This is a genomic window from Ruegeria sp. CF5 (assembly GCF_056537325.1).
This window is the reverse complement of record NZ_JBQFRI010000002.1, coordinates 279286-656529: the sequence shown is the minus strand read 5'-3', so window position 1 is coordinate 656529 and position 377244 is coordinate 279286. Positions and strand designations below refer to the sequence as shown.

377 protein-coding genes, 2 tRNA genes, 2 pseudogenes and 3 riboswitches (1 of these 384 only partly in view) are annotated in these 377244 nt (G+C 58.0%); of the genes and pseudogenes, 185 read left to right on the top strand and 196 right to left on the bottom strand.

All coding sequences use genetic code 11. The features are described from left to right. Positions 1–137, bottom strand: a pseudogene (glyA, locus tag ACR0NW_RS09505) (serine hydroxymethyltransferase); the annotation flags it as partial. A gap of 168 nt (positions 138–305) precedes the next feature. Between glyA and ACR0NW_RS09500 the strand changes: the two are divergent. Next, positions 306–1067 carry an NAD kinase gene (locus ACR0NW_RS09500; RefSeq protein ID WP_480450157.1) on the top strand — a complete coding sequence of 254 codons (762 nt, stop codon included), beginning with the start codon at positions 306–308 and terminating at the stop codon, positions 1065–1067. A gap of 333 nt (positions 1068–1400) precedes the next feature. Here the strand turns inward: ACR0NW_RS09500 and ACR0NW_RS09495 are convergent, their stop codons facing one another. After that, positions 1401–2834, bottom strand: a complete 1434-nt coding sequence (locus ACR0NW_RS09495) for an amidase family protein (protein ID WP_480450156.1) — start codon at positions 2832–2834, stop codon at positions 1401–1403. 89 nt (positions 2835–2923) lie between these two features. Further along, positions 2924–4813 carry a propionate-CoA ligase PrpE gene (prpE, locus tag ACR0NW_RS09490; RefSeq protein WP_480450155.1) on the bottom strand — a complete coding sequence of 630 codons (1890 nt, stop codon included), beginning with the start codon at positions 4811–4813 and terminating at the stop codon, positions 2924–2926. A 423-nt stretch (positions 4814–5236) separates the two neighbouring features. On the opposite strand from prpE, the gene ACR0NW_RS09485 reads away from it, so the two are divergent. Continuing rightward, positions 5237–5590 (top strand): hypothetical protein, encoded by a 354-nt coding sequence (locus ACR0NW_RS09485; protein ID WP_480450154.1) that lies wholly within the window; start codon positions 5237–5239, stop codon positions 5588–5590. Positions 5591–5634: 44 nt separating this feature from the next. On the opposite strand, the gene ACR0NW_RS09480 is transcribed toward ACR0NW_RS09485, so the two are convergent. Further along, on the bottom strand, positions 5635–6024 hold the full coding sequence (locus ACR0NW_RS09480) for a GFA family protein (protein WP_480450153.1): 390 nt from the start codon (positions 6022–6024) through the stop codon (positions 5635–5637). A 45-nt stretch (positions 6025–6069) separates the two neighbouring features. Continuing rightward, positions 6070–8343, bottom strand: coding sequence for an NADP-dependent malic enzyme (locus ACR0NW_RS09475; protein WP_480450152.1), 2274 nt, complete (start codon positions 8341–8343; stop codon positions 6070–6072). 143 nt (positions 8344–8486) lie between these two features. Between ACR0NW_RS09475 and ACR0NW_RS09470 the strand changes: the two genes are divergently transcribed. The 6 genes from ACR0NW_RS09470 to upp all read left to right on the top strand — a co-directional run bounded on the left by ACR0NW_RS09470 (position 8487) and on the right by upp (position 14202). Continuing rightward, positions 8487–9572, top strand: coding sequence for a cupin domain-containing protein (locus ACR0NW_RS09470; protein ID WP_480450151.1), 1086 nt, complete (start codon positions 8487–8489; stop codon positions 9570–9572). Positions 9573–9677: 105 nt separating this feature from the next. After that, positions 9678–10070, top strand: a complete 393-nt coding sequence (locus tag ACR0NW_RS09465; protein WP_480450150.1) for a cytidine deaminase — start codon at positions 9678–9680, stop codon at positions 10068–10070. 4 nt (positions 10071–10074) lie between these two features. Next, entirely contained in the window at positions 10075–11382 is a 1308-nt protein-coding gene (locus ACR0NW_RS09460) for a thymidine phosphorylase (protein ID WP_480450149.1), read from the top strand. Next, entirely contained in the window at positions 11379–12590 is a 1212-nt protein-coding gene (locus ACR0NW_RS09455; RefSeq protein WP_480450148.1) for a phosphopentomutase, read from the top strand. The genes ACR0NW_RS09460 and ACR0NW_RS09455 overlap by 4 nt, the downstream gene beginning before the upstream one ends. Beyond that, on the top strand, positions 12587–13573 hold the full coding sequence (locus ACR0NW_RS09450) for an adenosine deaminase (protein WP_480450147.1): 987 nt from the start codon (positions 12587–12589) through the stop codon (positions 13571–13573). Before ACR0NW_RS09455 ends, ACR0NW_RS09450 begins: the two co-directional genes overlap by 4 nt. After that, positions 13570–14202, top strand: a complete 633-nt coding sequence (gene upp, locus ACR0NW_RS09445) for a uracil phosphoribosyltransferase (RefSeq protein ID WP_170651541.1) — start codon at positions 13570–13572, stop codon at positions 14200–14202. The genes ACR0NW_RS09450 and upp overlap by 4 nt, the downstream gene beginning before the upstream one ends. Positions 14203–14226: 24 nt before the next feature. On the opposite strand, the gene ACR0NW_RS09440 is transcribed toward upp, so the two are convergent. Beyond that, the gene (locus ACR0NW_RS09440; protein ID WP_480450146.1) at positions 14227–15240 is read right to left on the bottom strand and encodes a hypothetical protein; all 1014 of its coding nucleotides are present in this window, start codon (positions 15238–15240) and stop codon (positions 14227–14229) included. Between the two features lie 153 nt (positions 15241–15393). On the opposite strand from ACR0NW_RS09440, the gene ACR0NW_RS09435 reads away from it, so the two are divergent. The 3 genes from ACR0NW_RS09435 (at position 15394) to ACR0NW_RS09425 (ending at position 17957) form a co-directional block, all read left to right on the top strand. After that, positions 15394–16329, top strand: coding sequence for a DMT family transporter (locus ACR0NW_RS09435; RefSeq protein ID WP_480450145.1), 936 nt, complete (start codon positions 15394–15396; stop codon positions 16327–16329). 9 nt (positions 16330–16338) lie between these two features. Then, positions 16339–16989: a sulfotransferase family 2 domain-containing protein gene (locus ACR0NW_RS09430; protein WP_480450144.1), complete on the top strand. Its 651-nt coding sequence runs from the start codon at positions 16339–16341 to the stop codon at positions 16987–16989. Between the two features lie 281 nt (positions 16990–17270). Then, positions 17271–17957, top strand: a complete 687-nt coding sequence (locus tag ACR0NW_RS09425; RefSeq protein ID WP_480764752.1) for a Hint domain-containing protein — start codon at positions 17271–17273, stop codon at positions 17955–17957. A 55-nt stretch (positions 17958–18012) separates the two neighbouring features. Here the strand turns inward: ACR0NW_RS09425 and ACR0NW_RS09420 are convergent, their stop codons facing one another. The 9 genes from ACR0NW_RS09420 to ACR0NW_RS09380 all read right to left on the bottom strand — a co-directional run bounded on the left by ACR0NW_RS09420 (position 18013) and on the right by ACR0NW_RS09380 (position 26251). Then, entirely contained in the window at positions 18013–20214 is a 2202-nt protein-coding gene (locus tag ACR0NW_RS09420; protein ID WP_480450142.1) for a 3-hydroxyacyl-CoA dehydrogenase NAD-binding domain-containing protein, read from the bottom strand. Then, positions 20207–20695, bottom strand: coding sequence for a cupin domain-containing protein (locus tag ACR0NW_RS09415; protein ID WP_480450141.1), 489 nt, complete (start codon positions 20693–20695; stop codon positions 20207–20209). Before ACR0NW_RS09415 ends, ACR0NW_RS09420 begins: the two co-directional genes overlap by 8 nt. Next, the gene (locus ACR0NW_RS09410) at positions 20695–21906 is read right to left on the bottom strand and encodes an acetyl-CoA C-acetyltransferase (RefSeq protein ID WP_480450140.1); all 1212 of its coding nucleotides are present in this window, start codon (positions 21904–21906) and stop codon (positions 20695–20697) included. Before ACR0NW_RS09410 ends, ACR0NW_RS09415 begins: the two co-directional genes overlap by 1 nt. A gap of 11 nt (positions 21907–21917) precedes the next feature. Further along, positions 21918–22556 (bottom strand): glutathione S-transferase family protein, encoded by a 639-nt coding sequence (locus ACR0NW_RS09405; protein ID WP_480450139.1) that lies wholly within the window; start codon positions 22554–22556, stop codon positions 21918–21920. Between the two features lie 276 nt (positions 22557–22832). Then, positions 22833–23045 carry a hypothetical protein gene (locus tag ACR0NW_RS09400; protein ID WP_480450138.1) on the bottom strand — a complete coding sequence of 71 codons (213 nt, stop codon included), beginning with the start codon at positions 23043–23045 and terminating at the stop codon, positions 22833–22835. Positions 23046–23100: 55 nt separating this feature from the next. After that, positions 23101–24882 carry an acyl-CoA dehydrogenase C-terminal domain-containing protein gene (locus ACR0NW_RS09395; protein ID WP_480450137.1) on the bottom strand — a complete coding sequence of 594 codons (1782 nt, stop codon included), beginning with the start codon at positions 24880–24882 and terminating at the stop codon, positions 23101–23103. Between the two features lie 45 nt (positions 24883–24927). After that, positions 24928–25329, bottom strand: coding sequence for a MerR family transcriptional regulator (locus tag ACR0NW_RS09390; RefSeq protein ID WP_170651552.1), 402 nt, complete (start codon positions 25327–25329; stop codon positions 24928–24930). Between the two features lie 213 nt (positions 25330–25542). After that, entirely contained in the window at positions 25543–25731 is a 189-nt protein-coding gene (locus ACR0NW_RS09385) for a hypothetical protein (protein ID WP_480450136.1), read from the bottom strand. A gap of 151 nt (positions 25732–25882) precedes the next feature. After that, complete coding sequence (locus ACR0NW_RS09380) at positions 25883–26251, bottom strand: MerR family transcriptional regulator (RefSeq protein ID WP_170651554.1); 369 nt, start codon at positions 26249–26251, stop codon at positions 25883–25885. Between the two features lie 116 nt (positions 26252–26367). Here ACR0NW_RS09380 and ACR0NW_RS09375 point away from each other — a divergent pair, with 116 nt between their 5' ends. From ACR0NW_RS09375 to ACR0NW_RS09365, 3 genes are read left to right on the top strand one after another with little or no spacing between them, the layout of a single operon-like run. After that, a complete protein-coding gene (locus ACR0NW_RS09375; RefSeq protein ID WP_480450135.1) occupies positions 26368–26787 on the top strand; it encodes a PaaI family thioesterase in 420 nt (139 codons plus the stop codon). Next, complete coding sequence (locus ACR0NW_RS09370; RefSeq protein ID WP_480450134.1) at positions 26788–27306, top strand: PaaI family thioesterase; 519 nt, start codon at positions 26788–26790, stop codon at positions 27304–27306. A 6-nt stretch (positions 27307–27312) separates the two neighbouring features. Beyond that, positions 27313–28629 (top strand): MATE family efflux transporter, encoded by a 1317-nt coding sequence (locus ACR0NW_RS09365; protein ID WP_480450133.1) that lies wholly within the window; start codon positions 27313–27315, stop codon positions 28627–28629. A 3-nt stretch (positions 28630–28632) separates the two neighbouring features. On the opposite strand, the gene arsC is transcribed toward ACR0NW_RS09365, so the two are convergent. Genes arsC through ACR0NW_RS09345 form a run of 4 tightly spaced genes read right to left on the bottom strand, consistent with a single transcriptional unit; the run spans position 28633 to position 30792 of the window. Continuing rightward, complete coding sequence (gene arsC / locus ACR0NW_RS09360) at positions 28633–28974, bottom strand: arsenate reductase (glutaredoxin) (RefSeq protein ID WP_480450132.1); 342 nt, start codon at positions 28972–28974, stop codon at positions 28633–28635. After that, entirely contained in the window at positions 28971–30029 is a 1059-nt protein-coding gene (locus tag ACR0NW_RS09355; RefSeq protein ID WP_480450131.1) for a quinone-dependent dihydroorotate dehydrogenase, read from the bottom strand. The genes arsC and ACR0NW_RS09355 overlap by 4 nt, the downstream gene beginning before the upstream one ends. Then, on the bottom strand, positions 30026–30457 hold the full coding sequence (locus ACR0NW_RS09350) for a DUF1330 domain-containing protein (RefSeq protein WP_170651560.1): 432 nt from the start codon (positions 30455–30457) through the stop codon (positions 30026–30028). Before ACR0NW_RS09350 ends, ACR0NW_RS09355 begins: the two co-directional genes overlap by 4 nt. After that, positions 30454–30792, bottom strand: a complete 339-nt coding sequence (locus ACR0NW_RS09345) for a DUF952 domain-containing protein (RefSeq protein WP_480450130.1) — start codon at positions 30790–30792, stop codon at positions 30454–30456. The genes ACR0NW_RS09350 and ACR0NW_RS09345 overlap by 4 nt, the downstream gene beginning before the upstream one ends. A gap of 107 nt (positions 30793–30899) precedes the next feature. On the opposite strand from ACR0NW_RS09345, the gene ACR0NW_RS09340 reads away from it, so the two are divergent. Next, positions 30900–32477, top strand: coding sequence for a bifunctional metallophosphatase/5'-nucleotidase (locus ACR0NW_RS09340; RefSeq protein ID WP_480450129.1), 1578 nt, complete (start codon positions 30900–30902; stop codon positions 32475–32477). A gap of 56 nt (positions 32478–32533) precedes the next feature. Here the strand turns inward: ACR0NW_RS09340 and ACR0NW_RS09335 are convergent, their stop codons facing one another. Next, on the bottom strand, positions 32534–34279 hold the full coding sequence (locus tag ACR0NW_RS09335) for a tetratricopeptide repeat-containing sulfotransferase family protein (RefSeq protein ID WP_480450128.1): 1746 nt from the start codon (positions 34277–34279) through the stop codon (positions 32534–32536). A gap of 324 nt (positions 34280–34603) precedes the next feature. On the opposite strand from ACR0NW_RS09335, the gene mnmH reads away from it, so the two are divergent. After that, positions 34604–35656 (top strand): tRNA 2-selenouridine(34) synthase MnmH, encoded by a 1053-nt coding sequence (mnmH, locus tag ACR0NW_RS09330; protein WP_480450127.1) that lies wholly within the window; start codon positions 34604–34606, stop codon positions 35654–35656. Here mnmH and selD read toward each other — a convergent pair. Genes selD through ACR0NW_RS09295 form a run of 7 tightly spaced genes read right to left on the bottom strand, consistent with a single transcriptional unit; the run spans position 35647 to position 43739 of the window. Next, positions 35647–37806: a selenide, water dikinase SelD gene (gene selD / locus ACR0NW_RS09325; RefSeq protein WP_480450126.1), complete on the bottom strand. Its 2160-nt coding sequence runs from the start codon at positions 37804–37806 to the stop codon at positions 35647–35649. The two genes, mnmH and selD, sit on opposite strands and share 10 nt — an antisense overlap. A 5-nt stretch (positions 37807–37811) precedes the next feature. Then, positions 37812–38198, bottom strand: a complete 387-nt coding sequence (locus ACR0NW_RS09320; RefSeq protein WP_170651566.1) for a Na+/H+ antiporter subunit G — start codon at positions 38196–38198, stop codon at positions 37812–37814. Between the two features lie 7 nt (positions 38199–38205). Next, complete coding sequence (locus ACR0NW_RS09315) at positions 38206–38475, bottom strand: K+/H+ antiporter subunit F (RefSeq protein WP_480450125.1); 270 nt, start codon at positions 38473–38475, stop codon at positions 38206–38208. Beyond that, positions 38472–38969 (bottom strand): Na+/H+ antiporter subunit E, encoded by a 498-nt coding sequence (locus tag ACR0NW_RS09310; protein WP_480450123.1) that lies wholly within the window; start codon positions 38967–38969, stop codon positions 38472–38474. Before ACR0NW_RS09310 ends, ACR0NW_RS09315 begins: the two co-directional genes overlap by 4 nt. Next, complete coding sequence (locus tag ACR0NW_RS09305; protein ID WP_480450121.1) at positions 38969–40513, bottom strand: monovalent cation/H+ antiporter subunit D; 1545 nt, start codon at positions 40511–40513, stop codon at positions 38969–38971. Before ACR0NW_RS09305 ends, ACR0NW_RS09310 begins: the two co-directional genes overlap by 1 nt. Beyond that, positions 40510–40869: a Na+/H+ antiporter subunit C gene (locus ACR0NW_RS09300; protein WP_170651569.1), complete on the bottom strand. Its 360-nt coding sequence runs from the start codon at positions 40867–40869 to the stop codon at positions 40510–40512. The genes ACR0NW_RS09305 and ACR0NW_RS09300 overlap by 4 nt, the downstream gene beginning before the upstream one ends. After that, the gene (locus ACR0NW_RS09295) at positions 40869–43739 is read right to left on the bottom strand and encodes a monovalent cation/H+ antiporter subunit A (protein WP_480450120.1); all 2871 of its coding nucleotides are present in this window, start codon (positions 43737–43739) and stop codon (positions 40869–40871) included. Before ACR0NW_RS09295 ends, ACR0NW_RS09300 begins: the two co-directional genes overlap by 1 nt. A gap of 224 nt (positions 43740–43963) precedes the next feature. On the opposite strand from ACR0NW_RS09295, the gene ACR0NW_RS09290 reads away from it, so the two are divergent. Both ACR0NW_RS09290 and ACR0NW_RS09285 read left to right on the top strand, forming a co-directional pair. Beyond that, complete coding sequence (locus ACR0NW_RS09290; RefSeq protein WP_480450119.1) at positions 43964–44440, top strand: rhodanese-like domain-containing protein; 477 nt, start codon at positions 43964–43966, stop codon at positions 44438–44440. Next, on the top strand, positions 44440–45255 hold the full coding sequence (locus ACR0NW_RS09285) for a CE1 family esterase (RefSeq protein ID WP_480450117.1): 816 nt from the start codon (positions 44440–44442) through the stop codon (positions 45253–45255). Before ACR0NW_RS09290 ends, ACR0NW_RS09285 begins: the two co-directional genes overlap by 1 nt. Here ACR0NW_RS09285 and mdoH read toward each other — a convergent pair whose 3' ends face one another. The 7 genes from mdoH to ACR0NW_RS09250 all read right to left on the bottom strand — a co-directional run bounded on the left by mdoH (position 45256) and on the right by ACR0NW_RS09250 (position 54751). Beyond that, positions 45256–47127, bottom strand: coding sequence for a glucans biosynthesis glucosyltransferase MdoH (gene mdoH, locus ACR0NW_RS09280; protein ID WP_480450116.1), 1872 nt, complete (start codon positions 47125–47127; stop codon positions 45256–45258). Next, entirely contained in the window at positions 47124–48623 is a 1500-nt protein-coding gene (locus tag ACR0NW_RS09275) for an OpgD/OpgG family glucan biosynthesis protein (RefSeq protein WP_480450115.1), read from the bottom strand. Before ACR0NW_RS09275 ends, mdoH begins: the two co-directional genes overlap by 4 nt. Beyond that, positions 48620–49837: an OpgC domain-containing protein gene (locus ACR0NW_RS09270; protein WP_170651574.1), complete on the bottom strand. Its 1218-nt coding sequence runs from the start codon at positions 49835–49837 to the stop codon at positions 48620–48622. Before ACR0NW_RS09270 ends, ACR0NW_RS09275 begins: the two co-directional genes overlap by 4 nt. Before the next feature lie 29 nt (positions 49838–49866). Next, positions 49867–51237, bottom strand: a complete 1371-nt coding sequence (locus ACR0NW_RS09265; protein WP_170651575.1) for a tetratricopeptide repeat protein — start codon at positions 51235–51237, stop codon at positions 49867–49869. Positions 51238–51417: 180 nt separating this feature from the next. After that, positions 51418–52602 carry a CaiB/BaiF CoA transferase family protein gene (locus ACR0NW_RS09260; RefSeq protein WP_480450114.1) on the bottom strand — a complete coding sequence of 395 codons (1185 nt, stop codon included), beginning with the start codon at positions 52600–52602 and terminating at the stop codon, positions 51418–51420. After that, positions 52589–54208, bottom strand: a complete 1620-nt coding sequence (locus tag ACR0NW_RS09255) for a thiamine pyrophosphate-binding protein (RefSeq protein WP_480450112.1) — start codon at positions 54206–54208, stop codon at positions 52589–52591. The genes ACR0NW_RS09260 and ACR0NW_RS09255 overlap by 14 nt, the downstream gene beginning before the upstream one ends. Positions 54209–54286: 78 nt before the next feature. Beyond that, a complete protein-coding gene (locus ACR0NW_RS09250) occupies positions 54287–54751 on the bottom strand; it encodes a DUF302 domain-containing protein (RefSeq protein ID WP_480450111.1) in 465 nt (154 codons plus the stop codon). Positions 54752–54920: 169 nt separating this feature from the next. Here ACR0NW_RS09250 and ACR0NW_RS09245 point away from each other — a divergent pair, with 169 nt between their 5' ends. Next, the gene (locus ACR0NW_RS09245; protein ID WP_480450110.1) at positions 54921–55256 is read left to right on the top strand and encodes a DUF1636 family protein; all 336 of its coding nucleotides are present in this window, start codon (positions 54921–54923) and stop codon (positions 55254–55256) included. Here the strand turns inward: ACR0NW_RS09245 and ACR0NW_RS09240 are convergent. The 9 genes from ACR0NW_RS09240 to cbiE all read right to left on the bottom strand — a co-directional run bounded on the left by ACR0NW_RS09240 (position 55244) and on the right by cbiE (position 62089). Beyond that, complete coding sequence (locus tag ACR0NW_RS09240; protein ID WP_480450109.1) at positions 55244–55738, bottom strand: hypothetical protein; 495 nt, start codon at positions 55736–55738, stop codon at positions 55244–55246. The two genes, ACR0NW_RS09245 and ACR0NW_RS09240, sit on opposite strands and share 13 nt — an antisense overlap. Before the next feature lie 64 nt (positions 55739–55802). Beyond that, the gene (locus tag ACR0NW_RS09235) at positions 55803–56501 is read right to left on the bottom strand and encodes a CbtA family protein (protein ID WP_480450107.1); all 699 of its coding nucleotides are present in this window, start codon (positions 56499–56501) and stop codon (positions 55803–55805) included. Positions 56502–56505: 4 nt separating this feature from the next. Beyond that, the gene (locus tag ACR0NW_RS09230; RefSeq protein WP_170651581.1) at positions 56506–56676 is read right to left on the bottom strand and encodes a CbtB domain-containing protein; all 171 of its coding nucleotides are present in this window, start codon (positions 56674–56676) and stop codon (positions 56506–56508) included. Between the two features lie 36 nt (positions 56677–56712). Continuing rightward, a riboswitch (cobalamin riboswitch) is annotated at positions 56713–56920 on the bottom strand. Positions 56921–56963: 43 nt separating this feature from the next. Then, positions 56964–57707, bottom strand: a complete 744-nt coding sequence (gene cobF / locus ACR0NW_RS09225; protein WP_480450106.1) for a precorrin-6A synthase (deacetylating) — start codon at positions 57705–57707, stop codon at positions 56964–56966. Beyond that, positions 57700–58428 (bottom strand): uroporphyrinogen-III C-methyltransferase, encoded by a 729-nt coding sequence (cobA, locus tag ACR0NW_RS09220; protein WP_480450105.1) that lies wholly within the window; start codon positions 58426–58428, stop codon positions 57700–57702. The genes cobF and cobA overlap by 8 nt, the downstream gene beginning before the upstream one ends. Then, complete coding sequence (locus tag ACR0NW_RS09215) at positions 58425–59747, bottom strand: cobyrinic acid a,c-diamide synthase CobB (protein WP_480450175.1); 1323 nt, start codon at positions 59745–59747, stop codon at positions 58425–58427. The genes cobA and ACR0NW_RS09215 overlap by 4 nt, the downstream gene beginning before the upstream one ends. Continuing rightward, entirely contained in the window at positions 59734–60528 is a 795-nt protein-coding gene (gene cobM, locus ACR0NW_RS09210; RefSeq protein WP_480450103.1) for a precorrin-4 C(11)-methyltransferase, read from the bottom strand. Before cobM ends, ACR0NW_RS09215 begins: the two co-directional genes overlap by 14 nt. Then, positions 60525–60893 carry a cobalamin biosynthesis protein gene (locus tag ACR0NW_RS09205; RefSeq protein ID WP_480450101.1) on the bottom strand — a complete coding sequence of 123 codons (369 nt, stop codon included), beginning with the start codon at positions 60891–60893 and terminating at the stop codon, positions 60525–60527. Before ACR0NW_RS09205 ends, cobM begins: the two co-directional genes overlap by 4 nt. Continuing rightward, complete coding sequence (gene cbiE / locus ACR0NW_RS09200) at positions 60890–62089, bottom strand: precorrin-6y C5,15-methyltransferase (decarboxylating) subunit CbiE (protein ID WP_480450100.1); 1200 nt, start codon at positions 62087–62089, stop codon at positions 60890–60892. Before cbiE ends, ACR0NW_RS09205 begins: the two co-directional genes overlap by 4 nt. Between cbiE and ACR0NW_RS09195 the strand changes: the two genes are divergently transcribed. Further along, positions 62088–62852, top strand: coding sequence for a cobalt-precorrin-6A reductase (locus tag ACR0NW_RS09195; protein ID WP_480450099.1), 765 nt, complete (start codon positions 62088–62090; stop codon positions 62850–62852). The genes cbiE and ACR0NW_RS09195 overlap by 2 nt on opposite strands. On the opposite strand, the gene cobJ is transcribed toward ACR0NW_RS09195, so the two are convergent. The 8 genes from cobJ to ACR0NW_RS09155 all read right to left on the bottom strand — a co-directional run bounded on the left by cobJ (position 62825) and on the right by ACR0NW_RS09155 (position 72056). Next, on the bottom strand, positions 62825–63577 hold the full coding sequence (gene cobJ / locus ACR0NW_RS09190) for a precorrin-3B C(17)-methyltransferase (protein ID WP_480450098.1): 753 nt from the start codon (positions 63575–63577) through the stop codon (positions 62825–62827). The genes ACR0NW_RS09195 and cobJ overlap by 28 nt on opposite strands. Continuing rightward, the gene (locus ACR0NW_RS09185; protein ID WP_480450097.1) at positions 63574–64302 is read right to left on the bottom strand and encodes a precorrin-2 C(20)-methyltransferase; all 729 of its coding nucleotides are present in this window, start codon (positions 64300–64302) and stop codon (positions 63574–63576) included. Before ACR0NW_RS09185 ends, cobJ begins: the two co-directional genes overlap by 4 nt. Continuing rightward, positions 64299–64928 (bottom strand): precorrin-8X methylmutase, encoded by a 630-nt coding sequence (locus ACR0NW_RS09180; protein ID WP_480450096.1) that lies wholly within the window; start codon positions 64926–64928, stop codon positions 64299–64301. The genes ACR0NW_RS09185 and ACR0NW_RS09180 overlap by 4 nt, the downstream gene beginning before the upstream one ends. Continuing rightward, positions 64928–66055 carry a cobalamin biosynthesis protein CobG gene (locus ACR0NW_RS09175; RefSeq protein ID WP_480450095.1) on the bottom strand — a complete coding sequence of 376 codons (1128 nt, stop codon included), beginning with the start codon at positions 66053–66055 and terminating at the stop codon, positions 64928–64930. The genes ACR0NW_RS09180 and ACR0NW_RS09175 overlap by 1 nt, the downstream gene beginning before the upstream one ends. Beyond that, complete coding sequence (cobN, locus tag ACR0NW_RS09170) at positions 66052–69345, bottom strand: cobaltochelatase subunit CobN (RefSeq protein ID WP_480450094.1); 3294 nt, start codon at positions 69343–69345, stop codon at positions 66052–66054. The genes ACR0NW_RS09175 and cobN overlap by 4 nt, the downstream gene beginning before the upstream one ends. Positions 69346–69351: 6 nt before the next feature. Then, complete coding sequence (gene cobW / locus ACR0NW_RS09165; protein WP_480450093.1) at positions 69352–70407, bottom strand: cobalamin biosynthesis protein CobW; 1056 nt, start codon at positions 70405–70407, stop codon at positions 69352–69354. Next, positions 70404–70784 carry a DUF1636 family protein gene (locus ACR0NW_RS09160; RefSeq protein WP_480450092.1) on the bottom strand — a complete coding sequence of 127 codons (381 nt, stop codon included), beginning with the start codon at positions 70782–70784 and terminating at the stop codon, positions 70404–70406. Before ACR0NW_RS09160 ends, cobW begins: the two co-directional genes overlap by 4 nt. A gap of 94 nt (positions 70785–70878) precedes the next feature. Further along, a riboswitch (cobalamin riboswitch) is annotated at positions 70879–71099 on the bottom strand. 72 nt (positions 71100–71171) lie between these two features. After that, on the bottom strand, positions 71172–72056 hold the full coding sequence (locus ACR0NW_RS09155) for a LysR substrate-binding domain-containing protein (RefSeq protein WP_480450091.1): 885 nt from the start codon (positions 72054–72056) through the stop codon (positions 71172–71174). Between the two features lie 121 nt (positions 72057–72177). Between ACR0NW_RS09155 and ACR0NW_RS09150 the strand changes: the two genes are divergently transcribed. Next, positions 72178–73143, top strand: coding sequence for an NAD(P)-dependent oxidoreductase (locus ACR0NW_RS09150; RefSeq protein WP_480450090.1), 966 nt, complete (start codon positions 72178–72180; stop codon positions 73141–73143). A 428-nt stretch (positions 73144–73571) separates the two neighbouring features. Here the strand turns inward: ACR0NW_RS09150 and ACR0NW_RS09145 are convergent, their stop codons facing one another. Next, positions 73572–74666: a sterol desaturase family protein gene (locus ACR0NW_RS09145; protein WP_480450088.1), complete on the bottom strand. Its 1095-nt coding sequence runs from the start codon at positions 74664–74666 to the stop codon at positions 73572–73574. Here ACR0NW_RS09145 and ACR0NW_RS09140 point away from each other — a divergent pair. Beyond that, positions 74631–74855, top strand: coding sequence for a hypothetical protein (locus ACR0NW_RS09140; RefSeq protein ID WP_480450087.1), 225 nt, complete (start codon positions 74631–74633; stop codon positions 74853–74855). The genes ACR0NW_RS09145 and ACR0NW_RS09140 overlap by 36 nt on opposite strands. Positions 74856–75116: 261 nt before the next feature. On the opposite strand, the gene ACR0NW_RS09135 is transcribed toward ACR0NW_RS09140, so the two are convergent. After that, positions 75117–75190 (bottom strand) — tRNA-Cys (locus tag ACR0NW_RS09135). A gap of 267 nt (positions 75191–75457) precedes the next feature. On the opposite strand from ACR0NW_RS09135, the gene ACR0NW_RS09130 reads away from it, so the two are divergent. The 3 genes from ACR0NW_RS09130 (at position 75458) to ACR0NW_RS09120 (ending at position 78593) form a co-directional block, all read left to right on the top strand. Then, positions 75458–76111, top strand: coding sequence for a protein-L-isoaspartate O-methyltransferase family protein (locus ACR0NW_RS09130; RefSeq protein WP_480450086.1), 654 nt, complete (start codon positions 75458–75460; stop codon positions 76109–76111). A 94-nt stretch (positions 76112–76205) separates the two neighbouring features. Next, complete coding sequence (locus ACR0NW_RS09125) at positions 76206–77624, top strand: TolC family outer membrane protein (RefSeq protein ID WP_480450085.1); 1419 nt, start codon at positions 76206–76208, stop codon at positions 77622–77624. A 75-nt stretch (positions 77625–77699) separates the two neighbouring features. Beyond that, positions 77700–78593, top strand: coding sequence for a hypothetical protein (locus ACR0NW_RS09120; protein ID WP_480450084.1), 894 nt, complete (start codon positions 77700–77702; stop codon positions 78591–78593). A gap of 3 nt (positions 78594–78596) precedes the next feature. Here ACR0NW_RS09120 and ACR0NW_RS09115 read toward each other — a convergent pair whose 3' ends face one another. Both ACR0NW_RS09115 and ACR0NW_RS09110 read right to left on the bottom strand, forming a co-directional pair. After that, positions 78597–80054 carry a cobyric acid synthase gene (locus ACR0NW_RS09115; protein WP_480450083.1) on the bottom strand — a complete coding sequence of 486 codons (1458 nt, stop codon included), beginning with the start codon at positions 80052–80054 and terminating at the stop codon, positions 78597–78599. Positions 80055–80214: 160 nt separating this feature from the next. Further along, positions 80215–80535, bottom strand: coding sequence for a DUF6280 family protein (locus ACR0NW_RS09110; protein WP_146347248.1), 321 nt, complete (start codon positions 80533–80535; stop codon positions 80215–80217). 219 nt (positions 80536–80754) lie between these two features. On the opposite strand from ACR0NW_RS09110, the gene efp reads away from it, so the two are divergent. Then, positions 80755–81318 (top strand): elongation factor P, encoded by a 564-nt coding sequence (gene efp, locus ACR0NW_RS09105; RefSeq protein ID WP_170651600.1) that lies wholly within the window; start codon positions 80755–80757, stop codon positions 81316–81318. Between the two features lie 78 nt (positions 81319–81396). Here efp and ACR0NW_RS09100 read toward each other — a convergent pair whose 3' ends face one another. Next, positions 81397–82341 (bottom strand): ABC transporter transmembrane domain-containing protein, encoded by a 945-nt coding sequence (locus tag ACR0NW_RS09100; RefSeq protein WP_480450081.1) that lies wholly within the window; start codon positions 82339–82341, stop codon positions 81397–81399. A gap of 113 nt (positions 82342–82454) precedes the next feature. Next, the gene (ygfZ, locus tag ACR0NW_RS09095; RefSeq protein WP_480450080.1) at positions 82455–83192 is read right to left on the bottom strand and encodes a CAF17-like 4Fe-4S cluster assembly/insertion protein YgfZ; all 738 of its coding nucleotides are present in this window, start codon (positions 83190–83192) and stop codon (positions 82455–82457) included. A 73-nt stretch (positions 83193–83265) separates the two neighbouring features. Here ygfZ and ACR0NW_RS09090 point away from each other — a divergent pair, with 73 nt between their 5' ends. After that, the gene (locus ACR0NW_RS09090) at positions 83266–83943 is read left to right on the top strand and encodes a TIGR04283 family arsenosugar biosynthesis glycosyltransferase (RefSeq protein WP_480450079.1); all 678 of its coding nucleotides are present in this window, start codon (positions 83266–83268) and stop codon (positions 83941–83943) included. 7 nt (positions 83944–83950) lie between these two features. Here the strand turns inward: ACR0NW_RS09090 and ACR0NW_RS09085 are convergent. Further along, positions 83951–84706: pseudogene (locus ACR0NW_RS09085) on the bottom strand (hypothetical protein); the annotation flags it as partial. A 182-nt stretch (positions 84707–84888) separates the two neighbouring features. Here ACR0NW_RS09085 and ACR0NW_RS09080 point away from each other — a divergent pair. Continuing rightward, positions 84889–85659 carry an alpha/beta hydrolase gene (locus tag ACR0NW_RS09080; protein WP_480450077.1) on the top strand — a complete coding sequence of 257 codons (771 nt, stop codon included), beginning with the start codon at positions 84889–84891 and terminating at the stop codon, positions 85657–85659. Positions 85660–85677: 18 nt separating this feature from the next. On the opposite strand, the gene ACR0NW_RS09075 is transcribed toward ACR0NW_RS09080, so the two are convergent. From ACR0NW_RS09075 to parE, 4 genes are all read right to left on the bottom strand, one after another. After that, complete coding sequence (locus ACR0NW_RS09075) at positions 85678–85959, bottom strand: hypothetical protein (RefSeq protein WP_480450076.1); 282 nt, start codon at positions 85957–85959, stop codon at positions 85678–85680. Positions 85960–86250: 291 nt separating this feature from the next. Further along, complete coding sequence (locus ACR0NW_RS09070) at positions 86251–86865, bottom strand: hypothetical protein (RefSeq protein ID WP_480450074.1); 615 nt, start codon at positions 86863–86865, stop codon at positions 86251–86253. A gap of 3 nt (positions 86866–86868) precedes the next feature. Further along, entirely contained in the window at positions 86869–87366 is a 498-nt protein-coding gene (locus ACR0NW_RS09065) for a hypothetical protein (RefSeq protein ID WP_480450073.1), read from the bottom strand. A gap of 93 nt (positions 87367–87459) precedes the next feature. Further along, positions 87460–89418, bottom strand: a complete 1959-nt coding sequence (parE, locus tag ACR0NW_RS09060) for a DNA topoisomerase IV subunit B (RefSeq protein WP_480450072.1) — start codon at positions 89416–89418, stop codon at positions 87460–87462. A 231-nt stretch (positions 89419–89649) separates the two neighbouring features. Here parE and ACR0NW_RS09055 point away from each other — a divergent pair, with 231 nt between their 5' ends. Together ACR0NW_RS09055 and ACR0NW_RS09050 are read left to right on the top strand one after the other, a co-directional pair. Then, on the top strand, positions 89650–90516 hold the full coding sequence (locus ACR0NW_RS09055) for a DMT family transporter (RefSeq protein WP_480450174.1): 867 nt from the start codon (positions 89650–89652) through the stop codon (positions 90514–90516). Between the two features lie 167 nt (positions 90517–90683). Continuing rightward, positions 90684–91292: a carboxymuconolactone decarboxylase family protein gene (locus tag ACR0NW_RS09050; protein WP_480450070.1), complete on the top strand. Its 609-nt coding sequence runs from the start codon at positions 90684–90686 to the stop codon at positions 91290–91292. 66 nt (positions 91293–91358) lie between these two features. Here the strand turns inward: ACR0NW_RS09050 and ACR0NW_RS09045 are convergent, their stop codons facing one another. After that, positions 91359–92237 carry an alpha/beta fold hydrolase gene (locus ACR0NW_RS09045; RefSeq protein WP_480450069.1) on the bottom strand — a complete coding sequence of 293 codons (879 nt, stop codon included), beginning with the start codon at positions 92235–92237 and terminating at the stop codon, positions 91359–91361. A gap of 154 nt (positions 92238–92391) precedes the next feature. Between ACR0NW_RS09045 and ppk2 the strand changes: the two genes are divergently transcribed. Further along, the gene (gene ppk2 / locus ACR0NW_RS09040) at positions 92392–93321 is read left to right on the top strand and encodes a polyphosphate kinase 2 (protein ID WP_170651619.1); all 930 of its coding nucleotides are present in this window, start codon (positions 92392–92394) and stop codon (positions 93319–93321) included. A gap of 4 nt (positions 93322–93325) precedes the next feature. Here the strand turns inward: ppk2 and ACR0NW_RS09035 are convergent, their stop codons facing one another. Further along, the gene (locus ACR0NW_RS09035) at positions 93326–93967 is read right to left on the bottom strand and encodes a TIGR02453 family protein (protein ID WP_480450068.1); all 642 of its coding nucleotides are present in this window, start codon (positions 93965–93967) and stop codon (positions 93326–93328) included. A gap of 103 nt (positions 93968–94070) precedes the next feature. Between ACR0NW_RS09035 and ACR0NW_RS09030 the strand changes: the two genes are divergently transcribed. Next, entirely contained in the window at positions 94071–95435 is a 1365-nt protein-coding gene (locus tag ACR0NW_RS09030; RefSeq protein WP_480450067.1) for an MATE family efflux transporter, read from the top strand. 17 nt (positions 95436–95452) lie between these two features. Here the strand turns inward: ACR0NW_RS09030 and ACR0NW_RS09025 are convergent, their stop codons facing one another. Beyond that, positions 95453–95854, bottom strand: a complete 402-nt coding sequence (locus tag ACR0NW_RS09025) for a hypothetical protein (protein WP_480450066.1) — start codon at positions 95852–95854, stop codon at positions 95453–95455. A 13-nt stretch (positions 95855–95867) separates the two neighbouring features. After that, positions 95868–97070 carry a pyridoxal phosphate-dependent aminotransferase gene (locus tag ACR0NW_RS09020; protein WP_480450173.1) on the bottom strand — a complete coding sequence of 401 codons (1203 nt, stop codon included), beginning with the start codon at positions 97068–97070 and terminating at the stop codon, positions 95868–95870. Positions 97071–97160: 90 nt separating this feature from the next. Here ACR0NW_RS09020 and ACR0NW_RS09015 point away from each other — a divergent pair, with 90 nt between their 5' ends. From ACR0NW_RS09015 to ACR0NW_RS09005, 3 genes are all read left to right on the top strand, one after another. Continuing rightward, positions 97161–97550, top strand: coding sequence for a helix-turn-helix domain-containing protein (locus tag ACR0NW_RS09015; RefSeq protein ID WP_480450065.1), 390 nt, complete (start codon positions 97161–97163; stop codon positions 97548–97550). Beyond that, positions 97550–97807, top strand: coding sequence for an FAD assembly factor SdhE (locus ACR0NW_RS09010; RefSeq protein ID WP_480450064.1), 258 nt, complete (start codon positions 97550–97552; stop codon positions 97805–97807). Before ACR0NW_RS09015 ends, ACR0NW_RS09010 begins: the two co-directional genes overlap by 1 nt. Before the next feature lie 78 nt (positions 97808–97885). Beyond that, the gene (locus tag ACR0NW_RS09005; RefSeq protein WP_480450063.1) at positions 97886–98383 is read left to right on the top strand and encodes a MarR family winged helix-turn-helix transcriptional regulator; all 498 of its coding nucleotides are present in this window, start codon (positions 97886–97888) and stop codon (positions 98381–98383) included. Here ACR0NW_RS09005 and ACR0NW_RS09000 read toward each other — a convergent pair. The 3 genes from ACR0NW_RS09000 to ACR0NW_RS08990 are packed head-to-tail and all read right to left on the bottom strand — an operon-like array spanning position 98377 to position 100243. Beyond that, complete coding sequence (locus ACR0NW_RS09000) at positions 98377–99117, bottom strand: DUF1194 domain-containing protein (RefSeq protein WP_480450062.1); 741 nt, start codon at positions 99115–99117, stop codon at positions 98377–98379. The two genes, ACR0NW_RS09005 and ACR0NW_RS09000, sit on opposite strands and share 7 nt — an antisense overlap. Next, positions 99114–99818, bottom strand: a complete 705-nt coding sequence (locus tag ACR0NW_RS08995; protein WP_480450061.1) for a DUF1194 domain-containing protein — start codon at positions 99816–99818, stop codon at positions 99114–99116. Before ACR0NW_RS08995 ends, ACR0NW_RS09000 begins: the two co-directional genes overlap by 4 nt. Beyond that, positions 99815–100243: a VOC family protein gene (locus ACR0NW_RS08990; protein WP_480450060.1), complete on the bottom strand. Its 429-nt coding sequence runs from the start codon at positions 100241–100243 to the stop codon at positions 99815–99817. The genes ACR0NW_RS08995 and ACR0NW_RS08990 overlap by 4 nt, the downstream gene beginning before the upstream one ends. A 200-nt stretch (positions 100244–100443) precedes the next feature. Here ACR0NW_RS08990 and thyX point away from each other — a divergent pair, with 200 nt between their 5' ends. Then, positions 100444–101355 carry an FAD-dependent thymidylate synthase gene (gene thyX, locus ACR0NW_RS08985; RefSeq protein WP_480450059.1) on the top strand — a complete coding sequence of 304 codons (912 nt, stop codon included), beginning with the start codon at positions 100444–100446 and terminating at the stop codon, positions 101353–101355. 61 nt (positions 101356–101416) lie between these two features. Further along, a complete protein-coding gene (locus tag ACR0NW_RS08980) occupies positions 101417–101719 on the top strand; it encodes a hypothetical protein (protein ID WP_170651630.1) in 303 nt (100 codons plus the stop codon). Positions 101720–101816: 97 nt separating this feature from the next. Here ACR0NW_RS08980 and ACR0NW_RS08975 read toward each other — a convergent pair whose 3' ends face one another. After that, positions 101817–102023: a cold-shock protein gene (locus ACR0NW_RS08975; protein ID WP_170651631.1), complete on the bottom strand. Its 207-nt coding sequence runs from the start codon at positions 102021–102023 to the stop codon at positions 101817–101819. A gap of 215 nt (positions 102024–102238) precedes the next feature. Here ACR0NW_RS08975 and ACR0NW_RS08970 point away from each other — a divergent pair, with 215 nt between their 5' ends. Further along, on the top strand, positions 102239–102556 hold the full coding sequence (locus ACR0NW_RS08970; protein WP_480450058.1) for an ArsC/Spx/MgsR family protein: 318 nt from the start codon (positions 102239–102241) through the stop codon (positions 102554–102556). Between the two features lie 41 nt (positions 102557–102597). After that, on the top strand, positions 102598–102966 hold the full coding sequence (locus tag ACR0NW_RS08965; protein WP_170651633.1) for a hypothetical protein: 369 nt from the start codon (positions 102598–102600) through the stop codon (positions 102964–102966). A gap of 2 nt (positions 102967–102968) precedes the next feature. Here the strand turns inward: ACR0NW_RS08965 and ACR0NW_RS08960 are convergent, their stop codons facing one another. The 5 genes from ACR0NW_RS08960 to thrS form a co-directional block, all read right to left on the bottom strand. Then, positions 102969–103487: a DoxX family protein gene (locus tag ACR0NW_RS08960; protein WP_480450057.1), complete on the bottom strand. Its 519-nt coding sequence runs from the start codon at positions 103485–103487 to the stop codon at positions 102969–102971. Next, on the bottom strand, positions 103484–104245 hold the full coding sequence (locus ACR0NW_RS08955) for an HvfC/BufC N-terminal domain-containing protein (protein ID WP_480450056.1): 762 nt from the start codon (positions 104243–104245) through the stop codon (positions 103484–103486). Before ACR0NW_RS08955 ends, ACR0NW_RS08960 begins: the two co-directional genes overlap by 4 nt. Then, positions 104242–105099, bottom strand: a complete 858-nt coding sequence (gene bufB, locus ACR0NW_RS08950; RefSeq protein ID WP_480450055.1) for an MNIO family bufferin maturase — start codon at positions 105097–105099, stop codon at positions 104242–104244. Before bufB ends, ACR0NW_RS08955 begins: the two co-directional genes overlap by 4 nt. A gap of 74 nt (positions 105100–105173) precedes the next feature. Continuing rightward, positions 105174–105476 carry a BufA1 family periplasmic bufferin-type metallophore gene (locus tag ACR0NW_RS08945; protein WP_170651637.1) on the bottom strand — a complete coding sequence of 101 codons (303 nt, stop codon included), beginning with the start codon at positions 105474–105476 and terminating at the stop codon, positions 105174–105176. Between the two features lie 221 nt (positions 105477–105697). After that, positions 105698–107656 carry a threonine--tRNA ligase gene (gene thrS / locus ACR0NW_RS08940; RefSeq protein WP_480450054.1) on the bottom strand — a complete coding sequence of 653 codons (1959 nt, stop codon included), beginning with the start codon at positions 107654–107656 and terminating at the stop codon, positions 105698–105700. A 200-nt stretch (positions 107657–107856) separates the two neighbouring features. Between thrS and ACR0NW_RS08935 the strand changes: the two genes are divergently transcribed. The 5 genes from ACR0NW_RS08935 (at position 107857) to ACR0NW_RS08915 (ending at position 111438) form a co-directional block, all read left to right on the top strand. After that, complete coding sequence (locus ACR0NW_RS08935) at positions 107857–108606, top strand: alpha/beta fold hydrolase (RefSeq protein ID WP_480450053.1); 750 nt, start codon at positions 107857–107859, stop codon at positions 108604–108606. After that, positions 108606–109598 (top strand): alpha/beta hydrolase, encoded by a 993-nt coding sequence (locus ACR0NW_RS08930; protein WP_480450052.1) that lies wholly within the window; start codon positions 108606–108608, stop codon positions 109596–109598. The genes ACR0NW_RS08935 and ACR0NW_RS08930 overlap by 1 nt, the downstream gene beginning before the upstream one ends. Next, on the top strand, positions 109598–110023 hold the full coding sequence (locus ACR0NW_RS08925; protein WP_170651641.1) for a VOC family protein: 426 nt from the start codon (positions 109598–109600) through the stop codon (positions 110021–110023). The genes ACR0NW_RS08930 and ACR0NW_RS08925 overlap by 1 nt, the downstream gene beginning before the upstream one ends. A 20-nt stretch (positions 110024–110043) precedes the next feature. Continuing rightward, positions 110044–110658: a hypothetical protein gene (locus ACR0NW_RS08920; RefSeq protein ID WP_480450172.1), complete on the top strand. Its 615-nt coding sequence runs from the start codon at positions 110044–110046 to the stop codon at positions 110656–110658. Between the two features lie 69 nt (positions 110659–110727). Then, positions 110728–111438: an alpha/beta fold hydrolase gene (locus tag ACR0NW_RS08915; RefSeq protein WP_480450051.1), complete on the top strand. Its 711-nt coding sequence runs from the start codon at positions 110728–110730 to the stop codon at positions 111436–111438. Here the strand turns inward: ACR0NW_RS08915 and ACR0NW_RS08910 are convergent. Together ACR0NW_RS08910 and phaZ are read right to left on the bottom strand one after the other, a co-directional pair. Then, positions 111435–112019: a DUF6151 family protein gene (locus ACR0NW_RS08910; protein WP_480450050.1), complete on the bottom strand. Its 585-nt coding sequence runs from the start codon at positions 112017–112019 to the stop codon at positions 111435–111437. The two genes, ACR0NW_RS08915 and ACR0NW_RS08910, sit on opposite strands and share 4 nt — an antisense overlap. A gap of 3 nt (positions 112020–112022) precedes the next feature. Further along, the gene (phaZ, locus tag ACR0NW_RS08905) at positions 112023–113297 is read right to left on the bottom strand and encodes a polyhydroxyalkanoate depolymerase (protein ID WP_170651644.1); all 1275 of its coding nucleotides are present in this window, start codon (positions 113295–113297) and stop codon (positions 112023–112025) included. Positions 113298–113396: 99 nt separating this feature from the next. Here phaZ and ACR0NW_RS08900 point away from each other — a divergent pair, with 99 nt between their 5' ends. From ACR0NW_RS08900 to ACR0NW_RS08885, 4 genes are all read left to right on the top strand, one after another. Further along, positions 113397–115199 (top strand): PHA/PHB synthase family protein, encoded by a 1803-nt coding sequence (locus ACR0NW_RS08900; RefSeq protein WP_480450049.1) that lies wholly within the window; start codon positions 113397–113399, stop codon positions 115197–115199. A gap of 132 nt (positions 115200–115331) precedes the next feature. After that, positions 115332–115778, top strand: coding sequence for a phasin family protein (locus tag ACR0NW_RS08895; RefSeq protein WP_170651646.1), 447 nt, complete (start codon positions 115332–115334; stop codon positions 115776–115778). Between the two features lie 136 nt (positions 115779–115914). After that, on the top strand, positions 115915–116472 hold the full coding sequence (gene phaR / locus ACR0NW_RS08890; protein WP_480450048.1) for a polyhydroxyalkanoate synthesis repressor PhaR: 558 nt from the start codon (positions 115915–115917) through the stop codon (positions 116470–116472). 12 nt (positions 116473–116484) lie between these two features. After that, entirely contained in the window at positions 116485–117249 is a 765-nt protein-coding gene (locus tag ACR0NW_RS08885) for a trypsin-like serine peptidase (RefSeq protein WP_480450046.1), read from the top strand. Here the strand turns inward: ACR0NW_RS08885 and ACR0NW_RS08880 are convergent, their stop codons facing one another. From ACR0NW_RS08880 to ACR0NW_RS08855, 6 genes are all read right to left on the bottom strand, one after another. Next, entirely contained in the window at positions 117250–118464 is a 1215-nt protein-coding gene (locus tag ACR0NW_RS08880; protein WP_480450045.1) for a DegT/DnrJ/EryC1/StrS family aminotransferase, read from the bottom strand. A 112-nt stretch (positions 118465–118576) separates the two neighbouring features. Beyond that, positions 118577–119881: an NAD(P)/FAD-dependent oxidoreductase gene (locus ACR0NW_RS08875; RefSeq protein ID WP_480450043.1), complete on the bottom strand. Its 1305-nt coding sequence runs from the start codon at positions 119879–119881 to the stop codon at positions 118577–118579. A 24-nt stretch (positions 119882–119905) separates the two neighbouring features. Continuing rightward, positions 119906–121264, bottom strand: coding sequence for a glutamine synthetase family protein (locus tag ACR0NW_RS08870; RefSeq protein ID WP_170651651.1), 1359 nt, complete (start codon positions 121262–121264; stop codon positions 119906–119908). Continuing rightward, the gene (locus ACR0NW_RS08865) at positions 121264–121944 is read right to left on the bottom strand and encodes a type 1 glutamine amidotransferase (RefSeq protein WP_480450042.1); all 681 of its coding nucleotides are present in this window, start codon (positions 121942–121944) and stop codon (positions 121264–121266) included. The genes ACR0NW_RS08870 and ACR0NW_RS08865 overlap by 1 nt, the downstream gene beginning before the upstream one ends. Before the next feature lie 57 nt (positions 121945–122001). Beyond that, on the bottom strand, positions 122002–123321 hold the full coding sequence (locus ACR0NW_RS08860) for a glutamine synthetase family protein (protein ID WP_480450041.1): 1320 nt from the start codon (positions 123319–123321) through the stop codon (positions 122002–122004). Between the two features lie 134 nt (positions 123322–123455). Then, positions 123456–123668: a GDCCVxC domain-containing (seleno)protein gene (locus tag ACR0NW_RS08855; protein WP_480450040.1), complete on the bottom strand. Its 213-nt coding sequence runs from the start codon at positions 123666–123668 to the stop codon at positions 123456–123458. Between the two features lie 264 nt (positions 123669–123932). Here ACR0NW_RS08855 and ACR0NW_RS08850 point away from each other — a divergent pair, with 264 nt between their 5' ends. After that, a complete protein-coding gene (locus ACR0NW_RS08850) occupies positions 123933–125363 on the top strand; it encodes a tetratricopeptide repeat protein (RefSeq protein ID WP_480450039.1) in 1431 nt (476 codons plus the stop codon). Between the two features lie 99 nt (positions 125364–125462). Here the strand turns inward: ACR0NW_RS08850 and ACR0NW_RS08845 are convergent, their stop codons facing one another. The 11 genes from ACR0NW_RS08845 to secG all read right to left on the bottom strand — a co-directional run bounded on the left by ACR0NW_RS08845 (position 125463) and on the right by secG (position 134024). Next, a complete protein-coding gene (locus ACR0NW_RS08845) occupies positions 125463–126269 on the bottom strand; it encodes an ABC transporter permease (RefSeq protein ID WP_480450038.1) in 807 nt (268 codons plus the stop codon). Further along, positions 126266–127153 carry an ABC transporter permease subunit gene (locus ACR0NW_RS08840; protein ID WP_170651656.1) on the bottom strand — a complete coding sequence of 296 codons (888 nt, stop codon included), beginning with the start codon at positions 127151–127153 and terminating at the stop codon, positions 126266–126268. The genes ACR0NW_RS08845 and ACR0NW_RS08840 overlap by 4 nt, the downstream gene beginning before the upstream one ends. Positions 127154–127234: 81 nt before the next feature. Further along, a complete protein-coding gene (locus ACR0NW_RS08835) occupies positions 127235–127984 on the bottom strand; it encodes a transporter substrate-binding domain-containing protein (RefSeq protein ID WP_170651657.1) in 750 nt (249 codons plus the stop codon). A gap of 32 nt (positions 127985–128016) precedes the next feature. Beyond that, positions 128017–128793 (bottom strand): ABC transporter ATP-binding protein, encoded by a 777-nt coding sequence (locus ACR0NW_RS08830; RefSeq protein WP_480450037.1) that lies wholly within the window; start codon positions 128791–128793, stop codon positions 128017–128019. Between the two features lie 128 nt (positions 128794–128921). Beyond that, positions 128922–129674, bottom strand: a complete 753-nt coding sequence (locus tag ACR0NW_RS08825; RefSeq protein ID WP_480450036.1) for a phosphate/phosphite/phosphonate ABC transporter substrate-binding protein — start codon at positions 129672–129674, stop codon at positions 128922–128924. Beyond that, on the bottom strand, positions 129671–130108 hold the full coding sequence (locus ACR0NW_RS08820) for a tellurite resistance TerB family protein (RefSeq protein WP_170651660.1): 438 nt from the start codon (positions 130106–130108) through the stop codon (positions 129671–129673). Before ACR0NW_RS08820 ends, ACR0NW_RS08825 begins: the two co-directional genes overlap by 4 nt. A gap of 20 nt (positions 130109–130128) precedes the next feature. Further along, positions 130129–130578, bottom strand: a complete 450-nt coding sequence (locus ACR0NW_RS08815; protein ID WP_170651661.1) for a tellurite resistance TerB family protein — start codon at positions 130576–130578, stop codon at positions 130129–130131. A gap of 42 nt (positions 130579–130620) precedes the next feature. Continuing rightward, positions 130621–130914 (bottom strand): DUF1330 domain-containing protein, encoded by a 294-nt coding sequence (locus ACR0NW_RS08810; protein ID WP_170651662.1) that lies wholly within the window; start codon positions 130912–130914, stop codon positions 130621–130623. Positions 130915–130980: 66 nt separating this feature from the next. Then, on the bottom strand, positions 130981–131757 hold the full coding sequence (locus ACR0NW_RS08805; RefSeq protein ID WP_480450035.1) for an isocitrate lyase/PEP mutase family protein: 777 nt from the start codon (positions 131755–131757) through the stop codon (positions 130981–130983). Positions 131758–131862: 105 nt separating this feature from the next. Continuing rightward, positions 131863–133506: a CTP synthase gene (locus ACR0NW_RS08800; protein WP_480450034.1), complete on the bottom strand. Its 1644-nt coding sequence runs from the start codon at positions 133504–133506 to the stop codon at positions 131863–131865. Positions 133507–133664: 158 nt separating this feature from the next. Beyond that, the gene (gene secG / locus ACR0NW_RS08795; protein ID WP_170651665.1) at positions 133665–134024 is read right to left on the bottom strand and encodes a preprotein translocase subunit SecG; all 360 of its coding nucleotides are present in this window, start codon (positions 134022–134024) and stop codon (positions 133665–133667) included. 150 nt (positions 134025–134174) lie between these two features. On the opposite strand from secG, the gene nthA reads away from it, so the two are divergent. The 5 genes from nthA (at position 134175) to ACR0NW_RS08770 (ending at position 137557) form a co-directional block, all read left to right on the top strand. Further along, complete coding sequence (gene nthA, locus ACR0NW_RS08790; protein ID WP_480450033.1) at positions 134175–134789, top strand: nitrile hydratase subunit alpha; 615 nt, start codon at positions 134175–134177, stop codon at positions 134787–134789. Then, positions 134786–135463: a nitrile hydratase subunit beta gene (gene nthB / locus ACR0NW_RS08785; RefSeq protein ID WP_480450032.1), complete on the top strand. Its 678-nt coding sequence runs from the start codon at positions 134786–134788 to the stop codon at positions 135461–135463. The genes nthA and nthB overlap by 4 nt, the downstream gene beginning before the upstream one ends. Beyond that, a complete protein-coding gene (locus ACR0NW_RS08780) occupies positions 135460–135795 on the top strand; it encodes a nitrile hydratase accessory protein (RefSeq protein WP_480450031.1) in 336 nt (111 codons plus the stop codon). Before nthB ends, ACR0NW_RS08780 begins: the two co-directional genes overlap by 4 nt. 224 nt (positions 135796–136019) lie before the next feature. After that, positions 136020–137315 (top strand): adenylosuccinate synthase, encoded by a 1296-nt coding sequence (locus ACR0NW_RS08775; RefSeq protein WP_480450030.1) that lies wholly within the window; start codon positions 136020–136022, stop codon positions 137313–137315. Beyond that, complete coding sequence (locus ACR0NW_RS08770; RefSeq protein WP_480450029.1) at positions 137315–137557, top strand: DUF2842 domain-containing protein; 243 nt, start codon at positions 137315–137317, stop codon at positions 137555–137557. Before ACR0NW_RS08775 ends, ACR0NW_RS08770 begins: the two co-directional genes overlap by 1 nt. Positions 137558–137670: 113 nt before the next feature. Here the strand turns inward: ACR0NW_RS08770 and rpiB are convergent, their stop codons facing one another. Together rpiB and ACR0NW_RS08760 are read right to left on the bottom strand one after the other, a co-directional pair. Beyond that, a complete protein-coding gene (gene rpiB / locus ACR0NW_RS08765) occupies positions 137671–138120 on the bottom strand; it encodes a ribose 5-phosphate isomerase B (RefSeq protein WP_480450028.1) in 450 nt (149 codons plus the stop codon). 240 nt (positions 138121–138360) lie between these two features. Further along, the gene (locus ACR0NW_RS08760; RefSeq protein WP_480450027.1) at positions 138361–140052 is read right to left on the bottom strand and encodes a hypothetical protein; all 1692 of its coding nucleotides are present in this window, start codon (positions 140050–140052) and stop codon (positions 138361–138363) included. Between the two features lie 122 nt (positions 140053–140174). On the opposite strand from ACR0NW_RS08760, the gene ACR0NW_RS08755 reads away from it, so the two are divergent. Next, positions 140175–140882: a thiamine diphosphokinase gene (locus ACR0NW_RS08755; protein WP_480450026.1), complete on the top strand. Its 708-nt coding sequence runs from the start codon at positions 140175–140177 to the stop codon at positions 140880–140882. Here the strand turns inward: ACR0NW_RS08755 and ACR0NW_RS08750 are convergent. The 4 genes from ACR0NW_RS08750 to ACR0NW_RS08735 all read right to left on the bottom strand — a co-directional run bounded on the left by ACR0NW_RS08750 (position 140827) and on the right by ACR0NW_RS08735 (position 144730). Beyond that, positions 140827–141735, bottom strand: a complete 909-nt coding sequence (locus ACR0NW_RS08750) for a DMT family transporter (protein ID WP_480450025.1) — start codon at positions 141733–141735, stop codon at positions 140827–140829. The genes ACR0NW_RS08755 and ACR0NW_RS08750 overlap by 56 nt on opposite strands. A 51-nt stretch (positions 141736–141786) precedes the next feature. Beyond that, positions 141787–143160 carry an L-serine ammonia-lyase gene (locus ACR0NW_RS08745; RefSeq protein WP_170651675.1) on the bottom strand — a complete coding sequence of 458 codons (1374 nt, stop codon included), beginning with the start codon at positions 143158–143160 and terminating at the stop codon, positions 141787–141789. 1 nt (position 143161) lies between these two features. Further along, the gene (locus tag ACR0NW_RS08740; protein WP_480450024.1) at positions 143162–143863 is read right to left on the bottom strand and encodes a glutathione S-transferase family protein; all 702 of its coding nucleotides are present in this window, start codon (positions 143861–143863) and stop codon (positions 143162–143164) included. Positions 143864–143953: 90 nt separating this feature from the next. Then, positions 143954–144730 carry a methyltransferase domain-containing protein gene (locus ACR0NW_RS08735; RefSeq protein WP_480450023.1) on the bottom strand — a complete coding sequence of 259 codons (777 nt, stop codon included), beginning with the start codon at positions 144728–144730 and terminating at the stop codon, positions 143954–143956. A gap of 127 nt (positions 144731–144857) precedes the next feature. Here ACR0NW_RS08735 and rpiA point away from each other — a divergent pair, with 127 nt between their 5' ends. The 7 genes from rpiA (at position 144858) to ACR0NW_RS08700 (ending at position 151538) form a co-directional block, all read left to right on the top strand. Next, on the top strand, positions 144858–145646 hold the full coding sequence (gene rpiA, locus ACR0NW_RS08730; RefSeq protein WP_480450022.1) for a ribose-5-phosphate isomerase RpiA: 789 nt from the start codon (positions 144858–144860) through the stop codon (positions 145644–145646). A gap of 182 nt (positions 145647–145828) precedes the next feature. Then, complete coding sequence (locus tag ACR0NW_RS08725) at positions 145829–146131, top strand: hypothetical protein (protein WP_480450021.1); 303 nt, start codon at positions 145829–145831, stop codon at positions 146129–146131. A 96-nt stretch (positions 146132–146227) separates the two neighbouring features. Beyond that, positions 146228–147586 carry a glutathione-disulfide reductase gene (gor, locus tag ACR0NW_RS08720; RefSeq protein WP_170651679.1) on the top strand — a complete coding sequence of 453 codons (1359 nt, stop codon included), beginning with the start codon at positions 146228–146230 and terminating at the stop codon, positions 147584–147586. An 84-nt stretch (positions 147587–147670) separates the two neighbouring features. Further along, on the top strand, positions 147671–148825 hold the full coding sequence (gene hflK, locus ACR0NW_RS08715; protein ID WP_480450020.1) for an FtsH protease activity modulator HflK: 1155 nt from the start codon (positions 147671–147673) through the stop codon (positions 148823–148825). Next, positions 148825–149703 (top strand): protease modulator HflC, encoded by an 879-nt coding sequence (gene hflC, locus ACR0NW_RS08710; protein WP_170651681.1) that lies wholly within the window; start codon positions 148825–148827, stop codon positions 149701–149703. The genes hflK and hflC overlap by 1 nt, the downstream gene beginning before the upstream one ends. Then, positions 149703–149897: a DUF2065 domain-containing protein gene (locus ACR0NW_RS08705; protein WP_480450019.1), complete on the top strand. Its 195-nt coding sequence runs from the start codon at positions 149703–149705 to the stop codon at positions 149895–149897. Before hflC ends, ACR0NW_RS08705 begins: the two co-directional genes overlap by 1 nt. A gap of 201 nt (positions 149898–150098) precedes the next feature. Beyond that, entirely contained in the window at positions 150099–151538 is a 1440-nt protein-coding gene (locus ACR0NW_RS08700) for a DegQ family serine endoprotease (protein ID WP_480450171.1), read from the top strand. A 227-nt stretch (positions 151539–151765) separates the two neighbouring features. Here the strand turns inward: ACR0NW_RS08700 and ACR0NW_RS08695 are convergent, their stop codons facing one another. From ACR0NW_RS08695 to ACR0NW_RS08675, 5 genes are all read right to left on the bottom strand, one after another. Then, positions 151766–152434: a Crp/Fnr family transcriptional regulator gene (locus ACR0NW_RS08695; protein ID WP_170651683.1), complete on the bottom strand. Its 669-nt coding sequence runs from the start codon at positions 152432–152434 to the stop codon at positions 151766–151768. Between the two features lie 133 nt (positions 152435–152567). Next, positions 152568–153173, bottom strand: a complete 606-nt coding sequence (locus ACR0NW_RS08690) for an inner membrane-spanning protein YciB (protein ID WP_170651684.1) — start codon at positions 153171–153173, stop codon at positions 152568–152570. 17 nt (positions 153174–153190) lie between these two features. Continuing rightward, positions 153191–154093 (bottom strand): DMT family transporter, encoded by a 903-nt coding sequence (locus ACR0NW_RS08685; RefSeq protein WP_170651685.1) that lies wholly within the window; start codon positions 154091–154093, stop codon positions 153191–153193. An 88-nt stretch (positions 154094–154181) separates the two neighbouring features. After that, positions 154182–155336 carry a signal recognition particle-docking protein FtsY gene (gene ftsY / locus ACR0NW_RS08680; protein ID WP_480450018.1) on the bottom strand — a complete coding sequence of 385 codons (1155 nt, stop codon included), beginning with the start codon at positions 155334–155336 and terminating at the stop codon, positions 154182–154184. Between the two features lie 58 nt (positions 155337–155394). Beyond that, on the bottom strand, positions 155395–156033 hold the full coding sequence (locus ACR0NW_RS08675; RefSeq protein ID WP_480450017.1) for a lysoplasmalogenase: 639 nt from the start codon (positions 156031–156033) through the stop codon (positions 155395–155397). Between the two features lie 167 nt (positions 156034–156200). Between ACR0NW_RS08675 and ACR0NW_RS08670 the strand changes: the two genes are divergently transcribed. Beyond that, positions 156201–156590, top strand: coding sequence for a hypothetical protein (locus ACR0NW_RS08670; RefSeq protein WP_480450016.1), 390 nt, complete (start codon positions 156201–156203; stop codon positions 156588–156590). Positions 156591–156597: 7 nt separating this feature from the next. On the opposite strand, the gene ACR0NW_RS08665 is transcribed toward ACR0NW_RS08670, so the two are convergent. Together ACR0NW_RS08665 and xseA are read right to left on the bottom strand one after the other, a co-directional pair. Further along, positions 156598–157239 carry a glutathione S-transferase family protein gene (locus tag ACR0NW_RS08665; protein WP_480450015.1) on the bottom strand — a complete coding sequence of 214 codons (642 nt, stop codon included), beginning with the start codon at positions 157237–157239 and terminating at the stop codon, positions 156598–156600. A 3-nt stretch (positions 157240–157242) separates the two neighbouring features. Then, positions 157243–158721, bottom strand: coding sequence for an exodeoxyribonuclease VII large subunit (gene xseA / locus ACR0NW_RS08660; protein ID WP_480450014.1), 1479 nt, complete (start codon positions 158719–158721; stop codon positions 157243–157245). An 87-nt stretch (positions 158722–158808) separates the two neighbouring features. On the opposite strand from xseA, the gene purD reads away from it, so the two are divergent. Together purD and ACR0NW_RS08650 are read left to right on the top strand one after the other, a co-directional pair. Continuing rightward, positions 158809–160071: a phosphoribosylamine--glycine ligase gene (gene purD / locus ACR0NW_RS08655; protein ID WP_480450013.1), complete on the top strand. Its 1263-nt coding sequence runs from the start codon at positions 158809–158811 to the stop codon at positions 160069–160071. 158 nt (positions 160072–160229) lie between these two features. Beyond that, positions 160230–160844 (top strand): response regulator transcription factor, encoded by a 615-nt coding sequence (locus ACR0NW_RS08650; protein WP_480450011.1) that lies wholly within the window; start codon positions 160230–160232, stop codon positions 160842–160844. Positions 160845–160856: 12 nt separating this feature from the next. Here the strand turns inward: ACR0NW_RS08650 and ACR0NW_RS08645 are convergent, their stop codons facing one another. Together ACR0NW_RS08645 and ACR0NW_RS08640 are read right to left on the bottom strand one after the other, a co-directional pair. Further along, positions 160857–161723 (bottom strand): FG-GAP repeat domain-containing protein, encoded by an 867-nt coding sequence (locus ACR0NW_RS08645; protein WP_480450010.1) that lies wholly within the window; start codon positions 161721–161723, stop codon positions 160857–160859. Further along, positions 161723–162046: a 2Fe-2S iron-sulfur cluster-binding protein gene (locus ACR0NW_RS08640; RefSeq protein WP_170651693.1), complete on the bottom strand. Its 324-nt coding sequence runs from the start codon at positions 162044–162046 to the stop codon at positions 161723–161725. The genes ACR0NW_RS08645 and ACR0NW_RS08640 overlap by 1 nt, the downstream gene beginning before the upstream one ends. A 149-nt stretch (positions 162047–162195) precedes the next feature. On the opposite strand from ACR0NW_RS08640, the gene ACR0NW_RS08635 reads away from it, so the two are divergent. After that, positions 162196–162546, top strand: coding sequence for an OB-fold nucleic acid binding domain-containing protein (locus ACR0NW_RS08635; RefSeq protein WP_480450009.1), 351 nt, complete (start codon positions 162196–162198; stop codon positions 162544–162546). 26 nt (positions 162547–162572) lie between these two features. On the opposite strand, the gene ACR0NW_RS08630 is transcribed toward ACR0NW_RS08635, so the two are convergent. From ACR0NW_RS08630 to ACR0NW_RS08620, 3 genes are all read right to left on the bottom strand, one after another. After that, the gene (locus tag ACR0NW_RS08630) at positions 162573–163493 is read right to left on the bottom strand and encodes a hypothetical protein (protein ID WP_480450008.1); all 921 of its coding nucleotides are present in this window, start codon (positions 163491–163493) and stop codon (positions 162573–162575) included. A gap of 151 nt (positions 163494–163644) precedes the next feature. Next, positions 163645–164352: a creatininase family protein gene (locus ACR0NW_RS08625; protein WP_480791519.1), complete on the bottom strand. Its 708-nt coding sequence runs from the start codon at positions 164350–164352 to the stop codon at positions 163645–163647. A 189-nt stretch (positions 164353–164541) separates the two neighbouring features. Next, the gene (locus tag ACR0NW_RS08620) at positions 164542–165240 is read right to left on the bottom strand and encodes a glutathione S-transferase N-terminal domain-containing protein (RefSeq protein ID WP_480450006.1); all 699 of its coding nucleotides are present in this window, start codon (positions 165238–165240) and stop codon (positions 164542–164544) included. A 126-nt stretch (positions 165241–165366) separates the two neighbouring features. After that, positions 165367–165444, top strand: a riboswitch (SAM riboswitch). Positions 165445–165508: 64 nt separating this feature from the next. On the opposite strand from ACR0NW_RS08620, the gene metZ reads away from it, so the two are divergent. From metZ to ACR0NW_RS08595, 5 genes are all read left to right on the top strand, one after another. Then, entirely contained in the window at positions 165509–166699 is a 1191-nt protein-coding gene (gene metZ, locus ACR0NW_RS08615) for an O-succinylhomoserine sulfhydrylase (RefSeq protein WP_480450005.1), read from the top strand. Between the two features lie 466 nt (positions 166700–167165). Next, entirely contained in the window at positions 167166–168269 is a 1104-nt protein-coding gene (folE2, locus tag ACR0NW_RS08610; protein ID WP_480450004.1) for a GTP cyclohydrolase FolE2, read from the top strand. Between the two features lie 301 nt (positions 168270–168570). Further along, complete coding sequence (locus tag ACR0NW_RS08605; protein WP_480450003.1) at positions 168571–169380, top strand: hypothetical protein; 810 nt, start codon at positions 168571–168573, stop codon at positions 169378–169380. A gap of 52 nt (positions 169381–169432) precedes the next feature. Further along, complete coding sequence (locus ACR0NW_RS08600) at positions 169433–170881, top strand: TrkH family potassium uptake protein (protein WP_170651700.1); 1449 nt, start codon at positions 169433–169435, stop codon at positions 170879–170881. Continuing rightward, complete coding sequence (locus ACR0NW_RS08595; protein ID WP_480450002.1) at positions 170881–172455, top strand: thiamine pyrophosphate-binding protein; 1575 nt, start codon at positions 170881–170883, stop codon at positions 172453–172455. The genes ACR0NW_RS08600 and ACR0NW_RS08595 overlap by 1 nt, the downstream gene beginning before the upstream one ends. A 72-nt stretch (positions 172456–172527) precedes the next feature. Here ACR0NW_RS08595 and ACR0NW_RS08590 read toward each other — a convergent pair whose 3' ends face one another. Beyond that, positions 172528–174273: a serine protease gene (locus tag ACR0NW_RS08590; protein ID WP_480450001.1), complete on the bottom strand. Its 1746-nt coding sequence runs from the start codon at positions 174271–174273 to the stop codon at positions 172528–172530. A gap of 207 nt (positions 174274–174480) precedes the next feature. On the opposite strand from ACR0NW_RS08590, the gene ACR0NW_RS08585 reads away from it, so the two are divergent. Further along, positions 174481–175410, top strand: a complete 930-nt coding sequence (locus ACR0NW_RS08585; RefSeq protein WP_170651703.1) for a glycine--tRNA ligase subunit alpha — start codon at positions 174481–174483, stop codon at positions 175408–175410. A gap of 8 nt (positions 175411–175418) precedes the next feature. Here ACR0NW_RS08585 and ACR0NW_RS08580 read toward each other — a convergent pair whose 3' ends face one another. Continuing rightward, positions 175419–176051, bottom strand: a complete 633-nt coding sequence (locus ACR0NW_RS08580) for a MarC family protein (protein ID WP_480450000.1) — start codon at positions 176049–176051, stop codon at positions 175419–175421. A gap of 91 nt (positions 176052–176142) precedes the next feature. Between ACR0NW_RS08580 and ACR0NW_RS08575 the strand changes: the two genes are divergently transcribed. From ACR0NW_RS08575 to glmM, 9 genes are all read left to right on the top strand, one after another. Next, on the top strand, positions 176143–176670 hold the full coding sequence (locus ACR0NW_RS08575; protein ID WP_480449999.1) for a DUF6446 family protein: 528 nt from the start codon (positions 176143–176145) through the stop codon (positions 176668–176670). A gap of 2 nt (positions 176671–176672) precedes the next feature. After that, positions 176673–177884, top strand: coding sequence for a sodium/glutamate symporter (gene gltS, locus ACR0NW_RS08570; protein WP_480449998.1), 1212 nt, complete (start codon positions 176673–176675; stop codon positions 177882–177884). Positions 177885–177893: 9 nt separating this feature from the next. After that, entirely contained in the window at positions 177894–180113 is a 2220-nt protein-coding gene (gene glyS, locus ACR0NW_RS08565) for a glycine--tRNA ligase subunit beta (RefSeq protein WP_480449997.1), read from the top strand. A 69-nt stretch (positions 180114–180182) separates the two neighbouring features. After that, complete coding sequence (locus ACR0NW_RS08560; RefSeq protein WP_480449996.1) at positions 180183–182744, top strand: putative PEP-binding protein; 2562 nt, start codon at positions 180183–180185, stop codon at positions 182742–182744. Between the two features lie 186 nt (positions 182745–182930). After that, the gene (locus tag ACR0NW_RS08555) at positions 182931–183584 is read left to right on the top strand and encodes a cell wall hydrolase (RefSeq protein WP_170651709.1); all 654 of its coding nucleotides are present in this window, start codon (positions 182931–182933) and stop codon (positions 183582–183584) included. A gap of 73 nt (positions 183585–183657) precedes the next feature. Then, entirely contained in the window at positions 183658–185034 is a 1377-nt protein-coding gene (locus ACR0NW_RS08550) for a multicopper oxidase family protein (RefSeq protein ID WP_480449995.1), read from the top strand. A gap of 104 nt (positions 185035–185138) precedes the next feature. Beyond that, positions 185139–186059, top strand: a complete 921-nt coding sequence (locus ACR0NW_RS08545) for a dihydroneopterin aldolase (protein WP_480449994.1) — start codon at positions 185139–185141, stop codon at positions 186057–186059. Continuing rightward, positions 186056–187054 (top strand): dihydropteroate synthase, encoded by a 999-nt coding sequence (gene folP / locus ACR0NW_RS08540; RefSeq protein ID WP_480449993.1) that lies wholly within the window; start codon positions 186056–186058, stop codon positions 187052–187054. Before ACR0NW_RS08545 ends, folP begins: the two co-directional genes overlap by 4 nt. Before the next feature lie 36 nt (positions 187055–187090). Beyond that, on the top strand, positions 187091–188437 hold the full coding sequence (glmM, locus tag ACR0NW_RS08535; protein WP_480449992.1) for a phosphoglucosamine mutase: 1347 nt from the start codon (positions 187091–187093) through the stop codon (positions 188435–188437). Here glmM and ACR0NW_RS08530 read toward each other — a convergent pair. Beyond that, a complete protein-coding gene (locus ACR0NW_RS08530; RefSeq protein ID WP_480449991.1) occupies positions 188434–189354 on the bottom strand; it encodes a DMT family transporter in 921 nt (306 codons plus the stop codon). The two genes, glmM and ACR0NW_RS08530, sit on opposite strands and share 4 nt — an antisense overlap. 145 nt (positions 189355–189499) lie before the next feature. Here ACR0NW_RS08530 and ACR0NW_RS08525 point away from each other — a divergent pair, with 145 nt between their 5' ends. Beyond that, positions 189500–189991 carry a hypothetical protein gene (locus tag ACR0NW_RS08525; RefSeq protein ID WP_480449990.1) on the top strand — a complete coding sequence of 164 codons (492 nt, stop codon included), beginning with the start codon at positions 189500–189502 and terminating at the stop codon, positions 189989–189991. 63 nt (positions 189992–190054) lie between these two features. On the opposite strand, the gene ilvC is transcribed toward ACR0NW_RS08525, so the two are convergent. Continuing rightward, on the bottom strand, positions 190055–191077 hold the full coding sequence (gene ilvC, locus ACR0NW_RS08520) for a ketol-acid reductoisomerase (RefSeq protein ID WP_170651715.1): 1023 nt from the start codon (positions 191075–191077) through the stop codon (positions 190055–190057). Between the two features lie 131 nt (positions 191078–191208). On the opposite strand from ilvC, the gene ACR0NW_RS08515 reads away from it, so the two are divergent. Next, positions 191209–191664 (top strand): Lrp/AsnC family transcriptional regulator, encoded by a 456-nt coding sequence (locus ACR0NW_RS08515; RefSeq protein ID WP_170651716.1) that lies wholly within the window; start codon positions 191209–191211, stop codon positions 191662–191664. Beyond that, positions 191661–192119 carry an Lrp/AsnC family transcriptional regulator gene (locus tag ACR0NW_RS08510; protein ID WP_170651717.1) on the top strand — a complete coding sequence of 153 codons (459 nt, stop codon included), beginning with the start codon at positions 191661–191663 and terminating at the stop codon, positions 192117–192119. The genes ACR0NW_RS08515 and ACR0NW_RS08510 overlap by 4 nt, the downstream gene beginning before the upstream one ends. 7 nt (positions 192120–192126) lie before the next feature. On the opposite strand, the gene ACR0NW_RS08505 is transcribed toward ACR0NW_RS08510, so the two are convergent. Beyond that, entirely contained in the window at positions 192127–192828 is a 702-nt protein-coding gene (locus tag ACR0NW_RS08505; protein WP_170651718.1) for a GntR family transcriptional regulator, read from the bottom strand. 230 nt (positions 192829–193058) lie between these two features. Here ACR0NW_RS08505 and ACR0NW_RS08500 point away from each other — a divergent pair, with 230 nt between their 5' ends. After that, the gene (locus ACR0NW_RS08500) at positions 193059–194186 is read left to right on the top strand and encodes an aminotransferase class V-fold PLP-dependent enzyme (RefSeq protein WP_480449989.1); all 1128 of its coding nucleotides are present in this window, start codon (positions 193059–193061) and stop codon (positions 194184–194186) included. Between the two features lie 13 nt (positions 194187–194199). On the opposite strand, the gene ACR0NW_RS08495 is transcribed toward ACR0NW_RS08500, so the two are convergent. The 3 genes from ACR0NW_RS08495 to ACR0NW_RS08485 form a co-directional block, all read right to left on the bottom strand. Further along, complete coding sequence (locus ACR0NW_RS08495) at positions 194200–195396, bottom strand: UbiH/UbiF family hydroxylase (RefSeq protein WP_480449988.1); 1197 nt, start codon at positions 195394–195396, stop codon at positions 194200–194202. 74 nt (positions 195397–195470) lie between these two features. Continuing rightward, positions 195471–195719, bottom strand: a complete 249-nt coding sequence (locus tag ACR0NW_RS08490) for a hypothetical protein (protein ID WP_170651723.1) — start codon at positions 195717–195719, stop codon at positions 195471–195473. Positions 195720–195805: 86 nt separating this feature from the next. Continuing rightward, entirely contained in the window at positions 195806–196450 is a 645-nt protein-coding gene (locus tag ACR0NW_RS08485) for a pyrimidine 5'-nucleotidase (protein WP_480449987.1), read from the bottom strand. 99 nt (positions 196451–196549) lie between these two features. Between ACR0NW_RS08485 and ACR0NW_RS08480 the strand changes: the two genes are divergently transcribed. Then, positions 196550–197191 (top strand): GntR family transcriptional regulator, encoded by a 642-nt coding sequence (locus ACR0NW_RS08480; RefSeq protein WP_480449986.1) that lies wholly within the window; start codon positions 196550–196552, stop codon positions 197189–197191. 3 nt (positions 197192–197194) lie between these two features. Here ACR0NW_RS08480 and ACR0NW_RS08475 read toward each other — a convergent pair whose 3' ends face one another. Both ACR0NW_RS08475 and carA read right to left on the bottom strand, forming a co-directional pair. Then, positions 197195–199075: a glycosyltransferase gene (locus ACR0NW_RS08475; protein ID WP_480449985.1), complete on the bottom strand. Its 1881-nt coding sequence runs from the start codon at positions 199073–199075 to the stop codon at positions 197195–197197. Positions 199076–199156: 81 nt separating this feature from the next. Continuing rightward, positions 199157–200323, bottom strand: a complete 1167-nt coding sequence (gene carA / locus ACR0NW_RS08470; RefSeq protein WP_480449984.1) for a glutamine-hydrolyzing carbamoyl-phosphate synthase small subunit — start codon at positions 200321–200323, stop codon at positions 199157–199159. A gap of 183 nt (positions 200324–200506) precedes the next feature. Here carA and ACR0NW_RS08465 point away from each other — a divergent pair, with 183 nt between their 5' ends. After that, the gene (locus tag ACR0NW_RS08465; RefSeq protein WP_170651741.1) at positions 200507–200992 is read left to right on the top strand and encodes a GatB/YqeY domain-containing protein; all 486 of its coding nucleotides are present in this window, start codon (positions 200507–200509) and stop codon (positions 200990–200992) included. A gap of 26 nt (positions 200993–201018) precedes the next feature. Here ACR0NW_RS08465 and ACR0NW_RS08460 read toward each other — a convergent pair whose 3' ends face one another. The 3 genes from ACR0NW_RS08460 to ctaD form a co-directional block, all read right to left on the bottom strand. Continuing rightward, positions 201019–201510, bottom strand: coding sequence for a DUF2244 domain-containing protein (locus tag ACR0NW_RS08460; protein ID WP_480449983.1), 492 nt, complete (start codon positions 201508–201510; stop codon positions 201019–201021). Positions 201511–201559: 49 nt separating this feature from the next. Then, positions 201560–202159 (bottom strand): DsbA family protein, encoded by a 600-nt coding sequence (locus ACR0NW_RS08455; RefSeq protein ID WP_480449982.1) that lies wholly within the window; start codon positions 202157–202159, stop codon positions 201560–201562. A 160-nt stretch (positions 202160–202319) separates the two neighbouring features. Then, positions 202320–203978, bottom strand: a complete 1659-nt coding sequence (ctaD, locus tag ACR0NW_RS08450) for a cytochrome c oxidase subunit I (protein WP_170651746.1) — start codon at positions 203976–203978, stop codon at positions 202320–202322. Between the two features lie 334 nt (positions 203979–204312). On the opposite strand from ctaD, the gene ACR0NW_RS08445 reads away from it, so the two are divergent. Continuing rightward, positions 204313–204732, top strand: a complete 420-nt coding sequence (locus ACR0NW_RS08445; protein ID WP_480449981.1) for an HIT family protein — start codon at positions 204313–204315, stop codon at positions 204730–204732. Positions 204733–204745: 13 nt separating this feature from the next. Here the strand turns inward: ACR0NW_RS08445 and ACR0NW_RS08440 are convergent, their stop codons facing one another. Beyond that, on the bottom strand, positions 204746–205159 hold the full coding sequence (locus ACR0NW_RS08440) for a MerR family transcriptional regulator (protein WP_480449980.1): 414 nt from the start codon (positions 205157–205159) through the stop codon (positions 204746–204748). Between the two features lie 77 nt (positions 205160–205236). Here ACR0NW_RS08440 and ACR0NW_RS08435 point away from each other — a divergent pair, with 77 nt between their 5' ends. Further along, complete coding sequence (locus ACR0NW_RS08435; protein WP_480449979.1) at positions 205237–206178, top strand: cation diffusion facilitator family transporter; 942 nt, start codon at positions 205237–205239, stop codon at positions 206176–206178. Between the two features lie 307 nt (positions 206179–206485). Here ACR0NW_RS08435 and lipB read toward each other — a convergent pair whose 3' ends face one another. Beyond that, positions 206486–207142, bottom strand: a complete 657-nt coding sequence (gene lipB / locus ACR0NW_RS08430; protein ID WP_480449978.1) for a lipoyl(octanoyl) transferase LipB — start codon at positions 207140–207142, stop codon at positions 206486–206488. 39 nt (positions 207143–207181) lie between these two features. Next, positions 207182–207841: a DsbA family oxidoreductase gene (locus ACR0NW_RS08425; RefSeq protein WP_480449977.1), complete on the bottom strand. Its 660-nt coding sequence runs from the start codon at positions 207839–207841 to the stop codon at positions 207182–207184. A gap of 141 nt (positions 207842–207982) precedes the next feature. On the opposite strand from ACR0NW_RS08425, the gene ACR0NW_RS08420 reads away from it, so the two are divergent. Further along, positions 207983–208069, top strand: a tRNA-Leu gene (locus ACR0NW_RS08420). A 290-nt stretch (positions 208070–208359) separates the two neighbouring features. Here ACR0NW_RS08420 and ACR0NW_RS08415 read toward each other — a convergent pair. The 8 genes from ACR0NW_RS08415 to ACR0NW_RS08380 form a co-directional block, all read right to left on the bottom strand. Then, complete coding sequence (locus tag ACR0NW_RS08415) at positions 208360–211347, bottom strand: type III restriction-modification system endonuclease (protein ID WP_480449976.1); 2988 nt, start codon at positions 211345–211347, stop codon at positions 208360–208362. A gap of 15 nt (positions 211348–211362) precedes the next feature. Continuing rightward, positions 211363–213258, bottom strand: coding sequence for a site-specific DNA-methyltransferase (locus ACR0NW_RS08410; RefSeq protein ID WP_480449975.1), 1896 nt, complete (start codon positions 213256–213258; stop codon positions 211363–211365). Positions 213259–213269: 11 nt separating this feature from the next. Next, positions 213270–214052, bottom strand: a complete 783-nt coding sequence (locus ACR0NW_RS08405) for a DUF4391 domain-containing protein (RefSeq protein WP_480449974.1) — start codon at positions 214050–214052, stop codon at positions 213270–213272. Continuing rightward, the gene (locus tag ACR0NW_RS08400; protein ID WP_480449973.1) at positions 214049–217267 is read right to left on the bottom strand and encodes a helicase-related protein; all 3219 of its coding nucleotides are present in this window, start codon (positions 217265–217267) and stop codon (positions 214049–214051) included. Before ACR0NW_RS08400 ends, ACR0NW_RS08405 begins: the two co-directional genes overlap by 4 nt. After that, positions 217267–217455, bottom strand: coding sequence for a methylation-associated defense system helix-turn-helix domain-containing protein MAD1 (mads1, locus tag ACR0NW_RS08395; RefSeq protein WP_480449972.1), 189 nt, complete (start codon positions 217453–217455; stop codon positions 217267–217269). Before mads1 ends, ACR0NW_RS08400 begins: the two co-directional genes overlap by 1 nt. A 115-nt stretch (positions 217456–217570) precedes the next feature. Next, positions 217571–219838 carry an AAA family ATPase gene (locus ACR0NW_RS08390; RefSeq protein WP_480449971.1) on the bottom strand — a complete coding sequence of 756 codons (2268 nt, stop codon included), beginning with the start codon at positions 219836–219838 and terminating at the stop codon, positions 217571–217573. 73 nt (positions 219839–219911) lie between these two features. Beyond that, complete coding sequence (locus ACR0NW_RS08385) at positions 219912–221147, bottom strand: hypothetical protein (RefSeq protein ID WP_480449970.1); 1236 nt, start codon at positions 221145–221147, stop codon at positions 219912–219914. Continuing rightward, positions 221144–221605, bottom strand: coding sequence for a plasmid mobilization protein (locus ACR0NW_RS08380; protein WP_480450170.1), 462 nt, complete (start codon positions 221603–221605; stop codon positions 221144–221146). The genes ACR0NW_RS08385 and ACR0NW_RS08380 overlap by 4 nt, the downstream gene beginning before the upstream one ends. 485 nt (positions 221606–222090) lie before the next feature. Between ACR0NW_RS08380 and ACR0NW_RS08375 the strand changes: the two genes are divergently transcribed. Continuing rightward, positions 222091–222261 (top strand): hypothetical protein, encoded by a 171-nt coding sequence (locus ACR0NW_RS08375; RefSeq protein ID WP_480449969.1) that lies wholly within the window; start codon positions 222091–222093, stop codon positions 222259–222261. After that, a complete protein-coding gene (locus tag ACR0NW_RS08370) occupies positions 222258–222467 on the top strand; it encodes a hypothetical protein (protein WP_480449968.1) in 210 nt (69 codons plus the stop codon). The genes ACR0NW_RS08375 and ACR0NW_RS08370 overlap by 4 nt, the downstream gene beginning before the upstream one ends. Here the strand turns inward: ACR0NW_RS08370 and ACR0NW_RS08365 are convergent, their stop codons facing one another. From ACR0NW_RS08365 to ACR0NW_RS08325, 9 genes are all read right to left on the bottom strand, one after another. Beyond that, on the bottom strand, positions 222468–222938 hold the full coding sequence (locus ACR0NW_RS08365; RefSeq protein WP_480449967.1) for a hypothetical protein: 471 nt from the start codon (positions 222936–222938) through the stop codon (positions 222468–222470). Between the two features lie 46 nt (positions 222939–222984). Next, entirely contained in the window at positions 222985–223215 is a 231-nt protein-coding gene (locus ACR0NW_RS08360; RefSeq protein ID WP_480449966.1) for a hypothetical protein, read from the bottom strand. Next, positions 223212–223484, bottom strand: a complete 273-nt coding sequence (locus ACR0NW_RS08355; RefSeq protein WP_480449965.1) for a hypothetical protein — start codon at positions 223482–223484, stop codon at positions 223212–223214. Before ACR0NW_RS08355 ends, ACR0NW_RS08360 begins: the two co-directional genes overlap by 4 nt. Then, on the bottom strand, positions 223472–223927 hold the full coding sequence (locus ACR0NW_RS08350) for a hypothetical protein (protein ID WP_480449964.1): 456 nt from the start codon (positions 223925–223927) through the stop codon (positions 223472–223474). Before ACR0NW_RS08350 ends, ACR0NW_RS08355 begins: the two co-directional genes overlap by 13 nt. Before the next feature lie 15 nt (positions 223928–223942). Next, on the bottom strand, positions 223943–224170 hold the full coding sequence (locus ACR0NW_RS08345) for a hypothetical protein (RefSeq protein WP_170716965.1): 228 nt from the start codon (positions 224168–224170) through the stop codon (positions 223943–223945). A 229-nt stretch (positions 224171–224399) separates the two neighbouring features. Next, positions 224400–226502: a VapE domain-containing protein gene (locus tag ACR0NW_RS08340; protein WP_480449963.1), complete on the bottom strand. Its 2103-nt coding sequence runs from the start codon at positions 226500–226502 to the stop codon at positions 224400–224402. Beyond that, positions 226499–226774, bottom strand: a complete 276-nt coding sequence (locus ACR0NW_RS08335) for a helix-turn-helix transcriptional regulator (protein WP_480449962.1) — start codon at positions 226772–226774, stop codon at positions 226499–226501. The genes ACR0NW_RS08340 and ACR0NW_RS08335 overlap by 4 nt, the downstream gene beginning before the upstream one ends. 91 nt (positions 226775–226865) lie before the next feature. Then, complete coding sequence (locus ACR0NW_RS08330) at positions 226866–227720, bottom strand: hypothetical protein (protein ID WP_480449961.1); 855 nt, start codon at positions 227718–227720, stop codon at positions 226866–226868. A gap of 70 nt (positions 227721–227790) precedes the next feature. Beyond that, positions 227791–228966, bottom strand: coding sequence for a tyrosine-type recombinase/integrase (locus tag ACR0NW_RS08325; protein ID WP_480449960.1), 1176 nt, complete (start codon positions 228964–228966; stop codon positions 227791–227793). A gap of 479 nt (positions 228967–229445) precedes the next feature. Here ACR0NW_RS08325 and dusA point away from each other — a divergent pair, with 479 nt between their 5' ends. Genes dusA through ACR0NW_RS08305 form a run of 4 tightly spaced genes read left to right on the top strand, consistent with a single transcriptional unit; the run spans position 229446 to position 232833 of the window. Beyond that, positions 229446–230435, top strand: coding sequence for a tRNA dihydrouridine(20/20a) synthase DusA (gene dusA, locus ACR0NW_RS08320; protein WP_480449959.1), 990 nt, complete (start codon positions 229446–229448; stop codon positions 230433–230435). Between the two features lie 28 nt (positions 230436–230463). Then, the gene (locus ACR0NW_RS08315) at positions 230464–231288 is read left to right on the top strand and encodes a sulfite exporter TauE/SafE family protein (protein WP_480449958.1); all 825 of its coding nucleotides are present in this window, start codon (positions 230464–230466) and stop codon (positions 231286–231288) included. Further along, positions 231282–232067, top strand: coding sequence for a hypothetical protein (locus ACR0NW_RS08310; RefSeq protein ID WP_480449957.1), 786 nt, complete (start codon positions 231282–231284; stop codon positions 232065–232067). Before ACR0NW_RS08315 ends, ACR0NW_RS08310 begins: the two co-directional genes overlap by 7 nt. A 37-nt stretch (positions 232068–232104) precedes the next feature. After that, a complete protein-coding gene (locus ACR0NW_RS08305) occupies positions 232105–232833 on the top strand; it encodes a SpoIIAA family protein (RefSeq protein WP_480449956.1) in 729 nt (242 codons plus the stop codon). Positions 232834–233480: 647 nt separating this feature from the next. On the opposite strand, the gene ACR0NW_RS08300 is transcribed toward ACR0NW_RS08305, so the two are convergent. The 3 genes from ACR0NW_RS08300 to ccmI are packed head-to-tail and all read right to left on the bottom strand — an operon-like array spanning position 233481 to position 235413. Next, positions 233481–233714: a DUF1289 domain-containing protein gene (locus ACR0NW_RS08300; RefSeq protein WP_170651768.1), complete on the bottom strand. Its 234-nt coding sequence runs from the start codon at positions 233712–233714 to the stop codon at positions 233481–233483. 17 nt (positions 233715–233731) lie between these two features. Continuing rightward, the gene (gene ruvX, locus ACR0NW_RS08295) at positions 233732–234196 is read right to left on the bottom strand and encodes a Holliday junction resolvase RuvX (RefSeq protein WP_480449955.1); all 465 of its coding nucleotides are present in this window, start codon (positions 234194–234196) and stop codon (positions 233732–233734) included. Beyond that, complete coding sequence (gene ccmI / locus ACR0NW_RS08290) at positions 234193–235413, bottom strand: c-type cytochrome biogenesis protein CcmI (RefSeq protein WP_480449954.1); 1221 nt, start codon at positions 235411–235413, stop codon at positions 234193–234195. The genes ruvX and ccmI overlap by 4 nt, the downstream gene beginning before the upstream one ends. Positions 235414–235589: 176 nt before the next feature. Here ccmI and ACR0NW_RS08285 point away from each other — a divergent pair, with 176 nt between their 5' ends. The 6 genes from ACR0NW_RS08285 to ACR0NW_RS08260 all read left to right on the top strand — a co-directional run bounded on the left by ACR0NW_RS08285 (position 235590) and on the right by ACR0NW_RS08260 (position 241939). Beyond that, positions 235590–236834, top strand: a complete 1245-nt coding sequence (locus tag ACR0NW_RS08285) for a sarcosine oxidase subunit beta family protein (RefSeq protein WP_170651775.1) — start codon at positions 235590–235592, stop codon at positions 236832–236834. An 86-nt stretch (positions 236835–236920) separates the two neighbouring features. Beyond that, positions 236921–237250, top strand: coding sequence for a sarcosine oxidase subunit delta (locus tag ACR0NW_RS08280; protein ID WP_170651777.1), 330 nt, complete (start codon positions 236921–236923; stop codon positions 237248–237250). A 68-nt stretch (positions 237251–237318) separates the two neighbouring features. Continuing rightward, positions 237319–240333: a sarcosine oxidase subunit alpha family protein gene (locus tag ACR0NW_RS08275; protein WP_480449953.1), complete on the top strand. Its 3015-nt coding sequence runs from the start codon at positions 237319–237321 to the stop codon at positions 240331–240333. Continuing rightward, entirely contained in the window at positions 240326–240892 is a 567-nt protein-coding gene (locus ACR0NW_RS08270; RefSeq protein ID WP_480449952.1) for a sarcosine oxidase subunit gamma, read from the top strand. The genes ACR0NW_RS08275 and ACR0NW_RS08270 overlap by 8 nt, the downstream gene beginning before the upstream one ends. Positions 240893–241028: 136 nt before the next feature. Next, on the top strand, positions 241029–241460 hold the full coding sequence (locus ACR0NW_RS08265) for a hypothetical protein (RefSeq protein ID WP_480449951.1): 432 nt from the start codon (positions 241029–241031) through the stop codon (positions 241458–241460). 80 nt (positions 241461–241540) lie between these two features. Further along, a complete protein-coding gene (locus tag ACR0NW_RS08260; protein ID WP_480449950.1) occupies positions 241541–241939 on the top strand; it encodes a hypothetical protein in 399 nt (132 codons plus the stop codon). Between the two features lie 274 nt (positions 241940–242213). On the opposite strand, the gene ACR0NW_RS08255 is transcribed toward ACR0NW_RS08260, so the two are convergent. Next, a complete protein-coding gene (locus ACR0NW_RS08255; protein WP_480449949.1) occupies positions 242214–242972 on the bottom strand; it encodes an FkbM family methyltransferase in 759 nt (252 codons plus the stop codon). Between the two features lie 103 nt (positions 242973–243075). On the opposite strand from ACR0NW_RS08255, the gene ACR0NW_RS08250 reads away from it, so the two are divergent. The 4 genes from ACR0NW_RS08250 (at position 243076) to ACR0NW_RS08235 (ending at position 246159) form a co-directional block, all read left to right on the top strand. Next, positions 243076–243675: a superoxide dismutase gene (locus ACR0NW_RS08250; protein WP_170651789.1), complete on the top strand. Its 600-nt coding sequence runs from the start codon at positions 243076–243078 to the stop codon at positions 243673–243675. 4 nt (positions 243676–243679) lie between these two features. Continuing rightward, positions 243680–244558, top strand: coding sequence for a metallophosphoesterase (locus ACR0NW_RS08245; protein ID WP_480449948.1), 879 nt, complete (start codon positions 243680–243682; stop codon positions 244556–244558). Positions 244559–244589: 31 nt separating this feature from the next. Next, positions 244590–245486: an EamA family transporter RarD gene (gene rarD / locus ACR0NW_RS08240; protein WP_480449946.1), complete on the top strand. Its 897-nt coding sequence runs from the start codon at positions 244590–244592 to the stop codon at positions 245484–245486. Positions 245487–245700: 214 nt separating this feature from the next. Continuing rightward, a complete protein-coding gene (locus ACR0NW_RS08235) occupies positions 245701–246159 on the top strand; it encodes a host attachment family protein (protein ID WP_170651793.1) in 459 nt (152 codons plus the stop codon). 43 nt (positions 246160–246202) lie between these two features. Here ACR0NW_RS08235 and ACR0NW_RS08230 read toward each other — a convergent pair whose 3' ends face one another. Next, complete coding sequence (locus tag ACR0NW_RS08230; RefSeq protein ID WP_480449945.1) at positions 246203–246754, bottom strand: LOG family protein; 552 nt, start codon at positions 246752–246754, stop codon at positions 246203–246205. A 122-nt stretch (positions 246755–246876) separates the two neighbouring features. Between ACR0NW_RS08230 and ACR0NW_RS08225 the strand changes: the two genes are divergently transcribed. The 3 genes from ACR0NW_RS08225 to ACR0NW_RS08215 all read left to right on the top strand — a co-directional run bounded on the left by ACR0NW_RS08225 (position 246877) and on the right by ACR0NW_RS08215 (position 250621). Then, positions 246877–248232, top strand: a complete 1356-nt coding sequence (locus ACR0NW_RS08225) for a LysM peptidoglycan-binding domain-containing protein (protein WP_480449944.1) — start codon at positions 246877–246879, stop codon at positions 248230–248232. Positions 248233–248289: 57 nt separating this feature from the next. Then, a complete protein-coding gene (locus tag ACR0NW_RS08220) occupies positions 248290–250113 on the top strand; it encodes an ABCB family ABC transporter ATP-binding protein/permease (protein ID WP_480449943.1) in 1824 nt (607 codons plus the stop codon). Positions 250114–250213: 100 nt separating this feature from the next. Next, positions 250214–250621 (top strand): DUF2147 domain-containing protein, encoded by a 408-nt coding sequence (locus ACR0NW_RS08215; protein WP_170651801.1) that lies wholly within the window; start codon positions 250214–250216, stop codon positions 250619–250621. 59 nt (positions 250622–250680) lie between these two features. Here the strand turns inward: ACR0NW_RS08215 and ACR0NW_RS08210 are convergent, their stop codons facing one another. Continuing rightward, positions 250681–254463, bottom strand: a complete 3783-nt coding sequence (locus ACR0NW_RS08210; RefSeq protein WP_480449942.1) for an efflux RND transporter permease subunit — start codon at positions 254461–254463, stop codon at positions 250681–250683. Next, complete coding sequence (locus ACR0NW_RS08205; RefSeq protein WP_480449941.1) at positions 254460–255698, bottom strand: efflux RND transporter periplasmic adaptor subunit; 1239 nt, start codon at positions 255696–255698, stop codon at positions 254460–254462. Before ACR0NW_RS08205 ends, ACR0NW_RS08210 begins: the two co-directional genes overlap by 4 nt. 224 nt (positions 255699–255922) lie before the next feature. Here ACR0NW_RS08205 and ACR0NW_RS08200 point away from each other — a divergent pair, with 224 nt between their 5' ends. The 5 genes from ACR0NW_RS08200 to ACR0NW_RS08180 all read left to right on the top strand — a co-directional run bounded on the left by ACR0NW_RS08200 (position 255923) and on the right by ACR0NW_RS08180 (position 261274). Beyond that, positions 255923–256594, top strand: a complete 672-nt coding sequence (locus ACR0NW_RS08200; RefSeq protein WP_480449940.1) for a hypothetical protein — start codon at positions 255923–255925, stop codon at positions 256592–256594. A gap of 46 nt (positions 256595–256640) precedes the next feature. Continuing rightward, the gene (locus tag ACR0NW_RS08195; protein WP_480449939.1) at positions 256641–257963 is read left to right on the top strand and encodes a PQQ-like beta-propeller repeat protein; all 1323 of its coding nucleotides are present in this window, start codon (positions 256641–256643) and stop codon (positions 257961–257963) included. A 48-nt stretch (positions 257964–258011) separates the two neighbouring features. Beyond that, positions 258012–259460, top strand: coding sequence for a ribosome biogenesis GTPase Der (gene der, locus ACR0NW_RS08190; protein WP_480449938.1), 1449 nt, complete (start codon positions 258012–258014; stop codon positions 259458–259460). A 163-nt stretch (positions 259461–259623) separates the two neighbouring features. Continuing rightward, positions 259624–260610 (top strand): fatty acid desaturase, encoded by a 987-nt coding sequence (locus tag ACR0NW_RS08185; protein WP_480449937.1) that lies wholly within the window; start codon positions 259624–259626, stop codon positions 260608–260610. 94 nt (positions 260611–260704) lie between these two features. Beyond that, positions 260705–261274: a helix-hairpin-helix domain-containing protein gene (locus ACR0NW_RS08180; RefSeq protein WP_480449936.1), complete on the top strand. Its 570-nt coding sequence runs from the start codon at positions 260705–260707 to the stop codon at positions 261272–261274. Between the two features lie 62 nt (positions 261275–261336). On the opposite strand, the gene serS is transcribed toward ACR0NW_RS08180, so the two are convergent. Together serS and ACR0NW_RS08170 are read right to left on the bottom strand one after the other, a co-directional pair. Next, positions 261337–262629 (bottom strand): serine--tRNA ligase, encoded by a 1293-nt coding sequence (serS, locus tag ACR0NW_RS08175; RefSeq protein ID WP_480449935.1) that lies wholly within the window; start codon positions 262627–262629, stop codon positions 261337–261339. A gap of 108 nt (positions 262630–262737) precedes the next feature. Next, positions 262738–264390: a mechanosensitive ion channel family protein gene (locus ACR0NW_RS08170; protein ID WP_480449934.1), complete on the bottom strand. Its 1653-nt coding sequence runs from the start codon at positions 264388–264390 to the stop codon at positions 262738–262740. Positions 264391–264606: 216 nt separating this feature from the next. Between ACR0NW_RS08170 and yajC the strand changes: the two genes are divergently transcribed. From yajC to ACR0NW_RS08120, 10 genes are all read left to right on the top strand, one after another. Then, positions 264607–264894, top strand: a complete 288-nt coding sequence (yajC, locus tag ACR0NW_RS08165; protein WP_480449933.1) for a preprotein translocase subunit YajC — start codon at positions 264607–264609, stop codon at positions 264892–264894. Between the two features lie 33 nt (positions 264895–264927). Beyond that, complete coding sequence (secD, locus tag ACR0NW_RS08160) at positions 264928–266589, top strand: protein translocase subunit SecD (protein ID WP_170651822.1); 1662 nt, start codon at positions 264928–264930, stop codon at positions 266587–266589. Between the two features lies 1 nt (position 266590). Continuing rightward, complete coding sequence (gene secF / locus ACR0NW_RS08155) at positions 266591–267559, top strand: protein translocase subunit SecF (protein WP_170651824.1); 969 nt, start codon at positions 266591–266593, stop codon at positions 267557–267559. Then, positions 267540–268304 carry a sulfite exporter TauE/SafE family protein gene (locus ACR0NW_RS08150; RefSeq protein ID WP_480449932.1) on the top strand — a complete coding sequence of 255 codons (765 nt, stop codon included), beginning with the start codon at positions 267540–267542 and terminating at the stop codon, positions 268302–268304. The genes secF and ACR0NW_RS08150 overlap by 20 nt, the downstream gene beginning before the upstream one ends. Before the next feature lie 12 nt (positions 268305–268316). Next, entirely contained in the window at positions 268317–268670 is a 354-nt protein-coding gene (locus ACR0NW_RS08145; RefSeq protein ID WP_480449931.1) for an Mth938-like domain-containing protein, read from the top strand. 138 nt (positions 268671–268808) lie between these two features. Beyond that, entirely contained in the window at positions 268809–269423 is a 615-nt protein-coding gene (gene ccmA / locus ACR0NW_RS08140; protein ID WP_480449930.1) for a heme ABC exporter ATP-binding protein CcmA, read from the top strand. Next, on the top strand, positions 269420–270076 hold the full coding sequence (ccmB, locus tag ACR0NW_RS08135; protein WP_170651833.1) for a heme exporter protein CcmB: 657 nt from the start codon (positions 269420–269422) through the stop codon (positions 270074–270076). The genes ccmA and ccmB overlap by 4 nt, the downstream gene beginning before the upstream one ends. Before the next feature lie 61 nt (positions 270077–270137). Continuing rightward, the gene (locus tag ACR0NW_RS08130) at positions 270138–270911 is read left to right on the top strand and encodes a heme ABC transporter permease (protein WP_170651835.1); all 774 of its coding nucleotides are present in this window, start codon (positions 270138–270140) and stop codon (positions 270909–270911) included. Next, positions 270908–271066, top strand: coding sequence for a heme exporter protein CcmD (gene ccmD / locus ACR0NW_RS08125; RefSeq protein WP_480449929.1), 159 nt, complete (start codon positions 270908–270910; stop codon positions 271064–271066). The genes ACR0NW_RS08130 and ccmD overlap by 4 nt, the downstream gene beginning before the upstream one ends. Continuing rightward, positions 271059–271604: a DsbE family thiol:disulfide interchange protein gene (locus ACR0NW_RS08120; protein WP_170651839.1), complete on the top strand. Its 546-nt coding sequence runs from the start codon at positions 271059–271061 to the stop codon at positions 271602–271604. Before ccmD ends, ACR0NW_RS08120 begins: the two co-directional genes overlap by 8 nt. A gap of 72 nt (positions 271605–271676) precedes the next feature. On the opposite strand, the gene ACR0NW_RS08115 is transcribed toward ACR0NW_RS08120, so the two are convergent. The 3 genes from ACR0NW_RS08115 to acnA all read right to left on the bottom strand — a co-directional run bounded on the left by ACR0NW_RS08115 (position 271677) and on the right by acnA (position 276813). After that, positions 271677–273179 (bottom strand): BCCT family transporter, encoded by a 1503-nt coding sequence (locus tag ACR0NW_RS08115; protein ID WP_480449928.1) that lies wholly within the window; start codon positions 273177–273179, stop codon positions 271677–271679. A gap of 98 nt (positions 273180–273277) precedes the next feature. Continuing rightward, complete coding sequence (locus ACR0NW_RS08110) at positions 273278–273979, bottom strand: SDR family NAD(P)-dependent oxidoreductase (RefSeq protein WP_480449927.1); 702 nt, start codon at positions 273977–273979, stop codon at positions 273278–273280. A 143-nt stretch (positions 273980–274122) separates the two neighbouring features. Continuing rightward, the gene (gene acnA / locus ACR0NW_RS08105) at positions 274123–276813 is read right to left on the bottom strand and encodes an aconitate hydratase AcnA (RefSeq protein WP_480449926.1); all 2691 of its coding nucleotides are present in this window, start codon (positions 276811–276813) and stop codon (positions 274123–274125) included. 225 nt (positions 276814–277038) lie between these two features. On the opposite strand from acnA, the gene ACR0NW_RS08100 reads away from it, so the two are divergent. Beyond that, positions 277039–277740, top strand: coding sequence for a DUF1223 domain-containing protein (locus tag ACR0NW_RS08100; RefSeq protein ID WP_480449925.1), 702 nt, complete (start codon positions 277039–277041; stop codon positions 277738–277740). Here ACR0NW_RS08100 and ACR0NW_RS08095 read toward each other — a convergent pair whose 3' ends face one another. The 6 genes from ACR0NW_RS08095 to purB all read right to left on the bottom strand — a co-directional run bounded on the left by ACR0NW_RS08095 (position 277741) and on the right by purB (position 283073). Then, entirely contained in the window at positions 277741–278664 is a 924-nt protein-coding gene (locus tag ACR0NW_RS08095) for a lysophospholipid acyltransferase family protein (protein WP_480449924.1), read from the bottom strand. It abuts the gene before it with no gap. Positions 278665–278673: 9 nt separating this feature from the next. After that, a complete protein-coding gene (locus tag ACR0NW_RS08090) occupies positions 278674–279528 on the bottom strand; it encodes a DMT family transporter (protein ID WP_480449923.1) in 855 nt (284 codons plus the stop codon). Positions 279529–279667: 139 nt separating this feature from the next. Then, entirely contained in the window at positions 279668–280714 is a 1047-nt protein-coding gene (locus ACR0NW_RS08085; protein WP_480450169.1) for a flagellar motor switch protein FliG, read from the bottom strand. 123 nt (positions 280715–280837) lie between these two features. Next, entirely contained in the window at positions 280838–281386 is a 549-nt protein-coding gene (locus ACR0NW_RS08080) for a tetratricopeptide repeat protein (RefSeq protein WP_480449922.1), read from the bottom strand. A gap of 106 nt (positions 281387–281492) precedes the next feature. After that, entirely contained in the window at positions 281493–281648 is a 156-nt protein-coding gene (locus tag ACR0NW_RS08075) for a chitin-binding domain-containing protein (protein WP_170651853.1), read from the bottom strand. Between the two features lie 120 nt (positions 281649–281768). Continuing rightward, the gene (gene purB / locus ACR0NW_RS08070) at positions 281769–283073 is read right to left on the bottom strand and encodes an adenylosuccinate lyase (RefSeq protein ID WP_480449921.1); all 1305 of its coding nucleotides are present in this window, start codon (positions 283071–283073) and stop codon (positions 281769–281771) included. Between the two features lie 88 nt (positions 283074–283161). Here purB and ACR0NW_RS08065 point away from each other — a divergent pair, with 88 nt between their 5' ends. From ACR0NW_RS08065 to ACR0NW_RS08050, 4 genes are all read left to right on the top strand, one after another. After that, the gene (locus ACR0NW_RS08065) at positions 283162–283494 is read left to right on the top strand and encodes a hypothetical protein (RefSeq protein ID WP_480449920.1); all 333 of its coding nucleotides are present in this window, start codon (positions 283162–283164) and stop codon (positions 283492–283494) included. Beyond that, on the top strand, positions 283491–283961 hold the full coding sequence (locus ACR0NW_RS08060; protein WP_480449919.1) for a DUF6314 family protein: 471 nt from the start codon (positions 283491–283493) through the stop codon (positions 283959–283961). Before ACR0NW_RS08065 ends, ACR0NW_RS08060 begins: the two co-directional genes overlap by 4 nt. Before the next feature lie 63 nt (positions 283962–284024). Continuing rightward, positions 284025–284585, top strand: coding sequence for a hypothetical protein (locus tag ACR0NW_RS08055; protein ID WP_170651862.1), 561 nt, complete (start codon positions 284025–284027; stop codon positions 284583–284585). A gap of 10 nt (positions 284586–284595) precedes the next feature. Further along, positions 284596–284943 carry a hypothetical protein gene (locus ACR0NW_RS08050; RefSeq protein WP_480449918.1) on the top strand — a complete coding sequence of 116 codons (348 nt, stop codon included), beginning with the start codon at positions 284596–284598 and terminating at the stop codon, positions 284941–284943. Between the two features lie 22 nt (positions 284944–284965). On the opposite strand, the gene ACR0NW_RS08045 is transcribed toward ACR0NW_RS08050, so the two are convergent. Continuing rightward, positions 284966–286180 (bottom strand): bifunctional alpha/beta hydrolase/OsmC family protein, encoded by a 1215-nt coding sequence (locus tag ACR0NW_RS08045; protein ID WP_480449917.1) that lies wholly within the window; start codon positions 286178–286180, stop codon positions 284966–284968. A 362-nt stretch (positions 286181–286542) separates the two neighbouring features. Between ACR0NW_RS08045 and ACR0NW_RS08040 the strand changes: the two genes are divergently transcribed. Continuing rightward, a complete protein-coding gene (locus tag ACR0NW_RS08040; RefSeq protein WP_480449916.1) occupies positions 286543–287427 on the top strand; it encodes an FkbM family methyltransferase in 885 nt (294 codons plus the stop codon). Between the two features lie 174 nt (positions 287428–287601). Here the strand turns inward: ACR0NW_RS08040 and dddP are convergent, their stop codons facing one another. Further along, positions 287602–288942 carry a dimethylsulfonioproprionate lyase DddP gene (gene dddP, locus ACR0NW_RS08035; protein WP_480449915.1) on the bottom strand — a complete coding sequence of 447 codons (1341 nt, stop codon included), beginning with the start codon at positions 288940–288942 and terminating at the stop codon, positions 287602–287604. A 123-nt stretch (positions 288943–289065) separates the two neighbouring features. On the opposite strand from dddP, the gene ACR0NW_RS08030 reads away from it, so the two are divergent. After that, positions 289066–289809 (top strand): heme-dependent oxidative N-demethylase family protein, encoded by a 744-nt coding sequence (locus ACR0NW_RS08030; RefSeq protein WP_480449914.1) that lies wholly within the window; start codon positions 289066–289068, stop codon positions 289807–289809. Between the two features lie 34 nt (positions 289810–289843). Here the strand turns inward: ACR0NW_RS08030 and ACR0NW_RS08025 are convergent, their stop codons facing one another. The 6 genes from ACR0NW_RS08025 to ACR0NW_RS08000 form a co-directional block, all read right to left on the bottom strand. Next, positions 289844–290740, bottom strand: a complete 897-nt coding sequence (locus ACR0NW_RS08025; RefSeq protein ID WP_480449913.1) for a hypothetical protein — start codon at positions 290738–290740, stop codon at positions 289844–289846. A gap of 197 nt (positions 290741–290937) precedes the next feature. After that, positions 290938–291735, bottom strand: coding sequence for a lytic murein transglycosylase (locus tag ACR0NW_RS08020; RefSeq protein ID WP_480449912.1), 798 nt, complete (start codon positions 291733–291735; stop codon positions 290938–290940). A gap of 61 nt (positions 291736–291796) precedes the next feature. Then, a complete protein-coding gene (locus tag ACR0NW_RS08015) occupies positions 291797–292633 on the bottom strand; it encodes an amino acid ABC transporter substrate-binding protein (protein WP_480449911.1) in 837 nt (278 codons plus the stop codon). A 128-nt stretch (positions 292634–292761) separates the two neighbouring features. After that, entirely contained in the window at positions 292762–293409 is a 648-nt protein-coding gene (locus ACR0NW_RS08010) for an MSMEG_1061 family FMN-dependent PPOX-type flavoprotein (RefSeq protein WP_480449910.1), read from the bottom strand. A gap of 127 nt (positions 293410–293536) precedes the next feature. Continuing rightward, positions 293537–294943 (bottom strand): type I glutamate--ammonia ligase, encoded by a 1407-nt coding sequence (glnA, locus tag ACR0NW_RS08005; RefSeq protein WP_170585206.1) that lies wholly within the window; start codon positions 294941–294943, stop codon positions 293537–293539. 37 nt (positions 294944–294980) lie between these two features. Further along, positions 294981–295319 carry a P-II family nitrogen regulator gene (locus ACR0NW_RS08000; RefSeq protein ID WP_170472761.1) on the bottom strand — a complete coding sequence of 113 codons (339 nt, stop codon included), beginning with the start codon at positions 295317–295319 and terminating at the stop codon, positions 294981–294983. Between the two features lie 168 nt (positions 295320–295487). Between ACR0NW_RS08000 and ACR0NW_RS07995 the strand changes: the two genes are divergently transcribed. The 3 genes from ACR0NW_RS07995 to tig all read left to right on the top strand — a co-directional run bounded on the left by ACR0NW_RS07995 (position 295488) and on the right by tig (position 300170). Further along, entirely contained in the window at positions 295488–297125 is a 1638-nt protein-coding gene (locus ACR0NW_RS07995) for an NAD(P)H-hydrate dehydratase (RefSeq protein ID WP_480449909.1), read from the top strand. Positions 297126–297528: 403 nt separating this feature from the next. After that, on the top strand, positions 297529–298656 hold the full coding sequence (locus tag ACR0NW_RS07990; RefSeq protein WP_170651882.1) for a porin: 1128 nt from the start codon (positions 297529–297531) through the stop codon (positions 298654–298656). A gap of 182 nt (positions 298657–298838) precedes the next feature. Then, on the top strand, positions 298839–300170 hold the full coding sequence (tig, locus tag ACR0NW_RS07985; protein ID WP_480449908.1) for a trigger factor: 1332 nt from the start codon (positions 298839–298841) through the stop codon (positions 300168–300170). Positions 300171–300271: 101 nt separating this feature from the next. On the opposite strand, the gene ACR0NW_RS07980 is transcribed toward tig, so the two are convergent. The 6 genes from ACR0NW_RS07980 to rpsF form a co-directional block, all read right to left on the bottom strand. Next, positions 300272–301141, bottom strand: a complete 870-nt coding sequence (locus ACR0NW_RS07980) for an acyl-homoserine-lactone synthase (RefSeq protein WP_480791518.1) — start codon at positions 301139–301141, stop codon at positions 300272–300274. A gap of 98 nt (positions 301142–301239) precedes the next feature. Further along, positions 301240–301941 carry a LuxR family transcriptional regulator gene (locus ACR0NW_RS07975; protein ID WP_170651885.1) on the bottom strand — a complete coding sequence of 234 codons (702 nt, stop codon included), beginning with the start codon at positions 301939–301941 and terminating at the stop codon, positions 301240–301242. 237 nt (positions 301942–302178) lie between these two features. Next, positions 302179–302667 carry a transglycosylase SLT domain-containing protein gene (locus ACR0NW_RS07970; protein ID WP_480449906.1) on the bottom strand — a complete coding sequence of 163 codons (489 nt, stop codon included), beginning with the start codon at positions 302665–302667 and terminating at the stop codon, positions 302179–302181. A gap of 162 nt (positions 302668–302829) precedes the next feature. Continuing rightward, on the bottom strand, positions 302830–303444 hold the full coding sequence (rplI, locus tag ACR0NW_RS07965; protein WP_170651889.1) for a 50S ribosomal protein L9: 615 nt from the start codon (positions 303442–303444) through the stop codon (positions 302830–302832). Positions 303445–303456: 12 nt separating this feature from the next. Then, complete coding sequence (gene rpsR, locus ACR0NW_RS07960) at positions 303457–303684, bottom strand: 30S ribosomal protein S18 (protein ID WP_005982441.1); 228 nt, start codon at positions 303682–303684, stop codon at positions 303457–303459. 28 nt (positions 303685–303712) lie between these two features. After that, positions 303713–304066: a 30S ribosomal protein S6 gene (rpsF, locus tag ACR0NW_RS07955; protein WP_480449905.1), complete on the bottom strand. Its 354-nt coding sequence runs from the start codon at positions 304064–304066 to the stop codon at positions 303713–303715. A 273-nt stretch (positions 304067–304339) separates the two neighbouring features. On the opposite strand from rpsF, the gene ACR0NW_RS07950 reads away from it, so the two are divergent. After that, complete coding sequence (locus ACR0NW_RS07950) at positions 304340–304858, top strand: hypothetical protein (RefSeq protein ID WP_170651893.1); 519 nt, start codon at positions 304340–304342, stop codon at positions 304856–304858. Positions 304859–304984: 126 nt separating this feature from the next. Next, a complete protein-coding gene (locus tag ACR0NW_RS07945; RefSeq protein ID WP_170651895.1) occupies positions 304985–305557 on the top strand; it encodes a YceI family protein in 573 nt (190 codons plus the stop codon). A gap of 90 nt (positions 305558–305647) precedes the next feature. Here ACR0NW_RS07945 and ACR0NW_RS07940 read toward each other — a convergent pair whose 3' ends face one another. Continuing rightward, entirely contained in the window at positions 305648–306877 is a 1230-nt protein-coding gene (locus tag ACR0NW_RS07940) for a cytochrome b/b6 domain-containing protein (RefSeq protein ID WP_480449904.1), read from the bottom strand. 160 nt (positions 306878–307037) lie between these two features. Here ACR0NW_RS07940 and fabD point away from each other — a divergent pair, with 160 nt between their 5' ends. The 9 genes from fabD (at position 307038) to ACR0NW_RS07895 (ending at position 317300) form a co-directional block, all read left to right on the top strand. Further along, positions 307038–307976, top strand: coding sequence for an ACP S-malonyltransferase (fabD, locus tag ACR0NW_RS07935; protein ID WP_480449903.1), 939 nt, complete (start codon positions 307038–307040; stop codon positions 307974–307976). Positions 307977–308020: 44 nt separating this feature from the next. Beyond that, positions 308021–308758, top strand: a complete 738-nt coding sequence (gene fabG / locus ACR0NW_RS07930) for a 3-oxoacyl-[acyl-carrier-protein] reductase (RefSeq protein WP_170651901.1) — start codon at positions 308021–308023, stop codon at positions 308756–308758. A 207-nt stretch (positions 308759–308965) separates the two neighbouring features. After that, complete coding sequence (locus ACR0NW_RS07925) at positions 308966–309199, top strand: acyl carrier protein (protein ID WP_170651903.1); 234 nt, start codon at positions 308966–308968, stop codon at positions 309197–309199. Positions 309200–309335: 136 nt separating this feature from the next. Then, positions 309336–309875 (top strand): GNAT family N-acetyltransferase, encoded by a 540-nt coding sequence (locus ACR0NW_RS07920; protein WP_170651905.1) that lies wholly within the window; start codon positions 309336–309338, stop codon positions 309873–309875. 123 nt (positions 309876–309998) lie between these two features. Next, the gene (locus ACR0NW_RS07915) at positions 309999–310742 is read left to right on the top strand and encodes a 1-(5-phosphoribosyl)-5-[(5-phosphoribosylamino)methylideneamino]imidazole-4-carboxamide isomerase (RefSeq protein ID WP_480449902.1); all 744 of its coding nucleotides are present in this window, start codon (positions 309999–310001) and stop codon (positions 310740–310742) included. A 207-nt stretch (positions 310743–310949) separates the two neighbouring features. Then, complete coding sequence (fabF, locus tag ACR0NW_RS07910) at positions 310950–312215, top strand: beta-ketoacyl-ACP synthase II (protein WP_480449901.1); 1266 nt, start codon at positions 310950–310952, stop codon at positions 312213–312215. Next, a complete protein-coding gene (gene mltG / locus ACR0NW_RS07905; RefSeq protein ID WP_480449900.1) occupies positions 312216–313376 on the top strand; it encodes an endolytic transglycosylase MltG in 1161 nt (386 codons plus the stop codon). Positions 313377–313598: 222 nt separating this feature from the next. After that, positions 313599–315452: an adenylate/guanylate cyclase domain-containing protein gene (locus ACR0NW_RS07900; RefSeq protein ID WP_480449899.1), complete on the top strand. Its 1854-nt coding sequence runs from the start codon at positions 313599–313601 to the stop codon at positions 315450–315452. A 477-nt stretch (positions 315453–315929) separates the two neighbouring features. Further along, a complete protein-coding gene (locus ACR0NW_RS07895) occupies positions 315930–317300 on the top strand; it encodes a DNA-packaging protein (protein ID WP_480449898.1) in 1371 nt (456 codons plus the stop codon). 89 nt (positions 317301–317389) lie between these two features. On the opposite strand, the gene ACR0NW_RS07890 is transcribed toward ACR0NW_RS07895, so the two are convergent. Continuing rightward, on the bottom strand, positions 317390–318079 hold the full coding sequence (locus ACR0NW_RS07890; RefSeq protein ID WP_480449897.1) for a hypothetical protein: 690 nt from the start codon (positions 318077–318079) through the stop codon (positions 317390–317392). Positions 318080–318345: 266 nt separating this feature from the next. Between ACR0NW_RS07890 and ACR0NW_RS07885 the strand changes: the two genes are divergently transcribed. The 16 genes from ACR0NW_RS07885 to ACR0NW_RS07810 all read left to right on the top strand — a co-directional run bounded on the left by ACR0NW_RS07885 (position 318346) and on the right by ACR0NW_RS07810 (position 330896). After that, complete coding sequence (locus ACR0NW_RS07885; protein ID WP_480449896.1) at positions 318346–319509, top strand: phage portal protein; 1164 nt, start codon at positions 318346–318348, stop codon at positions 319507–319509. After that, the gene (locus tag ACR0NW_RS07880) at positions 319502–319720 is read left to right on the top strand and encodes a GTA head formation protein, RCAP_rcc01685 family (protein ID WP_170572321.1); all 219 of its coding nucleotides are present in this window, start codon (positions 319502–319504) and stop codon (positions 319718–319720) included. The genes ACR0NW_RS07885 and ACR0NW_RS07880 overlap by 8 nt, the downstream gene beginning before the upstream one ends. Before the next feature lie 26 nt (positions 319721–319746). Continuing rightward, on the top strand, positions 319747–320292 hold the full coding sequence (locus ACR0NW_RS07875) for an HK97 family phage prohead protease (RefSeq protein WP_480449895.1): 546 nt from the start codon (positions 319747–319749) through the stop codon (positions 320290–320292). Positions 320293–320326: 34 nt separating this feature from the next. Beyond that, positions 320327–321505 carry a phage major capsid protein gene (locus ACR0NW_RS07870; RefSeq protein WP_170651919.1) on the top strand — a complete coding sequence of 393 codons (1179 nt, stop codon included), beginning with the start codon at positions 320327–320329 and terminating at the stop codon, positions 321503–321505. Positions 321506–321677: 172 nt separating this feature from the next. Further along, positions 321678–322277 carry a head-tail connector protein gene (locus tag ACR0NW_RS07865; protein WP_480449894.1) on the top strand — a complete coding sequence of 200 codons (600 nt, stop codon included), beginning with the start codon at positions 321678–321680 and terminating at the stop codon, positions 322275–322277. Continuing rightward, positions 322274–322612, top strand: coding sequence for a phage head closure protein (locus ACR0NW_RS07860; RefSeq protein WP_480449893.1), 339 nt, complete (start codon positions 322274–322276; stop codon positions 322610–322612). The genes ACR0NW_RS07865 and ACR0NW_RS07860 overlap by 4 nt, the downstream gene beginning before the upstream one ends. Then, positions 322609–323022, top strand: a complete 414-nt coding sequence (locus tag ACR0NW_RS07855) for a DUF3168 domain-containing protein (RefSeq protein WP_480449892.1) — start codon at positions 322609–322611, stop codon at positions 323020–323022. The genes ACR0NW_RS07860 and ACR0NW_RS07855 overlap by 4 nt, the downstream gene beginning before the upstream one ends. Before the next feature lie 20 nt (positions 323023–323042). After that, positions 323043–323456: a phage major tail protein, TP901-1 family gene (locus tag ACR0NW_RS07850; RefSeq protein WP_170651927.1), complete on the top strand. Its 414-nt coding sequence runs from the start codon at positions 323043–323045 to the stop codon at positions 323454–323456. Next, positions 323456–323776: a gene transfer agent family protein gene (locus ACR0NW_RS07845; protein WP_480449891.1), complete on the top strand. Its 321-nt coding sequence runs from the start codon at positions 323456–323458 to the stop codon at positions 323774–323776. The genes ACR0NW_RS07850 and ACR0NW_RS07845 overlap by 1 nt, the downstream gene beginning before the upstream one ends. Next, on the top strand, positions 323773–323982 hold the full coding sequence (locus ACR0NW_RS07840; protein WP_480449890.1) for a rcc01693 family protein: 210 nt from the start codon (positions 323773–323775) through the stop codon (positions 323980–323982). Before ACR0NW_RS07845 ends, ACR0NW_RS07840 begins: the two co-directional genes overlap by 4 nt. Further along, complete coding sequence (locus tag ACR0NW_RS07835) at positions 323969–324631, top strand: phage tail tape measure protein (RefSeq protein WP_480449889.1); 663 nt, start codon at positions 323969–323971, stop codon at positions 324629–324631. Before ACR0NW_RS07840 ends, ACR0NW_RS07835 begins: the two co-directional genes overlap by 14 nt. A 15-nt stretch (positions 324632–324646) precedes the next feature. Beyond that, positions 324647–325279 carry a phage distal tail protein, Rcc01695 family gene (locus ACR0NW_RS07830; protein ID WP_480449888.1) on the top strand — a complete coding sequence of 211 codons (633 nt, stop codon included), beginning with the start codon at positions 324647–324649 and terminating at the stop codon, positions 325277–325279. Next, on the top strand, positions 325279–326166 hold the full coding sequence (locus ACR0NW_RS07825; protein WP_480449887.1) for a DUF2163 domain-containing protein: 888 nt from the start codon (positions 325279–325281) through the stop codon (positions 326164–326166). Before ACR0NW_RS07830 ends, ACR0NW_RS07825 begins: the two co-directional genes overlap by 1 nt. Next, positions 326163–326609, top strand: a complete 447-nt coding sequence (locus ACR0NW_RS07820; protein WP_480449886.1) for an NlpC/P60 family protein — start codon at positions 326163–326165, stop codon at positions 326607–326609. The genes ACR0NW_RS07825 and ACR0NW_RS07820 overlap by 4 nt, the downstream gene beginning before the upstream one ends. Further along, positions 326609–330592 (top strand): baseplate multidomain protein megatron, encoded by a 3984-nt coding sequence (locus ACR0NW_RS07815; protein ID WP_480449885.1) that lies wholly within the window; start codon positions 326609–326611, stop codon positions 330590–330592. Before ACR0NW_RS07820 ends, ACR0NW_RS07815 begins: the two co-directional genes overlap by 1 nt. 7 nt (positions 330593–330599) lie before the next feature. Continuing rightward, positions 330600–330896 (top strand): DUF7742 family protein, encoded by a 297-nt coding sequence (locus ACR0NW_RS07810; protein ID WP_480449884.1) that lies wholly within the window; start codon positions 330600–330602, stop codon positions 330894–330896. Here ACR0NW_RS07810 and ACR0NW_RS07805 read toward each other — a convergent pair. Continuing rightward, positions 330877–331215 (bottom strand): TraR/DksA family transcriptional regulator, encoded by a 339-nt coding sequence (locus tag ACR0NW_RS07805; RefSeq protein WP_480449883.1) that lies wholly within the window; start codon positions 331213–331215, stop codon positions 330877–330879. The two genes, ACR0NW_RS07810 and ACR0NW_RS07805, sit on opposite strands and share 20 nt — an antisense overlap. An 85-nt stretch (positions 331216–331300) precedes the next feature. Between ACR0NW_RS07805 and cysE the strand changes: the two genes are divergently transcribed. Further along, positions 331301–332110, top strand: a complete 810-nt coding sequence (gene cysE / locus ACR0NW_RS07800; RefSeq protein ID WP_480449882.1) for a serine O-acetyltransferase — start codon at positions 331301–331303, stop codon at positions 332108–332110. Positions 332111–332176: 66 nt separating this feature from the next. Here cysE and ACR0NW_RS07795 read toward each other — a convergent pair whose 3' ends face one another. The 5 genes from ACR0NW_RS07795 to ACR0NW_RS07775 all read right to left on the bottom strand — a co-directional run bounded on the left by ACR0NW_RS07795 (position 332177) and on the right by ACR0NW_RS07775 (position 337755). Then, entirely contained in the window at positions 332177–333484 is a 1308-nt protein-coding gene (locus tag ACR0NW_RS07795) for a pyruvate dehydrogenase complex dihydrolipoamide acetyltransferase (RefSeq protein WP_480449881.1), read from the bottom strand. Between the two features lie 14 nt (positions 333485–333498). Then, entirely contained in the window at positions 333499–334872 is a 1374-nt protein-coding gene (locus tag ACR0NW_RS07790) for a pyruvate dehydrogenase complex E1 component subunit beta (RefSeq protein WP_480449880.1), read from the bottom strand. Between the two features lie 15 nt (positions 334873–334887). Further along, the gene (gene pdhA, locus ACR0NW_RS07785; RefSeq protein WP_480449879.1) at positions 334888–335877 is read right to left on the bottom strand and encodes a pyruvate dehydrogenase (acetyl-transferring) E1 component subunit alpha; all 990 of its coding nucleotides are present in this window, start codon (positions 335875–335877) and stop codon (positions 334888–334890) included. Between the two features lie 217 nt (positions 335878–336094). Continuing rightward, on the bottom strand, positions 336095–336394 hold the full coding sequence (locus tag ACR0NW_RS07780; protein WP_170651955.1) for a septum formation initiator family protein: 300 nt from the start codon (positions 336392–336394) through the stop codon (positions 336095–336097). Positions 336395–336564: 170 nt separating this feature from the next. Further along, positions 336565–337755, bottom strand: a complete 1191-nt coding sequence (locus tag ACR0NW_RS07775; RefSeq protein ID WP_480449878.1) for a phosphoglycerate kinase — start codon at positions 337753–337755, stop codon at positions 336565–336567. 134 nt (positions 337756–337889) lie between these two features. Between ACR0NW_RS07775 and ACR0NW_RS07770 the strand changes: the two genes are divergently transcribed. Then, on the top strand, positions 337890–338396 hold the full coding sequence (locus ACR0NW_RS07770) for a peptidylprolyl isomerase (RefSeq protein WP_480449877.1): 507 nt from the start codon (positions 337890–337892) through the stop codon (positions 338394–338396). Continuing rightward, on the top strand, positions 338389–338934 hold the full coding sequence (locus ACR0NW_RS07765) for a peptidylprolyl isomerase (RefSeq protein ID WP_170651960.1): 546 nt from the start codon (positions 338389–338391) through the stop codon (positions 338932–338934). Before ACR0NW_RS07770 ends, ACR0NW_RS07765 begins: the two co-directional genes overlap by 8 nt. 45 nt (positions 338935–338979) lie before the next feature. On the opposite strand, the gene ACR0NW_RS07760 is transcribed toward ACR0NW_RS07765, so the two are convergent. Then, positions 338980–339822 carry an alpha/beta fold hydrolase gene (locus ACR0NW_RS07760; protein ID WP_480449876.1) on the bottom strand — a complete coding sequence of 281 codons (843 nt, stop codon included), beginning with the start codon at positions 339820–339822 and terminating at the stop codon, positions 338980–338982. Positions 339823–340042: 220 nt separating this feature from the next. Here ACR0NW_RS07760 and ACR0NW_RS07755 point away from each other — a divergent pair, with 220 nt between their 5' ends. From ACR0NW_RS07755 to ACR0NW_RS07745, 3 genes are all read left to right on the top strand, one after another. After that, positions 340043–341005, top strand: a complete 963-nt coding sequence (locus ACR0NW_RS07755) for a DUF3179 domain-containing protein (RefSeq protein ID WP_480449875.1) — start codon at positions 340043–340045, stop codon at positions 341003–341005. Positions 341006–341084: 79 nt separating this feature from the next. After that, positions 341085–341426, top strand: a complete 342-nt coding sequence (locus tag ACR0NW_RS07750) for a hypothetical protein (protein WP_480449874.1) — start codon at positions 341085–341087, stop codon at positions 341424–341426. Further along, positions 341419–342648, top strand: coding sequence for an HlyD family secretion protein (locus ACR0NW_RS07745; protein WP_480449873.1), 1230 nt, complete (start codon positions 341419–341421; stop codon positions 342646–342648). Before ACR0NW_RS07750 ends, ACR0NW_RS07745 begins: the two co-directional genes overlap by 8 nt. A gap of 81 nt (positions 342649–342729) precedes the next feature. Here the strand turns inward: ACR0NW_RS07745 and aqpZ are convergent, their stop codons facing one another. The 5 genes from aqpZ to ACR0NW_RS07720 form a co-directional block, all read right to left on the bottom strand. Continuing rightward, entirely contained in the window at positions 342730–343419 is a 690-nt protein-coding gene (gene aqpZ, locus ACR0NW_RS07740) for an aquaporin Z (protein ID WP_480449872.1), read from the bottom strand. Positions 343420–343589: 170 nt separating this feature from the next. Next, complete coding sequence (locus tag ACR0NW_RS07735) at positions 343590–344099, bottom strand: polymer-forming cytoskeletal protein (RefSeq protein WP_170651974.1); 510 nt, start codon at positions 344097–344099, stop codon at positions 343590–343592. Next, entirely contained in the window at positions 344089–345417 is a 1329-nt protein-coding gene (locus ACR0NW_RS07730; protein WP_480449871.1) for a DUF5930 domain-containing protein, read from the bottom strand. The genes ACR0NW_RS07735 and ACR0NW_RS07730 overlap by 11 nt, the downstream gene beginning before the upstream one ends. Before the next feature lie 186 nt (positions 345418–345603). Next, positions 345604–346422, bottom strand: coding sequence for a ferritin-like domain-containing protein (locus ACR0NW_RS07725; protein ID WP_480450168.1), 819 nt, complete (start codon positions 346420–346422; stop codon positions 345604–345606). A 92-nt stretch (positions 346423–346514) separates the two neighbouring features. Further along, on the bottom strand, positions 346515–346976 hold the full coding sequence (locus ACR0NW_RS07720) for a peroxiredoxin (RefSeq protein WP_480449870.1): 462 nt from the start codon (positions 346974–346976) through the stop codon (positions 346515–346517). Between the two features lie 80 nt (positions 346977–347056). Here ACR0NW_RS07720 and ACR0NW_RS07715 point away from each other — a divergent pair, with 80 nt between their 5' ends. The 4 genes from ACR0NW_RS07715 (at position 347057) to ACR0NW_RS07700 (ending at position 353588) form a co-directional block, all read left to right on the top strand. Beyond that, the gene (locus tag ACR0NW_RS07715; protein WP_480449869.1) at positions 347057–350431 is read left to right on the top strand and encodes a YhdP family protein; all 3375 of its coding nucleotides are present in this window, start codon (positions 347057–347059) and stop codon (positions 350429–350431) included. A 44-nt stretch (positions 350432–350475) separates the two neighbouring features. Further along, positions 350476–351522 carry a tRNA preQ1(34) S-adenosylmethionine ribosyltransferase-isomerase QueA gene (gene queA, locus ACR0NW_RS07710; RefSeq protein WP_480449868.1) on the top strand — a complete coding sequence of 349 codons (1047 nt, stop codon included), beginning with the start codon at positions 350476–350478 and terminating at the stop codon, positions 351520–351522. 107 nt (positions 351523–351629) lie between these two features. Beyond that, positions 351630–352901, top strand: coding sequence for an MFS transporter (locus ACR0NW_RS07705; RefSeq protein WP_480449867.1), 1272 nt, complete (start codon positions 351630–351632; stop codon positions 352899–352901). Between the two features lie 108 nt (positions 352902–353009). After that, on the top strand, positions 353010–353588 hold the full coding sequence (locus ACR0NW_RS07700; protein ID WP_480449866.1) for a DUF924 family protein: 579 nt from the start codon (positions 353010–353012) through the stop codon (positions 353586–353588). On the opposite strand, the gene ACR0NW_RS07695 is transcribed toward ACR0NW_RS07700, so the two are convergent. Further along, the gene (locus tag ACR0NW_RS07695; RefSeq protein ID WP_480449865.1) at positions 353585–354019 is read right to left on the bottom strand and encodes a hypothetical protein; all 435 of its coding nucleotides are present in this window, start codon (positions 354017–354019) and stop codon (positions 353585–353587) included. The two genes, ACR0NW_RS07700 and ACR0NW_RS07695, sit on opposite strands and share 4 nt — an antisense overlap. A gap of 226 nt (positions 354020–354245) precedes the next feature. Here ACR0NW_RS07695 and lpdA point away from each other — a divergent pair, with 226 nt between their 5' ends. Next, complete coding sequence (lpdA, locus tag ACR0NW_RS07690; RefSeq protein ID WP_480449864.1) at positions 354246–355640, top strand: dihydrolipoyl dehydrogenase; 1395 nt, start codon at positions 354246–354248, stop codon at positions 355638–355640. A gap of 158 nt (positions 355641–355798) precedes the next feature. On the opposite strand, the gene ACR0NW_RS07685 is transcribed toward lpdA, so the two are convergent. Then, on the bottom strand, positions 355799–357184 hold the full coding sequence (locus tag ACR0NW_RS07685; RefSeq protein ID WP_480449863.1) for a M20/M25/M40 family metallo-hydrolase: 1386 nt from the start codon (positions 357182–357184) through the stop codon (positions 355799–355801). A gap of 345 nt (positions 357185–357529) precedes the next feature. Between ACR0NW_RS07685 and hemA the strand changes: the two genes are divergently transcribed. From hemA to ACR0NW_RS07655, 6 genes are all read left to right on the top strand, one after another. Then, positions 357530–358753 carry a 5-aminolevulinate synthase gene (hemA, locus tag ACR0NW_RS07680; protein WP_170651994.1) on the top strand — a complete coding sequence of 408 codons (1224 nt, stop codon included), beginning with the start codon at positions 357530–357532 and terminating at the stop codon, positions 358751–358753. A 130-nt stretch (positions 358754–358883) separates the two neighbouring features. After that, positions 358884–360107, top strand: coding sequence for a helix-turn-helix domain-containing protein (locus ACR0NW_RS07675; protein WP_480449862.1), 1224 nt, complete (start codon positions 358884–358886; stop codon positions 360105–360107). Positions 360108–360176: 69 nt separating this feature from the next. Then, on the top strand, positions 360177–361298 hold the full coding sequence (gene ispG / locus ACR0NW_RS07670) for a flavodoxin-dependent (E)-4-hydroxy-3-methylbut-2-enyl-diphosphate synthase (RefSeq protein ID WP_480449861.1): 1122 nt from the start codon (positions 360177–360179) through the stop codon (positions 361296–361298). A gap of 4 nt (positions 361299–361302) precedes the next feature. Continuing rightward, complete coding sequence (locus tag ACR0NW_RS07665; RefSeq protein WP_480449860.1) at positions 361303–361773, top strand: N-acetyltransferase family protein; 471 nt, start codon at positions 361303–361305, stop codon at positions 361771–361773. A 111-nt stretch (positions 361774–361884) separates the two neighbouring features. Next, on the top strand, positions 361885–363174 hold the full coding sequence (gene gntH / locus ACR0NW_RS07660) for a guanitoxin biosynthesis MBL fold metallo-hydrolase GntH (protein WP_480449859.1): 1290 nt from the start codon (positions 361885–361887) through the stop codon (positions 363172–363174). A gap of 368 nt (positions 363175–363542) precedes the next feature. Further along, on the top strand, positions 363543–365576 hold the full coding sequence (locus ACR0NW_RS07655; protein ID WP_480449858.1) for an acyltransferase family protein: 2034 nt from the start codon (positions 363543–363545) through the stop codon (positions 365574–365576). Positions 365577–365665: 89 nt separating this feature from the next. Here the strand turns inward: ACR0NW_RS07655 and ACR0NW_RS07650 are convergent, their stop codons facing one another. Next, positions 365666–366424 (bottom strand): DsbA family protein, encoded by a 759-nt coding sequence (locus ACR0NW_RS07650; protein ID WP_480449857.1) that lies wholly within the window; start codon positions 366422–366424, stop codon positions 365666–365668. After that, positions 366421–367800 carry a M48 family metalloprotease gene (locus ACR0NW_RS07645; protein ID WP_480449856.1) on the bottom strand — a complete coding sequence of 460 codons (1380 nt, stop codon included), beginning with the start codon at positions 367798–367800 and terminating at the stop codon, positions 366421–366423. The genes ACR0NW_RS07650 and ACR0NW_RS07645 overlap by 4 nt, the downstream gene beginning before the upstream one ends. Between ACR0NW_RS07645 and ACR0NW_RS07640 the strand changes: the two genes are divergently transcribed. The 7 genes from ACR0NW_RS07640 (at position 367799) to ACR0NW_RS07610 (ending at position 377141) form a co-directional block, all read left to right on the top strand. Beyond that, entirely contained in the window at positions 367799–368971 is a 1173-nt protein-coding gene (locus ACR0NW_RS07640; protein ID WP_480449855.1) for a pyridoxal phosphate-dependent aminotransferase, read from the top strand. The two genes, ACR0NW_RS07645 and ACR0NW_RS07640, sit on opposite strands and share 2 nt — an antisense overlap. A gap of 66 nt (positions 368972–369037) precedes the next feature. Continuing rightward, entirely contained in the window at positions 369038–370258 is a 1221-nt protein-coding gene (locus ACR0NW_RS07635; RefSeq protein ID WP_480449854.1) for an N-acetylmuramoyl-L-alanine amidase, read from the top strand. 95 nt (positions 370259–370353) lie between these two features. Beyond that, the gene (locus ACR0NW_RS07630) at positions 370354–372843 is read left to right on the top strand and encodes a penicillin-binding protein 1A (RefSeq protein ID WP_480449853.1); all 2490 of its coding nucleotides are present in this window, start codon (positions 370354–370356) and stop codon (positions 372841–372843) included. A 157-nt stretch (positions 372844–373000) separates the two neighbouring features. Continuing rightward, on the top strand, positions 373001–374128 hold the full coding sequence (gene prfB / locus ACR0NW_RS07625; protein WP_480449852.1) for a peptide chain release factor 2: 1128 nt from the start codon (positions 373001–373003) through the stop codon (positions 374126–374128). A 24-nt stretch (positions 374129–374152) separates the two neighbouring features. Then, positions 374153–374836 carry a M50 family metallopeptidase gene (locus tag ACR0NW_RS07620; RefSeq protein WP_480449851.1) on the top strand — a complete coding sequence of 228 codons (684 nt, stop codon included), beginning with the start codon at positions 374153–374155 and terminating at the stop codon, positions 374834–374836. Positions 374837–374946: 110 nt separating this feature from the next. Continuing rightward, complete coding sequence (locus tag ACR0NW_RS07615) at positions 374947–376344, top strand: amidase (protein ID WP_480449850.1); 1398 nt, start codon at positions 374947–374949, stop codon at positions 376342–376344. Between the two features lie 23 nt (positions 376345–376367). Then, positions 376368–377141 (top strand): DUF2189 domain-containing protein, encoded by a 774-nt coding sequence (locus ACR0NW_RS07610; protein WP_480449849.1) that lies wholly within the window; start codon positions 376368–376370, stop codon positions 377139–377141. 43 nt (positions 377142–377184) lie between these two features. Here the strand turns inward: ACR0NW_RS07610 and ACR0NW_RS07605 are convergent, their stop codons facing one another. After that, positions 377185–377244 carry the final stretch of a hypothetical protein gene (locus tag ACR0NW_RS07605; protein ID WP_480449848.1) on the bottom strand. 159 nt of this gene lie beyond the right edge of the window, so the window shows 60 of its 219 coding nt (coding positions 160–219); its start codon lies beyond the right edge, outside the window — the gene reads right to left on this strand; it ends in the stop codon at positions 377185–377187.

Sequence of the window (377244 nt, the reverse complement as noted above, 5' to 3'; positions counted from 1 at the left end):
ACGATGTTCTCGCTGGCGATCAGCTCGATCTCGTCGCGCTGGCGACCAAGCTCAGACGTGATCGAGCCGAAAAGCTCGGGGTCACGCTCCGAAAGAGACTGGGTAAAGAAACCGGTATCACGAAGATTGGCGTTCATGGGGGCTCCACATGGCTTGAGACTGTTTGGCGAATTTCCTATCGGAAACCGGGGTTCCGAGAAAGGCTGTAAAGCGACGAATTGGCCCGCAGTGGCGTCAACTCTGGCCTCTGGCGGAAAGGTATGTTTGTTTCGGAACCAAATGCGCAACACCGGAAACCGGAAAATATGAAAAAAAGAATCGCCTTTCTGGCCAGTGACGCCCAAGTCGCCCAATCGGCGCGCGAGATGCTTAAAAGCCGATACGGAAACGTCGCGCCCAGAGACGCCGATGTCATCGTGGCGCTGGGGGGTGATGGTTTCATGCTGCGGACGCTTCACAGCACTCAGCATCTCAGAACGCCGGTCTATGGCATGAATCGGGGCACCATCGGATTCCTGATGAACGAATATGATGACACCGATCTGCTGACACGCCTGTCCGAGGCGGAAGAGGAAATCATCAATCCGCTCGCCATGACCGCAATGGACCAGTCCGGGAAAATTCATGAGGCGCTGGCAATCAATGAGGTTTCGTTGCTGCGGGCCGGGCCGCAGGCGGCGCGGCTGAAAATATCGGTGGATGGTCGATTGCGGTTGGCAGAACTTGTCTGCGACGGCGCGTTGCTGTCTACGCCAGCTGGTTCGACAGCCTATAACTATTCAGCACATGGGCCGATATTGCCCATTGGATCTGATGTTCTGGCTTTGACCGCCATTGCCGCGTTCCGCCCGCGTCGCTGGCGGGGCGCACTGCTGCCCAAGACGGCGCATGTCCGGTTCGACGTCATGGAGGCAGACAAGCGCCCGGTGATGGCGGACGCAGATTCGATCTCGATTCCGGATATCGACTGGGTCGAGATTCGATCCGAGCCAACCATCGAACATCGCATCCTTTTTGATCCGGGCCACGGTCTGGAAGAACGCCTGATTTCCGAGCAATTTACATAAACTTCACAATCTGAGCGGGATTTTCTTGCCCTTATGTGAACAAGATCACAGGCGGAACATTAAGTTTCAGATAATCTGATCTTGCCCGGAGATTACGTCCCGGTGGGAGTGAGTGGCCACCAAGCGACGTGTCAGATGATTGCGCAGTTTTCGCGCTGGCGAGGGTGGGTGGTACTACGCTCGTCATCACAATCCGGGAATATTTTAGAACGACAGGCCCCGGGTTGAGATCCCCGGGGTCTATTTTTTTGAAAAGACTATTAAGGATGTCTCGACCGCTGCGCGCAGGGGCCGGAACTGCTTTTCACATTGGACCAAACGCCTGTCCGGGCGCTAACCGTCCATTTTTTTCCACAGCACTTCGGCCATTGACCCAACGCGGGCCTCGATTTCGATGGCTGCATCAACGGCCAGATCTTCACGCCACCGGCGCGCGGCCACCTGTACATTGATAGGTTGTGGGCCACTGGGTAGGTTTGCAAGACGGGCAGGAACGCAAGCGGCGGGCAGGCCGATAAAGTTCATCGCGTAGGAGTAGACTGCACACCCCAGAACTTCATGAACACCTTCGACCCCTTCCGTGTCGCGGTCGGGTCTGAAAAACGGCTGCGGCAGGAACAGTGACAAAACCAAAGGGTAATCCTGCATGAACAGAGACCATTCGCGGGCATAGTGGCTGCGTCGGGCCAGCATTTCGATCAGTTCTGTTCCGACAATCGGTGGGAATTCCTGAAAATAGACCTCGAAAATATCGCGGATGGTTTTTGATCCGGCCGCTTCAATATCCGACTGCATCAGGGTCAGAACTTCGCCCATCAAAGTGCGATAGCCTATGCGGCCACATTCGAAGACGTCGGGCGGTGAGACTTCTTCGACGTGATACCCGGCGTCAACCAGGGCGTCCCGTGCCGTATCAAGCGCCTTATCAACCTCGGGGTGCAACTCATACCCGAAGGTGTTCTTTGTAAAGGCGACCTTTATTGGCTGATCCAGTGCCGGACCCCGCCAGGGAATGGGCGCATGGAAAGGGTCACGCGTATCCGGCGCGATCAGACTGGGCATGGAAAGATGCAGGTCCGCTGCCCGACGGGTGATCAGGCCCTGAACCGACATGGATTGTGCCAGCAAGCCACGTTCGGCCTTTTGGCTTGGGTTCCACGCCGGTACGCGGCCCAGGCCGGGTTTCACGGTGACCGCGCCGTTGGCCGCTGCCGGAAATCTCAAGCTGCCACCGATGTCGTTTCCATGTGCGAGCGCGCCGATACCGGCCATGACTGCAGCGCCCGCCCCACCTGATGAGCCACCCGGCGAGATGTGGCGCCCCCATGGGTTATTCGTCCGGCCATGAAGCGGATTGTCCGTGTCAGCGCGAAAGGAAAACTCTGGTGTGTTTGTTCGCCCGATCACAATGGCGCCTGCCATTTGCAGGTTGTTGACGACCGGGGCGTCATCGGGCGCGATCACGTCTTTCAGGGCTACAACGCCATTGGTTGTTGCATGCCCCTTTTGATCCACGTTGACTTTGATCGTAACGGGGACGCCGTGCAAAGGCCCCGGACTGGCACCTTGCGCGCGGGCGATGTCCAGATTCCGGGCACGCTCAAGGGCTTCGCTGCTCAGGTCCTCGACAACCGCGTTCAGGTCGGGATTCACCCTGTTCATGCGGTTGATCGAGCTTTGGACCGCAGCTTCGGCGCTCAGGTCGCCGTTTCGTGTCAGCTCGCTCAGTTCCGTGGCGCTCAAGCGCCATGTCTCATTTTGTGCCATGTGCCCTCCCTCTGAGGGCACAGTAGGTCGTGAGGGTCAAGTTGCAAGCGTATTGCGATGCCGGGGTGGTGTTTGACACCCCGGCGGCATCACTGTGCGTATCCAATCGTCTGCAAGGCGGATTTAATTTCGTCCAGAATGACCGGATCGTCGATTGTGGCAGGCATCTTATAGTCCTTGCCATCCGCAATCGATACCATGGTTCCGCGCAGGATCTTGCCCGAGCGGGTTTTGGGAAGCCGATCTATGACAACGGCCTGTTTGAATGCCGCAACCGGGCCGATCTTTTCCCGTACCATCCTGACCACATCTTGTACCACGTCGCCGTGGTTGCGCTCTGACCCGGAATTCAGGCACAGAAATCCGACGGGCATTTGTCCCTTCAACTGATCGGTGACGCCGATCACGGCGCATTCTGCAACGTCTGGGTGCGCGGCCAGAACTTCTTCCATGGCGCCTGTAGACAAACGGTGCCCTGCAACGTTGATGACGTCATCCGTGCGCGCCATGATGTAAAGGTATCCGTCCTCATCAATCATGCCAGCATCCCCGGTTTCATAATATCCGGGGAAGTGTTCCAGATAGGATTTTTTGAACCGGTCTTCGGCATTCCACAGGGTTGGCAAAGTGCCTGGGGGCAGGGGCAGTTTGACCGCGATGGCACCCAGTTCACCGGGTTTCATCGGATGGCCGCCTTCGTCCAGAATCTGAACGTCATAGCCGGGCATAGGTTTTGCGGGCGAGCCCAGTTTGACGGGCAGTTCTTCAATCCCCAGCGGGTTGCCCGCAATGGTCCAGCCGGTTTCCGTTTGCCACCAATGGTCGATTACAGGAACCTTCAGGGCATCCTGCGCCCATTCAATCGTATCGGGATCAGCGCGTTCGCCTGCCAGATACAATGCGTTGAGGCAGGACAGGTCGTACGATTTCAGCAACTCTCCCTTCGGGTCTTCGCGCTTGACGGCACGGATCGCGGTCGGGGCAGTGAAAAAGCTCTTGACGTTGTGTTCGGAAATCACCCGCCAGAAAGTTCCGGCGTCAGGGGTGCCGACCGGCTTACCCTCGAACACGATTGTCGTGTTGCCGTGGATCAGCGGTGCATAGCAGATATAGGAATGGCCCACGACCCAACCCACATCCGACGCTGCCCAGAATACGTCGCCCGGATCGACGTTGTAGATGTTCTTCATCGTCCAGTTCAGGGCCACAAGGTGGCCTGCAGTCGGGCGCACAACGCCTTTGGGTGCGCCAGTCGTGCCAGAGGTATAAAGGATATACGCCGGATCATTGCCGGCGACGGGCACACATTCGGCGGGTTCGACACCGTACTGAAACCCATGCCAGTTGAAATCCCGGCCTTCGACCAGTTGCGCCACTTCCTGTTCGCGCTGGAAAATTACGCAGAAGTCCGGCTTGTGGCTGGCCATGTCGATTGCGCCATCCAACAGAGGTTTATAGTGCACCACGCGGCCCGGCTCCATCCCGCAGGAGGCGGCGATGATGGCCTTTGGTTTGGCATCATCAATGCGCACAGCCAGTTCGTTGCTGGCAAAACCGCCGAACACAACGGAATGCACTGCGCCAAGACGCGCACAGGCCAACATCGCCTCCAGCGCCTCAGGAATCATCGGCATGTAAATGATGACGCGATCACCTTTTTCGACACCTTTTGCGCGCAGGGCGCCGGCCAGATTGGCCACACGATTTCGCAATTCGACATATGAGATTTCGCGTTTTGTGTGCGTAATCGGACTGTCATAGATGATGGCCGCCTGTTCACCGCGCCCATTCTCGACATGACGGTCAACCGCATTCCAGCAGGTGTTTACCTTGGCATCGCAGAACCATTCATAAAGCGGGGCGTTCTCGTCAAAAAGCGCTTTGGTCGGCGCTTTTACCCAATCGATCCCCTTGGCGGCTTCCAGCCAGAATGCTTCGGGGTCGTTCTCCCAGCTCTGATAAACGTCCTGATATGCCATTGCGTCCTCCTCCCACTCAGCTTGCGGAATGTGTTAGGCATCCTGAATGTATCGGGCAAGCGGCAGAAATGACGGCGCGTCAGTTTATCGCAAAAAATTTGCAATGATCGCGTAATTTGGGCTGCAAATTTTTGCAAACTTCCGCTTTTTGGCGAAAATGGCCGCAAATTTTCCATTTTCTGAATAGTTGCAAATTTTTTTCTGCAAAACCAACCGGCCCGCCACCTCAATATTGTCCAACCCACTCGTCAAAATGCAAAAATGGCTAGTTCTCGAAAGCGTTCGATTTACATTGTTACGCGGCGTCAGATTCTCGGATTTCCATTTTTTGCTGTCCTCAAAATCCTTATATCAGCTTCGCCAAGGCAGGAGAGATCATCTTGAATTCCGAGGCATAGTTCCAAAATTTCAAGGATTACCGCTATGAAAAAGCTTATGCTTGTCGCTTTTCTTGGTCTTTCTGCTTGTGCCCAATACCCAATGCAAAAACCTCTGGCAGTTGATGGCACGCGGAACGCTAATTTTGGCCTCGATGAAACAGAGTGCCGAGCATTGGCTGCGAATTACCACCCAGGTAAGCAGGGCGCGGACATAGCCTATGGCGCAGTTAGCGGAGCTGTGACGGGGTGGTCATTGGGTGAAAGAGAGGACGTTGTAACGGGGGCCTTGGGCGGAGCGATTGTTGGAGCCGCGAGAGGCCAATACAATGATGAACTGATCCGGCGGCAAGTGTTGGTTAACTGCATGCAGGGTCGAGGACACAAGGTGATCGGCTGATAACTCCAGCCACGCACTCACGGCCATCGAAGGCCACAGGGTTTTTACCCTGTGGTTTTCGCGTAGCGTGGTAATCTGTCCTGAATGTTCAGCCAATGCAGATGGTCGGAGTGGAAAACGTGAAACTTTGGCGGCAGATCGTCCGGGTTTTCCAAGGTCGCCGTATAAAGGTGGATGTTCACTGGGTCCCGTTCGGTTCGATAGGCCATCTGCGTTCCGCAGGTACTGCAAAACAGGCGCTCCACGCCTTTCGACGAGTTATAGACGCTTGGTGTCTGGCCCAGCCACCTGACCGAGTCATGCGGTAAACCCAAAAAGGCGGTAACTGGTGATGCGCAGTTCCGGCGGCAGTCGGCGCAGTGGCAATAGCAACTCCAAGCCGTTTCGCCATCGCTTTCCCAGCGCACCGCTTTGCAGTGGCAATGCCCTTTCATTTCTGACCTCCCTGAACAGGCGGCCGTCCATCGGGGCCGCCGCCGTCAACCGTAGTGTGCGACAGGCGTTCCGGCAATGGCGGCCATGTTCAACAGTCCGCGCGCCGTGATGGAAGGCGTGACGATGTGCGCCTTGTTGCCCATGCCCATCAGGATTGGGCCAACCTCGATCCCGTCAGCTTTCATCTTGAGAATATTGCGAACACCGCTGGCTGCATCAGCATGGGCAAAGATCAGCACGTTGGCCGCCCCTTCAAGTCGGGAATTCGGGAAAATCCGTTGCCGCAGTTCAGGGTCAAGCGCGACGTCCAGATTCATTTCGCCCTCATAGGTGAAATCGCGCGGCTTGCTGTCGAGAATTTCGATAGCTTCACGCAGTCGCTTTCCCGAACCCTCGGCCTGGTTTCCGAATTGAGATTGCGAGCAAAAGGCGATTTTGGGTTCCAACCCGAAACGGCGCACATGGCGCGCCGCGCCAAGTGTAATTTCGGCCAGTTCTTCCGGGTTGGGCAACTGCCGGACATGTGTATCGGCGATGAACAGAGGGCCATCCTCGAGGATCATAAGGGAAAGGGCGCCATGCGGGCGCAGATCGCCGTGGTTGAGAACCTGCTCGACATAATTCAGATGCCAGCGATATTCTCCGAACGTGCCGCAAATCATGCTGTCGGCTTCGCCCCGTTGTACCATGATCGCGCCAATGGCTGTTGAATTCGTACGCATAATCGCCTTGGCCAGATCGGGTGTCACGCCACGGCGTTCCATGATCTGGTGATACGAATTCCAATAGTCATAATAGCGCGGATCGTGTTCCGGGTTTACGATCTGGAAATCCTGACCGGGGCGGACCACAAGGCCAAGCCGCTCGCAACGGGATTCGATCACTTCGGGACGGCCGATCAGAATCGGGGTTTCCGTGGTTTCTTCGAGGATCGCCTGAGCGGCCCGCAGCACGCGCTCGTCTTCGCCTTCGGCAAATACAATCCTGCGCGACGCGACCGCGGCGGCCTCGAAAACGGGGCGCATCAGCAGAGCGGATTTGAAGACCGTCTGATTGAGACGTTCCTTGTAGGCTTCCAGATCGTCGATGGGCCGTTTGGCCACGCCGCTTTCCATCGCAGCCCTTGCAACCGATGACGAGACGACGCCGACAAGGCGCGGATCAAAGGGTTTGGGGATCAGGTAATCCGGCCCGAATGTCAGTTGTTCACCCTTATATGCTGCGGCCGCTTCGGCGCTTGTAGTTGCGCGGGCCATATCCGCAATTCCATCCACGCAGGCGATTTGCATCTCATCATTGATCTCGGTCGCGCCAACGTCCAAAGCACCCCGGAAGATGAACGGAAAGCACAGTACATTGTTGACCTGATTGGGAAAATCACTGCGGCCAGTTGCGATAATTGCATTCGGGGCCACTTCGCGGGCAGCTTGCGGCAGGATCTCCGGGGTCGGATTGGCCAACGCAAAGATGATCGGCCTGTCTGCCATTCTCTCGACCATCTCAGGCTTCAGGACATTCGGTCCTGACAGGCCCAGAAACAGATCGGCGTCCCCAATTACATCGTCCAGTGTCCGCAGATCGGTTTTTTGCGCAAACTGGTCCTTGTGCGGGTTCATATCCTCGGCCCGTCCTTCGTAGACAAGACCATGTATGTCGCAAAGCCAGATGTTCTCTCGTTTGACACCCAGCTTGACCAGCATGCTGAGGCAGGCAATGCCAGCTGCGCCGCCGCCCGTGGAGACGACCTTGATATCCTCGAATGATTTCCCGGCCACGTGTAGCGCGTTCTTGGCCGCCGCGCCCACAACAATCGCCGTGCCGTGCTGATCATCGTGAAAGACCGGAATGTTCATCCGTTCACGGCACAGCTTTTCCACGATGAAACAGTCAGGAGCTTTGATGTCCTCAAGATTGATCGCACCGAAAGTGGGCTCCAGTGAGCAGACGATATCCGCCAACTTCTCCGGGTCGGGTTCGTTCACTTCGATATCGAAACAGTCGATACCGGCGAACTTCTTGAACAGAACCGCCTTGCCCTCCATGACGGGCTTGGATGCCAAGGCACCGATATTGCCCAACCCCAGAACGGCGGTGCCGTTAGAAACAACCGCAACAAGATTACCACGCGCGGTATAGCGTTCTGCGTTGGTGGGGTTTTCCTTGATCTCAAGGCTGGCCTCGGCCACCCCCGGCGAATAGGCACGCGCCAGATCGCGTCCGTTCGCCATCGGCTTGGTCGCCTTGATCTCGAGTTTTCCCGGTTTTGGAAATGCGTGATATTCAAGGGCTGCCTGGCGTAAACTTGGGGTGTCTGACATCTTGCAAGCTCCTTGTGGGATTTAGTTTAGTGCTAAACTAAATTTGACGTTGGGGGAACAGGGGAATTCAGGCCACAGGGTCGCAGGCGGCTTCTTGCAAATCCCGGGACCTGCGGCCAATCTCCGGCACAGAGGAGATTTGCATGACCGACACCATAGGCGAAATCCGTTTGCCAACCAATGAGCTGCGTGATGACATCCCGTTCTTTACAAAGGTGCTTGGGATGAGGATGGACATGATCTATCCCGCTGACGATCCGCGTGTGGCCGTTTTCTCCGGACATGGTTTGCGTCTGAGGATCGAGAAGGACGCACCCGAGACACCCGGTACCATCCGAATTCTGACTGAAGACCCGGATGGCTTTGCGGATGGCACCCGCAGCATGGTTGCACCAAATGGAACGCGAATTGAAATCGAAGAGCGTAATCCGCCGATGGTCATGCCGGAAACAGTCCATTCGTTTGTCGTGAGGCGGCTCAAGGATCAGGCGCCTTGGATTATCGGCAGGGCAGGGATGCACTATCGCGATCTGGTGCCGTCGCGTCTGGGGGGCTCGATCATTGCCAGCCATATCCGCATTCCCGATGGCGGGCCGGTTCCGGATATGGTCCACTTTCACAAGGTCGGTTTTCAATTGATCTTTTGTATTCACGGCTGGGTAGACGTGGTTTACGAAGATCAGGGAGAAAAGATGCGCCTGACGGCCGGAGATTGCTTTATCCAGCCGCCGGAGATCCGGCATCGTGTTCTGGAGGCATCCGATAACGTGCAGGTAATCGAAATCGGTGTCCCTGCCGAGCATGTGACCGAAATCGACCACGATATGGAGTTACCGACGCCACACTATCGTCCTGACCGGGAATGGCAGGGTCAGCGCTTTGTCTACAATCAGGCCAGAGAAGCGGAATGGGTACCATTCCGCCTACCTGGATATATCTGCAGGGATACGACCATCGCGGAAAACACCAAAGGTGTTGCCGGGGTGCAGGTTATCCGCAAGGGAGACGGCGATCCGGAATGGGCATGCCACGACGCCGACATACACTTTACGTTCGTGATGAATGGTGAGGTAACGTTGGAAGGCGAGGGGCGCGATTCATTTCGGCTGGAACAGGGCGATGCCTTTGTCATACCGCCTGGAATGCGAACCCGCCTTGGTGATCCGTCCGATGACGTTGAATTGCTGGAAGTCACTTTGCCGGGTACTTTCCAAACGATTTTGAACTAGGCTGAAAGCTGCGACGGAAAACGCGGTTCAGGGGCTTCAATTCCCAAGGTGCTTTCATTTAGGTTAGGGCATTCTGACCAGATGATCAAAAATTGGGGAATCGCCATGCAGGTCAAAGATGCCGCCCTGAAAGTCCGTGAAAATGCCCACGCACCTTATTCTAACTTCAAAGTGGGCGCGGCGATCCGTTCCGGTTCAGGGGCGGTCTTTTCGGGATGCAACGTGGAAAACGTGGCTTACCCCGAAGGTATATGCGCCGAGGCCGGCGCGATTGCCGCAATGGTTGCCGCCGGTGAAAAAGAACTGACCGAGGTCTATGTCGTGGCAGACAGCCCGGTCCCGGTGACGCCCTGTGGTGGTTGTAGGCAGAAACTTGCGGAGTTCGGTAAGGGTGATGTGGTTGTAACGATGGCGACCGTAAAAGGGGCTGAAACCACATTGACTATTTCTCAGCTCCTCCCAGGTGCCTTCGACGCTGCGCAGATGGCGGAGTCCTGAAACGATGGATGCCCGTTCGATCATCTCGAAACTGCGCCGCCACGAAGTTCCCGGTCAGGAAGAACTGATTTGGTTCGCGCAGGGGCTGGCTGACGGCAGCGTCAGCGATGCACAGGCCGGAGCCTTTGCCATGGCCGTCTGCATGGGCGGGCTTGGGGCCGAGGGGCGTGCCGCACTGACCGTGGCCATGCGGGACAGTGGCGACGTGTTGCACTGGGATCTGGATGGTCCGGTGATCGACAAGCATTCGACAGGTGGGGTCGGTGACTGCGTGTCTCTGGTGTTGGCACCTGCGCTTGCGGAATGTGGGGCCTATGTCCCGATGATTTCGGGGCGGGGGCTGGGCCACACAGGCGGGACTCTGGACAAGCTTGAGGCGATCCCCGGGGTGACGACACAGATCGGTCAGGATCGGCTGATTCAGATACTGCGGGAAACCGGCGCGGCGATTGTCGGGGCAACGGCGCAGATTGCGCCCGCGGACAAGCGGCTTTACGCTATTCGGGACGTGACTGCGACCGTCGAAAGCTTGGATCTGATCACGGCCTCGATCCTGTCCAAGAAACTGGCGGCCAGCCCGGATGCGCTGGTGCTGGACGTCAAGGTCGGTAGCGGCGCATTCATGAAAACGCCCGAGGACGCGCGAAAACTGGCCGTGGCCCTGTCGGAAACGGCAAATGCGGCAGGGTGCCGGACATCGGCTTTGATCACGGACATGAATCAGCCTCTGGCGTCTTCGCTCGGTAACGCCTTGGAAATCAATGAGGTTATGAAGGTGCTGACTGGCGGACACGAAACTCCGCTTTCCAAGATATCCGCCGAACTGGGCGGTGTACTGTTGGCAGATGCGGGGATGACAGCGAACGCTCAGGAAGGTCGCGACAGGATTAGGGATGTGATCCGGGACGGGCGCGCTGCCGAGCGGTTCGGGCGGATGATGGCGGCAGTTGGCGGCCCGGTCCAATTCGTTGACACATGGTCCCGTTTTTTGCCCGAGGCGAACGTCATACAGGAAGTAACCGCGCCCATTGATGGGTATGTCGCTGCAATTGATGGCGAGGCGCTGGGACTTGCCGTGGTTACCCTTGGTGGCGGGCGTCAGGTCGAAAGCGATGTGATTGACCCGGCTGTCGGCCTCTCGAATATCGTTCGGCTGGGGGATAAAGTGTCAAAAGGCACCCCGATTGCCGTGGTTCATGCAGGGCGCGAGGATGCAGCGCGGCATGCTGCGCAGGCTGTGCTGCGCGCAATCCAAATTGGCCCTGATGCGGTTGTCACGCCTGAACTCGTCCATGAGAGGATTTCACCGTGACGCGCGCATTTGTGGTGGTGATGGATTCAGTAGGCATCGGCGGTGCGCCGGATGCTGATCGGTTTTTCAATGGCGACGTGCCGGATACCGGCGCCAACACAGTAGCACATGTCGCGCAGGCTTGTGCCGAAGGGCGGGCAGAGGAAGGCCGCTCGGGGCCGTTGCAGTTGCCGAACCTGACCGCTTTGGGATTGGGGGCTGCGGTTCGGTTGGCCTCCGGCGATCAAACGCCGGGGCTGGAGGCAGCCCCCTCTGGTCTTTGGGGGTGCGCACGGGAACATTCCCCGGGCAAGGATACACCTTCAGGGCATTGGGAACTGGCTGGATTGCCAGTGCCGTGGGATTGGCACTATTTCCCGGACACGGTTCCGGCTTTCCCTGAGGAGCTCGGACAGGCAGCGGCAGAGCTTGCGGGTACGGACGGCATTCTTGGCAATTGCCACGCTTCCGGCACCTCGATCATCGCTGATCTGGGCGCTGAGCACATGCGAACAGGCTGGCCCATTTGCTACACGTCGGCTGACAGTGTTTTCCAGATCGCCGCACACGAAGAGACATTTGGCCTCGAACGTTTGCTGGATTTGTGCAAAGCGCTCGCCCCCCGACTGCATCAGATGAAAGTGGGCCGGGTCATTGCGCGGCCATTTGTCGGATCGCCCGAACAGGGTTTCACGCGCACGACCAATCGCAAAGATTTTGCCATCCTGCCGCCCGCGCCGGTTCTGACGAATTGGGTGCAGGATGCCGGACGGCGCGTCCACGCGGTGGGAAAGATTGGCGACATATTCTCGATGCAGGGGATCGACACATTGCGCAAGGGCTCGGACGCAGAACTCATGCACCAATTGACCGACCTTGTGGACACGGCGGAAGAGGGCAGTCTTACCTTCGCCAATTTTGTGGAATTCGACAGTCTTTTTGGGCACCGGCGTGACATCAGTGGATATGCCCGCGCGCTTGAATGGTTTGATCGTGAAATCGGTGCGATTTTGCGGAAGCTGCGGCCGGGCGACCTGCTGCTGGTGACAGCGGATCATGGCAATGACCCTTCCTGGACAGGTTCGGATCACACGCGCGAACAGGTTCCGGTACTGATTGCCGGGCAGGGTAGTGGCGAGATCGGACAGATTGATTTTGCAGATGTCGCCGCAAGCGTCGCGCAACATTTGGGCGTTCCGTCTCAGGGGCCGGGAAGGAGTTTTCTTTGAACGTCGCCGATTTACCCAAGATCGAATTGCACCTGCACCACGAAGGCGCTGCGCCACCGCCATTCATCCGGCAGTTGGCGCACGAAAAGCGCATTGACCTGAGCGGGATATTCAAAGCCGACGGCACTTATGATTTCCGGGACTTTGCCCATTTTCTAAGTGTATATGAGGCCGCGTGCGAAGTTCTGAACTCTCCCGAGGATTTCCGAAGGCTGACCCTTGCCATTTTGGAAGAAAGTGCGGCGAACGGGGTGGTTTATTCCGAGACCTTCCTCAGCCCCGATTTTTGTGGTGGTGGTGACGTCCACGCCTGGCGCGATTATCTGAATGCGGTCAGGGATGCGGCGGACGAGGCCGAGCGAAAGTTTGATATCACGCTGCGCGGTGTCGTGACCTGCGTTCGGCATTTCGGACCAGACAAGGCGAAACACAGCGCGATCTGCGCGGCGGAAACGGCGGGGGACTGGATCACCGGTTTTGGTATGGGCGGCAACGAAGCCGTTGGGCGTCAGGGCGATTTTGACTGGGCGTTTGATTGCGCGCGCGAGGCAGGTTTGCGCCTGACCACCCATGCAGGCGAATTTGGAGGTCCCGACAGTGTACGCGAAGCGGTCCGCGATCTGCGGGTCGAGCGTATTGGTCATGGCGTTCGCGCCATCGAAGACCCGGATTTGGTCCATGAACTGGCAGATCGGGAAATAACGCTGGAGGTTTGCCCCGGATCAAACGTCGTGCTGGGACTTTTTCCTGACTTCGCATCGCACCCGATTGCCCGGTTGCGCGAGGGCGGGGTCAAGGTCACGGTATCGACCGATGATCCGCCGTTTTTCCATACCACCATGCGCCGTGAATATGAGATGCTGAACAGGGCGTTCGGCTGGGACGTTGAAGATTTCGCCGCGCTCAATGATACGGCTCTGAATGCGGCATTTTGCGATGAGGAAACCCGTGCGCGGGTCAAGAAAAGACTGGAGAAGACATGAGCGAACATCTGACCGTCGTCGATCACCCACTGGTGCAACACAAGCTGACGCTCATGCGGGACAAAGGCACGTCGACCGCATCGTTTCGCCAGCTTCTGCGTGAAATTACGCTGTTGCTGGCCTATGAGGTCACGCGTGAGATGCAATTGACAACGCGTCACATCGAAACCCCGATGGAAGAAATGGACGCGCCGATCCTCGCAGGTAAGAAACTGGCTTTGGTCTCGATTCTGCGCGCCGGAAACGGGATGCTGGACGGGGTTCTTGAACTGGTGCCTTCAGCTCGCGTGGGTTTTGTCGGTCTGTATCGTGACGAGGAAACGCTTGAGCCGGTTCAGTATTATTTCAAGGCCCCCGAAGGGTTGAAGGATCGTCTGGTCATCGCTGTTGATCCGATGCTTGCCACCGGCAACAGCTCAGCGGCTGCTATTGATTTGCTGAAAAAGGCCGGCGCGACCGACATCCGGTTCCTCTGCCTGTTGGCTGCGCCCGAAGGTGTCGCACGTATGAAAGAAGCGCATCCAGATGTAAAAATCGTGACCGCAGCGTTGGATCGCGAACTGAACTCCAAAGGTTACATCATGCCGGGTCTGGGGGATGCAGGCGACCGGATGTTCGGAACAAAGTAACGGGCAGGGCATCTCCCTCCCGGATTATTCGATGCAAATATTCTGCAGCCGGACCCAATCGCGGTCCGGCAGCACCTGTTCCAACGAACGGCCCGCCATCGGATCAGCCTCGATCAGGCCCAGTACGGTTTCTCCGGTAATGTCTCTGGCGTAGGCGTATGGCGTCGAGGGCATTGCCGTTTGCGCAAAAACGGCAAGCAGCTCACTTTCGGGAATTTCAGGCCTCGGTTCGTTCAGGATTTTTTCGCTGTACCGATCGACAATGTCCGGTGTCAGCTCTCCGGTGGTCAGCAGGCGGAACGCGGCGGTTGGTCCGGCACGATCCAGCAACTCGTTCAAGGGGTCGGAATTCTGAGAACGCGCGCGTTCGGCGATGACATAACCTGCAGCCACTGCGGGATCTTCGTGATCTTCAACCAAAGCCCTGTTTAAAAGGACGATACCGCCGGGCAGGGCGAGGCTGTCCGTAACCCCTGCGGGCAAAATGACGATTTTGCGGATACCGGTCCTTTGTGCCAGACGCTCCAGCGGAAGCTGCGCATCGTCGGAACGGCATGCGCGCCCGGCGACCCGCTCAATTCGCTGCAGGATCATGTCACCGATATCCTGCCTCTTGATTTCAGGCACGACCGAAACGACGTGGCTTTGCAGCGCTGCGGGTAACCAGAGGATCATCACCGCAACCACTGCTGCAACAACACCAGCCACGCTGAGCCAACGCAAACGCCCGGGATGTGGGCGGGCCCGGTCGATGGCGCGTTGCAACCGGTCGATAGCCTCGATCATCATGGTCTCGGATTGCTGCAGCTCCAGCGTTTCCCCGGGATCGCCGTCAGGATTAAAAATGGCCGGGTACTCTCCGGGGTTTTGTCGTTCAATTGCAGCCAGTGACCAGTGCGTCAGCGCCCTATCGTTAAAATCCGATATAGTCAGAGTGGCCTCGCCAATCGAAATGACAACCTCGCGCCGCTGTTCCTCGGGCGATGGTCTCCACAGACCGGTGGCTTCGATCCGTTCGTACTGTGTCAGTGCCGTCATTCGGGTGAAATATGCTCGTTATTATTTATCGGCAGCTTAGCATGCCAAAATCGTGTGGGGCAAACTTGTTGCACGAAGAGCCAAAAATGTGGTCGATGGCATTTAGAGTATTTGAACGCCGGTTGGCTGTTGATGAACCCGGTAGGAGTGTGAATGCAGGCATCAGATCATTCTTCACCTGTCATGGCATCGGTGCTGATGGTTGGCGCCATGGCAATCATCGGTGTCATCGACAACTTTGTTGTGCGCGTGGCAGAAACCCTTGGCCTGTGGCAGTTTCATTTTTCCCGCGCGTTACTGATGCTGCCCCTGATCGGGTTGCTGTCACTGATCGGTCTTGGCGGTTTGCGCCCGCAACGCCTTGGGTTTGTAGTGCTCAGAAGCGTGTTGATCGCCACGGCGATGCTGTTTTACTTCAGCGCGCTGGCGCTCATGCCGATTGCGCAGGCGCTGGCTGGCCTGTTCACCTCTCCAATCTTTGTTCTTTTGATTTCTGCGCTAGCGATGAAACAGAAAATCGGACCCTGGCGAATAGGCGCGGTCATGGTCGGGTTTATCGGAATTCTCTGCGTTTTGCAGCCCGACCCGAACGCGTTCGATGTAAAAACTCTGATCCCGGTGGCTGGCGGATTTTTCTATGCGCTCAGCGCCATTATCACGCGCAGTCACTGCGCAGAGGAAAGCACAGTGTCGCTGTTATGCGGAATGGTTTTGGCGTTAGGCTTGTCCGGTGCTGCCGGCCTTGTCCTGTTTTCCGTCTTTCCCGTTGAAACACCTGATGGCCCGGCCGGATTTGTTACGCGCGGCTGGGTTTGGTCAATTGAAGCGGCCGCCCCGTGGATCGCTATTCAGGCTGTGGGATCGACGCTTGCCGTTTTCATGCTGATCAAAGCCTATCAGTTGGGAGAGCCCTCTTATGTCGCGGTCTTTGAGTATTCTGTCATGATTTTCGGGCCGGTTTTTGCGTGGGTATCGCTTGGGCAAACGTTGGGTACGTTGCAGATTGCAGGCATTGGCCTGATTGCATCCGCAGGCGGGATACTTGCCTGGCGGTCGGGTCGGGTGGCGACCGAGGTTCAGCCTGGATAGACGATTGCAATGATCATCTCGACCGGCCGTAGATATGTTTTTGTTCACATCCCCAAAACTGGTGGAACATCGCTTGCGCAGGCGTTGGAGCAAAGGGCGATGAAGGACGACATATTGCTGGGCGATACACCCAAGGCCCGAAAGCGTCGAAAGCGCGCAAAGGCGCTTTCATCACAAGGACGGTTGTGGAAACACTCGACCCTGCGCGATATCGAGGGGGTGATCCCACCCGATCAGTTGTCTGACCTTTTTACGTTTACGTTAGTACGCAACCCGTGGGACCGGATCGTCAGCTATTATCATTGGCTAAGAGTACAGAAGTTCGACCACCCGGCGGTTTCGCTGTCTCAGAAATTGGATTTTCAATCGTTTGTTCTGCACCCGTCGACCTTGGCCTCATTCCGGAAAAGCCCGGCAAGTGCTTACATGCGTCGAACCACAGGGACTGAACAGTGTGATCTCTATATCCGGATCGAGCACTTTCGCGAAGACGTCGCCCCTTTGATCGATCATCTGGGTTTCTCATTTGAACTACCGCATTTGAACCGTTCCACACGGGCGGAGGATTTCCGGCAGTATTATCGATCAGCAACCGCCGAGGCAGTCGCCGACGCCTGTTCGGAAGATATTCGAAGATTCGGATATCAGTTTAGTCAATAACGCGCGGCGTGTTTCTCGGGTAAGGTGAATTTCTGAAAAATTAGCGGCTTTGTTTCCTGATTTGCCGGAAATCGCTCAATCAGGGCGGGAAATGGACGTAAATGTGTCGAAAATAAGTCGGGCGCGCCACCGGCTGTGCTACCCAGTTTGGACAAAGGTTGTGTGCCAACAAGGGGGTAAGGCACGTGTTAGAGTTAAAGGGTATATCTGGTTATCCAATTTTATTGGAAGATGATGAACAGGCAGTTTCAGAGACCTGCGCATCAAGTTGCGGCGCAGGTTTGCTGCACGGAACCAAAGTCGCGACAGTCCGGGGGTGGAAACCGGTCGAGGGTCTAGTGGCCGGTGATCTGGTCAGGACACTGGATCAGGGGTTTCAGCAGGTGCTGAGTGTAAATCACGAAGAGATGTTTCTGCCGACCGAAGGGTTGCTGGCCAGGCATCTGCCAGTCCATGTTCCCGCAAACACGGTTTATAACGGGCGTTCAGTTTGGTTGTTGCCGGACCAGAACATGCTGGTCGACACCCGCGGAACAGGAAGTGAGTGTGAAAGCCGTCATGCCGCTGTTCCTGCCCGAAATTTGAATGGTTTCCACGGCATGAAATCACATTACCCGGGGCAGCATCTGAAGGTCGCAACGCTGCTATTCGCCCGGGAGGAAGTGATTTTTATCGAAGGTGGCATGCTTGCACACTGCCGCTCAATCAGCCCGGGCTTGCGGGTGAGGCGGGCTAAGATTTCAGAGAAATATCCGGTTCTGGACGGTGAAGACGCCGCAGAGCTGGTAAACAAGATTGCGCAAATGGGCGATACCTCTGCCCTTGCAAACCAGTTGGGCGTCCTGCCAGCGCCCATAACGCAGGATCCGGTTTTTCCGTTGCGGCCAGTTGGTGGTGTCCGTCGTCCTCATCGACCCGGAAGGCCCAAACTGTTGCCGTTGTTCCTGCGGTCTGAATGGCAGATCTAACCAAGCACTAAAAGAAAGATGCAGGCGCCCGTTTTTGGGCGCCTGCATCACTATTTCAGGCGGCTTTGGCTTCGGGGTTAAACCGGCCGTAAAAGCTCTGGTTCTTCTCCGCCATTTCCCGCAACAGAGGCGGGCAGGCAAAACGCTCGCCATATTTTTCGGCCAATTGATCACAGCGCTCTGCCGCGTAGGGTGTGCCGATAATGTCCAGCCAGCTGAGTGGGCCACCGGACCATGGTGCAAAGCCCCAGGCCAGGATCGCACCTACGTCGCCTTCGCGGATGTCTTCCAGCACGCCTTCTTCCAGCGCGCGCACCGCCTCCAGCACCTGGGCGAACATCAGACGTTCCTGAACCTCGATCAGGTCGGGCTGTTCCTCGGCCAGCGGATACTTTTCCTGCAGGCCTTTCCAGTATTCGACGCGTTTGCCCTTTTCGTCATAGTCGAAAAAGCCCGCGTTCGCCTTGCGGCCCAGACGGCCCTGTTCTTCCATCCAGAAGATCAGATCGTCTGCCGCGCTTGCAGGATAGGCATTCCCCATGGCGGCCTTGGTTGCACGGGCAATCTTGGCGCCCAGATCAATCGAGGTTTCGTCGGTCAGTTGGATCGGACCCACAGGGAAACCCAGTTGCCGCGCCGCATTGTCGATGAGGGCAGGCGTCACACCTTCGGTGATCATCCGCGCGCCTTCATTTACATAAGGAATGATGCAACGGTTGCAGTAGAAGAAGCGTGCATCGTTGACCACGATCGGCGTTTTGCGGATCTGGCGCACGTAGTCCAGAGCCTTGGCGACCGCACGATCCCCGGTTTCTTTGCCCTTGATGATCTCGACCAGGAACATCTTTTCGACGGGCGAGAAGAAGTGGATGCCGATGAACTGATCCGGACGCTCCGAGGCTTTAGCCAGATCGGTGATCGGCAGGGTCGATGTGTTCGAGGCAAAGATGCAATCCTCGGGGATGATCGCCTCGACCTTTTTGGTCATCTCGGCCTTGACGCCTACGTCTTCAAAAACAGCTTCGATGATCAGGTCACAACCCTTCAGGTGATCCAGATCCGGGGTCGCGGTGATGCGGGCCAGCATCGCCTCTTTTTTCTCAACCGTGGTCTTGCCGCGCTTGATACCCTTGTCCAGATGGGCCTCGGTATATGCTTTGCCCTTGTCGGCGGCGGCCTGATCGCGGTCGATCAGAACCACTTCCATCCCTGCCTGTGCGGATACCAGCGCAATACCTGCACCCATCATACCCGCGCCCAGAACGCCGATTTTCTTGACCGACTGATCCGGCACGCCTTGCGGGCGTACAGCGCCTTTCTCCAGTGCTTCCTTGTTCAGGAACAGCGAACGTATCATTGCGCCCGAAGACGGATTCATCAGAACTGAGGTGAACCAGCGCGCCTCAATTTTCAGGGCAGTGTCGAAATCGACCAGAGCACCTTCGTACACCGCGCTTAGCAGAGCCTTGGCGGCGGGAAACGCCCCTTGGGTCTTGCCATTCACCATTGCCGAAGCACCAACGAAGTTCATGAAGCCTGCAGGATGGTAGGGGGCACCGCCGGGCATCTTATAGCCCTTCGCATCCCAAGGCTTGACCAGATCGGCGTCCTTGGCGTTCAGCACCCATTCCTTGGCTGCTGCCATTGGATCTGCAGCGATCTCGTCGACATAGCCAGCGCCTTTGGCTTTCTTGACGTCCAGCATCTTGCCTTCCAGCAACAGCGGAGCCGCTGCAATCGCGCCAACCTTGCGCACCATCCGCGTGGTGCCGCCCGCGCCGGGAAAGATGCCGACCATGATCTCGGGCAGGCCGTATTTGGCCTTGGGGTTCTCGGCGGCAAAAATGCGATGAGTGGACAGTGGCAACTCCATACCAATGCCCGCGGCAGTGCCGGGCAGGACGGTCGCAATCGGTTTGCCACCCTTCTTGGTCTTGGGGTCCATGCCTGCCAGTTCGATTTTGCGCAACAGGGCGTGCATCTGCATCGTACCCTCGAACAGACCCTTGGCCGGATCGTCGCCCGCCTGTTCCTTCATCACCGCCAGCAGGTTCAGGTCCATGCCGCCCGCGAACGAGCCTTCCTTGCCTGACGTGACAACGATGCCTTTGATCTCGTCATCGGCAAGCGCCTGATCGATACAGTCGTTGAGTTGCTGGAGTCCTTCGAAGGACATCACGTTCATTGTTTTCCCGGGAACGTCCCAGGTGATGATCCCAACGCCATCTGTGTCCTTGGTCAGAGTGAAATCAGTCATTGTCATCTCCAATCTGGTCAGCCGTCAGCGGGCTGCCGTCCTTGCGGGTGAAGCGAAAATCTTGGCCTTCAAACTTCACCATCATGTCTATGTCGCTGTAATAGCCGGTCTCGGTCGGGGTCCGTGTGCCCACCACCAGAAAGGTCGCGGGCGCATCGGTATTGTTCACAAGGTGATGGCCATTGGCCTCACCCGCGGGCCAGGCTGCACAATCACCGGGCTGCATCTCATGCTCACCCTCGTCGTCGACTAGCGTGCAGGTGCCGCTGAGGACAATCGCGAACTCGTCCTGCTCCATATGGTAATGGCGCAGCGAGGACAGCCCGCCCGGCTCCAATCGCACAATATTGACACCGTACTGGGTCAACCCGCCTGCATCGCCAACACCTTGGACAAAGCGGCCGTCGCCAGCCCGGGCCAGCTTACCGGGGTAGCCGGAGCCGGTCCGAACGGGGATTTGTGAAATATCCAGCTTGGGCATCAGACGCGTTCGATAATTGTTGCTGCACCCATCCCGGATGCAATGCAGAGCGTGGCCAGACCGGTTTCCTTGTCCTGACGCTCCAACTCATCCAGCAGCGTGCCGATGATCATTGCGCCGGTCGCGCCCAGCGGGTGACCCATTGCGATGGAACCGCCGTTGACGTTCACCAGTGCCGGATCGACGTCAAACGCCTGCTGGAACCGCAGAACGACCGAGGCGAAGGCTTCGTTCACTTCGAACAGGTCCAGATCGCTGATCTTCATGCCATTGTCGGCCAGAATCTTCTCGGTCACCGGAACCGGGCCGGTCAGCATGATGGTCGGATCGGTACCAATCTTGGCAGTCGCCTTGATACGGGCGCGGGGCTTGAGGCCGTATTTCTCACCGAATTCCTTGTTGCCGATCAGTACAGCCGCCGCACCGTCCACGATTCCCGAGCTGTTGCCTGCATGGTGGATGTGGTTCACGCGCTCAAGATGCGGGTATTTCAGCATCGCCACCTTGTCGAAGCCCGGCATCTGCTCACCCATCATCGCGAATGAGGGGTTCAGCGCGCCGAGGCTCTGCATGTCTGTGCCGGGCCGCATGTATTCATCGCGGTCCAGAATGGTCAGGCCGTTCTGATCCTTGACGGTGATGACAGATTTTTCGAACCGATTGTCTGCCCATGCTTCTGCCGCACGTTTTTGCGATTCAACTGCCAGCGCGTCTGCTTCGTCGCGGCTAAAGCCATACTCGGTGGCGATGATGTCGGCCGAGATGCCCTGAGGCACGAAGTAAGTGTCCATCGCCAGCGAGGGGTCAACAGCGATCGCCGCGCCATCGCTGCCCATGGCCACGCGGCCCATCATCTCGACACCACCGGCGATGTAGGCATCGCCTGCGCCGCCTTTGACCTGGTTTGCCGCCAGGTTCACAGCTTCCATGCCCGAGGCGCAGAAGCGGTTGATGGCAAGACCTGGGATCGACTGATCTAGATCCGAAGCGAGCACTGCCGAGCGCGCCAGACAGCCGCCCTGTTCCATCACTTGTGTGACGTTGCCCCAGATCACGTCCTCAACGGCGTGGCCTTCCAGATTGTTCCGCTCTTTCATCGCGTTCAGGGTCAGGGCGGACAGGCGTACAGAAGTCACCTCGTGCAGGCTGCCATCCTTGCGGCCCTTGCCGCGCGGGGTGCGCAGGGCGTCATAGATATATGCTTCGGTCATGGGTCTTCTCCTCAAGCTCGATCCGACGGGTTGCCGGGCATCAGGTCATAGGGGTGTTTCCAGCCTGGCTGCTCGGACAGGCGGGTTAGCCAGGCGTCGATATGGGGCCAGTCGGCGCGATCAAAGCCGAAAGGTTCTGGGTAAAAGAGGTAGCCGCAACAACTGATATCGGCATTTGTCACACCGTCGCCAACGATCCAGTCGCGACCTTCAAGGTGATCATTCAGCACCTGATAGGCTGCCTTCAGCCGACCCTGATTAAATGCAATGACATCGGGATTTTGGTGCTGCTCGGGAAGGAAGTTTATCAGAAAACGCGTCAATCCGGCCATTGAGCTAAGCTTGTGATTGTCCCACAGCACCCAGCGCAGGATGTCATAGTTCTCTTCGCGCGAACCGCCTCCGAACTTTCCGGATTTCTCAGTTACATAGGCCTGAATCGCGCCTGACTGGCTGGTGCGGAAATCACCGTCGATCAGGACGGGGGCTTCGCCCATTTCGTTGACCTTTGTACGGTATTCCGGGGTGCGGGTTTCACCCTTGAAAAAGTCGACAAAGACCGGCTCCCAGTCCAGCCCGGACATTTCCAAAGCCAGAGCGGCCTTGTAGCTGTTTCCGCTTTCTCCGAAGCAATGCAGTTTGATCGTCATGCAATTACCCCTCCCAAGGTGCATGTGGTTAGGTTTGAATTGAGTATTTGTAAAAAGATGAAGAACCGGTGTTTACCTTTTATCAACCAGGGTCTGCTCCACTCGGCATGCGGTACAGGCTGGAGAGCCGATGGCCGCAAAAGGTGAAGTCGTCCCTGTCCTGATGGCGAGTGCGCCCGGTGGCAGGGGCGCATCATGTCTTCATCTTTTCAAAAGTACTCCCGCCGGAGGCATCTGGTCTTGAAGCGTTTACAGGCAGCAATTTTACGTGTGCCCTCACCGTTTGCGCGCCTCTAGTTCGGAATTGAAGATACGCAGTCGGTGGGTCAGATTTTCCTCGTCAATGACACTGTTGAAGTTCTCAAACAGGAAAGACAGCGCCTCACCCTCGTCCAGCCCGGCCTCTCGTGCGAACCCCCTTAGTTTGCGGTATCCGTCTTCGGTCATTGCGATGGGAAAACGTCGGGTCAGGCGAAAGCGTTTTGGCATGTCTTGTCCTCTGGATGGCTGGTTCCGGATAACGGTATCCGGAACCAGACTGAGATCAGAAATTCGCCGCGTCTAGAGCCATAACCGTATCCGCGCCTGATTGAATTCGGGTCAGGTGCATAGCGGTGGCCGGTAGGCGGCGTGCCATGTAGTAGCGGCCAGTGTTGATTTTGGTTTCGTAGAACTCTTTGTCTGTTGCGCCTGCGTCAAGCATGGCTTGCGCAGCTTTCGCCATACGTGCCCATACCAGCCCCAGACAGACATGCCCGAACATGTGCATGAAGTCGTAAGATCCGGCCAGCGCATTGTTCGGGTTCGTCATGCCGTTTTGCATGAAATACATTCCCGCTGCCTGCAGGTCCTTGGATGCGGCCTTCAGAGGTTCGATGAACGCCTTGTCATAAGCCTCGTCTTGGCCGGCGTTTTCCTTGCAGAAAGTTTTGACCATCTCAAAGAACGCCATGACGTGCTTGCCACCGTCCTGCGCCAGCTTGCGACCAACAAGGTCCAAAGCCTGAACGCCGTTGGCACCTTCATAGATCATGGCGATACGGGCGTCGCGGGTGTATTGCGACATGCCCCATTCTTCGATGTAGCCATGCCCGCCATAAACCTGCTGGGCCTGAACGGTCATGTCATAGCCTTCGTCCGTCAGAAAGCCCTTGATGACCGGTGTGAGAAGCGAAATCAGGCCGTCGGCATCCTTGTCACCGGAGCGGTGCGCCTGGTCGAGCATTGTGGCGCCCCACAGAATGAAACCACGCGCGCCTTCCGTGAAGCTTTTTTGATCCATCAGGTTGCGGCGGATGTCAGGGTGCACGATCAGCGGGTCAGCCGGGCCGTCAGGATTTTTCACGCCTGTGACGTCACGCCCCTGCAGGCGGTCCTTGGCATACTCCAGCGCATTCTGGAATGCGGCTTCGGCCTGGCTGAGGCCCTGCATGCCGACGCCCAGGCGCGCTTCGTTCATCATGGTGAACATCGCGCGCATGCCTTTGTGCTCTTCGCCCAACAGCCAGCCAGTGGCTTCGTCATAGTTCATGACGCAGGTCGAATTGCCGTGGATGCCCATCTTTTCCTCGATCTTGCCGACCGAGACACCGTTGCGTTCGCCCAGCGAACCGTCCTCTTTGATGAGGAATTTCGGCACGATGAACAAAGAAACGCCTTTGATCCCCTCGGGGCCGCCTGGGATTTTGGCCAGCACCAGATGGATGATGTTATCCGCCATGTCGTGGTCACCGGACGAGATAAAGATTTTCTGGCCGGAAATTTTGTAGCTACCGTCACCCTGTGGTTCAGCCTTGGTGCGCATCAGGCCCAGGTCAGTACCGCAATGCGGTTCGGTCAGGTTCATGGTGCCGGTCCATTCACAGCTGACCATGTTGGGAAGATAGGTATTTTTCTGCTCGTCAGTGCCATGCGCCAGAATGGCCGAGGCTGCGCCGTGGGTCAGGCCCTGATACATCACGAATGCCTGGTTCGCCGCCGAGAACATCTCGCCTACGGCCGACCCCAGAACATACGGCATATTCTGTCCGCCGTATTCCTCGGGCATATCCAGGCCGGTCCATCCGCCTTCCTTCACTTGCTCGAACGCGTCCTTGAAACCCGTTGGCGTGTAGACCACACCATTCTCCAACCGGCAGCCTTCGGTGTCGCCGACCACGTTAAGTGGGTGGAGCACATTGCTTGCAAGCTTCCCGGCCTCCTCCAGCACGGCGCCGGTGAACTCGGCTTCCAACTCAGCGTAGCCGGGGATGTCGAGTTCCGAGACTTTCAACACTTCATGCAGAATGAACTGGGTATCTTTTGTTGGCGCATTGTAGACGGGCATTGGGGGCTCCCTGATTATTCACATGTACGGGGACGGGCGAGCGGATCACTCGGCCGCGTTTTTTTCCTGCTTCATCGAGGCGATCGCTTTTTCGCCCCATCTCAACTGTTCCTTCAGATCGTCAATCGCCTCATTCAGCTCGTCGCGGCGTGATTCCATGTCAGCAAGGCGTTCACAGGCGATTTCGTATGTGCGCGTCATCTGGGTCAGCTGCTGGTCTCCGACGTGATACAGGTCCAGAAGCTGGCGAATTTCCTCAAGGCTGAAGCCAAAGCGTTTGCCGCGCAGGATCAGTTTCAGGCGGGCGCGGTCGCGTTTGGTGAACAGCCGCTTTTGTCCTTCGCGGATCGGAAACAGCAGCTCTTTTGCTTCGTAAAACCGCAAAGTGCGCGGCGTGACGTTGTATGACTCGCACATTTCGCGAATGGTCATCAGATCTTCGGTCATTGTTCAAACTCTCATCGCTTGCGTCTTGAACCATGAGTTGCGCAGTCGATGTCCCATTTACAACATGACATTGACGTTTACGTAATGCAGACGCTGCGTCACAAAATTGTTGACGTAAGATCAATTCACGTAAAGCGACGTGGGAGTAGTTTTATTTCGTCGCGAACATGGGTGTTCGCACCGTTTCCAGTGGAAATGGATTGGTTTTGCAGACTATCGGGCCGTGCCACCACGCGAGCCGGAATAATGATCGCGCCTGGCCTGACGCCTTGCCCTAACCTGAGCATCCCACTCTTCCTGGGAAACACCGGGTGGTGCTGAGCCATACCCAGTGGGGCCGACATCGCACCCGGCGGTTATGGCGGTAATTGCGCAAAGAAACAGGGCTTGTGTGAATTTCATCATCGGTTCTCCGATCACTCACTGCCGGTCAGGCGTGTATGAAAGTCTGCATGACCGGCCAAATTATCGGTATCAGCATGCGATGAGGAATTGATCCAATCAACCTGTGACGGACATCGCTAACGATCAAGTGAGGGCGCGTCAGTTAAGCTTAGCCCAGTATTTTTGAGGTCTGGTCGCGAAGCCGCTGCAACTCTTCCATGGCTTCGTCCAGTTGCTGCCGCTGCTGGCGCAGTTCATCCATCTGGCGGTCGGCCATTTCAACAAAGGTCGCCATCTGCGCCTCGTTCCCCTGATCTTCGTAGATCAGCAGCCACTGACGAATCTCTTCCAGAGGGAAGCCGAATTTGCGCCCTCGCATGATCAGTTTCATTCGGGCACGCTCGCGAGCGCCGTAAAACCGGGATCGGCCTTCGCGATCCGGCTGCAGCAGCTCGATATATTCATAGTAGCGCAGGGTACGCGGAGTTACATCGAACTCGGCACACATCTCTTTGAATGACAAACGGTTGTCGGACATTCCTGTTCTCCTCGCGTGCAACCTAGGGCGTCGCGGCGGCAAGCGCAACAGGTGGGCTTGCCCTTTGCGCGGCCCGCGGCTCATAAAGGGGTAACGAGAGGACAGGACCAAACCGAATGGCCGATAAAACAGTACTTGCACGTCAATTCATCGAAGCGATCCCGCATGCAAAGGCCCTGGGGTTGACCCTGACGCACATTGGCGAGGGCGAAGCAGAAATATCCATGCCCTATAATGAGGATCTGATAGGTGACCCCAGAACCGGCGTCATCCACGGTGGGGCCGTATCGGCGATGCTCGATACGTGCTGCGGCGCGGCCGTGATGAGCCACCCTTCGGCACCGGGCGGCACTGCAACCATTGATTTGCGAATCGACTACATGCGTGCCGCGACGCCCGGGCAAAGCATCACCACTCGCGCAACCTGTTACCAAATCACCCGCAATGTGGCCTTTGTACGGGCCACTGCAATCGACGATGATCAGGAACGTCCGGTAGCCGCTGCATCTGGCGCTTTCACCGTGGAGGGTCGTTAAATGGCGCGCCCCCGTCCCGAACCAATGCAGGTCGTCAAACAACGTCGCGACGGTGCGCTCAAGGCACTTGTCGAAGGGGTGCCGTATATCCGGTTCCTCAACATCAGTTTTGACCGCCGCGGCGACGAACTGACCGGCGTTCTGAACTTTGACGAGAAGCTGATCGGAAATCCGTTTCTGCCTGCAATTCATGGCGGCGTGACTGCTGCATTTCTTGAGGTGACCGCTGTCATAACCCTCAGCTGGGAACATTTGTTTCCGAAAATCGAAAGCGGGGAAATCGACGCCAGCGAAATTCTGAGTGATGAGAGCATCCGCTTTCCGAAAACCATTGATTTCACAGTGGACTATCTTCGCTCAGGCTTGCCGCGGGATGCCTACGCAAGGGCCTTTATCAACCGGGCAGGGCGGCGATATGCGTCGGTTCGGGTCGAAGCGTGGCAGGACAACCACGCCAAACTGTTTGCGCAGGGAACCGGCCATTTCCTGATGCCGCAACCTCGAACCACCAAAGCCTGAGAAATCATGCAGGACTCGTCCGCGCCCATCACGCACCGGCGGGTACTGAAGATCGCGCTTCCCATTGTTTTGTCCAATGCCACGGTCCCGATTCTGGGTGCGGTGGATACTGGGGTGGTCGGGCAAATGGGACAGGCCGCGCCGATTGGCGCCGTTGGTATTGGCGCGGTGATATTGGCCTCGATCTATTGGATTTTTGGCTTTCTCCGGATGGGCACGACCGGTCTGGCAGCCCAAGCCCGGGGATCGGGCGATACAGCGGAAACAGGTGCGTTGCTCATGCGTGGCCTGATGCTGGGCGTCACTGCCGGGGTCGTGTTCATTCTGGCGCAAGTTGCTGTTTTCTGGGGAGCGTTTTCCCTGGCCCCTGCCAGTGTCGAAGTCGAGGCTTTGGCGCGGGATTATCTTGAAATCCGCATCTGGGGTGCTCCGGCCACCATCGCACTTTACGCGGTTACCGGCTGGCTGATCGCGATCGAGCGGACGCGCGGTGTGTTTGTCCTGCAAATATGGATGAACGGGTTGAACATCCTGCTCGACCTTTGGTTTGTTCTTGGTCTGGGATGGGGTGTCGAGGGCGTCGCCACGGCGACATTGATTGCAGAGTGGACCGGTTTGGCCTTGGGACTGTGGCTTTGCAGGGATGCCTTTGGCGGAAACCAGTGGAGGGATTGGCCCCGAATTTTCGATCCTGCCCGTTTGCGCCGCATGTTACAGGTCAATGCCGACATCATGGTGCGCTCGGTGTTGTTGACGGGGTCGTTTACGACTTTCCTGTTCGTCGGTTCAGATCTGGGCGACGTTAACCTTGCCGCTAATCAGGTGCTTTTGCAGTTTCTGGAAATCACGGCCTTCGCTCTGGATGGTTTTGCGTTTTCAGCTGAAGCATTGGTTGGCAGCGCTGTTGGCGCAAAGGACCGTCATCAGGTCCGGCGCGCATCCATCATGGCCTCCCAGTGGGGCGCGGGTGGCGCGGTTGCGCTGGGAGTGACGTTCTTTCTGGCCGGGCCGGTTCTCATCGACATAATGTCGACCTCGCCTGAAGTTCGGGCGGCTGGTCGAGAATTCCTGTTCTGGGCGGCAATCGCGCCGGTTGTGGGGGTTGCCAGCTGGATGTTCGACGGAATTTATATTGGTGCCACGTGGACACGGGATATGCGGCAGGCAATGATCCAGTCGGTCGCCATATACGTCGTCGCGCTTTTCGTTCTGGTTCCGACCTTTGGCAACCACGGCCTGTGGGCCGCACTAATGGTTCTAAACATCGCCCGCGGTCTGACACTTGGACTGCGTTACCCCAGACTTGAGGCCCGTGTGGCCTGAACCTTAAATCAGGTCCAACAACCTTTCGGTCGGCCGCCCGATTACCGCTTTGCCACCTGAAATTGCCAATGGTCGTTCAATGAGTATGGGGTTCGCGGCCATTGCCCTGATCAGTGTTTCGTCGGAATCTGTCTTTGACAGATTGAGTTCCCTGAACAGTTTCTCGCCAGTTCGCATCATATCAACGGCTGGGACATTCAATGCCTGTTGCGCGGCTTTCAATTCCGGTTCTGAAGGTGCGTCCTCAAGATATTTTCGAACGGTCAAATCGACCTGACGCTCTTCCAACAACGCCAGCCCGGTACGAGACTTTGAACAACGCGGGTTATGCCAGTATTCGATCAAAGCCAGTCCTTTCGTTTGGTGCCGACTGCCTCGGCCACGTTTGCAAACCCGTCACGGGCCAAAAGCTGATCCAGACCTTGTGCAATTTCAGCGGCCAGTGAAACCCCACCAAAAACCATCGCCGTATAAAACTGTACTGCGGACGCACCTGCCTGAATTTTGGCGTAAGCTTGTTCGGCCGAACCAATTCCACCAACCCCGATCAACGGAATGTCTCCGCCTGTCAATTGACTCAGGCGGGCCAGCACGCGGGTCGATTTTTCAAAAAGAGGTTCGCCCGACAGCCCACCTGCCTCGTTGCTGTGGCTGCTTTTCAACCCTTCACGGGAAAGCGTTGTGTTTGTTGCGATCACGGCATCAACACGAGTTTCGCGCGCCACTTCAGCAATGTCCTCAATCTCGGCGTCTGACAGGTCCGGGGCAATTTTGAGAAAAATCGGCAAGCCTCGCGTCAGGTCGTTGCGGGTTTGAATCACGCCGGCAAGAAGGGCGCTCAGTGCCTCTTTGCCCTGCAGGTCCCGCAGTTTTTCAGTGTTGGGCGAAGAGACATTGACCGTCGCAAAATCCAGATGATCCGCACAATGGGCCAGCACTTTGGCAAAGTCACCGGGGCGGTCGGTGCTGTCTTTGTTTGCGCCCAGATTCAGACCGATGACGGCGTCCGAGGGGCGGTTTGCAAGTCGCCGGGCCATCACCTCCATCCCTTCGTTGTTGAAGCCAAAGCGATTTATTGCGGCGCTGTCCTCGGTCAGTCGAAACAGGCGGGGTTTTGGGTTGCCGGGCTGCGGGCGGGGCGTTACTGCACCAACTTCAATAAACCCAAACCCCGAGCGGGAGAGGGGGGTCAAAGCCTCGCCGTTCTTGTCAAAGCCAGCGGCAAGCCCAACCGGATTGGGAAGGTCCAGACCCGCGACAGTGGTGCGCAAACGCGATGAGGTCACCGGCCCAGGAGTTGGTGTCAGGCCTGACTTCAGGGCCTTGATGGACAATCCATGTGCTACCTCGGGGTCCAGCCTGTGCAGGGCTGCCAGCCCAAGTTTCTCGACCAGTTTCATCCAAACGACTTCCCGCTATCGGCGGGGGCACATCGGATCAGGCGTGAAGTTTCCACCGCCGCCTGTCGGTGAACCACCGCTTTTCTATATTCAGGGTCCGTCACCATCTCAAGAAAGGCGTTTACGGTTGGGTAGCGTGCAACAAATATCTCGTCCCAATCTTCGGAATCAGGCCCGATGAGAACAGTCTGAAAAACCCCACGCCAGACGATTGAGGCCCCAAGGCGCGCAATGATCGGCGCCGTCTCGGCCCCGTAGCGCCCATAGGCTTCGGCCCCGGTCAGATCGGAACCGGCCAGGTCGTGCCCTTCGGGATAGGCGGCCTTTGCGCGGAATTTCACGAGATTCAGCATCTCGATCGGCTGATCCCGGTCCAGCGCCTTGAAGGTTTCGAACTGCTCGCGCTCGGGGTCTACATAGTTGCTCATTTCATATCCTCGGGAAATCTGTGTACGCCATCCTCAAACGGAAGGGGGGCAGACCAAACCACATCCGTCAGCCTAATATTGCGGTACAGATGGGGAAAAAGCGCACCGCCTCGCGAGGGTTCCCATTTCAGATCGTCGCCCAGGGTTTCGCTGTCACAGGCCAGAAGGGTTAACCCCTTTTCCCCGGCAAAGTGTTTTGCCGCAGTTTCTGCGGCCTGTTCCGCCGTTGAAAAATGGACGTACCCATCGGCCACGTCGATTGGCGCCCCCGAGGTTTCCCCGCATTTCTGCAGGTCATTCCATTCATCGGTCCGGAAAATCTTGTAAATCAGCATGTGGTTCTGATGCCTTGCGCAACGTCCGGAATCAAGTCGCATTTCCCTGTTTGACTCTTTCCCGCTGCCAGCGCACGATTTCTGCAATCAACTTCAGGGAGATATACATGTTCACCCGTTTTCTGGCTTCTGCTGCCATTCTCGGCCTGACCGCAGGTATGGCCGCTGCCGAGTACAAACTGACCATTCTGCACACAAATGACTTTCATGCCCGGTTCGAGCCGATCAACAAGTATGACAGCGCCTGCGATTCCGAAGACAATGCCGAAGGCAAGTGCTTTGGCGGTTCGGCCCGCCTTGTGACCGCGGTTCAGGATGCGCGTGAACGCGCCGGGAACTCGATCCTCGTGGATGGGGGCGACCAGTTTCAGGGGTCGTTGTTCTACACGTACTACAAGGGGCAGATGGCTGCCGAGTTCATGAACCGCTTGGGTTACGATGCGATGACCGTCGGCAACCACGAATTCGACGATGGGCCGGAAGTGTTGCGTGGATTTGTCGATACCGTGGATTTTCCGGTTCTGATGTCAAACGCGGATATCCGGGATGAGGAACTGCTGACTGACAAGATCAAGAAATCGACGGTGATCGAGGTGGGCGGCGAAAAGATCGGCTTGATCGGACTGACGCCCGAAGACACCCATGAACTGGCCTCACCTGGACCGAATGTCACATTCAGCGATCCGGTTCCGGCAGTACAGGCAGAAGTGGACAAGCTGACTGCCGAAGGCGTCAACAAGATCATCGTACTCAGCCACTCGGGCTATGGGGTGGATCAACGCGTCGCGCAGGAGACCAGCGGCGTGGACGTGATCGTGGGCGGTCACTCGAATACATATCTGTCCAACGTTTCCGAAAAGGCGGCCGGGCCTTACCCGACGGTAGTCAACGGTGTTCAGATCGTGCAGGCCTATGCCTACGGCAAGTTTCTGGGCGAGTTGAACGTGACCTTTGATGACGAGGGGAACGTGGTCGAGGCGGCAGGTGAGCCGCTGATCATGGACAACACGGTGACCGAGGATACCGCTGCGCTGGAGCGCATAGCGGAACTTGCCAAGCCGCTGGATGAAATCCGCAACAAAGTGGTGGCAAATGCGGCAGCCCCCATCGAAGGCGATCGCTCGGTCTGCCGGGTTCAGGAATGCGAAATGGGCAACCTTGTCGCTGATGCTATGCTGGATCGGGTGGCTGATCAGGGTGTGACAATCGCGATTGCCAACTCCGGCGGTTTGCGGGCATCGATTGACCCTGGCGACGTGACCATGGGCGAGGTTCTTACCGTTCTGCCATTCCAGAACACGCTCTCGACCTTTGAAATCAGCGGCCAAGGAGTCATCGACGCACTGGAAAACGGCGTTAGCCAGGTGGAAGAGGTCAAGGGCCGTTTCCCGCAGGTGGCTGGTCTTACATTCACCTGGGACCCGGCGATTGCGCCCAATGAGGGGCGGGTGACCGAGGTCATGGTGGCTGACGGCGACAACTTCGTTCCAATCGATCCGGCAGCGACCTATCTGGTGGTGACCAACAACTATGTGCGCAACGGCGGCGACGGCTATTCGGTATTTTCGGGCGACGACAAAAACGCCTATGATTTCGGGCCTGATCTGGCGGATGTGACGGCAGAATACCTAGCCGCGAACGCACCGTACCAGCCCTATCTGGATGGTCGTATCCAACAGAAATAAATTTGCAAAAGGTCAGAGCGGCACTGTAACGCCGCTCTGCACCGTGGATTGGAAATTCACCCTAGATTTGGCCAAAGTGATTTATCCAATCCCTCGATAAATGGCGCGAGCATCTTCTCGTGCTCGCGCCACGCACCTACTGACCGGGTGTGCACAGGTTGCCTTACCTGAGTGGCGCTGAGCGTCAAAACCGCTCCGGTTGATTCATGAGGGAGGGTCATGCTCTCCAACCATTCCAACTTACAGAATTCTGCGATCCGTCGGCTGCTGGTGTCGATATCGGCCACCAAATCTTCGTAGCTGACATCCAAAATTTGTTCGGGAAAAACGTTCTTCCAGTGATTTGCCAAAGCAGCATACTGATTGAATTTATGCGCCATCGCTTTCAGATCGTATGCGTAAGACAAGGCCGATCCGGAAAAATGCGCCTGCCAAAGCGACAACGCCAGATCACGGGGATCACGGCGCATGTTGATGATCCTGCACCCCGGTAGCGAGTTTATCAAAAAGCCGACCAGTCGATAATTCTCTGGCATCTTGTCTACACGTACGGTGGCGTTTTGGCTTTGGGCTGGCTGATCGGCATCATAAGAAATGCGAAATTCACTCTGCTCATCCGGCCCAAAAGGCCGGCCACTATTAATCACGGGCGCAAGCAGACGTCCCGCGGAGTTTCGTTCGCCCAGAGAATAGACGTTCGGGTGGCAGGCAAGTATCGCTTCCACCAAAGTCGTACCCGAGCGAGGCAAGCCGACAATAAAAACCGGTCGAGGGCTGCCGCTTCCATGCGGTTCGCTAGCAGCGGGATGGCTCTGAAAACGCTCAATCAAAGATGAAGTCAGATTATCTTCATATTCCTGATTGTAAGGGTGAAAGGCTGCGAGATTTTCGTTGGCCTGACGTATATAGGCGGCGAAGTCACCTGAATTAGAAGATGATTTGGCGATGGTCGCCAAAGCGAAATTCAGGCTCGCCCTGTCAATGCTAGGGTTTTCGGCGACCTTTAGCGCCTTCTTAGCTTCGGCTGAGATTCTTTCGCCAAACTTATCAGCGCTTAGCCTAGCCAGTTTCTCCAGTGCGGATGGTTGGCCGGGTTTCAGTTCCAGAATCGTTAGGCAGGTGTCAACGGCCTCTTCCGTCTGACCGGTTTCCTCCTGATGAGCGGCAAATCGTAACTGCGCAGATACGTTTTCCGGGTCGATTTTTATTGCAGCCCGGATGGCCGTGTCCGCATCGTCGTGCCGCCCCGAACGGGCCAGAAGTTGGGAGATCTCAACCAAAGCTTCGATACGATTTGGTTCAACCGCCAGCATTCGCTCATAATCGGCGATTGCCTCAGCCTCTTTCCCGAGTGCCATGTGAATCCGCGCTCGCATCGAAATTGCGCGTAGGTTCTCGGGACTGGCCGTGGCAACAATGTTGACTTGATCAAGGGCCGTTTGCGCATTGCCGTTGGCCAGACAGGCCTCGGCCTTTAGGAACCTTGCGGCAGTGTCTTTGGGATTAATCTTCAACAAATCATCCAATTGCACCAAAGCTGCTCCGGGACGGTTCAAGAATATCAATTCCTGGCCTAGATTGCGCCGAGCATCGTGAAATGCAGGTGCCAGCTTCAGCGCCTTTTGAAAGTGCAGGACCGCCTCTTTATGATGTCCTTTCGCGCTGGCAGCTATCCCTGCAATGTTCTGAAACTCGGGGCGATCGGGGAATTGTTTTATCCCACGCAAAGCGTGCTTCCGGGCGGTCACATACTGTCCGGACTTTATGGCGTTCAGCGCTTTTCCAATGAGGTTTTGATACATGTCCGAAAGTCTTTGCTATTGAGCAATGTAACGGAAGTATGACGCTGAGCTTGCTGAGACAAGGCGAGAATGAATGATGATTTCAGCCAAAGCAGAAAATGATCATCGGCATATGCCGACGATAAGCTGGAAAAGATGCAGCGTTATGATTTAGCCGGGTTGTGAGAACGTTTTGGTTTTTCTTCGCGTTGTGTGTGCCAAAAACTCAATCTGGCAAGCGGATCAGGGTTGATCACGCTGATCGAAAACAATGCAATTTGTTGGTGCAGGCCTGCGAAAGTTCTGACCCTTTCCCTTTTACCCGGCGCGCGATACACCGCATCCATGGCCTTGAAATTCAATACTCTGCCTGAACTTTACGGGCATGCCTTCGACACGGTGATCGACGTGCGCAGCCCGGCAGAATACGCCGAGGATCACCTGCCGGGCGCTATCAGCCTGCCGGTTCTGGACAATGACGAACGCGCCCGGGTTGGCACCATTTACGTGCAGCAAAGCCCTTTTCTGGCAAGAAAACTGGGTGCGGCGCTGGTATTTCGCAACGCAGCCAACCACATCGAAAACAGCCTGAGTCACCACGAAGGTGCATGGCGGCCGCTGGTCTATTGCTGGCGTGGCGGTCAACGCTCGGGTTCGTTCACGTGGATGTTGCAACAGATTGGCTGGCGCGCCGAGGTGGTAGACGGCGGATACCGAACCTATCGCCGTCTGGTGAACCGGTATCTCTATGATGACCCACTGCCGCACCGACTGGTTGCGCTGGACGGCTATACCGGAACCGCCAAGACCGACCTGCTTGCGACCTTGCACGCAAGGGGGGTGCAGGTTGTGGATCTTGAGGCGCTGGCAAATCACCGGGGGTCGCTGCTAGGCGAAAAACCCGGGGGGCAACCAAGTCAAAAGGCCTTTGAGTCTGCCGTGGCTGCCGCCTTTTGCAAACTCGATCCTGCACGCCCTGTTGTTGTCGAAGCGGAGTCATCAAAGATCGGCGAGCGCATTTTGCCGCCCAGCCTCTGGTCGGCTCTTCGCAGCGCGCCAAGAATTGAAATCCACGCCTCAATTGCTGCGCGTACGGACTATCTGGTCGCGGCCTATAACGATATTCTGAGTGACGCCGAAAGGTTACGAGATCGCCTGTCCCCGCTGCGATTTCACAGAGGGCACGAAGTGGTGGATGAATGGCTAAGCCTGATTGATGCGGGGGACAAGCACGCGCTGACCCTCGCGCTAATGGAACAGCATTATGACCCTGCCTACGCGAAGTCCCGAAAGGCGCACAAGGCCTTGGCGGTGGCTAGGATCGACGTTCCGGCGTTAGATGACAATGCGTTGCAGATGGCAGCAAAGCGGATCGAGGAATTTCTGGATCAGATTTGAACACGCAATCCCGGTTCTGCAGTCATCTTTCCGATGAATACAGCCGGATAGCCCGCGTTTTGCAGATGCTTCAGAGCTTCCTCGGCTTGTTGTGCAGGGACGGCCGCCAGCAAACCGCCTGCGGTTTGTGGGTCATACAGCAAATCGGCCTTGCCCCCTGTCGGCAAGTCAGGTGCGATGGCCTGGTTGTCATTAAAAATGCTGGAGCGGACGCCTTGCAGGGCAAGCGACAGTGCTCCTTTCATCAGGGGAATGGCATCCAGGTCGACAATTGCCCCGCATCCCGATGCGTCACACATCCCCTGCAGGTGGCCAGCCAACCCAAAACCGGTGACATCTGTCATTGAGTTCGCCGATGATAGTATGCGGGCTGCATCACCTTGTGGCTGGCTCATGTGATCATAGGCTGCAGCTACCCAGGCACCATCGGCTTTTCCAGCCATCTCAGCCGCCATCAGCACCCCGCTGCCAAGTGGTTTGGTCAGTATCAGCATGTCACCCGGCCGGGCACCAGACAGCGTGATCGGTTCAGCGTCACATAGGCCAGTCAGAGTGAACCCGATCGTCATCTCGTCACCCAGAGAACTGTGCCCGCCCACGATCTCAGCTCCGGCTGACTTAATCACTTTCGTGGCGACCGTCATTATCTCAGCCATTGTTCTGTGCTGCAATTCCGGCGACATGCGCGGCAGGATGATCGTTACCGTTGCGGCCTGCGGCTGCGCGCCCATTGCCCAGATGTCGCCAAGTGCGTGAACAGCAGCAATGCGAGTCATAGTGGCCAGGTCGTTGGTGAGGCCACGCAAGTGGTCCGTCGTCATTACTTGTCTGAGCCCACCGGTGGTCAACAGGGCGGCATCGTCGCCCGGCAGGGGAATGACATCTGAACGCTCAGGTGCTGGCATGCCTTTCAGCGCCGACTGCAACGCGCCGCGCCCGACCTTGGCCCCACACCCTCCGCACATCGGCTTGTCTCCGATGGCTTCGCGAAGGCCCGCCGCATGGGCGGAGGGCAGCGCCGGTGTTTCCATCTGGGGCAATTCGCGGAACTGGTTCATAAAGTTCTGATCGATACGGTTTTTCCACCGCCACATCAGCGGTCCGCTGAACGAGGTTCCAAGCCGTTCCGCAAGAGCCGATTTTCCGCCCAGCGACACGAGTTTTAGATAGTCCTTTTGCGGGTGGTATCGCCGCATTTGTCCCGCACCCAAAACGGCTCGCAGATTGTCGTACAAAACCGGCGCCTCACGCACCGCGTAAACGCCTGCTTTGGGGCGGGGATTGCTACTCAGGTGGGCGCAGTCCCCGGCCGCAAACACGGCGGGATCGCTGGACTGGAGATAGTCGTTCACCGCAACATACCCCTCGTGCAAGGCCAACCCGGTATCGGCAATCCACCTATGTGGTCGTGCGCCTGCTGCACCAGTGACAAAATCTGCCTCGATACGGCGCCCGTCGCTGAGTTGCAGGTGGTCCGCGGCCACGTTTGTAACCTCGCAGTATTCGACGATTTCGATCCCCAGATCACCCATCGAGCGCCGGATTGTAGCGCTGGCTTTCGGGCTGGTCGCAGACAACGCCGCTGCACTGTCGATCAGTGTTACCTGTGCTGGCCGACCGCGGGTCCTCAGTGCATAAGCCATGGCCAGCACCAACTCGGCTCCCGCCACGCCGCCGCCAATCACCGCGACAGAGGCCGGGCCGTCGCTGGCAAGGTAGTCTTTCCATCGGGCCGCGAAAGGACCAAGTGGCTTGGCGGGGACAGCATGTTCAGCAAAGCCCGGCAGCGTTGGCATGTCAGAGGTGATGCCGACATTGACCGAGGCCACATCGAACGCAATCGGTGGACGGCCCGGCACATGCACCTGACGGCGGTCCAGATCAATTCCCTCGACACCACCCAAAATTACACGTGCATCAGCAAAGCGTGCCAGGCGGACCAGATCGATGTCCAGGTCCTCTCGCGTGTAGTGGCCAGCGACAAGCCCCGGCAGCATCCCCGAGTAGGGTGCGGTAGGACCGGTGTTGATCACAGTGAGCCGAGCCCCCGGCAAAGGGTTCATGCCCCATTTCCTGAGAACCAGCGCATGAGTGTGTCCCCCGCCGATCAGTACCAGATCGCGGGTCAATGGCAGAGGTGGCGTGTGCATCTGATTCAGTTCGTGCTGTGATCCGGTACGTCTTCGGCCTGCTCGACCGCGTGTGTTGCCCAAAGTTCATCTTCGCCCGCGTCCGGCAGGTTTTCAGGCTTTTCATGCCGGTGGATGTGCCATTTTGCAATGAACAGGGCCGTGATCGGTGCGGTTAGAAACAGGAACAGGGTGATCAGAAGTTCATGCAGCGACAGATGTGGTTCGAGCAGAAGGGAATGAAAGATAGATGCAAGCAGTACGCCGCCCACGCCCAGCGTCGTTGCCTTGGTTGGGGCGTGCAGCCGTGACATCGGATCCTTGAGCTTGATCATTCCGAACGATCCGACAAAGCCGAAGATACCCGAGACGATCAGGAAAAAGGCGATCAGGAATTCGAAGATATATGCCATTCCGCCCTCACTCGATGATATTGCCGCGCAGCATGAACCGCGCATAGGCCACGGTTGAAACAAAGCCCAGCATGGCTATGATCATTGCGGCCTCAAAGAATATTTCCGTTCCCAGTCTCAACCCGTACAGGATCATTAGCGCGATCGTGTTGATCACCATCGTGTCCAGCGCCAGAACGCGGGTTCCGACACCTTCGGCGGTAATGATCCGCCACAGGCACATCATGATAGCAGCACCAAAACAGGCGAAGGTGAAATAGATTGCATAGGTGATCATTCGAAAATCTCCTTCAATCGGCGCTCATAGCGGCTTTTGATCTGGTCCCGCACGGCATCGGGATCAGGGGCGTCAAGGCAATGCACCAGCAGGTTGTGCCCCTGCGCCGACAAATCGCAACTGACCGTACCCGGAGTCATGGTGATCGTGCCGGCAAGCACCGTAATCGCCTCGGGTGTACGCAGTTCCAGCGGGACGCAGATCCAGTTCGGCTCACGCGCCGCATCCCGCTTGAACAGGATGATCCGGGCGACCGTGATGTTCGCAATTACGATATCCCACAGCACAACCAGTATGTACTCGACGATCATCGGCCAATTGCGCAGCTTTGGACGGTCGGGCCAGTAGGGTTGTGTGATGAATGGAATGACGATCCCCAGTATCAGGCCGAATACAAGTGAATTGAGCGATGGCGAGTTCGCCAGCAGCATCCAGACCAGCGTCAATAGAATGGTCAGGTGGGGATGAGGGAATACCCGGCGTAGCAGTTTCATCATTCTTCCCCTCCCAGTACGGCAGAAATGTATTGCTCAGGTGCGAACAATTGCGCTGCTGTATTTCTGGAATATTCCAGCGCGGGCCCTGCGAACAGGGTCAGCAGCACCAGACCCAAGACGGCACCGAAAATGGCGGTAAATGCCAGACCGGGCTGTGGTTCCGGTGCGGGCAGGGCAACGACCTCTTCCTCGTTTTCGGGGTCTTGTTCGGTATTGTGCTGCTCGTCATGGCTTTTCCAGAAGATCAGAGAGCCCGCCCGGGCGAGGCCCACGATGGTCACGAAGGACCCGATCAGGATCACGGCCCAGACCGCGTTGGCGTCGGTTGCGTCACGTGATGCGTCCAGCACAAGCAGTTTGCCGATGAAACCGGACAGCGGTGGCATCCCGGCCATGGCGATGGCACCCACAAAGAACAGGGCCGAGATCAGCCCGCTTTGCGGCATCGGAGGTTTCGGCTCGATGCTGCCGCCCTGACGCTCCATCACCAGATCGGCGACCAGGAACAACAAAGCGGTCGCCAAGGTCGAATGGACGATATAGTACAACGCGGCGGCGGTCGCCGCTTCGCTGAACAACGAGATGGCAATCAGCAGCGTCCCCATCGAAGCGATGGCGCAAAAGGCCACCATGCGCGCGATGTGGCGGGCACCCAGTATGCCGATTGTTCCCACCGCCAGAGTAAGCAACGCCGCAGGTTGCAACCAGTCGCCAACCAGACCTTCGGTGATGGAAACATCCGGGCCGAATACCAGCGTGTAGACCCGCAGGATCGAATACGCGCCGACTTTGGTCATGATCGCGAACAGGGCGGCCACAGGCAGCGGTGCATTGGCGTAACTGGCAGGCAGCCAGAAATGCAGCGGTAGAACGGCGGCTTTGATACAGAACACCAGTAGCAAAAGAACGGCGCCGACCCGTATCAGTGCCGTATCCTCGGTCGGCAGCTCTGCCACCCTGACGGCCATGTCGGCCATGTTCAGTGTCCCGGTAACAGAGTAGATGGTGCCAAGCGCGAAAAGGAACAGGGTCGAACCCAGAAGGTTGTAGGTAACGTATTGCACGCCTGCCTTCAGCCGGACCGCGCCACCGCCATGGGTCATCAGGCCATAGGATGCGATCAACAGAACTTCGAAGAACACGAACAGGTTGAATGCGTCACCAGTCAGGAATGCACCGCAGACGCCCATTAGCTGGAATTGGAACAACGCGTGGAAATGTTTGCCTCTGTCGTCCCATCCTGACGCGATGGCATATAGTACGATCGGTATGGCCAAAAGCGCCGTCAGCAGGACCATCATGGCTGACATACGGTCAAGGACCAGGACGATTCCGAACGGGGCAGGCCAGTCGCCCAGTTCGTATACGTGAATATCTCCGCCCGACGCTTGCGCCGTAATCGTTAGCGCGATGCCCAGCAGGCCCACAACGCCAGCGACCGAGAAGATGCGTTGAAGGTCCAGATGATAGCGCAGGACCATGATGATGAACGGAGCCAGGATCGCCGGAAGGACGATGGGCGCAACGATCCAGTGGTTCATGCGTCTTCTCCCGGCGCGTCCACGCTGTCCTGCGCGGTCATGTCGATATGGTCATCCTTTGACGACAGATAGGCGCTGAGCGCGATCATTACGATGACCGCAGTCATTCCGAACGAGATTACGATGGCCGTCAGCACCAGCGCCTGCGGCAAGGGATCGGTGTAGGGCACATCCTCGTATTTGTTCAGAACTGCAGGTGCATTCAGGGCCAGCCGACCTGTTGCGAACAGGAACACGTTCACCGCGTAGGTCAGCAGTGACAGGCCCAGAATGACCGGGAAAGTGCGGCGACGCAGGATCAGAAATATCCCGGCGGCGGTCAGAACGCCTACGGCAGAGGCAACCAGCGCTTCCATCAGGCCTGCTCCTTTTCTTGTTCTTCTTCAGGCTGATCGTCCCTCAGCGGGTTGATGTCCATCGGGAATTCCTGCGCCATGCCGGGCTGCCAAGCAAAGCGTGACAGACTGTCGAGAGCCAGCATGACCGCACCCAGAACCGCCAGGAACACGCCCGTGTCGAACAGCATCGCCGTCGCCCACTCGAATTCTTCCAGCGGTGGCCAGTGAAGATAGCCGAAATCGCTGGTCAGGAAAGGCCGTTCATTGAACCATGCTCCCAGTCCTGTTGCCGCCGCGATCAGTACGCCCCAGCCAATGGTGCCGTGATAGTAGAAACGCTGCCGTTCGATGGCCCAGGTGTAACCGCTGGCCATGTATTGCATGAGATAGGCGATGGCGACGATCAGACCGGCGATGAAGCCGCCTCCGGGCTGGTTATGGCCGCGGAAGAAGATATAGGCGCCAACCATCAGTGCGATGGGCATCATTACGCGGGTGGCGACAACCATCATCAGCGGATGTGAGTCGCCGGATTGTGGCCAGTGCGGTTTACGGTTCAGCAGATAGGCGCGAACGTTTGTGGAAAGAACACTCTCTGTCAGGGCAAATATAACCAGCGCGGCGATGCCCAGCACGATGATCTCGCCAAAGGTATCAAAGCCCCGGAAATCGACCAGGATCACGTTGACCACATTGGTCCCGCCGCCGCCTTTGTACGAATTGGCCAGATGGAAATCCGAGATCGTCGGAAAGGCAAAGTCGCGCATCATCAGCGCATAGATCAACCCGCCTGAGCCGATCCCGGCCACGACCGATATGGCAGCGTCCCGCCAACGGCGTGCGGCGGAACTGTCCCACGGGGTTTCTGTCGGCATGAAATTCAGCGACAGCAGCAACAGGATCATCGTCACCACTTCGACCGAAATCTGGGTCAGTGCCAGATCGGGGGCCGAAAGATAGTTGAACGCCATTGATACGATCAGGCCGACAACGCCGATAAGGACCAGCGATAACAGGCGGTTGCGGTGGAACCACATGATGGCCAATGTCGCGCCGACCAGACAGACCCAGCCGATGATCGGAATGATCGGTGCAGGCAACGGAACACGGGTTTCAATGCCGATGGAGCCGGTGGAATAGGCGTAATATCCCAGGCCCACGGTAAAGGTGATCATGATAATCGCGTAGCGGCTGATGACACCATTGTGCAACTCGTCCGTGATCCAGCGGCTCAGGGCTGTAAATCCGTGAATAACGGCATCAAAAATCGTCTTGGCTTCGGGTCGCGGAAGTGCGTTCCAAATCTGCTCACCACGACGATGCAGGGACAACAGGAACAACCCGCCCACCGTTGCAACCGCCGACATGTAAAGCGCAGGGGTGAATCCGTGCCAAAGCTTCAGTGAGTAATAGGGCAGCTTTTCGCCCCCGATCACAGCGCTGGATACCACGGCGACCAGTGGCCCAACGATTGCATTTGAATACAAGCCGATCAGAACCACGAGCACCACTAGGAATGCGGGTGCCAGCCACATGCCCACGGGTGGGTCGTGCGGATGTGCGGGATAATCGTTACGTTCAGGGCCAAGGAATACATGCCCGATGAACCGGAACGAATAGGCGGCGGAAAACAACGCCGCCAGCAGCGCCAGACCGGGTACCAGATAGTGTGAATTCAACCAGGTCGTATGGACCGTCTCCTCCAGCATCATTTCCTTGGACAGGAACCCGTTAAGCGGCGGAAGGCCGGCCATGGACAGGGCCGCGATACCCGCGATGGTGAAGGTGATCGGCATCAGGTGCCGCAACCCGCCCAGCCGTTTGATGTCGCGGGTGTGTGCCTCGTGATCGACGATGCCCGCCGTCATGAAGAGGGCCGCCTTGAAGGTCGCGTGGTTGATGATGTGGAAAATGGCCGCGACGGCGGCAATTTTGGTGCCAAAACCCAGCAGCATTGTCACCAGTCCCAGATGCGATACGGTCGAAAACGCCAGCAGCGCTTTCAGGTCGTCCTTGAACAGAGCAATTACAGCCCCGATCAGCATGGTCACCAAACCGGTCGTTGCCACGATATAGAACCACGCATCGGTGCCCGACAGCACCGGCCACATGCGCGCCATAAGGAACAGGCCCGCTTTTACCATCGTGGCTGAGTGCAGATAGGCCGACACCGGTGTCGGCGCGGCCATCGCGTGTGGCAGCCAGAAGTGAAACGGAAACTGCGCGGATTTGGTGAAACACCCCAACAAGATCAGAACCAGCGCAGGCAGGTAGTAGGGGGATGCCTGAATGAGTTCGCGATTTTCAAGGATCACACTAAGGTCGTAAGACCCCACGATATTGCCAAGGATCAGCATACCCGCGATCATCGCGAGTCCGCCCGAACCGGTAACCGCAAGCGCCATACGCGCGCCTTGCCGCCCCTCGGGCAGGTGTTTCCAATACCCGATCAGCAGGAACGAGCTTAGAGAGGTCAGTTCCCAGAAAACAAGTAATAACAGGATGTTGTCGCTAAGAACAATTCCGACCATCGCGCCCTGAAACAGCAGCAGATAGGTGTAGAACTGCCCCATCGGGTCTTCTCGTGACAGGTAGAACCGCGCGTAAAGGATGATCAGCAAACCGATACCCAGGATCAACCCGGCAAACAGGAAACCCAGCCCATCCAGCATGAAATTCGCATTCAGCCCCAGACCGGGAATCCAGTCGAAATGGGCTGTAACCACCTCGCCACGCATGACCGCAGGCGTGTGAATCAGCAAACCGGCAAAGGCCAGAAAACTTGTTAACCCCGCCGACGATGCGGCTGCATTTCGTCCGGCACGGATCAACAGGGCCGGAAAGACAGCTCCGAGAAAAGGAAGGGCCGCGATAAGGAATAGGGACAAGTGCGATACTCCGGTCTGGGCGGTCAAAGTGGTTCTGATTTTGTAAGGATAATTCTCATAGTGTCCAGCTATTGCGGGAAATTCGATGTTTCATAGGGCCAGTCTGCGGCGAAGAATAATCCGCATAGGCACATGACGTGAACTTGATTGATGAGAAAGTGGAAATGGCAGAATTTGCTGCCTTGCTGTGATATTAGCCGCATAAGAAGCGAGGAGGTCGCGTAGTGAACGAGAAGGCTGGCCATTCCAAAACCCGGCGCTGGCTATTGCTGGCGGGCGGTACGGCAGTGGCGGGTGGATTGGCCGTTCGCGAATACCGTTTGATTCCACCGGATTATGACGGCGGCAGCCTGACAGTTGATGAGGCGCACAAACAGGCCCTATCCGGCAAGATCATCCTGGTCGATATAAGAACACCCCGTGAATGGCGCGCTACTGGTATCGGTGATGGCGCACATCCCGTCGATATGCGCCGCGATGATTTTGCTGAGACGGTTGCGCACCTTGCGGCAGGGGATCGAGGTGCCCCGATCGCGCTGATCTGTGCGCGCGGAGTACGCTCTGCCCGAATGAGTAAATTTCTGACCGAAGCAGGCTTTACCAACATCATTGATGTGCCCGAAGGAATGCTGGGCTCGGCAGCCGGACCTGGATGGGTGCGGGCGGGTCTACCCGTTGCGAATTTCAAAGAGGACACGTGATGAACAAGAAACTGTGGCTGGCCTTGTGCTTTGGTATTTTCGGACAGGCCGCACAGGCCACCTGCGGGGATGAGGAAGGGCATTGTGAGGTCGCGTCGGGAGCGTATCATATTGAGTTACCAAGGGCGGAAACTCCTCCCTTGGTGATATTCCTGCACGGATATGGCGGCAGTGCTGCAGGTACGATGAAAAACCGCAATATAGTCGACCCTCTACTGGCTCGGGGGTACGCGGTGATGGCACCTGAAGGGGCCGTTCGTAATGGCAGGAAAAGCTGGAACTTCTATCCGGGCTGGGAAGGGCGGGATGAGGCTGCGTTTCTGACTGACGTGGTCGCGGATGCCGTCGAACGTTTTGGGATTGACGGTGACCGGGTTGTTCTGGGCGGATTTTCCGCAGGTGGATTCATGGTGAACTATCTGGCCTGCGCGGCACCCGAAACCTTTTCTGCTTATGCGCCCGTTTCCGGTGGGTTCTGGCGGCCACACCCGGAGGAATGCAAAGGGCCCGTGCGCTTGTTCCATACTCATGGCTGGACCGACAATGTCGTCCCGCTGGAAGGCCGGTATCTTGGAGGCGGCCGGTTTCAGCAGGGCGACATCTTTGCGGGGCTGGAGATATGGCGCTCAGCAAATGAATGCGTCGACAATCGGCCCGACGCCTTCGGTACAACCGGCCCTTTTATGCGCCGCAAGTGGACCCGATGTGCGGATGGCAGTGCGTTGGAGTTTGCCTTGTTTCCCGGGGGGCACACGGTTCCGAAGGGATGGGCTGCCATGATGGTGGACTGGTACGAAGGCCTGCCCGGCAGTTGATCATTCCGCCGGGGTCATTACTGCTTTGCCTTCGATCACCCGTTTCAATTCGTCCCGATGGCGGCGGGCGGATCGGGTAATTGCGGGTTCGCGAAAATCCTCACGCATACCAACCATACGACGTGCGGCCTTGGCGGATACGCCGCTCAGCGCGGACAAGGGGATTGCCAGTGCCAGACTGATGGCAATTGGCGCCAGCCAGACAGAAACCAGCCCGGCGGCAATACCAACACTCAGGGCAATGCCACTGACGGTCTCCAGCGCGTGACAGAATATCAGCGTGCGCAGTCCATAGGTGCCACCATCGCGCGCCTGAGGCGACCAACCCTTTTGCAGTCCAAGCGCGGTGCGGAACACGGCAATCATTTGTTGCACCATCATAATCGGCGCATAGAGGACCGACAGGATGACCTCGAACAGGAACGATGTTGCGAACCGGCGGCCGCCACCAAATTCGGAATAGCGCGTGCCGCTCAGGGGCAGGGCCGCCACACCCAGAATTTTGGGGGCCAGCAGCATGGCGTACATCACCAGAATGATCAGCACGTGCCGGGTTTCCGACATTTCCGGCCATTGCGGGAACAGCGGATTGTCCGGGCTGAAATAATGCAGCACTGAGGCATCCTTGCCCTGACCAATCAGCGCCCACATGACAAGCAATGCGAACCACAGCGGAGACATCAGATAGCCAACCGCGCCGTGGAACATGTGAAACCGCGATACCGCCCGGAATCCACGTGAGCGTAGCAGCTTGAGATGTTGCAGATTGCCCTGACACCAGCGGCGGTCACGCAGGACGTGATCGATCAGCGTCGGCGGTGTTTCTTCGTACGAGCCACGGATGCGCGGCAGGAACCGCACGCCCCATCCGGCGCGGCGCAGCAGTCCTGCCTCGACGAAATCGTGGCTCATGATCAGCTTTTCCTGCCCGCCGAACGACCGCAACTTGGGCAGGCCCGCACTACTGGCAAACGCCCGTGTGCGGATAATGGCGTTGTGGCCCCAGTAATTACCTTCCTGACCACACCAGCGCGCCAGCCCTTCGGCAAAGGCGATGCCATAGACGCCATTGGCGAATTGCTGCATGCGGGCAAAGACGGATTGCGCCCCGATCAGCTGCGGATAGCTTTGAATCAGGCCCGCACCGGGATCGCGGGACAGCGCGTCGGTCAATCGAACGATTGCCCGTCCGGTCATCAGGCTGTCGGCATCCAGAACCAGCATCGCGTCCCAGTCGGCGCCCCAGCGGCTGACCCAGTCGGCGATGTTGCCCACTTTGCGATCCGTGTTCTGTTCGCGCCGCCGGTAATAAAGCTCCAGACCGGGGGCGAGGGTAGTGCGCAGAGCCTCGACGCTGGCCTGTTCCTGTGCTGCTATTTCCTCGTCCCGGGTGTCCGACAGGATGAACATGGCATAGTGATGCTGCCCGCCGCGCGCGCGCAATTCCTCCAGCATCGTGCGTGCGTTACCCAGAACGAACCACGGAACCTCGTTATAGACTGGCATCAGCAAGGCGACCCGCAGTGGTTGCGAGTTGGCCTGCCGCTTTGGGCGTTCTTGCCGGGAAAGCGAGGCCATTCCAAGCAAAACGGTGCAGACGGTGAAAGAAATCCAGAAGAAATTGAATGAGATCAACGCCAGTAACACGCCTTCGATCAGGTTGATCCCCTGCGCGCTGAACCAGTCAGTCATTATCCACAACAACGTCAGGGTGGCGACCATTGCCGGAGAAAAGGCCAATGCACGCCAGAAGCCCGCCGACTGGTGTCGGGAACCCGAAGGCACATGCGCATCGCGAAACCTCGATCCGAAATCCTGCGCGGGCATGGGCAGGGCGGCCTCGGGCGGCATGATATGCAGATCGCGTGTCATGTGGTCCATCTGTACAGCCAGACCTCGGAAGCGGGTTGTTTGCCAAGCCGCAGCTGAGCCCTCAGTTCGACGTGATCGCGGTCGCCGGGCTCAAAGGAAAAGGCCAGCCGAACACCGCCGGTGTCGGGATTGCGCTGCAGCACACCCTCGGAGGTTTCTGAATGGGGCGACTGCACAAAGATGTTGAGCGCCTCGATGTCTTCGAACAGATCGCTGGCCTCGAAATCGATCACGGCCAGACGTCCTTCGCCGAACGTGTTTTCACCCATGGCCGTATTGATGACGCGCGGCATCGCAGTACGTTGCGGCTCTTCACCCCAGATCAGGCGATAAGACATGTCCACCTGCTGGCCAGCTGCATATGCCTCGGCCGGGCGCCAATACGCGACAATGTTGTCATAGATTTCCTGATCGGCAGGTATTTCGACCAGAGTGACCGTACCTTTGCCCCAATCCCCTTTTGGCTCCACCCAAAGACCGGGGCGCTTGTGATAGTTGGCTTCAAGGTCGGCATAGTCCGAGAATTCTCGTTTGCGCTGAAACAGACCGAAACCGCGCGGATTGGTGTCCACGAAAGACGAGATCTGCAGCCGGGTCGGGTTGGCGAGCGGTCGCCAAAGAACCTCTCCTGCGCCGTTGCTGATCAACAGGCCGTCGCTGTCATGCACCGCCGGGCGGAAGTCATCGAAACGGTTGTGATTGGTCTGATCGTACAGGAACATCGACGTGCCGGGCGCGATACCGACGTGTGTCAGTTCTGTGCGCGGAAAGAGGGTGGCTTCGACCTCCATGACACAGTCATCACCTGCCGAGACGTCGAACCGATAGGCTCCGGTCACACTTGGGCTGTCCATCAGGGCATGCACGATCATATTGCGCTGACCGGGCGCCGGGCGTTCCAGCCAAAAGCGGATGAACTCCGGGAATTCCTCGCCATCGGGATCACCGGTTTTCAGGGCCAGGCCACGTGCAGACAAGCCGTAAACTTCGTGCAGTCCGATGGCCCGGAAATAGCTCGCGCCCTGAAACACGCAGAACTCATCGGTCTTTCCGGGGCGGTGCATCTCGGTCCGCAGCCGTAGGCCGGAAAAGCCGAGCGTTTCGTCCACCGGCAATTCCGGCACCTCTTCCGAGCGGGTGAACATTTCAAGGTCGAACATGACCGGGGTGGTCATGCCGTTTTCAACGGTCGACACCTGAACCGTGCGCGGAAAATAAAGACCCGGCGTGAAGAAATCCACGTTGAAGGGTGTTTCCGTCTCAAACCATAGCGCCTTGTCCAGTCGGAACCGGATCGAACGGTACTGCTGATAGGTCAGATCCTGCCATTCCTGCGGGACCATCGCACGCTCGGCGTAGGGACGGCTGGCCAGATCGCGGGCCAGTTTGATGACATCGCTCCGGTCAAAAGGAACCTCGCCGCCGGTGGCAAAAGTGGCCGGGGCAAAGGCAAGCGCCGAAGTCGACGCGAGAAATGCGCGACGTGTAAAATTCATTTTTTGGTCTTCCAAGGATGTGACTTAAACCACGCGGCCAGATAGGCCACGCCGATGATCATGGCAAAGCCAATCATGTTAGCGGCAAACACACTGGCAGAATCCCGCCCAGTCTGGTCCAGTCCAACGCCGATAAGTCGCGCAGCAGCCATGGAAAAAACGAAAACTGCTAGCGATTGCTGCCCGACTTTGGTGATGAGCTTGAGTATGAATTGCCAGATTCGCGCGCCGATCCCATGACCGGTGGCGATCAGACGATGCCCATGTTCACCTGCGGCGACCCAACCCAGATAGGCCAGCGACAGGAAGTGGATGTACCGGAACAGCCCGAATTCGGTCTTCCCTCTCAACACTTCGGTCAGAGGCCAGACTTTGCGGATTTCAGCGGCGATGTCAGGGTTCCATGCCTGAACCCAAAGGAACACTTTCCACGATCCAAATGGTGCCGACAGGATCAGGAAGAGGGCTGCGGCCCAGATCAGGGTTTTCGATACGGGCGGCGCGGGTATCCAGCCGCGCATGAAGGCAAAGCCGGTGAAGAACAGCAGTTGCCAGCCAAAGGGGTTGAAGAACCATTGCCGATCCGACCACGGCTCGGCCGGAAGGGCAAGCGCGCCTGTCTGGGCCACGAACCAGATCCCGAGCGATGTAACGGCCACTGCCCAAAAGCCGATCTGTGACAGCCCCATGAAAAGCGGCATCAGCGCCAGCACCACCAGATACATCGGCAGAATATCAAAGTAGTTCGGGACATAGGTGAGCGTGAACATGCCAACCATGTTTGGCATGGGATCCTCAAAGAAATGCTGCAGGTTCAGTGAAGACACATAGCTTTTGTCGAACCAGCCGGACAAATCCAGTGCAGCCATGGACGCCGCAACAAAGAAAAACAGGCCGATGTGCGCCCAGTAAACCTGCCAGATGCGAAAGGCGACACGCGCGGTTCCCAACCACCATCCCTTGCGCAGAAAGGCACCGCCAAAGGCGATGGCAGACGCCATGCCCGAGCAAAAGACGAAAATTTCGGTAGCATCGGAAAAGCCGAAACGCGCGGGTATCCATTTGGCCCAGGGGTCGTTTGGAATATGGGCAATCAGGATAATGAACATCGCGATACCGCGATAGAAATCCAGTCGCGGATCGCGCGTGCGGGCAGGGGTCGCGGACGAGGCCGCGACCTGAGCAAAATCAGTAGCGGGCGATACAGTCGCCATACGTTCTCTGTCCTTCTTGAGTCTTCTTGTTATTCGGCGGGAACGCTTTGTGCGTTGCCTTCACCGCGGGCCGCCGCGATCAGGTCGCGACGCGCAAGGGCATAGTTGTCCTCGCCGCCGGCGCGTTTCGCGCGGCGGTCATCCAGAATGCGTTCAACCGCGTCCAGACGTCCTGCACGCAGGCCTGCGTCGATCGTGATACGTTCGAACACATCGCGCTGCGCATGGCTGCCACCTGCCTGCTGCATCGACCCGCGCGCGTTCAGCAGGTGGTCAAATGCCTGCCCATACTGCCCGTCACCAAACGCTTCGAGCCCCTGTGCTGCGGCAAGCCCCGGATCAGCCATGCGGCGGGTCATGTCGTCGCCGGCCATTTTGGCGTCGTTGTGGATGCGCTTCAACATTTTCGCCGTGGCATCCGATCGGTTGTCGCCGGTCAGGGCCAGCAGGTAGTGCAGGTCGGCGAAGATCAGGCAACCGTCTTCGGTGCGGGCCGCGCTCAGGTCGGCCAGCTCTTCCCAGCGGTTGCCGACATCGACACCCTCAAGCTCCAGCCGCGACAGCAAGGAAGTGGCGTTCGATATATCGCGATAGTCGTCGGTCTTGTCCTTGCGGATTTCCGCGTCATAAAGCTCCATCACCGGATCAATCTGACCCATATCCAGATGCATCAGCGCCTTGTGCCACCAGACGTGATAACGGAAATTGTTACAATGCGCCCAGGCATCCTCGCGACCAGCCAGCCATTCCAGCCCTTCGGCGGCATTACCTGTCATGTCATGGACATGCGCCACTGCGTGCAAACCCCACGCATCGTCCGACACCATCCACAGGGCCTGACGGCCTGCGATTTCTGCCTTTTCGTAGGCACCTGTTTCTTCCAGTGCAAAAGCATGGCAGCCCAGCAAATAACCGCGCCCCGGATGGTCCGGAGCATAAGCAGGCATCACCCGTTCGATGGACCGGCGCATTCCCTGCGCGTCACCCAGAACAAAGCGCGTCGCATGGCTGAGCTTCATCGCCAGTGAGTCATCGGGATGCGCGCGCAACACGTCTTCGAATTTCTGTACGGATTGGGTCGGTTTACCTGCTAGCCACAGGCGCAGCGCGTCTACATACAGACGTTCACGGGCGGATGCCGGCTGTCGCGCCATTGCGGCCTCGGCCGTCGCAAGCGCCTCGGTTGCAACGGCAAACAACTCGCGCCGCCCCAAAAGCAACGTGAACAGGCCCTTGATCGCGTGTGCCAGGGCGAAATCCGGTTCCTGTTCCAGAACGCGGCCCAGATGCTGCGGCGTAACCGCAGAGTGCGCCATGAAACCCAGCAGAACACCATCCCATGCGTCGACGCTGTCTGCACGGGTTATGCTGTTCACTTGTCCGAAAATGTCTTGTTTCATTCCTGGGTCCAATCCAATTGCGTGATTTCGCTGTTGTTGATTTATCAGACTGTATTGGCGCGGCGTAACAGTATCGACGCTGCTCTCGAATTGGTGAAATCCTGTGTGTGTAAAAAGCGAAAAAAACCGCCGATTCAAGGGCATGTTTCAGCGAACCCCCGCCGAAGAACGCTTAGTGTTTCAATCTTCGAAGGGATTTTCCGCGTTCAGGACCCTCAATGTGTCCGCTCCGAACGTGGGAGGAGCATGGCGAAATGTTACAGGTGTTTTCGACAATTTCAGCGGATTGCCTATCAATTGCACTTCACCCGGGTCGGCCTGCATGGCGATCTGCATCTGCCGTGCTTCCACCTGATCCGACGCAAAAACCTGATCGAGTGACTGGACAGGTCCGACCGGAACCCTGAGTTCTTCGAGCGATTCAATAACATGCCGGGTCGCAAGGGTTTGAACTGCAGGCCGAAGAATCGCGTTGAGAGCGTCCCGGTGTTCCAGCCGTGCCGGATTGGTGGCAAACCGTGGGTCTTCCGGCAAATCCTCGCGTCCGATAAAGCCACAGAAACGCCTGAACTGGCTGTCGTTGCCAACCGCCAGAATGACGTGCCCATCGGCGGTCTGGTAGACGTCGTAGGGCACGATATTTGGATGCCCGTTTCCACGCCGCTGAGGAACTGTGCCGGATGTCAGATAGTTCACACCTTCGTTGATCAGCCAGGCCACCTGCGCGTCAACCAGCGCAAGGTCGATCTGCTGGCCTTCACCAGTCAGGTCGCGATGGCGCAGAGCGGCAAGGATACCGACAGACGCGTACATTCCACACATTACGTCGGCGATACCGACGGCGACTTTCATCGGGTTGCCATCAGGCTCGCCCGTTAGTGACATGATCCCACCATATCCCTGCGCCATCAGGTCATAGCCGGGCTTTGCGGCATTCGGGCCGGTCTGTCCGTACCCCGAAATCGAACAATAAACGAGGCCCGGCAGCTCTGCTGACAGGGATTGGTAATCCAGACCGTATTTGGCCAGCCCCCCCGGCTTGAAATTCTCGATCAGAATATCGGCATGGGCAGCCAGGCGGCGTATGGTGGCCTGACCTTCCGAAGTGGTTATGTCCACTGCCACGGATTTCTTGTTGCGGTTGGCGGACATGAAATAAGCACTCAGGTCCGAGTTTTTACCTTCGTCATCCGCGACATAGGGGGGACCCCACTGACGGGTATCATCGCCACCGGTGGCCGGGTTTTCGATCTTGATGACGCTGGCGCCCAGATCACCCAGCAATTGCGTGCATGTCGGCCCGGCTAGAATCCGGCTGAGATCCAGAACCTTGACGCCCTTTAGCGGTCCTTCAGATGCGGCCATCATAACCTCCCCGGTCAATCTCCGCAGCAATCACGGTAAACCGATCCGCCTGCACGGCCTGTTCCAGTGCTTCGCGCAATTCGGCACGGTTGCGGACAGTCACACCATTGCCGCCAAAGGCGCGGCCCATGGCAGCAAAGTCGTGGCGGTCGAAGTCAACGCCAATATTGGCCATCTGACGCCCGCGCTGCTTTAGTTCGATCAACGCGAGGCTGGCATCAACAAACACCAGAAAGATGGGGTTGCCGCCCATCTCGGCTGCAGTGGACAACTCACCCGCGACCATCAGAAATCCCGCGTCGCCTGAAAAGCTGACGACCGGTCGGGTGGGCTCGGCCAGTTTCAGACCTATGGCCATCGGAACGGCGCAACCCATCGTACACAGCGCCGAGGATTGGATCAGTCCGCGCGCCTCGGGGCACGACCACATCTGGCTAAGCAGGATGCGGTGCGCGCCGCTGTCGGCAGTGGCCAGCGTTTCGGGCGGCAAGGTCGCGCGTGTTTCGGCAATGATCGCCGCTGGCCCCCATTCATCATCAATCGGGAAAACCTGTGCCAGTGCAGCCTTGACCCTTTCGGGTTCGCCATCGGGCCAGGTTGCACATGCAGGGTTTCCTTTGGCAATGGCCTCGAGCGTGGCGCCGGTATCGGCCACCAGATTCAGACTGGCCTGATGCATGTAGTGATCATTGACCACAGCCGCGATATCGATGACGCGCTTTTTGTCCGGGTCCCAAATCTCGCGCCAGCCGGGGCGCATTTCGATCGGATCATACCCGAGGCAAAGGATCAGGTCAGCTTGCTCCACCAACGGAACCAAATGCTTGTCGGCCAATGGTGACAAGCCTGCTCCGCCCAGACACAATGGATGATCTTCGGGCACGACCCCCTTGGCCTTGTAGGTGGTTACGAACGGGATGCCGAAATGTTCCAGAAACGCCTGCACGATGGCCTTGGAGTCGTCATAGAGCACATCAAGACCGATGATTGCCAACGGGCGTTCGGCTTCGGCGACCCATTTACGCGCCTTCTCAAGGCAGGTTCCTTCGGGCGCGACCGGCGCGGCCCTGGCCAGCCGCCGACGCTTAGTGCCGTTAACCCGTGAATCGGCGACCGAGATGGGAACATCGATATGGATCGGACCCGGACGGGCCTGCGTGGCAAGAGACACCGCCTTGTCAGCAATGATATCCGCCCCTTCTGTAGTCAGGCAGAATGTACCCTTGGTGATCGAGCGATAGACCTGACTGTGATCCATCACCTGATGCGTATAGGTCAGCGCCTCGTCCGCATCGACACATCCGGTCAGAACGATCATCGGCACCCGGTCCTGCAGGGCATTGGCGACCACATTGATACCGTTCATTGCGCCGGGCCCGAGTGTGGCCACAAGAATCGCCGGAGCGCCGTCGCGGTGATGAACACCCTCGGCCATGAACCCGGCCGAATTCTCGTGCTTGGCCAGATGAAAGGTGATTCCGGCCCGTTCCAGCGAATCCACCAGTGTCAGAACCTCGCCGCCGGGCATTCCGAAGGCGTGGCGACACCCTGCCTCATAAAGTCTTGTGGCCAAAAGGTCCGCGGCGCGGGGGGGCTGATCCTGCATCAGTATGCTCCGTTCATCTTGCTGTGCAGCAGATTGCGGAGGCAGCGGGCGGGTGCAAGCCGGATCACGTCAGTGTGACTATTTGATTGCGGATTCCGCGATGTCCTGGAACTTTTCGTCCAGTTCCCGGGCAATTCCGGCCAGTGCCTCGCCGCCTTCTTCGGCATAGGGTGAAAATACATGGCTGGGCGTCTTGTAGGAAAGGGTGGATGTTCCGTCTGCGTTTTCGGTTACGTAGAAACGGATCGGCGCCTCGATCATGGCGGCGGTCGAGGTTTCCAGAACGCGCACCGCGTAGTCATTATTGAAGGCCCCGATCACCCGGTTGCCCGGAATGTTTATGCCTCGCGCTGCTGCGGCCTTGGTCGGTCCAGCCTGCGTAACGACTATCAGGCCGTTGGCCTTTACTGATGCGACAACGTCCGGCACCAGTTCATCATAGGCCTTGTCGGTCGGATACACGGCCCAACCGTCGCGCGGCTGCAGATCATCGGCCCATGCGGGCAGGGCCAACAGGCACAATGCTACCCAGTGTGGTTTCATTTTTCGCCCTCCGGTGTCTTCACGCGGACTTGATGCCAGAATTCTGCTTTGTACGCGCTCACATTCCCGTGTGTATTTGCGGGTTGAGTGCTTGCATACAGCCACCGAAAGCCGCAGTAACTGTAAAAACATGGACGAGGGCGGGATGAGTTCAGAGCGGATGAGGCTGATGATCTGCAGCAGCTGTACCGGGGCGCGGGATCGCGACGCCGAATGGCTGGCCGTCCGCTCGGCGTTGGTGCGCGCAGGGTTGGAGGATCACGTTCAGCTTGGCGTACACGCCTGTTTCAGCAGTTGCGAAGAACCCGCCGCACTTGCGCTGCAGGGGGAAGGCATGGCCTCATATGTATTTTCCGGGATCGATGTGCAGGCTGATGCAGATGATATTGCTGCAACGTGCCAAACTTATCTGAACAGCCCCCTGGGCTGGATTGAAGACGCCCGGCCTTGCGGGCGACTTCGTTTATGTCTGCGCGCGCGTATTCCGGCGTTTCAGTCCACCTGAACCGTCAATTTGGCGCTGACCGGCACGTCGTCCACCGCCAGCGGGCTATGGCTGTTGGCGTTCAGCGACACCTCGACCTCGACCTCGCCTTTAGGCAAATCCGGGATGTGCATCCAGTTGCCATAAAGGCGCGCCAGTTTGGCGCCGTTGATATAGACATGCGCGTGACCTTCGCCCGGCCTGTCATCAGCCGAGGCATTTTCCGGCGCAAAACGGAAATTCTGCGGTTGGACATGCAGGTTCCAACCTGCCATCGGGTCTTTGATCAGGTCGATCTCCAGCCCCGGCGCATCTGGCCCGGCGGGCAGGCTGATGGTTTTGGAATGGTCATGCGCCGCAGCTTCGGTATGCGCGCCGCCGTGATGAGACGGATCTGAATGATCATGACCATCAAAGGTAACACCATTGGCCGCAGCCAACACGAACCCGGCGCCGCCGCCAAAGACCAGACCAATGGCGAAAAGTGCAAGTGAGCGGGACATTTCTTTTCCTTGCAAAAATGAAACGCCCGCCGAATTTACTTCGGCGGGCAAACTTCATGCATGATCAGGTGTTTGCTTCTGCGCGTTTGCTTTCGCTTTGCCAGAAATAACCTGCAAATGCACCGACCAGAATCCACGCCACCAGACCGATGCCGAAGGCGCGCGCGGCGAACAGGGCGCCGATTTCGGTTGGTACAGGACCAGTGAACACATCGGGTTCAGGTGCACCGATGACATGCGGAGCCAGCAAAAGGATCGCTGCAATCACATAGCTGATGATATTGCCCCCAAAGGCAATCAGCCACATGGCCACGGCTGCGGCGGCTGCCGTTGCCCACCACCATATCTGCCGGTCATAGACATCGGCTGCGGCAACTCCGGGTACTTCAGGCGCCAGTGAGAACCCCGGAGCGAAGTGAAGCGCAATAAAGCCGGCAAGGCCCCACAATACGCCGGTTCGGCCGTTGACCTCGTGCCCCTGACCTTCGGCAATCGACATCAGGGCGACCAGAGCCAATGCATACCCAGTGTAGATAAACATCGTGAAGATCACGCTCAGCGCGTCGCGCTGAAGGTCGGAAAACATGCCGGGCAGATCGGGATGGGCTGAAACAGCTTCTCCGCCGAAATGAACCAGTTCACCGGACTCGTAAAGTTCCGCGTGCAGCAATACCGGCTGCACGAATGCAAGCTGCAGCAGAGCGGCTATCAGCCCTGCTGCAGCACCAGCGAACAACGCGCTGGTCAGAATGCGACTGAACATGGTCTCAGTGGCAGGGAAAGCCGGTTGCGTGACGCACGTCGTGTGCGGCGTCGTGCAGGGCCGATGCCTGAACGTGGCCAGCCAGAGTAACGATCCCCAGACCCAGAACCACAGCGAAAATGGCGGGAAGGATGCCTGTATTCGCGGCGGATGCCTTAAGCGTTTTTGTCGTCATTTCTTGTCCTCCTGTGCCGCCGCACCCGACGGCCGGTTTTTAGTTTCTCGCCTGGCAGGTCTCCTGGCTTGCGGGTCGGTGCCTCTGTTCGCCTTCCCCCCGAAGATCGGGAGTGGCCGGTTGAACAGGGGCTCACCACTTACAGTCGCGGGGGCGGCTCTGGCTTTGACTTTCACGAAAGTCGCACCAAATTCCCTCTTAGCATCCGGATTGCTCCGGCGGGACCAGACCCTTCCATTTAGCCGTTAAGGCGACGAAGGCGCAATCATCATTTGCGACGTTTTAGGTCAGTTCTCGCGCCTTTTCAGCAAATAGATATCCATGATCCAGCCATGCGCAGCCCTGTGCATCGCGCGGTTGGCCAGAATCTCCTGGCAAACTTCATTCAAGGGACCTTTGATCAGGATTTCCTCTTTCATCCCGACGTAAGCGCCCCACCAGATGTCATAATCGGCCATCTCAAGGCTCTGGAACGAGCACTCTCCGTCCAGCATCACCGCCACTTTCGAAGCGTGTTCCGGCCAGCCTTCCTCGCGGATTCTCCGCCCAGTGGTCACAACGTATGGTGCGCCCAGATCATTGATCGGAATCGAATGGGCTGCCGTCAACGCTTGCAGCGCGGTAATGCCGGGGATCACTCGGGTCTCTGGTTGCGGGTCCAGTCGTGAGGCGATTCGCAGCGAACTGTCATAAAGCGACGGGTCGCCCCAGATCAGCAGGGCGACATGACGTGCGTTAGGATGGGCCGAGATCGCTTCCTGCCAGCGCAGGGCAATGGCGTCATGCCATTCGTCCACACCACGAAGATAGCCATCGTCGGAGCGGCGCTTTGGGATATCGAAATAGGCAATCTGGGGTGGGGTGTCCGTCACTGAAGCAATGATTTCTTCCCGCAGCCCGGCCAGATCGGCTTTGTTCTCGCCCTTGCGGGGAATGAGGATCAGGTCTGCAGTCTGAATGGCTTTTGCGCCCTGAAAGGTCACATGGTCGGGGTTGCCGGTGCCGATACCGATCAGGGTCAGGTCAAACATCGTCGAACTCTGCCAAAGGGCCGTACAGGATCAGGGCGGGGGCTGTGCCGATCTCAGCCACCAGCTGCTCGGACAGCGCGCCAACCGTTGCGCGGTGCAACTTTTGATCAGGCGTCGAAACCGACTCGGCCATCAGTGCGGGCGTGTCTAGCGGCAGGCCGTGTTCGTGCAGTGCCTCGACCAGCAATGGAAAAGTGCGTTTGCCCATGAAGACCACTGTCGTCGCATCGGGATCGGCCAGCGCGGGCAGGTTCAGGTCTGTGGGTAACTGGCCGCTGACATCATGGCCGGTGACGAATTGCACCCGCCGGGCGGTCAGGCGCCGTGTCAGCGGGATGCCCGCCGCCGCTGCCGCCGCGACAGCAGAGGGGATGCCGGGGATGATTTCATACTCAATCCCGGCGGCGCGCAGGGCAACGAGTTCCTCTTCAAGCCGCCCGAAAAGCCCGCCATCGCCAGATTTCAAGCGCACAACGCGGGCGCCGGTTTGCGCGTAATCCACCAGCAGGCGGCTTACATGGTCCTGTTTGGGCGAAGGGCGGCCCGCGCGTTTGCCTACGCCCACCAGATCGGCATCCTCGCGCGCATGGCTCAGGATGGGGCCGCTGCTGAGGTCGTCAAACAGCACCGCGTCAGCCTTTTGCATCCGGTCCACGGCCTTGAGCGTCAAAAGTTCAGGATCGCCGGGACCCGAACCGATGAACGAAACGAAACCGCTCATGCTGAGGCCTCCGCGATCAGGTGAAAGAATGTGCCGGTCACGTTGCCACGTACCGATCCTGTCTGCGGGCCTTCTGCGCCTTCTGCATCGAATACCCGTGCCAGCGGCGCGTCGGGCTGTTCAACGATTGAGGAATAGTGGAACTCATGCCCTCGCAGGGCCGTTCCCGTCGCAAATCCGGGCATCGGTACCAGCAACTCTGCCTTGCGATAGCCAAGGTTGAACTTGCGCTTTTCATAAGACGTAACCAGCCCCAGCAGACCAGCCATTTGGTGCCGAACACCTTCCTTGTCGATCAGGGCCTGACCTAGGGTCATATACCCTCCGCATTCGCCATGCACGGGCTTGGTCTCGGCGTGTTTGCGCAACCCGGTCAGAAATGTCCCGGCAGAGGCCAAAGTGCCCGCATGCAATTCCGGATAGCCTCCGGGCAGCCAGACCAGATCGGCATCCGCCGCAGGGGCTTCATCCGCCAGCGGCGAAAACGGCAGGATTTCCGCCCCGGCTGCGCGCCAGCCTTCCAGCAAATGCGGATAGGTAAAAGAAAACGCTGCATCCCGGGCCAGTGCGATCCGTTGAGCCGGGGGCCGCGGCAGCGCGGTTGACGATGGCCCATTAGGGCCTGAGGAAGCCGCCCGCTTGATTGCCTCCAAATCAACATGTTCGCGCAGGAACGCGGCGTATCCTACAATCGCGCTTTCCAGATCAGGATGTTCCACGGCTTGAATCAAACCAAGATGCCGCTCGGGCAGTGTCAGATCTCCGCGACGCGGCAGAACGCCCAGAACAGGCAGGCCCGCGCGTTCCATCCCCAGCCGGGTCAGACGCTCGTGCCGTGGGCTGGCACAACGGTTCAGGATGACACCGGCAAAGGGCAGGTCGGGGTTGTACATCCGAAACCCAAGCGCGGTCGCCGCCGCTGATTGCGCCTGACCGCCCACATCCAGCACCAGCACCACCGGCCAGCCCATCCGCTGCGCGGTTTCGGCGCTGGAGCCGTGCCCCAACTCTCCGGGCTTGGCAACGCCGTCAAACAAACCCATCGAGCCCTCGGCCACAACAATGTCCGCCCCTTCGGCCTGCGCCGAAATTGCGTTCAGCAGGGGCTCATCCATCGCCCAACTATCCAGATTGAACGAGGCCCGCCCCGCAGCCGCCCGGTGAAAGGCCGGGTCGATGTAATCCGGACCGCTTTTGAACGGCTGCACGGTCAGGCCGTCTTCGGCCAGCGCCCGCAGTAGGCCCAGCATGACGGTGGTCTTGCCGGTGCCGGAAGAGGGCGCAGAGATTAGAAGGCCCGGCGGGTTAGTCATCACCATGGCTCCAGCTCGACCACGGGCTGTCAGCGCTTTGCGGGCGATAGCGGCGGTCATAATCCTTTGAATACAGGCAGCTTTCGTCGAACCCTTCGCCAGCCAGTGCTGGTCCCACCATGATCAAGGCGGTGCGAGAGATGCTCTCGTCCAGCGCCTCTTTCAGTGTGGCCAATGTGGCGCGAATGATCCGCTCATCCGGCCAGCTGGCGCGATACACCACAGCCACCGGGCAATCCGCGCCATAAGCAGGCGTCAGATCGACAATCACCTTGTCCAGATTTCCGATAGACAGGTGGATGGCCAGAGTCGCGCCGGTACGGGCAAAGTTCTCCAGCGTTTCACCTTCGGGCATCGAGGACGCGCGACCGGGTGTCCGGGTCAGAACCACCGACTGCGCCAATCCGGGCAGGGTCAGTTCGGTGCCCAGCGAGGCTGCCGCCGCTGCAAAGGAAGGCACGCCGGGGGTCACGCTGACGGGAATCCCCATCTCTTTCAGTCGCCGGATTTGTTCCCCCATCGCCGACCAGACGGACAGGTCACCGGAATGCAGGCGGGCCACGTCCTGACCTGCCTTATGGGCAGTCTCGATCTCAGCCATGATCTGATCCAGATCCATAGGCGCGGTGTTCACGATCTTTGCACCTTCGGGGCAGTGGCCCAGAATCTCTTCGGGCACCAGCGATCCGGCGTAAAGGCACACTGGACAGGACGCGATGATATCGCGCCCGCGCAGGGTCAGCAGGTCGGCGGCGCCTGGTCCGGCGCCGATGAAATGAACGGTCATGTCAGTCCTCCGATGGCGACGGCGCACGTGGCTAGCCGATCGTCCGAGATGTGTCTGGGTGAGGTCAGCCGCGCGCCGGATCCTGCGGCGGCAAGGGCGGATGCTTCGGCCACGCTGCCGGTGCCATAGGTGGCGCGGCTGCGGTTCGAGCAGGTGAGCGTGCGCTGCCCTGCCAGATCGGCAGGCGCGATGAAATGTAGGGGCAGGGCGGTGGCCGTGGCGAATTCCACAAGTGCGGCATGGCCTTTTTTGTCGGCAACGGTGGCCAGAGCTTCGACGTCCTGTCCGGCACTGGCCCGTTCAAAGGCCGCACGCAGGCTGTCCACCGTGGCCGCCGAAGAAAAGCCTAAACCCGCGACGATCATAGGGTCACGCTCCACTGCACAACCGGATAGGCTGATTTCCAGCCGCGCCGGGGTCCAAGAGCCGAGGCTTGCGCCAGTTCGATGCGCAAAAGCTCTCCGCCCAGCTTGTCCTGCCAATGCGCCAGCAAGGCTTCGCTTTCCAGTGTCACCGCGTTGGCGACCAGCCGTGTGCCAGCGGGCAGGGCGGCGTGTAGCCACTCCAGCAGTTCGGTGCTGAGACCGCCGCCGATGAAAACCACGTCCGGCAAGGCAAGACCACCCAGCGATCCCGGGGCGGTGCCATGCACCACGTTCAGCCGATCCTGCCCGAGAGTATCGGCATTGCGCCGAATGCGGTCTGCGCGGTCTTCGCGGGGCTCGATCGTCGTGGCCGTCAGGGTCGGATCACACATCAGCCATTCGATGCTGATCGATCCTGTCCCGCCACCGATGTCCCACAGGTGTTCGCCTCGTTGGGGGGCAAGCGCCGATAGGGTCAGTGCCCGAACAGGGCGTTTGGTGATCTGGCCGTCGGTCTCAAAAATCTCGTCCGGTTTGCCCGAGGCCTTTGGGAAAGCGCGCCCTTGACCGGCAACTTCAAGCCCGACGCAGACCGGGTGGTCGAATCCGCCCAGCAGAGCCTCGGTCAGTGACACGCTGCGCGCGCGTTCGCGCGGCCCGCCGAGGGCTTCCATTACATGCAACTGCGTATCAGCAAAACCAGTATCGGTCAGATAGGTCGCCAGTTCCGCCACGGCCTTGCCGTCACGCAACAAAAGGATCGCGCGCATTCCGGGGGCCAGATGAGGGCGGAGTCGGGTCAGCGGCGCCGCATGCAGGCCAAAGGTCTGCGTGCTTTCCAGCGGCCAGCCCAATCGCGCAGCGGCCAGCGAGAAGGTGGATTGACCGGGCAGGGCCATCCACTCCTCTGCATCGAAATTGCGCGCGATCACCGACCCCGCGCCAAACCAGAACGGATCACCTGAGGCCAGAACAACAGTCGACCGCCCCCGGAATCCGGTGAGGATCGGCAAGCCATCGGCAAATGGAACCGGCCATTCGACCCTTTGCGCGTCGCTCGCGGGGATCAGGGACAGATGCCGCGGCGGTCCCATAATGATTTCGGCGCGCTCCAGCACTTGACGGCTTGCGGGGGGCAGGCCATCCAGTCCATCTTCGCCCAAGCCCAATACGGTCAGCCACGGAGCCTCATGCATGACCAACCTCCTGATCCCCAACGTTCTTATTTTGGGTGGTACGACCGAGGCCAACGCGCTGGCCAAATCTGTGGCCGAGCGGGGCATCCCGGCGACCTATTCTTATGCCGGACGGGTGGACAACCCGCGCCCTCAGCCCTTGCCGGTGCGCGTCGGCGGATTTGGCGGGGCCGAAGGTCTGGCAACCTATCTGAAAGACAACGCAGTTACCCATGTTGTCGATGCCACCCATCCCTTTGCAGCCCAGATGAGCCGGAACGCCGTTGCGGCCTGCCGCGAAACCGAAGTACCGCTGGCCGCTCTGACCCGCCCGGCATGGCGCGCGCAGGACGGTGATCGCTGGCATCACGTTGCCGACATTCAGGCTGCGGTTGCCGCCTTGGCCGGCCCGGCCCAGCGGGTCTTTCTGGCCGTGGGCCGGATGCATCTTGAAGAGTTCGCTGTCCAGCCCCAGCACCACTATCTGCTGCGCTTGGTGGACGAACCCGATGCGCTGCCCCTGCCGAACCGCGACGTGGTTGTATCGCGTGGACCGTTTTCCGAGGCTGATGACCGGGCGCTGATGCAGAACCACGGAACGGAACTGGTGGTGTCCAAGAACGCGGGCGGCATCGGTGCACGCGCCAAGCTGGACGCCGCGCGGGCGCTGGGCTTGCCGGTGCTGATGATCGACCGCCCGGCCTTGCCGAAGCGGACCGAACTGTCGAGCGTGACGCAGGTTCTGGACTGGTTGGATCATTCCGGAGTGAACCTCGGGGTATAGACGATCGGGGCGCTGTCGCGTTCGATCACGCGGGTCAGGGATGAACCCACAATGACCACCGTCTGCATGTCGGCCATGTCCGGTGTCGCCTCGGCCAGTGTCGAGATGCGGATCGCCTCATCGGAGCGTGAAACCGCGCGGGCGAACAGAATCAGACGCTCGGGTTCGCATTCCTCACGCAGGATTTCCAGCGTTTTTACAAACCCTTCCGGGCGGGACTTTGAGCGCGGATTATAGAAGGCCATCGCGAAATCCCCCTGCGCGGCAAGACGCAGGCGTTTTTCGATCAGGGACCATGGTTTCAGATTGTCGCTGAGGTTGATGGCGCAGAAATCATGACCCAGCGGCGCACCGGCCCGCGCCGACGCCGCCAGCATCGCTGTGATTCCAGGCAGCACGTCAATGGGGATTTCGCGCCATTCGGCTGGGCCGTTTTCCAGCGCCTCAAATACTGCCGCTGCCATCGCAAAAACCCCGGGATCGCCGGAGGATACCACGACCACCCGTTTCCCTTCGGCGGCCATCTGCAACGCGTGCTCAGACCGGTCGATCTCAACCCGGTTGTCACTGGCGTGCAGCGTCAGGCCGGGGCGTTGCGCCACACGCGCGACATAGGGGATATAACCGACCACATCCGTTGCCTCGGTCAGCGCGGCCGAAACTTCGGGCGTCACCAGTTCTACGTTGCCGGGTCCAAGGCCCGCGATCTTGACCCAGCCGCTCATGGCCGCCGCCCCTGACCATGCACGATGATGATCGAGAAATACGGGGTAACCTTCTCGCAGGCCTCAGACAGTTTTGTAACTGTCTGGTTCGGCATCTGCGCGAACTCAACAATCCACGCACGGTCAAACAGACCTGCGGTTTTCAGCGCCCGTTTCACCTTGTCGATATTGCGCCCGATCTTCATCACCACCAGCGCGTCCGTCTGCGCCATGCGGCGAGCCAGATCGTCCTCCGGCAGAGTGCCGACCAGTACCGTCAGCACATCATCGCCCCATGTAATTGGGTCGCCGGTTGCCGTCCACGCGCCGGACATGCCGGTGATGGCGGGGACAACTTCGACTTCAGCTTCATCGCGCAAGCGGCTGTAAAGGTGCATGAATGATCCGTAGAAGAACGGATCGCCTTCGCACAGTACGACAACGTCCTCGCCCTGATCCGACAGGGCTTTCAGATGCGCGGCGCAGTCCTTGTAGAACGCCGAAAGCAACTCGTTATAGCGCGGATCGGACACGGGGATTTCCGTGGTGACCGGATATTCCATCGGGAATTCCACCGCATCGCCGGGGATCATACCATTGACGATCTTGCGTGCCTGACCACTGCGGCCGGGTTTGCGAAAGAACGCAACATGGCGTGCATTGCGCAGCAGGCGGTCGGCCCGAACGCTCATCAGGTCCGGATCACCGGGGCCAAGGCCCACGCCGTATATCTTGCCCGCGTTCATTCGGCGCGGCTCGCGATGGCGTTGACGGCCGCGACGGTGATCGCACTGCCGCCCAGACGGCCTTTGACGATGCATGACGGCACAGGCTGAGCCTCCCACAGGGCGTCTTTGGATTCGACAGCGCCGACGAAGCCCACCGGGCAGCCGATGATGGCGGCGGGGCGTGGGCACTCGGGGTCTTCCAGCATGTTCAGCAGGTGAAACAGGGCGGTCGGCGCGTTGCCGATGGCGACAAGTGCACCCTCCAGATGCGGGCGCCATAGCTCCAGCGCAGCGGCAGATCGGGTGTTGCTCATCTCGGCGGCCAGTGGGCGCACGCGTTCGTCATGCAGAGTGCAGATCACCTCGTTGTCGGAGGGCAGGCGGAACCGGGTCACACCTTCGCTGACCATGCGCGCGTCGCACAGGATTGGCGCGCCGTTTTCCAGGGCGGTACGGGCTGCAGTGACAAATCCGGGCGAAAACCGCACGAATTCCTCCAGCCCCACCATCCCGGCGGCATGGATCATGCGGACGGCGACCTGTTCCTCGTCGGCGTCGAAACGGGCCAGATCGGCCTCGGACCGGATGGTGGCAAAGCTCTCCTTATAGATCGCCGCGCCATCGGTTTCATATTCATAGGGCATCAGGTCAGGTCCATGGTCATGAGTGTTTCGGGGGTCAGCCCGCGCTGGCTGGGCTCATCCCCCGCGCGGCCTTGTTTGACAAGATCAAATCGTCCATCGCGGCCGACCAAAGTGAAATCCGCAGCGCCCATCCGGGCGCAGCCTTTGGCGCAACCCGACACGTGCAGACTGCCGTCAACATGAGGTGCCAGCAAACGGGCGATCTCACGCGTTTCCGCTTGCGCCTGCGGGCAGAACGGTGCCCCGGGGCAGGCGTCGGTTGTCATCAGCGGGTCGGTGCCATCTGTCACAAAGTCACGGGCGGATATCGCCGCCCCGCCTTCCAACAGGATCAATCGCCACGGGGTGACCCGCAAGGCGGATGCGCCCGAGGCCGCGATCAGGTCGGCCAAAGGCCGCGCGGGCAATTGCCCGAACGCCGCACCGTAAAGGGTTCCCAGGTCGCAGGGGCCGGGCTGGATCGGATCACCAACAGGTCCGGGGATGCAGCCTTGCCAAGTTTTCGGCAGGTCCAAAGGCGCGATAACGCGCGCCATACGTCGGGTGTCGGGGGTGTAATTCTCTGAAAACCAACGGGCTAGAGCGATCAGTTGATCAATGGCCTCGGCCTCGGTCACGCGTTGCCCGGTGTCAGTTCCATCCGCACGTAGGATCAGGCCATCCGGGCTCATCTCCAGCCGGATATCCGCTGAATCGGCAGTCAAAAACCGCGTTGGACCAGTATCGACAGCAAATCCGAATTTGGCTGGCAAAGCGGGCAGTTCTCCAAGCCGGTCAATCAGTTCCTGCGCCAGCCGCGCAGTCAGATCACCCGCCTGATAAAGGGGTGAGACCAGAATGTTGCGCCGTACCTCGATACCCGGTTCGGCATCCAGCAAGTTCAGCGCGGCAAGCTCAGCCAAAAGCGCCTGATGATCGGCTTCGGCCACTCCGCGTAGTTGCAGATTGGCACGGTTGGTCAGGTCGATGGTGCCGTTTCCGAAACGCTCGGCCAGCCTGCAAAGCCCCATGGCCTGATCGGCGCTCAACCGGGCCAGCCGGGGGCGCACCCGCACGACCAGACCGTCGCCCGACATCATCGGGCGATGCGCACCGGGGCACCAGCCCTGTACGATCGGGGCACTCATCTCAATCCCTCCAGATCGGCGCGGATCGAGTTGCGGCGCGTGTTCCAAAGACCGGCCTCCAAAAGCGCGCGGAACCTGTCCTGCATCGCCTGATGGGCCTGCGGGTTGGCCTCTTGCAGGAACGCGTCCACCTCGGCGTCGCCAAGGGTTGCGTCATGGTAGAGGTCGAACAGATGCGGCGCGACCGTGCCCGACAGATGGGCAAAGGACGCCATGTGATCCAGCGTTGCAGCGATCTCGGCAGCCCCGCGGAACCCGTGCCGCTGCATTCCCGCGATCCAGTCGGGGTTGGCCGCACGGGCGTGAACCACGCGGCTGATTTCCTCGGGCAGGGTACGCGCGCGCGGATTGTCCGGGTTGGTATTGTCCAGATGATACAGCTGGGCTTCGCCGCCAGTGATCTTCTTGGCGGCGGCAAACCCGGCCTCGTGCGTGGCATAGTCATTGGCCAGCAAGAGGTCGGTTTCGGTCAGATCTTGCAGATGCACAAAGCTGTCCGCGTTGGCGACGCGCCGAATGATTCCGTCGACATCCTGCGCGATGTGCTCACCTTCGAGTGCGAATGAACTGGCATCCAGCCACGCTTGCCCGGCCTGCGCGCGGGCCTCGTCTGTATAGGTTTCGGACAGATGCGTCATGTTCAGGCCATAACTGCCGGGGGCCGGGCCAAAGACCCGTGCGGCAGGAGCCTGACCGGCGTATGGGTTCCAGTCCGCTGCCTCATCACGGTCAGAAAGCGCGCGGACGGCCTGACCGTAAAGCGCCGAGAGTGTCGGGAACACGTCCCGGAACAGGCCCGAGACGCGCAGGGTCACGTCCAGACGCGGGCGGCTGAGGTCGGTGATCGGCAGGACTTCAATGCCTGAAACCCGTTCCGAGCCTTTGTCCCAGACCGGTTTGACGCCCAGCAGGTGCAGCGCCATTGCGAATTCCTCGCCTGCAGTGCGCATGGTGGCCGAACCCCAAAGGTCGACGATCAGCCCCTTGGGGTAGTCGCCTTCCTCTTGCAGATGCCGCCGTACTAATTCCTCGGCCAGCTTCACGCCCTGAGTATAAGCGGCGCGGGTGGGCACTGAACGCGGGTCGGTGGTGTAGAGGTTGCGCCCGGTGGGCAGCACATCCGACCGACCGCGATAGGGCGAGCCCGAGGGGCCAGCCTCGATCCGTTTTCCAGCCAGTGCACTCAGCAGAGCGGCGCGTTCAGCATGGGCAGAGGGGGCAGGATCGAAATTGCCCGAAACCTCGGGCACGCGGCCAAAGACATGCAGCCCATCGCCGAACTGACTTTCCTTGATGTCACAGACAAAGCGGTCAATGCGGGTGATCGCCTCGGCGGTGCAGGTGGCCTGATTGAGGCCAAGGTCGCTTTCCAGCCCGATCGCTTGTGCCTCGTCCCGGATATCCGCCTGCAATCGGTCGCGGCGCTTTGGGTCCAGCCCGTCGGCGTTCGAGAACTCATCCAACAGTGATTCCAGCCGCACCATTCGATCCGGCGTGCCGCTTTCCTTCATCGGGGGCGGTATATGGCCTAGTGTGATGGCTCCGATCCGGCGTTTCGCCTGCGCGGCCTCGCCGGGGTCGTTGACGATGAAGGGGTAGATCACCGGCAGATCGCGGATCAGCGCCTCGGGCCAGCACTCGGCGGACAGAGCAACCGATTTGCCGGGCAGCCATTCCAGTGTTCCATGCGCGCCGATATGGATCAGCGCATCCACGCCCAACCCTTTGCGCAGCCACAGGTAGAAGGCGACATAGCTGTGGCGCGGCGTACGCGAGAGGTCATGGTAATCATCATCACGCAGCTCCGGCGTGCCGCGTTCAGGCTGCAGCGCGACCAGCGCCTTGCCACGACGCAGGGCGGTGAAATGGAAGGCGCCATCGGTGAAGTTCGGATCATCCTCGGGATTGCCCCAGACGGTTTGCAGATCTGCGCGCAGAGTTTCCGGCAATTCTGCCAATGCAATCTGATACTCCGCAACCGGCCACGAAATCCGTGCGTCCAACAAGGTTTTGGCAATAGGCTCGGCCGGCGCGGTGTCATAGCCTTCGCCCTGCAGATCGGACAACATCGCCTCAGCCGACGCCAATGCGTCCAGACCCACGGCGTGGGCCATCTGCCAGTCCTTGCCGGGGTAGGTAGATAGCACCAGCGCCGGGACCTGATCGACCTCGGGTTTTTCATGCAGTTTTAGCCAGCCGGTTACACGGTCGATGATCGCTTCGATCCGATCCGGTTCGGCCCGGTGGGCGAATCGGGAATATTCCAGATGCGGGTCGCGCTTACCCGGTTCCTTGAACGAAGCGATACCAGCTGAAATACGACCGTCCACCTCGGGCAGAACCACATGCATGGCGAGGTCGGCGGGGGACAGGCCGCGTTCTGCCTCGGCCCACGCTTTGCGGCGCGAGGTGGCGAGTGCGACCTGAAACACCGGAACGTTGGCTGCATCCAACGGCGACGTTCCCGACGCGCCCTTGCCCGAGAATGAAGTGGCGTTGATGATCGCAGACGTGGCCAGTGCTACGACGTGTTCGCGCAGCCAATCGGCAGCAAACGGAGCTTTCAATGAAGGCGCAAACAGACCCACGGCGTCGAAACCGCGCGCGCGGAGGCGGTGGATCAGGGCGGCAACCGGGGCCGTGTCGGCCGAGGTCAGATAGGCCCGGTAGAACGTCACCAGGATGCGTTTCGCATCACCCGTGAAGGCCTTGTCCACCGGTATCACGCCGCGATCCGGGCACCATGCGCCGCACTCGGGCAGGGTCTTTGCACCCATCACCGGACCGGCGTACAACCCCGCCGCCAGTGCCATCTGGGCCAGCGCGGCCTGCGCTGCGACCTCGCCGCCCGTGTCACACAGATGCGCCAGCCGCCGCAGGGTCGAGACGGGCAGGGTGGAATAGTCGTCCAGCCGTGTATCCTCGCGCCCGTCCGCAGGTAACACGGCCAGAGCAATGCCCTTGGCCTGCGCCAGTGCCAGCACCTGCTGCACCCCATAGGACCAGTAGGGTACACCACCGATCAGGCGGATCAGGATGCCTTTCGCGCCTTCCAGCGTCTGTTCGACATATGTATCGACTGATAGTGGGTGCTTCAGTGCCGTCAGGTTGGCCAGCCGCATCGTCGGCATCCGCCCCTCGGGCCCGCCACCGCGATGCCAGCCCGCCGCGAAAGCGCCAAGGTCGCTGTCCGAAAAGGACAGCACCACCAGATCCGCCGGGCTCTGGCTCAGATCGGTCGGGGTCTCGGTTTCTTCTAACCCGTGGCTTTCGCGGAAGACGACGTGCATGTGCGGTTACTCGGCGGCCTCGGCAATACCCACGAGGATATCGTGGATTTGGGCCTCTTTGATGTCGTCATGCTCGGCAATGACCACCAGACGCGAGCGACGCTCTTCACCGGGTTCCCACGGGCGGTCATACTGGTGACGCACGCGCGCGCCAACGGCCTGCACCAGCAGGCGCATCGGTTTACCCTGAACGGCGGCATAACCTTTGACGCGCAGGATGTTCAGCTCGTTGGCCAGACGTTCAATATTGGCGACCAGTTCCGCCGGGTCGGTCTGTTCCGGCAGTTCAACGATGATGCTTTCGAAATCGTCATGTTCATGGTCGTGATGACCGTCGTGATGCGACGGACGGGCGTCCATGTCATCCTCGGCGGCGGCCTCAAGTCCCAATACAACGCGCACGTCAACGGCACCTTCAGCCACCTCGACGACGGGCAGAGGGCGCGGGGCTTCGGCGGCGATGATCTCTTTGGCTTTGGCCACACCCTCGGATCCGGCCAGATCGGGTTTGGTCAGCAGGATGATGTCGGCACACGAAATCTGATCCTCGAACACTTCGGACAGCGGCGTTTCGTGGTCAATCGAGTCATCGGCCAAGCGCTGGGCATCCACAGCTTCGACATTCGGCGCGAAGCGACCGGCGGCCACGGCTTCGGCGTCAGCCAGAGCGATCACGCCGTCCACGGTGATTTTTGAGCGGATATCCGGCCAGTCGAATGCCTTCAGCAGCGGCTTGGGCAGCGCGAGGCCGGAGGTCTCGATCAGGATGTGGTCAGGGCGCGGTTCCAGCGCCATCAGCGCCTCAATGGTCGGGATGAAGTCATCGGCCACGGTGCAGCAGATGCAGCCGTTGGCCAATTCCATGATGTTTTCAGCCGGGCAATCCGGGATCGCGCAGGATTTCAGGATGTCGCCATCGACGCCGACATCGCCGAATTCGTTGACCACAACGGCCAGACGCTTGCCTTGCGGGTTCTGCATCAGGTGGCGCACCAGCGTGGTTTTGCCCGAGCCCAGAAAGCCGGTGATCACAGTGACGGGGAGTTTTTCGAGGTTGCTCATTTCAGGGCTCCAATCGGGGGAATGCGGGCCGCACAGTTTTTGCGGAAATGTTCAGGACGTTCGCGCCATTTTACCAGACCGTCTTCGGTCTCAAGATATTTGGTGGCGCCTTCGACGATGGTTTCGACGTGGTCGGTTTCGTTCAGGTTTTCGTAGACAAAGGTCCAGCGGGACGGGCCGCCGCGCAGCACGATCGAACAGCCCTGATCGCAGTTCGACAGACATTCCACTGCTTTCAGGTTTACTCCGTCCGGCAACTCGGCCTGTTCCAGCGCTTTGTGCAACAAGGTGCCGGGGCGCTGTGCGTCGTCCTCGATAGGCAGCCCACGACGGCACGTGGTGCAGACCAGCAGCTCGACTGGCGCGGTCTCGGTCATGTCTCTCATCCCCCCAAATCCTCTTCGCGGGGGACGGGGTTTCATGCGGGCCACGTATCGCGACATGGACCCGGCACCGGAACACCCCGCCCGGTTACATCTACGGCTGCTGGCAGGTCTCCCGGCTTGCGGATGTCAGAGGCCCGGTTTGTCTGGGTCCTCTGGCAGATGTCCCGCCTTCCCGGCCTTGCGGGCCAGTGGCTTTGGGCACCCTCTCCGGTCACGGTCGCGGGGGCGGCTGCGTTTGACGGAAAACCGCTGACGCATTCCCTTTTCATCCATTCAAAAATGGACACCAACGCATGCGACATGCGGCACGGGCAGGGGGCTTGTCAAGCGTACTGGCGCCCTTGTGACACGCCGCATCCGAAAAGCGACTTGAGGCAGTCAGTCAGCGTCATAGGTTGCCAAACGCTCCTGCAACCATGCCTCAAACAGCCGCGCAGGAGTGGATGGCTGCGACCCCGTTGTCGCGCGGATCAGGTAATGCGACTGGGCAAATGGAATCGGCGGCCCCACCAACTGCAGCGGTGCGCCCTGCGCGATGGCGTTGCGGGCAAACCGGGTTAGAACGGTGGCATACCCAGCGCCTGCCATCACCAGTTGCAGCGCGGCCACCGTCGTGTCCACAGAATGACGGGCCGAATTCTCGGCAACGGCGAGGCCATTGGGTTCGAAATATCTAGCCCAATTGTCTTCATATCCCAGAATATGAACCAGAGGTCCGTTTCGCAGGTCTTTGAGCCCGGGGATCGGGTCACCAGCACGACAGACAGGCACAATGGTTTCAGAGCAGAGCTTTTCGGCGATCACACCGGGCCAGTCGCCATATCCCAGCCGAATTTCTACATCCACGTCCCCCGGAGCAACGCTGTCATTCCAAATATGGGACACAAGGCGCACGGGAATATCAGGGAACTGGCGACAGAACTCAGGCAACTCGGCTGCAATCCAATAGGTGGCGGTTGAAATGGCCGCCCTGATGGTCAGGCTTTGCCGGGTCGCCGGTCCAAACAGACTGTTGGTACTCAGAGCGATGTCGGACAGCGCCCGCCGGACAGTCAGCGCATAGGACTGTCCCAGTTCGGTCAGGTCTAGTCGGCGAGCATTGCGAGTGAACAGTTTTTCCCCAAGTTCAGCCTCAAGTGACCTTATGTGCAGCGAAACCGCTGTTTGTGTCAGGCCCAGTTCCTGCGCTGCGACAGTAAAGTTCTGATGGCGCGCGGCAGATTCGAAACTGCGCAGCCAGGCTGGATTTGGGAGGCGGTCCATTTATCACCAAAATTTTTTTATGATTGTGACCGTTATTATTCGTTTCTGTTGCTCTTATCCAGCATTGATAATCCGCGTGTGAATCGCGAATGCGCAATTGGCCAATCTGGGAGGAATAGGCATGAAAGTTGGCTTCATAGGTTTGGGAAACGTGGGCGGCAAGCTTTCGGGTTCGCTGTTGCGCAATGGGGTCGATCTGACCGTTCATGATCTGAACAGGGATCTGGTCGACGAATTTGTTGCTCGTGGCGCGAAAGCGGCGGACAATCCAGCGCAGTTGATGCGCGACTGTGATGCGGTCATAACCTGTCTGCCGTCGCCTTCGGCTTCGGACGCGGTGATGCAACAGATGTTGCCCGAGGTGAAAGAAGGCAAGATCTGGATGGAGATGTCCACCACGGATGAGGCCGAAGCGAAACGCCTAGGCGCCATGGTTATCGAGCGCGGCGGTGCGGCAGTGGATTGCCCGGTCTCGGGGGGGTGCCATCGGGCGGCGACCGGCAATATCTCGATATTCGCAGGCTGTGATCGCGCGACGTTCGAACAAATTTTGCCATTTCTGACCACGATGGGCCGCCGTATCCTGCATACCGGCGATCTGGGCTCTGCTTCCGTCCTTAAGGTTTTGACCAACTATCTGGCGACCGCCAACCTGATCACCTGCGCCGAGGCGCTGGTCACTGCAAAAGCGGCCGGCATGGACCTGAACACAACCTATGAAGCCATCAAAATTTCGTCTGGCACCTCGTTTGTGCATGAAACCGAAAGCCAGGTGATCCTGAACGGCTCGCGCGATATCTCATTCACCATGGATCTGGTTAAAAAGGATATCGGTCTGTTTCAGGAAGTAGCGGACCGGACCGGTGTTCCGCTGGAGATGAACCCGGTGATGATCAAGATTATCGAAGACGGCATCGCCCGGTACGGTGATCGCGAACTGTCTCCGAACATCATCCGCCGTCTCGAGGATGCAACGGGTATCGACGTCCGCGCCCCCGGATTTCCAACCGAAATGCTGGATGATGAACCGGAAGAGGCGGGATACGAAGTGATCCCGCAAGGCAAGGAGTTGAAAGCGGCAGAGTAATCCGCAAGTAAGTTCAGGTGCGGGCAGCCTGTGGAACAGACTGCCCGTAGAATTGTTCTTGCTGGTTCACGTCTTATGTTAGTGTTCTGTACAACAGGACGCTGCCAAAGCGTGGAGGATGCCATGGCCTGCTCTCGAACTATAATTGCCCTGGTCGTTGTGTGCATTTTGGCCGGGTGCGAAACCGGGACGGGGCCGATCGGATCATCCGACGTTTCGCGCGCTGACTACGAGCGTCACAAGGCCAATCGCCAATCCTATATGTATCAGGGCTTGTAATAAACAGTCCGCAGCGGCTTTACCTGAGCAGCTAGTGGTGAGCAGCTTATCCCAACATCAGCTTTGAACGGAACGTGCATTCAGTGGCCGATGGGCCGCTTTCTGTGTTCGCTCCGCCGACCTATTTATTCGGCGGCAGATTGTGTTGGTTACCTGTCCTCGGTCTTGAACCGCCCAGAGCCGCCATCGGATGAAACAACCAGCGACAGGTCAGTCGGACTTGATGCTTCCTCGGGGGGCTTGCTCTCCTTCGGACGCATGTGCTTGGGCGGAAACACAAACACATTGCGCCAGCCGCTTTTGAACAAAGCGTAGGCGTTCTTGAACGGGCGAAAGTACAAGGCTCGGGGGCTGTTCCAGGTGCCGTCTTCTCCATTCCCCAGACCATAATCCAGTGTTTCCCGAGTTTTTGGCGAGTACAATGTACCAGCCGCCCAATCCCAGAACGCAAAAATGAATCCCATGTTCTTGTCCCAATGGCGGATGGCCTTGGAGTGGTGGACCTGATGTTGTGCCGGGCTGACAACAACGTGCTGCAGCCAATTCGGATACCGAAGCCAGACATGGCTGTGCCGCAGGTTGAACGCGGCAACGAAGAAGACGAACATCACAATGTTCAACTGAAACAAAGTGAATTCTCGGGCGCCGCTTCCAAAAATTTGATCCAGCAAGCCAAACGTTACACCCACTGCAAATGCGCCCATCATCGAGGAAACCGCTTCTTCGAACGGATGCATACGCGCAGCCGTCAACGGCGTCATGACCTCGGCCGAGTGGTGAACCTTGTGAAATTCCCACAAAACAGGAACTTTGTGGAAAATATAGTGGCCAAACCACAGCGCGCCATCAAAAGCCAGAGTGACCGCGACGGTGTAAATCAAGGTAACACCCCACGAAGGTTGTTCGGGGCCCGCAGGAGCCGATCCGAATAAGGATTCAACGATGTGAAACCAAAATTGTGACTGAATCAGGATCGACGCATAGATCGCTGCAATGATCGATTTATTGAAAAAAAACATGAAATAGTCGGCTTTGGCAGAGTCGTGGGTGACGACATCCCATGGCACCAGCCAATTGAGTAATCCTTTAACTCCCGACAACCCGCGTGCAGACCGTTCGCGCCAATAGATGAAAATGGCAAAAGCCAGTGCGGTAGCCAGATAGAAAATCGACAGTCGTTGAGTTGGGTCGAACAGCAGTTCCACAGGATGGCGGATCGCCGCCAGAATACTTTCACCAGTCATTGCCTCGAAATCCTGCCCGAGTATTTTGATTTTGCACTTGCTTACCAAAACGACGTGGCATTTTTGGGGCGGTATTGCGATTGGCAATTGGTCTTGCGCAAGGGCGCGATCATCCTGAGCGTGCAACTATGCTTTGCAATTGCCAGATCAATTGAACCTGTTGATTTCTTACTTTTCTTCCTGCCTTGAAATTTCCGATGCAATTCAAACAAGATGGTCAATGCGTGCGTGCCGGTCGCGGGCTCGACCAACTAGCAAATCAAAAGGATTGGTCGCTTTTCTTTGCCGCTGCTGTGATCAAACGCAACACTGCCGCTTCGCCTGCTGAGAGTACGAGAGCTTTCAACATACTGGAATGCTTAAATAATTCTCCTCCAGTAAAAGCTATCAACGCAACTGAAAATGCCCCGATGGGACGCGGAGAGAAGGGAGCTATGCGTTTGGGAAGAATGGAGGCGAGTACCGGAATCGAACCGGTGTACACGGATTTGCAATCCGCTGCGTCACCACTCCGCCAACTCGCCTAAGGTGGTGTAAAAAAGGGCTTTAGCCGAGTCGCGATGTGGGCGCAAGTGCAGTCTCCAAACAATTGCCCAAACATTCATGTTTCGGTTCCGTTCTGCGGATTCTCTGATCCGTTTCGCTAGATAATTAAGTTGGGTGTCAAATTTGCGCGGATCGGCGGTCAGGCAAACTTGCTGACTGCGACCGGATTTCATACCTGAAGGCGTTGCTGGTGCGACCGGGATGTGGCAAAAGCCGGTAACCGAGGGATAAATAAGAGCGATCCAATGACAGATTTCGCAGCCCGCCGCCGGACGATGGTCGATACCCAGGTTCGCCCGTCCGATGTGACCAAGTTCCCGATCATCGATGCCATGCTGTCGGTGCCGCGCGAAAAGTTCGTGCCGGATGCCCTGCGCGAAGCCGCCTATGTCGGCGATCTGATGGACATCGGGAATGGTCGCTGCCTGCTGGAGCCCAGAACTCTGGCCAAGATGTTGGACGCACTCAACATTTCCAATGAGGAATTGGTTTTGGATATCGCGCCGGCCTTGGGATATTCGACCGCTGTGACGGCTCGTATGGCCCAGCTTGTCGTGGCCGTCGAAGAGGATGAGCAACTCGCATCCGAGGCGCAGGACCTTCTGACGGAAACCGATGTGGACAATGCAATCGTTCACACCGGACCGCTTGCCCAGGGGGCTGCAGAACACGGACCTTACGATGTAATACTTGTTCAGGGTGGCGTTGAACGCGTCTCGGACGAATTGCTGGATCAACTGAAGGATCATGGCCGCATCGCGTGCGTGTTCATGGAGGGCGATCTGGGGACCGTTAAAATCGGTCACAAGGCCGGAGGGCGCGTCACATGGCGTTTTGCTTTCAACGCAAGCGCACCGATTTTACCGGGGTTTTCCGCAGAGTGTGCATTTTCGCTATAGTTCGCGAACGGATTTCTGAGGCATCTTGATTAGTTCAAGTCAAAGGCGCAAACTGCCTGTTGGGCAGGTTTTTTTGATTTGAGAGGAACAACAAATGCGCAGAGCGACAGGAAGAAAAGCCGTCAAGGCTTTCGCGTTCGCGGCGGGGCTGGCATTGACCATAGCTCCGATAAGGCAGGCATCGGCCGATAATCTCACGGACGCCTTCATTGGCGCCTACAACACGAGCGGGCTGTTAGAGCAGAACAGGGCATTATTGCGGGCCGCCGACGAAGATGTGGCGATCGCGCTTTCGGCGCTGCGCCCGATCATCGATTGGACAGCCAGGGTCAACCGGGACTACACCCGAACACGCACCAGCGGGGTCGTCGTCACGACGGAACCGTCGCGATTTTTTACCGGACTTACGCTGAGCCAGCTGATCTACGACGGTGGTGCATCCATTCTGGGCAAACAGTCGGCTCAGGAAACAGTACTTTCAACGCGTCAATCCCTGATCGATATCGAGCAACAGGTTCTGTTCCGGGCGGCAATAGCTTATCTGGGCGTTCTGCTGCAGGAAGAAACCGTCGGGATCCAGGAAAACGACGTAAACCTCTCGAGTGAGGAACTGAGGGCGACTCAGGACCGCTTTGAAGTTGGCGAAGTGACGCGTACTGACGTGGCCCTCTCTGAGGCCCAGTTGGCAAGTGCCCGCTCAGAGCTTGCGGATGCGAACGGTGATCTCGACACTGCGCGGGCCGAGTATGTGAACGCCGTTGGCAAACAGCCGGGACGGACCGCCGGGCAGCCAAGCCTGCCGAATTTGCCGCGCTCGCTGTCCGAAGCGGTAAGTCTGGCGCAACGAAATCACCCTGCGATTCTTTCGGCGCAACATCAGGTTCGCGCCTTGGATCTTGTCGTTGAACAACAGCGTGCCGGTCTTGGGCCGAATGTGCGTTTGGAGGCAGATGCCGGGATCAGCGAAGACTTCGACAACGATGACTACCAGAATGACGCAGGGGTGGCCTTCACCTTCCGTCAGCCGATTTATGCCGGTGGTCGACTGGCCGCGAATGTGCGCCGCGCAATGGCAAGCCGGGATGCCTCGCGGGCGAATTTGCTGAATGTTCAAAAGGACATCACTCAGGGTGTAACCGACGCTTACGTCCGGTTTGAAACCGCAACAGCCAGCCTGACGGCGTCGACCGAACGCGTTCGTGCGTCGCAGGTTGCATTTGACGGAATTCGCGAAGAGGCGACGTTGGGTGCGCGGACAACGCTGGACGTGCTGACCGCTCAGCAGGATTTGCTGGATGCGCAACTCTCGGAAGTTTCGGCAAGGACCGAGCGTTCGCTGGCGGCTTATCAGTTGCTGCAATCGCAAGGATTGCTGACCGCCGAGCGGTTGGGTCTTGCGGTGCAGATCTATGACCCGACGCTTTACTACAATCTGGTCAAGAAGGCTCCGGCGAAGGTCAGCCGGCAAAGCCGCGACCTGGATCGCGTGCTCAAAGCGTTGCGTCGGGACTGACGGTGATCGCTACCTGTTGTGAGCTGGCACTTGATTGGCTACACTTGAACCCGAGGGTTAGAGCGGTAGAGAACAATGTCAGATAGCGTCGCAAAAGCAGAGATCGAGGACGTTCTGTCCTCGGTCAAACGGTTGGTCAGCGAAGAGGGGCTTTCAGAGTCTTTTGAGTCGTTGCAGTCAGCCAAACGCAAACCAGGTCGGCTGGTTCTGACCGAGGCACTGCGTGTCACTGGTCCGGCGATCATAGACGAAGATGATGAACTGTTGATTCTGTCGCAGGATGAACTGGATGCGTCTCCGGCGTCGGAACCGTCCGAGCTGGGCTCGTTGGATTCGGAGGCAGGTCAGCCGATGTTGCTGCGCCCGTCCGACATCGTAAAAGATGAGGTCCAGGCGGCTGATCCGTCCCTTGCCGACAAAACCCAAACCCCTCAGCCGGAAAATGCTCAGATGCGAGGGGCCGGTGACAATCCCGTTCGTGAGGATCTTGCCGACAGCCTGAGTGCGAAGATCGAAGCTTTGGAGGCGGCGATCGCGCAGACCGAGGATCAGTGGGAACCCGACGGCGAAAGCGACGATGCATATTCTGGAACGCGCATTCGGCCCATGATGTGGACCCGGCCAGAGGCATCGGCGAAGGACCATGAAAATGCCGGGTCGGAAAAGGACAAGCATGTCGATGCCGACGGCGCAGGCGAACCGGCGGATGAAGTATCCACGCCCGACGAACGCGTGATGTTTTCCCGCAGAAGATTTGAACCGAGTGGTGACACCCCTGAAACCAGCACCAACAATGCCGGGTCAGACGAGGGCAAGGGGGCTTTGGACGAAAACGCGCTGCGTGCCTTGGTGTCGGAAGTTGTCCGCGAAGAATTGCAGGGCGTATTGGGTGAGCGGATCACACGAAACGTCCGCAAGCTTGTCCGCCGCGAGATACTTCGCGCTTTGGCGGCAAAAGATCTCGAATAACGATCAGGTTAAATTGACGGGGCCTGACAACGACAGCAACTGGTCCAGGTTCATGTGCTTTTCCAGATGATCTGCCAGTGCATTCAGTGCCTCTTCCACTCCGTCCTCATAGGCCGACTCTGACTTTACGCCCAAACCGGCAAGGTAACTTGCCCGGAATTGGTCGGAAGAGAACACTCCATGCAAATAGCTGCCACGAATGCGGCCATCGCTGCTGACTGCGCCTTCAGGTCGTCCCTCAACCTCCAACCAAGCGCGTGAGCAATCCGGGCCATCAGTGCGGCCCATGTGTATCTCATAGCCGCTGACGGGTTCGCCGTTTGGCAGGGCCTTCGCGGTGGTCAGTCGGACACTCTTTTCACCAGCCATAACCGTGTGAACATCAAGCAATCCCAACCCTTCCACGTCCCCCGGGCGACCATCGACACCATCCGGATCAGAAATGGTTTTGCCAAGCATCTGATAACCACCACACAGCCCCAATACATGACCTCCACGGCGTACATGGGCGCATAGATCGACGTCCCAGCCCTGAGTGCGGAAATATTTCAGATCACCGATTGTCGACTTGCTTCCGGGCAACAGGATCAAATCGGCGTCGCCGGGTAGGGGGCGGCCCGCGGGAACGATCTCGACGCTGACGCCAGGTTCGCAGGACAGGGGGTCGAGGTCATCAAAATTCGCCATCCGCTCAAGCTGAGGTACGGCGATTTTGCAACCGCCGCCATCATGCGAACGGATGTCCATCATATCTTCGGCAGGCAGCCTCCATGCGTCGTGAAACCACGGAACCACTCCAAGGCACGGCCAGCCGGTACGGGCGGCAATCTCGTCGCGGCCTTCGTCAAACAGGCTTACATCACCCTTGAATCGGTTGATGGCAAAGCCCCGGATCATTGCCCGGTCCTGCGCATCCAGAACTGCCTGCGTGCCCACGATCTGTGCAATCACACCACCGCGATGGATGTCGCCTAGAAGAACCACAGGGACGCCAGCCTTGCAGGCGAACCCCATGTTGGCGATGTCACCTTGCCGAAGGTTGGTTTCGGCAGGGCTTCCCGCGCCTTCGATCAGCACCAGATCAGCATCAGCGCACAGGCGGCCAAAGCTTTCCAGCGCGGCGCCCAGCAGTTTGGATTTGTCCTTGCGGTAATCCCCGGCCTTCATCGTGCCAGCGCGACGGCCCTGAACGATGATCTGTGCTCCGGTATCCGTCTCGGGTTTCAGCAGAATCGGGTTCATATCCGTGTGCGGTGATCTGTTTGCGGCCCGCGCCTGCAACGCCTGAGCGCGACCGATCTCACCACCATCTTCAGTAACGGCGGCGTTATTGGACATGTTCTGCGGCTTGAACGGAGCCACACGCAGGCCGCGCCGTGTGAAAGCCCGCGCCAGACCAGCTACGATCACCGATTTTCCGACGTTGCTGCCGGTACCTTGAATCATGATGGCACGAACCATGGCGACCTCCTGCGTTCCTGCGCAGATGACCTGAATTCGCAGTCGGAGGAAAGCCCGGAAAGGTCCGATTGCCGACCGAAACCGACGAACAGCCTGAAGCAGGAAACAAAAAAGCGCGCCGCTAATGCGAGCGCGCCTTTTTTATAAGGTTGAAGTGGTGTTAAGCCGCTTCAGCCTGCTGTGCGGCATTGCGCCGTTCACTTTCTTCACGCGACAGCGCGACCGATGTCCGCACACCGCGGCCAACAAAATCCATCAACCCGCTCACAACGCGTTCGTTCGGGTCGATCCCCGCGCAGGTCAACACTTCGCGCCCGTCGCGCGACCGTGCCCAGCGGGCGATTTGTTCCGGTCCGTTGCCATATTTCTTGTCATCGGCAATGGCATCATCCAGCGCGGCCAATACAACAGCCGCGAACAGCTTGCGAGCACGGTTTCCCTGCTCGTTGTTAAAGGCGGTGCCGTCAACGAAATCTCTCATCTCGTCTTCCTTGTTTTTCTTGCTCTTGCAATTTTCGGCGTGGCGGTCCTTATGACCTATTAGGCGCGATTCGGATACACTTATTATGCATAGTTGCGTTGCGTCATTTGCATGGCTTTCTGCAACTGCAGCACTAGGTGTCGTTGTCTTGCAAGGGCCGCTCCCGCCAGATATAGGGAGCGCAACTGCCGCATCAACCATGTGTGAAGGATTTAAGCTATGCCCAAGATCAATGGGAACGAAATTCGCCCCGGCAATGTTCTGGAGCATAACGACGGGCTGTGGGCCGCGGTAAAGGTCGATCACGTGAAGCCCGGCAAGGGTGGGGCATTTGCCCAGGTCGAACTGCGCAACCTGCGCAATGGTTCGAAATTGAACGAACGCTTCCGTTCCGCCGACAAGGTCGAGCGGGTTCGTCTTGAGCAAAAAGATCAGCAATTCCTGTACGAATCCGACGGTATGCTGGTGTTTATGGACTCCGAAACATATGAGCAGATCGAATTGCCCGCAGAGCTGCTGGGCGATCGCCGTCCCTTCCTTCAGGACGGCATGACGATTGTTGTGGAGTTCTACGAAAACGAAGCACTGAATGCCGCACTGCCGCAAAAGGTGACCTGCAAGATTGTCGAGACAGAGCCGGTGGTCAAAGGGCAGACCGCTGCCAACTCGTTCAAGCCTGCGGTTCTGGATAATGGTGTCAAGGTCATGGTGCCGCCGTTTATCGGGCAGGATGAAATGATCGTCGTGAACACCGAATCCATGGAATATTCCGAGCGAGCATAACGTCGCGTCATCGTCTATCTGCAAGCATTGCCAGGCGGGCTGTGTCGATATCGGCGCAGCCCGTTTTCCTGACAGCGACTACTTTCTGACCCGGATGTGACGATAGCGTTCCGGATGACTCCCGAATAGTTCCAGTATCAGATCATACTTGATGCGGTTGGCACTGACCTGTCGGTAGAAGGCGATCAGGAATGAGGTCGGCCCCTGAATCCTTGCCAGCCCGCTTGTGGCGGCGACAACCGTTCCGACATCGGTTTTGCCGTTCATGACCAGCCATCCCCCAAGAACAAGAATGCCCACCGTGCCGGCCCCGTTGATCGCGCTCAGCAGGAATTTGGCGGACAGTTTCCAAATGAACATCTTGCGGCGGGTTTCATAGATCGCGTCAAATCGCTCATTGATTTCCTGTGCAACCTTGTCGAGGTCTTCGGCGGTCATGTTGTCGGTCGAAGCGCGCAGGATGCGCACACGCTCGGCTACGAAAATGTTCACTTTTCTTTGGGAAATCAGGACAATCGCAATTTGCGGCAGGATCATCGAGATCGCTATGAGGCCCAGCCCCGGCTGCGTGGACGAGATGTAGCCGATGACGCTGATAAGGGTCCCGATTTGCACGACGGGATCGGAAAATGCCCCGCCTGCGAACTTGCCCAGCTCTTCGGCTTCTGCGGAAATGGCGGTGCTCATCGTGCCGTGGCGAACGTCTTCGCCGGTTTCCCCTACATCAGCCGCGCGGACGTACAGACGCTGACGGATCAACCGAATGATATCTTCTCCCAACGTTCCCGAGCGATAGCCCAGTAGCCATTTAAGTGCGAGGCTCAGCAGGATCACTCCCATCATCCCTGATCCGAGGAGCAGGATTTTTTCTTTTTCGATATCCTGCGCTGTCAGATGGTTGATGATGTCCCGCTGAAATTCTAATGGAGCCGCTGCAAGGGCCGCAATCGCCAGCGAAAGCAGGATCAGAATGATCTGACGGCCTGAACTGGCCCGCCAGATGGCTGCGTAGAGCTTTAACATGTGCCTAACCCGGTCAGAAATCTGAGCGGAGTTTGAACCCGGTCGCCACCAAGTTCAAATAGATGCCAGCAAGCGTCGATCAGTCGTGCCGCATTGGCCACATGAGTGTCAGATCATTCGGGCAGGTGAATAATCGCGTCGCCCGCGCGCATCTCTCCTTTGGCGCGATCCATACGTAGATAGGCGATTGCTCTGTCACCGGATTGGGTAAACAAGGTGCCGGCCGGTTTTCCATCGGATGTGATCTCGGTCCCCAAGGGGGCATGACCTTGAACCGAGACGGTCCGAAGCCCCTTGCGCAGTTCTGTCTTGTGCTTCATCCGCGCCGTAACTTCCTGCCCGACATAACACCCCTTTTTGAAATCCACGCCGTTCAGCGCTTCAAACCCGGATTCCAGAATATAGCTGTCCGAAGTCAACTCGATGCCGGTCTCAGGGATGCAATGCGCCACCCGGATCGAATCCCAGTCGCTTCCGTCATCGCTTTCGGGATCGGAGGAGTATGCACGCCACCCCATATCCGGGTGTCTTGGATCAGGCAAAGCGCCTTCGGGTACCGGTCCGGTTCCCCGCTGGACGTGCAGGCCCGTCGGTTCGATCATCACATCGGCCCGTAATTTGTACATCCCAAGCCTTTTGATCAGCCCGTCTGCAATGCTTTCGTCAACATCCAACAAAACCGAGCTGCTATCCCGCTTAAGAAAGAAATCCGCCAGATATTTGCCTTGCGGTGTCAGCAACGCGGCATAGACAAGGCCTTGATCCAGCCCCTGCACGTCGTTGGTGATCAGACCCTGCAAAAAGGTGTCCGTGTCCTTGCCGGACAGGCGCAGAATGCGGCGGGTGGGCATGGGATGGTCCTCGTCATTTCCTCGGACCCCGTGATATAGGAGATCGCGCAGCCATGACCAGAGGTTATCAGACGTGCCCGCACCGATCAGCATCGTGATTCCAACACTGAATGCCGGTGACGACCTGATGCCGACGCTGGAGGCCCTGATGGAAGGGCTTCAGGCCGGCTTGATACGCGAGTTGGTGATTTCCGATGGCGGGTCAACGGATCACACGCTCGACATCGCCGAAGAAGCCGGTGCGCATGTGATTGCCGGGGCACCGTCCCGGGGCGGCCAACTGCTGAAGGGATGCAAGGCGGCAAGTGGGGATTGGTTGCTTGTTCTGCATGCGGACACTGTGCTCGAATCCGGATGGAGCGAGGTTGTGGCAGAGCACCTGAACACTTCGGATTCCCCGGCCGCGTTCCGTCTGGCCTTTCGTGCCAAGGGGTTCTGGCCGGTATTTGTGTCAGGCTGGGCCAACTGGCGTAGCCGATTGTTTTCAATGCCTTACGGGGATCAGGGGTTGCTGATGACACGCCGCCAATATGAGGCAGCAGGCGGTTATCCCGATCAATCGCTTATGGAAGATGTGGCACTTGTCCGAGCCCTGTCCGGCGTCACACTCTTGCCTGCTCGTGCGGTTACGAGCGCGGAGCGCTATGTTCGCTCAGGCTGGTTTCGGCGTGGGGCACGGAATCTGTATACTCTGACGCGATATCTTCTGGGGGCGGACCCTGAGAAGCTGGCGCAGTCGTATCGGCGCTGAGGCTGGCGCGCAGTTCAATGATGGATTTGCCCAGGCGGAACGGTGCGGCAAAGCTGACAAGACATAGCGCTATAATCTGCAACACAAGGATATGCGCGTTGGCCTGAAGGTACTCCCATTCGTCTTTCAGCTTTCCGACCTGTTCGATCAGATCATCGTAGCTTTGCGCCAAAATTACGTAATCACCTGCAATTGTTGGAACTTTTCGCCGCATATTGTCGATCGCCATCTGGGTGGCCTCGTCCACCGAGGTGAAGACCAGAAACTGCTCGATATCGAACGCATCTGCCTTGGCCGCCATATTGCGCACCTCGTCCATTTCGTCCCTGGCCTGACCACCGAACAGGAAACGCAGACCTTGCAACGGGGCCACTTCATTTGTCACCGCGATGAACAATGGCAGCTCCGCGTTGCTTGCGGTTGAGGCGGACAGGAACTCGACCTTCTCACATAATACTGAAATATCAGTATCATAGGCCGGATCACAAAACCGCAGACGGAACCGCGCGGCGTCGCGGTCAAAGGCCAGAGTGGCGGCATAGGCCACATCGATCTGCCGGTCCAGCCGCGAACTGTCCGAGGTGTAAAGCCCCGCCAGCACCGCCACCAGCGCGCCGATTCCACCGAGAACAACCCAGACGAGATCGGCCAGTTTCCACGCACGGTGACCGGCAGGTTTGCGAAACAGAAAGGCGGTGCCGACCGATCCGATCAGAAAGAACAGGATCAGCAGGGGCAACTGGTTTTCGGTTATGAACGTCATGGGGGAAGTTTACGGGGTGCGGGCAATCAGGCAACCGGGTTCACGAAGATGTAGGGCAGGGGTGTTTCTTCCGTTTTGTACATGCCCCTGGGGTGGGTTTGTCCGGTTTGTACAAACCCGTCCGGCTTGCCGCGCGCCTTTTTTCGATCTCATACTGAGGGTGGGAGATGAGGGAGCATTTGATGACCAGAGAGATTGTTCTGATCCACGGTGCCTTTGCCGGTCCGTGGTGCATGGAGGGTTACGCGGACTTCTTTCGCGATCGGGGCTGGACGGTGCACACGCCCGCGCTGCGCTATCACGGGGGCGACCCAAAGGCGGAGCCCGATCCGGGGCTGACCGATACAAGTGTGATGGACTATGCCAATGACATTGCGGCGTTTGTCGAAGGGTTGGACAGCAAGCCGGTGCTGCTTGGCCATGCCATCGCCGGGGTGGTGGCGCAGCAGGTGGCGGCGCGCGGGCTAGCCAGCGCCATCGTTCTGATCAACCCCAACGCGCCGTGGGGGACGTTGCCGGAAACCGACGACGAACGCGCTGTGCCGCGCGCGCTGATGGAGGGTGGGGCGTTCTGGAAACAGCCGATGCGGGTCGAGTTCGACCTGATGGCCCCCTTTGCGCTGAACAAAATGCCCGAGGCGCAGCAGCACGCGGTGTTCGACCAACTCGGCGCGGAAAGCGGGCGGGTGATGTTCGAGATGTTCTTTTGGATGTTCGACGACCATCACGCGATGAAGGTTAATATCGACAAGGTCGACTGCCCGGTTCTGGTGGTCTCGGGTGCCGAGGATCGGGCAGTGAACCCCGACACCTGCCGCGCGCTGGCCGAAATGTACGGAGAACGCGGGACGTTCCTGCTGGCCGAAGGCCACGCGCATTTCCTGTTCATGGAACCGGGATGGCAGACGGTCGCCAGCCAGATCGCAGGCTGGCTGGACGAAAAGGTAGGGTAAAGTACCCGCCCGGACGTCCTATTTGCTGACCTGAAAGGTGCTCTGCGGTTTCCAATGCAGGGTGCCGTCGTCCTTGCGCGTGCAGCGCAACAGCCGTTCCTCGCGCGTTCGGGTGGTCGAGGTCACGGTGTTGTCGCCGACCATCAGGATGAAGGCGTCCGGGGAATAGGCCATGCCGTCGTAATAGCAAAACCGCGTTTCTGCGCCTTCCGGAATGGGGGATGCGGTGCTGAGCATCTGCTGTGCGGGGGCCTGGGTGGCCAGAAAGGTCAGAGCCAGCCCGAGGGTCAGTGTTTTCATGTCGTCCTCCCGTTCGAAATCTCGTGTTCGTTGAAATTGGGTCTTGGACGCTCGGAACCTCAAATGTCGTTCTTGTATGATAGATTGAGGGGAAGTGTGAACGGGATCAGCGGGTTAGGCAAGGGGGGCGTTTGTTGGCCGTTTATGGAGATGTGGAGCTTGCCGGTGGATTTCTCCGGCAAAGCAGCGCTTTGGATACCTAATCAATGGCTAAATCAACAAATTGTTTTGTGCAGGCAAGGATGCACAAAGAGATCGCAGAAGACCACTTCTGCTCAGTTATGTTCGTTTTCAAGAATCGAGGTTCAATACTTCGGTGAGCCCAGACAAAATTTGAGTTATTATTGTCAGACGGTCTCCAACAATCTTTCTTGGTCCAAAGTCGCTGGGTGAGACTATGGTGTCAATTTCAGTTGAATTCGCGGCTATAAATCCGGACAATAAGTCGCCAGCAAAGTAATATGCATCGGGAGGAGAGGTCGGCGGTTTCTCGCCGATTAACAGAATATTGTCGAAGTATATTTTAATTGATTCCTTTGTATTTTCACTGGTATTTTCAGGAAATTGAACAAGGCTGAGCTGCTCAGGTAATTTGTCACCGGCGTCGAGATGTCCTGCAGTTTCATAATAGTATTTGGAAGCATCCAATATGTCAGTTTTGAATTCCTCTAATAAATTCTGTAACATTTGCGTTGTTTCGGCATCCATGGATTGACCTTCGCTAGACATTCTGTCTAATTCTGCCGAAACATACCTAAATTTGCTGATCCCGAACTCAAATTTGCTAGATGCCAGATGACTGCTTTTTCGTGCATCTTCACTAGCGGCTATAATAACCGCAGATTCGGCAACGGCATTTGTAGGAACAAAGAATAATGCCAAAAGAGTGAAAACATAGCTTTTCATTTGTCACCTACAATTTTTTTTAGCAGCGACCACTGCGTATTTCAAAGTGGGTTTGAAGTCTTTGTCCCACGGTCTGGCTTCGACGAAATGGCCCCAATAACGGCAATCGACGTCAACATTTAGAATCGCATTTTCCATATCTGCTAAAAAGTAATCCCATTGCTTTTTATTCAAAAAGCTCATGAGGTACAACTTGTGAAGTGCTTGGTACTCAAGAATCAAGTCCTCAAAGCGAAATTCTGGTGTTTTGATCTTGTGGGACAGCTCTCTTAGTTTCGTCATTTGTTCTAACGTGATTTGGCTCTGAGCGGTCAAAGTTGATTGGCGTAGTTGCTCAGTTGCAGATTTATTGCTGAAATACAAAGCGAAACAGGCAACAATAGCCGCGGCGACTGTAGCCCAATGACCAAAATTTTCCACAGAGTTTGATTTAATCAAAATAGTTGGAATGGCACCTACCGCAAATCCCCATAAAAAATATATTAAGGCTTCAGAAATCAATTACTAAGGACCCTGTGATGTAATACAACGTAAAAAGACTTACGCGTCATTCTAGCACATTAGGAACACTCAGTTAAGTAAGCTTCAACATCCTCAAACATCCAGCTCCTCCACAAACCGCGCGTTCTCCTGAATGTATTGGAACCGCAGTTCGGGTTTCTTGCCCATCAGGCGCTCGACAAGATCGCCGGTCTCGCCGGGTTCGTCCTCGTCGATGGTGACGCGGATCAGTTTGCGGGAGGCCGGGTCCATCGTGGTCTCTTTTAGGTCCTTGGCGTCCATCTCGCCCAGACCCTTGAAGCGTGAGACGTCGATCTTGCCTTTGCCGCCCAGACCTTTTTCAAGCCATTCGTCACGTTCGGCCTCGTCCAGGCAATAGACGCGTTTCGCTCCTTGCGTCAGACGGTAGAGGGGCGGGCAGGCCAGATACAGGTGGCCCGCGTCGATCATCGGGCGCATCTGGGTAAAGAAGAACGTCATCAGCAGCGAGGCGATATGCGCCCCGTCCACATCCGCGTCGGTCATGATGATGACTTTGTCATATCGCAGATCGTCGACATTGAACTTGGTACCAAGGCCAACACCCAGCGCCTGTGTCAGGTCGTTGATCTCGGCATTGGTGCCCAGTTTCGAGCTGGCCGCGCCCAGCACGTTCAGGATCTTGCCGCGCAGGGGCAGCAGGGCCTGTGTCTTGCGGTCACGGCCCATCTTGGCCGATCCACCGGCCGAGTCGCCCTCGACAATGAACAGCTCGGTGCCGTCGCGGTTGGTGGCGGAGCAGTCGACCAGCTTGCCGGGCAGGCGCAGTTTCTTGGTGGCGGATTTACGGGCGGTCTCTTTCTCCTGACGGCGGCGCAGGCGTTCTTCGGACCGCAGAATCAGGAAGTCAAGGATGGCCCCGGCGGATTTGGTGTCGGCGGCCAGCCAGTTGTCGAAATGGTCACGAACGGCGTTTTCGACCAGCCGCTGTGCCTCGACCGTGGCGAGGCGGTCCTTGGTCTGACCGACGAATTCGGGCTCGCGGATGAAACACGAGACCAACGCGCAGCCCCCCGTTATCAGATCTTCGCGGGTGATCTGTGCGGCCTTCTTGTTGTTGATCAGCTCTCCGTAGGCCTTGATTCCCTTGAGGATCGCGGCCCAGAAACCCGCAACATGGGTGCCACCTTCGGGCGTGGGGACGGTGTTACAGTAGGACTGGATGAACCCGTCGCGCGACGGCGTCCAGTTGATCGCCCATTCGACCTTGCCGGGGGTGTTGAATTTCTCCTGAAAGTCCACGGTGCCGGCAAAGGGCTGCTCGGCATAGGTGGAGGAGCCGTTCATCGTCTCCTTCAGGTAGTCCGACAGACCGCCGGGGAAGTGAAAGGACGCCTCGGTCGGGGTTTCGCCGTCGTCGATGGCGGATTTCCAGCGGATTTCCACGCCCGAGAACAGGTAGGCCTTGGAGCGGATGGATTTGAACAGGCGGGCCGGTTTGAACTTGTGATGGCCAAAGATGTCGGCATCCGCATGGAAGGTGACGGTGGTGCCGCGCCGGTTGGGGGCTGCGCCGACCTTTTCGACCGGGCCAAGGGGGATACCGCGTGAAAACCGCTGTTCGAACAGCTGCTTGTCACGCGCCACCTGAACGACCATCGAATCCGACAGGGCGTTGACCACGGACGCGCCCACGCCGTGCAGACCGCCCGAGGTCTGGTATGCTTTTCCTGAGAATTTGCCGCCCGCGTGTAGGGTGCACAGGATCACCTCAAGCGCCGATTTGTCCGGAAATTTGGGGTGCGGATCGATCGGGATGCCACGACCGTTGTCGCGCACGGTCAGGGCGTAATCTGCGTGCAGCTCGACCTCGATCCGGTTGGCGTGGCCAGCGACGGCCTCGTCCATCGAGTTGTCGAGGATTTCGGCGACCATATGGTGCAAAGCGCGCTCGTCCGTGCCGCCGATATACATACCGGGGCGTTTGCGCACGGGTTCCAGCCCTTCGAGCACCTCGATCGAGGAGGCGTCGTAGGTGGTGGAGGCGCTGGGCGTCAACAGGTCGTCGGGCATAGGTGCTGCTCTTGTTTTTGGGTTTGGCCCATTATGGCAGGTGATGTGTGCCGGGGGAAGAGGGGCGCGAGGTGTTGTGGCGATTTGAGAGTGAGGAATGGGGTGGAGGCCTGCTGTGCGGACAAATCCGCCGTTCGGGGTTAATCCAATAAAGTCCGCTTGCGGCGTGCCTTCCAGATATCAGCATGCTATCGGTGCGCGGATTGAAGACTCTTGAAAGATATTTCTGAAATGGACTCGACGAATTTGCTCCGACTTGCTGGCGTTGTTTTTGTGGCAGTTTCATTCGTTGTAATTGGAGACACCGCTGGAAAGCTTTTGACAGCACGTGGCGTCGATCCATTCTTCATCGCTTGGACAAGGTTTGCATTGGCGGCTGCCGTGCTATTGCCGTTCAGTGGAATCGCGTTGCGTGAGATTCCGAATTTGCGTGACTGGCGGGTACTGGTTCGCGGGGCATTCATCACTGGAGGAATCTGCTGCATTCTAACGGCACTGCGCACTGAGCCTATTGCAAATGTGTTTGGGGCATTCTTTGTAGGTCCCATCGTCTCGTATGTTTTAGCGATACTATTTCTAGGTGAGACTCCATCGCGAAGCCGAAGCATGCTTTTAGCGCTTGGCTTTTTGGGCGTATTGCTTGTCGTGAAGCCGGGTTTTGGAGCGACTTTTGGCATGGCGTTCGCTCTTGCGGCGGGTGGGTTTTATGGCGCCTACCTAGCGATGACGCGAACCGTCGCTGGTTTGTATCGGCCACGGTTTTTGCTGATGTCGCAGCTTATCATCGGCTCGGTTCTTTTGACACCGTTCGGATTGAGCGTGAACTTCCCCGATTTGGGGTTGCCAGTTTTGGCCCTCATCGGCGTTAGTGCTCTCGGGTCAGCTCTTGGCAACTTCCTCTTGGTTATCGCGAGCAAATCGGCTGAGGCCAGCCTCATTGCGCCGCTCGTTTATAGCCAGTTGTTTTCGGCAACACTGGCGGGATTTCTCGTATTTGGGGATTGGCCGGACACTTACGCCTTGCTCGGACTGTTTTTGATCGCTTTCTCTGGTTTTGGTTCATTGTTTATTCATCAAAAGCAAGCGCACCGTGCTTAAGCTGCCATTCGTCCACCGCACAGCTTTGGTCGAGTTGGACTCGGACCTGTCGTTCATTGCCTGCGGCTTAACCTCGTTGCGTCATCGCCGGAAGTTTGCCTCGTAACCGGTTCGAATTGTTACTAGACTGCGCCTGACGTTCAACCGAGAGGAAAGACAGGTACCGCATGAGCTGGATCAGGACAGTGCCGTTTGAAGAGGCGACGGGCAAGCTGAAGAAATTGTACGAGCGGGTGACCGGCCCGGACAACAATGTGGACAACATCATGATGGCGCATTCGTTGCGGCCGCATTCGATGGAAGGCCATATGGCGCTGTACAAGAACGTGCTGCACCACACCGGAAACAAGATTCCGAAGTGGTTTCTGGAGACGCTTGGTGTCTGGGTCAGCTCGCTGAACAAATGCGCCTATTGCGTTGAGCATCATTTTCAGGGTTTGCAACGACTGTTGGGAGATGCCGAGCGAGGAAATGCGATCCGGGCCGCGATCGAGGCGCGCGATCCCGATGCCGCGCCGCTGGACGGGGCGCAGATCGCGGCGATGCGGTATGCGCAGATACTGACCGAGGATCCGGCGGCACTGACGGAAAATGACGTCGAAACCCTGCGGCGCGCGGGTTGGGACGACGGCGAGATTTTGGAGATCAATCAGGTCAGCTCGTATTTCTCGTATGCGAACAGGACCGTTCTTGGGCTTGGATGCTCGACCAAGGGCGATGTTCTGGGTCTGTCGCCGAACAATTCGGACAACCCCGAGGATTGGGGACATCGGTGAGGGCAGGAGCGAGAGGCGCTGCCTCTCGCGCTCTTCGGAGTATTTTTGGCCAAATGAAGAAGCGGATCAGCGCGGCTGTATCCAGTTCAGAATTTCAGCAGCGACCGTTTGAGGTTTTTGGTGGTGCAGCCAGTGATCCGTGCCGGGGATCGGGATGCGCGTGAGGTCGGCTGCGAAGTCTTCGAGACCTTCGGTTGCTTCGGGAAGAAGGGCCATGTCATCCGGTCCCCAGAGCAGCAGGTGCGGGCAGGTTACGTTAAGCCGGTCGAGCGGCAGCTTGGGCAGATCGGTTCGCGGTTTGCCCGGCTCGGCCACGATAAGGGGCGAGGCGCGGTACCAGTTCAGCATGGCGTTCAGGCGGCCGGGGCGTGCCCATTCCGTGCGATAGCTCTCCATCCGGTCATCGGACATCCAGTCCAGTCCCATGCCGTGGCGGAAGAATTGTTCAAGCTTTTCGAAGTTGTTGGCCGCCAGCCAGTCGGCGGAGTCTTTGGCCCTCAGCTGGTTGATGTACTGGGACGCTGCGGATTGCGCGCCGCCCGCGGCCATGGCGCGCTGAAAGGGCACGGGGTGGACGCCGTTGGCGATGATCAGGCGGCTGACCAGTTCGGGGCGGAACATGGCAAGGCCATAGGCGACTGACGCGCCCCAGTCATGGCCGAACACGGTAACCGGCGCGCCCAGTTGTTCGATCAGGGCGGCCATGTCTGAAACCAGTTCGGACAGGACATAGTTTTCGGTACCTTCCGGCGCCCAGCTTTGACCGTATCCTCGCTGATCCGGGGCGATACAGTGGAAGTCCTGCGCGAGATGCGGGGCGAGATCGGCCCAGGCGCCGCCGTATTCCGGAAAGCCGTGCAGCATGAGTAGGGTTGGAAGGCCGGGATCGCCCCATTTTCTCAGGAAAAAGGGCTGGCCGTTCAGGTCCGTGGTTTCCGTTAACATTCCGCCCTCCTTCGGGGTGCCGTTCAATTCCGGTGGCATGACCACAGCATTTTGATTTTTCTGGAGTTTGTGAAGCTTTTTTGACACCAGTCAACGCAGGGTCATTCCGGGGCTGATAGGCTTTGGCCGGACAGTGAACCCGAGGAGAGAATATATGGACGCCGTGGCCCAAAACGAACAGAAACAGGAGGAAATCAAGGTAGTGCCGGTTGACAAACCGCGCGTGTCCGAGCCCAGCCCGGAGAAAATCCGGCAGGCTTTCGAAAGTGGCAGGTATCCGTACCCCCGGAAAATGGCCCGCCGGTCCTATGAGATCGAAAAGGCGAAATTGCAAGCTGAGTTGCTGAAGGTTCAATTGTGGGCGCAAGAAACCGGCGAGCGGTTTGTGCTGTTGTTCGAAGGCCGCGATGCCGCTGGTAAGGGTGGAACGATCAAGCGGTTCATGGAACATCTCAACCCGCGTCAGGCCCGTGTTGTCGCGCTGAACAAGCCGACCTGGGAAGAGAAAGGTCAGTGGTATTACCAGCGCTACGTGCAGGAGCTGCCGACGGTCGGAGAAATGGTGTTCTATGACCGGTCCTGGTACAACCGCGCAGGGGTCGAACGGGTGATGGGTTTCTGTTCCCCCAACGAGTATCTGGAGTTCATGCGCCAGACACCGGATCTGGAGCGGATGCTGGTGCGGTCAGGGATCAGGTTGTACAAATACTGGTTCTCGGTCACCCGCGACGAGCAATTGCGCCGGTTCAAAAGCCGTGAAACCGATCCGCTGAAGCAGTGGAAACTGTCACCGATCGACAAGGCCAGTCTGGATAAATGGGACGATTATACCGAGGCGAAGGAGGCGATGTTCTTTTACACAGATACAGCCGACGCGCCGTGGACGGTGGTCAAGTCGAATGACAAGAAGCGGGCACGGCTGAACTGTATGCGTCATTTCCTGTCGACTTTGGAGTATCCGGGAAAAGACCACGACTTGGTTGGTGAACCCGATCCGCTGATCGTGGGGCAGGCGCATCATGTCATTCATCAGTCCGAGCATATTCTGGGCACCGCTCTGCATCCGGATACGCGCGCGGGCTGAACGGTCAGACTCCGGTTGTCAGAAGGCGCAATAGGGGGCTGAGGGCCTGATACGTTTCACCGAGAGCTGCTTGCGGTGCCGAAAATGAAGACTGCGGCAGATCCTGCCAGACGGTGATGGATTTCCGGCGCAGCACAGATCCCTGCGGATGATCCTTGTCGAACGGCGCCGGGACGCGTTTGAGTTCCGGTTCGTCGATCCGGTACCCCTGCGACCTGTATTGATCCAGCAGGGCGGCCAGCTCGGCGCCTGTGTCTGAGTCTGCCGCCTTTCGCCACGCGGTCAGAGCGGCTTTGTCGAAACTCATCGCGCCGCCGCCCACCGAGACATAGTCGGGTGAAATCCCGAAGAAAAACCCGACCTTCAATGCGCGATCACCCGGCAGGGACCAGAGCATGTGAAGATGGGTGTGATAGGGTGTTTTGTCTTTGGAAAAGCGCACGTCCCGCTGTGGGCGGAACAGCTTTGTCCCGGTTCCCGGGCCAATCTGGTGCGCAAATTTCTCCATCAGCAGGGTGGCAGGGGTTTTAAGGTCAGCTTCGTATTGCGTCTTGTGCTCGGTGAACCACATGCGGGTGTTGTTTGCAGCAAGCTGCGCCAGAAAGGTTCGGGCATCGGGAATGAGGCGGGCGAAAGGGTCGGGCATCGGCGGGCTCCTGCTGGTTCGGTCAGTTTAGCGCCAGAGTCTCGGATTGAAATATCTTGCATACCCCTTGCGAAATTCGGCGGGCATTTCTAAGCGTGGTCGGATGAGCAAGGTGATGACATATGGCGGCCATGTCCGCGCAATTGCGGTATTGGGCCTGCCACTGATCGGCGGGCATCTGGCTCAGTTTGCCATCGGCCTGACCGATACGGTCATGCTGGGCTGGTACGGGGTCGAAGCGCTGGCGGCTGTGACGCTGGCCAGCAGCTATTTCTTTGTCCTGTTCCTGTTCGGCGGCGGATTTGGCCTGGCCGTCATGCCGATGGTGGCGACTGCAGCGGCCGAGGAGGATGAAACCAGCATTCGCCGTTCGACGCGTATGGGGTTGTGGTTGTCTCTGCTTTACGGGGCACTGACAATGCCTTTGCTGTGGTGGTCTTACCCGATCCTGATCGCCCTGAAACAGGAGCCGCAGACCGCCGCGATGGCGTCCGAATATCTGCGGGTCGCGGGGTGGGGATTGTTCCCGGCCTTGCTGGTGATGGTGCTGAAATCCTATCTGGCCGCGCTGGAGCGGACGCAGATCGTACTGTGGATCACCGTGGCGGCGGCGCTGGTCAACGGGGTAACGAACTATGCCCTGATCTTTGGGAACTGGGGTGCGCCCGAGCTTGGCGTTATGGGTGCCGCAATCGCGTCGGTCGTGACGCAGGCCGTATCGCTGGTGGCCGTCGTGGTTTACGCGGTGCGCGTATTGCCGGAACACAGCCTGTTCCAGCGGTTCTGGCGTCCGGATTGGGAGATGTGGTTCCGCGTCCTGCGGCTGGGCGTTCCCATTGGGTTGACCTTGCTGGCCGAGGTGTCGCTGTTCGCAACATCCGCCGTCATGATGGGTTGGATCGGACAGGTGCCGCTGGCGGCGCATGGTATTGCGCTGAATCTGGCCTCGGCGACGTTCATGGTGCATCTGGGGCTGTCGAATGCTGCCACGATCCGGGCGGGCAACGCGCTGGGCCGCAGGGATCGGGCCCATCTTGAGAAGGGCGCGATTACGGTTACAGCAATGTCTCTGGTCGTGTCGATCCTGACGATCATCCTGTTTCTGACCTGTGCCGAGCCGTTGATTTCGCTGTTCATGGAGCCGGACAATCCGCAGCGTCCGCAGATTCTGGCGATTGGCAGCGGTCTGCTGGCGATGGCGGCGCTGTTCCAGCTGGTGGATGGCGCGCAGGTGATCGCGCTGGGACTGTTGCGCGGATTGCAGGACGCAAAGATCCCCATGGTGATGGCTGCGCTGAGCTATTGGGTCGTGGGCATCCCGGCATCTTACTACTTTGGCTTCGTGCAGGGCATGGAAGGGATCGGCATCTGGCTGGGCCTTGTGCTGGGCCTTGCCTTTGCGGGGGTATTGCTGATGGCGCGGTTCTGGATGCGATCGGTACAGCAGGTGGGCGTGCCTGCGGAATAGCAGGTGCCGCCTGAGGGTCAGTCTTTTGACTGACGATCCGCCATTTTCCTGACGAGGACCGAGCGCAAATCGTGCATGGCCATAAGCAGCCGGTCGGTGACCTCGTCCAATTGCGCCTCGGTTGCCTTGGACTGCGCCCATTGGGTGGTCAGGTTGAGGTGATCGACGGTGCGGTGAATATCGTCGATGTCCCGCTGCGCCAGAAGGGCCCTGCGGTCGTCCATCCAGCTTTCAATGCGGGCCTTGTCCTGATCCGTCAACTCGCGCCCGCCCTGTGGCTTGACCTCGCCATTGCGGATGTTGATGACGGCGATCTGCTCCATCTCGATCCGCTGCTGGCGGTTTTCGGTGTTCACGCGAAACACGGCTGCGCCGTTTTCGCGGGTGCGAAAGTAGTATTCGGGCAAGCTGACGGACATCGCTGGCCTCCGTTCAGGTCAGGGCGGCGCAGAAACGCTGAATGCGGGTGCAGGCCGTGGTCAGCGCCTCGTCCGAGGTTGCATAGCTGACCCGGAAGTTCGGCGACAGGCCAAAGGCCGCTCCGAAAACAACTGCCACATCGGCCTCTTCCAGCAGCGCGGTTGCGAATGCTTCGTCGCTGTCGATCACGGTGCCGGCCGGGGTCGTCTTGCCGATCAGCCCGGCGATGGAGGGGTAGACATAAAAGGCGCCTTCGGGGGGGGGGCAGGTGATGCCGTCAACCTCGTTCAGCATCGACACGACCAGATCGCGGCGGCGTTTGAAGGTTTCGTTGTTGGGGGCCAGAAACGCCTGTGTGCCGTTCAGCGCCTCGACCGCGGCCCACTGGCTGACGGAGCAGGGGTTGGACGTCGACTGGGACTGCACCTTGCGCATGGCAGCGATCAGTTCGACCGGACCAGCGGCATAGCCAATGCGCCAGCCGGTCATGGCATAGGCCTTGGAGACGCCATTACAGGTGAGCGTGCGGTCATAAAGCTGCGGTTCCACCTGCGCGGGGGTGCAGAATTCGAACCCGTCATAGGCCAGATGTTCATACATGTCGTCGGTCATGACCCAGACATGGGGGTGGCGCAGCAGCACATCGGTCAGTGCCTTCAGCTCATCGCGGCTGTAACCCGCGCCGGTCGGGTTCGAGGGCGAGTTGAAGATGAACCACTTTGTGTTGGGTGTAATTGCATCCTCAAGCTGCTGCGCGGTCAGCTTGAAGCTGTTGTCCAGACTTGTTTCGACAATAACCGGTGTGCCACCCGCCAGCAGTACCATATCCGGATAGCTGACCCAGTAGGGGGCGGGAATGATCACCTCATCTCCATCATTCAAGGTGGCCATCAGCGCATTATACAGCGTCTGCTTGCCACCCGTGCCGACGGAAACCTGTGCCGGTGTGTAATTCAGCCCGTGGTCACGCTTCATCTTGGCGCACACCGCTTGTTTCAGTTCCGGGATACCATCGGGGGCGGTGTATTTGGTCTTTCCCGCTGCAATCGCGGCCACTGCGGCGTCTTTGATATTCTGCGGTGTGTCAAAATCGGGCTCGCCCGCGCTGAGGCCGATTACGTCGCGGCCCGCTGCCTTCAGCTCTGCCGCTTTTGCAGTCATTGCAATCGTGGGCGAGGGTTTGACGCGGGACAATGTCGCAGACAGGAAGTTCATGGGGGCCTCGGTTTGTATGTTCAGCCTGACTGTCATAGGGTGCGCCCGAATGACGATCAAGCGCTATGAAAAGACGGAATTGGAGACCCCATGAGTGAGAATGAAGACTGGTATGGACCGGACGCAGCCACCTTTGGGGATCGCCTTGCTGGGGCGCGTGACGCGGCAGGTATGAACCAGGCACAGTTGGCGCGGCGCCTGGGTGTCAAAAAGGCGACCATCATCGCATGGGAAAACGATCTGTCCGAACCGCGCGCAAACAGGCTTTCGATGATGGCCGGAATGCTGAACGTTTCGATCAAGTGGCTGCTGACCGGCGAGGGCGAGGGGATGGTTGCGCCCGATGAACTGAGCGAAGAGGCTGCGGACATGGCGTCGATTGCAGCAGAGTTGCGGGCAATCCGTGGTGAGATGCGCGCAAGTATCGAACGCGCCGCCAGACTGGAAAAGAAACTGCGTCAGTTGATGGAGCAGGCATAGTGACCGAGCCGCGCGACACCCGGATCAGGCGCATGAAGATGCGGTCGATGCGTCGAGGGATCAAGGAAATGGATCTGATCCTGTCCGCATATGCCGACCGTAACCTTGCGGCGATGGATGATGCGGGGCTGGAAGTTTATGACGCCCTGCTGCACGAGAACGATCAGGACCTGTATCAGTGGGTGACGGGGCAGGTCGCGCCGCCCGCGCCTTATACTGATCTGATCGCGGATATCGCGCAAACGTTTCAAAAATAGATCAAAACCCGGCTTAACCGATTTTTCGGGAATTCGGTTCATCGTGCAAGACACAGCGCGAGTGAATCGGAGGATCGGATGAGTATGGAAATGCAGGTTGCCGTGCCCGCAACCAGGGGTTTCATGACCGGGTATCTTGAGGCTTTGGCCCTAGTCGAGCGGCTGCACAGGCTGCTTCTGGATGTCATCAAGGATGAGTTCGAGCGGGTTGGCGTGCTTGAAATCAACGCGGTACAGGCCTTGCTGCTGTTCAACATCGGCGATCATGAGGTGACCGCCGGTGAGCTGAAAAGCCGGGGTTATTATCAGGGCAGCAACGTCAGCTATAACCTTAAGAAGCTGGTTGAAATGGGCTATATGCACCATCAGCGGTGTGAGATCGACCGCCGTTCAGTGCGGGTGCGGCTGACGCCGAAGGGGCGTGAAATTCGCGACATCGTGGCCGAGCTGTTCTCGCGCCACGCGGACGGTTTGCAGGCCAGAGGGGTATTGGGCGCCGACGGGGTCGAGGACATTACCAGCGCGCTGAGGCGGGTGGAACGGTACTGGACCGATCAGATCCGCTATATCTACTGAGAGGATGTTGGCGTCGGTTGTCCGACTGTGAAGGTGTGCGACAAAACAAGGCTTTGCAGCTCTTTCTTAAGCTTTCGGGTCATGGCGTCTTCGAACGCGGCAAAGCCCAGGGCGGTTTCGACGAACGCGTCCGGTCCGAGAATGACCCAGGCGTTGTAGTAGGCGGAAAGCTCTCCGATCTGGACATAGCGTTTGTCCCCGGCAACGGGGTCATCGGCGCCGATGACCAGCCCGTTGATGGTGATGCCGGAGTTTTGCAAAGCCGCCTTTGCGGCGCGTGGATGGGGGCCAATGTTGTGTTTGCCATCGCCGGACAGATCCAGAGTGCGCTTCCAGCATTCCAGCTGGCGGGCCAGCAGGGACGCCCCGAACTGCATCGCCGACCCGACAGCAGTACCGGGCGGTGCGGGCGACCGGGTCATGTTATCGAGGGTTCCGGCAATAGCGTCGAGGGTGCTTTCATCCCTCACATCGATCCAGTCTTGCAGCATTCTTTGATGTCCGGGTTCGCTCCATTCAAAGATGGCCAGCCGGACCGGGGCTGCGGGTTGAGCGAGAAAGGCCTTTCTGACATCCGGCCGCCGCAGCGCGTTTGCCAGCCCACCCCGTTGCAGACGGTATTCGCTACTGTCAACCGAGCCCGAGACGTCCATGCCCAATGCCAGCGCCTGACGGCATTCGGCCGACAAAGGGGGCGCCGCGAGGCACAGAAGCACCAGCAGCGCCCGGATCATTCGCCCGTCCGGTCGTCGATTGCCCCGATCACCATCCCCGAGAGTTCGCGTTCCAGCTTGCGGCGCATGGCGCGTTCGAAATCCTCGAACCCTTGCGCAATCTCAAGAAAGGCGCCGGGGCCGTGCAGGACGTTGTTTTCAAAGAAAGGGATAAGGAACAGTTCCCCTTCAAAATCGGCGGCATTGATGACCAGACCGTTGACCACCGTATTCTCAAAGGGAAAGTGCCTATAGGCTGAATCCGGTCCGTAGCCATCATTGTTCGACCCGTCACCCGACAGATCGATGGTCTGGAACAAACAGCGCGGCGCCTGCTGCATCAGCGTCGCACCGAATGCCAGCGCATAACCCATCGCCGTCGCAGATCCGCTGTCGGACCGGACAGATTGCTGAACAGTTGTTGCCGCAAGCAGCAGGTCGACTTCGGTCTCGATCAGAGTCCAGTTCAGTATGACGCGTTGGGTCGAGCGACCGCTCCACTCATAAACTGCCAGAGCGACCGGCATGGGAGAGGCGAAGAACGCCCGGCTGACTTCCGGCGCCACCAGCGCTGCGGCCAGCCCTTGCCGCTGCAGGGCATCCTCGGTCGCATCCACCGAGGTCGAGATGTCGATGGCCAAAGCAAGGGCCAGACGGCAGGTGTCCGCCTTAAGGGGGCTGGCCAGAAGGGCCAGACCCAGTGCTGTCAGCCAGCGGATCACCAGTGGCCAGTGCTTTCCATGCTGGTCCAGGGCTCGGCCGGATCCAGCGCATTGCCGTTCTGCAACAACTCGACCGAGATGTTGTCGGGTGAGCGCACGAACGCCATGCGTCCGTCGCGTGGCGGGCGGTTGATCGTCACGCCGTTGTCCTGCAGGTGCTGGCACACCTCATAGATATTATCCACGCCATAGGCGAGATGCCCGAAATGGCGGCTGTCGCTGGGCAGGGCATCGTCACCGTCCCAGTTGTGAGTCAGTTCGATCGGAGCGTCCTCCTGACCGGGAGGGGCCATGAACAGCAGCGTGAAACGGCCGCCTTCGCTTTCGTATCTGCGGGTTTCCTGCAACCCGAGAAGTTCAAAGAACGCCTTGGATTTTTCCAGATCTTTCACGCGGATCATGGTGTGAAGATATTTCAGTGCCATTATCGGGCATCCCTTGCCAGTGTTTTGCTGGTCCGAAGCTTAGCGCGCTGTCCGGTCCTGTCGAGGGGCGCGGCAGAAGAAATGAGGCGGGAACCGCCCGCATCGGGTTTTGCGCCCATAGGACGCACGATATGGCGGTTCCTGTTCGGAAGCTGTCGAGATATAGTGGTGAGCGACTCATTTCAGGAAAGGACTTCCACATGCCGCTTTCGCCCGAGCAACTGGCCGAGATCGAAGCGCAGCGCGCGCAATCTCATCAGACACGCCGCGTTGTTGCGCCGGGAATGGAAGAACATCTGTATACCGCGCATCCGGTTCTGGATCACGGCTTTGTCCGTGTCATCGACTATATGGGTGACGATGCCGCGATCTGTCAGGCGGCGCGGGTGTCTTATGGCAAAGGCACCAAGTCGGTGCAGAACGATGAGGGGCTGATCCGCTATCTCATGCGGCACTGGCATTCGACCCCGTTCGAAATGTGCGAGATCAAGCTGCATGTGAAGCTGCCGGTTTTTGTCGCGCGTCAGTGGATTCGCCACCGGACTGCCAACGTCAACGAGTATTCCGCGCGCTATTCTATTCTGGACCGTGAATTCTATATTCCCGCGCCGGAACATGTCGCGGCCCAGTCCGAGGTGAACAATCAGGGTCGGGGAAGTGCGTTGGAAGGGGCCGAGGCCGCGCAGGTGCTGGAACTGCTCAAGGCCGACAGCGCGCGGTGTTACGATAACTACGAGGCGATGATCAGTCAGGACGGGCAGCAGGGATTGGCGCGCGAACTGGCACGGATGAACCTGCCTGCGAATATCTATACGCAGTGGTACTGGAAGGTCGATCTGCACAACCTGTTCCATTTCCTGCGTTTGCGGGCGGATGCGCATGCGCAGTACGAAATCCGCATCTATGCGGAAACCATGTGCAAGGTCGTCGCGGACTGGGTTCCCTTTGCCTACAAGGCCTTCGAGGATTATCGGCTGGGGGCCGTGAACCTGTCGGCGCAAATGGTCGACTGTCTGCGCCGGATGCTGAAAGGCGAGAACGTGACACAGGAAAACTCGGGCATGTCGGCGCGGGAATGGCGCGAGCTTGAGGCGGTTATCCGCGAAGGCTGAGCCAGCAGGCGCGCATATCGTTTGTCTATACATTGCGTCATGATGCTGTTACATTGGCCTCATGGCGCAGTTTTCGAAAACCGGATTGATCTGCCTTGTGGCCTTGCTTGCGGGGCCGGTCTCAGCAGCCTCACCGATTGCCGAGGTGATTTGTGAGCCGACGGACAGGATGCGGCAGAAACTGTCGCACCAGTTTGGCGAGACGCGAACCGCGTCGGGGATGCGTGGGCCTGAACAGATCATGGAGGTCTGGACCAGCACCGAGGGCGACTGGACGCTGGTGGTCACCTATGCAAGCGGGACTTCCTGCATCGTGGCGATGGGCGAGAACTGGTTCACACAGCCCGAGCGTGATCCGGCCTGACACCGAACCCATATCGTTTTGGAGATTTTGATGGTTAACGGCCGGAAATTGGCCGCTAACCTTGTTTAGATACGCCCGCGCAAAGGCGGGATGGGTATTACAGCGGTTTCAAATCAGCCGCCATCATGCGGCCGTCGCGTCCGTCCTGCAATTCGTACGAGACTTTCTGATTGTCAGCGAGCCCAGTCAGACCGGAACGTTCTACGGCCGAGATATGAACAAACACATCCTTGCCCCCCTCGTCAGGAGCGATAAAACCATAGCCTTTGGTCGTATTGAACCACTTCACGGTGCCAGTTGGCATTTTTCCGTGTCTCCTTCTACTTACACGTGGTCCCAAAAAGTAATGGGATAGTAATTGACGTCATCACTGCCGAAACGTGTTTCGCACTCACTCGAAACAGTCACGACCGCGGGTTTCGCCCTTTTCAACATTGCACGGTGATGTAAAAAATCAAGAATTACGCAAAGAATCCCGAAATTTTGCCTGATCTTTTGGGAAAAGAAAGTGGAGCGATCATGCGCCTGTATGGCCTGAAAAACTGTGATACCTGCCGCAAGGCATTGAAATCATTGCCGGAAGCAGAACTTGTGGATGTGCGGGCACAGGGTGTTCCGCCCGAAACCATGATGCAGGCTCTGCAGGCATTCGGCGAAGCTTTGCTTAACACCCGTTCCACCACCTGGCGGGGATTGAGTGAATCCGAGCGCGCACGCCCACCGATTGAGTTGCTGACCGACCATCCGGCGCTGATGAAGCGGCCGCTGATCGAGCGTGACGGGCAATTGTATCTGGGCTGGACTGCGGATACGCGTGATGCTCTTGGCGTTGCGTGAAAACGTAACTATCTGCGTTACCGTGGTTTTGGAGACTGTAGATGCGTAATGCCGCAATGATATTGGGTGTCGTCGCCGGGCTGATCGGAATGATCGTCGGGTTTTTCGGGTTCGGCTATGTCGAGGTGATCAAGCAGTTCGGGGAAATTGATGGTATCGCCGAGCAGGTCGAAAATGCCGAGCTGATTCAGGTGATGTCGATCCTTGCGCCGATGCTGGCGATTGCGGGCGGGGCGATGGCCCATGCGCGCGCATTGGTGGCGGGCATTCTGCTTATGCTGTCGGCGGCGGGGATGTATTACGCATTTGGATTCAACGCCTTTACGATGTTCCCGATCTCATTTGCGGCGCTTGGTGGTATTCTGGGGCTCGCCGCGGGAAAACCGGACGAGCCCAAGGCACATTTCTGAGGTCAGGAGATGCGTAGGATGCGGTCCAGCGAAAGCGGGCCTGCGCCATTGATCACAAGAACCAGCAACAGGAACGTCCACATCGTGCGCTGATCCATCAGGCCCAGCGAGTTGTCGAACAGGCTGCCCAGGGCGACACCGTGGCCGGCGACGTCCACAATTGTCTGCACCCAGATAAAGCCGATCATGGCAACGGCGGACAGGCGGGTCAGTAGGCCGACGAGGATCAGGGCGGGCAGCACAAACTCGGCTATCGTGCCAAAGAAGATGATGATCCGCTGAAAGATATTCATCTGCGTGACGTCATACAGAACCGCTTCGGCGGCTTTGGGGAAAATCTGACCGAAAGCGCCCGCGGACGGAGAAAAGATCGACCCGTCGATCTTGAGCATTGCCGAATTCCAATAATAGAAAAGAAGGACCGCAGCAAAAACAAGTCGCGCCAGCGTCGGTGTCAGAAAATCTGACGACCGGTCAAGTTTCCCGAGGACGCTGTTGTGAAGGGTGATCAGCGCAGTCATGTATCCAGCCTTTCGATAGTCACAGAAGTTATCGCACCACCCTGCAGAAGCAGTGCGAGTGTGGCACCCAGATCAAAATCCGGATCCTCGGACGAAACCTTTTCATAGGCTTCGCCAATGGTTTGTCCCGATTGCAGGGCTGCAATCCATTCCGCTCCGCCTGCGGGCAGAAGGTGTGGCATCGGGTCGAATTCGGGCCGGACGATCAAGACGTCCTGCGCACCCGGTTCGGGTTTCGGTGCAGCCTCATCAGTATTGAATCGCCAGATCGCATGGATCGGCCAAGGCGAGCGCAGTACCTGCAGGGCAGGCGCAAAGGTCAGCCTTGCCTGCATCAGGTCTTCGGGCGGAACGCTCAGGGCATTGGGTGAAATGGCCTGCGCGTCGGCTGCGTGATACGAGCGGCGCAGCGCCAGTTCCAACCGGGCGACATCGGGCAGATAGCCAAGGTGGGAAAGCTGCTCCATCCCGGCAAGAAAATCTGGGAAGGCTTCGCCATAGAACATCATCAACGGCGAGGATGGGGGGTGGCGGCGTAGGAAGATGCCCGCCAGACCATCCATGTTCTGCGACCCCAGCAGTTTGGCGATGACCGGAAAAGCCTGATGCATCGCTTCGGTCAGCGAGACGGCCACATTATTGCGGTAAACGCTGAAACGGCGGCCCGCGGGGCGCGCGTGCGCATCGCTGAGGCCGGATGGAACCGGTATTGATGCATCGAGAATGGCATCATGGAGGGTTGTTTGCGAAACGGTCATAGCGGAATGCGTGCCAGCGCGTTTTCGGCGCGCACGGCCTCGTGCCGCAGAACGGGCCAGTCCGGGACATCCGTGTCCCATTCGATGAGGATGGGTTTGGGGCCGGAGCGTTCCAGCACATAGTCAAGCAAGGCCCAGACAGGATCGACGACTTCGCGCCCGTGGCTGTCGATCAGCAGGGGATGGCCATGGTCATCCTCATCCTCGTCATGACCGCCCAGATGAATCTCGCCAACTTTTTCCAGCGGATAGGCGTCGATATAATCCTGGGGTGAGAAATCCAGATTTGTGGCGGACACGAAGACGTTGTTCACGTCCAGCAGAAGGCCGCACCCGGTGCGGCGGGAAATTTCGCGCAGAAAATCGGGCTCGGACCAGGTGCTTTCCTGAAAGGCCAGATAGCTGGAGGGGTTTTCCAGCAGCATTTTCCGCCCGACCGTGTCCTGAACCTGTTCGATATGGTCGCAGACACGAGTCAGTGTCGCGTCGGTGTAGGGCAGGGGCAGAAGGTCGTTCAGGAAATGGTTGTCATGGGTGGACCATGCCAGATGCTCGGAAAAGCTTGCCGGATTCAGCCAGTCCACCAGATGTTTCAGCCGGGCAAGGTGATCTGCGTCCAGCGGTCCCTCGCCGCCGATCGACAGGCCGACACCATGGACCGAAATTGGAAACTGTTCAGACAGGTGACGCAGCTGCGCCAGAGGTCGACCGCCATCGCCCATGTAGTTTTCGGCGTGGATTTCCAGCCATGTGACCGGCGCGGCGTCATCTAGTATCTGCGAGAAATGCTGTGGCTTGTAGCCAACACCGGGCGCTGACGGCAAACGATTTGATCTTTGCGCGTTATCCAGCATTGGTCAGGCTCCCGGTTTGAAAAATGAGGGCGGGCGATCTCAGATTGCCCGCCCCTACATTCATATTGCCAGTTTTATGCCGGCAGGTCGCGTTCCAGCGCCTCAAGCGAACCCTTGCGGTCGGAACCGTCGGCCTGTGCAGGCAGTTCGAGGGTTTCGCAGGTGCCCGCATCGACCAGGGTCCATGCGTTACCCTGATAATCTACGGTCGAGGTGCCGGCGCAGGTGGTTCCAGGGCCAGCGGCGCAGTCATTCTCACCGGCCAGCGACACTCCATAGCACTTTTCTTTGGCTTGTGCGGAGGCGGTGGTGGCGGCGCCAGCGACTGCGGCTGCAACGGCACCTGCGATGGCAAGAGTTTTTGCTGTGTTCGACATCTCGGTAATCCTTATTGGTGACTGCGTATGTCCGTTTGTGACAGGACTATAATTAACGCCTTGGCCGTGAAGTTAAATTCACGAGCCCGTGTCTCACATACCCGTCAGGGAGTGTCATGCACTATTGAATGTTAATAAATTGTTTTTCAACGAAAAATTGGAAAATATTTCAATCCGGCCCCTGATGCGGGGCCGGATTTCCGGCGTTTTGCCGCCGAATGTTACAGCAGGTCCGGCGGGGTCGCGGCGCGGCCCAACTCAATTGTTACAGCCTCAAGCGGCTGAACCTGCGTCTGCTTTTCACCCAGACGGCGGACGCTGACGGTACGTTCTTCGACTTCGCGATGACCAACGGCCAGAATGACCGGCACTTTGCCCACTGAATGTTCGCGGACCTTGTAGTTGATCTTTTCGTTGCGAATATCCGCCTCGGCGCGGACGCCTGCGGATTTCAGCGCTTCGACAACTTCCATCACGTAGTCATCTGCGTCCGAGGTGATCGAGGCCACGACAACCTGACGTGGGGCCAGCCAAAACGGCAGCTTACCGGCGTGTTCTTCGATCAGGATGCCGATGAAACGTTCGAACGATCCCAGTGTCGCCCGGTGCAGCATCACAGGACGGTGCTTGCCGCCATCAGCGCCGATATAGGTGGCGTCCAGACGTTCAGGCAGAACGAAATCCACCTGATGTGTGCCACATTGCCAGTCACGCCCGATCGCGTCAGTCAGGACAAATTCCAGCTTAGGCCCATAAAAGGCACCTTCGCCGGGATTCAATTCCGGCTCAATGCCAGCAGCGCGCGTGGCGCTGAGCAGCGCGGTCTCGGCCTTGTCCCAGACCTCATCCGAGCCTGAGCGCTTCTCGGGGCGATCCGAGAATTTGACCGAGAATTTCTCGAAACCCAGATCCTTGTAGATTTCCGACAGGAAGCGGATGAATTCGGCGGTCTCGGATTCGATCTGTTCTTCGGTGCAGAAGATATGCCCATCATCCTGCGTAAATCCGCGTACGCGCATGATCCCATGTAAGGCGCCCGAGGGTTCGTATCGGTTGCACGAGCCGAACTCGGCCATACGCAGAGGCAGGTCACGATAGGATTTCAGGCCCTGATTGAAGATCTGCACGTGGCACGGGCAGTTCATCGGCTTGAGCGCATTGATCGCCTTTTCGCGGGCATGTTCTTCGTCCACTTCGACGATGAACATGTTTTCCTGATACTTGTCCCAATGGCCCGAGGCTTCCCACAGTTTGCGGTCGACGACCTGCGGGGTGTTGACCTCGACATAACCGCCTTTGCGCTGCTGCCGGCGCATGTAGTCCTGCAACTGGGTGTAGACGGTCCAGCCGTTGGGGTGCCAGAAAATCTGGCCCGGGGCTTCTTCCTGCATGTGGAACAGGTCCATCTCGCGGCCCAGCTTGCGGTGGTCGCGCTTGGCGGCCTCTTCCAGCATGTGCAGGTGCGCCTTGAGCTTTTCCTTGCCGGTGAAGGCCACGCCGTAGATGCGTTGCAGCATTGCGCGTGAACTGTCGCCACGCCAGTAGGCGCCTGCGATGCTCATCAGTTTGAAGGCATCACCCGGCAGCTGGCCGGTGTGCTGCAGGTGAGGGCCGCGGCAAAGGTCCTGCCAGTCGCCGTGCCAGTACATGCGCAGCGGTTCGTTGCCGGGAATGGCTTCGATCAGCTCGACCTTATAGGGCTCGTCATTGGCAGTGTAGAAATCGATCGCGCGCTGACGGTCCCAGATTTCCGTGGTAACCGCGTCGCGCTTGTTGATGATTTCCTTCATCTTTTTCTCGATCAGGCCGAGGTCTTCGGGCGTGAAGGGTTCGGCGCGATCAAAGTCGTAGTACCAGCCGTTCTCGATCACCGGGCCAATGGTGACTTTGGTGTCAGGCCAGATTTCCTGCACGGCGCGCGCCATGACATGGGCAAAGTCGTGGCGGATCAGTTCGTTCGCCTGAACCTCGTCCTTCATGGTGTGAATGGCGATGTCGGCATCAGCTTCGATGGGCCATTGCAGGTCCCAGTGCTGACCATTGACCGTGGCCGAGATGGCCTTTTTGGCCAGAGAGGTGGAGATGTCGGCAGCGACCTGCGCGGGCGTTACGCCTGCGTCATAAGAACGTGCATTGCCATCGGGAAAGGTGAGTGAGACGGATTTTGCATCCAGGGCCATGGCTGGCTCTCCTCGTCGGTTTGGCGCCCACTGAACGCCCGGTTGCGGGTTATGTGTGCAGGTCATGTGGCAGGCGGGTGCGCGTGTGTCAAGGGAGGAAGCAAGGAGCCAGCCCCGCCGTATTTGGAACAAGAAGAAGATTGGGCGAATTGCACTTGGGCACGTGGCGTGCATGATGCGGCAAAAGATATGAGGTCATTATGGCGGCTACGAATTTTCTGGAAACGGTGCAGGGGCGGAAACTGGCCTATCACAAAAGCGACGGGGCGGGGCCGACCATCGTTTTTCTGGGTGGGCTGAAGTCGGACATGGAGGGCACCAAGGCGGTGCATCTGGAAGCCTGGGCGCAGGGGCGTGGGCAGGGGTTTCTGAGGTTTGACTATTCCGGGCACGGCGAGAGTTCGGGTGCATTCGAAGATGGCTGCATCGGGGATTGGCATGAAGACACGGTAGGGGCCGTATCGGCGTTGACCGATGGACCGCTGATCGTTGTCGGATCGTCCATGGGCGGGTGGCAGGCGTTGCTGTTGGCGCGCAAGATGCCGGAGCGGATTGCGGGAATGGTCACCATCGCGGCCGCGCCAGACTTTACCGAGGACGGATATTGGGCGTCGTTTACGCAGGAACAGAAGGCGGCGCTTGAAACCGTGGGCCATGTTGAATTGCCATCGGATTACATGGAGCCCTACATCATTACCAAGCGGATGATCGAGGATGGGCGGCAGCGTCTGGTCTTGCGCGATCCGCTGAACCTGCCATTTCCTGTGCGGTTTCTGCAGGGTACGGCGGATACTGCGGTGTCCACGGAAACGGCGGTGCGGCTTTTGGAGCATGTCAGCGGAGAGAATATCCGGCTGCTTCTGGTCAAGGATGCCGATCACAGGTTTTCGGACGGGCCGTGTCTGGGACTGATCGAAGATGCCGTTCTGCATGTGATGGGGGAAGGTTGATGCGCCGCTTTGGCTGGATTCTCGGGCGCGTTCTGATCTCGCTGATTGTCGTCGGGGGTCTTGTCTACTGGTTCGGGCCGAGGGAAGAGGTGAACCTGACGCCCCGCTTTGATCCGCGCAAATTCGGTGAAGGGGTGCAGGTGTATTTCGAAAGCACGGAATCGGCCTTTGACGATATCGTGCCGGGTGTAGAAAAACGGGTGATCTGGCAGGAGGGCGCGAAAGAGCAGCGGACGCCGTATTCCGTTTTGTACATCCACGGGTTTTCCGCCACATCCGAGGAAATCAGGCCCGTGCCGGATCGGGTTGCTGACGCGCTTGGTGCCAATCTGGTCTATACCCGCCTGCAAGGCCATGGGCGGGGCAGTGCCGCGATGACTGAAGGGACAGCCTCGGGCTGGATGGAGGATACGGCAGAGGCATTGGCGGCAGCGCGCACAGTTGGTGAGCAGGTTATAGTTATCTCGACCTCAACAGGCGGGACTTTGGCGGCGGCTGCGGCCCTTGATCCCGAGTTGAGCGAGGGGGTGGCTGCGATGGTTTTTGTCTCGCCGAACTTTGGCGTCAATACCGTGGCCGCTTGGGTGCCGACCCTGCCATGGGCGCGGCACTGGTTGCCCTCCCTTTTGGGAGGGGAACGCGATGTGTCCAGCCCCGACCCGGACAAGAATTTGTATTGGACCACCCGCTATTCATGGGAAGCGATTGTGCCCATGTCCGCGCTGGTGGCCGAGGTCTTTGCGCTTGATTTCGCAGGCGCACAGATTCCGGCGCTGTTCTGGTTTTCGATGGACGATCAGGTCGTAAGGCCGGACCTTACGCAGGAGGTTGCGGAAAACTGGGGTGGTCCGTCCGAGGAGCAACTGGTGACGATGGGGCCGGAGGACGATCCGTCCTCGCATGTCGTGGCCGGGGATCTGATGTCGCCGGGGCAGACCGGCCCGATGACCGAGGGGATACTTGAGTGGCTGAAAGAGCAGGGGATAGAGTGATGGAGCAGCGTGTAAGTCTGATCACGGTAGGGGTCGATGACCCTGAGGCCGCTGCCGGATTCTATGAGATGCTTGGCTGGCAGCGGGTCGACAGCCCGGATGGCGTGATCGCCTTTGATCTGATTGGTCAGACTTTGGGGCTTTATCCGCTGGCGGCTCTGGCCGAGGAAATCGGCGTTGATATTGCGACGCTGGGGCAGGGGGCGCTGACCCTCAGCTATAACTGCCCGGCGAAAGAGGATGTTGCGGCCTTGCTGAAACGGGCCGAGGGGGCCGGGGCACAGATTTTGAAACACGCAACGGACGTGTTCTGGGGCGGCCATCACGGATATTTTCGCGCGCCGGACGGAACGATCTGGGAAATCGCTTTTAACCCCTTTTCCACTCTGGGGCCCAACGGCGAATTCCGCTGGAACGGGTACTGACAATGCGCAAACCGGGGAGCATGTGGAGCCTTGAAACCCTTGGGCGCGTGCGTCTGTCCCGGCATTTCTTCATGCGGGATTTTCTGTATTCCGAGATCGGGAGTTTTCACGAAAAGCAGAACATTCCCGAAAACCCGGACCTTGCCATCGAGACGGGACGGGCGTTTTGTCAGACGTTGCTGGACCCGCTTGAGGAGACCTTTGGCCGGGTTGCGGTACGCTCGGGCTATCGGTCGCCTTCGCTGAACCGGTTCGGAAATGAAAACAAGTTGAACTGCGCCCGCAACGATCATCCGTTGGAATGCCACATCTGGGATCGCGGAGAGAGGGACGCGCGGATTGCCGGGGCGTCGATCGTGATCCCGTGGTTTGCGGATCGCTATGATCAGGGGCGCGACTGGCGGGATCTGGCGTGGTGGATGCACGACCATCTGGATTACTCGGAAATCTGGTTTTTTCCCAAATTGTGCGCGTTCAATCTGGTGTGGCGTCCAAAGCCATTGCGGCGGATCGACAGTTACATCGCGCCGCGCGGGCGTCTGTTGATCGCGGGCGACGAGCCGCAAGAGACGTTGCAAACCCGGCGCGCGCGATACGCCGATTTTCCGCCGTTTCGCGGGATTCTCTATCCCTGAACTTCCTCTTGCCCGACGCGTGCAGTACCCTGATCGTGAGCAAAAAATCCATTTGAGCAAGAGGCAGAAATGATCGAACCGCTGGTGTTGTTGCCTGGAATGATGTGTGACGCGCGGCTGTATCGGCATCAATTGCAGCACCTGTCGCGGGACCGGGCTGTGACGGTCGCTCCGGTTTCGGGCGGTGAGCGGATTGAAGAGATTGCATCGGGGCTTTTGGATCAACTTCCGCTCAGGTTTGCGCTGACCGGTCTGAGCATGGGAGGCGTTGTGGCTCTGGAGATCATTCGTCGCGCACCGGACCGAGTGTCGCGCCTGTGTCTGATGTCGACGGACGCCCATGCGGATACGCCGCAGATTGCGGCCAGTCGGGAACCGCTGATCGTCGGTGCGCAGGCTGGGCGGTTGGAAGACGTGATGCAGCAGGTGATCCGCCCCGAGACGCTGGCCCCGGGTCCGGACCGCATGGCCATCCTTGACGAGATGTTGACCATGGCAAACGAGATGGGCCCCGATCTGTTCGTGCAGCAGATGCGCGCGTTGCAAAGGCGGCCCGACCAGCAAAGCACGCTGCGCAAGATCAAGGTACCAACACTAATCCTGTGCGGCGCACATGACGGATTGACGCCGCCCAAAAAGCACACCTTCATGGCCGAATTGATACCGGGAGCAGAGCTGCAGGTCGTTGAAAATGCAGGTCATTTGCCCACGCTGGAAACGCCGGAGATTGTAACCGAAGCGTTGGAGAAGTGGCTGAAGGAACCGGTGCGACTATCTTAGTCGTAAAGCCTGCCGCGTTCTTCTTTTGTCAGGACTTTGGGCTGGGTGACAGGTTCACCGGTTTGCGCGTCAAAGAACGGGGTCTTGCGCCAACTGCCGGAAAGTCGTGAGGAAATTACGCGTTTTATCAGTCCGACCGCTGCATAGCGCACTTTTTCGTGCTTTTGCTTGCCGTTTTCCTGCGGAACAAAACCCCTTGTGGTGACCGGGCCAAGGTTGTCTGGCTTAGCAATCCTGTTCACGTCGAAACCTGCGAATGGATGTTTTGGTGATCTTGTCGTTGTCGCAATCGGCGCGTTGCAGCAGCTTGCGTACCAACGATACATCCCGTTCGGGCTGAGGCGCATCGCAGCCAAATTGTCTTTGCCGGCCTCGATCTCAATCGCTTCGGGGCTCATCTGAAAGATGTTTACCGGACCCGGAGCCGGGTCAGGCTGGCCAAAGTAGATTTGCGAAGCGCGGCAGTCGTGGCAAAAACAGACGACGCGGGTGCCGGATTTGACACCCGCTGCCGTGATGTGACCGCGCAACGCGCCGCATTCGCAGGAAAACCCCAGATCCGTGGCGGTTTTCCCGGTCATGGATCAGGCCGCCGTGTTCTTGTTCGCTGCGCGGCGGTTTGGCTTTTTACGGCTGTTTTCGTTCATGAAATCGATCACCAGCGGGCGGATGTTGTCGCGCCAGCTGCGACCGGCAAAGATACCGTAATGGCCTGCGCCGGGTTCCACATGGCTGGCCTTTTTGCTCTCGGGCAGGCCGGTGCAAAGGTCCAGTGCGGCAATGCACTGACCCGGGGCAGAAATGTCGTCATTTGCGCCTTCGACGGATTTGACCGCAACATCGGTAATCTTGCCGATATCCACCTTGTGGCCAGCGACCACAAATTCATTGCGCGCAATTTCACGGTTCTTGAACACGCGTTCCACCGTGGACAGATAGAATTCGGCGGTCATGTCCATGACGGCCAGATATTCGTCGTAGAACCGGTTGTGGGCGTCGTGATCCGATGCCTCTTCGCGCATGACGCGTTGAATCTGATCGGAAAATGCCTTGGAGTGGCGGTCGGAGTTCATCGACATAAACGAGGCCAGTTGCAGCAGGCCGGGATAAACCATGCGGCCCACGCCCTTGTACTTGAAACCGACGCGCTGGATCATGGTTTCTTCCAGCTGGCCCATAGTGACGCGGCGACCGAAATCGGTCACTTCGGTCGGGGTGGCGTCGGGATCGACCGGGCCGCCGATCAGGGTCAGGGTGCTGGGCTGGGCTTTGGGGTCGTGCTCGGCCAGATAGGCGGTTGCCGCCAGCGTCAGCGGTGCAGGCTGGCAAATCGCGATGACATTTGTGTCAGGCCCGAGCGCCTTCATGAAATCGACAAGATAAAGCGTGTAATCCTCGACATCGAACTTGCCTTCGGACACGGGGATATCACGCGCGTTATGCCAGTCAGTTACGTAGACCTCGCAATTCACCAGCAGGCTTTTGACGGTCGAGCGCAGCAGGGTGGCATAGTGACCGGACATGGGCGCAACCAGCAGAACCTTGCGGGGTTGTTCTTCGCGGCCATTGACCCGGAAATGGATCAGGTCGCCGAAGGGGCGTTCGATGACGGTGGTAATGTCGACAAGGTGATCCTTGCCATCTTCGCAGGTGAAGGTGCGGATGCCCCAGTCGGGCTTGACGATCATGCGCTGAAAGGTGCGTTCCGTAACCTCGCCCCACGCTGCCATCCAGTTGAAAGCAGGGTTTGGCACCATGGAAAACAGCGGGTAAGATGCCATCGAACTGGCCGTTGCGCCCAACCACTGGTTGGTGTTGCGCATGGTTTCCATGAGGTCGTAGGTCATCATGTAGCGCATAAAAAGGGACTCCTGAGTGTTCGGACCATTCGCCGCTTTGCCCCACGCAACTTACGACGTTATTCTGCGTAGCAGCGAGGTTAGGGGGGATTCCTTAAAATGACAACTACCGACGACCAGACACCGGAATTGACCGAAGAACACCTTGAACGGCTTAAGGAAAACATGGGCAAGGTCGAAGAGCTGTCAAAGCGGCTTGTCGAAGTCATGGCCGGAAAAAAGCCGCACACCCCCGCGCTGGACGGTCCGAATCAAGAGCTTTTTGCAAAAGCAGCAACGGCCTATTGGGCCGAAGCCATGCAGAACCCCGCCAAGCTTCTGGAACAGCAGATCGAGTATTGGGGAAAATCGGTTCTGAACTTTGCCGAAGCGCAGCAGGCGCTGACCAAGGGTGAGGTCGAAGCCGAGGAAAGCGCCCCCACGGACAGGCGGTTTTCCAACCCGATGTGGGAAACAAACCCCTATTTCCGGTTCATCCGCCAGCAGTATCAGACAAATGCGGAAACAATCACGCAAGCGGTGGCCTCGGTCGAGGATCTGGATGACAAGGACAAGCGGCGGCTGACCTATTTCTCGCAGCAGATCGTCGACATGATGGCCCCCACGAATTTTCTGGCGACGAACCCGGATGCGCTGGAAAAGGCGGTGGAGACCGAAGGGCAGTCGCTGATCAAGGGGCTGGAGAATCTGGTCTCGGACCTTGAAGCCAACAATGGCGAACTGGTGGTCAAACTGGCCGATGAAAGCGCGTTCGAGGTGGGGGGTAACATCGCTACGACGCCCGGTGACGTGGTTTACCGCAACCGGATGATGGAACTGATCCAGTACAAACCGGTGACCGAGACGGTATATGAGACCCCGATCGTTCTGTTTCCGCCATGGATAAACAAGTTCTATATCCTTGACCTCAAGGCACAAAACAGTCTGATCAAGTGGATCACCGAACAGGGCTATACCCTGTTTGTCGTCAGCTGGGTCAATCCTGACGAGTCTTTTGCCGAAACTGGAATGGAAGATTACATTCAGGATGGTTTCCTGACCGCGATCGATGAGGTCAAGAAAATCTGCAAGGTCAAACAGGTGAACGCGGTTGGTTATTGTATCGCCGGAACGACGCTGAGCCTGACCCTATCGCTGATGAAGCAGCGCGGCGACAAATCGGTCAAATCGGCGACGTTCTTTACCGCGCTGACGGATTTTTCCGATCAGGGGGAATTCACGCCATTCCTTCAGAACGATTTCATCGACGGGATCGAAGAAGAGGTGAACAAGGAGGGTCTGCTGCGGTCATGGATCATGGCGCGGACCTTTTCCTATCTGCGGTCGCGCGACCTGATCTATACTCCGGCGATCCGCAGTTACATGATGGGTGAAACCCCACCGGCCTTTGATCTGCTGTACTGGAACGGCGATGGGGCGAACCTGCCTGCGAAGATGGCGATCCAGTATCTGCGCGGCCTGTGCCAACGCAATGAAATGGTAACGGACGGTTTTGAGCTTTTGGGGCACAAGTTGCATGTGCGGGATGTCGATGTGCCGCTGATGGCCATCACCTGCGAAACCGACCATATCGCAGCCTGGAAGGCCTGTTACCGCGGAGTGCAGCAAATGGGCTCGCGCTCCAAGACTTTCGTGGTTTCAGAGTCGGGCCATATTGCAGGCATTGTGAACCCGCCCAGCAAAAAGAAATACGGCCATTATACCAACCCCGATCTGAAGGCGGATGCCGATACCTGGCTGAAGGACGCGGATTATCACGAAGGGTCGTGGTGGCCGATGTGGGAAGCATGGTTGAAAAAGCGGTCGGGTAAGCAGGTGGCCGCACGCGATACCGGCGATTCGGATCATCCGCGACTGGCCCCGGCACCCGGAACTTATGTTGTGGCAAAGCCAAGCTGTTGAAATTTAAGTGAAACGCAAATTATTCTGCATTGCAGCAAGAAAAAACTTGAAATGCTGCGATGCAGAAATCATATTCTCGTCAAGCCGATGGAAAACGGGGTGGGCCCGAACCCGGCAATGAGGATTGATACAATGGCAAAGACCCAAGACTTTACCGCGACCCTGAAAGACATGATGGGTGCATTCCCGGTTGACACTTCCGCTCTGGAAGGTGCTTTCAAATCGACCGCTTCGCTGAACGAAAAGCTGTCGGGCGTTGCTCTGGACGCAGCTGAGAAATCGGCAGAAATCTCGAACAAATGGACCAAGGAAACCCTGGCCAAGCTGAGCGAGATGTCGAAAGCAAAAGCTGAGCCTGCGGACTATGCAAAAGCAGCAACCGATTTCGCAAGCGCATCGGCTGAAGTTGCCGCCGAAAACATGGCTGCCTTCGCTGAGATCGCCAAAAAAGTTCAGACCGAAACCGTCGAACTGCTGATGGCTGCTGGCAAAGACATCTCGGAAGATGCAACCGCCGCTGTTAAAAAGGCCACCAACGACGTGACGGCTGCTGCCAAGAAAGCTTCGGCTGGCAAGTAAGCAATTTTCGCGACACGCACCCTCTCCTCCCTTTAGGTGTGATCGCGATGGGCAGGTCTTTTGACCTGCCCTTTCTTTTTGTGCTGCAGTCGCATAACCTCTGCTGCAACGCATCATCCTTGGGGAGGGAACACGGGTGGCAGACCAAGAAAAACCGCTGCTGATCAAGCGCTACGCAAGCCGACGGCTGTATAACACCGAAACCAGCGATTACGTCACGCTGGAGGACATCGCCGGGTTCATTCGGGATGGCCGCGAAGTTCAGATCATCGATCTGAAAACCGGTGACGACCTGACCCGACAGTATCTTTTGCAGATCATTGCCGAGCACGAAAGCCGGGGCGAAAACGTGTTGCCGGTCAATGTGCTGAACGATCTGGTGCGCAGCTACATGGTGCCGGGCGGGGGAATGATGCCCCAGTTCCTGCAATCTTCGTTTGAGATGCTGCGCGAAAATCAGGCCAAGGTGATGGAGAACATGAACGCCATGAATCCGATGTCCCAGATGCCGGGTTTCGAGGCGATGCAGGCGCAGCAACAGGCCTTTCTGAAGGCGATGACCGGTGGATTGTCGGGCAACTGGTCCGCGCCGGACAAAGAGGACAGCGATGATAAGCCAGAACAGAAAGAAGATCTGGACGACATCAAAAAGCAGCTTGCCGATCTGCAGCAGAAACTGTCCAAACTCAGCTGATCTGCCTGCCGCATGAGGTGGGTGGCCCTGATCTGCGCCGTGCTTTGGGCGGCGGCGGTGCAGGCGCAGGGACGTTTTTCAGAACCTTGGGTGACTATCTGCGCCATGGGGACGGATGCATCTGCAGGGTGCGAGGCCATTCGGTCCCGTGAAATCCTTGATGCGGCGGCTGACCCATGGCGGGCCATCGGAAGGGTGAATTTTTCCAGCAGGGATATCCGATCGCACTGCACCGGTGTTCTGGTATCCGAAAGGCTGGTTCTGACGGCTGCGCATTGCCTGTACAACCGGGCGCGCAAGCGTTGGATTCCGCCGTCAGGCATCCGGTTCGCAGCCGGCTATCAGCGCGGTCAGGCCGAGGCGGTATCCGTGGTGCAATCCTATCACATGAGCCCGGAACAGGGCGTTGACGGCGGTTTCAATGGCCGTGCCGATCAGGACTGGGCGGTTCTGGAACTGGCGGCGTCGCTGGGTGAGCAGGTCGGATTTTTGGGGATGGCCACGGCGGGGCCGGGCGATGCCTTTGTCGCCGGCTACCCCGGTGTGCGCCCCCATGTTCTAAGCAGAACAGGAACCTGCGAGCCTGAACCCGTGCAGGGGGGCGTGCTACATGCGATTTGTCCGGTGATGATGGGTGATTCCGGCGCGCCATTGTTAGAGATGTCCGACAACGGGCTACAGGTGGTCGGGATATTGTCCCGCATCGCGCCGACCCCCGAAGGGATAGACGCCTTGTTTCTGTCCGCCGATCTGTTCGATCTGCGCGAGGATAGATGATTAGGTCCCGTAAGCCGGGATCGGGCTGCTGACCTCGGCCACCGAGTCAAGCAGGATATCGGCAATCACATCCAGTTCCTCGCGCGTCAGACGCACGGGCAGGCGCACGTCACATGCGTTCATCAGCATGGCGCGGGTCTGCGGCAGGTCAAACTGTTCCGGCAGGAACTGCCAGTTCCAGAAGGCGCGGGCGTTGTCCTGGCTCAGGCCAAAAACCTGAACCTTGACGCCACGTGCCTCGGTCGCGGTGGCAAAGGCGCGGATTTCGGCCTCGTCCAGACCAACCAGATTGAACTGGATGGAATCCGGCGCACGGCGCTCTGGCTCCAGCGGGGCGGGGACGTGGATATAGGGCGAGCTGTTCAGGCGTTCTGCCACATAGTCGTGATTGGCCAGCCCGTCGCGCACCCGGCGCGCAAGCTCGGGGATTTGCGGGCGGATCACAGCGGCGCTGAGGTTGCTCATCCGCAGGTTATAAAGCGGCAGCTGGTTCTGCCAGCGGGCAAAGGCCTGTTCCAGTTCGGGCGAGTTGTCGCCGTGCGGGCCTTTGTGCTTTTTCCAGTTGTGCTCATAAGCGCCGGACATGATCACGGCGCGGGCCACCAGATCGGCGTCGTCGGTGATCAGGATGCCACCTTCGCCCGCGTTGATCATCTTGTAGGACTGGAAGGAAAAGCAGCCCACTTTGCCGATGGTGCCGATGTTGCGGCCATGCCAGGTGGTGCCCAGCGAATGCGCGGCGTCTTCGACCACAGGGATGTCGCGCGCATCGCACAAATCCATGATGGCGTCCATGTCCGAGGTGTGCCCGCGCATGTGGCTGATGATGACCGCCTGCACATCGTCCAGTTTGGCCGCGAAATCATCCATGTCGATTCGATAGTTGTCGCCCACTTCGCACAGAACCGGAATGCAGTCCGCGTGGATGACCGAAGAGGGGACCGCAGCGAAGGTAAAGCCGGGGATCATTACCCGCGCATCGCGCGGCAGGCCCAGGGCCTTGAGCGAAAGAAACAAAGCCGCCGAACAGGATGACACCGCCAGCGCATATTTTGTGCCCAGAAGTTCCGCAAATTCGGCCTCAAGCAAGGCGACCGGGGCGTCTTGCGGGGCGGTATAGCGGAACAGGTCTCCGGACTGCATCAGCGCGTCGATGGCCTCACGCGCGGCTGCTGGGATTGGCTCGGCGTCATGGACGTTGGGTGGCAGTGTCATATTTGGAATTCCCGAATTCTAACTTTTGGAAATATAAAATCACAAGCCGCGCATGCCAAGTACCCAAATGCGACTTCGGCGGAATTTCACCAAATTGTTGCGTTTGGACGGGTCAGATACCCAGCCGGTCGCGAAGGGCGTACCAGGTCATGGCCATCACCAGCAGCGGAGTGCGAAGCGCAGGCCCGCCGGGGAAGGGTTGGGCGGGGACGCGCGACAGGGTATCGAACCCTTCGGCCTGTCCCTGAATCGCCAGTGCCATAAGCTGCCCGGCGTGGGTTGCGGTGCCGACCCCATGGCCTGAATAGCCCGACGCTGACAGGATGTTGGGCGTGATCCGGGCCAGATAGGGCATGCGCCGCATGGTAATGGCCAATGTACCGCCCCAGGCGTAGTCGATTTTCACATCCCTGAGATGCGGGAATATTCCTGTCATCGGTTTGCGGACCGTTGCGGCAATGTCGCTGGGAAAGCGGTAGCCATAGCTTTCACCGCCGCCGAACAGCAAGCGTTTATCGGCGCTGAGGCGGAAATAGTTGATCACGAATTTCGTGTCCGCGATGGCCACGTCCTGCGTCAGAACCCGCGCCGCATCATCGCCCAGCGGTTCGGTGGCGGCGATGAAGTTGTTGATCGGCATCACGCGCGACGCGACCTTGGAGTTCAGATCGCCAAGATAGCCGTTACAGGCCAGAATGACATGATCCGCCTTGACACGGCCTTGCGCCGTTTGAAGCGTGGCGGGACTGCCTTCTGCAATCTCCAGAACCTCGGTCGCTTCATGAATGCGCACGCCCGCTGCTGCCGCTGCCCGGGCCAGTCCCAGCGCATAGTTCAAGGGATGTAGATGCGCCGCACCCATGTCCAGATAGCCGCCCCGGTAGGCGGGCGACGGACACAGGGCATGGCCCGCATCCGCGTCCAGCGGTTCGATCTGATCGTATCCGTATCTGTCCGACAAATGGGCCGCGTGGTCGTGCAGTTCATTCCGCTCAGCATCGCTGAAGCCCAGAGATGCAATACCCGGTTTCAGGTCGCAATCGATGCGGTGCCTTTCGATCAATCCCTTGACCAGATCCTTGGCGTCCTCAGCGAGATCCCACAGCTTTGCAGCGTCCGCGTCACCCACAAGGCGTTCGAGATCCTCCTGATCCATCCGTTGTGCGCTGCCCAACTGTCCGCCGTTGCGCCCGGACGCGCCAAAGCCGACGCGATGCGCCTCGAGCAGAATGACGTCGAACCCGGCCTCGGCCAGATGCAGGGCGGCGGACAGGCCGGTGTATCCACCGCCGACGACGCACACGTCTGCGGTCACGTCATCTGCCAGAGCCGGAAAGCGATCCATGGGATGAGCGGTCGCGGCATACCAGCTGGACGGGTATTCCGCCTTTCTGTCATTGGAATAAAGCAGGTTCATCCGGTTTAGCCTTCTGGTGCAGCCTCAGACGTTCAGCAGAAGGTGCTCGCGCTCCCACGGAGAGATCACTTGCAGGAACTCTTCGTATTCCGCGCGCTTCACGATGCTGTAGACGCGGGCGAATTCCGGCCCCAGAACTTCGTGCAGGGCTTCGGCGGTGTCGAACAGGTCCAGCGCGCTGCCCATCACCTGTGGGATGTCCCCTTCGCCATCGTAGGCATCGCCATAGAACTGGCGGCGCGGGCGCTCCTGCTGGATCAGACCCAGATAGCCACAGGCCAGCGAAACCGCGATGCCTAGATAGGGATTGCAGTCCATGCCCGCGATACGGTTTTCAATCCGGCGGCTGTCGGGGCCGGACAAGGGTACACGAATACCGGTGGTGCGGTTGTCGCGCGCCCATTCCAGATTGATCGGTGCGGCGTGATCTTTCACGTAGCGGCGATATGAATTCACATAGGGTGCCATGACCGCCAGACCGGCGGGCAGATGGTTCTGTAACCCGGCGATGAAGTGATAGAAAGCATCCGTTTCGCCACCTTGCGGGCCCGAGAACATGTTCTGGCCGGTTTCCATATCAATGATCGAGTGATGGATGTGCATGGCCGAACCGGGTTCGTCTTCGATCGGTTTGGCCATGAAGGTGGCAAAGCAGTTATGGCGTAGCGCGGCTTCGCGGATCAGACGTTTGAAATAGAATACCTCGTCTGCCAGTTTCACCGGATTGCCGTGGCGCAGGTTGATTTCAAGCTGCCCGGCGCCGCCTTCCTGGGTGATGCCGTCGATCTCGAACCCCTGATGTTCGGCAAAGTCATAGATATCGTCGATCACTGGTCCGAATTCGTCCACTGCCGTCATCGAATAAGCCTGACGTGCGGCAGCGGGGCGGCCCGAACGGCCCATCATCGGTTCGATCTCTTTGGCCGGGTCGGCGTTTCGGGCGACCAGAAAGAACTCCATCTCGGGCGCAACGACCGGCTTCCAGCCTTTGTCCAGATACAACTGTACAACACGTTTCAGCACATTGCGCGGACTGAAGGGGATGGGTTCGCCGTCGCGGTCATAGGCGTCATGAATCACCTGCAAGGTCCAGTCGCCAGTCCAGGGCGCAGCGGATGTCGTCGAGAAATCGGGTTTCAGGATCATGTCCCGTTCGATGAACCCGTCGTCACCCGCAGCTTCGCCCCAGCCGCCGGTGATGGTCTGGTAAAAAATGCTGTCGGGCAGGTGGAAATAGGATTGCCGCGCGAATTTTGTGGCTGGCACCGCCTTGCCGCGCGCGATGCCCGGCAGATCTGAAATGATACATTCCACTTCGTCCAGACGCCGCCCGTCAAGATACGTGCGCGCCGCCTCCGGGATGTTGTCTGTCCAGTTGGCCATCAGGCCCTCGCTTTCTTCAGAAAGCCGGCCATTTGCCGACCAATCTCAGAGTTGTCGTTGGGGCCGTCCTGACGGTTGGTGGCCTCGGTCAGCAGGGCGTCGGGAACGACGCCTTTGCCCCGAGTTTCAATCAGCCCGTGCAGGAAATCGTTGGAGTATTCCGGGTGCGCCTGAACGGTCCAGATCGTATCCCCATAGGCAACCATCGCGTTACGGCAGAATTCGTTGCGTCCCAGAACCGTTGCGTCAGGGGGCAGGTCGGTCACCTGATCCTGATGCCAGGCGTTCAGAGTGACTTTATCGCCGTTCAGGTCGTATTCGGTGCGCCCGACAGCCCAGCCGCCGGAGAACTTTTCGACGTTACCGCCCAGGGCTTGTGCGATGATCTGATGGCCAAAGCAGACGCCAATCAGGGGCTGCCCTTGCTTTTGAATGTCACGGATCAGGTCTTCAAGCCGCGGAATCCACGGATGGTCCTCGTACGCACCGTGGCGCGAACCGGTGATAACCCAACCGTCCGCGTCGTTAACACTCTGCGGAAACATACCGTCTACAACTGAGAAGGTTTCGAATGTGAAATCGTTGCCGTCCAGCAGGTGGCGGAACATCTCGTCATAATCCCCGGTCGTGTCGATCAGCGCATCGGGGGCGTGGCCGGTTTGCAATATGCCGATTTTCATAGGTCACCAAATTTGATCAAATTTACCCTAGCCAAGACTATCAGAGCGGGCAAGGGGTCATACGGCCTCGAGGTAGCTGAGCCAATGTTCCTCGGTGGGCCTGTCGGCAAAGCGCGTGATCTCCTGCCGCTTGGTCATGGCCAGATAGCGGATAAGTTCGGGCGCAAAGATACGCGTCATCAGAGGGTCGGTTTCGAGTGCCGTGATGGCTGATGCCCAGTCGGGTGCCAGTTGCGGCAGGCCGTCGATTTCGTAGGCATTGCCGTTAATCGGCGGGGGCGGTTGCATCGCGTCATCGACACCGATCAGCGCTGCGCCGAGAACGGCGGACAGCATCAGATACGGGTTGATATCCCCGCCGGCCACGCGATGTTCAATGCGCCTAGCCGAGGGGGCACCACCGGGTATACGGATGGCAGCGGTTCGGTTTTCATACGCCCAGCAGGCACCCATAGGGGCGTGGGCGCCGGGGACGAGACGCGCATAGGAATTGCCGTGCGGCGCAAATATCAGAGTGCTGCCGGGCATTGCCGCGACGCATCCCGCGACGGCCATTCCGAGGGTTTCGGTTCCGTCAGGGCCTCCATCGTCAAACACATTGCGGCCCTGCTCATCGACCACCGAGAAATGAACGTGCATTCCGTTGCCTGCGTCATCCGCATAAGGCTTCGCCATGAAGGTGGCCGCAAACCCATGTTTGCGGGCGAGACCGCGGACCAATGCCTTAAATAACCACGTATCGTCAGCGCAGCGCATGGCGTTCTGATGGTTCAGATTGATCTCGAACTGACCGATCCCGCCTTCGGAAATGGTGGTCTGAGCGGGAATTCCCATCGCTTTGCAACCATCGTAGAGCTCGGTGAAGAACGCGTCGAAGGCATCCATTTCAGCCATGGACAGCACGGATTCAGTCGCAAGCCTGCGGCCCGTAACGGGGTTGAACGGGGGCTGTGGCTGAGGGCCGGATGCGTCGAGCAGCGTGAACTCAAGCTCGGTCGCGGCGATCACCGACCAGCCGCGCGCAGCGTAGCGGTCCAAGACCGAGGAGAGGGCGTGACGGGGGTCTCCGGCAAAGGGGGTACCCTGATCGTCATACAGACACATGGGCACAAGCGCGGTTGGCGTGTCGAGCCAAGGCATCGGCACCGGCCCGCGATCCGTAGGCAACAGCATCCCGTCAGCATCGCCTGATTCAAAGACCAGCGGACTGCCGTCAATATCGGCCCCCCAAAGATCGACATTGAGCGCGGAAAAGGGCATTCGCACCGCGCCTTTGTCCAGCTTGTCCGCGTAAGATGGCGGTACACGCTTGCCGCGCATCTGTCCGTTTAGATCACAGGCGGCAACGCGGAATGTGTGCAGGGCGCTCAGGTCCATGAGGGTCTCCAATGCTCTTGCCCCTGAGATTTAGTCGCGCACCCACTTGTTGTCACGATATTTGATCAAATTTTTCTGCAAGACCCGTTTCCCGGCCACGACCGGCTGAAACGAGTTTCTTCCGGTTTGTACGTTTATCCGCAGCAGGATTGTCCGTTTTGTACAGGCGGGCAGGGGGCGGTTCCGTATGAGCAATAGACGCAGCAATCGCCGGGTCTGGGCCGCAAAAGCGCGCCGCAGTTCCCGCATTCGTAGAACCACTGGCACGCATCCGTCGGCATCCGCTCGGACCGGGTGTGGTCACAATCGGGGCAGGTGATGGTGCTGTGCAGAGTAAGTTCGGTCATGGGATCTGAACGCTGTGGTTGGTGACAATCTTAGCCCAAGGCATTGAAAACTCCACGTCGAATATTCTGAGCTTTGCAAAAGGAAGCGGGCCTGAACGCCGAGTTCAAACTGCGGGATAAACAGCGGCTGTGATCGGGAATGTCGCAAATGGTGAAAAAATGCGGGCGAAATGAGTGCTGAAGTATTGTCCTGATACTAATTTCGGACAATCATCCAAAAAATTTATTTAGCTACAATGGTTTGCAATACTATCTGGAGGATCAATGACGAGTTCAGTGTTTACCTATAACGGCGCAGATTCATATGGCAGCTTTCTAGCCCCGCAAAAGAACCTCGATGGCTTTAGTCTGTTGGTCGACCTGCATATGGCGCAATCGCTGTCGACGCAGACCCGACTGGCCGAGCAGGGCTTGCAGGCAATGAATGACATGTCTGGTCAAGTCATGAGCTTGCGAGGGGACATTCAAGAGGTGAACAGTTCGATCCAGGAAATGTCCAGTGTCATGCAGCACGGATTCTATCAGGTTTCGCTGGAGCTGAATGACATCAAGGGCACGCTGGCGCAGTTGCTGAAGGTCGCCAAAACCCCGGATCAGACCTGGGCAATGGAACAGTATTCGATTGCCAGTCAGGCCTATAAGCGCGGCCATTTTGAAGAGGCGCTTGATTACGTGAACCGTGCCATTGACGGTCACGGAGAACGTTCGGGCTTTCGACTGGAATACAGGTTCCATTTTCTGCGCGGGCTGATACGGCTTGGCGGTCCGGGGCACGCCGACATGAATATCGTTAATCCCGAGGTGGCAATCGAAGATTTCCTGAACGCTGCCAAATACGCTTCGCATCTCAAGGACAAGGTGCAGTCGCGGTGCTACGCGATGGCGGGCTGGGCGTGTTATTGTGCGGGCCGCATGGAGGATGCGCGCACGCACCTTGAAAAGGCGCTGACGCTGAACCAACGGAATTATTCGGCCAAGTACGACTACGCCAAACTTCTGTACCATGAGGGGGATACGGAAACGGCGGGCAACCAGTTTTACCATGCCCTGATCGGGGATTGGAAATATGGGCTGCGGGCGGCCTCGGACGAGGATTTCCTGAAGCACAAAGCAGCAGTTCAGGATGTGATCGAGCATCGCCGCCGGGAACTGATAAACGACATCAAGAAGGTAAAGGCGAACTTTACGCGTCTTGAATATGAGAAGCGCCTGAATATTGCCTCTCAGTACGACGTCAATATGAGCCCCGAGCCAGTAGAGCATTTTAACGAACTGGTCGGTTTCGAGGATGAGCCGATCGACCGCTTGCTCGAGATCGACCATGGGGCCGAAGTCATCAATCACGAGGCACAGAGGATTATCAACGCCGCCCGAGACCAGCTGCAAGCGAAGGCGGCTGAAGGCAAGGCCAATGCCAAGAGGACGACGTCGGGTATCTGGTCGTCTACGCCGATCGTAGCTATTAAGGCGGGCGTTGCTGTTCTTCTTTTGACTTGGATTGTCACCTGGATTTTGGATGGGTTTTTTCCTGCCTTGTTGTATGGGACGATACTTGGCGGCGTCCTGGGTATAGGGACCGCTTTTGTGACTGCGGTAGTCATCATGCCTCTAATAACTGGCGCCACGGCGATGACCGTGCATGCCAAGGCAAACCAGACCGCTTTGGACATCAAATCGATAATCAAAGATTTCTGAATCGGAATACGGGACGCCCCATCGCCTGCGAACATGGGTTACGCATGATGGGGCGTGTCAAAGTGTGTCTGGCGCCGCAGGGGCTTTGAAACACAAAGCTTAGCGCGCCAGATTCAGCCGGAACCGCATCTTGGCCTGTTTCGCAACCGGCAGGTGGCGGTTGAGGCGCTTGTTCACCTGACCAAAGCCCCAGACGATCACCAGCGTCAGCAGGATGAAATAGAACGCCAGAATCGGATACGGAATGAACGGGTTGAACGTCTTGTCCGCAAAGTAGCTGGCGTAATACAGGGCATCTCCCCGTTGCTGCCAGGCCGGGAAGGCCGAAAAGAAGACCAGCGTGGTCGCGTGGAACAGAAAGATCGCCTCGTTCGTGTAGGCGGGCCAGGCCAGACGCAGCATGGTCGGCCAGACAACCCGGCGAAAGCGGGACCAGCCGGACATGCCATAGGCATCCGCCGCCTCGATATCACCCTTGGGGATCGACCGCAGCGCGCCATAGAAGATCTCACCCGAATAGGCGGCGGTGTTCAGGAACAGAACGATCAGCGCCCCCAGCCATGCAGAGGTGAAGGCGTCGAACATCGGATAGGTCTTCTTGAGCGACAGGAACAGGAAGTAGGCAAAGAAGAACTGAATGAACAGCGGCGAGCCGCGGAAGATGAAGATGAACCATTCGGCCGGTTTGCGCAGCCATTTGTTCGGTGAAGCTTTTCCAACCGCCAGTGCGGTGGCGAGGAAAAAGCCGGTGGCCAGAGCCATAATGCCGAAATAGACATTCCAGATCATGCCCGAGCCGATCAGCGTAAACTGTTCGCACAAGGTGAAGTCGCTGCGTGGCAACAGGCGTTCGCCAAGGCCCAGCGAGCGCAGGCCGTAGTCCTGAATGGTATGCAAGCAGCTCATGCCGTGGTCTCCTTGCGCAGCAGCTCGCCACCGGATGTGGCCTGACCGTGGGATAGTCTGCGCATCAGCCGTTCCAGCCCGATTTCCGAGACGCGGGTCATGCCGAGGTAGAAGATCAGCAGGAACAGGAAGTACCACATGCGCCAGTCGCCATGCGGATAGGCAGTGAATTTCGAGGTCTTGGTGCCGCCCAGTTCACGGGCCCAGTACACGATGTCTTCGATACCCAGCAGGAACAGCAGCGGTGTGGCCTTGATCAGCACCATCCACAGGTTCGAAAGGCCGGGTAGGGCATAGACCCACATCTGCGGCACGAGGATGCGCCAGAAGGTCTGGCGGCGGCTCATGCCATAGGCTTCGGCAGTCTCTAGCTGGGCGTGGGGTACGGCACGCATCCCGCCGAACAGGACGTTAGCGGCGAAAGCGCCGAAAACGATGGAAAAGGTGATGATGGCAAGGAAAAAGCCGTAAATCTCGTGAACCCATTCCGGGGCGCTACCCAGAGGCAGCTTGGCGGAGGGGCAGACGAGAAAGTCGTTGCCCTGACGGATCGGGTCGGTCCAGTCGGGGCACAGGACCTGATGGCGCATCCACTCGAACCCCTGATCCAGTGCGATCACGAAAAACAGGAAGAATGCGATATCCGGCACGCCGCGCACGATGGCGATGTATCCCTTTCCCAGCCAGCTGAGAGGCGGGAAATGTGACCGGGCTGCCATTGCGCCCGCAAAACCAAAGCTCAGCGCGACGGGTGCGGTGACGGCCAGCAGGCCAAGAACCTTGAGAAACGACAGGTAGAACGACCAATGGACACCGTTCGTCAGATAGCACGAGAACCAGCGGAACGTGCCAAGCGTGTCGGGATCAGCGCAATAGGAGAACATGAGGCGTCTTTCGAGCGTCGTACCGGACCTGCGGCCGGGAACGGTTCGGCGCAATGAATGCGCCGAACCGAGTGGTACAAATTAGTTTGTGACGACCGAGCCGTCGGCGTTGTAGGTCGGTACGCCTTCGCCGAACCACTTGACGATCAGTTCGTTCAGCGAACCGTCCGCCTTCATCGAGGTGATGGCCTCGTCAAACTTGCCGCGCAGTTCACCATCGGATTCGCGGATACCAAGGCCGATGCCGCCGCCCAGCGGAACGTCGTCGCCTACAAAGACCAGCTCACCGCCCGATTCCTCGACGATCGGAACAAGGAAGTCCTTGTCGGCAAACACCGCGTCAGCTTCGCCGTTGCGGACCGCTGCGATGGTTTCTTCAGGTGTCGCGAATTCAACCAGCGTTGCGCCGGATTCGGCCACGTGGCCCGCCTGAATCGTTGCGGTCTGAGCTGCGATGATGCCGCCGGTCAGATCAACACCGTCCGATGCGCCGGCATAGGCGGACGCGGCAGGCGGGAAGTAGTTCTGGGTGAAGTCGATGACCTCATCCCGCTCATCGGTGATCGACATGCCCGCAATGATGGTGTCGTAGTTGCCCGAGACCAGATTCGGGATAATCGAATCCCAGTCGTTCTTGACCCATTCGCACTCAAGGTTGGCGCGCTTGCACAGTTCGTCGCCCACTTCACGCTCGAAACCGTCGATCTCGCCGGCGTCATTGATGAAGTTGTACGGAGGGTAGGCGCCCTCGGTGCCCATGCGGACGGTGTCGGCCATGGCCATGCCAGCGCCAAGCGCCAGTGCCGCAGTGGTCAGAATCAGGTTTTTCATTGGTTTCTCCCCAGTTTAGTTCTGTCCTGAAGTTATGCCGCCTTGGTGGCGGAAAGAAAGCCCTGAAGCCGTGCGGATTCAGGGGTAGTGAAGATGTCCTCGGGCAGGCCTTCTTCTTCGATAAGGCCCTGATGGAGGAATACGACGTGGCTGGAGATATCAGCCGCCATCTTCATGTCGTGGGTCACGATGATCATGGTCCGGCCTTCGGCAGCCAAATCCTTGATCACCTTAATCACTTCCTGTTCCAGCTCGGGGTCGAGCGCGGAGGTGGGTTCGTCGAACAGCAGCGCCTCGGGCTCCATGCAGAGGCCGCGGGCAATGGCGGCACGCTGTTGCTGGCCACCCGACAGCTGGGCCGGGTAAACATCGCACTTGTCACCGATGCCGACCTTTTCCAGATATTTACGCGCGCTGTCCTCGACCTCGGCCCTGTCGCGGCCCAGAACGGTCACGGGCGCTTCCATCACGTTTTGCAGGATGGTCATGTGCGCCCACAGATTGAACTGCTGGAATACCATCGACAGGTTGGTGCGTATGCGCAGCACCTGTTTGGGATCCGCCGGGCGCCGGTTATGACCCGCGCCTGACCAGCGAACCGGTTCGCCTTTGAACAGGATCTCGCCTTGCTGGCTGTCCTCAAGCAGGTTGCAGCAGCGCAGAAGCGTGGATTTTCCGGACCCCGACGAGCCGATCAGTGAAACCACGTCGCCCCGATGCGCGGTGATGTCCACTCCTTTCAACACTTCCAGCTGTCCGAAGCTTTTGTGAAGGTTCTTGATCTCGATGACGGGAGCGGATTCTGTCACGGGTGGTCCAGATGTTGTTGGCATTATTGGTGCGGTACTAGGGCCGAAAAATCAGCGTAATGCAATGCGCAAATGACAAGTTCCGGGCCCGAAACGACCGAATTGACCAGACGTTCTGGCCAAAATGGTCAGCGCGCAGGCAGGAATGCGTCGGGCGCAGGCGGAGTGGGAACCGCAAGATAGGTGTCGGCGGGGATGTCGATCAGCCCCTGAAGGTGCAGCGCCTTGCGATCTTCTGCCGACAGGTCCGCGATTGCGGCCCGAACGGCGCTGGCCACAAGGGCGGCGTCGCGACCGTTTGCAGTGATGTAGGGCAGGGCGGGTGTCGGGTCTGTCCGCGCAACCTCGCGCAGTTTTCCGGCCAAGTCGGAATGTTCTCTGAGCAATTCCCACGTCAAAGCGTCAAGTGAGGCGCAGTCGGCCAGCCCCTCGGCCACTGCTTGCGCAGACAGGGCGTGTCCGCCGGTTTCATGCAGGGTGGCGGGCGCCAGCCCCAAGCCCGCAAGGTGGGTTACCGGGGCGGCCCAGCCTGATTGCGACAGAGCCTCGTTATAGGCGAACGTGCCACCAGTCAGGGCAGTCAGATCGCGGGCGTCGTCACGCCGGGCGACGAAGACCGAACAGTAATATCCGGGCGGGCATCCGGGCAGCGCATAATCGGGGGTGCCGACGAGCTGGACCTTGCCGTGCAGGCGTGTTCGGTACGGCATTCCGCAGGTCTGGGCAAAGATCAGATCCGGATCATGCCAGATGTCCCAGAAATCCCGGTCCCGCGACAGTTGGTTGTGCCCATCACCCAGATGCCCCCGAATCAAATCCCACAAGCGGTCGTTGGCGGGTTGCAGGGCGGGCATGTCGTACATACCCAGCATTGCGGTCATGATTTGGCTGCCCTTTGGCGGGCCAGTGCCGAATCGACGTCGCTGACGCCCAGCAGGCTGACCACAAGGCGCAGCAGCGAATCCTCTTCGCCGGTGCGCTGGCCATCGGCCAGCACGACAGACCACAGCGCCTCGACCACTCCCAGCCGGTCGTCATAGGGGACGGCCTCTTTTATGGCGCGGGTGAAGCGGACGGTGTCGGGGGCCTCGGCCTCCAGATCTTCGGCTTTGGCGCGCAGACCGGCTGCCTCGAACGGAGACAGCCCATAGCGCTGGGCTGAAATCCGGTCGATCCGGGCCATTTCGGTATCGGCATAGTCGTTGTCGGAGCGGGCGATGCGCACCAACAGGGCCGTAAGGGCGAGGCGGGCGTCATCCTCGGCCAGTGGGTCGGGCTGCGGCTGTGTCAGCCGGGAAAGAAAATCACTGAACATGATTGGGATATATGCTGATCCTAGTTGGCATCCAAGCGGCTTTGCATCCGCTCGCGCGCCGCCTGGCTGTCGTTATAGCTGAGGCCCATGGCGATCCTGGCCTCTTCGACGATTTTCATTTCGCCTTCGTCCGAGTTTCCGTCGGCCAGTACGACCTCCCACAGGGCATCCAGCGCGGCGAGGCGTTCCTTAAGATCGGTGGTTTCTCGGATCAGCTTGCCGAAGGTATCAGTATCGGGCGCGGCCGCGTGCAACTTTTCGCAAGTGGCGCGCACCTTGGCGGCCTCAATGGCGTTGTGCTGATAGAGGCGGGCGAGAATCTTGTCGATCAGGCCGATTTCCTCGACCTTGTAGTCGCGGTCGGCCTGCGCCACGCGCACCAGAAGGGCACCAAGCGCCAGTTCCGCATCGGGATCGGGCAGCTTGTCGTGTTGCGGGGGGCGGAAGGCCTGGAAGAACTTCTTCAACATGGGCATAGGCTAGTCCATATTTTGTGGGTCGCCAAGCGGGTTCTACCCGTCATAGCCTCGGATGATCACAAGATCGCTCATGGCAACCGGATCGCGCAGGGATTTGGCGTGCTGGTAGGCGTCACTTTCGTAACAGGCAAGCGCATCTTCATAGCTGGGAAATTCGATCACAACGGTTCGCGACCGCGAAGCGCCTTCCTTGACCTCGTGGTCGCCGCCACGCACCAGGAAGCGTGCCCCATATTCGCCAAAGGGCTCGGCATTGGCCGCGATGTAGTTCTTGTATGTTTCCATGTCATCCACATCGACATGGGCGACCCAATATCCTTTGGTCATTGCATCCTCCTGATTGGCCTGCGCGTGCAGGGTGCTGTCAGATCGAGGGAAATGCAATCCCGCGTGTCAGTTGGCCTGAGCCAGCGCATCGCTTGCCTGTTGCTGCAACCATGCGGTCATGCGCCGATAGGGCACCGGGCCATAGCTGATACGCGCAACGCCCAGAGCGGCCAGAGTTGGCGTATCGGGCGTGCCGGGCAGGGCGATGATGTTCACCGGCAGGTCAACCGAATCGCACAAGCGGGCGATCAATGCCTCATCCTTTAGGCCGGGGGCGAAAAAGCCGTCGGCCCCGGCATCGGCAAAAGCTTTGGCGCGGGTGATCGCATCGTCCAGCATGGCGTCGTCGTGCGTGTCAGGGGCAGCTTTGAGAAAGATATCAGTACGGGCGTTGATAAAAACGGGCACCCCGGCTGCGTCACCGCCCTGTCGCACGGCCCTGACCCGCTGGGCTTGCGCGGCGACGTCATAGAGCCCTGTGCCGCCCACAATCTGGTCTTCGAAGTTGAAGCCGACAACGCCGCAGTCCAGTGCCCGCTGCACGTTATCGGAAATTCCGGCGGGATCTTCTGCATAGGCCCCTTCGAAATCCAGCGTCACGGGCACATCGACCGCATCCACGATCCGCCGGGCGTTGCCCAAGACCAGATCGAACGGAATATTTTGACCGTCTTTGTATCCCTGCGCCATTGCCACCGGGGCGCTGCCGGTAGCAATCGCCTGCGCACCGGCGTTACGCACGGCGGCGGCGCTACCCGGATCCCAGATGTTGAACAGGATAACGGGATCGCCCTTTTTGTGCAGACCGGCAAATGTTTCGGCAAGTTGCGTCTGGCTGGTCATGGAGAATCTCCTGTCTGCGATTTGCCAACAGTTAACCCCCATGACAGGGCATTGCGTAGAAGTTTTTTTGTGTGCGCCGTCACTTTGCGGTGACGACCGCCTGGATCAGACCAGACGCGACGTGTCCTTGGCCGCGCGCACGAAGTCCTTGAACAGGGGGTGCGGGTCGAAAGGTTTGGATTTCAGCTCGGGGTGGTACTGGACGCCGATGAACCACGGGTGATCCGACCATTCGACGATTTCCGGCAGGCGGCCATCCGGCGACATGCCCGAGAAGTTCAGGCCGGCTGCCTCAAGCTTGTCGCGGTACTTGATATCCACCTCATAACGGTGGCGGTGGCGTTCCTCGATACTGGTGCTGCCATACACCTCTGCCACTTTCGAGCCTTCGCCAAGAACCGCGTCATAGGCGCCCAGACGCATGGTGCCGCCTTTGTCGTCACCCACTTTGCGTTCGACCTTGTGGTTACCCTGCACCCATTCCTTGAGGTGATAAACAACTGGCTCAAAACGTTTTTTACCGGATTCGTGGTCGAATTCCTCGGACCCTGCCTCGGTGATGCCCGCGGCGTTCCGGGCGGCTTCGATTACGGCCATCTGCATGCCCAGACAGATCCCCAGATAGGGCACCTTGTGTTCGCGCGCATATTGGGCGGCCTTGATCTTGCCTTCGGTACCACGCTCGCCAAATCCGCCGGGGACGAGGATGGCGTGGAAACCTTCCAGATGTGGTGCGGCGTCTTCAGTATCAAAGATTTCGGCATCCACCCATTCGACCTTGACCTTGACCCGGTTGGCCATGCCGCCATGGGTCAGCGCCTCGGCAATCGACTTATAGGCGTCTTCCAGCTGGGTATATTTGCCGACGATGGCAACCTTCACTTCGCCTTCAGCGTTGTGGATGCGGTCGCTGACATCTTCCCATTTGGCCAGATCGGGTTTGGGGGCGGGGCTGATCTGGAACGCATCCAGAACCGCCTGATCCAACCCTTCTTTGTGATAGGCCAGCGGGGCGTCGTAGATGGTGCTGAGGTCCTGCGCCGCGATCACGCTGTCAGGGCGCACGTTGCAGAACAGGGCCAGCTTTTCGCGTTCCTTTTTGGGGATCGGCCCTTCGGAGCGGCAGACCAGAATGTCGGGTGCCAAACCGATCGAGCGCAGCTCTTTCACCGAGTGCTGGGTCGGCTTGGTTTTCAATTCGCCGGATGCCTTGATGTAGGGCAGCAGCGTCAGGTGCATGAAAATACACTGACCACGCGGCTTGTCCTGGCTGAACTGACGGATGGCTTCGAAAAAGGGCAGGCCCTCGATATCGCCGACGGTACCGCCGATCTCACACAGCATGAAATCGACCTCATCCTCGCCGATGGCGATGAAATCCTTGATCTCGTTGGTAACGTGCGGAATGACCTGAATGGTCTTGCCGAGGTAGTCGCCGCGGCGTTCCTTTTCCAGCACGTTGGAGTAGATGCGGCCGGAACTGACCGAGTCTGTTTTGCGCGCCGCAACCCCGGTAAAGCGTTCGTAGTGGCCAAGGTCCAGATCGGTTTCCGCGCCATCATCGGTAACGAACACTTCGCCATGTTCGAACGGCGACATGGTGCCGGGATCGACGTTCAGATAGGGGTCCAGCTTGCGCAGACGGACCGAATACCCGCGTGCCTGCAACAGCGCGCCCAGGGCCGCCGAGGCCAGTCCTTTACCCAAGGACGAAACCACACCACCAGTGATGAAAATAAATCGCGCCATGTTTTCGGCTGCTCCCGTGAGACGTCATTACCAACTGCCCGGCGGCTTGAAAAAACCGCAGCACCACGGGACTTCACATATAGAGGATTCGCGCCAAAAGCGCAAGAGAACCGCAAGATGCTGTTGCCGTTCTCTTTCAGATTTCTAGGTTTTGTGGATCAGTCCGCCTGAGGGATCAGCGGAGCATTGTCGCCCTGTGCCGGCGGCAGCAGGTCGTCTGCGGATGGAACCGCAGGTGTGCTTTCCTCGGTCGGGGCGGGAACGCCCAGACGGTCGATCACCGAGCTGCCTGCGGATTTTTGCGCGGCCAGAATGGTCATGGTGATGGACGTCACGATGAAACACGCCGCCAGAATCCAGGTCACCTTACCCAGAGCGGTCGCCGCGGCACGCCCGCTCATGGCGCCGCCACCGCCGCCGCCCATGCCCAGGCCGCCCCCTTCGGACCGCTGCATCAGAACAACGGCAATCAGGCCAAGGGCCAAAAGGAGATGGATGATGAGAATGACGTTTTCCATGGTCTTCCTGCAGAGCGTGGCGTGTATCGCGTGGTATCTATGCAAGTTTGCAGGCAGGAGCAAGGGAGGAGTTGGCATCACGACCCGTGATCAACGGGATCACACCAAAGGGGCTGGACAGCGGGGGCCGAGGTCGCGCAGGCTGCGGCCATGCCTCATGACGATCACGACCATCCGCACGCCCTGCTGCCGCCCGAACCCGCACTTCGCGTAAAGGCGCTTGAGACGATTCTGACCCGCAAGGGGCTGATTGACCCGGCCGCGCTGGATGAGATTATCGATACCTATGAAAACAAAATCGGCCCACAGAACGGCGCACGCGTTGTTGCCCGGGCCTGGATGGACCCGGAATTCAGGCAGGCGCTGCTGGCGGATGCGACAGCTGTGGTGGCCGAGCTGGGATATTATGGCCGGCAGGGCGAACATATGGTGGTCGTCGAAAACACGCCCGATCAGCACAACATGGTCGTCTGCACCTTGTGCAGTTGCTATCCATGGCCGCTGCTCGGTATTCCGCCGGGCTGGTACAAATCGGACGCATATCGCGCCCGCGCCGTGCGTGAACCCCGCAAAGTACTGGCCGAATTCGGAGTGACCCTGCCCAAAGACAGTTCGGTTCGTGTCTGGGATTCAACGGCCGAGATTCGTTATCTGGTATTGCCGATGCGCCCTGAGGGAACCGATGACCTGAGCGAAGATGAACTGGCAGCGCTGGTAACCCGTGACAGCATGATCGGAACCGGTTTGCCCAAGGTGCCATCATGACCCGCGTTCATGACATGGGCGGGCGGTTCGGCGACGGCGCAATTCATCCAGAATCCGAAGATGATCCGGTTTTTACCGAGGACTGGCACGCGCGGGCATTGGCGGTGACGCTGGCCGCGGGCGCGCTGGGGCAGTGGAACATAGACGTGTCACGCCATGCACGTGAACGGTTGTCACCAAAGGATTACACCCGGTTTTCCTATTACGAAAAGTGGATTTCCGCGCTGGCTGATCTGCTGGTGGAAAAGGGCGTTCTGACTATGGACGACCTGCGCGGATCAGAGAGCGATAAGCCACACGCTCTGTCGTCGAAGGTCATGAAGGCGGCAGCGGTTGCCGGGGTTCTGGCCAAAGGTGGTCCGGCAGATCGCGCGGAAGGACCTGAGCCACTGTTTTCCGCCGGTCAGGCCGTGCGCGCACGCATTCCATCCGATAACGCGCTGGTGACGGGTGGTCATACCCGCCTGCCGCAATATGCCGCCGGTGCGTTGGGATATGTCCATCGACTGCACGGGACCCACGTCTTTCCCGACAGCAATGCGCATGGGTTGGGAGAGGCGCCAGAGCCGCTTTATGCTGTGCGCTTTCACGCGCGTGAGCTGTGGGCGCATCCGGAGCATCCCGACGATGAGGTCGTGCTGGACCTCTGGCAAAGCTATCTGGAGCCCGCATGACCGCGTGCCCGACCCACTCCGCACCCGAACCGGTTTTCGAACAGCCATGGCACGCGCAGGTCTTTGCGCTGACAGTTGCATTGAACGAAGCCGGACGCTTTGACTGGCCCGACTGGGCGGCCCGGTTTTCGGACACACTGGCCCGTCATGGCCTCGCGCGCGAACTGGATGGCGGAGAGGATTATTTTCAAGCCTGGCTGGAAACATTGGAATCACTTCTGGCCGAGTGGGGGGATGCCGCGCCGGATGACGTATCGATGCTGCGTTCGGCATGGGAGGATGCGTATCTGACGACACCGCATGGCAAGCCCGTCCGCCTGACGCAGCAGTAAAGAGGGGGCTCTGCCCCTTCCGCCCTTGTGTGCCTACCCGGAGTATTTTCAGCCATATGAACAGGGGGCCGCTCTTCATCCGGCCCAAAATACTCCCGCCGGAGGCATCGCGCGCAGCGCGATTGTAAATAAGTTGGTCAGTTGCGTCCGAATTACCGGTTTCCCTGCCGCGATCACCTCGTTATATCACCCGGGTTTGATAGTTCAGCGCAAAAGGACCGGATATGGCCAATGTGGTTGTTGTCGGCGCCCAGTGGGGCGACGAAGGAAAAGGCAAGATCGTCGACTGGCTCAGCGAGCGGGCGGATGTGATCGCGCGTTTTCAGGGCGGGCACAATGCCGGTCATACGCTGGTCATTGACGGTGAGGTATACAAGCTGAACGCGCTTCCGTCGGGTGTAGTGCGTGGCGGCAAGCTGAGTGTGATCGGGAACGGTGTTGTGCTGGACCCGTGGCATCTGGTGGGCGAGATCGGATCGATCCGCAAGCAGGGGGTCGAGATCACGCCCGAAACGCTGATGATCGCGGAAAACACACCGCTGATTCTGCCGATTCATGGCGAGTTGGACCGTGCGCGGGAAGAGGCTGCCAGCAAAGGCACCAAGATCGGCACCACCGGTCGGGGCATTGGTCCGGCATACGAGGACAAGGTAGGCCGCCGTTCGGTCCGTGTCGCGGACCTGGCTGATGACGCAACCCTTGAGGCGCGTGTGGACCGGGCGCTGCAGCATCACGATCCGCTGCGCAAGGGTCTGGGAATCGAGCCGGTCGATCGCGATGCCCTGATCGCGCAGCTGAAAGAGATCGCGCCGCAGATTCTGCCTTTTGCCGCACCGGTCTGGAAAGTGCTGAACGAAAAGCGCAAGGCGGGCAAGCGCATCCTGTTCGAAGGGGCACAGGGCGCATTGTTGGATATTGATTTTGGAACATATCCGTTTGTGACGTCTTCCAACGTGATTGCCGGGCAGGCGGCGACAGGGGTTGGCATCGGGCCGGGTTCGGTCGATTTCGTGCTGGGGATCGTCAAAGCCTATACCACTCGGGTGGGTGAGGGGCCGTTCCCGACCGAGCTGGATGACGACGACGGTCATCGTCTTGGAACCCGCGGGCATGAGTTCGGTACTGTGACGGGTCGTAAGCGCCGGTGTGGCTGGTTCGATGCCTGTCTGGTGCGCCAGACCTGTGCGACCAGCGGTGTAAACGGCATATCCCTGACCAAGCTGGACGTTCTCGACGGTTTCGAGACCCTGAAAATCTGCGTGGGTTATGAACTTGACGGCGATCGTCTGGATTATCTGCCGACAGCTGCTGACCAGCAGGCCCGCTGTAAGCCGATCTATGAAGAGATGCCGGGTTGGAGCGAATCCACCGAAGGCGCGCGCAGCTGGGCTGAACTGCCGGCAAATGCCATCAAGTACGTGCGGCGGGTCGAGGAACTGATCGAATGCCCGGTTGCATTGCTGTCGACCAGCCCGGAGCGGGAGGACACCATTCTTGTGACCGACCCGTTTGCCGACTGATGAGCGAGGATGAAAAGAAGGGCCTGAGCTACAAGGCCCGGCGGCGTTGGTCGCTGGTGATCCTCTTGCTTGGTCTGCCACTTTATATTGTGGCGGTTGTGACAGTTGTGAACTGGCTGGACCGCCCGCCGCTGTGGCTTGAATTCGTTGTCTATGTCGTGCTGGGGATTCTTTGGATTCTGCCGTTCAAGTTCGTGTTTCGCGGCGTTGGCAAGGAAGACCCGGACCAGAATTCGGACTGATTGCAACCGGTGTATGCCGATTACCGCACCTGCCTGCCTTGGTAAGCAACGGGTGCGGTGGTCAGCGTGATACGGTTGTGTCGTATATTGCCCAGAGGGCCCCGGAGAACGGGTTACGCTTCGGGTGTTTCGATCATCGCAACCCGTGTTGCGTGCCGACCGCCTTCGAAGGTGGCGTTCAGGAAGGCATCCACAATCTCAATCGCCAGCCCTTCTCCCACCACGCGCGCGCCGATCGAAAGCATGTTGGCGTCGTTGTGCTGGCGGATCATGCGGGCCGAGAACGTGTCGGTACAGACGCCACAGCGAACGCCCGCCACCTTGTTGGCCGCCATCATGATGCCCTGACCGGTACCGCAGAGAACGATGCCAAGCTGGCAATCACCAGAGGCCACCAGCTGCGCGGCGGCGTGGCCGTGTTTGGGATAATGCGTGCTTTCGGGCGTTACAGGTCCGATGTCGACCACTTCCCAGCCTTGTGCGCCGATATGATCGGCGATGACCTGCCGGAGCTGAATGGCGGCATGGTCGCTTGAAAGGGCGATACGGTTGTTGGCTGGCATGAGAGGAACTCTTTGGTTCGTCACGGCGGTTTGGCCGTAACAGGTTGGGTGGTTGTTTCGCCGGTATTACCGCTTCGGACGGAAAACGGAAGAAATCTGCCCGGCATTTCGCCCCGGCCCAATTCCACATTCGGGCTGCGGCATCAAGGTGGCAAAACCGACCGGCAGGAAAGAGTGCATGGAAAATGACAAGGGCCAGAGAAAACCTCTGGCCCTTGTCATTCAGAACATTCGGGTTGCTCAGCCGGCGGCGCGTTTGTCGTCCGGGCGGAAACCGATCTGGGTGGAGGCGGCGAAGCGGCCACCGCCAGCCTTTTCAATCTTGCCGTCGCGCAGAAGCTGGCCGAACGAGCGCAGGCTTTCCTCGCGGTTGAAGTCGTCCTGCTTAAGCGCGCGAATCTTGTTCATCAGCTGCGGACGTGAGAACTGTTCCTGCCCTTCGATGAAGGACAGATAGGCGGCTGCCGCTTCCAGCAGATCAGGCAGGGATTGCGCCCCCTGTTCCTTGGCAAAGTGGGCAAAGCCACCATCGCGGGATTCGCCGGCATCATCTTCGGTGGTGACACGGCGCGGCACGACCGGGCCGGTGTCGGCCTCTTCCGTGTCGATCCGCTGCTCTGCCACCAGTTTGAGCGGCATTGCACTGTCGGATTCGGGGCGCAGGCTGGTCACTTCGATTTCCGGACGGCGCGGGCTGACGACCGAAGCAAGGTCGTCGCGATACTCTTCGTCCGTCTGGTGGGCGTCGGCGCCGTCGGTCTTTTCGGCCTCGGTTGCCGCGACCGCTGCGCGCAGATGCGAATAGGTTTCGCGGTTGCCGCTGGTGTCGGGGTCTTCCATCCGCTCGTCAGCTTTGACCAGCAGGCGCGAGACGTCCTCTTCGACTTCCGGTTCGCTGCGCTGTGCGGATTGCGCGGACAGGTGTGCTTCGACCTCGGTCAACTGGTCCAGAAGGCGGATTTCGTCTTCGGCGGTCAGGAAACCGGCGGCCGAATGCTGGTCGTCCTGGGCTTCATCCTGAGCGTCAGATGCCTCGTCTTCGTCCTCGTCCATAATGTTGCGGATGTCATCTTCTTCCGCATCTGTTTCCTCGGCATCATCTTCAGAGCTTTCGTCGAGATCCGAAAACAGAACGGTGTCCTGTGTTTCGGGTTCTTCTTCGTACTCTTCCTGAGCATCTTCGGGCTGAGGTTGAGCGGCCTGAACTTCGGCGGGTTCCTCGACCTCCTCCGGTGTAACCTCAGATTCATCTTCAACAGGCGCCGCCTCTTCGGCGGACGGCGGGGTTTGTTCGGCTTCGAAGTCCACCGCACTCAGCGCGCCTGCTTCGAAGGCGGCCGAGATTGCATCCTTCGGCGCTTCCTGAGGGGCATGGAAGCCGGTGTCGAGATCTTCGGAATACCCTTCGGCGCTGTCGTCCGAATGCGAAACCACGGCGCGGATGCGCTGCAGTTTGGCGGCGATGCTGTCTGCCGCGGGGGGAGGCAGATCATCAACGTGTTCAGCTACAGGGATTGCATCGGCGGGGGGGGGCGCCGAGGCGGAGTTGACGACGGTCAGGTCCGGCGATGCAGCCGGAGGGGTGGTGGCAGCGGGGGGAACTGCCTGTGCTTGCGGCGCGGTAGGGGCCGCAGGTGGTTGCGGGGTCTGTGCGGTTACGGCAGGCTGAGGCGTATCCTCGGTCGCGCGCAAAAGCAGGCCGCTTTCGCTTTGACTGGCTTCGACGCGGCGCGAGGCGTCGCGCTGTGCGATACGGGTCAGCATTTCGGCGTCTGGCTGAGGCGGTTCGGATCCGAAATAGCGGTCATCCGCCGCCAGATCCCGGAAATATTCGGCAATCGCCTTCATCGTCTCAAATGAATCGTCGAACCCTTCCAAAGTGCACGAGAATGTTCCGTATGAGACGGTCAATACCTTGTTGTTCTGTACCATCAGACGCACGTCCTTTACAAACTACAGAGCCGTGCCACCCGAAGCCGGGCGTCAGAATCGACTCGAAACTTTGTAAATCAACGTATCATTTTGTGGTCTCAATGTGTCCAAATCCGGATAAAATGGTCAATGTGTCGAAAAATGACGCGATTGTATGCTCAGATGGGCCAATTTCGCTGGTTGGCGGGGGGCATGTCGGACCTGATGACCTGAATCTGGCGCTGAATCACACCGGCCTGATGGTGGCAGCGGATGGCGGGGCAGAGGTGATTCTGGAGTCAGGCCGTGTTCCCGACGCGGTGATTGGGGATTTTGATTCGCTGCGGCCCGATCTGAAAGACCGGATTCCGTCCGATCGTTTGTTTCCGATCAGTGAACAGGACAGCACCGATTTTGACAAAGCCCTGCGCAGTATCGAAACCCCGCTTGTGCTGGGGGTCGGGTTTCTGGGTGCGCGGGTGGATCATCAGCTTGCGGTGTTCAACACGATGATCCGATTGCAGGATCGGTCTTGCATATTGCTGGGCGAGCGCGAAGTCATCTTTCATGCGCCACCGCGCATCGCATTGAAGATCGAACCGCAGAGCACTGTTTCATTGTTTCCATTTCGTCGTGTAACCGGGACAAGCCAGGGGCTGGAATGGCCCATAGACGAACTGGTTCTGGAACCGGACGGTCAGGTTGGTACTTCGAACCGGGCGCTGTCAGATGTCGCGCTTGAAGTGGACGGACCGGGCTTGTTGGTGATGGTGCCGCGCAGCGCCTTGGAAGAGGTCATGCGGGCGTTTCTGTCGGGCCGGTGCGGGCGGTGGCCCGCTCGCGCAGAATGACATACAGCCCGGCGGCGATGGTGATGCAGATGCCGACAGCTGCCAGCCCGTTCGGCAGGTCGTGAAAGATCAGCCAGCCGAACAGCGTGGCAACGGGGATTTCCAGATATTGCATCGGCGCAAGCGTGGCCGAAGGCGCATAGCGCAGCGACCACGTCATGAGCAGATGGGCGACGGTCCCGATCACTCCGATCCCCAGCAGCAGCCAGATGACGACGCTGTCGACGGGGGGCAACAGGGTTTGGCCCTGTTCGGGCTGATATGCCAGAACCGGCAGCAGCATGACCGAAGCCATTACTCCCGAAACGGCCTGCAGTGAGATCGGGTCGGTTTCTTTTGCCAGCTTGCGCGTCACCAGCATGAACAGGGCAAAGACCACCGCCACAAGAAGGGGCAGCAGGGCGGGTGCGCCGACCTCGGAAAAGCTGGGCTGGATGACCAGCAGCGTGCCTGCGAAACCCACGACGCAGGCCCACAGACGACGGTGGCCGACCTCTTCGTCCAGCACGTATTTGCCCAGAAGTAGCATGATGAACGGCATCACGAAGGCAATGGCGATTGTATCGGCGAGTGGCAGATATTTCAGGGCCGCAAACATGGCGCTGATACCGATGATGTGCAGGACCGTGCGCAGGGCGACAAGACCCAGCGCGCGCGCCGGCATGCGCCAAGGGCGCGCCGTCAGTATCACCAGAGGCACCAGAATGACCGCCTGAATGACGAACCGTGCAAACACAAGCGGTCCCAGCGGCATGGTCTCGCCCAGCACTTTGGCCAGCGCGTCGCCAAGCGGCGCGAGGACGCAAAAGCCGAGCATCAGCAGAATGCCGAGAAAGGGACGATCCTGAGTCATAAGGGGCACGCTATGTCAGCGCGCCCCTGCTGGAAAGACCGAATGAGAAGCTCAGCAGTTGGGAACGTTGACCGCCAGACCACCGAGTGAGGTTTCCTTGTATCTTTCATGCATGTCGTGACCGGTCTGACGCATGGTTTCGATAGCGGAATCGAGCGGTACGAAATGTTGCCCGTCGCCGCGTAGCGCCAGCGATGCGGCCGAGACGGCCTTGATCGCGGCAAGGCCGTTGCGTTCGATGCAGGGCACCTGCACCAGCCCCGCCACAGGATCGCAGGTCATGCCAAGGTGATGCTCAAGCGCGATCTCGGCGGCGTTTTCAACCTGTTCCGGTGTACCCCCCATGACGGCGCAGAGCCCGGCGGCGGCCATGGCGGAAGCGCTGCCGACTTCGGCCTGACATCCGGCTTCGGCCCCCGAGATCGAGGCGTTGTATTTGATCAGTCCGCCAATGGCGGCTGCGGTCAGCAGGAAATCCTCGACATGACTTTCGGACGCACCGGGAACGTGATCGAGGTAATAGCGCAGAACCGCAGGCATGGTGCCCGCCGCGCCGTTGGTCGGGGCGGTGACGACCTGACCGCCAGCGGCGTTTTCCTCGTTCACGGCCATGGCGTAAACGCTCATCCAGTCGTTGATGGTGTGCGGCGCGTTCAGGTTCATGCCGCGTTCGGCCAGAAGGGCCTCGTGAATACCCTTGGCGCGGCGGCGGACGTTCAGGCCGCCGGGCAGGATGCCGTCGGTGGACAGGCCGCGTTCGATGCATCCGTTCATCACCTCCCACAGGCGGGCAGTGCCTTTGGCAAAACTGTTGGGACAGCCGCGCGCGATTTCGTTTTCACGCTTCATCTGAGCAATGCTTTTCCCGCTTTCCTTGGCCATTTCGAGCATCTGCGCGGCGGAGGTGAAGGGGTAGGGTACGGACGGGCCGTCATTGGTGTCCTTGCCCTCGGCCAGTTCTTCCTCGGTCAGGACGAAGCCGCCGCCGACCGAGTAATAGACCTGCCGCAGGATCACGTCGCCCTGTGCGTCGGTGGCCATCAGGATCATACCGTTGGCGTGACCGGGCAGGGTCTGGTCGTAGTCGAAGATGAGATCGGCCTTGGGATCGAACTTGAGCGTCGGCAGACCTTCGGGTGTAACAGAATGGGTTTCGGCAATCGCCGCCAGCGCCGCCTCGGCCTTGTCGTTGTCATAGGTGTCGGGCACGAACCCGGCGAGGCCAAGGATGGTGGCGCGGTCCGTGGCGTGGCCCACGCCGGTAAAGGCCAGCGAGCCGTGCAGCGATCCTTTGAGGCCCGCAAATTCGAAAGGCGAGGCGCGCATCAGGTCAAGAAACCGCGCAGCCGCAACCATCGGCCCCATTGTGTGTGACGAGGAGGGGCCGACGCCCACTTTGAACATATCGAAAACTGAGAGGAACATCTTAGGTTGCTGAGCCTTCTGGAGGGGTGGCGTAGGTGGGCGATGTGAACGGTGTAACCCCAAGCCCCTCGGCGCCAATCGCGGCGCGGGTTGCGGGGCGGGTTTCCAACTGCATCAGGATCTTCTGCAGATATGGGGTGTCGGCAAGCTGATACCAACTGCGGTCCGTCTTTGCCGGATATAATGCCATCCACCGCATCATGCAGGCAAGATACCAGGTCAGAACCGACGGTTCGTCTGCGTTCAGCCACGAGGGTGCGCGTTTGGCCTCGGCTTCCAGCAGTTTGAGGTGTTGCCGCAGCCGGGGCCGGATGCCTGCCCGCAGGGTTTCGGCCTGCGAGCGGTCGATGTATTTTTCGGCATAAAACAGGATGCGCAGATCGGCATGTAGCGTATTCGAGGCAAAGAAGAACCATTTGAGGAACGCCGCGCGTTCGGTGCTGTCCGGCAGTGGGGCCAGTTGCCCGTGCGTGTCCGCCAGCCATAGCAGAATGGCGGCGGTTTCGAATATCGGGCCGTGCTGCGTTTCCAGCACCGGGATAAGACCGTTTGGATTGAGCGCACGATAGGCCGCGCTGTCCTGCTCGTAATTGCGCCGATCCACCAGAACGGTTTCGTAGGGCAGACCCATCTCTTCCATCGCCAGCCGGATCACCAGCGAGGCGTTGTCAGGGGCGTAATGAAGGCGATAGCGCGTATCCATACCGCCTGTTTAAGGGGCGCGGACGATTCACAAAGTCTTGATTGCGACGTTTCCAATCGGAAACGCGCATTTTGGGGATATGTTTCGCTTTCAGGGTTTGCGGGCAACCCAGATGAAATGAGTTATGGACATGAAAAAACGCCCCTGTTCAGCAAGGCTGTGCTGTTCGTGGGACCATGCGTTGGTTTTTTCTTCGGACATATGGCCGTTCTGTATCGCATAAGCGCTCATCAGTTGCATCATCATCCGAGCTTGCCCGTCGGGCCGCAGCGTTGTGTCGCAAAACACCAATGGTTCTACCCTGTCGGCTTCGAAACCGCATTCGCGCAGTTTTTCAGGAAGGATCGCAGGAACGCAGCGGTCGGCAAGGTGCAGGTCCCAGATTTTGATCATGCGTGACATTCGATCAGGGTGCGCGCTGTGCCAGCACAGCGTGTCCCAGTGCATATCTCCAATGACAAGCCTGCCGCCCGGGCGCAGAACCCGATACAGTTCGCGAAGCGCAGGGCGGGTGTCAGAGAAATACTCGAAAACCTGAAGGGAAACCGCCTTGTCGAATTCATTTTCGGCAAAGGGAAGGTTCTCGGCGGCTCCCTCGATCAGGTCGATTGTGTCGAATTCGGCGCATCGGGCGCGCGCGGCGGACAGCATGTCGTCGCTTGGGTCGAGGCCAACGACCCTGCCACCAGCGCCCACCGCACGCGCCAGTTCGATCGATAGCAAGCCGTTGCCGCAACCAAGGTCAAGGATGGTATCACCCGGGACCGGCGAGAGCGCCCTTAGATTGGCGGCGCGGCGGCGGGTCACATCCGCGCCCTGATAGGCGTTATCCAGCAGGCGTGTGGTGGCTTCGTCGAATTGCAGCATGTATTGCCCCCTACGGGAAAGGATACCGAATTTTCCGGGTTTCGAGAAGGAAACCGCCCACGGCCCCCTCGCGCCGGGAAGGCAGTTTGCATATAAGGGCACAAATTCTGCTTTCTGCGAGGCTGCCATGACCGGAGAACTGTCCCCCATCGACAAGGCCAAATACGTCAGCGCAAGGCGCGCCGCCGACATGGTCGAAGACGGGATGCGCGTAGGGTTGGGCACCGGATCGACGGCGGCCTGGCTGGTGCGTCGTCTGGGCGAAAGGGTGCGTGACGAAGGGCTGCGGATCAGGGGTGTGCCGACATCAACCCGCACGGCACAACTGGCGCGTGAGGTCGGGATCGAGGTTGTTTCGCTGGATCAGGCGGGATGGCTGGATATCACCATTGATGGCGCGGATGAGTTCGATGGTGAGCTGAACCTGATCAAGGGTGGCGGCGGGGCGCTGTTGCAGGAAAAGATCGTGGCGACCGCCAGCGACATGATGGTGGTGATCGCCGATGCCGGGAAAGAGGTTGAAACACTGGGAGCGTTCCCGCTGCCGGTCGAGGTGATCCCCTTTGGCTGGCAGACCACGCGGTCTCTGATCGAGGAAACACTGGATTCGATGGACGTGCTGGGCAGCTCGGCGGCGCTGCGGATGAATGGCGAGGCGCCGTTTGTCACCGATGAAGGCAACCACATTCTGGACCTTCATCTGCAACGGATCGGCAATGCACGCCAGCTGGCACTGGTTCTGAACCAAATCCCCGGTATCGTGGAAAACGGTCTGTTCATCGACATCTGCGACCGGGTCGTCATCGGCCACGGTGATGGCCGGGTCGAGTTGCGCGACATCAACGAAGGCACGATCGAGCTGGACCGGCTGGGAGAGGACAACAGCGACAACCTGTTTTCGGACCTGAAGGATTGAGTTCAGGGACGCAGCAAGAATTCCGGATTTCAGGAACGGCTGCGTTGATGCGCGCGCCAGCCGTCATGTGGATTGCAATTGGCGCAGCTGTCCTTGGATTATACCCGGTAGTGGATTTGCAATTGAATTCGCCGGGAAAAATCTTGCTTTTCCAGATTGGGATAGTCGTCTGGGCTGTATCTATGACGCTGTTAGTCGTCAGGGCCGTGCGCGTCGCTCTGGATCGGCGCGTGGTAATTCTGGATGACGATGGCATCCGGTTTCTGGACCTCAATCTACGCTACTTCACGATTCCGTGGTCGCAAGTCCGATCCATCGACGTCGGAGACTACCGGCAATACAGCTTTGTCAATTTCATCAACAGCGAAGACAGGCGCAAGTCCAAGAAACTACCGTTGCAATTGCTCGACACCGTCATATGTGAGCGTTTCATCAATGCGTTGCGGCAACGTGGTGTGGACGTTCAGGGCGTCGAACGTGGCTAGCTGGCGTGTCGGAACCCTCTGGACAGTGGCGCGCGATGAGTTACACCCCTTGCAAGGCCGTACGGCGCTTGTGGAAATATGGAAGAGGCAGGGTAAATGAGCTTTGATTACGATCTGTTCGTTATCGGTGGCGGCTCGGGCGGAGTACGCGCCGCGCGTGTGGCGGCAGGGGAAAACGGGGCCAAGGTGGCGCTGGCCGAAGAAGATCGCTATGGCGGCACCTGCGTAATCCGCGGCTGCGTGCCGAAAAAGCTGATGGTCTTTGCCAGTGAGTATTCCGGAATGGTCGAGGATGCACAGGCGTATGGCTGGGATGTCAAACCGGGTGCGTTCGACTGGACTGCTTTCCGCGGCAAGCTGCATGCCGAGCTGGACCGGCTGGAAGGCGTCTATCGCAACATCCTCAAAAACAACGGCGTCGAAAGCTTTGATCAGCGTGCGCGTCTGGTTGATCCGCATACGGTCGAGCTGGCCGATGGCACGCGCAAGACCGCCAAGCATATCCTAATCGCAACGGGTGGCCGTCCGGTCGTGCCAGAGTTTCCGGGCTCGGAACTGGCGATCACCTCGAACGAGATTTTCCATTTGGACAAGCTGCCGGGGTCGATGCTGATCGTTGGCGGTGGTTATATCGCCAGTGAATTCGCGGGCATCATGAACGGTATGGGGGTCGAGACCACCCAATTCTATCGTGGCGCGCAGATTTTGCGCGGTTTCGACGAAGAAGCCCGCGGATTGATCTGTGAAGAGATGCGGCAGAACGGCGTCGATGTTCATCTGGGCACCAACGTGCTGGAGATGGTTAAAGACGGGGACAAAATCCGCGTCAAGGCCACGGATGGTACTGAACGTCTGTTTGACGTGGTGATGTATGCCACGGGCCGTTCGCCCAATGCGGACGATCTGGGGCTTGAAGAGATCGGGGTCGAGAGGGGCCGCAAGGGCGAGATCGTCGTGGACGAATACAGCCAGACCGGCGTGCCCTCGATCTATGCTATCGGTGACGTGACTGACCGGGTGAACCTGACCCCGGTTGCGATCCGCGAAGGCATGGCCTTTGTCGAAACCGTGTTCAAATCCAACCCGACGCCGGTCGATCACGAGCTGATCCCGACGGCGATTTTTACGCAGCCGGAAATGGGAACCGTGGGCCTGAGCGAAGAGGACGCGGCGGCGCAGGAGCCGATTGAAGTTTATGCGACCTCATTCAAGCCGATGCAGCAATCCTTTGCCGGACGGTCGCAGCGTGTGCTGATGAAACTGATCGTCAGCAAGGCAACCCGCAAAGTGCTGGGCTGCCATATCGTGGCGCCGGGTGCAGGCGAAATGATCCAGTTGGCCGGAATCGCGGTCAAGATGGGTGCAACCAAGGAAGATTTCGACCGAACCGTGGCCGTTCATCCGGTTATGGCCGAGGAATTGGTTACAATGCGGCAACCTGTACGCAGCGCTTGATTTGCAAGCTGGCGTACACACGTTACAAGTGACTTCGTGATCACGCGGGCCGGAACACCGGTCCAAACAAAGGAAAGACAAAATATGGCGGGCAACAGCGGTGGCCCCTGGGGGGGCGGAGGCTCATCCGGAGGCGGAGGAAATCGGGGAAACAACGGTGACGGGCGACGCCCGCCCGAAGGTGATGGCCCGCAGATCCCCGAGATCGATGAACTGATGAAAAAAGGTCAGGAGCAGTTGCGCGTGCTGATGGGCGGGCGCGGCGGCGGTGGCCGAGGCGGTGACGGCAAGGGTGCTGGCGGCGGTGGTCCGATCTTTACCAAAGGGACCGTGGCGCTGGGCGTTCTGGTGGCCGCTGGCCTGTGGGGCGCAGCTAGCTTTTACACCGTCAAGCCGGAAGAGCAGTCGGTTGAGCTGTTTCTTGGCGAGTTTTCGTCCATCGGCAATCCCGGGCTGAACTTTGCGCCATGGCCGGTGATCACGGCCGAGGTAATCCCGGTTACCCGCGAACAGACCGAAGATATGGGCGGTGCGCGTGGCAGCGACGATGGCCTGATGCTGACCGGCGACGAGAACGTGGTCGATATCGACTATCAGGTCGTATGGAACATCAACGATCCCGCCAAGTTCCTGTTCAACCTGCGCGATCCGCGTCCGACGATCCGGGCCGTGTCTGAATCGGCGATGCGCGAGATTATTGCACAGTCTGAACTGGCGCCGATCCTGAACCGGGATCGTGGTATTATTGCGGACCGTCTGCAGGAACTGATCCAGTCCACGATGGACAGCTATGATTCCGGGATTAACATCGTCCGCGTAAACTTTGACAAGGCTGACCCGCCGCAGGACGTGATCGCCGCCTTCCGCGACGTTCAGGCTGCTGCGCAGGAACGGGATCGTTTGCAGAACGTGGCCGATGCCTATGCCAACCGGGTGCTGGCTGAAGCGCGCGGTGAAGCAGCGCAGATTCTGGAAGAAGCCGAAGCCTATCGCGCCCAGCAGATCAACAGTGCGCAAGGTGAGGCCAGTCGTTTCAGCGCGGTTCTTGAGGAATATACCAAGGCACCGGACGTAACCCGCAAACGTCTGTATCTGGAGCGGATGGAGCAGATTCTGGGCGATGTGGACAAGATCATTCTGGACGAAAACGCCACCGGAGATGGGCAGGGCGTCGTGCCTTATCTGCCGCTCAATGAATTGCGCCGAAACAGCGAACAAACCGGGCAGGAGAGCAACTGATGCGTAAATCGACTTTTGTTCTGCCGGTCATCGTTCTGGCAATCATCGTTGGCTTGTCCTCGATCTTTATCGTGGATGAACGCGAACGGGCGCTGGTGCTGCAGTTCGGGCGCGTGGTCGCGGTCAAGGAAGAACCTGGTCTGGCGTTCAAGATCCCGCTGATTCAGGAAGTGGTGCGTTATGACGACCGCATTTTGTCGATCGACGTACAACCGCTGGAGGTCACCCCCTTGGATGATCGCCGTCTGGTGGTCGACGCCTTTGCGCGTTACCGGATTTCCGACCTGAACCAGTTCCGTCAGGCCGTTGGCGTCGGCGGTATCCCGGTGGCCGAAGATCGTCTGGATCGCATTCTGCGTGCTGAAACCCGCGAGGTGCTAGGTTCGGTTTCGTCCCGCGACATCCTGAGTTCGGACCGGGCGGCACTGATGCTGCGCATTCGCAACAGCGCGATTGCAGAAGCACGGGCGCTGGGCGTCAACGTGATCGACGTGCGCCTGAAGGCGACCGACCTGCCGCAGGCCAACCTTGAGGCGACGTTTGACCGGATGAAGGCCGAACGTGAACGCGAAGCCACCGACGAACGGGCGCGCGGTAACGAGGCGGCGCAACGTGTTCGTGCGCAGGCTGACCGGACCGTGGTGGAACTGGTGTCCGATGCACGTCGCGAAGCTGAAATCACCCGCGGTGAGGCCGATGCAGAACGCAACGCCATCTTCGCCGAAGCCTTCGGCAAGGATCCGGAGTTCTTTGAATTCTACAGGTCCCTGTCTGCCTATGAGCGTGCGCTGCGCGGCGGTAACAGCTCGATGGTGCTGAGCCCGGATTCCGAGTTCTTCAACTATCTGAAGTCGCCAACAGGACAGGCGACCCGCTGATGGGAATGATCCTTCTGGCCTTCGGGCTGGTGCTGATTGTCGAGGGGCTGGCCTATGCGCTGGCCCCTTCGCTTATCGAGCGGATGCTGGAGGCGCTTCGTGCCTTGCCCGAAAGCGCCCGCCGGACCGTTGGTCTGTTATGCGTGGTCAGCGGTTTCATCCTGCTTTGGGGGGCCTATCAACTGGGGTTCTGAGAACCGGTTGGTTACGGTGCGCTCAAATGCCGGTGAATTCCCCGCTATCGCGAGTTGCGGGCCGGGCCAAACTGACTACATTGGACCCTAAGAACCGGTTGCCGCAGGCGGCAACCCGATAACAGGTTGGTGACAAGGAGACCCCCAGTGCAAGCAAAGGCACGCAGTATTACCGTTGGGCGGGACGATGCGATCATAAGAATGCGGCTTCTCTGGCTGGCGTTTCTGGGTGTGGTTTTCGTTCTGGTACAGTCGCTTGCGGCGCAGGCCCGTCCCGAAAGCCTTGCGCCTCTGGCGCAAAAGATCAGCCCGGCGGTGGTCAACATCACCACGACGACCCTGATCGAAGGGCAGACCGGACCACAGGGCATCGTGCCCGAAGGGTCCCCGTTTGAAGATTTCTTTCGCGAGTTTCAGGATCGCAATGGCGATGACGAAAACCGCCCGCGTCGCAGCAATGCGTTGGGATCGGGGTTCGTGATCTCGGAAGATGGCTATATCGTTACCAACAACCACGTCATCGCCGAGGCGGATGAAATTCTGGTCGAGTTCTTTCCCGGCGATGGACAGCCGAAAAAGGAACTGCCTGCTAAGGTGATCGGCACCGATGAAAAGACCGACATCGCCCTGTTGAAGGTCGAGGCGCAAGGTCCTTTGAAATATGTGACTTTCGGCGACAGCGACACCGCCCGCGTCGGTGACTGGGTCATCGCAATGGGCAACCCGTTGGGGCAGGGATTTTCGGTTTCCGCCGGGATCGTGTCCGCGCGCAACAGAGAACTGAGCGGGTCGTATGACGACTACATTCAGACGGACGCGGCGATCAACCGGGGGAACTCGGGCGGGCCGCTGTTCGACATGAATGGCGAAGTGATTGGCGTGAACACTGCGATCCTGTCGCCCAATGGCGGATCGATCGGCATTGGTTTTTCGATGGCGTCGAATGTTGTCGTGAAAGTGGTGGATCAGCTGCGCGAATTTGGCGAAACCCGCCGCGGTTGGCTGGGTGTGCGCATTCAGGATGTGACCGAGGATATGGCCGAGGCGATGGGGCTGGATAAACCCGGCGGCGCGCTGATCAGCGACGTACCCGATGGTCCGGCAAAAGAGGCCGGACTGGCGGCGGGCGATGTGATTCTCAGCTTTGACGGTGTTGAAGTGAAAGACACGCGCGGTCTGGTGCGGCAGGTAGGCGAGACGACAGTCGGCAAATCGGTGCGCGTCGTTGTGCATCGTGATGGTGGGACGCAGACCATTTTGGTGACGCTGGGCCGTCGCGAGGATGCCGAGCGTCAGGAAAATGGCGAGGACGACGAAGCGCCCAACGAGGCTGAGGATGAGAACAAGACCATTCTGGGTCTCACGATTGCGCCGTTGACCGATGACTCTCGCAGTGAACTGGGGTTGGACGCGGATGCCGAAGGTCTGGTCGTCACCAATGTCGACGAGGCGTCCGAGGCCTATGCCAAAGGTCTGCGGTCGGGTGATGTTATCACCGAGGCGGGTCAGCAAAAGGTGACGTCGATCGCGGATCTGGAGACGCGCATGGAAGAAGCCCGCGAAGCCGGTCGCAAGTCGCTGCTGTTGCTGGTGCGTCGCGGCGGGGAACCTCGTTTCGTGGCTTTGAGCCTGGAGGAGTAATCGCCTTCTGCACGGGATTGGAAAAGGCCGGAGCTGCAGCTCCGGCCTTTTTTGTGGTCCTTGTCAAATTAAAAGAGCCATATGCCGGGGCATATGGCTCTGTTACAGGGAGAGGCCAGTCGGACAGATATCGGGGATGATCATCCAGCCTCAGTCGGTAACCTCAATCAAGTTAGCAGCACTGGCGCAAGACGTCTGTGAAGCGGATCACAGGGGCGGGCAGAGCCTCAGATCAGGTCTGAATCCGCCAGTTCCCGCAGGGCCTCAAAGTCATGGATGGCAAGCCCCCCGCGCGAGACCTCGACCACGTCATCGCGTCGCCAGCTGGACAGCGTTTTCGAAACCGCTTCGCGCGTTGCGCCCACAAATTCGGCCAGTTCGCTTTGGGACAGCATGATCCGGCCAGCCTGATCGTCCTGCAACTGCGCCAGATACAGCAGCTTGCGCGCCAATCTGACGGGCATGGGCAGGAAGACCTGTTCGTTGAGTTGCGCGCCCATCCACCGCATCCTCAGGCCGGCCAGACGGATCAGATCGCCGGCAAGTTCCGGGTGGTCCTGAATCTGAGCCATCACATCGGTTCTGCGCACGCGCAGGACACGCGAAGGTTTCGCCGCCGAGACGGTGGCCGTGCGCGGGCCGTTGTCAAACAGGGCGATTTCGCCAAACACCTCGCCGGGGCGCATCAGGACCAGTGACAGCTTGCGTCCGCTCATGGCGAGAAAAGACACTTCCAGCGTGCCCGTGAGAATGGCGTAAAGCGCATCCCCCTCATCCCCTTGTTCGAACAGAATTTCCCCTTGTTGCAATACGATTTCGGATGCCTGGGCTGAAAGCATGGCTTTCAGTCTTTCCGAGGCTTCCGACAGAAATCCGGTGTCGGGAAATGTCGTCATTCGGGGTATGGTGCTCCTGCGGCGGTGGGTGGTGGTCCCATTTTCCACAGCTTGGCGGCTAAACCAAGGAAATTGTCAGGCATTTTCCTAAACTTGATGTAAGCGTTAGGGCAGCTGATCCGGTGAATCTGGGCTACTGGCGGTCCGGGTCATCCATGTAGCTTTGCAGCATGTTGAACTGCAGCATCAGAAACACCATGAGTGCGAGTGGAAAACCAAAGGTCTCGATCTTGACCCACAGATCGGTGGACATCGTGCGCCAAACCAGTTCGTTGGCTGCAGCCAGCACCGCAAAGCAGGCGCAAAGGCGGCGGGTCAGGATCATCCAGCCCTCATGGCGCATGGGCAGCATCTCTTCGAGAACGTAGGCGAGATAGGATTTTCCCTGAAGCAGACCGATGCCCAGAATGGCCGAGAAGAAGCCGTAGACAAGCGTCGTTTTCATTTTGAAGAACCGCTCGTCGTTGAACCAGGCGGTGAGGCCGCCAAAGAAGATCACCATGAAGGCGGTGAATATCTGCATCTTGCTGAGTTTTCCGGTAAGAAACCACAGGATACCCATTGCCGCCAGCATCAGTGGTACGAACAGGATGGTGGCGACGATAAAGCCTGAATATTCGATGCCGCCGATCAGGAAACTGTCGTCCCGCAGGCGCAGGTAGATGAAGAAGAAGGCCAGCGGGGGGCCAAGCTCCAGCACCTGTTTGAGGAATGGGTTGATGTCTTTCTTGTCGGTCATTGAGTCCATCCTGCTGCTCATCCCCCCATTTCAACTATTACCGCGCCCAATGCAATCAATGCCATCAGTGCGATTCGCCTTGGGCCGACCGTTTCTTTCAGTACCAGCCAGCCGATCAGGGCGGCAAACACGGTTGAGGTTTCGCGCAGAACCGCTGCTTCGCCCACCTTGTCCAGGCGTGTGGCCAGCATAATGGCGCCGAACGACATGAATGCGACGATACCCCCCGAGATGCCCCGTACCATCAACGGTCCGGGTGTGGGCGGGTTGATCATGGCGCGCCATCTGAGGAAAGCGTAGAACGGCAGGACGGCGCCATCGATCATGAAAAACCATGCCAGAAAGGTGAAGGGATCCGCCGTGGCGCGAATGCCGTAGGCGTCGTAGGTCGTATAGAGAGCAACGAAGAGGCCGGTTGAAAACGCCAGTGCCAGCGCAATGCCAAGCGTGTCACGGTTGGTTTCCAGATAACGTAAATTATAGGCGGCAAGCCCGAAAATCCCGGTCAGCAGGACCGCGACGCCAAGCCACTGGGTAGTCGAGAACACCTCGCCGAAAAGCAGATAGGCCCCGATTACGGTGAAGAGCGGACCAGTGCCGCGCACCACGGGGTAAACAACCGTATATGACCCCTTGGTATAGGCCATCGCCTGCAGGATTTTGTAGAGGATGTGGATGGCCCATGCGGTTGCGAAAATCGGCCACATATGGGGTTCGGGCCAGGGCACGACAAACAGGGCAAAAGGCGCCGCCATCAGGCTGTACGAGGCATCGATCGCACCGCGCGACAGCCATGGGTCGTGTCGGCCCTTTTGCAGGGCGCCGAATACGGCGTGCAGAAAGGCAGCCATCAGCGCAAGACCGAGCGCCAGCCTGTGCCCGGCCTCGGTACCTTCGAGGGAGATCAACCAGTCGCTCACGATGCGGCCTTTCGCGGGGTGGATATAGTGGGGGGCTGTCTGCCCCTCACACCCCCCGAGAGTATTTGAGGCCAGATGAAGGGTCGGATCAGGTTGGGTCCAGGCCGGTCAGGGCGGCGGCGAATTCTTCGGGGTCGAATGGGGCGAGGTCGTCGATCTGTTCGCCGACGCCAATCGCATGGATGGGCAGGCCGAACTTGTCTGCCAGAGCAACCAGAACGCCACCCTTGGCGGTGCCGTCCAGTTTGGTCATCACCAGGCCCGAGACGTCAGCAAGGTTGCGGAAGGTTTCGACCTGACTGAGGGCGTTCTGCCCGGTGGTCGCGTCGAGGACCAGAAGGGTATTGTGGGGGGCAGTGTCGTCCTTTTTGCGGATGACGCGGACAATCTTGGCCAGTTCCTCCATCAGGTCGGCACGGTTTTGCAAGCGGCCGGCCGTGTCGATCATCAGCAGATCGGCGCCGTCTTCCTGCGCCTTGGTCAGAGCGTCGAATGCCAGAGAGGCGGGGTCGGACCCTTCGGGTGCGGTCAGGACGGGGACGCCTGCACGTTCGCCCCAGACCTGAAGCTGTTCCACGGCGGCGGCGCGAAAGGTGTCGCCAGCAGCAATGACGACCTTTTTGCCTGCGGATTTGAACTGGCTGGCCAGCTTGCCGATGGTGGTGGTTTTGCCCGAGCCGTTAACGCCGACGACAAGGACCACCTGAGGGCGTTTGGGATAGATGGGCATGGGGCGGGCTACGGGTTCCATCACGCGGGCCACTTCCTGCGCGAGAAGCTGTTTGATCTCACGGGTCGAGAGTTTTCTGCCAAGGCGGCCCTCGGCCATGTTGGCGGTGACACGCAGGGCAGTATCGACGCCCATGTCCGAAGCGATCAGCAACTCTTCGAGTTGTTCAAGCATGTCGTCGTCCAGCGTGCGGCGGATAACCGTGCTGCTGTCACTGCGGCTGAACAGACGGCCCAGTAACCCCTTGGATTGCGGGCTGTCCGGGATTTCCGTCGGTGCGGGCGCTGGTGTGGGATCGGCCGGCTCTGGCGACGGGGTTTCGACCGGCTGTGGGGCGGGCGCGGGTTCGGGAACTTCGGGAACGGGCTGCGGCTCTGGCTCCGGTTCGGGGATCACCGGGTCCGGGGTGGGGGCTGTTTCTTCGCCGCCGTCTTCGACGATGGCTTCGAGCCCCTGTTCGAGGCGCGAAGAGGATTTGAAAAGCCGGTCCTTGAGCTTTGAGAAAAACGCCATGTCTGGTCTCCGCAGGTGTTATCCCCACCTAATGCGGAATTGCGGCAGTTGCAAAGGGTCAGGAAAAGGCGAACAGAAATCCGGCCTGTGCGCCCCAGTAGAGCGGCCAGACGAGGTATGGGGTGATCCTGAGTGCGGGGTGGCCATCGGGCAACAGGAATTTCTCGGTCGCAAGGATCAGGTCCGAGGCGATGAAGGCCAGCGCCGCAGGCAGGGCCCAGCGCAGGTTTCCCGTTTCGGGCAGGGCAAGGACAGCGATTCCCATGCCGAGAATGATCGGGATGTAGGCCAGTACCGGGACTTTGAGTTCGCCTGCGCGAGGGGCAAGCAGCGTGGCCATTACGATGCCCAGAACGATGAGTGTCCAGAACACACCCGGTTGGTCGAAGATCAGTGTGGCGTCGCTGGTCGGGTGGCTGAGGAACAAAAGGATATAGGCGATGTGCCCGGCGGCGAATGCGCCGATGCCCGCCATGAAGGTGGCCTCGGTTTCGCGTGACAACAGGGCGTCCCCTGTGGCGCAGAGTGTCAGGCCAAGGCACAGAAGCCATGGGCCACCGGCAATCAGAGCCGAAAGCGCAAGAAGGGCGACCGAGGCGGTTTTCAGGATGCTGCGCAGTGAGCTTGCGCTGTGGGCTACCATTGAGAGATAGGCAAGGGCGCTGGCCGCCGCGATCCAGAACAGTAGAATTTCCATGTATCTTCCCGAGCTACCAACGATAAAGGCGTTACGCCATTGGCAGCTTGGGATGGATGGTTTCAGTGACTCAATACTGACGTCGAGTTAATCCGGCGGGATCGGGCTGAGTAACACGCTGCTCAATGGCAACGGCGGCCCTGATCTGCCACAATCGGGGCATGTTGATGCGTTTATCGATTCTGTTGTCTCTGACTGCGCAGACCTTGGCAGCGGCCAGTCCGATGTCGGGAGAAGAATTTGACGCCTACACACGTGGTAAGACGCTGTATTACGGATATGACGGCGTAGCATATGGGGTCGAACGCTATTTGCCGGACCGGCGGGTGATCTGGTCTTTTCTGGATGGCGATTGCAAGGAAGGCATCTGGTATGAACGCGAGGGGCAGATCTGTTTCATCTACGAAGACCGGCTGGACCCGCAGTGCTGGGTTTTCACACGATCCGCGTCGGGAATAATTGCGCAGTTCGAGGGGGACCCCGAGGCGACCGAGTTGTATGAGGCTTCGGATACTGGTGAAGAAATGGTGTGCCACGGCCCTGATGTTGGTGTCTGACGCCGGTTCAGCCGGGTTTCAGTTCCTCGTAGCTGATCATGACATGTTCCCGATATGCGGGTCGTTCCGTGAGCATCCCATAATAGCGTGCCAGATGTGAAAGTGAGCTGCGCTGAATCTCAATATCGTAATACCTGAACAGGATGTGCCCGAGCTGGATATCGGCCAGGGTGAACTCGGGCCCCGCGATGTGGGTGTTTCGGGACAGTTGCGCATCGGCGATTTCAAGCTTTGCCTCCAGCAATGCGACCGCCTGATTGATTGCGTCTTCGTCCCGCTCGCCTTTCGGTACCCGGGTGACCTGCCAGAATACAGGAACGGTGAATTGCATGGCGACGTTCAGTTTGGCCCATTCGGCCCATTTGTCGATTTCGGCGCGCTGCACCGGATCACCTGGCCACAAGCTGTCAGGGCCGTACCGCGCGCCCAGATAGCGCAGGATCGCACCGGTTTCCCAGATCGGCGGGTTATCCCCGTCTTGTAGCACCGGGATCGTTCCGTTCGGGTTCAGGTGCAGAAACTCCGGGGTATCCAGCCCGCCAAACCGGTGGCCCAGATCATGCTGTTGGTATGGCAGCCCCAATTCGCCAACAGACCACATCAGGGCCTGAACATTGGATGATGTTTTTCGGCCCCAGATTTTCAGCATCGTTCAGAACAATGTCCCCTGATCGGGCGGGGTCTGAGCGGGCTTTTTTGCGGCCACTGCTTTGCCGGTGGTCAGGCGGCCATCGGCGAATTCGATTTCCAGCACCGCGTGTTTGGAGGCCTCGGCCTTGGTCGTCATCACCTGTTTATCCGCACGCACCACGGCATAGCCACGGTCCAGCGTGGCCTTGTAGCTTAGCGTTTCGCGCAGGCGGTCTGTCGCGCCCAGTTGTTGACGCAAGCGGTCGATGCGCGTGGATTGGGCAGTGTTGAAACGGTCGGTCAGCCTGTTCAACGTTTCGCGCTGGTTCTGTAACTCTCGCTCAATCGGACGCAGAGACAGGCGCGAGGACAGGTTGCGGCAGCGGTCACGCCGCGATTCGACCAGCGCGCGCAGGGTTGAGGGGCGCAGGTGTGCCGACACATCCAGCAGTTTCACGCGCCGGTTCTGGACCCCCCGGATCAGGGCGTTGGGCAGACGTTCCGACACCTGATCCAGCCGCTGCCGGGGCGTGTCCAGAAGCGTTTCGGGACGTGGCAGGGCACGGGACAGGTCGCGCAGCCGCTGGGCGCGGCGCTGAACGGCATCCGTTGCTGCGCGGGATAGACGCGCGCCTTGTTCGTTGGTCCAGGCAAGCAGTTCCATCCGCACCGGCACGGCCAGTTCAGCTGCGGCGGTTGGGGTTGGCGCGCGGCGATCGGATACAAAATCGATCAGTGTCGTGTCGGTCTCATGCCCAACGGCCGAGATCAGGGGGATTTGAGACGCCGCTGCCGCGCGGGCGACGATTTCTTCGTTGAATCCCCAAAGGTCTTCGATCGATCCGCCGCCGCGCGCGACAATAATCAGATCGGGACGGGGCAGGGCGCCGCCGGGTGTCAATTGATTGAACCCTTCGATGGCACGGGCTACTTCGGGTGCGCAGTTCGCGCCCTGAACGGCCACCGGCCAGATCAATACTTTGCGGGGAAAGCGGTCGCGCAGGCGGTGCAGAATATCACGGATCACCGCGCCCGAGGGCGAAGTGATCACACCGACGATCTGCGGCAGATAAGGCAGCGCCTGCTTGCGCTCGGGGGCAAACAGCCCCTCGGCTTCAAGCTGTTTCTTGCGCTTTTCCAGCAGGGCCATCAGTGCGCCCTGACCGGCGACTGCGACCTCGTCGACGTTCAGGTTGTATTTCGATTGCGCCCCAAAGGCGGTGAGCCTGCCGGTGACGACGACCTCCAGCCCTTCTTCGGGAACAACAGAAAGTCCGGCGATCTGACCCTTCCACGTGGTGCAGGCCAGTACGTTCCGGTCGTCCTTGATATCATAGTACAGATGCCCTGAACGCGCCTTGAACACGCGCCCGACCTCGCCGCGCACACGGATTCGTCCGAAGGACCCTTCGAGAGTGCGCTTCACCTCGCCCGAGATTTCGGAAACGGTATATTCCGGGGTGTTCTGGCCGGGAATGGGGTCGTCAAGCAGGTCGGACATTTCAGCACCCCGAGTCAGTCTTGTTTCGTCAGCCCACCCAGCTTAGAACGCCGCGCAGGCGAGGCCAAGCAGATCGGAGACCACCACATGAATATCCTCATTCTCGGCAGCGGCGGGCGCGAACACAGCCTGGCCTGGGCGGTGATGCAAAACCCCAAATGCGACCGTTTGATTGTGGCACCGGGCAATGCAGGGATCGCACAGATCGCGGACTGCGCGGCGCTGGATATCGAAAATGGCGGCGCGGTCGTCAGCTTTGCCGAGGAAAACGCGATTGATTTCGTGATTGTCGGCCCCGAAGCGCCGCTGGCTGCTGGTGTGGCCGATCGTCTGCGTGAGGCGGGCGTTCTGGTCTTTGGGCCCTCGGCCGGGGCTGCGCGGCTGGAAGCGTCAAAGAGCTTTACCAAAGAGATCTGTGACGCCTCGGGCGCGCCCACGGCGGCCTATGCCCGGTTTACCGAAGCTGCCCCAGCCAAGGACTATATCCGAGAGCAGGGCGCGCCGATCGTGGTCAAGGCGGATGGTCTGGCTGCGGGCAAAGGCGTAATCGTGGCCATGGACGAGCAGACTGCACTGGATGCCATCGACGACATGTTCGGCGGTGCGTTTGGCGGGGCAGGGGCCGAAGTGGTGATCGAGGAGTTCATGGAGGGTGAAGAGGCATCGCTGTTTGTCCTGTGTGATGGTGAGCATGTTCTTTCTGTCGGCACGGCGCAGGACCACAAACGGGTGGGCGAAGGCGATACCGGCCTGAATACCGGCGGCATGGGCGCGTACTCTCCCGCTCCGGTTCTGAGTACCGAGATAGAAGCCCGTGCGATGGATGAGATCGTGCGCCCGACGATGGCCGAGATGAAGCGGCGAGGCACGCCGTTTCAGGGCGTGCTGTACGCGGGACTGATGATCAAGGACGGCCAGCCGAAACTGGTCGAATACAATGTACGTTTCGGCGATCCTGAATGTCAGGTTCTGATGATGCGACTGGGTGCGCAGGCGTTTGACCTGATGCATGCGGCGGCCGAAGGGCGGCTGGACAATGCACGCGTAAACTGGGGCGACGATCACGCGATCACCGTGGTCATGGCGGCCAAGGGCTATCCGGGGTCCTATGAGAAAGGGACCCAGATCAAAGGATTGGGCGATCTGCCTGAAGACAGTCGAAACATGGTGTTCCATGCGGGCACGAAGTCCGATGACGGGGCCGTGCTGGCCACGGGCGGGCGTGTGCTCAATGTGACGGCACGGGGCGATACGTTGCAGGATGCCCGTGACCGGGCTTATGCCATGGTCGATGGCATCGACTGGCCCGAAGGGTTCTTTCGGCGCGATATCGGCTGGCGGGCGCTCTGACCCGAGCGCTCCCGCGCCCCGACGCCGCATCAGAGATGCGACATCAGGGGCTTGGGCCGGGCAGGCCGCTGATGCGGCCTGCGGCAGCGCGGTGGGAAACCTGAACGGTTTTCTTTCGCCTTTTCGTCGGGTTATGATCCTGCCGGAGGAGACGGGATTTGCACGGACCTATCGACAAGTCGGAATTGGACGCCGCTTATGCCGCGCGTGAATTGCGCGCTTTGGCTTTTGATTGGGTGCCTGTCGGCATTGTCGTGACCGAAGCACGTGTGATCCGCGAGGTGAACCACCGCTTTTGCGAGATGTTCGGATATTCCCGTAAAGAGCTTCTGGATCGCCTCTTTGTCTTTCTCTACCCGACCGAGGAAGAGTTTTCGAACATTCTGCACCGGGGTGACAAGGAACTGGGCGAGGGCAACCTGTATTGGGACGAACGGGTGATGCGCCGCAAGAACGGTGATCTGTTCTGGTGTCGGGTCAGGGGACAGACGTTCACGCCCGAGGACCCGCTGGCAAGGGCGGTCTGGAGCTTTGCCGATCTGTCGGAAATCCGCCGGTATCAGCCGCTGACCCGGCGCGAGCGCGAAGTGTATTCATTGCTAGGAGAAGGGCTGACCAGCAAGGAAATCGCCCGCGAGCTTGATCTGAGCTATCGCACGGTCGAAGTGCACCGGGCGCGATTGCTCAAGAAATTCGGCGTGAACAATACCGCCGCCCTGTTCCAGTCGCTTGGCGATATCGAAGGCAACCATGTAGTACGCCCTCATCCCTGACGGGATGTGGGTCTAGTTGCAGGCCATGGCACTTTCCAAAGCTGGCTGCGAGAATTTACCGATTGGGACGCGTGTCCAGCCATCGTCGTGCCGGACCAGCACAAGTTCCGTCCAGTCCGAATTGGCCAATACAAGCTCTGGCCCGTTGCCGCAGTCCCGCAGGCCGCCCGATATGAAATTCTGGCCGATCTTGTGATTGGTAAGCCCCGGGATTGTTGCGATCTCTGTCAGTGTTTCATTCTCATACCGCCAGATACGCAAAACTTTGGCCAAGTGCGGGCGATCAACATAGGCGATTTCAACGTGCCCGTCGCCGTCAAGATCCGCCGCGCCTGCGGGCGCGAGCCAGCGATTTTTTCTTCCGATGTAAGGGGTAGCGGCGATAAGTTGAAGTTTGTAGCCGCCCCGGTCGGCGTATATCGCCAGTTGTGCGCCCTTTTCGGCGTGGCTGCGCACGGTAATGATTTCCGCGCTTTGATCCCGGTCCAAATCCACCAGTCTGGGGGCAATGTCTTCGAACACATGAAGGTCGTCCAGCTGTGCGGATTTTGTCCCACAAGAATCCGTAGAGGGGTCGCTGGAGTGCACAGAGAGCAGGGTGTATTCGATGGCGTCTCCGAGAACGCCATGCGCATAGCGGCTGGTTTCGCGGCTGTACCATGCCGAAGAGACAGTTTGCCCCGGGCAGGCGTCGGGCTGACCTAATTTGCAACCCGGCGTGACGACATATGAGCCGTTGGAAATTCCCCAATGACTGGGCGATGTTCGGCAGGCCTCGGCTGCGCTAGAAAAACCCAGCCACAGGCCCAGCACCAACCCCGCGCCGCAGGCATATGCGTGCCATCGGCGCGCGGGCAGGCGCGGCGCCTGCCCTGACATCAGATCTGCTTTTCGGGCATCTGCACAACCAGACCGTCCAGCGCGTCCGAGACCTTGATCTGGCAGGTCAGGCGCGAGCGTGACGAATCGGGTTCATAGGCAAAGTCGAGCATGTCCTCTTCCATGTCGTCCTTTGCGGGCAGTTTTTCCACCCAGTCAGGATGGATGTAGACATGGCAGGTCGAGCAGGCGCAGGCGCCGCCGCAATCGGCCTCGATACCGGGGATGTTGTTGTCACGGGCGCCTTCCATGACAGTCAGGCCATTAGCTACTTCGACGGTATGCTCGGTGCCACCGTACTCGACATAGGTGATCTTTGCCATTTGCTCGAGTCTTCCTTTTGCGATGTTCGGAACCTTCCTTAGTCAAGGGATTTACGTGTTTCCAGTCTCATTTGCGACCCTTTATGGCAGGTATGGACATTAGTGGCTTTTGTTCTATTTTTGTTCTCATGAGCGCCGTCTTTGCCAGAATGCCGGTCCCTGTCCGGGACTGGCCACGCCCGCCCGCCTGTCTGCCTGCCATCCGGCTGGAGGAACCGCCCGAAGGTGCGCGGGTGACTGTCGCTGGGCTAGTGATCCTGCGGCAGAGGCCGGGGACGGCCAAAGGGGTGATTTTTGTCACGCTTGAGGATGAGACCGGCATCGTGAACGTGGTGGTCTGGCGCAAGATCTACGAACGCTTCCGCCGCGCTGTGATTTCGGGGCGTCTGCTGCGCGTCACCGGCCGGATGCAGCGCGCGCATTCTGTGACCCATGTGATCGCGGAAGAGGTCGAGGATATCTCGGAGATGCTGGATCTGCTGGTGCGGGGAGAGGGGTAGGTCTACAATGCGGACTTTGCCGACATTCATTCGTTGCGAATTTGTGCATTTGGGTAGAGCTTCCGGATGACATAGCGGCGCATTTGCATGGCAAGTGGATCATGAAAGATTTCCAGTGCATTGGCTGCCTGTTCTGACGTTAACCAGCCATCCGAAATACGCCACCGACGAAAGAAGAACCAATCGATACTATTGCTTCTTGAGAAAGCTAGGCCACGTCGCGCCTGTTCTTCTGTCCAAGGCTCACCGAGCTTGGCCTTTGGGCCGAATCTTGCCCGCATCTCTTTGATAGACGCCTTGCTTTGCGCCACGCTGGCTTCAACATCTTCGTCGGTTATTACTGTAAGTCGGGACAGCTCATCTCGAATGTCAGCAGGCATCGTTTCACAAGCTTTTGCCAGAGCATCAACAAAACGCGGATTGGTTGAGATAGTCAGGTTCCAAGTCTTTGGTTGAACGCGCCAGAAAATCTGCTCCGCTCTTTTGGTCCAAGTGTTAGTTTCAATGAGACCTAATGCACCGAGAACCTTAAGAACTTTCTCGCCGGCGTGTGCACAGCCAAGTCCATTGGAACTGTTTATGTTTACATTAGGAAGAGGAGGGCCACCTAAGCGAGCTACGACAAACTGGTCCTTTTTGGGTGGCGGAAGGCTTCCGTCATGCAACCTGTACGACAGTTCATTTCGCTGGCTTGCCAGATAAAGCACTGCGACGCAGATATCGTCCCAACGAGGTAACACAGCAGGACGCTTAGGCGCGTCAAGTGGAATGGCGCCCCAATCGGTTTCACAGGCGTAGCCGAGTTTTGCGAGTGCCTCACAACCCATTTGAAATGCGCTTGAACAGCTATGCTCCCAGCCCTCGCCGTTGTGAGCCAATGGCAGGGCGTTCGATAAATACTCGCAAGCCGCTTCGGGCCAATCTGGGTTTATGTTGTCTGAAAACATTGCTGGTTTGGTTACTTATTTTCCTTGAGATGGCCAACCAAAACTATTTGTGCGGATACGTCAATTTGGGCTCAAAGCAGTCATCGACCAAAAAATCTCACCACTTGAACAAAACCCCCTGTGCCTGTCTTTGGAACCCTGCTTGCCTGCGTTATTGGCGGGCATCTCGAAGGTGCAGCACCTGCGCTACCGCCGCTTCGATCTTCAGCTGAATCAAGGCCTCACCGATTTCTGGTGATGCAAGATCGGGGCGACCATCAAACCCCGAGGGCCAGCCTGCGGGTACCGCGAGAGGTATGCGGTTCGCCTGACTTGGTTTGACGAACAAAAGCTCGGAAGTATCGCGCAGTCCGGCATGTGATCCGATCTGCTCTTTATCGAACCCCAAGCTTTCAAGATGCGCAATTTGACCGTTATTGCCGTGATAGTCGGAAATGTGGCGCACCACGACACCAGCAGGCGCGAATTCAGCGCTCATTGAGGCGGCTACCTTGGACTGTGCAGCCTGATTTCCCCCGCTATCTCCGATCAGAAGAATCTCATCAAACCCGTGCACAGCAAAACTTCGAACCGTAGCTTCAAGCAGTTGTTCAAAGATCGCTTCTGGTAGGGAAATGGTTCCCGGCCACTGCATGTGACCAGTAAGCGGCCTGTCAAAATCGCCTTCGGGCACATACGCCACGACCGGCGCAACCAGTGTGCCTCCTAACCTTTCGGCAATCTGTCTGCTCGTGTGCGCCACAACAAAGTTGTGTTTCCCAAGAACGGCATGAGGCCCATTCTGTTCTGTGCCCCCCGTCGGAATGATGATCGTCTTGTAACCCGCTTCAAGCGAAGCATGAACTTCTGGCCAGGTCATCTCTTCCAGGAGCAGTTGATTGGGCCGGAATGTTGAGGAGGCAGCCTGAAAATAGCCTGCTGTAGCGAAGGCAAATCCTGCCAGGCAAAAGACCCAAAAATTCCTGCCGCTGAAAAAACGGCGCACGCGAAATCCTTTCTGATCTCTCCCAGCAGCCTGGGATTTGTAGATCACTAACCTGTAGGTCAGTCACCGCTTGAACAAAACCCCCTGCGCCTGCCTGTCGCGGTGGTCCCCGCGTAGTTCAGCATGCAATGCGCGCCCGGCCTGTACGCCCGGGCGGGCGCTCATCATGTCCAGCCAGCGGGCAAAATGGGGTTTGTCGTGCAGCACCTGCTGCTGACCCTCCCACAGGCTGGCCCAGCCCCAGACCGACATATCGGCGATCGAGTAGAAGTCTCCGGCGATAAACTCGTTCTCGGCCAGGCGCCGGTCCAGCACACCATAAAGGCGGCCGACTTCGGTGCGATAGCGGTCTTTGGCGTAGGGCAGGTCCTGCGGCGGGTCCAGTTGGGGGGCGTATTTCAGGAAGTGATGTGCCTGACCGGCCATCGGCCCGACGCCGCCCATCTGCCACATCAGCCATTCTTCGACCGCAATCCGGTCGCGCTCGGTTTTGCCATAGAACCGCCCGGTCTTGCGGGCCAGATACATCAGGATCGCGCCGCTTTCAAAGACGGAAACGGGTTTGCCGTCCGGCCCGTCGGGATCGACGATGGCGGGCATCCTGTTGTTGGGAGAGATTTTCAGGAATTCGGGGTCGAACTGGTCGCCCTGGCCGATATTGATCAGGTGGGTGTTGTAGGGCAACTCCATCTCCTCCAGCGCGATAGAGACTTTCCAGCCGTTCGGCGTGGGCCAGAAGTAGAATTCGATCGGGTCCGCCATGTGTCCTCCGCAGGTATCCGGAACCGGATGATGACGGTTTCGATGAGAAGGGCAAGTGAGGTTACAGAACCGTGACCGCACGCAGTGCAGGGTTGACGCAGTCCCGCCCGAGGCGTATGCGCAATTCAGGAACCACGTGGCGATTTGTTACCGGATTGCGGGCCACGCTAAACAACACCGCTAAAAGGTCAGGATGAAAGACCCCTTTCGCTTGGCCGCGTCTGGGGTTTTTTGTTTGCCTCCCGCGCTGGAGGCGGAAAGGAATGAGATGAGCAAGAGCTGGAACAAGCGCACACAAGCCGTGCATGGCGGTATCCGCCGCAGCCAATATAACGAAGTGAGCGAGGCGATCTTCCTCACCCAGGGTTTCGTCTATGAAAATGCCGAACAGGCAGAGGCGCGGTTCATCGAAACCGGCCCGGACGAGTTCATCTATGCCCGCTACGGCAACCCGACAGTTTCGATGTTCGAGCAGCGGATTGCCGCGCTGGAAGGGGGCGAGGACGCGTTTGCCACCGCTTCGGGTATGGCTGCCGTTAACGGTGCACTGGTTTCGATGCTGAAGGCCGGAGATCACATCGTGTCGGCCAAGGCGTTGTTCGGCTCTTGTCTGTATATCGTCGAAAACATTCTGACCCGCTATGGCGTGGACGTGACCTTTGTCGACGGCACTGATCTGGACCAGTGGCAGGCGGCGATCCGGCCGGACACCAAGGCCGTGTTCTTTGAATCCATGTCAAACCCCACGCTTGAGGTGATCGACATCGAGGCGGTGTCGAAACTGGCCCATGGGGTGGGCGCCATTGTCGTCGTGGACAACGTGTTTTCGACACCCGTATTCTCGCGCGCGATTGAACAGGGGGCGGATGTTGTCGTGTACTCGGCCACCAAGCACATCGACGGTCAGGGGCGGGCGCTGGGCGGTGTGATCATCGGCACCAAAGAGTTCATCCGTGGCACGGTTGAACCCTACCTGAAGCATACCGGTGGTGCGCTGAGCCCCTTCAACGCGTGGATCATGCTGAAAGGGCTTGAAACCATTGCGCTGCGCGTGAATGCACAGGCCGAGACCGCGCAGAAAGTGGCCGAGGCGCTGGAAGGGCACCCGGCGCTGGAGCGGACGCTGTACCCCGGCCTCAGCACCCACGCCCAGAACGAGCTGGTGCAAGCGCAACTGGGCGGCAAAGGCGGGACCGTGCTGTCGCTGGATATCAAGGGCGGAAAGGCAGCCGCATTTGCGTTCCTGAACGCCATGACGATTCCGGTGATCTCGAACAATCTGGGGGATGCGAAATCCATCGCCACCCATCCGGCGACGACGACACACCAACGTCTGAGCGAAGAGCAGCGGGACGAGTTGGGGATCACCCCCGGTCTGATCCGCATGTCCATCGGCTTGGAAGATGCCGATGACCTGCTTGCCGATATCGGTCAGGCACTGGACGCTTCTCAAAAATAAACTCAGTTCCCCCGGCGCGCATGGCGTTCCGGGGGGTTACCACTCAGGTACGGCCGTAACAAAAAACCATCATCTTGGTCACTGACTTCGCGGTGACATGAGGGTGCATGAGGCCGTCCAGATTGAAAATTCCATCCCGCGTCAGATCCAAACGGCAGCGATCAACCAGTGCGTTTCAGTCGTCGCTGCACAGGGCGGTCGACGGGAAAACGGTCAAGATCAAGAATGTCGCGCACAAGCTCCCCGCAAGTCATCTGTGCTTTCAAAGGCGGCGCGCCGGGCTGACTACGCGTCAAAGTTCTTTTCTTTCCAATCCGGGACAGTATTGCGGCGTATTCAAACCTGAAAGGACGGTTTTGGCATATGCAAAGTATGATCCGGGCTGATATTTCGCGCGTATCGGGCTAGACTGGTAAAAGCCGCGAAGTCGTTTATACAGCGGCGATCAAATGAGGAACGCCGATCAATGAACCTCCATACGCGTGACATTGACGAAAATCCGAACCGCGATGACGCGGCTGAAGCGCTGAAAGTGCTGCGGAAATGGGCGCAATCCGCGTCCGAGGCCGAGATCAGTCAGCTTGATCCGGCGGTTGCGCGTCTGATTCCGGGTCTGGTTCCGGTCAACTATCCATCGTTATCGCGCGAATATCCCGAAGATTTTGTTGTGGATGATGCCTACAAGGCGTCTTTGCCCGACCTGCAAAATGGCCCGTCCAGCCTGATCAGAGGCGCAAGGCAGCAGATTCAGCATGTGGGCATTTCGAACTTTCGCCTGCCGATCCGGTTTCATCGCAAGCACGGTGACGACCTGACGCTTGAGGCGTCCGTAACCGGAACCGTCAGTCTGGAGGCCGAGAAAAAGGGCATCAACATGTCCCGGATCATGCGGTCGTTCTACAAGCATGCCGAACGCACCTTCAGTTTCGAGGTCATGGCCTCGGCCCTGGACGACTACATGACCGATCTGGACAGCTTTGATGCGCGCATTCAGATGCGTTTTTCCTATCCGGATCGGATCGAAAGCCTGCGGTCCGGCCTGTCGGGCTATCAGTACTATGATATCGCTCTGGAACTGGTCGAGCAGAGTGGGGTGCGCCAGAAGATCATGCATCTGGACTATGTCTATTCGTCGACCTGCCCATGTTCGCTGGAACTCAGCGAACATGCCCGTTCAAATCGCGGACAGCTGGCGACGCCGCATTCACAACGGTCGGTCGCCCGCATCTCGGTTGTTGTCGATGAAAAGGCGGATTGCCTGTGGTTCGAGGATATGATCGCGCTTTGCCGCCGCGCCGTGCCGACGGAAACGCAGGTCATGGTCAAGCGCGAGGACGAACAGGCATTTGCCGAACTGAACGCGGCCAACCCGATCTTTGTCGAAGATGCCGCGCGTCTGTTCTGCGCCGAATTGCTGGCCGATCATCACGTCGGTGATTTCCGGGTAATCGCCAGCCATCAGGAAAGCCTGCACAGCCATGACGCTGTCTCGATCCTGACGCAGGGCCCCACTTTTGCGGCATCAAGCCTTGATCCGCGTCTGTTCGGTACCCTGTTTCACGTCGGCTAAGCGAAAGTAACGGCCCGGGCAAAGGTCAATTTCTGATCAATTTCAGGGCAGTGGGCGCCGTCCAGCGGATTTTTGCCGCAGTGCGGCGAATTATGCTGCGCTTGCGCAGGGAAACGCGTTATTCTGCGGCTGAATGCAGCTGCAGCACGCCAGCGCAAGTCGCGGTGATGCTGGTCCGACATTGGGGGCCGAGACGTGCGACGCCTGGGACTGCAATACCTGATGATCCGCCCGATTTCACCGGGTGGGGCTAGGACATTTCTTATTTTTGCGCTGCATCGTTTCAGAGGAGAGAGAAGGAATGAATCTTATTTCCCAGCCGCTTGAATTTCAGGCTGCCGCCATCCGGATGGCGGGATATGCGGTGGTAAGCCAGATGCAGGTCATGCAAATCCTGACACGCTCGGCTTTGGAACTTCCGATGGCGCAGGTTCAGGCGCTTCACACAGCGGCAGCGGCTCCTTCGGCAAAGGCGGATGCACCGGCAAAGAAGGCGCCAACAGTACAGGCTGTCACCAAATCCAGACCTGCCGCCCCAAAGGTCGTCAAAGCCAAACCCGCGCCTGTCAGGAAAGCGGCAAAGCCAGCTGAACCCAAGCCGGTGGAGAAAGCCGTTACAAAGCAACGCGCGGTGCGAAAGGCGCCTTCGCGTCCGGCCAGCGCCACTGCGCAAAGCAAGACAAGGGTGACGACGCCACCGGCAAAGACCGAAGCCGCAACAAAACCGGCAAGTGTTGAGGCGGCAAAGCCAGTTGTAGAATTCAAGGCGTCCGCACCGGCTGCCGGTCAGGCCGCACCTGCCGCCAAGCCAACAGCCAAGGTGGCACCCGCAACTAAGCCTGCACCTACTGCCAAGTCCACACCTGCTGCCAAGCCTGCACCTGCTGCCAAGGCGGCCCCTGCGGCCAAAGCGACCCCGGTAACTAAGCCTGCGCCTGTAGCCAAGGCGGCACCTGTGGCGAAGCCTGCGCCTGCAGCCAAGGCGGCACCTGCGGCCAAACCAGCCGCCGCATCCTCCGTCGCGGAACCCAAAAAGGCACCGGTTCGTCGAACCCGGGCACCATCCAAACCCCCGGCAATTCCGGGCGGGGCTGTCAAAAGCGACAGCTGAAGAACGCCCATCGGCTTGACACGGTCGGTCAGGCGCGCCAACGCTGCGCCTCATGATGGATCTGCGTCCGGTCGGATATGTAATTGGTCTGCTGGTCGCCCTTCTTGGGGTGACCATGCTTTTGCCGATGCTGGCAGACCTGGCCGAGGGCCGGGGCGAGTGGCATGTCTTTCTGGAAAGTGCAGTAATCACGATTTTGACCGGCAGCGTGCTGGCGCTGAGCTGTTCCAATGGTGTTGGCGAAGGTCTGACGATCCGCCAGACCTTTCTGCTGACAACCGGTGTCTGGGTGGCGCTGCCGTTTTTCGGCGCGATACCCTTTGTGTTTGGCGAAACCGAACTGAGATTTGTCGATGCGTTCTTTGAGGCGATGTCGGGACTGACAACCACGGGCTCCACCGTGTTGTCCGGTCTCGACACTCTGCCGCGCGGGTTGTTGCTGTGGCGCGGTGTCCTGCAATGGCTGGGCGGGATCGGGATCATTGTCGTGGCCATGGTGTTCCTGCCCGAGCTGCGTGTGGGCGGGATGCAGATCTTCCGCTCGGAAGGTTTTGAAACCATGGGGAAAATCCTGCCGCGCGCGCAGGAGATCGCCGGGCAAATTTCGCTGATCTATGTGTTTCTCACCGTCGTTTGTGGTCTTGTCTACGCCGGTATGGGCATGACCTTTTTTGACGCGGCGGTTCACGCCATGACCACGATCGCGACCGGCGGGTTCTCGAACTATGACGCATCCTTTGGGGCGTTTTCGGGGCCTGCGGAATATGCCGCCGCAGTCTTTATGATCCTCGCGGCCCTTCCATTTGTCCGCTACGTGCAGTTCGTGAACGGCAACACCACACCGATGTGGCAGGACAGCCAGATCCGGGGCTTCATGATAACGGTCTTCGTTCTGGTCGTGATCATGGCCGTGTTTCTGGCGTCCACGGTCACTCAGGACTGGGAACAGGCGTTTCGCGAGTCGCTGTTCAACATCACCTCGATCATCTCGGGAACCGGGTATGCCAGCGCCGATTACATGACCTGGGGCAGCTTTCCGGTCATGGTTTTCTTCCTGATCGGCCTGATCGGGGGGTGCGCTGGTTCGACGGCCTGTTCGATCAAGATTTTCCGGTATCAACTTCTGTTTGCGTCGATCAAAACCCAGATCAGCCGAATCCGCTCGCCCCATGGTGTGTTCATGCCGCGTTACGATGGTCGTCCGGTGGGACAGGATGTTCTGACCTCGGTCATGAGCTTTTTCATGTTCTTTGTCGTGACCATGGGCGTTTTGTCATGGGCGTTGGCGCTCACCGGTCTGGATTACATAACTTCGGTTTCCGGGGCAGCGACGGCGCTGGCGAATGTAGGTCCCGGTCTTGGCAATCAGATCGGTCCGACCGGGAACTTTGCCGGGCTCAGCGATACCGCCAAGTGGTTGCTGACCGCTGGCATGTTGATCGGTCGGCTTGAACTGCTGGCCGTTTACGCAATCTTTACCGTTCAATTCTGGAGAGGCTGATGAAAAGACCCCTTGGCGCGCAAATTTCCCACATGCTCAGGGATCGGGGCGTCGATACCATTTTCGGCATTCCCGGTGTCCACAATCAGGAAATGTATCGCGGCATCGAAGAGGCCGGTATCACCCATGTTCTTGCGCGGCACGAACAGGGGGCCGGTTTCATGGCTGACGGCTATGCCCGGGCAACCGGAAAACCGGGGGTGGCCTATGTGATCACCGGGCCGGGCCTGTGCAACATCATGACACCGATGGGGCAGGCCTATAGCGACTCGGTGCCGATGCTGGTTCTGTCCTCGTGTCTGGATGAAACGCAGGCACGGCGGGGGCAATTGCACCAGATGAAGGATCAGCGCGCTGCGGCCGAGACGGTCTGCGACTGGTCGTATCAGGCAGACTCGGCGCAGGCGGCTTACGGGCTGATCGAGCGCGCGTTTGAAGAGTTCGAGCTGAAGCGCCCGCGCCCCAAACATATTCAGGTACCGATCGCCAGGCTGGAGGCCGAAGCCGACCCGGCACCGTTTCCCAATCAGGCCGCCTTGCGCACCAAGGCACTGAAACCGGATATCGGCTCTGTGTTGTCTCTGCTGAATGTGGCGCGCAGGCCGTTGTTCATTCTTGGCGGCGGCGCGCGGTCGAACCTGTGGCGGCAGATACTGAACCAGTTAGGGGCGGCCTGCTTTACCACTTATGCAGGGCGCGGCATGGTCGGAACGGGCTATGCTCTGGATTTCGGTTCAATGCTACCCCGCCCGGGCAGTGCGGACATCATCGCCTCGGCGGATCTGGTGGTCGCAGTTGGCGCGGAACTGGGTGAGGTCGATCTATGGCGCGATGAACTGGGCCATACGGCAAACCTGATCCGTGTCGATCTGGATCCTGAGGTTCTGGCCGACGGTCAGCGCGCGCTGGTCAAGCTGCAGGCCGACGGTGAAAGCTTTGCCCGTACCTTGTGGGAGGTGACCGAGGATGCCAAACCCGCAACAGGTTGGACCCATGAAGAGGTTGCCGAGGCACGCGCCAGATGGCGGGCCGAGGTGGACGCGGATCGTCCGGGCATCGTGCCTGTGGCTGACGCCCTGCGGGCGGCCATTCCAGCCGAAGCGATGATCTATTCGGACATGACCCAGTTCGCCTATGTCGCCAAGGAAATCTGGGACATGCACTACCCCTATCTATGGCATCATCCGACCGGTTTCGGCACGCTGGGATACGGGCTACCTGCCGGGATCGGTGGGGCAGTGGCCCGCCGAGGCAAGCCTACGGCAGTCATTGCCGGCGATTATGGGTTTCACTACACGATGCAGGAGCTTGGGGTCGCAGTCGAGCTGGGCCTGTCTTTGCCAATCATCCTTTGGGATAACGGCAAGCTCAAGGAAATCGAAGACAGCATGGTACGCGGTCAGATCGCGCCCAATGCGGTCATCGCCCGCAACCCGGATTTCTGCAAGCTGGCCGAAGCATTCGGTGCGGCCTCTGCCCAGCCAAAATCGCTGGAAGAGATGCAGCATGTCGTGCGCGCGGCGTTCGACGCATCGGGGCCGACCCTTATCTGCTTGACGCCTGATATTCTGTAATCCCCAAAAAAAGTAACGGCGCCGGGATCATGTCCCGGCGCCGCTTAATTTGTTTGCTGCCTCAGGGCAGGGTCATTCCCAACAGTGCACAAGTACCGTCATACCCGTGGCGCGGCGGCTCAGCTCGTTTGGTGAAATCTGCGCCCCGTTTTCGGCGGTTTGCCCACTCACCCCGGCCTTTTCCAGAATTCCGGTCAAAGCGGCTGTGCTGGCGGCAAGGCTGACGTTTTCGGGAAGGGTGCGGCCGGTATCAGCGGCAGGCAGCAACATGCCCACGACCGAACCGTTGGCGTCGAACACCGGGCCGCCCGCGTCACCAGCCAGTGCGGTCAGGTCCAGACGATTTATGCTGTCCTCACCATTCAGTCCGCGAACATCCGACACCTGCCCATAGGTCAGAGTCGGTGCACCAAGTGCGCCTTCATATGAAAAGCCGGACACGGCAACTTCGGCGGAGATCCGGGGGCGGGAGGGGCTGAACTCTGCAACCGACATCGGTGCAAGGGCTTGTCCGGGGCGCAACACGGCAATGCCGAGATCGGCGTCGCTCCACGCGACCTGCACCGCCTGATTGTCGTCCAGGGTGATCCGCGAACAGGTTTGCGTGACTTCGGCCACGGTCAACACGGTACCGGTGCCATCGGCAAAGAAACCCGACCGGGACAGGCGGGGTTTGCGGATTTTCAGCCCGGCCATCAGGTCGATCGCCTGATCCGCATCCGCGCCGGCGCTGGCATCCAGCACGCCGTCGGTACGGGTAAGGCTGGCCTTCATCGCCGCCAGGACACGGGCGCGGCGGGCCTCGTCGCCCTCGGGCCAGATCAGGGTAAAGCCCTTTATCTTTCCGTCTTTCAGGGCCGCTTCGGTGTAGGACACGATCCCGTTGCCGCGCCCTTCGATCCGGAACCAGTCGCCTTTGCGTTCGCGCGGGCCATCCAGCGGAACGATCTCAAGCGACTGCATCACCTCGTAAAGGGCGCGAAGCGTGGATTTGCTGCCTTCCTGACTGATCAGCAGGGCGCTTGCACCCAGATCCGAATTGCTGGTGAAATGGGCAAAGGGCGCCTCGTACCGGTCGAAGTGGATTGCACCCATGGGCAGGTCCAGTTCGATACCGGCGGTGGGGTCGATATACCGCTCCATCCCGACACTGATGAGTGGCTGGTTGTATTCGTCCATCAGCACCTTGCGTTGCTGGGTCGTCAGAACACCGGTGGGTTCAAACCCGTTGAATCGCTGCCAGGATTCCATCGAACGGCGTGTGCCGGAGCCGAACGCGCCGTCGATGGTCGAATTGTAGAAACCCGCCGCCTGCAATGCGATCTGCAGGTTCTTGCGTTCCTGCGCCGTCAGCAGACGTTCCTTGCGCAGGGCCTGTGACCGGGTTTCGTCTGTGGGTTCGGTGGTTAAAGCCGTTTGGGGCTGTTCGGTCTGCGGGTCCGGTTGAACCGGGGCGGTGACGACACCGCGGTCCAGAATATTTGCCCCTATCGGCCAGAATTGCTGTCCAAGCGAGCCCGAGAAGGTGATGAAACTGTCTGACGGGATCTGACGTTCGGCCCGATAGACGCGCAGCACCTGCTCGGCATCTGGCCGCAGATAAGGTCCGATGACGATGGCGTACCAGCCGCTGGCCAGACGAAACCCGTTCACATCAGGCAGCGTATTTGCGTAACCCTGCGCCCGTTCCTGCGCTTCGCGCAGTGTTGGCTGGGCTTCGACCTGAACCCAGACGCCGTTATCCTGGCCCTGCTGAGCAAACGCAGCAGGCAGGCCAAACAGGAAAATGAAAATAATAGCCGATAATACTCGTGTCATCTTTGGTCCAGTGTTCCGGATTGTATCGTTCTTTGCCGCACCATAAGCAGGAATCTTTTAAAAACGCCATGCTCTGGATAAGGGGAAAATACGGTGTGGCGGCGCAGTGACAGCATATGCCATTGGGCCGTTGACGCCCTTTGGCCCCTTGCATAGGAAGGGCGCAACCGACCGGAACCGGGCCGATCCGCGCCCAAAGGGAATGTCATGACCGATACGTCCAGCGCACCACGTTCTTTTCAGGAGATTATCCTGCGGCTTCAGAATTACTGGGCCTCGAAAGGATGTGCCATCCTGCAGCCCTATGACATGGAGGTCGGGGCAGGGACGTTCCACCCCGCAACTACGCTGCGCGCGTTGGGTTCCAAGGCGTGGGCCGCGGCTTATGTCCAGCCCTCGCGCCGCCCGACGGATGGCCGTTATGGTGAAAACCCGAACCGGTTGCAGCATTATTATCAGTATCAGGTGTTGATCAAACCCAGCCCGCCGGATCTGCAGGAACTGTATCTGGGCTCGCTTCAAGCGATCGGCATCGACATGAACCTGCATGACATCCGCTTCGTCGAAGATGACTGGGAAAGCCCGACGCTAGGGGCGTGGGGCCTTGGTTGGGAAGTCTGGTGCGACGGGATGGAAGTCAGTCAGTTCACCTATTTCCAGCAGGTCGGCGGCCATGACTGCGCGCCGGTTTCCGGCGAGCTGACCTATGGCCTGGAACGTCTGGCCATGTACGTTCTGGGCATTGACCACGTGATGGACATGCCCTTCAACGATCCGCAATCGCCCAGTCCTCTGAGTTATGGCGACATCTTCAAGCAGACCGAAGAGGAATACGCCCGCTGGAATTTCGACGTGGCCAATACCGAGGTTCTGTTGCGTCATTTCGAGGAAGCCGAAGCCGAGTGTGCGGCCATTCTGGCGCAGGAGCACACCGATCCGAAAACCGGCAAGCGCATCATCATGGCACATCCTGCTTACGATCAGTGCATCAAGGCCAGCCACATCTTTAACCTGCTGGACGCACGCGGGGTCATCTCGGTGACGGAACGGCAGGCCTATATCGGACGTGTTCGCGCCTTGGCCAAGCAATGTGCGGATGCGTTTGTCCTGACCGAGGCCGCCGGGCACGCAGCCTGATGGCCCATTCAGGCGAGACCCGGAAGCAGCGCCTTGAGGCCATCTGCGATCATGCTGATGGCGATGGCCGACAGAATCATGCCCATGAAGCGGCTCATGATCACACGCGCGTTTTCCGACAGCCGCTGGGCCAGCGCCGAAGCGTTCCAGAATGTCACAAGCAGCAGGAAGACAACGGCCAGAAAGACGCCCGCATAGACAATCGCCTCACCTGCGCCGGACACATGATGCGCATAAAGGATAAGGGTCGTGATCGAGCCCGGACCGACGAGAATGGGAAAGGCCAAGGGATAGAAGGCAACGGTTTCCGGCGACGGATAGGATCGTTTTTCACTTTCGGTCCCGTGGTGCGAACTGCTTTCGGCGCCGTTCAGCATGTTCAGCCCGATCATCAGGACCACAAGGCCACCCGCCACGCGCAGATCGTCCACGCTGATCCCGAAAAGGCCAAGGGCCTGATTGCCGACGGCCGCAAAGGCGCCACCAAGAATGATGCAGTAAACAGCTGTTTTCACAGCGACTTTACGTTGGTCAGAAACCGTAAGCCCATCAGTGACGCTAAGAAAAACGGGCAGGTTGGTGAACGGGTTCATGATCGCAAACAATGCGCCGAAAAAACCGACGGCAAGGGTCGTATCCATTCAATGCGCCTCACTTCAACCCGCTACGCTTTTGAACCTGTCCGATTTTCGACGATCTTGAAAGAGGCAGCATGAGCAAGAAGGCAAAGGTATGACAGGAAAACTACTGGCCATCATTCTCATCGTTTGCGCCGTGATCGCAGGTGCAGGCATGTATTATCTGCAGGTCTATGGTTTCTATTACGACGTTCAGGCCCGTCCCGGGCAGGATGTTGTTCTGGTATCGCAGGCAGAAGGGGATTCCATTCCGATCCCCTACGACGGGTTCCGGGCCATCGACGCCGACAGCTCTCCGATCCGCTACAGGGCGTGTTTTGAAACCGATCTGGGTCTGGATGAGTTGTCAGCTGGTTTCGAACCGGCGGAAGGCCCCGAGCCTTTGACGGCCCCCGGTTGGTTCGACTGCTATGACGCGGTAACGCTTGCCGGAGCGCTGGAGGCGGGGCAGGCGCGGGCGTTCATCGGCATCAAGAACGTGCACTTCGGCGTTGATCGCATCGTTGCCGTGACCGCAGACGGGCAGGGCTTTATGTGGCACGCTTTGAACAATTGCGGGCAAAAGGCCTATGACGGCACTGTCGTTGGCGAGGAATGCCCGCCGCGGCCTGAAGGGCAGTAACCATGTTGGCCGAACCTATAGCGATACCCGCCTTCATCACGGTCACGTTGGGGTTCGCCGTTTACCTTGCCGGGTCGGAAATCAACGACCGGATCGAGGCGCTGAGGCGCTATAATATCCCGGAACCCGTGACTGGTGGTCTGCTGGCATCGCTGGCTTTCCTGATCCTGTATTTGTCAGCAGGGATCGAGTTCGAATTCTCGCTGGAACCCCGCGACTTTTTACTGGTTCTGTTCTTCGCAGGCATCGGCCTGAATGCGCGGTTCTCTGACCTGATTGCGGGCGGAAAACCGCTGTTTCTGCTGCTGATCCTGACGCTTGCCAGTATGATCCTTCAGAACGTCATCGGTGTGACTGGGGCCGTGATTTTCGGGTTTCCGGCGCAGGCCGGGGTACTGTTTGGCTCGGCCTCTTTGATCGGGGGGCACGGCACCGCAATCGCGTGGGCACCGCAGGTGGCCGAGGCCACAGGCCTGAATGGCGCGCTGGAACTGGGGGTTGCCGTCGCGACGCTGGGTCTGGTTCTGGCGGCTCTGGTTGGCGGCCCGGTCGCGAAATATCTTGTCGAAAAGCATGACCTGACCCCATCGCGGCCGGACGAAGAACTGACGATCGGCGTGGCCGAGGACGAATTTCGGCCCAACGACATTGATCATCGGTCGATCATGCGGGTGCTGTTGTACCTGAACCTCGCGATCATGCTGGGCTATGGCGCGCATCAGGCGGTTCTGGCGGCGGGGATCAATCTGCCGCTGTTCGTGCCCTGCCTGATCATGGCCATCCTTGTCGCCAACCTGCGCGCCGCGCTTTTCCCGCATCTGCATCCCATATCCCGGACACCGGCGCTGGGCCTAATATCCGAGTTCTCGCTGGGCGCGTTTCTGGCAATGTCACTGATGAGCCTTCAGCTTTGGACAATTGCGGGTCACGGGCTGGCCATCGTCGCAATCATGACGGCGCAGACGCTCTTTACGGTGGCGTTCGTGATCTTTGGCCTCTTCGTGATCATGGGGCGCCGCTATATGTCTGCGGTTCTGGCTTCGGGATTTGCCGGCTTTTCGCTGGGCGCGACACCGACCGCTATCGCCAATATGACCGCCGTGACCAAGCAATATGGCCCGTCGCCTATTGCCTTTATCGTGCTGCCCCTTGTATCCGCATTCTTTGTGGATATCGCCAATGCCATCGTCATCCAGACGATCGTCAATTTCTAAGGACCGACTATGCCCGACCTGCTGATCGAACTGTTTTCCGAGGAAATCCCTGCGCGCATGCAGACCCGCGCCGGTGAAGACCTGAAAAAGCGGATCACCGATGGCTTGGTTGAGGCCGGTTTGACCTATGCCAACGCCGCTTCCCTGACCACGCCGCGCCGCCTGACACTGGCGGTCGAGGGGTTGCTAGACCAAAGCCCGACCATCCGCGAGGAACGCAAGGGGCCGAAAGTAGGCGCGCCGGACAAGGCCATCGAAGGGTTTCTGCGCGGCGCCGGCCTGACCCGCGATCAGCTGGAAGAGCGTGAGACCCCCAAAGGCGCGGTCTATTTCGCCACCATCGAGAAAGCCGGACGTCCCGCAGCCGAGATCGTGGCCGAAGTGCTTGAGGCGACGATCCGGAATTTCCCCTGGCCCAAATCCATGCGCTGGGGCAGCGGCAACATGCGTTGGGTGCGCCCGCTGCATTCGATCCTGTGCATCCTGACCGACGAAACCGGCGCGCAGGTGGTGCCGCTGGAGGTCGAAGGGATCAAATCCGGCGACACGACCGAAGGTCACCGTTTCATGGCGCCGGGCCGGTTCCCGGTCACCTCTTTCGAAGATTACGCCGCCAAGCTGAAACGCGCCTTTGTGGTGCTGTCACCGCAGGAACGCGCCGAACACATCTGGAACGACGCGCAGAACATGGCGTTTGCTGCCGGTTTGGAAGTGGTCGATGACAAGGGCCTGCTGGACGAAGTTGCAGGGCTGGTCGAGTGGCCCGTCGTGCTGATGGGGCAGATTGACGACGAGTTTCTGGAGCTGCCGCCCGAGGTGCTGCAAACCTCGATGAAGGAACATCAGAAATTCTTTTCGGTTCGCAATCCCAAAACCGGCCGGATTGAGCGGTTCATTACCGTCGCCAACCGCGAAACAACCGACAACGGCGCAACCATTCTGGCGGGGAACCAAAAGGTGCTGTCGGCGCGTCTGGCAGATGCCAAGTTCTTCTGGGAGAACGACCTGCGCGTCGCCAAATCTGATATGAGCCAGTGGACCCGCGCGCTGGAGAATGTGACCTTCCACAACAAGCTGGGCACACAGGCCGAACGGATCGAGCGTATCGCGGCACTTGCCCGCGAGCTGGCCCCCGTAACGGGTGCCGATGCTGATCAGGCCGAGAAGGCCGCGCGTCTGGCCAAGGCCGATCTGAATTCCGAGATGGTCTATGAATTCCCCGAACTTCAGGGCCTTATGGGCCGCTACTATATCGAAGCCGCGGGGGAAGATGCTGCCGTGGCTGCGGTGGCGCAGGAGCATTATTCGCCACTGGGCCCGTCGGATGACGTGCCGACCGCGCCGCTGTCGGTGACAGTGGCGCTGGCCGACAAGCTGGACACGATGACCGGTTTCTGGGCGATTGATGAGAAGCCGACCGGTTCGAAAGACCCATTTGCCCTGCGCCGGGCGGCGTTGGGGCTAATTCGGTTGGTTTTGGAAAACGATCTAAGAATGCGACTAGATCGCTTCTTCGATAGCCAGCTGCTTCGCGCTGAATGCTTTATTGATGGCAGTTTGCCTGTAGAAGAAGTCTCTGAATTGCTAAAGGAAATTGCAGAGCACGGCGTGTTTGGAGCAGCATTCCAGACTGTTAAAGAAAGACTTGAAGGTCTGCCCGGGACTGCCTTTCTTGAGCTTGAGAAAAAAGTACCTGATATTTCGGACAATCTTCTTTCCTTCTTCCACGACCGCCTCAAAGTATTCCTTCGCGACGAGGGCATTCGCCATGACATCATCGACGCCTGCATCGCGATGGAGGGCAATGACGACCTCAACCTGCTGGTCAAACGCGCCCGCGCGCTGAATGCGGTGATTGCGACCGAGGATGGCGAGAACCTCGTGCAGGGATTCAAGCGCGCCAACAACATTCTGACCCAGGCCGAGGAAAAGGATGGTGTGGAATATTCTTACGGCGCGGACCTCAAATTTGCGGAAACCGACAGCGAAAAGGCGCTGTTTGCGGCGCTTGAGGCTGCGCAGGCCAAGATCGATCCGGCGCTGAAAGCCGAGGATTTTCCGACCGCCATGTCCGCCATGGCCGCGTTGCGCGGACCCATCGATGCGTTCTTTGAGGATGTTCAAGTCAACACCGACAACGACATCCTGCGCCGCAACCGCCTGAACCTGCTGAGCCAGATCAGGCAGGTCTGCTCCAGCGTTGCGGACCTGACCAGAATCGAAGGTTGATCACCGCGGCGCGCGGCAACGCGCGCCCGACATCGCCCTTGCGCCACCCGCGCAGGCCCTTATGCTGCGTTGAAACCAAAAGGTGCCGCAGTGCAGAATAATCCGCATACCACGCTTATCACATCCACCGCGCCCGTTGCGGCCAACACCCATGGCGGCCGCGCGAAATGCCTGCAACGTCTGGTCCGGCTTGACCTGCCGGTACCGCGCACCGTCGCGCTGTCCTTTGACTCGGTCCATCATATCGCCGAAGGCCAGATGCCCGACATCGCCGCCATTCTGGAACAATTCGATCCTACGGCGCTGCTGTGCGTGCGGCCCAGCTCGGAAGATCCGGACTGGGGCGGGCCGGGGGCCGTTCTGAATATCGGCATGAACGATGCGCGCTATGTTGATCTGTCGGATCGGATGGGAGTCGAGGCGGCGGCGGCGCTGTATCTGCGGTTCGTGCAAAGCTATGCCATCCACGTGGCGCGGCTGGATGCGGATGTGTTTGACGACATCGAGGCCGATGGACGAGAAGGGCTGCGCCAATCGCTGCGCGCCTATGAGGATGAGACGGACGAAGCCTTTCCGCAGAATCGTGGCGAACAGTTGAGCGCCGTGTTGCGGTCGATGGCCCGCGCGTGGGAGGGGACCTCGGCTCGCCTGCTGCGGCAGGCCAAGGGCGCACCGGCAGATGCCGGGCTTGGGCTGGTCGTGCAAGAGATGATCCCCGGTGTCGGGCAGGGCGAATGCGGTTCGGGCGTATTGCAGCTTGTCGATCCGGTCACCGGAATGCCGCAGATCACGGGGCGGTATCTGAGCCAGAGCCAGGGGCGCGACGCGCTGGGCGAGGGCGTATCGGCGCTGTATCTGGAAAAGGACCCGCGCGGAACCGCGCTTGAAGATGTGGCGCCCGACGCCTTTGCGGACCTCAAATCCCATGCCGCGTTAATGCGTGTGAAGCTGCGCGAGGAAATGCAGGTGGAATTTGTGATCGAAAGCGGTCACGTCCATATCCTTGATGGTGTCCGGGTACAGCGCAGCGCCCGCGCCGCCATGCGCATCGCCGTCCGGCTCGCCGAGGATGGTATCATCACACCGCAAGAGGCGGTGATGCGCGTCGACCCGCATTCTTTGAACGAATTGTTGCACCGTCAGGTACACCCTGAAACGGAACGCGATGTTCTGACCACCGGGATCGCCGCCAGCCCCGGCGCAGCAACGGGGAAAATCGTGTTTACCGCAGCCGAGGCACAGGCCAGCGCGGCACGGGGCGAGCCCTGCATTCTGGTGCGGCGCGAAACCTCGCCCGAGGATGTGCGGGGCATGCATGCCGCCGTCGCCGTTTTGACCGAAAAGGGTGGGATGACCAGCCACGCCGCCGTGATCGGGCGCGGTCTGGGATTGCCCTGCATTGTCGGCGCATCCGAGATGCGGTTTCAGACCAAGAAGAAATTGCTGACCGCTCCGGACGGGCGCGTGTTCAAAACCGGAGATGTTCTGACCATCGACGGCAGTTCGGGTCAGGTTCTGGCCGGTCAGCCCGAGATGTTGGAAGCCGCGCTTGACGATTGTTTTCAGACGCTGATGGGATGGGCCGATGCTGAACGCGACATCGGCATCCGTGCTAATGCGGATACGCCTGCCGACGCGCAAACGGCGCGGAACTTTGACGCGCAGGGCATTGGGCTGTGCCGAACCGAGCATATGTTCTTTGATCCGGGCCGCCTGACGGTGATGCGCGAGATGATTTTTGCGCAAACCTCATCCGGGCGGGCGGCGGTGCTGGAACGCCTTTTGCCGATGCAGCGCGAGGATTTCGTGCAGCTGTTCCGCATCATGGAAGGGCAGCCGGTTTGCATCCGCTTGTTTGATCCGCCACTGCACGAGTTCCTGCCGACAACCCGCACCGGGCAGAGAGAACTGGCCGAAGCACTTGATTTGCCGGTTTCGGATGTCGAGCGCCGGGTCGAGGCCATGCGCGAATACAACCCCATGCTGGGTCTGCGCGGGGTTCGGCTAGGCGTCACCCTGCCGGAAATCTACGACATGCAGGCCCGCGCGATCTTTGAAGCGACCGTCGAGGCCAGCAAAAACGGCGCAGCAGTGGTGCCCGAGGTCATGATCCCATTGGTTTCGGCCAAACGCGAGGTTGAGCTGGTCAAAGCCCGCATTGATACGGTGGCCGCATCGGTGGCGTCCGAACAGGGGCAGGATTTCGACTATCGCCTAGGGGTGATGGTGGAAACACCACGGGCTTGCCTGCGGGCCGACGAAATCGCGCCCAACACAGCGTTTTTGAGTTTCGGTACCAACGACCTGACACAAATGACCTATGGTCTGTCGCGCGATGATGCGGGGCGGTTCATGTCGGCCTATGTCCGGCAGGGGGTGTTTGTGGAGGATCCGTTCCATGTTTTGGACCACGACGGCGTCGGCGAATTGCTGAAACTGGGGGCCGAGCGGGGAAGGGCGGCGCAGCCGGATGTTACGCTTTCGGTTTGTGGTGAACATGGTGGTAACCCCGAATCAATCGCGATTTGCAGGGCCTTGGGCTTTGACTATGTGTCGTGTTCACCGTTCCGGGTTCCGGTCGCTCGGCTGGCTTCCGCTCAACTGGCGATTTCGTCCAAACTTGGGGGTTGACACAGCGCAAGGCCCCAAGGATTAGTGGGTTTGGGATGGACCTGTGGTTAAAGTTTTTGACCTTACGGGCGAATTTCCTCTTGCAATTTTTTGTGATCTGGACGTCTCGCATCGTCTGGGGTAGAAGCCTCGTCGCGCCCGCCGGGGGAGGGTATGGCGCGTTAGTGCCTGTGCGAGGTTTTCTGAATGCTACGCTATGTTGTTGCTGCTGCCATTTCGATGGCAATTGTTTTGCCGAACGTATCCTTCGCCGAGAGGGAGTCCGCAAGATCAGAATCGATCGAAGTTGTATCCAGGAATGACCCGAGCGATATGCCCGGGCAAAAGTTCCGGGAATATCTGTCTGTTTTCAAATCCAAGGACAAGGTCGAACCGGTTCAGGTAAGCTATACCAAGAACTGGCTGGACGAGCGTCCGAAAGCGTCAGGTGACGAAAACTGGAAGTGTCTGGCCGAGGCCCTGTACTTTGAAGCCCGCGGCGAGAGCGTCAAGGGTCAGTTTGCGGTTGCCGAAGTCATACTGAACCGCGTTGAAAGCAGCCGCTTTCCCAATTCGCTTTGCGGCGTGATCAAGCAGGGAACCGGCCGCAAGTACCAGTGTCAGTTCACTTATACCTGTGATGGGCATAAGGAAATCATCTCTGAAAAGCAGGCATATGAGCGTGTTTCCAAGGTTGCGCGAGCCGCGATTGATGGGGTGTCCGTTGGTCTGACCGATGGCGCAACCCACTACCATACGAAGGCGGTTCGCCCTTCATGGTCGCGCGTCTACAAGGAAACGGCCCGGATCGGTGTGCATATCTTTTACCGCCACAACTATCGCACGGCGAGCAGCAACTGATTGACGCACCCGCGCTGGAACCTCTATGGCGCGAGAAAATCTGAACCCTATATTGCGGGCCAGGAGGCCCGCAATGCGTTTTAACCGAAGACAATTCCTTCAGATTGTAACTGCGATTTCGTTGGTTCCGGCGACTGCGCGGGCGTCCTTACGGACTCTGGAGGCGCGCGAGGCGGATCAACAGATCGCGCCTGACGGTTATGGTCCGACGCGGATTTGGGGATATGAAGGCTGCGCGCCGGGGCCGGAGATCCGTGTGGCACAGGGCGCACGTGTTCAGCGCCAGTTGATCAACAGCCTGCCGCAGCCAACCGCCGTGCATTGGCACGGAATTCGCATCAAAAACGCCATGGACGGCGTACCCGGCCTGACACAGGACGTCGTGAAGCCGGGGGATCATTTTGACTACGATTTCGTTGCACAGGATGCCGGAACATATTGGTATCACTCCCATAACCGGTCGATGGAGCAGGTGGCGCGTGGGCTTTATGGCCCGCTGATTATTGATGAGCTCAGCCCGCCCGACATTGATCGGGATATGACCCTTATGCTGGATGACTGGCGTATCGATCCCGACACCGTTCAGATCGCAAGTAATTTCGACAACGGGCATGACCTGAGCCATGCGGGCCGGCTGGGCAATATCGTCACGGTGAACGGGCGTTTTGACCCGACCTATCCGGTTAAACGCAACGAACGGCTGAGGTTGCGGATAATCAACGCGGCAAATGCGCGGATATTCGAAATTGGAGTGCAAGGGCTGAAGGGATGGATTGCGGCCGTGGACGGGATGCCTTTGGCGAAACCGCAGGCAATCACCGGCGCGTTTTCGTTAGCGCCTGCTCAACGCGCGGACCTGATTGTAGATGTAACGGCAGAGGTCGGCAGCGCCGCCAATCTTGTGAGTATCGAGCGGGACGGCAGTTTCGGTCTGACCCGGTTCGATGTTTCCGGTCAACATTCTCGGAGCGCCCGAGCGGGAGTAAAACCTTTGCCTGCCAACAATATGCCGGACATCGTTGATGTTAACAGCGCACAGCAACACCGGATGGTTCTGCAGGGCGGCGCTATGCGTTGGTTGGAAAAGGCCCGCATTGGCGAGGTTGATTTGTCAGGCCGTGAACTGGCCGATCTTGGACGGTTCTGGGCGTTGAATGGTCATGCCGAGCGCCCCGAAGCACCATTTCTGGAGGCAGCCAGAGGTACCGTGCACCGGATCGATTTTGTTAATGAAACCATGTTCCCCCACGCCATGCACTTGCACGGCCACCACTTTCGTTTGGTTTCGGGGGACGGCACATTAGGGCCGTGGCGCGATACCGTTCTGGTGGACCGAGGAGAGACCCGGCAGATCGTGTTGGTGGCGGATAATCCGGGCGACTGGCTGTTGCATTGTCATATGCTGGGTCATGCCGCTTCGGGTATGATGAGTTGGTTCCGCGTTACCTGACGCCGCATTCAAGCGCTGGTATGGCGTTTGCGTGGGTGCTATAGGCCCGCGCAACGTATAATTTGTGCAGACCTGTCTGCAGAGCCCGAAAAGGCCGAAAAACCATGAGTTCTGAAATCCGTCTTGCCTTTGCGCACCCCTCGGAACGGTCCGAGGCGACCGCGCCCCTTGGCCCGCTGGACCGCATCTCGTTGCGTGACCACATAGTCGAGGTCGAGATCGGCGCCTTTCAGGCCGAGCGGGGTACCACCCAGCGCATTTGTTTTAACATCGTGGTCGAAGTAAAGCCGCTGACAGACCCGATTGATGACGACGTCGATCGCATCCTGTCTTACGACCGTGTGACCGAAGCGATCGCCTTTGAGCTTGCGGCAGAGCGTCTGAACCTGCTGGAAACTCTGGCCGAGCGTGTGGCCGAACGTATCCTGCTTGAACCGCAGGCCGTACGTGCCTTTGTTCGCATCGAAAAACTGGACCGCGGCCCGGGCGCGCTGGGGGTCGAGATCGTGCGGGGCAAGGATGCGGTCCACCACGACGTCACCGAGGAAGAGCGTCCGCACCCGCGTCTGGTGTTTCTGGCGAATGAGGCCATTGCATCCGAAAACCTCTCTGTCTGGATTGATCAGCTGGAAAGCCGGAAACGGCCCCTGATCCTGTGCGTCGGCGCTGCCGAAGTGCCGGTTTCCCAGACCGGTCACGCAATGACGCAGCGGCGGATCGATCTTTTGGCCATCGAACAGAACGCATGGGTTCTGGCAGCCCGGGATCATCGCTGCGTGGTCGTTTCCACCCGGACCGAACTGGACTGGGCGATGAAGAACGGACAGATCTGCGTCTGGGCCCCGTCGAAAATCGTGCTGGATGCGGTGGACGGACCTTCGGCCAAGCCATCTGATGCGGTGGCGTTGGCGGCATGGTTCGCGGCCACGTTCGAGGCCAGCGAAATGCTGGTGATCGGCGGTGAGCTGCCGGACAAGCCCAGCGTTCCCTTGCGGGCCCTTCCGGTGGAGCAAAGTCAACTGTGACCCGATACTACCGTCCGCTGGTGCAAAACGGGCGTGTGCGTCCTGCTGAGGCTGTTTCGCTGGCCGGGCAGGATTTGTGGTTTACCCATGTCGAGGTGTTAAGCCGCGATGCCGGATCAGAGGTCGTTGCGGTTTCAGATATTTCCTCCGAAGCGCTTGAACGCCTGACCAGCCCGCGTGCACCGATCGCCGGGCTCGGTATGAACCAGCCGCACATCATGGGTATCCTTAACGCCACTCCGGACAGCTTTTCGGACGGCGGCAGGCACAACTCGGTAGATTCTGCGCGGGCTGCGGCTGCAGAAATGGTTTCTCATGGCGCAACAATTCTGGATATCGGGGGGGAATCTACACGGCCCGGTGCGAATTTTGTGCCCGAAGACGAAGAAATTTCGCGGACCGAACCGTTGGTCAGGGCCATTCGGGATGCAACCGATGCGCTGATATCCATCGACACCCGCAAGGCAGGGGTGGCCAAGGCCGCGTGTGCCGCAGGTGCCGGTCTGGTCAATGACGTAACCGGATTTACCTTTGATCCGGACCTTGCGCCTTTTTGCGCTACAGCGCAGATGCCCGTATGTGCCATGCATATTCAGGGCGACCCCGCGACCATGCAGGATGATCCGCAATACGATGATGTTCTGCTGGATGTGTATGACTTTCTTGAAAACCGCGTGAAGCATCTGGAAGGCTTGGGGATGGACCGGCGGAAGATCGTCGTCGATCCGGGTATCGGTTTTGGAAAGACCGAGGAACACAATCTGACCCTACTCAAAAATCTGAGCCTTTTCCACGGGTTGGGATGTGTTCTTCTATTGGGTGTGTCACGCAAGGGTTTCATCGGTCGCATTGGGAACGAAACGCGCAAGGACGCCCGCGCGCCGGGTTCGATTGCTGTGGCGTTGGCAGGGCTGGCGCAGGGTGTGCAGATCATTCGGGTGCATGACGTTGCCGAGACGGCTCAGGCCTTGCGCCTGTGGGCCGCCGTCCGGTAGGTCTGTCTCGTCAAAGGACCATTGGAGACACAACTGATGCGCAAGCTGTTCGGAACCGACGGGGTGCGGGGCACCGCAAATACCCATCCGATGACCGCCGAAATGGCCTTGCGCATCGGCGCGGCGGTCGGGAGGTATTTTCGCAGGGATTCCTCGGGCGTGCACCGGGTGGTGATTGGCAAGGATACCCGTCTGTCCGGCTATATGTTCGAAAATGCGCTGACGGCGGGTCTGACATCGACCGGAATGAATGTGCTTTTGCTGGGTCCGGTGCCAACTCCGGCGGTCGGTCTGATGACCCGGTCGATGCGGGCGGATCTTGGGGTCATGATCTCGGCCAGTCATAACCCTGCAGACGACAACGGCATCAAGTTCTTTGGTCCCGATGGTTTCAAGCTGTCGGATCAGGCCGAGATCGAGATCGAAAAGCTGATCGACGAAGGTGTGAATGCTGCACAAGCTCACAACATCGGTCGCGCCCGGCGGGTTGATGATGCCCGGTTCCGCTATGGTGAACGGGTCAAATCTTCGCTGCCGCGCGATTTGCGGCTGGATGGGCTGAAAGTGGTGATCGACTGCGCGAATGGCGCGGCGCACCGAACCGCGCCCGAGGTCCTGTGGGAACTCGGCGCCGACGTCATACCGGTTGGAATTGCCCCCAACGGCAAGAACATCAACCTCGGCTGCGGATCCACCCAGCCGCAGGTGGCCTCGGAAACAGTGGTCGCCCATGGGGCGGATGTAGGTATCTGCCTTGACGGAGACGCGGACCGGGTCGTGGTGATCGACGAACAGGGCAACGTTGCTGATGGTGATCAGTTGATGGCCCTGCTGGCGTCGCGCTGGGCTTCATCCGGTCAGTTGAAAGGCGATGCGCTGGTTGCAACGGTCATGTCGAACCTCGGCCTTGAACGGCATCTGCAATCGCAAAACCTGCGCCTTGAGCGTACGGCAGTCGGCGACCGATATGTCGTTGAGCGGATGAGAGAAGGTGGTTTCAACCTTGGCGGTGAACAATCGGGCCATATCGTGATGAGCGATTATGCAACCACCGGCGACGGTTTGATGGCGGGACTTCATTTTCTGGCTGAAATGGTCCTGTCAGGCCGATCGGCTTCGGAACTGGCACGCCAGTTTGAACCGGTGCCACAGCTGTTGAAGAACGTGCGTTTTGGCGAGGGGCTGGCGCCGCTGGACCTGCCGAAGGTTCAGAACGCCATCGCCGAGGCCGAAGGGGCGTTGAACGGAAAGGGGCGGCTGTTGATCCGCAAATCCGGCACCGAGCCGCTGATTCGAGTGATGGCAGAGTGCGAAGACGAGGCTTTGCTGGAGCGCACGGTGGATTTCGTTGTGGAGGCTGTTTCCAGCGCGGTGTCCGTCTAGGACCGTGTGAACAGTCTGCGCAAAGCGCCGAACTGACTGAGAACCAGCCCGGCCAGAATAAGCAGCAACGCCCACAACAGCGTCGGCGGCAGCGGTTCGCCCAGAAACACCGCGCCCAAAATTACCGCCCAGACCGGAACCTGATAGTTTGTCAGGCTCATGAAAACCGGTCCGGCGGTGCGCACGACGGTCACGCGCAGAATGTTCGCTGCCGCAGTCGGCACCATGCCGAGAAACGCCACCAAAAGAAATGTACGTCTGTCGGGCAGGGTGGGCGGCCCTTCCGCAATCCATGCCATTGGCACAATTGCAACCGCTCCGATCAACAGCAAGACGGTGGACAGCCCGATCGGATCTACCGGAGGAAGTCGGCGCATCAGAATGGATCCGATTGCATAGCAGGCAGCGGCGGATAGGCAGGCCAGCCGTCCCGGCAATTCGCGCGCCGAGCCAGAGCTTTCAAACGCTTGAGATCCGATCAGCAGCGCCACGCCCGCAAAGCCAATGCAGAATCCGACCGCCCGGCGCAGACTCATCCTTTCGCCTGGCACAAAAAAATGCGCCATCGGAACGATCATCAGGGCTATGGAGGCCATTGAAACACCGGTAAAGCCCGAGGTGACATATTGCTGGCCCCAGGAAATCAGGGAAAACGGCACGGCCGAGGACAGCAGCCCGATGATGATCAGAGAAATCAGGCAGTCCCGATCCGGCGGAGCGGCCAGCAACCGCCCGCCCATGGCCTGCCACAGCACCGTGCTCAGCAGGGCACCAAACCCGATCCGATAGGCGGCCAGCCAGAATGGTGTCATGTTTTCCAGTGCAAGCTCAATGACAAGAAAAGTGCCGCCCCAAACAAAGCCCAGGGCCGCGATCATGGCCCAGCTTTTTAGCGTGATCTGTGGGGTTTCGGTCATGCGTGATCCGGTCGAAAACTACTTGCGGTTACATAGCGGGAAGGACGTGGTGTTTGTGTGGAAACATGCCTTGTCATTCGAAAATACACAAAGGATAAATGGCGCAATTATAATATGTTGTGGAGACTTTTTTGTGCAGAAATTCGTGAAAAGAACCCTGGTGACCGCTGCTTTGACGCTTGGTGCCAGCACTGCAATGGCAGACATGTCCGTTGCGTTGCAGGGCGGATGGGATGGCAAGCGCGTACCGAAAGGGCAGCAATGCACATTGTTCGGGGGCAAGGGGGCAACTCCGCCGATGCAGGTGAGCGGGCTGCCAAATGGTACGGCCTGGGTCTATGTCGAATACAACGACCGTAGCTATCGCCCGCTTTCAAAAAACGGCGGTCACGGGGTAATCGGATATCCTGTCAAAGGAAGTTCCGCCGAGTTGTATTCGGTGCCCGGACTGAAGGGCAGTCTGCCGGGCAAGGCCAAGGTGATTTCGGCTGCACGCGGCACGGGTCAATATGAATCCGCAGGTTATCTGCCACCATGCTCGGGCGGCAGGAACAACCTCTATTTTGCAGTCGTCAAGGCGGTGTCTGCTGACGGCAAGACCCTTGAGAAAAAGAAGATCGAAATCGGTCGCTACTGATTGATGCGAATAAAAAAAGGCGCCCGATTTGGGCGCCTTTGCAGATGCTGCGGCATCTGTTGATCAGTTCTTTTCCTGATCAACCAGCTTGCCAGCCGAAATCCACGGCATCATGTCGCGCAGTTTCTTGCCAACCTGTTCGATCTGATGCTCGTCATTGTGACGACGGGCCGCTTTGATGGTCGGTTGACCAACAGCGTTCTCAAGCATGAAGTCACGTACGAACTTGCCGGTCTGGATGTCCGACAGGGTCTCTTTCATCGCCTTCTTGGTCTGCTCATAGGGCAGGATGCGCGGGCCGGTTACGTACTGGCCGTACTCGGCAGTGTTCGAGATCGAGTAATCCATGTTCGCGATGCCGCCTTCATAGATCAGGTCAACGATCAGCTTGGTTTCGTGCAGGCACTCGAAATAGGCCATTTCAGGTGCATAGCCTGCCTCGACCAGAGTCTCGAAACCGCAGCGGATCAGTTCGACGATACCGCCGCACAGAACGGCTTGCTCGCCGAACAGGTCGGTTTCGCATTCTTCGCGGAAGTTGGTCTCGATGATGCCCGAGCGTCCGCCACCAATGGCCGAGCAGTAGGACAGACCGATTTCCAGCGCCTTGCCGGTCGCGTCCTTGTCCACGGCAACCAGACAGGGCACGCCGCCGCCTTTGACATATTCGCCGCGTACGGTGTGGCCGGGGCCCTTGGGGGCCATCATGATGACGTCGACGCCTTCTTTCGGCTCGATCAGACCGAAATGCACGTTTAGGCCGTGTGCGAATGCGATGGCAGCGCCCGGCTTGATGTTGTCGTGAACGTATTTCTTGTAGGTCTCGGCCTGCAGTTCGTCGGGCATGGTGAACATGATGACGTCGCACCAAGCCGCCGCTTCGGCGATACCCATGACTTCCAGACCTTCGGCTTCGGCCTTCTTGGCCGATGCGGAACCCTCGCGCAGAGCGACGACAAGGTTCTTCGCGCCCGAGTCGCGCAGGTTCAGCGCGTGGGCGTGGCCCTGGCTGCCGTAACCCAGGATGGCCACTTTTTTGTCTTTGATCAGGTTGATGTCGCAATCGCGATCGTAATAGACGCGCATTTCGCCGGTCCTTTCAGTTTTGATTGCCGTGCTTTTATAGGGCCGAAACAGTATTGGCGAGGGCGATGGGATCGAGTATTCAGGAATGATCGAAAGAATAATTCGCAATACTGGAAAAAGTCGAAAAAATCATGCTGGACGATACTGACCGGCGTATCCTGCGTCATTTTCAGGCCGAACCCAGCCTGTCGACCGCTGAACTGGCTGAACGTTGCAGGATCTCTCAGGGCGTGTGCTGGCGCCGGATCGAAAAGATGCAATCCGCAGGGATAATCGAAGGTCAGGAGGCGGTCATCGACTGGACAGCCCTAGGCTATGCCGTTGAGGTATCGTTGCGGGTGACGTTGGACAAAACGCAGCCGCGCGCCTTTGATGAATTCATTGCCGGGGCGCGTCAGGTGCCCGAGGTGATCGAGATTCAGACGTTTCTGGGCCGGGTGGACGTTCGTTTGTCAGTTCTGGCACGTGATATGTCCCACTATCAAAAGCTGTATCGCGACCGAATCCTGCCCTTGCCGCACATCGCGGATATCGAGGCGCTGATGCATATCGCACGGGTGAAACGTGATGAGGTGCTACCGGTATGATCGAACTGGACGATGTTGACAGACAGCTTTTGCGCGCGCTGGCGCAGGACGCTACGCAAAGCGCAGGCGCACTGGGACGCAAGTTCGGACTGTCCCAGCCAGCGACGTGGCGGCGCATTCGGCGTCTGGAGGATGCAGGTGTCATCAAAGGGCGCCGTTTGCGTTTGAATGCCGAGGCGCTGGGATTTGGTGTCACCGTCTTTTTGGGCGTGAAACTTGCGCGGAAAGGGCAGATCAGTCTGGAGGATTTCGAGCGCGCCGTCAGCGCCATCCCCGAGGTGCAAACCGTCGAACATGTTCTGGGGCTCTATGACTATCGTCTGCGGGTTGTTGCCCGGGACCTTTCCGATTTCGAGCGGGTTTTGCGGCGACGGATCATGACTTTGCCCGGCGCCGGTGATGTCGAAGCAAATGTTCTGCTCAGCGAGGAGCGTCTTCCAGGCCCCATCGGCTGACGCAGTGTCAGTAACTGGTTCTGACGCAAAAACCGGGTTGGTGGGTCATGCGGGCAAACGTCACGGGCTGTCCGGTAAGCCGGGTGGTGCGCTCAAGTTGGATCATCGGCGCGCCCGTCGTTGTCCCCAAAAACTCCGCCAGCCTTCCATCGGCCGAGATGGCGCAGAATGCCACATCCGCATCAGTGAAGGGCGCCGCGCTCAACAGCCACTCATGCGGGCCGGATTCGCTCAAATCTGCCTGCTCGACGTCGGGTAGAACCTCGATATTGATCCAGCGTTCTTCCAGTTGATAGGGGCGATTGTCGGCGTAATGCATGCAGACGACGTGCAGGATGCGGGTGTCGGATGCCACGCCAAGTTGCGCCGCCAGCCACGCAGGGCTGAGGATCACGTTACGTTCAACCAGGCAATACCGATATTCCGAGTTCTGATCTTCGATCATCTGCCGGGTCAGCGAAATCTCAAGCTTGGCTTGTTTGGAGGGTTCTTTCTTTACCCTGGTGCCGCTTTTTCGCTTACGCTCGACAAAACCCTGATCTGCAAGTTCGCGGAGCGCGCGGTTTACGGTGGCTCTGGCGCAATTGAATTCTTCGGCCAGTTGCGTTTCCGTCGGCAACAGTGAACCCTGAGGCCAGACACGGCTTTCGATACGCCGTTTCACCTCGTCACGTATGACCTGGAAACTTATCCGTTTTTGAACCGTCACGCGACCTCCGTCGTTCTTGTTACGAGTGTGCATATCTGTTCAGAAACACGCAGGAGTGTAAAGGTGCCGTAATGCTGTTTGGCGCCATTTCTCAATGCCTTGACTACTCATTTTTGGTGAGTTGACTGGTCTAGAGGCACTTGACCTTGCGTCACTTGAATTGAATTTTGCGCTTTACCAACCCGGTTGTCACGTTCAGAAATTCCGGGACCAGTCAGAAAGGACAAAACATGCCTGCACTGCTTGAAACCGTTGACCCTGACGGCCTCGAGGAATTCTCGGTCGTCTTCACCGATCGCTCGCTCAATCATATGTCCGCGGCCTTTCAGCAGGTGATGCGGGATATCTCGTCCTTGCTGGGCGAGGTCTACAATGCCGACGGGGTCGCGGTGATCCCGGGTGGCGGGACATACGGGATGGAAGCAGTTGCCCGCCAGTTTGCACGCGGTGCCGATGTGCTGGTGGTTCGGAATGGCTGGTTTTCCTATCGGTGGAGCCAGATTTTTGAGACCGGCGGCCTGACGGCATCAAGTACCGTGATGAAAGCCAGGCAAACAGGCAACTCAAATCCATCGCCATTTGCCCCTGCACCGATTGAAGAGGTCGTGGCGACCATTCGGGAACAGCGACCCGGCATCGTGTTTGCGCCGCATGTTGAAACCGCTGCCGGTGTGATCCTGCCAGACGACTACATCACCGCCATGGCCTCTGCCGCGCATGAGGTCGGCGCGTTGATGGTGCTGGATTGCATCGCCTCGGGCTGCGTCTGGGTGGATATGAAGGAGACAGGCGTCGACGTCCTGATCTCGGCCCCGCAAAAGGGGTGGAGCGCATCACCCTGTGCCGGGCTGGTCATGTTGTCCGAGCGGGCCGGGACGCGGCTGGAAGAAACGACTTCGGACAGTTTTGCCATCGATCTGAAGAAATGGCGCCAGATCATGCAGGCGTATGAGAACGGCGGTCATGCCTATCACGCGACGATGCCGACGGATGCCCTGCGCGCGTTTCGCGATACGATGTTGGAAACCAAGGACTACGGCTTTGAAAAGCTGCGCGAGGCGCAGTGGGCGCTGGGCAACGGCGTTCGCGCGATGCTGAAGGACAAGGGTGTCGTTTCGGTGGCTGCCGAAGGGTTCGGAGCGCCGGGCGTTGTCGTAAGTTATACCTCCGACCCCGATATCCAGAATGGCAAGAAATTCGCCGCACTGGGCATACAGATCGCAGCAGGCGTTCCCTTGCAGTGTGATGAGCCCGCAGGCTTTAGCACCTTCCGGCTGGGCCTGTTCGGTCTGGACAAGCTCTATGATGTGGATGGCACCATTTCCCGGCTGAGACGAGCACTGGATCAGGTGCTGTAAGTTCGATTGGGCCTCAGCGCACGCCGAGGCCCATCTGCATCAGTGTCTTTCGTACCGGCGCCAGCGAATAAAGCGCGTTCAGGCCCATGGCGCGGGCGTCCCGCAGGGCGCGGGTTTCAACCATCGAGGCACGGTTCAGCAGGTCGATTCCTTTGACCCGCAATTCGACCTCGGTATGGCGTGCCTTGTGGTAGGCATCCAGCATCTGCGCATCGCCAAGCCCGTCGGGCCGCGCCTGTGCCAGTTCCAGCAGGCAGCGCAAGTCGCCCAGTGACATGTTCAACCCCTGCGCGCCGATGGGCGGCACGACATGTGCAGCTTCGGCCATCAGCGCCACACGCTCGCCCGACAGCCGCTCTGCGGACTGACTGATGATCGGCCAGATGGTGCGGCGCGAAGCAAGCCTGAGCGGACCGAACAGGCCACAGGACCGTTCTGTCATGGCGGCCTCGAACTCTTCGGGCTCCAGGTTTAGCAATTCCACTGCCCGAGGACCGCGTTCCATCCAGACAATCGCCGAGGATGGTTGACCTTGCCAGTCGGGCAGGGGCACTAGTGTGAACGGCCCGCCCGAACGATGGATTTCGGTCGAGACGTTGTCATGTGCGATCGGATGTGTGACGGCAAAGGCCAGCGCCTTTTGACCATAGCGGGTCGTATGAACGTCAATTCCGGCGGCCTCGCGCATGGGCGAGTTCCGGCCATCTGCGGCGATTACCAACTTGCACCGGATGCGGCTGCCGTCGCTCAGGCCTACGCGCGCCTCAGCAGTGCGCGTGAACAGGCTGCTTGCGCCTGTGCCGGGGCGAAAATCCACATTGGGCAGTTCAGCCAGACGCGCGACCATCTCGCGCCGCAGCAGCCAGTTGGGCAGATTCCATCCGAACGGCTGGTCGGAAATGTCGGCAGCGTTGAAATCCCTTATCACCCGGGGCTCGGGAATATCTCCGCCCGCATCCACGATGCGCATGACCTGCAGCGGCGCGGCATATTCTGCCAGCCGCGCCCACAAGCCGCACTGTTCCAGTAGACCGCGCGAGGGTTGCAGGAATGCGGTGGTCCGCAGATCAGACCCGTCGACATCCCGTTCGGTGATCGGCGGGCTGGGGTCGACGCAGACGACGTCAAAACCCGCCGCACCAAAAACCGCCGCGGCGGTCAGCCCGGCAATGCCGCCGCCGGAAATCAGTATGTCACAGCTGTCAGTCATGGTGCGTATCTCCGTTGCTGGCGAACCCTATGGTCGATCCGCGCCGGATACCAAGTGACATCCTGTCCCGTTTGTCAGCCGCGCGAGATGAGCAAAAGGATCAGAAACATCACGGGCACCATCGCCAGCGCGGGCAGGTACAGCCCCGGCAGGCCGAACAGCATGATCGAACAGCCCCACATGCCAACGATCGCGGCGACAGTGTACCACAAATCCTCGGGCTGCCCGTCGGCCACATCCCGAGCCATCCAGCCAAACAGGGGGATGGAATAAACCAGACGCTGCCATATGGGCAGGCGGCGGGGCATTTCGATCGCGCTCATGGGACTCTCCGTTCTGTTCGTCGCTGCGGCGGATATAGGCGCCGGGAAGTGACTGTATCAGGTGCAGATCGTCGCAGTTTGGCGGTTTAGCAAAGGCGGGAAAGAAACCCCGTCAGGTCGTCCGTATGGTGGTGGATGAAATCGGCATCATGAGGCTCTGGCGCGACATGCACAGTGCGCATTCCCATTTGGTGGGGGGCGGCAAGGTTGCGTGGATCATCTTCGAACATGGCGGCCTTTGTCGCGTCGATTCCGTCTTGCGCAAAGATCGCCTCGAACGCGTCCCGCTCCGGTTTCGGGCGATAGTCGGCGTGCTCCACCCCATAGATCGCATCGAACAACCCGCTCAGCCCTCGCGCCGCAAGTACCCTTTCGGCATAGGGCGCGCTGCCGTTGGTATAGACGATACGCCTCCCGGGCAGCGCGCGGATGTGATCGGCCAGTGCCTTGTCTGGTTCCATGTGGCTCATGTCGACCTGATGAACCGCATGCAGATAGGGAACGGGATCAAGATCGTGTTCGGCCATCAGCCCGGCCAGCGTTGTCCCGTATTGCCGCCAGTAATGAGACCGCAGGCGGTCGGCCTCGGTCTTTTCAACACCAAGGGCCTGTACCACATAGTCGGTCATCAACACCTCGATCTGATCGAACAGGCGCATGTGTGGCGGATACAGAGTGTTATCGAGATCGAACACCCATTGGGTGACGTGGGCGAATGCAGGCTTGACCATGCCATGGGTTTAGGACGCGATGGCGCGGTTTTCAATGCCCGGGCTTGATCGCGTGTCGGTGTGGCGGATAGACAGTTCCGAACAGGGAGAAAACGACAGATGAGTCAGACCAACAAAGACGCCTATAGCCTGATATTGGAAGCAATAGACGTAGGCGTCTATAAACCCGGCGATCGTCTGGTTGAAATTGAACTTGCCGAGCGGTTCGGCGTGTCGCGCACGCCGATCCGCGAGGCACTGCAACGTCTGGAAACGCAGTCTTTGCTGGAACGGGATGGGAGGTCACTGATCGTGGCCTCACTTGACCACAACCAGATGGCGGAGTTGTACGTTGTCCGGCGCGAGTTGGAAGGGCTAGCGGCGCGTCTTGCCGCCCGGCATGCGACCAAAGAGGAGATTCAGGTCCTGCGGGATATGGTGCAGGAGGACGATGCACTGGTTAATGACCCGACCGCTCTATCCCGCGCCAACCGCAGGTTCCACGAACAGATTCATCTGGCGTCACACAATCGCTATCTCGTTCAGCAGCTTGTCCTTGTGCACCGCACAATGGCTCTGATGGCAACAACGTCGCTTGCGGCGCAGGGCAGGGGTGAAATCGCACAGGGTGAGCATAAGGCCATCGTCGAGGCGATTGCCGCCCGGGACGAGGATGCGGCTGACAAGGCGCTGACGGATCACATCTCGATCGCGTTCATGACCCGCCTTAAGCAGGACGCGGACCGTCGGGAAAGCCGCTGAGCCTCAGATCGTGGCGTTTTCTTCGGCGGCGTGCCCGTGTTCTGTCTTGTCCCAAAAGAAAGGTTTGGCTGCCAGTTCCCATAGGGCTTTGTAGGCGGCCACAACCCCCAGCGGATAGTACAGCACCATAGTCGGCACCCATGGGATCAGGAAACGCCGCTGTCGCGACGACACGCCGATCACACCGATCAACAGATTGAGCGCCTCTGCCACCAGAAACAGGACGGTACACCCAAGTATCAGGTGGGAAGAAAATAAGCCGGTAACAGGTTCCGGCAGGCCAAGGAAAATCAGCCAGAACACCCAGAGCACAGGGGCCAGTAGGAACTGCCCCAATGTGCCAAGGAAGAATGCCTGCACCCCCAGAAATTGCTTCACCCCCAAATCGCGCAGCAGCCCGGCGGGCGAGCGCATGTGCACCAGATATGTGACCATGAATCCCTTTAGCCATCGCGAACGCTGTTTGACCCAGGGCCATGCACGAAAATTGGCCTCTTCATAGGTAACGGCATCAATCATCTCTGACCGGTATCCGGCGCGGCATAGCCGGACCCCAAGATCCGCGTCTTCGGTTACGTTATGGGCGTCCCAACCGCCAAGTTCCTCCAGTACTTCGCGCCGGAAAAAGAAGGTGGTTCCGCCCAGCGGCATCACAAGGCCCATTCTGGCTATTCCGGGCAGGATGACGCGGAACCAGCCACAATATTCGATGGTGAAGCAGCGCGAACGCCAGTTTGTGCGGGGATTGTAGTAATCCAGAATACCTTGCAGGCAGACGACATCCCTTGGTGTCTGCCCAAACCGGCGAACAACCTTTTCGATCTGATCCGGGGCCGGGGCGTCCTCGGCATCCCAAACGCCCAGTATCTCTCCACGACAGAAATCCAGCGCATAGTTCATCGCCCGCGGTTTTGTAGTCAAACCGTTTAGGCCGGGGACTTCGATGGCCCGGACCCAGCTAGGCAGATCGATCCGGGCAAGGGCATCCCGGGTCACATGGTCTTTTTCTTCAAGGACCAGAATTACGTCCAGCAGAGAACGCGGGTAGGTCAGACGCCGAAGCCGGCGTATCAGCACATCAGCCACGGCGCGCTCCTGATAAAGCGGGACCAATATCGAAACGCAGGGCAAACGGTGATCGGCGGGGGTGGGTTCGGTCTTGGCGGACATGCGGCTAATCCGGTCCTGAATAAAGGCGATCAAGCCTGCAAACCGCAGCATCATGAATAAGATCAACGTGATAAGCGCAATTACAAACAGGACTGTGAAGCCGGTCTGAGGTGCCAGTACGAAAACACAGGCCGCCATAAGAAAGAGGGTCGCCCAAGACGTCCGTGAGGAAGGTGTCCAGGTTCGGCAACTTTGCGAAGGCTCAACGCGGGTTTCAGCCGCCAGCGCCAGCGGGCGGGAGTATTGCTTGGCAATGGCAGTGTCGATCTGATCCATGCTGGCAAGAACGGGAACAAACGTTTGCCCCTCTGCTTGCAACGCATCACGTATTTCATTGAACCGGTCTGGCCGGGCTGTTGCGATCAGGACAATCGGTCCAATGCGCATCCACGGAATTACGTTGTTCTTCAGCCAGAACTCAACGGGCCGCATCGCACAAAGCGCGGCGTCTGGCGGCGTGGCATTCAGGTCTGCGATCTGCATCCCGTTCTGTTCGGCCAGCGCGTCCAGCACCTCGCCCCGGTTCGTCCAGCCTTCACCCACAAGGATTTCACCCAGCGGTGCGTTCTGGCGGGATTGCATATGCAGGGCCTGCTGCAACTGCGCATCGTCAATAACACCGCGCGTGGTCAGAATCCGCCCCAGCGGCACCGGTGGCCGCATGCGGGCAACCGGGTGGGCGGGCGCAAGGCGTTGGAGGTTATGTTCACTCATCAAGCCACTCCGGCGCATTGGACTGGCGCCAGAGTTGCTCGAACAAGGTTAATGGCCCGTTAAGGCTGATTATGCAGGTTGTTACGCCTGTTCTTTTCTCTCGGCCATTGCGGCCGAGAACCGTTCGAACAGATAAAAGCTGTCCTGCGGTCCGGGCGAAGCCTCGGGGTGGTACTGAACCGAATAGACAGGGCGATCGGTCATGCGGATACCGCAGTTCGAACCGTCGAACAGCGACTTGTGCGTCTCCGTCACACCATCCGGCAGCGACTGGGCGTCAACGGCGAAACCGTGGTTCATCGACGTGATTTCGACCTTGCCGGTCTCCAGGTCCTTGACCGGGTGGTTTGCGCCATGGTGGCCGTGGTTCATCTTGATGGTCTGGCCACCAAGCGCCAGCGCCAGCATCTGATGGCCAAGGCAGATGCCGAAAACAGGCAATTCGGTGGTGTCCAGAATCTCTTTGATCATCGGCACGGCATATTCGCCGGTTGCAGCCGGATCGCCGGGGCCGTTTGACAGGAACACGCCATCCGGGTTGTGGGCCAGCACTTCGGCAGCCGTTGCCGTGGCCGGAAGGACGGTGACATCACAACCGGCGGACGCAAGGCAGCGCAGAATGTTGCGTTTGGCACCATAGTCGATCGCGACCACCTTGTGCGCGGGTGCTTCCTGACGTGCATAGCCATCCGGCCAGGCCCAACGCATCTCATCCCAGCGATAGCTTTGTGCGCAGGTGACTTCTTTGGCCAGATCCATGCCCTCAAGACCTGCAAATCCACGTGCTGCCGCAACCAGAGCTTCGATATCGAAGTTGCCCTCGGGATCGTGGGCCAGCGCGACATGCGGCGCGCCTTGTTGCCGGATTGCGCGGGTCAGGCGGCGGGTGTCGACGCCACCGATTGCGATCCGTCCCCGTTTTGCCAGCCAGTCCTTGAGTTCCTCGGCCGAGCGCCAGTTTGACGGCTCGGTCGGGTCCCATTTGACGACCATGCCTTCGGCAACCGGATCACCGGTCTCGTCATCCTCGGGGTTGACGCCGACGTTTCCGATATGGGGGAAGGTGAAGGTCACGATCTGCCCTGCATAGGACGGGTCGGTCATGATCTCCTGATAGCCGGTCATAGCGGTGTTAAAGCACAATTCCGCAACTGTTTGACCTGTGGCGCCGAAGCCGTGTCCGTAGAACAGTGTTCCATCGGCCAAAGCCAGACATGCGGTGGGCTTGGACGTGGCATTCTGGGCCATGGCGCGACTCTCCTGCTGGGTAAATCGGCGCATTCCTAAGGGGGTTGAGCCGCTGGGTCAAGTCTGATCAATTTTTGGGCTATTGTTATTTTTCAATAGGTTAGCATATATGCTCTGCTGTTGTGTCGCGCTTTTTGTTTCGATATGTTCAGGTTTCCGGTTCCATGGGGATGGGCAGATCATATGGATATGCGAACAAGGGTGAACAACGCCCTTAAACAGGCAATGAAAGACAAGGCGGCTGAAAGGCTGTCGACCCTGCGATTGATCAATGCTGCGATCAAGGACAGGGATATCGCAACGCGTGGCTCTGACAGTGAAGAGGCCAAAGGTTGCGGTGATGCCGAGGTGCTTGAAATCCTTGGGAAAATGACCAAACAGCGCAAGGAAAGCGCGCGCGCCTATGAAGAGGGCGGGCGTCTGGATCTGGCCGAGCGTGAACTGCGCGAAGTTGCCGTTATCGAGGAATTCCTGCCCAAGCAGATGGACGATGACGAGGTAACGGCGGCCATTCACGCGGCGATTACGGCAACCGGTGCGGGCTCGATCAGGGACATGGGCAAGGTCATGGGCGAGCTGAAGTCGCGATTCACCGGTCAGATGGATTTCGGCAAGGTCGGGCCCATGGTCAAAGACCAGTTGTGTGCCGCGCCGAATGGCGACTGCTGATCAGCAAAGCACATAGTTGAGCGAGCTTACTGTGCGGTTTCACTGCGCAGCTTGGTGACAAGTTCGCCATAAAGTTCGACGCGTTCGTCCTCGGACAGAAATGAACCGATTTCCACTTCACGGCCGCCGCCGACCAACGTGACATAATTGGGAACCGGCCCGCCGTGTTTGTGTATCTCGGGGTGTGCCCAATAGCGGTTGCAGTTCCATTCCTGTTTCCGCCCGCGCGGGTTATGACGCACCAGCCGGGCCTGGTTGTGGGATAACGTCAGGACCTCGAAAACGCTGCGCGCCCGATAGTTGGATTTGAACGCCAGCCACAGGCCCAGCACACTCAGCAGCAGAAACGGCAGTAACCCCCACAAGATGACCGATCCCAGAACCGCAAGCAGCGGGATCGAGCCGAACAGAAACACCAGAACAACGGTAACCATGGCACCTTGTGGCGGCAGTGAATTGTGCGGCCACAAGCGCAGTTCCTGTACCGAATCCGAGGTTTGATTCCACCTATAGGGCATAGGCGAAGAATAGCGCGGTGTTTTCAGATGTCGATTGTGGTTTGACCCGTCAGACCACGTGCCCGACCTGGGCCCAGGACAGCGCGTCGTCAAGCCTGTCGTCGCCCCAGAAAACCTCGCCCTGAACAACAAAGCTGGGGGCGCCGAATACGCCCAGTGAAACAGCGGTGTTTGTTTCCTCGTCCAGTGCCGCCATGGTTTCGGGCTCGCGTGCACGGGCAAGCACAGGCAATGGATCCTGCTCGGAGCGGTGAAGGGCTTCGGTCAGTGCCGCTTCGCTGCCGGCTTCGATGCCTTCTTCGAACCATATGCGGTAAAGAGCCTGCGTGAAACGTTCACCCCAACCATCCTTCATTCCCAAAAGGGCCACCTGATTTGCAAGCGCCAGATCGGAAATCGGGTAGGGGGCCGGAAGGCTTGCATGTACGCCATACTTGGCGGCGCGCCGTTCGATGTCGCGCCACATATATTCCGTTTTTGCCGGTTTGCCGGCAAAGGGAATGTTCTGCTGATCCAGCATCACGGTCCGCACGTTGAACGGGCGCCACCGGACTTTGGCATCATGTTCGGTGCACCAGTTATTCAGACGCATCACCGTCAGGAAGGAATATGTACTGCCAATGGAATACCAAAAATCAATCTCGGGCATCTGAAATCTCCGGATAACCTGTTCGCGGCCCCGTCAAGAATAGCGGATTTTTGGGATTCTGGCGATACTTGGCCACTTTGAGCAGGCGTAAGCACCGCAACGCAATGAAAAACCCCGCCGGGATACGGCGGGGTTTTCTTTTAGTTTGCTGGTGCCGGGATCAGTGCGCGTGGCCCTTGTCCCAGTCTTCCTGCTTGGGCAGCTGCTCGAACGTATGTTCGGGCGGCGGCGAAGGCAGGGTCCACTCCAGCGTATCCGCATATTCGTTCCAGTAGTTGTTCTGGGTCACACGTGCGCCACGGAACAGGGCGTAGAACACGATGCCGAAGAACAGCAGGAACGAGGCGAAGGACACGAAGGCACCAATCGACGATACATAGTTCCACTGGGCAAACGCCTCGGGGTAGTCGATGTAGCGGCGCGGCATGCCCTGACGGCCCAGGAAGTGCTGCGGGAAGAAGGTCAGGTTGGCGCCGATGAAGAACAGCCAAAAGTGAACCTTGCCCCAGAACTCGGAATACATGCGTCCGGTCATCTTGCCGAAGTAGAAGTACACCCCGGCAAAGATGGCAAAGACGGCGCCAAGCGACATCACATAGTGGAAGTGCGCAACCACGTAGTAGGTGTCGTGATAGGCACGGTCCACGCCAGCCTGGGACAGAACCACACCGGTCACACCGCCAACGGTGAACAGGAACAGGAAGCCGAAGGCGAACAGCATGGGCGTCTTGAACTCGATGGAACCGCCCCACATGGTCGCGATCCACGAGAAAACCTTAACGCCGGTCGGAACCGCGATGACCATCGTGGCCAGCATGAAATACGCCTGCTGACGCAGCGACATGCCGACGGTGTACATGTGGTGCGCCCACACGACAAAGCCCAGAACACCGATCGCGATGATCGCCCAGACCATCGGCAGGTAGCCGAAGATAGGTTTGCGCGAGAAGGTCGCGATCACGTGGCTGATGATGCCGAAACCGGGCAGGATCACGATGTACACTTCCGGGTGGCCAAAGAACCACAGGATGTGCTGATACAGGATCGGGTCACCGCCACCGGCCGGATCAAAGAAGGTGAAACCAAAGTTGCGGTCCATCAGCAGCATGGTGATCGCGCCCGCCAGAACCGGCAGCGACAGCAGAATCAGCCATGAGGTGACGAAGATCGACCAGCTGAACAACGGTACCTTGAACAGGGTCATGCCCGGGGCACGCATGTTCAGGAAGGTGGTGATCATGTTGATCGCGCCGAGGATCGAGGAGGCGCCCGATACGTGCACGGCAAAGATCGCAAGGTCCATAGACATGCCGCCTTCGGTCGTCGACAGCGGCGGGTACAGAACCCAGCCCACGCCCGAACCGAGCTGGTCGTTACCACCGGGGCTCAGCAGCGATGCCACGCCCAGCGACGTACCAGCGACGTACAGCCAGAAGGAAAGGTTGTTCATCCGCGGGAACGCCATATCCGGCGCACCAATCTGCAACGGCATGAAATAGTTGCCAAATCCGCCGAAGAGGGCCGGGATGACCACGAAGAACATCATCAGAACACCGTGATAGGTGATCATAACGTTCCACAGGTGTCCGTTTGGTGTACAAGGATCGGCCATGAACCCTTCCAGGCACATGTACTGAACACCGGGGTGCATCAGTTCAAGCCGCATGTAGACGGTCATCAGAACCGAGATCAGACCGGCGATCGCCGAGAAGATCAGGTAAAGAAGCCCGATGTCCTTGTGGTTGGTCGACATGAACCAGCGGGTAAAGAAACCGCGATTGTCTTCATGCTCGTGACCATGAATGGCTGCGTCTGCCATTTAGGTGCCTCCTGTTGCAACTAAACCGCGCAGCCGGACCTCTCCGGCGCGCGGGATTCCTGCTGGTTTTAGAAGGTGAGGGGATGACCTTCAATGGTCGAGTTTGATCTGGATCAAGAATAATTGTCGCGGGGGGTACACGGCACCACCCGACGCAAGGACGCAGACAGGCGCAATATGGTGGGCGAATGTCAGTTTTCAAGCGCAGCGTCTGGCACGGTCAGAATTTCCGAGGCTGAAGGATTTTGTCCCGGGGAGCGGGCATTTTCTGTGCTTGACCGTCAGCGCCGGTGCCCGCAAAAACAAGCGCAACTGTCCAGACCGGAGATCCGTTATGACCGACTACGATTCCGAAAATATCTTTGCGAAAATTCTTCGTGACGAAATCCCATCAACGCGCGTCTACGAAGATGACGATACATTGGCTTTCATGGATATCATGCCCCGGTCGGATGGCCATCTTCTGGTCATTCCAAAGACGCCGTGCCGCAACGTGCTTGATGCATCACCCGAGCAACTGGCATCGGTTATGGCGACCGTCCAAAAGATGGGGCGAGCGGTGACAAAGGCCTTTGACGCGGACGGGGTCACCGTTCAGCAATTCAACGAGGCCGCAGGGGGGCAGGAGGTGTTTCACCTGCACTTCCACGTTTTACCGCGCTATGAGGGCGTTTCAATCCGCCCACCCGGCACCATGGGGGATTTCGACCTGATCGCGGAACATGCGGGAAAAATCCGCGCTGCGCTGAACTGATTCAGGCAGACAATCAGTGCGACCCCGAGCAGGTATCGTGGTCGCCAAACGCGTGAAGGACGGCGCACACATGATCGTGCCGCCCATCACAGGCAGTTGCGATGCGGGCCAGTTCCGTCTCAAGACGGCGTAGTTGGGTTATGCGGTTGCGCAGATCCGCCAGTTGCCGTTCTGCAATTTCATGAGCGCGATCAAGGTCTTTCCCGCGCGCGCCTTCAAGAGAAAGCAGCGCCTCGATATCTGCCAATGGCAATCCCAGATCACGGGAATGGCGGATGAATTTCAAACGGTCCAGCGCCACCTGATCATAGCGGCGCTGGTTACCTGCAGTGCGTTCCGGGTGGGGCAACAACCCCCTTTCTTCGTAAAACCGGATCGTAGGCACTTTGACTCCGGTTCGTCGCGACAGATCTCCGATTGAAAACAATTTTTCAAAACCTCTTGCACCTCTAGTGACTAGAGGAATTACATGTAGTGTCGGACCAGAACAAGGGACGCAAATCAATGGCGCACGACCATTCACACGCGGATCATGGACACGCGCATACTCATATTGACCCTCAATCCGGCGATGCAAGGGTTGCCTGGGCGATAGCCGTCAACATGATCCTGACCCTAGCGCAGGTAGTTGGTGGCATTCTGTCCGGCTCGCTCGCGTTGATTGCCGATGCTCTGCACAACTTTTCGGACGCAATCGCGCTGATTATCGCCTTTTTCGCCCGCAAGATCGCGAGGCGGCCCGCGGATGCCCGGATGAGCTTTGGTTACGGGCGGGCCGAGGTTGTGGCAGCTTTGGTCAACTACACGACGCTCGTCGTACTGTCTGTCTACCTTCTGTATGAAGGCATCATGCGCTTTTGGCAGCCCGAGCCGATCAACGGTTGGGTTGTAGTCTGGATCGCAGCCCTTGCCCTGATCGTCGATCTGATCACCGCGGCGCTGACCTACACGATGGCCAAAGACAGCATGAACATCCGGGCTGCGTTCATCCACAATGTTGCTGACGCTTTGGGGTCGGTTGCCGTAATTGTGGCGGGCAGTGCTGTGATCCTGTTTGAATGGACCTGGGTTGATCCGGCAGTAACGATCCTGATCTCGCTTTACATTCTTTGGCACGTAAAGGCCGAAATCGGCGACACCGTTCGGGTGCTGATGCTTGGTGCGCCACGGGGCCTTGATCCCGAAGAGGTCGCGACCGCCATGGAGAATGTCGAAGGTGTGGCCCAGGTCCATCACGTGCATCTTTGGAGTATGCAGGAACGACAGGCAGCCCTCACGGCGCATCTCGTGATTGCGCCAGATGCATGGAGCAACGGCGAAGAGATCAGAACGGCAGTAAAGTCCGCTCTGCACGACAGCTTTGAAATTTCACATGCAACGCTGGAATTGGAATGTGCGGACCGCGCCTGTATCGGCTCGTCCAGGTTCGGGCATCTCGAAGAATAGCAGGTCCGGAAAAGGAATTGCCGTTCCGATATGGGGTCGGAACGGCAGACTCGTAACCAAGCACTTATCGGTCCACACGGATAGTCCGCGATTTCCGGTTTAACGCACCACTCACTCTGAGAATGGTAGGTTCATATTACCCCTGGCCGCTGCGTTTGTATTGGCCGGATTTGAAGGTTTACCGAAAAATAAGGGAAAATTCCCGATACACAGGAAATCTTTCGCCTTGATCAGAAACAGAACCGGAGAATCTAGCCGATTGTTATTTCCCTCGAAGTCTCACAGTGATTCGCGGCGGTCAGAAAATTCAGACTTGGGTGCTTTCGAAAACTTCATCAAACGTGCGGCGCAGCGCAACGTCCACATCGGCCATGGTAACCGGCAGGCCCAAATCCACCAATGATGTCACCCCATGTTCAGAGATGCCGCAGGGCACAATTCCCGAAAAGTGATCCAGCTCGGGTTCGACATTGATCGAGATGCCGTGAAAACTCACCCATTTCCGCAGCCGGATTCCGATGGCGGCAATCTTGTCTTCGGCAGGGGCGCCAGAAACGGTTAGCGGCTTGTCATTGCGCTGAACCCAAACACCAACGCGCCCATCCCGGATTTCGCCGCGCACGTTGAATTCAGCAAGAGCTGCGATCACCCAGGATTCGAGCTGTTTCACAAATCTCCGAACGTCATGACCACGCTTGCCGACATCCAGCATGACGTACACCACCCGCTGTCCCGGCCCGTGATAGGTGTACTGACCGCCGCGTTTGCTCTCGTAGACCGGAAAGCGATCCGGGTCAGTCAGGTCCTCACGGCGGGCCGACGTGCCCGCGGTGTAAAGTGGCGGATGTTCCAGCAGCCAGATACATTCATCGGCCTGACCCGCAGCAATAGCCGCCGCGCGCTCCTCCATAAAGGATACTGCGGCTGCATAGTCGGTCAGCCCGTCTGTGATCTTCCATTCCATGCCCGGTGCATACCTGTCCGCAACAACAAGCGAAAGAGGCTATGCAGCCTCATTCAGACACTGCTGCAAAGCCTGCATATAGGTGTCTGTACCCTGCGCACCCGTCAGCAAATATTTTCCGCCAAACACCATCGACGGGACGCCCGAAATACCCCGGCTAGTCCAGAAATGTTGCTTTTCGCGGACCGGGGCTGCGTGCGCGCCAGAGTCCAGGGCCGCACGCGCCTTGGCCGGATCAAGACCTGCCGTTTTTGCCGCTTCAACCAGAACCTCCCTGTCCGACACGTCTTTCTGCTCCGTGAAATACGCTTCGAACAGTGCCATCTTCAGCGGATGCTGCCGACCCTGATCTTCGGCCCAGTCGAGTAGTTGGTGCGCCTCGAACGTATTCACGATTCGGCTATTATCGTCGAAATTGAACGTGAAACCCAGATCAGCACCCAAGGCGGTCAGTTGGTTGCGCACCTGCTGACTTTGTTCGGCGGAACTGCCGTATTTCTCGGTTATGTGTTCACGCAGGTTCTGGCCGTCAGGTCCCATGTTCGGGTTAAGCTCGAACGGATGCCATCTGAGGTGGGCCAATACCTGTAAGTTCCTGAGTGCCTGATCCAGCTGTCGAAATCCCACGATGCACCAAGGGCAAACGACATCCGAGACAATGTCGATTTGTACAACGGGTTGAGATTCTGACGACGTCATTGAGTGCTCCTGCCTATGCCTGGGATACGTGATCCGACCTATCAGATATTGTCATTTCGCACGAATTCAAACCACGGCGTTTTTGCCCCTTCACATCCTTTACACGACCGTCTATACGCCCCTCTACCAAGCCTAGGCAGTGCGGTCGTGGCGGAATTGGTAGACGCGCAGCGTTGAGGTCGCTGTGGGGTAACACCCGTGGAAGTTCGAGTCTTCTCGACCGCACCAACAAAATAAAAATTACCATTAAAAAACAATCGCATATACAATACGTTTGCGATTAAATCCACCTTTTCATCCACCCTAACGATTACATGGTTAGTCTTGGGTTCTCATTCGTAACAGTTTGCGAAGCATCATCGAAGTCTGCCGAGTCAATAAGTGCTTCTGACCAGTTTCATAAGCTAAGCCGCGAGATAACGGGTGCGCCCTTGGTGTGGTGACACCGCGCATATCTACGATGTTGAGGGTGGATCAGGGGCTTAGCGCAGCCCCTTGAAATTCGCTGTTGTCGGCGCTTAAACGTGCTTGAGCATGTCTTCAACCGAAGTTGATTTGATGTATTGAGCAGGGGCGTCGCCTTCGGCCAGCACGGCAAAATGCCTTTCGCCGCACTTGATCTTCGCCCCTTCTTTGTGGCGAAGATCATCCCACCATCCACTGCCCTTTGTTTCTACAACAAAGAACAGCTTTTCTTGCCCATCATCTTCAACTAACACAGCCCAGTCTGGGTTATAAGTTCCGAGCGGCGTAGGGATTTTGAACCAGGGCGGGAGCTTCGCATAAACCTTTACTGCTTCGTTGGCTTCAAGGTCTTCCGCAAACCTCTTTTCGACGCCCGCCGAGTCATAGACGACATGCTGATAGACCGATTTCTGCGTCTCCAGCGTGTTCTTAAGATAGCCTGTCAGCTCCTCTTGTTTGAACAGCTTTTGAGCATAGAAATGGTCAGCGCCGATACGCTGATAACGAATGCCGTCCACTAGCGCGAGGCGCTTCGAGCGGTTGATTGCTTCCTCGGCTATGTCGATGAACTCCTGCGGGTTCTTTTTGAAGTCGTGCAAACGCCGACTATTCGTCAGGATTTCGACCAAACTTTTGCGCGTGAGATGCGTCTTGTCCTGAAGGTCCGTAAGCAGATCGGGCAGCTCGATATCGCTCTCATTGATCGTCGTAAATATCGATGTGTCGCCTTCGTTTGCCTGCACCCCACCTTTTCCGATGGCAATGTCCGCCTTTCGGAAGCGAGCCCGTGTCTTCGTGATGGGTGGAGCGTCCCGAATTGCCGTCGCGCAATCCTCGATAAGTTTTGGATTGTCAAAGTCCACGCGGTACGTGGTCTTGTGCTTTATCCGATCCCAAAGCTGCTTGAATTCGTCACTCTCCAAAACCGCCTCGCGGGTACGGATGGTCACGCGCTCATCGGCGTTCTTGATTTCCAGCTTGCCCGCGAGTTTACGCAGAATGTCCTTGATATCCGCCTCTTGTTCTCCGAATTCATCGGGAAGCGCTAGCGCGTCTTCCTTTAATGCCGTTCGCAGGGTGTCCAGCACCTTGCCACGACTATCCAAGTATCCTTCGCCCTCCAGGAAGTCCCATACCGCCTCCGACTTTTCCACGCCGAGCGGCGCAGTCGTTCCATCATCGGAAGTCACGGCGATGTTGGCGAACTGGTGTTTTTCCACCACGCCAAAGCGGATGCCCGTGTCAGCTTCGATCTCCTTCTGAAGGTTTTCTGCGAACTGCTCATAGCTTTCCGTTGCGATGACGGTCAGAGTGTTCACATCGAAGCCGCGCAGGCGGTTGCCTTCCTGGTTAACGCAGAGACGCAACCCTCGGCCGAGCGTTTGCCGCCGTTCGCGCTCCGAACCCATGTCGCGCAGGGCGCAAATCTGAAAAACGTTCGGGTTGTCCCAACCTTCCTTCAAAGCGGAGTGGGAGAAGATAAACTTGAGCTTCGAGTCAAAGCTCAGCAGCTTCTCCTTATCCTTCATAATCAGGTTATAAGCGCGTTCGGCGTTGTCGCGGTTCGTCTGGTTGTTCTCAGCCGTTTCCGTCCAGCCGCCCTTCTTGTCGATGGAAAAGTAGCCGTTGTGGACTTCATCCGCCTCGATATCGAGATCGACCTTCTCGAAGAGAGTCTGGTACGTTTCGCTCTTGGCGAGTTTGCAGTACTCCTCCTCGAATATCAGAGCGTACTTGCCCTTCACGATGTTCCCGTCCTCATCGTACTGGCGGTAGAATTCCACGCTGTCGATGAAGAACAAGCTTAGCACCTTCACATCGCGCTTTTGTGCGGCGAAACGCATCTCCTTGTCCAGATGCTCTTTGATGGTGCGGCGTATCATTAGTCGCTTGAGGTCATCAGGATTCACGCCGCCGACTTCTTCGCCTGGGTGAAGGGTGACTTCGCCGCCTGGCATGCTCAACTCTACCGACTCGTTGCCCTTGCCGCAGTTGATTGTGCCGATGCGGAAGTTCTCGTAGATCGCGCGACCTGTCTCTTGCTCCAGATCATCGCCGTCTTCGACCGTCAGGATGTCACGCCGCACGTTGCCGCCGCGTATGAAGTCCGCTTCGATTTTCGCGCTGATCGAGCCGCCTCGGTTGTGGGTCGAGAGTAGCTTCACGAAGGGCTTGTTGTGTCCTCCTTCAACTTCGAGCGAAGCAACTTCAATCTGTTTGACCAGTTCCCGCTCATAGGCATCCACGGCGTCCAGTCGGTAAACCATGTGGTGCTTGTCCACATGGGTTGCAGAATATCGCAACGTGCAGAGCGGGTTCATGTCATTCAGGGCTTCTTTGCCTTTGCCCTTTAAGCCGCCGTCCACACTTTGCGGCTCATCCACGATGATGATTGGGTGAGTGGCGCGAACGAGGTCAATGGGCTTTTCGCCGCCCGTTTTCTCGCTGTCCTTGTAGAGGTTGTTCACATCCTTCTTGTTGATCGCCCCAACTGTGGCGACCATGATCTGGATGTTTGGGCTCGTCGCGAAGTTCCGCACCTGGCCGAGCTTGGTCGAGTCATACAGAAAGTACTCGTACCCTTTGGCGATGGGGTACAAGGTCTCGAAGTGGTCACGAGTGATCTGGAGTGTTTTGTAAACGCCTTCTTTGATTGCGACGGACGGCACGACAATCACAAATTTCGTGAAGCCATAGCGCTTGTTCAGTTCGAAGATTGTGCGCAAGTAGACATAAGTTTTTCCCGTGCCTGTCTCCATCTCAACCGTGAAGTCGCCGCTCGTTAGAGACTCTGACGGGCGCAGACCGTTGCGAAGTTGAATGGTGCGCAGGTTCTCAAGAAGTTCGTCATCCAGCAGTTCCAAGCGGTTGCCAATGCCAAGTTCGCTCTCGGTGATTCCAAAGGAACCTTGCCCCGTGTCATCGGGACGGTAGGTAACAGTAAACTCCGTGCGGTTGATGTCTTGGCCTTGGAACAAGTCCACGACCGAACCAATCGCCGCGTGCTGATAGTCCAAATTTTCTTCAAAATGCAGTTTCATGTGCGCCCTCCGATCTTACAGGCTGCGCACATGAGCGATGCCGTTCTGTTCCAGAATGGCTGTCATGTTGGTCTTGGCGATATCATCGGCAAAGGCGCTATCGCGGAAGACAACCTGTGTGTCCGACGCAGGCTCAAGTTCCTTGTGCCAAGTGGTGATGCCTTGCGCCAAGGACTCGATTTCGTCCTTGCCGATATCGGTATCCAGACATGCGAAGAGTACACCAAAGCCGATGCTGTAGACCGCTTTGCCCTCAATATCCTTTACCTCGATGGGGACGCTCAGATCCACTCCGCGCTTAAGCAGAAGTTCGTACAGAACATCTTGCTCGCTGCGGCCTTCGACAAGATGCTCGGCATGATCGAGTAGGGTTCGCTCAAGGTCAGACGCATCTGGGTTCCACGCCTGAATATTGCTGCTATCCAGTTTAAAAGCCTTAAAGCCCAGGTCGGCATTGGATGCATCGTTTTGCTCTTTGATTTTGATTGCAGCCTTCCGAAGACGGTCCATCCCAATATCAGCAATTGTTTTGTAACCAGCTTTGAAGGCATCCGCCTTCTCTTCTATATGCTCTGGAAGTTGCACCATAACGAAGCGACGATTCCCACCATCCTCATCGTTCGCTTCCATTGTTGCATGTGCCATCGCAGCAGAACCAGCAAAGAAATCTAGTACGATATCACCTGTTTCACGATCTGTCCCAATATCCAAAATTTGCTTCATAAGACCGATAGGCTTAGGAAAGTCAAAAATTTTGGCGTTTCCAAAAAGTCGAAAAATTTCATTGGTTCCATGTTGAGAATAAACGTCGTCAATTACCGAGAAAGCCTTGGTTTTCCTGACGTTGCCGTTCTCGTCTTTTAGGTATTGCTTCGACGAAAGTACCCACGAGCCATCTGGCTTTTGATTGAACTCGATTTCCCCGTCTGCAAGAGCCTGCTTCGCTCTTTCAGGTCCCCAACGCCACTGCCTCTTTGGCCAAACTTCTGTTCCGTCCGGTGCAGGTATTGGAAACTTCAAGTTCGCACGGACATCAAAGCTTTTCATCGCTTCTAGGGGGTGTGTTCTATATGGCCCTCGTTTTTTGTAGTTGTCGTCGGTGCTCTTGTAATACCTGTCAATCTGCTCATCGCTGAGGGGTACAAATATGTTGGGAAGGAACTCGATGTCTTTGCAGTACACAAGAATGTACTCATGCATTGTAACAAGATATTTCTCCTTCGCTCCCCCGCCATATCTCTTCTTCCATACTATCGAATCTACGAAATTTTCCTCTCCGAAAACCTCATTCATGAGTAGTCTTAGGTTCGCAAATTCGTTGTCGTCGATAGAAACAAATATCAGTCCGTCCTGCTGGAGAAGGCTCTTAGCCAGCTTCAGTCGTGGCAACATCATGCTCAGCCAATTTGTGTGAAAGCGCCCAGAACTCTCTGTATTTGAGGAAATCTTGAAACCATCAATGCCCTTTTGCCCAGTGTATTTAAGATAGGTGTCTAGGTTTTCTTGAAAACGGTCAGGATATATAAACTCCCCTCCCGTGTTGTAGGGCGGATCAATGTAAATCATTTTTACCTTGCCCGCGTAACTCTTTTGCAAGAGCTTCAAGACTTCGAGATTGTCGCCTTCGATGAACAGATTTTGGGTTCTCTCCCAATCCACGCTTTCCTCGGGGCATGGACGCAATGTGCCTGTCGAAGGTGCCAGGGCGATCTGGCGGGCTTTTTTCTTACCGTACCAAGACAGACCATACTTCTCCTCTCCGTCCTCTACTTGATCACCGAGAAGTTGGCGCAACGTTTCGAAGTTGACGCCATCCTCGCCAAAGGCGTCTGGAAAGATCGTCTTCAGAGCTTCGATGTTATCCTCGATGACATTGCGACTCTGTCCGTCCTCTTGTTTTAATGCGTCCATTGCTCGCTTCCTCACAATTCGTTGCGAGCCGCTTCGATGCGGTCGCTCAGTTGTTTGATCTTGGTGTTCAGGCTTACCTGAGTGCCAAGGTTTTTCTCTTTCTTCAGCTTATTGCGGAGTTCGCTCCGCTCCTGATGAAACTTTTCGATCTGTCGTAGCGCCTCTAGACGCTCCGTCTTGCCTTTGGGCGTCTTGTCCGCTTCAGTTTGCATTTCGTAGCATCCCGTATGGGCGGCACAGTTCAGGGCAATCACCCGCGCGACGGCATCCTGAAAAAAATCGTACAGGTTGCGGTAGCTAAAATTTGTAACACGGAAATCAGACAGGAAGGCGGCCTGCGCCGCATCAGGCGCAGCCGTGTCTATCCAGCCCGTGTCATAGCTGGCCTCCGTCACGATCTTGTTTGCATCGGCACGGTTGATCCGCTTGTCGGCGGCAGAGATCGCCAGCCGCGAACCGCAGACGAAAACGATCAACAGTGGGTAGGGGATGGCCTTTTGAATCACCGAGGCAATCCGAGTGTGGCGATCTGCGGCAGTTAGCATCACCTGCAAGATCGCGACCTCAAGATACTCGTGAGCGTTGTCTTCAAGCTTCGGGATGTTGATCGTTGAAGGCTTGATCGTGTAGCTCCATTCGATGCTGTCGATGTCTTCGACAAAGGCCTTCTTGTCAGTCGCTCCAAGCTGTCCGTGCTCATAAAACTGCTTCTTGAACAGGCGCTTGCCGAGGTGGCAAGTCTCTGGCACAGCCAGATTTTCGTGGAACTGATCGATGGTGTGAATTTCCGTCATGGTGTGTTCACTACCATGTAGCTGACCACCTCGAAGTCCTCCATGCCCTGGAAGCTATCTTTGGTGAGGTTCGTGCCGCCACGCGAGAACAAACTTTCGACGCCTTTTTCTTCAGCCTTGCCGACCACGCTTGCGACGGCAGCCTTAAGCAAGGCGCGGTAGTGGCTCATGTCGCGCCCGTTCTTCGTCGTGGCGTTCATGCGGGCGACGGCCTCTGGATCCACAAAGCGCTTGCCGAGGCCGTGCTTCTTCAAGACATCGAGCACCTTCTTCGATTGCGTGAAGGTGAAGCTCACCTGCCCGTCATCGCTCACATAGGTGAGGTAGTAGGGTGCAAGCGCGTAGCCATCATCGTTGCTGACGGGCTTGCCCACATTCTTCAGGCAAAAGATCACGCCCGCAGGCAGGCCTTCCAGCCTGAGCGCATGGTCAAGTGTCGCGGCTGCGAAGAGACCTGTTGGGGCGCTTTCCAGCACGTCCAGGTTCTCTTTCATGAAGGCCGACAAATCCATGCGGAAGTCGTTGAGCGTCAGATCGGCAATCGATACGCCGCCCGACATATCTTCAAGGTCAACGACAGTCTTTTGGAGTTGTTCGAGTTGCTTGCGCCGATACTCCAAATCTTTCATCTGGCCTGCGCTATCCTGCTCGATGACGTTCTCTTCACCCGTGGCTGAGATGTCGAGCAGCACCATACGACCGCTCACTCGCGCTTCCAGGTTGATGTACTCATCCAGCTCCATATTCGGCCAGAAGTTGGCGAGCTGAATGACTTCGTTCTTCGAGCCTAGACGGTCGATTCGACCGAAGCGCTGGATAATCCGCACGGGGTTCCAGTGGATGTCATAGTTGATGAGATAGTCGCAGTCCTGAAGGTTCTGGCCTTCAGAGATACAGTCCGTAGCGATAAGTAAGTCGATCTCTTCCGTCGCTCCTTTATCAATCTTCGACCGCTCCTTTGAGACGGGCGAGAAGGACGCAAGCAGACTGTCGAAGTTACTGCTTTGCCCTGGCATGTTCGTCTTGTTCGTGCCGCTCCCCGTGATCTGCGCGGCGTTGATGCCGAGCGTATCCCTCGCCCATCCCGCGATGTTTTCGTAAATGTAATTTGCCGTATCGCTGAAGGCTGTGAAAACAATGATTTTGCGGTTGCCTGCGTTGATCGGGTTCTTGCACTTTTCGGCGATCAAGTCGCGCAATCCGTGGAGTTTTGCATCACGGCTCGCGTCGATCTTACGGGCTTCGTCCAGCAACTCGGTGAGCTTGGCGCGGTCTTCCTGCAAATCCTGACGCCAGCGATGTTCGTCCATATCCTTGATGAGCACCTTCACCTTGCGCCCGATCAGGTAGGCGTCGAAATCTGGATCATCGGTTTCTACATCCTCGATTCCAAGTTCTTCGATGTCCTCGGAACTGTGGCGCTCCAGCTTGTCGAGCAGGCTTTCGACCTCGCCGAGCAGTTTCTCCAATGTCAGGCCGAAGGAGTTTATCGAACTTTCCATGCGCTTGAGTAAGTTCACGCGCATCAGGTGGATAAGGCTCTGCTCACGGTCGATCTGGCGGAACACCGACTGACCGCCTTTGACCCTCACATCGTATTTGCGGCTGTACTCTTCCCGCTTGTCTGCCCGCACATATTTTAGCGGCGAGTAGGCGCTTAGGTTTAGCCTTCGGATAGTGCGGTTAATCTCACGCAGCGGCGGGAACTGCCCCTGAGTATCGATGTCAGCCTTTATGTTGATCGGCTGGAGGCGTTCAGGAAACGAGCCGATTTCCGTTACATCGTAGTACTTCTCGATATGCTTTCGCGACCGAGCAATGGTCAGCAGGTCGAGCAGCTTGAAATAGTCAAAGTTCATGCCGTCGAGCAGGGCTTCGACCGTTCTTTCATTCTCCTCCTGGCGCAGCCAGTTGTTGAAGCGTGTCTGCGCCTTTCGCAGTGTTTCCTCAATGCTGCCGATGCCTTGCTCACTATAGGCGCTATCAATGCCTTCTGTGATGAAGGCAACCTGATTCTTCAGGTCATTCATGCGGTTGTTCACGGGCGTTGCCGAGAGCATCAGCACTTTCGTCTTGACGCCCGAGCGGATGATTTCATCCATCAGTCGCGAATAGCGGGTAAGGCCTTCCTTAGCCGAGCTGGAGTTCCGGAAGTTGTGGGATTCATCGATCACCACAAGGTCATAGTTTCCCCAATTTAGCGTTTCGAGATTGATCTCTCCTGACCGGCCTTGCAGGCGGGTCAGATCGGTATGGTTCAAAACATCATAGCTGAAGCGATCTGCCGCGAGCAGGTTGCGCGTGTCGTTGACTGTGTAGACCGTCCAGTTGTCCCGCAGCTTCTTCGGACACAGGACAAGAACGCGGTCATTGCGCAACTCGTAATATTTGATGACCGCCAGCGCTTCGAACGTCTTACCAAGGCCGACGCTGTCCGCGATTATGCAGCCGTTATATTTTTCGAGCTTGTCGATTGCGCCAAGAACACCATCGCGCTGGAACTTGTAGAGCTTGTTCCAAACGATGGTATCCTTGAAACCAGTCTTCGACTTGATGATGTTCTCTTCATCGATATCTTCGAGGAAGTCCTTGAAGATATTGTAGAGGGTCAGGAAGTAGATGAACTCTGGCGTCTGATCAGTGACGAGCCGTTCCAGCCGCTCCAGAAGCAGGGACTTGGCGTCTTCGACGGCATCAGGGTCATTCCAGATCGCCTCGAACCACTCCAGCATTGCTTGAGTGCTTGGCGCGTCTTTCGCGCACATGTTCATGTGGAAACGATTGGAATCCGAGTAACCGAAACCTGTTGAGGTAAACCCCGAACTTCCTTGAATGCCGATGGCATCGCCATCCTTGCTTTGTGCAAGCAAGAGGTTCTGCCCGAATGCGCGAGGGTTCTTCGCAACCTTGATGTCCGCTTTCTCGGAGAGCCATTTGGCGCACTCTTTGGCTATGCGGTTCTGGTCAAGGCGGTTCCGAAACCGTAGTTCGAATTCATCGCCCGCCAGCGCAGCGGTCTTTCCGTCAGCCATATCGTTTGACGGCTCTTGAGCCAGGATAAGGCGAAACACGTCGAGCCCCTTCAACTCACTTCTTAGGGATTCAAAACCGTAGATCGAGAATAGGCCCGAGATCACTGAAAGTCGCGAGCCCGCGTTCAAATGCTCGCGCAGGGCATCTCCGACCTTGCCGTTCTTCTTGTTGTCCAGAATCATTAGTTGTTCGCCCCGCCGTCCTTCATTCGTTCGACAATCCAAGCATCAATCTCTTGCTTTCTAAATCGCCACGCGCCCCCAACCTTGAAGCCTGGGATCTTCCCCTCCGCTGTGAGCCGATAGGCGGTCTTTTCCGTTATCTTCAGATAGGCCGAGACTTCCTTGATCGTCATTATGTCGGTCTGCATGCCTCGCCTCGGAAAAATGGTCGCATAATGAGAAAATACGGAAAGAAACGGGAAGCACAACACTCAGGTGAGTCCCTTGCTCACCCTTATCCGGAGGACGCTCGCGCGGAAGTGCCTACTGTGCGACCGCTTCTGTGACAACTAACGCCTTTGCCCCATCATCGTTGGCTGCGACGGGAAGCGCGACATAATCATCACCCATCATCATCCTGAAGTGCCCGCCGTGGTCGGACTCTTCGAAAATTCTTTGGAACACGTTGAGATAGCGATCAACCTGGCCGGGGTCACAAGCCATATAGAGGTCATCAGTAGCGAAGTGCGATCCGTCATTCACCCACGAGAGCAAGGTGCTACAGATCATTTTGTCCTTGCCGTTGAATCTTTCGATAATGTCTTCAGGTGTTATGCCGCCATAAAATTTGAAGTAGTGTTCAAGGATTCTGCGCATGACGTTCTGTATGGCCGTATCCGAAGGTGGCTTCTGCCTAACTTCTCGCCAGAGCAGTTCGTAGCTTGACTTGATCGGGTTCTCGTCAAATGGCATGAGTTCTGAACGCTGCGATGCTTTGCGCACAACCCAGAATGTCTCATCACTTTTGGCTTTGGCGGCGCTACGTTTCTTGTCGAACGTAACTTCCTTGTGGAAATAGATATTGTGCGTGAGCACAAACACCTGTTTGATCGAGCTTGTGCCCGTGCGCATTTCGGCGACGATGCTCTTTATCAGATTGCAGACAATGAAAAGGATGTCTGCATCGAGGCTCGAAACTGGATCATCGAACACAACGACCTTGTCATTTGTGCCGCCGCTCGACCTAAACGATCCGCCAGCCAGATAATAGAAATACAGAAAGGTGATAAAGGATTTCTCGCCTTCACTTAATGTTCGCTTTGCATCGCTACCGTCCGCCCGCTTGACTTCATAGAAGCCGCTATCCGAGCTTTCGGCAAGATGGAAGTTGGTGAAGCCAAACGATTTCAGGAGTTTGTTGATTGCGTCAATCGTTGGCTTGATGCTGGTGATCTTCCGCTCATTCTCCTCTATCTCTTCTTGCTTGGCTTCAAGGTTTTTTGTCTCAGTGTTTATCTGGCTCTCCAGCGAGGTGATCGCTTTGTCGAGCCCACCAGTTTCCGCCTTGAACTTATCGTAGATTGCCTTTGTGTCTTCGAGCAGCCTTTTCCAAACCTGTGACGTCAGTTCTTTCTTTCGCGCAGCGAGATTATCGATTGTATCGTTGTTTGCTATTATCTTCTTGTTGGCCGCGTTGATAAGGGCATCCACCGCTGAGATTAACGGGGCTGTGCTAGTAAGCGTGGCGACGGCACTTGGTTCTTTTCGCTTAGCCGTGATGTGCTCAATATTGCTATCCAGAGCGAGGCCAAGGGCTGCAACGTCCTTTTCGTAGGTCTCGCGGTCAAGGTAGGGCGACTCAACAATATCGGTGGCTCTGTATGCGTTCAGTAAGTCTTTTGTTGCATCAGCATAGCCGGCGAGCAGTTTGTCGATTGATACGAGGTCGGAGATGTAACTCTCGTCAAAATACGCTTCCAGGCTCTGCTTGAAGGCTGCATCCGTCTTTTGTTGGCAGAATGGGCACTGGTCCTCTAGTTGATCAAAGTATTGCCGTCCCTGCTGCACCCAATCGCTGTTGCCGAGCTTTTCGATTAGCGCCGCGATGTCCACGTCTTCTTTTCCGATGATCTTCTTCTTCAGGATCGCTGAGCCTTCTAGTATCGATATCGTCGAGCTATCCTGATTGGGCAAGACTGTTGCCTTGGTTAACGACCCCGAAAAGACCGTTGCCGCGTCTTCACGTAGTTCTGAAATATCCCTCACTGTAGCGATGTTGCTCGACGCTTCTTTGAGATAGCGGTCGCAGAAGCTTTTCTTGTTGTTGTTCAGTCCTGTGAAGGCTGCTTCCAGTTTATCAAACTTCTTTTTGGCGCTCCATACATCCTCCACGATCTGCGCGGTGAGCGCTTCACGTTCTTTCTTCTTTCCGCTTGCTCCATCTTCGCCGAAGAGATTCTTTCGGAGCCCACCAAGCTTTGTTTTGATTACATCAGCCTCGCCCTTGAGAGTCTTGATCTTCTCGGCGATCTCGACGTTCTCTCCGAATGTGTAGATACCCTTGATGCTACTTTCTGCATCGAAGTGCTTTTCGACAAAATCCTTATTGTAGACGCGGGTTTCCAGCGGACTGCCGCCCGCCCAGGTTATTTGGCAGTCGGGGAAAGTTCCCGAGCCTTCGATAACACGGGAAATCGTTGTCTTGCCTGATCCATTCGAGCCGAAGATAAAATTGAGCTTCTTCAATCCTTCGAGCTTGGTGCCCGTTGCATCGTACGCGCCTTGGTTTGCTAAATGGATAGCTTCAATCATTCGTGACTCGCTTGAAAATCTTAAAGTTGTGACAGCAACCTGCCACTCAACCCGATTTTCCTGCAAGGATTTTCTAGACTAACGTCATGCCGTCAGATCTATGGGTGGCCCGTTTGAGCGCGGCATTTGCCTTCTCTATTTGTTTTCGAAGTATTGCGGCCAGCTTGCGAAGCAAGTTCGGATCGCCGGGGTCTGGGATCGGTTCAATGCCAGTCGAAGTTACATCGTCTGAGCGGTTATCTGCAAACTGTGCCGCCAGTGGCCGCAAACTTATCGCTGCCAGTGTCAGTTCCTTACTCTCTTTCAGCTCCTGCTGATTGCCTGAAAGATTTTCAGAAGAGCGTTCATGCGAGCTATTATGGCCTGGTTGCTCTGGTGAATCTGCTCCTGCCCTTGGATGATCTGCGATAGCAGGTCCCGCAAAGTTGGGTCGGGAGCGGGCTTTGTTGGCTCTGAGTTCATGTAATATCTCCTGTGTTTTTGAAGTGAATTTGGCTACGTCTTGGGCTTTGATTTTCAAAGTTCTGTTTGCGTTGTGATCGCGGATGCCTTCCGGGGTTTCGATCATAATCCGGCTTCGACCGCGTCCTTCGGGAATGGCGTCGGCCAGCTCTAGCCATTCGCGCTCGATCAGCTCGGCCAGCTTGGCGGGCTGCTGGTCACGGGGCAGGGCGGCAATGGTTGTGAGCTGGTGGCGTAAGGCTGGCAGGTCAAAACCTGATCGCTTGGCCTGCTGGTGCTGATCGTTGGAAAAGGCAGCTCTGGGGCGCTCGTCGTCGCCCAGCTCAGCGGCCAGGCGGTCGGCCAGCTCGTCTTTGCCTTGTTCTCGCAATCTCATTTCAGCAAAAGCATTGTTCGCGCCGCTGGTGAGCTGGTGGCCGAATTGCAGTTCGCAAAGGCGGCTAACAGCTTCGTCTTTCGCCTTGCCGCGGAAAAGCTTGTAAGTCTTGCCGGTCACACTGTTCTGAGCTGGTCGCACTAAGTGATAATGCTTTTGGGTCGATCCATCTGCGCGCTTGCTTTCGTGCATCGCCAGCGTTTCAGGATCATCTCTATCGAATCCGAACTCCTCGCGGATCGCGGCGACGGTCGCGGCCAGCTCGTCGGGTGTCAGCGCTTCGTCAGGACTGATGATGATGTGCAACAGGCCGTTTTTGCGGCCTCTGAGCTGTGCAAAATCGTCGGCGACTAAGAGCTGATCATTGCTGGATGTCAGGACGTCGACGCGCTCGTTGTCGCCCTCTGCAACCACATAGTTGCAGATGCGGGGGCCATCGCCTGCGCTTATGCCACCCGTCTTGATTATCATCCGGCGTCCAACTCGTCGGATGTGTCAGTGGCGGCGGGCTTCAGCTTCTTCAGCTCGGCGCGCAGCTCGGCCAATGGTTTGGCAAAGGCTCTGCGGCCCTGATCCAGAACGCGGCCCATCGCCTCGAATTGGGTGGCAGTCAGAGTGCCGGATTGCTGAGCCTCATTGATCGAGTGTTGACATTGGTTAATGTTCGTAGCGATGCCGACAAGCTGGCGGGCGATGGCTTCCAACTTCGAGCTGTTCGGCGGCGCAAATGTGGTCCTGCCGAACGTCATGAAACGAACGTAGTCAGCTTGCGATAGCTCGTTTCGATGCGCCCATGTTTTCAATCGGGCGGCGTCGTCTGGGGTCAAGCGCATCTTGAAAACATGCGTCCTGTTTGGCGGTTGGCCCGGTGCGGGCCCAGGGGCCGCAGGGTCAACGCTCTGCGGGGTCTCAGGGGCAATAGGGTCCATCATAAAAATCCTCATTTTTCTGTGGCCCGCCACAGGGGGTCAAGGGGGAATGCAACTCCCCTTTGCAAGTGTTCGTCGGTCCCGGAGGGGCTAGACGATCCCACTTGCTCTTTCCTAAACCCCCAAATGTTCAGGCGCTGATTTGTAAATTGCAGTGAAACATTAAAATGCAAATTCAGAGGGATAGCGGGCCACATGAAAGGGTCACAAAGAGAACTGTGGACCGGTGGGAACGGAGGGCCACAAATTGGAAAAAGAAGAGATTCCCCAGCGTGAATCTGGCGAGATTATCACAGCAAAAGAAGCGTTTCGCCGGTGGCTGCTATAGGCAGTTTGTTCCCCGCATTTGCGGGGGGGCAGAAGCCATGTTTTCGGACGTGGTTGCAGGGTGGGCCTCATGGCTCACCCTGAAATGTTTATAGAACATTAAAGCCAGCTTGCGTTCCGCCTCGATCTGCACACCTGCAAGGCAGGAGGATCAGGCAATGAAATTTGAAGAATTTGAGCTGAAAAGAGCAATGGATACGGCGTTGCGCGAACATTTTGAGCTGCAAAGAACGATCATTGATCATCTGGAAAGGAGCGAAAAGCGGGAACGTGCGCTGTTAGCTATTTTTGGTGAAGCGCTGCTACAAGAGACGGGTGGCAGGAAATGAATATTATCACGGTGATGTTCAACATGTTCGCCATCAGTTCGAAGGAGCTGCGGCGAGCATTTGCTCGGGCGGTTGGCCGCCCTTCAGGAGTTGGGTTTCGGAAGAATAAGAAAACGGTGGCAACTGCGCGGATGTTGTTGCTGGCATATGCGGCAGCTCATCGAGCGCGCCGGGACATTGCCTTTTTCAGCGGTCCAGGGATGTGATCAGCGCGGGCCTAGTTCGCGGTTGATGATCCCTGCAATATCGACCGCGCCTGGGTCTTCTGGATGGTCGATCTCGTCGCCAATTTCTTCCAAAATCTCAGAAATTCTCAGCTTGGTTTTAGCCTGAATAAACTGCCACCATTCGCGGTTACGCTCGGGCAGATGCGCAAGCTGTTTCACGGCTTCTGCGACCGTCACAGCCTCTGTTTCGATCAGGGCGGGGCGTAGTCGTTCGATCTGGTCAGGTGTCATGAATTGGGGCCGGATACGGCCAGCCATTGCTGCGGCGTCCACCGCTGCGGAGTCGTCAAAATTGCAGGGGTGTGTTTCAAGATTTTTGGTCATTAGATGCATATGTGCCAGCCAAAGAAAGAGACGTTTAGAAGTCCTCAATTTGCCGCCCCGAGCAGCAAGGGCAGGTCTTGTATTTTGTGCGGTGACTGCAATTTGAGATTCAGCAACTGTTAGCATGGCGGGGGCAGGTCTCAGGGTCGGGGTAGAAGTGCCTCGGCCCTTTTTATTCGTCGTTGTCCTCAATCTCGATCTGGCCACATCTCTGGCACACCCATTCGCGGCTTGTTTCGGTGAATGCGACGGTGTGTTTGGTCTGCTCGTCGCACACGTGGCATTTAAGGTTTGCCATTGAGAAATTTGCACCGTGTTTTAGGCCGAAGAGGGCAACGATTGCTTCGTCGAACTCGTTGTCGACCCCGCCTTTTGAGCTTGCAAATCCGAAAACGTGGTTCATCGCGGGGCCATACTTGTTAGAGGGGTGATCGCTTCTTCCAGCTCAGTTTGTGTTGCGCGAAGTCGCTTAATTACGCCAAGGATTCTATTGCGGACCTCTGGCGCAAGATTGCTTGTTAGCTCGCTTTCCAGCGCCAAGATGAAACCGCCAATCACTCCGATCATTGCAACCGCCAAATCGCTGAACTCAGCGCCGTTTTCGTTGACTTTTGCGAGAACAAAGTGAGCTGACTTTAACGCAGCTTCTGCTGCTTCGATTATTTCTGACATTCGATTACCTTCGGCAACTTAGTTATTTGTTTCTTATTTTTTTCAAAGTTTTTGTCACTGACGGTTTCAATAAAACTTTGCAGGTGTGTGAGCGCTTCACGGTTTGAAGTGTTGTCGTCGCCATAATTCAGGATGTGTTCTAGAACCGCAAGCCAAGCGCCAGATTTGATCCTCGTCCGAATATGTCCTCTGGGCTGCCGCTGAACGATTACGTGCCAGATCGAGCCTCCTAGGTAGTGTACCTGTCCCCTCTTACCCTCAATGTTCTCAACAATTGGTCCAATAGCACCAATAGGTATTTTCACTTCGCCTACCTCATCGTACCGCTGGTAATATTCCGCTACTAACACTTCGCTGAACTTCTTGAGCTTCTGTGAGGTTTCATCTGTGCAGTTACTTTCGGTTGCGGATATCATGTCTGTGTTTGGGCCTTTGGTAGTCATGCTCTGCCTCTTTCTTTATTGTGCTAAACTGCGGTAGCGCAGATGTAGCGACTGGTAGATGTCGCACAACTCGCGATGCAGCCTGTTGTAGCGCATGTCGATTTTTGTCAGGTTTAGGCAGTCCGGTGGCGAGATGTGATCGCACAGGATGTTCAGCGCTTCCTCAATCTCGAGGGCGCGGACTTCTAACTCGGCGGTTTTTATTGCATCGCGGATGCAGTCAAGGGCTGTGATTTTGGTCATTCGGTTTTCCTCTTTGGAGAGTTCGTTCAGAATGTCTAGGGAACGAAATGGACCGCTGTTTAGCAGCGCTCACATAGCTGTATGCGCAAGTTGCTTTCTTCAGTGAAGCGAGTGAAGAGTTTTTCCTTGAATGGAAGAATCTTCAACAAAGTGCCTAATAACATGCACTTATCTGTTGTGTTGGGTTTTGGCTTTCTCTGCCTCACCTTCTTCACCACCTTCACCATCTTCACTTCGCCTTCATCGATTTGTCGTCGGGAACAAACCTCACAGCTCCCTTTCCTTCACCTGAAGTGATACGTCCGGCTCTTTTCCATCCCTGTGCCACCAATTCTTGTGCGACCCGCTTGGCTAAAAGCGGTGTCATGTCGGCGCGCTTAACACCCATCTTGCTCAACACCTGCTTGGCAGTCACTTCCGTGTGGCCGTGCACCGCCTTACAAATATCTTCACTCCAAGGATCGATGGGACGGCGATTTGAAACTTCTTTGCGAGCAATTTTCTCCGCCTCACCTTCGAGCCACCATCTCTCACCTTGACGATATAACTCGACGGCCTCGGCCCAAATCTGGTCTCGGTCGCGGGCAAGTGCATTGATGTCAATTTCTCCAACACGGACAGGCCAAAATCGGCGTCCACCGGTTTCGTCACGTTGCCAATCTTCTTTGTTGGTTGTGCCAGCGAATACGCATCGACGGGGTTCGCTAACCTCCTCACGACCATAAGCCGGACGGAATGTTTCCACCTGCCTCGAAATGAATGCTTTAACCGCATCCACTTCTCTCCGCATCGCCTCTAGTTCGCCGACTTCGATTACCCACTTTCCACGCAAAAAACTTGAAGCATCCTTGGTCCCCATCGCTGGAAGAGCATCGCTGAACCAGTCAACGCCGGTCAGAGTTGCCAAGGCGGTAGATTTTTTTCGTCCTTGGGAGCCCTCTAAAACCAGCATATGATCAGCTTTGCACCCCGGTGAAAGGCCGCGAGCAACTGCTGAAATGCACCAACGCTTGCCCGCCTCGGAAGAAAAAACACTTGGTTCTGCTCCGCAATAAGCGCTTAACCAAGTGTTTAAACGCTCCTCTCCGTCCCAAATTAAGTTGTTTAGATAATCTTGGAGGGGATCAAAGTAATTGTCGCGGCAGGTCTTTCGTACAGCTCCTTGAACAATATCCATGCTGGTTCGTGGAAAGCCATTTCGATTGAACCAGCATTGAACAGCTACGTAGTCATCATCTTCGAGAGGACGAGGAGAGCTACCTGCTTTTTGTCCAGGAATTGGCCTCAACAAGTACTTTTGCGCGGTGAACCCATTGTAAGCTAAAACACCTGACCATTCTGGGTGTTGGGAAAGCAGAGTAAGTGCATTTGCTGGGTTAAAGAACGGACGACCTTTGTCGTCCCGAACTAGGCTCAGTTCGCTATGGCGGAACTTTGGTTCCGTGTTTTCTTTTCTTTGTTTGGGGCCTCTGGGTTTCTCGATACCAGCCTTAAAACCACTATCGATGGTGCGCCAAGTTTCCAAGGAGTCGAGGCCAATGGCACAAGCTGCTGCCTCCAGTCGCTCACGAACCAATGCTTCACCTAAGTGACCGCCAGAGACGACCTCAAACAGTGCGGACGCAGATTTGAACAACTGATGATTGCGACCGCCTACTGGTGTGGCGAGTAGTGCAGCTAGTTCAGATTGCAACGCCGCTTGTGCCCAACGGTTGTCGATGTCGGCATTTAAGCTGTGCCTGGGTTCAGCCTTTTCCTTTTCTGGCTTCAACACTGACTTCAGCAGCCAGTCTGGGCATTCGGCTAATTCGAACAACCCAGGTGGGTTCTTCCAGCGGTATCTTTGGTCAAACCCAGGCCGGACGGAAGGCACTCCTAATACCATCCCTCCATCAGCGCGTACGTCCACACCTGGTGCTACTTGGCCTGCCGAGTTGCGAATTTTAGTGCCTTCCGGCCACTTGAAGTATAAATGCCAAGAGCCGGTGGGACTGAGGGCTTCCACCGTTTCAGGCAGAGTTCCGTTGGCATCGATGAGGGAGAGCAAGTTGGAGATCCCATCTGTCTTGTGCCCTTGCAGTGTATCCGCCTCGATCACAAAAAAACCGGACTTTGGTCCCGTGACGATTCCAACATTAGCGGATGGCCATTTCTGCCAGTCCCTCGCAATTACACCTTGGTCCGTAGTAGCGCCCCATTTTTGACCGCCACAGTGTTTCTCGGATTTGTAAGACTTTTTCTCTCCGGGCGGCACGGGAAAAACATGCCACCCTCGAGCAGCGTACTCAGCCGCCGATTTAGCGATGCTGGTATAATCAGTGCGCATGTTCATTGAAAATTTCCGGTCAATGGCGAGACAAAGGAGGCTGGCTCAGTTTTCTGAGGTGCAAGAAGTACTTTCTTCGCGGCTTCAGGTTCAAAGCGCCTGGATTTGGCGTCCTCGATGACCTCCACAATCTCCGAGCGAGGCCAGCGTGACAGGCATCCGATTTTGACAGCCGGTGGTACTGTGCCATCGGCAACCCTGCGCCAAAATGTTGGCACTGAGATTTGAAGATACTGCGCGCTCTCAGAGGCGGTAAGAAGTGGATCGATGTTGTCCATTGATCAGCCCTTTCATGTTGTGACTTGGGCTGATCCTGAACGATGAATTCGTTGCAACGAACTACTTAGCGTTGCGAATTATTTGAATGAATTATAAACGGACTGTTTTTAATTTAGTTTTCAGTACGTTGAAGCTCAGCTTAGGCCCACCTTTCGGCCCAGGTTTGCCTAATTTGACATTTTCCCTAGCAGCATCAGCCCAAATTACATTCCACGAAGCGTCTTTCATCTTGGGAGCCAATTTTTGCTTGATTTCTTGCTTGTTCCACCTTCCCTCGATGCTCAAAGTAAGGATGTCGTGGACCAAGAGCGCATCGTAATCCATCGGAATATCTAGTTTTGCTTTCTTGAGATCTTCAAAAAACCTGCTGAAATCCGACCCTGCGAATGTGATCGGTTGATAAAGCTGCGCTCCGTACAAGATCCGCAGATTAGAGTTCGCGCCATGCGATCCTTTGCCTAGAGAAGGTAGGTACTTCAAATGCCCTGATCCAACTGTTCCAATACGGACATCGATATGAGTGTTCGCAGGCCCAGTTTCGTTGTCTGGACGTCGGAATAGTTCCGCACTGACAGCTGCCGAACCGCCAGTAGGCATCAAAACTTCTGCCTTGTGTTTATTCGAGCTTACGAAATCCCAAGTGAAATCTTGAGCAAGCGTCAAAAAATGGTTGTAGAAGTAGTCCCAAGCTTCATCATCCTTGTAGAAACCACTTACGGCAGGAGCGTCAAGAAAAGTCGGCGCTGGGAAGCCACTCTGTTTTTCTTTAGGTTTCTCTTTCAATTCGTAAACAGTTCTTTTTCGCCCACCAGGGAGCATCAATATCGCAGGATCATAGTCTTCTTCTTGCCCTACAATTTCTGAGGCGGCGTAGTAGTTAGGCTCGTCGTCGCGCACATCACCATCGGGATCCCATCTGAAGGTTGGCATTTTGCTTTCGATCAAGGACAGGACTTTTGAGTGGATGTCGTAGAGCGACGTTCTGGTTCGGTCGTTTACAAACAATTGCTGGCCTTCATGTCTTGGTTGCGAAGCTGGTTACGTGTTTCGCCCACTTCTCCATTAGAGGGCGACGTTTATCGAGAAACTGGGTTCGACGGTAAGCATCCATAACTTTGTTCCCGCTTGAGTGAGCCAAGGCAGCTTCTGAGATGTGCTCGGGAGTATTCGTGGCTTCTTCGCACCAATCGCGAAAGCTTGACCGAAATCCGTGAGGTCGGGCATCTAAGTCCCTTCGTTCCATCAACCTTGCCATTGTGGCGTCGCTTAAAACGCCTTTTCGTTTGGCTGGAAACAAATAACCGTTTCGCGCAAATGGCTTCGCCAATTTGACTACGTGTTGGGCTTCTTTCGAAAGTGGGACACGAAAGTCATCATCTTCGCCAACCTTGGATTTCATTTTCTCATGGGGAATGGTCCATAAATCTGATGAAAGTTCCTCCGTCCGCAAGAAGCGGATGGGCCCTGATCGCATTGCGGTAAGTATTAGCAGGCGTAAGGCAAGATGTGTCGGTGTCGGCTCGACGAGACTAGCGTAGAAGTCAGGCACATCTTTCCAGTGCATCGCAGGAATGTGTTTTACTTTGTGGCGCTGTTTCCCAAGCAGGATTTTTGCCTTCGCAACCGCCTGAAGGTTAACATCGATATCGTGTGCGGACGCATGGCGAATACAAATTCCCAATCGTTCAATAGCCTTTTGGGCTGTGGATGCTTTTTCGTGCCAAATAGGCTGGAGGGTGTTCCGAATATCGTTTTGGTCGATTAGAGAGACTGGCATCGAACCCAGCTTAGGAAGAACATGAAGCTCTAACGGACTAAACCAGCGTCCCGCTTCACCGTCGTTTTTTAACTCGGCCTTTCGAGCTTCGAAGGCGTCTTGAGCTATATCGCGAAGCAGGTACAAATCTCGCGCGGCTTCCTTTTTTTGTTTCTCCCTCTCTTTGATCGGGTCCTTGCCTTCTCGTAGAACTTTTCTCCACTTTTCTGCTTCATTCCGTGCCTCTTTCAGCGAGACTTCTCGGGCGGAGCCTAAGCCCATTTCTCGTCTGCGGCGGTACAATACGTACCGGAGAAACCATTGAGCCCCGCCGTCAGCGCGTTTGTGCAACCAGAGGCCGCCGCCGTCGGAGTACTTTCCAGGTGGTGAGTTCTTTACTTTAAGTGCGGTAAGTTTATGAAGCGCTCTCGTCATTTATCCACCTTAGTGTCCACCTTTTGCCGCGAGGTTTGATGATGGCTATTGATAGATCCTGAGATTAAAAGAGGCAAGTAACTATCTAAAAATAAAAAATAAAAATGAATAACGCTGCTCGTTGAGATCGGCTGATTGTAGGTGATACGTGATTTCGAAGCGTCTCGACCGCACCAGAATCCAGAGCCCCAAGCGCAAGGTCTCGCGCGAGATTCCTGAATGGAGCGTTTTTCTGGTCGGCAGCAGTTCCTGTGCATGCGCCGTTTGGTAGACGAGCTCTCCCTTTTACATTATGTGAAGCACCGCCCAGAACTAGGATGATTGATTGTTCGCATCTTGCTCGATCGTGGAGCCTGCAAATTGGATGTGTAGCCCTTGAATATCGGCGCTAATCCCGAATAACCGATGCCAGGTCTAATAAACGCTGAAAAGAAAGGTGGCTTACAGTGACGTGCGCCGAAAGTAACGCGGTGATCAGAATGGCCTCCCGCTTGTCGGTTGCGCCCATGATGGATTGGACCGACAGGCACTGCCGTTTTTTGCATCGGCTGCTGAGCTCACAAACCCTGCTTTATACGGAAATGGTCACGGCCCCGGCATTGGTCCGGGGGGGCGCTTTGCATCTTCTCGAGTTCAGCCCGCAAGAACATCCCGTGGCCCTTCAGTTGGGTGGGTCGGACCCAGACGAATTGGCAGCAGCTGCAACATTCGGTGCGAAGGCGGGTTATGACGAGATCAACCTGAATTGCGGCTGCCCCTCTGACAGGGTTCAGTCCGGAACGTTCGGAGCGGTCCTGATGAAGGATCCGTCGCGCGTGGCTGAGTGCGTTGCAGCCATGCGTGAGGCTGTAGACATCGATGTGACGGTCAAATGCCGTATCGGAGTGGATGAGCAGGAGCCGGAACTGGTATTGCCGGAGTTTCTAGAAAAAATCAGCGCCGCTGGTTGTGATCGCGTTACGATCCATGCGCGTAAGGCGTGGCTGCAGGGATTAAGCCCGAAGGAAAACCGGGATATTCCGCCTTTGGATTACCCTCTGGTTCATCGGATGAAGGCGGCCTTTCCCGATCTCCATATATCAATCAACGGAGGCATCACTTCTCTGAATGAGGCCCGCAAACATCTGGATGCCGGGTTGGATGGCGTAATGATCGGGCGGTCGGCCTATCATCAGCCCTCGGATCTACTTTGTGCCGCTGATCGCGATATCTTTGGCGCGGGTCAGGTTACTGATCCGATTGAAGTTGTTCACAAAATGGTGCCCTATATCGAGCAACACCTTGCCAACGGCGGCCGTCTGCATCAGATCACTCGCCATATGCTGGGCTTGTTTGCAGGCCGTCCAGGTGCGCGAGGATGGCGGCGGATGCTGTCTGAAGGCGCGGTCAAGGACGGGGCGGGGGCTGATCTGGTGTTGGCTGCGCTGGATTGTGTGACGCCACTGCCCGAGGTCGAGCAGGCAGGTTGATACGGCAGTTTGCCGGTTTGGGGGGAGAATGCCCGAGACGATGATGCTGGCCCAGATGCTGGGCCTTTTGCTTGCAATCGGTGCGTTGGCCGGGGTTCTGGCCGGATTGCTTGGTGTGGGTGGGGGGATCGTACTGGTTCCCGCGTTTTTCTACGCGTTCCAGACGCTTGGATATGGTGGGCCGCAGTTGATGCAGATGTGCCTGGCCACATCACTGGCGACCATTATCGTGACGTCCATCAGGTCTGTTCTGAGCCATAACAAAAAAGGTGCGGTGGATTGGGATATCCTTCGCGGTTGGGGGCCGGGGATCGCTGTTGGCGCGGTTTTTGGTGTTCTGGCGGCCTCGGCGTTGCGGACCGAAGCTTTGCAGGCCCTGTTCGGGCTGCTGGGCATGGTCATCGGTGCCTATCTTGGGCTGGGACGGTCGGAATGGCGGTTGGGTGACCAAATGCCAAAGGGCGTACGGCGGGCCGCATTGTCGCCCTCGGTCGGGTTTCTATCCGTTCTTATGGGGATTGGCGGCGGCAGCTTTGGCGTGCCTTTGATGAGCCTTTACAATACTCCGATCCACCGGGCCGTCGCGACCGCTGCCGGGTTCGGGGTGATCATTGCCGTGCCTTCGGTTATCGGGTTTCTGTTTCTGGATATCGCAGAGGAACATCGGCCCCCGCTGACCATTGGGGCAGTAAATCTGATCGCGTTCGGAATCGTCGTCGCGATGACACTGATCACTGCCCCCTGGGGCGTAAAACTGGCGCATTCGATGGACCCGAAACCGCTCAAGCGGGTCTTTGCGGTCTTTCTGACACTGGTGGCGCTAAACATGCTGCGCAAGGCGCTGGGATGGTAGAGGCGTTTTTTCGGAAAGGCTGGGTCAAATTCCCTCATGATCCAGTTCTGGCCGAGTGGGTTTCGCACGTTCTGCCTGCAGCCCGAGCCTCGGTAAGCGATCCTGCTCATGCACAGTGGCATGATTGCGAAGGAACGTGGTTCATAGGCGTCGACGCTTTGGAGAACGATGCCAAGGGCAGGGTGGGGCATTCAAAGCCGCTGGCCGGTCAGGCGATGGAATTCATATCCGAACATCTGGGTACACAACCCCTGCACAAGGGGCAGGTTTCGGTGATCTATCCGGGATACCCGCGTCCGCGAAAGGGCGAGAACGAAGCCGCTGCGCGCTATCGCGCCCGACGGGACGGTGCGCATGTAGACGGATTGAAACCGAACGGCCCGGATCGGAGGCGCCGGGTGGACGAACCGCACACCTGGATTTTGGGAATACCGCTGACGCAGGCCAGCGCGGATGCCGCGCCTCTGGTGCTTTGGGAGGGCAGCCATAAAATCCTCGGCGCGGCATTTGCCCGTGCTTTTGCCGGCCTCCGGTCTGAGGATTTGCATACGGTCGACATAACCGAGATTTATCAGGAAGCCCGCCGTCTGGTGTTCGAAACCTGCCCGCGCATCGAATTGCCTGCGCGACCGGGTGAAGCTTATGTCCTGCACCGCCATTGCCTGCACGGGGTTGCGCCCTGGGGTAGTGCCGCGTCTGCCGAACCGGATGGACGGATGATTGCCTATTTTCGGCCCGAGTGCCCCGGGGGAGTAGCCGAATGGATCGAATCCCCCTAACGTCCTGTCATTCTTTGACTTTGGAGGTTCTGGGAAGATGATTACCATCACAACCCATTTAGATGGTGCGCTGATCGAGGCCGAGTTATCGGGTGAAATTACCAGCGATGATTATGCCAAGACTTTGGTTCCGGCGGTTGAGACCGCGTTGGCCGATCACGACTCGATCAGATTGATCGTCATAATGGGGCAGGAATTTCGTGGCTATGACCTGGGTGCGGCCTGGGCCGATACCAAGCTGGGTCTGGGGAACTGGCGCGGGTTTGACAGAATTGCCGTCGTGGCCGACCAAAAGTGGGTCCAAACCGGGGTGCGCCTTGCTGCGCCGATCATGCCATGCCCCGTGCAGGTATTTGATCTGGCCGAGGTCGAAACCGCGCGCCGCTGGATACGCGAGTCGCTAGGCGCGATCCACGTTCTGGATCTTGGTGACCCTTGCGTCCAGATTAAGCTGATGGGCAAGCTTGACCCGGCCGAATACAAGCAGGCCGAACGGGATCTGGACACGTTGATCCACGGACGTACGGGTTTCAGATTGCTGATCGATCTGACCGAATTCGAAGGCTGGCAGGGCTTGTCCGCCATGGGCGCGCATTTCCGCCTTGCTCGCAATCACGTCGGGCTATTGGACCGCGCGGCCATTGTGGGGGACAAGACTTGGCAGAAGATGGCTGAGCGGGTCGGTAGCCATGTTCTTGGCACTCGCACGCAGTACTTTCCGTCTGAAGACCTTGAAAATGCCAAGGTGTGGCTGGCGGCAGGTTAAGGCGTCCAAAACAGCGTGCTCCTACCCGGGTCGGTAATATCGTCGGCACACGTCCGCACTGGCCCGACTTTCCTTTTTCGGCATTTCAGGTCAGAGCCTGCTGGATTTCCGGCAGGCTTTGTTACTTTCGTAAAGACCCACCGGAAATTTGACGCTACGTCCCCCAATAAAATGACCCCCGTAACTTTGCGCTGCAAGTGACCGGATTTTTTTGAATTTTTTGACTTACGGTCATTGCGCGGTGAAATTTGTGGCTTTTTCCCCCTTTTTTGAGGGAATGGGCCACATAAATGCGCCGTGTCGCTGCGGATTGCCACTCACGTAACCGGCTGTCCTCGAGCCGCCAACCGGGTTCGGACAGAGATCCGCAGCGACAATCGACCGAAGCTGCAGGATAGCTGACATGTTGTATAAATTTATTTTTGAACGTCTTTTTCGCGGTAAATCCGCACAAGAACCAACAAGCGGAAACCCGTCGCACGCGGGGCCCTTACGGGAAGAGCATAAAAACGTGCTTCGGCAATCCGAATTGACGAAACTGTTTCAGAGAGAACTGAGCGACAAACAGTCAAAGTATCCCAAAAGGCAACTTCGCACCCGAGATCACTCTGTCTCGTCTGTATCTTCAGAAGATCGCTGATCCGGGCCTAACCGCGGTCCACCCGCGCCGCCCGTCCGCCCCGACGTTTGGCAAGACGCGGTTTGCGCGAAGGCAATTCGTCCATGATCCCGGCGCGTTCGCTGCTGTCCATTTTGGACCAACGGCTGATCTCGTCGATTGTTCTGTAGCATCCGGTGCAGATGCGTTCAGTCGGGTGGACAACGCAGATCTGGATGCAAGGGCTTTCGACCTCGTTCCTTTTCCAAACCATATTGGTCATCAGCGGTCTCCGACCTGTTACAGAAAGCGCAGACGATCCAGCGCTCCCTGCAGAATATAACCTGCGGCCACGTGATCGATAACCTGTCCGCGACGTTTTCGTGTCGTATCCGCCTCAAGCAGTGCCTTTTCTGCAGCAACAGTGCTGAGGCGCTCGTCCCAGAACCCAATCGGCAAGTCGGTCAACCGTGACAGATTTCTGGCAAAAGCACGGGTGGACTGACAGCGCGGGCCTTCGCTTCCGTCCATGTTCTTGGGTAGGCCAAGCAGAATGCCCCCAATCTCGCGATCTGCCGCGATCTCAAGCAGGCGGGCGGAATCCAACGTGAATTTCTTGCGCCGCACGGTCTCCAGCGGACTGGCGACACCACGCATCCGGTCCGAGACGGCAACGCCGATGGTCTTTTCCCCAAGGTCCAACCCCATCAGGGCGGTCGTCGGGGGCAGGGCGGCGGCAAATTCCTCGAACACATCACAGATCATTGTGCAACGCCTGCCTGACGGGCCGCCGCCGCAATCATCTGCAGCGCATCGTCATTTCCAGCAAAAACGGTGGTGGCCTCGTCACGGATCGCGCTGGCGCGTTCGGTTTCGCCCAAAACGCCCAGTGCGGCAATCAGACGGGCCCACTCTTCCACAGCACCGCCTTCGGTCGCCAGCCGGTCAGAAAGCTGATCCACCATTCCACGGATCATCTCCTGCCGCTCTTCCGCGGTCAATTCGCTGGCCGCTGCGATGTCTTCCTGACTCGGACCGGACGGGGCTGGTGCGGGCTGTGCGTTGAAGACACCCGCACGATACGCAAGTTCTTCGATTTGCCCGCGAATGGCATCGGCCCATGGGGCGCCGGCGGGGGCGTCGCGCAATGTGGCCTGCCAAACCTCGAAAGCGGCGTCCGGTCGTCCGGTCTGGGCCAGCATCTGACCCCAGTAGTACCGCGCGGGACCATGGGCAGGATCACGCTCCAACGCCTGGCCCAAAGCCTCTTCGGCTTCGGGCGAGACATATCCTTCGGCTGCCAGAATCATCATTTCGGCCAGATCGGTATAGTTGTCGGCACTTGCAGTCGCGCCGGACAATTCGATGACACGTTGCTGGGCGGAGTAAGCAGCCTTGAAGTTTCCCGCATTCGCCTCGTGCTGAGCCAACAGCATATGGCCCTGCAGATCATCCGGTCGCCCTGCGACGGTCTCCCGCAACTGTTTCAGCAGATTGGCATAGCTTTCGTCCAGCTGTACGTCCGGTGTCGATTGCGACAGGTTTTCCGCCTGAGCCTGACGCGGGCGTTCTGCCCGAATCTCTTCGGCCATCTCCAATCTCAGCGAAAGAGGCAGGTCGCCGTATCCGGGCGCACCAAGGCGTTGGTACAATGCGGCGGCACCGCCGACCAAAATCAGCCCCAGAATACAGACCGCGATAACAGACGTCGTCTTGGCCGGTCCGCCAGAGCCACCTTCACCACGCATCTGTGCATCAGCCGCCAGAATACGGCGTGAGATTTCGTTTCGAACGCGTTCGGCGTCGGCCTCACCAATCACGCCACGCGCCAGATCGCGGTCAACGCTGGTCAGTTGTTCACGATAAACGCGCAGGTCGTATGCGGCTGCCGGTTCGCCGCCGCGGCGCCCGCGCAGCATAGTATATCCCAGTACTGCCGCTATCAGCAGCGCCATAAGGATGATCAGGACCCAGAATGTCATGTGCTCTCCGAGAGTGTTGCCCTCACTTAGACCTGTCAGCCCGATGAAAAAAGGGACAAATGGCCGCGAATGGAACACATGTCGCAATAGCGCTATATTGCGGCGTTGTGCGGCAGGGGTATTTTGCCCTCGCATTGCATATCTGCGACCAATCACCGAACCGGATGGATTCGCTCATGAAACACTATTCAGCCTTTGCTGTGGCGCGCGAAGCGCTGCGCTATCACACCGGATGGGAGCGCGCTTGGCGCTCCCCTGAACCAAAAAAGCGTTACGACGTGATCATCGTCGGCGCAGGTGGGCACGGTCTGGCGACCGCGTATTATCTGGGTAAGAACTACGGCATTCAGAACGTGGCCGTGATCGAAAAAGGCTGGTTGGGCGGTGGAAACACCGGCCGGAACACGACCATCATCCGCTCCAACTACCTGCAGGACCCGTCTGCGGCGATCTATGAAAAGGCCCGTGGCCTCTACGAAGATCTGAGCCAGGATCTGAACTACAACGTCATGTTCAGCCCCCGCGGCGTGATGATGCTGGCCCAGACCCAGCATGAAATCCGCGGCTATCAGCGTACGGCCCATGCCAATGCTCTGCAGGGGGTCAAGACCGAGTGGATCGGACCTGAACGAGTCAAGGAACTGGTGCCGATCATCAACATCCATGGTCCGCGCTACCCCGTTCTGGGGGCGCTTTGGCAAGAACGCGGCGGCACCGCGCGCCACGATGCCGTGGCCTGGGGGTATGCCCGTGCCTGTTCGAACATGGGTATGGACATAATCCAGCAATGCGAAGTGACCGGTGTACGCCAGGAAAACGGTCGTGTGACAGGTGTCGAAACCACCAAAGGCGCGATTGAATGCGATAAGCTGGGTATGGTCGTTGCCGGTCACGCGGGTCAGCTTGCCGAGATGGCGGGTTTCCGTCTTCCGGTCGAGTCGCTGGCGCTGCAGGCGCTGGTATCCGAGCCGATCAAGCCCTGCATGGATGTGGTGGTCATGGCAAACACCGTCCATGGCTACATGTCACAATCCGACAAGGGTGAGATGGTGATCGGTGGCGGCACCGACGGATTCAACAACTACACCCAACGCGGCTCGTTCCATCACATCGAGGAAACGGTGCGCGCACTGGTCGAAACCTTCCCGATGATCTCGCGCCTCAAGATGCTGCGCCAGTGGGGCGGAATTGTGGACATGACCGGCGACCGCTCGCCCATCCTGTCGAAATCGCCACTGGGCGGCTGCTTTGTCAACTGTGGCTGGGGCACCGGCGGCTTCAAATCGATCCCGGGATCGGGGTGGGGCATGGCGCAGCTTATGGCCACTGGTCACTCGCCGCTGACCGAAGCCTTCTCGTTGGACCGGTTCAACGAAGGTCGCTTCATCGACGAAAGCGTTGCCGCCGGGGTGGCACACTAAATTCCGGTCATTCCGGACCTGACAAGTGCCACAGATTAGAATTCAGGTTGGCCGCATCGCCAACCTACCGCCGAAAGGATGAACATATGCTGATCCTCAATTGCCCCTATTGCGGCGTGGACGCAGAAGAATCGGAACTGGCCGCTGGCGGCGAAGCACACCTCAAGCGCTTTGGCCCCGGCTCGTCGGATGAAGAATTCCACGACTACCTGTTCATGCGCGAGAACCCGAAAGGCGTTCATTTCGAACGCTGGCGCCATGCCAATGGCTGCGGCAAGTGGTTCCACGCCGCGCGCTGCACTGCCACCCTTGAGGTTTTTGGCACTTATCCTGCGCAGACGACCGAGCCGCCCAAGGATATTTGCGACGCGATCTCAGCCAAACGCCCCGGCTGGAAATGGAGAGAGTTCGCATGAAACTTCCTCTTGCCAGAAATATCTCCGCCGGAGGCTCCCACATCTCCGCTTGCGAAAGGTCCAGATAAATGAGCACCCGTCTCGCAAACCAAGGCCGGCTGATTGACCGGTCGAAACAGGTCACCTTTACCTTTAACGGCACCTCGATGCAGGGCTATGCGGGCGATACGCTTGCCTCGGCTCTGCTGGCCAACGATCAGATGATGATGGGCCGGTCGTTCAAGTACCACCGTCCGCGTGGCGTCGTTGCCAGCGGCGCGGAAGAACCGAACGCACTGGTCGGTCTGGGGCAGGGCAGCAGGTTCGAGCCGAACCAGCGCGCCACCACGACCGAGCTGTTCAACGGCCTGACCGCGATTTCACAGAACCACTGGCCGAACCTGGAATTCGATATCGGCGCCGTTAACACCGCTCTGGCGCGGTTCCTGCCCGCCGGTTTCTACTACAAGACGTTCATCCATCCCAAGCCGTTCTGGAAACACGTCTACGAACCCTTCATCCGCCGGTCAGCCGGTCTGGGCAAGGCGCCGGACAAGGAAACCCGCGACGCGGACACATATGAACACTTTTATGCCTTCGCCGATATTCTGGTGATCGGTGGTGGCGTTGCTGGCCTGCAGGCCGCCAAGGCTGCGGCCCTGTCGGGCGCCAAGGTCATGTTGATCGAGCAGACCGCGCATTGGGGCGGTCGCGCTCCGGTTGACGGGGGAACCATTGATGGCGAGCCTGTGGATAAGTTCGTGGAACAAACTGTTTCCGAATTGGAGGCAATGGACAACGTCACGCTGCGCCTGCGCTGCATGGGTGCTGGGGTCTATGATCACGGCTACGTGCTGGGATACGAGCGCCTGACGGATCACAATCCGGGCACCCAAGGGCCCCGTCATCGCCTGTGGCGTGTCCGCGCCAAGCAAGTTGTAACTGCAACCGGGGCAATCGAAAGACCGCTGTCCTTTGCGGGTAATGATGTGCCGGGAGTTATGCTGGCTTCGGCCATGCGGGACTATGTCGTGAACTGGGGCGTAACCCCGGGCGAGCGTGTAATCGTAGCCACCAACAACGACGATGCCTATCGCACCGCGATCACATTGAAACAGGCCGGTGTGGATGTTTTGCGTATCGTCGATGCCCGCGCGACTGCCGGGCAACTGGCCGAAGAGGCTCGTCAGCTTGGCATCCGTGTCGACCCCGGCAAGGCGATCGCCAAGGTCAAGGGCGGCAAGCGCGTCAAGAAAGTTGCCATCTGCAACCAGGAAGGTATCGGCGGCGCTCGTGAAGAGGTTGAGGCCGACGCGGTCGCGATGTCGGGCGGCTGGTCTCCGGTTGTTCACATGTGGTCCCACTGTGGCGGCAAGCTGATCTGGGATGAAGCCAACGCGCATTTCCGCCCTGATCCGGACCGTCCGCCGTTGGGCGCAAATGGCGAAGGGTTTGTGGTGGCAGCCGGGTCTGCCAACGGCCCGTTGTCGCTGGGCAGTGTGATGTCGGATGCGCATGCTGCCGGCAAGGCGGCGGCCAAGGCGGCAGGTTTCAAGCCGAAGAACACCAAGGCCCCCGAGGGTGCAAGCACCGATGAGGCGCAGATGGAGGCTGTCTGGCTGATGCCGGCCAATGCCGAAATTCAGCTGCGCATGAAATCATGGCTGGATTTTCAGAACGACGTCAAAGTCTCGGACGTGCAGCTGGCGGCCCGCGAAGGTTATGAAAGCGTCGAACACACCAAGCGTTACACTACGCTGGGTATGGCGACTGATCAGGGGAAACTCAGCAACATCAACGGTCTGGCGATCCTGGCTGACTCGTTGAATTCCGAGATTCCGCAGGTTGGCACCACCACGTTCCGCCCGCCTTACACCCCGATTTCGATGGGTGCGATTGGTGGCGAGGCGCGTGGGGATGTGTTCCAGCCGATCCGCCGCACTCCGATGCATGACTGGCATGACCGCAACGGCGCGGACTGGGAACCCGTCGGCCAATGGCGCCGGACCTATGCCTATGTCCGCCCGGGTGAAAGTGTGCACGACGCCGTGAATCGCGAGGTCAAGAACACTCGCGAAAACCTCGGCCTCCTGGACGCATCGACACTGGGTAAACTGATCGTCAAAGGACCCGATGCCGGTAAGTTCCTGGACATGATGTACACCAACATGATGTCCACGCTGAAGGTCGGCAAATGTCGCTATGGCCTGATGTGTTCGGAAAACGGGTTCCTGATCGACGATGGCGTTGTCGCCCGGATCGACGAGGACACCTGGCTGTGCCACACAACCACCGGCGGAGCGGAACGCATCCACGGCCATATGGAAGAGTGGCTGCAGACCGAATGGTGGGACTGGAAAGTGTACGTTGCCAACGTGACCGAGCAATACGCTCAGGTCGCCGTTGTCGGCCCCAATGCCCGCAAGGTTCTAGAAAAGCTGGGCGGCATGGATGTCAGCAAAGAGGCGTTGCCGTTCATGGAATGGCGTGATGGCAAGATCGGCGAGTTCGATTGCCGCGCCTATCGCATCTCGTTCTCGGGTGAGCTGTCCTATGAGATCGCGGTTCCTGCGTCGCAGGGTCAGGCGTTCTGGGACGCTCTGATGGAGGCAGGCAAAGAGTTCGGCGTCATGCCATATGGTACCGAATGCCTGCACATCCTGAGGGCCGAGAAGGGCTTTATCATGATCGGGGACGAGACCGACGGTACAGTGATCCCGCAGGATCTGGGTCTGCACTGGGCGCTTTCGAAAAAGAAAGAGGATTTCCTGGGCAAACGGGCGCATTCGCGCAGCCATATGGCTGATCCGGAACGCTGGAAACTGGTTGGTCTCGAGACTGTGGATGGATCGGTTATTCCCGACGGTGCTTATGCGGTGGGCGAGGGCGTAAACGCCAATGGTCAGCGCAACATGATCGGGCGCGTGACCTCGACCTACTACTCGGCCAATCTGGGTAAAGGCATCGCCATGGGGCTGGTCAAGCACGGCCCGGATCGCATGGGTGAGGTAATCGAATTCCCGGGCACCGACGGAAAATCCTACAAGGCAAAGATCGTGGACCCGGTATTCTACGACAAGGACGGGGAGAAGCAGAATGTCTGAACCCATCAGCGCACTGAACCACGCCAGCTATGACGGCATCGCAAAGGTCGTGGAAACCGGTTTGCAGGGCATGATCACCCTGCGCGGCGATCTGAGCGACAAGGTTGTCATCAAGGCTGTAACAGAGGCTACCGGGCAGAAGATGCCCGGTCAGCGTCAGGCAAATGTGGATGGCGAAAGCGGCTTGTGCTGGATGTCACCCGACGAATTGCTGGTGTTGGTGCCCTATGCCGAAGTCAACGACAAGCTGGCCGCGATCAACAACGCACTGGGCGGCGTTCACGCACTGGCGGTCAACGTCTCGGACGCGCGCGCGGTATTCCGTATCTCGGGCAGCAATGCGCGTGAGGTCATCGCAAAACTGTCACCGGTCGATCTGTCGCCCGAAGCCTTCCAGCCCGGTCAGATCCGCCGCTCACGTCTTGCGCAGGTTGCGGGAGCCTTTTGGATGGACGATGCGGAAACCTTCCGCGTGGTTTGCTTCCGGTCGGCGGCTGACTATGCGTTCAAACTGCTCAAGGTCGCGGCGCAGCCGGGCAGTGAGGTTGGAGTATACTGACCGCTCAATTTTGAGTTGTGGTTCCAAAAGCTGCAAATTAGGGTGCCCTCAGATACTATCTGGGGGCATTTTTTTGCCTCGTCGGTTTGTTAGATGAGATGGCTGATCGAGCCAGGCCATCTGGAGAAAGGCAATTATGCAATCAAATTTATTCAGAGGGGCTATCGTATTGGTTGCGCTTGTATTGGCAAGCACGTCCATATCGGCGGAAAACCCGCGTACCTATAAATGTGAAGTAAAGGCCTTTGGCTCTCCAGCCGAGCAGAGCTGGATTCCGGAACAGGCGGTATTTGTCATCGATCGAAGCAAGAAAGAGGCCAAAATGGCGCTTTCATTCGATGGTCAGGTAACCGAAGAACCAAAGCCTGTTTCCTCTGCCGGGGGATTCGGGCGCGATGTTGTCCAATTGAGCTGGTCTTTCCGCAACGTGGGAACAGATGGAACCCGCGAGATTTCCATGGACTATTCCGTCCGGTTGAACACAAAGCGGAACACGGCAACATTTCGTGCGTGGCCGCGCGGTTATGACAACGATATCACGGGAAAAGCAAAGTGTTCGGTTCAATGAAGTACACACACTCAAATCGAAATGGATCGGGATGTTTTCCGGCGAAACTCAACGTTCTATTCGTTGCCTGTGCGCTCGCAATGACAGGCGTTCCTGCAACCGCACAGGATGCTGAGTTCGGTGGAGAGGCGTATATCTGTGAATTAAAGAGCTTTTCACAGATCGGATGGATACCACCAAAGCTGGCGCTGTTTCTGGATCAGGAAAAATCCACAGGTTACGTCTACGATGGGTACGTAGAGCAAACCGTAGGTGAACCACTCGAGGCGCAAGTAACAAAGCGTGGCAAAGGCAAATGGAACTTTAGCTGGGAAATCAAGGACTTTGCCTTCACCGGTGGACGCCGTGGCTCCAGCGATGTTGAATACAGTGCAAATTTCGACGTTTTGAAAAAAAAGGTCACGATGTCTGCTGTCCTTAGCGGCATGGATGGCAACGCGCCCCGCGGTCGCGGCACATGCGAGTTGCACAAATCGTGAGCAGTCGCATGACTGAGAGTCATGCGAAACTCACCCATTCAAGGAACGCCGAAAAAACGTGTGTGCTAGCTTGAGTGGCAGGTCCAAAGAGCAGGATGCTGATAAATACCGGCGTGGTTTTTGTTCTGCTCAAAAAGAGAAATTTCAATAATTTAAGTGGCTGATCTAAATCCCGGAACGGTGGGCGCATATCTTCAAGCCAACGTTGGTCAGGCTACCGCCAAGCCATCTAGAACGGGTAAGTGCAAACGCGACTAGAAAAAGAAGGCGAGTGTCATCCTTCCAACAGAAACGTCGGAAATTGCCCCATAGCTCTGCTCGACGTCAGGTTTTCAAGGCCTGAGGCCCCTTTGTCGTCCCGGCAACTGTCATAAAACGATAGCTGCTCGGCCAACGCCTCAAACTGTTTTTTCTGGTTTCCAGAATCCAGATAGGGACCATGGGTGGACAAAAGCAGTGCAGGGCGTTGTTTCTTCAGCCAATCCAGCAATGCGGGCAGCACTAAAAATTCCGCCCCTTCGATATCCATCTTGACCAGCGAGACGCGTGACAGATCGGCTGTCCCGGCAAACTGGTCCCACGAGATGGTTAGCGCATCAGTTCCGTTTTCCGCGTCGTTCAAAAGAGAAGTCGTCGAATCCCCGGGCTCTCCGTGCGCGGAAGCCATGCGTGCGACACCAAACCCATCGGACAGCGCCACGCCAAAGGCCGATACATTTCGGATATCGTTCAACTCCAGATTCCAGGCCAGATGACGATAGGCGACGGGATCAGGTTCAAAACACCAGACCCGGCGAGCCTTGCGCGCGCCGTACAATACCGTCGGGCCGATCCATGATCCGATATCCAGATAGTCGCTGTCTTTTGACAGATGTTTGTCGAGTACGGCGAATGTTTCCGGCTCCCAACGCCCCTCGGACGCGCGTCGCCAGAACTTTGAATGGTAAGGATCCAGCCGGAACGGTTCGCCGTTCAGATTACCCGCATAGTATCCGCGGGCGCGGTAGAACATCTTGCGCGCCTTTGTCAGCATTCGCCCCTGCCTCCGGGTTTTCTTGTCTCGCCTCTTGACCTATGCGCTTGGCCAAAGCATGTAACCTTGGGAACCGCAACATTCATTTCAACAGGGGGCCAAGATGGCTTTTGAACTTCCTGATCTTCCTTATGCACATGACGCGCTGGCAGCCAAGGGTATGTCCGCGGAAACGCTGGAATATCACCATGATCTGCACCACAAGGCCTATGTCGACAACGGCAACAAGCTGATCGCAGGGACCGAGTGGGACGGCAAATCGCTGGAAGAGATCATCACCGGCACCTACGACGCCAACGCAGTGGCGCAGAATGGCATCTTCAACAACATCAGCCAGCTGTGGAACCACAACCAGTTCTGGGAGATGATGGGCCCCGGCGACAACGCCATGCCGGGCGAGCTGGAGAAGGCTCTGACCGAAAGCTTTGGTTCGGTTGACGAGTTCAAGTCGCAGTTCAGCGCTGCTGGTGCGGGTCAGTTCGGTTCGGGCTGGGCATGGCTTGTCAAAAACGCCGACGGCTCGCTGGCAGTGACCAAGACCGAAAACGGCGTGAACCCTCTGTGCTTCGGCCAGACAGCGCTGCTGGGCTGCGATGTGTGGGAGCACTCGTACTACATTGATTTCCGCAACAAGCGCCCGGCTTACCTGTCGAACTTCCTCGACAATCTGGTGAACTGGGAAAACGTCGCGTCGCGGATGTGATCGATTGACCCGAAGAGGGTTCATAAAAGGGCTGCTGGCTGCGATGTTCGCAGCCCTTTTTGTGTCGGCTTATGGTTTTTTCCTCGAACCCGCGCTTCGCCTGCGGGTGAAGAAGTGGACGCTGCGCCGGGACGACTGGCCGAAAGATCGCCCTATCAGGATTGCGGTGCTGACTGATATCCACGCTGCCGAACCGTTCACCTCGCTGAACCGGTTGCGAAAGGTCGTCGCGCGCACAAATGCTGTGGGGGCGGACCTGATTGTAATTCTGGGTGATCTGAGTTCGGATCATGAACTTACGGGGCGCGCTATCCCGGTGTCGGAAACGACAAAGGCGCTGGCTGAATTGAAGGCGCCGCAGGGTGTTTATGCCGTTCTCGGCAACCACGACTGGTGGATGGACCTTGCAGCGCAAAGACGTCGCGCAGGACCGGTCGAAACAGGCGTGGCACTGGAGAAGAACGGCATCCGTGTGTTGGAGAATGATGCGCTTGAACTGCCTAATGGCCTTTGGCTGGCCGGGTTGGGTGATCAATTGGCGTTTCGCGGCCCTCGTGGATTTTCGGGCGTGGACGATCTGCCCGGTACACTGCAGCAGATTCCGGAAGGTGCGCCAGTGATTTTGCTGGCACATGAGCCGGACATTTTCCCGCAAGTGCCCTCGAATGTGGCCTTGACGCTTTGTGGCCATACTCATGGCGGGCAGGTTCGGATGTTCGGATACTCTCCGATGGTGCCATCAAAGTATGGCAACAGATACGCCTATGGGGCCGTGGAAGAAGACGGTAAGCATCTGGTGGTGTCGGGTGGCATCGGGTGTTCGATGATTCCGGTTCGGTTTGGGGTCGTGCCGGAAATAACAGTTGTCGAACTGAGTGCCTGATAGCCAGTAGATTTACGATCGGAGGAATGGCATGACAGACGTGACCAAGGGCGTTCTGGCCATGATTTGCGCCTGTACGATCTGGGGTCTGTCACCGCTTTTCTACAAGCTGTTGTCCGATGTTCCTCCGCTCGAGGTGCTGTCTCATCGGACTTTATGGTCGGTTGTGCTGTTCGGAACCGTTCTGGCCGTTCAGGGGCGGCTATCCGAGCTTGGGACACCATTTGTCAGCCGCCGTCGCGTCGTGGTGATTGCGATTGCCGGGCTGATGATTTCGGCTAACTGGTTCGTTTTCATAACTTCGATTCAAATCGGCAAGGCCACCGAAGCCTCGCTGGGATATTACCTGTTTCCGATTGTTACCGTACTTATCGGTTTTCTGTGGTTTTCCGAAAAACTGAGCGTTGCTCAATGGGGGGCCATTATACTGGCCACTCTTGCTGTTGCGGTACTGACGGTGGGGTCTGGTGTCCCGCCTTGGATCGCCCTGATTTTGGCGGTCACCTTTGCAATCTACGGCGCATTGAAAAAGAGCCTTCCAATCGGGCCGGTGGTTTCGGTTACCTGTGAAATCCTGATTTTCATGCCGGTTTGGCTGGCTGTTCTGGCCTGGTTCCACGGAACCGGGCAGGGGGTTTTCGGAGCCGACTGGCAGGTCAGCATCCTGCTGGTTCTGTCCGGCCCGATGACGGCGATGCCTTTGATCCTGTTCAGCTATGCCGCGCGCAGGGTTCGGTTGTCTACCGTAGGTGTTCTGCAGTACCTCAACCCGACGCTGCAGTTTCTGTGTGCCGTCCTGGCGTTTGGGGAACCTTTCACGGTGTGGCACCAGATTGCCTTTTCTCTGATCTGGGTGGCCGTGATCGTGTTTTCGGTTTCAGCGATCCTGCGTGACAGGGCCGGGAGAAACGCTGCCCTTCGGCCGTAATCTTCCGACAGGCGACAAATTGCCCGTGCGTCAACTTTCGGACGGTCGGGGGATTGTACTGATCCGCGCAGTACCTAGCTTAAGTGCACGGGAGGAGAGAACCGTCAAATAGTTGAAAACAATAAGCTCTCGCGCGGATTACCTGATTTTGCGCGCCCGTTGACTTGTGTCTGGAAACCGGGGGGCAACCGGAAAAACATGTCAGGAGGTCTTTATGGTCGAACTAAAGCAGGGAACATGGGTTGTCATCGCGGACGGCGAAAAAGCGTTGTTCATGGAGAACATTACAGACGCGGAAGACCCGAATTTGGTTGTAGTTTCAGTTGAAGAGCAAGACACGCAAAGCGCATCTTCCAAGCCTTCGGACCGGGCGGGGCGCCGTCCGGATACAGGGCCCAATCAGAAATCAGCGCTTGGCGAAGCAGCTTGGAAAACGCACGCCAAATCCCTGTTTGTGCAGGATCTGGCCAATCTTCTGAATAAGCGGGGGTTAAAAGGCGCCTACAGGCAACTGGTCCTTGTCGCCAGCCCGCAGGTGCTTGGGCTGCTCAGGCGCAGGCTGCACAGCAAGGTCCTGTCCAAGGTGATTGCTGAAGTGGACAAAACACTGACCAATCACCCCTTGCACAAGGTCGAGCAGGTGCTGACTCAACGCCTGAGTGCAGCGACCTGAGATCGAAGGGCGGTTTGGAAACAGACCGCCCAACGCCATGGAATCACGCCAGTTTCGACCGTAACAGCGTCATCGCCTCAGCTGGGTCATCGACCCACGAGATAAAGTCGCTCAAGGATGCATCGGCAAACCCCTGATCAATGACCTGATCCAGCAGGGCGCGCAATTTATCCCAATATCCGTTCACGTTCATAACCAGAATGGGTTTGTCGTGAAGGCCCAGTTGCCGCCATGTCAGGGCCTCAAAGAGTTCGTCCAGCGACCCCGGGCCGCCGGGCAAAACAACGACAGCATCCGCGTTCATGATCATGACCTTCTTGCGTTCATGCATGGTTTCGGTGATCACAAAATGCGTCAGATCGGTCTTGCCGACTTCCCGGCGCACCAGATGCGTCGGAATTACCCCAAAAGTCTCGCCCCCGGCGGTCTGCGCTGCGCGCGCAACTTCTCCCATCAATCCGACATCCCCGGCACCATAGACCAGCCGCCAGCCTTCCTCGGCCAAAAGCTCTCCGAACCGTTTTGCGGCCGCTGAATACTCGGTATTGGCGCCATTTCGTGACCCGCAATACACACAGATGGACTTCCGAGACATAAAGGCGCTTCTCCGGGCTTGTGTCAGACGTTTTGACCCGTGATAGCGGTATTGATAGATTGGCTCAACCGCGCGGAATGTCTGCAAGACAGGCATTTGTGCCGCGGAGTGAAAGGAAAAGAATGGCTGCCAAGTCGGGAAGCGAAAGATCCGGTGCATTCGTATGGGGGATGGTCGCCGGTGCGGGTGCATTGATCGTCGCAGGGGGGCTTTATTTTTCCGGAATTATGGGCGGCAAACAGCCGGAAAAGGCAGCGCAGGACGAAACTGCAGCCGTTGCGCCTGCTCCGGAAACGTCCGAAACCGCCGAAGCGGTGAAAACGCCTGATGTACCGAAAGCAGAAACCGAGGCTGCGCCGGAGCCGGAGAGCGTTCCTGCACAAGACGATGCTGCCGAAACATCCGATACCCAAACTGAAACCAGCTCCGCTGAAGTCGAACAGGAAAGCACCCCTGTTGTGCAGGCACCAGTCGCGCCAGTTCTGGACCAGATTTTTGTGGAAAAGGAGGGCAGCGCCCTATTGTCCGGCAGTGCCAGCGTGGGCAGCAAGGTTAATGTTCTGCTGGATGAGGTCGTAATCCACTCTTTCACAGTGGATGCAAGCGGGCAGTTTGCGGAGTTTATCGTTCTTCCGTTCAGTGATGCGGCCCGTGGGCTGGTTCTGGAAACCGAAAGCGATGGGCAGTTCGCGCGCTCGGACGACTATTTGATCGCGGCGCTTCCTGAGCCTGCTGAATGGGCTGAGGTTGTTGCGAGTGCCGAAGCTGCGCAGGCAGAGGAAGAGCAAGCGCAAACGCAAGCCGAACAACCAGCTATTGAGGCCGGGCAAGACGAGCCCGTTCAGACTGAAACTGCCCCGGAAACAACCGGTGAAGAGGTGGCGGATGAAGCTGCGCCCGAAGATATTAATGATCCCGGTCAGCAGGTTGCGGTCCTGCGTTCAGGTGAAGAAGGGGTTGAGTTGGTTCAACGCCCCGTAGTTCAGGACGAGGCACCGAAACAAGTCGCACTGGATACCATCGGGTATTCGGATGAGGGTGACGTTCAGCTTACAGGTCGCGCGCAGGACGGATCGGTTGTCCGGCTATACCTGAACAACCGTCTCATCACGGACCTAACACCTGATGCCGAAGGTCAGTGGCGCGGCGAAATCGAAGGGATTGATCCGGGTGTTTACACCTTGCGGCTGGACGAGGTTGGCGAGGACGGGAACGTGGTCAGCAGGATCGAGACCCCATTCAAACGTGAGCCGGTCGAGGTTCTGCAAGCGGCTGAACCTGCCGATGATCCGGAAGCTGACCCCGAAACTCCGCCAATACGGGCGGTTACCGTGCAACAGGGCGATACGCTTTGGGCCATATCCCGGGAACGCTACGGAGATGGTGTGCTTTACGTAAAAGTTTTCGAGGCGAACCGGGATGCAATCCGCAATCCGGATCTTATCTATCCGGGGCAGATCTTTACGATCCCAGAATAACAAACACCTCTGGCCGACACAGGCCAGAGCGTTCTCTGACCGCAGTTAAGGTACGTGATGAGAAGACCATCTCAGACGCATTCGGGCGACATTACAGAATCGGACGAACGCCGTTCGGGTTGGCTGACGATCCGCAAGGTCGCACCATATCTTTGGCCCAAGGATGAACCTTGGGTAAAACGCCGCGTTGTACTGGCTATGCTGATGCTGGTGCTTGCCAAGCTCATCGCCGTCTACACGCCAATACTTTATAAAGGTGCCGTCGACAGCCTTGCGGGCGAGGGTGTGCCGCCGCTGGCGTTGGGCGCTGTGGGGCTGACTGTTGCTTATGGCGTTGCGCGCATGATGACCGTGGGCTTCCAGCAATTGCGGGATGCCCTGTTTGCACCTGTCGGACAGCGAGCCTTGCGTGCCCTGGCGCTTGAGACGTTTCAGCACATCCACCAGCTTTCTATGCGCTATCACGTGACCCGCCGCACTGGCGGGTTGAGCCGGATCATAGAGCGCGGCGTAAAAGGCGTTGAGTTCCTTTTGCGGTTTCTGCTTTTTTCCATCGCTCCGCTTATCCTCGAACTGCTGATGGTGGCCATTATCCTGATGTGGCTTTTCGACGTCTGGTATCTGGTCGTCGTGGCCGTGACCATCGCGCTGTATATCTGGTTTACCTTTGCCGTGACCGAATGGCGCGTGAAGCTCCGGCGCGAGATGAACGACCAAGATACCGAGGCGAACCAGCGCGCGATCGACAGCCTGCTGAATTTTGAAACTGTCAAATATTTCAACGCGGAAAAGCGCGAAGCTAATCGCTATGACAGCTCAATGAAAGCTTACGCACAGGCGGCTCTTAAAACGGCCTATTCGCTTGCGTTTCTGAATTTCGGACAGTCCTTTCTCATCACCTGCGGTCTGATTGGCGTCATGGTTTTGGCGGCTATTGGTGTTCAGAATGGAGCGTTGACCGTCGGGGATTTTGTCATGGTCAACGCCTACATGATCCAGATCACCGTACCGCTGAATTTTCTGGGAACCGTTTACCGCGAGATCAGGCAATCTCTGGTCGACATGGGGCAGATGTTCTCACTGCTGGAACAACCAGCGGAAGTGATTGATAAACCCGCAGCACCCGCACTGCAGGTCAATGGCGGTGAGGTCGCACTGGAAAATGTCCACTTCGGGTATGAGGCAGATCGCGAGATCCTTAAAGGTATTTCGCTGACCGTCCCGGCGGGCCAGACCGTCGCCATCGTTGGAGCCACCGGATCGGGCAAGTCGACGATCGGCAGGTTGCTGTTCCGGTTCTACGATGTAACCGGCGGCGCATTGAAAATAGACGGTCAGGATGTCCGGGATGTTTCCCAAACCAGCCTGCACGCGGCCATTGGTGTGGTGCCTCAGGACACGGTTCTGTTCAATGACACGATCCTGTACAACATCGCATATGGGCGGGAAGGGGCCAGCCGGGGAGAAATCGAAGCTGCCGCGCGTGCAGCCCAGATTCACGATTTCATCGTCTCATTGCCCGAAGGCTACGATACAGCCGTGGGTGAGCGTGGACTGAAGCTGTCGGGGGGGGAAAAGCAGCGTGTTGGCATCGCACGAACGCTGCTCAAAAACCCTCCGATTCTGCTGCTGGACGAGGCGACGTCAGCCCTGGACACCGACACCGAACAGGAAATCAAAGGGGCGCTGGCCCGCGCGGGCGAGGGGCGTACGGTAATCACCATCGCCCACCGTTTGAGTACCATTGCTGAGGCAGACCAGATCGTCGTTCTCGAAAACGGCGAGGTGATCGAACAGGGCAGCCATGATGAGCTTTTGCTGCGCGAGGGGCGTTACGCGCAACTCTGGAGCCGTCAGCAATCGGATGCCGAGGCCGCCTGACGCGCTCTTTCGGGGTGATCCTAAAGCAATCATTGCCGTGCGGAAGTTACCAGCCATACTGTCCGCACGGAGATTTGAGTCGATCATTCGGAGTTGCTTTATGCTTGGCAAAAATAAGTTTTTGGCAGTAGTGATCGCGCTCGGCGCGGTTGTCGCGGCCGGGCAGGCGGTCGCTGACCCGATTGTCGGTGTCTGGAAAACAGAGCCGGATCGAAAGGACCTGATTTCGCACATTCAGATCAGTGCCTGCGGTGACAAGTTCTGCGGTAAGATTCTCTCGGCCTATGACAAGACCGGAAAAGAGGTGCAGACCCCCAACATCGGTAAACAGCTGTTTTGGGACGTCGCCAGCGAGGGCGGCGGGAAATATGGCGGTGGCGATTTCTGGGTGCCGCTGATCAATGTGGACGTTGCCCCTCAGATATCCGTTTCGGGCAACACGCTGAAGATCAAAGGGTGCGAACATCTGGTTTGCGGACACCAGACCTGGACGCGTTTGTCTCAATAAAAATTTTGAAATTAGCATTTGGAAAAGGGAGGCGAACCGTTTGGTTCGCCGCCCTTTTCTTACTCAGCCGCTTTGAGGGGCGGGTGTTGTGGCGCTTCGTCCTCGGACAGAGGTGTGGGCGGCTGGCCTTCATCCCAGACAATCTCGGTTGCCTGCATCTGACGTGCAGCGCGGCCAAGCGCCATGTCGCGTGCGACCTGGCTGGACCGGCCTGCCGTAAGACGCGCCAGAACCTTGCCCAGCCATACCATGTAGGTCGAGAACCAGACCCGCAGCGCCAGGAACGAAGGTGTCACGATCAGCGTCAGCACCGTTGCGATACCCAAGCCAAACACCACGGCCGTTGCCAGTTGTTTCCACCACAGCGCGGTGGGGCTGTCGATGGAATAGCCACCGCCGATAAAGTCCAGAGACAGGCCGAACATCATCGGTGTCAGACCTGCCATGGTGGTCAGCGTGGTCAGCAGAACCGGGCGAATCCGGGCCTCGGCGGTGCGAACGATTGCCTCGATCCGGGGCATGTACCGGCTGTATTCCTGATAGGTGTCGATCAGAACAATGTTGTTGTTCACGACGATACCAGCCAGCGCCACGATGCCCGTGCCCGTCATGATGATCGAGAAAGGCTGTTGCATCACCATCATCCCGATCAGCACACCGGTTGTCGACAAAACAACCGCCAGCAACACCAGAACCGAGTTATAGAACGAGTTGAACTGCGCCAGCAGAATGACGAACATCAACCCCAACGCGGCCAGAAAAGCGCTGGACAGGAAGGCCTGACTTTCCGCCTGTTCTTCCTGATCACCGGTCCAGACCCAGCTAACAGTATTGGGGAAAGGCTCGGTCTCCAGCCATTCGGTCAGTAGGATGATCCTTTCGTTCGGGTTAACAGGGGTGAAGCTGGCGTCGCCGGCATCGATCACAGCCTGCACTGCGGCGATGTCTTCATCGCCAGTCAGTTGGAATACTTCGTACGAGGTGCCATCCGGCTTGTTGACAACCGGCCCGTCGGATTGGGTGCCTTCCGGCACTTCACGCACCAACGCCAAACGGTCAACGGCCCCTTCCGCCCCTTCGGTCGCAATCTGCATCAGGCCAGGTTCAACATCAGCCTTCACGTCATAGTAACGCTCCTGATCCACGCGGTTGATCTGCGCCAGTTTGTCCACCGGCTTGCGGGTTACAAAGTTCGACAGGGGCACCAGCCCGTCAGGCGTACGCACCTTGAGTGTATCCAACGTCGAAAGCACGCGGTCCTGTTCAGGCAAGCGGACGCGGATATCGATCTCTTCGTCGTTGCTTTCGGGGCGCATTTCGCCCAGCAGGATACCGCGCGTCACCAGTTGCACCATCGCTCCGACGGTCGCCACGTCTGCACCGAAACGTCCGGCCTTGGCGACATCGACATCAATCTGCCAGTCGATGCCGGGCAGGGGCAGGGTGTCTTCGATCTTGATCAGACCAGGAGTTTCTTCGAATTCAGCGCGTGCAATTGCCGTAGCTGAACGCAGGTCTTCCCATCCGTCGCCCTTAATACGCAGGTGAATTGGCTTGCCCTGTCCAGGCCCTTGTTCCAGAGGCTGGATTTCGGCAAAAATGCCAGGCAGTTTCGCCAATTCCGCATTCAGTTCGTCGATCACATAGTCGCCGTCATATTCGGTGGCGGTGACCTGACGGCTCAGCTTTCCGAAGAACCAGCTTTCGGATTGGGTTGGCCGGTCTTCCCACGGAATGATCTCGAACTGAACCTGCCCGACGGTGTCGGCAGGGGATTGCCCGCCACCCGGTCCGCCGGTGTTCAGGCCGCCTTCACCAGCGAAGGAGAACACGTTGACCACCGCAGGGTGTTCAAGAATGATCTCTTCGACCTCACGCACCATCTCGTTCTTTTCCGCCAGCGAGAGGTTCCCACGTGCCCGGACATAGGTTGTGGCCTGTTCGGGCTCGGTCGCGACAAAAAACTCGACACCGCGAGAGTTCGCCGGAAAGAGAACGACCGCGACATAGTAGACGACAGAAAACACAACCGCGATTGATACGACCGGCATCACCGGATTACCTGCGATGAACTGGATGACGTGGCCAAACGCTGTGTGTTCCTTGGCGGTGTGCACTCTTTCTTCCGCACGTTCGATGCGCGCGGCACTCAGTGTGACGGACCCGGCGAACGCGCCAAACAGGAACAGGGCGGCGCCGAACAGGGTTCCACCTGCAGCGCCCTCTGGCATCAGATAGCTGGGATTCAGCAACTGCATCGCGCCGAGGAAGATCATGTAAAGCGCAGGCGGGACCATCGCGGCACGTGCCCACCACGGCGTTCTCATCCGCAACCAGTCCGAAACGCGGCTGAAAATACGGCTGAGGCGCCCAGAGACGCCACCCATGACCGGCAGGTAAATCAGTGCAACCACCAGCGAAGCTGACAGAACAAAGATCAGCGTAACCGGCAGCATTCCCATGAATTCGCCCGGCACGCCCGGCCAGAACAGCATCGGCAGAAAGGCACAAAGCGTGGTCGCGGTGGATGACACGATCGGCCAGAACATTCGCTGAGCGGCTTCCACATAGGCGTGCATCGGGCCGACGCCTTCCTTGATGCGCTTGTCGGCGTATTCGACGACAACAATGGCCCCGTCGACCAACATACCCACGGCCAGGATCAAGCCGAACATCACGATGTTCGAGATACTGATGCCGACGGCGGCAAGGAACGCAAAACACAGCAGGAACGAGGTCGGAATGGCGAAACCAACCAGCAACGCCGCGCGCGAGCCGAGCGAAGCCAGCACAACGATCATGACCAGTGCAATCGCCGTCAGAACCGAGCCTTCCAACTGACTGACCATGGACCCAACGACGCGACTTTGATCGTTCGAGGTGCCGATCTGAACCGCAGCTTTCAGTTCCTCAGGCCATTTCTCCTGCGAGGCTTCCAGCGTCTGTTTGACGGCATTGACGGTGTCGATCAGGTTAAAGCCCTTGCGTTTTACCACCTGCAACGCGACCGTGTTTTCACCGTTGAAGCGGGCTGTGCCCTCACGGTCTTCGAAGGTATAGTTGATCTCGGCCAGCTCACCCAAAGTCACCACGCGGTCGCCGTTCACCTTGACCGGCAGACCATAGACGTCCTGAGGCGTTTTGAAGGAGGATGGGATCTTGACCGAGAAGGTCCCTTGTTCGGTCTCAACTTCACCCGCAGCGATCAACTGGTTGTTGTTTTGAACGACGTTGATCAATTCGGCGGCGGTGACGTTATACGCCTCCAGCCGCAGCGGATCGATGATGACCTCAAGCATTTCGTCCCGATTGCCGGCGATGCCGGCCTCAAGGACCGAATCCATGGCCTCAAGGTCGTCCTGCAGATCTTTGGCAATGCGCGCCATAGTCCGTTCGGGAACCGCACCGGTCAGGTTGACGATGACGATCGGAAACTCTGAAAAGTTTAATTCGGTCAGCGTGTATTGTTCAGCGCCTTCCGGGAACTTGGCCTGCGCGCTGTTCATTGCATCGCGCACGTCTGCGGTGATCGCGGTCTTGTCCCAACCGAAATCGAATTCCAGCGCGATACCGGCATAGCCTTCGGCGGCGGTCGCTGTCATTTCCTTGAGCCCGTCCAGATCGGCAAGCTCGGTTTCCATCGGTTTGATCAGCAGGTTCTCGCTGTCCTCGGCAGAAATACCGGGGAACTGAACCGAGACGAACAGAGCCGGAATTTCGATATCCGGCTCCCCTTCTTTCGGTAGATTCACATAGGCAAAGCCACCAATGATCAAAGAAATCGCGATGAATGCCAGAACCATTCGGGCGCGCGAGGCAGCCCAATCGACGATGCCTGTCATTTCGAGGCCTCCCGATAGGTCGGCTTAACGGCAACGCCTTTGGTCACGAATTCCTGACCGACGACAATTACGTCCACGGTCTCCGGCAGGCCGCCAATCCAGACGCCATCAGCCGAGTCGCGCAGCAGCCGCACGGGCATGAAATCAACGATGTTTCCTGTCGTGATGGTGCGAACACCCAATTGACCGTCGTTGTTCAGCGTCAGTGCGGATTGCGGCAACAGATGTGCCTTTGCCCCTTCGGCAGCGATCTGGATGGTTGCCGTCTGTCCGTCGCGGATCAAAAGTTCCGGGTTGGGAACGGTAATTTCCACTTCGAACGTGCGGGTTGTTTCATCCGCTGAACGGCTGAGGAACGTCACGCGGCCCTCGACCTGCAGGCCGGTTGCCAGTTGTGCGCCTGCGGGCGCACCGACGATGACGCGGTTGACCTCGGTCTCTGGTACGAACCCGACCAGCTTGATCGGGTCAAGCTGGATGACGGTCGCACAGAGCGAGCCCGGCTGCATCAGGCTTCCAAGTTCTGCCGTGTCGCTTTCCAGAAGGCCCCGGAACGGGGCTTCGATGGTCAGACGATCAATCTCGCGCTCGGATGCGGCAACTGCAGCGGCGGCGGCTTCGATCCCGGCCTGAGTTGCTTCCAGACCGGCCTCTGCGGATTTTACACCAGCCTCGGCGGTGCTCATGGCAGCTTCGCTGGAGATTCGACGGGTTTCCGAGCCAAAGCCGGTTTCCGACAGTTTTCTAGCGGCTTTCAGATTGATGTCGGCCTCGGCCACACGCGCGTGGGCTTCTTCCAGACGGGCCTCGGCCTCGGGGATGCGGCTTTCGGCTTCAAGCTTTCGCGCCATGGTTTCTGCAAGGCTGGCGTGGCGTGTGCCCGGATCAAGCTCACAAAGCAGATCACCCGCTTCGACAAACGCACCTTTGCGTTTGGGCTCCGAAAGGACCGTCGATGTTGTTTCTGCCAGCACTTCGACCTGACGGTTGGCCTTTGTCTGGCCACGCAGAACAACCGCGCTGTCGATCTCGGCGGCTACCGAACGCACGGCGACCACTCCAATTGCATTCTCGGCCACTTTGGCCGCGACTTCGGATTCGCCTGCAGTTTCACCAGTTTCTTCGGCCTCAGCCTCGCCTTTTCCGGCGAATGCAAACAGGGCATCACGCTCAAAAACCAAAAAATACAATGCAACAATCACCAACAGGGCGTTGATAAAGGAGATCAATCGCATTCCGTGCCTTTCTAAGATTTGCTCGCCGTGTCCACTCGGCGTACACGCTTTCACATGGGGATTGGCGTGTGACTTGTCTACACTGAACTGACTAGTTCAGTTTATTTTTTTCCGCAACCCCATGCAAGTCGCGCGAAAAAGTGCGGAATCGGACCCTTGGCTTGCCGCTACGGGCGGGGTATGACATGGCGCAATATAGGAAAACACAGCCCCGGAGTGCAGGGATGAGCGACACAGACAGTTTTATTGATGAGGTGACCGAAGAGGTTCGCCGTGATCGTCTGTTCATTCTGTTGCGCCGCTGGGGATGGGTTGGCGCGCTTGCCGTTGTCGCAATCGTTGGGGGGGCGGCCTTCAACGAATACCGCAAGGCACAAAACGCTGCAGCCGCTCAGAGCCTTGGAGATGCCATTCTTGCGGCACTGGATGAAAACCAATCCGCCGAGCGGGTTGCCAAACTGCAAGGTGTGCCCGCAGACTCTGCAGGGGGCGACGCGATCCTGAACATGCTGATTTCTGCGTCTCAGATGGAATCCGGTTCACAGGCCGAGGCCGTGGACAGCCTCAACAAGATCGCCGTTCAGGGGGAACTTCCGGAAATCTATCGCTCGATGGCGGCGTTCAAGGCGCTGCTTTTGCAAAGTGACAGCATGCCAGTCGCCGATCGTCGCCAGCAGTTCGAGGCTCTGGCAACCCCGGGCGCGCCCCTTCGTTTGCTGGCAGAAGAACAATTGGCGCTGATCGATGTTGCCGAAGGTGATGCTGATGCCGCCCTGGAGCGGCTGCAGGCGCTGCGTCAGGACGCCGAGGCCAGTGTAGACTTGCAACAACGTGCCGCTCAGTTGATTGTGGCGCTTGGCGGCAGACCAGACGCTCTTGCAGGGCAACAGGGCTGATCCCGGCCGAAAGAACGACAAACACGACAGGCGAGTTCAGAATATCATGGTAGCAAATATCTTTTCCCGCATGGGATTGCCGGTTGCGGCATTGGCACTGACCGTTCTGACCGCATGTGAAGAATCCGAAGTCATTCTGCCTGGTACCCGTGAGGATATTCGCCCGTCGACCGAAACCGGAACTGTGCAGACTCAAGGGTCCAAGCCGATCAGCATTCCGTCGCAAAAGGCGAATGCCAGCTGGGAGCAAAGCCCCGGAACTGCCGCTTTCCGGACCACCAACGCCGCACTTCGCAGCGCACCACAACGCATCTGGTCGGTATCGATCGGCAGTGGCGATGCGCGTAAACAGCGGATTACGGCAGATCCGGTGGTCGCGGGTGGCTTGATCTATACGCTGGACTCCGCCGCAACCGTTTCCGCTGTGTCGCCTCAGGGCGGCATCGTGTGGCAGACCGACCTGATCCCGTCGCGCGACAGCGAGGCTGAGGCAACAGGCGGAGGAATGGCCTATTCGGGCGGTATTCTTTATGTCTCGTCGGGTTTTGGCCGGTTGACCGCGCTGGATGCCAGAACCGGTGCGGTTCGCTGGCAGAAAAAGCTGGCCGCAACCGGCAGTGGATCGCCGCTGGTAAAGGACGGCCTTTTGTATCTCGTGGCGGGTGATGACACCGGTTGGGCGGTCAACACCAAGGATGGCCGGATCGCATGGCAGATCGAGGGGACGCCAAGCGTCGGCAACGTTCTGGGCGCTCCGGCACCGGTTCTGGCCTCGGACCTGGCAATATTCGCGTTTGGGTCCGGGGATGTGGCCGCCACGTTCCGCAAGGGTGGAATTCGTCGCTGGAACGCGTCGGTCGCAGGTGGGCGGCAGGGCCGTGCCGCTGCACAGATCGTTGACGTGACCGGTGGCCCGATGGTTTCGGGAAACACCGTCTATATCGGCAACCACTCTGGTCGCACCGTGGCCTTTGCCGCCGACTCGGGAGAACGGATCTGGACGGCGGATGAAGGGGCGGTCGATCCCGTCTGGCCCGTTGGTAACAGCGTCTTTCTGATCAGTGACCGCAGCCAGCTGGTTCGTCTGAACTCGGCAGACGGTACGATCGTTTGGGCAAAGGACCTGCCTGGCTTCATCAAGGACAAGCCCCGGAAACGGGGGGCTATCTATGCCAACTATGGCCCCATCATGGCGGGCAGCCGGGTCATCGTTGCAACAAATGATGGATACCTGCGGTTTTATAACCCGACAGATGGCACTCTAATAAACCAGGTCGAAGTCCCTGGCGGAGCAACCACAGCGCCGGTTGTAGCTGGTCAAACCCTGTATGTGGTTTCGACCAAGGGCGAACTGCACGCTTTCCGTTGACGGCAAGATGCGCTAAAGGGCGCGTCTGAGTCTTGAAAGTATAGTGACATGTCCCTGACCCTCGCCATCGTGGGGCGCCCGAATGTGGGCAAATCCACTCTGTTCAATCGCCTTGTGGGCAAACGTCTGGCTCTGGTCGACGACCAACCCGGCGTAACGCGCGACCTGCGCGAGGGCGAAGCGCGGTTGGGCGATCTGCGATTTACCGTGATCGACACGGCGGGCCTTGAGGATGCAACCGACGACAGCCTGCAGGGACGGATGCGCCGCCTGACCGAGCGCGCCGTGGATATGGCTGACGTGTGCCTGTTTATGATCGATGCGCGGACGGGCCTGACGCCAACGGACGAGATGTTCGCCGATATCCTGCGCAAGCGTTCGAAACACGTGATCCTTGCGGCCAACAAAGCCGAGGGTGCTGCAGCCGACGCCGGTGTGCTTGAGGCATACAACCTTGGCCTCGGTGAACCGATCCGCATGTCCGGTGAACATGGCGAGGGGATGACCGACCTTTATGCAGTGTTAATGCCGATTGCCGATGCGATGGCTGAAAGGGCTGCTGAGGACGCGCCCGAAACAGATATCGAACTGGAAGAGGATGACGAAGGCGAGGTGCCAGCCATCACTGCGGCCAAGCCGCTACAGGTGGCTGTGGTCGGGCGACCCAATGCGGGTAAATCCACGCTGATCAACAAAATCATGGGAGAGGATCGGTTGCTGACTGGCCCCGAGGCCGGGATTACGCGCGACGCGATCAGCCTGCGGATCGAGTGGGGCGGCACTCCGATGCGCATCTTCGACACTGCCGGTATGCGCAAAAAAGCAAAGGTGCAGGAGAAGCTTGAAAAGCTCTCGGTGTCGGACGGTTTGCGTGCTGTCAAATTCGCCGAAGTTGTGGTGGTCCTGCTGGATGCGGCGATCCCGTTTGAACAGCAGGACCTGCGCATTGCCGATCTGGCTGAACGCGAAGGCCGCGCTGTGGTGGTTGCCGTCAACAAGTGGGATGTCGAGGACAGCAAGCAGGAAAAACTACGCGACCTGAAACAGTCCTTTGAACGCCTGTTGCCGCAACTGCGCGGCGCGCCGCTGATTACGGTTTCGGCCAAAACGGGCAGGGGACTGGATCGGCTGCATGCAGCGATCCTGCGTGCGCACGACGTCTGGAACCGCCGCGTGCCAACCGCCGCCCTGAACCGCTGGCTGACTGGCATGCTGGAACAGCACCCGCCGCCGGCGCCGCAGGGCAAGCGGATCAAGCTGCGTTACATGACCCAGGCCAAGACGCGTCCACCGGGATTTGTGGTGATGTGTTCACACCCCGACAAGATGCCCGACAGCTATTCCCGTTATCTGGTTAACGGCCTGCGCGAGGACTTTGATATGCCCGGCACGCCGATCCGTCTGACCCTGCGAGGTCAAGGGGACAAGAACCCCTACAAGGGACGGCGCAAGAAAAATGCCGGTGCTCTGGCCAAGCATCTGAAGGGCAGGGCGTAACTGCGCCAATTTTCAGCGTTTTTGTGCTTGGGGCGTGACACGCCCCGCGCATGGCGTTAGCATTCACGTGCGTGCATTTGTTTTCGCACGCTGCTTGCGTGCGCGTGATGCGTAACTAGTTTTGAAACGAATTTGAACCGGGCCATCGTGGGGAACAGGCTGGATGGATCTGAGGGATTACACAAGACAATACGCGGTACAGGACAACAGGCTTGCCGCACTCAGTTACTTTGGGACTTTCGCGGTATATTTCGCGTCACTTGTGCTTGCGATCGCCTATGTCGATACGTGGTATGTCATGATCCCGGCCGGTGTCGTTTTTGCCTTCGCCGCCGTGCGCCTCTACGTCCTGCAACACGATTGCGGCCATCATTCACTGTTCGAGACGCGAAAGCAGAATGAATGGGCCGGGCACGGCCTGTCGCCATTTACCTTTGCGCCGTTCGAAGTGATGAAGCAGAACCACAATCTTCATCACGCTGGCATTGGCAACCTTGAGCACCGTGAAACCGGTGAAATCCACACCATGACCCTGCGCGAATGGAACGAGGCGGGCTGGAAGACGCGTCTGTTCTATCGCCTGTATCGCAACCCATTCATTCTGGTACCGGTTGGCGCGATCTTTACCTACTTTATTCGATACCGCTGGCCGAAAAACACCATGCGGTTCGGGATGAAAGGGGTGCTGCTGCACAACCTGTCCATTGTCGTGTTTCTGGGGCTGCTCTGGCTGATCGCCGGAACTACAGGCATTCTGGTCTGGCTGGTGTTTTCGTTGCTGGGCGGAATGCTGGGCGTCTTTCTTGTGTATCTTCAGCACAACTTCGAGGACACCTATTGGGACCGTCGACCTGAACTTGATCCCAAGGTGGCGGCGCTGCAGGGCTCGTCAGCGCTTGATTTCGGTTGGTGGTTCGACACAGCGGTTGCCTGCATCACCCTACACGACATTCATCACTTCAATGCGCGGATACCATCCTACCGGTTGCGCGCCTGTCACTATAATCTGCCGCCGGAATACACGCCACGCCGGATCAAATTCCCCGAGGCGGTGGCGGCGCTTAATCTGAAACTGTGGGACGAGGATGCCAAACGTCTGGTGCCCTTCCCGAAGACCGGTCAGAACGCAAGGCTAGCGCCAAGTGGCTGAAACCACGCAATTGAACGCCGGGCGAGTGCCGCTTGCATGTTTGTATATGCTGTGTATATACGAATAAGCAGGGGAGTAATGGAAAGGACCTGAAATGACACCAGTTACCAATGTGCGGGGCGTGGGAGAAACACTTGGCAACGCTCTGGCAGCCAACGGCATCAAATCCGCGGAGGACATGGCAAAGGCCTCGGTCGAACAACTGGTGAAAGTTCCTCGTATTGGCGCTGCCCGCGCGGCGCGTCTGATTGCCGCTGCCAAAGAAGCTGTCGCAGCAAAACCTGCTGCAGCACCCGCGCGTCGGGCACCTGCACGCAAAACAACGACCCGCAAGCCTGCTGCGCGCAAACCTGCAACGCGCAGGACCACGGCCAAGACCACCGCTGCGAAAAAGGCCGAAGCTGAGCGCAAGGCAGCGGAAGAAAGTGCAGCCGCCGAACTGGCAGAAGCCAAGGCCAAGAAAAAAGCCAAGGCCAAGGCCAAAGAGGAAAAAGCCGCCCGAAAAAAGCTTGAGATGGAAGCCGCGTTCAAAAAGGCCAAGGAAAAGGTCAAGGAAAAGTCCAAAAAGGACAAAAAATCCAAAAAGTCCAAGAAGGACGTAAAGAAAAAAGACGACAAGAAAAAAGACGACAAGAAAAAGAGCAAGAAAAAAGCGAAGAAGTAAGCCTTCTTCGCTCATTCAATCGCAAAAAGCCGGCGCTGCCTCAGGCAGGCCGGCTTTTATTGTCAGGCCAGTGTGCCGTCTAGTTGCAGCACCCGCTTACCGCCCAGATAGGGCACCAGAACTTCAGGAAGGGTAACGGTGCCGTCCGCATTCTGGCCGTTTTCCAAAACCGCGATCAGGCAGCGCCCGACTGCCAGACCCGAACCGTTCAGCGTGTGCACATGTTCCGGCTTGCCGCCGCCTTCGGGGCGGAAACGGGCGTTCATGCGGCGGGCCTGAAACCCTCCGCAAGTCGAAACCGAGCTAATCTCGCGATAGGTGTTCTGGCCGGGCAACCATGCCTCGATGTCATAGGTCCGGCGCGCGCCGAAGCCCATGTCACCCGTACACAGGATCACGGTGCGGTAGGGGATACCAAGCTTTTCCAGAATCCCCTCGGCACAGCGCAGCATCCGTTTCTGTTCGTCGTCCGAATTGTCCGGATGGGTGACCGAGACCATCTCGACCTTTTCGAACTGATGCTGGCGCAGCATGCCTCGCGTATCCTTACCAGCCGACCCGGCCTCGGACCGGAAGCACAGCGAATGAGATGTGTAGCGGCGTGGCAAGTCGCTTTCGTCCATGAGCGTATCATTGGCGATGTTGGTCAGCGAGACTTCGGATGTCGGGATCAGCCACCACCCCTCACGGGTCTGATAGCTGTCTTCACCGAATTTCGGCAGTTGCCCAGTGCCCTGCATCATTTCGGACAGAACCAGAACGGGGCCATTCATCTCGGTCAGCCCATTCTCGTTGATGTGTGTGTCCAGCATGAACTGGGCGAGAGCCCGGTGAATGCGTGCCACTCCGCCCGACATCAGCACAAAACGCGACCCGGACAGCTTGGCCGCCGTTTCGAAATCCATGCCGCTTTGAACGCTCTCGATCTCAAAATGCTCTTTGGCGGCAAAATCGAATTCAGGCGGAGTGCCCCAGCGGCTGATTTCGACATTGTCGTTCTCATCCGCACCTTCTGGCACATCATCTGCGGGCAGGTTGGCAATGCGGGACAGCTGATCGCTCAGCAATGCGTCCAGATCCTTGGCTTCGGTCTGCATCCGCGCGACTTCTGCTTTTTTCTCGGCCACCAGAGCGCGCAGGCGTTCAAACTCGGCCTCGTCGCCCCGGCCCTTGGCTGCGCCGACTTCTTTGCTGGCTTTGTTCTGTTCGGCCTGCGCGGTTTCCGCCGCCAGAATCTTTGCCCGGCGGCTTTCATCCAACCTCAGCAGGTCTGACGACACCGGCGCGTCCCCGCGGCGCGCAAGGGCGGCGTCGAAGGCGGCAGGGTTTTCGCGAATGGCGCGGATGTCGTGCATGGGTCAAATCCTTGAACGGTGAATCACTACAGCCGCTTATGCACCATCTGACAGGCAGGGTGTAGCACTGCCTTTGCGGTTCTGAGGCGCCTGCGTGATATTTTGCAGTCAGGCGCTGACGTCCTTTGTGGTGTCGTGCGCCAAATGGCCATCCCATTCTTCTTCGGGGATTTTCGGCTCGGGCGGATCGGCCATGTACGAGGGCGTCATGATCTGAACCTTGTTCTCGTTGAAAACGGTCACGATGTTGCGATGCAGGTCGGATTTGATGCGCGGGATGAACGCGCCACGAGTGGTATAGGCGTTGATCTGATAATTAATCGCGTAATCGGCCAGAGCGGTCCACAGGACAAAAGGTTCGGGTTTGGCCTTCAGCCCTTTGGTCCGGCGCGCGGCTTCGATAAGCATCGCGTCGACCTTGGCGGGTGGTTCTTCGTAGCCAATGCCGACAGTTGTGTGCAGCAACAGCCCGCTGCCATCCGTCTTTTTCGAATAGTTCACGACGTCCGAGTTCATCAGCTGCGCATTGGGAATCGAGATCAATTCGTTCTTGATGGATTTCAGATGCGTCTCCATCAGCTTAATCTGAACCACATCGCCGATATGTTCGCCGATCTGAATCCGATCTCCGATCGAGGTGGACCGGCGATAGATGACGAAAAGCCCGGCCAGCATGTTGCTGACAACGGAATTGGCACCCAGAGAAAGCATTGCGCCAACAAGGATTGTCAGCCCCTGAAAGGCCGCTGAATCCGAGCCGGGAATATACGGTACGGCAAAGACCAGCGCGATCAAAATGACCACGACGCGGGCGATGTTGAAGGTCGGATTGACCCAGTGCCGTTCAAAGTCGCCCAGTTCAAAGGTTCCCGCCTCAACCGCGTCGAAAAAGACCCGCAGCCCCCGGATCACGTACTGAGTGACCAGCGCGATCAGGGCCAGCATGATCAGGTTCGGGATGTAGCTGATGATGCCTCTGAAAATCAGCAGAACCGGTTCGGTCACGTATGTCAGCAGAAGCTGTGCAAAATACCGGGTTTCAGCAAAGGCCAGCAGGACGAAGGACAGATAGTAGTAGAAGCCTATGAAAAACAGAACCAGCAGAACGAAGTTCAGACCGTATCGGATCAGGGCAGAAATGGCTTCGGCCTGAACCTGTTTGTTGGTCGCGGTTTCAACATCTTTCAGATGGCGTTTGACGAATGCAATCGTGCGGCGACGTATCCGGCGGTGAAGCCACAGAATAGCAAAGATCAGCACCGCGAAACCCAGCGTCCACAACCCCGCCTCGATTGCCCCGGATACACGCGCCTGTTCGGTTCTGTTGGCACGGTAGGAAATAATCGCCTCGCGGATCGCCTGTCCCTGCAGGGTGGAAAGAACGGGAACGTCCATCTGATCCAGTTCGCCATCCGCCTCGGTCACGATCGTGATCAACTCACCATCGGCGAATATCTGGATGCCAAGATCGGTTTCCTCGTAGGTGATTTCGACGTTGGATGCTTCTGATGACTCCGCGACCTCGATGATCTTGTTCTGAACACGTTCGACCCGCTCTGATGCGGGCAGAGCGCTGGAGCCGCGGATGTCGAACAATTCTTCGCCGTCGACGATTACCGGTGCGTGAAAGACCTCTTCTTCCGATTCCTCGGTCAGCTCTATAGGTCGTTCGACTTCCTGAGCCGGTACAGCAGGTGCCCAAACAATCAGGCAAAACGCCATAGCCAGCGAGGCCATCAGAAACTGTATTGATTTTGCCATCTTTTCCCCTCTGACCAGACTATATCGGGGCGAGGCGAACTGCATAGGACATATCTGCAACGATCATTTATTGATTCAGCGCACAGGCGGGGCGCCACAACCTGATTTTTGGCTGGCCCGGCTACGCCATTGCTTGCAAACCCCCATTTCAGGGCATAGGTTCCCGCCAAATTTGCGGGGAAGACTTCCCCAAAGCACAAAATAAAGGAATATCCCATGGATGGTGGCGCAATCGCCCAGTTTCTCCCGCTGATCCTGATCTTTGCGATCATGTATTTCCTGTTGATCCGCCCTCAGCAGAAGAAAATGAAAGAGCATCAGGCCATGGTCGAGGCCGTTCGTCGTGGCGATCAGGTCGTGACCCAGGGCGGGCTGATCGGCAAGGTTTCGAAGGTCAAGGAAGGCGACAGCGAGGTCGAAGTCGAGATTGCCGAAGGCGTTAAGGTACGCGTGGTGAAAGCGACGATCGCACAGGTTCTGAACAAGACCGAACCGGCGAAATAACTTCGTTCCGCAATCCCTTGAAAAGGCAGGGTAATGCTGCAAATTGATACCTGGAAGCGGGTTCTGATCTGGCTGGTCTGTGTGGTCGGCCTGCTCATGGCCCTGCCGAATGCGTTCTATACGCGCGTTGAACAGTCAAACGACGCCAAAGCCGCAATCGAGCTTGGCGTTGACACACCCGAGATGCAGGCCGTGGCGGCTCAATGGCCGAACTGGATGCCGTCGTCTCTGGTCAATCTTGGCCTCGATTTGCGCGGTGGTGCGCATTTGCTGGCCGAGGTTCAGGTTGGTGACGTCTACGAATCCCGGATGGAGGCGATGTGGCCCGAAATCCGGGACGCTCTGCGGGATGAACGCGCGACCATCGGTACAATTCGCAAGCAACCTTCAGCCCCCGACGAGATTCGCATTCGGATCAGTCAGCCCGAAGGCATGAGCCGCGCGCTGGAAGTGGTGCGTGGTTTGGCGCGGCCGATTCAGTCGCTCTCCGGCGTTGGTGCGTCGGACATCGACGTAAGTGCCGAGGGCGATACCATCGTTGTCCGGCTGTCCGAAGCGGAAAAGCTGGCGTCAGACGACCGCACCGTGCGGCAGGCGCTTGAAATCATCCGTCGCCGGATTGACGAGGTTGGCACGCGTGAACCAACGATTCAGCGTCAGGGCGCGGATCGTATTCTCATTCAGGTGCCGGGTATCGGTAGTGCGTCGGAACTTAAGGATATCATCGGTACAACGGCGCAACTGACATTCAATCCGGTAGCCGGACGAGGCACGAACGCAGACGCTACTCCGGGCATCGGTGAAAAAATCATTCCTTCGCTGGACGAAGACGGTGTCTATTACACCGTTGAAGCGGCCCCGGTAGTAACCGGTGAAGAACTGGTTGATGCGCAACCTTCATTCGATCAGAACGGCCGTCCGGCCGTCAGTTTCCGCTTCAACACCTCTGGTGCGCGCAAATTCGGCGACTATACCCGTGACAACATAGGTGCGCCTTTTGCCATCGTTCTGGACGATGAGGTAATCTCGGCCCCCGTTATTCAATCTCACATTCCGGGTGGTTCCGGCATCATCACCGGTCGTTTCACCGTAGAGGAAAGTACCAATCTGGCGGTTCTGCTACGCGCCGGTGCGCTGCCTGCGGGTCTGGAATTTCTCGAAGAACGGACCATCGGCCCGGAACTGGGGCAGGACAGCATCGACGCGGGTAAGGTGGCGACTATCGTGGCCTTTGTCGCAGTTCTGACTTTCATGGCGCTCAGCTATGGCCTGTTTGGCATCTTTGCCAATGTCGCGCTGATCATCAATGTCGGCCTGATCTTTGGTCTGCTTTCACTGATCGGTGCAACGCTGACCTTGCCTGGCATTGCAGGGATCGTGCTAACGGTTGGTATGGCGGTGGACGCGAATGTACTTGTCTTTGAACGAATTCGCGAAGAACTCAAAACCGCCAAAGGCCCATCGCGGGCTATCGATTTGGGTTATGAAAAAGCGCTGTCGGCCATTCTGGATGCCAACATCACGACCTTCATTACTGCCGTGATCCTGTTTGCAATGGGTAGTGGCCCTGTCCGCGGCTTTGCCATCACTCTGGGACTGGGCATCCTGACATCCGTGTTCACCGCCATCTTCGTCACGCGTCTTATGATCGTGATGTGGTTCGAACGCCGCCGCCCCAAAATGATCGAGGTTTGATATGAGACTGAGACTTGTTCCCAAGGATACCTCGTTCGATTTCTTCAGCCGCTGGAAAGTCTGGCTGGGCATATCGGCCTTGCTAATGGTAGTGGGCTTTGCCTCGTTCCTGATTCAGGGGCTGAATTTCGGCATCGACTTCCGCGGTGGCACCACGATCCGCACGCAAAGCGCGCAGGAAATCGATGTGGGCGCTTATCGCGATGCAATAGCACCACTGGAATTGGGTGATGTGACCATCACCGAGATTTTCGACCCGACTTTCGGACCGGACGAAAACGTGGCGATGATCCGCATTCAGGCTCAGGCAGATGCCGAATCCGTCTCGGCCCAGACCGTCACGGCCGTCGAACAGGCGCTGACAGCGGCAGCACCGGATATTCAGTTCGTGTCGGTTGAATCCGTCGGCCCGAAAGTCTCGGGCGAACTGATCCAGACTGCTGTCATCGCGGTGGCTCTCGCGATTGGTGCGGTTCTGGTCTACATCTGGCTACGCTTTGAATGGCAGTTTGCGCTAGGCGCGGTGGCCGCGCTGGTACATGACGTGATTCTGACCATCGGCATCTTTTCGGAACTGCAGATTCGCTTCGATCTGGCGATCATCGCTGCACTGCTAACCATCGTCGGCTATTCGCTGAACGATACCGTGGTTGTGTTCGACCGGGTGCGAGAGAACCTGCGAAAATACAAGAAGAAAGACCTGAAAGAGGTTCTGAACATCTCGATCAACGAGACCCTAAGCCGGACGGTAATGACCTCGGTCACGACCTTGCTGGCCCTCATCTCGCTTTATGTGCTGGGTGGGGACGTAATCCGGGGGTTCGTCTTTGCGATGATCTGGGGTGTGATCGTGGGGACCTATTCCTCGGTCTTCGTTGCCTCGACCATTCTGCTGTGGCTGGGTGTCAAACGCGACTGGTCCAAGCCGTCCAACACGGCAGGCAACCAGTATGCCAATATCGATGCCTGACGGCCTGATCCTTGCCCTGGCCACGCCCGGGCTAGGCTGGATGCTGTTCACGATCGGAGCCGCGGGCCTTGTCCGCGGCTTCACAGGTTTTGGAACTGCGATGATCTTTGTGCCGGTCGGTACGCAATTCCTGCCCGCCGCCGAGGTTGTTTTTCTCATGGCGTCAACAGGCATTATTTCAACGCTGGCCCTCGCTCCGCAGGCTTGGCGGGAATGCGACAAAAGTGAAGTCAGCACGCTGGCGCTTGCCGCTGCGATCACCGTGCCGCTGGGGCTGTGGATCATGGTGCAGCTCGACGCGCTGGTTGTCCGCTGGATCGCCAGCGCAGTAATCGGGGCTACTCTGCTGGCTGTTGTAACGGGTTGGCGCTGGCATGGACGGCCGGGCTTGCCCGGTCGCCTTGCTATCGGGGGCGGCGCCGGAACTATTGGCGGGATGACTGGCCTGACAGGGCCGGTTGTGATCGTCTTTTACCTCGCCAATGCACGGGATGTGCGCAAGGTCCGGGCCAACACGATCATCTTCCTTGCCATGCTGGACATCGTGATCGCCGCCAACATTCTCATCGGCGGCCTTGCCAGCCCGGCCATGCTGTGGACTGCAGCGCTGCTGACCATTCCGTATCTCGTTACGACGCTGATCGGGAAAGCGTTGTTTGATCCCTCGCTGGAAAAGGTTTATCGCATGGCATCATACACCGTCATCCTGCTGGCCGTGATCTCGGGCCTGCCTCTCCTTGACTGAGGAAGAACCACGATGCGCCTCAACGAAGTTACCTATTCGGACGCCAAACCAATTGACGGCTACGGACCCGGCTTTTTTCGCATCGGTGGTCAGGTACATGAAGGCGCGGTTATCACTGGCCCGACCGGAACAACGGCATGGGGCGGTTACACCGATGACAGACAACTACTGGAGCTTGCGGGGCAGGTGGATGTGTTGTTTGTGGGCACCGGAGCCGAGATGGCACACATACCCGCCACTCTCCGGACAGCTCTCGAGGACGCGGGGCTGGGCGTCGAAATCATGAATTCCCCCGCCGCCTGCCGTACCTATAACGTGCTTCTGGCCGAAGGCCGCCGGGTCGCGCTCGCTCTGATACCTGTATAGATGATCCCCTTCATCTGGCCGGAAATACACCGGGGAGCGCGTGGGGCTGGCCCCTCGCACGCCTCCAAATGCACGACACGCGGGTCATGCGGCAATTCCCGCCTTTTGCCCCTGACGGCAATGGGATAAGCGGGACGCATGACACTGACCGTAACCAACCTGTCGATCACCCGCGGCGGCATTCCGGTGCTTGAAGGGCTGCATTTCACGCTTTTGGCGGGAAAGGCACTGATTCTTCGGGGGCCGAATGGCATCGGTAAAACAACGTTGCTGCGCACGCTGGCCGGTCTGCAACCCCCGCTTTCCGGCCAAATCGAAGGCGCAGAGGATCGCATCGCCTACGCCGCTCATTCGGACGGGCTGAAGCCGACGCTGACCGTTACCGAGAACCTTGCGTTCTGGGCCTCGGTCTTTGGTGCGGGCGATATTCAGTCTGCTCTGGATGCCTTTGAATTGAACGATCTTGCGGACAGGCACGCGGGCAACCTGTCGGCCGGGCAAAAGCGGCGTCTGGGGCTGGCGCGGATGCTGGTCACGGGCCGCCCCATCTGGATGCTGGATGAACCGACCGTGTCGCTGGACCGCAACGCGGTTGCCATGTTTGCGAATGCAGTACGCAGGCATCTGGAGCAGGGCGGTTCAGCCTTGATCGCCACCCATATCGATCTGGGACTGGATGGCGAGGTGCTGGACGTTGGCCCCAACAAGGCAAAACCCAAACCCATCGACGACTTCGACGGAGGTTTCCTGTGATCGCCCTGTTGTTGCGCGACTTGAAACTGGCCTTCCGTGCAGGCGGTGGCTTTGGGCTTGGTCTGGCCTTTTTTCTGATCGTGACCGTGCTGGTGCCATTTTCTGTCGGTCCGCAATCGTCGCTTCTGTCCACTATCGCGCCGGGTGTGTTGTGGCTGGGCGCGCTGCTGGCCTGCCTTTTGTCCCTCGACCGCCTGCTGGCGCTGGATTGGGAGGATGGATCGCTTGATCTGCTTGCCACCGCGCCGTTGCCGTTGGAATCGGTTGTGACGATCAAGGCGTTTGCGCACTGGATCACAACCGGTCTGCCTCTGGTTCTGGCTGCGCCGGTGCTGGGCGTTCTGCTAAACCTGCCTGCACCGGGTTTCTTTTGGCTTGTCGTTTCGCTTGTGGTCGGCACCCCCGCGCTCAGTGTCATTGGCACGTTCGGGGCGGCGCTGACAGTTGGTCTGAAACGCGGCGGTCTGCTGCTGTCGTTGCTGGTGCTACCCCTGTATGTTCCAACGCTGATCTTTGGTGCCGAAGTCGCCCGGCGCGGCGCCACGGAGATGGAGACCGGCACACCGCTGCTGATGCTGGCCGGCATTACCGCCGCAACCATCGCCTTGCTTCCCTTCGCCAGCGCAGCCGTTCTGCGCATCAATCTTCGGTGACGTTTGCTAACGTTGACCGATGTCAATTGAGAACACAGCCGACTCGGACTAGATAAGGCCCATGTCAATCGCAACCAAAGCCAATGCCCTCTGGGAATATGCCAATCCCAAAAAGTTCCTCGCCACGACCGAGCGGGTGCTGCCGTTTTTCTGGATCAGCGCCGCTGTCTGTCTGGTGGTCGGACTTGTCTGGGGCTTTTTCTTCACACCGGACGATTACAAACAGGGATCGACCGTCAAGATCATCTATCTGCATGTGCCCGCAGCGCTGATGGCGATCAACTGCTGGCTGATGATGCTGGCTACGTCACTGGTCTGGCTGGTGCGCCGTCACCACGTCAGCGCACTGGCGGCTCGGGCAGCAGCGCCGATAGGGGTGGTCATGACCCTGATTGCACTGGTGACCGGGGCAATCTGGGGTCAGCCGATGTGGGGTACTTGGTGGGAATGGGATCCGCGCCTGACGTCGTTTCTGATCCTGTTTCTGTTCTATCTGGGTTATATGGCCCTGTGGGAAGCGATCGAAGATCCTGATACCGCCGCTGATCTGACATCGGTTCTGTGCCTTGTTGGTTCGGTTTTTGCCATTCTCAGCCGCTATGCAGTGAACTTCTGGAATCAGGGGCTGCATCAGGGGGCTTCAGTGATGCGGGCGGGTGCGATTACCGGAACGGATACCGAAGAAAAGGTCAGCAATATCTACTTTTACCCGCTGTTGCTGTGCATCATCGGTTTTGTATTGCTGTTCATTGCACTGGTTTTTTACCGCACCGGAACCGAAATCCGCGCACGGCGCATCAAGGCGCTGTTGGCACGTGAAAGGGTGAACGCATGATCCCCGATCTTGGAAAATATGCCGATACGGTCCTTTCTGCCTATGGGGCGTCTGTTGTGCTGCTTGTCGCACTTGTTGCGTTCAGCATCCTGCGCGGCCGCAAAGTGCGCGCCGAAATGGAAAAGATCGAACAAAGGATGACCCGGCATGGCTAAGGTTTCCCCATTGATGCTTGCGCCGCCATTGCTATTCGGCGCATTCGCCCTTTTGGCGGCAGTCGGCATGTTCCGTGAGGATCCGAACGCCTTGCCATCCGCGCGCGAAGGTCAGCCTGCACCGCCGGTCGCTATGGCAGAATTTCCAGGAAAGCAGAACTTTGACGACGCGACGCTACGCGATGGCGAGGTGAAGCTGGTGAATTTCTGGGCAAGCTGGTGTGCCCCATGCCGTGCCGAGCACCCCAACCTCGAAGCCCTGTCGAAAGAGGGCATTCCGATCTATGGCATCAACTACAAGGACAAGCTTGGTAATGCCGACGCGTTTCTGGTGGAGCTGGGTGATCCCTATCGTGCGATCGGTCGGGACGAGAGCGGGCGTACCGGCCTTGACTGGGGCGTCTACGGTGTGCCCGAAACCTATGTGATCGATGGCGAAGGCACGATCATTCTGCGCTTTGCCGGGCCGGTCACCCAACGCGTCATTGAAAACACGATCCGCCCTGCGCTGGAAAAGGCTGCGGGCAATTCCGGTTAGCGGCGCAGCCAGATCCAGACCATTGCGCCGATAAAGGCAAATGTCGTCAGGTTCATCAGGGTATCTGTCAGGTCACCGATCAGCATGGATCGCTCCTTCCTCGCGCAGGCCGCGGAACAGGCAGACCATCAGCAGAACCGAGATGAACACAAAGGGCAGGGCGCCCAGCGAGATCAGGATTTTCACCGAATCCACCGAACCCGACAGGATCATTGCGACGCTCAGCAGCCCCAGCAAAGCCCCCCAGATCAGTCGGACCTTAGGCGGCGGGTTCGGGTCCCCGGCCGTTGAAAATGTGCCCAGAACAAAAGCCGCGCTGACGACGCTGGTAACGATGAACAGAAATGCGGCCAGAACTGTGGCCAGCGTGGTGACAAAGGGCAGGGGCAAGCGTTCCAGCAGGCCAAAGGTGACGCGTTCGATATTGGTTTGAGTCATCGCCAGCAACTCACCCGCACCGTTCAAAGCTTCGAACAGACCAATCCCGCCGAAGGCCCCAAACCACAGAACCGAGAACAAGGTGGGCGCAAACAATACGCCGATCACAAACTCGCGGATCGTGCGCCCACGCGAGATGCGGGCGACAAAGACACCCACAAACGGCCCCCATGCGATCCACCAGACCATATAGGTCAGCGTCCAGTCGCTGAACCACTTGGCAACAGTGTCACCGAAAAAGGTGTAGGTCTGGAACCCGCGTGGAATGACGTTTGTCACATAGTCGCCAAAGCCTTGCACGACGGTGTTCAACAGATATTCTGTTGGGCCCAGCACAATGGTGTAGGCCACCAGGGCGATAGCAATCAGCATGGCCGCATTCGACAGCCGTGACATACCCTGTCCCAGATCGATCATCAGCGCGGGCAGGTAGGCGGCAACCATTGCCACGAAAACTGCCCCGATCAAAAGGGCGCCAGCCACTTCGACATTCATCATGACGGCAATACCATCGGCCACCTGAAACACACCCATGGCCATCGATCCGCCCACACCGATTGCAATTGCAATGATCGCCATGAAATCGGACCACCACCCCACAATGTCGGCCCAACGCTCGCCGGGAAACAAGCTTTTGATCGGTGCGCTGACCAGCATCCCGGTGCCCCGGCGAAAGCTGAAATAGGCAATGGTCAGCGCGGTTGAACCGTAAATCGCCCAGGCATGCAGGCCCCAGTGAAAATTGGTTGCCAGCATTGCCTGTTGAGCTGCGATAAAGTCCGGTGCCATTTCCGAAATGAACCGATAATGCGTCAGCGGTTCCGCCACTGCCCAAAACAGCAGACCCACGCCCATTCCCGCCGAAAACAACATGGCGATCCATGACGGGGTCGAGAATTCGGGTTCTTCATCATCCCTTCCCAATCGGATGTTTCCGTAAGGGGAGAACGCCAGAAAAAGACATCCAATCAACATCCCCGAGGCCGCCAGCATCACGAACCAACCCCGGCTGTGGAATGTCTGCTGAACGATGCCGCTGGCCCATGCCACCAGCCCTTGGATGTCAATGATGCCCCAAATCCCGACGACGGCAATGACTGCAAGAGAGCAGATCAGCAATGCGTTCGGCCTGGCCATCCGGATATCCATCCCTGATTGATATATCGGAAGATTGCAATGTTTTCAGGACTGTTACCAGAGCTAACGAGAGGTACTTGCCCCCTGAGCAGGGACAACTACAGCCGATACCCGCCCGAAACCGTAAGGACTTCGCCTGTTACGAAAGAGGCGGCGTCCGAGATCAGAAATCGGACAGCACCGGCGACATCTTGCGGTGCTCCGATCCGGCCGAGGGCGGTCTCATTGACAAACAGAGCGGTCAGATCGTCCGGACGCGGCGCTTCGGGGATGTTAATTGCACCCGGAGCGACGGCGTTGACGCGAACGCCGCTCGGGCCAAGTTCTTTTGCCATTCCGCGGGTCCACAGGTTCAGTGCGGCCTTGCTGGCACCATAAGTCACCGCGTCTCGTGGCGGCAGGACGGCGTTGACGGACGAGATACTGACAATAGCGGCACCCGGTTCCAGATGCGGCAGAGCCGCCGCCAGCAATGCGGCCGGAACCAAGAGGTGAAGGTCAAGAATCGCGCGGTGATTATCCGCGTCAAAGACATCCTTGGGCGTGGACGCAACCAGACCTGCATTGTTCACAATCACATCCAGCCTGCCAAAGTGGCGAATAACCTGCGAAACGACTTTTTCGGGCTGATCGGGTTGTGTCAAATCCGCTTGCAATGGCAACAAATCGGTTCCAGTTGCCATATCTGCGGGTTCAGTAGATCGCCATGTAAACGCAACACGGTGATCCTTCGCCAGATCCTCGACAATTGCCCGCCCAATCCCGCGCGCGCCACCTGTCACCAAAGCCACTTTGTCCATCCGCTCCTCCTTGGCACAACAGAGCCGGGAACGCGTAAAAAGGCAACTTCTTCTGTTCAAGACGCATTGGAGCGAGCGGAAAAACCTCGCAAAAGAAAAGGGCGCCCGCTGGGGACGCCCTTTCGATATTCTGGAACCGTGGCTTAGCTTGCTTTTGCCAGGTTCCGCAGAACGTATTGCAGCACACCGCCGTTTTCGATGTATTCGATCTCGGGCGCGGTATCGATGCGGCACTTCAGGGTGATGGTCTTTTCGGAACCGTCGCCGAACGTGATGGTGCAAGGCACCTCCTGCAGCGGTTGGATAGTGTCCAGACCGTGGATCGAGACGGTTTCATCCCCTTTCAGCCCCAGCGACTTGCGGTTATCGCCGCCGGTGAATTCGAACGGGATGACGCCCATGCCAACAAGGTTCGAGCGGTGGATACGCTCAAAACTTTCGGCGATCACGGCCTTGACCCCCAGCAGGGCAGTACCCTTGGCTGCCCAGTCACGCGAGGACCCTGCGCCGTACTGCTCGCCACCAAACACAACCAGCGGCGTGCCTTCGGCCTGATAGGCCATCGACGCGTCGTAGATCGAGGTCTGTTCGCCATCGGGTCCTTTGGTGTAACCACCCTCAACGCCGTCCAGCATCTCGTTCTTGATGCGGATGTTGGCAAAGGTGCCGCGCATCATGACCTCATGGTTGCCTCGGCGCGACCCGTACGAGTTGAACTCGCGCGGTTGCACCTGACGGTCCAGCAGATACTTGCCTGCAGGGGTCGTGGTCGCAAAAGAACCGGCGGGCGAGATATGGTCGGTGGTCACCATGTCGCCCAGAACCGCCAGAACCTTGGCGCCTTCGATGTTCGAAATGGTGCCGGGCTCATGCCCCATACCCTGGAAATAGGGCGGGTTCTGGATGTAGGTCGAGGTCGGCGGCCAGTCATAGGTTTCGGCATCGGTGGTCTCAACCGCCTGCCATTTCTCGTCGCCTTTGAACACGTCCGCATATTTCGACTGGAACGCTTCGCGCGTCACGGTCTGCTCGACCAGTTCGGCCACTTCCTGCTGGGTCGGCCAGATGTCTTTCATGAAGACGTCATTGCCGTCTTTGTCCTGACCGATCGGCTCGGACGTCAGGTCGATATCCATGGTACCTGCCAGTGCATAGACAACAACCAGCGGCGGTGAGGCCAGATAGTTGGCGCGCACGTCAGGCGAGATACGGCCTTCGAAGTTCCGGTTGCCGGACAGGACTGAGGTAGCGACCAGATCGCCCTCGGCAATCGCCTCGGACAGTTCTTTCTGGATCGGACCCGAGTTGCCGATACAGGTGGTGCAGCCGTAACCGACGAGGTTGAAGCCGATCTTGTCCAAATCTTCCTGCAGGCCAGCGGCCTCAAGATAGGCGGACACAACCTGCGATCCCGGCGCCAGAGAGGTTTTGACCCAGGGCTGGCGGTTCAGGCCCAGAGCCGCGGCCTTGCGTGCCACCAGACCCGCGCCGATCATTACGTAAGGGTTCGACGTGTTGGTGCACGAGGTGATCGAGGCGATCACGACCTTGCCCGATTCCATGGTGTAGTCCTCGCCTTTGACGACGACTTCCTTGCCCATCGGACGCTTGAACGTCTCGGCCATTTCCTTGGTGAAAGCGGCCTTGGCGTTGGTCAGTGCAACATAGTCCTGCGGACGTTTCGGACCCGAGATCGCGGGCACGATGGTGCCCATGTCCAGCGACAGTGTGTCGGTGTAGATCGGTGCGTAGTCCGCGTCACGCCAGAAACCGTTTTCCTTGGCATAAGCTTCGACCAGCGCGATACGGTCTTCGTCACGGCCCGTGTTGCGCAGATAGCGCAGCGTCTCGCCGTCGATCGGGAAGAAGCCACAGGTTGCGCCGTATTCCGGAGCCATGTTGGCGATGGTTGCGCGGTCGGCCAGCGGCAGACGATCCAGACCTTCGCCGTAGAATTCGACGAATTTACCCACCACGCCTTTTTCGCGCAGCATTTCCACGACCTTCAGAACAAGGTCGGTGCCGGTGGTGCCTTCGACCAGATCACCGGTCAGTTCAAAGCCCACAACCTCGGGGATCAGCATTGAGATCGGCTGACCCAGCATCGCGGCCTCAGCCTCGATCCCGCCAACACCCCAGCCCAGAACGGCCATGCCGTTGACCATGGTGGTGTGGCTGTCAGTGCCGACCAGCGTATCGGGATAGGCGACCTCATCCCCGTTCTGGTCGGTGTCGGTCCAGACGGTCTGTGCCAGATATTCCAGGTTTACCTGGTGGCAGATGCCGGTGCCGGGGGGCACAACGCGGAAGTTGTTGAACGCACCCTGACCCCACTTCAGGAACTGGTAACGTTCCATGTTGCGTTCGTATTCGCGGTCCACGTTCATCTGGAACGCGCGCGGGTTACCGAACTCGTCGATCATGACCGAGTGGTCGATGACCAGGTCAACCGGGTTCAGCGGGTTGATCTTTTGTGCGTCGCCACCCAGTGCCTTGATGCCGTCGCGCATTGCAGCCAGATCGACCACTGCCGGAACGCCGGTAAAGTCCTGCATCAGCACGCGGGCCGGGCGATAGGCGATCTCGCGCGGGTTCTTACCACCTTTGTCGCCCCATTCAGCGAAGGCCTTGATGTCGTCGACCGAGACCGAGAATCCGTCATCCTCGAACCGCAGCATGTTTTCCAGCACCACTTTCAGAGCGGCGGGAAGCTTGGAAAAATCGCCCAGACCGGCCTCTTGCGCGGCTGGGATCGAGTAATAGGAAATGGATTTGCCATTCACGCTCAGGGTGCGGCGTGTCTTGGCGGTATCCTGTCCGACTTTGATGGGCATCTGTGGCCTCCCTCTCAAATGACGTGGAATATGGGATTCGCTGAGGGGTATCTGCATCACCCAAGCGCGCGGTTCAAGGTCCAAGAGGCGGGGTGCGGCAATTTTTGTATACCATTGCACACATTTCTGCCGATTTGTGCTGCAAAGGTTTCAAGAAACCTTGATTGGCTGTTGAACCGCAGAGTGTTTAAACCAGAGTGGCACAGCATCAATTCGAGACTCAATATGTTCAAGTCAAGCGCTACGGCCCTGTTTCTTTCTGCCTTTTTCGCGTCATCCGCAATCGCCGATGACAACCTGGTCGTGGTCGAGTTGTTTACGTCTCAGGGATGCTCGTCCTGTCCGCCTGCGGATGCACTGATGCATGACCTCGCCAAACGGGAGGATGTGATCGGCCTCGCGCTGCACGTGGACTACTGGGACTACATCGGCTGGAAAGACGAGTATGCGGATCCGTCCCATGCAACGCGCCAACGGGCCTATGCGCGCGAAGGTGGACGCACCATGATCTACACGCCGCAGATGATCATCAACGGTCAGGAAGATGTGGTTGGGGCCAAAGCGGCGCAATTGTCGGGCCTGATTGCCAAGCATCTGGCGGATAACCCCGCCGCACGGGTCGATGTGGTCCGCACGGGCAATGACCTTGTCATAGAGGTGAAACCGGCATTGGCAGCTTTGAATGGAGCGTATGACATTCAGGTCGTGCAATATTCACCGATGCGCCATGCCTCGATCAAACGGGGTGAGCTGGCTGGTCATGACCTGAACTATGCCAATGTCGTGGAATCCTGGCAGTCTGTCGGAAAATGGAATGGTGCCGAGCCGTTGACATTGTCGGCTACGCTGGCCTCGGAACTGCCTGCGGCGGTTCTGGTTCAGAGGGCAGGGTATGGCCCGATTGTTGCCGCCGCCCGGGCCGAATGATCAGGGCATATCCTCGGGCCGGACACCCAGGCCGCCCCACGCTTTCCAGCGGCGGTGAATCCAGAACCATTGGCCCATGTTCTTGCGCACCATGGCCTCAAGGTCATCATTGGTGAACTGGGTCATCGTGCTGGCGTTGGTGTGCGGCACCGGCTCGTGCAGGACGATTTCAAAGTCGATGCCGTTTGGCTGACGCACGGCATAACACGGGATCATCACTGCCTTGTACTTGATGGCCAGTTCCGCGTTCAGGACCGATGTCACGGCCGGTTTGCCGAAAAATGTCAGTTCCTCGCCGCCATGGGCATGCAGGTCCGAAACAATGGCGATGATCCCACCCTTTTTCAGTGACCGAACCATCTCCATCATGCCCCTGCGGCCTTGTTCGAACATCGGTTCGCCGGTCTGGTAAAAGGCATCGACATACATGTCGTTGAAATAGGGGTTTGCCATCCTGCGATAAAGACAGCCGATCGGCTTGTTGCTTCGGGCCTGCAACGCAACCCGTGCAGCCAGATAGTGCCCGAAATGCGCCGTGATCATCATGATGGGTTTTCCGGCTTCACAGGCCTCGTCGAAGGCCTTGATTCCGGGGCCCGAGATTTTGGCGTTGCTCTGTCGTTCGGTGAAGCCCTCGGGCGAGAAATGCTCCATGATCGCGCGGCCAGCATTATCCGGCACCGCCCGGCAGATGCGGTCAACCTCAGCCTCGGGCAGGTCCGGGCAGGTGAGTTTCAGATTGCGACGCACCCGTTTGTTAAAGCCCACAACAGGCGCGAGTGTTCGCATGATCGCACCCATAGCGGCAATACGCCGGTCGTATGGCAACAGGCGCATCCCGCCGATCACGCCCTTCAGGCACAGATTTGCGACATAGTATTTGCCAAGCTCAAAGCGGCTCAGTTCCGATTTTTCGACGGGCATTGGGGATACTCACCGGGTTTGCGTTTCGCGGTGCCAGACATACAGACCCGCTCCGACGATCACAAGCGTGCCGCATATCGTCCAGATATCCGGATACTCGTGAAAGAACACCGCGCTCCAGATCGCGGCAAAGGCAAGTCCGGAATAGGCATATGGGGCCAGCATCGCAGCCTCGCCCAGACTGAAAGCCCGGATGAGCATCATCTGGCCAATGGTTCCAAATCCGGCCACACAAACCATCAGTACCCAACCTGATGCAGCCGGGTGTTGCCATTGCGTGGGTGCGATCATGCTTAGCAGAACGGTGCCGACCAGCCCGGTATAGAAAAGCGATGTCCATGGATCTTCGTCAGGTCCAACGCGGCGGGTCAGCAGGGCATAGGCCGAGTAACATATTGCTGCCCCTACGGGATACAATGCAGCAGGTTGAAAGACGCCAGCACCGGGTCGCAAGATGATGGCCGCTCCGATGACAGCAAAAACGATCCCTGCAATGCGGCGCGGACCCAGATGCTCACCCAGAAACAGGGCCGCACCCAGTGTGATCAGTACCGGATTTATCGACATAAGCGCCGAGGCATCAGTCAGCGGAATTAAGCTGAGCCCCAGAAAAAAGAAACCTGTTGCGCCCATCAATAGTAGTGATCGTAGAAATTGCAGCATTGGATAATTCGTTCGCACCACATGGTGCAATCGCGGCAAAACCAAAACAATGACAACAGCCATCTGACCGGTGTATCGAACCCACAGGGCGGACAGGACACCGGTCTGTGGTACCAGCGCTTTGACTGACGCATCCATCAGGGTAAAGCACAGGATGGCCAGAACCATGTATACAATGGATCGGTTGGCTGCTGCACTCATGAAAAGCGAACGGTGCAAGCGGTGAGAACAAAAACGAATATCATGACGTCAGTTATTCTGACTAACCCCAGACTGTCCATCGGTAACGCCGATGAAATCCGCAATGATCCGGGATTGAGAAAATTCCGGCAGAAACATACTAACCAGTCCCTTCCTCTTCTTCTTCGGCGAGGGCAATTGCGCCTTCGTCGACCAGCCCGCGAATGACGCCAACGATGCTGGCCATGGCTTGTTCGGCATCAGTCTGCTTGATCTTGCCGCGTTCCCCGATCTCTTCCCGCAGGTTGTCGGCCATGCGCGTCGACATGTTGGCCAGCATGAATTCGGCGGCTCTTGCATCGCCTTCCGCAACCGCTCCGGCCAGAGCAGTCACCAAAGCCACCTGATCGACCGCGCGCAAAATGGCGGGGATGTCACGGGGTACGATGCGGGACGGAATGTGTGCGAAGGTAAAGATGGATTGCCTTACGGTATTGGCGAAATCCGCATCTTCTTCGTCAAGTGCGTTCAATAGACCATCGCGTGTTGCCGATGGCGACTGATTCAGTATCGCACCAACGCGGGCACCGGGTGCGTCCTTGAAGGCGGGTACCGGCCTTTGATCCAGTTGCGAGGCCAGCGACCAGCCGATTCTGTCGACGGCATCCGGTGTGACATTGCCGGTCTTGGAAACTGCAAACGTAATGCGCCGGGCAACCGGGCCGGGAAGCTGCTGCAAAAGCTGTGCCGCCTTGGCGGTATCCAGTTTTGACAGAATGACGGCGGAAACTTCGGTGCTTTCCGCCTGCACTATCGCGCCAAGCTCATCCGGTTCTAACTCGCGAATGCGCTGCCAAGGATCGCCGATCTGACGAACACCAGCTTCCTTGCGAAGGCGCGCCGCCGTGGAAGGCGCTATCTTACCGGTCATCGTGTCCAACGCCCCGGCAAGGCCATGCGGAAAGGACAGGCCGACACTGTCCAGCGCCTCGGCAAATTCCTGTGCGACGGAGCCGAGCGTCGCCCTGTCGATCAAACCCATACGGCCCATCTGTTGTGTCAGCCGTTCCTGCAATGCGTCGGGCAATTCTTCCAGCGGGATATCAGCGCCCTCATTCAGCAACAGTCGCACAACTACGGCTGCCTTTTCTCGGCCCGAAAGTTGTCGGGGGATCAGCGCCGCGGGGCCGTCGTTCCGGTCAGCCATAGGCGCCGGATCACCCGGAGAAATCTGAACAAGTGCATTGTTTTTTGCCATCTGCCTGCGCTGCCAATCTTCCGAACGTTGCGCAGGCAGAGTATGCGGCGGCTGGTAAAGAAACCCTGAAGTTCAATAGCTGTAAGTCAGCCCTGTCCTGATCGCCTCGCGTAGCGAGGTTTCGGCCCATGTCCCTTCGCCGCCACGGGCCTTGATCTCGCGCCACTGGGCAATGGCCTGATCGGTTTTCCCTTCGGCCACAAAGCCTTGCGCCATGTAGCTGCGGGCCAGAATGTTGTCGGGATTTGCGGCGATGGCTTTTTCATAGAACACATTCGCCAGCTCCAACTCGCCCATTTTGCGGTACGTAAAGCCCCAGTATGTCAGTACCCGATCATCATTCTGATCGCTCATGACGCGCAGGACATTCTGCGCATGATCATACTGCCCGTCATATGCCAGTTCCCGCACCGCGTCATATAGCTCGTCATCGGTAAAGTTTGTCTTGTTCGGTTTGACGCATTTCCCGGCACCCGCATCCCAAACCCGCCCGAACAGGCACTTGCGGGTTGTATTGGTTGGTTTCGGTGGGTTGTTGTCAGCACTACCGGCGGCGTGGACCGCAAGTGGGGTAAAGGCAAAGGACTGAAGGGCAATTGCAGTCGCAAGCAAAAGGCGCATCTGAGCACTCCGTTGAAAAAATCTCATCCTGTGAAAGCATAGCGTGGTCAGCGAAAAAGCGAGCCACAATTGACCCGCTTCTTTTCAAAGTTCGGTGAGGTCCGGTTCAGCTGTTGACCTCTTTTACGCAGCTTTGGCTTTCGCTGTCCCAGATCGTGCCGGGAATACAGGACTGGGCCTGTTTCTGATGTGAACTGCAAGCCAATGCTGCCGAGGCGGTCAGCCCCAGTATCAACGAGCAGAGAAGCGTCCTGATTGTCATCGCGGCTCTCCTGTCTGAATGCTGCATCCAGTATAGGGATTTTCCGCGAGTCGGGCAAAAGCAAAGACCGGGCCGTCAATAGCGGCCCGGTCGATGTCATTTTACCTGAGAAGACCTAGCTTAGTCGCTAAAAACACGAGAGAAAATCGTGTCCACGTGTTTGGTGTGATAGCCGAGGTCGAATTTTTCTTCGATTTCTTCGACACTCAGAGCTGCGGTTACTTCGGCATCGCCCAGCAGTTCTGTTTTAAAGTCCTTACCTTCTTCCCAGACCTTCATGGCATTGCGCTGAACCAGGCGATAGGCGTCTTCGCGGCTGACACCGGCTTGTGTCAGGGCCAGCAGAACCCGCTGCGACATAACCAGACCGCGGAACTTGTTCATGTTGGCGATCATGTTGTCGGGATAGACGACCAGCTTGTCGATCACGCTGGTCAGGCGCGCCAGTGCAAAGTCCAGCGTGATGGTGGCGTCGGGGCCGATATTGCGCTCGACCGAGCTGTGGCTGATGTCACGCTCGTGCCAGAGTGCCACGTTTTCCATCGCCGGAACTACTGCCATGCGCACCAGCCGGGCGAGGCCGGTCAGGTTTTCGGTCAGAACTGGGTTACGTTTGTGCGGCATGGCCGACGAACCCTTTTGACCTTTCGAAAAGAACTCTTCGGCTTCCAATACCTCAGTCCGCTGCATGTGACGGATTTCGATGGCGACGTTTTCGATCGAAGAGGCAACAACGCCGAGGGCGGCAAAGAAGGCTGCATGGCGATCACGCGGTATGACCTGCGTGCTGATCGGCTCCGGCTCCAGCCCCAGCTTTTCGCAGACATGTTCTTCGACGCGGGGGTCGATATTGGCAAAGGTACCAACCGCGCCGCTGATCGCGCCGGTGGCAATCTCCATCCGTGCCTTTTTCAGACGGTTCAGGTTGCGGTCCATTTCGGCATAGAAGCGGGCAAAAGTCAGACCCATCGTGGTTGGCTCGGCATGGATGCCGTGGCTACGACCGATGCGGATAGTATCCTTATGCTCGTATGCGCGGCGCTTCAGGGCGGCCAGCAGACCTTCCATGTCGGCGATCAGAATGTCGGCAGCGCGGGTCAGCTGAACATTGAAGCAAGTGTCCAGAACGTCCGAGCTGGTCATGCCCTGATGGACGAAACGTGCCTCGTCACTGCCGACATGTTCGGCCAGGTGGGTCAGGAACGCGATGACGTCGTGCTTGGTGACGGCCTCGATCTCATCAATGCGGGCCACGTCGAACTCGACATCCTTGGCCTTCCAGACAGCCTCGGCATTCTCGCGCGGGATGACACCCAGATCGGCCATGGCGTCACAAGCGTGCGCCTCGATTTCATACCAGATGCGGAATTTGGTCTCGGGCGACCAGATGGCGACCATCTCGGGGCGGGAATAGCGGGGGATCATTGGCAGCAGCACCTTTTTGTGATTGGCATGAGGCGTTGGCGCGGGTCATAGACTCGTGTGACCCAACGGACAAGGCAGGAGAGTAGGGATGAGACTGTTTGCCCTGATTTTTGCAGTTTTACCGGGTGTTCTGGCGGCGGAAGAGTTCCAAACCCTGACTGGTGCCGAAATACTTGATGCGCTTTCAGGGCACAGGCTGGAATACAACAACGGTGCATCCCAGACTTTTGATGCATCAATGTATACCCAGTATTTTTCGGGCGGGCCCAGCTCTGGCCAATGGGCGGTGCGGGATGATCAGTATTGTTCGATCTGGCCGCCGTCGGATTTGTGGGCCTGCTATACAGTGGAACGGCTGGGGGATGTGATCCGGTTTGTCGGATCAGGCGGCGACATTACCGAAGGTGTTTATTCTAAGTGATCAAACCTGCCAGCCTGTTTGATTTTCAAGGCCAGTGGCGGCTGAGCCGAGTTATCCAAGATGCAAAGGCCGCACAGACACTGCATGCTGAGGGCACTGCCGAGTGGGCGCCGGACGAAGAGGGGCTTTGCTACCGCGAAGCGGTTACGCTGCATATACCCGGACAACCCGCGATCGGGGGAACGCGCAAATATTTGTGGCGCACCGATCAGGGCCAGATCGCCGTTCATTTCGAGGATGGACGGTATTTTCACCGGCTGGCGCTTGGCCAAAAGCGTATCAACGACCACCACGACTGCCCGCCAGACAAATACCACGCAAGTTACGACTTTTCCCAATGGCCTCAATGGTGGGTTCGCTGGGTGGTATCCGGGCCAGACAAATCCTACGAAATGCACACCCGATATTCGTTTTTGCATGCGCTGACCGGGTTGACGCACCTGAAAAACTTGTCGATTGGCCAGTAGTACTGGACAAGCCTTGTTCGTTTTGTCCAATCTGGGCCGGATCAATCATTAGGCTATTTAGATATGCGCTTGTTATCAAAGTCTTCTCTGGCCGCGATTGCGGCCCTTGTTCTGGGCACGTCACTTCCCGCATTCGCAGACACTCCGGTGACCTATACGGATGCAGGCCGGGCCTTGTTCCGGTTCGACGTTCCTGATTTCTGGCTGCTTCGTACCGGTGGTATTCGCGAGATCGAAGATACCGAACTGGAGGATCCGCGAGCGGTCAGCCGGGTGATGGGGATACGCCCGGTTTCCGACGACAGCGTCTGGATGGGCTTTGTCTCACCTGCAGGCGTGGCGACGATCGATGGAGGATTTGGCTATCTCGCGGATATCGACAAGTTTCTTGTGAAGGACCCTCAGATTTCCAGCGACTCCAACGTGAGGATCGGTGGTCTGCCAGCCCGGGTAGTTCGGGGCACAGGGCGGCGTGACGGACGCGGGGTGAATTTCACCGCTACGGTCATCGATCTGCCGCGAAACCGCGTCGCGGTTGCGGTGACGGTAATGCGCGATGATGCCAACCCGGAATTCGTGAATGACCTGAACGCTGTGTTCGCGTCATTCCGGGCCGCGAACTGAGGAGGGTGAGATGGCGCGTAAAATACTGAAACGGGCAACCCTTGTTCTCGGTCTCGGCGGCGGGGCCATGATCCTGACCGGCTGCGACGGTGTAAGCGTAGGGGTGGGGGTAGGGACCGGATATTATGACCCATTCTATGACTCAATGCTTTGGAACGACTATTACCATCGCGATGTGGACGTGGATATCGACGTTGATCGTCCGAACCGTCCCGATCGCCCAAACCGTCCCGACCGGCCCAATCCACCGCATACCAAACCGCCGATTTCCAAACCTCCGGCACGGCCACGGCCACCGGTCGCGCGGCCACCTGCAGCGCGTCCTCCGATCCACCGGCCCGCACCCAGACGGGGGTGACCGGCGGATAGCGGCGGCATACTTAGCTGAGTAGCTCAGTTGTCACATGTGCGGTTGCTTCAAGTGTCCGGTGAACCGGGCACTTGTCGGCGATTTCAAGCAACTTGGCTTTTTGCGTTTCGTCCAAAGGGCCTGTCAGCCTGATTTTGCGACGGAAATGGTCAATCTTGTTCTCTCCAACCAGACCCGCATCCTGTGCGTGCACCTTGTTGTGACAGACATCGACACTGACACCATGCAGGGGCCAGCCTTTGCGCCGGGCGTACATGCGGATCGTCATCGAGGTACAAGCCCCAAGCCCGGCCGAAACAAAACCATATGGTGACATGCCCTGATTGGTTCCGCCGTAGGAAATAGGCTCATCCGCAACGGCGTGGTGTTTCGGCCCCGATTGCACGTCCTGAAGGAATCCGTTGGGGTCGGCCTCGGTCACGCGCACGACACCTTCCGGTGCACCAGGGGGTGGGGCAGGTGGCGACAGCTTTACATATCGCGATACCCAGGCGGCGATTACTTCGGCGGCGTAGTCCGCGTCGGCGCTGCGCGTGATCAGATGATCGGCGTCATCAAGCGTGACAAAGCTTTTTGGGTGTTTCGCTGCCAGAAAGATCGTGCTGGCATTGTCAATGCTAACGGTCTCGTCACGCGGGGCGTGCAGTACCAGCAGGGCCGCCTTCAACTCTGCAATGGCAGGCGTTAGCGCGGTTTCTGAAATGTCGTCTACAAATGCTTTGCCAACGCGGAACGGTCGACCGCCCAGCATGACCTCGGCAGAGCCTTCGGTCTCGATCTGTGGGATTGCCTTTTCAAAGTGATGCGTGACATGGCCGGGGTCGGCAGGGGCGCCCAGGGTGACAACTGCCTTGACCGAAGGGATACCGGCCCGCGCCCTCAAAACCGCTGCTCCGCCAAGCGAATGGCCAATCAGCAAGGCAGGAGCCAGATTTCTGCCAGCAAGGTACTGTGCTGCGGCAATCAGATCCTCGACATTCGATGTGAACGTCGTGTTGGCGAATTCGCCTTCCGAGTGGCCCAATCCAGTGAAATCAAACCGCAAAACGGCGATTCCCATTGCCGCGAGTCGTGCAGAGATACGGCGGGCGGCGGGAATGTCCTTGGAACAGGTAAAGCAATGCGCAAAGAGCGCGGTTGCCAGAACCGGGCCGTCCGGCATGTCAAACCGGGCCGCCAGTTGGCCGCCATCGTGTCCGGCAAAAGATATTCTTTCGGTGGGCATGTCATTGTCCTTGGTGAATGTCTGTACAGTGGGGCAGGTGCCGACACGTCTCAACCCTTGTGTCAGAACGATCACGCGGAGGTTACAGTTAACAGTCCTTCCTGCTGAAATTGAATTGGGTATCTGTTTGGTGTGCTGCAGATTTTCGCCTTTCACTTAAACGGCATTTGGGTAAGTTCAGTCAGGATTAGGGTGGTTGCTAATAGGCGCTTCCGGCCGAAGAACATGAGTTTGTGCATTCACGAGGGTTGAAATAGCCCAGGCAAGGCCAACGGGCGGGCATTCGATCAATATCTTCGGCGCGTGACCTTATGCGCCTGGCCGCCAAACATCCGCAGTGAGACCAGCGAAAGAAGTGCATAGTGCAACTGAAAAACAATAATGCCGTCCGCTGGACGCACCTTGTCGACAGTTTTAGGCAAGGTGAAATCCCGCATGTAATTGATGTCGGGGCTAGGCCCTCGGAAACGCCTCTTTACAAGGAACTTCTTGAGGCCCGGCTTTGCACGCTGTCAGCGTTTGAGCCAAGCCCGCATGAGTTCGAGAAACTCATGCAAAACAAGCCTGATAACGCTGAATACTTCTGCGCGGCACTCGGCGACGGTACATTCAGGAGCCTTAACTTATATCTTTCACCTGGGTTCACCTCGGTACTCAGACCTTTTGAGCCGTCGTTGCGATATCTGGGGCGGCTGAAACGTGCGCTTAGGAAAATTGGCGAGATCGAAGTTGAATTGCAACGTATGGATGAGGTCCAGGGGCTCAAAGACGGGGATATCCTGAAAATAGATGTTCAAGGTGTTGAACGCGAAATCATCATTAGCGGAAAGCGCGTTTTACAAAATGCGATCATGATCATTCCCGAAGTCAGATACCTGCGACTGTATCAGGGTGAGCCCATGTTTGGCGAAATTGATACTTTCATGAGGAGTTTGGGGTTTTCCTACCTAACGACCCGTTTCACCAAGACTATGCCTATAAACAGTAGGTTTCTGAAGGAGATTTCTCAAGCCAAACGCGGCGCTCAGGCCATTGATGGAGACGTGGTGTATATTAAGGATCTGTCGGCACCAAACGCGTTCAGCGACAACCAGATTTTCAAACTTTGTATTGCCGCTGACGCTCTGATCGAATGCTACGATCTTGCGCTCAAGTGCCTGGAGATTCTGTGCGACAGGGGCTGTGTTACAGAGGAAGATGCCGCGAAGTATATTGATCTGTTGCCGGAGCAGGTAGAGCGAAGCTGATCATTTCCATACGTGCTGACAGGTTTTGGCTTCTGATGCATCACATCTGGCGATCATCGCAATTTCGAGACAACTGTGCCTGTGCTCAAAGACCGCAAATGATCGCTTGCGGCCTTTGTGCGATAATTAGGTGATGTCAGCCCGGATGCGAAACACGGCAATAAGATAGGGCCCTCACTCACCCATTAGCGCCTTGTCGAACGGATAGGTCGTCAGGTTTTCATACCCGTCTTCGGTAATCAGAACCTGATCTTCCAGCTTGATCGAAAAATCGCCGCCCACTTCGCCGACGCAGGCCTCGACACACAGAACCATTCCCGGTTCCAGCGCGTAATCGTAGGCACCGGCCACGGCGTTATCCGGATAGGCAACCAGCGGCCATTCATCACACAGGCCAACACCGTGCATCAGGCAGCCGTACTTCTGGTCCTGAAATTTGTCGTCCAGTTTGTGGGTGTTGGCAGTCAACTCAGGAATCGTCACGCCAGGTTTGAGCATTTCCATGTTGGTCATGATATGTTCATGCGCATGGCGCATGGCATAGATCATGTCCGCGCGCGGTTTTTCGTCACCAATCCACCAGGTTCGCGAAATGTCGATGCAGATGCCGTAAGAGCCGATTAGATCGGTGTCAAATGCGATGATCTCGTTCTTCCGGGTGATCCGGGGGCCGCATTCCTGAAACCACGGGTTTGTGCGCTGGCCTGACGCCAGCAGACGGGTTTCAATCCATTCACCACCGCGCCTGATATTCTCGGCATGCAGAACGGCCCAGATGTCATCTTCTGACGTCTTGCCATCACCCACATTGGCGCGGGCAAATTTCTCCATCTCGGCCACGGCAGTTTCACAGGCGTGGTGGGCGCAGCGCATTGCCAGAATCTCATCCGCCCCCTTTATTGCACGGGTCTTTTCCGTGACCTCTTCGCCCTCCATGATCTCGAACCCCTGCGCTTCAAGCGCGCGCAGTCCGTGCAGCATGACCTTGTCGACCGCCAAACGCATGTTGCCCGGTGCATGTTCCTGCATCAGTACCCGCACTTCGTTCGAAAAGACATCTGCTTGCACATCCACCTTGTCGCCCCGGTCAAAATAGAACAGGTCCGCGCCGGATCGCTGCTCGCGTACAAGCGGGTTGAACTTGGACAGGAAGGGTGAGTTCTTGTAGTCCCAGATCACCATGTATCCGTCGGCACACAACAATACGGCCCGAAACGGGTTGTGCGTGTTCCAAAGCTGCATATTGGTGCTGTCAGTGGCATAGCGGATGTTCAGCGGATCAAACATCAGCAAGCCGCCATATCCACGGTCGACGATGGCTTTTGTCAGCCGTTTCCAGCGATGTTCGCGCATCCGCTCCAGGTTGGGCAGTTCCAGCCCAGCCTTCGCCCATTCTGAAAAGGCAAGCTGAGTCGGGCCGATCTCGATACGGTCATTGTCGTTCGGTGTCCCGTCGCCGAGTGTCTGGCCGCGGGTTGGATCGATCTTTCGGCTGTCACGATAATGATGGTTCACGGCTTGCCTCCCTGCTTGCAGGGCAAGGGTGCGTGCAGCAAGGCGTCACGTCTCTGAGGTTTGCGACCCCGGCGAGGTCGCTTTTTGACCGACACGGACGTGCGATGATGATAATCGGGATTCATGACGGCCATTTTGCAGAATTCGATTCCCTACAACCCGTTGGTTTCACGCCCATTGCCGGGAATTCAGCCCGCCTCGATGGAAACGTGGCTGCATCAGGACGATGCTTTTGCCCAGCAAATGCAAAAACGAGAATCTCTGTTGGCGCAAAGGCGCGCCGACGTACTGGCATTGGATGATGGCGCTGTACCAGCCGCCCGGGAATTGCTGGATCTGGTTCTGGGCCTGAACTATCCACAGGCGCGCGATCAGGCGTTGCGCCCCGACGGCGTTGTCGTCGAGGTTGATCATGCAAAGCCGCTGGATACCCTGTGCAGGCTGGTGCAGGAAGATTTCTGCATCCTGCAAAAGCAGGGTGACGAGCATGTTCTGACCGGCGCTATACTGTGTTTTCCCGCCAGTTGGCGACTGTCGGAAAAGTTCATGCGCCCGCTGATCGGCATTCACGACACGGTGGATGACTATGACGAAAACATAGCAAGACGCGTTCAACGGCTGTTCGATGGCATTCGGGTCGGTCAGCCGCTTTGGCGATTCAATGCCCTTTGGTACGAGGATGCGGAACTGCATCAGCCCCGCAGCTTTACCGATCCACGCCTTGTCCGCGACCGCGAAAGGGCAGGTTATCTGCGTAGTGAGCGCCAATGCCTGCTGAGGCTACCTCAATCCCAGGCCGTGGTTTTTTCGATCCATACCTACGTCCTAACCGAAGACACCTTGCCTAAAATGGAAAACCCCGCCTGATGGCGGGGCCTCCAAGGAGGGGTCGTTTAAATTCTTACATGCCTAAAGCTGCACTGACATCGGCCAATGCACCGCTTGTTTGCAGCATCACGATTGCCGCAGTGTAGGCCAGCACCTGAGTATTGAGGCGGAAATCCTCACCGCGGATCAGATTCACCGCTGCCATCGACAGGGCCACAGGCGCCGAGAGAGAGGCGACCACACCAGTCATTCCCCAACTGGTCAAACGTTGAATATCGCGCTGCAACTTGCCGTCATCAGGTTCTTCCTGATGTTCTTCGGCATCTTTTCTGAATGCGATGCTCAGCAACTGCTCGTCTGTCAGCTTGATTGGGCGGACGGTGTCCCTGATTACGGCCGGGGTATCGGTTTCCGGCTCTGGTTGGCTTGGAACTTCCGCTCCGGCAAAAGGGCCGTTCACAGTTTCAAAAATCTGTTTGCGGTTCCGTTGGCGACTTGGGGTGAGCGAGTCGAACGCGCTCATGAATTGTTCAATCGTCAGAACAGTGTTGGGGGACAGCCATTCCACGCGCTGCGACGAACAAATGTCGACCATCCGGTACAACATGACGACGAGCATCAGTTCGGAAACCTCGCTGTCATCCAGCAATTCCGAAACGGGGGCCATGGAAATGACCAGCCGGTTCCTGTTCCGACCCTGCGGTGCGCGGGTTTCGGTCTTAAGGCCCGCCGCCCGGTCCAGACATTCATGTCGATCCTTGGGTTCGAACATGTTGGTGTCCAGACACAGGCGCACCAGATACTGACTCGATACGATACTTGCCTCGGTTTTGCTCAGAATGTTTTTGCGCTCAACCAGATGGCCATAGTCTTCCAGAGTTGCGGCGACAATTTCCGACAGGCGTGTCAACGCGCCTTCATCCTCGCCGCTGAATTGAAGACCACCGTGGTATCTGTTCTTAGGAGTCACAGCGCATACCTCTGATGCATGAATTCTGAGCTAATACGCTAAGCCACGAAAAGGGAGAAAATTTGACGAAAATGAAATATTCTTAGAAATTTCGTCTATTGATTACGTATTGGAAACTAAGAAACAATTGGCCCAAATGGGTTTCTGTGGCGAGTTTGTGGCGGAAATTGGGCTGACGTTGGCCAAACTGCAGCGCTCTATCCATCGATCCGACTCGCCATTATGGCAATCGATTTCTGATAGACGGACGCGGCGTTCCATTGCTGTATAACGGCGAAGTTTGGTTGCCCCGGCTGATAGCCGCGACCGGGCTTCCAACCCTTTTTGCGCAGGAAATTTGCGGTCGAAGCCAGGGCGTCGGTCATGTTATAAAAATCGACCCGACCATCCCCAGTTGCGTCTACTCCATACGTTATGGCGTTTCCCGGTAGGAACTGGGTGTGCCCCAGTTCGCCATGCTTTGCCCCCTTTGTCGCCATTGAAATGCTACCCTGATCGACAAGTTTCAGGGCACCTATGGCATGCGGAACAAAGAAATCGGAACGGCGACAATCATAGGCCAGTGTTGTGATTGCGGAAACGACCTGACTGTCGCCCATAAAGTTTCCAAACCCGGTCTCCATGCCGTGAATGGCGATCAGAACGCCCGCTGGAACACCGTATTGCTGTTCCAGCGCTGCATAGAATTGCGGGTTTCGGGCTTTGCGTTTGCGACCCTGAGCAACGATCACATCCGCGCCCCGCACTTTCATGAACTTGTCCAGTGAATATTTGAAGCTTTTCTGATTGCGATCCGCCGCGATCGTGCCGGTCGCATAGTGCGTCTGGGCCAGTGCCTGCAGTCCTTTTTTCCGGACACCTGACTTTTTTGCCTGTTTCGCAAAATCCTTTTTCCAGGCTTCGAACCCGGCACTGGTGTTCCCGCAGTTGGCCGCCGATAAAGCCGTTGTCGAAGCGAAGACCAGACTTGCGAACAGAATTGCCAGACGCGGCATCAGGTGGACCTCCAATTTTTGGCAGCCCCGGGGTGGCGGGGCCGCGGGTTGGTGCAGGACGTCAGGGCAGGGTGGGCGCGATTATATAAAGCGCCTTGAGCGCGGCCCCGGGTTCGGCCCCCGGTAGAATTGTACGAAAAATCTCTTCCATGGTTCCATTGGCGTACATTTCAGACAAAACGGTGTCGATCAGCAGCCTGAAGTCCGCGTCGTTCTTTGCCAATGCAATCCCGTGTTTCTCGATGGTCATGATCTCGGGCGAGATCTTGAAATCCTGCGTCAGGCCTGCGGCGGCATAATTGAACATCAGAATGGATTGATCGCCGAAATAGGCCGCGATCTCACCTGACGCCAGCGCGTTGATGCCGTCCGGATGAGACGCAAAGCGAAGCAGCTCAGTCTCGACCCCGGCTGCGCCGAACGAGTTTACAACGGCTTCTTCCGTTGTCGTACCACTGCGTACACCGATCTTTTTTCCGGCCAACTGGTTGAAATCCGAACTGGCATCCTTGGGGAGAAGGACCGCGGTTCCGTCAACGTATATAGGGATCGAAAAATCCACTTTTTCGCGTCGGGACAGGGTTATGGTCGCAGCCCCGCACAACAAGTCGATGTCACCCGATGCCACTTTGTCGAAACGGTCGGTCGGTTCAACCACCAGAAACGTGGCCTTGAGGTCGTCCATTTGCAGTTTGTCCGCAATTGCCTGTGCGAGCCGGTCACAAACCAAAGGGGTATAACCCGACGGGCGCCCTGTATCATCGACAAACGACATTGGGGCCGCATCGCTGCGGAATCCGATCTTAAGCTCTCCGCTGGATTTGATCCTGTCGAGTGTCTGGGCAGACGCCGCCGACGCAAATAAAAGGGCCGAAGCGGCAAGGGAAACAAGGCGCATGAAACTTATCCATAAGGTTGAAATCAAATCAAAGCGTACCTGCACAAAGGCGAGGGATAAAGACAATTTCCCAATTCCCCGAAAGGCGCGGTTGCGTAATAGGCTATGCGGCCAAAGATGCGCGCAGCCTAGTACAGATCAAGCTCGCCTTTTTGCTTAAGCTCCTCAAACCACTCCTCCGCAGTCAAGGGTATCTTTGCGTGTTTAATCATCGTTTCGTTCATGTCGGCCAGATTCGATGCATCCGGCCAGTTGTCAGGCTGCCAGAGGTTGGAGCGCATGATGCATTTCGGACAATGGGCAAAGACGGTTTCCACGTGGATTAGCAAAGCCAGTTTCGGGCTGCGCTTGTTCACGGCCATCGTTTCAAGCAGCTTGGGGTCTTTGCACAAGCGTGCCTTGCCCCGGATTCTCAGGGTTTCGCGCTTGCCGGGAATAAGAAACAGGATGCCAACACGGGGATCACTCAACAGGTTATGAAACGAGTCCATACGCTTGTTTCCCGGCCGGTCCGGAATGGCGAGAAGGGTGTCTGACAGGACTTGAACAAACCCCGGCGGATCGCCTCGGGGCGAAACGTCGATATGTCCGTCCGTGTTGGCGGTCGCGATGACGCAGAACGGGGACTGCGATATGAATTCACGGCAAATCCCGTCGAGCGCGGTAAGTTCCTTGGCAATAATCTGTGGAAGAGGCGGGCCTGAGAGGGCCTCGAGTTCTTCTTTGGACGTTACAAAATCCGTGAAGCCGGCATAGGGATTTTCATCTGACGCCATGGTTCCGTTCCGCAATTGTTTCCCGTGGGAAAGTGTGTGCGGGGGGAATAGTTATGTCAAATCCGGGGGCGTATAACAAAAAAGGGCGCCGGTTCCGGCGCCCTTTCTGAATGAGAACTACTGTCCGTCAGCAGCTGTAGTACATACCGTACTCAACCGGGTGCGGCGTGTGTTCGTAGGTTTCGACCTCTTCCATCTTCAGCGCGATGTAGCCGTCGATCTGGTCTTTGGTGAACACGTCGCCCTGCAGCAGGAAGTCGTGATCCGACGCCAATGCCTCCAGCGCCTCGCGCAGCGAGCCGCAGACGGTTGGGATGTCGGCCAACTCTTCGGCGGGCAGATCGTACAGGTTCTTGTCCATGGCTTCGCCCGGATCGATCTTGTTCTTGATGCCGTCCAGACCGGCCATCAGCAGCGCGGCAAAGCACAGGTAGGGGTTTGCCGCCGGATCGGGGAAGCGGGCCTCGACGCGTTTGGCTTTGGGGCTTTCGGTCCACGGAATACGGACACAACCCGAACGGTTACGGGCCGAGTAGGCGCGCAGAACGGGGGCTTCAAAGCCCGGAATCAGACGCTTGTAGCTGTTGGTCGCCGGGTTGGTGAAGGCGTTCAGCGTCTTGGCGTGCTTCAGAACACCACCGATGAAGTACAGCGCCTCGTCCGACAGGTCGGCATATTTGTCGCCTGCGAACAGCGGCTTGCCGTCTTTCCAGATCGACATGTTCACGTGCATGCCGGTGCCGTTGTCACCTGCGATCGGTTTAGGCATGAAAGTGGCCGATTTGCCGTAGGCGTGTGCGACGTTGTGGATGACGTACTTGTATTTCTGCAGCTCGTCCGCCTGCTTGGTCAGGCTGTCGAAGATCAGGCCCAGCTCGTGCTGGCACGAGGCAACCTCGTGGTGGTGCTTGTCGACCTTCATGCCCAGACGCTTCATGGTCGACAGCATTTCCGAACGCAGGTCCTGCGCTTCATCGATCGGGTTGACCGGGAAGTAGCCGCCCTTGACACCCGGACGATGGCCCATGTTGCCCATCTCGTATTCGGTGTCGGTGTTCCACGACGCGTCAGTCGCATCAACTTCGTAGGAAACTTTGTTGATCGAGTTCGAGAAACGAACGTCGTCGAACAGGAAAAATTCGGCTTCGGGGCCCATGTAGGCAACGTCGCCGATACCCGAGGATTTCAGGTAAGCCTCGGCTTTCTGGGCGGTGCCGCGCGGGTCACGCTCGTAGGCTTCGCCGGTGTCGGGTTCGACAACCGAGCAGTGCACGCAGATGGTTTTTTCCGCGTAGAACGGATCGACATAGGCGCTTTCGGTGTCGACCATCAGCTTCATGTCCGATGCTTCGATCGACTTCCAGCCCGCAATGGACGAACCGTCGAACATGAAGCCTTCTTCCAGAAAGTCCTCATCGACCTGATCGGCCATCAGGGTCACGTGCTGCAGCTTGCCGCGCGGGTCGGTGAAACGAACGTCGACGTATTCGGCGCCTTCGTCCTTGATCAGCTGAAGAACTGCGTCCTTGCTCATTCTCTTGATTCCTCTGTTTGAGAATTCGGTAATTGGGTTACAGCGCGTCCGAGCCGGTCTCGCCGGTACGGATACGGATGGCTTGTTCAACGGGCGAGACAAAAATCTTGCCGTCGCCGATTTTGTCGGTCTTGGCCGCCGAAACGATGGCGTCGATGGCAGCATCGACCTGATCGTCATCCAGAACGACCTCGACCTTCACCTTAGGCAGGAAGTCGACGACATATTCTGCACCACGATACAGTTCGGTGTGTCCCTTCTGGCGGCCGAAGCCTTTGACTTCGATCACACTGAGGCCCTGGACGCCGACGTCCTGCAGTGCCTCTTTTACTTCGTCCAGCTTGAACGGCTTGATGATCGCTTCGATCTTTTTCATTCCGGCTCACCTCGCATGGTTGTCAGAGTGGCTATGATCACGTCTAAGATCAGGCGGCAATGCGTTTGCGGTTCTGACAGTATTGCGTCGCACTGAATTTGGGTGGTTGGTTAAGTTTTGGGCGAATTGCACAAAAAGTAATCACAATTGAATCGTGGTGGATTGAAAATGGCGGAATTGCTGACAGCGGCACAGATGCGAGAGATCGAAAGAGCGGCGATCGAGTCTGGTACAGTGTCCGGTCTGGAGTTGATGGAACGGGCCGGGCAGGGCGTTGTCGATGTGATATTCGAGGAGTGGCCGGAGTTGGACCGGCGCGTGGATAGCCCGTCGCCAACGGCCGCAGGAACCGACGGCGGAAATGATGGCGGCCGCTCCCCTGAGAACTCAGTGTCAGATGAAAAAGGTCCGTTACGGGCCGTTGTCCTGTGTGGTCCGGGAAATAATGGCGGCGACGGGTTTGTTGTGGCGCGCTTGCTGAAAGAGCGCGGGTGGGATGTTGAAGTGTACCTGTTTGGCGCGCCGGAAAAACTGCCGCCAGATGCGCGAGCGAATTATGATCGGTTGGCCGGTCACGTGGATGTTGCGGAATGGTCTGCCGAGGCGATCCTGAACGGGCCTGCCGCATCGCTGTACGTCGATGCGATTTTTGGGGCCGGCCTGACCAGAGCGCCCTCGGCTGAGATATTGGGGCCACTGACTGAAATCTATGTCGCAGGCAGAACATTCGGGCGGATGGTCTGCGTGGATGCGCCGACCGGTCTGTGCATGGATAGTGGCCGGGCTTTAAGCGATGAGTATGGTGCCGTGTACGGATTTCTTACGGTTACATTCCATCGCATGAGGCTGGGACATGTCTTGGGCGATGGGCCCGGTTACTGCGGGGAAGTGCGGGTGGTCGACATTGGATTGGGCGGAGCATGTGAGGATGCCGTCAGGCTGCTGGATGATGGTTCTGCATTCGCAATAACGAAGGCCAGTGGCGACCATAAATATGACCATGGTCACGCGCTGATCCTTTCGGGTGGCCCCGGCAAAACGGGTGCAGCGCGCTTGGCGGCCAGAGGTGCGCTGCGGATCGGAGCCGGGTTGGTGACGCTTGGTGTGCCTCCTACGGCCCAGATGGAAGTGGCCAGTCAGATCACCGCGATCATGTTGAAACGTGTGGAAGATGCCGACGCTTTATCTGGAATCCTGCAAGACAAACGGTTGAACGCGCTTTGCCTCGGTCCGGGGCTTGGACCCGAGCGCGCGCGCGAACTGGTTCCTGTAGCTTTGAGCGGGTCAGGTGAGACGCGCCCGACCGTTTTGGATGCAGATGCATTATCGGCATTTGCCGAGAACCCTGGAACGCTTTTTGAGTCCTTGCATGAAGGCTGCGTTGTGACCCCTCATGCGGGCGAGTTCTCGCGCCTCTTTCCTGACCTTGCCAAAAAAATGAAACAGGCCCCAACGAAAGGCCCGGCCTATTCCAAAGTGGACGCCACACGGGAAGCGGCGCGTCGGGCAGGTTGCGTGGTTCTGTTCAAGGGGCCGGATACGGTAATTGCCGCGCCTGACGGTCAGTGTTCAATCCATGCGGCACTTTATGAGCGTGCCGCACCGTGGTTAGCAACAGCAGGATCGGGTGATGTACTGGCTGGTTTCATAACCGGACTTTTGGCGCGCGAGTTCACTGCGATGGAAGCCGCCGAAACCGCGGCCTGGTTACACGTGGAAGCCGCGCGAGAATTCGGACCCGGATTGATTGCAGAAGATCTGCCCGAACAACTCCCCGCAATCATGCGGAGGATGGATATCCGTTAGGTCATTGGCTTCGTTGCGGGGTTAAAATTGCTCATCCCGGTTGGCGAATTGGGTTTTCAATACTTCTGAAATCGATGATCAGAATTGTGATTCAGTGATTTGAGCGGGTAATGGCCGAGCGGGCGGTAACTCGGCAAAAAATTGCTGAGACCTGCGTCGGGAATGCATAGCGAGTATTTGCTTATTGCAGGGCTCAGCGGGCAGAATTCACTTGGAATGATTTTCTTGAATAGAACGAGTGCGGATAACGCCCTGAAAGGAAACAGTATTATTTCCTGAAGGGGGTGTGCCCTGTGGCTTTATTGCAATGCTTGCATTGGTCTGGCAGCGATCCTCTGGGAAACAATGCGCTCTGTTCACATTTGAGCAGTACCTGAAACCGGAACTTTTCATGGTGAGTGAAATGACCTCGAAAACTAAAATTACATCGGTGGCCGCCGTTCTGGCTGCAACCACCGCGATTCCCGCTGCTGCGGAACTGAAATACGACAACAACAGCGGCGGTTATGTTCTGCTGTATGGACAATTGCACCCGGCCCTGATCTCGGTCGATGACGGGCAGGACACCGAGACCCGCGTTCTGGACAACGATTTGTCCAACAGCCGCGTTGGCCTGCGCGTGTTCCAACCTTTTGGGGCGAATGAATTCACCTTCCGGTTCGAAACCGGTCTGGGCCTTCCCAACTCGAGTCAATGGAACCAGTTGGGCACCAGCTTCAACGGGTGGACTCGCGAAGATATTCGCCACGTTGATTTCGCGTTGAAAGGCGATTGGGGTACTGCATCGGCTGGTCAGGGCAGCATGGTTTCAGATGGTGCAGCTGAGGTTGACCTGTCCTATGTCGGAACGGCGCTTTATTCGTTCACCAATGATGAAAACGGCAGCTTCTTCTACCGTGACACTGCAGGAATGCTGAGCGGCATCACCGTTGGCGATTCCAGCAGCAACTTTGACGGTACACGTCGTGGTCGTATCCGGTATGACACCCCTGAGTTCAACGGTTTCTCGGCTGGCTTCGCATATGGTCAGAACATCCTGTCTTCCAGCGATGACGACGACTATTACGACGTTGGTGTATTCTACAACAACACCTTCGCCGGTGGTGTCGAATTCGCCGCTGGCCTGGCCTATGCCGTGCGCGAGCGCGACGACAATTCCGGCGACCGCAAGGACACGATCGGTTCGGCTTCGGTGCTGTTGCCAAGCGGCCTGAGCTTTACGCTGGCTGGCGGTACCCGCAGCGACGACCAAGCTGGCGCGACGGACCCGAACTACTGGTACGGCAAGATCGCGTATGAGGGCGACTGGGTATCTTGGGGTAAAACCGGCGTTGGTATCGACTACTATGACGGGTCGGATTTCGACACGAATGGCTCGAGCACCAAGGCGTGGGGTATTGCGGTTGTTCAGCGGATCGACAGCATCAACACCGATGCCTATCTGAAATACCGCAATCACGATTTCGACGACACCGCGTCGACCTTTGACAAGAACGATGCCTGGGTACTTGGTGCCCGCTGGAGGTTCTGATCCAAAGATCACATTCCTAGAAGCGCCCCGGCATTGTCCGGGGCGTTTTTTGTTCAAATCGACGGCAAAACAAGGCTGATCCGGCCTTTGCCCCTTGCGCGCAGCCGGTAGGGCAAATAGAAGGCGTCAAATTTGCCCGGCGCGCCTTTTTGCGCGCCCCGAATCCTATGGGGACTACCATAATGCAGGTTACCGAGACGCTGAACGAAGGTCTGAAACGCGGCTACAACATCGTTGTCACCGCTGCCGAACTGGACGACAAGGTCAATGAGAAGCTGACCGAAGCGCAGCCGGAAATCGAGATGAAAGGCTTCCGCAAGGGTAAGGTGCCGATGGCCCTGTTGAAAAAACAGTTTGGCCCGCGTCTGCTTGGCGAAGCGATGCAGGAAACCATCGACGGTGCAATGAACCAGCACTTCGAAGACAGCGGTGATCGTCCGGCACTGCAGCCCGAGGTCAAAATGACCAACGAGGACTGGAAAGAAGGCGACGATGTTCAGGTCGCGATGTCCTATGAGGCGCTGCCAGAAATTCCCGAGGTTGATCTGAAGTCGATCGAGCTGGAAAAGCTGGTTGTAAAAGCAGACGATGCGGCCATTGAAGAAGCCCTGAAAAACCTGGCAGAAACTGCGCAGGACTTCAAAGCCCGCCGCAAAGGTTCGAAAGCCAAGGATGGCGATCAGATCGTTTTCGATTTTGTCGGAAAAGTTGACGGCGAAGAATTCGAAGGCGGTTCCGCCGAAGACTATCCTCTGGTTCTGGGATCGAACAGCTTCATCCCCGGTTTCGAAGAGCAACTGGTCGGTGTGAAGGCAGAAGAAGTAAAAGACGTCAATGTCACCTTCCCCGAAGAGTACGGTGCCGAGCATCTGGCAGGCAAAGACGCCGTTTTCACCTGCACCGTCAAAGAGGTGAAGGAGCCGGTTGCCGCCGAGATCAATGATGAACTGGCAACAAAGTTCGGCGCAGAGGACCTGGCAGGGCTGAAGTCTCAGATCACCGAGCGTCTGGAAGCGGAATACTCCGGTGCCGCCCGTGCGGTCATGAAGCGCGGCCTTCTCGACGCTCTGGACACCAAAGTTTCGTTTGATCTGCCGCCGTCGCTGGTCGAAGCAGAGGCCAAGCAGATCGCCCATCAGCTGTGGCACGAAGAAAACCCGGAAGTCGAAGGCCACGACCACGTTGAGATCGAGCCGACAGACGAGCACAACAAACTGGCCGCGCGCCGGGTGCGTCTGGGCCTGTTGTTGGCTGAGCTGGGTCAGAAGGCCGAAGTGGAAGTGACCGATGCCGAGATGACTCAGGCCATCATGAATCAGGCGCGTCAGTATCCGGGTCAGGAACGTCAGTTCTTTGAGTTCATCCAACAGAACGCCCAGATGCAGCAACAGTTGCGTGCGCCGATCTTTGAAGACAAGGTCGTGGACTACGTGTTCGAGCTGGCGCAGGTTTCGGACAAGGAAATCAGCAAGGACGAGCTGCAAAAAGCTGTCGAGGCTCTGGAAGAGGAGTAATCCTCTTTCTCCCCACTTTCTATGTGGGGGCAAAAAAATACGGAGCCGTCAGTAATTTGACGGCTCCGCGTGGGTGGCTTTGTACCTATGAGGTGAGGGGGTCAGGCCTCATGAGCAAAAGCACGGGGGGTTTGTAGCAGAGCGGTCTTTTGCTCTGGCGTAAACTTGTCTGAAAGCGCTTCGATCAGATCCAGAACCGCTTGTCTTTCCTTGTGCGTTCTTGCCGAAGTCATCTGTTCGACAAAGTACTTCTCAAGCGTATTCAGTGGTTTGTGGTCACGATTTGCCGGTGGATGCAAAGTGCTGATCTTGGCCGGGGTGCGGCTTTTCTCGAAAAGCTCAAGCGCGGCGTCTTCGCTCAGAAAAACATCGTGTTCGATACTTGCGTATTCCCGGATGGATTTGATGCGCTCGTCCGAGCAGTCCATCAATGCAGCCATCGCTGTGACTTTTCCCATCGGCTTGGCGCTGCCAAGATAGTCGCAAGGCGCGTTGCCCGATCGTTTCAGGACGCGGTTGATCACCGGATCTATTACGGCGACCGCATCCAATACGCCCGCTTTCTGAGCGTATTCAAAAGAGCCAAGCATCACTTCGCTTGTGACGTACGAGACGGTGTTCTTTCCACGACCGCCCCCTAACTTGTTTGTATCAACGCAGAATCGTGTCGCTTCCCAGACCTGAGAACTGCGCAAGGGCGGCTCTCCGTCAAGAATATCGCTGAACACGTCCGCAAGCATGTGCGGCCCTGTGGTCTGCAAAAGGCGCATGCACCCAACGACTTCCCCCTCGTCGTTGATGCTGACGACATGTGTCGGGTAAAAATTATCGAATTCATCCCGCTCACGCCCCTCTACGACTTTAACGTCCCAGCCTAGCCGGTCGCTAAATACGCGAGCGCGCAATTTAAACATTTCGTCCAGAACTTCACTGAACTTGTCCGCGTTCAGCCCGTCAATGACAATGATCATGTCATCCCCCTCGAGTCTTACTTGTCCGTAACGCTAACGTTACAAGACTTACGCGTCGGGGCTATTGGGGGTTTCCCGTATTTTTGTGATTTTTTGCCTTAACCGGGGTAGATCAGGCCCAGGCTAATGGCCCGTCCCACTGCTTGGGGCGTGGTCAGGGCCCCCAGCTTTTCCCGGCCGGAGCGCATGTGGACTTCGACGGTTCTGTGGGAAATGCACAGTATATCGCCAATGTCCTGCTGCGATTTACCTTCTGCCACCCATTGCAGGATTTCCTTTTCCCGCGAAGACAAGGGGGGAAGGTACAGCGCTTTGGCCAAAAGGCCTGATCGCATGACGGTGTCGTGGATATGTACCGCCGCGACTTGCAGATCCGCAATGAATTCTTTCTTTTGCGCTTCCCATTCGTTGTCTGAACAATCGCGTGTGACGTTCAGCAACCCGCATTCGCCATAAGGCCCACGTATGGGGACCGTAAGCCCACGGCTAGTTATCCCGAAATCACTGGCGTCGCGGAACACGGCCTTGAACTTTTTATCCTGTTCAAAACGGCTCCAGTCCACCGGGGCTATGCTGAGTGCGGATTTATACAGCGTTGGGTCGAGGTGATGGAATCCCTGCTGACCATAGTGCAGTTTCCATTCGTCTGGATAGTTGGCATAGCCCTGGACGTCCCCTTGGACTGCGTTCATCGTGGCGTATGACGCATAGTCAAACCCCAGCGACTCGCAAACTGAGTCCAATATGGCACTGGCGGTCGTTTCTTCTTGGTCGACCGCAGCCAAGTCTATCAGTTTCACCATACACCTCTTGCATGGACACCGGCCCCATCCACGGCGGCGCCTTACTCACCATATTCGCGTCATAACCTAGCGTCAAATATTCGGTTAAGTACAGATGTTATTCATTATGTGCGCTGTTATACTGCGATTACTTGGCAACACCCGTCTTTCCGACCCAGACTTGCATACAGGTTGTGGACACTCCGATTTGTACCGCAGCTTACAGCGGTTTTGTTCGTAATCCGGACCCTTTTCCTAGTTGGACTGGACCAGACCTGTTTCCACTAACATGCCGCGTTTTTTGGCCTCGGGATAGTAACCCTTTGCGTACAGGAATATTGCACGCTGCTGATCGCCGTCAGACAACAGCCAGGCGCCGCGCAGGTACTTCCCCGCAAATTCGAGGTTGGTGTCAGCGTCCAACAATCCTTGGGGCTTTCCGCGATATCCCATCGATCGGGCTGTTGCCGGTAGGATCTGCAACAAGCCGTAGTAAGGCCGGTTTACAGCCCAGGGGCGATGGGTGCTTTCACGGATCGCCAGTTTGTGGACCAGTTCCCGGGGAAGCTCATAGTGATCCGCCCATTTGTTGATCGACGCGCGCAATTCCGGCGTTTCGTTTGGATATAGCGGTGGGTCGAAAGGTTCGTTTCGGCTGCTCAGGCGGTCGTTGGACAAGCCGCAGGCCGCCAGCAGGCCAGCGACCAGTAGTGCCATGAAATTGCGTCGGGGCAAAGTCGTCATGCGTATTCTCCGTATTCGCGCCGGAATGATAAGGGGGCAGGGCGCAGTCGCAAGCGGGACGTCGGGTCTTGGCCGGAAATTGCTCAGCGTCGATTTGGGGCAGCAATAGAAAAAGCCGCGCAGAAAATGCGCGGCTTCTCAAATCTTTGTAGCAGCCTGATATCAGGCTTTGGCTTCGTCTTCTGCCGGCGCTTCCGCGGCCAGTTCTTCGTCATCAGACGCGGCAGTTCCGATATCGTCGAACAGTTCGGCAATTTCGAATTCAGCAGCGGCTTCTTCTTCAGCAGCCAGTTCCTGAATCGATTTACCCGATGCCTGCAGTTCGGCTTCTTCTTCCGAGCGGGCGACATTCATCTTGATTTCGACGTCGACCTCGGGGTGCAGTTTAACTGCAACCGAGTGCAGGCCCAGTTCCTTGATCGGTGCGATCAGGATGACCTGTTTCTTGTCGACGGTGAATCCGGCCTCGGTGGCGGCATCTGCTGCGTCGCGCGGTGTGACCGAGCCATACAGAGCGCCGGCATCCGATGCCGAGCGAATCACGATGAACTGCTGACCGTCCAGCTTTTCAGCCAGTGCTTCAGCTTCTTTCTTGGTTTCCAGGTTGCGTGCTTCCAGCTGCGCTTTCTGGGCCTCGAAAGATGCGATGTTGGCGTCCGATGCGCTCAGGGCTTTGCCCTGCGGCAGCAGAAAGTTGCGGGCGTAGCCGGGCTTAACGTCGACGACGTCGCCCATCTGACCCAGTTTCGCAACGCGTTCCAGAAGGATAACTTGCATGTCAGTCTCTCCTTACTTCACGGCGTAGGGCAGCAGGGCGAGGAAGCGGGCGCGCTTGATAGCACGGGCCAGTTCACGCTGCTTTTTCGCCGAAACGGCGGTGATGCGCGAAGGAACGATCTTGCCACGCTCAGAGATGTAGCGCTGCAGCAGACGAGTGTCTTTGTAGTCGATCTTCGGCGCGTTGTCGCCCGAGAACGGGCAGACCTTACGGCGGCGGAAAAATGGTTTTGCGGCCATGGCTTTGTGTCCTTTCCTCAGGCGTTGATCAACGGCGCTCGCGGCGTTCGCCGCGGTCGTCGCGCTTCTGCATCTGGACCGAGGGGCCCTCGGCATGCTCGTCGACCTTGATGGTCAGAACGCGCATGACGTCATCGTGCAGACGCATCAGGCGTTCCATTTCCTGAACGGCGCCAGCGGGGGCGTCGGTCTTGAGGAAGGCATAGTGGCCCTTGCGGTTCTTGTTGATCTTGTAGGCCATCGTCTTGACGCCCCAGTACTCGCTGTCGACGACGTTGCCGCCGTTGTCAGCCAGAACGGTGCCGAAATGTTCGACAAGGCTTTCTGCCTGCGCGTTGGACAGGTCCTGACGCGCGATCATTACATGCTCATACAGTGGCATGTGCACTCCTGTTTCTATCAAGGCGCATTTCATAGGCGGGGTCCTGATCCCTTCGCGACCCTGCCACGAGAGGCTGCGCGGTTCATACGTGCTTGCGAAGGATGGCCCCATATACACGTTTGTACGGCAAGGACAAGCCCCGCCAAAATGCCTTGGTCGCGCCGCCCTAATACCTTTGCTGCGCCCAATTGCTGACTCTTTTCGGCTCAAAGTTGAACTCAACCCGGAAATAACCCGGATAGTAGGGTAACCAGCGACAGGGGCGCGAGAAAGATGACCGCCATCAATACAAATACAGTACAACAACCGGCTTCGGCGTCGGCCTTTGATAACTCCGTACCTGTGATGATCACATTTGCAGCCAACTGGAGAGCACGGATGGTTCTGTGCCGCGTCGTGGGGGCATTCCTGATCATCAGCGCGTTTTCGATGTGGCTTATGCCCGGCTCCGTCATGGGGGCCGAAGTCTGGCCGATCAAACTGGCGGCATCGCTCTTGTTCCTTGTCGGCGGTGTAAGCCTGTTGACGCTGGAAGTTCTGGATAATCGCCCGGATGCATATTTTGATCCCATCCGCCGCGAGGTGCGTGTGTTGCAGAAAAACGAGAACGGGCGTCCTCAGACCGTGTTGCGTCGCAGCTACGACACGCTGGGTGGAGCGCATTTTGCCGACGACCGGGTTGAGCTGTTCGACATGGATGGCAGCCTGCTGATGAAACTGCCTCTGGAATCGGCGGAAGTCAGCCGGGCGTTGAAAGGGCAACTCAGCGGAACGGTGCCAATTTCAGTCTGAAAATCGTTCTGTTCAAAAAGGAACAGAATTTGTTAGCGAATGAAGGTTGTGTGCCGCCCTAGGGCGGCACATCTTCTTTTTTGTGCAACCCAAACGGTTTGCGTTCACTTTTTTGCGGAGATTGCTATGAAAACCACCCTCCTTGCCGCTGCTCTGGCCGTTTCGGCGTCCGCGGCTTTTGCAAGCGCCGAGAAATACGTCCTGGATTCCAGCCACAGCCAGGTTGTTTTCACCTACAACCACCTTGGATTCTCGACCACCACCGGCATGTTCTCGGGGTTCGAGGGCGAGATCATGTTTGATCAGGAAAACCCGGCTGACTCGAGCGTGTCGGTTTCGATGCCGGTCGTCGAGATGATCACCGGCTGGGCGCCCCGTGAAGAACACTTCATGTCCGAAGATTTCTTTGCCGCAACCGAAGGGGATCTGGTGACCTTCAACTCGACCGCGATTGAAGTCACCGGCGAAAACACCGCGAACATCACCGGTGATCTGACTATTAACGGCGTGACCAAGCCGGTTGTTCTGGACGCCAAGTTGAATCAGGTTGGCGAACATCCGATGGCGGGGAAACCCTGGGCGGGCTTTGACGCGACGACGACGTTGCTGCGCAGCGACTACAATCTGGGCAAGTTTGCTCCGTTTGTAGGCGATGAAATTGACATCCGGATCTCGGTTGAGGCGCAAAAGGCCGAATAAGTCTCAGACATACTGGGAATAGCAGGCCGCCGGTTCCATGGAACCGGCGGCTTTTCTTATTGCACTTTATGAACCGCAAAAACGCGGATGTCAGTTTTCCTGTTTGCTTGCGGTCAATTCAACCGCCACCTCCACCGCAAAAGCCAATGAATCCTCTTTGGGCATGCTTTTCCCGATGTCGAAATCCAGTCGGTTCAATTCAACCGATCCGGCCATGTTTGCCTGACCATCCTGAATATCCAGGGTGAAGGGCAGCACGATGTCCAACGTCTGATCCCGGATTGTCAGGGGGCCGCGTGCCTCAAATCCATCGTCGGTCCTGAACAGGTCGGCTTTAAAGTTAGCCGTTGGAAATTGTGTACTGTCAAAGAAGTCGCCGCCCATTGCCTGATCCGTCACGGTACCAAGGGTGAGCGACCCGATGGAAACGGTGACATCCACAGAACCCGCTGGCCCGGTTTCGGCAGGATCGTCAAACGTGATGGCGGCCGTCCATTCACCGAACTGTCCTGTAACCGGGCTACCAAGCTGTGTGATCGTGAGTGACAAAGTGCCTTCCTGCACCTGCCAGTCGGACTGAACCTCGGCCAATTCCGCAGCATCTTTCCCGCCATCCGAATGGTCGAAGTAAGCGCCTATGTACCAACCACCAGTCAGAGCAGCGACCCACAGCAGCAAGGCAGCAAGGGCGGGTGTTGAAGAATGATGTTGCTCGGACGGTTCCGGTGCGTCCGAACGACCCGGTAGCATTCGGCGCAGGGTGCTGTCCTTGTCGATCACGTGATGTTTGATGGCGCCAAGGACGTGCAGCGAAACTGCACCCACCAGAACCCACATAAGCACCCAATGCAGGCCAGCTGTCGCTTCGGCCAGTGGAACGGATTTCGGGATAAAGGGCAGGTTTTGCCCAAAGGGCCACAGGATCGGCGCGAAACCTTCGGTGGCAGCGTGATGTATCCAGCCGGTCAGGGGTACAAGAACCAGTGATCCGTACAGCAGCCAGTGGACTGTTTCGGCGGCAAACGCCTCTGGTTTGTTGTCGGCGTTCAGAAGGCCGGGTTTGGTTTGCGTCAATGCCCAGACGATTCGGGCCAGAGCGACAAAGAAGATCGTAACGCCAATTGTCTTGTGCAGCGAAAACAGCCTGGCGGCGCGGGCAATGTCTTCTTCGGTCGTCGGGATCGCCGGGTCGTAGATTGCATGGGCAATATCATTCGCGACCCACCCAAGCGGGAGTACCGTAAAGATCAGCAGGGCAGTCAGCCAATGGAAAGTTTTGGCAATGCCTCCGTAGGTGCTGTGGGTGTTGGTAAGAGGCATTATGTGTGGCTCCGGATTACTGCTTTCCGCCAACCTAATTATATGATGCGGGGACACAATACCGCGAAATGCACATGAGGCGTGTCGAGATGCAGAGCTTGTGCCGCCCGCGCAGTCGGTTTACACCCCGCCGCAACCTAACGTCATCGAAGAGGTTTCAATGACAATCGCGTTCGTTTTTCCCGGGCAGGGCGCCCAGACCATCGGAATGGGCAAGGCGCTGGCAGACGCATACCCCACAGCCAAAGCAGTTTTCGACGAGGTCGATGATGCGCTGGGTGAAAAGCTCAGTACGCTGATCTGGGAAGGTGAAATCGAAGAACTGACCCTGACGCAAAACGCGCAGCCCGCCCTGATGGCGACGTCGATTGCCGCGATGCGGGCGCTTGAGGCCGAAGGTGTGTCGATCTCGAAGGCATCTTATGTGGCAGGGCATTCGCTGGGAGAGTACTCGGCGCTGGCCGCCGCTGGGGCATTGTCAATTTCGGATACAGCCCGGCTGCTGCGGACGCGCGGTCAAGCAATGCAGAGTGCAGTTCCTGTGGGACAGGGCGCAATGGCTGCAATTCTAGGGCTTGATCTGGACGCGGTGCGGGCCGTGGCGGAAGAAGCTGCTCAGGGTGAGGTCTGTCAGGCCGCAAACGACAATGATCCCACACAGGTTGTTGTTTCCGGTGCCAAGGCTGCGGTTGAGCGCGCGGCTGAGATTGCAAAGGAAAAGGGCGCAAAGCGTGCCATCATGTTGCCTGTCAGCGCGCCGTTTCATTGCGCACTGATGCAGCCAGCTGCGGATGTGATGGCCGAAGCCCTTGCGTCGGTTGAGATCAAGGCACCCGCAGTACCCCTGATCGCCAACGTCCGTGCCGAGGCCGTGACCGATCCCGATCTCATCCGGCAACTGCTGGTCGAGCAGGTGACCGGATCGGTGCGCTGGCGCGAGAGTGTTCAATACATGGCGTCACAGGGAGTGACCGAAGCTTGGGAAATTGGTGCCGGCAAGGCGTTGTCCGGCATGATCCGCAAGATCGACCGCGCAATCGGGTCCAAGGCTGTTGGTTCGCCCGAGGATGTACAGAAGGTCACTCAGGCCGACGCATAACGAACAGGGCGCGCTATTTTTCAGGCGCCGGGAAAGGAAATTGGATGTTTGATCTATCGGGAAAAAATGCACTGATCACCGGGGCGTCCGGAGGTATTGGCGGCGATATCGCCCGTGCACTGCATGGCGCCGGTGCGACTGTCGGTTTGTCGGGTACGCGGGTTGAGCCGCTTCAGGCGCTGGCCGATGAACTGGGGGACCGCGCGCACGTTCTGCCCTGCAATCTGAGCGATCTCACGGCTGTCGAGGCGTTGCCCAAACAGGCGGCCGAGGACATGGGTTCGGTCGACATTCTGGTCAACAACGCTGGTATCACGCGCGACAACCTTTTCATGCGCATGTCAGATGATGAATGGCAGAGCGTGATCGACGTGAACCTGACTGCCACAGCAAAGCTGTGCAAGGGTGTGCTGCGCGGGATGATGAAGGCGCGCTGGGGTCGCATTATCAACATTTCATCCGTCGTTGGCGCAACGGGGAACCCGGGGCAGGTCAACTATGCCGCCTCCAAGGCGGGCATGGTGGGCGTGACGAAATCACTTGCCTACGAAGTTGCGACCCGGGGGATCACCGTGAACGCCGTGGCGCCGGGTTTCATCACGACGGCAATGACCGACAAGCTGAACGATGAACAGAAATCAGGCATTCTGCAGCAAGTTCCGGCAGGGCGCATGGGTGAACCGTCCGAAATCGCGGCGGCCGTTCTGTATCTTGCAAGCCCCGAAGCGGGTTATGTAACCGGCAGCACCTTGCATGTGAACGGCGGTATGGCCATGTTGTAACCGCGATTGAGGTCGGCGCGAAAGCGTTTGCCTCTTGCGTCGTCTGTGCTATAGGCGGCGCATGCATGCGGAGGCCGGTCAATTTGGGCGGCCTTCAACTTTCCCGGGCATCCGGGAGATAAACCGCCCGGTACGGGCAAATCAAAGCCACCCCGAGCGGGCAAGGGCAGAACCGGGCAGAGCGCCCTGAAGGAATGAGGAATTGACATGAGCGACGTCGCAGATCGCGTGAAAAAGATCGTTGTTGAGCACCTGGGTGTCGAAGAGGACAAAGTAAGCGAAAACGCTTCGTTCATCGACGATCTGGGCGCAGACAGCCTGGACACCGTTGAGCTGGTTATGGCCTTTGAAGAAGAGTTCGGCATCGAGATTCCCGACGATGCGGCCGAAACCATCCAGACTTTCGGCGACGCCGTCAAATTCATCACCGAAGCTTCCTGAGTTTCGATGTGAGATCAAAAGCGGCGCTTCCGGGCAACGGAGGCGCCGTTTTTCTATGGTCAGCTTGAATTCCGCCTTGCGTAAGTGATTTTGATTTGCACTCTGGTACACGAGGCAACATCGACGCGGGCAGGGCATGATACGATCCACCCCGATGATAAACACGGCGCGACTGACGCTTTGCGCAATGCGCCCTGAGGATTTCAAGCGGTTCGCCGAGATATGGCGCACCCCCGAAGTTGTGCGCCATATCGGCGGTAAGCCCCGAACCCGGGGCGAGGCGTGGGACGCGTTTCTTCGCAACGCCGGACATTGGCAAATGGCGGGTTTCGGACAATGGGCTGTGGTCTTGCAGTCCAATCGCCTGATGATCGGGCAAGCCGGGTTTTTTTACGGTGATCGGGGGATGGGCGAGGATTTTGATACGTTCCCCGAGGCTGGCTGGGTGCTCTCTCCCGAATCTCAGGGACAGGGTTTCGGATATGAGGCCGCGCAGGCCGCGCATGACTGGTTCGACCGGGTGATTCCGGGCCCCTTGGTTGCAATGGTCGATTCGGCCAATGAGGTGTCCAGAAAATTGGCAGAGAAATTGGGCTATGACCTCATGCGCGAGGCGTGTTTCAAGGACACCCCGGTTCATTTGTTCCGGCGAAATGGCCCTCGGGACAGGTTTTAGACTACGTTTCGATCTGACACGCCGCAAATGAAGCGTCTGATGCCGAAACCGTGTAATGAGCGCGGTTTTCGTCAGGCTATGCTACACTGAATTTGCATAGCGATTGAGCGGAGGCTGAGGCTCATGAGGATATACCCAACAATGGAACTTCAAGGTGGCCGGTGCGTGACCTTGGACAAGGGACGCCTGGACGAAGCCATGATTTGGCATGTCGACCCGGTTGAGACCGCGCGCAGCTGGGCAGCGGCTGGTGCCGAATGGATGCATCTGACGGATTTTGATGCGATTGAAGGTCAGAACACCAACACCGAACTGGTCGAAGAAATCATTCGCTCGGCCGAGATTCCGGTGCAGCTTGCCGGTGGTATGCGTAGCCGCGAAACGGTAGAGCACTGGATCGACAAAGGCGCAGGCCGGATCGTGATCGGAACAATGGCGGCGCGCGATCCGATTTTGGTCAAGGAACTGGCTAAGCTCTATCCGGATCAGATCGTGCTGGCCGTGGATGTCTGGCAGGGTCAGGTGATGACCGAAGGTTGGCGCAGCCAAAGCGCGTTTACGCCCGAGGCCTTTATCGAAGCTTTCGCCGACACTCCGTTTGCCGCCATCCTGGTGACAGATATCGACAGCGATATGGAAGATGTCGAAGCCCAGCTGGGTCTGATCTCGGGTCTTGCAGCGAGTTCGCGAACACCTGTGATCGCCAGCGGCGTGGTGCGCACGGTCGACGATATTTCGCGTCTGGCCTATGTGCACAACATTTCGGGCGCTCTGGTGGGACGGGCGCTGTTCCGCAAGACAGTTGATCTGAGCGAAGCGCTTGACGTCGCAAAATCGGCTCATGAGCCAGTGGCTGAATTTCAGTAGAAGTACCGAAATATCAAAACATGGCAATCTGCCCCTCCTGCTGAATTCGGGAGGGGCATTTATTTTGCAATGTCGCAATCTTATGAAAAAGATTGCGGCACCGCCGGGCAGGATCTCGCCAGTTCAATATTTACCCTCGCTCTTGCCCCCGGACCCTTGGCCGGGGTATGAGCGGTTCTCAAACAGGAAGCAGGCAAGAGGCACTTCATGCGCAGAGTCGTTGTAACCGGTCTGGGATTGGTCACTCCTTTGGCCAGCGGGGTCGAGGAAACCTGGTCGCGACTGCTGGACGGAGAGTCCGGCGCAGGCCCGATCACCAAGTTTGATGCCGAGGCAAGTGGGGTCGCCACGACCTATGCCTGCGAAGTGCCGCGCGGTGACGGAACGGACGGAACCTTCAACCCCGACGACTGGATGCCGCCGAAGGAACAGCGCAAGATCGAGGACTTTATCCTGTACTCCATCGCGGCCGCGGAAATGGCATGTAAGGATGCCGACTGGTTGCCAGAGGACGAAGAGGCACGCCTGCGTACGGGTGTTCTGATCGGGTCGGGTATCGGTGGACTGGGTTCCATCGCCGACACTGCGAACCTGATCCGAGACAAGGGTCCGCGCCGCGTATCGCCTTTCTTTATCCCGGGCGCACTGATCAATTTGGCCTCAGGTCAGGTATCGATCCGACGTGGTTTCAAAGGGCCTAACCATTCGGTTGTGACGGCCTGCTCGACAGGTGCGCACGCCATTGGTGATGCAAGCCGTATTATCCGCGCCGGTGATGCGGATGTGATGGTTGCTGGCGGTGGCGAAGGCTGCATTTGTGAAATCGGCATCGCCGGGTTCAACGCATGCAAGGCGCTGTCCACGAAATATGGCGATAACCCCAAGGCGGCCAGCCGTCCTTACGATCAAGACCGTGACGGCTTTGTCATGGGTGAGGGCGCAGGGATCGTCGTGCTTGAAGAATACGAGCACGCCAAGGCCCGTGGCGCCAAGATATATGCCGAGGTGCTGGGGTATGGCATGTCCGGCGACGCCTATCACATCACCGCGCCGTCCGAAGATGGTGATGGTGCGGAACGGTCGATGAGGGCCGCGCTGAGAAGCGCTGGGCTGGAGCCGAAGGACGTAGATTACATCAACGCGCACGGCACCTCGACCATGGCGGACACGATCGAACTGGGCGCTGTTGAGCGTCTGTTGGGTGAGCATGCGGGCAATGCGACCATGACCTCGACCAAATCGGCCACCGGTCATTTGCTGGGGGCTGCGGGTGCGATCGAAGCAATCTTTTCGATCCTGGCAATCCGGGATCAGGTTGCGCCCCCGACGATCAATCTGGACAATCCTGCGGTCGAAACCGCGCTGGATTTGGCGCCGAATGAGAAACGCGAGCGCGAGATTAACGTGGCTTTGTCGAACTCTTTCGGGTTTGGTGGCACCAATGCGAGTGTGATTTTCGGAAAGGCCGACTAAATGTGGCGCGCGCTTGCATCGAACATGCTGACCGTTCTGGCGGTCGGCCTGTTCCTCTTGGCTGGCTTGGTCCTGTGGGGGCAGGCGCAATATTCCGCAGAAGGTCCGTTGGAAAGCGCGATCTGCCTGCGGGTGGAACGCGGGTCCAACATGTCCCGTGTGAGCCGTGACCTGCAGGAAAAGGGTGCGGTAACCAGCGCCACGATTTTCCGATTGGGTGCGGACTATGCGGACAAGTCTCAGCAGTTGAAGGCGGGCAGCTTTCTGGTGCGTGAAGGTGCGTCGATGGAACAGATCGTCGATGACATCACCAAGGGCGGGGCGAGTACGTGCGGGACCGAGATCGTTTACCGCATCGGCGTGACGCGAAATGAGACGCAGGTGAGAGAGCTTGATCCGGCGACACTGGAATTTGTCGAAGTCGCGTCGTTTAATCCCGCTGAAGGTGAAGTGCCTGAATCTTATACCGAAAAAAGCTCTGAGGCGGATACGCGCTTTCGTGTGGCTCTGGCCGAAGGGGTTACATCCTGGCAGGTTGTAGAGGCCCTGAAAGCGGTGGACGTGCTGAGCGGCGAAGTGTCCGAACTGCCACCGGAAGGGATGTTGGCACCGGACAGTTATGAGGTGAGGCCAGGAACCGAGCGCAGCGAAGTCCTTGCGGATATGCAGGAAAAACAGCAGCTTAGGGTGAATGCGGTTTGGGAGAACCGTCAGGATGGTTTGCCGCTGAGCAGCCCGGAAGAAATGCTGATACTTGCCTCGATCATCGAAAAGGAAACCGGTGTACCGCAAGAGCGCGGGCAGGTTGCCAGTGTTTTTGTGAACCGCCTTGAACGGGGCATGAAACTGCAGACAGACCCGACTGTGATTTATGGCGTCACCAAGGGACAAGGCGTGCTGGGCCGTGGCCTGCGTCGGAGTGAACTTCGTCGTTCAACTCCTTGGAACACTTATCTGATTGATGGGTTGCCACCGACACCAATTGCCAGCCCGGGCCTTGCGAGCCTTGAGGCGGCGGTTGCGCCGGATGAGACGAATTATGTGTTCTTCGTCGCTGACGGCACGGGTGGCCATGCCTTTGCCGAAACGTTGCAGGAGCACAACCGCAACGTCGCCAAATGGCGCGAGATCGAGGCGGAGCGGAAAGCTCAGGACAACTGATAAATCTTCCGGTTTGTACCAGTTTCCGGTGGGGTTCTGTCCGTTTTGTACAACAAATAATGCGGACCGAAGTTAAGGTTTCTTAAACGGAAATCTCAGTCTTTGGTCCGCTTGAATTCCGCGATTGAGCGCAGACAAGCCCGGATGCCAAGGCGTTGACGCTGTGCGCGCGAATGGAAAATTTCGCAAAATTGGTGTAACATATTGGTTGAGGGGTATGCGATGCATCGACGCCTGTCAGCCATCTTGTCTTCTGATGTCGTCGGTTACAGCCGGGCAATGGAGATCGACGAATCCGAGACCCTGTCAAAGCTGAAATCCAACCGTCAAAATGTGATTGATCCTGCGGCCGAAAAATTCGGGGGCCGGACGATTAAGTTGATGGGTGATGGCGCATTGATGGAATTCGCCAGTGCAGTCGACGCGGTCGCTTTTGCTGTCACGGTGCAGACTGAAATCAGAAACAACAATGCGAAGTCACCTGACGATCTGTGCTTGCAATACCGCGTTGGCATCAATGTTGGTGATATCGTGGTCGAAGATGACGACATTTTTGGAGATGGCGTCAACATCTCGGCGAGGCTGCAATCATTGGCCGAGCCCGGCGGCATCTGTATTTCCCGTTCGGTGCATACTCAGGTCCGCAGCAAACTTGATCTGACGTTCGAGAGTTTGGGTGAACAAAAGGTCAAGAATATCGAAGAACCGGTTCCTGCCTTCAAAGTGGTTCTGGATGAACGCGCCGACAGCCTGTCGATGCCGGAAACAACACCGTCAACCGGCCGAAAGCCCGTTTCCCGGAGATTAGTCGCGGTATTGGCTGTTGTTCTGCTCATGGTCACCGGGGGCTTGTGGTGGGCTGCAAGCGTCAGGAATGCCACCAATGCGGACATGAGGTCGGGGCTGCCGCGCCTTGCGGTCATGGCCTTTGATGATCTGAGTACAGGTGATGAAAGGTCGTATCTGAGTGACGCCATAGCCGAAGGTCTGATCACGGAACTGTCGCGTGTACCGGAAGTTTCGGTTCTGGCCCGAAATACAAGCTTTTCCTACCGCGATGCTCCGGTGAATGTGGTTGAGGTCGGGCGAGAGTTGAACCTGTCTTACCTTGTCGAAGGCAGCCAGCAAAAGAACGGGGATCAGTTGCGTGTCACCGTGCAGCTGATTGATGCAACGTCCGGTGAACATGTTTGGGCGGACACATATGACCGTGAGATCGGCGACCTTTTTGTCGTGCAGGACGAGATTGTGCGCGCCATTGCCGCCGCAGTTGGCGCGCGAGTTGGGTTTCGTGATCCGCCGGTGACGGGCGCAGCGTCGGTGAATGCGCTGCACTATCACCTGAAAGCAAGGCAGGAGCAGCGGAAGTTCACGAAAGAGGGCGCCTTGGCCAGTCTGGAACTGAACAAAATGGCTGTGCAGGCTGATCCGGATTCTCATTTCGGATACATCGGCCTGGCTTTTTCCTACATGGCAGGATACCGGCGTGGCTGGTCCGATGTTGATCGCGACGAGGCATTGCGGCTGGCCGAGGAAGCAGCGGAAAAAGCCCTGTCACTGGATCCAAACGCCCCAGGTGCGCAATATGCCCGCGGTTGGGTGCATTATGGAAAAGGGGAGCTGGAAGAGGCTGTAGTCCATTTCAAAAAAGCCATCGAACTGTATCCGAGTTCGTCGCGATACATGAACACATTGTCATTGCCTTTGATGAGCCTTGGGCGGTTGGACGAAGCTGCTGCGGTTTTGCAGGAAGCCATGGAACTGGACCCGCATCATCCGGATCACTTCAAGGCCAACCTCGCCTGGGTGCAGTATATACTCGGCGATTGTGAAACCGCACTGGAAACCTATAACGGACAGCGGAACCCTCCAAGCCTGCGCCTGCGGACATTGGCGACGATATATATTTGCCTTGGCCGCGAGGATGACGCGCGGGAGGTGATTGCCGAGTTTCTTGCAGACAATCCTGATTACAGTATCACCGAAATGCGGTCCTATCTGGACAGGGAATATCAAGCGAAAGAGTATCTTGAGCAGTGGTATTCGGACCTGCGTATTGCGGGAATGCCGGAATAGGTGAATGCCACAGGGCGGTCAGGGTGCCCGGAGGACAAGAATTTATTAATCATTCCGGGGCGTTGGGTGTTGCGCACCTGTTGCGGGAAACCTTGACTTGCCGAACTGACTCTCGTATAGGTTGTGTCATGCTAGAAGAAGTGGGCGACGGCCGCGGGGCGACCCGGTGGCCGTTTTTCATTTCTCTCGTGCGGAAAAACTCACGCATGAGGTCACAGGCAAACATGACTTTGATTACCCCGGAAGAGCGGATGTCCCAAACGGCGGAACTATTGCAGTCGCTGGAGGCATCCATTCGCGGTCTGCGGCAAGCGGCGGAAGACCTGCGCAAGCAGATCGGGACCGGGGAGGATGCAGATCTTGCTGGTTCAGCCAGGCAACTCGGGCAGCTGGAGGGCCTGATCCGAAGTTGTCAGAAAGTGGAGACAAGCCTTGTCGAACAACATCACAGACAGATCGGAATCGCCCAGGGGGGCTATGCACTCGATCTTGAACGCGCCCGGTCTGAGATCGGGTGCAGACTGGCTCGCCTCCGCCGATGCTGCGGTGCGGGACCGATTTCTGAGTGAGATCGGGGAGGGGGGGCTGTGTGCCCTCCCTTTCCTGTTCGAGTTCTGGGCGCTGCCGCACCAGTTGCCGCCCGAGGGGGATTGGCGAGCCTGGGTGATCATGGGCGGGCGCGGCGCGGGCAAGACGCGGGCCGGGGCCGAATGGGTGCGATCGATGGTCGAGGGGGCAAAGCCGCTAGACCGAGGAGAGGCCAGCCGGGTGGCATTGGTCGGAGAGACCTTTGATCAGGTGCGCGACGTGATGATCTTTGGTGATAGCGGGATATTGCGGTGTTCTCCGCCGGATCGGCGCCCGGTGTGGAAAGCCTCCGAGCGAAAACTTGTCTGGCCCAACGGGGCCGAGGCGCAGGCGTTTTCGGCGCATGATCCCGAGGGGTTGCGGGGGCCGCAGTTCGATGCGGCATGGGTGGATGAACTGGCCAAGTGGAAAAAGGCCGGAGAGACATGGGATATGCTGCAGTTTGCCCTTCGGTTGGGAGAGCGACCGCGGGCCTGTGTGACGACCACACCGCGAAATGTGAAGGTTCTGAAGGCGTTGCTGGCGTCTCCGTCTACGGTCCAGACCCATGCGCCGACCGAGGCGAACCGGGCCAATTTGGCGGAGTCTTTTCTGGACGAGGTGCGCGCGCGGTATGCAGGCACACGGCTGGGACGGCAGGAGTTGGACGGGGTGCTTCTGTCTGACGCTGAGGGGGCGCTGTGGACGGGCTCGATGCTGGAGTCGGGGCGGGTTGACCGGGTGCCGGATCTGGACCGTATCGTGGTGGCACTGGACCCGGCGGTGACGGCAGGATCAGACGCGGATGCCTGCGGGATCGTGGTGGTCGGTGCGCAACTGCAGGGGCCGCCTGAGGAGTGGCGGGCGTTCGTGCTGGCCGACCGGACGGTGCAGGGCGTTGGCCCGGCGGGCTGGGCGCAGGCGGCGATTGACGCGATGGATGAGTTCGGGGCCGAGCGGCTGGTGGCCGAGGTCAATCAGGGCGGACAACTGGTTGAGGAGGTCGTGCGGCAGGTGGACCCTCTGGTCCCGTTCCGGGCGGTGCGTGCGTCACGTGGCAAGGTCGCGCGGGCAGAGCCGGTTGCGGCCCTGTACGAGCAGGGGCGGGTGGCGCATGTGGCGGGGCTGGACGCGCTGGAGGAGCAGATGTGCCAAATGACAGCGCGCGGGTTCGAGGGACAGGGCTCGCCCGACCGGGTCGACGCGCTGGTCTGGGCGCTGCATGAGTTGGTTGTGGGGCCTGCCGGGGCGTATCGGCGACCGAGGGTGCGGGTGTTGTGAGAGATTTTTCTGCAATCTGACAAACCGAACAACTGTTTTGAGCCCAGAGAAGTATGGGAATGTACCGCATGCCGATGTCTATATTGGAACTATTTGGAGATTTTTACTCGCTTAACTCGTACATCTCGGGAAACCATTTCGTAGCGAAACGGGTATTGAGAATATACGCCGTGCTTGAAAAAGTACTTTTCAGGCTGAAATGCACCGGCACTCTTGGAAAATTCATAGCGTCCAGTCGCTTGGACTCTATCATCTAGCCAAATAGTTGCGTCGAAATTTCCTTTTCCATCAAAAATTACCAGCACTTTTACTTCCCGCTCTTTACCATCCAGCACGAAGCGATCAGGAGATTTTGCGGTCGAAAGCCTTCCACGAATACAAGACTCTCCCGGCCCCGTTTTTACGTCACTAATGAGCGCCAAGTGTCCTGACTTTGTGACATCGATTTTGAGCGGCGGTGCGCACCCACGCCTGCCGTCGTGAATTTGAAACAGGCCAAATTTCTGGCCCTTTTCGCCTGTCATGGATACGCGGCTAGCAAAGAGGTATGCTCCCTGATGCTTTGCTGAAACCTTGTCGGTGTAAATTTCCGCGCGCTGTGTGAAAACGCCACCGGGACAATGGTTGCTGCTGGTCCTGAACGTCCACGTTCGGCCTTTTTTTGTGATTGAGCCTTTGTCCACACCACAAGAAATGCGCCACTGGTCCAGCGGATTTGCATCTACAGAAGAAGCGAAGAGGCCATATGAAAGGGCCATGATCAAAGCAAATCGAAACATCAAACCTCCGGACAAAGAAATTTGTTTGAAGCGAACATACCACAATGAGAGTTTCTATCCAAAATACCCCCCCCTTGATGTTGATGCTGTCGAGGTCAGCTCTGTCCACAAAGCAACCAGTTGAATTCGTAGCTGGATTGGATCGCGGCAAGGGGTCGAGATTGCTGTTGCGCACCGCCCGTACGCACTGTTCCCAAGCCCTAAACTTCTTTCCCTCATAACTCCTTTCAACAAGCCGGGCAGAGCGGCGGCAGAAAGGAGCACAGATGGTATTCGATTTCTTGCGTCGTGGATCGGCTGGGGAAGCGCCGGAGGCAAAGGCGAGCGCTGCGGGGCCGGTGGTCGCGTGGCAGACGGGTGGTCGCGTGGCATGGAGCCCTCGGGATGCGGTGTCGCTGACGCGGACGGGGTTTTCGGGGAACCCGGTGGGGTTTCGCTCGGTCAAACTGATTGCCGAGGCGGCGGCGGCTTTGCCCTTGGTCCTGCAGGATCAGGCGCAGCGCTATGATGTGCACCCGATCCTGAGCTTGATGCGGCGTCCGAATGCGGCGCAGGGGCGGGCTGAACTGATGGAGGCCTTGTTCGGGCAGTTGCTGTTGTCAGGCAACGCTTACGTCGAGGCGGTACAAGCCGAGGAGGGCTTGCCGGTTGAGCTGCATGTTCTGCGCTCGGACCGGATGAGCGTGGTGCCGGGGGCGGATGGCTGGCCCAGGGCGTATGATTATACGGCGGGGGGAAAGACGCACCGGTTCGCGACGGAAAATATCTGTCATATCAAATCGTTCCACCCGCAGGACGACCATTACGGGTTCTCGCCGATGCAGGCGGCGGCGATGGCGATTGATGTGCATAACAGCGCGTCTCGCTGGTCGAAATCGTTGTTGGACAATGCAGCGCGGCCTTCGGGGGCGCTGGTTTGGAAGGGCGGTGATGGCCATGGGGTGATGGCCGAGGATCAGTTCCGCCGCCTGTCCGACGAGATCGAGCAGAACTATCGCGGGGCGCGGAATGCCGGACGGCCGATGGTTCTGGAAGGGGGACTGGATTGGAAGCCGATGGGCTTTTCGCCGTCCGACATGGAGTTTCAGAAGACCAAGGAAGCCGCCGCCCGCGAGATCGCGCTGGCCTTTGGGGTCCCGCCGATGCTGCTGGGAATTCAGGGCGACGCGACTTATTCGAACTATCAGGAGGCCAACCGGGCGTTTTATCGCCTGACCGTTTTGCCCCTGGTGACGCGGGTGGCGGCGGCGGTGTCGGAGTGGTTGTCAGCCTTTACCGGCGAGGAGTTGGTGCTGAAACCCGATCTGGATCAGGTGCCAGCGCTGTCGGCAGAACGCGATGCGCAATGGGCGCGGGTCAGCGGGGCCGAGTTCCTGACGGATGCGGAAAAGCGGGCGCTGCTGGGGCTGCCGGAGCGCGCCGATGGCTGAGGGGTATCCGCCGTTCGACTGCGCGCCGGGCCTGCGTCTGGCCGCGCATGAGCGGGTGGCCGAGATCCAGCATGCGCATCTTTGTCGGCGGCTGGATCAGATCGAGGACATGATGGAGCGGCTTGAGCGGCGGTTGTGGCTGACGGTCTACGGTGTGGCGGCGGTAATTCTGGCGCAGGCGTTTCAGTCGTTTCTGGTGGTAACGCCATGAGTTCAGCGAGTTACATGGAGAAGTTGATGGATTTGGAACACAAGTTCGCGCGGTTTGGAGACGGGTTGTCGGTAACCGAAGATGCCGTGATCGAAGGGTATGCCAGCCTGTTCGGTCAAGTGGATCAGGGCAGCGACGTGGTACAGAACGGGGCCTATCGTGCTTCGCTGGCGGGGCTGGAGAAGGCAGGCCAGCGGGTCAAGATGCTGTGGCAGCACGACCCGGCGCAGCCGATCGGCGTGTGGGACGAGGTGCGTGAGGACGACAAGGGCCTATGGGTCAAAGGGCGTCTGCTGGAGGCGACGCAAAAGGGCCGTGAGGCAGCGGAGCTGATCCGGGCCGGGGCCATCGACGGGTTGTCGATTGGCTATCGCACAAAACGGGCCGTGACGAATGACAAGGGCCAACGGGTCCTGACCGAACTGGAGCTGTGGGAGGTGTCGCTGGTGACCTTCCCGATGCTTCCCAGTGCGCGGGTGGCGGCAAAGGGGACGGACCCCGAGGCCGAGAACACCTGGCGCAGTATTGCCGAGGTGTTTGATCACGCCCGGCAGGAGCTGGCGCGGACCTAGCGCGCCTCAATCCCACCCAAACAAGGAAGTGCTGATGAGCAAGACCGAGATTCCGGCCTTGACCGGAGAGGGTGCGCCCCTGGTTCAGGAGGTGAAGCAGGCGATGGCTGGCTTCGTGAATGAATTCAAGGGCCTGAAGGCTGAAGTTAAAACCAAACTGCAACAGACAGAAGAGCGACTGACCATGCTGGATCGTAAATCAACTATCGCGGCACGCCCGCATCTTGCGGCCTCGGGCACCGAAGGCGCACCGCACCAAAAGGCCTTTGATGCCTATGTGCGTTCGGGTGACGATGACGGGCTGCGCGGCCTTGAGATGGAGGCCAAATCGCTGTCCAGTGCTGTCAACAGCGATGGCGGCTATCTGGTCGATCCGCAGACTGCCGAGATCATTAAGTCGGTGCTGAAATCCACTGCCTCGATCCGTTCGATTGCGTCGGTGGTGAATGTAGAAGCGAACTCGTTTGACGTGCTGATCGACCATACCGACGTGGGCGCTGGCTGGGCGGATGAGACCTCAGCCGCGACCGAGACGGCGACGCCGTCGATTGACCGGATTTCCATCGCGCTGCACGAGCTGAGCGCGCTGCCCAAAGCGTCGCAACGCCTGCTGGATGACAGTGCCTTTGACGTCGAGGGTTGGCTGGCCGGTCGCATCGCGGACAAGTTCGCCCGTGCCGAGGCTGCGGCGTTCATCTCGGGTGACGGTGCCGACAAGCCGAAGGGTATTCTGGATCACGCCAAGGTCGACAATGATGTCTGGGCGTGGGGCAATCTTGGCTATGTGCCGACAGGAATTGACGGCGGTGTCGATGCGGATGCGATTGTCGATGTGGTCTATGCGCTGGGCGCGCAGTACCGCGTCAATGGCACCTTCGTGATGAACTCGAAAACCGCCGGTGTGATCCGCAAGTTGAAAGACAGCGATGGCCGCTTCCTGTGGTCGGATGGTCTGGCTGCGGGTGAGCCTGCGCGTCTGATGGGTTATCCGGTGCTGATCGCCGAGGATATGCCGGACGCGGGCAGCGACAGCTTCTCGATTGCGTTCGGTGACTTCCAGGCCGGTTATACCATCGCCGAGCGCCCCGATCTGCGCGTGCTGCGCGATCCGTTCAGCGCCAAGCCGCATGTCCTGTTCTACGCGACCAAACGCGTGGGCGGCGACGTCAGCGACTTTGCTGCAATCAAGCTGGTGAAATTCGGCACCGCCTAAGCGGTGACGGATCCGGGGGGCTTTGCGCCCCTCGGGCGGCGGGCGCGGGCCGGGGTGAGATCCCCTGCGTTGTCTAGCTGCTCCCCTCCGTCCGAGCAACGTGGGGCGGCGCGTGCCCGTCATTTTCCAAGGATGCGGCCCCCGGAGGGGTCCGAGATTGCGGAGAGAATGGATGATGTTGATCGAAGAAACCGCCATCGCGGATGCGGCGCTGCCGGTGGATCAGTTTAAGGCGCATCTGCGGCTGGGCACGGGGTTTGCCGAAGGCGATGTGCAGGACGAAGTGCTAAAGGGATTCCTGCGCGCGGCGATTGCAGCGATTGAGGCGCGCACCGGCAAAATACTGATCGGGCGCAATTTTTCGTGGAGCCTGAACAGCTGGCGCGATCACGCGGGTGAGGTGTTGCCGGTGGCTCCTGTAACTGCGGTTGACGCGGTAATGGTTACGGATGCTGCGGGTGCCGAGACTGCGGTGGCAGCGGATGCCTACAGGTTGGAACGGGATTTGCAGCGGCCCCGGTTGCGCCCTGCAGGTTCAGGATTGCCGATGATCGCCACGGGCGGGTCAGTGAAGATCACAATTACGGCCGGGATGGCGCCTGATTGGGGTGGGTTGCCTGCCGATCTGGGGCAGGCGGTGCTGTTGCTGGCGGCGCATTATTACGAATACCGCGACGAAACGGCGTTGAGTGACGGGTGCATGCCATTTGGCGTGACCAGCCTGATCCAGCGCTATCGGATGGTGCGGTTCGGTGCCGGGGTGGCGCAATGAAGACGCCCAGGTTGAACAGGAAACTGGTGCTGGAGGCACCGGTGCGCGCAGCCGACGGGTCCGGTGGGTACACCGAGAGCTGGCAGGCGTTGGGCACCCATTGGGCCGAGGTTACCGCGCGCAGCGGGGCTGAGCGGCAGGTTGCCGGGGTACCGGTGTCACGGGTCAGCTATCGCATCGTTGTGCGGGGTGCGCCCGAGGGGTCGGCCATGCGGCCCGCGCCGGATCAGCGGTTTCGCGAAGGCGACCGCCGCTTTGTTATCCGCGCGGTCGCTGAACGCGATGGGCGTGGCCAGTACCTGACCTGTTTCGCGGATGAGGAGGTGGCGGCATGAGCTATGGCGTATCGGCTGCTTTGCAGACAGCGGTGTTTCAGCAGCTTTCGGGGGATGCGCAGGTCGGCACCCTGTCAGGTGGCGCGATCTATGACGCGGTGCCCGCCGGATCGCTGCCGCAGACTTATGTGACGCTTGGGCCGGAGGAGGTGCGAGAGGCCTCGGACCGGTCGGGCGGTGGCGCGGTGCATCGGTTCACGGTGTCAGTGGTTTCCGGGGCTGCCGGTTTCGGCGCGGCCAAGACGCTGGCCGGGGCGGTGTGTGATGCGTTGGAGGGTGCATCACTGACGCTCGACCGGGGTCGCCTGGTAGGGCTGTGGTTTGAACGCGCCTCGGCCCGGCGCACGGGAACCGGCGGCGCGATCCGCCAGATCGATCTGAGATTCCGCGCCCGCGTGGAAGACAACTAAGCAATCATTGGAGAGAGCATATGGGTGCCCAGAACGGTAAAGACCTACTGGTCAAAGTGGACATGAACGGCACGGGTCTGTTCGAGACCATCGCGGGACTGCGTGCCACGCGGATCAGTTTCAACGCAGAAAGCGTGGATGTGACCAGCCTGGAAAGTCAGGGCGGCTGGCGTGAGTTGTTGTCGGGGGCGGGGGTCAAGTCGGCCTCGATCTCGGGTTCGGGTGTGTTCCGGGATGAGGGAACCGACGAACGCGCGCGGCAGCTGTTCTTTGACAGCGAAACCCCGGCATTTCAGGTGATCATCCCCGATTTCGGCATCGTCGAGGGGCCGTTTCAGGTGACCGGCATCGAATATGCGGGCTCGCACAATGGCGAGGCGACCTATGAGATGAGCATGGCGAGCGCCGGTGCGCTGAGCTTTACGGCACTCTGATGGCCAATCCGTGGACGGGCGAGGTGGCGCTGACCATCGACGGAGAGCAGCGGGTGCTCAAGCTGACCCTGGGTGCTTTGGCGGAACTGGAGCAGGAGCTGGGCGCGGGGTCACTGGTGGAGCTGGTGCAGCGGTTCGAGGGCGGGGTTTACTCCAGCGGTGATGTGCTGGCGCTGATCGTGGCCGGGTTGCGGGGCGGCGGGGCGGATGTCACCCGCGCCGATCTGCTGAGCGCCGGGATTGAGGGTGGCCCCATGGCGGGCGCGCGGGCAGCGGCTGAACTGCTGGCGCGGGCCTTCATGGTGCCGGAACGGGCATGAGCGGGTTCGACTGGCCAGCCCTGATGCGGGCCGGGTTGGTCGGCTTGCGTCTGGCTCCGGATCAGTTCTGGCGTCTGACCCCGGCCGAGCTGCGGCTGATGCTTGGGCAGGGCGCGGGGATGCCGGCGATGAACCGGGCCGGGCTGGATGCGCTGCTGGCGGCTTATCCGGACAAGGAACAAGGAGAGCGTGATGACGGAGCGTGACGGTTTTGACGACCTGCAGGAACGTGGCGAGGCGCTGGGATATGCGCTGGGCGATGCGGCGACGATGGCGGCGGCCTTTGACACCCAGATGAAGCGGGTTCGGTCAGCCTTTGCCGAGACAGGCAAGGATGCGGCCACATTGGAGCGCGGCATGTCCAGCGGTCTGCGCAAGGCATTCGACGGCGTGGTGCTGGATGGCATGGGCCTGTCGGACGCGCTGGATGTGCTGAAGAACTCGATGATTCAGACCGCCTATGCGGCCGCGATCAAGCCGGTGACGGATCATTTCGGCGGGATGCTGGCCAATACGGTTGGCGGTCTGGTTCAGGGCATTCTGCCTTTTGCGGATGGCGGCAGTTTTGCGCAGGGCCGGGTGATGCCGTTTGCCAATGGCGGCGTGGTCAGCGGCCCCACCACCTTTCCGATGCGCGGCGGTGTCGGCCTGATGGGCGAAGCGGGCCCAGAAGCGATCATGCCGCTGGCGCGCGGACCGGATGGCAAGCTGGGGGTGCGGAACTCGGGGGCGGGGCGCGCCGTCAACGTGGTGATGAACATCACAACCCCTGACGTCCAGGGGTTTCGCCGCAGTCAGGGACAGATCGCAGCACAGATGAGCCGGGCGCTGGGGCGCGGCAATCGCAACAGGTAATTCGGGGAGCAAGGCATGAACTTTCACGAGGTGAGGTTTCCGGCCAATCTGAGCTTTGGCTCGGTTGGGGGACCGGAACGGCGGACGGATATCGTGACGCTGGCCAATGGTTTCGAAGAACGCAACACCCCCTGGGCGCATTCGCGGCGACGTTACGACGCCGGGGTCGGGATGCGCTCGCTTGACGATGTCGAGGCGCTGATTTCGTTCTTTGAGGCCCGGCAGGGACAGATGTTCGGATTTCGCTGGAAAGACTGGTCGGATTTCAAATCGGGCGCGGCCACGGCGGATGTATCGATGCAGGATCAGGTGATCGGCAGAGGGGACGGCACGCAGACCTCCTTTCAGCTGCGCAAATCCTACGCCTCGGGCGGGTTCAGCTATGAGCGGCCCATCGTCAAACCGGTTCTCGGCACCGTGCGGGTCGGACTTGACCAGGACGAGCAGAAAGAGGGCGTGGATTTTAACGTCGATTTGACGACCGGCGTGATCACCTTGTTCAACCCTCCTGCCGAGGATGTGCAGATCACAGCCGGGTTCGAGTTCGACGTGCCGGTGCGCTTTGATACCGACAAGATCCAGACCAGTGTCGCCAGCTTTCAGGCAGGCGATGTGCCGAATGTACCGGTGGTGGAGGTGCGGGTCTGATGGAGTTGAAGAAAAACGCCCTTTACGCACATGTCAAAACCGGCCTGACCACGCTGTGCCGGTGCTGGTCCATCACCCGGAAGGATGGGGTGGTGCACGGCTTTACCGATCACGATCTGGAGCTGAGCTTTGCCGGGGTCACGTTCAAGGCCAATACCGGGTTGACGGCCTCGGCCGTTGAGCAGGCGACCGGGTTGTCGATTGACAATGCCGAGGCGATGGGCGCGATCTCTGACGCTGCGGTGCGTGAAGAGGATATCGAAGCCGGCAGGTTCGATGCAGCCGAAGTGCGTGCGTGGCTGGTGAACTGGGCCGATACCAGTCAGCGTATTCTGCAGTTCCGGGGATCAATCGGTGAATTGCGGCGCGGTGGTGGTGCCTTTCATGCCGAGCTTCGCGGGCTGACTGATCTGCTGAACCGCCCGTTGGGGCGCGTGTATCAAAAGCCTTGTACAGCTGTGCTTGGCGACGAGAACTGCCAAATCAACATCTCGGACCCAAAGTTTTCGGGCAAGGCCGAAATCCTTCAGGTGGCAGAAGGTGGCATTTTCCGGTTTGGGGGCATGGGCCGTTTTCAGAGCGGCTGGTTCAAACGGGGACGGCTGGAGATCATCTCGGGCAGCGCCAAGGGGCTGTGGGGGACGATCAAGCATGACAGGCTGCGCAAGGGCGTGCGGACCGTGGAACTGTGGCAGTCGATAGGCGGCGGCGTCGCTGTCGGTGATCAGGCACGGCTGATTGCCGGATGCGACAAGCGGATGCCGACTTGTCGAACAAAATTCGAAAACATTTTGAATTTTCAGGGTTTTCCGGACCTGCCCAGCGAGGATTGGGTGATGGCGGTGCCCAAGAAGGGCCAGCCCAACAACGGGGGAAGCAGGCGGTGACAATTACACGGCAGAATATAGTCGATGAGGCGCGGAGCTGGCTTGGAACCCCCTATGTGCATCAGGCGTCGGTCAAGGGGGCCGGAACGGATTGTCTGGGCCTGCTGCGCGGCGTCTGGCGGGAGCTGGTCGGGCACGAGCCCGAGGCGGTTCCGATTTACAGCACGGACTGGTCCGAGCCGCAGGGCGAAGAGCGGTTGTGGGATGCAGCCCGTCGCCATCTGGTCGAGAAACCCGGCCCTGATCTGGAGGCTGGCGATGTGCTGCTGTTCCGGATGCGCGATGTGGCCGTGGCCAAACATCTGGGGATCGTCAGCGCAACGGGTGAAGCTCCGCGTTTCATTCATGCCTATTCCGGGCATGGCGTTGTCGAAAACTCGCTGAGTGAGCCGTGGCGCCGCCGGGTGGTGGCGCGTTTCGAATTTCCCGAGGGGGTAAGCTGATGGCGACAATCATTCTATCGGCGGCGGGTGCCGCACTCGGTGGGTCAATCGGTGGAACGGTGGCCGGGTTGTCAACCGCGGTCATTGGCCGGGCGGTCGGAGCAACCGTTGGCCGCCTGATCGACCAGCGGATGATGAGCCAGAAAGTGATGGGCGGCGGCAGCGAGGTTGTCGAAACCGGCCGTCTGGACCGGTTCCGTCTAACAGAAACGGGCGAAGGCGCGCCAATGGCCACGGTTTTCGGGCGGATGCGGGTCGGTGGACAGGTGATCTGGGCCTCGGAATTTCTGGAAACGCGGACCACGACGACTGCGTCTCAGACCACAGGCGGTGGTGGGGGTAAGGGAACGCCAAAGCAGCCCGAGGTTACGACGACAACCACCACGCACAATTACAGTTATTCGGTCTCGCTGGCGATTGCGGTGGGAACGGGCGAAATCGCGGATATCCCCAGAATCTGGGCGGATGGCGAGGAACTGGCCCATGAAGATCTGAACATGCGGATATATCACGGGACGAAGGGCCAGTTGCCCGACCCGCTGATCGAAGCGACCGAGGGTGTCGGCAAGGTGCCTGCCTATCGCGGGACGGCGTATGTGGTGATCGAAGATCTGGCGCTGGGCCGTTTCGGCAATCGCGTTCCCCAGTTCTCGTTCGAAGTGGTCCGGCAAGAGCAAAAGGGCATGCCCGGCTACGGGGACAGGTTGGCCAGTATTATCAAGGGTGTGGCCTTGATGCCCGGCACGGGTGAATACACGCTGGCGCGTGATCAGATGAACTATACCAAAGGCAAGGGGCGGTCCTGGGCGGCCAATATGAACTCTCCGTCGGGCCTGTCGGATCTGGTGGCATCAACACGCGCCCTGCGACGCGAATTGCCGGGATGCGAGGCGGCCTCGCTGATCGTGTCATGGTTCGGCAGCGACTTGCGGTGCAACGCGTGCCAGATACGGCCCAAGGTCGTGCGGGGCGACGTCGAGGGGGACACGATGCCGTGGCAGGTCGCCGGTCAGACCCGGTCTGCTGCGCAAAAGGTCAAACTGGTCGATGAGCGTCCGGTTTATGGTGGCACGCCCGCCGATGGCTCGGTTGTTCAGGCTATTCAGCACCTCAGGAGTCAGGGCAAGCGTGTCATGTTCTATCCGTTTATCCTGATGGATCAGCTTACGGACAACGGTTTGGCCGACCCGTGGTCGGATGCCGAACACCAGCCGCACCTGCCGTGGCGCGGGCGCATCACGCTGAGCAAAGCACCGGGCCGCGAAGGATCGCCCGACAAGACGGCTGCGGCGGATACGCAGGTGGCCAAGTTTTTTGGAACGGCGAAAGCGTCGGATTTTGTGATCGGCGATGGTGAAGTGACATATCACGGGCCACATGAATGGGGGCTGCGACGGTTCATTCTGCACTATGCAGCACTGTGTGCGGCGGCTGGGGGTGTCAATTCGTTCTGCATCGGGTCCGAGATGCGGGCTTTGACCCAAATTCGGGGCGCATCGGGGTTTCCTGCGGTTGCGCAACTTAGATCTTTGGCAGCTGAAGTGCGGGCTTTGCTGGGGCCGAACACCAAGATCGGGTATGCGGCGGACTGGTCCGAGTATTTCGGGTATCAGCCTGACGATGGCAGCGGCGACAGGTATTTCCATCTGGATCCGTTGTGGGCGGACGAGAACATAGATTTTGTCGGGATCGACAATTACATGCCGCTGTCCGACTGGCGGGATGGCGACGATCATCTGGATGCCGCTGCCGGGGCACGATCGATCTATGATCTGAAATATCTGCAAAGCAATATCGAGGGTGGCGAAGGATACGACTGGTATTATCGGGGGTCGGATCAGTCCGATGCGCAAATTCGCACACCCATCGAGGATGCCGATCACGGGGAGCCCTGGGTCTGGCGTTACAAGGATCTGCGCAACTGGTGGTCGAAACCGCATCACGAGCGGATAAACGGCGTCCGGCAGCCCAACCGGACAGCATGGAAGCCGAAATCGAAACCGATCTGGTTCACCGAACTGGGATGTGCTGCCATCGACAAAGGGACGAACCAGCCGAACAAGTTCATTGATCCCAAGTCCTCGGAATCGAAGTATCCCAAATACTCCAATGGCTTGCGCGACGATCTTATGCAGGTTCAATACCTGAGGGCCGTTTTGGGATATTGGAATGCACCCGGAAAGAACCCGATGTCCGACGTCTATGGCAGGCGCATGATCGACCTGACCAACGCCTATGTCTGGGCGTGGGATGCGCGGCCCTATCCGACATTTCCCAATTTGCGTGGGTTGTGGAGCGATGGTGCCAATTATGCCCGTGGCCATTGGCTGAACGGGCGGTCCGGGTCGCGGACCTTGGCATCGGTCGTGGCGGAAATCTGTTATGCGTCAGGTGTTACGCAGATCGATGTTTCCGGGTTGTGGGGCATCGTCCGGGGCTATGTGATCGAGGACGTGACCGACGCGCGCTCGGCCTTGCAGCCTTTGATGTTGCGCTACGGGTTCGATGCGATTGAGCGGGATGGCGCGTTGAGATTCCGGATGCGCGACGGAAGAAACGCCGTCGACATCGCGCCGGAAGAGTTTGCAATCAATTCGGAAATCGACGGCGACGTCGAACATGTGCGCGAGGCCGAAGCGCAGATGACCGGGCGCGTGAGGCTGCGCTTTGTCCAGTCGGATGCGGATCATGACGTGATCGCCGAAGAGGTGGTTCTGCCGGATACCGAAACCCATGCCGTCGCGGTCAACGAAATGCCGTTGTCCATGACACGCAGCGAAGGCCGGCAAACCGTGGAAAGGTGGCTCAGCGAGGCGCGCGTCTCGCGCGAGACGGCGCGGTTTGCCTTGCCGCCTTCAAAGATGGAACTGGGTGCGGGTGACGTTGTTCGCCTTCCGGAAACCAGAGCAGGAGAGCAGGGCGGGCTGTACCGGATCGACCGGATTGAGCAGGCCGAAATGCAGCTGGCTGAAGCGGTCAGAATTCAGCCCGGTGTCTATCTGACCTCGGACCTGCCTGAAGATGAGGTCGCGGCCAAGGCCTTTGTGGCGCCCACGCCGGTCTTGCCGGTATTTCTGGATCTGCCGCTGATCACGGGTAACGAAGTGCCCTATGCCCCATATCTGGCGGTGGCAGCCAATCCGTGGCCGGGCAACGTTGCCGTCTATGCATCGTCAAACGACGAAGACTATGCGCTGCGCGAGGTCATCGCCAGCCAGGCCGTGATCGGGTTTACGGAAACGCCCCTGATCCGGGCAACACCCGGGCTTTGGGATGAAGGGGCCGCGCTGCGGGTCAATCTGATTGACGGGGTGTTGGAATCCCGCCCGCGCCCGACCCTGCTGAACGGTGCCAATCTGGCGGCCATCGGTGACGGCAGCACCGGAAACTGGGAGGTTTTTCAGTTCAGCAACGCGATGTTGCAAGGGAAGGGAATTTACGAGCTGTCAGGTCGGTTGCGCGGACAATTGGGCACGGATGCGATGATGCCGAATGTCTGGCCCGTCGGGTCGATGTTCGTGTTGCTGGATGACAGGGTGTATCAGACCGGATTGTTGCGTTCGGAACGCCGTGTGGCCAAGAACTATCGTATTGGACCGGCAAGGCGCGGATACAACAACCGGTCGTATACCCATCTGGTCGAGGCGTTCGAGGGCAATGGCCTGAGGCCCTATTCCCCGGCACATCTGTCTGCGCGGCTTACGGGCGGTGGTACCCGGTTCTCGTGGATACGGCGTACCCGTGTTGACGGGGACGACTGGGCCGGGCTGGACGTGCCATTGGGTGAAGAAAGCGAATCCTACATTCTGCGTATCCGCAAGAACGGTGAAGTTCGGCGAGAGATCGTCATCGGAGACCGCAACTGGTTGTACAGCTTGTCCAAACAGGCCGAAGATGGGATTTCCGGCGACTATGTGGTTGAAGTTGCACAGGTCTCGGCCACTTACGGGCCGGGTGCGTTCGCAAAACTGACGGTGAAGTAACCGGACCATGCGACCGGTTCTTCATGGGGATATCAGCGCGGCGGCGCGGGCATTGTTGTCCGTGCCGCCCGCAGAGCGCGAGGGCCTGTGTTTCCGCCTGTTGCGGCAGGCCGAGATCGCCGACCGATTTGTGGCGCGATACGGTAAGCTGCATCCGCGGTTCGGAAACGGGTCACTGATGGCGGTAGCGAGGTTGCGGAACCTGCCGGACGAGCCGAATTTCGACGACCTGCAATACTGCAGTTGCTTTGAAACCGTCCTGAGGTGTCTGATCCGGCACAGGGTCAGCCAGAGGCGCAGCTGACGCATTTGCTGGCCGCAAGATCCAGTTTCAGGCGCCCATGCGGAATCTCTTCGCCACAGTCGTCACAATAGCCGAATTCGCCTTCTTCAATGCGCTGAAGCGCGGCGTGCAAGCGGCTGGCCTCAACGTCGCGGCGGGCCTGTTGTGCCTTGGCCATGGCCTGATTCTGCAGGGCGTCCATCCGGCTGAGACGGCCAACGGCCTGCTGATCAAGCTGAACGACGGCATGTGCGTCCAGCCCGGCGTTGGAATTTTGTTCCAATTCAGCCAGCTGTCTGTGGATCAGGGTTTCGAATTCTCTCAGATCTTTCTCATTCATTTCTGTTGTGACGCATATCAAGGGTTTGCGTTTGGCCTTTTTGCCCCTAGATGGCTATTCTAGGCGCAGCAAAGGACCAAAAGCCATGATTGAAACGCGCAGAAATCTGACACCTGTCGATCCGGTTTGGGATCGCATCACGACAGAAGCACATGCGGCTGTTGAGCAGGAACCGCTGATGGGCGGGCTGGTTCACGCCTGTATCCTGCATCACAAGAGCCTTGAGCGGGCGTTGTCGTATCGGATTGCGGCCAAGCTGTGTTCGAACGAGATGTCGATGATGGTGCTGCGCGAAATCGTGGACGAAGCCTATGCGGACGATCATCGCGTCATTGATGCGGCGCGGGCCGATCTGATGGCGGTGTACGAGCGCGACCCGGCCTGCCACCGCTTGCTGCAACCGATTCTGTACTTCAAGGGATATCAGGCGATGCAGGCCTATCGCGTGGCCAATTGGCTGTGGCGCAAAGGGCGGCACGATCTGGCCTATTTCTTTCAGATGCGGTCATCGGAGATTTTCGGCATCGACATTCATCCGGCTGCGAAGATTGGCCAGGGGATCATGATCGATCATGCCCATTCCATCGTTATCGGTGAGACCGCAGTTGTGGGCAACAATGTCTCGATGCTGCATTCGGTGACGCTGGGTGGAACCGGCAAGGAAGAGGAAGATCGCCATCCCAAGATTGGTGACGGTGTTCTGATCGGTGCCGGTGCAAAGGTGCTGGGCAACATACAGGTTGGGAATTGCAGCCGGATCGCCGCCGGTTCCGTGGTGCTGCAGGAGGTTCCTCCCTGCAAGACGGTGGCAGGAATTCCGGCTAAGATCGTGGGCGAGGCCGGATGCGATCAGCCCGCAATCTCAATGGATCACATGCTGGGCAAGGACCAGTAACGTTCCTGGAAAAGAAAAAGCCGCCTCGGTGAAAGAGGCGGCTTTTTTTGTTGTATGCGTGCAGGCTCAGGCCAGCATGACCATGGGATTTTCCAGATTGTCCACAATGGCCTGAAGCAGCTGGGCCCCAAGCGCCCCGTCAATGACCCGGTGATCGACCGACATGGTAACCGACATTACGGTTGCGACAGTCAGTTCACCATCGTCCCCGACAACCGGTTTCTTCGCACCCGTACCGACGGCCAGAATTCCGGCATGGGGCGGGTTCACGATTGCATCGAAATTGTCGATGCCGAACATGCCGAGGTTGGAAACCGCAAAGGTGCCCCCCTGATATTCATGCGGGGCAAGCTTGCGTTCGCGTGCGCGGGCGGCAAGGTCCTTCATCTCGGTCGAGAGGGCTGACAGTGATTTGGTGTCAGCATCCTGCAGGACCGGGGTGAACAAACCGCCTTCGATGGCGACCGCAACGGCGACGTCCGAAGGTTTCAGTTGCAGTACTCGGTCGCCAGCCCAGACGGCGTTGCATTCGGGAACCTGTTGCAGCGCGTTGGCGACGGCCTTGATGATGAAATCATTGACGCTGAGCTTTACACCGCGCGCTTCCAGCTGCTTGTTCAACTGGCTGCGGAATTTCAGCAGGGCGTCCAGCTTGATCTCGCGACGCAGGTAGAAATGCGGGATCGTTTGCTTGGCTTCGCTCAGGCGTGCGGCAATGGTCTTGCGCATACCGTCGAGCTTGATCTCTTCGTACTCGCGGTCTTCGTACATGCGGGCGACCATGTCTGCCGAAGGACCGGCCGGAGCGGCTGCCGGTGCGGGCGCTGCCGCAGCAGCTGCCGGTGCAGCAGCCGGGGCCGGAGCGGTGGCTGTTGCACCTTCGACGTCGGCCTTGACGATGCGGCCATGCGGGCCGGAGCCTTTGATCTGCGCCAGATCGAGACCTTTCTGGGCCGCGATGCGTCGGGCAAGCGGCGAGGCGAAGACACGGCCACCGGCTGTAGTGGTCGGAGCTGCCGGGGCAGGGGCGGGTGCCTCGGACGCTGCTGGCGCGGCGGCCTCATTACCCGCAGCGGCTGGGGCCGCCTCGGGGGCTTTGGCCGGTGCCGCCGTGATATCATCGGCGCTTTCGCCATCTTCCAGCAGAACCGCGATGGCGGTGTTGACCTTGACCCCCTCGGTGCCCTCGGGGATCAGGATTTTGCCGATTGTACCTTCGTCAACGGCCTCGAACTCCATCGTGGCCTTGTCGGTTTCGATCTCGGCCAGCAGGTCACCGGAGGAGACGGTGTCGCCCTCTTTGACCAGCCATTTGGCAAGGGTGCCTTCCTCCATCGTCGGGGAAAGGGCGGGCATCAGAATTTCGGTGGGCATCTGTCTGTCGCTCCTTACCGGTAGGTCACTTGTTTGACGGCGGCGATCACCTCATCGGTGGTGATCAGGGCCAGCTTTTCCAGGTTCGCGGCGTAAGGCATCGGAACATCTTTACCGGTGCAGTTGATGACCGGCGCGTCGAGGTAATCGAACGCCTCCTGCATGACCACGGAACTGATGTAGCTGCCGACGGAACCCTGTGGCCAGCCTTCTTCGACGGTTACCAGGCGATTGGTTTTCATCACCGAGTTGATGATCGCGCCGGTGTCCATCGGGCGGATGGTGCGCAGGTCGATCACCTCGGCGCTGATGCCTTCCTCGGCCAGTTTGTCGGCAGCTTCCAACGCGAACTGCATGCCGATGCCAAAGCTGACGATGGTCACGTCCGAACCTTCGCGCCAGATGCGGGCCTTGCCCAGCGGGACGGTCAGGTCGTCCACCTGCGGCACGTCAAAGGAGCGGCCGTATAGGATTTCGTTTTCCAGAAAGACCACCGGGTTGGGGTCGCGGATCGCCGATTTCAGAAGACCTTTGGCGTCAGCCGCCGAATAGGGCATGACAACCTTGAGGCCCGGGACCTGCATGTACCACGCGGCGTAGTCCTGGCTGTGCTGGGCAGCCACACGCGCGGCGGCACCGTTGGGGCCGCGGAACACGATGGGACAGCCCATCTGACCGCCGGACATATAGAGCGTCTTGGCGGCAGAGTTGATGATCTGGTCAATCGCCTGCATGGCGAAGTTGAAGGTCATGAACTCGACAATCGGTTTCAGACCGCCAAAGGCGGACCCAACCGCGATACCGGCAAAGCCATGTTCGGTGATCGGGGTGTCGATCACGCGTTTGCTTCCGAACTCGTCCAGCAAACCTTGCGAGATCTTGTAGGCGCCCTGATATTCGGCGACTTCCTCGCCCATCAGATAGACGTCTTCGTCACCGCGCATTTCCTCGGCCATGGCATCGCGCAGGGATTCACGGACCGTTTGCGATTTCATCTCGGCGTCTGCTGGCCAGTCAGGCGAGTGGTCAACGACCGGTGCAGCGGGTGCTGCTGCGGCAGGAGCGGGCGCCGGGGCCGCCGCAGGGTCGGCGTCTGCCACCGCTTCGGCTGCGGGCGCAGCCGAGGGCAGGGCGGATGCGTCTTCGCCTTCTTCGACGAGGATCGCGATGGGGGTGTTCACTTTGACCCCTTCGGTGCCTTCAGCGATCAAGATTTTGCCAACGATGCCTTCGTCGACGGCCTCGAATTCCATCGTGGCCTTGTCGGTTTCTATCTCGGCCATGATGTCGCCGGACGACACGGTGTCGCCTTCCTTGACCAGCCATTTGGCCAATGTGCCTTCTTCCATCGTGGGCGAAAGGGCGGGCATGAGAATTTCGGTTGCCATGTCTTATTCGTCCTCTCAGGCGTAGATATCGGTCCAGAGCTCGTCTAGCGACGGCTCGGGGCTTTCTTTCGAGAATTCGGCGGCCTGATTGACGATCTCTTTGATTTCCTTATCGATCGCCTTCAGATCATCCTCGGTCGCGTGTTTGCCGGACAGCAGCAGTTCGCGCACATGTTCGATCGGGTCGCTTTGTTCGCGCACCTTCTGAACCTCTTCGCGGGTGCGGTACTTGGCCGGGTCGGACATCGAGTGGCCGCGATAGCGGTAAGTCTTGACCTCAAGGATATACGGCCCCTTGCCAGCGCGGCAGTGGGCAACGGCCTTTTCGCTGGCCTCTTTCACGGCCAGAACATCCATGCCGTTGACGATTTCGCCGGGGATGCCGAATGCCTCGCCGCGGTGATAGATGTCTTTGGTCGAGGTCGAGCGCGCCTGAGCGGTGCCCATGGCGTATTGGTTGTTCTCGATCACGAAGATAACCGGCAGGTCCCACAGGGCGGCCATGTTGAAGGTCTCATAGACCTGACCCTGGTTCGCGGCGCCGTCACCGAAATAGGTAAACGTCACGCGACCGTTGCCTTTGTACTTGTCCGCGAAGGCGAGACCGGCGCCCAGAGGAACCTGTGCACCAACGATGCCGTGGCCACCGTAGAAGTGTTTCTCTTTCGAGAACATGTGCATTGAGCCGCCTTTGCCTTTGGACAGCCCGCCCTCGCGCCCGGTCAGTTCGGCCATCACGCCGCCCGGGTCCATACCACAGGCCAGCATATGGCCGTGATCGCGGTACGAGGTGATGCGCTTGTCACCTTCTTCGGCCGCAGCCTCGAGGCCGACCACAACGGCCTCCTGTCCGATATAAAGGTGGCAGAAACCGCCGATCAGGCCCATGCCATACAGCTGGCCAGCCTTTTCCTCGAATCGGCGGATCAGCAGCATTTCGCGGTAGTAGTGTTTCAGCTCATCCGCTGAAACGTTTGGTTTCTTTGTGGTTTTTCGCGCGGCCATCGTGGCGATCTCCCCCTTACGGCAAGATAGTTTAGCGTTAAACTATCTCATAAAGCATTTCGCGGCGTCTGGCGAGGGGAAATGTGACGCAGCGTCGTCCGGGGCGGCGGGTTGCTTGCTGCGGTTAATAAAAGACCTGAAAAAACGACACCCAGATGAACTTAGCGCCTAAGACACATTGGTGATCTGGTGAGGGTTAGCCAGTTCGTGAAACGCTTTAGCGAATGACGATTTCGTCTGCACGGATCAGGCCCAGAACCGAGCGCGCCTGCTGGTCCAGCAGGTCGAGGTCAAGGTAGGTGTCTGACAGGCGGCGGGTGAGGTTTTCTGTCCTTGCGATTTCTGCATCCAGCCGCGCAAGGTCGCGTGACAGGGCGTCCCGTTCCGCAGCGATCTCGACCCGACGGAACAGGCCATAGTCGCCCTGCACGGCAGCGAAGGTGAAATAAACACCCAGCATGAATGCCACTGCAAAGAACAACGCTGCGCCCAAACCGGGCCGATGGGAACGGGACACTCTGTTTACCGCCGTATGAAGTCTGCCTCAATAACGTGCCCTTTTCGGGCATCTGTCAGCACTATGTCACAGGTGATTCGGGTTGTGAATCCCCGAAATCGCAAAAAGATGTCAAATGATTCGAAATAGATAGTTCAGGCCCCCCGGGCAGGGCGCCTGTTTGTTCGGAGTTATTGTTCCAGCGCGGCGACGCCGGGCAATGTCTTACCTTCCATCCATTCCAGAAATGCACCGCCAGCGGTGGAGATGTAGGAAAAATCGCCTGCCGCACCCGACGCGTTGAGGGCCGCAACTGTATCGCCACCACCGGCAACCGATATCAGCTTGCCCGCACGGGTCAGCGCCGCGGCCTTGAGTGCTGCGGCGTTTGTTGCTGCGTCGAACGGCTCAAGCTCGAACGCGCCCAACGGACCATTCCAGATCAGGGTCTGGCTTTGCTCAAAAATCTCGACGATTGCGTCGATGCTGTCAGGGCCTGCATCCAGGATCAGCCCTTCTTCGGGGCACTGATCGGCGGGCAGAACCTGATGCGGCGCGTGGGATTCGAACTTTTCGGCAACCACGATGTCGCTGGGCAGGATGATCTTGCATCCCGATGCCTCGGCCTTGGCCAGAATCTCGGCGGCGGTGTCTTTCATGATGCGTTCGGCCAGAGACTTGCCCACATTCAGCCCCTTGGCAACGAGGAAGGTGTTGGCCATGCCGCCACCGATCACAAGGTAATCCACCCTTTCGATCAGGTTGCCCAGCAATTCCAGCTTGGTGGAAACCTTGGCGCCGCCAACAACCGCTGTGACGGGGCGATTGGGAGCACCAAGCGCGCTTTCCAACGCTTCCAGTTCGGCCTGCATCAAACGGCCTGCGCAGGCAGGCAGAAGCCGCGCGATGGCCTCGGTCGAGCTGTGGGCCCGGTGCGCGGCGGAAAAGGCATCGTTGCAATAGACATCGCCAAGCCGGGCCATGCCAGCGGCTAGGTCGGGATCGTTCTTGGTTTCGGCAGCGTGGAAGCGGGTGTTTTCCAGGAGCAATACCTCGCCCGGCTGCAATTCTCCGGCAGCCAGTTCCGCTGCCGTACCGACGCAATCGGCGGCAAACAGAACCTTGGTTTCGAACGCGCGTTCCAGGGTCGGGATCAGCTGGTTCAGCGACAGGTTTTCACGGCGCTCGCCGCCGGGGCGGCCGAAATGCGCCAGCAGGATCGGCTTACCACCCGCTGCGATGATGTCGCGCACGGTGGGGATGATGCGGCGGATACGGGTCGAGTCGGTCACCACGCCGTCCACGATCGGCACATTGATATCCACGCGTACAAGCACGCGCTTGCCGTTCAGGTCCATGTCGTCCAGTGTTTTCCAGCCCATCGCGTTCACTCCGCCGCTTGCATCAGATTTGGGCGGTTCTTTTCCTGCATTTTGCCCTCAGGTCAATGCGTCACTTGGCATTCGCGCGCCCGGCGCATAGGTATTTGCGCAATACCAAACGACAGGAGGGCCAGATGGCCGAGATCAAGGATCCCGAAAACACAATCATCATCGAACTGAAGGACGGCAATGTCGTCATCGAATTGCTGCCCGATGTTGCCCCTCAGCACAGCGAGCGCATGAAGCAACTGGCGCGCGCAGGTGAATATGACAACGTGGCCTTTCACCGGGTGATCGACGGCTTTATGGCACAGACCGGCGATGTGCAGCACGGTGATATGGAAGACGGGTTCAACCTGCGCATGGCGGGAACCGGCGGGTCGTCGCTGCCGAACGTTCCGGCCGAATTCTCGAAACTGCCGCATGACCGGGGCACGCTGGGCGCTGCGCGTTCGCAGAACCCGAACTCGGCCAATTCGCAGTTCTTCATCAATTTCAAGGACAACCACTTCCTGAACGGGCAATACACCGTTTATGGCCGTGTGATTGACGGGATGGAGCATGTGGATGCCATCGTGCGCGGCGAGCCACCTGCAAGTCCCGACCGCATGATCAGTGTCAAGGTGGCCGCAGATGCGTAAACTGGCTGCCGTATTTGCCCTGATGGCCAGCCCTGCGCTGGCGACAGGTTTGCAGATCGAGGTTGAGGGTGAGGCGAATGGCACAATCACCATCGACCTGTTCGACGATGTAGCGCCCAAGCACGTGGAGCAGATCACTGCGCTGGCCAGCGAAGGCCTGTATGACGGTGTCGTGTTTCATCGCGTGATCGACGGGTTTATGGCCCAGACCGGCGACGTGGAACATGGCAAGCTGGGCAGTGACATGGGCCGCGCGGGAACCGGCGGTTCGGACCGCCCGGACCTGCCTGCCGAGTTTTCGGATATCACCTATGATCGTGGTGTCGTCGGCATGGCGCGTTCGCAGAACCCCAACAGTGCCAATTCGCAGTTCTTTATCATGTTCGCTCCTGGCCCGTTCCTTGATGGCCAATATACGGTCGTTGGCAAGGTCACGGACGGCATGGACGTGGTTGACGCAATCAAGCGCGGCACTGGTCAGAACGGGGCCGTGGTCGGTCAACCTGACGTGATGAAAAAGGTCACTGTGACCGAATGAATCCTGATCCCGGCGCTTGCACAAGCGCCGGGTCACATCGCGGCGTTATTGGTCGATGAAGTCGCGGATCGCCTGATTGTAAGCTTCGGGCGCCTGAAACGAGGCAAAGTGACTGACATCCTTTAAGATCAGCAGATTTGCTTCTGGTATCGCCTCGGCAATCGCCTTTGAGTGTGCTTCCAGAATGGCCTCGTCATGTTCGCTTTGCACAACAAGTGTGGGGACGGTCACGGATTGAAGTGAGTCCAACCCGCCGGGTTTCTCGGTACCCCACATGGTTGCGACGCCGCCCATAAATCCTTCGAAACCATCAGGGGTAGGGGACATTTCCGCGTAGTCCTGCGCCATCATGCCGACATAAGCCCCAAAGACTTCGTTGGTCTCGACCGACGGGTCGATGCCGTCCAGACTGACATTCCCGGCATGTGCAAAATGGCTTGCCAGTCGATCAGGAGAGGTGGTCGAGATCACGTAGCCGATATTTGCCCCGTCAGACCATCCAACCAGATGCACCTTGTCCACACTCAGGTGATCCAGAAGCGCTAGATAATCCTGCGCCAGAAGGTCGTAGGTATAGGCGCTGCCGTCATTGGTCGAACGCCCGTGACCACGTGTATCCGCCACGATGACCCGGTGGTCCTGCGACAGGTCCGCGACCTGTGCAGCCCAGATATCGCCATGCGCCAATCCGCCATGGATCAGCAGAACGGGGTCCCCATCGCCCTCTCCATAGGTGGCATAGTACATGTTTATACCGTTGAACTCGGCGGTGCCGCTTTCAACTGCTTCGGGCATCGCGGGTGGCTCCGGGATTGAAAGCCATTGGTCCTCGGCCATAACCGAGGTTGCGGCCAATCCGGCTGCAACGGTTGCAATCAGCTTGAACATCTTCATCTCCCTTTCACTGGGGCCAGATGCCCCCGGTTCATATTTCTCCCGGAATTTGTCTTTTGGGGCGTGATACGCGGGCCGAATGATAACCGAGTATCTACAAATCAAAGCCAAGAATTTTTGCCTGACCCGTTGCACAACTTTTCACGTCTGCGTGTTACGGTCTGGCTGTGGTTCGATTGCTGGTTCACGATAGTCCGCGAAGTCGGAGCAAACCATGCGCATCATCGTTGCAGTCGCGCTGATCCTGTTGGCCGTGTCCGCGCAGGCCAATCCCGGGGCCTGGCGGGGTGAGTGGCCGGATACGGACTTTGGAAAGACCACCATTCAAAGCTGGGCAGAGATTCAATCCGGCGGCCCGCCAAAAGATGGCATTCCCGCATTAAGCGATCCAAAGTTTGTTCGTGCCTCCGGTAAATCCGGCCTTGCAAAAGCAGAAGCGGTTATAACGGTGGAGCTGAGCGGTCAGACGCCCCGCGCTTATCCGATCCGTTATCTCATGTGGCACGAGATCGTGAACGATCGGATCGGCAACAAGCTGGTTGCCGTGACCTATTGCCCGCTGTGCAACTCGGCCATCGTATTTGATCGCCGAACACCGCGCGGCGTTCTGACCTTTGGCGTTTCCGGCAAGCTGCGCAACTCGGACATGGTGATGTATGACCGGGAAACTCAAAGCTGGTGGCAGCAGGCAACCGGTGAGGCGATTGTGGGTCGTCTGACGGGTACGCAGTTAAAGGCATTGCCGGTCTGGATGGAAAGCTGGGCCGAGTTTCGTGGCCGCAACCCCAATGGTCTGGTGATGGCCGAACCTGCGCACAACCGCGACTATGGCCGCAACCCGTATCGCGGCTACGATACCTCACGCCGTCCATTCCTATATTCCGGGGAGATGCCCCCACACGGTGCTCATCCCCTGGAGCGTGTTGTTCGTGTGGGTGAGAGGGCGTGGCCCATGTCCCGGCTCAGCGACGCCGGTGTCGTGACCGAGGCCGGTGTGACGATCAGCTGGTTGCCGGGGCAGGCATCGGCGCTTGATGCAGGGCGCGTTGGCAAAGGGCGCGATGTGGGTTCCATCCGGGTCCGCAACGCCAAGGGCCAGAATGTCACCCACGACGTGATGTTCGCATTTGCCTTTCATGCGTTCTGGCCGGACGGGCAGTGGATGATGGGCAACTGACCCTGTCAGACCGACTTTATTGATTTTTCAGAGAAAACCGGCTCTAATTCAAAATTGCGCATATGGAGCCGAAGAAGCCATGTCGGGCCAACTTTCGCCGGAAGCAATGGAAAGATTACCGTTCTGGGTCACCGCACCGGGTGAAACGGATGGGTTCATGCTGCTTATCGGGCTGGTGCTTGCGCTTATCCTGCTGGGCTTTGGCGCGCTCTATTTCACGGTTCAGGCGATACCGGACCGGATGGCCGCAGGGGCGCATAAGATCCAGATGCAGGTTGTCGGCATATTGGGGCTGATTTCATTGTTTTCGCTGAACAACGCCTTCTGGGTCGCCGCAATCCTGATCGCCGCCGTTCCCCTGCATGAGGTGTTTCCCGGGCTGAAACCTAAGATGGATGCTGGGGATACCGGGGATGATTGAGCTAATCTTCTCGGCCCTGATAACCATTCTGCCTGACTATCTGTACCGGCGCTACAAACAGGGAAAGCGGATCGGGCACGAAATCACCTTGTTCAATGTCTGGTATGAATTGCGCTGGGGTTTGACCGGGTGCGCCATTCTGGCCATTGCGCTGATCACGGTGATCTTTCTGTTCCACCCGACAACCAAGAATGTCTCGGCTGCGTTTCGCACGGTAACGGTTCTGTCCGACAGGGCCGGGCGCGTGGCCGAGGTTTATGTCGGCAACAATGATGCAGTCCGGGCAGGTGACGCGATTTTCCGGCTGGATACCTCGCGGCAGGAGGGGGCCGCCGAAACCGCACGCCGCCGCATCTCGGAAATAGATGCGGCAATTGAGCTGGGCGACGCCGAGATCGCGGGGGCAGAGGCGCAACTGGCTGCAATCGACGCCGAGCTGTCTCAGGCGGTTGATGATCTGGAGCGGCGGCAGGAGATAGCTGAACGTAATTCCGCAGTCGTCAGCGAGCAGGAGCTTGAGAGATTGCGCACGGCCGTCGCCCGGGCCGAGGCGCAGCGTGAGGCGGCGCTTGCCGGGCTGGAGACGGTCAAAGCGCGGCTTTCGCGGGTGTTGCCTGCGCAGCGGAGTACGGCAATGGCGGTGCTGTCCGAGGCGGAAAACGAGATCGCGAAATCCACCGTGTTCGCCAGTGTTGATGGCACCGTCAAACAGTTCCTTCTGAAACCGGGGGATATCGTCAATCCCATTCTGCGGCCCGCCGGTGTTCTTGTGCCCGAGACCACGGGCGAGGGACGTTTTGTAGCGGCGTTTGGCCAGATCTCGGCAAACATATTGCAGCCTGGTATGTTGGTAGAGATTACCTGTGCATCCAAACCTCTGTCCGTGATCCCGATGGTTGTGGACGAGTTGCAGGGCGCGATAGCTGCCGGGCAGTTTCGTCCGGGTGACGCATTGCTGGACCTGCAGGACAGGGTGCGTCCGGGAACCGTCACAGCGTTTCTGGCCCCGATCTATCCCGAGCAGGTGGCGGATATACCTCTGGGCAGTGCTTGCGTCGGTGTGGCTTACAGCAATCGGGCCGCGCAGCGGGAAAACGGTGAAATCTCGGGCTTCCGGGCGTTTGTCACGCAAATCGTCGACGGAATGGGGATCGCCAATGCCATCGTCATTCGTGGTCAGGCGATTATTCTGCCGGTGAAAGTTCTGGTTTTTTCAGGCTGACCACTTGTGTGTTTTACCTGATCAGGTGTCACCGCCAGAGTCAGGCGGTGACGGTTTTCAAGGATGTTCGTCCCGGATGCTCTAGTCGTCAGGTGACAGCATTTTCCAGATCACGCCGCCAATGGCGCCTCCGATCAACGGAGCCACCCAGAAAAGCCAGAGTTGCGCAAGGGCAGGGCCTTCGGCGAACAAGGCCACTCCGGTCGAGCGGGCGGGATTGACCGATGTGTTGGTCACCGGAATGGAAATCAAGTGGATCAGTGTCAGTCCCAGACCGATGGCGATCGGGGCAAAGCCAGCCGGGGCGCTGTCAGACGTTGCGCCCAGAATGATCAGGATGAAAAAGGCGGTCAGAACTATTTCAATCACCAAGGCCGACGTCAGCGAATATCCCTCTGGTGAGGCCTCGCCATATCCGTTGGTTGCAAAGCTGCCCACGCTTTCAAAGCTTGGTGCGCCTGACACGATCAGGTAGAGTACAGCCGCTGCGGCAATCGCCCCGATGACCTGTGCAACCCAGTAGGGTAACAGGTCCTTGGCATCGAAACGGCCGCCGATCATCAGGCCCAGACTTACCGCAGGGTTAAAATGGCCGCCCGAGATGTGGCCAACGGCATAAGCCATTGTCAGAACGGTCAGGCCAAAGGCAAACGCCACACCCAGCCAGCCAATGCCGACATCCGCGACGCCCGCCGCCAAAACGGCGCTGCCGCAACCGCCCAAAACCAGCCAAAAGGTGCCAAGAAACTCGGCCATTAGTCGTGATGGCATGAATAGTCCTCCCTTAAATGTGGCTTAAGTGTAAATCACAAAACATGTTTTTTGAAAGTATCGTTAAGGCGGAAGGTATGGAGGCGTTGCAAAATCAACGCCGGGCCGCACAAGAAAAAAGCGCCGCAGGATCATCCTGCGGCGCCCTATCTGCCTGAGTGGTACCTGTCTTACTGGCTGACCTCGGCGGTCTGAGCGGCCGGGTTGGCCCCCGATTTACCGCTGCGCCCGGGGTTCAGCGGGTCGTCCTGACGTTGAACCGACCCCTCGAAATGCGCACCGCTTTCAATTGCGATGGTCTTGTGGATGATGTCGCCTTCGACACGTGCGGTCGAGGTCAGGCGTACCTTGAGACCACGGACACGGCCAACGACACGGCCATTTACAACCACGTCATCGGCAGTGACTTCGCCTTTGATGGTCGCGGTTTCACCGATCGTCAGCAGATGCGCGCGAATATCGCCTTCGACCGTGCCTTCAACCTGAATATCGCCGGTGGTCTTGATGTTGCCGGTGATGTGCAGATCAGACGACAGAACCGACGCCGGAGGCTTGGGCTTTGGCGGTGTGCTGGCCTTGGTTTCGGTGGGTGCAGGTGCCGCAGGTGTTGCCGGTGCGGCGGGTTTGGCCGCTTCGGGTGTCTTGGACGCGGGCTCGTTGATTTTGCTCTTAGAAAACATTTCTCGCAGCCTTAATGTATGTCATTGGATTCACTGGTTTTCCGTTCACGCGTACTTCGTAGTGCAGGTGCGTGCCGGTCGACCGTCCGGTGCTACCCATATCAGCTATATGGTCGCCGCGCGAGACCCTTTGGCCGACCTTGACCCGGATCTTGGTGTTATGAGCATAAAGTGTCTCAATCCCGAAGGCGTGCTTGATCTTGACTAGCCTGCCGAAACCCGATTGCCAGCCCGCATGAGAGACAACCCCATCGGCCGTGGCGAAGATATCCGTTCCGTGTGCGCCTGCGAAATCCGAGCCATTGTGCATGCGCCGACCGCCTGTTTTCGGGTCGCGCCGATAGCCGTATCCGCTGGTATAGCGAACGGCGGAATGAACCGGGCTGGCAAACGGGGCCTTTTCCGCCGCAATGCGGTAAAGGTTCAGTTGATCCATCTGATGCAGCAGGTTGTTTGCGCGAATTTCATCCGGTGTGGGCTCATCACCGCGTGTGCTGAAGGATAAAGGGGTCAGCGGACCGCCCATACCGCTATATCCGCGCCGAACCTCTTCGATGATGCGATCCGTTGGCATGCCAGCCTGACGGAACATTTTATCCAGCGGCTCAACCGAAATTGCCATGGCTTCTTCCAGTTGGCGGAAAATCTGGTCGCTGCGCTCGCGCATCAACTGGATTTCCAGCTCAAGCTCGGCGCGCTGGTCCAGAGCGTCCTGAGCGTCGGATTCGATCTGGTCCCGCTCTTTTGCGGTTCGCGCCAGCGCGTCGGTCATAAAGGCCATCTGGACCGGAGCGGTTGCTGCGGCAACCTGAACGGATGCGTCTTCCCCGGTTTCCTGCTGCAGTTGGGCCAGTGCGTCACGCGATTCTTCGCGCTGTTTCATCGTAGCGCGCAGCGTGGTCTGAATGACTTCAATCCCGGTCTCAAGCTCGCGACGGCGGTTTTCCGATTTCAGCAATTCGGACTGCATCGCCGAGATTTGCTCCAAAGCGGCGTTAAAACGATCATGCGCAGCCAGAGCTTCTTCTGCACGGGCGTCCCGCTCGGCAGACAGCACGTTCAGGCGTTCCTGATAGGTGGCCTGATCGCGTTTTGCCTGTTCCCGAAAGTTTCCTGATCCGATGCTGTCCATCAGGATGATGGCCGTTGCGACAATGGTCCAGACAACCGTCAGCGCGACGCCAGCGACCGCAACAACCTGCGTTTCCGACCGTAGCCGGATGAACCGGGTGTCGGTATCAGATTTCAGGAAAACTCTACGTTCCGGAAAGTGCCGCTCGAGCAGTGAGTGTAGTTTTATTGCCAGACGTGTTCGCACGCGCCCTTCCTCTATATCCCCTGATCCGAACCGTACGAGAGTGGTGCGTCGGCTCTTGGGGCGTTTGCATAACGACGGTGCGGATTCGGGGCAAGTTTGTTGACCGAAACGCGCGCACATCGGGAAATTTCATGCGCCAGATGAGCGGGAACTTGCCGATTTCACGGGTATGCGGCTGATAAACGGTCAATCCGCAACAGAACCGGGCGGGGGCATCTCGTCGGCCAGAGGCCAATAGAAATCGGGCGGCAACCCCGCCTCAGCCCGCTTCTCTTCGTTGAAGGGTGGCTTGAGCGCGCCGTGAAAGTAACGCCGCACCAATTGATGAAAGGCGTCCTTGGGGTCCGTATTCTCGCGGCCGCACAAAAAATGGAACCATTTTGAGCCGTAGGCGACATGCCCGACCTCTTCGGCATAGATCACTTCCAGCGCATCGACAGCCTGTTGTGCTTTGGCTTTTCGGAAGATGTCGATCATGCCGGGGGTGACGTCCAGGCCGCGTGCTTCCAACACCATCGGCACTACTGCCAGACGGCCCATCAGGTCCTCTGACGTGTCTTCCGCCGCGCGCCACATGCCCGCATGTGCGGGCAGGGCGCCATAGTGGCTGCCCATCGCCTCCAGACAATCGCAGACCATTTCAAAATGCCGGGATTCCTCTTCGGCGCATTTAACCCAGTCGTCGTAGAAGCCGATGGGCATGGGGATGTGCCCGAATCGGGCAATGATGTCCCAATGCAGGTCCACCGCATTCAGTTCGATATGTGCGACCGCGTGCAACAGGGCGATGCGCCCGGCCTCGGACCCCGGGCGGCGCCTTGGTACGTCGCGGGGCGACAACAACTCGGGACGCTCAGGCCGGGCCGGGTAAGGCGGTGGGTTCCCTGTACCGATCTCAACAGGTGGTCTGTCCCCATTGCGGGATGCAAACCAGTCGGCCGCGTGCTGCCGGGACAGGGCTGTTTTCGCACGCCCATCCCCGGTGTACAGAACTTCGGTCGCCATTTCGGTCAGGGTTTTCGGCACAGCGCACTCCGTTCCTTTTGGGTCAAACCCGGCAGATAAACTGAATCATTTCGGGGGTCGAGGGTGCGTGATCAAAGCGCGCGAACGGCTTCGAGGACCTCGTCCACATGACCGGGAACCTTGACCTTGCGCCAGATCCGGGAGATGTCGCCATTGCCGTCGATCAGGAAGGTCGCGCGCTCGATCCCCATAGACTTTTTGCCATAGAGGTTCTTTTCCACCCAGACCCCATAGTCTTCGCAAACCGTGGATTCTGCATCGGACAATAGAGGTGTGGTAAGGCCATGTTTGGCGACAAACTTGTCATGTTTGGCGACGGTGTCGCGTGAAATCCCGAAAACTTGAGCGCCCGCCGCTGCAAAAGCCTGAAGTTGTTCCGAGAAACCAATGGATTCCTTTGTGCAGCCCGGGGTATCATCGCGGGGATAAAAGAACAAAACGACTATGCTGCCACGCAGGTCGGACAGGGTGACTTCGCCACCACCGTCGCGGGGCAGGGTAAAATTAGGGGCGGGTTCGGAAATTTCGGGCATGAGGCCTCTCCGGCGGAATGTGAGAACTGATGCCCGGATAATATTGCGGTGCGGGCAAGTTGAAAGGCGCAAGAGGCAAATTGGCCCAACAGATCAAGGAAGATGTTGAAAAGGCAGGGGAAAAACCCCGCCCTAAGCGTTCGCGTCGCCGCAGAGCCGGGTTATGGGCCATGCGGGGGCTGTTCCTGTTGGTTCTTTTGGCTGGTTTTACAGCCCTCATGGTCGTCGGTCAGACCATGCACGCGCCGGTCTGGCTGAAGGATCGCGTCGAGGCGCGGCTTGAACGGGCGCTGGGCGGGCTGCAGATCCGGTTTGGCGACGTCAGTTTCATCATCCACGAGGGGTGGCGACCACGTTTGCGCCTGACGGATGTGACCGTCAGCGATGCAGACGGCCGCCAGATTGCCGAAGTGGCGGACATGCGCGCCAGCCTTGCGATGCGTCCACTGTTGCGCGGCCATGTCAGGCCCAAACGCATCATGCTGAGGGGGGCATTGGTCAGTCTGGTGCGGGATGAGACCGGATCGCTGTCTCTGACCGTCGGGTCCGAGAGTGCTCCGGTCCGGCAGGCGCCCAACCTTGCCCAGTTGATCGAACAGTCGGATCAGGTTTTTTTGTCTCCGGCACTTTCGGCCATGACCTCGGTCGAGATCAGCGGCATCACCTTGGATTATCGCGATCTTCGGCAAGGGCGAAGCTGGACCTTTGACGGGGGGCACATTCAGGCAACACGCAGCGAGCATGAGGTTCGGCTGGCCACCGGCTTTTCCGTTCTGGGCGGGCGGGATTATGTCAGTTCGATCGAGGCGAACTACACCAGTACGCTTGGTTCACCTGCGGCGAAATTTGGTGTTACGGTTACCGACCTGCCGGCCGAGGATATCGCGGGACAGAGTCCGGCAATGGCATGGCTGCAGGTTCTAAGAACTCCGATTTCGGGCGCTTTGCGGGGTAGTATCGACGCGCAGGGCACGCTAGGTGCGGTGTTTGCGACACTCAATCTGGGAGCCGGGGCAGTTCAGCCCAACCCGGAAACGCGCCCGATACCGTTCGAATCCGCGCGCACTTATTTCACCTACGAACCCCGACAGCAGGTGCTGGATTTCAATGAGGTTTCGATCGTCTCGGAATGGGGCGCCGTCCGTGCCGAAGGCAAGGCGTTTTTGCAGGGCGTCGAAAATGGTGCACTTGAAAACCTGTCGGCCCAGTTCGTGCTGTCCGGCATAAAAGTGAACCCCGAGGATCTGTTCCCGCAGCCGCTGGAATTGTCGCGGGCAACGGTGGACTTCCAGATGAAGCTGGCACCGTTCCGTTTGCAACTGGGCCAGATGACGGTCGAACATGGGGACACGCGGTTGATGGTGTCTGGCGACATGACGGGCTCGACCGATGGTTGGGACGTTGCCGTGGATGCGTCGATTGACAGGATGACGCCCGATCAACTGTTGGGTTACTGGCCTGAAACTGTGGCGGATAAGCCGCGCGAATGGGTGACCGAGAACCTGACCGAGGGCACGCTGTCCGATCTTGATCTGGCCTTCAGGGTTCAGCCCGGAGAAAAGCCGGACATTTATGCTGATTTCGATTTTGACAAGGCAAAGATAAGATTTGCCAAGACTTTGCCGCCGATTGAAAACGCGCAAGGACAGGCAAGCCTTGTTGGTCAGAGGTTCTCGGTGACAGCGCGGCGCGGTGTGGTCAATCCTGATGAGGGTGGGCCGGTTGACGCCTCGGGCACGTCCTTCATCATTCCAGATATAAGCATCAAGAAATCGGCACCGGGTATCGCCCGTATCCGGGCGAACGGAAGCGCAACCGCCGCGCTGTCGTTGCTGGACAGACCCCCGTTGGAGGTCATGACCAAGGCCGGGCTGCCCGTGGACCTTGCTAAGGGTAATGTGAGTTTACAGGGCACTTTGGCACTGCCGCTGAAAGACAAGGTGATGCTGGATGATATGGAGTTTCACTTTGTCGGTGATCTGAGTGATGTGGACAGCGACAAACTGGTTCCGGGCGTGAATGTCAGCGCCCAAAGACTGAATGTCAGCGGCGACCATACGCAGGTGACGATAACAGGGGATGGTTTCTTCGGTGCCGTTCCGGTGCGGGCAACATGGAGTCAGCCCATCGGGGGAAAAGAGCCGGAACGCAGCGAACTGACCGGGAAGATCGAGTTGTCGCGGCAACTGATGAAGGAAATTCGCGCCGGACTGCCGGATGATGCGATATCGGGACAAGGCGAAGCGGATTTCACAGTGACATTGGGCGCAGGCGCACCACCAAAGTTGACGGCAAAATCCGATCTGGTTGGCGTGCGCCTTGCAATACCCGAGTTGGGCTGGAGAAAAAGTGCCGGGACCGCCGGCAGTCTGACGGCCGAAGCGACCCTTGGCAAACAGATGCGTGTGGACGCGTTAAAGATAGACGCCGCCGGTTTACGGGCCAATGCAACGATCTCGTTCAAGGCCAACCAGCAACTGGATCGTGTCAGTTTCAGCTCGTTTGAGCTGGGCAACTGGCTGGCGGTACCGGCGCAGTTGATTGAAAGCGGTAAGGCCATTCCGGACATACGCATCCTCGGCGGCGTCTTGAACCTGCAGAAGTCGACCTTTGGCAGCGGTGGGGGCGGAGGCAGCGCGGGCGCCGGACCGGCCCTGAATGTGGTTCTGGACAGGTTGCAGATAACGGAAACAATCGCTCTGACAGGATTGCGCGGCAATTTTACGACCACCGGTGGGCTGGCGGGGAATTTCACGGCATTCGTCAATGGTGGCGCCGCGGTTTCAGGGCAGGTTGTTTCGCGCGGCCCACGCAGCGGAGTGACCCTGCGCTCGGACAACGCGGGTGCAGTTTTAAAATCTGCGGGCCTGATTACGCAAGTGCGTGGCGGCACATTGCAGTTCCAGCTGGAGCCGGTGGGCTCTCCGGGGAATTACGACGCGGGTCTGAAAATAACCAATACACATGTTCGGGACGCCCCGGCGATGGCCGCCTTGCTGGACGCAATCAGTCTGGTCGGGTTGTTGGACGAATTGTCGGGGCAGGGGATTTTCTTCAGCTCCATCGAAAGCCAGATGCGTATCTCACCAACGCAGGTAACGGTTCTAAGCGGCAGCGCCGCCGGCCCGTCGATGGGGCTGTCCTTTGACGGGCGGGTCGATACAGAACGCGGTCTGCTGGATTTGCAGGGCGCGATTTCTCCGCTGTATCTGGTCAATGCCATCGGCAGTGTCTTTACCCGCAAGGGAGAAGGAATATTCGCCTTCAACTATACACTGAAGGGTCCGCTCAGATCGCCCAAGGTGTCCGTGAATCCGATTTCTGGACTTGCGCCGCTGTTTCTGAGGGATCTGATGCGTTCGCCCGCGCCAAAGGTGCAGGGCGGGCAAAACATTGTGTTGCCCGAAACACCGCAGTCGCAACGGTCGTTCGAATCCGAGTCAGGCGACAGGTAATTCTGTTTATGGCCAATTCTGATCGCAGGGTGTAAGGCGCGCGCATGAAACTCAGCGATTTCGATTTTAACCTGCCTGAAGACCTGATTGCCACGCGACCGGCAAACCCGCGCTCTTCCGCGCGGTTGCTGGTGGCGCAGGGCGATGCGATCTCCGATGCCCGTGTTCTTGATCTGCCAGATTGGCTGCGTCCGGGGGACAGGTTGGTTCTGAACGATACCCGTGTGATCCCTGCGCGATTGAGTGGCCGCCGCCACAGGCAATCCGCGCAAGGGGCGGTTTCAGCCGCGATTGAGGCCACGCTGCTGGACCCGCAGGCCGATGGAACCTGGGCCGCGCTGATCAAACCGCTCAAAAAGGTAAAGCCGGGCGAGGACATTGTTTTCTCGGATCGTCTGAATGCGACGCTGGACCGGGTCGACGATGGTCAGGCATTTCTGCGTTTCAATCTGACAGGTGACGATTTCGATGCGGCACTTGAGGACGCGGGGGCGATGCCGCTGCCGCCTTATATCGCTGCCAAAAGACCTGCAGACGAGCAGGATAAAACCGATTACCAGACGATTTGGGCGCGCCACTCGGGCGCCGTTGCCGCCCCCACCGCGTCGCTGCATTTTGATGATGCGCTGATGGATGCCCTTGTCCGCAGGGGGGTGGAGTTCAGCCACGTCACGCTGCATGTCGGGGCTGGTACGTTTCTGCCGGTCAAGGTCGAAGACGTGACAACCCACAGGATGCATGCCGAATGGGGCAGGGTCAGCGATCAGGCGGTTGCTGAAATCCAAGCGACCAAAGCGGCGGGCGGGCGTGTCATTCCGGTGGGGACAACCGCCTTGCGCCTGATCGAAAGTGCGGCACGCGGGGGCGAAATTGCCCCTTGGGAGGGGGAGACCGATATTTTCATCTACCCTGGGTTCGAATTTCAGGTCACCGACGCGCTGATGACGAATTTCCATTTGCCCAAATCGACGCTTCTGATGCTGGTTTCGGCACTGATGGGGCAGGCGCGAGTGCGGGATATCTATGCCCACGCAGTCGCTGAAAGGTATCGTTTCTTTTCATATGGTGACGCGTCGCTTTTGATCCCCTGAGTGGCGCGTTTTCCTGACCGAATCCTTTCAATGTCGTAGACAAGCGCGATCAGGACAGTATTTGATCGCAGAAATACACACACCACGACGGCTTACGGAGGCCCCCGATGCTTCAGGTTCTATCCAGCGCATGGGCGCTTCTGCTCGGTATGGGTTTGCTGATGGTCGGCAACGGTCTTCAGGGTACACTGTTGGGCGTCCGGGGTGAGATCGAGGGTTTTTCGACCTTTCAGATGTCTTTCGTGATGTCGGCCTATTTCGTCGGCTTCCTCGGCGGGTCCCGTCTGGCGCCCGAGATGATCCGGCGGGTCGGCCATGTGCGGGTCTTTGCTGCGCTGGCCTCGTTCATTTCCGCCGTGATGATCATGTATCCGATGCTGACCGATCCGATTGCCTGGTCCCTAGGGCGCGTGATCATCGGGTTCTGCTTTTCCGGCGTGTATGTGACGGCCGAAAGCTGGCTGAACAACGCGGCCAGCAATGAAAATCGTGGTCAGGCGCTGTCACTTTATATGATCGTGCAAATGACCGGGATTGTCAGCGCGCAGGCATTGCTGCTGGTCGGAGATCCGGCAGGTTATGAAACTTTCGTGATCGCTTCGATCCTTGTTTCCGTATCTTTTGCGCCAATTCTTCTATCGATTTCTCCGACGCCTGCGTTCGATACGACAAAGCCAATGACATTGCGCAAGCTGATGGAAACATCGCCGTTGGGATGTGTTGGCATGTTTTTGTTGGGGGGCGTCTTCTCTGCCCAGTTCGGCATGGCGGCGGTTTACGGCGCTCGGACAGGATTGTCGCTGGCGGAGATCTCGATGTTTGTTGCGTCCTTCTATGTGGGCGCGGTCATACTGCAATACCCTCTGGGTTGGTTTTCCGACCGGATGGATCGGCGTTTTCTGATCATGTTTGTTGCCGTGGTGGGGGGGCTTGGTGCCTTTGCTGGTATGGCATTTGGCGTCACTTTTCCGGTTCTGCTGATGTCTGCCTTTGCCATTGGAGGCATGTCGAACCCTCTGTATTCACTGCTGATTGCCTATACTAACGACTATCTGGATCACGAGGACATGGCCGCCGCGTCCGGAGGGCTGGTGTTCATCAACGGTTTGGGCGCGATCGCTGGCCCGGTGATTACCGGTTGGCTGATGGGCGATGCGGTGTTCGGCCCGCAGGGTTTCTTTCTGTTTATTGCGGCGCTTTTGTTCCTGATGGCTTTCTATGCGCTGTACCGGATGACACAGCGTGCGTCGGTGCCTGTGGATGAGACCGGTACCATGGCACCTGTCTATCCAACCGCCTCACCGGTTGCCCTTGAAGTGGCCCAGGAAGTAGCCATCGAAGCCGATCAGGAAGAGAAGGATGCGCAAGAAGTCGCGTAATACTTGGATTTGTGTCGCAAATGTTGCAATATGTTACTGTAACAATTCTGTAAAACAGATTTAAATGACCTTACGTCCCTGGGGAGGGCAAATTACGGAGCAAGGGCAATGGTTGGTCCTGAAGAAGTACTTAGTTTTTGGTTAGATGAAGTTGGTCCCGAGGGGTGGTATCTGGAAGATGAGGCGCTGGATGCGCACATCCGGGATCGTTTCCTCACAACATGGCAAGCCGCGTGCGAGGGCAGATTTTCGCTCTGGCTGACATATCCCAGCGGTGCTCTGGCATATATCATTCTGATGGATCAGTTGCCTCGCAACATGTTCCGGGGTAGCAGCCAAGCGTTTGCGTCGGATCGTGCAGCACTGGCAGCAGCGAAATGTGCTGTCGACAAGGGCTGGGATCTGAGGATCGATGAACCGGCGCGGCAGTTCTTTTATCTGCCGATGATGCATTCAGAAAGCCTGTGTGATCAGGAACGCTGTGTGCGGCTGATGTGCCAGCGGATGCCGGAGTTTGGTGCAAGCAACCTTTTGCACGCCCGTGCGCATCGCGAGATCATTCGCCAGTTCGGACGGTTCCCATACCGGAATGAGGCGCTGCATCGTGAGAATACGGCGCAGGAAGCGGCGTATGTCAGCAATGGCGGCTATGGCCGGACCGTGCGCGAGTTGCAGGCGGTTCTTTAGGTTTCGGGCACGCAACCCCGGATGGCAGTGATGCGGTCAGTCACCGTGTCAGCAGTCTTGTCGATGGCGTGGTTGATCAGTGTTTCCGGCGAGTCTGCAAGTTCGCCCAATCTGGTCTGAGTTGTCGCAAGCCTCTGCTCAATGCCATCAAGCTTGTCGATCAGGGCGTTTATTCGCTGTGTCTCGGTGGTATCGAGTGCGCGGTCACCACTACTCAGCGTGTTCAAAGAACTTCTCAAGGCCGTCAGCTCTCCGCGTATGCCCTGGGCTTCTTCACGAAGCGGGGCAACCAGTTGCAGGTTTTCCGCGAATTTAGTCGTGATTCCGTCGACCGTCGTCGCAAGTTTCCACCCCAGAAACAGACAAACTGCCAACAGGATCAGCGTTGCATTCAGCAGGGCGAGTATCAGGTCTTTAAGCGTCTTGGCCATGACAAGCCTTTCAAATCACTTCCAGATAAATGTATTTCCGCACATAGGGCACGGCCACCACATACGTTCTAGCCAATGACCCGGGCCGCGTATAGGCTGAAACATGCGCAATATATCCCACTTGACCCCGCGTCGCTTTTGTCGCGGGCCAAGTGTATTGATGCGTTTTAGAAAGTAGTTTAATGGTAAACTAGTTTTTTCAACCGATCTGCGCCGCGAGGTATACATGGCTGCACAATCCTTTGATCTGATCGTAATCGGCGCAGGGCCGGGCGGCTATGTGGCGGCCATTCGCGGTGCGCAGCTGGGTCTTAAGACGGCCGTGGTCGAGCGTGAGCATCTGGGCGGCATCTGTCTGAACTGGGGTTGCATCCCGACCAAGGCGCTTTTGCGCTCGTCCGAGGTTTTTCACCTGATGGAACGCGCCAAGGATTTTGGTCTGAAGGCGGACAAGGTGGGCTATGACCTGGACGCGGTGGTCAAGCGTTCTCGCGGGGTCGCGGCCCAGCTTTCCGGCGGTATCGGTCACCTTCTGAAGAAGAACAAGGTTACCGTCTTTATGGGGGAGGCAATGATCCCCGCCAAGGGCAAGGTCAGCGTCAAGACAGACAAGGGCGCCGAAGAGTTGACGGCAAAGAACATCATCGTCGCCACAGGGGCCCGCGCCCGTGAACTTCCGGGGCTTGAGGCTGACGGCGATCTGGTCTGGACCTACAAGCATGCGCTGCAACCGCCTCGTATGCCCAAGAAACTGCTGGTTATCGGTTCGGGCGCGATCGGCATCGAATTCGCCAGCTTCTACAATACTCTGGGTGCGGATACGACCGTGGTCGAAGTGATGGATCGCGTTCTGCCGGTCGAAGATGCCGAGATCAGTGCCCTCGCCAAAAAGGCGTTCACCAAACAGGGTATGACCATCATGGAAAAGGCGATGGTCAAGCAACTGGATCGCGGTAAGGGCAAGGTAACCGCCCATATCGAGGTCAAAGGCAAAGTGGAAAAGCACGACTTTGACACGGTGATTTCCGCGGTTGGTATTGTGGGCAATGTCGAAAACCTTGGGCTCGAGGCGCTGGGTGTCAAAATCGACCGGACCCATGTAGTGACTGATGAGTTCTGCCGCACCGGTGTCGAAGGCGTCTATGCCATCGGCGATATCGCCGGAGCGCCGTGGCTGGCGCACAAGGCTTCACATGAAGGTGTGATGGTGGCCGATCTGATCGCCGGCAAACATGCGCATCCCGTAAAACCGGAAAGCATTGCGGGATGTACATACTGCCAGCCTCAAGTAGCGTCGGTGGGCTATTCCGAGGCCAAGGCCAAGGAACTGGGCTATGACATCAAGGTGGGTCGTTTCCCCTTTATCGGGAATGGCAAGGCGATTGCGCTGGGAGAGCCAGAAGGGCTGGTTAAAACTGTCTTCGACGCCAAGACCGGAGAGTTGTTGGGCGCGCATATGATCGGCGCCGAAGTAACCGAGTTGATTCAGGGCTATGTGGTTGGGCGTCAACTGGAAACCACCGAGGAAGATCTGATGAACACGGTCTTCCCGCACCCGACGCTGTCCGAAATGATGCATGAAAGCGTTCTGGATGCCTATGGGCGTGTAATCCACATGTGATTTCCAGGCTCGAACAACAGCGAAGGGGGCGCTGCCCCCGTCGCACAGGCGCGACTCCCCCAAGATATTTTCAAGCCAGATGAATAAAGGATCCCTTGTTCATCTGGCCCAAATACTCCGGAGCGCGAGGCAGAGCCTCGCAAAATCCAGTCAAATCCTCAGGAGTTAAGCGCGTTTAGAATGCGCGCCCAGGAACGAATTCCTTTGTGGAAGCTTTTGACGTCGTATTTTTCATTCGGCGAATGGATTGCATCATCGTCGTTGGCATAGCCGACCAACATCGAATCCAGTCCCAGAATCGAGTCGAAATATCCGACCACCGGGATTGATCCTCCCATGCCGGTAAACACCGCCTCGCGATCCCACTCGTCTGACAGCGCGTTGCGTGCTGCTTCGAATTCGGGGCGGTTGATGTTCATGACAGAAGCGGGCGAGCCCTCAAGGTCATTGTCCCAGACGACACTGGCGTCAGGGGAGAGGCGATCCTGAACGTGTTTGCGGATCTTGTCGCGCAACGCGTCAGGGTCCATGTCGCCCACCAGGCGGCAGGTGATCTTGCAGTGGGCTTCGGATGGGATCACGGTTTTCGATCCGGCACCGTTGTAGCCACCCCAAAGTCCGTTTACCTCCAGCGTCGGGCGCGCCCATTGCTGTTCCAGAGTGGAATATTCTTTTTCGCCATGTGCCTGGGTGTAGCCGACTGAATTCAGGTACTCTGCTTCGTCGAAGCCACAGTTTTCCCATTGCCGCAACTGCTCGGCTGGAACCTCATGAACGCCTTCATAGAAACCTTCGACGGCCACACGGCCGGATTCCTCGTCGTAGAAAGAGTTAACGATACGAGAGATTTCGCGCAGGGGATTCAGGCCCGGTCCGCCATAGTGACCCGAATGCAGATCAATCCGGGGACCAACGATGGTGAACTCATCCTTGAGCATTCCCCGCAATTGCGCCGCAATCGACGGAACACCACGCGAGACCATCGATGTATCGCAGACAAGCGCCAGATCGGCTTTCAGCTCTGCCGCGTTTTCTTCAAGGAACGGCACCAGTGACGGCGAACCGGACTCTTCTTCGCCCTCGAAAAAGAACGTGATGCGGCAGGGTAATTTACCGTGGACGGCCTTCCATGCGCGGCAGGCCTCGACAAAGGTCATCAACTGGCCCTTGTCGTCAGAGGACCCGCGTCCACGGATGACTTGACCGTTTGCGGTGTCTTCCAGGGCGGGATCGAAGGGGTCGCGATTCCATAGTTCCAGCGGGTCGACCGGCTGGACGTCATAATGGCCATAGAACAGAACATGCGGTCCGTCGCCATCCTCACCCACATGTCCAACGACCATCGGATGACCGGGCGTGTCGCGCTTTTCCGCTGCGATTCCGATGGATTTCAGATCCGCCACAAGCCAGTCCGCAGCCTTGTCGCAATGTTCTTTGAAGGCGGGGTCGGTTGAAATGGATGGGATTCGCAGTAACTCCATAAGGCGATCCATGGAGGATGACAGATCCGAGTCGATTTGGCTCAATACAGCGTCAAGCGACATGATGTACTCCTGAAAGGTTCATATCCTGGCGCGGACCCTAGCAGGGCATTCGGTGCCGTCTAGCCCGGGCAGGCCGGAATGGTGTATATTATCGGAAACCAGAGGCTGTTGCCTGTGGACACCTGCGTCGTTTCCTCGCGTTCTTTGGCCGTAACTTTACTTGAGAGTGCAGGTTCAAAGAGATATTTGATGCAAATCAATGCCTCGACGTCGTACCCGGATGTAGTCAGGCGACCTGAAGGTGAATGATAGACTTATGTACAGTTGCGCAAGCCGATTGCGATGCTGAACATGGTTTGGCCGCCAAAGTGAAATATTGTCGGTCGAACGACCAAGGAGGAATCGGTGAACTACACAGCTCAGCTCGATAGTGCGATCGCCAAGCTACATGAAGAAGGCCGGTACCGGACTTTCATCGATATCGAACGCCGCAACGGCAATTTCCCTCATGCGGTCTGGACGCGTCCGGATGGGTCCGAACAGGACATCACCGTGTGGTGCGGTAATGACTATCTGGGCATGGGCCAGCACCCGGTGGTGCTTGAGGCGATGCACGATGCAATCGATGCCACCGGCGCAGGGTCGGGCGGAACCCGGAACATTTCGGGCACCACTGTGTATCACAAGCGGCTCGAAGCCGAGTTGGCGGATCTGCACGGCAAAGAAGCCGCGCTGTTGTTCACCAGCGCCTACATCGCCAATGACGCCACGCTGTCAACTTTGCCCAAGCTTTTCCCCGGCCTGATCATCTATTCTGATGCGCTGAACCATGCCTCGATGATCGAAGGTGTGCGTCGCAACGGCGGAGCCAAGCGAATCTTCCGTCACAACGATGTCGCCCATCTGCGCGAGTTGCTTGAGGCGGACGATCCGTCCGCGCCCAAGCTGATCGCCTTTGAATCGATTTATTCGATGGACGGCGATTTTGGCCCGATCGAAGAAATCTGCGATCTGGCCGATGAATTTGGTGCGTTGACGTATATCGACGAAGTTCATGCAGTTGGCATGTACGGACCGCGCGGTGGCGGCGTTACCGAGCGCGACCGGCTGGCCCATCGCATCGACATCATCAACGGTACACTGGCCAAGGCATATGGCGTGATGGGCGGCTATATCGCGGCAAGCGCCAAGATGTGCGACGCGGTGCGGTCCTATGCGCCCGGCTTTATCTTTACCACGTCGCTGACGCCTTCGGTTGCGGCAGGTGCGGCGGCTTCGGTTGCCTTTCTCAAGCGCGCGCCCGAACTGCGCGAGCGGCACCAGACGCAGGCCAAGATTCTGAAACTGCGTCTGAAGGGGCTGGGATTGCCGTTGATCGATCACGGCAGCCACATTGTTCCCGTCATGGTTGGAAACCCCGTTCACACCAAAAAGTTGAGTGACATGCTGTTGGAGAGCTTTGGAATCTACGTGCAGCCTATCAACTTTCCTACCGTTCCACGCGGAACCGAACGGTTGCGATTCACGCCGTCCCCGGTGCATGGCCCGGACGAAATGAACCGATTGGTGAATGCTTTGGACGAACTTTGGTCACATTGTGCGCTAAATCGCGCCGAACTTGCCGGTTAACCTCACGCTATAGTGTGCAACTCGCTTGCAGCGTGTTACTCTTGAAGTAACAAAAGAGTTGGTCGAATCGTTTTGGGGACGAATCGCCATCCGGCGTGGAACACGCGACAGGCAAAATGGGGCAGCAAGAATGATAGGGCGCAGGACACAGCGCGAATCCGACGACACCGAAAACGTCAAGCCAAAGGGCTTTGATGATTTTGAGTTGCGGCTTGGCGATGTCATGCGAGGCGAGCGTGCGACGATGGGAAAATCGTTGCTGGATGTTCAACGAGAGTTGCGGATCAAGGCCAACTACATCGCTGCCATAGAAAACTCCGACCCCGACGCATTTGATACACCCGGCTTTATCGCCGGGTATGTGCGTTCTTACGCCCGTTATCTGGGGATGAACCCGGACGAAACGTTCGCGACTTTTTGCAAGGAAAGCGGATTTGAAGTGGCGCATGGCATGTCTGCCGAAGCGTCTGTTGTCAGAAAGTCCAGCGACAGCCTGCCATCGCGCGGCCCTATGGGCCGTGACCCGTTCATTTCGCCAAACACGCCGTTCGTGCCCGGCAAAGAGTCCTTTTTCAACCAGATCGAACCAAGGGCCGTGGGGTCCTCACTGGTGCTTTTGGCCCTGATCGCGGGCATGGGATATGGCGGATGGGCCGTGTTGAAAGAAGTTCAGCAGGTACAGGTCGCGCCTGTTGAGCAGGCGCCTGTCGTGTTGTCGGATCTTGATCCGCTGGATGAGGCGCGGAACCGGTCCGATGAAATTCAGACGGCTGGCCCGATAGCTCCAGCAAGCGACGCACTGGATCGGCTATATCGCCCGCAGGCGCTGGATGTCCCGGTTCTGGTAGCCCGTGACGCACCAATTTCGACGCTCGATCCGCGCACCGTTGGCACGTTCCGCTCGCCGGAACTGCCTCAGGTACATCAGGTACAGACAGCAGCGATTGAAATTGTTGAAGAAAACGTCCTTCCGCAGGTTGTGGAGGATCTTGAGCCGTCGTTGAAAATTGTAGCTGTTAACCCTGCCTGGATGCGGGTGAGCAGCGCAGATGGCAGCATCTTGTTTGAGGGCACATTGGGCACCGTCGAGCAGGGCAATGTCTTTGAGGTGCCGTTGACCGAAGAGGCGCCGCAACTGCGCGCCGGGGCCGCCGGGTCCGTGTATTTCGCTGTGAACGGTCAGCACTATGGCCCTGTCGGTGCGCCGGGGACTGTGGCCAAAGGCGTCGTCCTGACACCTGACTCTGTTACCGAGGTATTCGCTGAGGCAGACATGAGTTCGGACGACAACAGCGCCCTGAGGCAACTGGTTGCCGAGTTGCAGACCGAAGCGACCGAAGCGCCCACCGAGTAATCTGTCATTGCGGTGACCCGGTCGCCGAACTATCTAAAGTGCAACCGGAGCAGACGCGGACCCGTTCCCATGTCCATCAATCACGTGCGCCCTTGGCGCGATATCTATCGTCGTAAATCCCGTCAGATCATGGTCGGTAATGTGGCCGTTGGCGGCGATGCACCCATTGCGGTGCAGACGATGACCAACACTCTGACCACGGATGTTGCGGCAACGGTCGCACAGGTTCAGGCCGCTGCTGAGGCGGGCGCCGATATAGTGCGGATCTCCGTCCCGGACGAAGCGTCGTCGAAAGCGCTGAAAGAGATCGTGCGCGAAAGCCCCGTGCCCATCGTGGCAGACATTCATTTCCACTACCGCCGAGGGATCGAAGCGGCTGAGGCTGGCGCTGCCTGCCTGCGGATCAATCCGGGCAACATCGGTGACGAAAAGCGTGTGAAAGAGGTCATCAAGGCCGCGCGCGACCACAATTGCTCAATCCGGATTGGCGTGAACGCGGGCAGTCTGGAAAAACATCTGCTTGAGAAATATGGCGAACCGTGTCCTGAAGCGATGGTTGAAAGCGGATTGGAGCATATCCGTATTTTGCAGGACAACGATTTTCACGAATTCAAGATCAGCGTGAAAGCCAGTGACGTATTCCTGTCCGCCGCTGCCTATCAGGGTATTGCCGAAGCCACAGACGCACCGATCCATCTGGGTATCACCGAGGCCGGGGGGCTGGTGTCTGGCACCATCAAATCCGCAATCGGTCTTGGCAACCTTCTGTGGATGGGCATCGGTGACACGATCCGCGTCAGCCTGTCAGCCGATCCGGTCGAAGAGGTCAAGGTTGGCTTTGAGATCCTGAAATCCCTTGGCCTGCGCCATCGCGGCGTCAACATCATCTCGTGCCCGTCCTGTGCGCGGCAGGGTTTCAACGTCATCAAGACCGTGGAAGCACTGGAAAAACGGCTGGAACACATCAAAACACCGATGAGCCTGTCGATCATCGGCTGCGTCGTGAACGGCCCGGGTGAGGCGCTGATGACCGATGTGGGCTTTACCGGTGGTGGGGCAGGGTCGGGCATGGTCTATCTGGCCGGAAAGGCCAGCCACAAGATGTCGAACGATAAGATGATTGATCACATCGTCGAAGAAGTTGAAAAGAAGGCGGCAGAGATCGACGCAACGCGGGAAGCTGCCGAATAGGGAAATGGAAGGTCTGACCATATCGCACGCGACGCCCGAGGATTTGCCTGTGGTGCAAAAGATTGCGCGCGAAACCTTGCGTCAGACCGCCTCGGTCTTTCTGGGAGAAGAAACCGTTATCGGGTTCATCGACAGCGGTCAGTCGGACGCCGAAATCGCCGCTCATCTGCCAAACCTGTACGTCGCACGTGTGTACAGCCGGATTGCGGGATTTGTGATCTACTGGGAAGGTTTCCTTCACCTGATGATGGTGGATGTCAGGCTGCATCGAACAGGCGTCGGAACGGCGATCCTTGCGTGGTGCGAGGCACAGATACGTGCCGCAGGGCATGATCGCGCGCAATTGGAAACCTTTGTCGGCAACGCTCAGGCGATTGGGTTTTATCTGCGAAACGGGTGGGCCGAGACAGGTCGCGACGGCCCGGAGGCCGGTGATTTTGCTAAAGCAACGTTCGAGAAGTTTCTGAAATCATAGACATTTCAAAGCTGACCTGATGCGGATGAACCGGACGCCGGGCAATTAACTATCGATTTCAAAAATTTTATTATATTATTGGAATTTGTTTATGTCTGTGGGGGAAATCTTATGAAACTACCCGAATGGAGCAATTATTCCGCTTTTATCGCAAGCTTGCTTTTGATTGCCGGTACGGTCCCGACCCAGCCCTTGCACGCTCAGGAAGCTGAGGCTGAGGTATCTCCGCTAAATGTCAGAGACCGACCGAGGGACACGTATTACCCCAATACAGAAGATTTGATGTCGGACGAAATGCGAGTCATCGCCTGTGGCACCGGGATGCCCACAACCCGGGCGGCACAGGCGGCAGCCTGCTTTCTTGTCGAACTGGGAAATGGAGATAAGTTCTTATTCGACATCGGTTCGGGCTCGGCAGAGCGTATCTCGTCATTGCAGATACCTTATAACTATCTGGACAAAGTGTTCATCGGACACCTCCACACCGATCACTTTGGTGCGTTGCATGATCTGTTTGTTGGTGGTGCCTTAATGGGGCGCAATGTGCCTCTTCGTGTTTGGGGGCCAAGTGGTGCAGTGCCGGAACTCGGGACCGCATATGCCCTGGACGGTATGCAGCGAATGTTGACCTGGGATCTGGCCGGGCGGGCAGGCGCCACCGATCCCCGAGGGTATTTTCTAGAGGTTAACGAATTTGACTATACTGGTGAAAACCAGATCGTTTTTGAAGAAAACGGAGTTGTCATTCGTTCCTTCCCGGCAATCCACTCCATAGACGGCTCAGTCAGTTATGCGTTGGAGTGGAACGATCTGAAGTTCGTTTTCAGTTCTGACACTTACCCGAACAAGTGGTTTATCGAATATGCCAAAGACGCCGATATCGTCATTCATGAGTGTTTTGTGGCGGTTCCGGATATCGTGAACAAGATGCGGTTTACACCAGAGTCCGCGCTGATCGTTGGCACGCAGATCCACACGGCCCCGGAAGCGTTCGGGAAAGTCATGTCAGAGATTCAGCCCCGTATGGCCGTCGCCTATCACTTTTTCAATGACTGGGACACAACGACCGCTGTTTATGAGCGTGTGCGTTCCACCTACGATGGGCCGCTAAGCTTGGCGAACGATTTCATGGTCTGGAATGTGACCAAGGATGACATCAGGGTTCGTATGGCCCACACCGAAGAACAGACCTGGTCGCCGCCTCTTGCTGCGCCGGCCCAACCGCCGAACCCTGAAGATCGTGAAACCTTTGCTACAAACCGGGGTTTGCCGGTCGAGGCCGTCGGTTACACGGACTTCATTGCCGAAGGTGTCTGGGACGTCGACGATGTTCTTCGCCCGATATTCGAGGAAGCGTCAGAGGCATTGGGTCGCGACTTTCCTTATCCCGGCGACGAATAGCACACAGGCAGACCACTTCAGGCGCTGTTGCGGGGCAATCGGTAACGCACCCGCGGCGGGCCTGTCTGAACCAATATGTGAAAAATACAGCTAAGCCACAGTGTGTTTCGGGGAAAACCCAAAACACCAAGGCCCTGCCACGCTTTGCGGTCTCGGGACATTAGAGATCGGGTATGTCTGCGGTTTTTCCCATAACGCATTGAACACGGGAAGGGCGGTAAATGCGGCCAGAGCACACGCAATTTTTCGGAATCCTTGCCGCACCGTCTTTCGCATAGGAAAACACCGGAAATCTGGGTATCTCCACGAAACGTAGGTATTCGTTACCGACGATGGATGAATTCTGACAAACAAGGAAAAAGACATTCATGGGGCAGTTCCGGCAGGAAATCCACGGGTTGCGGGCACTGGCAGTCATGCTGGTTGTCGTTTTTCATGTCTGGCCCGAGGTCTTGCCCGGCGGGTTTGTCGGTGTGGACGTTTTCTTTGTGATCTCAGGATTCCTAATAACCGGCCAGCTGCTGCGCGAGCATTCTGACACCGGTTCTGTCGATCTGGCGCGGTTCTGGCAGCGGCGGATCAGGCGTCTTTTGCCCGCCGCATCCCTTGTGCTTTGTGCATGTGTACTGCTGACTGTCAGCTTTTTGCCGAAAGCACTTTGGAAACAAACGGTCTCGGAAATTATAGCCAGCGCGTTTTATGTGCAGAACTGGTGGCTCGGATTTGAACAGGTCAGCTATTTCGCGGTGGAAAACCAGCCAACCATGGTTCAGCACTATTGGTCGCTTTCGATTGAAGAGCAGTTTTACCTGCTGTGGCCGATCATTCTGATCGCTTCTTTTCGTTTTTTTCGACGCGGGAATGGTGCGGCTGCGCAGACCCAGGTGTTTTTCTGGGCGGCTCTGGCGGTACTTGTCCTGTCGCTGGCCTATTCCGTAGCGGCCACCGCGAATTCGCCCGGGCTGGCATATTTCTCGACCGGGACCAGAGCGTGGGAGTTTGCACTGGGCGCTCTGCTTCACGCGCTTCCCCGCGTCTCGAGCGCTGAAGGCAGGTACCGGTCGGTCCCGTTTGTCACCACGTGGTTTGGGATTGGCTTGATCGTTTTCAGCGCCATATCCTTTTCCGGTTCAACTCCATTTCCCGGAGTGATCGCCCTGATCCCGGTTGCAGGTACTGCGCTGGTCATCTGGTCGGGCAGTCAGCCGGGTGCCTGGTCCTGGTCCTCCATCAGCAGTTTGGGTTTGATCCGCTTTCTGGGAAATACTTCATACTCGGGGTATCTGTGGCATTGGCCGATCATCGTGGTATTCCCCTTTGTTTTTCATCGAAATTACGAACCACTGGAAGGGGTGGCCATCGTTGCAACGACGTTCTTGCTGGCATGGCTGACGCTGATCTTCGTAGAAAACCCGCTGCGCCAAAAAAAGGTGGGACCGGGCAGGATGGTACCCGTGTTTGGATTAGCTGCGGTTGCGATGCTCGTCCCGACAGTTGGTGGCATTCTGGCCCAACAGTACGTTCGTCGTCAGTTGGAAGCCGTCCCGTTTCTAGACAGGCCGTACTCTGTCGTAAGCGACATTCAGCACGATCTTGGCGTTACACTTGAGAAACGGGCGTGGCCTCTGACGGATCAGTCCGCAGGCAAGGATGCATTGCCCTCGGAATGGGTCGTTGACGGATGTCTGAATGTTCTATCAAAGGCAAAGCGTGAGACCTGCCAATATGGAAATGCGTCGTCTGACAGGAAACTGGCGCTGATCGGAGATTCTTGGGCCATACATCTGCTGCCCGCCATCCGCGAAGCCTATGGCGAAGACTGGAAAATACTTGTGCTCACTCTGGGCCAGTGCCCGTTGGCGGATGTAAGCGTTCACACCTGGAGCGAGACAGCAGAATTCGAGAGATGCGAAGAACACCGGGGGCGGGTTCTGGACATGCTCAGGACTGCCGAGCCTGAGCTTGTGATAGCGGCCGATTCCTCGATCAGCGCCTATCAACGGCTCATGTCCAAGAACGTGGATGAAGAAGGGCTTGCGGAAATGCGCGAGGGCACCGTGTCATTCTATTCAGAGCTTGTGAAAGTGGATTTTCCGCTGGTTGTTGTTGAATCGCCGCCACGGGCAAATTGCATGATTCAAAATCATGCCGTTCCTAACAAATGCGAACCGACGAAGGACACGCAGTTCGAAAGAAAGCTGGCGCTGATGAAAGTAGATGCGGCGGAAAATGCAGGGTTGCCGTTCCTCGATCTGACATTCTGGGTTTGCTCAAACGATTTGGTTTGCCCGCAACAGATTGGAAATCATTTGGTAAAAGCGGATGGTGGTCATTTTTCGGAAAGCTTCTCGCGCCGACTGGGTCCCGTTCTTCAACAGGCGATCGAAGTAAAATTGCAGTAGTCAATGCGCCTCGGCTGAACATCGGCGTACTTCGACACCTATGAAACAGCCCGGTTGAGTGGTCAGGTCAACCGGGCGTTCCGATAACGTCAGCTTTTGTCGGCGCGGACGCCGTTGGCGATGTTTTGCATCTGATCCGCCGTCAGATACCCGCGCAGCATTTCCGTCTCGAGCACGAAAGTCGGCGTTCCCGAGATTTGCAGCCGTTGCGCCAAAGCACGGGTTTTCGAGATTTCTTCGGTCACCTTGTCGCTGTTCATGGCGGTCATGATCGCATCGGTGTCCAGCCCAAGACCGTCCGAGATGCGGCGCAGGGTGACCTCGCTGATATCGCCGCCAAATTCCAACAATGCATCATGAACCTGCTTGTAGGCGTCATCGCCTGCGACGTGTTTTGTCGCCACGGCAAAGCGTGAGGATGTAACCGACGCCTCTCCGAGGATCGGGAATTCCTTGATGACCAACCGGATGTTGCCGTCTTCTTTCAGCAGGTTGTCCACCTCGGGCACGGCGCGGCGGCAGTAGCCGCAGCGATAGTCCATGAATTCGACCAGAGTTATGTCACCTTCGGGATTGCCGCCGACCCAGCTGAATCCGTCGTTGAACAATTCATCCGCGTTACTGGCGACCAGTTCCTTGTCCGCCAATGCCTCAGAGGCAGCCTGACGCTCTTCGAGGATGTTGATCGCCTCGATGATGACTTCGGGGTTTTCAAGCAGATACTCGCGCACCTGCGCGCCGAATTCGGCCTTTTCGGCGTCGCTCATCGAATTCAGGTCCAGAGACAGCGCGGGGCTGGACAGCATGGAAAGCCCCAGAAGGGCCGGGACGGCAAGTCTGATCATCATTTTCGTTTCTTCCTTTTCTGCGCGCGTTCCGATGCAATCAACACATCCTGAGCTCGTTGCCAACCCGGTGATCCTTCGGGCAACTGTCCTATGGCGCGCCTTGCGTGAATTCCGGCATCAATCAGGCGGCCCTGCAGGGCGAATCTTTCCGCCGTCACCGTCGATGCCATGCCGTTGTTTCCCAATTGTGAATAAGTAACCGCCAGATCCTGCATCAAGCGGCCGTTTCGATAGTCTCTTGCACGAGCTTTTTCAAGTACTTGTATGGCGTCCTTGAACTGCCCGGTGCCCAGCAGAGCCCGACCATACCCGGCCAGAATCAGTGCATTGTTTGGCGCCAGTTCCTGAGCTTTCCGATAGGCGGCAATGGCTTCGTTAACCCGGCGGTTCTCCAGCAGGATTTGCCCTTTCAACTCGTAATAATATGGATCGTCAGGCCGGATGGCCAAGGCACCGTCGATTGCCGCCAGTGATTTTGACAGATTTCGGTTTTGATGATGTGCCGATGCCTCGCGCATCAGACGGATATCGTCTTCTGTCTCTTCGTGGGCCCGGCGCAGCGTCCATGACGGAGAGCGCGTGAATGCCGAAAGCTTGCCTTTGACACGGGCAAACCAATAGTCGGCGTTCGGGTTTGCAGGGGCTCTGTCGCCGAATTCGTCCAGAAAGGCCTCGGCTGCGCGCAGACGGTCCCTACTCATGGGGTGTGATCTGAAATAGGGGTCCTGATTGGCGGAGGTCAGCAATTCCTGACCTGCAAACTTCCGCTGAAGCTCGACCATACCTTTTGGTGAAATGTCGGCCCACCGCAGATAACTGGCCGCAGAACGGTCTGCGGCGGATTCTTCGGCGCGCGTGTGGCTGAGGAAACCCCGCAGCGCAGAGCTTGCGGTTCCTGCCGCGATACCACCTGCGGCTTCACCACCCCCAGCTGCAGCGGCGACCAGAGCAAGTGCCGTGCCCAAGGTTGCATAACGCTGCGCGGCCTGCAGGTTGGCAGAGCGTCGGGCCAGATGGCCATTGGCGATGTGTGCTGCCTCGTGGGCGATCACCGCCTGCAGCATATCAGCCCTTTCAACGCTTAGGATAAGGCCGGTATTCACAAAGATCGTGTTGTGATCGATTACGAACGCATTGAAACGCAGGTCGTTCACCACCAGAACGCGGACCCGGTTTGTATTCAGGCCAGCAGCGCGCAGAACCGGGAACGCCAGTTCTTGCAGACCGTGTTCGATATCCGGATCACGAATAAGACCCTGCGCGCTTACCTGAATTGCACTCAAAAGCCATGCGGCAAGTGCCATAGCAAGGGCCGGGATTGACGCCAGCCGGGATAAGCGTTCAAAAGCCATGGCTGCAACATGGGAGAAGGGCATGAGAAACTCAAGCCGGTCCAAGGTCGATCCCTTTATCGTGATGGATGTGATGGAGGCCGCAAGAAAGGCCGAAGAAGCCGGCCGTCACATTATCCACATGGAAGTTGGCCAACCCGGAACCGGCGCGCCCAAAGGGGCGGTGGAGGCATTGGCGAAGGCCATGGGGGATTCTCCTTTGGGGTACACCGTTTCGCTGGGCATTCCCGAGTTGCGGCAACGGATCGCAAAGCTTTACGGCCAGTGGTACGATGTGGACCTTAACCCTGAACGCGTGATCGTCACGCCCGGTTCATCCGGTGGATTTCTGCTGGCGTTTACCGCCCTTTTCGACAGTGGCGACCGAGTGGGCATCGGCGCGCCCGGCTACCCCTCGTACCGCCAGATATTAAGCGCGTTGGGGTTGGTTCCGGTGGATATTCCGACGGCGCCGGAAAATCGGCTGCAACCTGTTCCTGCGGATTTGGCGGGGCTTGATCTTGCAGGTCTCATGGTGGCGTCGCCCGCAAATCCCACCGGCACGATGCTGGATCACGCGGCGATGCGGGCGCTGATCGAGGCGGCGCATGGGCAGGGTGCTTCGTTCATCAGTGACGAGATTTATCATGGGCTGGAATACGAGGCCAAGGCTGTCACAGCGCTGGAACTGACGGACGAATGCTATGTCATAAATTCGTTTTCCAAGTATTTCTCGATGACAGGCTGGCGCGTCGGGTGGATGGTCGTACCCGAGGATCAGGTTCGTGTTGTCGAACGCATCGCACAAAACATGTTCATCTGCGCCCCTCATGCCAGTCAGGTGGCGGCTCTGGCTGCAATGGAATGTGAGGACGAGTTGCAGGCCAATCTGGATGTCTATCGCCAGAACCGCAAACTGATGTTGGAGGGGCTGCCGAAAGCCGGGTTTACCAACATCGCACCGCCGGATGGTGCTTTCTACGTTTACGCGGATGTCTCGGACCTGACTGATGACAGCCGCGCCTTTGCGGCGGAAATACTGGAACAGGCGGGTGTCGCAGTGACACCGGGACTGGATTTTGATCCTGTGCGGGGCAATACAACGTTGCGCTTTTCTTATGCCCGGTCCACCGCTGATATCGAAGAGGGGCTTAAGCGGTTGCGAACCTTCATGACCGCGCGCGGTGCGATTTCAGCAGAGTCGGTCGAAGTCTAAGGCGTTCACAAGGGCTGCTGCGTGCTGTAGGCTCTATGACAAACGATCTCGGACCAAGCTGAGGCCATGAGCAGAATTCTTATTATCTTTGCGCTCTGGTGGGCGCTTGTCGGCGTGGCGCAGGCGCAGAATTTTAGCGCGCTGGCCCGTGTCGAACCCGCTGACAGCCGGATTGCCGAGGCCGGTTCTTCGGGCGTGCTGATGCAACTGGGCCTCAGTCAGGGGGTGCCCTACCGTGTGTTCACACTGGACGAGCCATACAGACTGGTTCTGGATTTTCAGGAAGTGGATTGGACCGGCCTGAATCCAGAGGAATTTCTGCAGACGAACCGTATCGAAGGGGTGCGCTTTGGCACCTACGTGCCGGGCTGGTCGCGCATGGTGCTGGATCTGGGGAAACCGCTTGCGGTCGGGCAGGCCGAGTTGCGTGTTGATACCGTGACAGGCGCGGCGGTTCTGAAGCTGGAGTTGCAAAAGACAGACGCCAAAGAATTTGCGGCAGGCGCCGGTGCACCCAACGATCCCAGATGGGACTTGCCGGAACCCGCTCAGGTCGGGGGGATTACCGGAGACCCTGCTGACCGCCCCCTGCGTGTGATGCTCGATCCGGGGCACGGCGGCATTGATCCGGGGGCCGAAGCGGGTGAAACCGATGAAAAGACGCTGATGCTGACATTTGCCCGCGAATTGCGGGAAATACTGCTGCGCGCTGAAGGGTTCGAGGTCGTGATGACCCGCGCGGATGATCAGTTTGTATCACTGGAACGCCGGATAGCGCTGGCGCACCGCGCTGGGGCGGACGTATTCATATCGCTTCATGCAGACGCCCTGTCCGAGGGGCTGGCCCATGGCGCGACGGTTTATACGCTGGACGAAGCTGCATCGGATATTGCCAGTTCCAAACTGGCGGAAAGGCATGACCGGGGCGATCTGATTTCAGGGGTCGATCTGAGTGGTGCGGACGATCAGGTTGCCGATATATTGCTGGACCTGGCGCGGCTGGAAACGCTGCCGCGAACCCGGTCTCTAGCACAGGCTTTGGCGGATGGGATGGGGCAGCAGGGCGGTCCGATGAACCGTCGGCCAATCCGAAAGGCGTCTTTCTCGGTGCTCAAGGCGGCGGACATCCCGTCGGTTCTTGTCGAGCTTGGGTTTCTGTCCAGCCCCAGAGACGTGAAAAACATCAAGAATCCGGAATGGCGCGCGTCGATGGCTAAAGGAATACATCTGGGGCTGGAAAAATGGCGTCAGGAGGATCTGGCCAAGAGATCATTGATTGGCCAGTGACCCTGCGGCGCAAAATGGCTAAAAAGCGCCTTCGTGTTTTGACCCTTGGGCGGGGCGGCACTATATAGGCGGCACCGCGGAAAAAAGGCAGCAACGTGATCCGGTTCATTCTTTCGTTCTTCGGGGCAATTTTCAGCCTCGTGACATTGGGTATTTTTATGGCCGCCCTGACCATCGGGGCGGTGTTCTGGATGTATGGGCGCGACCTTCCCAGCCATGAATCGCTGGCACAGTACAAGCCGCCGACAATCAGCCGGATTTATTCGGGCGAAGGCAATCTGATTGACGAATTTGCGCAGGAACGCCGCCTTTTCACCCCGTCCGAGGAAATTCCGGATCTGGTGAAACAGGCCTTTATTTCAGCTGAGGACAAGAATTTCTATTCCCATCAGGGCTATGACATTCGCGGGATCGTCGCAGCCGGTGTCGAAGCGGTGAAAACCAAGGGCGAAACCGTTCGCGGCGCATCGACCATCACGCAGCAGGTCATGAAGAACTTTCTACTGTCCGGCGACCGTCGGGCCGAGCGCAAGATCAAGGAAATCATCCTTGCGACCCGGCTTGAGGACACGCTGGACAAGGAGCAGATCCTCGAACTCTACATGAACGAAATTTTTCTGGGTCAGAACTCCTATGGGGTAACGGCCGCGGCGCAGACGTATTTCAACAAGACACTGCAAGAATTGGCACCGCATGAGGCCGCCATGTTGGCTGCGATGCCCAAGGCGCCGTCGGATTACCATCCGGTTAGACAGAAAGAGCGGCTGCTGGCCCGTCGAAACTATGTCCTGCGCGAGATGCGCGAGAATGGCTACATTGATCAAGTGACCTATGAGGTCGAGGTTGATATGCCGCTGCGGTCCGTTCAGAACGGCGACTTCGAAAGCTTCCGCACTGCTTTGCCGCCGCGTGACTATTTCACCGACGAAATCCGGCGGCAGTTGAGCGAGGATTTTGGTGAAGGCGAGTTCTTTACCGGCGGTTTCAGCGTGCGCGCCTCAATTGATGAGGAAATGCAAGTGGAAGCCGCGCGTGCATTGCGTGAAGCATTGCAGAAATACGACCGCTCTCGCGGCAGATGGCGCGGTACGGGCGAGGTGATCCCCGAAGAGAAACTGGCCGATGAAACGCAGTGGCGCGAAGCGCTGGCGATCATGGAAATCCCGCGCGATGTGGTTCTTCCGACGCGCTGGTATCCCGCAGTGGTACTGAGCGTTGCCGAACAATCCCTGACCGTGGGGATCGAAGATGGTCCGGCCGATGGCGTAATCCCGCGTTCGGACATCAAATGGATGCAGGGTGATTTCGGTGCCAACTTCAAACGTGGCGACGTAATTCTGGTGGTTGCCGGGGAAGAGGGCCAATGGTCGGCCCGTCAGGTACCAGAGGTACAGGGCGGCTTTGTGGCGATGGACGTGAACTCGGGCCGCGTTCTGTCGATGCAGGGCGGGTTCTCGTATCAGGACACGGTCTTTAACCGCGCGACGCAGGCGCAACGGCAGCCGGGCTCCAGTTTCAAACCGTTTGTCTATGCAGCGGCGTTGGACAGCGGTTATAGCCCGGCAACCATCGTGGTGGATGCTCCGATCGAGGTGAACACCCCACAGGGACTGTGGCGGCCTAAAAACGCATCGAACAAATTCTACGGCCCAACGCCGCTGCGTACCGGGATCGAACGCTCGCGGAACCTGATGACGGTTCGACTGGCGCAGGAGGTCACGATGCCGGTGGTTGCAGGTTACGCCGAAAAGTTCGGTGTCTATGACCATATGGGCGCTTATCTGGCCAACGCGCTTGGGGCCGAGGAAACAACGCTTTATAAGATGGTTGCCGCCTATGCGATGTTTGCCAACGGCGGTGAGCGGGTCGAACCAACGCTGGTAGACCGTATTCAGGACCGGTTCGGCAAGACGATCTATCGCCACGACGACCGCGAATGTGTGGACTGCAACTCGGACCAGATCAGGCCCAATGCCTCGCCGCGTATTGTGGATGACCGCGAGCAGGTGATGGACGCGATCACCGCCTATCAGCTGACGTCGATGATGAAAGGCGTGGTGGATCGGGGCACGGCGGCAAGTGTTGTGAACCTGCCTGTTCCGACGGCTGGCAAGACCGGTACAACCAACGACGCCAAAGACGTCTGGTTTATCGGGTTTACGTCCAACATCGTTGCCGGTTGTTATATCGGATATGACCGTCCCCGTCCGATGGGGCGTGGGGCCTATGGCGGTTCGATGTGTGGACCCGTATTCCAGAGCTTCATGGAAAAGGCGGTCGAGAAATATGGCGGTGGACCGTTTGAGGTGCCGGCGGGTGGCCATTTCATCAAGATCGACCGCATTACTGGCGCCCGACTGCCGGAAGACGCCAGCGGTGAATACGTTGTGGCCGAATATTTCCGCGATGGCGTGGATGCCATATTTGACCGCGTCTACGATGGCGGCTTTGCCATCGGGTCGGAACTGCCGCTGTTCGAAGAGGCGCAGCGCGCCGGGCGGCAGGTCAAGACTTCGACAGGCAAGGTCATCATTATCGGACCGAAGGCAAATCAGGGTGATTTGACCACGGGCGGCGTTTATTGACGAACTGCCGCGCGTGTCATGTACAAATGACTGATTGCGGAACTGCGTGCGTCTGATGACGAAAGACTGAAAGCGCGTATTCGCTTGCCACTCATCTTGTGGTGGGTCGCGCCTCTTGCTATCACGCAGGCCTGATTGAGCAAGTTGGGACGAAACCATGCGCGCCGAAACCCAGAACATCGTGGCGGAAATACAAAAGTCGCTGGAGCTGCTGGCGCAGCGCATGGACTATGAGACCGCGCCGCACCGGTTGGAGGAATTCAACGCGCGTGTCGAAGATCCAAACCTGTGGGACAATCCCGAGAACGCGCAGAAACTTATGCGCGATCGCCAGTTGCTGGTCGATGCCATCGAGACCTATGAGTCCATCAAGACCGACCTCAACGATAATATCGAGTTGATCGAACTGGGCGAAATGGAAGAGGACGAGGAAGTCGTTCAGGACGCCGAGGAGTCGATCAAAAAGCTGCAGGCAAAAGCCGCCAAGAAAGAGCTTGAGGCGCTGCTGGATGGCGAGGCCGACGGCAACGACACCTTCCTTGAAATCAACTCGGGCGCGGGCGGGACTGAAAGCTGCGACTGGGCCTCGATGCTGGCGCGGATGTATGTCCGCTGGGCCGAGAAAAAGGGCTATACGGTCGAATTGCAATCCGAAACGGCCGGTGAAGAGGCAGGCATCAAATCCGCGGCCTACAAGATTTCTGGGCACAACGCCTATGGCTGGCTGAAATCTGAAAGTGGCGTGCACCGTCTGGTGCGGATTTCACCGTTTGATGCGGCGGCCAAGCGGCATACCTCGTTCAGCTCGGTCTGGGTGTACCCTGTTGTTGACGACAACATCGAGATTGAAGTGAATCCGTCGGAAATCCGTGTCGATACCTATCGGTCCTCGGGTGCGGGCGGTCAGCACGTGAACACCACCGACTCGGCGGTACGGATTACCCACATCCCGACCGGGATCGTTGTGACAAGCTCGGAAAAGTCGCAACACCAGAACCGCGATATCGCCATGAAAGCGCTGAAATCACGCCTGTATCAGCAAGAGCTGGATCGCCGCAACGCCGAGATCAACGCAGCGCACGAGGCCAAAGGCGATGCGGGGTGGGGCAACCAGATCCGGTCGTACGTTCTGCAGCCGTATCAGATGGTCAAGGACCTGCGCACCAACTTTGAAACTTCGGATACCAAAGGTGTGCTGGACGGCGATCTGGACGGTTTCATGGCTGCCACGCTGGCCTTGGATGTCGCGGGCAAAAGCCGTTCCGAGGCCCAATCCGAGGGCTAAGGCCGGGTTGGCGGCGCGTTTGAAATGCAAGTTCTCAGGGGCCACTGGCAGCTCATTCTGATCACGGTGCTTGTGTTTGCCTTTTGGAACACGCCTGTCGTGTTGCCGCTGAAGATTCTGGTTGTCTTTTTGCACGAGTTGTCACACGGGCTTGCTGCCATTCTGACGGGTGGTGCGATCGAGGACATTTCGCTGTCGGTTCAGCAGGGTGGCCACGCGATCACACGCGGTGGCAACGCGTTTTTCATTCTGACCGCCGGGTATCTTGGGTCGTTGCTTTTGGGAATGGGGCTGTTGATCGTCGCGCTGCGAACCCGCGCCGACCGTGTTGTGCTTGGCCTGTTCGGAGGTGTCATGCTGCTGGTGACGCTTCTGTACATTCGTGATCCGTTCCCGATGCTCTTCTGCGTGGCTATGGGCGTGTCGATGCTGGCCATGGCGCGTTATCTGGACAGGCGGGTCTGCGACATGGCTCTGCGGGTGATCGGCCTGACCAGCATAATCTACGTTCCCTATGATATTTTCGACGATACCATCCGTCGCCCGGGCATACAGTCGGACGCAAGTATGCTGGCGGACCAGTTCGGTGGCACCACGATGCTGTGGGGTGGTTTGTGGCTGGTGCTGAGTTTCATTGTGATATTTTTTTGCATGAAACGCTGGCTGGGTCGGGACAGCAATCTGCGCTTCAGCGTCAAGCTAAGTTGAGCTGGGCGCTTTGCCTTTGGCAAGCTGGAAAACATACATTAAAACAGTGGGTTTAAATGGCTTGGATGCGCCGCTAGGCTGACCGCACGCAGCCCCGGGAACCTATGCCTATGGATTTGAACACAACTTCCGCCGCTGACCTTCTGGCCGACCTGTCAAACCAGCGTCTGTCAGCGACAAGCCTTATGCGCCAGACGCTTGATCACATCGCGTCGGTCAATGACGGGGTCAATGCCATCGTCGCGCTGCGGGACGAAGGGGAATTGATGGATGAAGCAGCAGCGCTGGATTCGGGCCCGAACAGAGGCGCGCTGCATGGATTGCCGATTGCGGTGAAGGACCTGGTCAACGTTGCTGGGATTGCATCAACGCAAGGGTCTCCGATTTTTCGCGACCACGTCCCGAAATCGGACGATCTGATCGCGGCAAGACTACGCGCTGCCGGTGCAATTCTGATCGGCAAGACGAATGTTCCCGAATTCGGCCTTGGGTCTCACACCTTCAATCCGGTTTATGGCGCAACGGTCAATCCATACGATTCCACCCGGTCATGCGGGGGATCATCGGGCGGGGCGGCAGTCGCGCTGGCAACGGGTATGGTGGCGCTTGCGGATGGTTCCGACATGATGGGCAGCCTGCGCAACCCGGCAGCTTGGAACAACGTTTACGGCTTTCGACCGACCTGGGGACGTGTGCCATCCGAACCCGTCGGTGATACGTTCCTGCATCAGCTTTCGACTCTGGGTCCGATGGCGCGCAGCCCTGCAGATCTGGGCATTCTTCTGGATGTCATGTCCGGCCCGGACCCACGGCAACCGCATACGTTCCACAGCGCGCCAGTGTCGCCCTTGGCCACCCGCGACGTCAAAGGGTTGCGATTGGGCTGGTTGGGTGACTGGGACGGAGCCTTTCCGATGGAAGACGGCGTTCTGGAGACCTGCGAAGCCGCCCTGAAAGTGCTCGAAGACCTGGGTTGCACGGTCGAGGCCGCGGCACCGCCATTCGAGGCCGAACAGATATGGGAAAGCTGGATCACCCTGCGTTCATGGAGCGTCGCGAGTGGTCTGGAGGCTTTGGCCGAGAGGCGCGCCCATCTGAAAGACAGCGCCCAGTGGGAACTGGATCGCGGGCTGGAAATGAGCGCCATGGATGTCCAGCGCGCCAGCGTCATTCGTTCCACCTGGTTCAGGCGGGCCGCGTCCTTGTTCGAGGAATATGATGCGCTGATCCTGCCGGCTGCGCAGGTCTGGCCCTTTGATGCAAAGCTGCCTTTTCCGACCGAGATTTCGGGCAGAGAGATGGATACCTATCACAGGTGGATGCAGGTGATGACTCCGGTCAGCCTTTTGGGGCTGCCCTGTGTTGCGGCGCCTGCGGGGTTTGGCGATGCGGGCCTGCCAATGGGTATTCAGATTTTCGGCAAAAGGGGGGCGGACGCCGATTTGTTGTCGTTGGCTGCAGCATATCACGCCGCAACGGAATGGCCGCAGCAAAGACCGGCGATCTGAGAACGGGGGAGGAAAGAGTGACGATGGAAAAACCATTTGGCGTTCCCAAGCTGAAGCCGGTCGATTTCGACATGCTGCGCGAGGCGTTGGGCAAGGGGTGGCGTGATTTCAAGCGGGCGCCCTTGTTCGGGTTGTTGTTTGCCGGGTTCTACGTTTTGGCGGGTTGGGCAATGGCCTGGATCACCATCCGCACCGGAACAACCTATTGGCTGGTCCTTGCTGCCATCGGATTTCCATTGATCGGACCATTCGCCGCCGTGGGCCTGTACGAAGTGTCGCACAGGCTTGAGCAGGGTGAGCCGCTTGATTTCGGGGCCGTTTTTGGCGTCGTTGTTCAGCAAAGCCGCAGACAGTTGCCATCTATCTGCGCCATCATTGTGGTGATGTTCCTGTTCTGGTTCTTTCTGGGGCACATGATATTTGCCCTGTTCATGGGGCTGTCCACGATGACAAACATATCCTCGTCGCTGGAGGTTTTTCAGACCCTCAATGGCCTTACGATGCTGGCCGTCGGATCGGTGGTGGGGGCGGTTTTTGCCACGCTGCTTTACATGCTTACCGTTCTGTCGATCCCGATGCTGCTGGACCGGGAACTGGATTTCGTAACCGCCATGATCTCAAGCTATGCCTATGTAAGCACCAATGCCAAAGTCATGCTTGTCTGGGGCGTGTTCATCGCCATTTTGACGTTTCTGGCCATGGCGCCGTGGTTTCTGGGGTTGTTTCTTGTTCTGCCCTTGCTAGGGCACGCCAGCTGGCATCTGTACCGCCAGATTACCGATGTGGACGGCGATTAATGCCAACATTAAGCGGGGCACACCGTACACGCGTATGGTGTGCTTACGAAGGAACCTCACGGCCCGTTGCAATCAGGAGCTGGCGCAGGTGTTCAACCTCGGG

Coding starts and splice junctions, on each gene's coding strand:
- ACR0NW_RS09465 (WP_480450150.1), top strand. CDS start 9,678: ATGCAGGTCAAAGATGCCGCCCTGAAAGTCCGTGAAAATGCCCACGCA.
- ACR0NW_RS08045 (WP_480449917.1), bottom strand. CDS start 286,180: ATGCCCACCGAAAGAATATCTTTTGCCGGACACGATGGCGGCCAACTG.
- ctaD (WP_170651746.1), bottom strand. CDS start 203,978: ATGGCAGACGCAGCCATTCATGGTCACGAGCATGAAGACAATCGCGGT.
- ACR0NW_RS08120 (WP_170651839.1), top strand. CDS start 271,059: ATGGCTAAGGTTTCCCCATTGATGCTTGCGCCGCCATTGCTATTCGGC.
- ACR0NW_RS09440 (WP_480450146.1), bottom strand. CDS start 15,240: ATGACGGCACTGACACAGTACGAACGGATCGAAGCCACCGGTCTGTGG.
- ACR0NW_RS08750 (WP_480450025.1), bottom strand. CDS start 141,735: ATGACTCAGGATCGTCCCTTTCTCGGCATTCTGCTGATGCTCGGCTTT.
- purB (WP_480449921.1), bottom strand. CDS start 283,073: ATGATCCCCCGCTATTCCCGCCCCGAGATGGTCGCCATCTGGTCGCCC.
- ACR0NW_RS08315 (WP_480449958.1), top strand. CDS start 230,464: ATGCCCGAGACGATGATGCTGGCCCAGATGCTGGGCCTTTTGCTTGCA.
- ACR0NW_RS09410 (WP_480450140.1), bottom strand. CDS start 21,906: ATGACCGAAGCATATATCTATGACGCCCTGCGCACCCCGCGCGGCAAG.
- ACR0NW_RS09055 (WP_480450174.1), top strand. CDS start 89,650: ATGGACTCGACGAATTTGCTCCGACTTGCTGGCGTTGTTTTTGTGGCA.
- ACR0NW_RS07950 (WP_170651893.1), top strand. CDS start 304,340: ATGACCGCCATCAATACAAATACAGTACAACAACCGGCTTCGGCGTCG.
- ACR0NW_RS08845 (WP_480450038.1), bottom strand. CDS start 126,269: ATGAGCTGCTTGCATACCATTCAGGACTACGGCCTGCGCTCGCTGGGC.
- acnA (WP_480449926.1), bottom strand. CDS start 276,813: ATGCCCATCAAAGTCGGACAGGATACCGCCAAGACACGCCGCACCCTG.
- ACR0NW_RS08850 (WP_480450039.1), top strand. CDS start 123,933: ATGACGAGTTCAGTGTTTACCTATAACGGCGCAGATTCATATGGCAGC.
- ACR0NW_RS08665 (WP_480450015.1), bottom strand. CDS start 157,239: ATGCTGAAAATCTGGGGCCGAAAAACATCATCCAATGTTCAGGCCCTG.
- ACR0NW_RS09125 (WP_480450085.1), top strand. CDS start 76,206: ATGCGCAGAGCGACAGGAAGAAAAGCCGTCAAGGCTTTCGCGTTCGCG.
- ACR0NW_RS08360 (WP_480449966.1), bottom strand. CDS start 223,215: ATGAACCACGTTTTCGGATTTGCAAGCTCAAAAGGCGGGGTCGACAAC.
- ACR0NW_RS08800 (WP_480450034.1), bottom strand. CDS start 133,506: ATGGCGCGATTTATTTTCATCACTGGTGGTGTGGTTTCGTCCTTGGGT.
- ACR0NW_RS09310 (WP_480450123.1), bottom strand. CDS start 38,969: ATGAAACTGCTACGCCGGGTATTCCCTCATCCCCACCTGACCATTCTA.
- ACR0NW_RS08210 (WP_480449942.1), bottom strand. CDS start 254,463: ATGACAGGCATCGTCGATTGGGCTGCCTCGCGCGCCCGAATGGTTCTG.
- ACR0NW_RS09400 (WP_480450138.1), bottom strand. CDS start 23,045: ATGCCAAAACGCTTTCGCCTGACCCGACGTTTTCCCATCGCAATGACC.
- ACR0NW_RS09130 (WP_480450086.1), top strand. CDS start 75,458: ATGACAGATTTCGCAGCCCGCCGCCGGACGATGGTCGATACCCAGGTT.
- ACR0NW_RS09480 (WP_480450153.1), bottom strand. CDS start 6,024: ATGAAAGGGCATTGCCACTGCAAAGCGGTGCGCTGGGAAAGCGATGGC.
- ACR0NW_RS09015 (WP_480450065.1), top strand. CDS start 97,161: ATGAGTGAGAATGAAGACTGGTATGGACCGGACGCAGCCACCTTTGGG.
- carA (WP_480449984.1), bottom strand. CDS start 200,323: ATGGCCCAGAATGCCACGTCCAAGCCCACCGCATGTCTGGCTTTGGCC.
- ACR0NW_RS08255 (WP_480449949.1), bottom strand. CDS start 242,972: ATGCTGACAAAGGCGCGCAAGATGTTCTACCGCGCCCGCGGATACTAT.
- ACR0NW_RS07765 (WP_170651960.1), top strand. CDS start 338,389: ATGCGTAAACTGGCTGCCGTATTTGCCCTGATGGCCAGCCCTGCGCTG.
- ACR0NW_RS08220 (WP_480449943.1), top strand. CDS start 248,290: ATGAGAAGACCATCTCAGACGCATTCGGGCGACATTACAGAATCGGAC.
- ACR0NW_RS08550 (WP_480449995.1), top strand. CDS start 183,658: ATGCGTTTTAACCGAAGACAATTCCTTCAGATTGTAACTGCGATTTCG.
- ACR0NW_RS09335 (WP_480450128.1), bottom strand. CDS start 34,279: ATGTATCAAAACCTCATTGGAAAAGCGCTGAACGCCATAAAGTCCGGA.
- gltS (WP_480449998.1), top strand. CDS start 176,673: ATGTTGGCCGAACCTATAGCGATACCCGCCTTCATCACGGTCACGTTG.
- thrS (WP_480450054.1), bottom strand. CDS start 107,656: ATGGCCCTGGATGCAAAATCCGTCTCACTCACCTTTCCCGATGGCAAT.
- ACR0NW_RS08405 (WP_480449974.1), bottom strand. CDS start 214,052: ATGACGGAAATTCACACCATCGATCAGTTCCACGAAAATCTGGCTGTG.
- ACR0NW_RS09345 (WP_480450130.1), bottom strand. CDS start 30,792: ATGCTGATTTACAAGATTTTCCGGACCGATGAATGGAATGACCTGCAG.
- ppk2 (WP_170651619.1), top strand. CDS start 92,392: ATGGACGCCGTGGCCCAAAACGAACAGAAACAGGAGGAAATCAAGGTA.
- ACR0NW_RS07615 (WP_480449850.1), top strand. CDS start 374,947: ATGGATTTGAACACAACTTCCGCCGCTGACCTTCTGGCCGACCTGTCA.
- ACR0NW_RS08010 (WP_480449910.1), bottom strand. CDS start 293,409: ATGGCGTCAGATGAAAATCCCTATGCCGGCTTCACGGATTTTGTAACG.
- ACR0NW_RS08820 (WP_170651660.1), bottom strand. CDS start 130,108: ATGTTCAGTGATTTTCTTTCCCGGCTGACACAGCCGCAGCCCGACCCA.
- ACR0NW_RS08145 (WP_480449931.1), top strand. CDS start 268,317: ATGCGCCTCAACGAAGTTACCTATTCGGACGCCAAACCAATTGACGGC.
- ACR0NW_RS08110 (WP_480449927.1), bottom strand. CDS start 273,979: ATGGACAAAGTGGCTTTGGTGACAGGTGGCGCGCGCGGGATTGGGCGG.
- ACR0NW_RS08020 (WP_480449912.1), bottom strand. CDS start 291,735: ATGCCGCGTCTGGCAATTCTGTTCGCAAGTCTGGTCTTCGCTTCGACA.
- ACR0NW_RS09025 (WP_480450066.1), bottom strand. CDS start 95,854: ATGTCCGTCAGCTTGCCCGAATACTACTTTCGCACCCGCGAAAACGGC.
- ACR0NW_RS08305 (WP_480449956.1), top strand. CDS start 232,105: ATGATTACCATCACAACCCATTTAGATGGTGCGCTGATCGAGGCCGAG.
- ACR0NW_RS09350 (WP_170651560.1), bottom strand. CDS start 30,457: ATGAGCAACTATGTAGACCCCGAGCGCGAGCAGTTCGAAACCTTCAAG.
- ACR0NW_RS09355 (WP_480450131.1), bottom strand. CDS start 30,029: ATGAAACTGGTCGAGAAACTTGGGCTGGCAGCCCTGCACAGGCTGGAC.
- ACR0NW_RS08745 (WP_170651675.1), bottom strand. CDS start 143,160: ATGTTCCTCTCAGTTTTCGATATGTTCAAAGTGGGCGTCGGCCCCTCC.
- ACR0NW_RS07675 (WP_480449862.1), top strand. CDS start 358,884: ATGATAGGGCGCAGGACACAGCGCGAATCCGACGACACCGAAAACGTC.
- ACR0NW_RS09245 (WP_480450110.1), top strand. CDS start 54,921: ATGATCTGCAGCAGCTGTACCGGGGCGCGGGATCGCGACGCCGAATGG.
- fabF (WP_480449901.1), top strand. CDS start 310,950: ATGCGCAGAGTCGTTGTAACCGGTCTGGGATTGGTCACTCCTTTGGCC.
- ACR0NW_RS08770 (WP_480450029.1), top strand. CDS start 137,315: ATGAGCGAGGATGAAAAGAAGGGCCTGAGCTACAAGGCCCGGCGGCGT.
- ACR0NW_RS08490 (WP_170651723.1), bottom strand. CDS start 195,719: ATGAGCGCGATCGAAATGCCCCGCCGCCTGCCCATATGGCAGCGTCTG.
- ACR0NW_RS08485 (WP_480449987.1), bottom strand. CDS start 196,450: ATGGTCAAGCCTGCATTCGCCCACGTCACCCAATGGGTGTTCGATCTC.
- ACR0NW_RS07720 (WP_480449870.1), bottom strand. CDS start 346,976: ATGCCCGAAATTTCCGAACCCGCCCCTAATTTTACCCTGCCCCGCGAC.
- ACR0NW_RS08300 (WP_170651768.1), bottom strand. CDS start 233,714: ATGACCAATATGGTTTGGAAAAGGAACGAGGTCGAAAGCCCTTGCATC.
- ACR0NW_RS07980 (WP_480791518.1), bottom strand. CDS start 301,141: ATGATCATTGTCATTGACGGGCTGAACGCGGACAAGTTCAGTGAAGTT.
- ACR0NW_RS07840 (WP_480449890.1), top strand. CDS start 323,773: ATGAGCGGGTTCGACTGGCCAGCCCTGATGCGGGCCGGGTTGGTCGGC.
- ACR0NW_RS08085 (WP_480450169.1), bottom strand. CDS start 280,714: ATGGCTGACCGGAACGACGGCCCCGCGGCGCTGATCCCCCGACAACTT.
- ACR0NW_RS09275 (WP_480450115.1), bottom strand. CDS start 48,623: ATGAATTTTACACGTCGCGCATTTCTCGCGTCGACTTCGGCGCTTGCC.
- ACR0NW_RS08975 (WP_170651631.1), bottom strand. CDS start 102,023: ATGCCAACTGGCACCGTGAAGTGGTTCAATACGACCAAAGGCTATGGT.
- dusA (WP_480449959.1), top strand. CDS start 229,446: ATGGCCTCCCGCTTGTCGGTTGCGCCCATGATGGATTGGACCGACAGG.
- ACR0NW_RS08195 (WP_480449939.1), top strand. CDS start 256,641: ATGGTAGCAAATATCTTTTCCCGCATGGGATTGCCGGTTGCGGCATTG.
- ACR0NW_RS08930 (WP_480450052.1), top strand. CDS start 108,606: ATGCGCCGCTTTGGCTGGATTCTCGGGCGCGTTCTGATCTCGCTGATT.
- cobW (WP_480450093.1), bottom strand. CDS start 70,407: ATGAGCAACCTCGAAAAACTCCCCGTCACTGTGATCACCGGCTTTCTG.
- ACR0NW_RS07705 (WP_480449867.1), top strand. CDS start 351,630: ATGCTTCAGGTTCTATCCAGCGCATGGGCGCTTCTGCTCGGTATGGGT.
- ACR0NW_RS07915 (WP_480449902.1), top strand. CDS start 309,999: ATGAGGATATACCCAACAATGGAACTTCAAGGTGGCCGGTGCGTGACC.
- prfB (WP_480449852.1), top strand. CDS start 373,001: ATGCGCGCCGAAACCCAGAACATCGTGGCGGAAATACAAAAGTCGCTG.
- pdhA (WP_480449879.1), bottom strand. CDS start 335,877: ATGGCCGCGCGAAAAACCACAAAGAAACCAAACGTTTCAGCGGATGAG.
- gor (WP_170651679.1), top strand. CDS start 146,228: ATGAGCTTTGATTACGATCTGTTCGTTATCGGTGGCGGCTCGGGCGGA.
- ACR0NW_RS08690 (WP_170651684.1), bottom strand. CDS start 153,173: ATGACCGACAAGAAAGACATCAACCCATTCCTCAAACAGGTGCTGGAG.
- queA (WP_480449868.1), top strand. CDS start 350,476: ATGAAACTCAGCGATTTCGATTTTAACCTGCCTGAAGACCTGATTGCC.
- fabG (WP_170651901.1), top strand. CDS start 308,021: ATGTTTGATCTATCGGGAAAAAATGCACTGATCACCGGGGCGTCCGGA.
- ACR0NW_RS08590 (WP_480450001.1), bottom strand. CDS start 174,273: ATGACACGAGTATTATCGGCTATTATTTTCATTTTCCTGTTTGGCCTG.
- ACR0NW_RS09205 (WP_480450101.1), bottom strand. CDS start 60,893: ATGATCGTCGCGGGTTTAGGCTTTTCTTCGGCGGCCACGGTGGACAGC.
- ACR0NW_RS09145 (WP_480450088.1), bottom strand. CDS start 74,666: ATGACTGGTGAAAGTATTCTGGCGGCGATCCGCCATCCTGTGGAACTG.
- ACR0NW_RS08500 (WP_480449989.1), top strand. CDS start 193,059: ATGCCTGCACTGCTTGAAACCGTTGACCCTGACGGCCTCGAGGAATTC.
- ACR0NW_RS09150 (WP_480450090.1), top strand. CDS start 72,178: ATGAAAGTTGGCTTCATAGGTTTGGGAAACGTGGGCGGCAAGCTTTCG.
- ACR0NW_RS09120 (WP_480450084.1), top strand. CDS start 77,700: ATGTCAGATAGCGTCGCAAAAGCAGAGATCGAGGACGTTCTGTCCTCG.
- ACR0NW_RS07895 (WP_480449898.1), top strand. CDS start 315,930: ATGCACTCGATCTTGAACGCGCCCGGTCTGAGATCGGGTGCAGACTGG.
- ACR0NW_RS09320 (WP_170651566.1), bottom strand. CDS start 38,198: ATGGCATATATCTTCGAATTCCTGATCGCCTTTTTCCTGATCGTCTCG.
- ACR0NW_RS07990 (WP_170651882.1), top strand. CDS start 297,529: ATGACCTCGAAAACTAAAATTACATCGGTGGCCGCCGTTCTGGCTGCA.
- aqpZ (WP_480449872.1), bottom strand. CDS start 343,419: ATGCCATCACGACTAATGGCCGAGTTTCTTGGCACCTTTTGGCTGGTT.
- ACR0NW_RS08705 (WP_480450019.1), top strand. CDS start 149,703: ATGGGAATGATCCTTCTGGCCTTCGGGCTGGTGCTGATTGTCGAGGGG.
- ACR0NW_RS08600 (WP_170651700.1), top strand. CDS start 169,433: ATGATGGATCTGCGTCCGGTCGGATATGTAATTGGTCTGCTGGTCGCC.
- ACR0NW_RS08645 (WP_480450010.1), bottom strand. CDS start 161,723: ATGTCAGGGCAGGCGCCGCGCCTGCCCGCGCGCCGATGGCACGCATAT.
- ACR0NW_RS08935 (WP_480450053.1), top strand. CDS start 107,857: ATGGCGGCTACGAATTTTCTGGAAACGGTGCAGGGGCGGAAACTGGCC.
- secF (WP_170651824.1), top strand. CDS start 266,591: ATGAGACTGAGACTTGTTCCCAAGGATACCTCGTTCGATTTCTTCAGC.
- upp (WP_170651541.1), top strand. CDS start 13,570: ATGAGCGAACATCTGACCGTCGTCGATCACCCACTGGTGCAACACAAG.
- ACR0NW_RS09075 (WP_480450076.1), bottom strand. CDS start 85,959: ATGAAAACACTGACCCTCGGGCTGGCTCTGACCTTTCTGGCCACCCAG.
- ACR0NW_RS09270 (WP_170651574.1), bottom strand. CDS start 49,837: ATGGCGACTGTATCGCCCGCTACTGATTTTGCTCAGGTCGCGGCCTCG.
- ACR0NW_RS08970 (WP_480450058.1), top strand. CDS start 102,239: ATGCGCCTGTATGGCCTGAAAAACTGTGATACCTGCCGCAAGGCATTG.
- ilvC (WP_170651715.1), bottom strand. CDS start 191,077: ATGCGCGTCTATTACGATCGCGATTGCGACATCAACCTGATCAAAGAC.
- ACR0NW_RS09140 (WP_480450087.1), top strand. CDS start 74,631: ATGGCGGATCGCCGCCAGAATACTTTCACCAGTCATTGCCTCGAAATC.
- ACR0NW_RS08460 (WP_480449983.1), bottom strand. CDS start 201,510: ATGCCCTATAGGTGGAATCAAACCTCGGATTCGGTACAGGAACTGCGC.
- folE2 (WP_480450004.1), top strand. CDS start 167,166: ATGAACCTCCATACGCGTGACATTGACGAAAATCCGAACCGCGATGAC.
- ACR0NW_RS09420 (WP_480450142.1), bottom strand. CDS start 20,214: ATGACTGATTTCACTCTGACCAAGGACACAGATGGCGTTGGGATCATC.
- lpdA (WP_480449864.1), top strand. CDS start 354,246: ATGGCTGCACAATCCTTTGATCTGATCGTAATCGGCGCAGGGCCGGGC.
- ACR0NW_RS08065 (WP_480449920.1), top strand. CDS start 283,162: ATGAGACTGTTTGCCCTGATTTTTGCAGTTTTACCGGGTGTTCTGGCG.
- ACR0NW_RS07790 (WP_480449880.1), bottom strand. CDS start 334,872: ATGGCAACCGAAATTCTCATGCCCGCCCTTTCGCCCACGATGGAAGAA.
- cobN (WP_480450094.1), bottom strand. CDS start 69,345: ATGCACGTCGTCTTCCGCGAAAGCCACGGGTTAGAAGAAACCGAGACC.
- tig (WP_480449908.1), top strand. CDS start 298,839: ATGCAGGTTACCGAGACGCTGAACGAAGGTCTGAAACGCGGCTACAAC.
- ACR0NW_RS08080 (WP_480449922.1), bottom strand. CDS start 281,386: ATGCGCCTTTTGCTTGCGACTGCAATTGCCCTTCAGTCCTTTGCCTTT.
- ACR0NW_RS08375 (WP_480449969.1), top strand. CDS start 222,091: ATGAAATTTGAAGAATTTGAGCTGAAAAGAGCAATGGATACGGCGTTG.
- ACR0NW_RS08435 (WP_480449979.1), top strand. CDS start 205,237: ATGGCGCACGACCATTCACACGCGGATCATGGACACGCGCATACTCAT.
- ACR0NW_RS08860 (WP_480450041.1), bottom strand. CDS start 123,321: ATGGACCTGAGCGCCCTGCACACATTCCGCGTTGCCGCCTGTGATCTA.
- ACR0NW_RS09260 (WP_480450114.1), bottom strand. CDS start 52,602: ATGGCCGCATCTGAAGGACCGCTAAAGGGCGTCAAGGTTCTGGATCTC.
- secD (WP_170651822.1), top strand. CDS start 264,928: ATGCTGCAAATTGATACCTGGAAGCGGGTTCTGATCTGGCTGGTCTGT.
- ACR0NW_RS08635 (WP_480450009.1), top strand. CDS start 162,196: ATGCCGGTCCCTGTCCGGGACTGGCCACGCCCGCCCGCCTGTCTGCCT.
- ACR0NW_RS08945 (WP_170651637.1), bottom strand. CDS start 105,476: ATGTCGAACACAGCAAAAACTCTTGCCATCGCAGGTGCCGTTGCAGCC.
- rpiB (WP_480450028.1), bottom strand. CDS start 138,120: ATGCCAGCCAACAACCGTATCGCCCTTTCAAGCGACCATGCCGCCATT.
- secG (WP_170651665.1), bottom strand. CDS start 134,024: ATGGAAAACGTCATTCTCATCATCCATCTCCTTTTGGCCCTTGGCCTG.
- nthA (WP_480450033.1), top strand. CDS start 134,175: ATGCCTCATGACGATCACGACCATCCGCACGCCCTGCTGCCGCCCGAA.
- ACR0NW_RS07760 (WP_480449876.1), bottom strand. CDS start 339,822: ATGTTCAAGCTGATTGCAACCGTTGCAGCCGGATTGGCCGCAACCTCG.
- ACR0NW_RS08340 (WP_480449963.1), bottom strand. CDS start 226,502: ATGAACATGCGCACTGATTATACCAGCATCGCTAAATCGGCGGCTGAG.
- ACR0NW_RS08445 (WP_480449981.1), top strand. CDS start 204,313: ATGACCGACTACGATTCCGAAAATATCTTTGCGAAAATTCTTCGTGAC.
- ACR0NW_RS08575 (WP_480449999.1), top strand. CDS start 176,143: ATGACAGGAAAACTACTGGCCATCATTCTCATCGTTTGCGCCGTGATC.
- nthB (WP_480450032.1), top strand. CDS start 134,786: ATGACCCGCGTTCATGACATGGGCGGGCGGTTCGGCGACGGCGCAATT.
- hflK (WP_480450020.1), top strand. CDS start 147,671: ATGGCGGGCAACAGCGGTGGCCCCTGGGGGGGCGGAGGCTCATCCGGA.
- parE (WP_480450072.1), bottom strand. CDS start 89,418: ATGCCCGACGACCTGTTGACGCCCAGCGCCTCCACCACCTACGACGCC.
- cysE (WP_480449882.1), top strand. CDS start 331,301: ATGATTGAAACGCGCAGAAATCTGACACCTGTCGATCCGGTTTGGGAT.
- ygfZ (WP_480450080.1), bottom strand. CDS start 83,192: ATGCCCACCCGCCGCATTCTGCGCCTGTCCGGCAAGGACACGGACACC.
- ACR0NW_RS09030 (WP_480450067.1), top strand. CDS start 94,071: ATGAGCAAGGTGATGACATATGGCGGCCATGTCCGCGCAATTGCGGTA.
- ACR0NW_RS07735 (WP_170651974.1), bottom strand. CDS start 344,099: ATGTTTTCTAAGAGCAAAATCAACGAGCCCGCGTCCAAGACACCCGAA.
- der (WP_480449938.1), top strand. CDS start 258,012: ATGTCCCTGACCCTCGCCATCGTGGGGCGCCCGAATGTGGGCAAATCC.
- ACR0NW_RS08205 (WP_480449941.1), bottom strand. CDS start 255,698: ATGCGATTGATCTCCTTTATCAACGCCCTGTTGGTGATTGTTGCATTG.
- ACR0NW_RS07900 (WP_480449899.1), top strand. CDS start 313,599: ATGCATCGACGCCTGTCAGCCATCTTGTCTTCTGATGTCGTCGGTTAC.
- ACR0NW_RS08370 (WP_480449968.1), top strand. CDS start 222,258: ATGAATATTATCACGGTGATGTTCAACATGTTCGCCATCAGTTCGAAG.
- ACR0NW_RS09175 (WP_480450095.1), bottom strand. CDS start 66,055: ATGAGTGCCCCGATCGTACAGGGCTGGTGCCCCGGTGCGCATCGCCCG.
- ACR0NW_RS09115 (WP_480450083.1), bottom strand. CDS start 80,054: ATGGTTCGTGCCATCATGATTCAAGGTACCGGCAGCAACGTCGGAAAA.
- ACR0NW_RS07755 (WP_480449875.1), top strand. CDS start 340,043: ATGCGCATCATCGTTGCAGTCGCGCTGATCCTGTTGGCCGTGTCCGCG.
- ACR0NW_RS09005 (WP_480450063.1), top strand. CDS start 97,886: ATGAGTATGGAAATGCAGGTTGCCGTGCCCGCAACCAGGGGTTTCATG.
- ACR0NW_RS08880 (WP_480450045.1), bottom strand. CDS start 118,464: ATGACACTGCCACCCAACGTCCATGACGCCGAGCCAATCCCAGCAGCC.
- ACR0NW_RS09430 (WP_480450144.1), top strand. CDS start 16,339: ATGATCATCTCGACCGGCCGTAGATATGTTTTTGTTCACATCCCCAAA.
- hflC (WP_170651681.1), top strand. CDS start 148,825: ATGCGTAAATCGACTTTTGTTCTGCCGGTCATCGTTCTGGCAATCATC.
- ACR0NW_RS08250 (WP_170651789.1), top strand. CDS start 243,076: ATGGCTTTTGAACTTCCTGATCTTCCTTATGCACATGACGCGCTGGCA.
- ACR0NW_RS07850 (WP_170651927.1), top strand. CDS start 323,043: ATGGGTGCCCAGAACGGTAAAGACCTACTGGTCAAAGTGGACATGAAC.
- ACR0NW_RS08915 (WP_480450051.1), top strand. CDS start 110,728: ATGATCGAACCGCTGGTGTTGTTGCCTGGAATGATGTGTGACGCGCGG.
- ACR0NW_RS07685 (WP_480449863.1), bottom strand. CDS start 357,184: ATGTCGCTTGACGCTGTATTGAGCCAAATCGACTCGGATCTGTCATCC.
- ACR0NW_RS07655 (WP_480449858.1), top strand. CDS start 363,543: ATGGGGCAGTTCCGGCAGGAAATCCACGGGTTGCGGGCACTGGCAGTC.
- ACR0NW_RS08670 (WP_480450016.1), top strand. CDS start 156,201: ATGCGTTTATCGATTCTGTTGTCTCTGACTGCGCAGACCTTGGCAGCG.
- ACR0NW_RS09495 (WP_480450156.1), bottom strand. CDS start 2,834: ATGGCACAAAATGAGACATGGCGCTTGAGCGCCACGGAACTGAGCGAG.
- ACR0NW_RS08580 (WP_480450000.1), bottom strand. CDS start 176,051: ATGGATACGACCCTTGCCGTCGGTTTTTTCGGCGCATTGTTTGCGATC.
- ACR0NW_RS09435 (WP_480450145.1), top strand. CDS start 15,394: ATGCAGGCATCAGATCATTCTTCACCTGTCATGGCATCGGTGCTGATG.
- ACR0NW_RS09070 (WP_480450074.1), bottom strand. CDS start 86,865: ATGAAAAGCTATGTTTTCACTCTTTTGGCATTATTCTTTGTTCCTACA.
- ACR0NW_RS08170 (WP_480449934.1), bottom strand. CDS start 264,390: ATGGCAAAATCAATACAGTTTCTGATGGCCTCGCTGGCTATGGCGTTT.
- ACR0NW_RS08000 (WP_170472761.1), bottom strand. CDS start 295,319: ATGAAAAAGATCGAAGCGATCATCAAGCCGTTCAAGCTGGACGAAGTA.
- ACR0NW_RS09375 (WP_480450135.1), top strand. CDS start 26,368: ATGGCCGATAAAACAGTACTTGCACGTCAATTCATCGAAGCGATCCCG.
- ACR0NW_RS09215 (WP_480450175.1), bottom strand. CDS start 59,747: ATGGTGATGACTAACCCGCCGGGCCTTCTAATCTCTGCGCCCTCTTCC.
- ACR0NW_RS08805 (WP_480450035.1), bottom strand. CDS start 131,757: ATGACCAGCCAGACGCAACTTGCCGAAACATTTGCCGGTCTGCACAAA.
- cobA (WP_480450105.1), bottom strand. CDS start 58,428: ATGAGCGGTTTCGTTTCGTTCATCGGTTCGGGTCCCGGCGATCCTGAA.
- ACR0NW_RS09460 (WP_480450149.1), top strand. CDS start 10,075: ATGGATGCCCGTTCGATCATCTCGAAACTGCGCCGCCACGAAGTTCCC.
- ACR0NW_RS07870 (WP_170651919.1), top strand. CDS start 320,327: ATGAGCAAGACCGAGATTCCGGCCTTGACCGGAGAGGGTGCGCCCCTG.
- ACR0NW_RS09305 (WP_480450121.1), bottom strand. CDS start 40,513: ATGAACCACTGGATCGTTGCGCCCATCGTCCTTCCGGCGATCCTGGCT.
- ACR0NW_RS07945 (WP_170651895.1), top strand. CDS start 304,985: ATGAAAACCACCCTCCTTGCCGCTGCTCTGGCCGTTTCGGCGTCCGCG.
- ACR0NW_RS09485 (WP_480450154.1), top strand. CDS start 5,237: ATGAAAAAGCTTATGCTTGTCGCTTTTCTTGGTCTTTCTGCTTGTGCC.
- mltG (WP_480449900.1), top strand. CDS start 312,216: ATGTGGCGCGCGCTTGCATCGAACATGCTGACCGTTCTGGCGGTCGGC.
- ACR0NW_RS08230 (WP_480449945.1), bottom strand. CDS start 246,754: ATGTCTCGGAAGTCCATCTGTGTGTATTGCGGGTCACGAAATGGCGCC.
- ACR0NW_RS09080 (WP_480450077.1), top strand. CDS start 84,889: ATGACCAGAGAGATTGTTCTGATCCACGGTGCCTTTGCCGGTCCGTGG.
- selD (WP_480450126.1), bottom strand. CDS start 37,806: ATGCACACGCCACCTCTGCCATTGACCCGCGATCTGGTACTGATCGGC.
- ACR0NW_RS07865 (WP_480449894.1), top strand. CDS start 321,678: ATGATGTTGATCGAAGAAACCGCCATCGCGGATGCGGCGCTGCCGGTG.
- cobJ (WP_480450098.1), bottom strand. CDS start 63,577: ATGAGCGGCTGGGTCAAGATCGCGGGCCTTGGACCCGGCAACGTAGAA.
- ACR0NW_RS08270 (WP_480449952.1), top strand. CDS start 240,326: ATGTCTGAACCCATCAGCGCACTGAACCACGCCAGCTATGACGGCATC.
- ACR0NW_RS07825 (WP_480449887.1), top strand. CDS start 325,279: ATGGAGTTGAAGAAAAACGCCCTTTACGCACATGTCAAAACCGGCCTG.
- ACR0NW_RS08050 (WP_480449918.1), top strand. CDS start 284,596: ATGGCGCGTAAAATACTGAAACGGGCAACCCTTGTTCTCGGTCTCGGC.
- serS (WP_480449935.1), bottom strand. CDS start 262,629: ATGCACGACATCCGCGCCATTCGCGAAAACCCTGCCGCCTTCGACGCC.
- ACR0NW_RS08835 (WP_170651657.1), bottom strand. CDS start 127,984: ATGAAAAACCTGATTCTGACCACTGCGGCACTGGCGCTTGGCGCTGGC.
- ACR0NW_RS08740 (WP_480450024.1), bottom strand. CDS start 143,863: ATGGATACGCGCTATCGCCTTCATTACGCCCCTGACAACGCCTCGCTG.
- ACR0NW_RS09160 (WP_480450092.1), bottom strand. CDS start 70,784: ATGACCGAGACCGCGCCAGTCGAGCTGCTGGTCTGCACCACGTGCCGT.
- ACR0NW_RS07815 (WP_480449885.1), top strand. CDS start 326,609: ATGGCGACAATCATTCTATCGGCGGCGGGTGCCGCACTCGGTGGGTCA.
- ACR0NW_RS07700 (WP_480449866.1), top strand. CDS start 353,010: ATGGTTGGTCCTGAAGAAGTACTTAGTTTTTGGTTAGATGAAGTTGGT.
- ACR0NW_RS07775 (WP_480449878.1), bottom strand. CDS start 337,755: ATGGGCTGGAAAACACTGGACGACATGGACCTGAACGGCAAGCGCGTG.
- ACR0NW_RS08545 (WP_480449994.1), top strand. CDS start 185,139: ATGAGTTCTGAAATCCGTCTTGCCTTTGCGCACCCCTCGGAACGGTCC.
- ACR0NW_RS09385 (WP_480450136.1), bottom strand. CDS start 25,731: ATGAAATTCACACAAGCCCTGTTTCTTTGCGCAATTACCGCCATAACC.
- ACR0NW_RS08275 (WP_480449953.1), top strand. CDS start 237,319: ATGAGCACCCGTCTCGCAAACCAAGGCCGGCTGATTGACCGGTCGAAA.
- ACR0NW_RS08605 (WP_480450003.1), top strand. CDS start 168,571: ATGAATCTTATTTCCCAGCCGCTTGAATTTCAGGCTGCCGCCATCCGG.
- ruvX (WP_480449955.1), bottom strand. CDS start 234,196: ATGATCTGTGATGTGTTCGAGGAATTTGCCGCCGCCCTGCCCCCGACG.
- ACR0NW_RS09185 (WP_480450097.1), bottom strand. CDS start 64,302: ATGAACGCGGGCAAGATATACGGCGTGGGCCTTGGCCCCGGTGATCCG.
- ACR0NW_RS08955 (WP_480450056.1), bottom strand. CDS start 104,245: ATGACCGTTTCGCAAACAACCCTCCATGATGCCATTCTCGATGCATCA.
- ACR0NW_RS08410 (WP_480449975.1), bottom strand. CDS start 213,258: ATGGACGCATTAAAACAAGAGGACGGACAGAGTCGCAATGTCATCGAG.
- ACR0NW_RS08865 (WP_480450042.1), bottom strand. CDS start 121,944: ATGAAAATCGGCATATTGCAAACCGGCCACGCCCCCGATGCGCTGATC.
- ACR0NW_RS08200 (WP_480449940.1), top strand. CDS start 255,923: ATGAGCGACACAGACAGTTTTATTGATGAGGTGACCGAAGAGGTTCGC.
- ACR0NW_RS09045 (WP_480450069.1), bottom strand. CDS start 92,237: ATGTTAACGGAAACCACGGACCTGAACGGCCAGCCCTTTTTCCTGAGA.
- ACR0NW_RS08555 (WP_170651709.1), top strand. CDS start 182,931: ATGCTACGCTATGTTGTTGCTGCTGCCATTTCGATGGCAATTGTTTTG.
- ACR0NW_RS08960 (WP_480450057.1), bottom strand. CDS start 103,487: ATGACTGCGCTGATCACCCTTCACAACAGCGTCCTCGGGAAACTTGAC.
- thyX (WP_480450059.1), top strand. CDS start 100,444: ATGCCGCTTTCGCCCGAGCAACTGGCCGAGATCGAAGCGCAGCGCGCG.
- ACR0NW_RS08640 (WP_170651693.1), bottom strand. CDS start 162,046: ATGGCAAAGATCACCTATGTCGAGTACGGTGGCACCGAGCATACCGTC.
- ACR0NW_RS08380 (WP_480450170.1), bottom strand. CDS start 221,605: ATGGACCCTATTGCCCCTGAGACCCCGCAGAGCGTTGACCCTGCGGCC.
- ACR0NW_RS08335 (WP_480449962.1), bottom strand. CDS start 226,774: ATGGACAACATCGATCCACTTCTTACCGCCTCTGAGAGCGCGCAGTAT.
- rpsF (WP_480449905.1), bottom strand. CDS start 304,066: ATGCCACTGTATGAGCATGTAATGATCGCGCGTCAGGACCTGTCCAAC.
- ACR0NW_RS08595 (WP_480450002.1), top strand. CDS start 170,881: ATGAAAAGACCCCTTGGCGCGCAAATTTCCCACATGCTCAGGGATCGG.
- ACR0NW_RS09415 (WP_480450141.1), bottom strand. CDS start 20,695: ATGCCCAAGCTGGATATTTCACAAATCCCCGTTCGGACCGGCTCCGGC.
- ACR0NW_RS07855 (WP_480449892.1), top strand. CDS start 322,609: ATGAGCTATGGCGTATCGGCTGCTTTGCAGACAGCGGTGTTTCAGCAG.
- ccmI (WP_480449954.1), bottom strand. CDS start 235,413: ATGACATTCTGGGTCCTGATCATCCTTATGGCGCTGCTGATAGCGGCA.
- ACR0NW_RS08840 (WP_170651656.1), bottom strand. CDS start 127,153: ATGTTCTCCTATTGCGCTGATCCCGACACGCTTGGCACGTTCCGCTGG.
- ACR0NW_RS08760 (WP_480450027.1), bottom strand. CDS start 140,052: ATGGTACAGAACAACAAGGTATTGACCGTCTCATACGGAACATTCTCG.
- ACR0NW_RS08100 (WP_480449925.1), top strand. CDS start 277,039: ATGTTCAAGTCAAGCGCTACGGCCCTGTTTCTTTCTGCCTTTTTCGCG.
- ACR0NW_RS08280 (WP_170651777.1), top strand. CDS start 236,921: ATGCTGATCCTCAATTGCCCCTATTGCGGCGTGGACGCAGAAGAATCG.
- mnmH (WP_480450127.1), top strand. CDS start 34,604: ATGGCCTTGAAATTCAATACTCTGCCTGAACTTTACGGGCATGCCTTC.
- ACR0NW_RS08925 (WP_170651641.1), top strand. CDS start 109,598: ATGGAGCAGCGTGTAAGTCTGATCACGGTAGGGGTCGATGACCCTGAG.
- ACR0NW_RS08585 (WP_170651703.1), top strand. CDS start 174,481: ATGACCGATACGTCCAGCGCACCACGTTCTTTTCAGGAGATTATCCTG.
- ACR0NW_RS07810 (WP_480449884.1), top strand. CDS start 330,600: ATGCGACCGGTTCTTCATGGGGATATCAGCGCGGCGGCGCGGGCATTG.
- ACR0NW_RS08510 (WP_170651717.1), top strand. CDS start 191,661: ATGATCGAACTGGACGATGTTGACAGACAGCTTTTGCGCGCGCTGGCG.
- ACR0NW_RS09475 (WP_480450152.1), bottom strand. CDS start 8,343: ATGTCAGACACCCCAAGTTTACGCCAGGCAGCCCTTGAATATCACGCA.
- ACR0NW_RS09255 (WP_480450112.1), bottom strand. CDS start 54,208: ATGCAGGATCAGCCCCCCCGCGCCGCGGACCTTTTGGCCACAAGACTT.
- ACR0NW_RS08150 (WP_480449932.1), top strand. CDS start 267,540: ATGCCAATATCGATGCCTGACGGCCTGATCCTTGCCCTGGCCACGCCC.
- rpiA (WP_480450022.1), top strand. CDS start 144,858: ATGACCGGAGAACTGTCCCCCATCGACAAGGCCAAATACGTCAGCGCA.
- ACR0NW_RS09230 (WP_170651581.1), bottom strand. CDS start 56,676: ATGACGACAAAAACGCTTAAGGCATCCGCCGCGAATACAGGCATCCTT.
- ACR0NW_RS08675 (WP_480450017.1), bottom strand. CDS start 156,033: ATGGAAATTCTACTGTTCTGGATCGCGGCGGCCAGCGCCCTTGCCTAT.
- ACR0NW_RS07645 (WP_480449856.1), bottom strand. CDS start 367,800: ATGCCCTTCTCCCATGTTGCAGCCATGGCTTTTGAACGCTTATCCCGG.
- ACR0NW_RS09240 (WP_480450109.1), bottom strand. CDS start 55,738: ATGTCCCGCTCACTTGCACTTTTCGCCATTGGTCTGGTCTTTGGCGGC.
- mdoH (WP_480450116.1), bottom strand. CDS start 47,127: ATGACACGCGATCTGCATATCATGCCGCCCGAGGCCGCCCTGCCCATG.
- ACR0NW_RS08225 (WP_480449944.1), top strand. CDS start 246,877: ATGGCTGCCAAGTCGGGAAGCGAAAGATCCGGTGCATTCGTATGGGGG.
- purD (WP_480450013.1), top strand. CDS start 158,809: ATGAATATCCTCATTCTCGGCAGCGGCGGGCGCGAACACAGCCTGGCC.
- ACR0NW_RS09100 (WP_480450081.1), bottom strand. CDS start 82,341: ATGTTAAAGCTCTACGCAGCCATCTGGCGGGCCAGTTCAGGCCGTCAG.
- ACR0NW_RS08015 (WP_480449911.1), bottom strand. CDS start 292,633: ATGCGCCTTGTTTCCCTTGCCGCTTCGGCCCTTTTATTTGCGTCGGCG.
- ACR0NW_RS08700 (WP_480450171.1), top strand. CDS start 150,099: ATGCGGCTTCTCTGGCTGGCGTTTCTGGGTGTGGTTTTCGTTCTGGTA.
- ACR0NW_RS08095 (WP_480449924.1), bottom strand. CDS start 278,664: ATGCCCGTCGAAAAATCGGAACTGAGCCGCTTTGAGCTTGGCAAATAC.
- ACR0NW_RS08130 (WP_170651835.1), top strand. CDS start 270,138: ATGTCAATCGCAACCAAAGCCAATGCCCTCTGGGAATATGCCAATCCC.
- metZ (WP_480450005.1), top strand. CDS start 165,509: ATGAGCAAGAGCTGGAACAAGCGCACACAAGCCGTGCATGGCGGTATC.
- ACR0NW_RS08260 (WP_480449950.1), top strand. CDS start 241,541: ATGACAGGCGTTCCTGCAACCGCACAGGATGCTGAGTTCGGTGGAGAG.
- ACR0NW_RS08415 (WP_480449976.1), bottom strand. CDS start 211,347: ATGAAACTGCATTTTGAAGAAAATTTGGACTATCAGCACGCGGCGATT.
- ACR0NW_RS09195 (WP_480450099.1), top strand. CDS start 62,088: ATGACCAACCTCCTGATCCCCAACGTTCTTATTTTGGGTGGTACGACC.
- ACR0NW_RS08870 (WP_170651651.1), bottom strand. CDS start 121,264: ATGGCCAACTGGACAGACAACATCCCGGAGGCGGCGCGCACGTATCTT.
- ACR0NW_RS07830 (WP_480449888.1), top strand. CDS start 324,647: ATGAACTTTCACGAGGTGAGGTTTCCGGCCAATCTGAGCTTTGGCTCG.
- xseA (WP_480450014.1), bottom strand. CDS start 158,721: ATGTCCGACCTGCTTGACGACCCCATTCCCGGCCAGAACACCCCGGAA.
- ACR0NW_RS09110 (WP_146347248.1), bottom strand. CDS start 80,535: ATGAGAGATTTCGTTGACGGCACCGCCTTTAACAACGAGCAGGGAAAC.
- ACR0NW_RS08855 (WP_480450040.1), bottom strand. CDS start 123,668: ATGACCGAACTTACTCTGCACAGCACCATCACCTGCCCCGATTGTGAC.
- ACR0NW_RS09155 (WP_480450091.1), bottom strand. CDS start 72,056: ATGGACCGCCTCCCAAATCCAGCCTGGCTGCGCAGTTTCGAATCTGCC.
- cobM (WP_480450103.1), bottom strand. CDS start 60,528: ATGACCGTTCATTTCATCGGCGCCGGACCAGGCGCCGCCGACCTGCTG.
- ACR0NW_RS08310 (WP_480449957.1), top strand. CDS start 231,282: ATGGTAGAGGCGTTTTTTCGGAAAGGCTGGGTCAAATTCCCTCATGAT.
- ACR0NW_RS09035 (WP_480450068.1), bottom strand. CDS start 93,967: ATGCCCGACCCTTTCGCCCGCCTCATTCCCGATGCCCGAACCTTTCTG.
- bufB (WP_480450055.1), bottom strand. CDS start 105,099: ATGCTGGATAACGCGCAAAGATCAAATCGTTTGCCGTCAGCGCCCGGT.
- ACR0NW_RS07920 (WP_170651905.1), top strand. CDS start 309,336: ATGATACGATCCACCCCGATGATAAACACGGCGCGACTGACGCTTTGC.
- ACR0NW_RS07635 (WP_480449854.1), top strand. CDS start 369,038: ATGAGCAGAATTCTTATTATCTTTGCGCTCTGGTGGGCGCTTGTCGGC.
- ACR0NW_RS08365 (WP_480449967.1), bottom strand. CDS start 222,938: ATGCTAACAGTTGCTGAATCTCAAATTGCAGTCACCGCACAAAATACA.
- ACR0NW_RS09000 (WP_480450062.1), bottom strand. CDS start 99,117: ATGATCCGGGCGCTGCTGGTGCTTCTGTGCCTCGCGGCGCCCCCTTTG.
- ACR0NW_RS07665 (WP_480449860.1), top strand. CDS start 361,303: ATGGAAGGTCTGACCATATCGCACGCGACGCCCGAGGATTTGCCTGTG.
- ACR0NW_RS08625 (WP_480791519.1), bottom strand. CDS start 164,352: ATGACCTGGCCAGAAGTTCATGCTTCGCTTGAAGCGGGTTACAAGACG.
- ACR0NW_RS08810 (WP_170651662.1), bottom strand. CDS start 130,914: ATGACCAAAGGATATTGGGTCGCCCATGTCGATGTGGATGACATGGAA.
- ACR0NW_RS08480 (WP_480449986.1), top strand. CDS start 196,550: ATGAGTCAGACCAACAAAGACGCCTATAGCCTGATATTGGAAGCAATA.
- ACR0NW_RS08780 (WP_480450031.1), top strand. CDS start 135,460: ATGACCGCGTGCCCGACCCACTCCGCACCCGAACCGGTTTTCGAACAG.
- ACR0NW_RS07940 (WP_480449904.1), bottom strand. CDS start 306,877: ATGCCTCTTACCAACACCCACAGCACCTACGGAGGCATTGCCAAAACT.
- ACR0NW_RS08180 (WP_480449936.1), top strand. CDS start 260,705: ATGACACCAGTTACCAATGTGCGGGGCGTGGGAGAAACACTTGGCAAC.
- ACR0NW_RS07750 (WP_480449874.1), top strand. CDS start 341,085: ATGTCGGGCCAACTTTCGCCGGAAGCAATGGAAAGATTACCGTTCTGG.
- ACR0NW_RS08185 (WP_480449937.1), top strand. CDS start 259,624: ATGGATCTGAGGGATTACACAAGACAATACGCGGTACAGGACAACAGG.
- ACR0NW_RS07835 (WP_480449889.1), top strand. CDS start 323,969: ATGACGGAGCGTGACGGTTTTGACGACCTGCAGGAACGTGGCGAGGCG.
- ACR0NW_RS08620 (WP_480450006.1), bottom strand. CDS start 165,240: ATGGCGGACCCGATCGAATTCTACTTCTGGCCCACGCCGAACGGCTGG.
- efp (WP_170651600.1), top strand. CDS start 80,755: ATGCCCAAGATCAATGGGAACGAAATTCGCCCCGGCAATGTTCTGGAG.
- ACR0NW_RS07845 (WP_480449891.1), top strand. CDS start 323,456: ATGGCCAATCCGTGGACGGGCGAGGTGGCGCTGACCATCGACGGAGAG.
- ACR0NW_RS08875 (WP_480450043.1), bottom strand. CDS start 119,881: ATGAACCTGCTTTATTCCAATGACAGAAAGGCGGAATACCCGTCCAGC.
- ACR0NW_RS09340 (WP_480450129.1), top strand. CDS start 30,900: ATGTTCACCCGTTTTCTGGCTTCTGCTGCCATTCTCGGCCTGACCGCA.
- ACR0NW_RS07875 (WP_480449895.1), top strand. CDS start 319,747: ATGGATTTGGAACACAAGTTCGCGCGGTTTGGAGACGGGTTGTCGGTA.
- glmM (WP_480449992.1), top strand. CDS start 187,091: ATGCGCAAGCTGTTCGGAACCGACGGGGTGCGGGGCACCGCAAATACC.
- ACR0NW_RS08345 (WP_170716965.1), bottom strand. CDS start 224,170: ATGACCAAAATCACAGCCCTTGACTGCATCCGCGATGCAATAAAAACC.
- ACR0NW_RS09395 (WP_480450137.1), bottom strand. CDS start 24,882: ATGCCCGTCTACAATGCGCCAACAAAAGATACCCAGTTCATTCTGCAT.
- fabD (WP_480449903.1), top strand. CDS start 307,038: ATGACAATCGCGTTCGTTTTTCCCGGGCAGGGCGCCCAGACCATCGGA.
- ACR0NW_RS09370 (WP_480450134.1), top strand. CDS start 26,788: ATGGCGCGCCCCCGTCCCGAACCAATGCAGGTCGTCAAACAACGTCGC.
- ACR0NW_RS09020 (WP_480450173.1), bottom strand. CDS start 97,070: ATGAACTTCCTGTCTGCGACATTGTCCCGCGTCAAACCCTCGCCCACG.
- ACR0NW_RS07970 (WP_480449906.1), bottom strand. CDS start 302,667: ATGACGACTTTGCCCCGACGCAATTTCATGGCACTACTGGTCGCTGGC.
- ACR0NW_RS09265 (WP_170651575.1), bottom strand. CDS start 51,237: ATGAAACAAGACATTTTCGGACAAGTGAACAGCATAACCCGTGCAGAC.
- ACR0NW_RS08990 (WP_480450060.1), bottom strand. CDS start 100,243: ATGGCACTGAAATATCTTCACACCATGATCCGCGTGAAAGATCTGGAA.
- ftsY (WP_480450018.1), bottom strand. CDS start 155,336: ATGGCGTTTTTCTCAAAGCTCAAGGACCGGCTTTTCAAATCCTCTTCG.
- glyS (WP_480449997.1), top strand. CDS start 177,894: ATGCCCGACCTGCTGATCGAACTGTTTTCCGAGGAAATCCCTGCGCGC.
- ACR0NW_RS07995 (WP_480449909.1), top strand. CDS start 295,488: ATGGCGGAATTGCTGACAGCGGCACAGATGCGAGAGATCGAAAGAGCG.
- ACR0NW_RS07610 (WP_480449849.1), top strand. CDS start 376,368: ATGGAAAAACCATTTGGCGTTCCCAAGCTGAAGCCGGTCGATTTCGAC.
- ACR0NW_RS07725 (WP_480450168.1), bottom strand. CDS start 346,422: ATGGCGACCGAAGTTCTGTACACCGGGGATGGGCGTGCGAAAACAGCC.
- cbiE (WP_480450100.1), bottom strand. CDS start 62,089: ATGCATGAGGCTCCGTGGCTGACCGTATTGGGCTTGGGCGAAGATGGA.
- ACR0NW_RS09300 (WP_170651569.1), bottom strand. CDS start 40,869: ATGGAAGCGCTGGTTGCCTCTGCCGTAGGCGTTCTGACCGCCGCCGGG.
- ACR0NW_RS08215 (WP_170651801.1), top strand. CDS start 250,214: ATGCTTGGCAAAAATAAGTTTTTGGCAGTAGTGATCGCGCTCGGCGCG.
- prpE (WP_480450155.1), bottom strand. CDS start 4,813: ATGGCATATCAGGACGTTTATCAGAGCTGGGAGAACGACCCCGAAGCA.
- ACR0NW_RS08400 (WP_480449973.1), bottom strand. CDS start 217,267: ATGATTCTGGACAACAAGAAGAACGGCAAGGTCGGAGATGCCCTGCGC.
- ACR0NW_RS09365 (WP_480450133.1), top strand. CDS start 27,313: ATGCAGGACTCGTCCGCGCCCATCACGCACCGGCGGGTACTGAAGATC.
- ACR0NW_RS08285 (WP_170651775.1), top strand. CDS start 235,590: ATGAAACACTATTCAGCCTTTGCTGTGGCGCGCGAAGCGCTGCGCTAT.
- ACR0NW_RS07860 (WP_480449893.1), top strand. CDS start 322,274: ATGAAGACGCCCAGGTTGAACAGGAAACTGGTGCTGGAGGCACCGGTG.
- ACR0NW_RS08815 (WP_170651661.1), bottom strand. CDS start 130,578: ATGTTGAAGAAGTTCTTCCAGGCCTTCCGCCCCCCGCAACACGACAAG.
- ACR0NW_RS08075 (WP_170651853.1), bottom strand. CDS start 281,648: ATGACAATCAGGACGCTTCTCTGCTCGTTGATACTGGGGCTGACCGCC.
- ACR0NW_RS08725 (WP_480450021.1), top strand. CDS start 145,829: ATGACGCTGTTAGTCGTCAGGGCCGTGCGCGTCGCTCTGGATCGGCGC.
- phaZ (WP_170651644.1), bottom strand. CDS start 113,297: ATGCGCTACATGATGACCTACGACCTCATGGAAACCATGCGCAACACC.
- ACR0NW_RS07770 (WP_480449877.1), top strand. CDS start 337,890: ATGGCCGAGATCAAGGATCCCGAAAACACAATCATCATCGAACTGAAG.
- ACR0NW_RS09285 (WP_480450117.1), top strand. CDS start 44,440: ATGAACAAGAAACTGTGGCTGGCCTTGTGCTTTGGTATTTTCGGACAG.
- ccmA (WP_480449930.1), top strand. CDS start 268,809: ATGACACTGACCGTAACCAACCTGTCGATCACCCGCGGCGGCATTCCG.
- ACR0NW_RS08350 (WP_480449964.1), bottom strand. CDS start 223,927: ATGACTACCAAAGGCCCAAACACAGACATGATATCCGCAACCGAAAGT.
- ACR0NW_RS09405 (WP_480450139.1), bottom strand. CDS start 22,556: ATGACGATCAAACTGCATTGCTTCGGAGAAAGCGGAAACAGCTACAAG.
- ACR0NW_RS08885 (WP_480450046.1), top strand. CDS start 116,485: ATGAGGTGGGTGGCCCTGATCTGCGCCGTGCTTTGGGCGGCGGCGGTG.
- ACR0NW_RS08735 (WP_480450023.1), bottom strand. CDS start 144,730: ATGCTGCAATTCGACGAAGCCACCACACGCCTGCTGGATAACGCCTAT.
- ACR0NW_RS07695 (WP_480449865.1), bottom strand. CDS start 354,019: ATGGCCAAGACGCTTAAAGACCTGATACTCGCCCTGCTGAATGCAACG.
- ACR0NW_RS08325 (WP_480449960.1), bottom strand. CDS start 228,966: ATGACGAGAGCGCTTCATAAACTTACCGCACTTAAAGTAAAGAACTCA.
- yajC (WP_480449933.1), top strand. CDS start 264,607: ATGGATGGTGGCGCAATCGCCCAGTTTCTCCCGCTGATCCTGATCTTT.
- ACR0NW_RS08965 (WP_170651633.1), top strand. CDS start 102,598: ATGCGTAATGCCGCAATGATATTGGGTGTCGTCGCCGGGCTGATCGGA.
- ACR0NW_RS07795 (WP_480449881.1), bottom strand. CDS start 333,484: ATGCCCACCGAAATTCTGATGCCCGCCCTTTCCCCGACGATGGAGGAA.
- ACR0NW_RS09380 (WP_170651554.1), bottom strand. CDS start 26,251: ATGTCCGACAACCGTTTGTCATTCAAAGAGATGTGTGCCGAGTTCGAT.
- mads1 (WP_480449972.1), bottom strand. CDS start 217,455: ATGCAGACCGACATAATGACGATCAAGGAAGTCTCGGCCTATCTGAAG.
- lipB (WP_480449978.1), bottom strand. CDS start 207,142: ATGGAATGGAAGATCACAGACGGGCTGACCGACTATGCAGCCGCAGTA.
- ispG (WP_480449861.1), top strand. CDS start 360,177: ATGTCCATCAATCACGTGCGCCCTTGGCGCGATATCTATCGTCGTAAA.
- ACR0NW_RS09180 (WP_480450096.1), bottom strand. CDS start 64,928: ATGCCCTATGAATATGAAACCGATGGCGCGGCGATCTATAAGGAGAGC.
- ACR0NW_RS08895 (WP_170651646.1), top strand. CDS start 115,332: ATGGCAAAGACCCAAGACTTTACCGCGACCCTGAAAGACATGATGGGT.
- ACR0NW_RS08900 (WP_480450049.1), top strand. CDS start 113,397: ATGACAACTACCGACGACCAGACACCGGAATTGACCGAAGAACACCTT.
- ACR0NW_RS09250 (WP_480450111.1), bottom strand. CDS start 54,751: ATGAAACCACACTGGGTAGCATTGTGCCTGTTGGCCCTGCCCGCATGG.
- ACR0NW_RS08425 (WP_480449977.1), bottom strand. CDS start 207,841: ATGACGTCGTCAGAATCTCAACCCGTTGTACAAATCGACATTGTCTCG.
- ACR0NW_RS08755 (WP_480450026.1), top strand. CDS start 140,175: ATGGTCAATGTGTCGAAAAATGACGCGATTGTATGCTCAGATGGGCCA.
- cobF (WP_480450106.1), bottom strand. CDS start 57,707: ATGTTTGACCTGACCCTGATCGGTATCGGCACCGGCAACCCCGACCAT.
- ACR0NW_RS07745 (WP_480449873.1), top strand. CDS start 341,419: ATGATTGAGCTAATCTTCTCGGCCCTGATAACCATTCTGCCTGACTAT.
- ACR0NW_RS08455 (WP_480449982.1), bottom strand. CDS start 202,159: ATGCCCGAGATTGATTTTTGGTATTCCATTGGCAGTACATATTCCTTC.
- ACR0NW_RS08825 (WP_480450036.1), bottom strand. CDS start 129,674: ATGACCGCAATGCTGGGTATGTACGACATGCCCGCCCTGCAACCCGCC.
- ACR0NW_RS07925 (WP_170651903.1), top strand. CDS start 308,966: ATGAGCGACGTCGCAGATCGCGTGAAAAAGATCGTTGTTGAGCACCTG.
- ACR0NW_RS08265 (WP_480449951.1), top strand. CDS start 241,029: ATGCAATCAAATTTATTCAGAGGGGCTATCGTATTGGTTGCGCTTGTA.
- ACR0NW_RS08980 (WP_170651630.1), top strand. CDS start 101,417: ATGGCGCAGTTTTCGAAAACCGGATTGATCTGCCTTGTGGCCTTGCTT.
- ccmD (WP_480449929.1), top strand. CDS start 270,908: ATGATCCCCGATCTTGGAAAATATGCCGATACGGTCCTTTCTGCCTAT.
- gntH (WP_480449859.1), top strand. CDS start 361,885: ATGAAACTACCCGAATGGAGCAATTATTCCGCTTTTATCGCAAGCTTG.
- ACR0NW_RS07880 (WP_170572321.1), top strand. CDS start 319,502: ATGGCTGAGGGGTATCCGCCGTTCGACTGCGCGCCGGGCCTGCGTCTG.
- ACR0NW_RS08495 (WP_480449988.1), bottom strand. CDS start 195,396: ATGACTGACAGCTGTGACATACTGATTTCCGGCGGCGGCATTGCCGGG.
- ACR0NW_RS07805 (WP_480449883.1), bottom strand. CDS start 331,215: ATGAATGAGAAAGATCTGAGAGAATTCGAAACCCTGATCCACAGACAG.
- ACR0NW_RS07650 (WP_480449857.1), bottom strand. CDS start 366,424: ATGATGATCAGACTTGCCGTCCCGGCCCTTCTGGGGCTTTCCATGCTG.
- ACR0NW_RS08475 (WP_480449985.1), bottom strand. CDS start 199,075: ATGAGTGAACATAACCTCCAACGCCTTGCGCCCGCCCACCCGGTTGCC.
- ACR0NW_RS09235 (WP_480450107.1), bottom strand. CDS start 56,501: ATGTTCAGTCGCATTCTGACCAGCGCGTTGTTCGCTGGTGCTGCAGCA.
- ACR0NW_RS08530 (WP_480449991.1), bottom strand. CDS start 189,354: ATGACCGAAACCCCACAGATCACGCTAAAAAGCTGGGCCATGATCGCG.
- rarD (WP_480449946.1), top strand. CDS start 244,590: ATGACAGACGTGACCAAGGGCGTTCTGGCCATGATTTGCGCCTGTACG.
- ACR0NW_RS08055 (WP_170651862.1), top strand. CDS start 284,025: ATGCGCTTGTTATCAAAGTCTTCTCTGGCCGCGATTGCGGCCCTTGTT.
- glnA (WP_170585206.1), bottom strand. CDS start 294,943: ATGAGCAAGGACGCAGTTCTTCAGCTGATCAAGGACGAAGGCGCCGAA.
- ACR0NW_RS08630 (WP_480450008.1), bottom strand. CDS start 163,493: ATGTTTTCAGACAACATAAACCCAGATTGGCCCGAAGCGGCTTGCGAG.
- ACR0NW_RS08920 (WP_480450172.1), top strand. CDS start 110,044: ATGTGGAGCCTTGAAACCCTTGGGCGCGTGCGTCTGTCCCGGCATTTC.
- ACR0NW_RS09315 (WP_480450125.1), bottom strand. CDS start 38,475: ATGATCACCTATGCAATCTATTTCACCTTCGCCTGTTTTGGTGCTGCT.
- ACR0NW_RS09470 (WP_480450151.1), top strand. CDS start 8,487: ATGACCGACACCATAGGCGAAATCCGTTTGCCAACCAATGAGCTGCGT.
- ACR0NW_RS09050 (WP_480450070.1), top strand. CDS start 90,684: ATGAGCTGGATCAGGACAGTGCCGTTTGAAGAGGCGACGGGCAAGCTG.
- ACR0NW_RS08390 (WP_480449971.1), bottom strand. CDS start 219,838: ATGATTGAAGCTATCCATTTAGCAAACCAAGGCGCGTACGATGCAACG.
- ACR0NW_RS08355 (WP_480449965.1), bottom strand. CDS start 223,484: ATGTCAGAAATAATCGAAGCAGCAGAAGCTGCGTTAAAGTCAGCTCAC.
- ACR0NW_RS08385 (WP_480449970.1), bottom strand. CDS start 221,147: ATGATAATCAAGACGGGTGGCATAAGCGCAGGCGATGGCCCCCGCATC.
- ACR0NW_RS07890 (WP_480449897.1), bottom strand. CDS start 318,079: ATGTTTCGATTTGCTTTGATCATGGCCCTTTCATATGGCCTCTTCGCT.
- ACR0NW_RS08115 (WP_480449928.1), bottom strand. CDS start 273,179: ATGGCCAGGCCGAACGCATTGCTGATCTGCTCTCTTGCAGTCATTGCC.
- ACR0NW_RS08030 (WP_480449914.1), top strand. CDS start 289,066: ATGACGGCCATTTTGCAGAATTCGATTCCCTACAACCCGTTGGTTTCA.
- ACR0NW_RS08695 (WP_170651683.1), bottom strand. CDS start 152,434: ATGACGACATTTCCCGACACCGGATTTCTGTCGGAAGCCTCGGAAAGA.
- rpsR (WP_005982441.1), bottom strand. CDS start 303,684: ATGGCCGCAAAACCATTTTTCCGCCGCCGTAAGGTCTGCCCGTTCTCG.
- ACR0NW_RS08235 (WP_170651793.1), top strand. CDS start 245,701: ATGGTCGAACTAAAGCAGGGAACATGGGTTGTCATCGCGGACGGCGAA.
- ACR0NW_RS08775 (WP_480450030.1), top strand. CDS start 136,020: ATGGCCAATGTGGTTGTTGTCGGCGCCCAGTGGGGCGACGAAGGAAAA.
- ACR0NW_RS07885 (WP_480449896.1), top strand. CDS start 318,346: ATGGTATTCGATTTCTTGCGTCGTGGATCGGCTGGGGAAGCGCCGGAG.
- ACR0NW_RS07620 (WP_480449851.1), top strand. CDS start 374,153: ATGCAAGTTCTCAGGGGCCACTGGCAGCTCATTCTGATCACGGTGCTT.
- ACR0NW_RS08090 (WP_480449923.1), bottom strand. CDS start 279,528: ATGAGTGCAGCAGCCAACCGATCCATTGTATACATGGTTCTGGCCATC.
- ACR0NW_RS08465 (WP_170651741.1), top strand. CDS start 200,507: ATGGATATGCGAACAAGGGTGAACAACGCCCTTAAACAGGCAATGAAA.
- ACR0NW_RS07640 (WP_480449855.1), top strand. CDS start 367,799: ATGAGAAACTCAAGCCGGTCCAAGGTCGATCCCTTTATCGTGATGGAT.
- ACR0NW_RS08515 (WP_170651716.1), top strand. CDS start 191,209: ATGCTGGACGATACTGACCGGCGTATCCTGCGTCATTTTCAGGCCGAA.
- ACR0NW_RS09500 (WP_480450157.1), top strand. CDS start 306: ATGAAAAAAAGAATCGCCTTTCTGGCCAGTGACGCCCAAGTCGCCCAA.
- ACR0NW_RS08910 (WP_480450050.1), bottom strand. CDS start 112,019: ATGACCGGGAAAACCGCCACGGATCTGGGGTTTTCCTGCGAATGCGGC.
- ACR0NW_RS09390 (WP_170651552.1), bottom strand. CDS start 25,329: ATGACCGAAGATCTGATGACCATTCGCGAAATGTGCGAGTCATACAAC.
- rplI (WP_170651889.1), bottom strand. CDS start 303,444: ATGCAAGTTATCCTTCTGGAACGCGTTGCGAAACTGGGTCAGATGGGC.